Consider the following 447,780-nt stretch of genomic DNA (forward strand, 5'->3'; position numbering starts at 1 on the left):
GAGCACGCCACTCGTGGAAAACGCCGCCTACATTGGATTGTCACGCCAGATGACGCTGCGCCGCGAATTGGACATCGTGGCCAACAACGTCGCCAACGCCAACACGACCGGCTTCAAGGTCGAGCAGTTGATGCTGGGGACCGAGATCGGTCAGCGCGCGCGCAACGACTCCATCCGCCCCTCGGCCAGTTTCGTGCTGGACAACGGCGTCGGCCGCGACTTCGGCCAGGGTTCGATGCAGCAGACCGGCCGTGCCCTTGACTTCGCCATCGCCGGCGAAGGCGCCTTCTTCACCGTCCGCGACGGGGCGAACGGCGAGGCCTACACCCGCGACGGCGCCTTTACGATGGACCCGGAAGGGCGGCTGACCACCAAACAGGGCCAGGCGGTCCTGGGCGGCGGAGCGGAGATCGTGCTGGACCCCAACCTGGGCGCGCCCGGCGTCGGCGCCGATGGCACGATCACCCAGGACGGCCAGGTCACAGGCCGTCTGTCGGTGGTGCGGTTCGAGACCCTGGGCGTGCTCGAAAAGAGCGGCGACGGCCTGTATCGCAATGCCTCGAACGCCCAGCCGATCGAGGCGATGGACGCCCAGATCCATCAGGGTTCGCTTGAGTCTTCGAACGTCAATCCGTTGATCGAAATCACCAATCTTGTCGAGATCAGCCGCGCCTACGAGAGCATTTCGCGACTGATCGAAAACACCAACGACCTTAGCCGTCGCGCCGTCGAGCGCCTCGGCAAGGCCGCTTAAGGGAGCCCCGGACCATGCGCGCACTTCGCACCGCCGCCTCGGGCATGCTGGCCCAGCAGCTGAACGTGGAGGTCATCTCCAACAACATCGCCAACATGAACACGGTGGGCTTCAAGAAGCAGCGCGCCGAGTTCCAGGACCTGCTGTACCAGAACGTCGAACGCATGGGGGCCCAGTCCTCGGCCGCCGGCACCGTGGTCCCGACCGGCATTCAGATCGGTGCAGGCGTCAAGGCAGGCGCGGTCTACCGCGTCACCGAACAGGGCACGCCCCAGGCGACAGGCAACCCCTATGACATGGCCATCGACGGCAAGGGCTATTTCCAGATCACCCTGCCCTCGGGCGAGCTGGGCTACACTCGTGCCGGCAACCTGCAGGTCAGCCCGGAAGGCCAGATCGTCACCGACGACGGCTATCTGCTGGAGCCGGCCATCACCATCCCGCAGGACACGACCAAGCTGTCCATCTCCAAGACCGGCCTGGTGCAGGTGACGCAGGACGGACAGACCGACCCGACCACCGTCGGTCAGATCGAACTGGCCAACTTCTTCAACGAAGCCGGCCTGGAAGCCATAGGCGACAACCTGCTGCTGGAAACCGCCGCCTCGGGCCCGGCCATCGTCGGCACACCCGGCGACATCGGTTTCGGCCAGGTTTTGCAGTCCTACACCGAGGCGTCGAACGTGGACGCCGTGTCGGAGATCAGTTCCCTGATCGTGGCCCAGCGGGCCTATGAGATGAACTCAAAGGTCATCAGCACCGCCGACCAGATGCTGTCGGTCGCCTCGCAAGTGAAGAGCTGAGCCATGATCCTGATCCGCTCCCTGCTGCTCGCCGCCGCCGTCAGCGCCATGTCCAGCGCCGCATTCGCCGGTCCCGTCGTCCTGCGCGTCAATCCCGTCGATGACGACGGCCGGGTCACCCTGGGTGATCTGTTCGAAGGCGCGGGCCCAGCCGCCAATGTCGCCGTCGCCGAGCGCGTCGGCCCCTCGGTCGTGCTGGAAGCCGGCCAGCTTCAAGCCCTGGCCCGTCAGGCCGGTCTCGACTGGGGCAATCCGAACGGTCTGCGCCGCGTCGCCGTGCGTCGCGCAACCGGTCCGGTCCAGACAGCGTCGGACGCGGCGTTCCAGCCTGAGGCTCAATCCGCCGCCCAGCCTATCGCCCGCGCCGCCTATCGTCCCGGCGCCGCGCCGCAGGTCATCGCCCGCAACGACATGGTCCGCGTCACCTATCAGGTCGGGGGCGTGAACCTGGCCGTCATGGGCAAGGCCATGCGCAGCGCCGGTCTGGGCGAACCCGTCGCCATCATGAACACCACCTCCAACCGCGTCATCGATGCGGTCGCCTCCGGTCCCGGCCAAGCCATCGCCGGTCCCGGCGCCGACAGCGCCCGCGCTAATCCCCAACAGTTCGCCGCCCGCTAGGGAATCCTCTTCATGCGTAAGACCATCCTGATCCTCGCCGTCCTGGCCCCGCTGGCCGCCTGCTCCACCGTCGTGGAGACGGTGCGCGGCCCCGAACTGGCTCCCATCGGCTACCCCGCCGCCCTGATTCCGGCGCAGCAGGCCTATCTGCCGGCCCGCGAAACCGCCCCCGCCAGCGCCAACAGCCTGTGGCGCACCGGCGCCCGCACCTTCTTCGGCGACCAGCGCGCGCGTCACATCGGCGACATCCTGACGGTCAAGATCGACATCGACGACCGCGCCCAGACCCAGAACTCGACCCAGCGGTCGCGCTCCAACAACATTTCCGGCGGCGTCTCCAACCTGTTCGGCCTGGAAAGCAGCCTGGGTCGCGCCTTCCCTGGTGGTTTCGACCCGTCGAACATGATCGGCATGGAAGGCGAATCCAACTCTTCGGGCGCAGGGACGGTCAACCGCGCCGAAAAGGTGTCGCTGACCGTCGCCGCCGTCGTCACGGACGTCCTGGCCAACGGCAATCTGGTGATCCAGGGTCGGCAGGAAGTGCGCACCAACCGCGAGGTCCGCGAACTGACCGTCGCCGGCATCGTGCGGCCCGAGGACATTTCGTCCGCCAACGCCATCAACCACACCCAGATCGCCGAAGCCCGCATCTCCTACGGCGGTCGCGGCGACGTCAGCCGCGTCCAGGCCCCGCCGGTCGCCCAGGCCCTGGCCGAGCGTTTCAGCCCGTTCTGATCGTCGCCGTGAACTGTTGACGCATAACCGCGTTCAACCTTGATGCGGCGGTCTGGTCTATTGCGGTTACGGACGGGGCTGACGACATTGGGGGCGACGCGGCGATGCGCGTTGTCGGCGGGGGCTGACACATGATGCTTATTCTTTCCGCCGTGATGGCGGTCGCCATGCAGGCCGCGCCGACGACCGGCTGGACCTGGAGCCTGTACGAGGGCGACGGTCCCATGGTGCTGGCCAACGAGATTCCCGACACGGCCGAGCTGCGCGCCACCCTTCAGTGTCAGCCGGGCTCGGGCGCGGTTTCGGTCGCGGTCTATGGCGACGACGCGACGGCTGGTTTCGCCCGGATCACCGCCGGCGGCATGACCGCCACCAGCGAGGCCCGCGTCGGGCGCGGCGGCAAGCTGGAGACTGCGGTCCCGGTCGATCACCCCGCCTTTTCCGCCTTCGTCGCGACCGGCCGCATGACCGTCGCCGTCGGCGACGCCGCCGACACGATCACGGTCGAACGCCCCCATCTGGCCAAGCTTCGTCGCTTCGCCGACCGCTGCGCCGGATAGGAAGTCCCATGCGTCTCTCTCGCCTTGTCCTGCCCCTGCTCGCCCTGTCCGCCCTGGCGGCCTGCGCCACCAACACGCCCGCCCCAACTAATGTGGCGGCGGGCCCGGCGCCGGCGCCCATGCCCGGCTACGACTGGTTCCTGAACCGTGATGGGCCGGAGGCGATCCTGGCTTACGGCGTCGCCAACAGCGACGAGGTCAAGCTGCATCTGCGCTGCCAGGCCGGCTCCGGCGTGCTGGAGCTGACGGCGGCCAGCGAAAAGCCTGGCCGCGAAATCCATCTCGAATCGGGCGGCGACACCGAACGCTATCCCGCCGCCTCGGAACCGGCGGGCGTGCACGACGGCGAACTGCTGACCGCCCAGGCCACGACCAAGGATGCGGTCTTCCAGCGTTTCCGTCGCCTGGCCTGGATCGCCTCGTGGTCGGATGAGGAACGCCACGTCTACGCCGCACACCCGGCCGCCAAGGCGGGAATCGAGCAGTTCTTCACCGTCTGCGGTTGACGCACCGATCACGCTCGGCTTGCGTGCCCCCCTAAACAGGAGGGGCGTGATGAAGTTTTCCCATTTGGCCATGGCGGCCTTGCTCGCGAGCACGTCGCCGCTGGTCGCGATCGCTCAGACGCCGCCCGCCGCTGTCGCGGCCACGCCCGCCGACGCGGCGCTGGACGCCGTGATCGTCGATTACGAGACCTATCTGAAGACGGTCGACCCTCTGTCCGCCAGCGGCGAAGGCGACGTCGAGGCCATGGGCCGTCTTCCCGACCTGTCGCGGGAGTTCGAACTGGCCCAGCGCGCGCCGCTGGAGGCTTTCGTCGCCCGGCTGAAGGCCATCGACCCGGCAAGTCTTTCCCACGCCGGCGGCATCAACCACGCCCTTTTGCTCTACACCCTGAGCCGCAGCCTGGAGGGGCTGGACTACGACACCTCGCGCCTGGCGTTCGACAGCGAGGGCGGCCCCGGAACCTGGGCGCTTTACATCGGCGGGAGCACCCGGCTGAACTCCGTCGCGGAGGCCGAAGCCTATATCCGGCGCGTCAAAGGCTTTGGAAACATCTACGCCCAGACGACCGACAACGCCCGGCGCGGCCTGGAGACCGGCCTGGTCCAGGCCCGTTCCGTCACAGAAAGCGCCCTGGCCAACGCGCGCAACGACGTGGCGATCACGCCCGACGCCGAGCCCCTGCTCAAGCCGTTGAGCACCCTGCCCGCGACCGTGCCCCAGGCCGACAAGGACCGGCTGACGGCGGACGCCGCATCTGCGGTCGCCACGATCATCGTCCCGGCCCGCCAGGCCTGGCTGACCTTCCTTGAGACCGACTATCTGCCCAAGGCCCCGGTCGAACCCGGCATCGGCAACCGCCCGGGCGGCAAGGACATGTACGCCTATCTGGTGCGCGGCCACACGACCACCGACCTGACGCCGGACCAGATCCATCAAATCGGCCTGTCCGAGGTCGCCCGCATCCGCGCCCGCATGGATGTGGAGATGAAGGCGTCCGGCTGGACCGGCGACTTCGCCGGCTTCCTGAACTTCCTGCGCACCGATCCGCAGTTCTACGCTCCCACGCGCGAGGCCCTGATCGAGAAGGCGTCCGAGATGGCGAAACGTGCCGACGGCGGCCTGCCGGCCCTGTTCGCCACCCTGCCCCGCCTGCCCTATGACGTGCAGCCGGTCCCGCCGCAGATCGAGGAAAACTACACCACCGGCCGCTACAACGGCGGTTCGATGCAGAACGGCGTCGCCGCCCACTACATCGTCAACACCTCCAAGCTGGATCAGCGCCCGCTATACGAACTGCCCGCCCTGACCCTGCATGAGGCGGTGCCCGGCCACCACATCCAGATCGCCTTGCAGCAGGAGGCGGAGGGCCAGCCCTATTTCCGGCGCCAGGCCAATGTCAGCGCCTTCACCGAGGGCTGGGGCCTGTATGCCGAGTATCTGGGCGAGGAGATGGGCTTCTATCGCACCCCCTACGAACGGTTCGGCCGCCTGTCCTACGAGATGTGGCGCGCCTGCCGCCTGGTGGCCGACACCGGCCTGCATTGGATGGGCTGGTCAGAGGAACAGGCCCGCGCCTGTTTCCGCGACAACTCGGCCCTGGCGCCCCACAATATCGAGACCGAGCTTCAGCGCTACATCGGCTGGCCGGGCCAGGCCACGGCCTACAAGATCGGCGAGATCCGCCTTCGCGAAATCCGCGCCCGGGCCGAGCGCGAACTGGGGCCGAAGTTCAACGTGCGCACCTTCCATGACGCGCTGCTGGTCGAAGGCCCGCTGCCGCTGGCCCTGCTGGACCAGCGGATGGATGCGTGGATCGCGGAGGAGAAGGCGAAATAACGACAGGGTCTCCTCCCCACGGCGTGGGGAGGAACCGCTTGCCTGCACGGTCGGTGGCCGGCTCAGAGGTCGATGATCAGCTTGCCCTTGGCTTCGCCTGCTTCCAGCTTGCGATGCGCGTCCGCCGCCTCTTCAAGACCAAAGCGCTGCGGGTCAAGGCGAGGCATGAGCTTGCCCGCCTCAACAAGCCGGGCGATCTTTTCGAGGATTTCGCCCTGCTGCGGCCGTGCCGTGCCGAACATGATCGGCACGAGAACCAGGACCATGTGCAGGTTGGCGCCCTTCAGATAGAGCGGCGCGAGGTTGTGGCTGGCGGCGCCGACCACGGTCACTACGTCGCCTGTCGGCTTGACCATCTGGAAGGCTGCGTCGAGCGTGGCGCCGCCTACCGTATCGAAAATCAGGTCAAAGCCCTGACCATCAGTATGCTTTGCAACGATGTCCTGCGGGTTGGTGTCAGCCAGATCAACGCACGCCTGTGCGCCGGCGAGCATCGCCGCTTCGGCGCTCTCCGCTGACCGCGTCATGGCGACGACATGAGCGCCGGCGGCGTAGGCGAGTTGTACAGCGGGATAGCCGACGCCGCCCGCCCCACCCGTGATCAATACACGGCTGGCCGGCGTGATCTTCATCTTTTCGAACAGGGCGATCCAGGCCGTGGTCGCTGTAAGCGGCAGAGCGGCGGCCGTCCGGAAGTCTACATTTCCGGGCATCCTGGCGATGAGGTCTGCGTCCACCACCGCATATTCCGCAAGCGCGCCGGGAACATCGCCCTCGGGACCACAGAAACCGCCGGCAAAGCCGTAAACATCATCCTCCGGACGAAAACGCGTGACGCCCGGTCCGACCGCCTCAACGGTGCCGGCGAAGTCGGTTCCCAGCACCGCAGGGAAGGAGGCCGGCGTCATCGGCAGCTTCGCCTTTCGCACCTTGGTGTCGATCGGATTGACGCTCGTGGCTCGGATTCTCACAAGAACCTCGCCAGCGCCGGGTACCGGTTTCGGCAAATCGACGAGTCGAAGCACGTCCGGGCTTCCCTGTTCGGTCGCGACCACAGCCTTCATCGATTTTCGCCTTTTCATTCTCAGATGAGGGCAGATTATTCATCCATGCGCGGATAACAATGCGATTAAAATTCAGGAAACTTGTTCCTCATGGTCAGCAATAGGCATCTGCAGCACAAGACCTCCGGGATCGAGGAATTCCTACGCGTCGCAGAAGCGCTGAGTTTCAGTCGGGCTGCGGAATCGCTGGGACAGGCGCCATCCGCCACCTCGAAATCCGTCGCCCGGCTTGAAGCCCGGCTTGGTGTTCGCCTGTTTCACCGCACCACGCGCAGTGTGAAGCTGACCGACGAAGGGACCCTGTTCTACGCGCGGGCCAGCCGGTGGGCGGATGAACTCGACGATATGCAAAGCGCCCTTCTGAAAGACCCGGAAGAACTGAGTGGCGTGATCCGACTGGAAATGCCGGTATCGCTCGGACGTGCGCTCATTCTTCCACTGCTGGGTCGCTTCCTTTCAGATCATCCGAAGCTCAAGGCCGAGGTCCGCATGAACGACCATCATGTGAATCTCATAGCAGAAGGTGCAGATCTGGCTTTGCGGGTGGGGCGCATTGCACGGGAGGATTTGGTTGCAACCCCGCTCGGTCGACTACGCCAGGGAACCTATGCCTGTCCCGAAAGCCTCTCACGCCATGGGCATCCCAGGGTTCCAGCAGACCTTCGCTCGCATCGGCTGATCGCCTTTCTGCCACCCTTGGGTCGGCATAGACCCATGATCTATGCGAACGCCGGAAACGATATTGCGATCGACACAAGCGCGGCGGTCGCAACCTTCACCAATGGCGAGGCGCTGATCGACGCAGCGATCGCGGGAATCGGCATCGCTCAAGCCCCACAGATTTATGCGAGAGATGGCGTGCGCGCTGGGGCGCTGGTGCAGGTCTTGACCGGCCAGGACGCGCCCGGCGCCCCGGTCCAACTTGTTTATCCGCCTCGAAGGCAGTTGCCCCGACGTGCCCGCGCCCTGATGGATTTTATCGTTGACGCGCTCGCAAACGAAGACGCTTCAGACGATGACCGGATGTTGCTCGAACCCGTGCCTTTCGGTGAGCACGATGATGGCGCGAAATCGCTGATTTAGGCCCACTCCGGAACCGGTAGGCCTTTTGATTTCAGGAACTCCGGATTGAACAGCTTGGACGCATAGCGTGACCCCGGATCGCACAGGCAGGTGACGATGGTCTTGCCCGGCCCGATCTCGCGCGCCAGCCGCACGGCGCCGGCGACATTGACCCCGGCCGATCCACCCAGCGACAGGCCTTCATACTTCACCAGGTCGAACAGGATCGGCAGGAACTCGGCGTCTTCGATCCGATAGGCGTGGTCGGGTTTGAAGCCTTCCAGATTACCGGTGATCCGCGCCACCCCGATCCCCTCGGTGATCGACGAGCCCTCGCCCGTCATCTCGCCCTTGGTGAACCAGTTGAACATGGCCGCGCCGGCGGGGTCGGCCAGGGCGATGGTCACCTCGGGCTTCTTCTCACGCAGATAGGCGGCAACGCCCGAGATGGTGCCGCCCGATCCCACGGCCGAAACGAAGGCGTCCACTGCGCCGCCCGTCTGCTCCCAGATTTCCGGACCGGTCGTCATGTAGTGGGCGTCGCGGTTGGCGGTGTTGTCGAACTGGTTGGCCCAGATGGCGCCCGCCTCTTCGCTGTCGTTCAGCTCGGCGGCCAGACGCCCGGAATAGTGGACGAAATGGTTGGGGCTGGAGAATGGGGCGGCGTCCACCTCGACCAGGCGCGCGCCCAGCGAACGAATGGCCGACTTCTTCTCTTCCGACTGGGTGCGGGGAATGACGATGACCACCGGATGGCCCAGGGCCGCGCCGACCAGGGCCAGGCCGATGCCGGTGTTGCCGGCCGTGCCCTCGACGATGGTCCCCCCCGGCTTCAACGCGCCGGACGCCCGCGCGCCCTGGACGATGGACAGGGCGGCGCGGTCCTTGATGGAGCCGCCGGGATTCATGAACTCGGCCTTGCCCAGGATTTCGCAGCCCGTCTCGTCGGACAGGCGGTTCAGGCGGACCAGCGGCGTATGGCCGATCAGGTCGATGACAGACGATGTGACGGACACGTTTCAGCTTTCAGGCGAAGTCGAACGAAAGAGGGGGATCAGGCGGCGACCTGACGTCGCCCTAGGTGGATGCCGCACTCGACCTTGTCCATCCCCGACCAGCGTCCGGCGCGCGCCTCTTCGTCGTCCTGAACCGCGCGGGTGCACGGCCAGCAGCCGATCGAGCGATAGCCCTGCTCGACCAGGGGGTGGCGCGGCAGGTCATGCGCCTCCAGCCAGGCCTCGACATCCTCGGCGTCCCAGTCCGCCAGCGGATTGATCCGCAGCACCCCGTCCAGCACCTCGAACGGCTTAAGCTCGGCGCGCGTCGCGGCCTGGTAGCGTTTGCGCCCGGTGATGACGGCGTTGAACCCCTCGGTCGCGCGCGCCAGCGGCCGCACCTTTCTCAGGTCGCAGCAGGCGTCGGCGTCGGTCTTCCAAAGGTCGTCGCGGGCGTCCAGGCTCACCTTCTCATTCGCATCCGGCGTCACCAGCCGCACGTCGGTCAGGCCGAGGGCCTTGGTCAGCTGGGTGCGATAAGACAGGGTCTGGAGGAAATGCTGCCCCGTCTCCAGAAAGACCACCGGCACGTCCCGGTCCGTTTCAGCGACGATGTGCAGCAGAGCCGCCGATTCCGCCCCGAACGAGGATATGGCCCCGACGCGCAGGCCCAGGGCCGGGTCCAGCGCCGCCTTCAGGATCTCGGACGCGTCCTTGCCCTCAGTCTCGCGGTTCAACCGGTCGGCCAGACCTTGAAGGTCAGGGTCGTTCGACGCCGCCCGCCGCCTCTGCCAGATGGTCGGCGCCGGATCGACGGCCGGCTGATACGACCCGCTGAACGCCTGGTCCATCCGCGCCCAGGCCGCCGTGTCCGCGCCCGGCGCCAACTCCACCGCGTCAAAGCCCGAACGCCGCAGGTGCCGCGCCTGGTCCGGCAAGACCTTGCCCGCCGCGATCAGCCGCCCGGCATAGCCCCGCTCGCGCAGCACCGCCGCCAGCGAGAAGCCGCGCCCGTCGCGGAAAGCGTCGAACTCCAGCACCAGGGTGTCTTCATTGGCGGCGGCGGCCTCGACCTCCTCCAGTGGCGTGGTGACCGAGAGGCGCAGCCCGTTCTGAATACCTTCAAGCCGTTGCATCGAGCGTCTCATAGATGGCGTCGCGGAAGGGGTCGGGTCCGACGCGGCGCACCGTGTCGATGAACCGCTCGCCCCCGGCGCGGATTTCAAGATAGCGGTCCAGGGTCCGCTGGATCGCGGGCGCGACCTCGTCCGCCGGCAGACTCTTGCCGACGATGTCGCCCAGGGCCGCCTGTTCGTCCGGCGAACCGCCGACGGTGATCTGGTAGTATTCCTCGCCCTTACGATCCACGCCCAGCACGCCGATGTGGCCGACGTGGTGGTGGCCGCAGGCGTTGATACAGCCGCTCATATTGATCCGGACCGGCCCCAGCCGCTCCTGATAGTCCATGTCGGCCAGCCGCTTCGACAGGGCCTGAGCCACCGGGATCGACCGGGCGTTGGCCAGGCTGCAGTAATCCAGTCCCGGACAGGCGATGACGTCCGTCGCCAGATCGGCGTTGGCCGTCGCCAGTCCCGCCTCCAGCAGCGCCCGCCACAGCGTCGGCACATCGTCCAGCTTCACATGCGGCAGGACCAGGTTCTGCTCATAGGCGGCGCGCAGTTCGTCGAAGGCGTAGCGCTCGGCCAGATGCGCCACCGCGTCCATCTGGTCCGCCGTGATGTCGCCCGGCACGCCCCCGACCGGCTTCAGCGACACCACCACCGAGGCATAGCCCGCCTGGCGGTGACGCCGCACATTGTTCCTCGCAAACCGGGCGAAGTCCGGGTCGGCCAGCAGAGCGCGATCGAACGGCGCGCTGGCTTTGGGCAGGTCCTCGAACGGCGGCGGGGCGAAATAGGCCTTGATTCGCTCGGCCTCTTCCTCGGGGATCCGCAGATCTTCGTGGCGCAGGGTGGCGTAGTGCTTGTCCACCTCCTCGCGGAAGGCCTCCAGCCCGACCGACGCGACCAGGATCTTGATCCGCGCCTTATGGATGTTGTCGCGCCGCCCCAAGAGGTTCCACGCCCGCAGAATGGCGGTCAGATAGGCCAGCAGGTCGGCCGCCGGCACGGCCGAAGCGATCTCCTGGCCGATATGGGGCAGACGCCCCTGACCGCCGCCGACGAAGACACGGAAGGCGGTCCCGCCATCCTCGCCGCGCACAATCTGAAGGCCCACATCATGGGTCCGGATCGCCGCCCGATCCTTCTCGGCCCCGATCACCGCGATCTTGAACTTGCGCGGCAGGAAGCTGAATTCCGGGTGGATGGTCGACCACTGGCGAATGATCTCGCACCACGGCCGCGGATCCTCGATCTCGTCGTCCGCCGCCCCGGCGAAGACGTCGGTCGTGGTGTTGCGGATGCAGTTCCCCGAGGTCTGAATGGCGTGCATCTCGACATCGGCCAGGTCGCTCAGGATCGCCGGCAGGTCGGTCAGGGCCGGCCAGTTGTACTGGATGTTCGTCCGCGTGGTGAAATGGCCGTAACCCTTGTCATAGGTGCGGGCGATATGGGCCAGCTGGCGCATCTGCCGGCTGTTGAACGTCCCATAAGGAATGGCGACCCGCAGCATATAGGCGTGCAGTTGCAGATAGACCCCGTTCATCAGCCGCAGCGGCTTGAATTCGTCCTCGGTCAGGGCGCCGGACGCGCGGCGCGCCACCTGGTCGGAAAACTCCTCGACCCGTTCACGCACCAGGGCGTGGTCGAACTCGTCATAGCGATACATCAGCCCACGCCTCCCGCGACGCTGTGGCCGACGGTCGGCCCGGCCGAGCGAATCCGCTCCTTCAGCCGGTCACGGCCCGAGGGGACGTGGTCCTGAACCTCGACCAGATAGGGATTGACGAAGATGTCCGGTCGCCCGGCGACCTCGGCCAACACGATCTCGGCCGTGGCGTCGTCCAGGGTCGAGGCCTGGTCGAGGCCCTCCACCGGCTGATTGTCCACGCCGGCATAGATGACCCGGCCGTCCGACAGGCGGTTGGCGGTCACGATCTTCACGCCGCGACCTCCGCCCGCACGTCCAGCTGGGCCGCCGAGAACGCCGCCGTCTCGCCGACAAACAGCAGGGCCGGACCGTTCAGGTCGGCGCCGCGCACCAGGGCGCCCAGCCCGTCCAGACGGCCGGTCAGAACCCGTTCGTCCGGCCGGCTGCCGTTCTCGACGATGGCCACCGGGGTGGAGCCCAGACGGCCCGCCGCCATCAGCTTGGCCGCCGTCTCCTCGGCCCGGTCCACGCCCATATAGATGGCCAGCGTATGATTGGGCGCGGCCAGCCTGGCCCAGTCGGCGTCGCCTCCGCCCGGCTTGGCCTGGGCCGTCACGAAGGTCACCGCCTGGGCGTAGTCGCGGTGGGTCAACGGGATCCCCGCCGAGGCCGCACAGGCCAGGGCCGCCGTCACCCCCGGCACCACAAAGACCGCCACCCCGGCCGCCCGCATCGCCTCCAGCTCCTCGCCGCCGCGCCCGAAGACGAACGGATCGCCGCCCTTCAGCCGCACGACCCGATGGCCGGCGCGGGCCTCCTCGATCATCAAGGCCTCGATCTGGTCCTGGGGCACCGAATGCTCGCCGCGCGCCTTGCCGACATACAGGCGTTTGGCGTCGCGCCGCGCCCGCTCCAGCACCGCCTCGGGCACCAGACGGTCGTGGATGATGACGTCGGCGTCCTGAAGCACCCGCAGCGCCTTCAGCGTCAGCAGCTCCGGATCGCCCGGCCCCGCCCCGACGATATGGACCACGCCCTGTTCCGGCGCGGCCGAATTCAGCAGACGCAGCATCTCGCGCCGCGCCTCGGCCGTGCGGCCCGCCGCCGCCAGATCGGCCGCCGGGCCTCGGAACGCCTTCTCCCAGAACCGTCGCCGCGCCATGAAGTCGGGCACCGTGGCCTTGACCGTGTCGCGCAGCTCGCGCGCCAGTCGCGCCACGTTGGCCAAACCGGCCGGCAGCACGCCCTCGATCCGCGAGCGGACGTCGCGCGCCAGTATGGGCGCCGATCCGCCGGTGGCGACCCCGATCACCACCTCGTCCCGGTCGATCAGGGCCGGCGTCTGGAAGTCGCTCAGATGGGGCTTGTCGACCACATTTACCTGCGCCCCCGCCGCCCGGGCCAGGGCGCCCAGCCGCGTCAGCTCATCCGCATCATCCAGCGCCATGAAGACCAGCCGCGCACCCGCCAGATCCTCGGCGTCCGGCGACCGCCCTAGCGGCGTCGGCGCTGTCAGCGGCGTCTCCATCCGGGGCGGCGCCCCGTCCGGCGTGAACCATAGTAGCTCGGCCGGGGTGTTCAGAAACAGTCGCAGCTTCGCCAGGGCGGGCTCGCCGCCGCCGATGATCACGATCTTTGCGGCCTCCAGCGGGATGGCGGCGAGAAATACACGCATGGGTCTTGCTTTCAGGGTCGCCGGGATAGGAAACAGGGACGACGTCAGGACGCCGACCTTCGGCTTCTGCATCCAGCCCCGCAAACCAGATTGCCTTTGGCGCGCTGATAGGATTTCTAACGGCGATGGTCCGTTCTCTGCTCCCACTCAACGCCCTTCGCGCCTTCGAGGCTGCCGCGCGGCATCTGAACTTCTCGCGCGCCGCCGACGAACTGTCGGTGACGCCCGGCGCGGTCAGCCAGCAGATCCGCCTGCTTGAGGACATCGTCGGCGGCCCCCTGTTCGTGCGCGAGGCGCGGGGCCTCCAGTTGACGGACCTGGGCCGCTCGTCCGTGCCCCTGTTGCGCGAAGGGTTCGAACGGCTGATGGACGCCTCGGCCCTGCTGCGCGAACCGCCGCGTCGCCGCCAGGTGTCCATCAGTGTCGCGCCGGGCTTCGCCTCCAAATGGCTGATGCCGCGCATGGACGACTTCCACACCGCCCACCCGGAAATCGAACTGTGGATCTCGGCCGACATGGAACCGGCGGACCTGACCGAGGGCAAGGTGGACTTAGCCGTCCGCTACGGCCCCGGCGACTATCCCGGCCTGACCGTGGACCGGCTGATGACCGAGACTGTCCTGCCCGTCTGCGCGCCGTCGCTGATGGACGGCGACAAGCCGATCCGAAAGCCGTGCGACCTGATCGGCCATACGCTGCTGCACGACATGTCCAACGACGGCGATCCCAGCCGACCGGACTGGGCCATGTGGTTGAAGGCGCGCGGCATTCGCCATCCCGATCCGCGTCGAGGCTCGCGCTTCAACCAGTCAGGCCTACTGATCGAGGCCGCCATATCGGGACGCGGCGTGGCCCTGGCCAAACGCACCCTGGCCCAGGCGGACCTGGCGTCGGGGCGGCTGGTCGCGCCCTTCCCGGACGGATCGGAAGCGGTCGGGTTCGCCTATTACGTCGTCCAGCCCCGGGACCGCCCGCCGTCGCCCAGCGCGACCGCCTTCGTGGGCTGGCTGAAGAAACAGGCCGTCGATCACGACAATACGATGGGTCAGCTGTAGGCTCAGGCCTCATATTGAAAAGGACATCCGCCATGGCTGACGAAAAGGCCCCTCGCCTCGCGGTCCTGATCGACGCGGAGAACGCCTCCGCGCGGATTGCAGAAGCGCTGTTCAACGAGATCGCCACCCTGGGCGAGGCCTCGGCGCGACGCATCTACGGCGACTTCGCCAGCCCGCAGATCGCCGGCTGGACGCGGGTCCTGGCCCGTTTCGCCATCCAGCCCCAGCAGAATTTCGCCAATACCAAGGGCAAGAACTCGGGCGACATCGCCTTGGTCATCGACGCAATGGACCTGCTGCATTCGGGGCGGTTCGACGGCTTCTGCCTGGTGTCGTCCGACGCCGACTTCACCCGACTGGCGGCCCGCATCCGTGAGGAAGGCGTCGATGTCTATGGGTTCGGCGAGCAGAAGACGCCCGAAAGCTTCCGCCAGGCCTGCACCCGTTTCATCTATACCGAGAACCTTATCGTGCCGGTTCCGGTCGACGCCGGCGCCAAGTCGCCCGTGGCCGAGGCGCCGGCGGCAAAGCGCAAGCCGTCGGAGGCGGCGCGCCTGATCGCGGCCATCATCGCCGACATGGACGAGGACGGCGACGGCTGGGTGGCGGTGGGCGGCATCGGCAATCGGCTGCGCAACGCCCACCCCGACTTCGACCAGCGCACCTATGGCTACGCCAAACTGTCGGACCTGATCCGCGCGACCGGCCGGTTCGAGGTGGAGACCGGCGAACGCGGCGCGATGCGGATTCGCGATCGCGCTTAAGGCTCTAGACCCCAGCTTTAGGCTCTGGCGGCCTGACTGGCGGACACGCCCAGGGCCTGAAGCGCGGCGGCGGCGATGTGTTCGGCGTTCAGGCCGGCCTGGGCGTACATGGCCATCGGCGCATCCTGGTCCTGGAAGACGTCGGGCAGGTTGAGGGTGCGGATCTTGAGCCCGCCGTCCAGCGCGCCCTTCTCGGCCAGCAGTTGCAGCACGAAGGCGCCGAAGCCGCCCATGGCGCCCTCCTCGACGGAGATCAGGGCCTCGTGCTCGCGCGCCAGGCGCAGGATCATGTCGGCGTCCAGCGGCTTGGCGAAACGGGCGTCCGCCACCGTCGCCGACACGCCCTTGGCCGCCAGCATGTCCGCCGCCTTCAGAGATTCCTGCAGGCGTGTGCCCAGGCTCAGGATGGCGACCGACGTGCCCTCGCGCACGATCCGGCCCTTGCCGATCTCCAGCGGGGCGGCAAGGTCGGGGATCTCAACGCCCACGCCGTCGCCGCGCGGATAGCGGAAGGCGCTGGGCCGGTCGTCGATGGCCAGCGAGGTGGAAATCATCGCCGCCAGTTCCGCCTCGTCGGCGGCGGCCATCAGCACCATGCCGGGCAGCGCGCCCATGAAGCCGATGTCGAACGATCCGGCATGGGTCGCTCCGTCCGATCCGACCAGACCCGCCCGGTCCATGGCGAACCGCACCGGCAGCGACTGGATCGCCACGTCATGGACCACCTGGTCGTAGCCGCGTTGCAGGAAGGTGGAATAGATGGCGCAGACCGGCTTCATTCCGTCCGCCGCCAGCCCGGCCGCAAACGTCACCGCATGCTGTTCGGCGATGCCGACATCATAGGTCCGCTCGGGGAAGGCTTGGCCGAACAGGTCCAGCCCCGTGCCCGACGGCATGGCCGCCGTGATCGCCACGATCGACGGATCGATCTTGGCGTGTTTGATCAGTTCGGTCCCGAACACCTTGGTGTAGCTGGGCGTGTTGGAGATGGCCTTGGCCTGTTTGCCCGACACCACGTCGAACTTGACCACTGCATGCAGCTTGTCGGCGCTGCTCTCGGCGTGGGTGTAGCCCTTGCCCTTTTGCGTCACGACGTGGACCAGCACCGGCCGGTCCTCGATGGCGGCCGCCTTCTTCAGGATCGGCACCAGATTGTCCATGTCGTGCCCGTCGATGGGACCGACGTAGTAGAAGCCCAGCTCCTCGAAGAAGGTGCCGCCGGTGACCATGCCGCGTGCATATTCCTCGGCCTTCTTGGCCGCCTTGCGGAAGGGGCGCGGCAGGTGCTGGGCGACGGATTTGCCCAGGCGCCGGACGTTCTGGTACGCGCCGCCCGACACCAGGCCGGCCAGATAGGCGCTCATCCCGCCCACCGGGGGCGCGATGGACATGTCGTTGTCGTTCAGGATGACCATCAGCTGGCCGCTGGTCGCCTCGGCCGCATTGTTCATCGCCTCATAGGCCATGCCGGCGGACATGGAGCCGTCGCCGATGACGGCCACGACACGGTTCTTCTCGCCCTTCTGATCACGCGCGGCGGCAAAGCCCAGGGCGGCGCTGATCGAGGTCGAGGCGTGGGCCGCGCCGAACGGATCGTATTCGCTCTCGCTGCGCTTGGTGAAGCCCGACAGGCCGCCGCCCTGGCGCAGGGTGCGGATGCGGTCGCGCCGTCCGGTCAGGATCTTGTGCGGGTAGCACTGATGACCGACGTCCCAGATCAGGATGTCCTTGGGCGTCTCGAACACATGGTGCAGCGCCGTGGTCAGCTCGACCACGCCCAGGCCGGCGCCCAGATGGCCGCCGGTGACGGATACGGCTTCGATCGTCTCGGCCCGCACTTCCTGCGCCAGCTGTTTCAACTGGGCGATATCGAAGGCCCGGGTGTCGGCCGGGAATTTAACGGTGTCGAGAAGCGGGGTGTCGGGCATCAGCCGTAAAACCTTGGAAAGTCTGATTGATCAACCCGCAGGTCGCGTCAACGTTTCGTATCAGGACCGACGCTTTAGCACAAAGTCCACGCTGGCCCTGAGGATTTCAGCGTCCTCGCCGAACGGCTCCAAGTGCGAGCGGGCTTGGTTTGCGAGATGCGCGACCCTGTGTCGCGCCGCTTCCAGACCCAGAAGGGTGACGAAATTGGTCTTGCCCAGGGCCGCATCCTTGCCCCCGGCGGCCTTGCCCATCTCCTCGGCCGACCCTTCGGCGTCCAGAAGGTCGTCAACGATCTGATAGGCCAGGCCGACATCGTGGGCGAAGCTGATCAGGGCATGCTGCTGCAACATCGAGGCGTCGGCGATGATCAGCGGAATTTCGAAGGCGTAGGCGAACAGGGCGCCGGTCTTCAGCCGCTGCATCCGCGCGACGCCGCCCAGGTCGTCACGCACGCCCAGCAGATCGATCATCTGACCGCCCGCCATGCCGCGCGCCCCGGACGCCAGCGACAGCCGCGCCGCCAGTTCGCACCGCACGGCCGCATCGTCGTGGGTGTCTTCGTGCAGGATGATGTCGAAGGCGGCGGTCTGAAGCGCGTCGCCGGCCAGCACCGCCGTCGCCTCGTCATAGGCGCGGTGAACCGTGGGACGGCCGCGCCGAATATCGTCGTCGTCCATGCACGGCAGGTCGTCGTGAACCAGGCTGTAGGCGTGGACGCACTCCAGGGCGCAGGCGGCGCGCAGCACCGACCGCTCGTCGATGTCGAACAGGCGCGCGGCCTCCAGCGCAAAGAACGGCCGCAGCCGTTTGCCGGGGCCCAGCGCCGCATAGCGCATCGCCTCGGTCAGGCGCGATTCGGGGCCCTCGGCGCGCGGCAGCAGTTCATCCAGCGCGACCGTGACCAGATCGGCGACCTCGGCCACGCGGTCGATCACCGCCTGTTCCGGCGAGTTGGCGGCGATGACGCGGTTCAAGACCGGCCGCCCATAGCCGACCTGACGCGGACAGGATTCGTCATTCGAACGCCGCCGCCTCGACGCCCTTGGCCTGGCCGTCCGGGCCGACGACGATCTTCTCGACGCGCAGCTGGGCCGCCTTCAGGCGCGCCTCGCAATGGGCCTTCAGCTTGGCGCCCTCTTCGTACAAGGCGATGGATTCTTCCAGCGGCGCCTGGCCCGACTCCAGACGGGACACGATGGTCTCCAGCCGCTGCAGGGCGTCTTCGAAGCTGAGGTCGGCGGGGATGGCGGCGGCGGTGTCGGTCATGGCGCGGACCCTAATGGGGCGCAACCGCCGCATCAATGTCAGAAGCGGCTATCGTTTCTCGTAGCGCCGCTGCGACCAGTATTTGAAGCCCTGGTTGTGGACCAGTTTCCAGCCATCGGCCTTCAGCGCGCGGCCGACCATATGGTTGAAATAGCCGTGGGCGAAGACCAGCACGTCCTGGCCGCTCTCGGCCCGCGCGATCAGCTTGCGCGCCGCCTGATCGGCGCGCGCCTCAGCCTGGGCGCGGGTTTCCTGGCCGTCGTGATGGTCGAAGGCGTGCCACCAGAAGCGCGACACCACGCCCCACCATTTGGGCGACAGCTTGATCCATTCAGGGATAGGCGGCGGCGGCAGGGGCGCCTCGATGAACATCACGTCAGACATCACCTCACGCCCGGCGGCGACGGCGGCGGCGGTTTCCTGTGCCCGCTGACGGGTGGAAGCATAGATGGCGCCGGCCCCTTGAGCCGTGGCCACCAGTTCGGCGGGCGGGGTCTGCCCAGCCAGCAGACCGCCGATCTCGTATTTCGCCCACCAGTCCCCGTACTGGCGGGCCGTGATCAGGCATTTGCGCGACAGGGCCGGCTCGCCGTGGCGCGTCAGGATGATGGCGCCGGGCCCCAGGGCCACAAGCGCGCCGACGGATCCCGCGGCGTCAGGCGGGGACACGGACGGTTCGGTCGAATCGAGGGACAGGGCGGGGGCTGACATGACAAACGGACGGGCCTTTGGTTTCAAGGCGTTAAGCGTCCTCAGTCCTCCCCGAGCGCGGCGACGTGGGCGACCGCAGAGCGGCCTAGTCCTTCAAGGTCGTAACCGCCCTCAAGCGCGGACACAACCTTGCCCGAACACGTCCGACGCGCGACCTCCAGAATCGCGCGCGTCGCCCAGGCGAAATCCTCGGCTTCCAGCGACTGGTGCGCCAGCGGATCGCGCCTGTGGGCGTCGAAGCCGGCCGAGATCAGGATCAGGTCCGGCCGGAACGATTCCAGCGCCGGCATCAGTCCGCCGGCGAAGGTCGCGCGCCAGTCTTCTCGCGCCGCATGGGGAACGACCGGGGCGTTGACGATGTTGCCGACGCCGGTTTCGGACGCCGCGCCCGTGCCGGGATAGAGCGGCATCTGGTGGATGGAGGCCAGGAACAGGCTGTCGTCGTCGTCGAACGCCGCCTGGGTGCCGTTGCCGTGGTGAACGTCGAAATCCACCACCGCCACCCGCGCCATCCCTTGGGATTGCGCCACGCGCGCCGCGACGGCGACGGACGAGAACAGGCAGAACCCCATGGCCCGATCCGGCTCGGCATGGTGGCCCGGCGGGCGAACGGCGGCGAAGGCGCGGTTCATCTCGCCCCGCGCCACGGCCCGCACCGCGTCGATCGCCGCTCCCGCCGCCAGACGGGCGGCCGGTACGCTGCCCGGCGACAGCACGGTGTCGGCGTCCAACGGGATCATCCCCTCGACCGGCGACGCGTCCAGCAGGCGCGCGACATAGGCGGCCGGATGCACCCGCTCCAGATCCGCGACCTCGGCCGGGGTCGCCGCTCGCCGGTCGCCGGCGAGCCCTGCGTCAGCCAAGGCGTCCAGCACCGCCTTCAGACGCTCGGGACTTTCGGGATGTCCCGCGCCGGGCGCGTGAGACAGCATCGACGGATGGGTGAAGATCGGCAGTTGGTTCATGGCGGGTTGGTCATTTCTCGGATGCGCCTTGCGGCCAGCCTATCGCAAGCCGATGTGCAAGGCGACGAAACAAGCCCAAGGAGATCGTCATGAAGGCCATTGGCACGACCGGCCCCCGCCCCGCGACCGACCCCGCCGCCCTGGTCGCCTTCGACGCGCCCGAACCGATCCTGCGCCCACGCGACCTGCTGGTTCAGGTCAAGGCCGTCAGCCTGAACCCCGTGGACACGAAGGTGCGCGCCAGCCGCCAGCCCGAGGAAGGCCAGACCAGCATCCTGGGTTATGACGCGGCCGGGGTCGTGATCGGCGTCGGCGACGACGCCAGCCTGTTCAAGGTCGGGGACGAGGTCTTCTACGCCGGTCAGATCGACCGGCCAGGCTCCAACGCGGAAAGTCAGGCTGTTGACGAGCGGATCGTCGGTCCCAAGCCTGCGTCCCTGACATTCGCAGAGGCCGCCGCCCTGCCCCTCACCGTCATCACGGCCTGGGAGCTGTTGTTCGACCGTTTGAAGGTCGGCAAGGACGAGGACGAGAGCCTGCTGATCGTCGGCGGCGCCGGCGGCGTCGGCTCAGCCCTGATCCAGATCGCCCGCGCCGTCACCAGCTTGCGTGTCGTCGCCACCGCCTCGCGTCCCGAAACCCGCCAATGGTGCCTGGACCTGGGCGCCCACGCGGTGATCGATCACTCCGGCCCGATCGACGAAGCCCTGGCGGCGGCCGGCGAGCGCGCGCCGAAATATATCGCATCCCTGACCCATACCCAGGCCCATTTCGAAGCCTTGGCCCGCGCAGTGGCGGTGCAGGGCGTGATCGGCGCCATCGACGACTTCAAGGGGCTGCCGGTCGAACTGCTGAAACAGAAGGCGGCCGGCTTCGTCTGGGAGTTCATGTTCACCCGACCGGTGCAGCAGACCCCCGACATGATCGAACAGCACAGGTTGCTGACGGAGGTTTCGCGCCTGGTGGACGCCGGCGCCGTCCGCACCACCCTGACCGAAAACCTCGGCGCGCTGTCGGTCGAAAATCTGCTTGAGGGTCACCGCCGGCTGGAAAGCGGCGCGACCATCGGCAAGATCGCGCTGGACGGCTTTTGACCTCTGCCTCTATGGGCGGATGATGACCGAGATCGTGATCCGCCCTGCCCGCCTCGACGACGCCGCCGCACTGGGTGTCCTGGGCCGCCAGACCTTCGTCGACACCTTCGTCGAGGGGTTCGGCATTCCCTATCCAGAGGCCGATCTGAAGGCCTTTTTGGACGCCAGTTTCGATCCCGAGCCGACGCGGAAAAAGCTCGCCGAACCGGGCTGCGCCTGGTGGGTAGCCGAGCGGGACGGTGAGCTGCTGGCCTTCGCCAACGCGGGTCCCAACGGTTTGCCACATCCCGAGGCCCGTCCCGAACATATGGAGTTGCGCCGCCTGTATGTGTCCAAGGCCGCGCAGGGTCTGGGCTTGGGCACGAAGCTGCTGACCCTGTCGCTGGACTGGATGGAGGCCCACACCCAAGGCCCGCTATGGATCGGCGTCTGGAGCGGCAACGACAAGGCCCAGCGCCTGTACGCCGCCTACGGCTTCGAGAAGGCCGGGGAATACGACTACCCCGTCGGCGCCTGGCGCGACCGAGAGTTCATCTTGAGGCGCGGATAGACTATGTTGTCGGCATGACCCGCGCCGAACTGCTGGAAAAGCTGCGTGAGCTGAAGCCCTGGCTCGAAGAGCAGGGCATCGTCAATGTGCGCCTGTTCGGCAGCTACGCTCGGGACGAGGCGGGGCCGGACAGCGATGTCGATCTGCTGGTGGACGAAGTCGGCCCCACCGCCCCCTGGGGTGGGCTGCCGGTGGAAGATGCATTGAGCCACAGGCTCGGCGTCAAGGTCGAACTGATCCTGGATCGTTCTCTGACCAACCCTTACATTCGCCACACGGCCGAAAGGGACGCCCTTGTGGTCTGATCCCCGAGACGCCGCCCATGTGCATGAAATGATGGCGCGCATCGCCGAGATCGAAGGCCTCGTCGCCGATCAGGACCGCGACGCCTTTCTTTCGGACATCGCCCTACCACACGCCTTGGCCCTGCACTTCCTGGTTTTGGGCGAGACGGCCAATAGGCTATCCGATCAATTCCAGGCAGCGCTGCCGCAGATCGAGTGGCGCAAGATCGTCAATCTCCGGCATCTGATCGCTCACGAATACCGTCGGATCGATCACGCTGAGCTTTGGCGTCTATCGCTGACGCATATTCCCGAGCTGAAGTCGGCTTTGCCGTCGCTGCCGTCCCCCTCCGAAATCTTCTGATGCTCCTGCCCTTCTTCACCGCCCTGCGCGACGCCAAGGTTCCGGTGTCGATGAAGGAATGGCTCCATCTGATGGAGGCCATGGATCGCGATCTGGCCGGGCGGGAGGTCGAGACCTTCTATCACCTGTCGCGCGCGGTCCTGGTCAAGGACGAGAAACACTATGACCGGTTCGATCAGGTGTTCGGGACGGTGTTCAAGGGGGTGGAATCGGTAGGCGCCGGCGAGGACCTGATCACAGACATCCCCGAGGACTGGCTCCGGCTGCTGAACGAGAAATACCTGACCGACGAGGAGAAGGCCCAGATCGAGGCGCTCGGCGGGTTCGACAAACTGATGGAGACGCTGAGGCAGCGGCTGGACGAGCAGCATGAGCGGCACTCCGGCGGTTCGAAATGGATCGGCACGGGCGGGACCAGCCCCTTCGGCCACGGCGGCTACAATCCCGAAGGCGTGCGTATCGGCGGGCCGGGCAAGCACGGCCGGGCGGTCAAGGTGTGGGAGAAGCGCGAGTTCCGAAACCTGGACGACACGGTCGAACTGGGCACGCGCAACATCAAGGTGGCGCTGCGTCGCCTGCGCAGGTTCGCGCGCGAGGGGGCGGCGGAAGAACTGGACATCGACGGCACCATCGACGGCACGGCGCGCCAGGGCTGGCTGGACATCCGCATGCGGCCCGAGCGTCGCAACACGATCAAGGTCCTGCTGTTCCTGGACATCGGCGGCTCGATGGACGGCCATATCAAGCTGGTGGAAGAGCTGTTCTCGGCCGCCAAAACCGAGTTCAAGAACCTGGAGTTCTTCTACTTCCACAACTGCCTTTACGAGGGCGTCTGGAAGGACAACCGGCGGCGTCACACCGAGCGGATCGCGACCTGGGACCTGCTGCACAAATACCCCGGCGACTGGCGGGCCATCTTCGTCGGCGACGCGACCATGTCCCCCTATGAGATCACCATGCCGGGCGGCTCGGTCGAGCACTGGAACGAGGAGGCCGGCGCCGTCTGGATGAAGCGGGCGCGTCAGCAGTGGGACAAGTCGATCTGGCTGAACCCGGTGCAGGAACGCTACTGGAGCTACACCGCCTCGGTCGGCCTGCTGCGCGAGGTGATGGAGGAGCGGATGTTCCCCCTGACGCTGGAAGGTCTCGACAAGGCGATGCGCGCCCTGACAAGGTAGGTTTCGCGTTCGGGGCGAGTTCCTGCCCTGCGACCACATCGAGGGGCCCTATCCATGATCGCCGCCGCCTTCGCCCTGCTTCTGTTTCAGCAACCCGCCCCGAGCGTGGTGTGGGAGGCGCCTGCGCCAGACCCCGTAGTCGAGACGCCCGCGCCGACGGTGCAGCATTCCGTGCCGGCCTGGGGTTTAGCCGATCCCTTCGGCTTCGAGCGCGCGCGCTGCAGTCCGCTGGTGCGCGGCGCCAAGTCGATGGAGACCTGCCAGAACGAGGTGCGCGAACAACTGGCCCTGGCCATGGGGTCTGACCTGCCGGACGCCCTGCGTCCCAGCGGCATGGCGGGCGACTGTCAGATGATCCAGGCCAACGCCGGCGGCTCGGCCTATGCCGTTCAGTGCGGCCCACAATCGCGGGCGGCCAGCGCGCCGTCGGCCTTGCGGGAAATGGACTGCCGTCCCCGGCCCGTTGAAGGCGGCTTCAGTTCGGAGTGCCGCCCCGTCGATGCGAAGGACAGCAAGGGCCTTTCGATCAACCTCTGGGGCGACAAGGACTGATCGAAACGCAGAAACGCCGCCCGCTTTCGCGGACGGCGTTTCCTATTTTCGCGCAATTCTAGTGAGGCTTACGCCTTGTCGCGGAGGCTGTCCTTGACGCCGCCGACGGTGTTCTGGACCTTGCCTTCGACTTGGTCGGCCTTGCCCTCGGCCTGCAGTTTGCTGTCGCCGGTCACCTTGCCGGCGGCTTCCTTGATCTTGCCGCCGATGTTCTTGGCGGCGCCTTCGACACGATCATGATCAGCCATCTGGACTCTCCGTTTTCAATAGCCGCGACAGGGCGTTGCGGGTTGAAAAGGAAACGGCGCAGGCTTGCGCCCGTTCCGTAAGGCTCAGCTTGCGCGACGCAGCCAGACTGCGACCGCCCAGGCGTGAGCATCGTGCCTCAGGCGGGATAGGGCGAAGGTGGGATCCAGCCACACCAGGGTGTGGTCGTCCTCGCATTTCGCATCCGGGTCTTCGGCGGTGACCGTCGCTGTCCAGAAGCCGCCGACATTGTTCACAGGCTCGCGCGTCGAACGCACGAAATACTGGCTGGCCTCGGCGATGCGATTCAGCGGCGCGATGTCGAGCCCCGTCTCCTCGACGAACTCACGCTTCAGGGCCTGGACCTCGGTCTCCTCGGTATCCACGCCGCCGCCCGGCAGATCGAAATAGGGACCGGCTTCGCGCTCGACACGGACGCAGGCGATCAGGCCGTCGCGTTCGACGATGCCGAACGCCGTGGCGCGGTGACGATAGTCGGAAGCGGGTTTGCGAACGCCGAACTGCAACATGACGGAGACCGACCCTAGAGGTCGAACGACAGACGGGCGCGCACGCCCTTGTGGGCGCCGTCGAACTCGACGGCCGAGCGCAGGCCCGAGGCCATGGCCGAGATGATCTTGCCGCCCAGGCCAGTGCCCTTGGGCGTGCCGTCGCCCATGCCGGGGCCGTCATCCTCGACCATCAGGGCGACCTTGTTCTCGCCCTCGCGGCGCAGATGGATGCGGATTTCGCCCCCCTGCCCCGGTGCATAGGCGTATTTGACGGCGTTTGTGACCAGTTCGGTGACGATGACGCCGATGGACACCGCCTGGTCGGTCGTGACCGACAGGGGTTCGGCGTCCAAGGTCAGCTTGGGCGATCCCTCGCCGGGCCCGATGGATTTGGACAGTTCGTCCATCAGCCCCACCAGATATTCGTCCATGGCGACGGTGCTCATGTCGCCCGAGGTGTAGAGGCGGCGGTGAACGTGGGCGACAGCCTCGATGCGCGCCTGCGACTCGCGCAGGGCATCCTTGGCGCCCTGATCGGCGATGTGGCGCATCTGCAGCGACATGAAGCTGGACACCAGCTGCAGCGAGTTGCCGACGCGATGGTTCACCTCGCGCAGCATGGCCTCGGCCCGGTCCCGGGCCAGACGGATTTCTTCCTGGGCCAGGTCGTTCTCGCGCTGGAGCCGGCGACGCAGCAGGGCGTCTTCCAGCGCCGAGCGCAGCAGGGAGGTGAAGTCCTCGGACACGTCCTTGATGACATAGTCGGCCGCGCCGGCCCGCAGGGCCGCGACCGCGATCCGCCCCTCCTGCGCGCCCGTCACATAGACGACCGGCGGGGGCGCCGTCAGCGCCATGATGTCGGGCAAGACATCGAGGCCGTCGCGCGTCGGCATGTAGTGGTCCAGGGCGCAGATGTCGTATTCGTGCTGCTGCAACAGAGCCAGCCCCGCATCCCCGTCGGGGGCGCAGGTGACGGCATAGCCGTGACGCCCCAAATCCTTCTCGACCAACCGGGACAGCCCCCGGTCGTCGTCGATATAGAGCAGGCGGATAGGCTGCGGCGTCTCGATTGTCAGATCTCCGGCGCCTGGATGACTGACAGGAACAGGCCCAGCTGGCGGATGGCGCCGGCGAAGGATTCATAATCCACAGGCTTGGTGATGTAGACGTTGCAGCCCAGATCGTAGCAGCGCTGGATCTCGACCTTGTCGTCCGTCGTCGTCAGCACCACCACCGGCGCACGGCGCAGACGGTCGTTGCCCTTCACCTTCTCCAGAATGTCAGTTCCCGACATATCCGGCAGGTTGAGGTCGAGCAGTATAAGCAGTGGGCCGTTGGCCAGGATTTCGTCGCTGAACAGATAGTCCAGCGCCGCGCCGCCCTCGTCGAAATGCTTGATTTCGTTGTTGATGTTGGCCCGGCGGATGTTCTTTTCGATCAGCTTGGCATGACCGTGGTCGTCCTCGACCATGATGATTTTGACGGGTTGCGTCACAGCGCGCCTCCGGGTTCAGCTAGGATCAGTCGTTTGGGGAATTTCAGCAAGAAAGTCGAGCCCTTACCCAGCTCGGACTCGATGTCGATCGTACCTCCGATGCGTCGCACGCTGTTGCGCACGAAGGCCAGGCCCAGCCCCTCGCCCGACCGGTCCTGTTTGCCGGATCGGCGGAACAGTTCGAATATCCGTTCGTGGTCGCGCGGCGCAATGCCCCGACCGTTGTCGGCGACGCGGTAGACGACCCAGCCGCCCGGCACGTCCTCGCCCGAAACCACGATCTCGCCTGGCCGACCGGCGTCCAGATATTTGACGGCGTTGTCGATCAGGTTGCCCATGATCTGCTCCATCGAAATTCGGTCGCTTTCGATTTCGGGCAGAGGCTGGACCTCGATGCGAGCGCCCGACGCCTCGGTCTGGTGGTGGACGCTGTTGGCAATGTTCTGGGCCATCGCCGTCATGTCCAGCGTCTCCGGCAGCAGATTGCGCCGGCCTTCGCGCGACAGTTTCAGGATGGCGTTGATCAGCCGATCCATCTTCTCGGTCGAGGCGCGGATGAAGCCGATGGCCTCGGGCATGTCCTCACGGATCGCCATGACGACGTCGGGGTCGACAGCGCGCGTCTTCTCGGCGTCGGTGATGGACTTGTCGACGATCTTGCCAGCCTGCTCCAGCTCGGAAGTATAGCCCATCACATTGACCAGGGGCGCGCGCAGGTCATGGCTGACGATATAGGCGAAGCGCTGGATTTCCTCGTTGGCGCGCATCAGGTCGCCGGTGCGTTCGCGGACCTTGTCCTCCAGCCCGGCGTTGGCGGCGTCCAGCGTCGCGCGCGCACTTTGAATCTCGGACACGTAGCGCCGCACCATCCAGGCCGACAGCAGCGCAAGCACGATCACCAGCAGGCCGGCGATGGCGTTCATCGTGACCGTCAGGACGCCGAACCGCTCGGACGCCAACCGGCGATTTTCGATCCGGGCCGACTTGAGCGCATCGAAGTCGTCAACGGCGGCGCGCAACTCGTCCATATAGCGCTTGCCGTCGCCCGAGCGCACGGCCTGGATTGACTGCCCGATCCGACCTTGCTGCGCCAGAGCCACGGTTTTTTCCATTTCGGCCCACTTCAGGTCCGCCAGACGATGGATGCGATCAATCGGCGCCTTCAATGTCGGATCCTCCACCGCACCTTCGTCAAGGAAGGCCACGGCCGGCTCCATCTCCGCCTGGGCCTGCCGATAGGGCTGAAGGAAATCGCTGCGGCCGGTCAGCAGGAATCCCCGCTGCGCCGTCTCGGCGTTCAGCATGGAAATCAAGGTCGTGCGCGACGCGCGCCGCATCTGTTGCGCGTGCTCGATGGTCTGGTTCACCGACGCCGTCTGCTGGATCATCACGAAGGTGGTGGCGTTGACGAGGATCAGCAGCCCGAACACCAGGATCAGCATGGCCGACATGGACCGCGCGAGCGACGATGTGCGCATGAAGTCGCGCAATCGCGACAATTGGGATCGGGGGCTTGGGATCATGACGGTGGAGCTTTAGCGGCGTGCTGCGCCGCGTCAAACGTCAAACTTAGTCCGCCGTGTTTCCAGCCCGTTATCAGACCTGGCCCAGTGTACGCAACCGCGCCTTGGGATGGATTTCGTTCTGGCTCATCACCACGGTCTGGCCCCGGAAGCGCTCGATGATCGACCGCACATAGGGGCGGGTCATCGGCCCGGTCAGCAAGACAGGATTTTCGCCCGTCATGGCGATGCGCTCGAAGGTGTCGCGAACGGCGCGGATGAAGTCCTGTAGCCGTGACGGCGCCATGGCCAGCTGCTTGTCCTCGCCCTGTCCGATTAGACTTTCGGCGAAGGCGTTCTCCCATTCCGGCGACAGGGTGACGATGGGCAGAGCGCCCTCCCCGTCCTTGTTCTGCCAGCAGAGCTGACGGCCCAGGCGGGCGCGGACGTGCTCGACCAGAGTGGTGACGCTGGAGCTGTGCGGCGCGGCCTCGGCCAGGCCTTCCAGGATCGCCGGCAGATCACGGATCGACACCTTCTCGCGCAGCAGGGCCTGCAGCACCCGTTGCAGGGTGGTGACCGTGACCACGCTGGGGACCAGTTCCTCGACCAGCTTCTTCTCTTCTGCGCCCAGTTCCTTCAGCAGCTTCTGCACCTCCGCATAGGACAGCAGGTCCGCCATATTGTCCTTCAGGATCTCGGTCAGGTGGGTGGTCAGAACCGTAGACGGATCGACCAGGGTGTAGCCCCGGAACGTCGCCTCTTCGCGCATCCCGTCCTCGATCCAGGTGGCGGGCAGACCGAAGGCCGGCTCGCGCATGTGCTCGCCGGGCAGTTCGACCTGACGCCCCGACGGGTCCATCGCCATCAGATGCCCCAGCCGCACCTCGCCCGCGCCGCTCTCCATCTCCTTGATGCGAATGGCGTAGCCTTGGGTCGGCAGGCGCATGTTGTCGAGGATGCGCACCTGGGGAATGACGAAGCCGTACTCCTGGGCCAGCGAGCGGCGCAGGGCGCGAATCTGATCGGTCAGGCGACGGCCTTCCAGATCGTTGATCAGGCTGAGCAGCGAATAGCCCAGCTCGATCTTGACCTCGTCGATGGTCAGGATGTTGGAGATGGGCTCTTCGACATCCTCCTTGGGCTTGGCGGCGGCGGCGGTCGCTGCGATCTCCGCCTCGGTCGGTTGCGGCCTCAACCGGTTGCGGCCCAGCCTCCAGGCCATGAAGCCCGAGCCGATGGCCAGGGCTGCGAACGGCAGCAGAGGCATGCCGGGGATCAGACCGATCAGGCCCGCCGCGCCCGACACGACGCCAAGAGACACGGGGTTTGTGGCCAGTTGCGTGACCATGGCCTTGTCCGCCGTGCCCTCGACGCCGGCCTTGGACACCAGGAAGCCGGCGGCGATGGAGATGATGATGGCCGGAACCTGCGTCACCAGACCATCGCCGATGGTCAGCTGGACATAGGTGTTGGCGGCCTCCATCGCCGGCATGCCGTGCGTCAGGGTTCCGATCAGAATGCCGCCGATGGCGTTGATAAAGGTGATGATCAGGCCGGCGACGGCGTCGCCGCGCACGAACTTGGACGCGCCGTCCATGGCGCCGAAGAAGGTGGATTCCTGCTCCAGCTCCTTGCGGCGGATCTTGGCCTGGTCCTCGGTGATCAGGCCGGACGACAGATCGGCGTCGATGGCCATCTGCTTGCCCGGCATGGAGTCCAGGGTGAAGCGGGCCGACACCTCCGCGATCCGGGTCGACCCCTTGGTGATGACGACGAAGTTCACCACCAGGATGATGGCGAAGATGATCACCCCGATGATGAAGTTGCCGCCCATCATCAGTTGCCCGAAGGCGTTGATCACCTGACCGGCAGCCTCATGGCCTTCCTGACCGTGCGTCAGGATCAGGCGCGTCGAGGCCAGGTTCAGACCCAGGCGGAACAGGGTCGAGACGAGCAGCACCGTGGGGAAGATGGCGAAGTCCAGCGGCCGCTTCATCATCACGGCGGTCATCAGTATCAGCACGCTGGACACCAGCGAGAAGGCCAGCAGCAGGTCCAGAAGCATCTTCGGAACCGGCAGGATCAACAGCATGATCACGCCGATCACGCTCACCGCCATCAGCACTTCGCCGCGGTTGACCCAGCCCAGGACGTCGCGCCCGGTGGGGCGCGCCATACCGTCCTTCATCATCATGGGCGTTTCAGTCACGTCCCAGCGCCTTCAGGGCGCGACGCGTCGCCTCGGCGATCACGGCGTCGCGTTGATCGTCGGTCGCCTCGGGCGCGCCGGTGAAATAGGCGGCCAGCAGGACCGGCGAACCCGACAGCGGCGTCAGCATGCCGATGTCGTTGGTCGCGCCGTTCGATCCGGTCCCGGTCTTGTGCGCGACGGTCCAGCCCTGGGGCGCGCCCGCCTTGATGCGGTTGGGTCCGGTCGGCGAGGCGATCATCCAGCCGCTGATCAGTTGGTCGTGCTCGGGCGTCAGCCGATCGCTGAACGCCAGCTCGCGGATGTTGGCGATGGTCTGGTCCGGCAGGCAGGTGTCGCGCGGATCGTTGGGCAGGGCGGTGTTCAGGTCCGGCTCCAGGCGCGAGATGACGGTGGTGGTGTCGCCGAACGTCGGCCACCAAGAACGCCATACGGCGATTCCACCCATTTCACGGATCAGGATATTGGCCGCTGGATTGTCGCTGACCTCGACCGCCGCCTGCATCAATTCGCGGATCGTCAAGGTGCCGCCGATGGCCTTTTCAGTCACCGGAGCGTGAGGGATCATGTCGGCGCGCGTGACGGGGACGGCGCGGTCCAACTGTTCTTCCTCGCGCTGCACCCGCTCCAGTGTGGCGACGGCGAGGAAGGCTTTGAAGGTCGAGCAGAAGGCGAACCGTTCCTGTCCGCGCCACGACACCCGTCGCTGGCTGCCGACATCCAGGGCCGCCACGCCCAGTCGTCCGCCGTGGCGCTCTTCCAGGTCGTTCAGCAGAAAGGGTTGCGGGGCCTCTTCGGCCTGGGGCTCGTCGCGGCGCGGATAGCAGCCGACAAGCGCCAACGCGCCCGCCCCGCCGATCAGCCTCCTGCGATCAAACCCGTTGGCCATACTCAGGCCGCGTAGCCCGAGGCCGAGACGCCGCTCATGGGCGCCGGAATGGCCGTGCCCTCGTCGGAATATTCGTTCAGCTTGTTGCGCAGGGTGCGGATCGAGATGCCCAGGATGTTGGCCGCATGGGTGCGGTTGCCCAGGCAGTGGGTCAGGGTATCGAGGATCAGCGTCTTTTCCATCGCCGCCACCGTCTGGCCCACGAAGCTGCGGGTCACGGCGTCGGCGGCCTGGGCGGCGCGGGCGGCTATGCCCCCCTGCCCGCCGTCATAGGCATTGCCCGTCATCGCCCCCGCGCCTTGGCCCGACAGAGGCTGGCCGTCCGGCAGGCGGATGGCGTCCACGTCGATCTCGGGTCCGGTCGCCAGCAGCACCGCGCGGTGCATGGCGTTCTCAAGCTCGCGGACGTTGCCGGGCCAGCGGTGGGCGGCGATGGCCTGGCGCGCCTGGGCCGAGATCGGGCGGACCGGCACGCCGTTGGCGGCGGCGTATTTCTTGATGAAGTGGTCGGCCAGAACGACGATGTCGCCCGGACGCTCGCGCAAAGACGGCAGGCGCAGGTTCACCACGTTCAGGCGGTAAAGCAGGTCCTCGCGGAACACCCCTTCCGCCACGGCCTTGGACAAGTCGCGGTTCGAGGTGGCGATAATGCGGATGTTGACCGAGACCGGCTTGGAGCCGCCGACGCGGTCGATGACCCGCTCCTGAATGGCGCGCAGCAGCTTGGCCTGAAGCCGGGCGTCCATCTCCGAGATTTCGTCCAGCAGCAGCGTGCCGCCGTCGGCCTCCTCGAACTTGCCGATCCGGCGCGCGACTGCGCCGGTGAAGGCGCCCTTCTCGTGGCCGAACAGTTCGGATTCCAGCAGGTTGTCGGGAATGGCGGCGCAGTTGACGCTGATGAAGGGACGTTCGGCGCGACGCGAATGCTCGTGCAGATACCGGGCCATCACCTCCTTGCCGACGCCGCTTTCGCCGGTGATCAGAATCGAGGCTTCCGAGCGTGCGACCTGGTCGGCCAGTTGCAGCACGGCCTTCATCGACGGATCGGCCGAGATCATCGGCTTTTCGTCATCGGCGACGGCCGACAGGACGGCGGCGATCAGTTCGGCGTCGGGCGGAAGCGGGATGAACTCCTTGGCGCCGGCCTTGATCGCGGCGGCGGCCTCACGCGCATCTGCGTCGATGCCGAAGGCCACGACCGGAATGGTGATCCGCTCGGCCTCGTTGGCGGCGATCAGGGCGGCGATGTCCAGCTGGTAATCGACCATCAGCAGGTCCGCGCCCTGCCCCCGGCGCAGTTGTTCGGTCGCCTGGTCGGCGCGCTCGACGTGGGTGACCTTGGCGCCGTGCGCCATGGCCATCTTCACCGCCGAAGCGAGCTGCCCGCTCAGTCTGCCTACCACCAGAAGACGCATCGTTCTTCTCCCTTAATCTCTAAAATCAGTCGCCTGTCAGGCGCCTGAATCCTCGGTCTTGATGATTTCCGTCATGGTCACGCCCAGCCGGTCGTCGACGACGACGACCTCGCCGCGCGCGATCAGACGGTTGTTGACGAAGATGTCGATCGCCTCGCCGACCTTGCGGTCCAGCTCCAGCACAGACCCCTTGTTCAGCTTCAGCAGCTGGGCCACCGACATGTGCGACTTGCCCAGCACGGCCGAGATATTGACCGGGACGTCGAAGACGGTGGCCAGGTCGGCGGCGGTCTTGTCGCCGTGATCGTCGATCGGCGGCGGGCCGGAAAGGCTGGAGAACTCCTCCAGCGCCAGGTCGTCGGATGCCATCAGAACATGCTCCTGTCGACGGGAAGGGATTCGGCGTGTCCGGCCTCGGCAGCCAGGGCGGCCGTCAGCGCCTCGGCGACACGGTCGGCGGACCCTTTGGGATCATGATCGGCGCGACCGTCGGCCCATTCCAGCTGGAAGGCCGTCTGCGCCATGCCTGGCTCGTCACGGAAGGCGACCACGCCGGTGAAGCCGCTGTCGGCGCAGGCCTGCTGGATCAGGGCGCGCGCCTCGTCGTCCAGGCCCGAGGTCCGCACGACCAGGCGCGGCGAGGCGTCGATCTCCTGCGCCAGCATCTCCAGCGCGGCCTTCAGCGGCGCCTGCGGGAAACGCTCCAGCGCTGCCCCGCCGATGGCGCGGGCGGCGGCCAGGGCCAGGTCGGCGGATTGTTCGCGATGCGCCTGGGCCACGGCCTTCAGCGTCGGCATGGCCGAGGCGACGGACTGGGCGATGTTGCTCAGGGCCATGGCGCGGATGTTCTCGATCTCGCCCAGCGCCTGCTGACGAGCTTCCAGCCGGCCTTGCGCCACCAGGGCATCGACCTCGGCCGGCAGATAAGAGCGTTTGGCCGGCGCCCAGGCGCCGGGACGCACGACCGTGCCGTCGGCGTCGAACTCGGTGTCGAAGGCGAAGAGGTGACGGATTTCGGGGGACTGGGTCATGTCAGTAGATCAGCTCGTCGTCGGCGCCCTGGCCGGCCAGCATGATGTCGCCCTTGGCGGCCAGGTCCTTGGCGACCTGAACCATGGCCATCTGCGCCGCATCGACGTCCTTCAGACGCACGGGGCCCATCGATTCCATGTCCTCGCGCATGATCTTTGAGGCGCGCTCGGACATGTTGGAGAAGAACATCTCGCGCAGCCCCTCCGAGGCGCCCTTCAGCGCCAGGCCCAGCGAATCCTTGTCCACGCCGCGCAGCAGGGTCTGGACGCCGCCGGGGTCCAGCTTGGACAGATCCTCGAACACGAACATCAGGGCGCGGATGCGCTCGGCCGACTCGCGATTGCGTTCTTCCAGGGCGCCAATAAAGCGGGCCTCGGTCTGGCGGTCGAAGCTGTTGAAGATGTCGGCCATCATCTCGTGGCTGTCGCGCTTGGAGGTGCGCGCCAAGTTCGACATGAATTCGGTGCGCAGCGTCGCCTCGATCTTGTCCAGGATCTCGCGCTGCACCGGCTCCATCCGCAGCATCCGCTGCACGCACTCCAGGGCGAAATCCTCGGGCAGGCTGGTCAGGACACGGGCGGCGTGGTCCGAGCGCACCTTGGACAGGATGACGGCGACGGTCTGAGGATATTCGTTCTTCAGATAGTTGGCGAGGACGGCCTCGTTCACATTGCCCAGCTTGTCCCACATGGTGCGACCGGCCGGACCCCGGATTTCCTCCATCAGGCCATCTACGCGATCCTTGGGCAGGAAGGCGGCCAGCAGCTTCTGGGTCTGTTCGTAGCTGCCCATGACCGATCCGGAGCCAGACAGACCCGAGACGAACTCGATCATCAGGGCCTCGACGGCTTCGGCGCTGACATTGCCCAGCGTCGCCATGGCCTGCGAGATCTCCTTGACCTCGTCGTCGTCCAGACGCTCCCACAGGGCGGTGTGCTCCTCGCCCAGCGCCAGCAGGATGACGGCGGCCTTCTCCGGCCCCGTCAGCTTGTTGGGGTCGTCGATCGAAGCCTTCTTGTTGACCAGCTTCGCCATCAGCCTTCCGCCACCCAGGTGCGCAGGATGCCGGCGGCCTCATCGGGATGGGCCTGAACGAAATCGGCGACCTTCTTGACTGAAGACGCCTTCACCTGCCCCTCGATGCGGGCGATGTCGATCTTCTGTTCCATCTCGGTCGGGGCGGGCAGTTGAACCAGTTGGGGCTGACCGTCCGCGCCGATCACCGTCGTCGCCACCGTCGTCACCGGAATGCCGTTGGCGCCGATGACGGCCGGCAGGTTCGTCCCGCCCGAGGCCGTCTTCAGCAGCGGACGCAGCACGAAGAAGATCAGCAGCAGGGCCACGACCGTCAGTATGCCCAGCTCGACGAAGCGCATGATGTCGTTCTTCGAGAAGTCCAGCAGCGACGACTTGCCTTCCAGGCCGCCGGCTATGCCGGTGTCGTGGTTGAAGCGGACGTTGATGACCTCGATCTTGTCGCCGCGCGTCTCGTCGATGCCGGCGGCGGCGGCGACCAGAGACTTGATCTGGGCGATCTCCTCGGCGGTGCGCGGCGCATAGGTCGGCTCGCCATTGCCGTCGGCGGCGGGCGTCCACTTGCCGTCCACGGCCACGGCGACGGCCAGCTTCTTGACCTCGCCCGGCTCCTTGGTCGTGGTCGTGGTGGTCTTGGAAATTTCGTAGTTGGTGGTCTCGGCGTTTTCCGAGTTGGTCGAACCGGCCGGCGTGGCGCCGGGCGCGGCGCCGCCGGGGATGTTGTTCGTTGCGGTGACGCCGCCGTCGGGCTGGGCCGTGTTGTCTGCGGACTGCGAGCCGTTGGTGGTGGTCGAACGGACGACCTGGCCATCGGGATCGAACTTCTCTTCCTGGGTGGTGGCGCGGCTCTGATCGATGTCGGCCGTCACCTGAACCCGAGCCGAGCCGATGCCCACGACGCCTTCGACGATGTCCTTGATGCGCGCCTGCAGCTGGCTTTCGGTATTGCCCTTGGCCTCGGCGGCGGAGGCCGAAGAGAAGGTCCCGTCGTCGCTGCCGGCGGCCAGGGTGCGGTTGTTCTGGTCCGCCACGGTCACGCGGTCCGGCTTCAGGTTCGGCACCGACGAGGCCACCAGGTTGCGGATCGCCCGCACCTGATCGGCGCTCAGATCGCGGCCGCCCAGCCCCACCAGAACGGCGGCGGTCGGATCGCCTGCGGCGGAGGTGAACATCTCGCGGCGCGGCATGGTGATGTGGACGCGGGCGGCGGTGATGCCGCGCATCGACATGATGGTGCGCGACAGTTCGCCCTGCAGCGCGCGCTGCTCGTTCAGCTGCTGCTGGAACTCGGTCTGGCCTAGGACGGATTGATTGTCGAACAACTCGTAGCCGACCGACCCCGAGGTCACGAGACCCTTCTCGGCCACCAACATCCGCGCCGTGCCCACGTCGTCGCGGTTGACCATGACGGTCGAGCCGTCGCCCTTGGACGTATATTTGATGCCGGCCTGATCCAGGGCGGTGGTGATCTCGCTGGCTTCGCGCAGATCAAGGTTGGAATAGAGCAGCGCGTCAGGCGCCTGGCCCATGCGCAGCATGACGGCGACCAGCACGGCGGCCACGCCCGCGGCGACGCCGAGGACCGCGGCCAGACGGCCGATCCCGAACTTCTGCAACGCCGCTGTGAAGCCGCCCACGCGTCCCCGCCCCATACACGCGGGAGACACAGACGCCCCGCTAGGCAGAAAATGCCGCCTTGATGGTAAACGTCGCGTTAAGAGAGGTTACGGAACGGCCGGAGCCTTGCGGTCAAGCTGCGGCAGGACGGCCGGCGCCCCCGATGGCAGGGCCGCCTTTGGGTCTCTCAGCCACGACACGACGTCGCGATAGACGATCTCGGCGTCCAGATCGCGGTTCAGCAGATGCCAGCCGTTCGGATACCAGGCGGTGCGCAACGTGCCGCCCTCGGCCTCGGCCCGTTGCAAGGCCAGTCGCATCGGCCCCTTCTTCACCACCTCGTCATGCGCGCCGTACATCAGGATGGCGTCGCCCCGGATGCGCCCCAGGCTGCGCGACGAGGTCTCCATCAGATCGACCAGCCCATAGACGGTGTCGAACCGCGTCGCGAGAATGCTCATCGGATCACGCCCGTTGCGGATCAGCTCCAGCGTATTGGACGAGGCGTGGATGTCGCGGGTGATGAAGTCGGGCGGCTCCAGAGCCACGTCGCCCAGCGCACGCGCCGCAATATTCAGAGCCGTGCTGTTCAGCGGCCCCTGCGTCGACCAGCCCCAGACGCCGGGCGCCAGCAGAACCACCCGATCCGCATCCGGCGGATTGTCCGAGCCGAACGCCGCCGCCGTCACCGACCCGCCCATGCTCTCGCCCACCACCGCGATGACGGCGTTCGGATAGCGAGCCCGCGCCATGGCCGTGATCTCGCGCAGATCGTCGGTCATTCTCTGTTCGCCGGCCCACTCGCCCCGCCCCGGCGAGGCGCCGAAGCCGCGCTGGTCGTATGACCAGGTCTCGATCCCCTGCTCGGCCCACCATGGGCCGGCCAGACGGAAGCTGGCGTCGTGGTCGTTCATGCCGTGCAACGCCACGATCACCGCCCAGGGCGGCTGGTCCGTCGGCCCCCAGCGCAGATAGGGCAGCCGCGCGCCGTCCGACATGACCAGTGCGCGATCCTCGACATGAGCCCCGGTGAACCCCGGCGGCGGCGTCAAAGGCGGCTGGATATGGGGCGTGGCGCAGGCGGACAGGGCGAGAACAGCCGCCATCGGGATCAACTTGGAGAAATGCAAAACCATTGGTCCCACGCATCGCCTCATGACAGAACTTGGTCCCCGCCTTCACGAGGACGAGCGGTCGCAGAACTCAGGATCGAACGCACCCGTTCCTGCAAATACGGAACCACCTCCGCCTCGAACCACGGGTTCTTCCTCAGCCAGGCCGTATTGCGCCAGGACGGATGCGGCAGCACCAGCAGGTCCGGCGCATAGTCGCGCCACGCCTGCACCGTCTCGGTCATGTTCCGCTTGGCGCGATCCCCCAGCGCCCAGGCATGGGCATAACCGCCGACCAGCAGCGTCAGCTCCATCTGCGGCAGGGCGTCCAACAACTGCGGCCGCCACAGGTCTGCACACCGCGTCGGGGGCGGATAATCGCCGCCCTTGGGGGCCGTCCCCGGATAGCAAAAGGCCTGGGCCGCCACGCCGATGCGACGGTCGGCGTAGAAGGTCTCGTAATCCACCCCCATCCAGTCGCGCAGCCGATCGCCCGACGGATCGGTGAACGGCAGGCCGCTTTCATGCACCCGTCGCCCCGGCGCCTGGCCGCAGATCAGCAGCCGCGTCTCGGGAAAGACCCGCACCACGGGACGCGGCGTGTGCGGCAACACGCCCGCGCAGGCGCGGCAGGCGCGAATGTCGCTTAGGACCTCGTCGAGATCAGTCGTCATCGCCCTCGACGACCGGCGGACGGCGGCTCAGCGCCAGGGCCGTCTCTTCCTCGGTGGCCTGGCGCAGGCGCGTCACGCCGCGGACGTGGTCCGGATCGACCGGCTTGCCCTTCTTGGTGATGGTCAGCTTGCCCTGGCGCATCAGGCTCAGCGCAATGGCGCGGACCTTGGGCAACATGCGCTGCCACTGCTCCGGCTGTAGCTCTTTGGCCACTTCGGCGGGCTCAATGCTCTTGCCGGGCTCAAGCGCAGCAATTTTGTTCAGGATTGCGGTTTCGATCGGATCGCTCATTGCGCCTATATGCTGCAACGCACGCCCATAAGTAAGGCCAAGTCTGCATGCCCAAGAAAATCACCATCACAGAGGGCGAGTTCGCCGGCTGGCAGACCTACGATCTGCACGACACCTTCGACACCGTCGTCGGCCCCTTCTACGGGCGGCCCGACCCCGACGGGCACATGCGCTGCGCCTTCCGCGCCGAGCAGAAGCACATGAACGCGGGCGGCCGGATGCACGGCGGCTGCCTGATGACCTTCGCCGACATCGCCATGTTCCAGATCGCCTATCAGGAGATGGAGGGCGCCTCGGGCGTCACGGTCCAGCTGGATTCCACCTTCATCGACGGCGGCTATGTCGGCGAACTGATCGAAGCGACGGGCCAGGTCACCAAGGCCGGCAAGAGCCTGATCTTCGTGCGCGGCCAGATCAACACCGGCGACCGCCTGCTGATGACCTTCTCCGGCGTCATCCGCAAGTTCACGCCCCGGTAAGCCGGTGCGATCGAAGGCTTAAGGCCGGCCGTGTTCGATCAGCCGAACACGGCCGCCGGCATGACCCCGACGATGGCCGCGCTCATGGCGGTGGCCATGAAGCCGGCGAACAGAGCCTTCCAGATCAGGCCCAGAACCTCTTCGCGCCGCTCGGGCATCAGCACCGATAGGCCGGTCACGGTGATGCCCACCGAGCCGATGTTGGCGAAGCCGCACAGGGCGTAGGTCATCAGCATCCGCGTGCGCTCGCTCATGGCGTCGGCCGGAATCTTGCCCAGGTCGATGAAGGCCACAAACTCGGTCAGGGCCAGTTTGACGCCCAGCAGCCAGCCCGCCTGCCCGGCTTCCCGCGCATCGACGCCGATCAGCCAGGCCAGGGGCGTCAGCAGGACGCCGAGGATGCGCTCGACCGTCAGCGGTTCGCCGAAGACGATGAAGCCGCCCAGCATGACGTTGACCAGGGCCACCAGGGCCACGAAGACGATCAAAACCGCCGAGATGTTCAGCACCACCATCAGGCCGTCCGACGTGCCCTTGGAGATGGCGTCGATGGCGCTGTCGTATTTCAGGGCCGAGTCGTAGCTGATCGCCTGGATGGCTTCCTTGTTGGGTTCCGGCACCATGATCCGCGCCAGCAGCACGCCGGCCGGCGCCGAGACGATGGAGGCCACCAGCACGTGGCCGGCGGCATTGGGCAATGTTTGCGACAGGATGCTGGCGTAGGCGACCATGGTCGAACCGGCCACCGTCGCCAGGCCCACGGTCATCATCAGGAAGATTTCGGACCGACTCAGCTTGTCCAGATAGGCCTTGATGACGATCGGGCTCTCGATGGTGCCCAAAAAGATGTTGGCCGCCACCGCCAGGGCCGATGCGCCGCCAAGCCCCATGGTCCTCTGGAACAGCAGGCCGAAGCCGCGGATCAGCCACTTCAGGATCTTCCAGTGCCACAGCAAGGCCGACAGGGCCGAGATGACCATGATCAGCGGCAGGACGTTGAAGGCGAAGGTGAACAGGGCGCCTTCGTTCTGCACCGCATAGGGCTGGTCGCCCCCGCCCAGATAGCCGAACACGAACCGCGTCCCCTGGGACGTCGCCACCGCCAGGCCGTCGATGGCGCCCGTCACCGCCGTCAGGACCGCGCGCGATCCCGGAATGGCGAACAGGGCCAGGACCAGACCGGCCTGAACCAGAACGGCGCCGATCGCCAGCTTCCACGGGAAGACGCGACGGTTCTCTGAGAACGCCCAGCAGACGGCGACGATGACGACCAGGCCGAACAGGCTCTGGAGGTTCAGAAGACTGAACATGAAAGGCGATCCCCACGCCGCGCGCTGCGGCCGTCTGCACGCTTCAAGGACAAGTTGACGCGGCTGGCAAGGGGGACGCGGCCTCAGTCGAGCTTCAGAACCCGATCCAGGCTCGCCGCGCCCGGTCCGCGCGCGATCAGATAGATCAGCGGCCCGGCCCACAGCAGGTGCGTCGGCCAGCCGGTGGGGATGATGAACACCTGGATCACCGCCGTCATCAGCAACAGGCCAATGGCCGCCGGCCGCGTAAGCAATCCCAGCACCAGCAGGATCGGCAGGGCGTGCTCGGCATAGGTCGCCATATAGGCCGCCACGTCGGGCGCCAGCAGCGGCACATGATACTCCTCTGCGAACAGATACTGCGTCGAGGGCGACAGGGTCAGCAAGCCGTCCACCTTGGTGCGCCCGGACAGGAAGAAGGGCGCGGCGATCCCGACGCGCAGCAACAGGGCCAGCGGCCATTCCGGAACGGCGTCGGTGACGCGCTGGTGAATGCGGGCGATAACGGTCATGGCTTCGGTCTCTGGAGGGCGGGGGTTTCGAACACGCCGAGCGCGATCAGGCCGGCGAAAAGGGCGGGGACGTCCAGGCCGGGTTCGGCCGACTGGGCGCTTAGGACGGCTGCGCCGAACGGCCGGCCCTTGCGGCAGGCGTCGAGAAAGGCCCATTCGGCGCGGCTAAGGCTCCGCGCCCGCACCTCGGCGTCGGGTCGCTGGATCAGCAGGCCTTGCGGCTCCGCGCGCCAGGCCAGTTCAGCGCCTGCCGTCGGATAGCGATGCGCCAGCCACAGTGACGGCGCCGTCCAGTCGAACCAGAACAGACGCACGGACGGATGCAGACGTGCGGGCATGCCGGTCAGGGCCAGGCCCAGCGCCGCAGCATGACGGGCTTCCATCTGCGCGGCGTCGGGCGACAGGTGCGCCTCGGTCCAGGCGCGGTCCAGCCGGGCCACCGGCGCCAGATAGGGCATGTCCTGCGCCGGCTCGAACCGGGCCAGCCAATCGGGGAAGCCCGCGCCATAGGCGGCCAGCACCGGATCATCGCCCGGCTGCGCCTCGACGAACTCGCGCGCGGCGGCGCGGAACCATTCGCTTCCGACCATCTGCGACACGGTCGGATAGTTGGCCTCCAGCGCGTCGATCCGGCCCTTGACGGCGGTGTTGCGATAGACGGCGATGGCGCCCAAAGTCCGATCGTTCGGCTCCAGATGCGGCCACAGGTCGTCGAACCGCCCGTCCAGCGCGGTCTCGAAGGCGGCGTGAAAGGCGGTCATGCCAGGGTCTCCACGAACGTCAGGGCCTCGGCCGCGCGGGCCTGTTCGCCCAGCAACTCGGCGAACTCCGGCACCTCGCCGTCGCGTTCGATCAATGTGGGCCGCCCGCCGATGCGGCCGATCAACCGCTCGTAGAGCCGCCACACCGCCTCGGCGACCGGGGCGTCGTGACTGTCGATCAACAGGGCCTCGCCCCACACCGGATCGGGCCGATGCCCCGCCAGATGGATTTCTCCGACCAGATCGGCGGGCACGGCGTCCAGCCAGGCCTCGGCCGATCCGCCCATGTTGGCGGCGCTGACATGGACGTTGTTCACGTCCACCAGCAGGCCGCATCCGGTGCGTCGGGCGATCTCGACAAGGAAGTCGACCTCGTCCCATTCATGGCCGGCCATCGGCAGGTAGGCGGTGGGATTCTCGATCAGCATGCGCCGGCCCAGATAGTCCTGCGCCTCTTCGACATGGTCGCAGACCAGGGTCAGCATCTCGCGGCTGCGCGGCACGGGCAGAAGGTCGGGGTGATAGACGTTTCCGCGCCGCGACCAGGCCAGGTGTTCGGACACCGCGAAGGGCTCGAACCGGTCGATCAGGGCGCGAAAACGGGCCAGGTGCGCGCGGTCGGGACGCTCGTCCCCGGCCAGGGACAGGCCGACGCCGTGCAGCGACAGGGGCCGACGCGCACGAATGCGCTCCAGCCAGCTCAGGCGCGGCCCGCCGTCGATCATGTAGTTTTCGGGATGCACCTCGAACCACAGTCCGTCCTGCACGCCGTTGGGGGCCCCGACCGCCGGGCAGGCCTCGGCCTCCACATAGTGTTGGGGCTTCAGACCCAGCCCGGCAGTCGGAAAGGCGGACATCAGCGGTTCGCGATCGGGCTCAGCGAACCATTGCCCTTGGGCGTCTGGATCGAGGCGCAGGTGCCCTTGGCGACCAGCTTCCAGGCGTTGCCCTGATAGTCGCGGGTCGAGGTGCCGGCGCAGGTGGTGCCGGGGCCGGCGGCGCAGTCGTTCTGACCGGCCTTGGCCACGCCGTAGCATTTCTCCATGGCGTTTTCCTGCTGGGCCGTCGGACGGTTCTGGGCGGCGGCGGCGTTGGCGCCGAGGGCCAGAAGGGCGCCGGCGCCGATCATGATTTTGGTGGGAGTATTCATGGGTTCGTCTCCTGGGTGAGGGCCGTCCGAAGCGGAGCGACCTGACAGGAGAGGTTTCGGCGTCGATGCGGCGAAGGTTACGAGAAATATTTTGTCGGATTTCGGCTCCGAACCTGTAACCTCCGTCCTGTCCGGCGCGAATGGGATGCTGCGTGGTCGACAAGGAAGCCGAGCTCAAAAGCCTGATGTTGCGGGGACTCGACGGAGACCCCGTGGCCTGGCGCGCCCTGCTGTCCGCAATGCGCGGCGCCCTGACCCCTTTCTTCAAACGTCGCCTGATCGGTCATGAGGCCGATGCGGAGGATCTCGTGCAGGACTGCCTGATCGCCATTCACGCCAAGCGCGCGACCTATGACCGGTCGCTGCCCTTCACCGCGTGGGCCTATGCGATCGCGCGCTACAAGCTGATCGACCATTTCCGCCGCCTGGGTCGTCGCCACGACGTGCCGCTGGAAGAGGCTTCCGTCCTGCTGGCCGAACATACGGTCGAGGACGGCATCGTCCGCCGCGACCTGAACAAGGTCCTGTCCATCCTGCCGCTGCGCCAGCGCCGTCTGGTCGAGGACGTCCGCATCGGCGGCTTCAGCCTGGCCGAGGCCGCCGCCCGCAACGGCTTCACCGAGGGCGCGGCCAAAGTCAGCGTCCACCGCTCCATGAAGACGCTGGTCGCCAGCGTGAATCCCGATGAAGACTGAAGACCTGATCGACGCCCTGGCCGCCGGGCTTGAGCCGGCGCGGCCCGCACGGCCCAACGCCGCGCTGCTGGGCGGCGCCGGCTTGGCCGCCGTGACGGCCGTGGCCCTGTTGCTGGGGGTGCGTCCCGACCTGACGCAGGCGCTCCAGGCGCCGACGCCGTGGCTGAAGGGACTCTACACCGCCGCCCTGACCACGAGCGCGATCTGGCTGGCGACACGGCTGGGTCGGCCGGGCGTCGATGCTCGGCCCGCAGCCTTCGCCCTGATTTCCGTCGTGGCGATCGCAGCGCTGTGGGGCGGCGTCGAGATGGCTATGACGCCGCCCGAAGCGCGCATGGCCGGCTGGCTGGGCCAGACCTGGACCATCTGCGGGCGAAACATCGTTCTGGTCTCGGCCTTCGCCGCGCCGCTGGTCTTCCTGTCGGCGCGCCGGCTTGCGCCGACGCGGCCGACGGCGGCCGGTCTTGCGTTAGGGGTGGCGACGGGCGGTATCGCCGCCACCGCCTATGGCCTGCTGCATTGCGGGGAAGCGACGGCGGCCTTCGTCGCTACCTGGTATACGCTGGGCGTCGCGGCCGCCGGCCTGATCGGCGCCGGGATCGGCCGCTTCGCCCTGCGATGGTAGGGCTCAGAGCTGGCCGCGCACCAGCTTGCCGTAGTGGTCCATCAGGTCCAGCGACAGGGCGCCGGGCGTGAAGCGATACTCGCCCACCTCGGCGACCGGCGTCACTTCAACGGCCGTGCCGGTCAGGAAGCATTCGGAGAAGCCCGACAGTTCTTCCGGCTTGATCTCGCGCACGACGACCTCGATGCCCTTGTCGCGGGCGATCTCGATCACCGTCTGACGGGTGATGCCGTCCAGAATGTGCTCGACGTTCGGCGTGTGGATGACGCCGTCCTTAACGAAGAAGACGTTGGCGCCGGTCGCCTCGGCGACATAGCCGCGCCAGTCCAGCATCAGGGCGTCGGCAAACCCGTTACGCTCCGCCGTGTTCTTGGACATGGTGCAGATCATGTACAGGCCGGCGGCTTTGGCCGTCGTCGGCGCCGTCGCCGGATCGGGGCGACGCCACTTGGCCCATTCCAGTCTCAGGCCGCGCGCCTTGACCTCGGGGTCGAAATAGCTGGGCCAGTCCCACACGGCGATGGCCAGATGGACCTTGTTGTTCAGCGCCGAAACGCTGGTCTGTTCCGGGCCGAGGTAGGCGACGGGGCGGACGTAGCAGTCCGTCAGGCCGTTCTTGGCGCAGGTTTCCTTACAGAAGGCGTCGATTTCAGCGACGCTGTAGGGTATCTCGAAATCGAGCAGGTTGGCGGACCGCTTCAGGCGCTCGGAATGCTGCGTCAGCTTGAAGATTTCGCCAGCGTACATACGCTCACCCTCGAAGACCGACGAGCCATAGTGCAGGGCATGGGTCAGAACGTGCGTTTTCGCTTCCCTCCAGGGGACGAAATCGCCATTCACCCAGATCCAGCCGTCACGATCGTCGAAAGGAACGAAGGCCATTGAAATACGTCTCCCGCGAAATTGACGGTGTTAGAGCCTCACGAATCGCTCAGGTCAACGCCCGCAGCGGGGGAAACGTCGCATGAGCATGACGGAATCGCGCTCGCACGGCCGTTCGGGCCCCATCGCCGGCCCCGGCGTGGGCCGCCATCTGCTGATCGTCGACGACGATGATCGCATCCGCGAGTTGCTCAAAGAATTTCTGGCGCGCGAGGGCTACCGGGTCACAGGCGCCGCCCACGCGGCCGCCGCCAAGCGGATGATGGAGCTGATTGAGTTCGATCTGGTCGTGCTGGACGTCATGATGCCGGGCGAAAGCGGGCTGGACCTGACCAGCTGGGTTCGCGGCAAGGCCGAACTGTCCAAGACGCCGGTGCTGCTGCTGACGGCACGCGGCGATCCTGAAGACCGGATCGAGGGCCTGTCGCGCGGGGCCGACGACTATATGTCCAAGCCGTTCGAACCGCGCGAGCTGGTGCTGCGCATCGACGCCATCCTGCGCCGCACCGGCGGCAAGCCGATCGGTCCCAAGGAGATCAAGCTTGGAACCGCAGTCTTCGACATGGAACGTCTGGAGCTGATCCGCGACGGCGCACCCCAGCGCCTGACCGAGGCCGAGGCGCAGCTGCTCAAGACTTTGGCGCTGCACGCCCACGCCCCGGTCGAGCGGATGAGCCTGTCGCCCGACACCGCCGACATCACCGGCCGCGCCGTGGACGTTCAGGTGACGCGCCTGCGCCGCAAACTGGAAGTCGATCCCAAGAACCCGCGCTATCTCCAGACGGTGCGCGGCGTCGGCTATATGCTGGCGCCCGATTGATCCGATGCGGCTGCTGCCCGCCTATCTGTGGCCGCGGTTCCTGAAGCGGCGCCTGCCGACCTCGCTGTGGGGCCGGTCGCTGCTGATCATCGTCCTGCCGGTTCTGGTCATGCAGATGGCGGTGACCTGGATCTTCTTCGACGCCCACTGGCAGACCGTGACCGCCCGCCTGTCCGAAGGCCTGGCCGGCGACATCGCGTGGGCCGTCGAAACCTATGAGGACGATCCCAGCCCGGCGAACCTGGAAAAGCTGGCCAATCGCGCCGAACGGTCGATGTCCCTGTCCATCGTGCTTCAGGAAGGCCGCACCCTGCCGACGGAAGAGCGGCGCGGGGCCATCGGCGTGGTGGACCGGGTGCTGGACAAGGCCTTGGACGCCCGTGTGGACCGCCCCTACTGGTTCGACACCACCCGCTACCCCGCCTATGTCGATATTCAGGTGCAGGAGCCGCAGGGCGTCCTTCGCATCATCGCCCCGCGCGAACGCGCCGTGGCGACCCAGGCCCACATCTTCGTCCTGTGGCTGGCGGTGGCGACCGTCCTCTTGATGGGCGTGGCCATCCTGTTCATCCGCAACCAGGTCCGCGCCATCGAGCGGCTGGCCGATGCGGCCGAGGCCTTCGGGCGCGGCGAGACCGTGCCACGGTTCAAGCCGCATGGCGCGCGCGAGGTCCGCGCCGCGGCCGTCGCCTTCATGGCCATGCGCGACCGCATCCAGCGCCACATCGACCAGCGCACCGCCCTGCTCGCCTCGGTCAGTCACGACCTTCGCACGCCCCTGACCCGTCTTCGTCTGGAACTGGCTCTGGCCCCGCCGTTCAAACGCCAGGCCGCCATGCGCGGCGATCTGGACGAGATGGAGCATATGATCGACGAATACCTCGACTTCGCCCGAGGCGAAGCCGGCGAACCGCCCAAGCCGGTCTCGATCTCCGATCTGCTCAAGGCGGCCGGCGAGGACGCCCGGCGCGTCGGCGCCGAGGTCGAGGTCCTGGTCCCCGCAGGCCTGACCGCGTCCGTGCGCCCCCTCGCCTTCAAGCGCGCCCTGGTGAACTTGGCCGGCAACGCCGCCTCGCACGGCGAACATGTGCGCCTGTCGGGCCGCGCCCTGGCGTCCGGCGGGCTGGAGATCGTCGTCGAGGACGACGGGCCGGGCATCCCCGAGGCCATGTATGACGAGGCGTTCCGCCCCTTTTCCCGCCTGGACGAATCCCGCAACCAGAACCGCAAGGGTGTCGGCCTGGGCTTGGCCATCGCCCGCGACGTGGCGCGCGGCCACGGCGGCGACGTCGCCCTGGACCGCAGCGACATGGGCGGGCTGAAGGCCACGATCCGCGTTCCGGGAACCGTCACGGTCGCCGAGACCGTTTGAGGCCTTTCAGCTTTCGCGGGTCAGGGGCTGGCGAAACCGCGCCACAAGGGTCATCTTGGTTCCGACAGGGCTTGGAGATGAATTCGATGCGTAGACTTGCCTTCTTTGCACCCCTGGCCGCGACCCTCGCAGCCGCCGCCATGGCCCAGGCGCAAGCCCCGACCGTCAACGTCACGGTCGGCCCGGAACTTCAGCGTCAGGTCGAGAAGCTTGGCGACCGCGAGGTCAACGAACAGATCGCCGGCCTTCAGGCCGAGGTCGGCAAGGCGCTTGAACAACGCTACCCCGGCGCCACGGCCAATCTGATCCTGACCGACCTGAAGCCGAACCGCCCGACCATGGAGCAGGTGCGCCAGACGCCGGGCCTCGACCCGATCAACAGCATCTCGATCGGCGGCGCCGCGATCAAGGGCGAGATCGTCACGGCGGACGGCCGGACCCTGCCGGTGCAATATTCCTACTTCTCGCCCAACATCCGCGATGTCTGGGGCTACAGCGTCTGGCGCGACGCCGACCGCGCCTTCGAGCGCTTCGGCAATCAGATCGAGCGCGGGCGCTTCTAACCCATTTCGCGGTTGCGTTTCACCGCCGCCGCGACCGTCTCGTCCAGCATCGCCGTCAGACGGCCGTCCTTCGCCATGGCGTCAAGCCCGGCGCGGGTCGAGCCGCCGGGCGAGGCGATCCGGCCGATCAGGGCCTCCAACCCATCGTCGCCCATCGAATCCGCTGCGGATCTCAGGGTGGCGCGCGCCAGCACGTCCGCCGTCGCCGAATCCAGACCCGCCGCCTCCCCGGCCCGCGCCAGGCCCTCGGTGAAGGCGTAGAAATAGGCCGCGCCCGATCCGGCCACCGCCGTCGCCGCATCCATCAGGGCCTCGCCGGCCAGAACCACGGTCTCGGCCATCGGCTCGAACAGTGCGCACCCAATGTCCTCGGCCCGCACATCCGCCGACCAGACCGAGGCCACGCCGCGTCCCCGCGACACGCCGGTCGTCGGCATCACCCGCACGATGGGCCAGCCCCCGATTCCTTCCGCCAGCGTCGGCGCGGTCACGCCCGCCATCACCGACAGGATAACGGCCCGATCGTTCAGGAACGGCGCCAGCGGGGCCATCACCTCGCGCCACAGGGCCGGCTTGACCGCCAGCACGATGACGGCGGCCTCGGTCAGCGTCTCCAACGGCGGATTGATACGCGCACCCTGAGCCCGCGCTGTCTCTGCGGCGGGCTTTTCCGACGGGCTGAGGATGATCAGGTCGGACGCCGCCACCGTCGCAGTCAGCAGCCAGCCTTCCAGAATGGCGGACCCCAGCCGACCGCAGCCGACTAGGACGACAGGACCCGACACAGATGCCGCGCCTGGCATCAGGCGGTGCCGACGGTCTCGAACAGGCAGGCGTCGATGGCCTCCTGCGGCTTCTTGTTCCCGCGCACCATGAAGTCGAAGGCGGGGTAGTAGCGATCCGAGGCCTCGATGGCGGCGTCGATCATGGACGCAGCCTGGGCCAGGGTCGGGCGCTCGCCCATCGGCAGGGCCAGCGAGTGGCGGAAGACGATCTCGCCGTCCTCGGCCCAGACTTCGAAATGGCCCATCCAGGTGCGCTGGTTGATCAGGCCAACCAGTTCATAGGCGGCGGTCTTGCGGCTCTTGGCCACCTTCAGGTCCAGCGCGCAGCACAACTGAAGGCAATCACCCTCGGGCCGCCAGGCGAACCACAGCTCATAATCCTTCCAGTCACCGGCCAGAGCAAAGGCCAGGTCGCCGTCATCGGTGCGGTCGAACGGAAGATTCTCGGCCGTAAGAACATGCTCGACGACCTCAAGCGGGTCGAACGGCACGTCCACTTCCTCTGGCCGGGCGATATCCATCAATAGTCTCGATTCGAGCTGCGTCCGCGAGAATCGCGGGCATTAACAGAACGGTAAGCCTGTTCGCAGATTCGGCTCAACCGGCTGCGTCCCCGGGTTGAGTTCCATCTGTGGACGTTCCCTCAGAAGGCTTGCTGGCGGGCTTTGCAGCCGGTTTGCCAGCCGGTTTCGAGGCCGCCTTAAGCTCCGCGATCTCGGCCCGCAGGGCGGCGATCTCGTCTTTCAGCACATCGAATTCGTCGCGGCGGACCAGGTCCATCTCGGCGGCGATCCGGTCGGCCTGGGCGCGCCAGGCGGTCTTGGCCTCTTCGCCTGCGGCCTGGGCCAGGCCCATGGCGCCGGTCGTCAGTTTGGCGAACTCGTCCAGGATGGGATTGCGGGTCTGCATGGCGGCTCCGACCTCAACGTCATTAACGAAGGTTCACCGACTATGGTGAACGAAACCTTTCTTTCTGCTGCTTCGCGGATGCCATCAAGGCGTTGTTATTCGTCTTCACAGGCGACGGACGCAGCGACGCTTGCTAAACCGCCTTTCAGAGACTGCCCTTCACAGGAACGCCCCTTGCCCTTTCCCGAATTCGATCCGGTTCTGATCCACCTCGGACCGCTTCCGATCCGCTGGTACGCCCTGGCCTATGTCGCCGGCATCGTCCTGGGCTGGTGGTACGCCGCGCGCCTGGCCAAGACCCAGCGTCTGTGGGCGCCGGGCAAGCCGCCGGTCACCACGACGCAGTTGGACGACTTGGTGCTGTGGATCGTGCTGGGCATCATCCTGGGCGGCCGTCTCGGCTACGCCCTCTTCTACAAGCCGGTCATGTACGGCCAGCTGTTCACCGGCCAGACGCTGGGCGAACGGTTCGAACTGTTCCAGCTGTGGACCGGCGGCATGAGCTTCCACGGCGGCTTCCTGGGCGTGGTCGTGGCCATCGCCCTGTATGCCCGCTCGCAGAAGATCGACATGCTGCGCCTCGGCGACATGGTCGCTCCTGTGGTGCCGATCGGCCTGATGTTCGGCCGCCTGGCCAACTTCATCAATGGCGAGCTGTGGGGCCGCGAGACGACCGTCCCCTGGGCCGTGCGCTTCTGCAACGCCCGCATCGAACAGATGTACGGCTTCTGCCCCGCCGGCGACGCGCCCCGCCACCCCAGCCAGCTCTATGAGGCCGGCCTGGAGGGGATCGTTCTCCTCTCCGTCCTGTCCCTGGGCATCTGGAAGTTCGGCCTGCTCAAGAAGCCGGGCTACATCACCGGCCTGTTCCTGGTCGGATACGGCGTCTGCCGCGCCGCGCTGGAGAATGTGCGCGAGCCCGACTTCGGCATGCCCGACTTCCCGCTGGGCCTGACCATGGGGATGATGCTGTCGATCCCGATGATCCTGGTCGGCGCATGGCTGATCTGGCGCGCGTGGAAACGTCCGCCCGTCGCCGCCGAGGCATGAGCGAGGCCCAAACCCTCAAGACCCGTCTGGCGCGAGAGATCGCCCTGACGGGTCCGATGACGGTCGCCGACTACGTCACCCGCTGCCTGCACGATCCCAAGGGCGGCTACTATGCGTCGCGTCCTGACCTGGGCGCACGCGGCGACTTCATCACCGCCCCCCTGGTCAGTCAGATGTTCGGCGAACTGATCGGACTGTGGGCGGTCGAGACCTGGAACCGCCTGGGCGCACCCGAACGCTTCCGCCTGGTCGAGGTCGGCCCAGGCGACGGAACATTGATGAGCGACGCCCTGCGCGCCGCACGCCTGGTTCCCGGCTTCCTGGAGGCCTGCGACCTGATCCTGATCGAACCCAGCGCCCCCTTGCGCGATCTTCAGGCCAAGGCCCTGGCCGGCGCCGACCTGTCGCCGCGCTGGGTGCGCGACCTGAGCCGAATCGAGACCGACGCCCCCGTTATCCTGATCGCCAACGAGGTGCTGGACTGCATGCCCGCGCGCCAGTTCGTCCGCACCGATAACGGCTGGGCCGAGCGGCGCATCGGGGTCACCGACGGCGGCGACCTGATCTTCGGCCTCACCGCCATCTCCGGCGGCTTCCACAAGCCGGACTTCGACATCGCGCCGGGCGGCATCCTGGAAATCTCGGAGCAGCAGGCCCTCTTCGGCCGCGACCTGGGCCTGCTGATGAAGGCCGCATCCGGCGCCGCCCTTCTGATCGACTACGGCCGCGCCCGGCCCGAGGCCGGCGACACCCTTCAGGCCCTCCGGCGTCACCAGAAGGTCGATCCCTTGGCGACGCCGGGCGAGGCCGACCTGACCCAATGGGCCGACTTCCCCCTGGTCATGGAGGCTGCGGTCCGCACCGGCGCCGACGTCACCGGCTGCCTGCCCCAGGGCGAGTTCCTGCGCCTGCTGGGCATCCAGGCCCGCGCTCAGGCCCTCACGGCCAGCCGACCTGCCGCCGCCGCCGTCATCGCGCGCCAGCTCGACCGCCTGACCGACGACGACCAGATGGGAAACCTGTTCAAGGCCGCCGCGATCTTTGCGCCCCGATCCCTGGTCGTGCCCGGCTGGGACGCCTGATATAGGTGGGGGCATGAGCGATCTGGCCCCCATCACACACCCGCTTCTGACCGCCGCCGGCATCGCCCACGGCTTCTTCACCCGTGCGGGCGGGGTATCGACCGGCATCTACGACGGTCTGAACGCCGGGGTCGGCTCACAGGACGATCCCGCCGCCGTCGCCGAGAACCGCCGTCGCGTCGCCGCCCATTTCAACGCCGACGCCGACCATCTGAACGGCTGCTACCAGATCCATTCCGCCGTCGCCCGCGTCGCTGAAGCGCCCTGGCATGGCGACCGTCCCGAGGGCGACGCCGTCGTCTCGGCCGAGCCTGGTCTGCTGTGTTCGGTCCTGACGGCCGACTGCGCGCCGGTGCTGTTGGCCGATCCCGAGACCCGCATCGTCGCCGCCGTCCACGCCGGCTGGAAGGGCGCCCTGGGCGGGGTGGTCCATTCCGCCGTCGCCGCCATGCAGGCCCTGGGCGCCGATCCCCGCCGCACCCTGGCCGTGGTCGGCCCGTGCATCGCCCCCGCCAGCTATGAGGTCGGCGTCGATTTCGAGGATCGCTTCACCCACCACGATCCCGGCGCCGACCGCTTCTTCCAGCCCGGCGAGACCGACGACAAACGCCAGTTCGACCTGCCCGGCTTCGTCCTGTGGCGGCTACAGCAAGCCGGCGTCGGCCAGGCCGTCTGGACCGGCCACGACACCTGCGCGGACGCGGAGCGGTTCTTCTCCAACCGCCGCGCGTTCCAGCAAGGCGAGCCGGACTTCGGACGGTTGATCAGCGTGATCGGGGTTTAGCGCAAAACGGCTCTCCCTCCCCGTTCCGGGGAGGGTCGTCGCGCAGCGACGGGGTGGGGGCGGCCCGGCAGGGACGCACTTGCCTGATCAAAGAAAAGTTTGTGGGGCGTCATCTGGCCCTCCCCACCCGGTCTCGCCTATGGCTCGACCACCCTCCCCGTTCCGGGGAGGGAGAGCGCAGGCCTCAGCCCACCCGCGCCAGCTCCGGCACACGCGTCACTTCGCGCCACGCATGCGGCGCAGCCAGCAGCGCCCGCACCAGACGGTTGTTCAGCGCATGCCCCGCCTTATAGCCCTCGTAACGGCCCAGCAGCGGCGCGCCCAGCACGTACAGGTCGCCGATCGCATCCAGCGCCTTGTGACGCACGAACTCGCGTTCCATGCGCAGACCGCCGGGGTTCAGGATTTCGTCGCCGTCGATAACCACGGCGTTCTCCAGCGAGCCGCCGCGCGCCAGGCCCGCCTGACGCAGGGCCTCGACCTCATGGGCGAAGCCGAAGGTGCGGGCGGCCATGATGTCCTTGCGGAACGTCGGCTCGTCCACGACGAAGTCGATGACCTGATTGCCGATCACGGCCGACGGGAAGTCGATCTCGAACCGCATCTCGTAGCGGTCGCAAGGCAGCAGGGCTGCGTGCTTGTCGCCCTCGGTGACGTGGACCGTCTCCAGGATCTCGATATAGCGTTGCGGCGTCGGCTGCGGACGGAAACCCGCCCGGTCCAGCAGTTGCACGAACTCCAGCGCCGATCCGTCCAGGATCGGCAGCTCGGGCCCATCCACCTCGACCACGGCGTTGGACACGCCCAGAGCAGCGAAGGCGGCCATCAGATGCTCGATGGTCGACAGACGAACGCCCGCGGCGTTCTCGATCATCGTATTCAGGCGGGCGTCCACCACGGCCTCGCCCGACACAGGAATACGGTTGTCGCGGTCGGTGATGTCGGTGCGAACGAAGACGATGCCCGTGCCCGAGGGCGCAGGCCGAACCGCCAGCCGCACGCGACGGCCGGTGTGCACCCCGACGCCGGCGATGATGGCCGGTGCGACGATGGTGTGTTCGTGATGGTCGTTCCTGACCGACAAACTCAAACTCGCTCTTCGTTATGCGCGCCGCACGTCGTGCGGATTGCGCCCTGCATGTCTTTTAGCCGGGGCGCCGCAACCACGAAATCAAAGTCCGGTTTCGGATTGTTTCGCTCTGGCACACCGCCTGAAACGAAGAACGCCCCGGAGCCGGGCTCCGGGGCGTTCCATCGTCACTTGGGTTGTTTAGTTGGCCAGACGGCGGAGAAAGGATGGGATTTCCAGGTCGTCATCGGCCTGTCCCGCCTCCGGTTCCGGCTGCTGAACCGGCTGCGCCGCACCGCGTGTGTGCGTTGGTTGCGATGCATAGCTGGATTCAGGGTGCGGCTGGGTGCGCTTGCCGCGCCCGAACAGGCTCCAGCCGCTGCGGCGGTGATCCCGCTCGTCATAACCGTCGTCAGCCTGGGGCTGCGCGGGCGCAGGGCGTTCACGTTCAGCGTACAGGTCGCCCTGCGGCGCGACGCGCGGCGCAGGCGCGCGGGTCTCATATTCCTCGACCCACGGATCGACGATGGGATCCAGGGCGCGCGGCTGCTGTTCGGCGACGCGGATCACCGGCTCGGGGCGCGGTTCCGGCTCGCGAGCGGCAGGGGACTGAAAGGTCGGCACGACCGGCGCCGCCTCGATGCGGGGCTCGGGCGCACGCGGGGCTTCCGCACGGACCGGCTCACGATACGTATCCCGTGTCGGTTCCGGCGCACGCGACGGCTGGGTGCCATACAGGCCGCCGGCCGAACGGCGGGCGTCATGACCGGCCAGCGGTGCGCTGGCGGCAGGCGGAGCGATGGGTTCGATACGCTTGATCTCGCCCTCGTCCATGCCGGTGGCGACGACCGAGACGCGGATCTTGCCGTCCAGGGCCGGATCGAAGGCCGCGCCGAAGATGATGTTGGCGTCGCCGTCCACTTCCGCGCTGATGGCGTTGGCGGCCTCATCGACTTCCAGCAGGGTCATGTCCAGACCACCGGTGATGTTCACCAGGACGGCCTTGGCGCCCTTCAGCGAGGTCTCGTCCAGCAGCGGGTTGGCGATGGCGTTCTGGGCGGCCAGCAGGGCGCGGTCGTCGCCCGACGCCTCGCCCGTGCCCATCATCGCCTTGCCCATCTCGGACATGACGGCGCGCACATCGGCGAAGTCCAGGTTGATCAGGCCCGGCAGGATCATCAGGTCGGTGATCGAACGCACGCCCGAGTGCAGCACCTGGTCGGCCATGCCGAAGGCGTCGGCGAAGGTGGTGCGTTCGTTGGCGACGCGGAACAGGTTCTGGTTCGGAATGACGATCAGGGTGTCGACATAGCGCTGCAGCTCGGCGACGCCCGCATCGGCCAGGCGCATACGGTGACGGCCTTCGAAGGTGAAGGGCTTGGTCACGACGCCGACGGTCAGGATGCCGCGATCGCGCGCGCATTTGGCGATGACGGGGGCCGCACCGGTGCCGGTGCCGCCGCCCATGCCGCAGGTGATGAAGACCATGTGCGCACCTTCAAGGTGCTGATGGATTTCGTCGGCGGATTCCTCGGCGGCGTTCATGCCGACTTCGGGGTGGGCGCCGGCGCCCAGGCCCTGGGTGATGGTCTCGCCCAGTTGGATGCGACGATCCGTCTTGGCGAAGCTGAGGTGCTGCGCGTCGGTATTGGCCACGACGAACTCGACCCCTTCGAGGCCGGCGTCGATCATATTGTTCACGGCGTTGCCGCCGGCGCCGCCGACGCCGAACACGACGATGCGGGGCTTCAGTTCAGTGTGTTGCGGCTTGACCAATGAGAGCGACATTTCTGTTTTCCGACCTGCTGACCCGCCCCTTCAAACCAACCGATCGCCCCCGCCGAATCGCTTTGGTTATGAGCGCGTTAAGGATTGCACCCATGAAGGTTAAGAGAAGGTTAGGGCGATAATGTGAGTCGGGTGAAAGACCAGCACAAACCCATAAGCTTGGCCGCAATTTTCCACGCTCCAAAGAAAAAGGGCGGCCCTTTCGAGCCGCCCTTTCTCTTAACTTACGCTCTCAATCAGAAGCGGGCAGTCAGGCCGACTTGGTAGTAGCGACCGATCAGGTCGTACACGCCAACGCCCGTCACGTACTCGGGCGGCTCGCTGTCCAGAAGGTTGCGAACTTGCAGTCGCGCCGTCAGATCACGAGCACCCAGACCGAAGCTGTTTTCCCAAGTGTAGGCCAGCGACAGGTCATGCAGATATTGGTCGCCCAGCGTCAGCGGCGCGAAGTTCTCGATCGTCGCCGTGTTGCTGCGGACATATTCGCCCGTGTAGCGCGTCGTCAGCAGAGCGGCGAAGCCACCGTTGCGGTAGGCGGTGTCGAGCTTCCAGCGAACATCCGAGTTGCCCAGGGTGTTGCGCGTGTTCGACAGATCGAAGCCGAGGCCGGTAGCCGAAGATTCCTGCTTCTCGACCTGGAACAGGCTGAAGTTGAAATCGACGCGGCCCATGTTGGTCCAATACGTCAGATCGTCCAGGTCGAAGCCGTATTGAGCACCAACCGTGAAGCCTTCGAAGTTCTGGTAGCCGGCGTTGATGAAGCCGGTTTGCGGACCCACACCGTTCGGAGCGATATCAGTGCCCAGAACCTGGCCGGCAAGGCTCGTTCCACCGATTTCGAAGCCTGCGCGTCCACGCTGGAAGCGGCTACAGGCCGCCTGATCCGGGGTAGGCAGATCGTAGCAGACCTGCATGATCGAGGTCAGGGTAAAGTTGGAGATAGCCGCCGTCAGATCGATCTTCACGTAGTCGAACGAGAAGGTCAGGCCAGGAACGAAGCTAGGCTGATAGATCAAGCCATAGGTTTCCTGTTCCGCGATCTCGTTTTGCAGATCCGGGTTGCCCGACGTCGTGCCGCGTTGCGTCGCGGCTTGAATGTTTGACGTCAGCTGGAAGTTGCGCGGAAGACCTAGGGCCTCAAAGGCAGCTTCACAGTTTGCACGACGGGCGGTCGGGTTTGGACCGCTGTCGATGTTGCGAAGATCGCAGGGATCGGTGGCCGTGGTGAAGATGCTTGAAGACGGCGAGAACAGCTCGGTGATGGCCGGCGAACGGAACGACCGGCTCTTGCTGCCGCGGAAAGTGAGGTCCGCGTTGACACGCCACCGCGCACCCAGCGACCAGGACTCGTCTTGTCCGGATTCCGAATGATCGACCTTGCGGTACGAACCGTCGAAGTCCAGGGCACGAATGAACGGCAGGGTGAAGTCGCCGCCGACGATCGGCACGGCCACTTCGGCGTACCACTCGCTGGTGTTAAACTCGCCGTTCAGCGGAGCGATGGCGGCCGAGCGGCCGATACCCAGGCGCGAAGCTTCGTTCGGCTGGAAGTCAGATTCTTCCTTACGGTATTCATAGCCGACGTTGAACGCCGCCCAACCCGCAGGCAGTTCGATCACTTCACCGCCGAAGTTGGCTTCATACGAAGTTTGCTTGATCGAGTAATCCTGGCGGAACGTGGTGCCGATATAATCCATTGCGGCTTCGCTACGTGCGCCTTGGCCAAACAGGTTCAGCGGCTGGCAACCCGCAGCACGAGCGGTCGCGTCAGCGCATTGGATCGCGCCGGTGGCGCTGCGATTGACATTGATCGCTTGCAGGAAGTTCGCTTGAACGATGTTGTCCTGTTGGAAGAAGCCATCGTTCTGGCCGTAGTTGACTGCTGTGTTCCAGTTGAAACGACGTCCGAAGGTTTCGAAATCACCGTTGAGATCCAGAACGATCCGACCGGTGTCGGACTCCGTAAGGCTATTCGGATCGACTAGGTCCGTCGAAGCCCGCTGCAGGAAGAACAAGCGCTCACCCGGATTGGCCGCGTCTGCCGGGAGAGGGGTCGGCTGTGACAAGATCGCAGCACGCGTCGCTGCGGGCAGGAACGGGTTAGCGGTCGACATCTGCAAGGCGCCGGAGATGCCGCCAAACAGGCCTGAGTTGTAGATCGGTTGGTTGAAGTCTTCGCTAGCGGACGTGTGATTGTAGAAGACTTCTGCATTCAGGCGAACATTGTCAGTAATGTTCAACTGGCCGAACACCGTGGCATTATGCCGCTTCACCGGGGCCTGCAACGAGGTGAGCTCGGCTAGGTTGAGGCCCTCGCCGCCCGACGCAATCGACGCTTGGTAGAAGGTGCCCGAATTATAGGGCACCAGCGAACCGTCTGGAGCGAACTGTGCTGCCACGCGTCCGGCGCCATTCGGATTGGCGATGGTCAACAGGTTTGCGAGGCCGATACCGGCAGTACGGAACGCCAACCCACCTTGAGTGATTTCTGGGATACGACGATTGTAGTAGTAGATTTGAGCCGGAATGCCGTCAGTTGCACTCGTGTTCGCGGGATTGAGAGCGCTGAAGATCTGAAGAGCAGTACGGTCACGATCCGTATATACGAGCGAATCGGTTTCTGCATACTCATAGCTGCCCGAAAGGCTCAAACGGTCGTCGAAGAACTTGTCGCCAGCTGTGATCCGCGTACGGATTTGCTGCGCGTCATTGCGTTCGGAAAGACCGTATTCGACGTTGAACTCAACGCCTTCGTATTCTGTGTTCGTGATGACGTTCACCACGCCTGCGACAGCGTCCGAACCATAGATCGCGCCGCCTGTCGCCTGAATGGTCTCAATGCGGTTCACCAGAGCGGTCGGGATCGACGAAATATCGACCTGGCCGCCGGCGCCGGCGCCGGAGAAGATCGAAGCAACGTTTGCGCCGACGAAGCGACGGCCGTTCACCAGGACCAGCGTGCGGTTGGAACCCAGGTTGAACAAGTTGATGAAGCTGCGGCCGACGCCGAAACCTGCCTGATCGCCATCAGGGCTGATCGGCACGCCGGTGACCGGCTGTTCGTTGATGGCGTCCGCCAGGTTGGCGAAACCCTTCTCGTCGATCGTTTCCGACGTCACCACCGAAAGCGGCGCAGGCGAAACGAGATCCGGGCGACGGATACGCGAGCCAGTAACGACGATCTCGCCGACTTCGGTCGCGCCTTCGCCGGTCGATTGCGTCGCCTGTTGAGCGAAGCTAGGCGCGGCGATTGCGAGCACACCGGCCAGCACCGTCGATCCGAGTAGATAATTTCGTTTGAACGCCATCAAGATAATTGCCCCACGAAGCGATTGAATTTCGAACGGACGACGAGTCCGCTTCATTGCACGTTCGTAACGTAAATGAGGCAGCAGGCAACCTTTTCGCCGCAATCCCGCCTAATACGGCGACGTAATGTCACAGATCGGCAACACCAAAGTCACATACCAGCCCCTTAGCGGGTCAAATCTACGCATTTTAAGAACATTTGCGGCCAGATGCGCGCTTATCAAAAGTATTTGGTCGGACGACGTAAGTAGTGACTTGGCGTCAGAGGTTGTCGCGTAGCCAACCCGCCAGGCGCCCTACCACATTGCCGCGGTGTATGCGCGGAGCATCCGCCGCCGTGATCTGGCGCGCCATCAGCTTGCGGGCCGATACTGCCTCGCGCGGGCCGTAGGCGGCGCGGAGCAACACCCCGGCCGTGGCGCAGAAGGCGGGGCCGGAGGCGGCGTCGGCCAAATGTGGCGCGCGTTGGGGTTTTCCGAGGCGGACGGGGCGGTCGAAGACGCGCACCGCCAGTTCGCGCACGCCGTTCAACTGGCTGGCGCCGCCGGTCAGGACCAGGCCCGCGCCGGGCTCCAGGCCTACGCCTGCGTTTTTCAGCCGGTCGCGCAGCAGTTCGAGGGTTTCCTCGACGCGCGGGGCGATGACGGTCTTCAGCATGGCGCGCGGGACGATGACCGGGCCGGCCGAGGCGTCCTCGCCACGCGGCGGGGCCTCCAGCATTTCGCGGTCCTCGTTGGCGCTGGCCATGGCTGAGCCGTGCAGGGTCTTCAGCCGCTCGGCGCCCGCCTTGGACGTAGACAGACCTCGCGCGATGTCGGACGTGACATGGTCGCCGCCGACGTTCAGGCTTTCGATATGCAGCAGGGACCGGCCGCCCCACACGGCGGCGCTGGTCGAGCCGCCGCCCATGTCGATGCAGACGGCGCCCAGGTCCATCTCGTCCTCTTCCAGCGCAGCCAGGGACGAGACGACGGGCGCGGCGGCCACGCCCTGGAGGTCCAGGTGCGCCAGCTCCAGGCAATGGCTCAGGGTCGTAAAGACGTTCTCGGCCATGGAGACGACCAGCAGGTCCAGCCCCAGCGACCCGCCACGCATCGAACGCGGATCATGCACGCCGCGCGCCCCGTCCACCGACCAGGCGATGGGCAGGACGTGGATCGGCCGACGGTTGGGCAGGCGGATTTGGGCCAGGGCCATGCCGATGGCGCGCGCCAGGTCGGCATCACCGACCGGATTGGCGCCCAGGGAGACACGGGCCTGCACCCGATGGCTGGCCATCTGGCCGATAGCGGTGGTGACGACGACGCCGGAGACGGGGCTCTGGGCCGCGCGCTCGGCGCGTTCGACGGCGTGGCCGATGGCCTGGGCGGCCTCGTCCATGTTGATGATGGCCCCGCCCTTCACGCCCTTGGACTGGACATGGCTGGCGCCGGCGACGCGAATGGTGCGGTCGGCGTGGCGCACGCCGTCAGGCTTCATGATGAAGCACGAGACCTTGGACTGGCCGATGTCCAACGCCGCGATCACGGGCGCGCGACCGGCGCGAGGATCCATGCCCCGACCCTGATCGTTCGCCGCTCCGCGTTGCTTGGTCATGATCTTGGCGTTCCTAGGCGTCGCCGGTGGGTCGCACCGCGACCTCGTCCGGGGTTCTGAGATCGACACGGGCGAAGCCCAGGTCGAGCAGGCGTTCGCGCTGGTCCAGCGCATCGAGGCGGATCAGGGCCGCCTCCTGTTCGGTGGCGGGCAGCTGGATCAGGCTGCCGTCCTTCAGACGCAGGTCCCAACGGCGCTCGTCCACACGCACCAGGGCGTCCACCATCCCCATCAGGCGGGGACGCTGGGCCAAGAGCGGCAGGATCTCGCCCGCCGCCACATCGGCGCCCTTGCCCACGACCAGCGGCAGGGTCGGGTAGCGGCGCGCATCGGCCCCGTCGATGACCTGGCCGCGCGCATCGATGACCTTGATCTGACCGGCTTCCTGCCAGACGGCGAGACGGTCGTGTTCCTTGACCTCGACGATCAGGGTATCGGGCAACAGGCGCACCACGCGCGCCTCCTTGACCCATCCCACGCCCTGAACCCGCGTGCGAATGGCGTCCAGATCCAGGCTGGTGATCGGTTGGCCGGAATACAGACCCAGGGCCTGCTGGATCGCCGGTTCGGCCTCGGGCGAGGCGCCGGTGATATGCACCCGCTTCAGCGTCAGCCCCATGCCGGCCGTCAGATTATCGACCCCATGCGAGACCGAGGCGCCGATCCGTTCGGCGCGGGCGCCAGTCGCCAGAACGCCGACCAGCAGCAGCGCGCCGGCGCCCAGGGCGATCACGGCGGTGCGGGGTGAAATGTCGACACGGCCGATGGCGGCCATCTTGCCGGGAATGGCGGACGCGTTCTTGGCCCCGCCACGCGACCGCCCTCCCCCTTTGGGAGCCGCGCCGCGTTGGGGAGCCTGATTAGAACTCTGTCGCCGACCGCCGCGAACTACCGCGGGCATGAGGCGTCCTCCACCATCCAACGAACCAGATCATCGTAGCTCATTCCGGTATGGGCCGCCTGCTCGGGCGCGAGCGAAGTCGGGGTCATGCCGGGCTGAGTGTTGACCTCCAACAGGACCAGATCGTCCTTAACATCATCATAACGGAAGTCGGATCGGGACACGCCGCGGCATCCCATGGCGACGTGCGCGGCCTCGGCCTGACGCAGGGCCTTTTCGAACACAGCGGCCGGCAGGACGGCGGGCAGGACATGCACCGAACCGCCCGGCGCATATTTGGCCTCGTAGTCGTAGAAGCCCTTGGTTGGGGTGATGTCGGTGACGGTCAGGGCGCGCGGCCCGGCCGGTTCGCCCAGCACCGTGACGCACAACTCCTTGCCCGGAATATAGGGCTCGACCACGACCTGCTCGCCATAGGTCCATTCCGGATAGCCGACCTCGGCCTGCGGACCGTTGGCCCCTTCGGGCACCAGGAAGACTCCAACGGACGAGCCTTCGGCGTTCGGCTTGATGATGTAGGGCGGAGCGATGACGTGTCGGCTGGCGACCTCGTGGCGGTCATAAAGGCCGCCGCCCGGCACATTGATACCCGCCGCGCGCAGCACTGCCTTGGACTTCTCCTTGTCCATCGCCAGGGCCGAGGCCAGCACACCCGAATGCGTATAGGGGATCTTCAGCGTCTCCAGCACGCCCTGGACGCAGCCGTCCTCACCCCAGGCGCCGTGCAGGCAGTTCAGCACCACATCGGGCTTGATCAGGCCGGCCAGGACATTGGCCAGGTCGCGCCCGGCGTCCACACGGCTGACGCGCACGCCCTGCCGCTCCAGCGCCTGCGCGCACTGCTCGCCCGAAGACAGCGAAACCTCCCGCTCTGCGGAAAGCCCGCCCATCAGGACGGCGACATGAAGAGATGCGAAGGGGCGGGTCATGGGCGGCTCCAGAACCGTCTGGATGCCGCGCAGGTCGTTAACAGCCCGTCAACCAAACCCTCAAGACATCACTGAAGTGTTGATGAGGCTGTCGTTTCCACCACGACGACCGGCGTGTCCGTACCCGTGACTTCAGGCGCAGCCGCCTCGATGGCCTTCTCGGTTTGAGGCGTCAGGTCCAAAGCGTAAAGATACGCGCCCTGGCACTGTTCCTTGTCGCCATAGGACCATTGCGCCGCACGATGGCGCACACCCGCCACTGCGGCCGGCGATGCCGGCGCCAGCAGATCGTCGCGAACAGTCATGTCCGGTCGCAACTGCTCGCCTGACAGATCGAACGCTCCGGTATAGACCGCCTCGCCGTCGCGAACCTCGAACCCTGAGTTCCCCAGGCAGAAATGGGTGATGTACTGGCCGACATTGACCGCGCTCAGCCGCCAGCGACCGGGCGGCACGGAGAAGGTTTGGGTCACGGCCCGCGTGCGATCGCCGCGCACAGCGCCGCGCGTCGGCAAGGCGACGGCGAACAGCGCAGGACGACCGTCCTGCTCCCAGGGCTGGACGTCGGGCGCGGGCCCCTGGCGCGTGAAGAACAGCGTCCGACCGCCTTGTTCGGCCGTGCCGGTCAGGCGCACGGTGATCAGAGCGTCTCCAGCCGTCACCGCGACCTCTTCGGCCTTGAGAGCGCGCGGCGGGCGAGCGGTGCGCGGCGCCTGCGGCCCCTTTCGACCGGTCGGCGGCGTCGCGCCTTCCGGAGGCTGGGCTTGCAGGCTGAGGGACACCTTGTCCAGGTCGCCCGACCGTCCAATCAGCACCGTCCCGCCACGTACGGCGTCGTTATTATACACGCGGACGATCTCGCCCTTCGGCTGCGTGGCGCCGACATGTTCGGCCAAGGCGGCGTGAAGCTCCGGCTGCTCCAGCGCGTCCAGAGCCTTGCCTTCCGTCTCGTCCAGGCGAACGACGCGCCAGCCGTCTACCACCATACAGTTCTCGACATTGGCCGCGACGCCTCTGCGTTCATGCATGCCGTTCATCGCGCCCTGCATGACGCCGACGACCAGCGCGCCCAGCAATCCGCCGGCCGCCGCAGCCCCCGCCGCGCCATTATCGTCGGGCTGACGCATGCGCGAGGCCTCGACCATGCAAGCGCTCACCGCCGCATCATGCTGAGCCAGATCGGCGCCGGCGCGGTTGAAATAGGTATAGCCGGCGCTGGACCGCGTCAGGTCGATACGGTTCTCGACATCCGGAACGGCAGGCCCGACCGCCGCCCTAGTCACGAGTTGAGCCTGGGCCGGTTCTGCGACCAAGGCCACAAGACCCACGACGGCTGCGATACGCTTCATCTGATTTCTCCCCCGAGAAATTTCCCCGTAACGCGCGCGCCCGCCCCGCGCAACTACAGATCAGCGCCGGCCGATCCGCTTGATCTCCCACTCCAGCTGAACGCCGGTCTTGGCCAGCACATCGGCGCGCACCGCCTCGCCCAGGCCTTCGATGTCGGCGGCGGTGGCCTCGCCGGGGTTGATCATGAAGTTGGAGTGCAGATCGCTGAACATCGCGCCTCCGCCCGTTTCGGCGTGCAGCTTGCCGCGCCAGCCGGCCTCATCGACCAGCTTCCACGACGAATGGCCAGGCGGGTTCTTGAAGGTCGAGCCACCGGTCTTCTCCCGGATCGGTTGGGTGGTCTCGCGACGGCTGGTGATTTCGTTGATGCGGGCGGCGACGGCCTCGGGTGCGTCTGGCGCGCCGCGATAGGTGGCCTCGACCCACAGGATGTCGGCCGGCGCTTGGCTATGGCGATAGGTATAGCCGAAGTCGGCCAGGGCGTAATCGACCCGCTCACCCTTTAGGTTCAGCCCCCAGGCCGAAACCAGCACGTCCTTGGTTTCCGAACCATAGCAGCCGGCGTTCATGGTCAGGGCGCCGCCGATGGTTCCGGGAATGCCGGCATAGAATTCCAGCCCGGCGATCCCCGCCTTGGCCGAGGCCTTGGCGACCATGGAATCCAGCGCGCCCGCACCGGCCGTGATCGTATCGCCGTCCGTCGTGATCTGCGCCCACGGACGGCCGGCCAGGCGGATCACCACCCCCTCGACCCCGCCATCACGCACGATGACGTTGGAGCCGACGCCCAACACGGTCACGGGCACAGCCGGGTCCAGCGCCTTCAGAAAATCAGAGAGATCGTCGGCATCCGCCGGGATGAACAAGGCCTCGGCGTTTCCGCCCACCCGGAACCAGGTGAAGGGCGCCAGCGGCTCGTTACGCAGCAGCTTGCCGCGAACCTCGGGCAAGTCGATCACGACAGCGCCTCCAACTGCCCCGGCAGGGCATAGGCCCAGGACGTGATGTCGCCTGCGCCCAGCAGCACGACCAGATCGCCCGCCTTGGCTTCGCCCGCGATCACGCCGGGCAGAGCCTCGACGCCCTCCAGCGCCTGCACCGAGCGGTGGCCGAAACGCCGGACGCCGTCCACCAGCGCATGCTTGTCCACCCCGTCCAGCGGCGCCTCGCCTGCCGCATAGACATCGGCCACGATCACCGCGTCGGCGTCCGAGAAACAGGTCGAGAACTCTTCCATCAGGTCGCGCAGGCGGGTGTAGCGGTGCGGCTGGACAACGGCGATGACACGGCCGTCGCCCTCGGCGTTCTGCACCACCTGGCGCGCGGCCTTCAGCACGGCGGCGATCTCGACCGGGTGGTGGCCGTAATCGTCCACGATCCGCACGCCCCCGACCACGCCGGTGGTGGTGAAGCGGCGCTTGACCCCGCCGAAGCCGGCCAGGCCGGTCCTGATCGCCTCGTCGGCCACGTTCAGCTCGCGCGCCACGGCGATGGCGGCCAGGGCGTTGGCGATGTTGTGCCCCCCCGCCATGGGCAGATACAGGCCGTCGATCCGCGTCTCGTCGGCATCCGCTCCCGCGCCCTTGAACACCACGTCGAACCGGCATCCGTCCGCGCCCATGTCGATATTCTCGGCCCGAACCATGGCCTGAGGATTGACGCCGTAGGTGACCAGTCGCCGGTTATCGATGGCGGCGACCAGTCGCTGCACCTCGGGATGATCCAGACAGACGGCGGCGAAACCGTAGAAGGGGATGTTTTCGACGAAATCGATGAAGGCCTTCCGCACCCCGTCGAAGTCGCCGTAGTGATCCAGATGCTCGGGATCGATGTTGGTCACGATGGCCGCCGTCGATTTCAAGCGCAGGAAGCTGCCGTCGCTCTCGTCCGCCTCGACCACGATCCAATCGCCGTCGCCGACCTTGGCGTTGGTGCCATAGGCGTTGATGATGCCGCCGTTGACCACGGTGGGATCCAGCCCGGCCGCGTCCAGCAGGGCCGCGACCATCGAGGTCGTCGTCGTCTTGCCGTGGGTGCCGCCGACCGCGATGGAAAACTGCAACCGCATCAGCTCCGCCAGCATCTCGGCCCGGCGAACCAGCGGGATGCGACGCTCGCGCGCCGTCTTCATCTCGGGGTTCTCGGCCTTGACCGCCGTCGAATAGACCACCGCCGAAACGCCCTCGCCCACATGGGCGGCGTCATGCCCGATGAAGATTCGGGCGCCGAGCTGCTCCAGGCGTTCGGTGTTGGCGCTGGCCTTGGCGTCCGAGCCCTGAACCGAATAGCCGATCTTCAGCATGATCTCGGCGATGCCGCTCATGCCGATGCCGCCTATGCCGACGAAATGGACGGGACCGAGGTCGAACGGAACGGGGCGAAGGCGTGCGATCATCGTCGCGTCATAGACTCCGCCTCGCCGCATGCGAAGGGCGCGCCGCATACGGAGCGAACTTTTCTGAGGGCGATCACCCCGCCGCCTGTGCGCGATGCCGCACAGAACCATCGCACCCGCGTCGCGTTGTCCTCGTAACGCGCGCCGCACCCCTGTCGACGCCGCCGCCCCAAGGTTTCCAGATGGCCAAGACCCCCACCCCCGCCGGTGCGTCCACGCTCGGCAATGCCGGCGAACTTCACCAGACCGCCGCCACGCCTGATACTCGCACCACGACCAATCACGGCGTGCCGATCAGCGACAATCAGAACTCGCTCAAGGCCGGCCCGCGCGGCTCGACCCTGCTGGAGGACTTCATCCTTCGCGAGAAGATCCAGCATTTCGACCACGAGCGTATCCCCGAGCGGATCGTCCACGCCCGTGGCTCGGCCGCGCACGGCTTCTTCGAACTGACCGACAGCCTGTCGGACGTCACCACCGCCAAGATCCTGACCGAGGTCGGCAAGAAGACCGAGCTGTTCACCCGGTTCTCGACCGTCGCCGGCGGCGCGGGCTCTGTGGACACCCCGCGCGACGTGCGCGGCTTTGCCGTCAAATTCTACACGACCGAGGGCAACTGGGATCTGGTCGGCAACAACATCCCCGTCTTCTTCATCCAGGACGCGATCAAGTTCCCGGACCTGATCCATTCGGTGAAGATGGAAGCGGACAAGGGCTACCCCCAAGCGGCCAGCGCCCACGACACTTTCTGGGACTTCATCGGCCTGATGCCCGAGAGCACCCATATGATCATGTGGGCCATGTCGGACCGGGCCATCCCGCGCAGCCTGCGCATGATGGAAGGCTTCGGCGTCAACACCTTCCGCCTGCTGAACGCGGACGGCGAGGCGACCCTGGTCAAGTTCCACTGGCGGCCAAAGCTGGGCACGCAATCCACCTGCTGGGACGAGGCGGTCAAGATCGCCGGCGCCGATCCCGACTATCACCGCCGCGACCTGTATGAAGCCATCGACCAGGGCGACTTCCCCGAATGGGAGTTCGGCGTGCAACTGTTCACCCAGGAACAGGCCGACGCCCTGCCCTTCGACATCCTCGACGCCACCAAACTGGTGCCGGAAGAGGATCACCCGATCCGCGTGATCGGCCGCATGGTCCTGAACCGTAACCCCGACAACTTCTTCGCCGAGACGGAACAGGTCGCCTTCCTGCCGACCAACATCGTGCCCGGCATCGACTTTTCCGAAGACCCGCTACTGCAGGGCCGGCTGTTCTCCTACCAGGACACCCAGTTGTCGCGCCTGGGCACAGTGAACTTCCACCAGATCCCGATCAACCAGGCCAAGGGCTGCCCCTTCCAGAACTTCCAGCGCGACGGCCATATGCAGATGGCCGTGCCCAAGGGCCGCGCCAATTATGAACCCAACAGCCTGGCCGAGGCGGGCGAGGACGGCGGCCCGCGCGAAGATCCCAAGGGCGGCTTCCGCACCGCGCCCGTTCCGGTCGAGGGCGAAAAGGTCCGGCTGCGCGCCGAAACCTTCGCCGACCACTACAGCCAGGCGCGGCTGTTCTTCCGCTCCCAGACCGAGATCGAACAGGCTCACCTGGCTAGCGCCATCGTGTTTGAACTGTCCAAGGTGTCTCTGGCCCACGTCCGCGAGCGCGTTCTTGCCAATCTGCAGAATGTCGACGAGACGCTGGCCCAGCGCGTCGCCGACGGCCTGAACCTGCCCCTGCCCAAGGCGTCGGAACCGGCCGTCGCCCCCATCGATCTGGACGCCTCGCCTGCCCTGCGCATCGTCGGCAAATATCCCGACACGCTGAAGGGCCGAAAGGTCGCCATCCTGGTCGCCGACGGCTCGGACGGCGCGGTCATCGACGCCGTTCGTGCGACGGTCGAGGGCGACGGCGGTTCGGTCTTCATCGTCGCGCCCAAGATCGGCGGCGCCAAGCTCAAGGGCGGCAAGACCCTGGTCGCCGACGGTCAGCTGGCCGGCAGCCCTTCTGTCCTGTTCGACGCCGTCGCCATCGTCCTGTCCGAGGACGGTTGCGTCCAGTTGCTGAAGGAAGGCGCCGCGGTCGATTTCGCCAAGGACGCCTTCGGCCACCTCAAGGCCATCGGGCATACCCCCGAGGCTCAACCTCTGCTGGACAAGGCTGGGGTCGAGCCGGACGCGGGCGTCATCGATCTGTCCAAGGACGCCGAGGCCTTCCTCGCCCCCGCCCGCACCCGCCAGTGGGATCGCGAGCCCAAGGTGCGCATGCTGGCCTAGAAAACGGAACCGGCGCGATCTCCTCGCGCCGGTTACCCGACCTTAACCACAAGGATTCACCATGGCGGTCTCATTGTTCCGGGGCCGCGTTTCCATGTCCGATCTGAAGACTGACGTCATTCACCGTGGCGACTGCATCGAGGTGCTCAAGAGCCTGCCCGACGCCTCGGTGGACATGGTCTTCGCCGACCCCCCCTATAATCTGCAGCTGGGCGGCGACCTGCTGCGTCCCGACAATTCCAAGGTCGATGCCGTGGATGACGACTGGGACAAGTTCGACAGTTTCGCCGCCTACGACGCCTTCACCCGCGCTTGGCTGGCGGAATGCCGCCGCGTGCTGAAGCCCGAGGGTTCGATCTGGGTGATCGGCAGCTACCACAACGTCTTCCGCCTCGGTTCGGCGATCCAAGACCTGGGCTTCTGGGTGCTGAACGACATCATCTGGCGCAAGTCCAACCCGATGCCAAACTTCAAGGGCACCCGGTTCACCAATGCCCACGAAACCCTGATCTGGGCCGCCAAGAGCCGCGATCAGAAGCGCTACACCTTCAACTATGATGCGATGAAGGCCTTCAACGAAGACACCCAGATGCGGTCCGACTGGACCTTCGCCCTTTGCACGGGCGAAGAGCGGATCAAGGACGCCGACGGCAAGAAGGCCCATCCGACGCAAAAGCCCGAGGCCCTGCTGCACCGCGTCCTGCTGTCGGCGACCCGCCCCGGCGACGTGATCCTGGACCCCTTCTTTGGCACCGGCACCACCGGCGCCGCCGCCAAACGCCTGGGCCGCCACTATATCGGCATCGAGCGTGACGACACCTATGCCGACGTCGCCGAGACCCGCATCGCCTCGGTCATCCCCGCCCGCCCCGAAGACCTGATCGTCACCGGCTCCAAGCGCGCCGAGCCCAAGGTGCCGTTCGGCGCCCTGGTCGAGGCCGGCCTGCTGAACGCCGGCGATCGTCTGTACTGCCCCAAGGGCGAGCGCGAGGCCCGCGTCCGCGCCGACGGTTCGCTGGTGTCCGGTTCGCTCAGCGGCTCGATCCACAAGCTGGGCGCCCTGTTGGAGAACGCCCCCGCCTGCAACGGCTGGACCTACTGGCGTTTCAAGACGGACCAGGGCCTGAAATCCATCGACGCCCTGCGCTCCGAGGTGCGCGCCACAATGTAAGCTGATGCGACCCCACGTCGCATCAGCCACATCAAGCACTTAGCCGGTAATGCGCGGCCGATACGTACGATTTCGCACACGAACGCAGGGCCAGCTTCGCTGTAACCCACCGAAACCTATGTGAAAATTCGTCTTCGGCTATGGAACTTCGCAGTTGCGAGACCATTGTTGTCCACGGCCCCCGCCGGTGCGGGGTCGGAGCACAACATCATGAAGATCGCGCAGGTCACCCCGCTTTACGAGGCCGTTCCTCCGAAGCTTTACGGCGGCACTGAACGCGTCGTTGCGCACCTGACCGACGCCCTGGTCGATCTGGGCCATGATGTCACCCTGTTCGCCAGCGCCGACGCCCACACCAAGGCGCGCCTAGTGCCCGTCCGCGATCAGGCCATCCGCCTGGATCCCGCCCCGCTCAAATCCGACCTCGCCGCCCACCTGTCCATGCTGGGCGAGGTGATGGACCGCGCCGATGAGTTCGACGTGATCCACTTCCACACCGACATGATCCATTTCCCTCTGTTCAGGCAGCAGGCGGACAAGACGATCACCACCCTGCATGGCCGCCTGGACATGAAGGACCTGCCCGGCGTCTATGCCCGCTGGAGCGAGTTCGGCCTGGTCTCGATCTCGGACGACCAGCGCAAGCCCCTGCATTTCGCCAACTGGAAGGCGACCGTCCATCACGGCATGCCGAGCGAACAGTATCTGTTCTCGCCCAGGTCAGAGGGTTACCTCGCCTTCCTGGGCCGGATCTCGCCCGAGAAACGCCCCGACCGCGCCATTGAGATCGCCACCAGACTGGGCAAACGCCTGAAGATGGCCGCCAAGGTGGACGCCGCCGACAAACGCTATTGGGAAGAGACCATCCGTCCGATGGTCGAGGGCAATCCCCTGATCGAGTTCATCGGCGAGATCGGCGACCATCAGAAGTCCGCCTTCCTGGGCGGCGCCGACGCCCTGCTCTTCCCCATCGACTGGCCCGAGCCCTTCGGTCTGGTGATGATCGAGGCCATGGCCTGCGGCACGCCGGTCGTCGCATTCCGTTGCGGCTCGACACCCGAAATCATCGAGGATGGGGCGACCGGCTTCCTGGTCGATACGATGGAACAGGCGATCGCCGCCGCCGGCCGCGCCCATCTGCTGGACCGCCAGACTGTCCGCGCCCGTTTCGACTTGCGGTTCTCGGCCACCGCCATGGCGCGCCGCTACCTGGATGTCTACGGTGATCTGCTGGCCCGTCGTCCCTTCGCCGAGGCGCCGCTGGGCAATCTGATTACGCCCTTGCGTCCCATCGAAGAAGATCGCAGCTTCGCCGCCATCGCCTAAGCGTCGCAGCCGACGATTATCCAAGAAAAACAGGCGGCGGAGGTGAACCCTCCGCCGCCTGCTTCATTTGATCACTCAAGCGGCCCCTGAGCGCCGCATTCGGGTGCGACACGTTCGGCCAAGGCCTCAAACGACGGGGAAGAGACCGCATGGACGACGCCTATTCCACCCAGCTGACCGCCGGCGAAACCGTCGAGGCTTCCGGCCTCGAACAGTTGATGGCGCTCAAGGACGGCGACACCTTCCTGGTCGCGGATGGCTGGGGCGACATGAAGGGCGGCGCCGACGGCCTGTTCGCCGACGACACGCGCGTCCTGTCGCGCTGGGCCATGACGGTCGGTCTGCAGAAGCCGTCGCGGCTGTCTTCCGGCGTCAGCCAGGACAACGTCTTCTTCTCCTGCCACACGACCAACCGTCCCCTGCCCCCGATGGGTGGGCGCTCCGCCCCGGCCGGGGTGCTGCATATCGAGCGTCGTCGCTTCCTGTGGGGCCGACGGATGTTCGAGCGCATCCGCATGGTCAATCACGGTGTGGAGGACATTCTTCTGCCGCTGGCCTTCGATTTCGGCGCCGACTTCGCAGACATCTTCCAGGTGCGCGGCACGCCTCGGGCCAAGCGCGGCACGATCCATACCCCGACCACCGACGGCCGCCGCGTCACCTTCCGCTACACCGGCCTGGACGATGTCGATCGTTCCAGCTGCATCGCCTTCTCCGAGCCCCCCGCCCGCCTGACGCACCAGCGCGCCGAGTTCATGTTCAGCCTGCCCAAGGGGCGCTCGATGGACCTGTTCATCGAATGCGGCGTCGATGCCTGCGAGACGCCGGACGCCGGGCGCTGGCGTCTGAACGCCGTCCAGGCGCGTCTCGCCATGCGCGCCAAGCGCCGGCGCAGCGCCTCGGTGCGCGGCCCGCGCAGCCCGCGTTTCAACGATTGGCTGGACCAGTCACGGGCCGACATGGCCCTGCTGACCACCGACCTGCCGACCGGCCCCTACCCCTATGCCGGCACGCCCTGGTTCTCGACCCCGTTCGGGCGCGACGGCATCATCGCCGCCTGGCAGATGCTGTGGCTGGACCCGTCCCTGGCCAAGGGCGTCCTGACCTATCTGGCGTCGCGCCAGGCGACCGAGACCTCGCTGTTCCAGGACAGCCAACCCGGCAAGATCATGCACGAGACGCGCGGCGGCGAGATGAGCGCCCTGCACGAGGTGCCCTTCGGCCTCTATTACGGCGGGGTCGACACCACCTGCCTGTTCGTGGCCCTGGCCGGCGCCTACGCCAACCGCACCGGCGATCTGGACCTGATCCGCACGCTCTGGCCCAATCTGATCGCCGCCGCCGACTGGATGCGCGACTATGGCGACAGCAACAACGACGGCCTGATCGACTATCAGCGCGGCGCCGACACCGGCCTGTCGAACCAAGGCTGGAAAGATTCCGAAGACTCCATCTTCCACGCCGACGGCCGCTTCCCCAAGGGGCCCATCGCCCTGTTGGAAGTTCAGGGCTACGCCTTCGCCGCCTGGCGCGCCCTGGGGGACCTGGGCGAACGTCTGCACGACGACCGCGCGACCGAATGGCGTATGCGCGCCGAACAGGTCCGCGCCCTGGTCGAGGACAAGTTCTGGATGGAGGACGAGGGCTTCTATGCGGTCGCTCTGGACGGCGACGGCGAACAATGCCGCGCCATCGCCTCCAACGCCGGCCATCTTCTGTTCACCGGCCTGCCGTCGCTGGAGCGGGCTCGCCGCGTCACCAAACGCCTGCTTTCGGCCGAATTCCGCACCGGCTGGGGCATCCGCACGCTGGAGCTGGGCCAGGCCCGCTTCAACCCGATGAGCTATCACAACGGCTCGGTCTGGCCCCATGACACCGCCATGGCCGCCGCCGGCATGGCCAACTATGGCGAGCGCGACGCCGTCGCCGCCATCCTGGCCGAAATCTACGCCGCCGCCGCCCATTTCCACCTGCGCCTGCCCGAACTGTTCTGCGGCTTCCCGCGCGAACCGGGCGAGCCGCCCATCGCCTATCCGGTCGCCTGCCTTCCCCAGGCCTGGGCGGCGGGTTCGGTCTTCCTGATGCTGCAGGCCACGCTGGGCCTGTCCATCGACGCCTGGACCGAGACGGTCGATTTAGCCGACCCCGTCCTGCCCGCGGGCTTGGACCGGCTGAGGATCACTGGCCTGGAGGTCGGCGGCTCCGTCGTCGATCTGAACATCCAGCACGCGGGCGGCCGCGCGGTCGTCATTCCCCACCACAAAGAGGGCAAGGTCGCCATCCGCACCCTGCGGTAGGCCCTAGGAGAAAAGATCGGGCGCACTCGCCCGATCCAGCGCCTTGGCGAACACGGTGGGCAGGGCCGCCCGCGCCGCCTCGACCGGCATCCAGCGCAAGGGGCCGTCCGCCTCGCCGCGCGCCGTCATCACCGTCAGGGTCAGGCTGAAGTGGGTAAAGACATGCTCGACCGCCCCCGCCTCGCGCCAATCGGCCTCAATGGGCGTCGCCCCTGACGGCGCGTCCGTCGTCCAGTCGCTGGTCGGCAGGCCCAGCATTCCGCCCAGCAGCCCCTTGTCGGGCCGCGTTTCGACCGCCACCCGACCCTGATCGTCGACCAGCACATAGGCTGTACCTCGCCGGTGCGGCCGATCCGCCTTCTTGGCCTTCAGCGGAAAACGGGTCGGGTCGCCGCTCGCCAGGCCCATGCATTCGCTCGCCACGGGACAGGTCCCGCACGACGGCGACTTGGGTCGGCACACGGTCGCCCCAATATCCATTAACGCCTGCGCCCAGTCTCCGGGCCGCTGGTCGGTAACGAACAGCCCCCCCAGCCGCCTCAGTTCGGGCCGCGCGGCCGGGACCGGCGTCTCGACCGCGAACAGCCGCGCCATAACCCGCTCGACATTGCCGTCCACCACATTGGCCGCCCGGTCGAAGGCGATGGAGGCCACCGCCGCGGCCGTATAGGCGCCCACCCCCGGCAGGGCCAGCAAGCCGGCCTCCGTATCCGGGAACACCCCGCCATGCTCGCCCGCCACCGCCCGCGCACAGGCCAGCAGGTTGCGAGCGCGGGCGTAGTAGCCCAGCCCCGCCCAGGCCCCCATCACCTCCGCATCCTCGGCCGCCGCGAGGTCGCAGACCGTGGGCCAGCGCGTGGTGAAGGCGTGGAAATAGGGCGTCGCATGCGGCACGGTCGTCTGCTGCAGCATGACCTCCGACAGCCAGACGCGGTAGGGCTCGGTCCGCGCCGCGCCCACGGCCGCCCGCCACGGCAGGCTGCGCGCATGGGCGTCGTACCAGGCCAGCAGCCGGGATCGGATCAGGACGATGTCGGGAGAGACGCAAGCCATGGACAGCGCTATATAGACCCATGCGCCGCACGCTGCCCACAGACGCCGAGGTCCGCGAGATCCTGTCTCGCCGCCGCACCCGTCCGGTCCCCCGGCCGGCGCCGCGCGCGGGCAAGGCGCTGACGCCCCTGATCAAAAAGCTGGACGAGCAGTTCGGACGGGGCGCCGGCGCGCTGGAGCCCCGCTGGCGCGAGATCGTCGGCGACCGTCTGGCCCGCGTCACCCGCCCCCAGAAACTGACCAAGGGCAAGGGCGGCCAACCTGGCGTGCTGGAGCTGCGCGTCGCCGGCGCCGCCGCCCTGCTGATCCAGCATCAGTCGGAGGACATCCTGGCCCGCGTCAATCTGTTCCTGGGCGCCGGAACGGTCGATCGGCTGCGCATCGCCCAGGGGCCGGTCGCGCCACTGAAAGACGCCGCCTCGCGCCCCAAACGCAGCGCCAAGCCCCCGCCCCTGCCCGCCCAGGCCGAGGCCGATCTCGCCGCCTCCATCGCCTCCGCCCCCGACGATCTGCGCGCCGCGCTCGCCCGCCTGGGCCGCGTCGCCCTGTCACGTCCCAACAGTCAAGATTGACAAAACTTCGCCGCACCTGTTCTCGACAAGTCTTGGGTTGCGCCGTTCCGGGGGAATCGCGCCACCATTCGCCAACGATCCGATCAAGGAAGTCCCATGGCCGATACTGAATCCCGCTTCGTCCGCATGAGCCGTCGTGCGGCCATCACCGGCGCCGCCCTGGCGACCATGGCCCTGGCCGCGTGCGGCGGCGGCGGCGCCAAGGGCGCGGCAGAGGGCGACATGGGTCTGGGCGCGCCGGAAGGCGCCAAGGTCACCGTGGTCGAATACGCCTCGGTCACCTGCCCCCACTGCGCCCTGTGGCAGAAGAACACCTGGCCGGCGTTCAAGGCCAAATACGTCGACACCAACAAGGTCCGCTACATCTTCCGCGAGCTGCCGACCCCGCCGATCGACGCCGCCACCGCCGGCTTCCTGGTCGCGCGCTGCGCCGGCCCGGACAAGTACTTCGACGTCGTCCACCAGCTGATGGCCACCCAGCAAGAGATGCTGACCTCGTCGCCGCGCGACTGGCTGCTGCGCACCGCTCAGGCGGCCGGCATGTCCGAGCAACAGTTCAACGACTGCGTGACCGACAAGGACGCCGTCGCCGCCATGGAAACCCGCGTCCAGGCCGCCCGCACCCAGGGCGTGACCGGCACCCCGGCCTTCTATGTGAACGACACCCAGGTCATCACCCCCGGCGGCGAAGGCGCCAGCCTGGCCGACCTGTCCACCGCCATCGACGCCGAACTGGCCAAGTAGGATGATCCGCCGCGCCGCCCTCTCGCTTGCGGTCTTCGCCGCCCTGGCCGCCGCGGGTCTGGCGGCGCCGGCCTTCGCCGCCGATGCACCCCCGCCCGTCACGGCCCAGGACCATGTCCTGGGCCGTGCGGATGCGCCGGTGACGGTGATCGAATACGCGTCCTTCACCTGCTCGCACTGCGCGGACTTCCACAACACCGTGCTGCCGGCCTTCAAGGCCAAATACATCGACACCGGCAAGGTCCGGCTGGTGCATCGCAACCTGCCGACCCAACCCGCCAATGTCGCCGCCGCCGCCGCTGCGGTGGCCCTGTGCGCCGCGCCCGAACGTTACTTCGACGTCGCGGGCGTCTTCATGCGCGACCAGGCCAATCTGCGCACCACGGGGCCTCAGCCCTGGTTCGCGGCCGGGATTGAGGCCAGCGGCAAGACGCGCGAACAGATCGAGACCTGCCTGGAAGGCCCGACCATCCGCGCTGAACTGGACGCCCAGATCGCGGGCGCCGATGCAGCCGGCGTCACCGGCACGCCCGCCTTCTTCGTCAACGGCAAGCCCGTCGCCGACCATTCGCTGGACGCCCTGTCGGCCGCCATCGACCCATTGCTCCGGTAGTCCGCCAGGACGATGCAGTTCCAGCGCCTCCGGCTCGTCGGCTTCAAGTCGTTCGTCGACCCGGCGGAGGTGCATATCGAATCCGGCCTGACCGGCGTCGTCGGCCCCAACGGATGCGGCAAGTCCAACGTCCTTGAGGGCCTGCGCTGGGTCATGGGGGCCAACTCGGCCAAGGCTATGCGCGGCCAGGGCATGGACGACGTCATCTTCGCCGGCGCCGCGGGCCGCCCTCCGCGCAGCCATGCCGAAGTCAGCCTGACCATCGACAACGCTGCTCGCCGCGCCCCCCAGCCCTTTACCGACAGTCCCATGCTGGAGGTGTCGCGCCGCATCGACCGGGGCCAGGGCTCGACCTACCGCATCAACGGCAAGGAGGTGCGCGCCCGCGACGTTCAGCTGCTGTTCGCCGACGCCTCGACCGGCGCAAACTCCCCCGCCCTGGTCCGTCAGGGCCAGATCAGCGAACTGATCGCCGCCAAGCCGCAGAACCGCCGCCGCATCCTGGAAGAGGCGGGCGGCGTCGCCGGCCTGCACACCCGCCGCCACGAGGCCGAGCTGCGGCTCAAGGCGGCCGAGACCAATCTGGACCGGCTGGACGACATCGGCCGCGAGCTGGAGACGGCGCTGAACCGGCTCAAGCGCGAAGCCCGCCAGGCCGAGAAATACAAGAAGATCTCCGCCGAAATCCGCGCCCTGCAAGCCGCCCTGCTGTTCGTCCGCTGGAACGACGCCAGACTGGCCGCCGAAGCCGCCGCCGAGGAACTGCGCGACGCCGACCGTGCCGTCGCCGAAACCACAACCGCATCCGCCGCCGCCCAGACCGCCGCCCTTGCCGCTCAGGAAGCCCTGAAGCCCGCGCGGGAGGAGGACGCCGTCGCGTCGGCCCTGCTGCACCGCGCCAGCCTGGAACGCGACCGGCTCGACATGGCCGAACAGGCCGCTCGCGCCGAGGTGGACCGGCTCAAGGCCGAGGCCGCCCGCATCGCCGCCGACGTCGAGCGTGAAACCAACATGGCCGCCGACGCCCAGCGCGAACTGGACCGGCTGGACCACGAACTGACCCGGCTGAAGGCCGAGATCGCCGCCGCCCCCGAACGCGGCCCCGAACTGGACAAGGCCTTGGCCGCCGCCGAGGACGCCCGCAAGGCCGCCGACGGCGAGGTCGAGCGCCTGGCCGGCACCCTGGCCGCCGTCGAGGCCCGCGCCAACGCCGAGACGGCGCGCAAGCGCGACGCCGAGACCCGGCTAGCCCGCGTCACCGGCCAGCACGACCAAGCGAAGCGCGAACGCGAGGCCCTGGGTCCGCTGGAGACGCCGGAGCTGGAAACGGCCCGCGCGGCGCTGGAGACCGCCCAGGCCGAGCTGACCGCCGCGAGCGAGGCCGTCGAGGCGGCCGAGGCGAAACGCGGCGACCTGGCCCGCGCCGAACAGGAGGCGCGCACCGCCGCCCGCGCCGCCGAAGACCGGCTGGGGCGGTTGCAGACCGAGGCACGGGGCCTGGCCCAGCTGCTGGTCACCGGCAAGCGCGACCATCCGCCCGCCTTGGACAAGGTCCGTGCCGACAAGGGCTATGAGGCCGCCCTGGCCGCCGCCCTCGGCGATGATCTGGACGCCGCGCTGGACGCCAAGGCCGCCGCCTATTGGGGCGGGGCAGACGCGCCCTCCCCGTCCTGGCCCGCCGGGGTCACGCCCCTGTCCGACCATGTTCAGGCGCCCGAGCAAATGAGCGCCCGCCTCGCCCTGTGCGGCGTCGCGTCCCACGCGCAGGCGGCGGACCTCGCCCAGGCCCTGCCTCCCGGCGCGCGTCTGGTCACGACCGAGGGCGATCTCTATCGTTGGGACGGGTTCGTCAGCCGCGCCGATGCGCCCCGCCCCGCCGCCGTTCGCCTGGCGCAACGCACGCGCCTGGCCGAGCTGGAGGCCGAGATCGACAAGGGCAGACCCGCCCTGGATCAGGCCCAGGCCGCCCAGAAGGCGGCCACCGACGCCTTCCGCGCCGCCGAAGAGACGGTGAAGACCGCCCGCCTCAAACCCTTCGCCGCCGACAAGGCCGTGACCGCCGCCCGCGACCGCGTCGAGACACTGGCCCGCGAGCAGGCCCGCCGCGAAGCCCGCGCCCAGGCCCTGGACGACACGGTGACCCGGCTGGCGGCCGAGGTGGCCGAGGCTCAGGCCGCGCTGGACGCCGCTCAGACGACGGACGCCCCGTCCGAGACCCTGTCGGGTCTGCGCGACGACCTGACCGCCGCCCGCGCCGCCGCCGACACGGCCCGCCTCGCCGCCCAGACCGCCCGCTCGGATCGCGACGCCGAGGCTCGCGACCGCCAGAGCCGTGAACAGCGGCTGGGCAGCCTGACCCGCGCCCGCGACGGCTGGGTCACGCGGTCCAAAGACAGCGCCGCCCGCGTCGCCGCCCTGAGCAAGGACGCGGACAAGACCGCCGCCCTGCTGAAACAGGCCGAGGTCGCGCCCCAGGGCTTCGCCGAACAGCGCGGTCGACTGTTGGACACCCTGACCGCCGCCGAGCAGCGCAAACAGGCCTCGTCCGACGCCATGGCCGTGGCCGAGACGGCGGCGACCGAAGCCGATCGCGCGTCGCGCGCCGCCGAGACCGCCGCGTCCCAGGCCCGCGAAGCCCGCGCCGGCCTGTCCGCCCGCGCCGAGGCCGCCGCCGAGAAGCTGACCGAGGCCGAGACCACCATGCGCGAGACGGCCCAGATGTCGCCCGACGAGCTGGGCCGCAAACTGACCGACCACGCCATTGCCCGCCCGCCCGACGCGGCCGGGGCCGAGAGCCTGCTGTACGGGCTGGAGCGGGAACGCGAGGCTCTGGGCGCCGTCAACCTGCGCGCCGAGGATGAGGCGGCCGAATACGGCGACCGGCTGAACAGCATGAAGTCCGAGCGCATCGACCTGACCCAGGCGATCGCCAAGCTGCGCGACGGCATCGACGAGCTGAACGCCGAAGGCCGCGAGCGGCTGGTCGCCGCCTTCGACGTCATCAACGCCAACTTCAAGAGCCTGTTCGAGGCCCTGTTCGGCGGTGGCCAGGCCGAACTGAAGCTGGTCGAGAGCGACGATCCGCTGGAGGCCGGGCTTGAAATCTACGCCTGCCCGCCCGGCAAGCGGCTGTCGGTCATGAGCCTGATGAGCGGCGGCGAGCAGGCCCTGACGGCGGCGGCCCTGATCTTCGGCGTCTTCCTGGCCAACCCCGCCCCGGTCTGCGTGCTGGACGAGGTCGACGCCCCGCTGGACGACGCCAATGTGGACCGCTTCTGCCGCATGCTGCACGAGATGCGCAGCCGCACCGACACCCGCTTCATCGTCATCACCCACAACCCGGTGACCATGAGCCGCATGGACCGCCTGTACGGCGTCACCATGCCCGAACGCGGCATGAGCCAGCTGGTCAGCGTGGACCTGCATCAGGCGGAGACCCTGGTCGCATGATCGCCCTGCTACTGGCCCTGATCGATCCCCAACTGGTCGAGACCGGCGTTGGCCGGTTCGCCATCTATGCCGACGTCGCCTCCATCGAACAGGAGGGCGACATCGCCCATATGCGCGAGCTTCAGGTCACGGAAGCTGGGTTCAAGGTCGGGGACGTGACCTATGTCGGGGGCTGGTCGCGGTGGGCCTTCGACTGCCGGGCGAAGACGGCGGACCGACTGGACTTCTCTTCGTTGAGGGCGGACGGGACCGAGGGGCCGGCGACGGCCGATCCGGCCCCGGCCTATGCCGCCGCGCCTGGCGGAGATGCGGCGGAACTGCTGGCCGTGGCCTGCGCGGAAGAGCGAACTGCCAAGACCCTGTCGCTGGACGAGGCGATCAGACGAGGACAGGCGGGTCTGGCGGATTAGAGACAACAGCTCTCCCTCCCCGCTCCGGGGAGGGTCGTCGCGCAGCGACGGGGTGGGAGCGGCCCGGCAGGGACGCAACTGCGTGATGCAAGACAGGTCAGTGGGACGTCGCCCTGCCCTCCCCACCCGGCTTCGCTCCGCTCAGCCACCCTCCCCGGAACGGGGAGGGAGAGATGCAGACCTCTCCTCGCCCTGCGGCCACTCGATGCGGTCGCGCGGCAGGGCTTCGCGGCATTGGTCCCGCATGAAGGCCATCAGCTTCTCACGAATTTCGCAGCGCAGGTCGAAGGCGACCGGCGCGGACCGCGCGCTGGCCAGGCAGCGGACCTGGAGCACCCGTTCGGTGATGTCGGTCACCTGCATCACCTGGACGTCGCCGTCCCACAGTTTGGACGACTTCACGATCCCCTCGAACGCCTCGCGCAGCCGGTCGATCGGGGCCTCGTAATCGACGTAGAAGAAGGCCGTGCCGATCAGGCGGGCGTTCTCGCGCGTCCAGTTCTGGAAGGGCGTAGAGATGAAGTAGGACAGGGGCAGGACCATGCGGCGCCAGTCCCACAGCTTGACCACCACATAGGTCGCGGTGATCTCCTCGACATTGCCCCACTCGTTCTCGACGATGACGGCGTCGTCCAGGCGGATCGGCTGAGTCAGGGCGATCTGGATGCCGGCGACCATGTTGGTCAGGATCGGCTGTAGCGCCAGACCGGCGATGATGCCGACCACCCCAGCCGAAGCCAGCAGGCTGACGCCCCACTGGCGGAAGCCGGCGATGGTCATCAGGGCCAGGCCGACGGTGACGATGAACAGCACCACCTTGGCCACCCGCTGCAGGATACGGGTCTGGGTCAGGTGTTTCCTGGCCAGCAGATTGTCTTCGACGGCGACATTGTACCGCTTGAGGTGCATCACCGACCACATGTCGAGCACCCCCGAGGCCAGCCAGCCCAGGGTCAGGACGAACAGGAACTGCAGGACGTTGCGGATGTCCTGGGACGGGCCGGGGTCCATGGGCGAGACGGTCACGCCGATGCCGACGCCGATGATGATGATCAGGACGCGCAGCTTGGTGCGGGCGCGTTCGACGATGCCGCGCCAGAAGACGTCCTTGTTCTTCACGACGCGGCGCAGGATGGCGAAGGCGATCTTGTGCGTCAGCCAGCCGCCGCCGACGAACACCAGAAGAACCAGACCGATGACCGCCCATTCGGGCAGCCAGTCGAACCGATGCCACAGGTCTCGGATCTGGCGGGTGACGGCGATGATTTCGGGAGGCATGGGCTTCCTAACGCATCAGGTCCGAGAGGGTTGAGGTCTCCTCCCTATCGCGAAGCGATGGGGAGGTGGCGCGGCGCATCTTGCGCCGTGACGGAGGGGTTCTGCACCGCATCGCAGGCGCCTGTGGCGCTTCAAGAGCCCCTCCACCGCTACGCGGTCCCCCTCCCCATTTCATGGGGAGGAGACGAGATGTCACCGCCCCGCCGTCGCCTCGACCAATTCGGCCAGGCGCTGGGCGGCGTCGGGGATGGCGACGGAGCGGGCGGCGGCGGACATGGCGGACAGACGGGCGGGGTCTGACAGGACGGCGTTCAGGACAGCGGCGAGACGTTCGACGGTCAGGTCGTCTTCCAGAATGACCTCGGCCGCGCCGGCGTCGGTCAGGGCCCTGGCGTTCAGGCGCTGGTGGTCGTCGGTGGCGATCTTGAGCGGGATCAGGACGGACGGCAGGGCCGCGACCGCCAGTTCGGCGCAGGTCGAGGCGCCGGAACGGCCCACCACCAGATGCGCCCGGGACAGCCGCTCGGCCATGTCGCGGAAGAAGGGGGCGACCTCGGCCTCGATCCCGGCCTCCAGATAGATCTGCTGCGCGACCTCCAGCGTCTCGGGTCGCGACTGCTGCTGCACCTTCAGGCGACGACGAAGGGCCTCGGGCAATGCGGCCAAAGCGTGAGGCGTGGTTTCGGACAGGATGCGCGCGCCCTGGCTGCCGCCGGTCACCAACACATGGATGGGTGCGTCGTCGGCGGGGACGACATAGGGGCGGTCGAACAGGGCGCGGATTTCGGCGCGCACCGGCGAGCCGACGACGTGCGAGCGGCCCTGAACCTTGGCCGGCGCCCGCTCCAGCGTCGGGAAGGACGAGGCGACCTGACCGACATAGGGGGCCAGGATGCGGTTGGTGCGGCCCAGGACCGCGTTCTGTTCATGGATCACGGTCGGCCGCTGGGACGTGACGGCGGCGACCAGGGCCGGCGCCGACGGATACCCCCCAAACCCCACGACCACGTCGGCGCCCAGACGGTCGAAGGCCGTGCGCGCCTGGACCACGCCCTTGAAGATCGCGACGCCCGCCTTGATCAGGCCCACCGGCCCGGAGCCGGTGGCGGCGTCCAGCGCCAGCCGTTCCTCGGCCGGAAAGGCGTGGGCGTATTGCTCGCCGCGATGATCGGTCGCCAGCACCACGCGCCAGCCGCGCGCCGCCATCTCGCGCGCCAGGGCCTCGGCCGGGAACATATGGCCGCCGGTGCCGCCGGCGGCGACGACGCAGAGCTTGGTCATGGGGCGGGCTCCGAAAAAGAGGGTCTGAATAGTGCAATTCGTCTGAAATTCAGACGGCGGGAGCGCGAAAAACACCGTCTGAATAGTGCAATTCGTCTGAAATCCGTGGCGGGCGGGTGGGGTCGAGGATGAGGCGGCGACAGGATCGCACGGTTTTGGGGTGTGGGCAGGAGAAAGCGGCTGGTCGGTGCTAAGCGGTTAAGATCGTTCGTCTGTTTGTTCTGAAGAACGCCACACGCCCCCTCCTTTCGTCATCCTCCGGCGAGCGTAGCGAGACCGGGGGACCCAGCGGCGCGCGTTAGCGCGAACCTGTCGCGTCTCAATCTGCGAAATCGTGCAGCGGACGCATCGCCTTCGGCGCCGCTGGGTCCCCCGGTTCCGCTTCGCGGCCCGGAGGATGACGAAAGCAAACTACAGCAACCGCCGGCGTCGTCCCGGCAGGCTGGCGCCGGGTTCGTAGGCGCCGGGGCGGCGGCGGGTCAGGGCGAGGGCGAAGCCCATGGTCAGGCCCATGGCCAGCATGGAGGAGCCGCCGTAGCTGATGAAGGGCAGGGTCATGCCCTTGGTCGGGATCAGATTCAGGTTCACCGCCACATTGATGCAGGCCTGAAGCCCGATCAGCATGAACAGGCCCGCCGCCGCCGTCTGTTCGAACGGGTCGGTCAGCTTCATCGCCCGGCGCATGCCCCGGATGACGATGAAGGCGTAGAGGCCGATCATCATCAGGCTGAGGATCAGGCCGAACTCCTCGGCGCCGACGGAATAGATGAAGTCGGTATGCAGGTCGGGCACGCGGCGCTTCATCACGCCCTCGCCGATGCCGCGGCCCAGCAGCCCGCCGGCGCGAATGGCCTCGGACGCGCTGTCGATCTGGTGGGTGTCGGTGGTCTCGGGCGAGAAGAAGCGGCTGAGGCGGTCGCGCATATGGCCGAAGACGAAATACAGAGACACCAGCCCCGCCATGCCCGCGCTGGCCAGGACCGCCATCCACTTGAACGGCACCCCCGCCATGAAGAAGACGGCCATGAAGGTGGTGGTGATCAGAAGCGTCTGGCCGATGTCGGGCTGGATCAGCAAAAGGGAGACCGTCAGGGCGTAGAAACCAAACGCTATGGTGACGCCGGGCACCCCCTGCCCCTTCTGCGCCTCGGCGAACATCCAGGCGGCGAAGACGATCAGGCCGGGCTTGGCGAACTCGGACGGCTGCAGGCTGAAGGGGCCGAAGTTCACCCAGCGGGCGGCCCCCTTCACCGTATCGCCGATGAACGGCAGGGCCATCATCACCAGGATGGCGCCGAACAGGGCCAGGACGGCGATGCGGCGCACCCCGCGCGGGGACAGCAGCGAGCTGGTCAGCATCAGGCCCAGGCCCGCGCCCGAGAAGACCATCATCCGCCAGGAATAGTGGAAGGGGTCGGTGATCGATTCATCGGCGAGGATGGCGGCGGGACTGGAGGCGAAGCTGAGCGCCACGCCCAGGCCCATCAGCGCCAGCGCCGCGCCCAGCAAGCCGCGATCCACGGTCCAGAACCACTGGGCGACGTGGCTCTGGTCGTTGCGCGAGAAGGCGGGGGTGTAGGGGGCGCTCATGACGCGGTTTCCGGGACGGCCCCGAGGGCCAGGACGGCGGCGCGGAAGGCTTCGCCCCGCGCCTCGAAGTCGGGATACTGGTCGAAGCTGGCGCAAGCGGGGGACAGGAGGACGATCTGGTCGCCGCCTGCTGCGGCCGCATCGGATGCGGCGGCGGCCACGGCGGCGGCCAGGGTTCGGGCGATGACGTGAGGGGTGTCGGCCAGGGTGGCGGCGAAGGCGTCGGCCGCCTCTCCGATCAGATAGGCCCTGGTCACGCGCGGGAAGAGGTCGGCCAGATCGTCTATGCCGCCGGCCTTTGGCACGCCGCCCGCGATCCAGAAGACGGAGGGGTAGGAGGACAGGGCCTGACGCGCGGCGTCGGCGTTGGTGGCCTTGGAATCGTTGATGAAGCGGACGGGGCCGAGGCGGCCGACGGCCTCCATGCGGTGGGCCAGGCCAGGGAAGGACAGTAGGCCGGCGACGGCGGCGTCGTGGGAGACGCTCAGGGCGCGGGCGGTGGCATAGGCGAAGGCGGCGTTCTGAGCGTTGTGACGGCCGGGCAGCGAGCGGGCGGCGGTGAGGTCTGCGATCGGTTCGCCGTTCTTCAGAACCGCGCCGGGCTGCGCGATATATCCTTCTCCCCTCGGGGGAGAAGGTGGGCCCGAAGGGCTCGGATGAGGGGGTTCTGTCCGCCTCTGGATGGTGAAGGGGAGACTGCGTCTGGCAGCCCCCTCATCCGTCTCGCTCCGCGAGCCACCTTCTCCCCCGAGGGGAGAAGGATTTGTGGAGATGGCGATCACACGCTGGGACAGTCGGGATGCAATCCCCTGCCCCCAGCTTTCATCCACGCCGACCAGAGCCACCGCATCCGATCCCTGGGCCGCGAAGATCCGCGCCTTGGCCGCGACATAGCCCTCCATGCCGCCGTGGCGGTCCAGGTGGTCGGGCGAGATGTTGGTCAGGATGGCGACATCGGGGGCGAAGGTGGTGGTCAGGTCCAGTTGATAGCTGGAGACCTCGATCACATAGACGGCGTCGGGCGTCGGGGCCGGCAGGGCCAGGACGCCGATGCCGATATTGCCGCCGACATGGACCGTCAGACCGGCCGACTTCAGCACCCAGCCGATCAGGGCGGTGGTGGTGGACTTGCCGTTGGTGCCGGTGATGGCGACGACGCGGGGGCGCTGGTCCTTCGGCAGGGCGGCGATGGCGCGGGCGAACAGTTCGACGTCGCCTATGACGGGCACGCCGGCCTCGCGCGCCTTGTCCACGCTCCAGTGCGGTTTGGGATGAGTCAGGGGCGCGCCGGGCGACAGGACCAGGGCGGAGAAGCCCGACCAGTCGGCCGTGGTCAGGTCTTCGACCGCGAAGCCTTCGGCCTGGGCCTGCATCCGGCCCGAGACGCCGTCGTCCCACAGGATGGGGATCGCGCCCCCGGCCTGGAGCGCGCGCGCGGCCGTGATCCCCGACCGTCCCAGGCCGAAGACCGCGACCCGCCTGCCCTCGAAACCGGGAACGGGGATCATCGGATCAGCGCAGCTTCAGCGTGGACAGGCCCAGCAAGGCCAGGGCGCCGGCGATGATCCAGAAGCGGATGACGACGGTGGATTCCGGCCAGCCCATCTTCTCGAAATGGTGGTGGACCGGCGCCATCAGGAAGATGCGTTTCTTCGTCAGCTTGTAATAGCCGACCTGGATCATGACCGAGGCGGCCTCGGCGACGAACAGGCCGCCGACGATGCCCAGCACCAGCTCGTGCTTGGTGGTGACGGCGATGGCGCCCAGGGCGCCGCCCAGGGCCAGCGAGCCGGTGTCGCCCATGAAGATCTTGGCCGGGGGGGCGTTGTACCAGAGGAAGCCCGCGCCCCCGCCGATCATGGCCGCGCAGAAGATGGCCAGCTCCCCCGCGCCGGGCACATGGTGAACCTGAAGATACTGGGCGAAGACGAAGTTGCCGGCGAGGTAGGAGATCACCCCGAAGGCGCCGGCCGCCATCATCACCGGCACGGTGGCCAGGCCGTCCAGCCCGTCGGTCAGGTTCACCGCATTGGAGAAGCCGACGATGGTGAAGGCGGCGAACGCCACATAGAACCAGCCGATGTTCAGCAGCACGGCCTTGAAGAACGGAAACGCGATCGAGGTCTCAAGCCCCGGCGAGGTCGGCGACACCGTCATCCACAGCACGGTCAGGACGCCGGCGACGACGGCGACGACCGTCTGGGCCAGCAGCTTCTGTTTCGACGTCAGGCCGGCCGAGGTCTGTTTGGTCACCTTGGCGTAGTCGTCGATGAAGCCCAGCACGCCGAAGGCCGCCGTCACGAAACTGACGATCCAGATGTAGGGATTGGTCAGGTCGCCCCAGAGGAAGACCGCCACGCCGATGCCGGCCAGGATCATCAGGCCGCCCATGGTGGGGGTGCCGACCTTGGACAGGTGAGATACGGGGCCGTCGTCGCGGATCGGCTGGCCCCGGCCCTGTTTGGTGCGGATCCAGTTGATGAAGCGGCTGCCCATGGCGACGGCGACGATCATGGCCGTGGCCATGGCCAGGGCGACGCGCACGGTCTGGTACTGGACCAGGTTCAGCAGCGGATACTGGTCCGCCACGTCGGCGTAATAGAGGTACAGAAGATAGAACATTTCGGTTCCCTATCGCGTCGCGGGCGGCGTGTCGCGGCCTTGCAGATCGGTCAACGCCCTTGCGACCAGCGACGCCTTGGACCCGTTCGAGCCCTTGACCATGACGACGTCGCCGGGCGCCACCAGCAAGGCCGCCTCGGCCGCCAGTTCCGCCGCCGTCGCACGCCAGACGCCACGTCGCGAGACCGGCAGGGCGTCATAGAGCCAGCGCATCTCGGGACCGGCGACGTGGACCAGATCGAGGCCTGCGGCGTCGATGGGGCCGGCGAGGCCTTCGTGCAGGTCGCGGCTCTGGTCGCCCAGCTCCAGCATGTCGGTCAGCACCACGACACGGCGGCCCGAGACGCTGCGGGCGCCCAGGGTCTTGAACCCGGCGGCCATGGACAGCGGATTGGCGTTGTAGCTTTCGTCGATCAGGGTGAAGGCGCCGTCGGCCAGGGTGACGGTGCGGGTCTGGCCGCGTCCCGCCAGAGGCTGAAACCCCGCCAGAGCCTCAAGACCCGTGTCCAACGACACGTCCAGCGCGTCGAGCATCAGCAGGACGCACAGGCTGTTCAGGCCCCAGTGGGCGCCGGACTGGGCCAGGCGATAGTCGATCTGCTGCCCGAACAGTTCGGCGGCGACTGAGGCGCCCTCCGCGTCCGCACGGAAGTCCAGCAGGCGGGCGTCGTGGCCGGCGTCCGAGCCGAAGGTCAGCAGACGTGCGCCAACGGCCTGGGCCGCATCGCGCAGCACGGCGGAGAAGGCCACGTCGCCGTTCGCCACGGCCGCGCCGCCGGGAACCAGGCCCTGAAAGATTGACGCCTTCTCGCGCGCGACGCCGGCCTCGCCGTCGGCGAAGGCTTCGATATGGACCGGGCCGACGGTGGTGACGCAGGCGGCGTGGGGGGCGACGAAGCGTGACAGGGGCGCGATCTCGCCGGGCGCATTCATGCCGATCTCGAAGACGGCGCGCCGGGTCTCGACCGGCATCCGGGCCAGGGTCAGCGGCACGCCGATGTGGTTGTTATAGCTCTTTATCGAGCCATGTGCGGAGCCGGCGAGGTCCAGGCCGGCCTTGATGGCCTGGGTGACGCTGGTCTTGCCGACGCTGCCGGTGACGGCGCCGCGCTTCACATGGGGCGCGCGCTCGCGGGCGGCGACGCCCAGGGCTTCGAGGCCGTGCAGCGTGTCGGGAACGACGACATAGGAACCGCCCTCGACCGGATGTTCGACCAGGGCGGTCGCGGCGCCGGCGGCGAAGGCGCTGGCGGCGAACTGATGCCCGTCGCGTTCGCCCTTCAGCGCCAAAAACAGGTCGCCGGGGACGATCTCGCGGCTGTTGTAGGTCACGCCCGTGATCGGGCGGTCGTCGCCGTGCAGCACGCCGCCCGTGGCGGCGGCGACTTCGGCGGCCGTCCAGAGCGGGCGGGCGGTGGGTTCAGGCATGAAGAGACAGGGCCTCGGACGCGACGGTGGCGTCGTCGAAGGGGTGGGTCACGCCCGCGACGATCTGACCCTGTTCATGCCCTTTTCCGGCGATGACCACCACATCCCCGTCACGCATCATTTCGACGGCGGCTTCGATGGCGGCGCGGCGATCGCCGATCTCGATGGCGTCGGCGCAGCCGGCGCGGACCTGGGCGCGGATGGCGGCGGGATCTTCCGAACGCGGATTGTCGTCGGTGACGATGGCGACGTCGGCTAACCGCCCGGCGATGGCGCCCATCAGGGGCCGCTTGCCGCGATCCCGGTCGCCGCCGGCGCCGAAGACGACGATCAATCGGCCGGTCGCGTGGGGACGAAGCGCGTTCAGCACCGTCTCCAGCCCGTCGGGGGTGTGGGCGTAGTCGACATAGACCTCGCCGCGCTCTCTGGCTTCTTGGCCGATCTCGGCGCCGCCGATGCGTTGCAGGCGGCCCTGAGCGCCCGTCAGGCCCTCCAGCGCGCCGATCACGGCGTCGGCGGGATCACCGGCCGCGATGCACAGACCCGCCGCCACCAGGGCGTTCGAGGCCTGGAAGGCGCCGGCCAGCGGCAGCAGGATCTCATGCACCTGGCCGCGCACGTCCAGGGTCAGGCGCTGGCCCTCCGGCGTCGCGCGACGGCCGATCAGGGCCAGGTCGCGCCCGCGCTCGCCCACGCCCATCACGCCCAGGCCCGCCATGATCGAGGCCGAAGCGAAGGCGGAATAGGCATCGGAATCGGCGTTCAGAACGGCGGTGCGGCCGCGCGGCAGCAGGGCCTCGAACAGGCGCATCTTGGCGGCGCGATAGTCGTCCATCGTGCCGTGATAATCGAGGTGGTCCTGGGTCAGGTTGGTGAAGGCGGCCGCCTTCAGCGCCACCCCGTCCAGACGGCGCTGGTCGATGCCGTGCGACGACGCCTCCAGCGCGACATGGGTCACGTCCTTGGCGGCCAGTTCGGCCATCAGGCGCGCGGCCTCGGCGGCGTCGGGGCTGGTCAGGCCGGGGCCGGTCAGGGCGTAGGTCTTGGCGCCCTTCTGGCCGATGACGCCCAGGGTGCCCATGCTGGCCGACTTGTGGCCGACGCCGGCCCATATCTGGCGGCAGAAGGTGGCGACCGAGGTCTTGCCGTTGGTGCCGGTGACGGCGACGCAGGTCTTGGGCTGGACGCCGTAGAAGCCGCGCGCGGCGATGGCGTAGGCGCGGCGCACGTCGCCCGAGGTGACCAGGACCGGCGCCGCGCCGTCGGGCGTATCGGTCGGGGCCAGGACCGCAGCGGCTCCTTGCGCCAAGGCTTGCGGGATGAAGGCGCGGCCGTCGGCGGCCGTGCCCGGCAGGGCGACGAACAGGGCGCCGGGAGCGACCTTGCGGCTGTCAGCGGTCACGCCGGTGATGATGGGGTCCGAGGACACGTCGCGTCGCAGCAGGTCGGACAGGTGAAGGGCGCTCACAGGCCGTCCCCCGCCACGTCCTGATATTCCGGCACTTTTTCGCCCAGGGCCGTGCGCCAGCGATCCTCGCGGCGTTCGACGCCCAGGAAGCCGGCGATGCGGTCGGCGATGTTCTTAACGGCGGGCGCGGCGACATAGGCGCCGGTCTTGGGATAGGCGCCCGGCTCGTCCATCACGATCAGGATGGCGTAGCGTTTGCCGTTCAGCGGACCATCGACGGGGAAGACCGCTGCGAAGGAGCCCAGAGCGTGGCTGGGATCGTAACGACCGTTGACCAGCTTGTTGGCCGAACCGGTCTTGCCCCCGACCCGCAGGCCCGGCGCGTCGGCGAACCCGCCCGAACCCTTGACGACGTTGCGACGCAACAGGTCCAGGATGGTGCGCGAGGTTTCCTCGGTCACGACCTGCTGGGGCTGGGCGCCGCGCGCGCCGCCCTTGCGCAGGGACAGCGGGATCATCCGCCCGCCATTGGTCAGGGCGCCCATGGCCTGAACCATCTGGGCCGGGGTGATCATGATGCCGTAGCCGAACGACAGGGACGCCAGGGTCGAGTTGTCCCAGCGGCGCGGCACGACCGGCTTGGCCGATTCCTTCAGCTCGATGGTCGAGGCTTCCAGCAGGCCCAGGCGGCGGAAATAGTCCCGCATCGTGTCCGGCCCCATCTGCACCGCCAGTTGCGAGGTGCCGATGTTGGAGGAGTGCAGATAGACTTCCTCCAGGGTCATCACGCGGTTCTGGGCGTGGAAGTCCTTGATCTTGCGGTCGCCGATCTGGAAGGCCTGAGAGGCGTCGAACAGGGTGTTCATGTCCGCGCGGCCAGTGTCGAGGCCGGCGGCGACGGTGAAGGTCTTGAACACCGAACCCATCTCGTAGTGGCCCGAGACGGCGCGGTTCAACGTCGCGCCATCGGGCGCGGCGTTGCGGTCGGCGGAGTTGAAGGTCGGCCAGCTGGCCATGCCCAGGACCTCGCCGGTCTGGACGTCGGTGACGATGCCGACGGCGCCCTTGGCCTGGGCCTTGATGGCGGCGGCGGCCAGTTCGTTTTCCAGCACGCCCTGGACGCGCAGGTCGATGGACAGGGGGAAGCTTTCGCCCCGCTGGCCCGCCGCGCGGATCTCGTCGTTGAAGGCCAGTTCGGCGCCCGAGACGCCCCGCCCGCCCGTGTCGGCGTCGCCGATCAGGTGAACGGCCGAGGTTCCCAGCGGATAGGCGCGGCGGTCTTCGGGTTCGAACGTGACCCCGCCCAGGGCCAGGTCGTGGACGGCGGCCTTTTCCTGGGGCGTCAGACCGGTCAGGGCGATCAGACGACGATCGCTGGCCAGAACCCGCTTCAGACGCTCGCTGGAAATGCGTGGCACGGCGCGGCGAAGCTGGCGATAGGCCAGGTCGCGATCCCAGATCTGGGCCGGGTCCAGATAGAGGCCGTAGTGGATGATGTTGGTGGCCAGCAGTTCGCCGTTGCGATCCGTCAGGTCGCCGCGCACCAGGGCGTTCGGATTGACGCCCGATCCACGCCCGTTCGCCTCTGCGAACAGGGCCTTGTACGAGGCGCCGACGGCCAGGGCGCCGAAGACGCAGGAAAAGACGATCAGGATCAGGAAGATGCGGACGCGGGTGTCCTCTTCCGGCCGGGCGTCGGCGCGGGCGCGCTCGAACCCGTGCTCCAGACGCCAAATCAGTTCCGACAGCCAGCGCCAGAAGGGCGACAGGCGGCCCTGAAGATCGACGCCCGGCGCGGGGCGGTGATAGCGGTGGTCCTGAACGCTCATTGCGCCGGCTCCGGCGCGGGTGCGGCGTCTTCCGCGATGGCGGGGGTCGCAGCGGGGGCGACGGCGGGGGTCGCGGCTGCGGTCGAGGCGGGGGCCGGCACGGGCTTCAGCTCGGTCAGCTGGGCTTCCTTGGCCTGACGATGCACGTCCACCGGCGCCATGCCGATCTGGCGCGACAGGGCCTCCAGACGCGCGGGCTGTTCCAGGCGGGCGACCTCGGCGCGCAGCAGGCGGACCCGCTGCCCGTTCTCGCGGATGTCCTGCTCCAGCTGGGCGATGCGGCTGCTCTCGCGCGCCGCCGCCGCCTTGGCCGCATAGACCGACACGATCATGATCGCGACCAGGGCGACGCCAATGATCTCGATCCAGCGCACGCCGCGCACCTTCCAGTCGAACAGGCGCTGAAGGGCGGTGCGGGAATAGGTGAAGAAGGGCGCCGTGGTCATGCCGCCGCTCCCCCACCGATCTTGCCCCAGGCCGGGGCGTCGGTGCGAACGGCGGCGCGCAGCTTGGCCGAACGGGCGCGGGGATTGATCGAACGCTCTTCGTCGCCCGCCTCGCGCGCGCCCTTGAACTGAAGCGTGAAGCTGGGCTTGCGCGGATCGACGGCCATGGGGGCGTGACGCGAGCCGGCAGGACTGTTGCCCGTGCGCTCGGTCATGAAGGCCTTGACGATCCGGTCTTCCAGCGAATGGAAGGTGACGACGGCCAGACGCCCGCCGGGGGCCAGGGCCGCCTCGGCCGCCTCCAGCCCGCGCTCCAGCTCGCCCAGTTCGTCGTTCACCGCGATGCGCAGGGCCTGGAAGACCCGCGTCGCCGGATGGATCGGCGCGCCGCGACGGCCGCCCAGGGCCTTTTCGACCACCTCGGCCAGGTCCAGGGTGCGGTCGAAGGGTCGCTCGACGCGGCGGCGCAGGATGGCGGTGGCGACGCGGCCCGACTGACGCTCTTCGCCATACAGTTTGAAGATATGGGCCAGGGGGCCGTGATCCCAGCCGTTGACGATGTCGGCGGCGGTCGCCCCGTCGTCGGACATCCGCATGTCCAGCGGCCCGTCACGCATGAAGGAGAAGCCGCGCTCGGCCTGGTCCAGCTGCATCGACGAGACGCCGATGTCGAAGACGGCGCCGTCCAGCCTGGCCTTGCCGCTGTCGGCGAAGGCTTGGGCCAGACCCGAGAAGGGGGTGCGGATCAGCTGGAACTGGCCGGGGAAATCATTGGCGACGGCGTCGGCGTGCGGCTGGACCGTCGGGTCGCGATCCAGGCCGATGACCTGGGCGCCGGTCTTCAGGATGGCGCGGGTGTAGCCGCCGGCGCCGAAGGTGGCGTCGATCACCACGTCGCCGGGCGCGGGCGCCAGGGCCTCGATCACCTCGGCCAGCAGGACGGGGGCGTGGGGCGCAATGGTGGAGGCGTCGGTCACGATCCGCCCCCCGCCAGCTTCATCTGGGCCGCCAGCTTCAGGGCGCCGATCTGGGCCATGCCGGCCTTGGCCAGGGCGCGCTGTTCAGCGCGGCGGGCCGCCCATTTCTCGCGCGACCAGATCTGGAAACGGTCGTTCAGGCCGACGATGACGACAGTGTCGTCCAGGCCGGCTTCGTTGCACAGCGCTTCGGGCAGGGTGATGCGGCCGCCGGAATCATAGGCCAGGCGCACCTGCTCGCCCATGACCTGCCACTCCAGCGCCGAACGCTCTTCGGAGCCGAACGGCAAGGCCTCGATCATCTCGGCATAGACGGCGAACAGGCGGTCGCCGCCCGCTTCCAGGCAGTCCGCTTCGATCGAGGGGAAGATGAAGACACCGCCGGCTGCGCCGTTTTCGGTCGTGCGGAAGTCGTTGGGGATAAGGAGACGGCGCTTGCCGTCCAGCTGCTTCTCATAGGTCGAGAGAAACACGCCCTGCCAATCGAACCCTTAGGCCCGTCCCTAGATGCCCTGACGAACGCCCGCCGCGCCCGCCTCTCAGCCCCAAATCATGATTGTGGGATAGCATGGGATCAGATGGGCCTCAATGGGATCGATGCCAAGATTTAACCATGTTTTGACGTGTGACGACTTAAGCACGGTCGAACAGCAGGAACATACACGGAACGGAAGAAGTATTCACAGGCTGTGAAGCGTTCTAACCTTCCTTGAACAGACAATAGGTTAACGACCGCAAACCTGCGGGACAGCTGCCAGAACGATGAAATGCGGGGATAATCCGAACTCGGACCAAGGCGACGCGCGCCGCGGCCGCCGGATCGGCCGGGAGGAACCCCGCCCAACGGGCCTCAAGCAGGCCGAAGGCCGTTAGGCCAAGAAAGAAAGTATGCCAGACGGCCTGTAAGCCGGGTTTTGTTCCGCTCCTAAGAACGGCGACGATCATTCCTCTGGACCGTCCATTGCTGAACGGTTCTCGCGACCTACCCGGACATCTGAGGCGGTGAGCCCCGCGAGGCGAACCCCGCGCGATGTCCCTATTTGGTCTTGCTCCAGGCGGGGCTTGCCATGCCGTCCCTGTTGCCAGGCACGCGGTGGGCTCTTACCCCACCCTTTCACCCTTACCGGCCTCGCAAGGCCGGAGGTTTGCTTTCTGTGGCGCTATCCCTCGGGTCGCCCCGGGCGGAAGTTATCCGCCGCCTTTTCACCGTGGAGCCCGGACTTTCCTCGACGGACGCGAAGTCCGCCGCGACCGCCCAGCCGTCTGGCGCGCGCTAGATGCGCCGCCGCGCCGCCGAGGTCAACCAACGGATGCGGCGGCAGGAGAAATGGGCTATGATCTACTCATGGCTGAACCCGCCTCGAACATCGCCGGTCAGGAAAGCTCGGAGCAGCGTGAGCGCCGCCTGACCTGGGAGCGGGCGCGCATCGCGGAAGCCGACGCGGACATCGCCGATGGGCGCGTCATTTCCGGCGATGAAGCCCTGGAGTGGCTGGATCGCTGGGCGGCCGGAGAAGACCTCGAAGACCCCAGCCTCAGCTGAATGAACGGCCCTTATCAGGTCATCTTCACCGCTCGGGCGCGCGTCGATCTGCTCGCGGTGCGGCGTTGGCTGTATCAGCCCGGCAGCGGCCTGAAGGCGCGCCTGCGATCCGCCCGCATCACTCGCGCCATCGTCGAACTGCAGTTCACGCCGTTCCGATGGCCCGAGGGTCAAACGTCAGGCGTTCGAGAGCGCCCAGTCGAGGGCTATCGCGTCCTGTATCGGATCGACAATGGGGACCGCACCATTTCGATCATCAGGGTCTTCGGCCCCTTCCAGGACCGCGCGGACCTTTAGTTCAGCACGCCCGTGACGCTCTCGGCGCTGGCGAGTTGGAGCAGGCCGACCAGGCGGGCGCGGGTTTCGCCGTCGGCGACGCCGTCGACGCGGGTCGGCCGCCAGTGGCGCTGGAAGGCGCGGACGGCGGTTTCGGTCTCGACGTCATAGTCGCCGCCGGGTTTCAGCCCGTAACCCAGACGATGCAGGCCGGCGCGCAGGACCATGGCGCCGATGCCCTGATCGCCCTTTTGCAGCAGGCCGCCCAGGGCCTGGATCCGTTCGGGGGCCGGTTCGAACCACAGGCCATGACCGGCCTCGGCCAGTTGCTTCCAGGGGAAGAGTTCACCGGGATCTTCCTTGCGCTCAGGCGCCAGGTCGGAATGGGCGATGATGCGGTTGTCGGGGATGGTCCAGCGGCTGCGGATATCGTCGATCAGGGCGATGATTGCCGCGACCTGAACCTCGGGAAAGGCGCGATAGCCGAACTCGTGGCCAGGATTGACGATCTCGATGCCGATGGCGGCGGCGTTGCAGTCGTCCTCGCCCTGCCAGACGCCGCGACCGGCGTGCCAGGCGCGGCGTTCCTCGGGAACCAGATGGAAGATGCGGCCGTCTTCCTCGACCAGATAGTGGGCCGAGACCTTGGCGTCGGGGTCGCGCAGGCGCGCCAGAGCGGCCTCGCCCGTCTGCATGCCCGTATAGTGCAGCACCAGCATGTCGGGCGGCGCACGGCGCGCGTCGAAGTTGGGCGAAGGCGCGTCGATGTAGGCGGTCATGGCAGGCGCCGGCTCAGCGGCCGTTGCGTTCCCAGCCATAGGCGACCCAGGCGCCGTCCACCTTGTGCGCCTCGATCAGCTCGGGATCGCCGTTGCGGCGGCGCGGCGTCATGTTGCGGCGGGTCCGCATGACCAGTCCGACCAGGAAGACCAGCACCCCGGCGAACAGGGCGATCACCGCGACGGCGGCGGCGGTGAAGATGGCCAGCACCGCGCCCACGGCCATGGCGCAGACGGCGGCGACCATGCCGGCGACCCACATGACGGAGGCCACGATCCCATTGGGACGGCGACGGGCGGCGAAACCGATGGTGGCGAGACGTTCAGGCTGGAACATGGATCATCCTTTCAGGCGATCCGAGGAACGCCTGACATGCAATGTCGGTCCATCGGGGCCTGCGGTCAATGGACCGCGACGCACGGTCGCGTGTGTCGCGGTCCCTCAGAAGATCGGCTGGTCGGCCAGGACCACCGCACCTTCGCCGCGCATCCGGTCGCTCTCGACGCGGCGCATCACGGCCTGGGCCTGGGGATCGGCCATGACGCCGCCCAGCATGACCAGGGCCTTGGCCGCCTCGGTCTGGACGCCGAACATTTCCGACAGGGCCTCGAACGGCGACTGCTGCTTGGGGAAATGCTTGAAGCGGACGGCTTCGTTGGACGGGATCTTCGCCAGCTCGCGAGCCTTGTTCACCGCCTCGGTGACGCCGCCCAGCTGATCGACCAGGCCCAGAGGCAGGGCCTGGGCCCCGGTCCAGACGCGGCCCTTGGCGATTTCGCGCACGCGGTCGGGCGACAGTTTGCGGCCCGTCGCCACGCGGGCGATGAAGTCGTCGTAGATCCGGTCCATCGAGCCGGCGAAGGCCGCGCGCTGTTGCGGCGTAAACTCCTGCGTCGGCGAGAAGGCGTCGGCGTACTGGCCGCCCACCGTCAGCTCGCGCATGTCGACGCCGAACCGGCCCAGCGCATCGGCCAGCACGAACTTGCCGCCGAACACGCCGATCGAGCCGGTCAGGGTCGAGGGCTGGGCCACGATCCAGTCGGCCTCCGAACTGACCCAGTAACCGCCCGAGGCGGCATAGGCGCCCATGGAGACCACCACCGGCTTGCCCGCCGCCCGCGCCGCGCGCACGGCGGCCAGGATCTGTTCCGAGGCTTCCGGCGAGCCGCCGGGCGAGGAGACGCGGAAGACGATGGCCTTGACGCTCTTGTCCTCGATGGCGTCGTAGATGGCCTCGGCCGTGTCGTCCGAGTGGATGGACGAACCGCCGCCGAAGCTGCCGCCGCCGCCGCGACCGGTGACGATGGCCCCCTCCCCGCCGACGATGGCGATGGCGTTCTTGCCCGAGCCGGTGCGTTCGCCCTTCTGGCTGGCGTAGTCGCCGAACTCGACGATCTCGGCGCCCTTGCCCGCGCGGGTCTTGATGGCGGCCTCGGCCTCCTCGACCTGGCCGACCTTGTCGATCAGGCGGTTGGCCAGGGCCTGGGGCGCCGAATAGGGGCCGGCCTCTATGATGGTCTTCAGCGCCGGCGCGGTCGTCTTGCGGTCCCTGGCGGCGTTGGCCAGGGCGCTGTCGTAGATCGACGTCATCCAGGCGGTCATCGCCTCGCGGTGCGGGCCGGTATAGTCGCTCTGGGTGTATTCGTTGACGGCGTTCTTATACTCATAGCGTTGTTCGAAGTCGGGTTTGACGCCGTATTTCTCGAAGGCGCGACCCAGGAACAGGCTGTCGGCCGAGAAGCCCGTGGCCTGGAAGCCGGCGGTGTTCTGCATCCACAGTTCGGACGCCGAGGCCCCGACCATATAGGTGGACATCACCGCGCCGACGGGCGCGAAGCCCTGGCTGTGGGCGATGACCGGCTTGCCGGAGTTGCGGAAGCGGTGGATGGCCTGGCGCAGTTCGTCGGCGGTCGCGGGCGTCATGCCGCTTTCCGGCAGGCGGATCAGCAGGGCCTTGACGCTGTTGTCGCCCTGGGCCTGATGCAGGCCGTCCACGACCTGGGTCAGGGCCAGGCCCGAACCGCCGAAGGCGGCGAACGGATTGGACGACGGCTGGTCGCTGATCCCCTCGCGCAGATCCAGTTCCAGCACGGTGTTCGCCGGGGTCGTCGGCTTGGACGAGGAGGCGATGGCGACGGTCAGCAGCACCACGGGAATGACGACGAGGAAGAGGATCAACCCGGTGAAGACACCAAGGACCGTCAGGAAGAATTGCTTCATCGGTGGGGAAACGCGCGCTCGCAGGCCGGAAATGGCCGCGCCAGCATAGGGGGACGCGGGCCGTCGTCAAATGAAGGTCGCGCAATATCCGACGGGCGCTAGCGTTCGCACCCGCAAACCGGTTGCTGCGGCGCGGCGCCCCGATTGATGCGGGCCTCGAAAATCCCTATATGAGCCGCCTGAGAGCGAGGGCCTGCGCCCCGCGTATATTTGGAGACCGCGCCATGCTGGTCACCCTGATGAAATCCAAGCTGCACCGTGCGACGGTGACCCAGGCCGATCTCGACTATGAGGGATCGATCGCCATCGACATGGACCTGCTGGACGCGGCGGGCATCTATCCGCACGAACAGGTCGATGTGCTGAACATCACCAACGGCGCGCGCTTCACCACCTACGCCATCGAGGCGCCGCGCGGCTCGCGCGTGATCGGCGTCAACGGCGCCGCCGCCCGCCTGGTGCAGAAGAACGACAAGGTCATCGTGGTCACCTATGGCCAGATGCCCCAGGAAGCAGCCCGCCAGTGGAACCCGAACGTGGTCCTGCTCGACGACGCCAACGAGATCAAACACGCCTAGCCGCGTCTCCTCCCCACATCGTGGGGAGGGGGACCGCGAAGCGGTGGAGGGGCCCTCCACGCCCCACAGAATGCAAAAAAGGCCCGCCGTCGCCGGCGGGCCTTTCTTCGTTTCGGCCGATGCGATCAGCGGGCGATGTCGTAGACGCCCGTGATGTCGATCCGCACCGTCAGCTCGCCGGCGGCGACCGGGGTGCTTTCGGCGCGGTCCATCGACATGGCGCGGGCGGCGAACATCGGCATCGGCGGCTGGGGCGTGTAGCCGCCGCCTTCGGTCAGGTTGCGGATGCCCGACAGCTGGACGTTCAGCGACTGGGCGTACAGCTGGGCCTTGGCCTGCAGGTTGCGCACGGCCAGCTGGCGCGCCTGGTTCTCGGCAGCGGTCGGATCCTTCAGGCCGAAGCTGATGCCGTCGATCTGGTTGACGCCGGCGGCGACAACGGCGTCGGCCGTCGTGCCGACCTTGGTCAGGTCGTTGATGACCACCGTCACGCGGTTGACCGCCTGATAGCCGCGCAGCTTGGGCGGTTCGTTCTGCACATAGTCATATTGCGCCGACAGGTTCAGGCCCGAGGTCTGGATGTCGCGCTCGGCGATGCCGGCGCGGCGCAGGGCGGCGACGACACGCGTCATCTGCGTTGCGTTGTCCCGCATGGCTTCTTGAGCGGTGACCGCCTCGGTCTGGACGCCGAAGGTGATGGTGGCCATGTCGGGCGCGGCCTTGACCTCGCCATAGGCCGACAGGTTCAGCGACGGCGCGGGCTGCATCATGTGCATGGCTCCCATGGCGGGTTCAGCTGTTTGGGCCATGGCGCGCGGCGTGGCGGCGGCCAGGAAGGCGGCGGCGGCGACCGCGCCGCCCAGGGCGATGGTCTTCAGCGACACGGTCTTCAGGGGGGCGGCGGCCAGGGTGCGGGTCATGCGGTCTTCTCCGTAAGCGATCCAGGACGGCGCGTTCGCCGATCCGTTGCAACGACCTTGGCCGTTCTCGCCTGAATGAACGCCCGTGAGGCTTGGCAGTTTCCGTTCATCTTCGTGAAATCGCCGAAAGATCGCCTTCTTGCCCGCCCCCGCTTGGCAAGCCGCGCCCGCGCCTGCTAGGCGAGACCCCTTCCGCCGAGGCGCGCCTTGGGGGCCTGTAGCTCAATGGTTAGAGCCGACCGCTCATAACGGTCTGGTTGGGGGTTCGAGTCCCTCCGGGCCTACCACCCCCAGTGTTTTCGACAATGAAAACAACGGGCTTAGATGGTTTGACACTCAGGGTTTGACCCCGGCCGTTCTCTTTTCGGCCTTTTCGAGCTTAGCGATCGCCGTGTCTGCAAGCTTCGCCTGGTCCGCAGAACGCGTGTAGGTCTCGACCTCATCGAGGCTGGTGTGGCCCAAGACGGCGGCGATTTCTTTGGTCGTGGCGCCAGCTTCGGCCAGCCGCCGGCCCGCCGCCTTGCGTAGGCCGTGCGGGGTGCGGCCCGTCACGCCGGCGAGCGTCGCGCGCTCTACGAACCAGCTGGTGAAGCCTGCCGGTGAGAAGGGCTTGCCGTACTGCGTCAGGATGAACGTCATCCCGGCGCCGTGCCGGGCGATCTCGGCTTTCAAGCGCGGGTGGACCGGGATCCAGATCGGGACGTCGGTCTTGTCCTGAGTGACGGCGATTCGGCCATTCTTGACGTGCTGCTGGCCCATGCCGACGACGTCTGACCGGCGGACGCCCGTATAAAGCAAGAGGTACAGCGCGAGGCGTTCACGCGTGCCCTCCGCCCACTTCGCTTCGAACGTCTCTATCTCGGCTTCAGACCACGGGATGAAGCCCTTCGACTTGCGTTTGCGGGACTTGGTCTCGCGGACCGGGTTGTCCTTACGCCAGCCCAGTTCGACGGCGACAGCGAAGGCCTTCATCAGACGCTTGCGCAGATTGCGCTGGGCGCCGGGCCGATCGGCCATCTGGTGGAAAATGCCGTTCAGATGCTGCGGCTCGATCGAGACGGCCGACCGGCCGCCCCAAGCCCCAGCCCGAAAGCGATCCAGGATCTGACGATAGGTCTTCTGGGTCTGAGGCTCGAGATCGAGGAAGTCGGCTGAGCGATAGTATTCGATCATCAGGTGGTTGATCGAGCGCGGCTGGACCTTCGTTGCGGGGTCAGCCTTGGGCGCGCGGCCGTGCGCCAGGGCATAGGCCGCCATGAACTCGGCCGAGCCCGGATCGCCCGGCAAGCCGACGGTCGCATAGCCCTTGCGCCGATAGTAATGGCGGATCCGTCCATGGCGGTCTTTGAACCGCTGGACATAGGCCAGGTCGATCGTCGCCATGCCGTTCATTGGGGCAGAACGTCATCCCACTCGTTCCGCCCGCTCGCCTTTGCTGCGGCGACATCCATCCGGTCGCCCAACACCAATCGAAACCCGCCTTCCTTGGGGAAGTCAACGGCCGCGACCTGATGGCCGCACTTCTCCATCACGCCCATAGCGCGCTTGATGTCCGCTGCGGTGAAGGCGACGCGGCTGGTCATCTGGCGGGCGCATCGAAAGGACAGCCGTCGGCTACGCCTTGAGGCGTAGGGATACTGATCCATAGGAAGATCATGGGCAGACATTCAGCGGCTCCCATAGTCAGGCCGCTTTCAGCATGTCAGCCTGCGAGCAATGAGGCAGATTCGCTACCTGATCGCCGCATGCGTCTATGCGGCTACGCTGGCTCTCGCCACGAGTGTCCCTCAGCAGGCTTGGGCGGCGCTTTTCCGCGTCATCCGCGATTGGCTTTCGTCCGACGGGGCGTCGGATTGGGTCTCCGCATTTTTTACCATGCTCGCAGTTTTCACCGCCCTTGGCATTGCCGTGTCCGAAAGTGTCCGAGCTCGCAAAGCCGAGAAGCGAGCTCGGACCACTTTGGAACTGGACACACTCAAAGCTGCACGGGTTTGCATCGCTCGCCTGACCGCGACTGTCGGGGCCTTGGATCAAACTTGCCAGAGTGGCGAACTGGAAGGGTTTGTCCTCACGATGTACCGCGACAACATTGCTCTCGGCGTGGCCCAATTGAACGCCCTCCCCCTTCATCACCTCCCTACACATGGCTTGATCAGCCCGGTCACGAATATCGCTCTCACCGGCGGAACGGTTGTCACAATGTTGGACGTCATCGAACGCTATCGTGAAGGCTCGTCCGGTCCCCCTTCTAGGGCGTTTGAGGATATCCGCCGTCGCATTGAGAGCACGGAAAATGATCTCGGCCGTGCCGTTATGGACGCCAAGATCGTCTGGTAGCCATCGCGAGTTCATCGAACAGTCCTCGCGGCTGGGCTCGATTTGCTTGCTCATCACCCGCCCTCTACAGTCCTGGGCTTGAGGTGCGTCAGAGCAATGCAGCCGGACACGCCATCCAGCCAAGCGACAGGCGTGTGGCCGCTTAGGAGTTCCGCTGGGGTCCGGAGCGTGCAAGCGATCGGGTTCTCACCGACCAGCCCCTTATAGGCCCAAAAGGCGGCACCTATCTGGTGGCATGCGTTGAAGTCCGCGACGGCCCGCTGGCGCTCGGCGAGGGATGGTGGGCGGCTCATACCCGCACCGGCATCACAATGTTGACCAGCCCCTCGGCGTTCTTCGCGCCGGGGCCGGGATCGAGGCGGGCCGGGCTGCCGGGGTCGGTGACGCGGAACAGCATCTGATCGGCGTCGGTCTGGTCCAGCAGGTCGAGCAGATATTTGGCGTTGAAGCCGGTTTCGAACGACGGTCCCTCGCCTCTGACCTCGATCTCCTCGGCCGCGACGCCAGCCTCCATGTTGCGAACGGTCAGCGTCAGCACCTCGTCGGCGATCGTCATCTTTACGGAGCGTGATTTCTCGCCGCTGATCAAGGACACGCGCTTGATCGCCTCGCCATCACCTCGATCGAGTTTCCCGAGGGCGGTGTGAAGACGGAAGGGGCTTGGTGGAAGGCCTTGAGCGAGGCCGGCCGCGCCGCCTGGCAGGCAGACATCAGCCATGTCGGCGAAATGTTCTTTTCGGACGTCACAGCCGGGCGTCCAGCGCTGACGCACGACGCCATGCTGGCCATGCGCGCCGATGCTTTCATTGCTGATCACACAGACGTCGGCCGATCGGGTTCCGATCGCGATGCGGGCTCTTGAAGCGAAGGTCACGACTGCGGCCTGGCGTGTGAAGCCCAGCTGGTATGTTGTCGCGACCGAGGACGGGGCCATCGCACCCGAACTGCTGCGAAGCACGGCGCGCCGTATCGGCGCGGTGACGACCGAGGTCCGCGGGAGCCACGTCGTCTTCCTGACGCAGCCCAAGGCCGTCGCCGACGTGATCGAACAGGCTGCGCAGGGCGCCGCAGTCGCGCCGACGGCTGCGCAATAGTCCCATTTTCTTCCACGCCGGACACGAACGTCCCGGCTCTATTCACGCCACGCGGTGGCGCAGGAGCAAGACCATGACCACCATCACCACACGCGACCATGTCGAGATCTACTACAAGGACTGGGGGCCGAAGGACGGCCCCGTCGTCATCCTCAGCCACGGCTGGCCCCTCAACTCCGACAGCTGGGAGAGCCAGGCCTTCGCTTTGGCCACCGAGGGCTTCCGCGTGATCACCCATGACCGGCGTGGACACGGCCGTTCCAGCCAGCCGTGGGACGGCAACGACATGGACCACTATGCTGACGACCTGGCGCAACTGATCGAGACGCTCGATCTCCGCGACGTGTCGCTGTTCGGTTTCTCGACCGGCGGCGGAGAGATCGCCCGTTACGTCGGCCGCTATGGTACGTCCCGTGTGACGCGCCTGGGTCTGATATCGGCCGTGACACCGCTCATGCTACAGACCTCGGCCAATCCGGGCGGCCTTCCCGTCGCGGTGTTCGACGGCATCCGGGCGGGCAGCCTGGCGGATCGGTCGAAGCTTTACCAGGACATCGCCTCCGGCCCGTTCTTCGGCTTCAACCGACCCGGCGCAACTGCGTCCCAAGGAATGATCGACGCCTTCTGGTTGCAGGGTATGACAGGCGGGCACAAGAACACCTATGACTCGATCAAGGCTTTCTCGGAGACGGATTTCACCGAGGACCTGAAGAAGTTCGATCGGCCCACGCTCATCGTGCACGGAGACGATGATCAGATCGTGCCGATCGGCGCCGCCGCGCAAGCCGCCAAGACGCTGGTCCCTCACGCCGAGCTCAAGGTCTACGCCGGGGCGCCGCACGGCATCACCGACACCCACAAGAACCAACTCTCCGCTGACATCCTAAGCTTCCTCAGAGGCTGAGGTCTCAGGCGTCGGTGGGCATCCCGCCGCAGTCTCCGACCGTCACGCTTTCGAAAGAAAAAATCGACCTATTTGGCCGCCGTGTGACTCTCGGCGGTCAACCGGGCGCTCGAAGCGACCAATATCTGCTTCTGGCGCCTCCCCTTCGTGCCAGCCCCCTCCTATATCGCCAGCCTGTTTCCTTTCGGAGTTCCCCCCATGGCCTACGTCGCTCGCACCGATCGTCCCTCGGACAAGGCCGCGCGCTATCTGGAGATCGAGGAGGAGATCCTGGCCGTGCTGGAGGGGGAGCCGAACGTGACGGCGCGGATGGCGACGGTCGCGTCGATGCTGGCAGATGCGTTCGAGCATTTTTTCTGGACGGGCTTCTATGTCGTGGCGCCGGACAAGGAAGACGAGCTGGTGGTCGGGCCGTATCAGGGGACGCTGGGGTGTCTGCGGATCGCGTTCGGGCGCGGGGTGTGCGGCGCGGCGGCGGCGACGGGTCAAACGCAGTTAGTCGAGGACGTGCACGCCTTCCCCGGCCACATCGCCTGCGACAGCCGTTCGGCCAGCGAAATCGTGGTGCCGGTGCGTGACGCCTCGGGCGCGCTGATCGCGGTGTTCGACGTGGATGCGACCACGCCGGCCGCCTTCGACACGGACGATCAAGAGGCGTTGGAGCGGTTGATGGCGAAGGTGTTCTCCGACGCTTGATCGGAGCCGGTTGATCCGGCCGTGTCCGGCTCTATGGTCCCCGGCGACATGGAGGATCGGATGATGCAGCGGACAGTCGCAATCACGGGCGGACACGGCGTCCTGGGCCGGGCGGTGCTGGAGGCGGCGTTGAAGGCCGGCTGGCAGGTCGCGGTCATCGACCATGCCTCAGGCCATGCCGTGCCCAACGGCGTGCTGGAGGTCGGCGGGGTCGATCTGACCGACGCGGGCCAGGCGCAAGGAGCCGTCGATGCCGTGATCGCCCGGTTCGGGCGGCTGGACGCCCTGTTGAACATCGCCGGCGGCTTTGTCTGGCAGACGACCGACGATGCGGAACCGGCCTGGGATCGGATGCACGCCCTGAACATCATGACGGCCGTCAACGCCAGCCGCGCCGCGCTGGACGCGCTGAAGGCTTCGGCTGAGGGACGGATCGTCAATGTCGGATCGGCCGCTGCGTTGAAGGCCGGGGCCGGCATGGGGCCCTATGGGGCGGCCAAGGCCGGGGTCCACGCCCTGACCCAGGCGCTGGCCGAAGAGTTGAAGACCACCAAGGTCACCGTCAACGCCGTCCTGCCCTCCATCATCGACACGCCCGCCAACCGCAAGGACATGCCCGACGCCGATCCGGCGACCTGGGTCGCGCCGGCCGATCTGGCGGCGGTGATCCTGTTCCTCGCCTCGCCCGAGAGCCGCGCCATGACCGGCGCCCTGGTGCCCGTGACGGGCCGCGTCTGATGCGAAGCGACCGGGTCCGCAGCGTCCTTTATCTGCCGGCCTCCAATGCGCGGGCGATCGAGAAGGCGCGGACGCTGGATTGCGATGTCGCCGTGCTGGATCTGGAGGACGCGGTGGCGCCCCAGGCCAAGGCCGCCGCGCGCGCCGCCGCCGTCGAGGCGGTTCGGGGCGGCGGGTTCGGACCGCGCCTGGGCGTGCGGATCAATGGCTTGGACACCGAGTGGGGTCTGGACGATCTGGCGGCGATGAAGGCGGCGGGGGCCACGCTGGTGGTCGCGCCCAAGGTGGAGACGCCCGAGGCGGTCCACGCCCTGTCCGCCGGCCTGGGCAAGGACTGCGCCCTGTGGGCCATGATCGAAACCCCGCGCGCCTTGATGGCCCTGGCCGATATCGCCACGGCGGACGGGGCGTTGGATGGACTGATGCTGGGGGTCAACGACCTGGCCAAGACGCTGGGCGCCGGGGCGTCTGCGGATCGCGAGCCGTTCAAGCCGTGGCTGGCCATGCTGGTCGCCGCCGCGCGGGCCAATGGATTGCTGGCCATCGACGGGGTGTTCAACCGGATCGACGACGCCGACGGGCTGGCGGCCGAGGCATTGCAGGGACGGCTGTACGGGTTCGACGGCAAGAGCCTGATCCACCCGTCCCAGATCGCCGGGGCCAACGCCGCCTTCTCGCCTTCGGACGGCGAGATCGCCCGGGCCCGCGCTGTCGTCGCCGCCTTCGCGCAGCCGGACGCCGAGGGCCAGGGCGCCATCCGCGTGGACGGCGCCATGGTCGAGCGGCTGCATCTGGAGCAGGCGAAGGCGTTGCTGGCGCGGGCGCAAGGCTGAGCCGTCCGTCTCCTCCCCACTTGTGGGGAGGGGGACCGCCCCCGGGTCTCGCCAAAGGCGAGCCCGAGGACAGGCTACGCGGTGGAGGGGCTCTTGAAGCGCCACCGATCTGTGATGTGGTGAAGAACCCCTCCGTCTCTCCGCTCCGCTTCGAGCCACCTCCCCATGAAATGGGGAGGAGACGGAGGGATCGGGCCTAGCGGGTGTGAGGCAACCGCCCTAAACCTCGCGTCGAAACTCAGCGGACCCGCCTTGACCCTACCTGCCGACACGCCTTCGAAAATTCCGGCCTGGGTCTGCGCGCCCGGCGTGCTGAAGGTTCCGTTTCTCGACGTCTTCCTGCCTGACTACGACCTGCGTCGCTTGCCGGGGGACGATGTGGAGGCGGTGCTGGGCTGGGGGATGAAGCCGACGGCGGCGGCGGGGCGGCGGTGGGCGCAGAAGAACGGGCGGCCCTATGTGGCGCTGGAGGACGGGTTCCTGAGATCGGTCGGGATCGGCGAGGCGGGGGCGACCAGCCTGAGCCTGATCGTCGACGATCTGGGCGTCTATTACGATGCGACGCGGCTCAGCCGTCTTGAGCAGTTGATCCAGACGGCCGACGACTGGTGCGACCCGGCCATGACCGCCCGTGCGCGGGGGCTGATCGACCGGATCGTGGCGTCAGGCGTGTCCAAGACGAACATGGGCGGGCCGCTGGATCCGGGCCTGCTGAAGCCCGGTCGGCGCGTGCTGATCGTGGACCAGACGTTCGGCGACGCCTCCATCGGCTATGGGCTGGCGACGGCGCAGAGCTTCGACGAGATGATCGCCGCCGCCCGCCGCGACGAACCGGACGCCCAGTTGATCGTCAAACGCCACCCGGCGGTGGCGGCGGGCAAGAAGCGCGGCTGCGTCACCGACCTGGCCGGGGTCACCCTGGTGGACACGGACGTGCGGCCCGCCGACCTGCTGGCGGCGGTGGACGCGGTCTATTGCGTCACCTCGGCCCTGGGGTTCGAGGCCCTGTTGCGCGGCCTGCCGGTGCGGTGTTTCGGGGCGCCCTTCTACTCCGGTTGGGGCCTGACGACCGATGCGGTCCAGACCGGACGGCGCGGGCTGGCGCGGTCCATCGAACAGGTCGCCGCCGCCGCCCTGATCGCCTACTGCCGCTATGTCGATCCCGTCACTGGCGACAGGTGCGAGGCCGAACAGGCGCTGGAGCGGCTGATCGCCCTGAGAGACCGGGCCGACCGGCTGGCGGGGTCGTGGTCGGCGGTGGGGTTCGCCCCGGCCAAGCGTCCGCCGGTGCGCCGCCTGCTGAACTCGCCCAAGGCGACGATGCGATACTTCATGTCGCCGTCGCGCGCCGCCGCCCATGCCGCCGCGACCAACGGCCGGCTGATCTGGTGGGCGGGCAAGGAGAGCGAGGCGACGCGGCAGGCGGCGGCTTCGTTCAATGGTCCGACCGTGCGGATGGAGGACGGCTTCATCCGGTCGCGCGGCCTGGGGTCCGATTTCGTCGGCGCCCTGTCGGTCGCCCTGGACGATCAGGGCGTCTATTACGACCCGTCGCGCCCATCGCGGCTGGAGACCCTGATCGAGACGACGCAAGCGACGCCGCAGCAGTTGGCGCGCGCGGGCGCGCTGGGCGCGCGCATCGTCCAGGCCGGTCTGTCGAAATACAATCTGAAGGGCCAGCCCCCGGCGGACTGGCCTGCCGATCGCGACATCCTGCTGGTCGTCGGCCAGGTCGAGAACGACAAGTCGATCCTGCTGGGCTGCGAGCCCGACCTGGCCACCAACTCCGCCCTGGTCGAGGCCGCGCGGGCGGATCATCCCGACGCCTTTCTGATCTATCGCAATCACCCCGACGTGCTGGCGGGCAATCGGCCGGGTCGGCTGGACGCCTCGGCCATGGCCTCGGTGGACGCCAGCGCCGACGGGCTGGACATCATCGACTGCCTGAACGCCTGCAGGCGAGTGGCGACCCTGACCTCCCTGACCGGGTTCGAGGCCCTGATGCGGGGCAAGGCCGTGTCGGTCTATGGGCGGCCCTTCTATGCTGGATGGGGGCTGACCGACGACCGGCTGACGTTTGCGCGCCGCACCCGCCGGGCGACAGTCGATCACCTGATCCTGGCTGCCCTGATCCACTATCCGATCTATGTGACGCCGTCGGGCTGGCCCTGCGAGGCGGAAGACCTGGTCCAGGCCCTGATCGCGGCGCGCGACCAGCCCACGCCCAAGGCGCCGCGCGGTCAGGTCCAGCGCTGGGCTGCGGGAATCCTCGCCAGTCTCGACCGCAGGCCGCCGCCGTCCTATTGACGCGTTCTGATAGGAAACGGACTGTCCTCAAGCAGACCAAGACATCCTCAAGCAGCGAGGCCCCGCGGGCCAAGCGATAGGAACCACAAAGTGTCGAATGCAGTGATCGCCGCCACCGGCCTCTTCACCCCCGAACAATCGGTCTCCAACGCCGAACTGGTCGACAGCTACAACGCCTGGGCCGACGGCTGGAACGCCCGCCACGCCGCCCAGATCGAGGCCGGCGAACTGGAGGCCAAGGCCCACTCTTCGCCCGAGTTCATCGAGAAGGCGTCGGGCATCAAGAGCCGGTTCGTGCTGGACAAGGCCGGGATCATCGATCCCGAGCGGATGGCCCCCAACCTGGCCGAACGCTCCAACGACGAGATCTCCATCCTGGCCGAGATGGCGGTCAAGGCCGCGCGTCAGGCGATCGAGGCCTGGGGCAAGCCGGTCAGCGAGATCGGCGCCGTCCTGTGCGCCGCCTCGAACATGCAGCGCGCCTATCCCGCCATGGCCATCGAGGTGCAGCAGGCCCTGGGCATCGAGGGTTTCGCCTTCGACATGAACGTGGCGTGCAGCTCGGCGACCTTCGGCATCAAGACGGCGACGGACTTCATCGCCGGCGGATCGGTCAAGGCCGTGCTGATGGTCAACCCCGAGGTCTGTTCGGCCCACCTGAACTTCACCGACCGCGACAGCCATTTCATCTTCGGCGACGTGGCGACGGCGGTGATCGTGGAATCGTCCGAAACGGCGGGGCCGGGCGGCTGGGACGTGCTGGGCACGCGACTGAAGACGACCTTCTCGAACAACATCCGCAACAACTTCGGCTTCTTGAACCGCAACGCACGTGACACCGAGCATCTGGACACGCCGGCCGCCGACGACAGCGGCCAGAACGACAAGCTGTTCATCCAGCAGGGCCGCAAGGTCTTCCGCGACGTGGTGCCGATGGTGTCGGACATGATCGTGGATCACGCCGGCGAACTGGGCCTCGATCCTCACGCACTGAAGCGGCTGTGGCTGCACCAGGCCAACATCAACATGAACACGATGATCGGCAAGAAGGTGCTGGGGCGCGAGCCCTCGGCGGCCGAGAACGTCATCATCCTGGACGACTACGCCAACACCTCGTCGGCCGGGTCGATCATCGCCTTCCACCTGCACAACGACGGGTTCGAGGCCGGCGATACGGGACTGATCTGCAGCTTCGGCGCCGGCTATTCCGCCGGGACGGTCTTCGTCAGGAAGCGCGCCTAAGACCTAGAGCCGGGGCAGGAACAGGACGAAGTCCAGGCTCCAAAGCCCCGGCCCGTTGGCGATAAGCCAGATGAGGATGACCATCAGCAGGGTCTCCGGCAGGTCGAAATAGCTGGAGAGGCGGTAGCCGAGGCTGGTCCCCTCGACCGACTTGGACGCCACGGTCACCAGGGCGACCAGGCTGATGATCAGCAGCACCAGCGCCGCCAGGCTGGTGAACAGGCCCATGATCAGCAGGGCGCCGAAGGCGAACTCGCACACCGAAACGAACCGGGCGGTCTGGCGCGGCGCGGCGATGCCGGCCTCGACCATCGTCTTGCTCATCTTCTCGGCCTGGGCCGGGGTGAACAGTTTGTAGAAGCCGGACAGGAAGAACATCCCCCCGACCACGACCCGCGCGATCAGGGGCACGATGTCCATCAGCGCCGGGATGCCCAGGCCGAAGCCGCGATAGAGGTCGATCATCAGACGAAGGCTCCGCTGGATGGCGGAGCCTTGAATGCCTCACGGCCTGGCCGGTTGCCCCGGCGTGTGCATCGCCTGCCATTCCATCGCCCGGCGGGCGCGGTATTCAGCGGTCTTGATCGCGACCGCCGGATCGAAATTCTTCATGGTTTTCGCTTAAGAGAACCAAAGCGCGTGACCCGCGTTATGTCAGGTTAATTCCCATCCATGATGATTCTTGCGCCGTCACGCTTGAAACTGTCACAGTATTTTGCAACGCATTCGATTGTCGAGAACAGGGGATTTCCCAGATGGCTCACATGACACCGAAGCAGGTGCTGGAAAGCTTGGCCAAGGATATCGCCGCCGTGCTGAAGAGCATGGGCGGTTCGGCCCACCAGAATATGGTGGTCGATTGCGTCGCGGCGATGAAACGTCAGCGCGGCGAGGCGGTCAATCCGCCCGATCTGCGCCAGAAGATCATCGAGACCTTCGAACAGTACCGCGACTGGTTCGTGCGTCCGTTCGGCGAAGGCTCTCAACGCTGGGCCCTCGCGGGCGACTTCGCCTGACATCATTGTCCTGAACGCGAAAGGCGCGCCCCTTACGGAGCGCGCCTTCGTTTTATGCCTGATCGTTCCGATCAGAAGCGACGGATGTAGCTGACCGAATAGGCGTCGGCCTTGCCCGCATCGTCACGGTAGTCGCGACGGGTCCAGTCGGCCCGCACGCCGTTCACGCCGTCCAGATAGTAGTTGGCGCCGGCGCCGTAGTTCCAGCTGTCGCCGCCCACGTCGGTGTTGGCGCCGGGGAACTCCTGCTTCAGCTCGGTGTGGCCGTAGCCGCCGCGCGCGAACAGCTCCAGCTTGTCGCCGACCGGATATTTGCCGACGACATAACCGGCGGCGTCCCACTCGTGCTTGATCGAGCCGTCGACGCCCGCAGCGGTGAAGTCGTCGTCCTTCACACCGACCGAGGCTTCAGTCTCGACGGCGATGTAACGGTTCAGGTTTACGCCCAGACGACCCGTGACGGCGCCCGTCGTTGCATTGTCGCCTTCAAGATTAGTGTAGCCCAGCGAGCCGTAACCGCGCGGCTCGGGATTGGTTTGAGCAAAGGCCGGAGCAGCGATTGCGGAAACGGCGACGGCGGCGAGAAGAATGTTACGCATTGTTTCTTATTAACTCCTAGATGTGATGACCGAACCGATCATCAGCCCCATCCAGCGAGTGCTTAAATAGGTCAGGGCTTCATCTGTTCCAGAGGCTGAGAAACACTACGAATGCCTGTGGACGCGGGGACACATACGTCGTTCCGCCAAGGTTGGCGGTTTTGTGACAAAGAAAAAGGGCAGCCTCTGCAGAGGCCGCCCTTTTCATGATCCTGCTGTGCAGAAGGCCTAGCGGTCCTTTTCGCGCTCCACGTTCAGCGCCGCCTGGGCCGCCGCCAGTCGGGCGATGGGCACGCGGTACGGCGAGCAGGAGACGTAGTCCAGACCGGCCTTCTCGCAGAAGGCGATGGACGACGGGTCGCCGCCATGTTCGCCGCAGATGCCCAACTTGACCTCGGGCCGCACCGCGCGCCCCCGCTCGGCGGCGATCTCGATCAGGCCGCCGACGCCGTCCTGGTCCAGACGCACGAAGGGGTCGGTCTCGAAGATGCCCTTGTCCAGATAGGCCTGCAGGAACCGCCCCGAGTCGTCGCGGCTGATGCCGAACGTCGTCTGGGTCAGGTCGTTGGTGCCGAAGCTGAAGAACTGGGCGTATTCGGCCAGATCCCCTGCCCGGATGGCGGCGCGCGGCAGTTCGATCATGGTGCCGACCAGATAGTCGATGGTCTGGCCCGTTTCCTCGAACACGGCCTTGGCGGTGCGGTCGGTCAGTTCGCGCAGGAACTTCATTTCCAGACCAAGGGCCACCAGCGGGTGCATGATCTCCGGCAGCGGGGCCTGACCCGACGTCTTCTGCACCTCCAGCGCCGCCTCGATGATGGCGCGGACCTGCATCTCGTAGATTTCGGGATAGGCCACGCCCAGGCGACAGCCGCGGTGGCCCAGCATGGGGTTGGTCTCGTGCAGCTCCTTGGCGCGGCGCTTCAGCTTGTCGGCGTCGATGCCGGACGAGGCGGCCAGGGCGTCGATGTCTTCCTCGGTGTGGGGAATGAACTCGTGCAGCGGCGGGTCCAGCAGGCGCACCGTCACCGGCAGGCCGGCCATGATCTCGAACAGTTCGACGAAGTCCGACTTCTGGAACGGCGCGATCTTGGCCAGGGCGGTGCGGCGCCCGGCCTCGTCATCGGCCAGGATCATTTCGCGCACGGCGGCGATCCGGGTGTCGTCGAAGAACATGTGCTCGGTGCGGCACAGGCCGATGCCTTCCGCGCCGAAGCCGCGCGCGGTCTTGGCGTCCAGCGGCGTCTCGGCGTTGGCGCGCACCTTCAGGCGGCGCACCTTGTCGGCCCAGGCCATCAGGGTCTGGAAGTCGCCGGTCAGCTCGGGCTCGATCATCGGCACGGCGCCGTCCAGAACCTCGCCCTTGGAGCCGTCGATGGTGATGATCTCGCCGGTCTTGAAGGTGCGGCCGCGCGCGGTGAACGTGCCCTTGGCCTCGTCGATGTGGATTTCGCCGGCGCCGGAGACGCAAGCCCGGCCCATGCCGCGCGCCACGACGGCGGCGTGACTGGTCATGCCGCCGCGCGCCGTGACGATGCCGCGCGCCGCATGCATGCCGTGAATGTCCTCAGGGCTGGTTTCCTCGCGCACCAGAATGACCGCCTCGCCCAGGCCGGACATGCGTTCGGCCTCGTCGGCGTCGAAGACGATCTTGCCGGTGGCGGCGCCGGGCGACGCCGGCAGGCCGGCGGCGACCACGGTGCGGGCCGCATCCGGGTCCAGCGTCGGGTGCAGCAGTTGGTCCAGAGCCGACGGTTCGACGCGGCTGATGGCCTCTTCCTGGGTGATGACGCCCTCGGCCGCCAGGTCCACGGCGATCTTCAGCGCCGACTTGGCCGTGCGCTTGCCGTTGCGGGTCTGCAGCATCCAGAGACGGCCCTGTTCGACCGTGAACTCGATGTCCTGCATGTCGCGATAGTGGCTCTCCAGCGTGTTCACCACCGTGACGAACTGGCCGAACACCTCGGGCATGGCCTCTTCCATCGAGGGGGCGGTCTCACCCATCTCCTCGCGGCCGATCCTGGTCAGGCTCTGCGGCGTGCGGATGCCCGCGACCACATCTTCCCCTTGCGCATTGATCAGGAACTCGCCGTACAGCCGCGCCTCGCCGGTCGAGGGGTTGCGGGTGAAGGCTACGCCGGTCGCCGAGGTCTCGCCCATATTGCCGAACACCATCGACTGGACGCTGACGGCCGTGCCCCAGCTTTCGGGGATGTCGTGCATGCGGCGATAGAATTTGGCCCGGTCGTTCATCCAGCTGGCGAAGACGGCGCCCACGGCGCCCCACAGCTGGTCCTTGGGATCTTGCGGGAAGGGATGGCCCAGTTCGCGCTCGACCACGGCCTTGTAGTCGGCGACCACCTTCTGCCAGTCCTCGGCCTTCAGATCGGTATCGACCGTGACGCCCAGCCGGTCCTTGTGCTGGTCCAGCACCTCTTCGAAATCGTCGTGGCTGAGGCCCAGCACGACGTTCGAATACATGGTGATGAAGCGGCGATAGCTGTCGAAGGCGAAGCGGCGGTCGCCCGACAGCTTGGCCAGACCCTCGACCGTCTGGTCGTTCAGACCCAGGTTCAGGACGGTGTCCATCATGCCTGGCATCGAGGCCCGCGCGCCCGAGCGGACCGAGACCAGCAGCGGATTGTTCACATCGCCGAACGTCTTGCCGACGATGGCCTCGACCGCGTCCAGGGCGGCCTTCACCTGGGCTTCCAGATCGGCGGGATAGGTCTCGCCGTTGGCATAATAGTGGGTGCAGACCTCAGTGGTGACGGTGAATCCCGGCGGGACCGGCAGACCCAGCGAAGACATTTCCGCCAGATTGGCGCCCTTGCCCCCGAGAAGGTTCTTCATCGACGCGTCGCCGTCGGCGGAGCCTCCGCCGAAGCCGTACACCCACTGAGTCATCTTGCAGTCCCTGAGCTTTTGGATCGTCCGGCGGGTTGGCCCCGCTCGCACATGCCGCACGATCTAGCGCGGAGGAACCGGCTTGACCATGGCGGATGTAACAATGCGTGAGCGGGTAACCGGTTTCCGACTGGCGTGTTCGCACAACCTTGACGTCACCGTCTCCTCCCCATTTCATGGGGAGGGGGACCGCGTAGCGGTGGAGGGGTTCTTGACGCACGAAGGCTCCGTATCGCGCGCACGCATCCTGCGCCGCACCCTGACGCCGCCCGAAGCCCGACTGTGGGTTCACCTGCGCCGCCGCGCCTTGGACGGCCTGAAGTTCCGCCGCCAGCATCCGGTCGGCGTCTATGTGCTCGACTTCTACTGCGCCGAAGCGATGCTGGCCGTCGAGGTGGACGGCGAAAGCCACGCCGACCGTTTCGAACACGATGCGCGTCGCACGCGTTGGCTGGAACGACAGGGCATCGCCGTCGTGCGCTTCTCGGCGGAATCGGTGCGGGTGAACCTGGGCGGGGTTCTGGATGTCATCGCCGAGAAGGCGAGAGAGCGAATTCGCAGCTAAGAACCCCTCCACCACTTCGTGGTCCCCCTCCCCGCAAAGCGGGGAGGAGACGATGCGGCGAGGTCCCGTCTCCTCCCCATTCCATGGGGAGGTGGCGCGGCGCGCTTGCGCCGTGACGGAGGGGTTCTGCTCCGCATCACAGGCCTGTGGGACGTCGAGAGCCCCTCCACCACTTCGTGGTCCTCCTCCCCACAAGTGGGGAGGAGACGATGCGGCGAAACCTGTCTCCTCCCCATTCCATGGGGAGGTGGCTCGGAGCGAAGCGGAGAGACGGAGGGGTTCTCCCCTACCCCGCGATCTGGCCGAAGTCCGCGACCTGGCCCATCACGTCGCGCACCTGGCCCAGCAGCTTCAGGCGGTTGTCGCGTTCGGCGGGGACGTCGGAGTTGACCAGCACATCTTCGAAGAACCGGTCCACCGGCGCGCGCAGACGCGCCAGCGCCGTCATGGCGGCGGCGAAATCCTCGGTCTCCAGCGCGGCCTCGACGGCGGTGCGGGCGGCGCCGACGGCGAAGGCCAGGACGGTCTCGGGCTCGGGCTGGTTCGGCAGGCCGGTCTGGACCATGCCGGTCGGCACAGGCCCCTTCTTCTCCTCGGCGCGCAGGATGTTGGAGGCGCGCTTGTAGCCGGCCAGCAGATTGGCCCCGTCGTCGGTGGCGAGGAAGGCGGCCAGCGCCTCCACCCGACGCACGATGCGGACGAGGTCGTCGTCGCCCAGGGCGAAGACGGCGGCGACGAGGTCGTGGCGCTGGCCTCGGTCGCGCAGGAGGACGGTCAGCCGGTCGGCGAAGAATGAAAGCAGGTCCAACGCGACCGCTTCAACCCGTTGAGAACTGGCACGCTGCGGACGCCCGTCATCCATGAAGAGCTCGACTTGACGCTTGAAGCCGTCTTCCCGCCCCTTGAAACCAAGGCGGTCATAGATAAACGCACCCTCCTGCCTCAGCACGGGTTTAAGCGGCAGCCGCAACTGATTCTCCAGCACCAGCCGGATCACGCCCAGCGCCGCTCTCCGCAGCGCGAACGGATCCTTCGACCCCGTGGGCTTTTCGTCGATGGCGAAGAAGCCGACCAGGGTGTCCAGCTTGTCGGCCAGGGCGACGGCGACTGTGACGGGCGCGGTCGGGACCGTGTCGGCGGGGCCTTGGGGCTTGTAATGGTCGCGGATGGCGTCGGCGATGCGGTCCCTTCTCCCCTCGGGGGAGAAGGTGGGCGGCGCAGCCGCTCGGATGAGGGGGCTGCCGGACGCGGACTCGGCGGTCGAGGGCGAGGAGGCGGACACAGCCCCCTCATCCGTCTCGCTGCGCGAGCCACCTTCTCCCCCGAGGGGAGAAGGAGAAATCCGGGCGTAATAGCCGCCCATGATCCCCTGCAGTTCCGGGAATTCGCTGACCATGCCCGACAGCAGGTCGGCCTTGGACAGGCGCGCCGCCATCTCGGCTTCGTCGGCGTCGGCGCCCACGAGAGGGGCGATCTCGCGGGCGAGCGCCGCGATGCGCTCGACGCGCTCGGCCAATGTGCCCAGTTTTGCGTGGAAGGTGACGCCGGACAGTTTGGCGTTCCAGGCGTCGAACCCGACCTTCTGGTCCTCGTCCCAGAAGAAGCGGGCGTCGTTCAGGCGGGCGGACAGGACGCGGCTGTTGCCGGCGGCCAGGGCCTTGCCGCCGTCGGTGGCCTCGACATTGGCGACGACCAGGAAGTTCGGAGCCAGGCCATCTTTTGACGGGTCACGGACGGCGAAATACTTCTGGTGCACCTTCATCGACAAGCGCACGACCTCGGGCGGCAGGGCCAGGAACTGCGGGTCCATGTCGCCCAGGATCGGGGTCGGCCATTCGGCGAGACCCACCACCTCGTCCAACAGGCCGTCGTCGTCGACCAAGGCGAGACCCCGCGCCGCGCAGGCGGCCCTGGCCTGTTCCAGGATGCGCAGTTTGCGGTCGGCTGCGTCGATCAGGACGAAGTTCTTCTCCAGCTGGGTGCGATAGTCGACGAAGTCGCTGACCTTGAGCGGCTGGCCCGAACCCATGAAACGGTGGCCCTCGGTGATCGCATCGGACGGAATCCCGTCGATCTCGAACGGCACCACCTTGCCGTCGAAGATGCACAGGATGCGCTTGATCGGCCGGACCCAGCGCAGGGCGCCAGAGCCCCAGCGCATCGACTTGGGCCAGGGGAAGGTGCGGATGACATGGTCCACCGTCTCGGCGACCAGATCGGTGGTCGCCCTGCCCTTGGACGACAGGACGGCGAACAGGACGCCGTCACGCTCGGTCAGTTGGTCGCGGGTCAGGCCGGTCTTGCGCAGGAAGCCTTCCAGCGCCTGTTCCGGGGCCGAGGCGCGCGGGCCCTTGACCTCTTCCTCGCGGTCCGGCGTGGCGGCGGGCAGGCCGTCGATGACGAGGGTCAGGCGGCGCGGCCCGGCATAGGTCGTCAGCGCATCCCAGGTCAGGCCGGCGGCCTTCAGCCGGTCGGAGACCATGCGCTCAAGGTCGCGCGCGGCGCCCTGCTGCATGCGGGCGGGGATTTCTTCGGAGAAGATTTCGAGAAGAAGCTGGGGCATCAGTCGGCGGACTCTTCGGTCGTGGCGGCAGACCGCATCAGGGTGAGGGCGACGTCCCCCAGGGCCAGCGGCGCGTCGGCCGCACCGGGCTCTGCGCTGAAGGCGATGTTCAGCAGGAAGGGGCGCGGGGCCAAAAAGGCGGTCTGCAGGATGCCGAACCACTCGTCGCTGACCACGACCACGCCGCGCCAGCCGCCGGGCTGTGCGGTCAGATGGCCGCTCAGATCACCGGCAGGACGGACGATGCGCACCTCGGCCCACGACTCCTGGCCTTCGATTTCCACACGGCCGCTGGAGAACAGCGAGATCGCCTCGCCGGGGTACTGCTCCAGATTGATGTCGGCCAGATCGAAGGAGAGAATTCCGGAAACAGTGCTCACGACGCGGCCTCTTCATTTTCGACATAGGCCAGGGCGCAGGCTTTGCAGAGGTCGCGGATGCGGCCGATGTAGCTCTGGCGTTCGGCGACGGCGATGGCGCCGCGGGCGTCCATCAGGTTGAACAGGTGGCTGGCCTTCAGCACCTGGTCGTAGGCGGGCAGGACCAGGGGCTGGTTCTGCGGGCCGCGCATGTCCAGCAGGCGCGTAACCTCGCCCACCATATCCTCGAACCGGCGTTTCAGCCCGTCCACGTCATAGCCGTGGAAATTGGCCTCCGACTGTTGCCGCTCGTTCTCCAGGAAGACCTCGCCATAGGTCAGCCCCTCCTTGGTGAACTTGAGGTCATAGACGTTGTCCACGCCCTGGACATACATGGCCAGACGCTCCAGCCCGTAGGTCAGTTCGCCCGAGACCACGTCCACCTCGATGCCGCCGACGCCCTGGAAATAGGTGAACTGCGTCACCTCCATCCCGTCGCACCAAACCTCCCAGCCCAGGCCCCAGGCGCCCACGGTCGGGTTCTCCCAGTCGTCCTCGACGAACCGGATGTCGTGCAGTTTCGGATCGATCCCGATCGCCGCCAGCGAGCCCAGGTACAGCTCCTGAAGGTTGTCCGGGTTCGGCTTCAGGATGACCTGGTATTGATAATAGTGTTGGAGCCGATTGGGGTTCTCGCCATAGCGGCCGTCGCCGGGGCGGCGGCTGGGCTGGACATAGGCGGCCTTCCACGGCTTGGGACCGAGCGCGCGCAGGACCGTGGCGGGGTGCAGGGTCCCGGCCCCGACCTCGATGTCATAGGGCTGAAGAATGGCGCAGCCCTGCTCGCCCCAGTAGCGGTGGAGCGTCAGGATCAGGTCCTGAAACGCGAGCGGCTCGGTCGAGGTGGTCAAATCGGGCTCGTGGGGAGGGCTGCAAAAAAGACGGCGGACCATAGGGCCCGCCGCCTTCCGCTTCAACACGCTACCAAGCGAGCGCGTGGGTGACCCGTATTATTGAGGAGTCGGGTTGGCTTCGTCGCCGCCGTCAGCGGCGGGATCGGCCGCATCGACCGGAGGCGTGGCCGAGGGATCGACCTGACCGTCGGTCGGGTTGGCGACCGGGGGCGAGGCCGTGGTGGTGGTCGCAGCAGCCGGTTCACCCGTCGGGGCCGTCGCCGGAGCGGCTGGGGCGGCCGGAGCAGCCTCTTCCGCAGGAGCAGCGGCTTCAGCCGGAGCAGCGGCTTCTTCATCGCCCATGGCGGCCATGGAGTTCGCCGGGTTCAGGACCTGGTCGATCGGGAAGATGGCGCCGTTCGAGGCGTCCAGTTCGGCGCTGACCACGGTGGCGCCGTCAGCCTTGATGGCCGAGCCGGTGCCGTCCAGCAGGACCTGGCTCTCGGCGGCGGTCGGAACGCCGCCCTTCTTGCCCATGATCTGATCGGGCGTCACGTCGGCGACGATGACGTGATACAGCAGCAGCTGACGCAGTTCGGCAGCGTTGGCCGGGTCCATCAGACGCGTGCGGTCGGCCTCAGGCAGGGCGGCGAAGGCCGCGTCGGTCGGGGCGAAGATCGAGATGGCCGGGCGCGTCGCCAGGGTGTCGGTCAGTTGCGCCGCATCCAGGGCCGCCAGAAGGGTGGTGAACTGGCCGTTCGCTTTCAGCTTGTCGACGACGGTTTCTCCGGCGGCCGGCGTGGCGGCCTGGGCGACATCCGTTGCAGCCGGGGCTGCGGCTTCAGCGGCCGGCGCCGATGATGCAGGCGCGGCAGGCATGGACGGATCACTCTGGGGCACGGGGGCCTCGGCCGGGGCGGGCGAGGTCGGCGGGGTGACGTCCTGAGCAAAGGCGGGCGCGGCCATCAGGGTGACCACGGCGGTTGCGGCAAGCAGTTTTGCACGAAGCATGACGGTATCCTTTTTCTGTTTGAGGATCGCCATGAGGGGGAGCGGCGACCCGTTCCAGTCATCGGAACTGCGGACTCAAATCAGAACAGCGTGATCTGGTTCCGAGACGTCGAAACAATTCGTAACGATTGTGATGATCAAGGCGAGACCTTGGCGATATCGGCGTTCCAAAGGGCGAATGGCCAGTATTCGGCCACAAAGCTTGAACGCTACTGAATGGCTAACCGCGTTGCTGTGACCCAGGCGTGGGGATGAGCGGCAGCCAGCGTTCGCGCCGCCGCCTGGGCCGCTGCCTCGGTGAGATACAGGCCGAACACCGTCGCGCCCGAACCGGACATGCGGGTCAGGGCGACCTGGGGCGTGGCGGAGACGGCGGCGAGCGCGTCCGCGATGGCGGGCGTCAGGGCCAGGGCGGGCGGCTGGAGGTCGTTGCGTTGGGCCGACAGCCAGTCGATGACGCCGGCGACGGACCAGTCTTTCGGGGAGTCTGGCCGGTCGGCTGTGCGCACCGGCCCGGCGTCATAGGCCCGATAGACGGCGCCGGTCGGGGACGGGACGCCGGGGTTGAACAGGACGGCCGGCAGCGGCGGCAGGCGCGGCTCGTCGGTCAGCACGTCTCCCCTGCCCTCGCCCCAGGCGGTGCGCATGCGCAGGCACATGGGACCGTCTGCGCCGACGACGCCGGCGACGGCCTCCAGCGCCGCATCGTCGATGTCCAGCGACAGGGCTTGCCGCGCCAGCTTCAGCGCCGCGCCCGCGTCGGACGACCCGCCGCCCAACCCGGCCGCGATGGGCAGGCGCTTGTCCAGCACGACCTTCAGCTTCGGCTCTGCGATGCCGGAGACCTCGCCCAGGCGCCGGAGCGCCCGCAGGATCAGATTGTCGGGCGCAGCGCCCAGCGCCTCGCCGAACGGGCCGGTCACATTCAGAGACAGGCTGTCGGCCGGCTCGACCGAGACCTGGTCGCCCACATCGGCGAAGGCGACCAGGCTGCTCAACGGATGATAGCCGTCGGCGTCCACCGCCCCGACATGCAGGAACAGATTGATCTTGGCCGGAGCCAGGGCTGTCAGTGGGATCATAGGGCCTGACTATCCCAAGGCAGGACAGATTTCATCCGCTCATCCCCGCGAAAGCGGGGACCCAGTTCTGTCGCTTGGCAGTGCATTGGACGAGCATCGCTCAACGATCTTACGCATTGTTCGCCCAAAGCACTGGGTCCCCGCTTTCGCGGGGATGAGCGGATTTTAGGTTAGTTCGAAACGCCTTGAGCCGATGGAGTTCCATCCAGTCCATTGGCGATCTTGCGCTCGACATCGGCGCGGCGCTCGGGTTCGGGCTCCAGCACCAGGACGCGGTTCCAAAGCCAGACCGCCTCGCGTTCGCGGCCCACCCGCCAATAGGCGTCGCCGAGGTGGTCGTTGATCTCGGCGTTGGACGGCTCCTTGTCGACGGCCTGTTCCAGGGTGTCGACGGCGGTTTCGAATTGGCCCTGTTTGAACTGCGCCCAGCCCAGCGAATCCTGGATGTTGCCGTTTTCGGGTTCCAGCGCATGGGCGCGGGCGATCATCTCGGCGCCCTCCTGAACCCGCAGGCCCTTGTCCACCCACAGATAGCCCAGGTAATTCAGCATGTCGGCGTCGTTGGGCGCGGTCTGGAGCGCGGCCCACAGCTCGGCCTCGGCCTCGGGCGTGCGGCCCAGGGCCTCAAAGGCGGCGCCGCGCAGGAAGTGGACGCTGGCGCCCTGATCGGCGGTGTTCAGCACCGGCCCGTCCAGCAAGATCAGCGCCTCGTCATGCTGTTTCAGCTGCATCAACTGCCCCGCCAGAACCAGGGCGATCCGACGATCGTCGGGGCTGGCGGCGGCGGCGCGACGCAGTTCGGCCAGGGCGTTGTCCGACTGGCCGTCCTCTTCCAGAGCAATGGCCAGCTGGGCGCGGGCGGCGGCGTAGAGCTGGGGATCGTCGGTGCCTACGCGCGAAAGGGCGCTGCGGGCGGCCGACTTCAGACCGGCGCGCGACAGGACCTGGGCTAGCTGGAACTCGGTCTCGTCGTCATCGTGCAGGTTCTGCGCGAGCCGCAGATAGACGGCGGCGAACTCATTGCCGCGCTCGGCCGACGCCTGGGCGGCGGCGGTGATCAGGCCCTGGGCCGCGCCTTCGCGGAAATCGGGCAGGACCGGGGGCCGACCGCCGTCGCGCACCCGCTGCAACGCACGGACGACGCCGGGATCGACCGGTTGCACCGCGATCGCGGCCTCATACAGGGCGATGGCGTCGTCGCGACGCCCGCGCCGTTCCATGAACTCGCCATAGGGGCGTTTGAACAGGGCGCCGACCCCGGCCACGTCGGCGGCGGCCTTCAGCTCGACCTCGGCCTCGGCATAGTCGCGGCGCTTTTCCAGCAGGGCAGCGCGGTTCATGCGGGCGAAGGCCAGGGTCAGCGGATCGCCGCTGATCGGGGCGGGCTGAAGCGCACGGCTCCAATCCCCGGCCGCCGCCGCGATCCACGGCGCGACCAGCAGGCCGGCGCGGGCATGGGGGGCGCCGATGGGTTGCTGGGCCAGGGCGGTGTTGGGCGTCCTGGCGTCGCCGCGCACGAAGTCCTGAACCAGCCGGACCAGGCGTCCGCCCTCGACGAAGGCGGGCGAGGCCGTCACATCGGTGGGCGCCAGCGCCGCCGCGACGTCCAGATCGCCGGTCAGCAGTGCCGAGGTGAAGGCCTGTTCGCGCACGCGCGGCTGCTCGGGAACCAGTTGCTCGGCCTGCGCCAGATAGTTCGAGCCGACTGCACCCTCGCCCTGCATCAGAGCCAGCTTGCCCGCCAGATACAGGCCATAGGCGCTGCGGCCCTCGGCGTTGGTGGGGATCGGCGCCCAGACCGCGGGGATCGGCGGGGTGACCGGGGTGTCGGTGATGATGATGAAGGGATCGGACGCAGCGTCCTGGCTGGACGGCGCCTGATCCGAAGGCGCCTGGCCCGGCGTCGGCTCGCCTGGCTTGAGGATGATCGCCGGAGGATGGGTTTCCGGCGTAGGCGCGGCAGGCGGGGTTTCCTGTGCGCCGGCCTGCCCGGCGGCGGCCAAGGCGAGAACGGTCAGGGAGGCGGCGAACAGACGCGAATGAGGAGGGCGCGAACGGGAGGCGATCATGCCTCGACCCTTCACGCTTTTGCGGCGGCGGGCAAGGGCGGAACGCGCCCCTGCCCCGTTCCGTCACATGTTCGGATAGTTGGGACCGCCGCCGCCCTCGGGCGTGGTCCAGACGATGTTCTGCGACGGATCCTTGATGTCGCAGGTTTTGCAGTGGACGCAGTTCTGGGCGTTGATGACGAAACGCGGATCGGTCTTGGCGACCTCGTCGGCATAGACGACCTCGTAAACGCCCGCCGGGCAGTACAGCCGCGCCGGCTCGCCGTATTTGGGCAGGTTGACCTGGATCGGCTTGGACGGGTCCAGCAGTTTCAGGTGCGCGGGCTGGTCCTCGGCGTGGTTGGTGTTGGAGATGAACACCGACGACAGCTTGTCGAACGACAGCTTCCCGTCCGGCTTGGGATACTTGATCTCCTTGTGATCGACGGCCAGCCCGGTCGAGGCGGCGTCGGTCTTCTCGTGCTTCAGCGTCGGGATCGGCGACCAGCCGCCCAGCAGGGTCCGGCACCACATGTCGAACATGCCGAACGCCCCGCCCAGGGTCGTGCCGAACTTGGACAGCAGGGGCTTGGCGTTCTTGACGACCGACAGCTCCTTGTAGACCCAGCTCTTTTCGAAGGCGGTCTGGTATTCGACCAATTCGTCGCCGCCGCGCCCGGCCTGAACCGCGTCATAGGCGGCGTCGGCGGCCAGCATTCCGGTCTTCATCGCATTGTGGCTGCCCTTGATGCGGGGCACGTTCACGAAGCCGGCGGAACAGCCGATCAGGACGCCGCCGGGGAAGCTGAGCTTCGGAATCGATTGCAGCCCGCCCTCGGTGATGGCGCGGGCGCCGTACGAAACACGCGTGCCGCCTTCCAGATGCGGGGCGATGGACGGGTGGTGCTTGAACCGCTGGAACTCGTCGAACGGCGACAGGAACGGGTTCTTGTAGTTCAGGTGAACGACATAGCCGATGGCCACATAGCGGTCGCCGAAGTGATACAGGAAGCTGCCGCCGCCGGTGTGTTCGTCCAGGGGCCAGCCGGTGGTGTGCTGGGCCAGGCCGGGCTGATGCTGTTCGGCGGGCACCTGCCACAGCTCCTTCAGGCCGATCCCGTACTTCTGGGGCGACTTGCCGTCCTGGAGCTTGTGTTTGGCGATGATGGTCTTGGCCAGGGAGCCGCGCACGCCCTCGGCGATGAAGACATATTTGCCGTGCAGTTCGATGCCCGGCTGGAAGTCGCCGGTCGGCTTGCCCTCGCGGTCGATGCCGAACACGCCGGCGACGACGCCCTTGACCCGACCCGTCTCTTCTTCCCAGACCACGTGGCTGGCGGCCATGCCGGGATAGACCTCGACGCCCAGGGCCTCGGCCTGTTCGCCCAGCCAGCGTGTGACATTGCCCAGAGAGGCGATGTAGCAGCCGTGATTGTGCATGAAGGGCGGCAGGAGGGGCATGGGCAAGGACGCCTCGCCCTGCGGACCCAGCAGCAGGAACTTATCCTTGGTGACCGGCGTCTCCAGCGGCGCGCCGCGTTCCTTCCAATCGGGGAACAGCTCGTTCAGCGCCTTGGGATCGATGACCGCGCCCGACAGGATATGACCGCCGACCTCGGCCGCCTTTTCCAGCACCGCAACGGTGATGTCCTTGCCGTCCTTTTCCGCGCGCTGCTTCAGGCGGATGGCGGCCGATAGGCCGGCCGGGCCGCCGCCGACGATCACGACATCATATTCCATGACCTCGCGTTCGACGCCGTCCAGCGCCTGCAGCGGCGGCAGATTGTCGATGATCGCTTCCTGACGGGCGTTCTCCGCGCCGCCTTCGATGGCTTCTTCGGCCATGATTTCCCCTGAATCCCGGTTGTCTGTGTGGTTATGCCGCTTATCGGAAGGTGACGCGAGGGCGGTCAAGGCTTATCGGTAGCCCGAGACATGAACGCACAACCCCATGACATCGCTGCAGTCGAAAGCCTGCTCGCCTTCTGGCGGGATGCGGGGGTGGACGCCTGCTATGGCGATGCGCCCGTCGACCACACCCATGTGGCCCCGCCGCCGGCGGTCAAAGCCGTGCAGAAGGCGACCGCCTCGGTCGTCATGCCGCTGGCGGGCGCCAACGCCGAGGACGCCATCGCCGAGGCGCGAAGACTGGCGGCGGGCGCGGCGACGCTTCAGGATCTGGCGGCGGCCGTCGCGGCCTTCGAGGGTTGCCCCCTGCGCGGCATGGGCGCGACCCAATCGGTGTTCGGGCGCGGCAATCCCAACGCCTCGGTCATGATCATCGGCGAAGGCCCCGGCGGGGACGAGGACCGGGCCGGCCAGCCCTTCGTCGGCAAGGCGGGCCAGTTGCTGGACCGGATGCTGGCGGCGGCGGGCCTGACCGACAAGGTCTTCATCACCAACACCGTCTTCTGGCGCCCGCCCGGCAATCGCACGCCCAGCCCGCAGGAGCAGGCGGTCTGCGCCCCCTTCGTCGAACGCGCCTTCGCCCTGTTGCAGCCCAAGGCCGTCCTGCTGCTGGGCGCGGCCTCGGCCAAGTCCGTGCTTCAGGCCGAAGAGGGGATCATGAAGCTGCGCGGCAATTGGAAGGAATGGCGTCTGCCGGAGGGCGCGGTGTCCGCCCCCGTCATGCCGACCCTGCATCCGGCCTTCCTGCTGCGTCAGCCCCAGGCCAAGCGTCAGGTGTGGAGCGACCTGCTGTCGCTGGCCGTTCGCCTTGAAACGGACTCGGTTGAAGAACAAGGCTAATCGCGGCATGCTGGCATGCTGACGACCGATCGCCATACACGCGCCCGTACCTTACGCGCGTCGCCAACGAGGGGGCCGCCGCTTATGTTTCTGTTCCGCCGCGCGTTCCTCGCGCCGACGCTTGCTGTCGCCTTCAGCGCCCTGGCGGGCGCGGCCATCGCCGAAACGCCCTACGCATCAACCGCCGAATCGAGCGCCGGTTCCAATCGGCTCTCGGCGCTCAGCTCTGCGGACCGCATCTCCTACACCACCGCCTTCGACGCCCTGCGGCGCGGCGACATCGAGACCGCCCGCGCCTCGGCGCGCCAGGCGCAGGACCGGGTCCTGCTGGGTCAGGTCGAGTTCGAAAGCCTGTTCCACCCCGACCACGTCGCCACCTACGAAGAGCTGACGGCCTGGCTGGAGACCTATTCAGACCTGCCGTGCGCGGACCGCGTCTATACGCTGGCTCTGCGTCGTCGCCCCGACGGCGCGCCCGAGCCGGTGCGACCCGGCGGCGTGATCGGACGCACCTGGAACAGTCTGGTGACGGCTGTCTCGGGCGGCGGCGGGGTCGACGATCCGGCGAAGGCGGCGCGCGTCGCCTACAACAACGACGACCTGACCGGCGCCTCGGCCATGGGCCGCCAGATCGGCGACTGGTGGACGGTCGGCCTGGCCGAATGGCGGCTGGGCCAGTTCCACGAATCCTTCGCCGCCTTCGAGCGGGTGGCCAATGATCCGACCGAAGACCCCTGGGTCCGCGCCGGCGCCGCCTACTGGACCGCGCGCGCGGCCGGCCAGTCGGGCCGTCAGGATCGGGTGACCGACTATCTGCGCCTGTCGGCCCAGTGGCCCGCCACCTTCTATGGTCAGATAGCCCTGCGTCAGTTGGGCGAGGAACCGACGATCGAGAACATGGGCCCGCGCGCCTATGAGGCCGAGCCGCGCCTGCGCCGCGCCGCCTATGTGCCCCAGAGCGCCGTCGTCGAGCCGACCGCCCTGGAAGCCTTCGTCCAGGCCGACGCCCGCGCCAAACGCACCGTCGCCTTCTATGAGGTCGGACGCCGCGCCGACGCCGAGACCGAGCTGCGTTCCGGCCTGCGCACCGCCGTCGGCGATGCGGCCAAGATGTGGACCGCCCTGGCGCGCGCCATCATGCCCGTCGGCAATGCGGACGCGACCCGCATCGACGCCACGCGCTATCCGATGCCGGACCTTGCGCCCGAAGGCGGTTTCGTCATCGAGAAGGCGCTGGTCTATGCGCTGGCGCTGAAAGAAACCGACTTCAATCCCAACGCCCGCTCCAGCGTCGGCGCCTATGGTCTGATGCAGGTCATGCCGACGACGGCGGCCGAGATGACGGGGGATCGCACCTTCGTTTCCGACCCGTCAAAGCTGCTGGTTCCGGCGGTGAACATGCGTCTGGGCCAGACCTACATCAACCGGATGCTGGCCCTGCCGGCCTTCCAGGGCGACCTGCTGCGGGCCGTGGCCTCCTATAACGCCGGGCCGGGGCCGATGCTGTCGGCAGTGCGCAAGCTGGGGCCGGACGCCGATCCCCTGCTGCTGATCGAGACCATCGACGTGCCCCAGGCGCGCGATTACGTCGAAAAGGTCATGGCCAGCTACTGGATCTATCAGCGCCTGTTCGGCGGCCCGCTGAAGACGCTGGACGCCCTGGCCTCGGGCGCCCGGTCCGTGCCCATGGCTCTGGACTATGTCGCGCCTCCGCCCCAGGCACAGCCGGGGGCCCAGCCGGTGCTGATCGCCGAAGCGACCACCGTCGCCGGCGCGCGCTAGAAGACCGTAAACAGCAGGCTGGCCCAGAAGGCCGCGCCGATCAGGGCTGCAAGACCATAGCCCATCACTGGATGAATGCCGCGCGAGGCGGGTTCGGCCGGATCGGTCCGCAGGGTCGGGCTCTTCATGCCTCACAGATAACGGCGTCCGCTTAACGCCGCGTCAGCCGGGATGGTTTTCGCCCGTTAAGCCCCCGTCGAAGCCAGGGCGTCGGCCTCCCACTGGCGAAAGTCGGGATGGACCAGCAGGGTGTCGGCATAGGCCTGGGCCGTCCCGTCGTCGCCGTGGGCCGCCAGGTCCAGCTGGAAATGGCGAATGCGGGCGGCGACCGGCGTGAAGAAGGCGTCCGGCACAGACCATTCTCCGAACAGATAGGGCCCGCCGCCTCCGAACCGGTCCCGCATGCCCCGCCACAGTTCGACGATGCGGCGCAGATCCTTGTCCAATCCCGGATGTTGCGGCGCGGGGGCCCGGCTGGGGCCGACCATCCAGTGATCGGGTCCGGTCGAACAGGCAGTTCGCAAGGCGGTGAAACCCCCGTGCATCTCGCAGGCCGCGGACCGCGCCAGCCAACGTGCATGGGCGTCGGCGGGCCAGAGGCGGGCTTCCGGATAGCGTTCCGCCGCCCATACCGCGATGGCCATCGAGTCCCAGATCACCTCGCCGTCGACCTTCAACACCGGCACGAGGCCGGATGGCGAATGCTCACGAATCCGACGACCCGTGTCGGGCTGGTTCAGCGGCACGACGATCTCGTCGAACGACGCGCCGCAGTGTTTCAGCACCAACCAGGGTCGCAGCGACCATGTCGAATAGGCCTTGTCGCCGATCACCAGTTCCATGTCGTCCTCACCTTGGAAACGTGGCGACCATCAATGGCTGGACGCCAGCTTCAGCACAACCAGTCCCGAGGCCACCAGGACCACGCCCGCGATCCTGAGCGGCGTCAGCGGCTCGCCCAGGAAGACCGCTCCGACCACGAAGGCGCCCACCGCCCCGATCCCGGTCCAGATGGCGTAGGCCGTGCCCAGCGGCAGGGTCTTCATCGCCATCGACAGCAGGCCGAACGATCCGATCATGAAGACCAGCATGCCGACGGTCGGCCAGGGCTTGGTGAAACCCGCCGACGCCTTCATCAGAAAGGCCCAGACGACTTCGAGCAGGCCGGCGAAAAGAAGGAATACCCAGGCCATGACGTTCTCCCTTGCATGGCGAGCCGGGTCGTCCCGGCGGTCATGCCCAATGAAGGGAGAGGTCGTCCTCTGAGCGGATATCTGGGACAAGCCGGCGGGAAGTCAAGCGACGAACCTTGACTCTGAAGCCCTTGAGACCGACACGACCGGCCCATGATCACGCGCTATTCCCGCCCCGTCGCCGCCGCCATCTGGTCGCAAGAGACCAAGTACAAGATCTGGTTCGAGATCGAGGCCCACGCCGCCACCAAGATGGCCGAGCTGGGCGTCATCCCGCAGGACGCGGCCGACGCCATCTGGGCCAAGGGCAAGGACGCGACCTTCGACGCCGACCGCATCGACGAGATCGAACGCACCACCAAACACGACGTCATCGCCTTCCTGACCCATGTGTCGGAAATCGTGGGTGAGGAAGCCCGCTTCCTGCACCAGGGCATGACGTCTTCGGACGTGCTGGACACCTGTTTCGCGGTCCAGCTGGCCCGGTCGTCGGACCTGCTGATCGACGGCGTCGACCGCGTCCTGGCCGCGCTGGAGAAACGCGCCAAGGAGCATAAATACACCCCGACCGTCGGCCGCAGCCACGGCATCCACGCCGAGCCCGTGACCTTCGGCCTGAAGCTGGCCGGCTATCATGCCGAGTTCCAGCGCGCCAAACGCCGCCTGATCACCGCGAAGGAAGAGATCGCCACCTGCGCCATCTCGGGCGCCGTGGGCACCTTCGCCAATGTCGATCCGGCGGTCGAACAGTATGTCGCCGACCAGATGGGCCTGCAGGTCGAGCCGGTCTCGACCCAGGTCATCCCGCGCGACCGCCACGCCGCCTTCTTCGCCGCCCTGGGCGTCGTGGCCTCGTCGGTCGAACGCCTCGCCGTCGAGATCCGCCATCTGCAGCGCACCGAAGTGCTGGAAGCTGAGGAATTCTTCGACAAGGGCCAGAAGGGCTCGTCGGCCATGCCGCACAAGCGCAACCCGATCCTGACCGAGAACCTGACCGGCCTGGCCCGTCTGGTCCGTTCGGCCGTGACGCCCGCGATGGAGAACGTCGCCCTGTGGCATGAGCGCGACATCAGCCACTCGTCGGTCGAGCGCGGCATCGGCCCCGACGCCACCATCCACCTGGACTTCGCCCTGCAGCGCCTGGCGAACGTGGTCGAGCGGCTGAACGTGTACCCTGAGAACATGCAGAAGAACATCGACCGCCTGGGCGGTCTGGTGCACTCGCAACGGGTCATGCTGGCCCTGACCCAGGCCGGCATCTCGCGCGAAGACGCCTATGCCGCCGTGCAGGAGAACGCCATGAAGGTCTGGCGCGGCGAAGGGGTCTTCATCGACTTCCTGAAGGCCGATGCGCGCGTCACTCTGCCTGCGGAACAGCTCGAAGCCCTGTTCGACCTCGACTACCACACCAAGAACGTGGACGTGGTGTTCAAGCGGGTGTTCGGAGACTGAAGGCCATGAGCGAGCGCACGATCCGGCTCAATCCCCGGCTCGATCCCCGCGACTATGCGGCGGCCTATGCGCGCGACGGCATGGTGCAGGTGCCAGATCTGCTGGACGAGGCCAGCGCCGAATGGCTGGAACTGGCGCTTGAACACGATACGGCCTGGAGTCTGGCGCTGCCCACGGCGAAGGGCGGGGAGTTGATCTCTCCGCAAGAGATGGCGGCGCTGGGCCGGGACGAACTGAACGCGCGCGTCCAGGCCGCCCTGCGCAAGGGCCGCGACGGCTTCTCCTTCGTCTATCTGGCCTATCCCGTCATCAAGGCTTTCCTGACGGGTCAAGACCAGGGGCATGCGACCCACGTCCTGATCCAGTTCTTCAACGACACCCCCTTCATCGAGTTCGCCAAGGCGGTCACCGGCGAGACCGCCCTGACGAAGATCGATGCCCAGGCCACCTGGTTTCGCCCCGGCGACTTCCTGACCCTGCACGACGACACCGACCAGGGTCAGCGTCGTGCGGCCTATACGCTGGGCCTGTCGCGCGACTGGCGCTCGGACTGGGGCGGTCAGTTGATGTTCCACGATGCGAACGGCGACATCGAGCGCGGCCTCAAGCCGGGCTTCAACGTCTGGACCGTGTTCAAGACGCCCCGCATGCACTCCGTCGCGCCGGTGGCGGGATACGCCGGCGGCAAGCGACGCTCGATCACCGGCTGGCTGCGCGACGACCCGCCGGTCAAATGACCGACGCCGGGCGAAAGCGCGCCTTTGAACCCGTCGTCGCCCCCGATGCCCAGGTTGTGATCCTTGGAAGCCTGCCGGGTGCGGCCTCGCTAGCCGCCGCACGCTATTACGCCCATCCGCGCAACGGCTTCTGGCCCCTGATCGGCGGGGTGCTGGGCGAAGACCTGGCCGACCTGCCCTATGAACAGCGCCTCGAACGGTTGAAGGCGCGCGGCGTCGGTCTGTGGGACGTGATCGCCTCGGCGGAACGGTCGGGCAGTCTGGACGCGGCGATCCGCTCGCCCGAGGCGGCCGATCTGCGGGGTCTGGTCGAAAGCCTGCCGAACCTGCGGGCCGTGGCTTTCAACGGCGGGCTGGCGGCCAAGCTGGGGCGGCGAATCTTACGGGAGTTGGAGGGCGTCGCCCTGGTCGATCTGCCGTCGTCCAGCCCGGCTCATGCAATATCCTTGTCGGCAAAGGCGGACAGCTGGGCCATACTGGGGAAGTTTCTCCCCGGATAAGCCTGCCGCCTGATGATCCTGACCCTTTCCTGCCCCGACCGCCACGGCATCGTCGCGGCCGTTTCCGCCTTCTTGCTGGAGCGGGACGCCAACATCTCCGACGCGCAACAGTTCGGCGACGCCTCCAGCGCCACCTTCTTCATGCGGGTGGTGTTCGAACCGGCAAAAGGCGACCCGGAGGCGGCGATCCGCGCAGCCTTCACACCCTTGGCCGAGCGGTTCGCCATGGACTGGACCCTGCGCGGTTCCGCGCCGCGCCGGGTGATGATCCTGACCTCCAAGTTCGATCATTGTCTGGCGGACCTGCTGTACCGGTGGCGCATCGACGAACTGCCCATGCAGGTGACGGCGGTCGTGTCGAACCACCCGCGCGAACTGATCGGCCATGTCGACCTGGGCGACCTGCCCTTCCATCACCTGCCGGTCAGCGCCGCCGACAAACCGGCGCAGGAGGCCGAACTGCTACGGCTGATCGAGGAGACGGGAACCGAGCTGGTCGTGCTGGCGCGCTACATGCAGATCCTGTCCGACGACCTCAGTCGCAAGTTGGAGGGGCGTTGCATCAACATCCACCACTCCTTCCTGCCCGGCTTCAAGGGCGCCCGTCCCTATCACCAGGCCCATGCGCGCGGGGTGAAGGTGATCGGCGCCACCGCCCACTACGTCACCCCCGATCTGGATGAAGGCCCGATCATCGAACAGGACGTGGAGCGGATCAGCCACCGCGACACGCCCGAAGATTTGATCCGCAAGGGGAGAGATATCGAGCGCCGCGTCCTGGCGCGCGCCGTTCGTCGTCACCTGGAAGACCGCGTTTTGCTGCACGGCACAAAGACGGTGGTGTTCGAAGACTGAATGGTGAAGCTGCGATGTCTTGTCGCGCGGCATGCATCCATTGTGCGGTCTCGCGCGTAACGTTCCCGTTACCGCCTTGAGAGCGGCCCAAAGGGAACGAAACACAATGACCAATCTTCGCAATCTCATGCTTGTCGCCGTATCCGGCGGCGCGCTGATGGCGCTGGGCGCCTGTGGCAACAACGAACCGGCCGCCACGACCCCGGCGGAATCGACCGCCATGGCTCCGGCCGAGGGCGCCGCCATGGCCCCCGCGACCGATCCGATGGTCGGCGGCGCCGCCATGAGCCCCAACGAGACCATCGTCGCCAACGCCTCCAAGGCGTCGAACCTCAGCACCCTGGTGTCGGCCGTGACCGCCGCCGGTCTGGTCGAGACGCTGCAGGGCCCCGGTCCCTTCACCGTCTTCGCGCCTGACAACGCCGCCTTCGAGAAAATCCCCGAGGCGACGCGCACCAGCCTGATGCAGCCGGCGATGAAGGCCGACCTGACCAAGATCCTGACCTATCACGTGGTCGCCGGTCGCCTGACGGCCGCCGACATCGCCGCCCAGGCCCAGGCCAACGGCGGAACCGCCACGCTGAAGACGGTTCAGGGCGAAGAACTGAAGGTTTCGGCCGGCCCGAACAACACCTGGGTCATCACCGACGCCAAGGGCGGCACGTCCACGATCACCCAGGCCGACGTGGGTCAATCCAACGGCGTGGTCCACGTCGTGGACACGGTTCTGATGCCGTAAAAAATAATTTGGTTTCGGGCGGAAACGCCTGAAACCAAATCTCGGCGCTCGTGTTCTTCAAGGGCGCGAGACGCAAACTACGCCGGGTGAGACATCCCCCAACGTCCCCGGCAAAAAGAAAGGGCCGCACTTTCCCCCGGGTGCGGCCCTTTCGAATTCTCAGTAATCAGCCCGAAGGCCTGAACTATTCGCCGGCGCGAATGCCTTCGCGGGCGATCGAGGCCAGTTCGTCGATCTTGGAGCGAATCTCGCCTTCCGACACAGACAGGCCCGAGGCCTTGAAGTCGCCGGCGACCTTGCGGAACACGTCCTCGTCGCCCGGCTGCTCGAAATCGGCGCGCACGACGGCGGCGGCGTACTGATCCGCGCTCTCGCTCGACAGGCCCATCTTTTCGGCAGCCCAAAGGCCCAGCATCCGGTTGCGCCGGGCGATGGCCTTGAATTCCTGCTCCTGATCGAGGGCGTATTTAGCCTCGAAGGCCTTTTCCCGATCGTCGAAGGTCGTCATTTCGCTCAGCAAAGCTCCGTCCACCCCGCTAACGTCGGGGCAAGCGCCGTCTATAGACCGCCCGTCCATGAACGCAACCTGACTTCAGTCGCGCAGGCGTCCTGTCCCCAACCATTCCATCCGTCGCCATCCTCATTTGTATCGGGGGCCGCCTTCGGCTAAGGAGACGCCGAACGAGATTGACTGCCCGAACGATTCCGAAACGCGCCGCCAGGACCGGGTCTTCCCCATCCAAAAATGGCCGCGCGATTTTTGTTTCTGGAGGGCGCCCGTAAGCCGGGACCGGACCATGAACAGCAAGCGCAAGAAGATCTACGAAGGCAAGGCCAAGATCCTGTACGAAGGACCCGAGCCCGGCACCCTGATCCAGTATTTCAAGGACGACGCCACTGCGTTCAACGCGCAGAAGAAGGCCGTCCTCGAAGGCAAGGGCGTGGTCAACAATCAGATCAGCGAATTCATCATGTCGCGCCTGAACGGCATCGGCGTGACCAACCACTTCATCAAACGCCTGAACCTGCGCGAACAGCTGATCCGCGAAGTCGAGATCATCCCGCTGGAAGTCGTCTGCCGCAACATCGTCGCCGGCTCCATGAGCCAGCGCCTGGGCATCGAGGAAGGCACGCCCCTGCCCCGCTCGATCATCGAATTCTACTACAAGAAGGACGAGCTCAACGACCCGATGGTCACCGAGGAGCACATCACCGCCTTCAACTGGGCCTCGACCCAGGAGCTGGACGACATGCTGGCCATGACGGTGCGCGTGAACGACTATCTGTCGGGCATGTTCAGCGCAGTCGGCATCACCCTGGTCGATTTCAAGATCGAGTTCGGCCGCGTTTGGGAAAACGACTTCAGCCGCGTTCTGCTGGCCGACGAAATCAGCCCCGACAGCTGCCGCCTGTGGGACACCACCACCGGCGAGAAGCTGGACAAGGATCGCTTCCGCCGCGACCTGGGCAATGTCATCGAAAGCTACACCGAAGTCGCGCGTCGCCTGGGCATCATGAAGGGCATGCCGACGGTGATCCAGGGAGGGCTGCATTAATGGCTAAGGTCAAGGTTCACGTCTTCCTCAAGCCCGGCGTCCTGGACGTCCAGGGCAAGGCCGTCGAAGGCGCCCTGCAAGGCCTGGGCTGGTCGGGCGTCTCGAACGCTCGCGTCGGCAAGCTGATCGAGTTCGACCTCGCCGGCGCCGAAGACCCGCAAGGCGAAGCCAAAAAGATGTGCGAGCAACTGCTCGCCAATACGGTGATCGAAAGCTACCGCATCGAGGCGGCCTGACTCCGACCGTTGAATGTAATGCATGATCGCATTACATTGACAAAATGACCACGCTGACCGTCACGAGCCGAGGCCAGGTCACCTTCCGCAAGGAGGTGTTGCAGCATCTCGGCATACAGCCAGGGCAAAAGATCCGTCTGGATCTGCTACCTGACGGCCGCGCGGAGCTCAGCGCCGAACAGATGAAGGGCTCCTGGTCCGATCTATCCGGGTTCCTGAAGGGCCGGACAAACGGCGCGCGCCTGTCGATCGAAGAGATCGGCGCCCTGACCGCGCAGGCCGGCGCGGACCCCGAGAAGCCGTGAACATCACCGCCGACACCAATGTCCTGTTGCGGGCCGTCGTCGGCGACGACGAAGATCAGCAGCGTCTGGCGGTCGAGGCCCTGGAGACCGCAGATCGGGTCGCGGTCAGCACCCAATCCCTGTGCGAGTTCGCCTGGGTTCTGGCGCGGGGTTATCGCGCCTCTCGCGAGGACATCGCCACCGCCATTCGCCGCTTGCTGGACATGCGCAATGTTTCGGTGGATCGCCCCGCGGCAGAGGCCGGTCTCGCTGTGCTGGAAGCGGGCGGCGATTTCGCGGACGGCGTAATCGCCCATGACGGCCAATGGCTGGGCGGGGAAACCTTCGTCTCGTTCGACGTTCAGGCGGTGCGGCTCTTGGATCGCAGCGGCGTGAAAGCGCGCCTCCTGTCCGCCGCCTGATTTCTGCATTGCCGAGAAAGCGCCTCAGATGACCTTCACCCTCACCTCCACCGATATTCAGGACGGCGGCGTGCTGCCGGACGCCCAGGTTCACGCCAAGGGCAACCAGTCGCCGCACCTCGCCTGGTCCGGCGCGCCGGAGGGGACAAAGAGCTATGCGATCACCTGCTACGATCCCGACGCGCCGACCGGCTCGGGTTTCTGGCACTGGACCGTCGCCAACCTCCCCGCCGATGTGACCGAGCTGGAGGCGGGAGCCGGATCGTCCGGTGGGCATCTGCCGCACAGCGCCATCCAGGGCCGCACCGACTTCGGCCAGGCCGGCTTCGGCGCCGCCGCCCCGCCTCCTGGCCATGGTCCGCACCGCTACATCTTCACCGTCTTCGCCGTGGATGTGGAAAGCCTGGACGTCACGGCCGACAACTCGGGCGCCGTGTTCGGCTTCAACCTGCACTTCCACACCCTGGCCAAGGCCTCGATCACCGCGACCTACGAAAACAAAGCGTGATCGGTGTCGGGCGGCGTCGCCCTTGTCGTGTCATGAACGCTGATTAGTTTGCAGCGCAACATGACAGACGCCGCCCTCGACCCCGCCCTTCCCGTCCGCTCGCGCGGGGCGGTCGCCCTCGTGCTGATCGCCCTGGCCATGGGCGGTTTCGCCATCGGCGTGACCGAGTTCGCGGCCATGAGCATCCTGCCCGACTTCGCCGCCGGCCTGGGTGTCGATGCGCCGACCGCCGGCCATGTCATCAGCGCCTATGCCGCCGGCGTGGTGGTGGGGGCGCCGATCCTGGCGGTGCTGGGGGCGCGGCTGCCGCGCTGGCATCTGCTGATCGGCTTCATGGCCCTGTTCGCCATCGGCAATGTGCTCAGCGCCCTGGCGCCCACCTATGGCTGGATGCTGGTGTTTCGTTTCCTCAGCGGCCTGCCGCACGGGGCCTATTTCGGGGTGGCGGCCCTGGTCGCGGCCTCCATCGTGCCGCTGCATTTCCGCACTCGGGCGGTCTCGACCATCCTGATGGGACTGACCGTCGGGACGGTGCTGGGCGTGCCCGTCGTCAACATCATCAGCCATGCCTATGGCTGGCGCTGGACCTTCGCCATCGTGGGTGTGCTGGCCGTGATCACCATGGCCCTGGTCGCCCTGTTTGCACCGCGCGATCCGGCCCACCCCGACGCCAGTCCCTGGCGGGAACTGGGCGCCTTGAAGCGGAGCCAAGTCTGGCTGACGCTGGGCGTCGGCGCCGTCGGCTTCGGCGGCATGTTCGCGGTCTATGCCTATCTGGCCTCGACGCTGCAGGCGGTGACGGGCGTGGGGGCCGAGGTCCTGCCCTGGGTGTTCGCCGTCTTCGGGGTCGGCATGTTCCTGGGCAATATTTTGGGCGCCTGGGCGGCCGACCATGTGGGGTTCAAGGCGGCCGGCGGCCTGTTGCTGTGGAGCGCGGCGGCTCTGGCGCTGTATCCCATGGCGGCGTCCAACCTGTGGGCCGTGATGGGCGTCGTCTTCCTGATCGGCGGCGGCGGCGGCCTGGGCTCGGTTTTGCAGACGCGGCTGATGGATGTCGCCGGCGACGCCCAGACCCTGGCGGCGGCGCTGAACCATTCGGCCTTCAACACCGCCAACGCCATCGGCCCGCTGCTGGGCGGCATGGCCATCGCCGCCGGTTACGGCTGGACCTCGACCGCCTGCGTCGGCGTCGGCCTGTCGTTGGGCGGGTTCGCTATCTTCCTGGTCGCCTGGCTGACGGGTCGGTCGCGCGTGACGGCCTGACAAGCCAAAAGAACCCTGCTAAAGGGCCGCGCCATGAGCGCAGCCGTCATCGTCTTCCCCGGTTCCAACTGTGATCGCGACTGCAAGGTCGCCGTCGAACGCTCCACCAGCGAGCCCGTCTCCATGGTGTGGCATGCCGAAACAGAACTGCCCAAGGGCCTGGACCTGATCGTCATTCCCGGCGGCTTTTCCTATGGCGACTATCTGCGCTGCGGCGCCATGGCGGCCCAGTCGCCGGTGATGCAGGCGGTCAAGCAAGCTGCTGACAATGGCGTCGCCGTGGTCGGCATCTGCAACGGCTTCCAGATCCTGTGCGAGGCCGGCATGCTGCCGGGCGCCCTACTGCGCAACAAGGGTCTGAAATACGTCTGCAAGCCCATCGCCCTGACCGTCGCCAACGGCCAGACGCGCTTCACCGCCGGCTATCAGGGCCAATCCGAAGTGACCATGACCCAGGGCAACGGCGACGGAAACTTCTTCGCCGACGCCGAGACCCTGGCCCGGATCGAGGGCGAGGGCCAGGTGGTCTTCCGCTACGTCGACAACCCCAACGGCTCGGTCAACGACATCGCGGGCATCCAGAACGCACGCGGCAATGTGCTGGGCATGATGCCCCACCCCGACCGCGCCTTCGAGGCCGAACTGGGCTCGGCCGACGGCGCGACGCTGTTCCAAAGCATCTACGCGGCGGCTTGACGGCAACGGCAGCTGGCAGACTCAGCGAGGACGCCTCTCGGCGGCTGCATTATCCGCTTCGCCGTCAACTTGAAGATGGAGCCTGACGGCCGTCTCAGATGTCCTTGATCTGAGACCGACCGTCGGACAGGTCGGCGGCCTGGCCGTCCTCGTCTGCGTCTTCTGACGCCTTTTCGCCGGCCTCGCGCTGGGCGGCCAGTTCGCGGGCGCCGACGCCGAGGCCCTGTTCGATGGCCCGGTTGGCTTCGACCTCTTCTTCGAGCGAGGGCGTGGTGTTGTCTGTGTCGGAATCGGCCATGGGGTCTTCCTGTGTTGAAGGCTGACCCTGACAACCGTTCGGTCGCAGCGATTGTTCCTATCGACCGAAAAACGGCTCCAGGCTGGCGCGCGACAGGGGGCGGAAGATCAGGAACTGGCCGCCGACGGTCACGGTGATCTCGTATGCCTGTGGGCGCTGCAGCAGGGCGGGGTCGTCCAGCGAGACCACGCGACCCGAGGCGATGTCGCGCGCATCCAGCGGCGGCAGGGTCGGTCGACCATTGGCCGAGGACAGGGCCGCCATGAAAGCCCGCACCTCATTGGCCTGTTGCTCGGGCGTCAGGGCGGAACGGACGCGGGTCCATGCCGTCTGCACCGGCGTCGTCAGGGTCGAGACGGTTTGCGCCCGCCCTTCGCCCGCCACCGCAAGGGCGGCGAAGGCGACGAGGCACAGGCAAAGAAGGCGAACCTTTATCGTCATGCCTGCAGGATGAGGCCGCCGGCAGCCAATGCAAGCTTCACTTTTATAGCGTGATGGATGAACCTTCTGGCGGTCCGGCGCGTAAAGGGCCGACAAGCGTCGCACTGGAACCCGAATGTCCTCCATCATCCGCCCCACACCGCGCCAGCGCACCCGTCGTCTGGTCGTCCTGGCCGCCGCCCTCTTCGCCATCGTCGTGCCCCTGGTTCAAAACCTGGCCGGCCTGGGCCTGACGCAGGCTGAGTTCGCCGCAGACGGCAACACCACCCTGCGCGTCGCCGGATACGCCTTCTCGATCTGGGGTCTGATCTATGTCGGCATCCTGGCCTATGCGATCCGTCAGGCCCTGCCTCAGACCGGCGAGAGCCCGCTGCTTAACCGGATGGGCCTGCCGTCCGCCGTCGCCTTCTTCGGCATCGGCTTCTGGATCATCGTGGCGGCCATGAACCTGAAGGCCGCCAGCGTGGCCGTGATCTTCGCCTCGCTGATCGCCCTGCTGCTGCCGTTGCTGGCCGTCTCTGGCCATATCCGCGCGCTGCGGCTGATGGATCGTGAGCGCATCCTGCTGGTCTGGCCCCTGGCGGCCCTGGCCGGCTGGCTGACGGTGGCTGCGCCGCTGAACCTGATCACGACGGTGACGGCCTTCGACGCCCTGCCCGCCGCCCTGTCGCCCAGCCTGTGGGCCATCGTCGCCATCGTGGCGGTCGTGGTCGTCGCCCTGGGGGCGACGGCGGTTCTGCGGACGATGGCCTATCCGCTGCCGACCGCCTGGGGCCTGCTGGGCGCCTTCGTCGCCGAACAGGCGGACAAGCCCGCTGTCGCCTTCACCGCCCTGGCCGGCGCCATCGTCCTGCTGGTCGGCGGACTGCTGCTGACCTTCCGCCTGCGGCCGGGCGTCGAACGCGCCCGCTAAGGCTCACGGTTTCGGCGTATCGGTGACGGCGTCGTCCTGAGGGTCGTGATCGTCGGCGCCGACGTCGAAGGCGCCGCTTTCATCGAAACCGACGCTGCCGACCCCGACCGCCGAACCCGTCAGACGCTGACGACGGCTGGCCATTGCGGCCTCTGGCGCGGCGGCGTCCATCTCTGCGGTCGTTTCAGGATCGTTCGAACGGTCCATCTGCTGGCCCGAGGCCGGCGTGATGCGGTCGGTGTGGGGTTTGCTCATGCCGCGTCCTCCTCGGTGTCGTCGGCCTGTTTCTGGGCCTTTTCGGCCAAGGCGGAGGCGCCGGCGTCGTCGGCGGCGATCTCGGGCAGGTCGTCGTCTTCGGCTGTTGCGGCGGGGTCGATGGGGGTGTCGGTCATGGCGGCTCCTGTGGCTGTCGTCGGAATCAACCGTTCGCGATGTTCGATGTTCCCCGATCTTGCGCCGGGCGGGCTGACATTTGGCCCATCTGCGGCTAGAAGCGCCGCCCATGAGCGCTCCTGAAAAGACCCCCGTCAAAACGATGGCCGAACTGGCCGCCGAATACGGCCTGGCCCCGAACGAATATCAGGTCGTCCTAGACCGGCTGGGCCGAGAGCCCAACCATGTCGAACTGGGCGTCTTCTCGGTCATGTGGTCCGAGCACTGCTCGTACAAATCGTCCAAGATCCACCTGGGCAAGTTCCCGACCACCGGCGAGCGGGTCATCTGCGGGCCGGGCGAGAACGCCGGGGTGATCGACATCGACGACGGCGACGCCTGCATCTTCAAGATGGAGAGCCACAACCACCCCTCCTACATCGAACCCTATCAGGGCGCGGCGACGGGCGTGGGCGGCATCATGCGCGACGTCTTCACCATGGGCGCGCGCCCGGTGGCCCTGCTGAACGCCCTGCGCTTCGGCGATCCGTCGCACGAAAAGACCAAACGCCTGGTCAAGGGCGTCGTCTCCGGCATCGGCGGCTACGGCAACTGCGTCGGCGTGCCGACCGTGGCGGGCGAGACCAACTTCCACGCCGGCTACAACGGCAACATCCTGGTCAACGCCATGTGCGTGGGCCTGGCCAAGTCGGACAGCATCTTCTATTCGGCCGCCCCCTCGGCGGGCCTGTCGGTGGTCTATTTCGGGTCCAAGACCGGCCGCGACGGCATCCACGGCGCGACCATGTCCTCGGCCGAGTTCGACGACGAGTCGGAATCGAAACGCCCCACCGTCCAGGTCGGCGACCCCTTCGCCGAGAAACTGCTGATCGAGGCCACCCTCGAACTGATGGCCTCGGGCGCCGTCGCCGCCATCCAGGACATGGGCGCGGCCGGCCTGACCTCCTCCTCGGTCGAAATGGCCGGCAAGGGCGGCGTCGGCATCGAGCTGAACATGGACGCCGTGCCCCAGCGCGAAGAGGGCATGACCGCCTATGAAATGATGCTGTCGGAAAGCCAGGAGCGGATGCTGGCGGTCCTCAAGCCCGGCCGCGAGGCCGACGGCGAACGCATCTTTAAGAAATGGGGCCTGGACGCCGCCACCATCGGCGTCACCACCGACACCGGCCGTCTGGTGCTTAAGCATCGCGGCGAGACCGTCTGCGACGTACCCCTGGCGCCCCTGTTCGACGACGCGCCCCTGTACGACCGCCCCTGGGTTCAGCCTGAGCTTCAGCCCAGGCTGAACCCTTCCGACGTCCCCGCGCCCGAGAACTGGGCCGATGCGGTGATGAAGGTTATCGCCTGCCCCGACATGGCCTCCAAGCGCTGGATCTGGGAACAGTATGACCGCCACGTTATGGCCGACACGCTTCAGGACTCGGCCACGGGCGCCGACGCCGGCGTGGTCCGCGTCCACGGCACGGACAAGGGTCTGGCCGTGACCAGCGACTGCACCCCCCGCTATGTCCAGAACGACCCCTACGAGGGCGGTAAACAGGCCGTGGCCGAGGCCTGGCGCAACCTGACCGCCGTCGGCTCGCGTCCCATCGCCATCACCGACAATCTGAACTTCGGCAACCCGCAGCGCCCCGAGATCATGGGCCAGATCGTCCGCGCCATCGACGGCATGGCCGAGGCCTGCCGCGAACTGGTCTTCCCGGTCGTTTCGGGCAACGTCAGCCTGTATAATGAGACCAACGGCGTCGCCATTCCGCCGACCCCGACCGTCGGCGCCGTGGGCCTGCTGCCCAACTATGATGTCGTGACCAACTTCTCGACCATGGCGGCGGGCGATACGCTGGTCCTGATCGGCCAGACCGTCGGCGAACTGGGCGCCTCCATCTATCTGCGCGAAGTGCTGGGCCGCCAGGACGGCGCCCCGCCCCCCGTCGACCTGAAGCTGGAAAAGAAGACCGGCGACTTCGTGCGCGACCTGATCGAGGCCGGCGACCTGACCGTGGTCCACGACTTGTCCGACGGCGGCCTGATCGGCGCCGCCGCCGACCTGGCCCTGGCTTCCGACGTCGGCGTGACCCTGGACGCCTCCAGCGCGACGCACGCCCATATCTTCCTGTTCGGCGAGGACCAGGCCCGTTATCTGGTCGCCGTGCCCGACGCCGACGCCCTGATCGCCAAGGCCCAGGCCGCCGGCCTGCACGCCTCGGTCGTCGGCCACGCCGGCGGCGACGCCTTCGGCTCCAAGGGCGACAAGGGCGACAAGGGCGAACTGTTCAGCATCCCCGTCGCCCACCTTCGCGAATGGCACGAAGGCTGGATGCCGGGCTGGCTGGGCGACGCCGCATGATCCGCGTTCTCGCACCGCTCGCTCTGCTCGGTCTGCTGGCCGCCTGCGACGGCGGCGGCGACCCGGTGCAGCAGGCGCTGCGCGACACATCGGCCGCCAACCATGCGGCAGCGACCCGCACCACGGCCGAGACCCAGGCCGCCGGCCACGCCGGTCACGCCAAGTCCGGCCCTACGCCCGGCGATCAGGCCTTCGCCGCGTCCGAAGCCGAGATGCACGAGAAGATGGCCGCCGCATCCGGCCAGACGGTCGATCAGGCCTATGTCGCCAAGATGATCGCCCACCACGAAGGCGCCGTCGCCATGGCCGAAGTCGCCTTGCGCGACAGCCGCGACCCCGAAATCCGCCGCATGGCCCAGAGCGTCGTCGATACCCAGACGCGCGAGATCGCCGAAATGAAGGCCTGGGCGCCGACCTCCCCTCCGGCCAACTGAGGATGAGCAAGGGTCCCTATCTCGGCGGTGGAAAACGGGCGGGTCCCTCCAAGGCCAAGGCGGCGCCGACTGGGCGCTCGCGGGCGCAGAAGCCGGAACGGCCTGCCGGACGCCCGTCGTCCCAGCCGTCACAGATCACCAGAGACGAGCTGAAGCATTTCGCCTTTCGCGATCGCTCCAAGGAGGCGTTCCTGGACGAGCTCGACCCTCTGCTCCGCGCCTGTTTCAAGGGCGGCTTCACCCGACCCAACGAGGTCGCCGGCCTGCTGAACAAGTCGGGGAAGACAACCGCATGCGGCCAGCCGTGGACGCCGCACCTTGTCTGGGGTCTTCAACGCTTTCTGTTCGAGCGACGCGAAAAGAAGAGAGCCTCTCAAACGGCTCCCGCAGCGGCGACGGCCCCTGTTTCGAAGCCCGCACCCCCAAGCCAACGCGCGAAGGATTTGGCCGCTGAAGACATGGCGCGGCTGCTCGGCGCCATCGGCAGGGCGCGGCCGTCGCGTTGACATCGCGCTGGTCCAAGGTCCTGCATGAACGCATGCAGCAGATCGAACGTTTCAGGGACGATGCGCCCGGCTGAGCCGGCGACTTGCTTAAGGGACGGTCCTATGGACGCGACGACGGCCGACACCATCTTCCGCCCCGCCATACCGCCCCGACGGACGGGCAAGCCCCTGTCGCTGCTGCCCTTCCTGTGGATCAGCTGGCGCGATCCGATCCAGATGTGGTCGCAGCGACATTTCACCGAGCCGCAACTGCACGGCAACAGCGCCTTCGGCGAAATCCTGGTGGTCAGCCACCCCGAGGGCGTCCGCCACGTCCTGACCGAGAACGCCGCCAACTATGTGAAGGGCGACCTGCAACGCCGCGTCCTCGGCCCCATGCTGGCCGAAGGCCTGCTGCTGACCGAGGGCGACACCTGGCGCCGCGCCCGCCGCATCCTGGCCCCGCTCTTCACCCCCGCGAAAATGGCCACCCTGAACGCCCGCATGGCCGAGGTCTGCCAGGCCCGCGTCGCCGGCTGGTCCCTGTCCGCGCGCGGACGGGTGCTGGATATCGATAGCGAGATGTCCGGCCTGACCTTCGACATCCTGTCGGCCACCATGTTCTCCGACGAGTTGGGCGGCGAGGCGCGCGGGTTCGAGCGCGCCCTGAACCAGTTCCTGGCCAACGGCGCCCGCATCGATCCGCTCGACGTGCTGGGCGCCCCGGACTGGGCGCCGCGTCTGGGCCGCCTGGCCAGCTTCCGCTCGGCCCGCTTCTTCGAACAGCGCGTCACCACACTGGTCGAGGCCCGCCGCACCCAAATCGAGAGTGGCATCGAAGCTGGCGACGCCCCGCCCGACGACCTGCTCAGCGCGCTTCTGCTGGCCCGCGACGAGAACGGCGGTCCCGGCCTGAGCGACGAAGAGGTCGCCGCCAACATCCTGACCTTCATCCTGGCGGGTCACGAGACCACCGCCCGCGCCCTGGGCTGGACCCTGCACCTGCTGTCGCGCCAGCCCGAATACCTGGCCCAGCTTCAAGCCGAAGCCGACGCCTTCGACGTCTCCGATCCCAAATGGGCCGACGCCCTGCCCTGGACCCGCGCCGTGCTGGACGAGACCATGCGCCTGTTCCCGCCCGCCCCGACCATGGCCCGCAAGGCCCTGGCCGACGACGAGATCGGCGGCCAGCCGATCAAGGCCGGCGCCACCGTCATCATCTCGCCGTGGATCCTGCAACGCCACAGCCTGCTGTGGGACGACCCCGACGCCTTCAAGCCGGAACGTTTCCTGCCCCAGAATCGCAAATCCATCGACCGTTACGCCTACATCCCCTTCAGCGCCGGCCCCCGCGTCTGCATCGGCGCCGCCTTCGCCGTTCAGGAGGCGATGATCGCTCTCGCCGCCATCCTGCGCGCCGGCGAAGTCGAGCCCCTGACCACCATCGAGCCCCGCCCCGTCCACCAGATCACCCTGCGCAGCCGCGAGCCGATGCGATTGCGGCTAAGGGCGCGGCGTCGCCCCTGACGTGAACAAGACCGTCGCGGCCGGACGCCAAACCGCCTATAGGCCGCGACAACGCCTCTTCGGATGACACCTTGCGCATCGCCGTCCTGCTGCCTCCAGGCTGCCTCTTCTCGGAAGCTCGACCCAATTCGATGGAGACGGTCGTGCGCACGCTTGCGGTCTCGAACGGGCCCGACGAGACGCAGATCTTCTGCTGCGAGGGGGCCGACGACCACAAGGCGCCGGGCGTCGTCGCCCTGCCGGGCCGCGACCGCGAGCGCGCGCTGATCTCCGCGCTACAGGCGTTCCAGCCGGACCTGATCGAATACCACCAGCATGTGAAACAGGCCCTGGCCGTCTCGTCCCGCTTCCCCGACGCCGCCCATCTTCTGTATCGGCACAACGCGTTCAAGCCGGCCAGACATGCGCTGGACCGCTGGCGTTACGCCTCGCGTTACGCCCGCATGGACGGCATCGTCTTCGTCAGCGAGGCCGAGCGGCTAGCTTTCGGGCGCGCCTATCCCCGCTTCGCCGACCGCGCCTACGCCGTGCCCAACGCCATCGACGCCGCATCCTGGTTCGCCCCGGTCGAGGATCGTCAGCCGGTCATCGCCTTCGCCGGTCGCGCCATGCCGGAAAAGGGTCTGGACGTGCTGTGCGCCGCCCTGCCCCAGGTACTGGACGCCCACCCCGACTGGCGCGCCGTGCTGATGCTGAACGACTGGGACAGGCACGCCGAATGGGCCGCGCCCCATATCGCCCCGCTGGACCGCTACGGCGCCCGCGTCACGGTCCTTCGGTCCGCTCCCTTGGCCGACGTCCGCGAACAGATGCAGTCGGCGGCCATCGCCGTCACCCCCTCGGTCTGGGCGGAGGCGTTCGGCCTGACGGCGGTCGAGGCCCATGCGGCGGGCGCGGCTCTGATCTCGTCGGGTCGCGGCGGACTGCGCGAGGCCAGCGGCGAGCACGCCCTCTATGTCGATGCGGTCACGCCGCAGAGCCTGGCCCAGGCCATGGACCAGCTGATCCGCAACCCGCAAGAACGGGCGACCCTGGCGCGAGCCGGCCAGCGCTACGTCATGGAAACCCACACCCCGGCCCGACGCGCCGCCGAACTGGCGCAGGTCCGCAGCACCCTGGTGCAGGCCCGCCAGCGGTTGGCGGCCTGACGTCAGCCCATCGAATTTGCCGGGCGTTCAAAGAGGTCCCAACCGCCAGCAAATCTGTCACGCTGCGAAGATAAGGCCGAGCTTCAACTCAGGAAGCGATCCATGACCAGCCTCATCCTTTCGCGCCGTTCGATACTGGCGGCTTTCGGCGGGGGCCTGGCCCTGTCGAACGGCGGCCCGGCGCTGGCCCAGGCCGTGTTCGACGTGAACCCCTTTCGATTGGGCGTGACGGCCGGCGATCCGCTGCCTGACGGCTTCGTCATCTGGACCCGCCTCGCCCCCGATCCCCTGGCCTATGGATCGGGCATGCCGAACGCCCCCGTGGCGGTGAAGTGGGAGGTCGCGGCCGACCGCGGCTTCAACACCGTTGTCCGCTCCGGCGAGGCCATCGCCCGCCCCGAACTGGGCCACTCCGTCCACGTCGAGGTCGAGGGGTTGGAGCCCGCCCGTCCCTATTTCTATCGCTTCCAGTGCGGCGACGAGCGCAGCGGCGTGGGTCGCGCCAAGACCGCGCCCGTGGTCGGGTCGTCGCTCGACGCGGTGCGGTTCGGCGTCGCCGGCTGCCAGGCCTATGAGAGCGGCTTCTACACCGCCCACCGCAAGATGGCGGAAGAGGATCTGGATTTCGTCTTCTGCTACGGCGACTACATCTACGAAGGGCGCGGCAACCCCGTCTATCAGTCAGGCGCCGGCCCCCAGGACAACACCCGTGTCCACCTGGGCGGCGAGGTTTACAGCCTGGACGACTACCGCCGCCGCTATTCCCAGTACACGGCCGACACCGACCTTCAGGCCTCGCGCGCCTCGGCGGCGTGGTTCTGCACCTATGACGACCACGAGATCGACAACAACTGGGTCGGCGACCGCGACCAGGACGACACCCCGCCTGAGATCTTCGACCTGCGCCGCGCCGCCGCCATGCAGGCCTTCTACGAATTCATGCCGATGCGGAAGTCGGCCTTCCCGCGCGGCGTCGCCATGCAGGCCTATCGCCGCGCCCAGTACGGCGACCTGCTGGACGTCGCCTTCCTCGATACCCGCCAGTTCCGCTCGGATCAGCCGTGCGACGATCGCTTCAACGCCACCTGCGCCGGCATCAATGCGAAAGAGGCTCAGGTTCTGGGCGACGCCCAGGAAGCCTGGCTGCTGACCAACCTCGACCGGTCCAGCGCCCGCTGGAAGGCTCTGGCGCAGCAGGTCATGATGATGGACCTGAACCGCAACACCTCCGGCGGCCAGGGCGTGAACACGGACAGCTGGGCCGGCTATCGCGTGCCGCGCAACCGCCTGCTCGGCCACATTCGCGACCGCCGCATCGACAATGTCGTGGTCCTGACCGGCGACGAGCATCAGAACTACGCTGGCGGCCTGTGGCTGGACGGCAGTCAGCCGGAAGGGTCGCCCATTGCGGTCGAGTTCGTCAGCACCTCGATCAGTTCGGGCGGCGACGGCGTGGACCGCCGGGCCGACTACGATCGGTTCCTGGCCGCCAATCCCCAGCTGAAGTTCCGCAACACCCAGCGCGGCTATCTGGTGTGCGAGGCGACGCCGGAACGTTGGACCACCCACTTCAAGGTGCTGGACAAGGTGTCGACCCGCGACGGCGTCCTGACCACCCGTCAGACCATGGTGGTCGAGGCGGGCTCGAACACGCTGAACCTGGCCTGACGCTCAGAGGACAGGCACGGCCTGGGACAGCCGACCGCCAACGCGGATCGGCTCGACCCGCGTCGCCAGGCCCGTCTTGTCGTCGGTCTCGACGAAGACGCCGCAGATGGTCGCTGGGCCCGATGCGGGCATGTAGCGCCCGCCCGAAATCCGGGTGGTGAAGCGCCGCAGCGGCTCTTCCTTCTCGTTGCCGATCACGCTGTCATAGTCGCAGCAGCCGCCGGCGTCTGTCTGATAGGCCGTGCCGCCTGGCAGGATCTGGCAGTCGGCGGTCGGGACGTGGGTATGGGTGCCGACGACCAGCGAGGCGCGCCCGTCGCAGAAATGCCCCATGGCCATCTTCTCCGAAGTCGCCTCGCAGTGCATGTCCACGATCACGGCGTCGGCCACGGCCCCCAGGGGCGCGGCCGCCAGCTCGCGTTCGACCGCGCCGAACGGATCGTCCATCGGGTCCATATGCACCCGGCCCAGCACGTTCATCACCAGGACGGTGCGCCCCGAATGGGTCTCGAACAGATTGGCCCCGGCGCCCGGCGCATCCATCAGACGCGGATAGTTGGCCGGCCGGATCAGGCGCGGCTCGCGCACGATATAGGTCAGGGCCTCGCGCTGGTCCCAGCTGTGGTTGCCCAGGGTCAGGCAGTCGGCGCCCGCCATGAACAGCTCGCGCGCCGTATTCTCGGTGATGCCGAACCCGCCTGCGGCGTTCTCCGCATTCACCACCACGAAGTCGAGCTTCAGGTCCCGCTTCAGGCCCGGAAGATGGTCGCTGATCCCGTCACGGCCGGACTTGCCGATGACGTCGCCGAAAAATGCCAGTCTCATTCGTGAAAGCCTTGTCCCTGGCCAAGCCAGTTTTCGACCAGCAGGCCCTCGACACGCGAGAACTCCCGGATGTTCGCTGTTACGACCGTGAGGCCAAGGCTGCGCGCCTGGCCGGCCAATAAAGTATCGAGCGGCCCGATTTTCTGGCCGCTCCGTTCCAAGCTCGCGCGGATATCCGATGCGTGGGCTGCGGCTTGTTCGTCGAAGTCCAGAAGGTCCAGACGCGCCCGGAACCTCAGCAGCTCCTCATGCCGCAAGACAGGGTTTTGCGATTTGGCCACACCGACAAGCAGTTCTGTCAGTGTGACGGTGGACATCGATATCCGACCCACCGCCTCGGCGAACTTATCGCGCAAATCCGGCCCGCGCCGACGCAGAACATGGATGCAGATATCTGCATCAAGCAGGTAATCCGTCACCTCAGAACGGCTCGCGTTCCGGCCATTCGCCTTGGGGCTCGCGATCCGGCCAATCGGGGATGCCCGGCCGATCAAAGAAGTCGTCCCACAGGGCATTTAGCGGCACGAGGCGCAGGCTCTTGCCTTCCTTGATGACGCGAAGCTCCTTCACGTCGTCGGGAAATGCGACGGCCTTGGGCAGTCGCACGGCCTGCGAGCGATTGGACTTGAAGACCGTGGCTTTCAGCGGAGGGCTCATGGCGTCGATATCGGCCCGCCGCACGTATATGTCAACGGGATATGCCAAAGTCCGCATAGCCCGCCTCGGTCAGAACGCCATGCAGTCGAATGTCGTGCGGTTCCAGCTCCAGCCGCTCGACCTTCTGGCCGACGTAGGCGAAGCCGATGCGAACCGCGTCGGGGCGGGCGGCGAAGGTGCGGTCGTAGTAGCCCCCGCCCTGCCCCAGGCGCCCGCCATGATCGTCATAGGCCAGCAGGGGCGTCAGGATCAGGTCGGGCGTGACGACCTGCGCCAACGGCAGGGGGGCGGGGCATCCGGCGGCGTCCAGTTCCAGCGGCTCTCCCGGCGACCAGGCCCGAAACTCCATCGGGGCGTCGCGCTGGGTCACCACCGGCAGGCACAGCCGGCGGCCAGCGGCCTCCAGCGCCACAGCCAGGGCGTCTGTATCCAGTTCGGACCCCATGGCGCGGTAAAGGGCCACGATCTCGGCGCGAGGCAGGGCGTCCGCATCATCCGCCGCGCGCGACGCCGCCAGAGGATCGGCCTCGGCCAGCCGCTTGCGAACCGCCCGCGCGGCGGATCGCATCTCATGCTTGTCCTGTATCATTCGGCTACCCCTATCCGACGCGTCAAACAAAGCGAGAGGCACGCGCTCCAGCAGGGGAGCGACCGTGTTGCGAGAGATAGCGCACAAACGTGCTCATGCAGCGAGCCGCCGCGCGGCGAGCGATAGCACAAAAAAGAGAGAAGGTTGGCGGCGCCGCAAGAACCGTGAAGGGCGTTTAAATCCTCTCGAACCTGGGTAGCCAGGTGGGCTCCATATGCCCAGGCCCTCGAGCCCGGACAGGGACAGATCCCTTTGAGTGAATTAAGGTCGCGAGGAAATGTATGCCTTCGACGTGGGCCGCAGCAAGACCCGCCGTCGAGCAAGATAGGCCTTCGCCTCAGCTTGCGCCAGCGCCCACGATCAAATCTTGATCAGATACCTTGGGCGATCTTTTCGATCCGGGCGGCGACGGCGTTCAGCGCCTCGGCGACGCCGTCCGTCGAGGCCGGAGCTGGGGCCAGGGTGGACGGTCCCGCCTTGCCGCCGTTCAGGCGCGCCTCGTGCAGTTCGTCGGCTAGGATCAGGGCGGACATCAGGAACAGCCGCAGGTCCCCGACATGGCCGACGTCCTGGGCCACCTGACGCACCTGGTTGTCGAACTGTTTGGCCAGGATGCGGACCCGCTCTTCCTGCCCGTCGGCGCAACCCACCGCATAGGGCCGCCCGTTGACCTCGACCGTCACCGTCGCCATCAGCCAGCCTCGCTTTCGGCCAACACGCCGCGCACGGCCTCTGCCGCGCGGGCCAGGGCGTCGGAGGCCTCGCGTCCTGCGGCCTCCAGCTCGGCGATGCGCTGATCGCCGGCCCCCGAATCCGAAGAACGGGGCGCGAACAGATCGTCGTCCGCAATGGCGGGCGCCGAGGCGGGGCGCGCCTTCAGCTGCAGGATCTTGCGTTCCAGTTCGGCCAGGGCGCGGTCGATACGCGCCCGTGCGGCCGTGGTGGCGTCTGCCATCGGTCGCTCCTTCAAATTGCGTATAGAACCCGAGGACGCGCCGGGGTAAAGCGGCGCGCCCCCTTTTTCCGCCTTCCCAACAGAGGTCTCCACAGTGACCGACGCCAAAACCGCTCCCAAGGCTACTCCCGAGCAGATGGCCAACGCCATCCGCGTCCTCGCCATGGACGGCGTCGAACAGGCCAAGTCGGGTCACCCCGGCATGCCCATGGGCATGGCCGACGTCGCCACGGTGCTGTTCTCCAGGTTCCTGAAGTTCGACGCGAGCCGCCCCGACTGGGCCGACCGCGACCGCTTCATCCTGTCGGCGGGCCACGGCTCGATGCTGATCTACGCCCTGCTGCACCTGACGGGCTACAAGGCCGCGACCAAGGAAGAACTGTCCAACTTCCGCCAGTGGGGTTCCAAGACCGCAGGCCACCCCGAATACGGTCACATGCCCGGCGTCGAGGTCACGACCGGTCCCCTGGGCCAGGGCCTGGCCACTTCCGTCGGCTTTGCCATGGCCGAGCGTCACCTCGCCGCCAAGTACGGCGACGACCTGGTCGACCACCGCACCTGGGTCGTCGCCGGCGACGGCTGCCTGATGGAAGGCGTCAGCCAGGAAGCCATCGCCCTGGCCGGCCGCTACAAGCTGAACAAGCTCACCGTCCTGTGGGACGACAACGAGATCACCATCGACGGCAAGGTCTCCCTGTCCGACGCCACCGATCAGAAGGCCCGTTTCAAGGCCGCCGGCTGGGCGGTCAAGGCCATCGACGGCCATGATATGAACGCCATCAAGGCCGCTCTGAAATGGGCGACCCGCCAGGGCAAGCCGACCCTGATCGCCTGCAAGACCAAGATCGGCAAGGGCGCCGCCACCATGGAAGGCAGCCACAAGACCCACGGCGCCGCCCTGGGCGCCGCCGAGATCGCCGCCACCCGCCTGGGCCTGGCCTGGGATCACGAACCCTTCGAAATGCCCCAGACCATCGCCGACGCCTGGGCCAAGGTCGGGCGTCGCGGATCGAAGGACCGCAAGAAGTGGGAGGCCCGCCTGGCCGCCTCGGGTCAAGCCGCCGACTTCACCCGCGCCATGAAGGGCGACCTGCCCGAGGGCGCCTTCGACGCCCTGAACGCCAAGATCGCCGAACTGATCGAGACCCAGCCCGCCCAGGCCACGCGTCAGTCCTCGGGCGCCGCCCTGGACCAGGTCTTCGCCTCCATCCCCGAACTGGTCGGCGGCTCGGCCGACCTGACCGGCTCGAACAACACCTTCGTCGCCGGCACCCCGGTCCTGGATGCGCCGTCGTATGAAGGCCGCTACGTCAACTGGGGCATTCGCGAGTTCGGCATGGCCGCCGCCATGAACGGCCTGGCCCTGCACGGCGGGATCATCCCCTATGCCGGCACCTTCATGGTCTTCTCGGACTACAGCCGCCCGGCCATCCGTCTGGGCGCCCTGATGGGGGTCCGCGCCATCCACGTCCTGACCCACGACTCGATCGGCCTGGGCGAGGACGGCCCCACCCACCAGCCGGTCGAACATCTGGCCGCCCTGCGCGCCATCCCCAACCTGCTGGTCTTCCGCCCCGCCGACACGGTCGAGGCCATGGAATGCTGGAAGATCGCGCTGGAGACGAAGACCGCACCCTCGGCCATGGCCCTGTCGCGCCAGAAGACCCCGGCCGTCCGCACCGTCGCCTCGACCGAGAACCTGTCGGCCAAGGGCGCCTATGAGATCAAGGCCGCTTCGGCCGAGGCCAAGGCCACCCTGTTCGGCACCGGCACGGAACTGGCCCTGGCCCTGAGGGCCGCCGAAACCCTGGAAGCCGAAGGCGTCCCGACCCGCGTCGTCTCCGTCCCCTGTTTCGAACTGTTCGAGCAACAGGACGCCGCCTACCGCGCCTCGGTCATCGGCCGCGGCACGATCCGCGTCGCCGTCGAGGCCGCCATCAAGCAAGGCTGGGAAGGCTTCATCGGCGAAGACGGCGCCTTCATCGGCATGACCGGCTTTGGCGCCTCCGCCCCCGCCGAGGTCCTCTACGAGAAGTTCGGCATCACCGCCGACGCCGTCGTCGCCGCGGTCAAGGCGCGGCTGTAAGCCTCAGATCCTCCCCCGCTTGCGGGGGAGGGGGACCGCGCGCAGCGTGGTGGAGGGGGCGGATACAGGCGAGATGTATCCGTGGGCGCTCGGACAATAATGACCACCGCCGGTGCGAGGTCCGCCCCCTCCACCGCTTCGCGGTCCCCCCCCCCGTTGCGCTGCGCTTCACGGGGGAGGATTTCAGGAGCAGACGATGAAACCCGGCGTCCTCGGCCTTCTTCTGACCCTCGCCCTGACGCCGCCCGTCGCCCACGCCCAAACCCCGGCCCCCATCGCCGAAACCCCCATCGTCATCGGCCGCGCCTACGCCCTGACCTCGGCCGTCTATGGCGCGACCCGCGAGATCAACGTCTGGCTCCCCCCCGGCTATGCCGACAGCGGCCGGACCTATCCCGTCCTCTATGTCCTCGACGGCGGCCAGGATCAGGACTTCCACCACATCTCGGGCCTGGCCCAGCTCGGCACCGTCGCCGGCACCACGCGTGATGTGATCGTGGTCGGGATCGCCTCGGTCGATCGCCGCAACGAACTGGCCCTGCCGACCGCCGACGCAGACCTGATCGCCCGCTATCCGACCCAGGGCCATTCGGATCGCTTCCGCCGCTTCGTGTCCGAAGAGGTCCAGCCCTTCATCGAAACCCGCTTCCGCACCAGCGGCGAAACCGCCCTGATGGGCGAGTCCCTGGCCGGCCTGTTCGTGGTCGAGACCTTCCTCAAGGAACCCCAGATGTTCGACGCCTATGTCGCCGTCAGCCCCAGCCTGTGGTGGGACGGCGGGCAGCTGGCGCGTCAGTCCGGCGCCCGTCTGCGCGACCAGTCGAACGACCCCCGCACCCTGATCCTGACCCTGGGCGACGAGGGCCCCGAGATGCAGGCGCCGATGGATGTCCTCACCGCCAATCTGCGCGACCACGCCCTGCCCGGCCTGAGCTGGAGCTTCACCCCCCGCCCGACCGAAAGCCACGCCACCATCTATCACGGCGCGGCCCTGGAAGCCTTCCGCCAGCTCTATGCGGAGCCTGCGAAATGAGCCGTATCGGCGCCGTCAGCCTGCTGGTCCATGACTATGACGCGGCCATCGCCTTCTATGTCGGCAAGCTCGGCTTCGACCTCAGCGAGGACACGGACATGGGCGGCGGCAAACGCTGGGTGCGGGTGACTCCAAAGGGCGGCGAAACCAGCCTGCTGCTCGCCCGCGCCACGACCGACGCCCAGAAGGCCCAGGTCTGAAACCAGGCCGGCGGCCGCGTCTGGCTGTTCCTCGAAACCGACGACCTGATGCGCGACCACGCCGCCTGGCTTGCCGCCGGCGTCCACTTCCGCGAAACCCCGCGACATGAGACCTATGGCAAGGTGGTGGTCTTCGAAGACCTCTACGGCAACGCCTGGGATCTGATCGAACCCGCTACCGGAGCCTGATCCCGATGAAACTCGGCCCCCCCGCTTTCCGACACCGCCGTCCACGTCATGCTGCTGGGCTCGGGCGAACTGGGCAAGGAGGTCGCCATCGAGCTGCAACGGCTCGGCGTCGAGGTGATCGCTGTCGATCGCTATCCCAACGCCCCGGCCATGCAGGTCGCGCACCGCAGCCACGTCATCCCAATGACCGATCCCCAGGTGCTGAACGGCGTCATCCTGGCCGAGGCCCCGCACTTCATCGTGCCCGAGATCGAGGCCATCGCCACCGAGGTCCTGGCCGATATCGAGGCCGCCGGCCTGGCCGTGGTCATCCCCACCGCCCGCGCCGTGCAGCTGACCATGAACCGCGAGGGCATCCGCCGCCTCGCCGCCGAAGAGCTTGGCCTGCCGACCAGCCCCTACGCCTTCGCCGGCTCGGCCGAGGAACTGGCGGCCGGCGCCGAAACCGTCGGCTATCCCGCCTTCGTCAAGCCGGTCATGTCCTCGTCCGGCAAGGGGCAGTCCTTCGTGGAAAGCGCCGATGAAATCGCCGACGCCTGGACCTACGCCCAGGACAGCGGCCGTGTCGCCGGCGCCCGCGTCATCGTCGAGGGCCGCATCGATTTCGATTTCGAGATCACCCTGCTGACCGTCCGCTCGCGCGCCGCCGACGGCTCGACCCGCACGGACTTCTGCGCCCCAATCGGCCACCGCCAGGTCAAGGGCGACTACGTCGAAAGCTGGCAGCCCCAGGCCATGACCCCCGCCGCGCTGGCCGCATCGCAGGACATCGCCGGCAAGGTCACGGACGCCCTGGGCGGCCCAGACAACAAGGGATGGGGCGTCTTCGGCGTCGAACTGTTCGTCAAGGGCGACCAGGTCTGGTTCTCCGAGGTCTCGCCCCGCCCCCACGACACTGGCCTGGTCACCCTGGCCAGCCAGACCATGAGCGAGTTCGCTCTCCACGCCCGCGCCATCCTGGGCTTGCCCGTCGACGTGACCCTGCGCGAACCTGCCGCCAGCGCCGTCATCTACGGCGGCATGGAGGCGCAAGGGATCGCCTTCGAAGGCGTCGCCGAGGCCCTCTCCGTCCCCACCGCCGACCTGCGCCTGTTCGGCAAGCCCGAAGCCTTTGAGCGCCGCCGCATGGGCGTCGCCACCGCGCGCGGCGCCGATGTCGAAGAAGCCCGCGAACGCGCGCGCGAAGCCGCCGGGCGGGTGAAGGTGGTTCGGGGCTGATTTCCCCTCCCACGCCCCCGAAATCGGGGGAAATCGACAACCCAGCGGCGCCTCGCGCCGGGGGATGACGAAAGAAGGGGCCACACCTTCTCCCCCCGCCCCATTCCCGCTAAGCCTGTCGCATGACTTTCGCCCCCCTTCCCGACGCCGGTGCCAACTGGGTCGACCGGCACGCGCCGGAGGGGCTGAAGCCGTGGCTGAAGCTGGGTCGGTTCGACCGGCCCATCGGCATCTGGCTGCTGCTGCTGCCCGGCTGGCAGGGGATCGTCCTGGCGCTGGCCCAGTATCGGCAACCGCCCGGCCTCTATGATCTGTGGCTGTTCGTCGGCTTCGCCATCGGCGCCTGTCTGATGCGGGCGGCGGGCTGCGCCTTCAACGACATCGTCGACCGCGACTTCGACGCCCAGGTCGCCCGCACCGCCCAGCGCCCTATTCCTTCTGGCCGCATCTCGGTGAAACAGGCCTGGGCCTTCGTGGTCGCGTGCAGCCTGATCAGCCTGACGATCCTGCTGACCCTGCCGACCGTCGCCATCCTGCTGGGCGTCGGGTCGCTGGCCCTGGTCGCGGCCTATCCCTTCATGAAGCGGATCACCTGGTGGCCCCAGGCCTGGCTGGGCCTGACCTTCAACTGGGGCGCCCTGATGGGGTTCGCCGCCGCCCTGCCGCTGGCGGCCGCAGCGCTTCTGCTGCCCGCCGACATCGCCGGCGAGTTCCGCCCCTTCCTGTGGTCCCCGAGCAGCGACAGCGGCCATGCCATCGCCTTGGCTTGGCAGGCCTACATTCCCGCCGTCCTGCTATGGATCGGCGGCGTCTTCTGGACCCTGGGCTACGACACAATCTATGCGCTTCAGGACATCGAGGACGACGCCATGATCGGGGTGAAGTCCTCGGCCCGTCGCCTGGCCTCGGCCGTGCGGCCCGGCGTGGCGGTCTTCTATGTCCTGACCGTCGTCATGGCCGCCCTGACCGGCCTCGCCGCCGGCCTGGGTCCGCTGTTCTGGCTCGGGCTAGTCGCCTATGCCGCCCATCTGGCGCGTCAGGTCGCGCGGCTCGACCGCAACGACGGCGCCCTGGCGCTGAAACTGTTCAAGTCCAATCGTGAGGCCGGCTTCGTTCTGCTGGCCGCCATCGCGCTCGGATCCCTGGTTTGATGAAGGAGCCTTTCATGCCTCACCCCGCCCGCCTCCTGTTGCTGTCCGTCGCCGTCGCCGCGACCCTGGCCGCCTGCCAGCGCGCCGAGGACAAGGCCCAGCCCGCCGCCCCCACAGCCGCCGCCCCTGCGCCCGTCGTCTCCAACATCCCCGTCGGCTATGACAGCAAGACCCCCTACGCCACCGTCAAACTGACCCTGCCCCAGGCGGTCAAGACCACGCCCGCCCTGCACGCCGCCCTCTATGCCGACATGGTGCGCGACCTGAAGCAGTTCGAGGAGGGCGCCCAGGCCGATCTCAGCGAAGCAGGCGGCGGCCCCACCCCCTATGAGAAGACCATCGCCTTCGCGCCCGGCGCCGAGACCGGCAAGCTGGTCAGCCTGGCCCGCACCGATTTCGAGTTCACAGGCGGCGCCCACCCCAACACCAGCTTCGCCTCGGTGATCTGGGACAAGACGACCAACAAGCGGCTGGGCTTCGCCGACCTGTTCCGGCCGGGCGCGGATCTGTCGGTGCTGGACAAGGCCCTGTGCGCCGCCGCCAATGCCGCCAAACAGGCCCGCTCGCCGGGGTCCGAGACCGCCACGATGGACGGCAAGATGTGGACCTGCCCCAAGGCCGTCTCCACCCCCTTCGTCCTGACGCCAGGCACGACGCCGGGCAAGGCGGGCGGCGTCACCTTCCTGATGGGACCTTATCAGATCGGCCCCTATTCGGACGGCCCCTACTGGATCGCCCTGCCGCAATCCGCCTTCCGCGCCCTGCTCGCCCCCGCCTACGCCGACCAGTTCGACGGCGCCCCCGCCAAGGCCGGCGACGTGACCCCGAAGAACGGTTGAACCAATCCTCCCCCGCATGCGGGGGAGGGGGACCCCGAAGGGGTGGAGGGGGCGGACGCATCACCGCCCTCCCCGTTTCAGATTCGTGCGCTTTCCGCCCCCTCCAGCCCGCTTCGCGCGGTCCCCCTCCCCCGTTTCGCTACGCTGCTCGGGGGAGGATTTGCATCACTCCGCCAGGAACGCATCCACCAGCTCGGCGAACCGTTCGGGCTGGTCGGCCATGATGAAGTGCCGCGAGCCATCCACCCGGATCAGCGTCACGCCCGGCAGGCTCGAATACTCCCGTCCCCACATCCCGTCGGCCATCGCCGGCGGCAGGCCGCCGTTCGCATCGGCGGCGTACAGCGCCGTCACCGGCGTCGTCATGGCCGCCAGTCCCGGTCGTGCGTCGGTGGTCATCACATCCTTCATCGCAGACGCCATGGCGTGGCGGTCGGTGGCCATCGACCAGGCCACGATCCGCGCCTGTTCCGACGGCGTCCGAGACAGGGTCCGCGCCGTCGCCTCCTGCTGGGTGCGGAAACTCGCCTCATCCGCCCCCAGGATCATGCCCGCCGCCTGATCCGCGAACGGTCGTGCGCTCTCCGCCGTCGCGGTCGGTCCGAACATGGCGCTGTAGAAGGGCAGGGAATCGACCGTCATCACCCGTCCCACCAGACCCGGCTGCTGCTGCGCCAGCAACAGGCCGCTCAACCCGCCCAGCGAATGGCCGATCACCGCCGGTCGAGCCAGACCGGTCTCGCGGATATAGCGCGCCAGTTCCTCGACCTCGGGCTGGACGAAGGCCCCGTCGCCATGCGTCCACGGCTCGCCCGCGAAACCGGCCAGCTGCACCAGATGCACCCGGTGCGTCGCCTTCAGCCGATCCGCCGTCGCACGCCACACCTCGCGCGAGGACGCCAAGCCGGGGATCAGGATCACGTCAGGCCCCGCCCCGACCACCTCGACCGACAGCCGGTCCGAGACGAAGGGCGCGGCGGCAGCCGTCTCGGCCCGCGCTGCAGCGACCGTCGCGCCAGACGCCAGGGCGACGGCCGAGGCCAGGAAAACGGCGCGCAGCATCGGGCGCGCGCCCGAACGGACGTTCATCATCGTCAACTCTCCAATTGTAAGGTTATTCTGACTTTCGGGTCAGGTCGCGTGCGGGTTCTCGAAGATGTCTTCGACCGGCCGTTCGAACACGGCGGCGATGCGGTAGGCCAGATCCAGCGACGGATCGTGCCGCTCGGTCTCCAGGGCGATCACCGCTTGGCGCGACACCCCCAGCGCCTGCCCCATCTGTTCCTGGGTCCAGCCCCGCTCGACCCGCAGAAGCTTCAAACGGTTCTTCATCGGCTGGTCTTGATGAAGGGCGACACGACGCCGTACATCGCCCAGAACAGCGGAACGATCAGCCAGGTCTGCATATGCGGCGCCCCGGCGAAACTCTCGCCAAAGCCCCAGAAGGTCGCCACGGCCATCGCTAGGCCCGCCGCCAAGATGAACTGTTTGGCGGTCACGCCGCGCACGAACTCGTCGCTCTCTCGCATCAGGGCCAGGGTCGCCCAGATCTGACCGATCACCGGCGCCGACAACACCGCCGCCAGCACCCAGGCCGCCGGCGTGCCCATGACCTGATCGAACGCATCCGTCGTCATCATCGATATGCAGATCGCGACATAGGGCACGGAGAACGCCATCGTGCGGATGATGTAGCGTCGGTGCGCGGGGGTTCCGTCTTTCCAGGCAGCAAACATATTGGCTCTCCTTGTGTAAGGACAACCTGACACCACCCGAATGTCATGTCAACCTGACTTTTTGTCAGGCCTGCCCCACATTCCGCGTGAGCTTTTCCGCCATCCTTCGGACCAGTAGGGTGCGGTGATGACTGTCCTCGATCCCGCCGCCTTCATCCACGCCAATACGCGGCTCCAGCCCGTGCCGCATGCGCCGGAGATCTCGTTGTGGCTTGCGGACGAGATCACGCCGATCTGGCGGCTGACGGAGGAGGAACTGGGCGAGATGGGGGTGCCGCCGCCTTTCTGGGCCTTCGCCTGGGCGGGCGGACAGGCGCTCAGCCGCTATGTGCTGGATCACCCGCATGAAGTCGCCGGAAAGCGGGTGCTGGACTTCGCCGCCGGCTCCGGCCTGGTCGGCGTGGCGGCGATGCAGGCCGGCGCGGCCTCGGTCCTGTGCGCCGACATCGATCCCTTCTGCCGGGCGGCGGTGGACGCCAATGCAAGGGCCAACGGCGTGACGCTGGACTTCACCCAGACCAATCTGTTGGACGCCCCGCCGCCGGATGTCGAGGTCATCTGCGCCGGCGACATCTGCTACGAACGCCCGATGACTGACGCGGTCCTGGCCTGGCTGGCCCAGGCCCGCGCCAGGGGAACGCGCGTCCTGATCGGCGATCCGGGACGCACCTACTTCCCGCGCACAGGCCTGGATTTCCTGGCGGAATACCGCGTCCCGACCTCGCGCGAGCTGGAGGACCAGGAGATCAAACGGTCCTCCGTCTGGGCCATGCCTTAGGCCCTACTTACGCAGATTGGCCGTCGTGCCGCCCTTCGGCGAATTCCTCGATCATCTTGGCGTTGAAGGCCGGGATGTCGTCGGGCTTGCGGCTGGTGACCAGGCCCCGATCCACCACCACCTCTTCGTCCACGACGATCGCGCCTGCGTTCTTCAGGTCGGTGCGGATGCTTTCAAACGCCGTCATCGTTCGCCCCTCGACCACGCCCGCCTCGATCAGCAGCCAGGGCGCGTGACAGATGGCGGCGACCGGCTTGCCCGCATCGAAAAAGGCCCGCACGAACTTCACCGCATCCGCATCGGCCCGCAGCAGGTCCGGGTTCGCCACCCCGCCCGGCAGCAGCAGGGCGGAGTATGACGCCGCGTCCACCGCCGCCACCGCCTTGTCCGCCGTCCCCTTGTCGCCCGGCGTCAGATGATCAAAGCCCTGGAAATCGCCGGCCTGCAAAGACACGATCTCGACCACGGCGCCCGCATCCTTCAGCGCCTTCATCGGTTCATTCAGTTCGATCAGCTCGACGCCGTCGGTCGCCAGGATGGCGACGGTCTTGCCGGAAAGGGATTGGGCCATGGGAAGGTCTCCGTTCGAGAATGGGGTTCGGCGCGATGAACCCACAGAAACTCAAAGGGTTGCGGCTCCGCTTGGCGCGAACGGCCTGCGCCCCCACATCCTCTCCATGCGACGCATCCTGACCCTGACGACCCTTCTGGCGACGACCGCGACGCCGGTCCTGGCCCAGACCTATCCCCAGCCCGGACGGCCCTACGGCGCCTATCCGGGCGGCGTCCCGGCGGCCATCGCCGACAAGCATCGCTACGAAAACGACCGCCTGCGCGCTCAGGCCCAGTCCAACGCCGACCAGGCCCGCCAGCAGCAGATCGAGACCCAGCTGCGTCTCCGCAGCATCGAATCGGCGCGCGAACCGGCCGCGCTTCAGGCCCTGCCGCCCCGCCCCCTCTACAGCCCCGAGCAGGAGCGGGCCTTGCGCCAGTCCGCCGCCGAACGCCGCCAGCAGACGGCACAAGGCATGAACCAGATCGACGACTGGCTGGCCCGTCCCCAGTAAAGGTCCAATGAAGCGCGCGACCTGACGCATCCCTTCCCTTGCCCCTGCGTTCCGGCCTAGCTTATCGAGGATCGGGCGGAGAACGACATATGCGTTGGCAGGGCGGACGACAGGGCGGCGGCGGCGTCGAGGATCGGCGCGGCATGGGCGGCGGCGCCATCGCGGGCGGCGGCCTGGGCGTAGGCGTCTTGGCCATCATCGGCTACCTTGTCTTCGGCATCGATCCCTCCACCACGACCCAGTTGGCCAGCCAGTTCGGCGGCGTCGGCGCGGAACAGCAGGGCCAGGTCGGCACGCCCCAGGATCAGGCCGGCCAGTTCGTCGATGTCATCGGCGGCAACATCAACGACGTCTGGGCGCAGAAGCTGAATGGCTATCAACAGCCCAAGGTCGTCATTTACGAACAGGGCACATCGACCGGCTGCGGCTATGGCCAATCCGCCATGGGCCCCTTCTATTGCCCGAGCGACAAGACCGTCTATCTGGACCTCGGCTTCTGGCAGGAGATGGAGACGCAACTCGGGGCCTCCGGCGCCGACTTCGCCCGCGCCTATGTCATCGCCCATGAGTTCGGCCATCACGTCCAGACCCTGACCGGAACCTCCGATCAGGTCCGCCAGGCCCAGCAGCGCGCGCAAGGCGAGGCCGAGGCCAATCAGTATTCCGTGGCGCTGGAGCTTCAGGCCGACTGCTACGCCGGCGTCTGGGCCAAGAACGCCTCGGCCGTCTCCAACGGCCAGGTCGCGCTGGAGCCCGGCGACATCGAGGAGGGCATGAAGACCGCCCAGGCGATCGGCGACGACGCCCTGCAACGGCGCGGCGGCGGACGGGTCTCGCCCGAAAGCTTCACCCACGGCTCCTCGGCCCAGCGGGTCGAATGGCTGCAACGCGGCTATCAGTCGGGCGACCCTGCGTCGTGCGACACCTTCAGCGGCGCCTGATCGCCCCTTTTCCCGACAACGATTGATTGACTGACGATGCATGATCGCGCCGGCCAGACGGCTCGCCCCGAAGACCTGATCGACCTCGACGCCCTGCTCGGCGCCTATGAGGCGGTTCGGCCGGACATGACCGACCCGATGCAGCGGGTGGTGTTCGGCACCTCGGGCCACCGGGGGTCCAGCCTGGACGGCGCCTTCAACGAGGCTCACATCCTGGCGATCGCCCAGGCCGTCGCCGAATACCGCGCGGCCCAGGGCGTCGACGGCCCGCTGTTTCTCGGTCGCGACACCCACGGCCTGTCCGAGCCCGCCTTCCGCACCACGCTGGAAGTCCTGATCGCCAATGGGGTCGAGGTGCTGATCGACGCCCGCGACGGCTTCACCCCCACCCCCGCCGTGTCGCACGCCATCCTGACCCACAACCGCACGAACACGCGCAAATCAGACGGCGTCCTGATCACCCCGTCGCACAATCCGCCCCGCGACGGCGGCATCAAATACAATCCCCCCTCGGGCGGCCCGGCCGGAGGCGAGGCCACCGCCGCCATCGCCGCCCGCGCCAACGCCCTGATCGAGGGCGGCCTGACCGAGGTCCGTCGCGTCCCCTTCGCCCAGGCCCATGCGGCGGCGGGCCGGTTCGACTACCTGTCCGCCTATATCGACGACCTGCCCAGCGTTCTGGATCTGGACGCTATACGCAACGCCGGCGTCCGCATCGGCGCAGATCCGCTGGGCGGCGCGGCCGTCGCCTATTGGGGCGAGATCGCAACGCGCCACCGACTGAACCTGACCGTGGTCAACGACGCCGTCGATCCGCGCTGGGCCTTCATGCCCCTGGACGCCGACGGCAAGATCCGCATGGACTGTTCGTCGCCCTGCGCCATGGCTAATCTGATCGGCATGATGAAGGGCGGCTCGGCCTACGACGTCGCTTTCGGCAACGACGCCGACGCCGATCGCCACGGCATCGTCACCCCCGACGCCGGCCTGATGAACCCCAACCATTTCCTGGCCGCCGCCATCGCCTACTTGTTCGCGAACCGACCCGGCTGGGGCGCGGACGCAGCCGTGGGCAAGACCCTGGTCTCGTCGTCGATGATCGACCGCGTCGTCGCCGGCATGGGCCGCCGCCTGCTGGAAGTCCCCGTCGGCTTCAAGCATTTCGTGCCCGGCCTGCTGGACGGAACCGTCGGCTTCGGCGGCGAGGAATCGGCCGGGGCCTCCTTCCTGCGCCACGACGGCACGGTCTGGACCACCGACAAGGACGGCCTGCTGCTGTGCCTGCTGGCCGCCGAGATCCAGGCCCGCACGGGCCAGAGCGCCAGCCAGCTCTACGCCGGCCTGACCGACCAATACGGCGCGCCCGTCTATGCCCGCGTCGACGCTCCGGCGAATCGCACGCAGAAGGCCCGCCTCGCCGCCCTCAGCCCCTCGGACATCACCGCCACCACCCTGGCCGGGCAACCGATCACCGACATCCTGACCAATGCCCCCGGCAACGGCGAGGCCATCGGCGGCCTCAAGGTCGTCACCGCCGACGCCTGGTTCGCAGCCCGCCCGTCGGGCACCGAGGACGTCTACAAGATCTACGCCGAATCCTTCCTCGGCCCCGACCATCTGGCGACCGTCCAGGCCGAGGCCAAGGCCGTGGTGGCGACGGCGCTGGCGGGCTAGATCAGGCCCTCGACCCACGCCCTCAACGGATTGGCGGGATCGGACAGCAGCTTGATCACCATGCCGATGCAGATCACCACCAGCAGCGGCCGGATCAGCTTGGGTCCGAACCGCATGGCCGCGTGCGATCCCAGCCACCCGCCCAGCACCTGACCCACCGCCATGATCAAGCCGATGGCCCACAGCACATGGCCGCCGATGGCGAACACCACCACGGACACCAGATTGCTGGAGAAGTTCAGCGCCTTGGTATGGGCCGTGGCGCGGGTCAGCCCCATCCCCATCAGGGTCACCAGGGCCAGGGCGAAGAAGGACCCCGCGCCGGGACCGAAGAAGCCGTCATAGAAGCCGATCCCGCCCGCCACGGCGCCAAAGGCGAAGGGTGTCAGACGCGCATGGACATCCTCGTCGCTCGCCTTGGGCCCGACCAGGAAATAGACCGCGATCCCCGCCAGCAGCAGCGGCAGCAGCACCATCAGCCAGGTCGCATCCACGAAACTGACCACCACCGCGCCCAGGGCGGCGCCGATAACCGTGGCGATCAGCGGCCATTTCAGCAGGGCGAAATCGATCCGCCCCTTGCGCCAGAAGGTCCAGGTCGCGGAAGCCGTGCCGAAACTGCCCTGGATCTTGTTGGTGGCGATGGCCGCCACCGGATTGATCCCGACCGCCAGCAGCACGGGCACCGTGATCAGGCCGCCGCCCCCGGCGATGGCGTCCACGAACCCCGCCGCCACGGCTGCGGCGAACAAAAGGGCGATGATTTCCGGGGCGAACTCGATCATGGCGCGGACCTAGGCCGTTCGCCGCCGCCGATCCAGCCCCGATGTCTTCAGCCCCCGACCGTGATCTCCATCGGCCGTTCGACGAACAGGCCCGGCCCGCCCAGGTCCAGCGCCAGACGCCGGTTCTCGAACGCCGCCATGCCCACCAGCGCCTTGGGGAAGCCCGGCACGGCGACGTCGTCGTATATGGCCACCGCCGCCTGGCGATACAGTTCGTCGCCGATCGTCAGGGCGCGGACGATGACCGTCTCCGCCCCCACGACGCCGCCCAGGACGATGCTCTGGCCCTGCGTCCGTTCGCGCCCGTCCAGCAGCCCCGCAGCCTGCGCCGTCTCGCGCGTCACGGCCAGCACCGCCGAGGCGCCGGTGTCGATCACCGCATTGACCGTCGCCCCCTCGACCGTGATCGCCGCCTGCAGCGCCTTGCCCGCGCGGGTCACCGAGATGGGCGCCAGCGACGACGGCGGCGTCCAGCCTTCTCGCGCCAGGAACCTGATCCGATGCTCGGCCGTATCCAGCTCCAGCACCAGTTCGCGCAGCACGTCCTGGCCCAGGATCAGCGCCGCCCCCAGCCCCTGCTCGCTGGCCAACGGTCCCAGCCCCAGGATCGCCGCCCGCAACCCGTCCAGCCGCATCTCACCGATGACGATGTCCAGCGTCGTCCCGCGCCCGACCTGCGCATCGCCGCCGACCCCGTAGGCCACCATCGGAATATTGAAGACGTTCGTCAGCCCCAACGTCTCGACCAGCGACCGGTCGATAACCGAATACTGAGCACCGGAATCGATCAGCGCCCGCACCGGCTTTCCGTTGACCATGACCTCGACTGTCGGCGTCGGTGCGCGCGGCTCGGCATAGGGCAGCCAGCCGGTCGATCCGCCCGCCGCAAAGACGACGGACGGCCCCTTCCACACCACATGGTCGCGCAGCCACCAGGCCCCGCCCACACCACCGGCGACCAGCCCCAGCCGGATCAGAAGATCGCGTCGTCTCATCGCCCAGACATGGACCGTCGCGACGACCGGCGCCAGCGGGGGAATGGTCGCAACGACGTCGCCCCCCTCTCTTTTATTCCGTCATCCTCGCCCTCGTGGCGAGGATCCAGACTCCCGGTCTTCCCGCAGCGTGCTCCACCTTCGCGCACCGGGAGTCTGGATCCCGGGGACAAGCCTTGGGATGACGAACCTGAGCAACGAAGCCAAGGCATGAAATTGTCATCCGCGCCTCCATTGACCGCCCATCGCGCGCCAACCCCGCCACAACTGCGCAAAACCCGACAAATTCATCCCTGACCCGGGCAGAAACCGGATGACGCCGCCGCCTCGTCTGGCTACGACCTCAACCATTATGACGACTTCCAGCGCCCGCTACGTCTCGACCCGAGGCCAATCGCCCGAAACCGATTTCGCCGACGCCCTGCTGCGCGGCATCGCCCCCGACGGCGGCCTCTATATGCCGACCGCATGGCCGAGCCTGTCGCCCGAAACCTGGACCGGCGAGGCCGAGTACAAGTCCATCGCGCTCCAGGCCATCGCCCCCTTCATCGGCGACGCCCTGCCCGCCGGCGCCCTGGACCGCGCACTGGACCGCCTGACCGCCGGCTTCGACCATCCGCTGGTCACGCCCCTGGTCGAGCTGGAGCCCAGCCTGTTCTTGCTGGAGCTGTTTCACGGCCCGACCGCCGCCTTCAAGGACCTGGCGATGCAGCTGGTCGCCAGCCTGACGGACGAGGCCTTAGCCGCGTCTGGCGAGCGCCTGACCATCCTGACCGCCACATCGGGCGACACCGGCGCCGCCGCCGTCCGCGCCTTCGCCGGCGCCAAGTCCGTCGATCTGGTCGTGCTGCACCCGCTGGATCGCGTCTCGCCGGTCCAGCGCAAGCAGATGACGACGGTTCAGGCCGACAACGTCATGAACCTGGCCGTGCGCGGCGATTTCGACGACTGCCAGCGCCTGGTGAAAAGCCTGCTCGCGGACGAATCCTTGCGCCAACGCGGCCGCCTGTCCTCGGTCAATTCGATCAACTGGGCGCGGCTGGCCGGCCAGATCCCCTACTATGTCTCCGCGACGGCCCAGCTGGGCGAGGCGGCCACCTTCGTCGTCCCGACCGGCAACTTCGGCGACGCCTTCGCCGGCATCGCCGCGACGAAAATGGGTCTGCCGTCCAACGGCTTCGTCGCCGCCGTGAACCAGAACGACGCCCTGGCCCGCGCCATCAACGACGGCCTGTATTCGCGCCGCGCGGCGGTCGAGAGCGGCAGCGTCTCGATGGACGTCCAGGCCCCCTCAAACTTCGAACGCCTGGTGTTCGAGGCGACCGGCCGCGACGCAGAGGCCACCCGCGCCGTGTTCGAGACCTTCGCCCGAGACGGCGCCGTCGCCTTCGATCCCGCCCTGCTGGAGCGCTTGCGCGCCCAGGTTTCGGCCGCCTCCATAGACGAGACCGAAACCCGCGCCGAAATCGCCCACGCCTACGAGACCTGGGGCCGCGTCGTCTGCCCGCACACGGCCGTGGCCCTCGCCGCCGCCCGTCGCCAGGACCGCTCCAAAGGCCCCGTCGTCGCCCTGTCCACCGCCCACCCGTCCAAGTTCGGCGCCTTCGTCTCCGACGTCCTGGGCTTCGAACCCGAACCCGCAAACGTCATCGCCGCCCTGGGCGACAAGCCCGAGCGGTTGACGGTGATTGATGGAACGATGGAGGCGGCGGTGAACGCCGTGGCGGCCTTTTCAGGCCGCCACTAAACGCTTCTAGCGACGACCGCCGCGGGTCAGCATGCCCAGCAGCATAAGACCGACGCCGGCGACCGACAGGGTGGTGACCAGCGGGCGCTTGCGGGCTTCGGCGGCGACGGTGCGGGCCTTGTCGCGATAATCGGCGGGCACCTTGTCGACCAGGCGATCGACCGAATCCATCGCCTTGCCGAAGGTTTCCAGCGAGCGGCCCTTGGCGTCGTTATAGGCGCCTTCGACCTGCATCTTCTGATCGCCGACCAGATTGCCGAAAGCCTTTTGGGCCTTGCCTTGAGCTTGCGAGGCGGCGCCGTTGATTTGTTCGTCGGTCATGGTGTCATCCTTGGGGAGAGAGCGGCGATCTCGCCGTTGCTGCATCAAAAGCCCGGTGACGCTTTCGGTTCCAGCGACCTGCCGACGCAGGCAGCGCGATCCTTTCCCTCCCCGTTCGGGGAGGGTGGTCGCGCAGCGACCGGGTGGGGGCGGCCCGGCAGGGACGCAGCTGCTGGATCGGCGACGGATCTGTGGAAGGTCACTCTGCCGCCCCCACCCGACCTCGCCTGCGGCTCGGCCACCCTCCCCGAACGGGGAGGGAAAGGAACGTCGCATCCCTCCCATTTCTGCAAGCGAGGCGTCGTGATTTCAATCACCTACCGACCGACAGCGGCAATCGACCATCCAGCCCCAAAACCGTGAGACACTGCCCCTCCGGTCTTTGACATCGCCACCCACCCAATTGCACTGTCTTGCACATTGCACGCGTTTACCCGGTGCAGTGCAATTTCCAGATTGAGACAAAGTGCACACTTTGCACCCTGTTTTTTCGCCCGTCTGCAAATGACGAAGTGCACACATTGCACTGTGTTTTTTGCCCGTCTCAGACCGGCTCCACCGCCCGCCAGTGATCCATTCGCCGCAGGAAGACCGCCGGATTCTTGGGCGTCACCAGGTTGGCCGGGTCGTGGAAGATCCGGTCGTGCAGCCGCGTCACCGTGAACCGCAACGCCGCCGCCTCGCCCAGACGCGGCAGGGCCTCACGTTCCGCCGCAGTCAACGGCCGCACGGTCTCATAGCCGCGCTGGAACGCCGCCAGAGCCTCGGGGATCGCCCGCCCCTCGGCGTCGAACCCCCAGGCCGACAGGGCGATGGCCAAATCATAGGCGAAGGCGCCGGTGCAGCCGAAATAGAAGTCGATAACCGCCGAAACCGCCCCATCTTCGAACAGGATATTGTCGGGGAAATAGTCGGCATGAATCGCCCCGCCGGGCAGATCATCCGTAAACGGATCGCCCAGCCGCGCCAGCGCCGCCTCGACCCGGTCCAGCAGCAACCGATCCTCGCCCGACGCTCCGGCTGCACACCGATCCGCCAGCCTGCGCCACATGGCCGGCCCGACCGGGTTGTCGCGCCCCAGTTCGAAACCGGCCGCCATCAGATGCAGCCGCGCCAGCACCGCCCCCGCCGCCGCCTGATCGGCTGCCGACGGCGAGCGCAGCCAGGCGCCGGTCTTCCATTCGATCACCGCCGCCGCCCGGCCGTTCAGCCGCCCCAGCCAGTCGCCCGCCCGGTTCTCGATGGGCGTGGGACAAGCGAAGCCTTGCGAAGCCAGATGCCCCGTCAGCCCCAGGCAGAAGGGCAGCGACGCCTCGTCCGTCCGCCCCTCGAACAGGGTCAGGACGAAGCGCCCCTGCGTGGTGTCCAGCCGATAGTTGGTGTTCTCCACCCCCTCGGCGATGGCCGTCAGTTCGACCACCTCGCCGATGTCGTATGCGGACAGGAACCCACTGGCATGGGTCAGGGAAACGGGGGTGAAGACGGCCATGAGCTTAGTTTAGGCCCGCATCGGCGCGGCGCGCACGCACGATCTCGGCCAGGTCCGCCATGATGCTCTCGGTCGTGGCCCAGCGCCCGGCGCCCCGGCCCCGGCAGCGCCACACTCGACCGTCCGCGCCGTAGACCTTCAGGGCATTGCCCTCGCCGCGCAGGTTGGAGAACAGCGGATCGCCGTGGTCGGCGTTCAGCGACACCGAGGGGCTGATGACCCCATCCTTCAGGTGGGCGGCGCCGATCTGGCGCACCCCGCCCTCGGCCGAGGTGGCCTCGGTCAGGTGGTCGCGCGGCACATCGCCGTCGGGCGAGCGGCCGAACGCCTCGTGGCACAGCAGCCGCACCTTGGCCGCCGCATCCAGACCCTCCAGGTCCGACGACGGATCCTCTTCCGCAAAGCCCGCCGCCCGCGCGTCGGCCAGGGCCTCGTTGAAGGCCGCGCCGTCGCCCAGCCGCTCCAGCATGAAGTTGACCGTGCCGTTCAGCACCGCCTCGAACCCGACCACCTCGCCGGCCGCGCGCGCGGCCCGCACCGTCTCGATCATCGGCGATCCGCCCCCGACAGAGGCCGACCAGAAGATGCGTCGGCCGTGCGCTTGGGCCAACGCCTGCAGCCCGCCCGGATCGCGAGCGACCGCCTGTTTGTTGGCGCTGGCCACGTCGCAGCCGGCCTCAAGGGCGGCGCGGATCACCGCATGACCCGCCTCGCCTTCCGACAGGGCCTCCAGCACGATGTCGGGCTTCTTCGCCCAAAGATCGTCGGCGTTCGCGGTGAACAGCGAGGCCGGACAGGCCACGTCGCGCGCCTTCTTCGGATCGCGCACCAGCACCCCGACCACGTCGTAGCGGGGATCGCTTAGCAACCGCCCCAGCACCCCGCCGCCGACCACGCCGCACCCGGCGACCGCCACCTTCAGCGGCGGCAGGGCGGGGGCCGGGCCCGGAGGCGCCGACTTGTCGCCGATGACCGTGCCGTCGGCCCGGTCCAGCGCCGCCACCTCGATCTCGACCCCCCGGCTTTCGCCCAGGTCGATGGCGTCGTGCTGAACCAGCGCCCCGCCCAGCTTGCGCGCCACATCCCACGACGCACGGCGATAGCGCAGGGCCGGGGCCGTATTGTCGTTGGGATCGTGGTCGTAAAGGCCGTCCACATCCTTGACCAACCGCACTCGTTTCAGCCCCAGTTCGGCCGCCAGGAAGACCGCTGTCAGGTCCGATCCGCCCCGCCCCAGCAGGGCCACCTTGCCGTCGGGCCGCACCGCGCCGAAGCCGGGCACCACCACCACCTCATGCCGGTCCAGCGCCTGTTTCAGCTGGTCGGGCCGCAGGCCGCAGGGGCGCGAATGCTCCGGCTCGCCCTCAGCGACGATGCCCAGTTCGCGCACAGACAGAGCGCAGGCGTCCAGGCCGATCCGGTCGCAGGCGATGGCCACCAGGGCCGCCGACTTCTCCTCGCCCAGGGCCACATAGCCGGGCAGCAGGTCGTTGGAATGGGCCAGGCCCAGGGCCCGCGCCTCGCCCAGCAGCCGGTCCGTCGCCCCGCCGAAGGCCGAGACCACCGCCACCACCTTCCGTCCCGCCCGCACATGGCCATAGACGGCCGAGGCGACCAGCGGCGCCTCCGCCGGGCTGCGCAGGATGGACGAGCCGAACTTCAACACCACCACCTCAGGGGCGAGCTGACTGCTGGGATCGAGGCTCTCGGATTTCTCTACGACGGCGAGTGAGGCGGACATCAGGGGTTCTCGGAAAAATCGGGATGGGGTGGGGTGAAATAGAAAAACCCCGCCAGGCGGACCGGGCGGGGTTCGGGTTCTGCGGTTGCCGGGGTTCGGCGCGCTAAACTCGTCCCGCCCGTAAGGGCATGGTGGTGGTGGTGCCGGTCGTGCCAATAATCATGCCGAAACGCGTCGCGGCGAGGCCGGCGACGGTGGAAAGTTCGGCGATGAGCGAGCGCTGTTGCACAGGGCAGGTCCGGTTGAAATCTGAGCCTAGGGTGATCGGACCACCCCCATCCTGTCAAGCGACGATGGATGATTTTTTCGCAACAGGCCGATTTTTGCTCATTTCACACCCAGCCGCACCAGCCAACAGCCGCTAATGGCATGAATTTTCCGCTTGACCGGCGCCGCCTGTTTGATCAACGTAAAGTCACTCATCAAGACCAGCCGAGGGATTAGGCCCTTTGACGCTGGGGCAACCATCGGGTCTCACAGCTCGAAACGGTGCCAACTCCTGCGAGATCCTTCGGGATCGCGAGAGATGAGTGGAGCATCGGCGAGACGACGCTCCACGATCTGTCACCGCATCGAGCCTTGCTGAGCGAGAACGATGCGGAACGACGATGACCCTAGCTGAAACCTCCCTGTTCGAAGACCCCGACTGTCGCACCGCGCCAGCCAAACCGCTCGCTCGTGAACGCGGCGGCGCCCGCGACGTCATCGTGCCCATTCCCGCCGACTTCCGCCTGGCCTCGGGCGAACGGCTGAACCAGCCCAATATCGTCGGCCGCCTGCACGGCCGGATCGGCGCGCCCGTCGTCGTCGTCGCCGGCGGCATCTCGGCCGGCCGTTTCGTTCACCGCACCGAGACCAACGGCCTGGGCTGGTGGTCGGGCGCCGTGTCGGTGCGCGGCCCCATCGACCTGAGCCGGTTCCAGGTTCTGGCCGTCGACTTCGCCCCCGGCGCCGAGTTCCTGGAAACCCCTGTCACCATCACCACCCACGACCAGGCCCGTCTGCTGGCCCTGGTCCTGACCCATCTGAAGATCGAGCGGGTCTCCGCCTTCGTCGGCTGCTCCTACGGCGGCATGGTCGGCCTGGCCTTCGCCGAACTGTTCCCCGACTGGGCCGAGCAGCTGATCGTGGTCTCGGCCGCCCACCGCGCCCACCCCCAGGCCACGGCCTGGCGCGGCATACAGCGCCGCATCCTTCAGTTCGCCGTCGCCGCCGGTCGCCCGGAAGAAGGCGTCGCCCTGGCCCGCGAACTGGCCATGACCACCTACCGCACGGCCGAGGAATTCCACGACCGGTTCGAGACCACCGCGCCCGACGCCGTCGGCGGCGCCTATCCCGTCTGCGACTATCTGACGGCGCGGGGCCAGGCGTATCGCACCCACACCACCCCGGCCCGCTGGCTGTCGATGTCCGACTCGCTGGACCGCCACAGCGTGACGCCGGAAGCCATCACCACCCCCGTCACCCTGATCGGCTTCACCTCCGACCGGCTGGTGCCGATCGACGACATCCGCGAGCTGGCCGCGCGGTTGCCGACCCTGTGGCGCTTCGTCGAAGCCCCCTCCCTGTATGGCCACGACGCCTTTCTGAAGGAGGACGCCTTCGTCGGCGACATCCTCCGCGCCGCCTTCAAGGATATCAAAGCATGACCCGCCGTCCCGCCGACCCGCACACCATCGCCGCCCGCACGGGCGTGGATACGGACACGGCCCACGGCGCGGTCATGCCGCCGCTCTATCTGTCGTCCAACTATTCCTTCGCCGGTTTCGAGCAGAAGCGGAAATACGACTACAGCCGCTCGGGCAATCCCACGCGCGACGTCCTGGCCGAGACCCTGGCCGAGCTGGAAAGCGGCGCCGGTTGCGTCATCACCGCCACCGGCATGGCCGCGGTCGACCTGCCCCTGGCCCTGCTGGAGCCCGGCGACCTGCTGATCGCCCCGCACGACTGTTACGGCGGCACCTGCCGCCTGCTGAACGCCCGCGCCAGGAAGGGTCATTTCGACCTGCTGCTGGTCGATCAGGGCGATCCCGTCGCCTTCGAGGCCGCCCTGGCGCTGAAGCCAAAACTGGTCCTGGTCGAGACCCCGTCAAACCCCTTGCTGCGCCTGGTGGACGTGGCCGACATCTGCGCCCGCGCCCATGCGGCCGGCGCCAAGGTGGTCTGCGACAACACCTTCCTGTCGCCGGCGCTGCAGAACCCGATCAAGCTGGGCGCCGACTTCGTCGTCCACTCCACGACCAAGTTCATCAACGGCCATTCCGACGTGGTCGGCGGCGCCGTGATCTCGGCCGACGCCGAGGATCATCAGACCCTGGCCTGGTGGGCCAACTGCACCGGCGTGACCGGCTCGCCGTTCGACGCCTATCTGACCCTGCGCGGCGTGCGGACCCTGTTCGCCCGGATCGAGCGGCAACAGGCCACGGCGGGCAAGATCGCCGAACTGCTGGACGCCCACCCGGCGGTCAGGGTGGTTCACTATCCCGGCCTGGCGTCCCACCCCAACCACGCGCTGGTCGCCGCCCAGCAGGCCGGACCGGGCGCCATGCTCAGCTTCGAGCTGGAGAGCGGCACGGACGCCGTGCGTGACCTGGTCGAGGCGCTGGAGATCTTCACCCTGGCTGAATCCCTGGGCGGGGTCGAAAGCCTGATCGCCCACCCCGCCACCATGACCCACGCCGCCATGACGCCGGAACAGCGCGCGACCGCCGGCATCGGCGACGGTCTGGTGCGGCTGTCGGTCGGGCTGGAGCATGTCGAGGACCTGATCGCCGACCTCTTCCCGGCTCTCGACGCCGTCATCCCGGCCAAGGCCGAAGCCGCGTAACTTTTTGCTTGCAGGAGGGGCCGAACCGGGGCAAATGCGCCGCCCCGGCCGCGGTCCCTTCGTCTATCGGTTAGGACGTCAGGTTTTCAACCTGAAAAGAGGGGTTCGACTCCCCTAGGGACTGCCACCGGACTTTAGATCACGGACCGTCGAGCGATCGCTCCGGACCCGGATTAAGATTTCAGTAACTATTTTGTTCGGAACCGGGCAGTAAGCCTTTCGATTCATGGACTTTTTTCGGACGCACTCAGGAACTATCCACAGAGCCTGTGGTTAACCCGTCGTTAGCTCGGCGCAGAAGCGCCTCTCCCCTCCTGAACCGAGACACTGAATGTTCATCGCCATCGCCCGTCCGGCGGTGGAGCCTCAAGGCCCCGACGCCGTCGCCGTCCCCGGCTCCCCCGCCATCGTCGAGATATCGCCCCGCGCCCTGCACGCGCGCCTGCTGGAAAACGCCGCCCTGCGCCGGATGCGGGGGCTGGAACGCCGCCGCGAACAACGGCTCGAAGACGCCGACTACTGGCTGCACGCCGCGCCCATGGCGGTTCGCAAAGCCAGCGCCCTGCGCGAAGAGCGCAGCTTCGCGCCCCTGCCGTAAGACGCCGGCCAACACCACCGCCCGTCATCCTCGCCCTTGTGGCGAGGGTCCAGACTCCCGGTGCGTCCGCAGGGTGCGCCATCGTCGATGCCGGGCGTATGGATCCTAGGCACAAGGCCTAGGATGACGGAATTGCAGGGGAAAACCTATCGCAGTTCGGGCGTCCGGCGCCTCAGAGAGGCCTTCAGCTTCTCCAGCTTCTGGCCCGCCGACTTGGGTCGCACGCGCTTGCGGTGCTCCAGCCCGCCGCCCCACAGGGCATGGACCGGCGCATCCAGATGCGGATGGCGGTCGTGCTGATGGACGATGGGGCTGAACCCGCCGTCGGGATTGACCACCTTGCCGTCCGCAAAGGTCAGAGTGTCGCCCGGCGTCAGGCCCAGGGTCGCCACGCGGCCGTAGTTGGGTCGGATCGACGCGCCGACCAGCCCCTGATGGATCGCCATGTTGAAGCCCGCCTGATCGGCGCCGAAGGCCCCGCCGAACTCCGAACGCGGCGTCGCCGCCAGCGACAGGATCAGCCGCGACAGGCGCGAAACCTCGGCGCGCGGCCCCAGGATCGTGCCGACGCACAGGCAGGCCTTGTCGGCCAAAGACGCCGCGATCCCCTCGCCGAACAGGGCGCGCAGGTATTTCATGTTGAAGGCGTGATCGGCCAGCGGCGCCTCGGCCTCGACAAAGGCCTCCAGACCCTCGGGCGCCGGCGCGAACGGCGCGGCCTGAAAGATCACGTCGCGCACGTCGCACGCCAAGGCCGCGCCTGGACGATCCCCCAGCATACCGGCGAAGGCCACGAACCGCTGCATCACCGGATGGGGCGCCCATCCGCGCCAGACCGGCGCATCGACGGCGATCACGTCGTGCTGGGCCAGGAAGGCGCGCAGGGCCGGCTCGGCATCCACGACCAAGGCGACCGGACCGTCGAACACGGCCCGTAACGACAGGACGAAGGGCGCGATGTCGGCGGCGTCGTATCCGGTGGCGTAGCCGACCACCACGTCTCCGTCCGGCAGCGGCTCGAACCGGCGTCCGACCTCCAGCGCCTGGGCCAGCCAGTCCAGATAGTCCGACCGGACGGCCCCCTGTTTCATCGCGTCAGCGCGGGCCCATCAGGTCGGCGAACCGGTCGAACAGATACAGGCTGTCCGCCGGGCCGGGCGAGGCCTCGGGGTGGTGCTGGACGCTGAAGATCGGCTTGTCCTTGACCGCGATGCCGCAGTTGGTGCCGTCGAACAGGCTGACGTGGGTTTCGGTCACGGCGTCGGGCAGGCTGTCGCGATCGACGGTGAAGCCGTGGTTCATCGACACGATCTCGACCTTGCCGGTGGTCAGGTCCTTGACCGGATGGTTGGCGCCGTGGTGGCCCTGTTCCATCTTCACCGTCCGGGCGCCCAGGGCCAGGGCCAGCATCTGGTGACCCAGGCAGATGCCCATCAGAGGCTTGCCGCTGGCGACCAGTTTCTGGATTTCCGGCACGGCGTATTCGCCGGTCGCCGCCGGATCGCCCGGACCGTTCGACAGGACGACGCCGTCGGGATTGCGGGCCAGAACCTCTTCCGCCGTCGTCGTGGCGGGCACCACGGTGATCTTGGCGCCGGTCGAGGCCAGGGCGCGAAGGATGTTGCGCTTCACCCCATAGTCGATGACGACCACGGACTTGCGGCCTTCAGTCTTCGGGTGACCTTCCGGCCATTCCCACAGGCCCTCGTCCCATTCGAACGCCTGAAGCGTCGAGGCGGGCTTGGCCAGATCCAGGCCGACCAGCCCGGTCCAGGCGCGGGCCTGGGCGATCAAAGCGTCCAGGTCGAATTCGCCGTTCGGATCATGGGCGATGACCGCGTGCGGGGCGCCCTTGTCGCGGATGATCTTGGTCAGGGCGCGGGTGTCCACGCCGGCTAAACCCACCACGCCGCGCCGCTTCATCCAGTCGTCGAAACTAGCGTCCGAGCGATAGTTGGCAGGATCGGTCGGCACGTCGCGGAAGATGGCGCCCCGCGCCGAGGTGTCCGAACCGCCGCCGATCTGTTCGATGTCTTCCACATTGGTGCCGGTGTTGCCGACGTGCGGGAAGGTGAAGGCCAGGATCTGGCTCATATAGGACGGGTCGGTCAGGATTTCCTGATAGCCGGTCATGGCGGTGTTGAAGACCACCTCGCCCAGGGCCGAACCGACGGCGCCGACGCCGATCCCCTGCAGGACCGTGCCGTCGGCGAGCGCGAGGACGCCCGTGGCGCCCGGAAGAATCTTCGTCGTCATGGGCGCGCTCCTACACACGAATCCGGCCCGAAAGGCGGCCGAACGCAAACGGCGGCGTCGTTAAGCCCTGCAGTCGCCGGGGTCAACGACCATCGGTGATGGAAGCCGGTCCGATCAGCTGGAAAGTCGCCGTCGCCCCGCCCTGGGCGTGCGGCGCCAGCCACACGTCGAACAGCCCCGGCTCGATGCGCCAGGTCTCGTCCGCCCCGATGAAGCCCAGCTGGCGCGGGTTCAGGGTGAAGGTCACCTTCTCGCTCTGGCCCGGACGCAGCGACACCCGCTTGAAGTCCTTCAGCAGCCGCCCCGGCTGGGTCAGGCTGGCGACCCGGTCGTGGATATAGAGCTGCACCAGCTCCTCGGCCGCGCGCGATCCGGTGTTGGTCACGGTCACCGCGACGTCCAGCGTTCCGGCCCACTGGAGCTTGTCGCTCTGCATCTCAATCAGCCCGTAGCTGATTGCGCCATAGGTCAGGCCATGGCCGAACGGATAAAGCGCCGTATTGGGCGTCTCGCGATAGCGGGACTTGTATTCCTCGGTCGCCAGATCGGGATTGGCCGGGCGACCCGTCGTCTTGCGGTCGTAGGAATAGGGCTGCTGGCCCGACTTGTGCGGGAAGCTGATCGGCAGACGCGCCGACGGGCCGTGATCGCCGAACAGGACGTCGGCGACGGCATGGCCCATCTGTTCGCCCAGGAACCAGGTCACGACGATGGCCTGGGCGTTCTTCACATTGCCTTCCAGCGCCAGGGCCCGGCCGTTGCGCAGCAGGATGACGATCGGCTTGCCCAGGGCCGTCATGGCGTCGACCAGCGCCATCTGCGGCGCAGGCACGACGATCTCGGTGCGCGACTGGGCCTCGCCCGACATATTGGTCGCCTCGCCGATGGCCAGGACGATGACGTCGGCGTCGCGGGCGGCCGCAATAGCCTGTTCGATGCCGCCGGCCAGCGGCGTTTCGACGCCCGAACCGCGCGCGATGGTCAGGCGCTGGGGATCGCTCATGGCCGCACGGAAACCGGCCTCCAGCGAGACGCGACGCTCGGGCGCGCCCCAGATGGTCCAAGGCCCCCAGACATTGTCCACGTCGTCGGCGAACGGGCCGATCAGGGCGATCTTCTGGCTCTTGTTCAGCGGCAGAAGACCATTGTCGTTCTTCAGCAGCACGACCGACTTGCGGCCCGCCTCGCGCGACAGTTCGATATGTTCGCGCGCGCCCACCACGGCCTTCTCGCGCACCGGATCGGTGCCGCGGTAGGGATCGTCGAACAGGCCCAGCGCCGCCTTGGTGTTCAGGACGCGGCGCACCGCCTCGTCCAGACGCGCCATCGACACCTCGCCCGAGGCCACGAGGCCGGGCAGATGCTCCAGATACAGGCCCGACACCATGGACACGTCCACCCCGGCGTTGAACGCCAGGCGCGCGGCGTCGCGGCCATCCTCGGCGAACCCGTGGGCCACCAGCTCCTGCTCGGAGGTGTAGTCGGAGACGACGAAGCCCTCAAAGCCCCATTCCCCGCGCAGGATGTCGGTCAGCAGCTTGCGACTGCCCGACGCCGGCACGCCGTTCACGTCGTTGAAGGCGCTCATGATCGACAGGGCGCCGGCGTCCACCGACGCCTTGAACGGCGGCAGGAAGACCCCGCGCAGCGTCTGCTCGCTCATGTCGGTGGTGTTGTATTCCATCCCGCCGACGGCGGCGGAATAGGCGGCCATGTGTTTGGCGGTGGCCAGGACGGCGTCACGGTCGTCCAGCCCCTTCTCGCCCTGGAAGCCGCGCACGCGGGCGGCGGCCAGCAGGTTGTTCAGCAGCACGTCCTCGCCGGCGCCCTCGACGTTGCGGCCCCAGCGCTGGTCGCGCGCCACGTCCACCATGGGGGCGTAGGTCTGGTGCACGGCCGACGCCGCCGTCTCGATGGCCGCCGCCCGCGCGGTGCGTCGCGCCAGTTCGGTGTCGAAGGCTGCGGCTTCCGCCAGCGGCACGGGGAAGATGGTGGACAGGCCGTGGATCACGTCCGCCGCGAACAGCAGCGGGATCTTCAGCCGGCTTTCCTCCATCGCCACCTGCTGGATGCGGCGGCCCGTCTCGGCGCCGATGCCGTTGAACAGGCTGCCGACCTTGCCTTCGCGGATCAGGGCGGTGACACGCGCGGGATCCCCCGTGCCGTCCAGCGGGTTCACCGCCGTGGGCATCCACCGGAACGGATCGGCCAGCAGGTTCAGCTGTCCCGCCTTCTCCTCGACCGTCATGGCCGCGATCAGATCCTCGATCTTCTGGCGGTGACGCGCGACGGTGCGGGACGCTTGGGCGGATACAGGCATGGGGAAAACTCCGGCGCCCATCAGGGCCAAAAGCCCCAGGCCAGACAAGAAATTTCTACGGGAAGCCGCAGGCTTGAGAGGTCGCGTCATACGGGTGGCGCTCCTTCAGAGGAAAAAATCGAGCAGCGAGCGCGCAGGCCTAGCCTCTCGCCCCCGGCGGCTTCAACCCCCGCCCCCGATGTAAATCGATGTAACGCCTCGGTGCGCGGTCACGCCGCGTTTCATCCCCCCGCCTCATCCCCCCGCCTCATCCCAAGGCGATGTCCAGGAACATCATCCCCACCAGGCCGATCATCAGACCGATCATCGATCCCTCGCCCTTTGACTTCTCGCGGGTTTCGGGAATGATCTCGGCGGTGACGACATAGATCATGGCCCCGGCCGCCAGCCCCAGGCCCCACGGCAGGGCGCCGGGCAGCACATCGACCACGCTGGCCCCGATCAGGCCCCCGACCGGCTCGACCAGACCAGAAGCCAGCGCCGCCAGGAACGAAGGCCAACGCCCATAGCCCAGGGTCGCCATCGCCGCCGAAACGGCCAGCCCCTCGGGCATGTTCTGGATGCCGATGCCCAGCGCCGTGGACAGGCCCTGATGCATGTCGCCGCCGCCGAAGCTGACGCCCACGGCCGCGCCCTCGGGGAAGTTGTGCAGGGTGATGGCGATGATGAACAACCAGATGCGCCGCGACAGGTCGCGCGATCCCGCCGGGCCGATGGCCAGCATGTCCACCGGCGCAAACCGGTTCATCAGGCCGATCACCGTCGCCCCGATCAGCACCGCCGCCGCCATGACGCCGGCCGCGGCCGCCTGGCTGGCCCCGCCGGCCTGCAACACGTCCACGCCGGGAATGATCAGCGAGAAGAAGGACGCCGCCAGCATGACCCCGGCGGCGAAGCCCAACAGGGCGCTCTGAGTCTGAACCCCGGGCCTCTTGATGAACAGCAGCGGCGCGGCGCCGACCGCTGTCATCATGCCCGCCGCCAGACTGCCGAGGCCGCCCGCCGCGATGGGGGCCAAGCTGCCGGAGGCAGGGAAAAGAGATTCCATCATTCGCCTGCATTGCGGTGCGATCCGGCAAGAGACAAGCCCCAATACTCGCGTTAGAGAAACCGTCATGTCCCAGGCCGTCGCCCTTCCCCCGAGCCCAAGCCGTGGAGCTGACGCTGCGTCGGCCCTGGCGGCCGCGCGGCGCGTCGTGGTCAAGATCGGTTCGTCCCTGCTGATCGACGCCGCAACGCGCCGGCCGACGCACGACTGGCTGGCCGCCGTCGCCTCCGATCTGGCGGCGTTGAAGGCCGAGGGGCGCGAGGTCATCGTCGTCTCGTCCGGCTCCATCGCCCTGGGGCGCGGCCGACTGCCGAACCTGGGCGCGCGGCTGGAGGACAAGCAGGCGGCGGCCTCGGTCGGTCAGTCCCTGCTGATGGCCGCCTGGTCCGAAGCCTTGGCCCCGCACGATCTGGTCGTCGGTCAGGTGCTGTTGACCCGCGACGACACCGAACGGCGCCGGCGCTGGCTGAACGCCCGCGCCACGGTCGAGGCCCTGCTGACCCACGGCGTCATCCCCATCGTCAACGAGAACGACACGGTCGCCACCGAGGAAATCCGTTACGGCGACAACGACAGGCTGGCGGCGCGCACGGCCCAGCTGGCGCGGGCCGATCTGCTGATCCTGCTGTCGGACGTGGACGGCCTCTACACCGCCGACCCGCGCCGTGATCCGAGCGCCGCCCACCTGCCCCTGATCGAAACCCTCAGCCCCGACATCCTGGCCATGGGCGGGGGCGCCAACGCCGATGCGGGCGTGGGGACCGGCGGCATGGCGACCAAGTTGGCGGCGGCCCAGATCGCGCGCTCGGCCGGCTGCGCCACCATCATCGCCTCGGGCCAGACCTTGTCGCCCCTCTCGGCCGTGCGCGACGGCGCCCGCGCCACCCTGATCGCCGCGCCCGACGGACCGATGGCCGCCTACAAACAGTGGATCGCCGGCAGCCTGTCGCCGGCCGGAACCCTGACGCTGGACGCCGGCGCGGTCACGGCGCTGAAGGCCGGCAAGAGCCTGCTGCCCGCCGGAGTCACCGGCGTCTCCGGCGGCTTCGAGAAGGGCGACTGCGTGCGCCTGATCGACCCGGACGGGCGCTCGGTCGGCGTGGGCCTGGCCGCCTACGCCGCCGACGAGGCCGCGCGCATCCGGGGCCGCCGTTCGGACGAGATCGAGGCGATCCTGGGCTATCGCGGGGCCTCGGTGCTGATCCACCGCGACGACATGGTGCTGGACGACCGATGACCGATCTGACGACCCGAATGTTCGACCTGGGCCAGCGCGCCCGCGCCGCCGCAGCTGCCTTGCGCGAGGCGCCGGCCGCCGCCCGCACCCGCGCGCTGGAACGCTTGTCCGCAAAGCTGGCGGCGGCCGAACCCGCCCTCCTGGCCGCCAACGCCCGCGACGTGGAGGCCGCCCGCGCCAATGGCATGACCGAGGCCCTGATCGACCGGCTGTCGCTGACGCCCGCCCGCGTCGCCGGCATGGCCCAGGCCGTCGCGACCATCGCCGCCGTGCCCGACCCCCTGGGCGTCGAGACCGAACGCTGGACCCCCGCCAACGGCCTGGACATCGCCCGCGTCCGCACCCCCATCGGCGTCCTGGGCGTGATCTACGAGAGCCGCCCCAACGTCACCGCCGACGCCGCCGCCCTGTGCATCCGCTCGGGCAATGCGGCCATCCTGCGCTGCGGTTCGGACTGTCTCCAGTCGTCGCTCGCCATCGCCGCCCTGATCGCCGAGGCCCTGGCCGAGGCGGACTTGCCGGCTGACGCGATCCAGCTGGTCGACACCCCCGACCGCGAGGCCGTGGGACTGATGCTGACCGGGCTGGCCGGCGCCATCGACGTGATCATTCCGCGCGGCGGCAAGAGCCTGGTCGCCCGCGTCCAGGCCGAGGCCCGCACGGCGGTGCTCAGCCACCTGGAAGGCCTGAACCACACCTATCTGCACTACGCCGCCGATGTGGACGCCGCCCGCGCCATCGTCCTGAACGCCAAGATGCGGCGCGTCTCGGTGTGCGGCGCGACCGAGACCCTGCTGGTGGACCGCGAGGGCGCCCGACGCCTGCTGCCCCACGTCGCCGCCGACCTGCTCGCCGCCGGCTGCGAACTGCGCGGCGACGCTGACGCCTGCGCCCTGGTCCCCGCAATGGTTTCGGCGACGGAGGCCGACTGGACCACCGAATATCTGGCGCCCATCCTGTCGGTGCGGATCGTGGACGATCTGGACGCCGCCACCGACCACATCGCCCGCTACGGCTCGGGCCACACCGAGGCCATCGTCACCACGGACACGGCGGCCGCCGAACGGTTCGCGGCGCGGGTGGACAGCGCCATCGTCCTGATCAACGCCTCGACCCAGTTCGCAGACGGCGGCGAGTTCGGCTTCGGCGGCGAAATCGGCATCTCCACCAACCGCCTGCACGCCCGCGGCCCGGTCGGCGCCGAACAACTGACCACCTACAAATACGTCGTGCGCGGCCAGGGCCAGATCAGGCCCTGACTTGCCTGATGTAAGGAAATTCCTTACCTTCCTCCCATGATCAAGAGCCGCCTGACCTCCAAGGCCCAGACTACCATCCCTCAGGCCGTGCGCGCCGCGCTGAGTCTGCAGGACGGTGACGAGTTGCAATACGACCTGGACGGCGACCGGGTGATCCTGCGCAAGGCCCGCAGGGCGCCGGCGGACGATCCCTTCGCGGCGTTCGACGAATGGGACAGCGACGCGGACCGCAAGGCCTATGCCGGACTTTGAGCGCGGCGACGTCGTCCGCGTCCCCTTCCCCTACACCGACCGCAGCACCCGCCAGCATCGCCCGGCCCTGGTCGTTTCCGATGGGCCGCTGGGCGACGGGGACAGGCTGTTGTGGGTCGTCATGATCACCAGCGCGGACAACCGGCCGTGGGCGGACGATGTGCCGTTCGGCGACAGCTATGCCGACGCCGGACTGCCCGCGCCGTCCGTTGTCCGCCCCGCCAAGATCGCGGCCATCGACGCTGCCGTGGCGACCCACCTCGGCCGCATCGACGACGAGCGTCTGGCGCGGACGATGGCTGTCATCCGCGCCAACCTCTGACGTTCACGCCCTCCCGGCCTCAAGTAGCGCGAAGCGCGATAGGCCCAGCAAGAGAGCTTATGCTCTGCCCTTGGGCAGAGCATAAGCGATCACGTAATCGCCCTCCGGCGTCTCCATGAAGTGGTGGCCGCCGGCCATGATTACCAGATACTGGCGGCCGTTCTGCTCATAGATCATCGGGTTGGCCTGGCCGCCTGCAGGCAGGACGTCGGACCAGACGGTCTTGCCGGTCTCGATGTCGATGGCGCGGATCAGGTCGTCGGTCGCTGCGGCGATGAAGATCAGGCCGCCCGCCGTGACCACCGATCCGCCGTTGTTCGGCGTGCCGATCTCCAGCGGCAGGTGCGAGGCGATGCCCCACGGGCCGTTCTTGCGCGCCGTGCCGAACGGACGGTCCCACAAGGTCTTGCCCGAGCGCAGGTCGATGGCGGTGATGCCGCCGTACGGAGGCTCCTTGCACAGCAGGCCCGTCCACTTCACGCGCCAGCCGGCGTTGACGTCGATGGCGTAGGGTACGCCGATCTGCGGATCGCCGGCGCCTTCGCCCTTGGACAGGCTGCCGCCGCGTTCGGCCGCTTCCTTCTGTTGCTGGATGTAGCGAGGGTCGTCGCGCGGGAACCAGCCCTTCTCGTTCGCCTCGGCGCGGGGCACCAGCCGGTTGTAGTTGGGCATGTCGTTATAGTTGGCCACGATCACGCCGCGCGCCGGATCGACCGCCACGCCGCCCCAGTCCGAACCGCCGTTGTAGCCCGGATAGTTGATGTAGTGGTTGGTCGAGGGCGGGGTGTAGTAGCCCTGATAATTCGCCTTCTTGAAGTTGATGCGGCACATCATCTGATCGATCGGCGACATGCCCCACATGTCCGCCTCGACCAGGTTCGGCTTGCGCAGGGTGGCGAACAGCGAGAACGGCTGGGTCGGCGAACGCTGGCCCTGTTCCGTACCGCCGGTCGTGGGAACGCGGCGCTCCTCGACACCGTGCAGCAGCTGGCCGGTGGCGCGGTTGAACACATACATGTCGCCCTGTTTGGAGGGCAGCAGCACGGCGGGCACCACGCCGTTCGCGGTCGGATAGTCGATCAGCGTCGCCTGCGAGCCCAGGTCGAAATCCCAGACGTCGTTATGCACGGTCTGATAATGCCAGCGCGGCTTGCCGGTGGTCACGTCCAGCGCGACCAGCGAGGTCGAATACTGTTTCTCCAGCGGACGGCGCGAGCTGGACCAGTAGTCGGCGGCCGAGTTGCCCATCGGCAGATAGACCAGGCCCAGGGCCTCGTCGCCCGTCGCCGTCGTCCACATGTTCGGCGTGCCCGGCGTGTAGGTTTCACCCTCGGGCGGCAGGCCGCTGCGGTCGGGGCGCATCATGTCCCAGGCGAACCGAAGTGCGCCGGTCTCGACGTCGAAGCCCTGGATTACGCCCGAGGCGTTCCAGCGTTTCTGGCCGTCCAGCACCTGATGCCCGGTGACGATGATCCCGCGTACGATGACGGGGGCGGAGGTGATCGACACCATGCCGGGATAGGGATCGCCCATGCCGGTCTTGATGCTGACGGCGCCGTTCTGGCCGAAGGCCGGGCACGGACGGCCCGTGCGGGCGTCAACCGCGACGATGCGGCCGTCCAGCGTCCCTTCGACGATCTTGGTCGCGCAGGGCTCGGCCGGATTGGCGTTGGCCCGCGCATGATAGGTCACGCCGCGGCAGGCGGCGGTATAGGGGATCTGGTCGTCGGCGACCTGGGGGTCATAGGTCCAGATCTGGTTGCCGGTGGAGGCGTCCAGGGCGAACAGCTTGTTCCGCGCCGAGCAGAGATAGACGGTGTTCCCGACCTTCAGCGGCGTGGTCTCGGCGCCCCAGCGTTCGCCCGGCAGATCGCCGGTGCGGAAGGTCCAGGCCCGTTCCAGCTGACCGACATTGTCCTTGTTGATCTGGTTCAGCGGCGAATAGCGCTGGGCGCTGTCGGTGCCGCCATAGGCCGGCCAGTCGGCGCCGGTCTTCAGCAGGGACGGATCGTTGTAGCCGCCGCGCACGCCCGGCACAGGGCTCATCACCTGGGCCTGATTAGCCTGAGCGACCGCGAAACCGAAGACGACGGTCAGGACCGCAAGCCCCAGGGCGCCGAAGCCCGCCGTCTTGCCCCCGCCGCGCGACCGCAGCACCGGCAAGGTCGCCAGCACCAGGAACATCAGCACCAAAGGCCCGACCAGACGCGGCACCAGGGCCCAGCCGTTCAGGCCCTTTTCCCAAAGCGCCCAGATCACCGTGGCGACGAAGACCGCCCCATAGACCCACGCCCCGCGAACATCGCGATAGACAAGCAAAAGGCCTGACACGATCAGCGCCAGACCCGCGAGCAGATAGTACCAGGAGCCGCCCAACATCACGAGCTGGACGCCCCCGACGGTCAGCACCAGACCGATCACGGCCAGCAAAAGACCGAGAAGCAGCGTCAGCCACCCTCCCGGTCCGGTGGGGGTTGTCCATCGCGGCATGATCGCACTCTCTGGCTGCATAATGAGCCTCGGCAACGCTTGGGCGCCACTGAGGTTCCTAATTGTCGCACCCCGGAACAAACGGCCGTTGCGCTGCACACGCCTCCACAGAGCAACTTTTGACGACGAAACATCCGCAATTGGATGATTTTTTCTTTTTCAGCGGCTGAGAACCGCTCGCGGCAATAATATTTGCCTTGAACCGAGCGTTTGCGGCATATGCGCGTCATGCATAAGACCCTGAAGCAAGGCGGGACTTTCGTCGTCGAACCACGCCGCCTCTCGAAGGCCACAGCCGAACTGCGCGCGCGCGGCTTCGGCGAGATCACGATTCCGCCCTCGACCGAGACGGCCGAGAAACAGGCGTCGCGCTGCACCGACTGCGGCGTGCCGTTCTGCCAGAACGCCTGCCCGCTTCAGAACAACATTCCCGACTGGCTGCGCCTGTCGGCCGAGAACGAGCCGCGCGAGGCCTGGCGCGTCGCGTCCCTGACCTCGACCATGCCCGAAATCTGCGGCCGCATCTGCCCGCAGGACCGGCTGTGCGAGGGGGCGTGCACATTAAACCAGTCCGGCTGGGACGCCGTCACCATCGGCTCGGTCGAGGCCTGGCTGGGCGACCAGGCCTTCGCCAACGGCTGGGTCGAACCGATCCGTCCGGCGGCCGAACGCGGCGAGACCGTCGGCATCGTCGGCGCGGGCCCGGCCGGCATGGCCGCCGCCGACCGTCTGCGCAGCGAAGGCTATCAGGTCACCGTCTATGACCGGCACGACCGGGCCGGCGGCCTGCTGATCTATGGCATCCCCGGCTTCAAGCTGGAGAAGCACGTCGTCCAGCGTCGCGTGGACCGCCTGATCGACGGCGGCGTCCAGTTCGTGCTGGGCTGCGAAATCGGCAAGGACGTGACCCTGACCGAACTGCGCGAGCGCCACGACGTGGTCCTGCTGGCTATGGGCGTCTATCAGCCGCGCATCCTGTCGGCGCCGGGGCGTGGGCCGGATTCGACCGTCGCGGCCCTGTCCTATCTGACGCACCAGAACCGGCGCGACCTGGGCGACGCCGAGGAAGACGGCTGGCACGAGGCGCGCGGCAAGCGGGTGGTCGTGATCGGCGGCGGCGACACCGCCATGGACTGCGTCCGCACCGCCGTGCGCCAAGGCGCAGCCTCGGTCACCTGCCTCTATCGTCGCGACCGCGAGAACATGCCCGGTTCAGCCCGCGAAGTGGTCAACGCCGAGGAAGAAGGCGTCGTCTTCGAATGGCTGGGCGCGCCCAAGGCCCTGTTGTCGCAAGGCGACCGCGTCACCGGCGTGCGCGCCGCGCGGATGCAGCTGACTGAGGCGGCCCCCGGCGGGCGGCGCGACATCGTCCCCGTCCCCGGCGCCGACTTCGACATCCCGGCCGACATCGTCATCGAGGCCCTGGGCTTCTCGCCCGAGCCGTTCGCGGCGCATGAACCCAATCTTCGCCTGCGCGACGACGGCACCATCAAGGTCGGCTCCGTCAGCTTCGCCACCAGCCTGCCCGGCGTGTTCGCCGCTGGCGACGCCGTGCGCGGCGCCTCCCTGGTCGTCTGGGCCGTTCGGGAAGGCCAGGACGCCGCTGCCGAGATCGACCGTTACTTCAAGACCCGCACCGAGGAGGTCGCGGCATGACCTGGCTGAACAAGTACAACGAGACCCGCGACCGCCTGGAAGCCGGCCACGCCTATGACCGCGCCTCCGAGCGCGACGCCTGCGGCGTGGGCCTGGTCTGCTCCATCGACGGCACGCCGCGCCGCGACGTGGTCGAATATGCGATCCGCAGCCTGAAGGCCGTGGCCCACCGCGGCGCGGTCGATCCCGACGGCCTGTCGGGCGACGGGGCCGGCATCATGGCCGAACTGCCCCAGGGCTTCTTCGCCGACCAGGTGGCCTCCATCGGCCAGTCCCTGCGGCCCGGCCCGATCTGCGTCGGCCAAGTCTTCCTGCCGCGCACCGACCTGGGCGCCCAGGACCGCGCCCGCGCCATCGTCGAAACCGAAGCCCTGCGCGCCGGTTTCTGGATCTATGGCTGGCGCCAGACGCCCATCGACCTGTCGGTCGTGGGGACCAAGGCCGGGGCGACCCGGCCCGAGATCGAACAGATCATGCTGGCCCCGCCGCTGGACGACGCCGGCCAGCCGCTGGACGGCGAGGCGCTGGAGCGTGAGCTGTACCTGTGCCGCCGCCGCATCGAGAAGACGGTCAAGACCGAGAACCTGGCCGCCGTCTATATCTGCACCCTGTCCGCACGCTCCATCGCTTACAAGGGGATGGTGCGGGCCGAGCTGCTGGGCGACCTATATCCCGATCTGGAGGATCCACGCTTCGTCTCGGCCTACGCCGTCTTCCACCAGCGCTATTCGACCAACACCTTCCCCGAATGGAAGCTGGCCCAGCCCTTCCGCATGATGGCCCACAACGGCGAGATCAACACGCTGAAGGGCAATCTGAACTGGATGAAGTCGCACGAGATCCGCATGGCCGCCCAGGCCTTCGGCGACCGGGACCGCGAGGTGAAGCCGGTGGTTCAGCCGGGCGGGTCGGACTCCGCCGCCCTGGACAATGTCATGGAGGTGCTGGTCCACGCCGGTCGCCCTGCGCCCATGGCCAAGGCCCTGCTGATTCCCGAGGCCTGGGCCAAGGACGACGTGGTCATGCCGCCCGAGCACCGGGCCTTCTACGCCTATTGCAATGCGGTGATGGAGCCGTGGGACGGCCCGGCCGCCATCTGCGCCGCCGACGGCCGCTGGATCGTGGCGGGCAAGGACCGCAACGGCCTGCGCCCCCTGCGCGCGGTCGAGACCGTGGACGGTTTGCTGATGGCCGGTTCGGAAGCCGGCCTGGTGCCGATCCCCGAAAGCCGGGTGAAACGCCGCCTGCACATCGGCCCCGGCAAGCTGATCGCCGTCGATATGAAGCACGGCCGTCTGTACGACGAGCACGAGGCCATCGACGCCCTGTCCGCCGCCCACCCCTATACCGAGTGGCTGGACAATATGGTCGATCTGGAGCCGATCATCGGCCCCGGCCCGGAGCCGCGTTCGGCCTCCGGCGAGGATCTGACCCGCCGCCAGATCGCCGCCGGCTACAGCCGCGAAGACCTGGACCTGCTGCTGGACGCCCTGGTGCGCGACGGCAAGGAGGCCGTCGGCTCCATGGGCGACGACGCCCCGCCAGCGGTGCTGTCGGCCCTCCCGCGCCCGTTGAGCCACTATTTCCGCCAGAACTTTTCGCAGGTGACCAATCCGCCCATCGACCCCCTGCGCGAAGCGGGGGCGATGAGCCTGAAGACCCGGTTCAAGAACCTTGGCAACATCCTGGCCGAGGAAGAGGCCCAGACCGACGTCTTCGTGCTGGACAGCCCCGTCCTGACCAACGGCATGTACGAGCGGATGGTCGGGACGGTCGGGGCCGGTTCGACCGTGATCATCGACTGCAGCTATGACGTGCCGTCCGACGACGCCCGCCCCGGCGCCGGCCTGCGCGCGGCGCTGGACCGGATCATGGACGAGGCCGAGGCCGCCGCCCGCGACGGCGCAGCCCTGATCGTGCTGACGGACCAGGCCGGATCGGCGACTCGTCTGGCCGCGCCGATGATCCTGGCCACCGCCGGGGTCCACGGGCGCCTGACCCAGGCGGGCCTGCGGACCTATTGCTCCATCGTGGTGCGCACGGCCGAGACGCTGGACCCGCACGGGTTCGCCGTCCTGGTCGGGGTCGGCGCCACCACCGTCAACGCCTGGCTGGCCCAGGACCTGTTCCAGGAGCGTCTGGACCGGGGCCTGTATCCCGGCCTGACGCTGCGCGACGCCTGTCTGAACTACAAGGCCGGCATCGAGGCGGGTCTGCTGAAGACCTTGGCCCGCAAGGGGATCAGCGTCATCTCCGCCTATCGCGGCGGCTGCGAGTTCGAGGTGCTGGGCCTGTCGCGCGCCCTGACGGCCGAGTTCTTCCCCGGCGCCCCGTCGCGCATCTCGGGCATCGGCCTGGCCGGTCTGGAACAGGCGGCGATGAAGCGGCACAAGGTGGCCTGGGGCGAGGCCCTGCCCTCGCCCGCCATCGGCGGCTTCTTCAAGATCCGTTCGGGCGGCGAGGCCCACGCCCACGAGGCCAAGACGATCCACCTGCTGCAGGACGCCTGCAACCGGGGCGACTATCGCCGGTTCAAGCAGTTCTCCGAGGCCGTCCGCGCCCAGGCCGATCTGTCCCTGCGCGACCTGCTGGACTTCCGCGAAGGCGTCGCCATTCCGGTCGACCAAGTCGAGAGCGTGTCAGACATCCGCCGTCGTTTCCTGACCCAGGCCATGTCTTTGGGCGCGCTCGGCCCCGAGGCGCACGAGACGCTGAACATCGCCATGAACCGCATCGGCGCCCGCTCGGTCTCGGGCGAAGGCGGCGAGGATCCCGAACGCTATCACCCGCGCCCCAACGGCGACGACGCCAACTCGGCGGTCAAACAGGTGGCCTCGGGCCGGTTCGGCGTCACGGCTGAATATCTGAACCAGTGCCGCGAGATCGAGATCAAGGTCGCCCAGGGCGCCAAGCCCGGCGAGGGCGGCCAGCTGCCCGGCTTCAAGGTGACCGAGTTCATCGCCCGGATGCGCCACGCCGTGCCCGGCACCACCCTGATTTCGCCGCCGCCGCACCACGACATCTATTCGATCGAGGACCTGGCCCAGCTCATCTATGATCTGAAGGCCATCAACCCCGATGCGCGGGTGACGGTGAAACTGGTGTCCGCCTCGGGCATCGGCGCCATCGCCTCGGGGGTGGCCAAGGCCAACGCCGACGCCATCCTGATCGCCGGTCACAACGGCGGCACCGGCGCCTCGCCCCAGACCTCGATCAAACACGCCGGCTTGCCGTGGGAGATTGGCCTGGCCGAGGCCCACCAGGTGCTGACGCTGAACAATCTGCGCGGCACGGTGACGCTGCGCACCGACGGCGGGGTCCGCACCGGCCGCGACGTGGTCATCGCCGCCATGCTGGGGGCCGAGGAATACGGCGTCGGCACCGCCGCCCTGATCGCCATGGGCTGTCTGATGGTGCGCCAGTGCCATTCGAACACCTGTCCCGTCGGCGTCTGTTCCCAGGACGAGCGGCTGCGCGAGAAGTTCACCGGCACGCCCGACAAGGTCGTGAACCTGTTCACCTTCATCGCCGAGGAGACGCGCGAGATCCTTGCCTCGATCGGCGCGCGCACAATGGACGAGATCATCGGCCGCACCGACCTGCTGCGTCAGGTCCGGCGCGGCGGCTCGCACCTGGACGACCTGGACCTGAACCCGCTGCTGGTTCAGGTGGACGAGGGCGCGGCCGGCAAATGGGCCGACAAGACGACCCGCAAGCCCATCGCCGACAGCCTGGACGCGCGAGTGCTGCAGGACGCCGTCCGCTTCCTGGATCGCGGCCAGACGCTGGAACTGTCCTATCCGCTGAACAACACCCAGCGCACGGTCGGCGCGGCCGTCTCATCCGCCATCGTGCGGCGCTTCGGCCCTCAGGGACCGGCCGGGCGGCTGAAGCTGCGTCTGGAAGGCATTGCGGGCCAGAGCTTCGGCGCCTTCGCCGCCAAGGGCCTGGAACTGCACCTGACGGGCGAGGCCAACGACTATGTCGGCAAGGGCCTGTCGGGCGCCGAGATCTCGGTCAGGACGCCCGAATGGCGCGAGGATCAGCTGATCTGCGGAAACACCACCCTGTATGGCGCCACTTCGGGCCGGCTGTTCGTGGCCGGTGCGGCGGGCGAGCGGTTCGCGGTGCGCAACTCGGGCGCCGAGGCTGTGGTCGAGGGCCTGGGCGCGCACGGCTGCGAATATATGACCGGCGGCCGGGTCGTCGTGCTGGGCTCGGTCGGATGGAACCTGGCGGCGGGCATGAGCGGCGGCGAGCTGTTCGTGCTGGACCAGCCGGGCTTTGCAGAACGGGCTCTGAACGGCGACCTGGCGGGCGTGTCCGACATCGACGCGGCGGCGGCCGAACGGCTGCGCGGCCTGGTCGAGGCGCATCTGGCGGCGACCGCCTCCCCGCTGGCTCGACGCCTGCTGGGCGACTGGGACAACACGCTGCAAAGGTTCGTGCGGATCGTTCCGCTGACGGACATTGTCACCCGGTCGGAACGGCTTAAGACTTCCGCCTGACCTCGTTTTCTTCCTCTCCTCCCCGAGACGAATTCATGACCCGACACGCCGCCCTCGCCGCCACACTCGTCGCGGGGGCGGCGTCGCTGGCGTCTCCCGTCCTGGCGTCGCCCGCTCTGCTGGCGCACCAGGCGCCGCTGGTCATCGACAATGCGGCGACGGCCTGGATCCTGACCTCAACGGCCCTGGTGCTTCTGATGACCCTGCCGGGCCTGGCGCTGTTCTACGGCGGCATGGTCAGAAAGAAGAACATCATCAGCGTCATCGCCCAGTCGGCGGCCGCCTTCGCCATCGTCTCGGTGCTGTGGTTCCTGGTCGGCTACAGCCTGTCGTTCGGCAAGGGGCCGGAGGCGATCAACGGCTTCATCGGCGGCGTCCAGGCGGCCTTCCTGAACGGGGTGACGATGGAGACGGCACACAGCCTCTTGCCGGGCCTGCCCGAACTGCTGTTCGTCAGCTTCCAGATGACCTTCGCCATCATCACCCCGGCCCTGATCGCCGGCGCCTTCGCCGAGCGGATGAAGTTCTCGGCCAGCCTGCTGTTCTTCGCCCTATGGCACCTGATCGTCTATGCGCCGATCTGTCATCAGGTCTGGGGCGGCGGCTATCTGGGCGGGCTGGGCGTGCTCGACTTCGCGGGCGGGGCGGTGGTCCACGTCAATGCGGGCGTCGCCGGCCTGGTCTGCGCCCTGGTGCTGGGGCCGCGTCACGGCTTCGGGCGCGACAACATGGCCCCCGCCAACCTGGTCTACAGCGCGATCGGCACCGGCCTGCTGCTGGTCGGCTGGCTGGGCTTCAACGCCGGATCGGCCGGCGCGGCGGATGCTTTGGCCGCCACGGCCGCCTTCAACACCATCCTGGCCGCAGGCAGCGCGGCGCTCGGCTGGATGACCATCGAATGGTTCGACCGCAAGCGCCCGACCCTGCTGGGCCTGTTGTCCGGCGTCGTCGGCGGCCTGGTGGCCATCACCCCCGCCGCCGGCTTCGTCGATCCCAAGGGCGCCTTCTTCATCGGCCTGATCGCCGGCCCGGCCTGCTATGCGGGCGCGGTCTGGCTGAAGCGCACGCTGAAATACGACGACACCCTGGACGCCTTCGGCGTGCACGGCGTCGGCGGCATCGTCGGCGCCCTGTTGACCGGCGTCTTCGCCACCACGACGGTCAACGCCCTGTCGGACGGCGCCACAGTGTGGAAACAGGCCGTCGGCCTGGGCGGCGTCATCGTCTGGAGCGCGGCCGGCACCTTCGTCGTCCTGATGATCTGCAAGTTCACCACCGGCCTGCGCGTGACCAGGGACGAAGAGGTCGAGGGGCTGGACTATACCCAGCACGGCGAGGCCATCCACTAACCGGCCCACAGGGCGTGGGGCGCGGGCGGTTGATCCCGCCCCCGTCCGCCCCCATCTTCATCTGTGACGGAAGGTCTTGCCGATTGCGGGGGACCGGCCGCTCGGTCGCTTTATTCGAGGACCCAGATGACGACGACGCGCACCATCCTGTTCGACAGCCCCTTCCTGCTGGGGTTCGACCACACCCGCGCCCTGATCGACCGCGCCGCCAAGGCGACGGCAGAAAGCTATCCGCCCTACAATGTCGAGCAGATCGGCGAGGCGGGCGTGCGTATCAGTTTGGCCGTCGCCGGGTTCGCGCCCGACGAACTGGCCATCACCCTGGACGGCCGCCAGCTGACCATCGCGGGCAAGCGAGACGACGCCGGCAAGGGGGAACAGGCCTTTCTGCATCGCGGCATCGCAGCACGCGGCTTTGTGCGCAACTTCGTGCTGGCCGACGGGCTGGAGGTCGAAGGCGCCCGGCTGGAGCACGGCCTGCTGCACGTCGATCTGATCCGCCCCGAAGCCGAACGCCAGGTGCGGCGCATTCCCATCACGGTCGGCTGAAAAGCATAGCCGTTCGAACCGCCCGGCGATCCGGGCGTTGTCAAACTGAAGGAGGCGGTCCTAATGACGCCGATGACGATGACCAAGGAAGATTTTGCAGGACTGGGCGCCCCCGACCTCGTCTATGTGCGGGAGATCAAGGCGGCCGACCTGCTTGAAGAAGCGGTCGAGATCAAGGACGTGGACCTCAATCCCGGCCAGTCCCTCTACGCCGTTCACAGCGCCGACGGTGAACGTCTGGCGGTCATGATCGACCGCGACACCGCCTTCGCCGCCGCCGTGGCGCACGAGCTGGAGCCGGTTTCGGTTCACTGATTGAATGTGATGGGGCGGCGACCAACCCCGCCTGCATGACGCCTAGGCGGCGGTCGCGGCCGTATCCTTGACGAACAGGGCCCGGATCGCATCCGTCGTGCGCGCCTGACGCAGCTGTTCGCGCAGTTCCGGCGATCGCATGGCGCGCGACACCGCCGCCAGCGCCCGCAGATGCTCCGCACCCGCCTTGGACGGGGCGTACAGCCCAAAAATCAAATCCACAGGACGATCGTCCACGGCGTCATAGGCCACGGGCGTATCCAGCCGCACGAAGACCGCCGTCACCTGGCTGACTTCGTCCAGACGCGCGTGTGGCACGGCCACGCCGGACCCCAGCCCGGTCGACCCCAGCGCCTCGCGCTCCATCAGGGCGTCGAAAATCCGGGATTCGTCGATGCCCAGGGCATGAGACGTCGCCTCGGCCAGCGCATGCAGCGCCTGTCGTTTTGACGACGCGCCGCCGCGCAGCACCACGCCCTTGGGCGCGAGCAGATCACCGATGTCCATCAGACAACCTCGATACACGCAGAGACACGGCGCGGGCGCCCGTTTAGAGGCTCCCGCGCCGAAGTCAAACTTGGCTGTTCAGTTCACTGAGCCGTTGGTCTTGGCTTTGCCATTGGTCGCACTGGCGATTTCAGGGTCGATCCAGCCCACATTGCCGTCCGGGCGACGATAGACCACAGCCAGGCCGCCATGGGCCGCATTGCGGAACAGGACGACGGGATAGCCCGTCATGTCCAGCTCCAGAACCGCACGTCCGACCGTGATGGTGCGGATTTCGTGCTCGGTCTCGGCGATGACCATGCCCACCGGCGGCGGGCCGTCGTTCTCGCCGGTGTCGCCGAAGACGTCATCCTCCACGCTGTCGGGATCACGCAGCACGATGCTGCGTGCGACTTCGCGGGCGGCGTTCTCGGTTTTTTCGGGCGACAGACCCTTGGGTCCGATATGGTGATCCTTGAGCCGACGCTTGTAGCGACGGACCCGCTTTTCGAGCCGATCCAGCGCCTCGGTGAAGGCGGAATGAGCGTCGCCGCCCATGCCGGTCGTCACCAGAGTCTGGCCCGACGCGAGGCGGACCCAACAGTCCACCTTGAAGTTGTGGCCGTCCTTGGACACCACGACCTCGGCGTCTTCACCGCCTCGGGCGAAGTATTTTCCGACCCCGTCTTCGAGTTCCTGGGAGATGCGCGAGCCTAACGCTTCGCCGACATCCACTTGCTTGCCGCTCACTTGGACTTGCATACGCATAGAACGCTCCCGACCGGATTTGGTGTCAATCGGGATCACCGTTTTGTGGTTACGCTTGGCGACCGGGGTCAGGCGGTCTTCATCATCCGGCGGCGCTCGACGGACGATGGAATTCTCAACGCTTCCCGGTATTTGGCGACGGTTCGGCGCGCGATGTCGATGCCCGTTTCCTTCAGGATTTCCACAATCTTGTCGTCGGACAAGACGTCGCCCTCCAAGCCCTCGCCGTCGATCATCGACTTGATCCGGTGACGGACGGCCTCGGCCGAATGGGTCGACGCCCCGTCCACCGACTGGATGGCGGCGGTGAAGAAGAATTTCAGCTCGAACACCCCGCGCGGTGTGGCGATATATTTGTTCGAGGTGACGCGGCTGACCGTCGATTCGTGCATGCCGATGGCGTCGGCGACGGTCTTCAGATTGAGCGGTCTCAGGAACTCGACGCCAAAGGCCAGGAAGGCGTCCTGCTGGCGCACGATCTCGGACGACACCTTCAGGATGGTCTTGGCCCGCTGGTCCAGCGACTTGACCAGCCAGTTGGCCTGGGCGGCGCAGTCGGCGACGAAGGTCTTTTCCGTATCGGATCGCGCGCCCGCCTGAACCAGCCCGTGATAGCGCTTATCCACCAGCAGCCGCGGCAGGGTGTCGGCGTTCAGCTCGACCCGCCAGCCGCCGGCCGGGTCGGGCCGCACATGGACGTCGGGCACAACCGTCTGGGCCGGTTCGCCGCCGAAGCCGGCGCCGGGGCGCGGCGTCAGCGCCTTCAGCTCGGCGATCATGTCGGTCAGGTCCTCGCCGTCGACGTCGCAGACCCTCTTCAGTCCCGCCAGGTCGCGCCTGGCCAGCAGGTCCAGATTGTCCAGCAGGGCCGCCATAGCCGGGTCGAACCGATTGCGCTCGATCAGCTGCAGCTTCAGGCATTCCGGCACGGACCGCGCCATGATCCCGGTCGGCTCGAATCCATGACAGACGGCCAGAACCGCCTCGATCCGCTCCAGCGACACGCCCAGCCGGTCGGCGAACTCGCTCAGCTCGCCGCGCAGATAGCCGCCCTCGTCCGTCGCATCGATCAGGGTCATGGCGACGCCGTGATCGGCGACCGAAAACCCGGCTGAGGACGCCTGGGCCTGAAGATGCTCCCACAGGGTCAGTTCGTGCGTGTCGGGCCGTTCGCCGTCGCCCTCGAACATCTGGCCGCCCTTGCCGGCGCTGGACCAGTCCGACAGACCCGGCTGGGCCTCGTCGGTCATCCGGTCGCTGGTGCGCTCGCCCGGCGCCGCGTCGCCATAGACATCGTCGGATCCGGCATCCATGCCGGACACCGACTCATGCCCGACCCCGTCGCCGAAAGACATTTCGCTGTCGGACGCCGCCTCGACCCGCTCGACCGGCTCGGGCGTCTCGCCCTCCGGCTCCTCGCGTTGCAGCAGCGGATTGCGTTCCAGCTCGGCCTCGACGAAGTCGTCCAGTTCAAGATTCGACAGTTGCAGCAGCTTGATCGCCTGCTGCAGCTGGGGCGTGATGACCAGCCCCTGCCCCTGCCTGACCTCTAACCTTTGCCCGATCACGTTCGAAATCTTCCCGCCCGTCCGCCGAGTGGCCCGGAACTTGCTGGGCAGAATGTCGCCTAACTGGTTAACGCCAGACAAACGCCCCCTCGTCTCCTCCCTGTCGCGCAGCGATGGGGAGGTGGCGCGGCGCTCTTGCGCCGTGACGGAGGGGTTCTTCACCGCATCGCAAGCGTCCGTGGGGCTTCAAGAGCCCCTCCACCGCGGAGCCTGTCCTCGGGCTCGCCTTTGGCGAGACCCGGGGGCGGTCCCCCTCCCCGCTTCGCAGGGAGGAGACGACTTAGATCAAACGTAGTTTTCGCCCAGATACACCCGGCGCACTTCGGCGTCGTGGACCGCCTCGTCCGAGGTGCCTTCGAACAGCACAGCTCCGTTCGAGATGATCGAGACCCGGTCCGTGATGTCCAGGGTCTCGCGCACATTGTGGTCGGTGATCAGCACGCCGATGCCCTGGCTGGCCAGGTAGCGGATCACGGTGCGGATGTCGGCGATGGCGAGGGGGTCGATGCCGGCGAAGGGTTCGTCCAGCAGGATGAAGGACGGCCGGCCCGCCAGCGCCCGCGCGATCTCAACCCGCCGACGCTCGCCGCCCGACAGGGCGGTCGCCCCGGCATGGCGCAGATGGTCGATATGCAGTTCGTTCAGCAGCCGGTCGGTCTCGGCGCGGATCTGGTCGCGCGGATAGTTCAGCTCGACCACCGCCTTGACGTTCTGCTCCACCGTCATGCCGCGGAAGATCGAGGCTTCCTGCGCCAGATAGCCCAGGCCCATGCGGCTGCGCTGATACATCGGCTGGCCGGTGATGTCCTCGCCATCCAGCCAGATCGTGCCCGAGTCCGGCGGGATCAGGCCGGTGATCATGTAGAAACAGGTCGTCTTGCCCGCGCCGTTGGGACCCAGCAGGCCCGCGACCTCGCCCCGCTGCACCGTCAGGGACACGTCGCGCACCACCTGACGCGGCCCGAAGGACCGGGCCAGGTTCAGCACCCGCAGACCCTTTTCCGCAGGCGAGACCGCCGGCTGCGGCGTCGTCGCCGGCCGGTCGTCCAGGTTCAGGGCTGACAGTTCCTTGCGCGCCAAATGCTCAGGTCCAGACGGCCGACGGCCTCAGTTTGCGTTGGGATAGAAGACGCCCTGCACACGGCTTCCGGCGGCGCCGCGCGGCGCCCCGTCCATGCGGGCGGCCTCGGTGTTGATGTTGTAGACCAGGCGCGAGCCGGTCAGGACGTTCTTGCCCTGGGTCAAGACCACATTGCCCGTCACCACGATCTCGCCATTGCCCAGATTGTAGACGGCGCGGTCGCCGCGCATCGACTGATCCGGGGTCACGAAATAGACGGTTCCGGCGGCCTCCGCGCGCTCCAGATCGCCGCCTGAGCCGCTGACCAGGGTCAGGGTGTCGGCGCGGAAGCGGTTGCCGCCCTGCGTCGCCTCGGCGCGGCCTCTCAGGATGATGCGGCTAGGAGCGTATTCCACCGAGTCCGCGCCATAGGCCACGGGCTGGGCGCCCGTTTGTGATTGCGCGTCGCCGACGGCTGGCAGAGCCACGACCGTCACGGCCGCGACCGTCGCCAGAGCCTTTGAAATCTTCGTCATGATCATCCGCCAGACCCCTTGGGCGTCAGCACGCCCATCACCTTGTTGTCGCCCGCGCCGTCGAACACGACGCGCTGTCCCTGATCATAGATCGCATAGGACGATGCGTTGATGGTTCCAATAGGGCCGGAACCCTGAACGCCCTTTGAACCGGTGACGTTTCCGGTCGAGGTGTCGACCACCGCCTCGGGCGTGGTCAGGACGAAGCCGGTGCCGCCGTCCGATATCCGCACGTTCGGGCCGATGGTCACGGTCTTGGCCTGCTCGTTGTATGTGCCGCCGTCGGCGGTCAGCTCGGTCACCTTGCGTCCGCCCAGGTTCAGCTTCAGCGCCGGACCGATCAGGCGGAAATGGCCGGTGGCCGGATCGCGCACCGCCCCCTGGGCGCCGACGGTGAAGGCCCGGCCTTGGGCGTCCTGGCCGTGGAACAAGGGGCTGTCCAGGCGGACTTCCTGGCTCTGGCTGGCCTTGCGCTCCACCCCCGACATGACGGTGCGGAACACGGTCCAGGTCAGGGCGCCGCCCGCCAGCACCAGGATGATGATCGGCAGCACACGGCGATACAGCTTCACCCGCCGCGAGCGCGCGCGCCAGCGGGCGCCGGCCAGGGCGACCCGGGCCTCGTCGGCCTCGTCGGCCTCGATGCGGGACTGTTCGCCGGGTTCGGTCAAGCGCGCCTCAGCTGTGGGCGAAGATGTCGATCTCGTCCCAGCCGGCGAGGTCGAGCGCCGACCGCGTCGGCAGGAAGTCGAAACATTGGGCGGCCAGTTCGGCGCGCCCCTCGCGCGCCAGCATCAGGTCCAGCTTGGCCTTGGCGGCATGCAGATACAGAACGTCCGACGCCGCATAGTCCAGTTGCGCCTGGGTCAACGTCTCCGCGCCCCAGTCCGACGACTGCTGGGCCTTGGACAGGTCCACGCCCACGGTCTCGCGCACCACGTCCTTCAGGCCGTGACGATCAGTGTAGGTCCGCGCCAGCTTGGAGGCGATCTTGGTGCAATAGACCGGCCGCGTCTCGACGCCGAGGTGCAGCAGGAACATGCCGATGTCGAACCGGCCGAAATGGAAGATCTTGGTCACCGCCGGATCGGTCAGCACCCGCTTCAGGTTCGGGCAGTCGTAGTCTGGCCGCTTCAGCCGCACGACATGGGCGTTCCCGTCGCCGGAAGACAGCTGCACCACGCACAGCGGATCGCGGCGGAAGCGCAGGCCCATGGTCTCGGAATCGATGGCGACCTCGGACCCCAGGTCCAGGTCGTCGGGCAGGTCGCCCTCGTGCAGGTAAACGGTCATGCTCTGGCTCTTACACGGCGAACGCGGCGGACGAAACGGGATACAGCAATGCTGAACACCGCGCGCCGCATTCAAGAAACGGCCTCAAGCAGTTAATGCGCCGCGGGCATTCCGGTAGGCCAAAAATACGGCCTTAAGCAGCAGAGCGCCGCGCGCGATGCGATAGGCTAAAAATACGGCCTCAAGCAGCGGAGCGCCGCGCGCGACGCGGTAGGCCAAAACAATGAAAGCGCCGCACCGTTAGGTGCGACGCTTTCAATAATATGGTGCCCAGAAGAGGACTCGAACCTCCACGGCCGTTAAGCCACTGGCACCTGAAGCCAGCGCGTCTACCAATTCCGCCATCTGGGCCCCGTCGGCAGCGCCTTGCGGCGTTTCCATCGGGAAGGCGCGGACCTCTAAGGCAGCGAAACGACGGGGTCAACAGAGGTTTTTCGCCGCGTGTCGTTTTATTCCGCAAGCGGCGCTTCAAGCCTTGCCGCACGGCCTTTCGGACCCGCGTTCTGCGGCGACTTAACGCCTGCTAAGCCTGTTTTCTAACCCCGTCTTGAGGGCGGCCCGCCTACAACCGCCCCATGGCGGACCCCTCCCTCAGCCCCCACACGCCCGAACGCCGCGTCAAGCCGCGCGCGCCGTTTCGCCAGCGCCGCCGCGCCCACGAGCGGTTGTCCATTCTCGGCCAGCCGGTCGATCTGGTGAAGCCGGAAGAGGTTCTGCACCATGTGCAGCAGGCGGTGCTTGAGGGCGCGAAGAGCCTGATCGCCAACCACAATCTGCACAGCCTGTATCTGATCCAGAAACGCCCGGAACTGACCGGCTTCTATGATCGGGCCGATCTGATCGAGGTCGATTCCACCCCCCTGCTGTGGTTCTCGCGCGCGCTGGGCCTGCACAGCCGGGGCTCTCACCGCTGCACCTATCTGGACTGGCGCGACCACTTCTGGAGCGTGGCGAACCGCAACGGCTGGCGCGTCATGTCCATCGGCGGCGCGCCTGGCGTCGGCGACGAGGCGGCCCGTCGGCTGAAGGCCCGCTATCCCGGCGCCGACATCGCCATCCATCACGGCTTCTTCGACGCCCATCGCGACGGGCCAGAGAACGCGGCGGTCCTCGCCCAGATCACCGCCTTCCAGCCTCACATCCTGTTCGTCGGCATGGGCATGCCGCGCCAGGAACTGTGGATCGACGACAATTTCGAGCGCCTGCCCGATTGCGTCGTCCTGTCGGTCGGCGCCGCCTTCGACTATGAGGCGGGCGTCCAGAGCGCGGCGCCCCGCTGGATGGGGCGGGCCGGAATCGAATGGGCCTATCGCCTGGTTCACGATCCGAAACGCCTGTTCGTCCGCTACTGCGTCGAGCCCTGGACCCTGCTGCCCCTGGCCTTGCGCGACATCCGCGACGCTCGGCGCCGCTCTCCCCGCGTCCCTGCGGATCGGTCCTAGACCCGAACAACCGACGCGTTTAGCCTCCACACCCAGGCAATGGGCGGGAGGGCTGACATGCAGCGAGGACTGCGCACCGGCGTGACCGGCCTGGCCCTGATGTTCGCCTTGGCGTTCGCCCTGGCCGGCTTCGCGCCCCAAGCCGTCTCGGACTATCGCCTGGCCTCCGCCGACAAGGTGCGCATCGCCGTCTTCGGCGAGGACGCGCTCAGCGGCGAGTTCGTCGTCAACGCAGAGGGCAAGGTCGCCCTGCCCCTGATCGGCGAAATCCAGGCCGCCGGCCTGACGGTCGCCCAGTTTCAGGATGCGGTCACTCAGGCCTTGAGCCAAGGCTATCTGAACCAGCCGCGCGTCACGGCCCAGGTCCTGACCTACCGGCCCATCTACATCCTGGGCGAGGTCAATCGGCCGGGCGAATACCCCTATGTCCCCGACCTGACAGCGCTGAACGCCGTGGCGACGGCGCAAGGCTTCACCTACCGCGCCAACACCCGCCGCATCTTCGTGCGCCGCGCCGGCTCGCAGACCGAAGAACCCCGGCCGCTGACCGCCGACACCCGCGTCTCGCCGGGCGACACCCTGCGGATCGGCGAACGGTATTTCTGAACGGGCATTCGAAGACGCCCTGTATCATCCGGTCGTCGCCTTGGGCTTTGCGCTAGGCTCAAGGCTCAGAATGACGAGCAAAGGGGCTGTGGACGGTCGATGGCCGCCACTCCCCTACGACCGACGCGCTCGCTAAGAGATGGGAATGAGCGACGCCCTGAACCAACGACTGACCGACATCGTGCGCGCCGACGCCGGGCTGATGCATGTGCTGACGACGGTGCGGGCGCTGGGCCTGCCGGATTGGCGGCTGGTGTCGGGGGCGGTCTATCAGGCGGTCTGGAATGTGAAGACGGGGCGGCCCGCAGGGTATGGGATCAAGGACTACGACCTGGCCTATTTCGACGGGTCGGACCTGTCCTACGCGGCCGAGGATGTGGTCATCAAACGCGTCGCCGCCGCCTTCGACGCGCCGTTCCGCAGCCAGGTCGAGGTGCGCAACCAGGCGCGGGTGCATCTGTGGTTCCAGGATCGGTTCGGCGAACCCTATGAGGCGCTGGGATCGACGGACGAAGCCCTGGGGCGGTTCGTGGCGCCGACCTTTGCGGTCGGGGTGCGGCTGGAGGCCGACGACGCGATCAGCATCGCCGCGCCGTTCGGGCTGGAGGACGTGTTCGCTATGACGATCCGGCCCAATCCGAACCGGCCGCTGGCCAGGGGGTGGGCCAAGACCGTCGAGAATGCGCGGGCGCGCTGGCCCGAGTTGACGGTGATCGAACCCTAGAAGGGGCCGTGCTTGCCGTTCGAGGAGAACTCGGGCGGGGCGGCCTTGTGGATATATTGTTCGGCGACCAGCCAGGCCTTGAACGGGCGCAGGCAGCCCAGGCACATGGCGATCAGGATCGGCAGGGTGACGACCAGATGGACCCAAATTGGCGGGTGGACGGTGAAGTCGAACACCATCAGCAGGATCATGCCGATGATCCCCACCGCCGACATGACGAAGAAGGCCGGGCCGTCCGCCGGGTCGGCGAAGGCGTAGCTGAGGCCGCATTCGGGGCAGTCGGTCTGAAGCGTCAGATAACCCTTGAACAGCGGACCCTTGCCGCAGCGGGGGCAACGACAGGCCAGGCCGGTCTTGAGGGTGCTGAGGCGAGGATAGTCGGTCATGGGACCACTGTATGCGCCCTGAAGGCGGTCCTGTCGCGTGGACCGGTTGTCCTATCGGGCGACGAAAGACGGGGGCGCATCCGTAGAACTACGGTCAACGTCGGTTAACCGCGATTAAAGGCCTTGTGGGGCATGGGTCGGGAGATATGTCCGGGGCCTCGCCGACCAAGCGCATGCTGAAGACGACTGTGGCCGCCGCCACGGCGGGCGCCGTCGTGTTTGCGCCCATGGCGCCGCTGGCCCAGGAAGTCGGCCGCTCGCGCGATCCGCTGTCGATCAGCGTCGGCCAGAACGACGCCTTCACCCGCGTCGAATTCGGCGGCGTCATCGGGGTGCGTTCGCGCGTCAGCCGCGACGGCGACAAGGTCGTGGTGCGGATGGGCACGACCGCTGCGCCCGATGTGTCGCGCCTGAGGGTTGATCCGCCCGCAGGGGTGAAGTCGGTCGAGACCCGCATGGCGCGGGCGGGCGGCACGGACCTGATCCTGACGCTGGAAGAGGGGGCGGACGCCCGTTCCGGCGTCGCGGACGGGGCGGTGTGGCTGAACCTCTATGCGCCCGGCAAGGCGCCGCAGGGGCCGGATGCGGCCAAGCCCGAAACCACCAAGGCCGTTGTGCCGGTTCGGGCCGAATCCAGCGAACAGAAGACCGTCCTGACCTTCGACTGGGGCGCGCCCGTGGGGGCCGCCGTCTTCCGCCGGGGCGATGCGGTATGGATCGTGTTCGACACGGCCGCGCGGATGGACATGACCGGGGCCAAGGCGCTGGGGCCGGCCAAGGACGCGCACTGGGCGGCGGGGCCGGGCTATACCGCCATGCGGATTGCGGCGCCGGAAGGCCTGGGCGTCTCGGCCCAGGGCCAGGGCGGAACCTGGACCGTGACCATCGGCGGGGTCCAGGCCGCCGCCTCGGGCGTCGAGGTGGACCGTTCGGACGACGGCGCGCCGGTGCTGGTGGCGCAGATGGCCGGGGCGACCAAGGCGATCTGGCTGACCGATCCGCTGGTCGGGGACCGATTCGCGGCGGTGACGGCGCTGGCGCCCGGCAAGGGGTATGCGGGCGGACGCCGCACGGTCGACCTGACCTTGATCCCGACGGCGCAGGGCCTGGCGATCGAGACGGGCGCCGACGATCTGAAGATCGAGGCGGCGGGCGATCTGGTGACGCTGAGCCGGCCCAAGGGGCTGACGCTGTCGGCGCCGACGGCGGGGCTGGAGACCGGCGACCAGGCGGCCGACGCGCCCAAGCGGGCGGCCCATCCGGCCCTGATCGACGAGACCTGGGCGACGACGGGCGAGGCGGGGTTCTCGGATCGTTATCGCCGGCTGCAGGACGCGGCGGGACTGGAGACGATCGCGGCGAGCGACAATCCGCGCGCGCCGATCGAGGCGCGGATGGCGCTGGCGCGGTTCCTGGTCGGGTCGGGCCTGAACTATGAGGCCATCGGCGTGCTGAACGCCCTGATCGCCAAGGCGCCCAATCTGCAGGGCGAGCCCGAGGTGCGAGGCCTGCGCGGCGTGGCGCGCGTCGGCATCGGACGGCTGGCAGAGGCCCAGGTCGATTTCTCGGGCGCCGCCCTGACCAACGACCCGGCGACCAAGGTCTGGCTGGGCTATATCGCCTCGGAGATGGGCGACTGGGAGGGGGCGCGTCGCAACTTCGCCGCCGGGGCCTCCGTGATCGACGACTTCCCCAAGGAATGGCGCGCGCGGTTCGGCGCGGCCCACGCCATGGCGGCCATCCAGTTGAACGACCTGCCCGCCGCCCAGCAACTGCTGGCCTATGTGTTCAGCCAGGACGCACCGGCGGTCGATCAGCTGACGGCGCGGCTGGTGCAGGCGCGGATGTTCGACCTGAACGGCGACAAGGATCGGGCGCTGGCGATCTACAAGGCCGTGGCGCGCGCCCCGCTGGACGGAATCGCGACACCGGCCAAACTGGGCGCCATCAGCCTGGAGCTGGACAAGGGCGCGATCACCCCGGATCAGGCGACGGCGCGGCTGGAACAGCTGAAGTGGCGCTGGCGCGGGGATGCGACCGAGATGGCGGTCGTGCGCAAGCTGTCGGGCATCTATTTGCAACAGGGTCGATACCGCGAGGCGCTGGACGCCCTGCGCGGGGCGGGCAAGCGGATGGCGGGCGTACCGGGCGCGGCCGAGGTCCAGGCCGACCAATCCAACGCCTTCCGCGCCCTATTCCTGGAAGGGGCGGCGGACGGGTTGCAGCCGGTGCAGGCGCTGGCCCTGTTCTATGATTTCCGCGAACTGACGCCCATCGGGGCCGACGGGGACGAGATGGTGCGCCGCCTGTCGCGCCGCCTGATCGACGTCGACCTGCTGGACCAGGCCGCCGAACTGCTGAAACATCAGGTGGACGAGCGGCTGGACGGCGTGGCCAAGGCCCAGGTCGCCACCAACCTGGCCACCGTCTATCTGATGGACCGCCAGCCCGAGAAGGCCTTGCAGGCCATCTGGGGCTCGCGCACCACCCTGTTGCCCAATGCGATGAACAGCGAGCGCCGGGCGCTGGAGGCCCGCGCCCTGATGGACCTGGGCCGGTTCGATCATGCGCAGGAGGTGCTGGACCGCGACCAGTCGGCCCCGGCGCGCGAGGTGCGGGCCGACATCTTCTGGAAACAGCAGAAATGGGCCGATGCGGCGCCGGTCTACGAGGCGCGCCTGGGCGAGCGGTACAAGACGGCGGGGGCGCTCACGCCGGCCGAGGAAAGCTGGCTGATCCGGGCGGGCGTGGGCTATTCGCTGAGCGGCGACCGGGCCGCGCTGCAAAGACTGAACGCCCGCTATGCGCCCTTCGTCGCCGGGGCGCGGTCGGGATCGGCCATCCGCGTGGCGCTGGACGACAGTCTGTCGGGCGTGGCCGGCGCCGGGGACTTCGCCGGATTGTCGACCCAGGCGGACACCTTCGTCGGCTGGGTCAACAGCGCCAAACAGGCGTTCAGAAAAGAAGCGGAGGCGAAAGCCGCCGCCTGAAATTGAAACGGGCGGAGATCGCGTCGCGACCCCCGCCCGTCGAAGCGTCTATTGATCCTCCCCCGTGCTTTACGGGGGAGGGGGACCACGAAGTGGTGGAGGGGGCGGACCCAAACACCGGTGGTGCGGTAGCCCCCTCCACCGCCTGACGGCGGTCCCCCTCCCCCGCGATGCGGGGGAGGATCTAAGGCTTAGCCGTTGACGGCGTCCTTCAGGGGCTTGGACACGCGGAAGCGCACGGCCTTGGAGGCGGCGATCTTGATGGTCGCGCCGGTGGCCGGGTTGCGGCCTTCGCGCTCGGCGCGGGCGGCGGTGTCGAAGACGCCCAGGTTCGAGATGCGGATGTCGCCGCCCGACTTCAGGGTCGAGTGGATGTTTTCGACGATGGCGGTCAGCACCTTGCCGGCGTCGGCCTGCGAGACACCGGCGTCTTTGGCGACGGCGGCGATCAGTTCGGCTTGAGTGGTCATAAGAAGCGTTTCCAGTGTTAGTCGCCCGATTCCGGGCGAGGACCGGGGGATCAACACGGATTTTGACCGGCTTTGCAAGCGTCTATGACGCTGAAAGCCATATGGGGCGGGGGATTATCCGGTACCGGACGCTCGCTGGAAGCTCTCGACCAGGCTTCCGGCGACCAGTCGCCAGCCGTCCACCAGCACGAAGAAGATCAACTTGAACGGCAGGGACACCACCACCGGGGGCAACATCATCATACCCATGGACATCAGCACGCTGGCCACCACCAGATCGATCACAAGGAACGGAACGAAAAGGAGAAATCCGATTTCGAACGCCTTCTTCAGCTCGCTGATCATGAAGGCCGGGGTGACCACGCGCAGGGGCAGTTCCTGGACGTTCTGAGGCGGCTCGATGTTGCTGAGGCGGGTGAACAGGGCCAGGTCCCCGCGGTCCACCTGGGCCAGCATGAAGGTTTTCACGGGTTCCGACGCCAGATCGAAGGCCTGGGGCAGTTCGATCTGCTGATCCATCAGCGGGCGGATGCCCGAATCATAGGCGTCCTGCCAGGTCGGGGCCATGACGATGGCGGAAAGGAACAGCGCCAGGGACACCAGGACGGCGTTCGGCGGCGACTGCTGCATGCCCAGCGCTGTGCGCAGCAGCGACAGGACGACGATGATCCGCACGAAGCTGGTGGTCATGATGACGATGGACGGCGCCAGCGACAGCACGGTCATCAGGCCGACCAGCTGGACCACGCGCTGGGTCAGGCCGGCGCCGGTGCCCAGGTCGATGTTGAGGGCCGAACCGCTCTGCGCCGCCTGCTGGGCCAGGGCCGCGACGGGCCAGGCCAGGCAGACCAGGGTGGTGAACAGCGACAGCAGGGCCGCGCGTTTGATCTCTGCGCCCGTGGGTTTGACGAACAGGGCGGGTTTTATGACGGCTGTGCGTTTCACAGGCCGCCTCCCGGTTGGCCGAGCTTTGTCTGGCCGAGGTTGGTCTGGCGCGGTTCGATCAGTTCGCGACCTTCGCCCAGCAGGATCAGCCGTTCCTCGTCGTCGACGCGGACCAGGACCAGGCGGCGGGCGGGATCCAGGACCAGGGTCTCGACCACCTGAAGCCGGCGGGCGCCGCGTTCGGCGCTGAGCTTGGCCAGCAGCTGGGGCGCATAGCGGCGCGCGGCCCAGGCCACGATCCCGATCAGGCCGAGGGTGAAGGCCAGGCCGAAGACCGCCCGGACGAGATCGAGGAAATTCATGACGCTTTGAGGCCCCGCGCAGTCGGCGCTTAGGAGGCGAATGTTAACCACCACGGTTAACGAGGCGTTGAGATAAGGGGTTATTAACCATGCAGGCGGCATTTTCTGCCCATTGCGCGCATCCGCGTCGCACGGGAGATCGCCATGGGCGTCGCCGACATACCGCTGCTGGGGCAGATCAAGGGCCGGCTGGGCTGGCTGGACGAGCGTCAGCGCGTGATCGCCGAGAACGTCGCAAACGCCGATACGCCCGGCTTCGTCGGCCGTGACCTGAAGCAGCCGACAGACTTCGCCGCCGCCATGCGGTCGGGCGGGGGGCTGCAGATGGTGCGCACCAATGCGGCCCATATCGCGCCCGCCGGTTCGCCGGTGCGGTTCGATCCGACCAAGTCGCCGGATTCGGAGACCACGCTGGACGGCAACTCGGTCGTGGTCGAGGAGCAGATGCTGAAGATGGCCGAGAGCCGCATGGCCTATGACGCCGCCATCGGCTTCTACCAGAAATCCATGTCCATGATCCGCATGGCGGCGCGCAAGCCCGGCGCGGCCTGACCCAGAGGACTGACCCATGCCTGATCCCATCGCGCCCTCGAACAGCACCATGGCCGTAGCGGCCTCGGCCCTGAAGGCCCAGCAGTCGCGCATGCGCGTGATCGCCGAGAACATCGCCAACGCCCAGTCGACGGCCCGCACGCCGGGCGGCGAGCCCTATCGCCGCCAGATCCCCGTCTTCCAGGCGCGCGAGGTCGATGGCGCGACCGGGGTGACTTTAGCCGAGGTCCGGCCCGATCAGGGGGACTTCAAGATGGACTACGACCCGTCGCACCCGGCCGCGAACGCCCAGGGCTATGTGATGCGGCCGAACGTGGACACTCTGGTCGAGGCCATGGACATGCGCGAGGCGCAGCGCGCCTACGAAGCCAATCTGAACGTCATCGAGACGGCGCGGTCGATGGACAGCCGCACCCTCGACATCATCAAACGCTGAGGCCTAAGCCATGAACCCGATGATGGCCGCCAAGGCCTATGCCGCCGTCCAGGGCGGCGCCATGCCGACCGGGCTTTCCGGCGCAGCGCAGGCACCGGGCGCCGGCGACGGCGGCTTCGCCGATCTGGTCAAGAACGCCATGACCGACATGACCCAGCAGTCGCGCGCGGCCGAGACCCAGATGACGAAATCGGTCCAGGGTCAGGGCAATCTGATCGACGTGGTGACCGCGCTCAGCTCGGCCGAGGCGTCGCTGGAGACGGTGATCTCGGTGCGCGACCAGGTGATTTCCGCCTACAAGGAAATCATGGCGATGCCGATCTGAGGGCGTTAAGGCGCTCCCTTGCCCTACCCCCGCACCGGCCAGCCGTGGTCCAGCGGCCCGTGGCCGCCGCCCAGGCCCGGCGCGCGGCGGATCGCCTCGCCGACATAGGCCCAGGCCTCCGCCACCGCGACCTCCAGCGGCCGGCCCAGCGCCAGGCCTGCCGCGCACGCACTCGCCAGGGTGCAGCCGGTGCCGTGGGTGTGGCGGGTGTCGATCCGTTCGGCCTCCAGAACCGTCTCGCCGTCGCCGGTCATCAACAGGTCGATCACCGTCGGCCCCGACACATGCCCACCCTTCATCAGCACCGCCCGCGCCCCCATGGCCAGCAGGGCCTCGCCCGCCCGCCTCTGGCCATCCAGATCGTGGACGGCGAACCCGGTCAGGGCCTCGGCCTCGGGCGCATTGGGGGTCAGCAGGGCCGCGCGCGGGATCATCAGCGCCTTGACCGCGCTCACCGCCGCGTCGGGCAACAGGGGATGGCCGCCCTTGGCCACCATGACGGGATCGACCACGGCCGGCGAATCGGCTTCGTCCAGCAGGGCGGCGACCGTCTCGACCACCTCGACCGAGCCCAGCATGCCGGTCTTGAACGCATCCGTGCCGATATCCTCCAGCACCGCCCGCGCCTGGGCCGCGATCAGATCCAGCGGCAGCGGATAGACCCCGTGAACCCCCAATGTGTTCTGCACCGTGATCGCCGTGATGGCGGTCGCGGCGAACCCGCCCATCATCGTCACGGCCTTGATGTCGGCCTGGATGCCCGCGCCGCCGCCCGAGTCAGACCCCGCCAGTATCAAGACCCGGCCCTGATGAAGCACGCTCATGCCGCCGCTCCCGAAAACAGCTTCAGCCCGACGATGCCCGCCACGATCAGCAGGATGCACACCGCCCGCACCGCCGTCGCCGGCTCGCCATAGACCAGGACGCCCACCACGGCCGCCCCAACCGCCCCGATGCCGGTCCAGACCGCATAGGCCGTGCCGATCGGCAGCTTCTGTGTGGCGACCCACAACAGGACCATGCTGCCCGCCAGCGCGACCAGCACCCCCAGCGAGGTCCACGGCCGGCTGACGCCTACGTTCTTGAGGCCCGAGGCCCACAGGACCTCCAGCAGACCGGCGACGACCAGCGTCACCCACGGATTGATCGACATCACCCAGGACATAACGACCAGATGGAACAGGCCGTCGTCATGAGCAAGCCGCGATCAGGCTCCGAGAGGCCCCTTGAAGATGAAGAAGGCGCCCAGGCCGATGAAGGGGAACCCGACCAGGTGGTTCACCGTCAGCTTCTCGCCCAGATACAGCACCGAGAAGCCGGCGAAGACCAGCAGGGTGATTACCTCCTGCATCGTCTTCAGCTCCGCCGCCGAATAGACCTGATGCCCGATCCGGTTGGCCGGCACCGCCAGCCAGTATTCGAAGAAGGCCACGCCCCAGCTGACCATGACCGCGATCCAAAGCGGTTTCGGGTCGCCCTTCAGATGCCCATACCAGGCATAGGTCATGAAGATGTTCGACGCGACCAGCAGCAGGATGGGCGTGACATAGGGGCTGGGCGTCATGGCTCGACTCAGGCTGAGATCGCCAACCTAGCGTCTGCGGCGTCAGGCCGCACGAACTGACCGCGACCCCGGCGGTTTTCATCTTGCGCCACGAGGACCGCGCGATCGATTCTGCCCCAACCTGATCGGAGGACGTGTGATGACCGACGCCTTTCTGGATCGCCTGATCGGCGAATGGACCTATGAGGGTCGCAGTATTCCGGACGACGGACTGGTCCGCACTGGAACCGAGACCGTCGTGCGGCGCGGAGTCTGGCTGGTGATCGAATCCAGCGATGGCGCGCGGTTCCAGCTGGTGTTCGATCCTGACACGGGCCGCGTCGTCGGCGACTTCGTCAACTGGGACCATCCCGGCCTGTGGACCTACGACGGCGCCGTCGAGGACGACCGACTAGCTCTGGCCAGTCGTGGGCCGCGAATGGACGGCACGGATGGCGAGACCGACTATCTGGACGTCTGGGAGATCTTGTCGCCGGATCAGCGGCGGCTGACGGGAAGGGTGTTGGGCGCCGACGGGGAATGGCGCGACTTCACCGTCACCGACTACCGCTGTAGCGACGCCGCCTGACACACAGCCGCCTGCACCTTCAGCGCCTGCACCGTCTCGCGCACATCGTGGACCCGCACCATCCGCGCCCCGCGCCGCGCGCCCTCCAGCGCCAGGGCCAGCGAGCCGCCCAGCCGGTCGGTCGCCTGAACCGCCGTCGGATCAATGGCCTGGATCGTCCGTTTGCGGCTGGCCGCATACAGCACCGGGAACCCCAGCCCGACCAGTTCGCCCAGCCGCGCCGTCAGCGCCATGTTGTGGTCCAGCATCTTGCCGAACCCAATGCCCGGATCCAGCCAGATCTTCTCCCGCGCCGCGCCCGCCGCCATCGCCGCCTCGGCCCGGCTCAGCAGATAGTCCCGCACCTCGGCCACCACGTCGCCATACTGCGGGTCCGCCTGCATCGTGCGGGGCTCGCCCTTCATGTGCATCAGCACCACCTCGCACCCCAACTCCGCCGCGACCGCCGCACTGTCGGGCGCATGGCCCAGCGCCGTCACGTCGTTCCACATCGTCGCCCCGGCCGCGACAGCGGCGCGCGCCACGGCCGGCTTCATCGTATCGACGCTGATCGGGCCGCCCCAGCGCGCGCGGACGCCCGCGATCACCGGCGCGACCCGGTCGATCTCCTCGCCCTCGCCCACCGGCTCGGCGCCCGGCCGCGTGCTCTCGCCGCCGATGTCCAGCACGTCGGCCCCGTCGGCGACCAGCTGCATGGCCCGGTCCACCGCCGCGTCCGTCGAGGCCCACCGCCCCCCGTCCGAGAAGCTGTCGGGCGTCACGTTCACGATCCCCATCACCTGCGACAAGGCGGCCGTCCGCGCGGTTTGACTTTCATGGGCCATGGGACCAGCCTCTAGCCGTGATCACTCAGCCCGTCAGCCAGGCTCGACGCCTTTCTTACGCAGGACGCCTCGTCGCAGGCGACTGACCCGGAACGGCCGCGCGCCCTTCGCCCCGTTCCGGGCATCGATCCACCTCCTGAAAACCGCCAGCGCCCCCGCCGTCCTGTCACGGCGCGCGGGCGCTCGCGATCAAGCGAAAGACCTTCCATGATCCCCTTCCCCGCCACATCCGCCCGCCCCGACATCTTCCTCAGCGCCGACGACTTCGACGCCCTCTCCCGCCTCGTCGGCGACATGCCCGGCGAGGGCGTCGCCGGGCTGCTGCAGCAAGAGCTTGAGCGCGCCATCGTCTGCGCCCCCGGCGACCGCCCCTCCGGCGCCGCCCCGCTTCACCGCTGGCTGCACTACATCGACAGCCGCTCGCCCGAGCCGCGCCGCATCCAGATCGTCCTGCCGCACCAGGCCGACATCGACGCGGGAAAGGTTTCGGTCCTGTCCCACGTCGGCGCAGGCCTGATCGGCCTGATGGAAGGCCACACCATCGCCTGGACCTGCCCCTCTGGCGCGGAACGCCGCCTGACGCCGGTCATGGTCGAGGGTCCGGAGGATCCGGCCGACCTCTGACCCGCGACGCCGCCCCAAAAGAAAAACCCGCCGGGAGATCGCTCTCCCGGCGGGCTTCTTATTCAAACCTGAACCTGGGTTCAGTGAACCGTCGGCACGCTGGTCGCGGCCGGCGCGGCGACCGGAACCTCGATGTCGGTTCCGTCCGAAACCGGCGTCACCGGCACCGAGACCGAAGGCCCGGCGTTGGGGAAGTTGTTCTCGTCGCGGTTCGGCGCGACGCCCTTCTCCAGCAGGTCCTTGATCTCCTCGCCCGACAGGGTCTCGTATTCCAGCAGGGCCTGGGACAGTTTCTCGTGGTCCTCGGCCTTGGTCGTCAGGATGTGGCGCGCATCGTCCCAGCCTGCGGACACCAGACGACGAACCTCTTCGTCGATGGTGCGCGCCGTCTCTTCCGAAACGTTCTGGCTGCGCGCGACCGAGTGGCCCAGGAAGACCTCTTCCTGGTTCTCGCCGTAGGCCACCGTGCCCAGCTTCTCGGAGAAGCCCCAGCGCGTGACCATGGCGCGGGCCAGCTTGGTCGCCTGTTCGATGTCCGACGAGGCGCCCGAGGTGATGTTCTCCTTGCCGAAGATCAGCTCCTCGGCCACGCGACCGCCGGCCATGATGGCGATCCGGTCGATCATCTGCTGGTATTTCATCGAATAGCGGTCGCCTTCCGGCAACTGCATCACCATGCCCAGCGCCCGGCCGCGCGGGACGATGGTCGCCTTGTGGACCGGGTCGGCCATCTTGACGTTCATGGCGACGATGGCGTGACCAGCTTCGTGATAGGCGGTCAGGCGCTTTTCTTCCTCGTTCATGGCCATGGAGCGACGCTCGGCGCCCATCAGCACCTTGTCCTTGGCGTCCTCGAAGTCGCGCTGGGTGACCATGCGACGGTCCTTGCGGGCCGCCGTCAGGGCCGCCTCGTTGACCAGATTGGCCAGATCGGCGCCCGAGAAGCCGGGCGTGCCGCGCGCGATGGTCTTGGTGTTCACGTCGGCGGCCAGGGGCACGTCCTTCATGTGGACGCGCAGGATGCGTTCGCGGCCCGAGACGTCGGGGTTCGGCACCACCACCTGGCGGTCGAAACGGCCGGGACGCAGTAGGGCGGGGTCCAGCACGTCGGGACGGTTGGTGGCGGCGATCAGGATGATGTTCTCGGAGGCTTCGAAACCGTCCATCTCGACCAGCAGCTGGTTCAGCGTCTGTTCGCGCTCGTCATTGCCGCCGCCCAGTCCGGCGCCGCGATGGCGACCGACCGCGTCGATCTCATCGATGAAGATGATGCAGGGGGCATTCTTCTTGGCCTGTTCGAACATGTCGCGAACCCGCGACGCGCCGACGCCGACGAACATCTCGACGAAGTCCGAGCCCGAGATCGAGAAGAAGGGCACGCCCGCCTCGCCTGCGACCGCACGGGCCAGCAGCGTCTTGCCGGTGCCCGGAGGGCCCACCAGAAGCGCACCCTTGGGGATCTTGCCGCCCAGACGCTGGAACTTGCCCGGATCCTTCAGGAAGTCGACGACCTCCTGCAGTTCGTCCTTGGCCTCGTCCACGCCGGCGACGTCGTCGAAGGTCTTGCGACCCTTGTGCTCGGTCAGCAGCTTGGCCTTGGACTTGCCGAAGCCCATGGCGCCCTTCGCCCCGCCCTGCATCTGGCGCATGAAGAAGATCCACACCCCGATCAGCAGCGCGATCGGCAGGATGCCCAACAGCAGGCTCATCCAGATCGACTGGCCGCCCGACTTGGCGTCGATCTCGACGTTGGCCGCCAGCATCTGGGCCACCAGCTGCTCGTTGGGATAGACGGTGGTGGAGGTGAAGCGTTCGCCGCTCTTCAGTTCGCCGGTCACCTTGTCCAGGCGAATGGTCACCTGTTTGACGTCGCCGGCGTTCACCCGCTGCACCAATGTGGAATAGCTCATCACTTCGGGTTTGCCGCCGGGCGGCTGGCCCGCCACGCCGTTCATGGCGCCGCCCTGCGACAGCATCGCATAGCCCGCCAGCAGCGCCATGATGATCACGCCGGTAACGGCCAGATTACGCAGGTTCATTGAGGTCCTCGGTCGTCCGCGAACCCGAGTGGGTCGACGGTCTGGATGTGTCTGCCTGGGAAAATAGGAGCTTAATCAGCGTTACGCTATCGGGTGGCGGAAATCAGGTCGTCTTCGTGCGTCGTTTCGTCCAGCGCCAGCCTGAGCCGTTCCGCGACAAGCGCGCGCCGTTCGACCCCTTCGCCTGCAAGAACCGGCGCCAGACCCCCGTCCCGGACCAGCACAGGCCAGGCTCCGCGCGTCGCCGCCGGCAGGCGATTGATCCACGTCCTGTCGGCATCCGACAAGCTGGACAGCCGCCCCCGCGCCGCCACGACCGACCATCCCGCCTGCTCGGCGCGAAAGGCGAAACGCCTGTCCCACACCGCCTCGACGCCGGGCGCCAGCACCAGCGGTGCCACCCCGCTCCGCCCCAGCTCGCCCGCCTCGCGCATGATCCGCACTCCATCGCCGGCCGCCTCGATCCGCGCGCCGCACAGGGTCGCCGCGAAATCCTCGCCCGCCTTCAGCCGCGCCGTCAAAGCCTGCACCCTTGCCCCGCGCGGCGGCGTCGCCCCGCCGCCGACGCAGACCAACGCCGCCGCCAGCGCCCGCGCCCCAATGTCGCGGGCCACCCTTGCCATCGCCTCGCCGTCCATCGTGGGCCGTCCACCGACCTGCGCCCGTGCATCGTCCATTGCCTGCGGAGCGGCCCCCGCCAGCGCCTGCCGCGCCCGGCTGCGCCCGAACCTCGGATCGGCGTTGGCGGGATCCTCGATCCAGTCCGCTCCCTGCCCGGCCAGCCAGTTCCGCAACACCCCGCGCCGCTCGCCCAACAGGGGCCGCAGCAGCATCAGCCCCCGCCCCTGCGGCCAGGCCGGCGACGGCGACCATTCGCGCACCCGTCCCAGCGTCGAGCCTTGCGCCCGCATCAGATCGGCCTCGGCGATGTCGTCGGCGGTGTGGGCGAACAGCACGACCCGCGCCCCCGCCTCGCGCGCCGCATCGGCGATCAGTTCATGTCGCGCCGCCCGCGCCGCCGCCGTCAGCCCGGTCTGTGGCTTGTCCCCGTCCCAGATCAGCCCGCGCCAGTTGGCCCCCGCCGCCCGCGCGGCCTCTCCGGCGAACGCGGTCCAGCCGCCGCTCTCCACATTCAGGCGATGATCGATGGTCAGGGCCAGCACGCGCCGTCCGCGCGCGCGCGCCCAGTCGGTCGCCAGTCGCAACAGGGCGATGGAATCCCCGCCCCCCGACAGGGCCAAGGCGACAGGCCGCTCCGTCTCTCGCGTCAGTCGTGCATCCAGCCGCGCGAACGCCCGCGCCGTCAGATCATCGTCGGGCGTCAGGCGCACCCGCCCGTGGTCTTCAACTGCGCCGCCCGCGCCTTTTGCGGGTCAGAGGCGGCGGGCGCATAGCGGCGGGTGAACTCGCCCAGAGCCGCACAGCCCTGCGGCTTTCTCTGGGTCGAAAACAGGGCGTCGGCCAGCTTCAGCGTCGTGTCCGCCGCCCAGCCGATGCGCGGCCAGTCCTTCAGCGCGGCGGCGTAGTAGGGCACCGCCCCCGCCTTGTCGTTCGCCGCGACCCGCAGGTCGCCCAGACGCGAGTTCGCCTCGCGCGACTGCGGCGTATCGGGCCAGGCCGCGATCACCGTCTCCAGCGCCCGCTCCCCGCGCGGCCGGTCGCTGGACAGCAGGGCCACAGCCGCCGCCAGGTCCCGCGTCGCATCGCCCGTCGGCGAGGTCGCCTCGATCGGCGCATTCAGCTCGGCCGCCGCCTCCAGCTTCTGGAGACGCGCCTCGGTCTCGGTCAGCCGTGCGGTCAGGGCCTGGTTGTCGCGCGTCGCTTCATCCAGCTGGAAGGTCAGCCGCTCGTTGTCGCCATTGATCCGGCGCACCGTGGCCTCCAGATCGCCCAGCCGCCGATCCATCAGGGCGAACTGTCCCTGCAGGGTCACCACCTCGGGGTCCGGCTCGACCAGAACCGGCTGACCGGCGGCGTTCCTCTGGGTCAGGGCGCGCTCCAGCCGGCGCACATTGCGATCCAGCTGGTCCAGGCGGCGATTGTCCCACTGGGTCCGCTCCATGATGTTGGGCTGGGCTTGTTGCGCGACGGCGGCGCCGCCAATCAGGACGACCCCCAAGGCCGCAGCGGCGAGAAGGTGAACACGAGAGATCGAGAGCTTGGTCATACCTCTAGCTTTCACCGATTTGGGGCCGCCGCAAGGCCGGTCTTCAGTGACCCAGCCCCAGATAGACGATGGCCGTGACGAACAGGCCGACCACGATGTTGCAGAACACCAACAACGCCGTCGTCCGCCACAGGGCCGAGAACCACGACAACGAATAGGCGCCCTTCATCTGGGCGAACATATGCACCGGCACGGCCAGCACCCCCAGGGTGATGACGATCTGACCCAGCCACCCCGCCAGCGTCGCCGACAGCACCATCAGCATCAACAGCATGGCCATGAAGGTCAGCGAATACAGGACATAGACCCCGTGATCGTACAGGGTGAACCCGCGCTTCCACAGGAACAGCAGGGCCACGAACGGGATCGACAACGGCACCAGCAGGAAGGCGAACTTGTACATCGTCTGCTGCAATTTATAGAGCGCCAGGTCCGGGTTCTGCAGCTTCTTCAACACCGTGGCGCCGACGCCGTGACCCTCCTTGTTCGCGTCCTGGCCGACCACCTTCAGCTTGGTCTCGCCCCCTTCGCCGGTCGCCATATCCTTGATGCTGGCCTGCCAGCTGCCGGGCTTCAGCCCGTCGGCGCGGCCGTCGCGCTGTTCGACCTCCAGCCGCGTCAGCGCCGCACGCCGATCCTGGACCAGTTTCTGACCCGCACTCAACGCCATCTGCGTCGCTGAATCCGGCCGGGCGCCGCTGTCGGCGCGGACCTGGGCCAGGGCCGTCTCGGCCTCCGTCAGGTTTTGACGCTGGGCGGCGATCCGCTCGCTCATATCCGCCCCCTCGCCGGTCTTGGATTCCGGGTGAGGCATGAAGCTGAGCGCGAAGAACATCACGAACAGGGTGAACAGGAAGATCGCCAGCGGCGAGAAATAGCGCGACCGTTTCCCCTCGACCCATTCGCGCGTCAGCCGGCCGGGGTTCAGCCACAGCAGCGGCAGGGTGCGCCAGATGCGGGCGTCGAAATGCATGACCCCGTGCAGCAGCTCTTCGCCCAGGTGCAGCAGGGTGCGGTGGACGTGGGTCGGCTGGCCGCAATTGGCGCAGAAGTTGCCGCTGGTAGCCGCGCCGCAGTCGGTACAGAGGCCGTGGGCATGGGCCTCGCCCGCCTTGCCCGTCGGCTTCTCGATCGCGCCCGCGATCAGGCCGCCCGTGACGGCGCCGCCCGCCCCTTCGATATCCATGTCCTGATCCCCCGATCCTTACGGCGACGTTCTTGCCGCCCGCCCGGCGTCAGGACAAGCGCCGAAACGAAAAGAGGCGCCGGCCTTTCAGCCGACGCCCCTTCGCTCTGTTTTCTCAGCCAGTGTTTAGCGAGGCGCGCCCGACACGATGGCGGTGTGGGCGTTGCGGTTGCGCGCGAAGGAATCCTCGCTCGACCCTTCCGCGATCGGCCGCTCCTTGCCGAAGCTGATGGTGTCGATCCGGCCCGCCGGAATGCCGCGGTTGATCAGATAGGTGCGCACCGATTCGGCGCGGCGGGCGCCCAGGGCCAGGTTGTATTCGCGCGTGCCGCGTTCGTCGGCGTTGCCTTCGATGCGGATCGTCACCGACGGATAGCGTTGCAGCCACTGCGCCTGGGCGTCCAGGCGCGGCATGGCCTCGGGACGGACCTCATAGGAATCCAGGTCGAAATAGATGCGGTCGCCGACGTTGACGACGAAGTCCTGCTCGGTGCCCGGCGCGGCCGAACCCATCTCGCCACCGGTCACAGGGCCTGTCGGGGCGGTCGGATAGGCCGGGCCCGTCGGCTGCGTCGTGCCGTCGTTGGGACCAGGCACGCCGGTCTCGACCGGGGGCTTGCGGGTGCAGGCGGCCATGGCGGCGACGGCGCAGCCCACCATCGCCAGCTTGAGAATGCGGGAAGTCTTCATGAGGTCGTCTCCTGACGGTGTTTCTTATGCGAGGCCGCAGCCCTCAAGCTTGGCGTTACTGTCTGCCTTGGGCGATTTTTCGGCGCCAGTGGCGGTAACGCACAGTTCAGCTTTAAGGCTCCGATGTGATCGGCGCAGCGTTTAGGACGGACAGCTGTCCGCGCCCTGGTTCGTGCCCAGATTGGTCGGCGGGCGATCCAGCAGCGGCGACCAGGCAGGGTCGGTGCCGCGCCCGTTATAGCCCGCCTGCGACACCACCCGACCCGACAGGTCCACGGTCCACAGGCGCGTATCGCCACCGCGCGTCTGGCGCGCGAACATGACGTAACGGCCGTTGGGCGCCCAGTTCGGGCCTTCCTCGAAATAGCTGGACGACAGGATGCGCTCGCCCGATCCGTCCGAGTTCATGACCCCGGTCGAGAACTGGCCGCCGCCTTGTTTGGTGAAGGCGATCAGATTGCCGGTCGGGCTCCACGACGGCGCCGTATACAGGCCGCCCCCGCGCGAGATCGGCCGCTGGCCCGATCCGTCCGAGCGCATGACATACAGGCGCGCCGACCCCGAACGGTCCGAAGTGAAGACGATCTGGCTGCCGTCCGGGCTGAACGAGGGCGAGGTGTCGATGCCGGGGTCGTTGGTCAGGCGCGTGATCTGGCGGCTGCGCAGATCCATCACATAGACGTCGGTATTGCCGCCCCGGATGATCGAGAAGGCGATCTTGTTGCCGTCGTTGGAGAAGCGCGGCGCCAGCACCTGACCGTCGAACTCGCCCAGGCTCTCGCGCCGGCCGGTCGTCAGATTGTACAGATAGATGCGGCTGTAATCCTTGCCCAGCGCCACATAGGTGATCTCGTCGGGCTGCGACAGCGAGAAGCGCGGCGACATGATCACCTCGTCGCCCTGCGTCAGATAGGTCGGGTTGAACCCGTCCTGATCGGCGATGGTCAGGCGGTTGATCCGGTTCAGCTGCGTGCCCTCTTCGGATACGAAGATCACGCGGGAATCGAAGAAGCCGCTCTCGCCCGTCATCCGCTGATAGATGACGTCCGAAATCTTGTGCGCGATCCGGCGCCACTGTTCCTGGGTCGCCGTGAACTGATAGCTGACCAGCTGGCACTGGCGATACGGATCATACAGGCGGAAGCCCACGTCCAGCCGCCCGTCGCCGCGCGTCGTCACCCCGCCGTACAACACCGCCTGCGCCCCGATCTGGGTCCACTGCGGAAAGTTCGGCGCATTGGCCAACGTCAGCCCCGTCTCGATGAAGCTGGACGGGTTCAGCGGCTCGAAGAAGCCCGACCGTTTCAGATTGCCGCTGACCACGTTCGAGATGTCCGACCCGTGCGTCCCCGCAAACGGCACGACCGCGATCTGCAACGGCCGCAACACGCCCTGATCGACCACGACATCCTGGGTCTGGCCCGAGGCGGCAGGCATCGCCGCCTGAGCCTGGACGGAGCTTTGCACCAGGGCGCCGGCCGTCACGATGACGGCGGCGGAGGCCATAAGAAGGTTCAGTCGCATGCTTGTTTCCCTCGGTAGTCCAGAGACACGTTCGACCCTTATCGGCAGGTCGTATCGGTTTCGCCACGCTTCACGGCGATTGGGGCTTATTTTCGGACCGGCGCCCTAGCGATTTCCGCATTGGCGCGCGGTTTCGAAGCGGAACGGCACTTCCTGAGCCTGAAAGCCCGCCGGTACATTGAAGGGTGCGGTGGCCCGAAGCGCACGCAACATGGCGTCCGACGCGGCCCTGCCGGTCGCATCGCTGCGCGGCTGTTCGAGTCTGGGCGTGCCGACGATCTGACCGTCGGCCGTCAGCCGCACCGTCACTCGGATGACCAGCGAATCCATGCCCGGCAGATCGCAGTTCAGGTTCCAGTTCGGCGTAACCTGGGCGCCCAGCGCGGCCAGCTGCGGCCCTGTCGCTCGGCTGGCGGCTCCGCTGCCGGTCTGACCCGTCGCCGGTCGGCCGCGATTGCTATTGGGGCGCGTCGGTCCGGCCAGGGCGTCCAGGTCCAGGCTCGGCTCGGGCCGTTGCGGGGCCGGACGGGCGGGCGCGGGCGTCGCCGGACGCGGATTGGTCGGGGCCTTGGTCGCCGGCGCTGGCGTCGCCGGCTGGGGCCGGGGGGGCGTCGGGCGCGGCGTGGGGGTCGGCGTAGGCGCGGGCGCAGGCCGCGCCGGCGTGGGTCGAGGGGGCGTCGGCGTCGGACGCGGTGCGGGCTGGGGCGGCGTCGGCTGGGGCGTGGGCGGAACCGGATCGGGCTGCTGCACCGGCGCGGTCGCGGCGTCGTCGGGCGACGGTTCGGGCTGGGGATTGTCGGCGGCGGCGGCCTGGATCACCTCTTCCGAGACGATGGTCACCGGCACCGAGGCCACCAGCGGCGTCTCGTCCTCGTCCACCTTGTGCGACACCATCAAGAAGGCGAGCGCGACTGCCCCGGCGTGCAGGGCGAGGGATCCGAGGATCGCTGGGCTCGGACGACGCAAGGGGCTCAGGCCTCCGGCGCCGTGTCGGTGATCAGGTTCAGCTTGGTGAAGCCCGAGGCGCTGAGCCGCGCCATCACCCGCGCCACCGCCTGATAGGGCGCGCGTCCGTCGGCCCGCACGAACACCGGCCGTTCCGACGCCTGTTCCGCGCCGCCAGCCTCAGTCAGCAACCGCGTCGACAGCTGGTCGAACGCCGTCTCGCTGTCGCCGACGAAGATGGCGCCCTGCTGGTCGATGCTGACCGACAGGGGTTCCGACTTGATCTCGACCGCGCTGGCCTCGGTCTTGGGCAGTTCCACCGGCACGCCGACCGTCAGCAACGGCGCCGAGATCATGAAGATGATCAGCAGCACCAGCATCACATCCACCAGGGGCGTGACGTTGATCTCGGTCAGAGGCCCTTTACGCCCCCGCCGTCCACGACGACCCCCGCCGCCGCTCGAACCACCGCCCCCACCGCCACCAAGCGCCATGGCTCAGCCGCCCCGCTTCAGGCTGAGGTCGCTGGACGCCACGGGCGGAGGCGGCGGGGCCGACGGACTGCCCAGGCGGCGCGCCACGGCGGCCTGCAGGTCGTCCGCAAACGCTTCCAGCCGGTTCGAGAACTTGCCCGCGTCGATCGAGAACTTGTTGTAAGCGATATAGGCCGGGATGGCCGCCGCCAGGCCGATGGCCGTGGCGAACAGGGCCTCCGCAATGGCCGGCGCTACGGTCGTCAGATTGGTGTTGCCCGCCGCCGCGATGCGGCCGAATGCATTCATGATGCCCCACACCGTGCCGAACAGGCCGATGAAGGGCGAGGCCGTCGCCACGACCGACAGCACGCCCAGACCGTTCTCGATCCGCTGGCTCTCGCGCGTGATCAGACTGTTCATCGCCCGGTCGATGCGGGTCATCAGCAGGTCGCCCTGGTGTTCGTTCAGCGCCCCGCGCTGACGCGCCTCGCGCCAGTCCGACAGGGCGATCACCAGCATGCGCGGCAGGGCGTGGTCCGGCGCCGGCCCGGCCTGGGCCGCGACGTCCTCCAGCGACCGGCCCGACTGGACCGCCTTTTCGAAGTCGTCGGCCTGTTTGTTCAGCGCCGTGAACCGCACCGCCTTGTCGATGATGATGGTCCACGACCAGATCGAGGCCGCCGCCAGACCGATCATCACCGTCTTCACCACCCAGTCGGCGGTCATGAACAGCTCGACGGGGTTCATCATCGAGGCGTCGACGGGCATTGTCATTCAGGCGCTCCGGGCGGAATCGAGTTCGTTCACGCCCTCTTCGACCCAGCGGACGTGACCATTGTGTGGCGTCCGGCCCGTTTAGCTCCGACCCGACCGCCCGTCATCTGACAGGCGCGTCATAAGGGTTAACAGAGGGTTATTCCGACCCCGATCCCCGCGTCGGATCGACCGCGACGGCCACCGGCGCCCCGACGCTGATGATCACGCCCTCGTGGCCTTCTTTGGCGATGGAATAGGTGGCGGCGTCGCGCAGCAGCTGCTCCTCGCACAGACGGTCTCCGGCCCGGCCCAGTTCGGCGCAGCCGCGTTTGGCCGCATCGGTCCAGCCCAGCACCCGGCGCGTCGCCGCCTCGGCCCGTTTGATCGCCGCCTCATCTTCTGCGGCGGCTTGCGCGATCAGGGCCTGGCGCGCGCCCTGCTGATATTGCAGCTCGGCCTGGCCCGCCATCTTGCGTTCCCAGACCTTGTAATAGGGACAGCCCACCAGCCCGCCGCCGACCAGCAGCAGGAACAGCAGGATCGTGACGACCACCGCGCTGGTGGACATCTTGTAGGTTTCGGCAGCCATGACGTTCTCCCCCGCGTTCACGCGATCCTAATCGGCGACCTGGCTCGCCGCCAGCCACGGCGTCACCTTCTCGATCAGCCCCTTGGAGGGCCGGCGCGGCCGTCCATCCAGATGAATGCAGACCGCCGTCACCTCGGCCCGGCACAGCACCTCGCCCTCCCGCTCCACGCTCTGGCGGATGATCAGCCGCACCCCCTTCACCTCTTCGTAGATCGTGCGCACCACCAGGGCGTCGTCTATCCGCGCGGGCTTCAAATATTTGATGTTCATCTCGGCCACCACGAAGGCCAGCGGCTCGGCCTCTTCCAGCAGGTCGGCGTGCCCCACCCCGATGGCGCGCAGGAAGTCGGAACGACCCCGCTCGAAATAGCGCACATAGTTGGCGTGATAGACCAGGCCGGTGAAATCGGTGTCCTCGTAATAGACGCGCACCGGCAACAGGTGGTCGCGCCCCTCGAAACGGCCGGCGGTGGGTTGGTCGATGCTCATGGCCTCAGTCTAGCGCACCGGAGACGGCTTGGGCCGCTCCAAAAAGCCGGGGCAATATCGCTGACGCATCTCGCGAAACTCGGTCGGCAACGGATCGTCGCTGAACAGGATGCGGTTGGGGATCGACACGAAGCCGACCGCCGGCCCGCCCGCGCCCCGCCCGACATAGCCGCAAACCGCCCGCCTCTGACCCGCCTCGGCATAGCGCAGCTCGGCCCCGCGTCCCAGCTGCGCATGCAGCTGCCGGTCCACCCGAACCGAGGCCTGCTCCGGCGCAGCGATGCGCGGCCGACTGGTCATCAGCCACAGCCCGACGCCCAGCACGATGACCATGACGACCGCCGCCGCCATCCACCGTCGCTGAAAAGGCGTCCGGTCCCCGATCATGCGATTGTCATCCTTGCCGCAAGGGTGCTGGGGTCATGAGCGAGGCGCCCCTTCGAACCTGCAAGAGACCCGCCTCGGCCCGTCTTGGCAAGCCCGGCGCCCTATTCGAACAGGTCGCCCGGCACGGGACCGGCGGCGGGGGGCGGCGGCGCGCTCAGCCCCAAATGGGCATAGGCCTTGGCGCAGGCGACGCGGCCGCGCGGGGTGCGCATGATGAAGCCCTGTTGCAGCAGATAGGGTTCGATCACGTCCTCGACCGCATCGCGCGCCTCGGCGATGGCGGCCGCCAAGGTGTCCATACCGACCGGCCCGCCGCCGTAGTTCTCGATCAGCGCCTTCAGGAAGCGCCGGTCCAGACTGTCCAGCCCGGCCTCGTCCACCTCCAGCCGCGCCAGCGCCCGCGCCGCCACCAGTTTGGAGATCGTCTCCGCCCCTTCGGCGGATGCGAAATCCCGCACCCGGCGCAGCAGACGCCCGGCGATCCGGGGCGTGCCGCGCGCCCGCGACGCGATCTCGCGCGCGCCCGCCTCGTCGATGGCCGCGCCCATCTTGCGTGCCGTGCCCCGCACCACCGCCGTCAGTTCGTCGGCCGAATAGAACTCCAGCCGCAGCGGAATGCCGAACCGGTCGCGCAAAGGCGTGGCCAGCAGCCCCGCCCGCGTCGTCGCCCCCACCAGCGTGAACGGCGCCAGATCGATCCGCACCGAGCGCGCCGACGGCCCCTCGCCGATGATCAGGTCCAGCACATGGTCCTCCATGGCCGGATACAGGATCTCCTCGACGTTGGGGCTCAGCCGGTGGATTTCGTCGATGAACAGGACGTCGCGCGGCTCCAGGTTGGTCAGGATCGCCGCCAGATCGCCGGCCTTGGCCAGGATCGGACCGGAAGTGGCCCGGAACCCCACCCCCAGCTCGCGCGCCACGATCTGCGCCAGGGTCGTCTTGCCCAGTCCTGGCGGTCCAAACAGCAGCACATGGTCCAGCGCCTCGGCCCGCCCCCGCGCCGCGTCGATGAATATCTTCAGATTGCCCTTGGCCTGCGACTGGCCGACGAACTCGGACAGGGTCTGCGGCCGCAAGGCGCGGTCGAAGGCTTCGCCCTGTGCGGCGTCGGGGGAAATCACGCGGTCCATTCGACACCTCCAACCCTTCTCCCCTCGGGGGAGAAGGTGGCTCGCGGAGCGAGACGGATGAGGGGGCTGCCGGAAACGCGCAGGCTCTCAAAGTCGAGAGGCGGACAGACCCCCCTCATCCGAGCCGCTGCGCGGCGCACCTTCTCCCCCGAGGGGAGAAGGCACATAAGCACCGCCCTCACCGCCCCAACTCCTGCAGGGCCGCGCGGATCACGGCCGGCAGTTCGGCCTCTTCGCCCAGCCGGATCAGCGCCTGATCCACGGCCCGGCGCGCATTGACCTCGGCGACGCCCAGTCCCAACAGGGCCGACACCGCCTCGCCGGTCAGCGACGGCGGCGGCGGCGCGATCTCGACATGCATGCCCGGCGCGGTCGGCGCGAAACTGACGTCGCCCAGCGGCTTGCCCTTCAGCTCGGTCACGATCCTCAGCGCCAGTTTCGGCCCCACGCCATTGGCCCGCGCCACCGCCGCCTTGTCCTCGCGCGCAACCGCCCCCGCCAGTTCGCCCGGCGGCAGCACATCCAGCACCGCCAGCGCCGCCTTGGGCCCCACGCCCTGGATAGCCAGCAGGGTCGTAAACGCCCGTCGTTCGTCGCGCGTCAGGAACCCGTACAGGCGCGGCCCCGCGTCCTCGCTCCACTGCGAATGCACATGCACCGTCGCCTCGTCGCCCGGCGCCGGCAGCCGCCCCAGCGTCCGCGCCCCGCACGCCACCACATAGCCCACGCCCGCACAGTCGATCAGGCATTCCGCCTCCCCGACCTCGGCCAAGACACCCCGCAAACGTCCGATCATGACTGTCTCCTCCCCATCTTGATGGGGAGGGGGACCGCGAAGCGGTGGAGGGGCTCTTGACGCCCCACCGACGCCTGCCGCGCGGAAAGAACCCCTCCGTCACGGCGCGAAGCCGCGCCGCGCCACCTCCCCATTGCGAGCAATGGGGAGGAGACCTGATCCACGCCCCTCACGCCGCCCCCCGATGCATCGCTTCCAGCAAGGACCGTTTCCTCAGTTGCGCATGGGTGACCGCCACGGCCAGAGCATCCGCCGCATCCGCCTTTACGTCGCCGGCCGTGGGCAACAGCCGCTTGATCATGAAGGCGATCTGGCTCTTGTCCGCGTGCCCCGCGCCCACCACCGCCTTCTTGATCAGGTTCGGCGAATATTCCGCCACCGTCAGCCCCAGCTTGGCCGGCGCCAACATCACCGCCGCCCGCGCATGGCCCAGCTTCAGGGTCGAGGACGGGTTCACGTTCACGAACACCTCTTCCACCGCCGCCTCCTCGCAGCCGTGGTCGGCGCAGATGACGCCCAGCGCCTCGAACAGATGCAGCAGCCGCTCGCTGAACGGCGCGGTCTCCGGCGGGCTGACCACGCCGTGCGCCACCCACCTCAACCGCGCGCCGTCGGACACGATCACCCCCCAGCCGGTGCGTCGCAGACCGGGGTCCAGGCCGATGATTCTGATAGGTTCGTTCGCCATCCGTTCCCCTCATGCCGCAAAGAGGGTTATCGGGCAATGAACGGTTTTCAGTCGTCGCGCGGGTCCAGGCTGTAGCCGGTCACGCCCGGTATGGCGCACAGCTGTTCCGCCAACCGTCTCAGCTCGTCCTCGGTCGCCGCCTGCACCCGCCAGGTGCGGCGCACGATCCGTCCCGCCTCGATCAGTTCGAACCGGTCGTGACGGGCGGTCGGGTCCACCGTCTTCAGCGCCGCCTCCACCGCCGGCTCGGGCGAGACCTCACGCCGTTCCCAGCACACTACGACATCCACCACCGTCCGCGCCGGCAGCCTTGCGTTGATCAGTTTGAACCCGATCAGGATCACCGCCGTGACCCCGGTCGCCGCCGCCCCCAGGGCATAGAGCCCCGCCCCGAACAGCAGGCCGATGGCCGATGTGATCCACAGCGACGCCGCCGTCGTCAGCCCGTGGATCGAAAACCCGGTGCGGAAGATCACCCCCGCGCACAGGAACCCGATCCCCGTCAGCACGCCATGCGCCATCCGCGTCGGATCGGTGACGATGTTCTCGTCCGGCAGGGCGCGGAACGCCCAGTCCGCCTGCGACATGGCCGCCAGCATCAGAAGCGCAGACGCCAGGCTGACCAGGATATGTGTCCTAAGGCCCGCCGCCCGCCCTCGCCATTCCCGCTCGAAACCGATCACCCCGCCCGCGATCACTGCGCCGAGGATCGGCGCCACTGCGCCTTCCAGACTACCCAGATTCATCCGCTCTCAACGACGGGGCACGGCTGGATGTTCCTTGGACGGACAGTTCTGCGACACCCTGTTCGCAGGCCGCCCGTCAGCCGTGTTTTTCGATATAGGCGTCCGGGTCCTTGTTGACCGGCTTGACCCCGGTGATGTGCTCGGCCTCGAAGGCGGCGAACTTGACGGCCAGGGCGTGGCGCGTCTCGATGTCGGCATTCATGCGGAAGTCGGTCAGCCCCTGCCGTTCCTCCTCGCCCATGTGCTTGGAGTTGACGACGTTGGCCTCGCCCACGGCGTCGAACCAGGCCTTGGTCCCGACCTCGTGCTGCTCCACAGCCTTGACTGCGTCGCGCAGCTTGTTGTGATCCTCGATGGCGTCCTCGGTCTCGCCCTCGACCGTGCCGTCCTCGGCGTCGTTGGCGCCCTCGCCCTGTTTCAGCAGTTCGGGATAGAAGAACCGCTCTTCGGCCTCGGCGTGCACGTCCAGAAACGCCGACAGCCTCAGCCACACGGCGCTCAGCGCCTCCACGTCCTTGGGGTCGATCTGTTCGATGATGGCGAACAGCCGACGCTGTTCGGCATGGTCGTCGAGGATCAGCTGGGTGATATCCATAGGGCGCTCCAGGCGTAACGGTGAAGCCTCGTTACGCCCGCCGCGCGGCCCGGTTCCGTGCGAACGACTCGCGCCCTATTTCGGGCGATGGTCTCGCAGCGGCTCGTCGCCCAGAACCGCACTGGCTGCGGCGATCAGATCGTTCAGCTCGCCATGCACGATGGCCCAGACGCGGCTTTCCGCGACGTTCTGATAGACGTGGCGAAAGACATTGCCGGGATCCTCGATCTGCCGCCATCGGATCGACGGATGATCGGCCTGCTGGACGCCACGAAGACGCCGAGCCGCTTCCGACACGATCTCCAGACATCGCGTGACCGCATAGAAGGTCTTGCGATCCGCCGCGAACTCGGCGGCCGACAGGGTCGCGCAGAAGCTCTGCGCCAAAAGGCAATTGTCCAGAATGGCCCGCCAGGCGAGCCTCTCCCTGCGATCCGGCTCAGAAGGCAAAGATCGCCTCGCGCTCCGCCTCGCGGCGGATGGGCTCGATCAGCATCTCGCGATCCGACACGTCCGCGCGGCCCGCAAAAAGGTCGCCTATGAACTGGGTGATGCCGACGTAGTCGTAGAGGTTCACGTCCGCCGCCGGGTCGATCTGAACCATGATGTCCAGATCGCTGTCAGGGCCGGCATCGCCACGTGCGACCGATCCGAACAGGGCGGCGTGCGTGACCCCCTGCCGACGCAGTTCGCTCTCGTGCTCGCGCAGGACGGCAATGACAGCGGCGCTGTTCATGACGACAGTTTAGCGCGAACGCCGTTTCGAAGCGAGGGCGCCGGAAATCAGCCCGCGTACTTGGCCGCGTCCTCGTCCGAGACATCCTCGTTGGAATACACCGCCGACACGTCGTCCTCGGCGTCCAGCGCGTCCAGCAGTTTGAACAGCGTCCCGACCGCGTCGCCGGTGACCGGCACTTCCGACTGCGGCTTCCACACGATGGCTGTCGATTTCGGGTCGCCCAGAACCTTGGACATGGCCTCGGCGACCTCGTTCAGATCCTCGAAGGCGGTCCAGATCGTGTGGCCCGGCGCGTCTTCGTAGATGTCGGGCTTGACCAGGTCGCTCTCGACGTCCTGGGCGCCGGCCTCGATGGCGGCCTCCATAACAGCGTCTTCCGAACCGGCCTCGGCGGCGTAGGTGATCTTGCCGACCTTGTCCCACATGAAGGCGACCGAGTTCATCTCGCTCAGGGCGCCGCCGTTCTTCTTGAACGCCGCGCCGATGTTCGACGCCGCGCGGTTGCGGTTGTCGGTCAGGGCCTCGACGATGATGCCGACCCCGCCCGGCCCCCGGCCCTCGTAGCGGACCTCTTCCATCGTATCGACGTCGCCGCCCGAGGCCTTGTTGATGGCGCGTGTGATCACGTCCTTGGGCAGGCTTTCGGCCTTGGCGTTGTTGACCGCCAGACGCAGGCGCGGGTTCAGCGCCGGATCGGGCATGCCGTTCTTGGCCGCCACGGTGATGTCGCGCGACAGTTTGGAGAACAGCTTGGAGCGCTGCGCATCGGCGCGCCCCTTGCGGTGCATGATGTTCTTGAATTTCGAGTGGCCGGCCATGGGATCGTCTTCGTGCGTTCTGGAACCTGAGCGGGCGGTCCTAAACCAACAGTGTCATCCTGTCACGATGGGTGACAGGGGTGGAACCTCGACCGTTTGCGCGTATTGATCCCCCGCAGACAGACGGAGCGCAGCCATGACCGCAGACGACACCATCTACGAAGCCCAAGGCTACATGGACGAAGACCTGCACGAGGCCGACATCGTCGAATGGTATGAGACCCGCCCGGTCACCGTCTCGACCGCCGTCGCCACCGGCGCCATCGTCACCGCCTTCACCCTGGGCGCCCTGACCGCCGTCGGCGCCCTGTTCCTGATCGGCCGCCTGGACGACTGACGGTCACCGCCGTCAGACTGTCAGTCTCAGGGCCAAGGCCGCCAAGGTCACGGCGAGCACGGGCAATGTCATGACGACGCCGACCTTGAAATAGTAGCCCCAGCCGATCTTCACGCCCTTCTTCGCCAGGACGTGCAGCCACAGCAAGGTGGCCAGTGAACCAATGGGCGTCATCTTGGGGCCCAGGTCGCTGCCGATGACATTGGCGTAGATCATCGCCTCCTTGACCGCGCCCGTCGCCGACGAGGCGTCGATGGACAAGGCGCCGATCAGGACGGTCGGCATGTTGTTGGCGATGGACGACAGGAAGGCGGTCAGGAAGCCGGTCCCGAAGGCCGCGCCCCAGACCCCGCCTTGCGCGAACCGGTCCAGCAGCCCTGCGACATGGCGGGTGAGGCCGGCGTTCCCCAGCCCATAGACCACCAGATACATGCCCAGGGAAAAGATCACGATCTGCCAGGGCGCCTCGCGCAACACCCTGGTCGTGCTGATCACCGCACCCCGGCCGGCGACCGCAAGAAGGATGGCCGCGCCCGCAGCCGCGACGGCCGAGACCGGGACGCCTCTGGGCTCCAGCACGAAGAAGCCAACCAGCAGCAGGGCCAGCACGATCCACCCCGCGAGGAAGGTCGCCCGGTCCTTGATCGCCGTCGCCGGAAGGGCGAGACGGTCGATGTCATAGGCCCTGGGGATGTCGCGCCCGAAGACCGCGAACAGGACCACGAGCGTCGCGGCGATGGCCGCCAGGTCCACGGGGATCATGACCGCCGCATAGCGGTCGAAGCCGATGTCGAAGAAGTCGGCCGAGACGATATTGACCAGATTGGACACCACCAGCGGCAGGCTGGCGGCGTCGGCGATGAAGCCCGCCGCCATGACGAAGGCCAGGGTCGCCGTGGGGCCGTAGCCGAGCGCCAGCAGCATGGCGATGACGATGGGCGTCAGGATCAGCGCCGCCCCGTCATTGGCGAACAGGGCCGACACCGCCGCCCCCAGCAGGACGAACAGCACGAACAGCCTGCGCCCATGGCCGCCGCCCCATCGACCGACATGCAGGGCGGCCCATTCGAAGAAGCCGGCCTCGTCCAGCAACAGGCTGATGACGATGATGGCGATGAAGGTCGCCGTCGCATTCCAGACGATGCCCCAGACCACGGGGATGTCGTTCAGGGTGACGACGCCCAGCAACAATGCGACCGCCGCGCCGCCCATCGCGCTCCAGCCGATCTGCAGCCCCCTCGGCTGCCAGATCACCAAGGTGATGGTGACCGCGAAGATCAGAAAGGCGATGATCATGGGCGGCTCCGCAGCGGTCGACCCGCGACCGCAGAAACCCCTCTAGCTTGCACTCGCTCATATTTCCAGTATCTTGGAATAATGGAATCCGAACCCGCCATTCTCGCGCTCGCCGCCCTGGCCCAGTCCACGCGGATGGACGCCTTTCGGCTGCTGGTCCGCCACGAGCCGGACGGCCTGCCTGCGGGAGAGATCGCCGACCGGCTCGCCGTCCCGACCAATACGATGTCGGCGCATCTGGGCGTGCTGTCTCGCGCCGGGCTGATCACGTCTCAGAGGCGCAGCCGGTCGATCATCTATCGCGCCGATCTGGATCGGCTGCGCGAGGTCGTCCTGTTCCTGCTCAAGGACTGCTGCAACGGCCGCGCCGAGCTTTGCCAACCCCTGCTGGCCGAACTGGCCCCCTGCTGCGACTGAGGCTTCAATGGACGTCGTCATCTATCACAATCCCGCCTGCGGGACGTCGCGCAACACCCTGGCCCTGATCCGCCATGTCGGGATCGAGCCGCACGTCGTCGAATACCTGAAGACCCCGCCCAGCCGGGCGCTGGTGGCGAACCTGGTCGAACGGATGGGCGGATCGGTGCGCGACATCCTGCGCGAGAAGGGCACGCCCTATGCCGAACTGGGCCTGGACGACGCCGCCCTGTCGGACGACCAGCTGCTGGACGCCATCGAGGCGCATCCGATCCTGATGAACCGCCCCATCGTCGTCTCGCCCCTGGGGGTGAAACTGTGCCGTCCGTCCGAGGCGGTGCTGGATCTGCTGCCCCAGGAGGGACTGAAGCCCTTCACGAAAGAAGACGGCGAGGTCGTCGTCGACGCCGACGGGCGCCGCGTGATCGGATGAGCCGCCTTCGCGCCCTGCCCGATCCCGACCATCTGCCGGCGCTCGATCCGGCCTATCTCTCGACCACGCCCGCGACGGGCCTGGGTCCGGCCGATCCCGCGCCGCGTATCCTGCTGCTCTACGGCTCCCTGCGCGAGCGGTCCTTCTCGCGCCTGTGCGTCGAGGAGGCGGCGCGGCTGTTGCAGGTCATGGGGTGCGAGACCCGCATCTTCGATCCGTCCGATCTGCCGCTGACGGATCAGGTCGCCGGCGACGACCATCCGGCCGTCCACGAACTGCGCGAGCACGCGATGTGGTCCGAAGGCATGGTCTGGTGCAGCCCGGAACGCCACGGCCAGATTTCGGCGATCATGAAGCTGCAGATCGACCACCTGCCGCTCAACATGGGCGGCATGCGCCCGACCCAGGGCCGCACCCTGGCGGTCATGCAGGTGTCGGGCGGCTCCCAGAGCTTCAACGCCGTCAACACCCTGCGCCTGCTCGGCCGCTGGATGCGGATGATCACCATCCCCAATCAGTCCAGCGTCGCCAAGGCCTTCATGGAGTTCGACGACGCGGGCCGCATGAAGCCGTCGGCCTATTACGACCGCATCGTCGATGTGATGGAGGAACTGGTGCGGTTCACGGTCCTGACCCGGCCTCACGCCGCGCAGCTTGTCGATCGCTACTCCGAGCGAAAGGCCGAGCAGACGCCGATAGATCGGTCAAAGGACCTATCCGCAATCGCCGGCGGTTCTTAGCCCCTCACCCTGCCCGAAGGTTCTCCACCACCGCTCTCAGCTTGGCCGGCAGCGGCTTGGGCCGGCGCGTTTCCGCATCGACATAGACGTGGACGAAATGGCCGATGGCGGCGGGGACGTCGGCGCTGCGCTTGAACACCGCAAAGCCGTAGCTGACACTGGAGGTGCCGATCTTGTCGACCTTGATCCCGACCTCGATCACGTCGGGGAATTTCAGCGACGAGGTGTAGCGACAGCCGCTGTCCACCACCAAGCCGATGGACTCGTCCAACGCATTGGCGATCAGCAGGTGGGCGTTCACCGCCGAGTCCACGAACTCGTAGAATTTGGCGTTGTTGATGTGCCCGTACTGGTCGTTATCCGCCCAGCGCGTCGAGACCATGTGAAAGGCCTTGTAGGTCGCGCGGTGGGCCAGGGCGCCCTCGTCTCGTTTCGGCATCGTCGTCTCCCTCGGCGACGCGAACCGTCGCTCTCGATACCGACGCTCTAGCTTGGACGACGTTGCGTCAAGCGCCTATCGGTACAAGCCTGATCACGAACGCGCTGGTCTTTTCAGACATGAGGACAACAGCATGAGCATCCAGACCCGCGCCGCCGTCCTGTCGCGCATGGGCGCCACCCACCCCTACGCCGACAGCCGCCCCCTGTCGGTCGAGACCGTGACGCTCGACCCGCCCGGCCCCGGCGAGGTGCTGGTCGCGATCAAGGCCGCCGGCCTGTGCCATTCGGATCTCAGCGTCATCAACGGCGACCGCCCCCGCCCCCTGCCCATGGCCCTGGGGCATGAGGCAGCCGGCGTGGTCGATGCGCTTGGCGAAGGCGTCACGGACCTCCAGGTCGGCGATCACGTCGTCATGGTCTTCATGCCCTCGTGCGGCCATTGCGATCCCTGTGCCGGCGGCCGTCCCGCCCTGTGCGAGCCGGGCGCCGCCGCCAACGGCAAGGGCGAGCTGCTGTCCGGCGCCCGCCGTATCTTCCGCGAGGGCGAACCGGTCAATCATCATCTGGGCTGCTCCGCCTTCGCCGCCCACGCCGTCGTCTCGCGCCGGTCGCTTGTGAAGATCGACCCCGCCCTGTCGTTCGAGGAGGCGGCCCTGTTCGGCTGCGCCGTCCTGACCGGGGTCGGCGCCGTGGTGAACACGGCGGGGGTCAAGGCGGGCCAGAGCGTCGTGGTCATCGGCCTGGGCGGCGTCGGCCTGGCCAGCGTCCTGGGCGCGCTCGCCTCCGGCGCCTCCCCCGTCATCGCCGTCGATCTGTCCGAAGACAAGCTGGCCCTGGCCCGCAGCCTGGGACCGGTACAGACCGTCAACGGCGCCGCCCCCGATGCGGTGGATCAGGTCCGCGCCCTGACCAACGGCGGCGCCGACTTCGCCTTCGAAATGGCCGGCTCGGCCCGCGCTCTCGACAACGCCTGGAAGATGACCCGGCGCGGCGGAACCACCGTCACCGCCGGCCTGCCCCCGCCCGACGCCGCCCTGGCCGTCAACATCGTCTCCCTGGTCGGCGAGGAGCGCACCCTGAAGGGCTCCTATATCGGGACCTGCGTCCCCAGCCGCGACATCCCCCGCTACGTCGCCCTCTACCGCCAGGGCCGGCTGCCGGTGGACCGGCTGATGAGCGGCGTCATCCCGCTCGACGACATCAACGCCGGCTTCGACCGCCTGCACGCCGGCGAGGTGGTGCGGCTGGTGGTCAGACCCTGAACGTTAGGCCCTGACCACCAGCCCCGAACTCACTCCGCGGGCTTGGGCGGCGCGTTCTTCACATACTGGTCCATCCAGCGGGTCATCTCCCACAGGGTATGGCCCACCGATTCCCGCGCGCGATAGCCGTGCGCCTCCAGCGGCAGGGTGACGTAGCGCGCCGTCGCCCCCAGTCCCTTCAGCGCGGCATAGAAGCGCTCGCTCTGGACCGGGAAGGTGCCGGAATTATCGTCCGCCTCGCCATGGATCAGCAGGATCGGCTCGTTCAGCTTGTTCGCATAGGTGAAGGGCGACATCTCGGTATAGACCTCGGTCGCCTCCCAATAGTTCCTCTGCTCGGCCTGGAAGCCGAACGGCGTCAGGGTGCGGTTATAGGCGCCCGACCGCGCGATCCCGGTCTTGAACAGGTCGCTGTGCGCCAGCAGGTTGGCGGTCATGAAGGCGCCGTAGCTGTGGCCCCCGACCGCGATCCGGTCGCGATCCGCCACCCCCATCGCCACCACCGCATCGACCGCGGCCTTCGCGTCGGCGACCAGTTGTTCGACATAGGTGTCGTTCGGCTCGGCCCCGTCCTTGCCGATGATGGGCATGGAGGGGTTGTCGAAGATCGCATAGCCCTGGGTCAGCAGGAACAGGTGGCTGGACCCGCCCGGCCGCACGAACCGGTTCTGCACATCCACCGTCTGGCCCGCCACCGCCGCATCGGTGAACTCGGCCGGATAGGCCCACATCAGCATCGGCAGAGGCCCGTCGCGATCCTTGTCGTAGCCGGCCGGCAGATACAGGGTCCCCGACAGCTTGACCCCGTCGGCCCGCTCGTACGTCACCAACTGGCGCGTCGCCCCGGCCAGCTGCGGCGCCGGATCGGGGAAGTTCGTCAGGGCCGTCGTCTGGCCCGTCGTCAGGTCGCGGATCTGCAGGTTGGGCGGATCCAGCCGCGTCTCGCGCTGGGTCACCACCCGCTTGCCGTCCGCATCGAGGAAGCCCACCACCGCCTCGTAATCCGTATCGGCCGAGGTCCACAGGCGCTGGCTCTCGCCCGTCGCCGGGTCCATGGCGGCCAGGAAGGGGAACTCGCCCTGCGGCGTCGCCCCGGCGCCCGACATCAGGATCCGCCCCTGCGGATCGAACCGGATCACCGGCCGGCCCTGCGCATTCGGCTGGGTCACCGGCTGGCCCGGATTGTCGTATCGGGCCTGATAGTTCCGCTCCAGCAGCACCCTGCCCTCGCCGGGGTTTGACGGATCGACCACGAACCGCGTCTCATGCCGGGTGTTGAACCAGCGGCTGTTGACGATGGCCAGATCGCCCTTGCCCCAAACGATCCCTCCGAACCGCTCCTTCAGATCGATCAGCTTGACCGGCTCGCCCGTGAACGGCGCCGCCTGCATGAAGACCCGGTCCCTGAACTCGGCCTCGCGCTTGAGGTCGCCGCCGTCCAACGCCTCGACCCAGGTCAGGGTCGCCGGCGCGTCGGACCGCCACCCCACCGAACGCGGCCCCTGCGCCACCGCGTCGAAGGCGGTCGGCACATCGTCCCGCAACGGCAGGTCGGCGATGGTCCGCACCACCCGGCCGTTCAGGTCCGTCACCACGATCTCGGTCGGGAACAGGTCGTCCGGCACCACATAGGAATAGGGCCGCTTGGCGATCTCATGCAGGATGTACTGGCCATCCGGCGACACAGCGCTGTCCAGATAGACGGCCGGCGCGCCAATCGTCCGTACACGGCCGTTCAGCGGAACCAGGGTCAGCTGCGACGTGAAATAGTGATCAAACAGGGCCTCGTCGCCGGGGTTCGACAACAGATCCTGATAGGTCCGCACCGGCGCCACGCGCCCGGCCGTCTCCTCGATGTTCGGCCCCGTCGGCGCCGCCGTCACGTCGGGCGCCGGTCCCCGTCCCGCCGGCACCGCCTCGACCAACAGGCCCGAACTGTCGGGCAGCCATTCATAGCCGGACCCACCCGTCATATTGACCACCGGCTCGGTCAGCTTCCGCGCCCGCGCCGAGGCCACGTCCACGACCCACAGCTCCAACCCCGTCGGCCGATCCAGCACAAAGGCCAGGGATTTCGCATCGGGCGAGAAGCGCGGCGCCGTAAACCGCGCCTCGGCCGGCAGGGCCACGACCCGCGCCGGTCCGCCGTCCACCGCCTGCAGGCTCAGCCCCGTCAGCCACGAGACCCGGCTCTCCGCCAGGCCATTGTTCCTCGGATTGATCCGCGCCCCGGCCAACCGCAGCATCGGCTCGGCCAGCGCCTTGATGCTGGGAAGGTTCGACCGGTCCAGCAGCACCAGCGTCTTGCGATCCGGGCTCAGCATCTGCGCCGGCGTCGGCTTGGCGTCCAGAATGTCGGCGATGGGCGACGGCGGCTGCTGATAGACCGAAACCGTCGGGGCCGCCGTCGTCTGAGCAAAAGCCCCGCCCGCCGCCGAAGCCATCAATACAGTCGCCAGCGCCAGACCGGCTCCACGCACACGCATCATCATTGTCCGAACCCCACAAAACCTGAAGCCCCAGACCTAACGACACCCGACGCCCGGCGCCAACCCGTTTCGGGGTTACAGTGTCACATGGGCGCCCAATCCTTGCGCCGCCGGCCACGAAGAACGGCGGCCCTTTCGGAGCCGCCGTTCCCGCTTCCAACCCGTTCGGGTCAGAACTTCATCGTCACCGTGGCGCTATAGGTCTGGTAGTCCAGATCCTCGCGATCAACCATGGAGGCGGCCTTCAACGTCACGCCGAACCGGTCGCCTTCGATCGCCACCGAACCGCCGATCTCGGCCCATTCGCTGTCGTTGCTGGCGCCGGCGAAGACCCCGCCGAACGCGTCGGCCGCGACGAAGGCGGCCTCGACATTGCGGTCGTCGCCCGCCAGCTCATGCACCCAGCGCACGTCCAGCGCCGGCTTGATGGTCCAGCGCCCGCTGTGGGTCTCGCCGCCGACCCGCAGTCCGATGTGGTGTTGCAGCGAATCGAACGACTGGTCGGCGACGCTCAGGGCCGCGACCCCGCCCGTTTCCTCATAGGCGTCCAGATCGACCGAATAGGCGTTCAGCCCGATGTTCGGCTGCAGCGTCAGCCCGCCGCTCTTCAGGTTGAAGCCCAGCTCGGCCCCGCCGCTGATCACCTTGCCGTCCGTCTCGCCGTCGGCACGGAAGTTGGCGCCGCCGATGGTGAAGGCCCGTTCGGTGTCCAGATCGGCCGCGCCATAGCCGACCTTGGCGCCCAGATAGGCGCCGTAAGCCAGATCCACCGCGCCATACAGGCTCGCCTGAACCTGACGGGTGTCGGCGGTGCTGATCCCCTCGGCGAAGTCGGACTCGCCTTCGGCATAGGCCAGGCTGGCGCCGAAGGTCAGGGCGTCGACCGTCCGCTCCACGCCGCCGACGACATACCAGGCGCTCTGATCGTCGCTGCGGCTGTCCGCAAGGGTTCCGCGCAGTTGCCCCGCTTCGCCCTCGATGGCGCCGGCGCCGAAATAGGCCGAGACACCCTGTTTCCAGCCGCCCCACCGCGCGCGTTCCTGAGCTTCGGCCTGGGCCTGGCGTGTCGCCATGCCGGCCGCCGCTGCGGTCGCCGCCGGGTTCAGCGAAGCGACCTCGATACCCGATCCGATCAGCGTCAGACCCTCGGCAGGACCGGCCGAGCGATCGCGCGCAATCCGTCCGTCCACCACGCCGCGCAGCGCCTCGGTCTGGGCGCTGAGCAGGGTCACGCCCGAATGGGCGGCGAAGGGCGACAGGCTTTCCAGCCCGACCTCCAGGGCCTCGCCTTCCAGCAGGTCGGTCTGGGCGTAGATGTCTCCCAGCGACGCATAGTTCGTGGCCCGCGCCGCATCCAAAATGCCGCCCACGGTCCGCTGGGCCGGCGAGTTCGGGTTGATGAAGTCCATGTAGGAGGCGGCCTCGATCTCCACCTCCACGCTGTTCGACGTATAGTCCAGCACCGGATAAAGCACGCCCGAGATGTCGGTCACGGCGTCGAACTCGCCCTCTATGCCGCCTTGGGCCGTCAGCACCGTATAGGCCTCGCCGAAGCGCGGCGCGCTGATGAAGTTGAGGCCCAGCAGCCCGCCCAGCGACGCGATGCCGGTCGTGCCTTCGAAGCTGTCGGCCAGCACCGTCAGACGGTCGGATTCATCCCCGCCGATGTCGATGAACAGGCGCGAGCCCGACGCCAGCACCAGATCGCTCAGCAGCGTCAGTTCGCCGATCTCACCCTGACCGCCCGGCGCGATGGAGCCCATGACCGAGGTCAGGACCGTTGAATCGATCACGCCCGAGCCGCTCAGAACCCCGCCGGCCAGCAGCATTTCGTAGGTCAGCAGGGCGCCGTCGACGTTCAACTGCCCGGCCCAGATGCTGACGTCGTTCTCGGCGAACAGCAGGCCGTCCGCGCCGATGTCCAGCACCGCGCCGCTGGTCCCGATCGTCAGCCGGTCGATGATGGCGGCGTCGTTCAGCGTCGTCGTCCCCGCCGACATCAGGTTCACGTCGTAGAACAGCGGGTTCTCACCCGCCAGGACGTCGCCTTGGACATTGTAGGGCACGAAATTGGTCGAGCCCGGTCCGCCCGGCACGATCTCGAACGGCACAGTGGCTCCCGGAGCCGTGCCGACGGCCGAGGCTTCGTGCCGCACGGTCAGGCTGGAGCCCAGGTCGTCCCGCGAACTGCCGGCCGCCCCACCCGCGACGATGCCGCTCATGTCGACGATCGTGCGACCGCCGGTCACCTCGGCGCTCACCGGCTGGGCACCGCCGGCCAGGGCGTCCTCGCGGTCGTTGTTGTATTCGGCCAGTTCCCCGGCGTCGACGCAATCGCCGAAGAAGCAGATGCTGCCCCATTCGCCGCCGCGCGAGTCCACGCCCTCGGCCGGCGTGTCGGGCAGGCCCGTGATCAGGTTCCCGTTCGCGTCGATGATCTTGTAGTTGGGGTCCATCATCTGGACCCAGTGGGTCGCATCGAACCAGTCGCCGTCGCCCCCGGTCGTGGTCACATACTTGTAGGGGTTGTTGGCGACGATCCAGTCGGTGAACAGATACAGCGGCTGATAGCCCGCCGTCGTGCCGTAGCTGGCCGAACCCTGGCCGTTGAAATAGCGCGAGCCCAGCGAAAGGACGCCTGCGATCACCGGCGTGTCGAAGGCCCGATCCAGGATCAGCGGACCGCCCGAATCGCCGCCCGCCGTCATTCCCTCGTTCTCCAGCGCCACGTCGTCGCCGAAGATGTTGAAGTCGAAGGTCGCCGTGCCCGCCGGGTCGTCGAAATCGACCATATAGAGGTTCTGGCTCAACCCGCCTTGGGCGCCGTCCCCGAACAGGAACAGGTCGATGTCGTCCAGCGACGTCAGGGCGCCGATCATGTTCTCGGCGGCGCGACGACGGAAATCGATGCCCTGGACCGCGCCCAGCGATCCGGTCCCGCTGGCCCCGTACCCGCCGGTGATCACATGCCGGTCTTCGTCCCCGGTCAGGGGCGAGAACAGCATGGCCCAGGTCGGCACGCCCTTGGCCGGCGAATCCAGCACGCCGATGGCCACGTCTGCTTCATAGAAGCCGCCGCCCTGGGCGTCTTCCAGCGAGCGCGGGTCATAGAAGACCCGGCTCATGTTGTAGTGCTGATCGATATAGCTGGTGGCGTATTCGCCGCTGGTGATCCAGTTCAGGATGCCGTCGAAGGCGTCGCCCTTGAACCCGATGCTGATCGGCACGCCCAGGCCCAGAGAGCCATAGGCGAAGTCGGGGATGTCGTTGACGCAGTGGGCCGCGAACAGCACCGTGCGCGGATTGATCAGACTGCCGGTGCAGACGCCCACCGATCCGCCGCCGGTGTCGGTGATGATGTTGCCGATGCCGTTGATCGCATCGGGGTCCGCCAGGACCGGCGGAGCGTTGGGACTGAAGTTGTCGTTCGGCACCTCGGCCGCCGCCGTCCCCGCCGCCGCGATCAGCCCGATCACCGAAGCCGTCGCCAACCAGCGCCGCCGCGCCACCCCGTTACGCTCAATCATGCCGTGCACTCCCACAAATCAAGAGAGGCAGGGTGACCGATTATTTTCCTGCTGCAATAGCCAGTTGGCTTAATGAGGCAGTTTTGTGTCGATAAGGTCACGCCCTAACGGCACAGCTTGAGCGCGACGTTCTCCCTCAGTCCGCCAGCAAAGCCTCGACCTCATCGCGCTCCGGCGCCGACGGCTGAGCCCCCGCGCGCGTCGCCGCGACCGCGCCGGCCGCACAGGCGAACTTCAGCGCCTCGGCCGGATCCATCCCTTCCAGCAGGGCCACGACGATGGCCGCGACGAAGGCGTCGCCGGCGCCCGTCGCATCGACCGCCTCAACCACGGGCGGCACAGCCCAGGCCATTTCGACGCCGCGCTGGTACATGGCCGCGCCCTTGGCGCCCTTGGTCACCACCACCCGGCCGCCGCCCCGGTGCAGGCTGTCGCCATAGTAGGCGGCCTCGATCTCGTTGACGACGATCAGGTCGGCGCGGCGCAGCAGGGCCTCCGACACCGGCCCGGCGGGCGCCAGATTGGCGCAGACGAAGCCGGTCGACCGACCCACCGCCGCCTCCACCGTCGCGAGCGGCAGCTCCAGCTGAACGATCAACGCCCCCTCGATCCGCTGCGGCAGCTGTTCGGGCGTCACGAAATGATTGGCGCCCGCCGCCACCACGATCTGGTTCTCGCCGCTGGGATCGACGGTGATCAGGGCCACGCCCGTCGGCGCCGCCACGTCCGTCTCCACCCCCGACAGATCGACGCCCATGTCCGCCATCAGGGCCAGGGCCTCGCCCGACATGGCGTCGTCGCCGACCCGCCCGATCAGGCAGACCTCGGCTCCCAGCTTCTCCGCCGCCAGCGCCTGGTTGGCGCCCTTGCCGCCGGGATGGCGCGCCAGGCTCGCCCCCGTCACCGTCTCGCCCGGTGCCGGCAGGCTGGGCGCCGTGGCCACCAGGTCCAGGTTGATGGAGCCGACGACGGTGATCCTCACGCCGCCGCCCTCAGCTTGCCGACGATCAGATCGAACACCCCCTGCCCGTCCGCCGCTGTGACCCAGCGATGCCGCGCCGTCGCCGGATCGACCCGGAACTCCACCGCCGTATGACCGCGCGTCAGCTCCGACGCCGTCTCGACCTCGATCCGGCACGCCCGCGTCTCGAACAGGTCCGGCCTCAGCAGCCAGGCGATGGTGCAGGGGTCATGCAGCGGCGCGGAATCCCAGCCCACGACCTCGCGTTCGACCCGCTGCGAGAACCGCAGCATCGACGCCGTCGTCCGCGCCGCCTCGCTGTCGATGGCCTCGACGGCGGCGATCCGGTCCTCGGTCGCGCGCACCTGATGGGTCGCATCCAGCCCCAGGGCGACGACCTCGCACCCCGATCCGAACACCACCGCCGCCGCATCCGGGTCGGCCCAGATGTTGAACTCGGCCGACGGCGTGATGTTGCCCCCCTCCGACCGCGCGCCGCCCATGATCACCACCGGCCCCAGCCAGTCGGCCAGCCGCCGCTCGCGCCGCATCGCCAAGGCCAGATTGGTCATCGGCCCCATGACGGCGACGGCGACAGAACCCTGCGGCCGGCTCATGACCAGGTCGACGATGGCGTTGGCGGCCGGCCCGTCGCCGACGATGCCCGACGGCTGGAACGGCTCCAGATCGCCCAGCCCCTCGGGCCCATGAAACGCCCCCGCCCCCGCCGGCGGACGCTTCAGCGGCCTTTCGGCCCCGCCATGCACCGGCACGTCCTCGCGCCCGGCGATCTGGCGCACGATCCGCGCATTGCGCTGGGTCAGGGCGCCGGGGACATTGCCCCCCACGGTGGTGACCGCCAGCAGGTTCAGCTCAGGCGCCGCAAAGGCCAGGAACAACGCCACGGCGTCATCCACGCCGGGGTCGCAATCGATGATAAGGGATTGAATAGACACCGCGCATGACTAGGCAGGCCGGCCGCGCGGGGCAAGCGGCAACCGCCCTTGGTCCTCGCGTTGAACTCAAGACCGTCACCCTCGGGCTTGTCCCGAGGGCCCACAGCGGATGCGCTCTCAGCCCTGAAACGCATAGCCCAGTCAGGCCCCCATCACCCGCAAGTCTCGCGGAAATGTGGGCCATCGGGACAAGCCCGAGGGTGACGGCAGAGAGGTTTGAACCTCAACCCAGACACGCCCCCACGCACACCCGCGCCAGCACCTCGGCCGAGTCCGTCAGCCCCACCGGCGCATCCTCCGCCCGCAGCAGCAACGGAACCTCCGTACACCCCGCGATCAAGGCCTGCGCCCCCGCATCCGCCAACACGCCCGCCAGCCGCAACATCCCCGCCCGCGCCGCCTCGCCCACATCGCCGCGCTTGACCCCATAGACCAAACCCATGAAGGCCTCGCGATCCGCGCCGTCCAGCAGCACCGCCTCGACCCCGCGCGTCGCGAACGCCGCCCGATAAAGCCGCTCCCCGCCCGGCGTCGCCAGCACCCCGATCCGCTGCACACCCGACACGACCGCCGCATCCGCCGTCGCCGCGATCATGTCGATGAAGCCCAACCCTTGCGCCTCACACACCGCGCGTATCCCGCCCGCCTGCGCATGGGCGGTGTTGCACGGCATGGCCATCACCTGCGCCCCCGCCGCCGCCAGCCGCGCCGCCATCTGACCCAGCACCACCTCCGCCTCGCCCGGACGCGTGTTCCGGTCCGGCACCTGAGGGTTCATATCCATCAGAACCCTTATGTGTTCCGCATCCCCCTGGGCCGGCGTCAACGCCTGCACCCGCTCCAGAAACGCCACCGTCGCCGCCGGCCCCATGCCCCCGATGACGCCCAGAATCTTGCTCATGCTTTTGCGCACTTGCCGTTCGCCGGATCGCGCTGGGCGAACAGGCGCGTCACCTCGGCCATGTTCTCCACGCCCCAGGTGCACAGCGGCACCAGCGCCCGCGCCAGGCTGACGCCCAGCGGCGTCAGCCCATAGTCCACCCGCGGCGGCACCTCCTTGTAGTCGGTGCGCTTCACCAGACCGTCGGCTTCCAGCTCCTTCAGATGCTGGATCAACACCTTGTCGCTGACGTCGCGGATCGCACGCCGCAGCTCGCCGTAACGGGTCGGGCCGTCCTGGGCGAGGAAGTACAGGATCAGCGGCTTCCACTTGCCGGACACGACACGAAGGGTGGCGTCCAGCCCGCAGGTGAAACCGGGCAAGGTCGGGGTGCAGACCGGCGTCGAGGGCGGGACCGACACCGGGTCAGCAAAAGTTTCTGGATGATCAAGCGACATTTTCTAGGCACTTACCAAATGGTGCATACTTGTCGATAGGTGGGTGGAGCCTCAGCTCAGTGCAACCTCAATGAAGGAGCACATCATGAGCAGGCTACAAGGCAAGACGGCGGTAATCACGGGCGGCGGAACCGGCATAGGACTGGGCGCGGCCAAACGGTTCGTCGAGGAAGGCGCCTTCGTCTATCTCTTCGGACGGCGCCAGGCGCAGCTTGAGGCGGCCGTCGGCGCATTGGGTCCGAACGCCCGCGCGATCGTCGGGTCCATCACCGATCCCGCCGACCTGGACCGACTGTATGCGACGGTGAAGGCGGAACGCGGCGGGCTCGACATCCTGTTCGCCAATGCGGGGACCGGCGCCTTCGCCGCGCTGGGCGAGATCACGCCCGAACACTACGACCAGACCTTCGACGTCAATGTGAAGGGCACGATCTTCACGGTGCAGAAGGCCCTGCCGCTGATGTCGGCCGGCGGCTCGATCATCCTGACCGGGTCCAGCACCGGCATCATGGGCACCCCCGCCTTCAGCATCTACAGCGCCACCAAGGCGGCCATCCGCAACCTGGCGCGAAGCTGGGCGCTGGATCTGAAGGGGACCGGCATCCGCGTCAACGTCCTGTCCCCCGGACCGACCACGACTGAACTGGCGACCGAGGTTCTGGGCGAAGAAGGCCTCGCCGCCATCGGCGCCTCCACCGTACTGGGCCGCATGGGCGATCCCTCGGAGACCGGCGCCGTCGCCGCCTTCCTGGCCTCGTCCGACAGCAGCTTCATGACCGGCGGCGAAGTCTTCGTCGACGGCGGCCTGGCCCAGGTCTGAGCCGACGCAAAAAGGGGCTTCGATCATCCGATTGAAGCCCTCGACGCCCCTATTTCAGCAGCGCCTCTTCGATCTCGCTCTGATAGCCGAACAACCCCTGCGCCCCGCCGGTGTGCAGGAAGACCACCGTCTCGCCCCGGAACTGTCCGGCCCGCGCCAAGGCGATTAGCCCTTTCATCGCCTTCCCGGAATAGATCGGGTCCAGCGCGATAACGTCCAAAAATCTTAGGAAGCAGACGCGCGTCTTGCCTCAACGCGCCTGATTTTCGGCCACAATATCCAAACACCCAACAAGGCGAAGAACATAAAGAACATCGTCACCGTTATCCGTCCGGCTGGCGCATGGTCGGTGAGGGCATCTGCGTTTTCCAATGCCTGAGCGGCGAACCATAGGACGACGAAAAAGACGATGAAGAACGCCAGGGAGACAGGACTGTTATTCATGGACCAGTCGGCCAGCACTGCAATGATCGGGATGATCGGCGGGACCGCAAACAGCCATGTCCATGACGGTGGAGGGGAGGTCGTGCTGGATGCTTTCGCCACGAAAAAAACCGACCAGCACCAAAGGCAGGTGGCGGCTATCGGCAAGGCGGTCAGAAGTCCTCGCGCAAGGGGCGGAAGGGACGCACCGGACAGGACTACCTGCGCAATTCCGCCAACGACAAAAATTGCCGTAAGGACCGCAGGGTGTGCTCGTGCAACATGTTGAGGAAGCTCAGCCATAGACATGTGTTATCCGTATTCTCGAAAACCGCAATCGTTGCGGCTGCCTCAACCCCCACCGCGCCCGATGCGATACGGCCCGCCCCTGACCTCCAGCCTGCGCCCCTTCCAGCTCAGACGCACCGACCCGTCGCTCACCATCTGATCCACCGCCGCATGAACCTCCGGCATCGCCTCGCGCCAGTCCCCGGTCGCCACGGTCAGCGCCCGCGCCACTTCGCTGGGACAGACGGTCGCGTCCTCCGCACGGGCGGCCAGCAACGCCAGCGTCGCCTCGCGCGCGTCCACCCGGCTCACCGACCCGACAGCGCCCCCTCGATTTCGCTCTGATAGCCGAACAAGCCCTGCGCCCCGCCGGTATGCAGGAAGACCACCGTCTCGCCCCGGAATTCACCGGCCCGCGCCAGGGCGATCAGCCCCTTCATCGCCTTGCCGGAATAGACCGGGTCCAGCACGATCCCATCGGTCCGCGCCGCCAGGGTCAGGGCGTCGATCACCCCCTGGTCGATCAGGCCGTAGCCCTCGCCCACATAGTCGCAGTCGGCGACCACCCTCTCGCGCGTCACCCGCCCCGGCTGGCCCAGCAGGGCGGCCGTCTCCTCGGCCAGTTTGAAGACGTTCGCCTCCTGCTTCTCCTTCGGCGCCCGCACCCCGATGCCCAGCACCGGAATGTCCGCCCCCATGACCGCCAGTCCGGCGACCAGGCCCGCGTGGGTGCCCGCGCTGCCCGTCGCCGTCACGATCCGGTGGACCTCCAGGTCCATCTCGTCGGCCTGGACCACGATCTCGCGCGCGCAATCGACATAGCCCAGGGCCCCAATGGGGTTCGAACCGCCGCCGGGAATGACATAGGGCTTGCCGCCACGCGCCCGCACGGCGTCCGCCGTCGTCTCCAGCTCGGCGACCATGTCCGTCCCGCCCGGCACGCTGCGGATGCTGGCTCCGAACAGACGGTCCAGCAGCACGTTGCCGTTGCCGACATAGTCGCTGGCCTTCGACCCCGTCCGCTCCTCCAGAATGATCTCGCAGGCCAGGCCGTGCGCGGCGGCCGCCGCCGCCGTCTGGCGCACATGGTTCGACTGCACCGCCCCTTGCGTCACCAGCGTATCGGCGTCCTGCTCGAACGCCGCGCCCAGCAGGAACTCCAGCTTCCTCGTCTTGTTGCCCCCGCCCGCCAGGCCGGTGCAGTCGTCGCGCTTGATCCACAGATCCACGCCCAGCGCCTCCGACAACCGGGGCAGCGGCTCCAGCGGCGTCGGCAGATGGGCCAGGCGGATGCGGGCGAAACGGGCGAGATGCATGGGGACGGCTCCTGTTCCCTGCCTTGATAGCGCGGCTGCATGACAGGCCCAAGGAGCCAAAGCCGACCATCAAGCGTTGCCGCCCCATGACCGCCGCCGCCATGATCGACCTGCGCAAGGAACGCGCCTACGTCCGCGATCTGGCCCGCGCCTTCGCCGGCGCCCTGGTGTTCAACATCCCGCTCTTGATGACGATGGAGATGTGGGAGCAGGGCGTGGCCATGGAGCGCTGGCGGCTGCTGACCTTCATCCTGGCCGGCCTGCCCCTGCTGTACGGCCTGGCCTATTATGCGGGCTTTTCAAAGCGGCGCGGGTTTCGAAACGACATCCTCGACACCGCCGTGGCCCTGGCCGTCGGCTTCGTCACCGCCTCGGTGCTGCTGATCCTGTTCGGCGTGGTCCAGTGGAACGCCCCGCCGCACGAGGCCATCGGCATGGTCGCGCTGCAGGCCGTGCCCGGCGCCATGGGGGCGCTTCTGGCGCGACGTCAACTCAGTGGGGATGGGGGCGGCGACACCGACGAGGACGCGGCCTCCTATTTCGGCGAGCTGTTCCTGATGGCGGCGGGCGCGCTGTTCTTCGCTTTGAACATCGCCCCGACCGAGGAGATCATCCTGATCGCCTACAAGGCCACGGCCCTGCATGTCCTGGCCCTGATCGCCCTTTCGCTGCTGCTGCTGCACCTGATCGTCTTCAACGCCGGGTTCGCCGGTCAGGAAGAGGCGGATCGGCCCCTGCACGCCTTCATGCATTTCACCCTGCCCGGCTACGCCATCGCCCTGGGGATCAGCCTGTTCGCCCTCTATGTCTTCGGGCGCACGGACGGCCTGTCGGTGCAGGGCGTGGTCCAGATCGCCATCGTGCTGGGCTTTCCCGCCGCCATCGGCGCCGCCGCCGCCCGCCTTCTGGTCTGAGGATCCATGCCCGCCAAATCGTCCGCCAAAGCCAAGTCCGTAGACCCCGGCCGCCCCGTCCTGCAATGGGTGATGGCCGTGGTCGGCGCCGTCGTCACCCTGTCGGCCATCGGCATCGTGGTGTGGGAGGCGCTTCAGCCCGCCGCGCCCCCGGCCCTCAGCGCTCGCATCGTCGCGGTCGAGGCCACCGCCGCCGGCCACGTCGCCACCATCCGCGTCCAGAACGACGGCGACGACACCGCCGCCGCCGTCGAGATCGAGGGCGTCCTGGGCGACCAGACCGCGACCGCCAGCCTCGACTACGTCCCGCGCCACGGCCACGCCCAGGCCTACCTCCGCTTCGACGCCGACCCGCGCGCGGCGTCCATCTCGGTCAAGGGCTGGTCCGCGCCCTGAGCCTGGGTTATGGTCCCTTCGTTCTCCGGGGGGTCGCAATCGAGCGGCTGAGATTGGCGTAGCCGCCTGACCCGTCGAACCTGATCCGGGTCATGCCGGCGAAGGGATGGGAAACGCTTACGGGTCCACGCAACAGGACCGTTCCGCCCGACGTCGGCAGACCTCAACCGTTTGAGGCCGCCATGAACATCCAAGTCACCCCGCCCGTCCTGCCCGAAGAACCCAATGTGGATCTGGCGCTGAAGGACGCGCGCGACGCAGTCATGCGCGAAACCGGAACCATCCCCACGGGCGAACGGGCGGGCAGCCGCAAGGTCTATGTCGCCGGCGAGCTCTACCCCGACATCCGCGTCCCCTTCCGCGAGGTCGCCGTCCACCCCTCGGCCAACGAACCGCCGGTGACCATCTATGACAGCTCAGGCCCCTATACCGACCCGACGGTGACCATCGACATCAAGCAGGGCCTGCCCCTGGTCAAGTCCAGCTGGCAGCTGGACCGCGGCGACATCGCCCCCGTCGCGAACCCGCGCGAGGTCAAGCCCGAGGACAACGGCCACGCCAGCGGCAAGAACCTGGCCCCCCGTTTCGACGTCTCGAACCACAAGGTGTTCAAGGGCGTCGAGGGCCGCCCGGTGACCCAGTACGAATACGCCCAGGCCGGGATCATCACGCCCGAGATGGAATATGTCGCCATCCGCGAGAACCTGCGCCGCGAGCAGTCCGCCCCCTGCATCCGCGACGGCGAAGACTTCGGCGCATCCATCCCCGACTTCGTGACCCCCGAGTTCGTCCGGCAAGAGATCGCGCGCGGCCGCGCCATCATCCCGCACAACATCAACCACCCCGAGGTCGAGCCGATGATCATCGGCCGCAACTTCCTGGTGAAGATCAATGCCAACATCGGAAATAGTGCGGTCCTGTCGTCCGTGGACGACGAGGTCGACAAACTGGTCTGGGCCACCCGCTGGGGCGCCGACAACGTCATGGACCTGTCGACCGGCCGCAACATCCACAACATCCGCGACTGGATCATCCGCAACTCCAGCGTCCCCATCGGCACCGTGCCCATCTATCAGGCGCTGGAGAAGGTGAACGGCGTCGCCGAGGACCTGACGTGGGAGGTGTTCCGCGACACCCTGATCGAACAGGCCGAACAGGGCGTCGACTATTTCACCATCCACGCGGGGGTGCGCCTGCCCTTCGTGCCGATGACGGCCAAACGCGTCACCGGCATCGTCTCGCGCGGCGGCTCCATCATGGCCAAATGGTGCCTGTCCCACCACAAGGAGAGCTTCCTCTACGAGCATTTCGAGGACATCTGCGACATCATGCGCGCCTATGACGTGTCGTTCAGCCTTGGCGACGGCCTGCGCCCCGGCTCCATCGCCGACGCCAATGACGAGGCCCAGTTCGCCGAGCTGCGCACCCTGGGCGAACTGACCAAGATCGCCTGGGCCAAGGGCTGCCAGGTCATGATCGAGGGTCCCGGACACGTGCCGATGCACAAGATCAAGGCGAACATGGATGAGCAGCTGAAACACTGCCACGAGGCGCCCTTCTATACGCTTGGCCCCCTCACCACCGACATCGCCCCCGGCTATGACCACATCACATCGGCCATCGGGGCGGCCATGATCGGATGGTTCGGCACGGCCATGCTCTGCTACGTCACGCCCAAGGAGCATCTGGGCCTGCCCGACCGTCAGGACGTCAAGGACGGCGTCATCACCTACAAGATCGCCGCCCACGCCGCCGACCTGGCCAAGGGCCACCCCGCCGCCCGCCTGCACGACGACGCCCTGTCGCGCGCCCGGTTCGAGTTCCGCTGGGAAGACCAGTTCAACTTAGGGCTAGACCCCGAAACCGCCCGCAAATACCACGACGCCACCCTGCCCAAGGAAGCCCACAAGACCGCCCACTTCTGCTCCATGTGCGGCCCCAAGTTCTGCAGCATGAAGATCAGCCAGGACATCCGCAGGGACGCAGCGGCGCAGAACGATGCGGGCGGTTCGTTGGTGGACGCCGAGGCTGGGATGGCGGAGATGAGCGCCAAGTTCCGGGCCGGGGGCGGGGTGGTGGAGGTGAAGGTGTGACTAGTTGATTGTCGGCAGGGTCTTAGCCAAGACCCTGCGCAACTTAAGGCCGCATACGTTTCTGGCCTCCAGAGCGGTCACCACCGCCATTCGGAATTCATCAAATCCGGGAAATCCTAGTGCCTTTACGACGTCGTTAGGTACGCCGGTGTTTTTTACAGGCAACTGATAAGTTGGACGCAACGTTCGGTTATCCGACATCTTGTCGTCGAACTCCTTACTTGCTAACAGGTGAATTTGACCAACATCCACTCCGCTTATAAGCTTAAGACCTGACTTTATAGACTTAACCGAAGGCTTCCGCGAAGAAAGTTCCCTATTCGCTCTCCAGACTACAATCCTGGCGACTATATTTTCTTTGTCTTTGTTTAGTGCCTTCCTTCCAGCTTCATCAGCTTGCTTTATTCTGTCTTTTACAGATAGACCGCCATAAATAGAATGAATGCTATCAGCCATTATCCGGATTATTGCTGGATGTAGATAAAGATTTTCTATCGTCGGAACCGGGATGCAGAATATCTTATCGGACTTAAGCTTATCAGCTTCACTCGAATCTCGACCATCTCTGTCGATAAGACCTGCCGCTTGAACCCAGTGGTATGTTGGGCTTGCCTCCAAAACCTTCACCGACTGAGCGACTGATTCCCAACCGCCACGAGGAACCACTGAGAAATTATCGAATATATTTTTGTACAAGGCGTAGTCAGTGCTGTGATCTCCCTCAACAAAGAGCAGAGACTTCCGCGCACCCAAGACCGATCTGCGCACATCCTCCGGAACATCCGAATTACCAGGCAATACCTGTATATCAAACGTTCTGTTCTCACTGTTAACATCTAAGTTAACTACTTCAGAACTTTTTACATATATTATATTTTTTGGCTTTGTCGATTCTATGAGATTTAGATCGTGAGACGCGATTACATATGAAAGGTCAGGCCTAGCTCTAATCGTCCTAGCAATTAAGGCCGCTGATATCAGTGGATTTAAGTGCTTCTCAGGCTCATCGATTGCAATCACTGAATTTTTTGGCCGGACAAGTATTGCACCTACTACAAGTAATGCAGCACGCTCACCATCTGACAACCGATCAATACCATAATGCTCTCCACCATCCCGCGAAGCACGAAGCATTCCTTCTTTTAATGAAATACTAACGGCCAAGTCGGAATCAGCAAATATGCTGTTAATAACCGATATAGTTCTCGGCTTCTCTAAAGCTATGTCTGATGTCGATCTTCCGGTTTCAATTGAATCTGAAACAATGTCATCGTTATCCTGAGCTTGCTGATTTAGTACACGCCTGACGACAGACTTCAGATGCTGCTCGCTCCATGCATTTCGAAATCGATTGGACGCCTGATTGTGTTGCATCATTTGAACCTGCAGCTGCTGCAAGCTCATTCCTGTCTGTTCAGTATCGTCGGACGTAAAGTGTATCTGTCTGTGGCCAGAAAATATCTCTGAATCTTGGCCAAATGACCGTCCAATAACGTGGATCAGAGACGACTTACCGACGCCGTTCGGACCTGCAATGAAAAGCACCTCTCCAACACCAAGCTGGTAGTGGACAAACTCCTGGGTTGCTCCGGTGTCTGGTGCAGTCGGCTTTATGGGAACGTGGTAGCTTCGCACTTCAACTCCAAACGTGATCGCAACTGGAAGGCGAACCACTAAAGCCTAGCTTGGGATAGACAAGGTAGAAAAATGAGTTTCGGAGTGTATCCTTCATTTGTTGTCCAACAGCCTGGCTAACGATTAACGCAAGGGTGTCAGGGCGTACCACAAGACACGCTGCGCCGGCTGCACCCGGAAGAAGCGGGCCTGACGTTAGCCAGCGGCCTCCCTCTCCCGTTGGGAGAGGGCTTGAGCGCCTGAGAGCCGTCAGGCGATCAGACTTGCGCGAAAGGGTGAGGGTCGGACCTCGCCGCAGACGCACGACCCTCACCCTTTCGGCTGGCGCATCGCTGCGCTCTGCGAGCCTCAAGCCCTCTCCCAACGGGAGAGGGACGGTCGTTGCGACTTCTGCTAGATTGGGGTCCGAAATGAACACGATCTTCGACCGCGAAACCACATTGAAGGCCCTGCGCGACGCCGCTCGCGTGGCGCGCGAAGGCACGCGCGAGGAGAAGTCCGGCAAGTTCCTGCCGCCGCCCGGCTGGAAGGGGCATCTGGTCACCGCCGCCGACGCCCCGGCTGCACCCCGCAAGAAGCGGGCCTAGGCGTGTGCTCCCTCTCCCGTTGGGAGAGGGCTTGAGCGTCCGAGAGCGAAGCGATTGGAAACGCGAAAGGGTGAGGGTCGGACCTCGCCGCAGACGCACGACCCTCACCCTTTCGGCTAACGCATCGCTGCGCTCTGCGAGCCTCAAGCCCTCTCCCAACGGGAGAGGGACGGATGCACAGCTAGCGCCCCTTCCTATACACGACCTCCCCTCCCGCCCCGTTGAAATCCCTCGGCTTTCGCGAAATCGACGGCCTCTACCCTATCACGGTTCGGGACGGCCTTAGACTGGGGGCGCGTCCTGGGATCGGGCGTGGGCGACAGCCGGGGGACGGGATGCACGACGATCAGGCCTATGACGACGGCGAGGGCGGCGGGTTCGATGGGCCGCGAGACCCGCTTTACGATGCGGCCACGCAGCAGGGGCTGGATCAGATCCGCGTCCTGCGCGCGGCGGGTCTGGAACAGGCGTATCGCGACGCGCTTCACCTGGACTGCTCGGCCGAGGCCGAGGTGCGGTTCTGGCGCACGCACGGCCTGCCGATGCATCTGTTGCGGCCGCCGGCCCTCGCGGCCTGCGACGCCGTCGCGCGGAACGCCGACCGGGGCCACAATCGCGGCTATCGCCGCCTGTCGCAAGAGGCCTGGCAGGCGGCAGGCAAGGCCTATCTGGAGGGCGACACGGCCGAGGCGGTCAGCGCCCGTTACGGCATGGGGGTCAGCACCTTTCGCGCCCGCGCCAGGGACGAAGGCTGGCGGCGCGAGGATCAGGACGATCCCTCTCCCTTGCCGATGGACGACCCCATCGACCTGCCGTTCGAGACGGCGCAGGGCCTGCCCGACTTCGCCGAGATGGCGGCCCACGCCCTGGTGCGGATGGGCCGGGCGGTCCAGGCCGGGCGCGCGATGGAGGCCGCGCGGTGGGTGCGGCTGCACGCCCATCTGACCCGCCTGGCGCGCGAGGCGGAGCCGCCTGCGCCCCCATCCGCGCCGAAGCCCGAGCCGAAACCGAAAGACCCCGACATGGCCGAACGCGCCACGGACGTCGCGCGGGAGATTGGCGTCATCGCCCTGGAGGCCGCCGCCCTGACGCCCGGCGACTACGCCGGCCGCGACGCCCTGATGGCCCGGATGGAGGCGCTGGACGACCTGAAACCGTCCCCGACTTCAGACGAATTGCACAGTTCAGACGGTGTTTTTTCGCAAAGGGAGTCTGAACCTTCCACCCTGCGGGATTTCAGACGCCCATCGCCTTCAGCGCCGGTTTCAAGCTCACCGCCGCCTTGCGAAAATCCGCCCACGGATCAGGCTTCTTCAGCAGGGCCTCATAGGTCCACAGGTTGAACGCGGCCGGGTCCAGCCCCGCCCTCACCTGCCCCCACGATAGCGGATAGGCGATCCCCGCCCCCGGCCGAGCGCGTGGCGACCAGGGGGCCACCGCCGTCGCCATCCGCCCGTTCCTCAGATAGTCGATGAAGATCTTTCCGCCCCGCGCCTTCTTGGCCAGGGTCGTGGTGAACCGGTCCGGCGCCTCGGCGCGGATGGCCTCGGCCACCGCCTTGGCGAAGGCCTTGTTCTGATCCCAGGTGACGCGCGACCGGGCGTCGGTCTTGATCGGCGCGACGACGTGCAGACCCTTGCCCCCGGTCGTCTTGACGAAGGCCGCCAGGCCCAGGGCCTCGATCTTCGTCTTCACCCCCTTGGCGGCGGCGATCACGTCGGCGAAATCCAGCCCTTCGTCGGGGTCCAGGTCGAAGGTGATCTGGTCCGGGACCTCCGGCGCGCCCGGCGCACAGCCCCAGGGGTGCAGCTCAAGCCCCCCCGACTGGGCGATGGCGACCAGGCCGCCCACATCGACGGCGGCGACATAAGGGGTGCGCGCCTTGACGTCGATCAGCTTCAGCCGCGGGTTCGACCCCGCCATGGCGTGGCGCTGGAAGAAGGTCTCGCCGCCGATCCCCTCGGGCGCGCGAATGATCGAGGTCGGCCGGTCCGCCACATGGGGCAGGATCCGCTCGGCCGCCGCCTCGTAATAGCGCGCCAGGTCCGCCTTGGTGATCGCCGGCCGGTCGCCGACGGCGGGCCACAGCACCTTGTCGGGGCTAGAGATCGTCACGCCCGCCACGACCACCTTGCCCGGCTTTGCCGCCGCCCGCACCGTCGTGGTCGCCTTCGTGTCGGCCTCGCCCATCTCCGTCGGCGGTTGCGGTGCCTGCGTCACCTCGGCGGCCGCCTTGTCCTCGCGCAGACCCTTGAACGCCGCCTGCCTCAGCGAGCCCGCCTCGGTGTATCCGCCGTGCTCGACCTCGGCGACCAGCACCGGCTTGACCCAGTGGATGTCCTTGGCCGCCTTGGGCGCGCCTGTCCCGACAAAGGGCGACTTGTCCGCCGCCACGCCCTTGAGCGCCGGAACCAGGGTCTTCGTCACCGCCTCGCCATAGCCGGTCCCGACACGGCCCAGATAGCGCAGGCCGCCCTTGTCCTTGACCCCGACCAGCAGGGACCGAAACCGCGTTCCGCCTTCCGACGACCAGCCGCCGATCACCACCTCGTCGCGCCCCCGGCATTTGGACTTCAGCCAGGTCGAGGACCGCCCGGCGTGATAGGGCGCGTCCAACTTCTTGGAGATCACCCCTTCCAGATCCATCCGACAGGCGCTCTCCAGCACCGCCTGCCCGGTCGAGGCGAAATGCTCGACGTAGCGCAGCCGCGTTGCCCCCGCCTTTCCGATCCGGTCCACATAGGCCTGCAGCCGCGCCTTGCGATGCGACAGCGGCAGTTTGCGCAGATCCTCCGCCCCCTCGAACAGCAGGTCGAAGGCGAAATAGACCAGCCCCCCCGTCTTCTCGTCCGAGATCGCGGCCTGCAACGCCCCGAAGTCCGGCATATGATCGTCGTCCAGCGCGCACAGCTCGCCGTCGATCACCGCGTCGGGCCAGGTCGCGGCGTCCGCCGCCAGGTCCGCGAACCGGTCGCTCCAGTCCAGACCCTTGCGCGTCCTCAAGACCGCCCGACCGCCGCCGACGCCGATCTGGATGCGGTATCCGTCGAACTTGATCTCGTGCGCCCAGCCCGTCCCGCCCGGCGGATGGTCGGTCACCTTGCACAGCTGGATCGGCACGAAGGCCGGCGGCTTGGTCGCCTTGGTCGCCGCCTTTGACGGCCTGGGCTTGGCCGGCCCTTTACGCCCGGTCGGCTTGGACGCCGTCCATTCCTTGGTCCCGTCCGCGATCTCGGCCAGCGATCGCCCGGTCGTCACCGAGGCGTCGATCTCGGCTAAGGCGTCCCCCTCCCCCGCCACGGCGAAGTCGTCCTTCTCCTTCAGCAGCAGCCAGTTGTTGCGCTTGGACGGCTTGCCCCGGTCGCTCTTCAACCGGATCAGCGCCCATTTGCCCTTCAGCCGCTCGCCGTGAAGGATCATCTTGATCTGGCCCTTGGCCCAGGCCGCCTCCAGGTCCGGCTCCTGCGGCTCCCAGGTTCCGACGTCCCACATCTGCACCGTGCCGGCGCCATAGTTGCCGTCGGGAATGGTCCCCTCGAACGATCCGTAATCCAGCGGATGATCCTCGACCTCGACCGCCAGCCGCTTGACCGCCGTGTCGCGCGACGGCGCCTTGGTCACGGCCCAGGATTTCAGCACCCCGTCCGCCTCGATGCGGAAATCATAATGCAGCCGCGTCGCCGCATGGCGCTGGATCAGATAGCGGAAACCGCCCTTGCCCCGGCCGCCCTTGGCGCCCTTCGGCTCGGGCGTCTCGCCGAACCGCCGCTTGGCCTGATAGGTCTTCAGCTCACCGCGCATAGGGGCGTAATCCGCCTCAGGCGAAACCGTTGCGTTAGCGGCAGAACCGCGTGTCCGTCGCCTCCAGGTGCAGGTGGTCATAGTGAACGGCGTTGTAGTCGGGGCTCAGCGTCGTGCCGAAGATGCGGCAGGCGTCGTCGCGGATGCGGCGCAGGAACCGCGCCTCGGCCGTGTCGCCGTTCCAGCCATTGGTCACCGTGATCCGCCGCCCGTCCCTCAGCCGCACCCCGGCGAAGTCCAGCGCCGCCGCCTGGGAATGGGCGCTGATCCGGTTCGATCCGACCCCGTTGTTCACGTTGCGACAGGCATAGGCGCCCATGTGGTCGATCTGGACTACGTCCGAGCCCAGGATCTCGCGTGCCGCCGGCTCCAGCGACTGCCGACGCCAGATGCTCAGGGCCAGCGCGGTCTGGCACGTCATCTCCGCATCGCCGGGCGCCAACCGCGCCACCGTGCCCATGTCGGCGCCCAGCACTCCGCCCTGGCTCAGGCCGCAGGTTGCGGTGTTCTGACGATCCGGCACGGGGCTGAAGCGCACCCGCGCGGCGTTCAGCTCTGCCAGACACCTGCCCAAATCTCGCCCCTCGCGCACCACCGCGCCTTGCGTGCCCCCATCGATGGCCCGATCCACCAGCCCCCCCACCAGGGGCGCCTCGGTGCGCGACGGATAGGGTGACGGCCGCAACGGCTCGGGCGGTCGCCGCACGCAGCCGCTCAGGATCAGCACGACGCTGAGGGCGATCAGGAAGGGTGAGGCGCGGGACACGGCAAACATCGCCAGGACGCTTATCTGATTCCCTGATCGCGCGCGGTCACGAGGCGGAGAGCCATCTACCGCGGGTTTTCCGCCGCACCCTTTGCCCGGCACCTGTCCGAGCAGAACCGCACCTGCGCCCAGTCCCGCGCCCACTTCTTGCGCCACGCGAACGACAGGCCGCAGGCGGCGCAGACTTTCTGCGGCAGATCTGCCTTGGCGGGCGCCGTGCCGAGATTGACGTGCTTTCGACCCATGTCGCCTGCCAAGAAAAAGGGCGGCCCCGTCGGAGCCGCCCCTGATCATATCAGCTGTCCAGGAAGGACCGTAGTTTGCGCGACCGGCTCGGGTGCTTCAGCTTGCGAAGCGCCTTGGCCTCGATCTGGCGGATCCGTTCGCGGGTGACCGAGAACTGCTGGCCGACTTCTTCCAGCGTATGGTCGGTGTTCATGCCGATGCCGAAGCGCATGCGCAGCACCCGCTCCTCGCGCGGCGTCAGCGAGGCCAGCACGCGGGTGGTGGTCTCGCGCAGGTTCGACTGGATGGCCGCATCGATGGGCAGGACGGCGTTCTTGTCTTCGATGAAGTCGCCCAGGTGGCTGTCTTCCTCGTCCCCGATGGGCGTTTCGAGGCTGATCGGCTCCTTAGCGATCTTCAGGACCTTGCGCACCTTCTCCAGCGGCATGGCCAGCTTCTCGGCCAGCTCTTCCGGGGTCGGCTCGCGGCCGATCTCGTGCAGCATCTGGCGTGATGTCCTCACGATCTTGTTGATCGTCTCGATCATGTGGACCGGGATGCGGATGGTCCGCGCCTGGTCGGCGATCGAGCGGGTGATCGCCTGACGAATCCACCAGGTGGCGTAGGTCGAGAACTTGTAGCCGCGGCGGTACTCGAACTTGTCGACCGCCTTCATCAGGCCGATGTTGCCCTCCTGGATCAGGTCCAGGAACTGCAGGCCGCGGTTGGTGTATTTCTTGGCGATGGAGATGACGAGGCGCAGGTTGGCCTCGACCATTTCCTTCTTGGCCTGGCGGGCTTCGCGCTCGCCCTTCTGAACCGTCTGAACGATGCGGCGATAGTCGTCGATCGGCAGGCCGGCTTCCAGGGCCACGGCGGCGACGTCGGCGCGAATGGTGGCGATCTGGCTGGCTTCATTGTCGCTGAACTTGGTCCAGCGCACGCCCTGCTCTTTGATCCGCTCGGTCCAGGTCGGGTCCAGTTCGGCGCCGAAATAGGCCTTCAGGAACTCAGGCCGCGAGATGCCGTAGCTGTCGGCCAGGCGCAGCAGGCGGCCTTCCAGACCGATCAGGCGCTTGTTGATCGCATAAAGCTGCTCGACCAGGGCCTCGATGCGGTTGTTGTTCAGCTTCATCGTCTTCAGACGGTCCGAGATGGACAGCGTCAGGGCGCGATAGGCCTTCTCGTCCTTGGCGCTCAGCACCTCGCCCTTCAGGCGGGTCTGGACCAGCTTGTCCTGCAACGCCCGGAACGCGCCGAAGTCGGCGGCGATCAGGTTCAGGACCTCCATCACCCCGTCGCGAAGCTCGGCTTCCAGCGCCGAGATCGACATGCCGCCGCCGTCGTCGAAATCGTCGTCGTCATCATCGTCGTCGGTTTCAGGCTTGGCCTCGGCCGCCGGTTTTTCCTCGGTCTCTTCCGCCTCTTCGGCCTCGGGCTGGACAGCGCCCGGCAGGGACGACGGGTTCAGCACGCCATAGGTGGCGTCGAGGTCGATGACCTCGCGCAGCAGGATGCGGTTGTTCTCCAGCTCGTCGCGCCACACCATGATGGCCTCGAAGGTCAGGGCGCTTTCGCACAGACCCGAGATCATGGCGTCGCGGCCGGCCTCGATCCGCTTGGCGATGGCGATTTCGCCCTCGCGGCTCAGCAGTTCGACCGAGCCCATCTCGCGCAGATACATCCGCACTGGATCGTCGGTGCGGTCATAGGCGGCCTTGGCGGGCGCTTCGGCGACGGCGGTGCCGGCGGCGGCGGCGACGTCGGTGGACTGCTGCTCTTGCGCGTCCTCCTCGGCCTCGACGACGTTGACGCCCATCTCGGACAACATGGCCAGGGTGTCTTCAATGGCGTCGGGCGTGACCTCTTCGGACGGCAGAACCTTATTCAGTTCCTCCATCGTCACATAGCCTCTAGCCTTGGCCTGTTTGATGAACTTCTTGACGCCGGCGTCGGTCAGATCGAGCAGGGGCCCATCGGTCGAAGCCTCGGTTTCCTGCGTCTCGGTCTGTGCGTTCATAGTCAGTCTGTCTCCAGCCGGAGGGGGTGATCAATCCGCCCCGACGAAAAATACAATGCCTGGCGGGCCGTAAGGTTACGAGCCCGCGCTGTCTTCCCAAATCGTCCCGGCTTTGATCGCACGGCGAAGCGCATCCCGCTCGGCCTTAAGCCGGCGAAACGCCTCATCCTGCCCAGGCACATCACGTGCATGAGCCAAGGCGTCCTCCAACGCGGCTACGCGTGTTGAAGCGTCGAACGCCTGCGACCATCGGACCCTTGCCTCGGCGAGGGGCGCATTTGCGGCCAGGAAAGGCGCGCCGGACTTTGCCGCCGCCTTCTCGACCTCGCGCACTAAGGCATCATGACCCGATTGCGCCAGATGGCGTCGCAGGGAGGCAGAGTCAAGGCTATGTCCCGACAGACGCAGGCGAACCAGCTCTTGGGCCAGGCCATCCAGCCCCTTGTCGCCGAAACCGTGGGCCGCGATTTCTTCCAGATGGTCGTCCATCCGTTCGGGATCGTCGATGGCGCCGTGCGCCAAGGCGGCAGGCACCGGCTCGATGGCGCGGAACAGCGACTGCATCGCCTGCGCCCCTTCCGCCGTCTGACCCAGCTTGGGCGGCGGGCCGAAACCGCGCCTGCCTTGCCCCGGCGTCCAGGGCGCGCGTTGAGGGCTGCGAGGGAACAGGGCGTCGAAGCGGTCGAACAGGTCGCGGCGGTATTGTTCGGCTAAATCCTTGTCCTGGATGGCCGAGGCGGTGTTGCGCAGCCGCGCCTTGAATCCGGCCTTGCGTTCCGGCGTGTCCAGCGGCTCCAGATCCTGCTCGCGGCGGAACAGCACCTCGGCGAAACCGTGGGTGTCGGCCAGGGCCTGGCGCAGGGCCGGCGCGCCCTTGTCGCGCAGGATGTCGTCGGGATCCTGTCCCGCGCCCAGCAATGCGAACCGGAAAGACCGGCCGGCCTTCAGCAGCGGCAGGGAACGCTCGATGGCGCGATAGGCGGCGCGCAGGCCGGCCGCATCGCCATCGAAACACAGCACCGGCTCGGACGACACCCGCCACAGCCGTTCCATCTGCTCCTCGGTCAGGGCCGTGCCCATCGGCGCCACGGCCGGCAGGCCCGCGCGCTGACAGGCGATGACGTCCATGTATCCTTCGACCACGATGATGGCCTGGTCGTTCTTGCTCTCCGCCCCCAATATCCGCCGCGCCTCGGGCAGGCCGTAGAGCGTCGCGCCCTTGTGAAAGAGAGGGCTCTCCGGGCCGTTCAGATATTTGGCTCGGTCGTCGGGGTTCATGGCCCGGCCGCCGAAGCTGACGATCCGTCCCCGCGCGTCCAGGATGGGGAACATCAGCCGGTCGCGGAACCGGTCGTAGGGCTGGCCGCCGCTTTCCGGCGAGATCAGCATCCCGGCCTCGACCAGTTCGGCGGGCTTGGCGCCGCGCTGGATCAGGGCCTGTTTTAGCCCCTCGCGGTCGTTGGGCGCATAGCCTAGGCCGAACCGCTCCCACTGATCTTCGGGCAGGCCGCGTTTTTCGAGATATTCGCGCGCCGCCTTGCCCGGCGTGCGGCGCAGGTTTGCGGCGAACCACTTCTGGGCCAGCTCCATCCAGTCCGACAGGCCCGCCCGCTTCTGCTCGCGCTCAGCCTCCTTGGGATCCTCGGCGGGAAGCTGCATGCCCGCCTCGCCGGCGAGCCGCTGCACCGCCTCGACGAAGCTGAGCCGCTCCGTCTCCTGCAGGAAGGAGATGATGTCGCCGTGCTTGCCGGACGAGAAATCGTGGAAGAACCCCTTGTCGTCGTTGACGAAGAAGGACGGCGACTTCTCCTTCGAGAAGGGCGACAGGCCGACGTATTCGCGCCCCTGACGTTTCAGCTTCACCGTCCGCCCGATCACGTCGGACGGCCGAAGGCGGGCCTTCAGTTCATCGATGAATCTTTCGTCAAAACGCACCCGCGATCCTTAAGGCCAAGCGGCCTGTACGTCGATGGATGGAAGGGCGATCAGGCGGCTCGTCCGGGCATCCCCCGATATCCGAACGAACCGCCGCATCGCAGAAGGCGTAAACCTTGGCGTCCCCCAACGCCTTGGCTAACGAAGTCCTAACGCCTCGCGGACCTGCATCTGACGTTGAGACGCCTCGGCTGTCGAGGGGGCGGCGACGGCGGGTCTGCGGATCGTGGCGAGACTGTGTCTTTTACGCCGCGCGCCATTCGCCTCACGGGCGACCGAAGGGCACCACCTTGTTGGCGCCGTCGTGCCCGATATCGGCGCTTCCGAGGAAGGCTATGCCCGATCTCAGGCACCAGTATCGAACAATCTCCTCCGGAGTCTGGCCGAAATCGGGATCGTTTGGCGTGACATCGGAAACACGTCCCAGGCGAATCCCGGCCACACGGCGAATGCTGGCCTGGCTCGTCAAATGAAACATCATCCGGTCGATCCGGTAGGCCGCCTCCGAAACCTCCTCCAGCATCAGGACGTGGTCGGTCAGGTCGGGCTCCAGCGCCGTGCCGGTCAGCTCGTTCAGGATGGTCAGGTTGAAGGCGACGGCCGGTCGCGGATCGGTCGCCAGCGACGGCTCGATCCAGTCGGTCCGTCCGGTGGTCAGCCACGACAGAGCGCCGCGCGCCGTCGCGTCATCGCGCACCGAATCCGAGGCCATCGGCCCATGCGCCAGATGCCGGAACCCGGCCTTGTACATCCCGGCCAGCAGGCTGCCCGCGTCGGAATAGCCCATGTAGCGCTTCTTGCGCGCCACGGCGTCCAGGCGCGGGATCACCGCATCGGCGATGCGGCACGAACCATAGCCGCCGCGTGCGAACCAGATGGCGTCGATGCGCGGGTCGTTGGCGAACTCGACGAAGGCGTCGGCCCGCGCCCGGTCGTCGCCGGCGAAATGGCCGTGTTTCAGGAAGCAGGCGGGGTGAAACACCACCGCCACGTCGCGGTCCGGATGGTTCTGCGCCATCCAGGCCTCGACCGCCTCGGCGCGTTCCTTCGAAAACCGCGAACTGGCGCAGACCACGCCGATCTTGAAGCTATTGGTGGCCACGCGCGCCTTCTTCGTCGTTTTTGCGATCCCCACTGGCGGACCGGCCCGATCCCCTGTTCTAAGGGGGCATGAACCAAGACGCCTCCTATTTCTTCTGCGGCATCGGCGGGTCGGGCATGCTGCCCCTGGCGATGATCGTTCAGGCGCGCGGCGCCGCGATCGAAGGCTCGGACCGCGCGCTGGACCAGGGCCGCACGCCCGAGAAGTTCGACTGGCTGCGCGCCCACGGCGTCACCCTGCACCCCCAGAACGGGTCAGGCGTCACCCGCGCCGATCAGACGGTGATCGCCACCGGCGCCATCGAGGAGACGGTGCCCGACATCGGCGCGGCGAAACGCGCGGGCGCGACCATCAAGACCCGGCCCCAGCTGCTCAGCGAAATCTTCAACGCCGCCCCGACCTCGGTCGGCGTGGCGGGCACCAGCGGCAAGTCCACCATCACCGGCATGATCGCCTGGATCCTGCATCAGACGGGCCGCCAACCCACCGTCATGAACGGGGCGGTGATGAAGAACTTCGCCGACGCGGATCATCCGTTCGCCAGCGCCCTGATTGGCGGACCGGACCTGTTCGTGTCGGAGGTGGACGAGAGCGACGGCTCCATCGCCGGCTATGATCCGACGGTCGCCGTGGTCTCCAACATCTCGCTGGACCACAAGTCGATGGAGGAGCTGCGCGACCTGTTCGGCGGCTTCACCGGCCGCGCGACGACGGCCGTATTGAACCTGGACAATCCCGAGACGGCGGCTTTGGCCCAGACGCTGCCGGCCGGCAAGGCCATCACCTTCGGCCTGGGCGAGGAAAAGGCCGACCTGTCCGGCCATGACCTGACGCCCCTGCCCGCCGGGATGAAGTTCCGCCTGATCGAAGGCTGGAGCGAGCACGACGTGGTGCTGAACGTCCCCGGCGCCCACAATGTCGCCAACGCCCTGGCGGCGTTGGGCGCGACCAGGGCGCTGGGCGTGCCGACCAGCGAGGCGGTCAAGGCGCTGGAAAGCTTCGCCGGCATCCGTCGCCGCATGGAGGTGGTCGGGACGGCCGGCGACATCACCGTCATCGACGACTTCGCCCATAACCCCGACAAGATCGCCGCCACGCTGAAGACCCTGCACGCCTTCGACGGCCGCCTGCTGATCCTGTTCCAGCCCCACGGGTTCGGCCCGCTGAAGCTGATGAAGTCGGAGTTCATCGACGGCTTCGCCGGCCTGATGCGCGAGGACGACGTGCTGCTGATGCCTGAGCCGGTCTATTACGGCGGCACCACGGACCGCAGCGTCGGGTCCGAGGACATCGCCTCGGGCGTCCGCGCCGCTGGGCGTCAGGCCGAGGCGCTTGCGACGCGTGCGGCCTGCGGCGACCGGATCGTGGAGATCGCTCAGCCGGGAGACCGGATCATCATCATGGGCGCGCGCGACGACACGCTTTCGGCCTTCGCGGCGGAACTGCTGGGGCGACTGGGTTAAGCCGATAATATGAAGACAAAGCGCGCGATCTTTTTGACCGGCGTATGCGGAATGGCTTGTTCCGTCGTTCTTTATGTCGCGCTTCTGGCAGTATGGCCAAGCCTGCCGCTCACCCGATCCTTTTGGTTGCTGCCACTCTATGGTCGTCCGGAAATGCTGGCGGCTTGGATGATCGGCACCCTGGTCGTCGTCGGAGCATGGCTATTTGGAAGACGCCTTGCGCTGGCTCCCGCCGTTGTCGTGGCTACAGTTTTGATCGTCACTCCTGCCGTCTGGCTCTTTGTCGACAACTGCCTCGTTCGCGCATTCGTGGACCCATGGCCTACCTTCGGCAGCGAGGCCTGGCGCACCTATCTGGCGCCATTCTATGCAGAATATTCGATCACGGCTTTCCTCGGCTTCGCCAGCATCGCTGCTCTGGCGGCGGCACGGCCCAATCATCGAAACCAATCAGCCGAAGATTAATAGACGTCGCGCCGATAGCGGCCGTCTTCGAGCATCGTCAGCACCACGTCCGCGCCCAGCGCATTTTCCAGCGCCGCATGCACGCCCTGCGACATCCCCTCCAGGCTGCCGCAGACGTAGATCGCCGCCCCGCGCGCGATCCAGTCGCGCAGTTCGTCCGCCGCCGCCGCCGCCAGATCCTGCACATACCGCCCGTCGCCCGGATCGCGCGAGAAGCATCGGTCCAGCCGGCGCAGCACGCCCGACGCCCGCCAGGCCTGCAACTCCGCATCGAAGAAGGCGTCGTGCGCCTGCGTCCGTTCGCCGAACAGCAGCCAGGCTCCGCCCGCCGCCGTCCGCGCCTTCAGGTGCGCCCTCAGTCCGGCGATCCCCGTGCCGTTGCCGATCAGGATCATCGGCGTCTCGTCCGTCGGGCCATGGAAGCTGCGGTTGGTGCGCAGCCGCATACCGATCTCGCCGCCGAGCGCCAGGTCTTGCGTCAGCCAGCCTGAGGCCAGGCCGGGCGCGCCGTCAGGGTGGCGCATCAGACGGATCAGAAACTCGACCCGGCCGTCCGACGGCAGGGAGGCGATGGAATATTCGCGCGAGCCGGGCGTGACGCCGTCCCGCTCGGGCAGGCCGATCTCAGCGATGTCGCCGGCCGACCAGTCGGGCGCCGCGCCCACGGATTCGAACGCCAGATGATACGCCTCGCCGCCCGGACTGGCGGGGTTGACCAGGGTCCGTTCGACCAACCGCCAGGGATCATAGGACGGCGGGGTCCAGTCGGGGGCGGTGACGCTGCCGGTGATCTGGTTCAGCTGGTGCTGCCAGTGGCGGATGGCGCCGGCCTCGCCGTTATCCACCTCGACCGTGTCAAACAGGGGTTCGGCGCCCGCCCGCCTGAGCCAGCCGTCCACCGCATGGCCGAAGCCGCAGAACTGGTCGTAGCTACGGTCGCCCAGCGCGAGCAGGCCGAACCGCAGGCCTGAAAGGTCCGCCGTCTCGCCCATGGCTTTACGCACGAACCGGGCCGCGCTGTCGGGGGGATCGCCCTCGCCCGTCGTGGAGACGATCAGGAGCACGCGGTCCGTCGCCTTCAGGGTCTGGACGTCCAGATCGGCGAAGGACGACACCCGCGCGCCCACGCCGCCGTCGCTCAAGGCGCGCGCCGTCATCCAGGCCAGTTCCTCGGCGAAGCCTGTCTGGCTGGCGAAGGCGATCAGCAACGCCTGGCCCTCGCCCGCCCCGGTCCCAGCGCCCGCAAAGGCGTCGGAGCGCGCACGCGCCGCCTCCCTGGCCCGGCGTTTGCGCCAGACGATCACGGCGATCAGGGCCAGCCAAAGCGCCAAGGCCCCGGCCGCCCACAGCCAGCGCTGCGGATCGGCTGTCACCCCGGCCGATCTCCGGCGGGGTCGTCCATCAGGGCGGCGAAGGCCGGCGTCATCCGCTCGACCGGCCCGCGCTCGGTGCGCTCGACGAAGTGGGCGATCAGGCCCAGCGCCTCGGCATATTCCGGCCCCTCGAACGGCCCCATGACCGTCAGCGCCGTGGCGTAGGCGTCGGCCATCATGGCCGAGGCGTGCAACACCGTGACCGAGCCCAGATTGTTGCTGACCGGACGGCCGGTCGACCCGTCGATCGTGTGGGGATACAGCCGGCCGTCATGCCGGAACGCCCGGCGATAATCGCCGCTGGTCGCCACGGCCAAATCGAGCAGGGCCGCCACGGTGTGAGGCGCAGGCGAACCCTCGACCCGTTCGATCTCGACCCACCAGGGTTGGGCGTCCGGCTTGACGCCGCGCCCCTTCAACTCGCCGCCGATCTCGATCAGGTGGGAGGTCGCGCCCATCGCCATCAGCCGGTCGGACACACGGTCCACCGCATGGCCCTTGGCGATGCCGGAGAAGTCCAGCTTCATCCCGCCCATCTGCATCACGCCGCGCGCATCGGGATTCAGCCGCAGCTTCTGCCAGCCGGACACGGCCATGGCCGCGGTTATCTCTTCGTCGGACGGCACGGGCAGCAGGGCCGAGCGTGGTCCCGGCGGACCGAAACCCCACAGATCGACCAGGGCGCCCAGGGTCGGATCGACCGCCCCGTTCGTCTCGTCGCCCAGGGTCATCGCCGCATCCAGCAGATCCCAGAACGGCGGCGACACCGCCCAGAACCCGGCCGGCGCATTATTGAACCGGCTGATCTCGCTGGACGGCTCCCACGGGCTGAACAGGGCGACGACGGCCGCCAGTTCCTGTTCGATCGCATCCTTGATCGCGGCCTCGCCCACGCCCGGCGGCGCGATCACGCGCGCGCTCCAGGTCGTGCCCATCGTCTCTCCGCCCAGCGAGCGGATCAGGTCGCTGGGCGGACGGGGGGGAGCACCCTCGATGACGGGCACCAGAACCCGGTTGTCGGCGCGGTCCGCCAGGGGGCTGGCGTCGCCGAGATTGACCGTGGGCGGGGCGGCGCGGGAACCGCGCGAGAAGGGTGTGTCTGACATACCCTTCGCTTAGGGCAGGACTTCCACGACCGCCACATAGGAGGCGTTCGAAGCGATAGTGTCGCCTTCAGCCGGGGTGCGGACTGACGCGTTCAGCCAGTACATGCCCGCTTCAGGCCAAGTCACGGTGAAGGCGCCATCGGCCCCGGTGGTCACCGTCGATTCCTCGGGATTGTCGCGATAGCGGATGCCGCCACGCGCCACCGTCACTTCCAGGCCGGCCGCCGGCAAGCCGTCTTTCGACAGTTTGAAGGTCGCCGGTTCGCCTACGACCAGATCATTGGGGTGCGTGACCGGAATCATTTCCAGACCGTCCCGTGCATTGGTGAAGACCGTGTCAGTCGGGTTGTTCAGGGTGACGAAGGTCTCGATGCGGCTGGCGGTGCGGGTCGCCTGCACGTCGGTCGCGCCCTGCGGCAGGGCCGCCGGATATTCGGCCGCCGCGCCACGCCAGCGCTTCTGCTCGCCGTTCAGCTTATAGCTGGCCATGATGCCGGAAGAGACATTGGCGATCTTGTAGGTGCCGTTCTGCGTCAGGTGGGCGTCGAAGGTCGAGCGATAGCGGCCCTGCATGGCGTTTTCGGGCTGAACCGCCGAACCGTCCGGCGCCGTGATGGCCAGGCCGTTCAGGCGCATGGCGGCGTGATCGGGGTTGAACACCTGGTTCGACATGCCGGCGTCGAAACCGACCCAGGCGTCCGTGCCCGACAGGGTCGTGGCGGTCGGCGCCAGCCAGGCTCGGTGGGCCTGGGCGGCCATGGGGGCGGCCAGAGCGGCGGCGAGAGTCAGAAGGGCGATCGTCTTCTTCATGGGTCTGTTCCTTAGCGAGAGACGGCGACGCGCACGGCGCCCAGTTCGGTGGAGCCGGTTCCGGCGCCGGTGTTGGCGGCGCCCCAGCGGAAGGGCACGCGCACGACCTCGCGGCCGCCCAGTTCGCGGGCCGCCTCGACGACGATGTTGTACTGTCCGGGTTGCAGGTTGCGCAGACGCGCGGCGGGCACGGTGATGGTCTGGCGACCCGGTGCGCGGGTGGCGCCCGACACGCCGTCGGCCGGCAGGCTCATGGCGCGACCGCCCTTGCGCCACCAGGTGCGCAGATCCTTCAGCCAGTCCTTGCCGTCGCCCTCGTTGTTGCGGGTCTGTTGGTACCAGATGGCCAGGGTCCGCTCGGCCGACTGGTCCGGCTTCTCGATCCACACGGCGACATAGGGTCGGTGATAGGAGGCGGTGTTCAGGCGCGGAATCTCGACCGACACCGTCAGGTCGGCGGCCATGGCGGGCGCCGCGGCGGCGAGGCCGACGGTCGTGATGACGATGGGGAGCAGGCGCATCGGAAAACTCGTCAGTGAATAAAGATCAGGGCGATGACGACGGGGATCAGCAGGCCCAGCGCCGCCAGCGGCCAGGTCGAGGGCCGACCCTTGGCGTGCAGGAACATCAGGCCCAGCCCCGTCAGGGCGAAAATGGTGCAGGCGACGGCGAAGACGTCGATGAACCAGAACCAGACCGAGCCGGCGTTGCGGCCCTTGTGCAGGTCGTTGAGGTAGGCGATCCAGCCACGGGTGGTCTTCTCGTGCAGGGCAGCGCCGTTCGAACGGTCGATGGTCACCCATCCGTCGCCGCCCGGCATGGCCAGGGCGACATAGACTTCCTCAGGCGTCGTCTCGGTCGGCTTGCCGGCGATCTCGACCTTCATCGCCTCGGACGCCCAGCGCGCGACGGCGTCAGGGACGGATTCGGTCGTCTCTTGCGGGAAGGCCTCAAGCCGCGCCAGCAGGGGCGCCGGCAGGGTCGCGGTCTGTTCGACCGTCACCGGATTTCCAGGGATCGAGGCCGCGTGGTTCAGGGTGATGCCGGTGACGGCGAACAGGATCATGCCCACCAGGCTGACCGCCGCCGAAATCCAGTGCCAGCTATGAAGCTGCTTCAGCCAGAACGACCGCGCGCCGTTCAGCGCCGCCTTGGGTTTGGGGCCCTTGGCTGCGGTTTCGGCCTGACGCTGTGTGGCGAGTTCGGTCACGCCGTCGCTGTGCCATTGTTGCGAACGGGTTGCAATAGCATTCAGCAGCGCCGCGACACCTTGCGCCTCAGACCTCGGCCCAGCGCCGCAGCAGATTGTGATAGACGCCGGTCAGTTCGATCACCGCCTGATCCTTGGGCCCCTTCTCCAGTCCGACCCGCTGGGTGGCGATGTCCAGGCGAAACAGCGTCTCGCGGTCAGCGTCGTCGCGGACCAGGCTCTGCATCCACATGAAGGACGACACCCGCGCGCCGCGCGTCACCGGCGTGACGCTGTGCAGGCTCTTGGACGGATAAAGCACCAGGTCGCCTGCCGGCAGCTTGATCGACTGCGACCCGTACATCTCCTCGATGATCAGCTCGCCGCCGTCGTAATCCTCGGGCTCGGACAGGAACAGGGTCGCCGACAGGTCGCTGCGAATGCGTAAGGCCCCGCCCCCGCGCGCCTGGCGGATGGCGTTGTCCACATGCAGGCCGAACTCGCCCCCGCCCTCGTAGCGATTGAACAGGGGCGGAAAGATCGTGTGCGGCAGGGCGGCGGCCACGAACATCGGATTGGCGTTCAACGCCTGAACGACCAGGGCCGAGACCTCTTCGGCGACCTCCGAATCCTCGGGCAGTTGCAGGTTCTTCTTCGCCGTCGCCGACTGATGCCCCGAAGTCATATTGCCGTCGGCCCAGGGGCCAGCGTCCAGCCGCTCGCGCAGGGCCTTGACCTCGGCCTTGGAGAAGACTTCCGGGATTTGCAGCAGCACGACGGCCTCGCTCGGAAAAAAGGCAACGGCCCCGCGGGGGATCGCGGGGCCGTCAGGATAGGCTGCGTAGGCGGCCTTTAGAAGCGCAGGTTCAGGGCCAAGATAGCCGAACGCCCCGGCGCCGGATCGGCGTGGTGAACGCCGTTGGTGCGGATGATGTAGTCCTCGTCCGCCGCGTTCTGCACGTTCAGTTGCAGGGTGGCGCGATCCGTCAGGTCATAGGAGGCGAAGGCGTCGAGGCGGGTATAGGCGGGGGCGTAGATGGCGTTCGTGCCGCCACCGGCGCCGCCCTGATTGCCGCCGTTGGAACGCGACACATAATAGACGCCGCCGCCAGCCGTCAGTCTCGACGTGATCTTGTAGGTCGAGAACAGGCTGACGTTATGCTTGGGCGTATTCCCCAGAGCCTGTCCCTCCAGCGGGCTGGGCACAGCGGGGCCTCCCGGGACGGGGAAGGTGACCGCGCCCTTGACCAGTTCGCTCGTCTGATAGGTGTAGCCGCCGAACACCTGCCACTGGGGCGTGATGTTGCCGGAGATGCCGAGCTCGAAGCCATCGACCTGGATTTCGCCGACCTGACCCAGATCCGTCGGCGCCGGACCGACCACGACATTGGCGTTCTTTCGGCTCAGGTGGAAGGCCGCCGCGCTCAACTGAAGCTGGTCGCGGAACAGGCTGGCCTTGGCGCCCACCTCATAGCTGGTCGTATCTTCCGGATCGAGCACAGCCTGGGCTGGCGTGGCGCTTGAGTTACCGTCGCCGCCGCTGATCGTGGGCGGCGTCGAAGAGGTCGAGTAGGACGCATAGATGCTGGTTTGGCGGGTTGGCTTGTACACGACGCCAACCTGATAGTTCACGAAGTCCCACGACGCTTCGGCGACCGGCGCACCGGTGGAGGCGACGCCGTCCACCGAATAGTCGTCCCAGCGCAGCCCGAGGTTGACCAGCCACTTGTCGCCGATCTCGATGGAGTCGAAGCCATAGATGGCCTTGGTGTCCGTCGTGTTAGAAGTGACGGCGCCGCGAACCTTCGTACCCGTCCAGGGATCGTTCGGATTGGGATTGTAGAGCGGGGTGCAGTCCACGCCGGTCAGCGGCGCAGGACAGGCCGTTCCCGTAAGGGACGTCACGGTCCAGGAGGCGTTCTTGTTGACCTCGTGGCTGAACTCGGCGCCCACGCTGAAATTATGCTTGATCGCGCCGGTGTTGAACGTGCCGAACAGTTCGGTGACGTTGGCGGTCGTATCGACCGGATTCCAGCGCGACTTCAGGCCCCGCTTCATCCACCAGGTGTCGCCGATCAGGACGGCGGCGCCCCCGTCGCCTGGGTTGGTGACGACATAGTCGTTCAGCGTCTCGGCATAGCGGGTGCTGTTGCGCAGCGTCAGGTTCTGCGTCAGCCGGTGCTCCAGCACCAGGGTGGCGCTCTTGACCGTATTGTTCAGATAGTCGCGCGCAGTGAGGCCGTAGAAGGTGTCGTAAGGCACGTTCAGAATGCCCTCGGCATTCTCGCGCGGCGCCGTCGCGCCGCCCCGCTTGGTGTAGAGCGGGATGCCGTAGTCGGGCATCTGATTGCTGTCGAGGTAGTTGAGGCTGAGCGTGGCGGTCGTATCCGTGTCGATGCCCACGGCGAACGAGGCGGCGACGCCGAGCTTGTCGTAATCGACGGCGTTGCGGCGCGCCACATCGCCCGAGGCCGACAGGACGTTGATGCGGAAGCCGGCGGTGTCGCTGATGGCCCAGTTCTGGTCGATCGTGCCGCGCCAGTAGCTGTCCGTGCCGCCGCCCAGCGAGACATTGGTGAAGTCCACCAGCTTCGGCGACTTGGACGACAGGTTGATCGAACCGCCGCCGGAACCCCGACCAGAATAGGCCGAGTCCGGCCCCTTGATGACCTCGACCTGTTCCAGGTTGAAGACTTCGCGCTGCTGGCCGCCCGAATCCCGGATGCCGTCGACGAAGATGTTGTTGCCCGAGGACTGACCACGAATGAACGGACGGTCGGCCAAGGGCTGACCACCCTCGCCTGCGCCGAAGGTGATGCCCGGCGAGGTGCGCAGCAGGTCCTGCAACGAGGTCGCGCCAATTTGCTCGATGACCTGTTGGGGGATGATGGTGACGCTGCGCGGCGTATCGACCAGGGGCGCGACGAACTTGGAGGACTGCGGCTCGCGGCTGACGCGCTGACCGTTGACGTCGATCGTGCCCAGGTTGGCGGGCTGTTGCTGGTCCGCCGTGACGACCACGCCGTCCTCGGCGATCACGTCAGCGGCCAGAGCCGGGGCGGAAACCAGCATGCCGGCGGCGCTGGATGCGAACAGGAGCGCACGGAGGGAGGCGGCGCGGGAGTCGGACATAATGTTGCGACCTTTTGGTCTGATTTTGCGATGCGGTCGCAATAACCAGCTTCAATATGTCGCACAAGGGAAATTGCGAACAAATCGCAATCTTAATCAGCCGACGACGGTCATCGTCCTCGGGGCCGGCGTCTTATCCAGGTCCAGCCAGGTCGGATCGGGCATGGCCTTGTGAGCGGAGGCTAGGGCCTCGGACCAGCGACGGCCCAGGTCGCGGAAATAGGGATCGTCGACGTCGATGCGCCGCTCCATCCCCGTCAGTTGGTCGCGCGGCATTACGATCAGGTCCAGCGGCGGCCCAACGGCGATGTTCGAACGAATGGTCGAATCGAACGAGATCAGGCCGAGCTTCACCGCCTCCGACAGCGAGGTGGAACTGTGCAGGGCGCGGTCCAGAATGGGCTTGCCGTATTTCAGCTCGCCGATCTGCAGATAGGGGGTGTCCGGCCCGCACTCGATGAAGTTGCCCTGACCGTAGATCAGATACAGCCCCATCTTGCCGCCCGCGATCTGGCCGCCCAGCAGCATGGAGGCGTTGACGTTCAGCGCATCGGCCGTCGGCGAGCACGGGGTGTTGATGGTGGCGCGCACCATGGCCATGGCGTGTCCCAGTATCTGGGCGGCGCGGAACAAGGTCGGGGCGGTCTCCAGCGTTTCCAGATCGACCGAGTCGGGCAGCTTCACCCCCGCCGCCGCCATGGCCAGCGCCGTCTGGGTCACGGACAGATTGCCCGCCGTCGCGACCGCCAGCAGCCGCTCGCCCGCCGACTTGTAGATGTGCAGCTTGCGGTAGGACGAGATGTTGTCCACGCCCGCATTGGTGCGCGTGTCGGCGATCATCGCCAACCCTTCGTCCACCAGCATGCCTACGCAATAGGTCACTTCGCTCTATTCGCTCCCCGCGCTGCGAATCCGATGACGCTAACAGATTCGTGCGACATGCCTATCAGGGCCATCCGCGCGACTGCAGTTGTTGTTGGGTCTGTTGCACAGGCCGCACATTCAGGGCGACCGTCAGGGTCTCATGCCCCCCGCCATAGCTGGTGCCCCGGATCGGCGTGGCCCCGCGCGCGTCCAGACCGACGGCGACACGGACATAGTGTTCGGTCGGGCTGATGCCGTTGGCCGGATCGAACCCGACCCAGCCCAGGTTCTCGACCCAGGCCTCGGCCCAGGCGTGGGCGGCGTCCTGGTCGTGCTGGCCGTCCTGACGGCTGAGGTGGCCCGAGACATAGCGGGCGGGAACCCCCATCCGGCGCGCCGCCGCGATGAAGATCTGGGCGTGGTCCTGGCAGACGCCCCGCTTCTGGGCGAAGGCCTCGGCGGCGGTGTGGCTGGCCGAGGTCGAGCCGACCTCGAACGCCACGTCCTGCTTCAGCGCGCCCATCAGGGCGTGCATCCGGCCCAGCGTCGCGCCTTCCGGGATCGAGCGGGCGAAGTCGTCGATGGCCGCATCCGGCTTGGTCATCGGCGTCTCGCGCAGGAAGACGATGGGCGACAGCCGCTCGGCCTGGCCTCGCACCACGCCGCCCGTGTTCACCGTCGCCACCTCGCCCGTGACCCGGATGGTCAGGGCGTCGGTCGGCCGCTCGGTATAGAGGCTGTGGACCACATTGCCGAAGGCGTCCTCGCTGCGACGCAGGCGGGCGTCCACGTCGGTCTCGATGCGCCAGTCGCGCACCTGCTGGCCCTCGCAAGAACGCGGCGTCAGTCGCAGCATCTGCACGATGAACCGCGCCGGGCGGGCGTAGGCATAGCGGGTGGAGTGGTCGATCCGGATCCGCATGTCAGACCAGATACTGTTCTTGGACGGCCGCAGCCAGGGCGTTGTTCTGGTTCAGGAAGCCCTGGATGTACTCGTGCAGGCCCGACTGGAAGATGTCCTCGATCTTGGCCTCGTTGAACTGGGTCAGGCGGTTGGAGGCCAGCCGCTGGGCCGGGCCACGCCGCCCATAGTCGGTCGCCAGCCGCTCCAGATAGCTGACGATCATTCCCTGGCACGACGCCAGCGAGCGCGGCATCTGGCGGTTCAGAACCAGCAGGTCCGCCACCAGCCAGGGTCGCACGCTCTCGCGATAGACCCAGCGATAGGCGGTCAGGGCCGAGACCTCGCGCAACAGCGTCGTCCACTGGAAATAGTCTAGCTGCCCGCCCACCCGTTCGCCGGGCGGCAGCAGCAGGTGGTATTTGACGTCCAGCAGGCGCGCGGTGTTGTCGGCCCGCTCGATCGCCATGCCCAGCCGCAGGAACCAGTAGGCGTCGTTGCGCAACATGGTCCGCGAAGAGGCGCCCTCGACCGCCAGGGACGTCGATTTCACGAAGTCGAGGAAGTTGGTGAAATCGTCGCGCTTGGTCGGTTCGCCCAGCTCGTTCAGGCCGTTCCAGGCGCCGTTGATCGCTTCCCACAGTTCGATGGTCAGGGCGGTTCGCACCGAGCGCGCATTTGTCCGCGCCTTGGTGATGCAGGCCTTGATCGAGGTCGAGTTGTCGTAGCCGAAGGCCAGATATTCGCGGACCGACTTCTCCGAAATGGTCCGGCCCGAGGCGTCGAAGCCGCTCTTGACGCCCGACGAAGCGATGGCGCCCGCCCAGGCCGTGACCGTGGCCTGATCCTTGGCCGGCAGGGCGGCCAGGCGAATGGCGGCCTCCAGAATGCGCGCGAGGAAGTCCGCCCGCTCCATGTAGCGGCCGGTCCAGTAAAGGCTGTCTGCAGTGCGTGAGAGCATCTCAGGTCTCCTCCCCATTCATGGGGAGGTGGCGCGGCGCTCCTTCAGCGCCGTGACGGAGGGGTTCTTGCCGCATCACCGGCGTCCGTGCGGCGTCCAGAGCCCCTCCACCACCGGCTGCGCCGGCGGTCCCCCTCCCCGCATGGCGGGGAGGAGACAGTGTGATCGCCTCAAACATCCAGCACCCAGGTGTCTTTGGTTCCGCCGCCCTGGCTGGAGTTCACCACCAGCGACCCCTCTTTCAGCGCGACCCGCGTCAGGCCGCCGGGCGCGACGCGCACCCCGGCCGGGCTGGACAGGACGAACGGCCGCAGATCGACGTGCCGCGGCGACAGATCCCCGCCGTTCAGGGTCGGCGCCGTCGACAGGCTCAGCGTCGGCTGGGCGATGAAGTCGTCGGGGTCGGCGATCAGCTTGGCGCGGAAGGCCTCGATCTCGGCCTTGGTCGAGGTCGGCCCGACCAGCATGCCGTAACCGCCCGATCCGCCCACTTCCTTGACCACCAATTCCGGCAGCTTATCCAGCACCTCTTTCAAGGCATCCGCCTCGCGGCAACGCCACGTCGGCACATTCTGAAGGATCGCGTCCTCGCCGGTGAAGAAGCGGATGATCTCGGGCATATAGGTATAGACGGCCTTGTCGTCGGCCACGCCCGTACCGATCGCATTGGCCAGGGTCACCCGTCCGGCGAAATAGGCCGACATCAGCCCCGGCACCCCGACCGTCGAGTTCGGCATGAAGGTCAGCGGATCGATGAAGTCGTCGTCGATGCGGCGATAGATGACGTCGACCCGTTTGGGCCCCTCGGTCGTGCGCATGAAGACCGTGTCGTCGTTGACGAACAGGTCCGTGCCCTGGACCAGCTCGACGCCCAGCTTGTCGGCCAGGAAGCTGTGCTCATAGTAGGCCGAGTTGAACGGTCCCGGCGTCAGGACGACGATGGTCGGGTCCGCCCCTGCGCCCGCCGGAGCCGACGCCTGCAACGACCGCAGCAGCATGTCAGTATAGATTTCGACCGGCCGCACGGCATGTTCCGCGAACAGATCGGGGAACAGCCGCATCATCATCTCGCGGTTCTCCAGCATGTAGGAGACCCCCGACGGCGTGCGGCAATTGTCTTCCAGCACGTAGAAGCCGTCCTCGCCCGTGCGCACCAGATCGACGCCCGAGATATGGCACCAGACGTCGCCCGGCGGCCGGCGGCCCTGCATCTCGGGCCGATAATGCGGATTGGTCAGGATCAGGTCGGCCGGGACGATTCCGGCCTTGATGCATTCCTGGGCGCCGTAGATGTCTTTCAGGAAGGCGTTGATGGCGGTGACCCGCTGCTTCAGCCCGGTCTCAAGCCCGCTCCATTCGTTCGCCCCGATGATGCGCGGCACCACGTCGAAGGGGATCAGGCGTTCGTTGGATTCCTCGTCGCCATAGACGGCGAAGGTCACGCCCATACGGCGGAAGAACAGCTCCGCCTGGCGCGAGCGCGCCTGCAGCAGATCGGCCGGCGCGTTTTCCAGCCACGCTGCCAGGGTCTTGTAGCTGTCGCGGATCGCACCTGATGCGCCGCCGGTCATTTCGTCGAAAGCTCTCGTCATTCGCCCCCGCCGCGTTGAAGTCGCAGCTTGATCGTCCCCAAACGAAAAGCGCAACAGTTTTGTTGCACTGCGGCGACGACGGACCTGTCTCCTCCCCATTGCAAAGCGATGGGGAGGTGGCGCGGCGCTCTTCGCGCCGTGACGGAGGGGTTCTTCACCGCATCACCAGCGTCTGTGGGACTTTCAGAGCCCCTCCACCACGCTACGCGCGGTCCCTCTCTCCACGATGTGGGGAGGAGACAATCAGGCCGCCACGGCCTTCATCGAAATCGCCGGATCGGCCAGCTTTTCCAAATCCACCGCCGTCGCCTTTCCGATCAACTGCTTGCCCGCCATGAACTCCGGCGGCGCATTGACCGCCTCGACGCAGACCACCCGGTCGCCGTTCAGGTGAAACACCGCAAAGCCCCCCGCCGTCGGATCGCCGCGCACCACCTGTCGGTCCGCGTCGAACGGCAAACCCGCGATCTGCAGCTTGAAGTCATATTGATCGGACCAGAACCACGGAACCTCGGCCGCCGGCCCCGGTCGTCCGACGATGGCCGCCGCCGCCTGTTTCGCCTGTTCCAACGCATTGGGCACGCTCTCCAGCCGATGCGAAATCCCGCCGTGAACCGGTATCGGCCGCCGCGTCATGTCGCCGACGGCGAAGATGGCTGGGTCGCTGGTGCGCGCCTGCTCATCCACCACCACCCCGTCGTCGCATCTCAGGCCCGCCGACCGCGCCAGGCCTTCGCACGCCAACGCCCCGACGCCAACCAGCACCGCGTCCGCGCGCACCACCGATCCATCCGCCAGGGTCACGCCGTCATGCGCGACTGCGACCACCTCGGCCCCGGTCAGGATCTCGACCCCGTGCGCCCGATGCTGGGCGGTGAAGAAGGCCGACAGGGTCTCCGACGCCACCCGCGCCAACACCCGGTCCATCCGCTCGATCACCACCGCCTCGGCGCCCAGGGCACGGGCGGACGCCGCCGCCTCCAGCCCCACATAGCCGCCGCCGACCACCGCCAGCCGCTTGCCCGGCCCCAGCACGGCCTTCAGCCGTTCCGCGTCCTTCAGCGTCCGCAGCTCCAGCAATTCGGGATGGTCCCCGCCCGGAACCGGCAGTTTGCGCGCCGTCGACCCGGTCGCCAGGACCAGGACGTCATAGGTCTCGCTCAATCCGTCGTGGAAGGCGACCGTCTTCGCCTCCGGGTCCACCGATACGGCGACCGTCGAGGGCCGAAACTCGATCCTCTGTTCTTCATAGAAGCTCAGCGGCCGCAGCAGCAGCGTCTCCAGATCGGCCTCGCCCTTCAGCCAGGCCTTGGACAGGGGCGGCCGCTGATAAGGCGGCGCATCCTCTTCGCCGATCAGCACGATCGGCCCTTCATGGCCGTACTGCCGCAGAAACGCCGCGACGGAGCCGCCGGCGTGGCCGGCGCCAATGATCAGGATCTTGGTCATGAGACGGGAGATAATGCGCGCCGCCCGTCCTGTCTCCTCCCCGTCGCAAAGCGATGGGGAGGTGGCGCGGCGCTTGCGCCGTGACGGAGGGGTTCTTTACCGCATCACAGGCGCCCTTGGAACTTCAAGAGCCCCTCCACCACGCTACGCGCGGTCCCCCTCCCCGCTTCGCAGGGAGGAGACGCACACCCCCTTGACCGTTCCACCGTTACAGCATAGTGGAACGCGCATGACGACCCCGCCCGCCCGCGACGCCCTCCATGACGCCCTGCTGTCGATGCAGACGCGCGCGGAGATCGACGCCTTCCTCGCCGACCTCTGCACCCCGGCGGAACTGCGCGCCTTCACCGAGCGCTGGCAGGTGGCGCGCCTGCTCGACGCCGGCGGCAAATCCTATCGCGAGATCGCGGCCGAGGCACACGCCAGCCCCACCACCGTCGTCCGCGTCGCCCGTTATCTGAAAGACATGCCGCACCAGGGCTATCGCCTCGCCCTGGACCGCCTGAAGAACACGAACTGAGTATCCGAACATGAGCACCGTCCAAGGCCGGCTTCGCATCGCCGTCCAGAAATCCGGCCGTTTGGCCGACCGCAGCCTCGACCTGATCCGCGACGCGGGTCTGAAATGGGTCAAGGGTCACAACGACCTGCTGTACCGGGTCGAGAACTATCCGATCGACCTGCTGCGCGTGCGCGACGACGACATCCCCACCTTCGTGGCCGACGGCGTCTGCGACCTGGGGATCGTCGGCGAGAACGTGCTGGAGGAGGGCCGCAACGGCGGCGCCAACGCCTCTGTCGTCATGCCCCTGGGCTTCGGCCGCTGCACCCTCAAGATCGCCACCCCCCCGACCCTGGCCTATGACGGCCCGGCCTCGCTGGACGGCCTGAGGATCGCCACCTCCTATCCCAAGATCCTGCGCCGCTTCCTGGACGAGCGGGGGGTCAAGGCCGACATCGTCGTCATGCGCGGCGCCGTCGAGGTCGCGCCCCGGCTGAAGCTGGCCGCGGCCATCTGCGACCTGGTCTCGACCGGCGCGACCCTGGAGGCCAACGGCCTGGGCGCCAAGGATACGGTGCTGGAAAGCCAGGCCGTCCTGATCCAGTCCCCCGTCGCGCCCGAGCCCGGCCTGCAACACCTGCTGGACAGCATCATCGAGCGCATGTCCGGCGTCGTGTCCTCGCAGGGCGCCAAATACGTCATGCTGAACGCGCCGCGCGCCTCGCTGGACCAGATCACCGCCATCCTGCCCGGCGCAGGTTCGCCGACCGTCATGCCCCTGATGGGCCGCGACGACGCGGTCGCCGTCCACGCCGTGTGCCAGGAGGCCGTCTTCTGGGAAACGCTGGAGAAGCTGAAGGCCGCCGGCGCCTCGGCCATCCTGGTCCTGCCCATCGAGAAGATGATGTGATGAAACTGATCGACTGGTCTTCCCTCGACGCCGCCGGCAAGAAGGCGGCCCTCGCCCGCCCTGCCCAGCGCACCGCCGGCGACGTCACCGACGTGGTACGCACCATCCTGGACGACGTGCGGATGCGCGGCGGCGCGGCCGTCGCCGACTGGTGCCTGAAGCTGGACAAGGCGCCGCCCCGCCGCATCGCCATCACGCCCGAGGCGGTGGCCGAGGCGCGCAACGCCCTGCCGCCCGGCGACGTGCGCGCCCTGCGCATGGCGGCCGAGAATGTCCGCGTCTTCCACCAGGCGACCAAGCCGGAGGACACCCCCTTCATCGAGACCACCCCCGGCGTGCGCTCCAAACTGGCCTGGCGTCCCATCGCCTCGGCCGGTCTCTACATTCCCGGCGGCACCGCCCCCCTGTTCTCGTCGCTGTTGATGCTGGCCATCCCGGCCGGCGTCGCGGGCGTGGGCGAACGGGTCGCCGTCACGCCGCCGAATAAAGACGGCGGCGTCCACCCCGCCATGATCCTGGCCGCCGCAGAGGCCGGTCTGGACGCCATCTGGCTGATGGGCGGCGCCCAGGCCATCGCCGCCCTGACCTTCGGCGTCGAGCTGGAGGACGGGATCATCCCCGCCTGCGACAAGCTGTTCGGCCCCGGCAACGCCTATGTCGCCGAGGCCAAGAAACAGGCGTCGGCTTTGCCAGGCGGCCCCGCCGTCGACATGCCCGCCGGCCCGTCCGAGCTGATGGTCATCGTCGACCGCGACGCCGCGCCCGAGATCGCCGCCGCCGACCTGCTCAGCCAGGCCGAACACGACGCCGACGCCCAGGTCATCCTGGTCTCCACCAGCCGCGCCACCATCGACTACATCCTGTCGGAGGTTGAGACCCAGGTCGCGACCCTGCCGCGCGAAGCCATCGCCCGCGCCTCGCTGAACGAGGCCCGCGCCATACTGGTGCGCGATCTCGACGCTGCCGCAGAGGTCGCCAACCTCTATGGTCCCGAACACCTGGCGATCCAGATCGACGATCCCGAGCCCCTGGTGGATTCCATCAAGGCCGCCGGCGCCGTCTTCGTCGGCCGGTTCGCCGCCGAGACCCTGGGCGACTACGCCGCCGGCCCCAGCCACGTCCTGCCGACCGACGGCGGCGCCCGCACCCTGGGCGGCGTCACCACATCCAGCTTCATGACCACCATGTCGGTCCAGCTGGTCACCGAGGCCGGCGCCCGCGCGCTTGCGCCCATCGCCGCCCGCCTGGCCCGGATGGAGGGCCTCGAAGCCCACGCCCGCGCCGCCGACCTGAGGGCCGAAGGATGACCCTGCCCGCCCCCTATCCCCCGCTCGTCTCCGGCGGCGAGGGCCTGGACCGCTATCCCGGCGAGCCTGCCGCCCTCGCCGCCCGCATGGCGGCGATCTACGCCGTGCCAGCCGACCAGGTTCTGCCGGTCCGCGGCCTGACCCACGGGCTGGAGTTGGCCTATCGCCTCGCCGCCCGCGACGGCGGTTCGGTCGAGGCGCCCAAGGCCGAGCCCTATGACAGTCTCGCCGCCATCTATCCGGGCAGGGGCGAACCCGCAGTCGTGGTCATCCGCGCCCTCGGCTCGCCCGAGGCCGTCGCCGAAATGGCCGCCCGCGTCGCCCCCGCCCTGCTGGTGGTGGATGAGGGCCTGATCGAATTCTCCGACAGCGTCTCCGCCGCTACCGTCGTCGCCGACCAGCCGAACCTGGTCGTGCTGCGAAGCCTGTCCCTGGCCTATGGCCTGGCCGGCGCCCGCGTCGGCGCCGCCATCGCCCAAGCCCCGACCCTGGCCCGCCTCGCCTCGGTGCTCGAGCCCTACGCCCTGCCCGAACCCCTGGTGCGGCTGGCGCAACAGGCGCTGGACCCGTCGCGGATGATCGAGACCGCCGAGCGCATCGCCTCGGTCCGGCGCGAGCGCGAGCGGATCGCCCGCGAACTGGGCCGCCAGATGCCGGTCGAACCCGGCGTCGGCCCCATCGTCATGGCCCGGCCGGAAGACCCCGCCGCCGCCTTGGCTGCCCTGACGACCTATGGCGTCGCCGCCGACCTGTCGGGCGAACGCCTGCGCCTGCCCGTCTCGATCAAGCCCGAAGTCAACGACCGGCTGCTGGCCGCCTTCGGCCTGACGCCCGCCAAGCGCCGCCCCGCCCGCGTCGGCCAGGCCGTGCGCGATACGAAAGAGACCCGCATCGTCTGCGCCGTCGATCTGGACGCCCCCGGCCCCATCAAGATCGAGACCGGCGTCGGCTTCTTCGACCACATGCTGGAGCAGATCGCGGCCCACGGCGGCTTCTCCCTGCGCCTCCAGTGCGAGGGCGACCTGCACACCGACCCGCACCACACGATCGAGGACAGCGCCATCGCCCTGGGTCAGGCGCTGAAACAGGCGCTGGGCGAGCGCAAGGGCATCGCCCGCTACGGCTTCGTCCTGCCGATGGACGAGGCCAACGCGACGGTCTCCATCGACCTGTCCGGCCGCCCCTATCCGCTGTTCGAGGGCACGTTCGACACCCCCTTCATCGGCGACTACCGCACCGACCTGACCGCCCACGTCTTCCGCTCGCTGGCCGAGGCCATGGGCGCCGCCGTCCACATCAAGGTCACCGGCCAGGACGACCACCACAAGACAGAAGCCGTCTACAAGGCCTTCGGCCGCGCCCTGCGCCAGGCCATCCGGGTCGAGGGCGACGCCGTGCCGTCCACCAAGGGGGTGCTGTGATGGGCGCACCCGCATTCCTTCTCCCCTCGGGGGAGAAGGTGGGCCCGAAGGGCTCGGATGAGGGGGCTCTGTCGGCCCCACTGACGGCAAGAGCGGATCTGCGTCTGGCAGCCCCCTCATCCGTCTCGCTCCGCGAGCCACCTTCTACCCCGAGGGGAGAAGGCTGATGGAAGTCGCCGTCATCGCCTATGGCGCCGGCAACGTCGCCTCGGTCCAGTTCGCGCTGGAACGGCTGGGCGCCGTCGTGCGCCTGACCGACGATCCCGCCGTGATCGCCGAGGCCGAACGGGTCATCCTGCCCGGCGTCGGCGCGGCCGGCTACGCCATGGGGCGCCTTTCTGAGTTGGGACTGGTCGAGGCCATCCGCGCCTTTTCCCGCCCCCTGCTGGGCGTCTGCCTGGGCCAGCAACTGCTGTTCGGCGCCAGCCAGGAGGGCGAGGGCGTCGATCTTCTGGGCTTCATCCCGGGCGCCGTGTCTCGGCTCGAGCCGGCGGGCGCCCTGCCCGTACCGCATATGGGCTGGAGCCGGCTGACACGCGACCGCGACGACCCGCTGCTGGAGGGGGTCGCCGACGGCGCCTACGCCTATTTCGTCCACGGCTATGTCTGTCCCGACGGCCCCGCCACACTGGCCCGCGCCGACTACGGCGGCGCCGTGCCGGCCATGGTGAGATCCGCCAACCGCTGGGGCTGTCAGTTCCACCCCGAACGCTCGGCCGAGGCCGGGGCGACCATCCTCAGGAACTTCCTGGGCCTGCCCGAGAATCCATCATGCTGATCTACCCCGCCATCGACCTGAAGGACGGCGTCTGCGTGCGTCTGATGCACGGCAAGTTCGACCAGGTGACGCAATATGACGAACAGCCGGCCGCCCGGCTGACCGCCTTCGCGACCGAGGGCGCGCAGTGGATCCACATCGTCGATCTGGACGGCGCCGAGGCGGGCGAGGCGCGTCAGCACGGCCTGATCGGCGAACTGACCCAGGCCATCGACGTCAAGATTCAATCAGGCGGCGGCGTCCGCGGCGCCAATGACGTGGCTAAGCTGCTGGACGCGGGCGTGTCGCGCGTCGTCGTCGGCTCCCTGGCGGTGACCCAGCCCAACGACGTCGCCGCCTGGCTCAAAGGCTTCGGCGTCGAGCAGATCACTCTGGCCCTGGACGTCAAGATCGAGAATGGCGTTCCGGTCCCCGCCCTAAAGGGCTGGACCCAGTCGTCGGGCGTCACCCTTTGGGAGGCGCTGGATCGTTATCCCAAGGGGACGGCCAAACATCTGCTGGTCACCGACGTCGGCCGCGACGGCGCCATGACCGGACCGAACCTCGATCTGTTGGCGGAAATCCGTCAGCGCCGTCCCGACCTGGTGCTCCAGGCTTCGGGTGGGGTCTCGTCTCTGGAAGACATCGCGGCGGTAAAGGCTCTGGGCTGTCACGGGGTCATCGTCGGCCGCGCCCTTTACGAAGGCCGCTTCACCCTGCCCGAAGCCATCGCGACGGCTAAACGGTCGTGACAGCGCGGCGGATCATCCCCTGCCTGGACGTCAAGGACGGCCGGGTGGTCAAGGGCGTGAAGTTCGTCGGTCATACCGACATGGGCGACGCGGCGGAACTGGCCGCCCGATACCGCGACGCGGGCGCCGACGAGTTGGTCTTCTACGACATCACCGCCAGCCCCGAGGGCCGGACGCTGGACTATGGCTGGATCAAGGACATCGCCCGGCTGCTGGACATCCCCTTCTGCGTCGCCGGCGGCATCCGCACCGTCGAACAGGCGGCCCGCTGCCTGGATCACGGGGCGGACAAGGTGTCGATCAACTCTCCCGCCCTGGAACGCCCCGAACTGATCGCCGAGATGGCCGAACGGCTGGGCGGGCAGTGCGTCGTGGTCGGCGTCGACAGTCGTCTGGAGGACGGCGAATGGGTGGTCCACAAATACACCGGCGATCCCGACGCGCGTCGCCGCGCCGGCAAGCGCACACTCGACTGGCTGGGTGAGGCGCAGAGCCTGGGGGCCGGCGAGATCGTGCTGAACTGCATCGACCAGGACGGGGTTCGACGCGGCTACGACATCGAACAGTTGTCCGCCGCCCGCGCGCGCCTGACCATCCCCCTGATCGCCTCGGGCGGCGCCGGCGCGCCGGAACATTTCAAGGATGTGTTCGACCAGGCCTACGTATCGGGCGCCCTGGCCGCCAGCGTCTTCCACACCGGCGCCATCGCCATTCCCGACCTCAAACGATACCTGGCTGACCAAGGCCTGGAGATGCGGATATGATCCTCGACCCCGACACCATCGATTTCGCCAAGGGCGACGGCCTAGTTCCCGTGGTGGTGCAGGACGCCGCCACGCTTCAGGTCCTGACCCTGGCCTATATGGACCGTGCGGCCCTGGACGAGACCATCCAGTCCGGCGAAGCCACCTTCTTCTCGCGTTCGCGCGGAGGTCGGTGGAGGAAAGGCGAGACCTCGGGCGACCGGCTGCATGTCGTGGGCATAACGCCCGACTGCGACAACGACGCTCTGGTCCTGTCGGTCCGGCCTGTCGGCAACGCCTGCCACCTGAACCGGACCAGCTGCTTCGGCGACGCCGATGCGCCAGGCGTGGGCCGCATCGCTCGGCTGGAACAGACCATCGCCGTGCGCGCCGCCGCCGACCCGTCCGAAAGCTGGACCGCCAAACTGATCGCCCAAGGGCCCAAACGCATCGCTCAGAAGGTCGGCGAGGAGGGTGTAGAGACCGCTCTGGCCGGCGTCGCAGGCCCTGACGAGGAACTCGCCAGCGAGGCTGCGGATTTGATCTATCACCTGCTCGTTCTTCTCCACGCCCGTAACATGGTGTTTCAGGACGTGCTGGACGTGTTGGCCTCGCGTGCGGAAGCGGCCAAAGACAGCGGCTAGGCCGTAAAGGCGTGCGTCCCGACAAATGGGACAGTCGAGGGAAATTCTATGGCGGCTCTCATTCTGTTCGGCGGCGGCGGCGATCTGGCGATGCGCATGCTGCTGCCGTCGCTGTATTTCCTCGAACACGACGGCCTGCTGCCCGAAGGGCTGAAGATCATCGGCGCCGCCCGCTCGGAAGAGAGCGCCGACGACTATATCGACAAGGTGCATGAGGCCGTGAAGGCCCGCGCCGAGGCCGACCAGGCCTGGGACGAAACCAGCTGGTCCAGGATGAAGGCTCGTCTGGACTATCTGGCCGTGGACGCCACCTCGCCCGACAGCCTCAAGCCCCTGAAGGACAAGGTCGGCGACGGCGAGGTCACGTCGTTCCTGGCCGTCTCCCCCTCGCTCTACGCCCGCATCGTCACGGCGATGAAGGCGGCGGGCCTGGCGGACAAGAACTGCCGCATCGTGCTGGAGAAGCCGGTCGGGCGCGACCTGAAGTCCTTCCTGGAAATCGACGACGCCGTGGCCTACGCCTTCAGCGAAGACCAGGTGTTCCGCATCGACCACTATCTGGGCAAGGAGACGGTCCAGAACCTGATCGCACTGCGCTTCGGCAACACCATCTTCGAGCCGCTGTGGAACAACCTGTCGATCGATCACGTCCAGATCACCATCGGCGAGACGGTGGGGGTCGGCGACCGCTGGCCCTACTATGACGAATACGGCGCCCTGCGCGACATGCTGCAGAACCACATGCTGCAGCTGCTGTGCCTGGTGGCGATGGAGCCGCCGAGCGACCTGGACCCAGACTCGGTGCGCAACGAGAAGGTCAAGGTGTTGCGGTCGCTGCGGCCCGTCACGGTGGACGAGGTCGAGCGCGTCACGGTGCGGGGTCAGTATGTGGCGGGCGTGTCCGAGGGCAAGGCGGCCAAGGGCTATGACGAGGAGCGCGGCCAGCCGTCGGACACCGAGACCTTCGTCGCCGTTCGCGCCGACATCGACAACTGGCGCTGGGCAGGCGTGCCCTTCTTCATGCGGACCGGAAAGCGCCTGCCCGAAAAGCGCACCGAGATCGTCATCCAGTTCAAGCCGGTGCCCCACTCGATCTTCGACCGCGACGACCGCGGCGAGGTTCAGGCTAACCGCATGATCATCGAGCTGCAGCCCGAGGAAGACATCTCGTTGACGGTGATGAACAAGCGCCCCGGCCTGGATCGCCGCATGCAGCTTCAACCGATCAAGATGAGCCTGTCGTGGGGTGTAGACGGCAAGTCCGCCGCGCCGCCGCGCCGCCGCATCGCCTATGAGCGGCTGCTGCTGGATGCGATGGCGGGCGACTCCACCCTGTTCGTGCGCCGCGACGAGGCCGAGCAGGCCTGGAAATGGGTGGACGAGGTGTCCGAGGCCTGGGCCGAATCCGGCCTGAAGCCCGACGAATACGTCGCCGGAACCTGGGGCCCCGACAGCGCCGACATGCTGATGATGCGCACTGGCCGCGACTGGAACACCACCGATGTCTGAAATCGAAGCCTTCCCCACCGTCGACGCCTGGGCCGAGGCCATCGCCGCGCGCCTGGCCGAGACCCTGGGCGCCGCCGTGCGCGACAATGGCCGCGCCCTGTTCGCCGGTCCTGGCGGTTCGACGCCCGCGCCGGTCTATAGTCGTCTCGCCGCGACCGATCTGGACTGGTCGAAGATCGCCGTGACCCTGGTGGACGAGCGCTATGTGCCTGAGACCTCGCCGGAATCGAACGCCCGGCTGATCCGCGACGTGCTGTTGCAGGACAAGGCGGCTGCGGCGCGCTTCATCCCCCTCTATACTCCCGAGGTCACGGTGGACCGCGCGGGCATAGTCGCGGCCAAGGCTCTGGCCGATGCGGGCGGGCGTTTCGACGCGGTCCTTCTCGGCATGGGGGAGGATGGCCATATCTGTTCCATGTTCCCGGAAAGCCCGACGCTGAAGACCCTGTTGACGCCGACGCTGAAGCCGACGGTTCTGGGCGTGCCCCACGGTCGCGACGGCATGGCGCCGACCTTGGAGCGGCTGTCGATCAACCTGGCCTATCTAATGTCCGCCGGCCGGGTGATCCTGGGCCTGAAGGGCGCCGCCAAGCGTCGCGTCTTCGAACAGGAGGCCCAAGGCGATCCCAAGATCCAGCCCATCGCCGCCCTGATCGCCGCCGGCGTCCCCCTCGAAGTTCTGTATACGGAAGCCAGCTGACATGGCCCTGCACCCCACGGTCGCCGCGGTCACCGCCCGCATCGTCGAGAAAAGCCGCGAGACCCGCGCCGACTACATCCGTCGCATGGACGCCGCCCGCGACAGCGGGACCGGCCGCGCCAAGCTTAGCTGCGCCAACTGGGCCCACGCCTTCGCCGGCCAGACCATCGCCGACAAGCTGACGGCGATGGACGGGTCCAAGCCCAACCTGGGCATCGTCACGGCCTATAATGACATGCTGTCCGCCCACCAGCCGTTCGAACGCTTCCCCGGCGTGGTGCGCGAGGCGGTGCGTCAGGTCGGCGCCACAGCCCAGGTCGCCGGCGGCACCCCCGCCATGTGCGATGGCGTCACTCAAGGGCGCCCCGGCATGGAGTTGTCGCTGTTCAGCCGCGACGTCATCGCCATGTCCACCGGCGTGGCCCTGACGCATGACGCCTTCGACGCCGCCCTGATGCTGGGCGTCTGCGACAAGATCGTGCCTGGCCTGTTCATGGGCGCCCTGGCGTTCGGCCATCTGCCGGTCGTCTTCGCCCCCGCCGGTCCGATGCCGTCGGGCATTCCGAACGCGGAGAAAGCCCGCGTCCGCGCCGAGTACGCCCAGAACAGGGTTGATCGCCACACCCTGCTGGAAAGCGAGATCGGTTCCTACCACTCGCCCGGCACCTGCACCTTCTACGGCACCGCCAACTCCAACCAGATGATGATGGAGCTGGGCGGACTGCACATGCCGTCCACGGCCTTCGTCCATCCTGACACCGGCCTGCGCGACGCCCTGACGGCGGCCGCGGCCAAGCGGGCGGTCGAACTGGCCCGCAGCGGCGAATGCCGCATGGCCGACGTCATCAGCGAGAAGTCCGTCGTCAACATGATCGTTGCTCTGCTGGCCACCGGCGGCTCGACCAACCACGCCATCCACCTGGTCGCCATGGCGCGGGCGGCGGGCGTGCTGGTCAACTGGACCGACATGGACGAACTGTCGTCGGTCACGCCGCTGCTGGCGCGGGTCTATCCCAACGGCTCGGCCGATGTGAACGCCTTCCAGGCCGCCGGCGGCGTCGCCTTCGTGGCCCGCGAGCTGGCCCAGGCCGGGCATATCCACGCCGACGTCACGACCATCATGGGTCAGGGCATCGAGGCCTATTTCCAGGAACCGTCGATGGTGGACGGCGAACTGGTCTGGCGCGACGGGGTCAAGGAAAGCCTCGATCTCGACATCCTGCGCCCCGCCTCCAACCCCTTCGACAAGGAGGGCGGTCTGCGCCTGGTCCAGGGCGACCTAGGCCGCGCCGTGATCAAGATCTCGGCGGTCAAACCCGAAAACCGCATCGTCGAGGCCCCCGCCGCCGTGTTCGAAACCCAGGAAGACGCGCTCCAGGCCTTCAGGGACGGGAAACTGTTCCGCGACGTCGTGGTGGTCCTGCGCTTCCAGGGGCCCAAGGCTAACGGCATGCCCGAACTGCACAGCCTGTCGCCCGCCCTGTCGATCATCCAGGACAAGGGGTTCAAGGTCGCCTTCGTCACCGACGGCCGCATGTCGGGCGCCAGCGGCAAGACCCCTGCCGCCATACACGTGTCGCCTGAGGCCCTCGCCGGCGGTCCCCTGGCCCATGTGAAGGACGGCGACATCATTCGTCTGGACGCCGAGGCCGGGGTCCTGACCACGGTCGGGATCGCCGACCTGACCGCCCGCCCCCTCGCCGCCCGTTCCGCCGCAAACGCCGAGGGCTCGTCCTGGGGCTATGGCCGCGAACTGTTCGGCGCCTTCCGCCACGTCGTCACCACGGCCGAACAGGGGGCGACCGTCTGTTTCGCCGTGCCGACCGGCTCTCGCGGTCATGACGACACGCCGCCCAACCCCAACTTCGTCGACCGGACCGTGGACGCCTGATCCACCGAACCGCGCGCAGGAAACGCCTGAAATGAATGACAAGACCCTTCTCGTCGGCGATGTCGGCGGCACCAACGCCCGCTTCGCCGTGGCCCGCATGGTCGATGGAAAGCCCGTGCTGGACCATCACGAGAGCTTCCCGGCCGAGACCTATCCGACCTTCCTGGAAGGCGTCGCCGCCTTCGTGGACGGTTGCGAGGTCAAGCCGACGGGCGGCGTCATCGCCGTGGCCGGCCCCGTCACCGACGGCGCCATCGACCTGACCAACTCGCCCTGGGCGGTGTCCGAGACCGAGCTTCAGACCCTGGGCCTGAAGCCGGTCAAGCTGATCAACGATTTCGAGGCCCTGGCCTGGGGCGCGCCCATCGTGCCGGAAGACCAGCTGGAAAGCCTGGGCGGACCGGTGGACGGCGATCCCCACTCAACCGTGGCCGTGTTGGGCCCCGGCACCGGCTTCGGCGTCGCCGCCCTGGTGCGCGACGCCCACGGCAAGGAGATGGCCATGCCGTCGGAAGGCGGCCACGCCTGTTTCCCCCCCGGCGATCCGGTCGAGGACGAAATCCTGCGCATCCTGCGTCGTCGCTATGACCGGGTGTCGATCGAGCGCCTGATCTGCGGCCCCGGCCTGCTGAACATGCACCGCGCGCTTGCCGAGATCGACGGTCGCGAGACCCATATCGACGATCCGGCCCAGATCACCGAGACGGCCATGGCGGACCCGAACAGCCCGTGCGGCGCCACCCTGGCCCGTTTCTGCGCCATCCTGGGCGCCGTGGCCGGCGACATCGCCCTGACCACCGGCGCGCGCGGCGGCGTCTATATCGCCGGAGGCATCGTTCCGCGCATCCTGCCCTTCATCAAGGCCAGCCCATTCCGCCAGCGGTTCGAACGCAAGGGCCGGTTCAAGGACTACATGGCGGATATTCCGACCAAGGTGATCATGCACAAACACGCCGCCCTGCTGGGTGCGGCGCGTGTGGCCTTCGCCCAATCCGAAGACTGAAAACGCGGGCGATCACGAAAATCTCACGGCGGCGTGAACCGAACCGTCGCCGTGGCGTTTTCGAGTTTCCACCTAGGAGAGGAAACTCAAATGAAAAAGTTCGCCATCGCCGCCGCTTCGGTCTTCATGCTCGCCGGCGTCGCCGCCTGCGGTGAAAGCGCCGCTGACAAGGCCGCTGAAAACCAGGCCGACGCCATCGAAGCGACGGGTGAAGCCCGCGCCGACCAACTGGAATCGCAAGCCGCAGCGGCTCCGACCGCCGCTGAAGCCGGCGCCCTTAACGCCCAGGCCGATCAGGTCGAGGAAAACGCCGACCGCAAGGCCGACATGGTCGAGCAGCAAGCCGGCAACGCCGACGGCGGCATGACCACCAACAACACGCCTTCGACCCAGTAAGGTTTGGCGACGCAGTAAATCCGTTTACGGATGGATCAGCCCCCGTCGTTCGCGACGGGGGCTTTTTCGTGCCTGAAGGATCAGTCGATGCAGAGGGTCGGGCCGGCCTTGCCGTCCTCGACCGGGGTGTTGCAGCCGAAGCGGTCGCTGGTGGCCTGACAGACGCCGGCCGTCGCTGCGCCGGGCGCGACGCCGCTGTTGCCCTCGATGCGGCAGTCGCCCTGGCATTGATCGCCGTCGGTGCAGCGCTTGCCGGCGTCGGCGTAAGACACCACGCACTGCCAGGACTGCATCCGCCCGACCTGTTTCATCGTGCCGCCGCGCGTGGCGCAGGCCGAGGCCTCGGCGCTCTGCATGGGGGCGTCGGAGCCGGCGCTCGTCGTGGTCTGAGGCGAGCATGCGGCGGCCAGCAGGGCGACGGCGGCGATGAGGGAAACGCGGATCATGAGATCTGTCCTTTGGTGAAACCTGACCAGACGTCGTCGTAGTCGAGCTGCATCTGCGGTGATTCGGACGCCCATTTCGTGACGCGAATCGGCATGCGCGTCTCGAACATGAAGGCCAGGGTGTTTTCGATCTTGTGCGGCTTCAGCTCCGCCTTGACCGCGCCGTCGTAGCTGGCCTGGTCGGGACCATGGCCGCTCATCCGATTGTGCAGGGACGCGCCGCCCGGTGCGAAGCCGCCGGCCTTGGCGTCATAGGCGCCTGTCACCAGGCCCATGAATTCGCTCATGACGTTGCGATGGAACCAGGGCGGGCGGAACGTGTGCTCGGCCACCATCCAGCGCGGCGGGAAGATGACGAAGTCGATATTGGCCGTGCCCGGCGTCTCGGACGGGCTGGTCAGGACGGTGAAGATCGACGGATCGGGGTGGTCGTAGCTGACGGTGTTGATCGTGTTGAACCGCGCCGTGTCATAGCGGCAGGGGGCCAGATTGCCGTGCCAGGCGACGACGTCCAGCGGGCTGTGGTCGAAGGTCGTGGCCCAAAGACGTCCACCGTATTTCTGGACGCACTGGGTCGGCCGATCCACGTCCTCATAGGCCGCGACCGGGGTTTCGAAGTCGCGCGGATTGGCCAGGCCGTTCGAGCCGATTGGGCCGAGGTCCGGCAGGCGGAACGGACTGCCGTAGTTCTCGCAGACATAGCCGCGAACGGGGCCGTCGACTTCGACGCGGAAGCGAACGCCGCGCGGGATCAACACGACATGACCCGGTTCGGCCTCGATCACCCCCATTTCGGTGACGAACCGATGGGCGCCCTGTTGCGGCACGATCAGCAGCTCGCCGTCGGCGTCATAGAAGACCCGGTCGGTCATCGACCGGTTGGCGACATACAGGTGGATGCCCGCTCCGGCGCCGGCGTCGGGTTCGCCGTTTCCGCCATAGCTCACCAGGCCCTCGACCCAGTCGGTCGGGGTCTCGGGGATGGGCAGCGGGTCCCAACGCATCCGGTTGGGATTGGGCGGGGTCTCGTCGAACGGGCCGGAGCGGACCCGCCCCTGGTCGAAGGCGACATAGGGGCCGTGCTGGGCCGAGGGGCGCAGGCGGTACAGCCAGCTGCGGCGGTTCTCGGCGCGCGGGGCGGTGAAGGCCGTGCCCGACAGCTGTTCGGCGTACAGGCCCATCGGCGTCTTCTGCGGCGAGTTCTGGCCCACCGGCAGGGCGCCGGGCGCGGCCTCGGTCGCGAAATGATTTCCGAAGCCGGTCAGATAGGCGGGCGCGTTGGATCGCGTCATGTGGTTCTCCCTATCCCTTCCGTTTAGCCGGGGCGGCGACCGTCGTCACCCCGCCGCACGCTTTGCGGCCAGCCTGCAACAGCTTGGCCGTTCGCGCGTTGACAGCCGCCAGGGAGCTGCACCGCCATGACCTATCTGACCCGCGCCGTCTTCGGCTTCGCCAGTCTTCTGCTGCTGCTTTCGGCCATGGCCCTGATCGGGTTCGGCGTGAAGGACGCGCTGGAAGGGATCGGACGCCCGGATCAGTCCGGGGCAGACGCCGTGCTGGACATGCTGGGCTATGTCATCGTCGCCATCGCCGTCTTCGACGTGGCCAAATACATCTTCGAGGACGAGGTGCGACGCGGCAACGAACGACGCAGCGCCGCCGAGGCCCGGCGCAGCCTGACGAAGTTCCTGTCCACCATCGTCATCGCCCTGTTCCTGGAGGCGCTGGTGGTGGTGTTCAAGACGGCGCGCGAGGACGTGGCCCTGCTGCTCTATCCCTCGGCCCTGCTGATCGCCGCCGTCCTGGTGCTGGTGGGCCTGGGCGCCTTCCAGAGATTCTCGGCCACGGTCGAGGAGAAGGTCGGCGACGACGACGAGGCGGAAGAGCGCAAGGACGAGGTCAAGCGCAAGGCCGACGCCCGGAAGTTCTAGGCCTGTTTCGGCAGGAAGGGCGAGAAGGTGATGACGGTGAAGGTGTCGCGCACGTGGGGCCGCGTCTGGACCTGTTTGGTCACGAAGGTGCCGATGTCGGTGTCGCGCGGCAGGTTGAACTTGGCCAGCAGGTCGTGCTGGCCCGAGGTCGAATAGACCTCCGAGACGTTCTCGACATTGTCCACGATGTCAGCCGCCACCTCGTTGGCGTAGCCCAGCTCGCATTTGATGAAGACGAAGATGGCGGTCATCATGGCGGATCAGTCCTCTGGTTCGGAGGCGTTCCTAGCGGATCGAGACGTGACGGGTAAGCCGCAAGAGACAGACGCCGTTCTGGAGGCGCAATACAACAACCGCGCCCTGGTCCCCGACCACCCCGCCGTAATGGCGCGCTGGAAGGCGGGATCGGATGCCGCCCGCGCCGCTTATCCGCCACAAGTCCTGCAATACGGTCTCGGTGGTCGAGAACGGATCGACTGGTTCGACGCAGGGAAAGACGCGCCGGTCGTGGTCTTCATCCACGGCGGTTACTGGCAGGCGCTGGACGCCGGCTGGTTCAGCTTTCTCGCCCCGCCCCTGCTGGCCCGTGGCGTCAGCTTCGCCATCCCGACCTATGACCTGGCGCCGACCGTACGGCTGGGCCGGATCGTCGATCAGATGCGCGCCGCCGTCGATCTGATCCACGACCGCACCGGCGCCCGCCCTGTCGTCAGCGGCCATTCGGCGGGCGGCCATCTGGCGGCCTGCTTGCTGTCCGAGGGGCGCGCCTCGGCCGCCGTCTCCCTCTCGGGCGTGTTCGACCTGGAGCCTCTGATCCCGACCTCGTTGAACGCAGCCCTGGGCCTGACCCCGACCGAGGCGCGCGCCCTGTCGCCGATCCATTGGCCCGCGCCCGCCGGCGTCGTTCTGGACTGCATCGTCGGCAGGGCCGAGAGCGACGCGTTCCTAAGCCAAAGCGAAGCCATGGCCGCGCGATGGGGCGCTCAAGGCGCCGAGACACGGTTCGAGGCCTTGCCGGGCCTGAACCATTTCACGGTGCTGGACCCGCTGTTCGATGTGGACAGCGCCATAGTCGCGCGTCTGGCGACTTTGGCCCACGGTCGCTTACGCGGTTTGACTTGACCTTGCGTCCGCGACATCGGAGGTCGGACGCGAAACCTATCGCAGAGGAAACCGTCCATGGCCCATGATCGCGTCAGCGTGCTTCAGGCGCTGGAGACCCAGGGCGTGTGCCCGGTCTTCTATCACCCCGACGCCGAGGTCAGTCTGAACGTCATTCGCGCCTGTGCGCGCGGCGGGGCGCCGGTGGTCGAGTTCACCAATCGCGGCGACTTCGCCTGCGACCTGTTCGGCGAGATCAATCGCGAACTGATCAAGACCGACCCGGACGTCGTCCTGGGCATCGGTTCGGTCGTCGATGCCGGCACGGCGTCGCTTTATCTGAACCGGGGCGCGCGCTTCGTGGTCAGCCCCTGCCTGATCCCCGACGTGGCCAAGGTCTGCAACCGTCGCATGGTCGCCTATTTCCCGGGCTGCGGCTCGGTGACGGACATCGGCGAGGCGCACGAACTGGGCTGCGACATCGTCAAACTGTTCCCCGGCTCGTCGGTCGGCGGGCCGGACTTCGTCAAGGCGGTCAAGGGACCGATGCCCTGGGTCAAGATCATGCCGACGGGCGGCGTGGACCCCGACGAAGCCTCGATCGCCAAATGGTTCGGCGCCGGCATCGTGGCGGCGGGCATGGGCTCCAAGCTGGTGACCGACGAGGCCGTCAAGTCGGGCGACTGGGCCGCCATCGAGGCCAAGGTCCGCGCGACCGTGGACGCCGTCGCGGCGTTCCGGGCGTCCAAGAAAGGCTGATCTGTCAGGCCGTCAGCGGGACGGACTTTGGTCCTGCTGACGATCGTTTCGTTCGCCGCGCACAATGGCGCGGCGGGCGTCGCCCTTGCGTTGCAGGATCGGCGTCAGGGCCTTGCGCTCATCGGGCGTCAGCGTGCCCAGCACGGCGACGGCGCCGTTCTCCAGCCGTGTCCGGCCGCGCATCTCCGCAGCCCGGGATTGGTCAAGCAGGGTCTGAACGCGCACCGCGTTCAGCGTCGGTTGACCGGCCACGTCGATGGCCTCACGCCGCGCCGCCCGCGCCGCCTCGAAATCGGGACGCGCCGCCAGGGCGGATTCCCGCAGGGCCGTGCGCACACGGTCTCGGACGGCAGGGTCCAGATCGCCCAGCACCTCGGCCAGCGGGCCTTCGCGACCGGGTCGCCTCTGATCCTCGATCTTGCGTTCGATCCTGTCGCGATTGACGACATAGGTGACGGCGCCCGCGACGGCGAACACGTTCAACGCCACCGAGACGGCCAGGGCGATCTTCAGGGTCTTCGACGTCATCCCAGAACCTCGGTGTCGTCCACGCCGGTCAGCGAGGATTGATAGAGCACCGCATCGGCCCGCGCGTCGGCGCTCAGATGGGTGGTCAGGCCGACCCCGGCGACCACGCCCGCACAGGCGGCGGCGGCCCATCCGGCCCCCAGATACCAGACCGCCCGCCCCAGCCGGCCATGTGCCTTGCGTTTGGGCGCAGCGGCCAGAATACGCGCGGTCAGGGCGGCGGACGGAACCGGCGCCGGCGCGGCGTTCAGCAGGGCGTCCAGCGTCGCCGCCTCGTCCAGCACCGCCTTCAGCGACGGATCGGCCGCGAGCAGGCTTTCGGCGAAGGCGCGCTCGGACGCGGGCCACCGACGCAGGTCGGCGCCGTAGGCGTCCGCCAGTTCGTGCAACCGTTCCGCCTTCATCGTCCGTCTCCTCTACCCGCCCTCGGCGACCCGGCCGGAGCCATGTCCGAAAGGGCCTGACGCAATGCGCGACGACCGCGCGACAACAAACTCTCCAGCGCCTCGACGCTGATCTCCATCAGGGCGGCCGCCTCGATATTGGACAGCTCCTGATAATGGCACAGGACGATGGCCTCGCGCTGACGGTCCGGCAGCCGTTTCAGCGCCGCATCGACCCGCACGCCTGTCTCGGCCGCCAGCAGCCCCCGATCGGGCGCCGGCCCCTCGTCGGGGCGATCCGGCGGCGTGTCGGTCGGGATTTCGCGCCGTCGTCTCAGCCGATCGTAGCAGAGGTTCAGCGCCACCCGGTGCAGCCAGGTGTCGAACCTGGCCTTGCCGGGCGCCCATTTCGGCGCCTGACGCCAGGCCTTGAGCATGGCCTCCTGGGCCACGTCCTCGGCCTCGGCCGCGTCGCCCAGCATCCGCTGGGCCAGGGCCAGAATACGCGGCAGCTTGCGCGCGACGAGCGTCTGCGCCGCCGCCGGGTCGCCCTGACCCACACGGCGCACCAGATCCTCGTCGGGGTCGACGATCGCGACCAAACCTGCCTCTTCCGCTGCTGACGAAAGGGACCGGTTCGCGCATGACGGCCGACCCCGACACCGTTCTTACTCCGAAGCCGGGGCGGGGGAAGCCGGTTGTTGCGCCGGACGGGCTGCGCGGCGTTCCGCACGTTGGGCCTGACGCTCCGCACGATGGGCGGTCATGGCCGTGCGGCGCTCGTCGGCCGAGATCACGCCGTCGCGGTTGGCGTCCATCTTGTCGAAGCGCTCGCCCAGCTTGGCGGCGACGTCGGAGATCACCACCGGACCGCGTTCGCGGCCGGGGCCACGCCCTTCGGCGCCCGGACGACCGGGACCGCGCATGGCGTGGCGCGCACCGCCGCGATGCCCCTCACGATTGCCGGCGCGTTCGACGCGCGGGCCGCGATCCGGGCGCGCGGTATGGCCGGCGTCGAACTCGGCGCGGCTGATGGAGCCGTCGGCGTTGGCGTCCAGCTTTGCGAAGCGGGCGTCGGCGCGTTCGGCCTGGCGGGCCTGCATGCCAGCCTGACGTTCCTCGACACTGACCGTGCCGTCGCGGTTCGCATCCAGCGCGGTCAGCCGGGCGACGCGCGTATCGACGAACTCGGCGCGTGTCATCTGACGGTTTGCTTCGCCGCGCGCCTGATACGGAGCGGCTGCGCCAGCGGGGGGAACCTGTGCGGTCGCCACGCCGGCGACGGCGGCCAGCGCGATGACGCTCAGGCCGGTCAGAAAAGTCTTTCTCATCTCGATCATCTCCATGGACCGCGTGGCGCGATCCTTTGACATTGCCCTGTCAGGAGATTGAACGCGGCGTCTCCGAATCTCCGTCGCGGCCCGCAGGAACGGCGCGCTCGAAGGCCTTGCGCGCCCGCGCCCGCAGATCTGTCAGTTCGGTCTTCAGGCTCTCGAAGTCCTGAGCCCCCGCCGCCTCGGCCAGACGCAGCTGGAAGACGGACGGCTCGGCCTCGGGATCGACCCGCCCCTCGAAGGCGGCGGCCAGCAGGTGGGCCAGCCGCTGCTGCACCCGCCAGGCCTCGGCCAGGACCGAATCGTCGTGCAGGGCCTCCAGCGTCGATAGCGTCAGGGGTTCGCCGATGGCGGCGGCCTGAAGCTGGCGGAACTGGGCGGCGAACTCGGCGTCCACCTGGCCGCCGGGCGACAGTTTCAAGTCCCAGAAGCCGTGAGGGCGACGTTCGCGATCCATCAACGCCCGCATTTTCCTGACATCGGCGGCGATATCGACGCCGGGGCGCGGACGGCGCAGTGCGGCCTCGATGGCGGCCGAGACCTGGGCCCCGAACGTCGCATCGCTGGCCCATACGACGCGGGCGCGGGTCAGGACCATGAACTCCCAGGTCTCGGCCTCGCGGGCGTAATAGGCGTCGAAGGCCTTCAGCCGCACCGACACCGGTCCCTTGGAGCCGGTGGGGCGCAGCCGCATGTCGACCTCATACAGGCCGCCCTCGGCCGTATGCGCCGACAGGGCCGCGATCAGCCGCTGGGTGAAGCGGGCGTAGAAGACATCGGCGGTCCAGCCCTTGATCGCGGACACGGCCTCCGGCGGCGCCTCGTACAGGGTCATCAGATCCAGGTCCGACCCGGCCGTCATCTCGCGCGAGCCGGCCTTGCCCAAGGCCACCACCGCCACCGCGCCGGGCAAGCCGCCGCCCAGCCGTTCGGTCTCGGCCAGGGCCGCCGGCGACAGGGTCAGCATGGCGGCGTCCGCCAGGGCCGCATAGGCGCGACCGGCGGCCTCCGGCCCCGCGCGTCCGGTCATGGCGTGGATGCCGATGCGGAACATCTGTTCGCGGTGCAGGCGGCGCACGGCGTTCATGGCGCCTTCGAAGTCCTCGGTCTCACCGGCTTCGCGCAGCATTTGTTCGGTCAGGCCGGTCTCTTCCGACAGATCGACCAGGAAGCGCGCATCCAGCACGCCGTCCAGGGCCGCCGGTTGCCGCCCCAGGGTACGGGCCAGGCGCGGGGCGAAGGCCATGACCCCCAGCACCATCTCGAACAGTTTGGGCTGGTTCAGGAACAGGGCCTGGACCTGGACCCCAGCCGCCAGGCCCGAGAAGAAGGTGGCGAAACGGCGAAACGCGTCGTCCGGCGCCCCCGAACGGGCCAGGGCCTCCAGCAGGCGCGGCGCCAGGCGGGTGAACAGTTCACGTCCCCGCGCCGTCCGCGTCGCGGGGATGCGGCCGTGGTGCCAGGACCGGATGGCAGCGGCGACGGACGGCGCCTCTGAAAAGCCCATGCGACGCAGGGTATCCAGCGTCTCGGGATCGTTTTCGACGCCGGTGAAGACCAGGCTGCCGTAGCTGGAATCCAGATCCTCGCCGCCCTCGAACAGCTCGCCGTAGCGGGTGTTGACCCGCACCAGCAGGGCCTCGACATGGGCGTCGAAGGCCGCCAGATCGCTGGAACCGGCCAGCGCGGAACCGGCCAGCGCGGCGACGGCGGCGCGGCGCTCGCGGTCCTCGGGCAGGCGGTGGGTCTGCTCGTCGTCGAGCATCTGCACCCGATGCTCCAGCCCGCGCAGTTCGACATAGGCGGCCGAAAGTTCCTCGCAGACCGCCTGGGGGATGTGGTCGGCGTCGGCAAGCGCCTTCAGCGCCTCCAACGTGCGTTGCTTGCGCAAGCCCGGATCGCGCCCGCCCAGGATCAGTTGCTGGGTCTGGGCGTAGAATTCGATCTCGCGGATACCGCCGCGCCCCAGCTTCAGATTGGCCCCGGCGGCGTGCAGCCCCTCTCCGGTCTTGTGGACGTGGATCTGTTTCTTGATCGACTGGATGTCGAGCACGGCGGCGTAATCCAGGCTGCGCCGCCAGATGAAGGGGATCATCGCCTTCAGGAACCGGCCCGCCGCGCGCATGTCGCCCAGCACCGGCCGCGCCTTGATGAAGGCCGCCCGCTCCCAATTCTGGCCGACGCTCTCATAGTAGGCCAGGGCCATGGGTCCGGCGACCACCGGCGGGGTCGATGACGGGTCGGGCCGCAGCCGCAGATCGACGCGGAAGACATAGCCGTCGGCGGTCCGCTCGCTGAGCAGATTGGCCAGGCCCTTGCCGACGCGGTTGGCGAAGTCCTGCATCTCCTCGCCCTCGCGCAGGGCCAGGACCATCAGGCGCGGCTCGAAGAAGAGAGAGATGTCGATGTCGGAGGAATAGTTCAGCTCGTTGGCCCCGTGCTTGCCCATGGCCAGGCCGAACAGGCCGGGGATCGGCCCGCGCGGATCGCCGGGCGGCGAAACCAGCCGCCCCCGCGCCCTCTGTTCGGCGGCGACGGCGCGCAGGGCGGCGCGGCACGAGGCGTCGGCGAAGTTCGACAGGGCGTCGGTGACCTGATCCAGATCCCAAACGCCGCCGAGATCGGCCAGGGCGGTCAGCAGGTGAAGGTCGGCCTTGAGCACCCGCAGCGGGGCGCGGACGTCGTCGGGTTCAGCGTCCAGCGCATCGGTGTCGCGGATGATCTGGGCGAGGCTGGCGGCGGGATCCTGTTCCAGCAGCCGACGCAGATGGGCGGGGCGGCGACGCATCAGGCCGGCGAGATAGGGGGAAGCGCCCGCGACCGGGGCCAGAGCGGGCCAGGCGGCGTCCAGAGTATCGCGCCAGCCGTCGGTGTCGGCGGCTTCGGCCAAGCTTTCCAGCAGGCGGTCGGCGGCGACGGGGCTCGCGACCGGGCCGGCGGCTTTAATGCTACGTCCCAGAACGACCTGGGTTGAAGGTTCGGTATCGGGCATCAAATCTTCCGCTCATCCCGACGAAAGCCGGGACCCAGTGCTTTCGCTCGGCAATGCGTTGGACCACGATCTCGCGCGCGCCCACAAGTCCAAGCGCCCAAAGAACTGGGTCCCGTCTTTCGCCGGGATAAGCGGAAATGAAGGGTTCAGGCTGGAACTGAAGCCGGCGGCAGCACCAACGCCACCCGCAGCCCCGGCCCGAAATCGCCATAGGCGCCGGGGCCTTCGTCCAGAACCACCCGGCCGCCATGGGCCTCGGCCACCGCCGTCACCAGCGACAGGCCCAGGCCCGAACCGGGTTCGGTGCGGCTGTTGTCCAGACGCACGAAGCGCTGGACCACGCGTTCGCGGTCTTCCTCCGGCACGCCGGGGCCGGTGTCGGTGACGGAGTATTCGATCTCGCCCGACGACCGCCTGCGCGCACGCAGCTTCACCGCCCCGCCGGCCGGGGTGTATTTGATGGCGTTGTCGATCAGATTGGCCAGGGCCTGAGCCAGGAAGGGTTGGTTGCCCTCGATCATCAGACCGCGCTCGACCTCGGACGAGAAGTCGATCTCCTTGTCCTCGGCCGCCGGCTCGTACAGTTCGGCCATGTCGGCGGCGAGGTCGGCGGCGTCCATTAGCCTGGGGTCCGGCGCCCCGCCCGCCTGCAGACGCGCGATGGCTAGGACCGTGTTAAAGGTCTTCAGCAGATGATCGGCCTCGTCCAGGGCGATGCCCAGGGCGTCGACCCCGTCGATCTTGCCCGCCTCGGCGTCGATCAGCGCCACCTCCAGCTTGGCTCGCATCCGGGTCAGGGGCGAGCGAAGATCATGCGCGATGGCGTCGCCGGCGTGGCGGATGGAGGACATGGACGCCTCCAGCCGGTCCAGCATGGTGTTCAGACCCTGGCCCAGCTCGTCCAGTTCGTCGCCGGTGTTGCGGACGGGGGCGCGGACCTTGAGGTCCCCCTCCTGCACCGCCTGCACGACCTGATTCAGCCCGGCCATGGACTTCTCCACCCGCCGGCTGATGTAGAGACCACCCGCCAGGCCCAGCAGCATGACCAACGCCATGGCGCCCCACAGGGCCTGGGTCAGCCGGGCCAGGTATTCCTCGATGTCGCCGATGTCCTGACCGACGAACAGATGCTCGCCCCCCGACAGGGTGGTGATCACCCCGATGGAGCGCCGACGCTGGACCTTGCCTTGCGCATCCGTGTCGGTCAGGCGGAAGCTCTCCCAGTCGCTGGCTCCGGCCGGCAGGCTGAGGTCGATGTCGATGGGCGATTCGGTGATGTTGCCGGTGATCGTCTTTCCGGCCGCATCGGTCAGCAGATACAGATACGGCCCGCCCCGGATCGACCGCTCGACCAGCGCCTGGTTCAGGGCGTCGATTCCGCGCGTGCCGTGGATCGCCGTCAGGGCGCCCAGCTCGATCTCCACATCCGCCTTGGCCCGGCCCTGAGCCTCGGACGCCGAGGCGAAATAGACATAGGCCAAGATCGCCCCCGCCGCCGCCACGAACAGCGCCAGGAACAGCAGCGTCAACCGAAAGGGCGTGCGACGAAGGAGGGAGGGAAGGCGCAACTATTCTCCCTCCCCTTTATGGGGAGGGACGGCGGCGCGCAGCGACGCCAGGGTGGGGGAGTTCTTGAGCCTGGCCACGACGAAATCCATCACATCGCCGATGCTGTCGCGGATGGCCGCATTGTCGAAGCGCAAGGTGACGAACCCCTCTTTCGCCAGGACCGCATCCCTGATCCGATCATGGCGTATCTGTTCATCCAACTGATGCACCTGTCCATCGACCTCGATCACCAGACGGTGCGTGAAACAGACGAAGTCCAGGAATAGCCCTTGAAGGGCGCCTGACGGCGAAAGTGGAAACCTTCGGCTCGAAGTAGTTTAAGATTGGCCCACATCCGGGCTTCCGGCGGGGTCATGGCCTTACGCATCGCGCGGGCGCGATATGTCTCCGAAGACATGGGCACTTCCCCACCCTGATCGCTGCGCGATCGTCCCTCCCCATAAAGGGGAGGGAGAGTTGATCACGCCTCCAACCGATACCCCGCCCCGCGCACGGTCTGCAGCATCGCGCGGTCGAAGCCCTTGTCGATCTTGGAGCGCAGGCGGCTGATGTGGACGTCGATGACGTTGGTCTGGGGGTCGAAGTGATATTCCCAGACCTTCTCCAACAGCATGGTGCGGGTCACCGACTGGCCAGCGTGGCGCATCAGGAACTCCAGCAGCTGGAACTCTCGCGGCTGCAGGTCGATCTCGGCCGCGCCGCGATGAACCGTGCGGGCGATCAGGTTCATCTCCAGGTCGCCGACCTTCAGTACGGTCTGGACGCCGCCGGTCTCGCGACGGCGGGCCAGGGCCTCGACGCGCGCAATCAGCTCGGCGAAGGCGTAGGGCTTGACCAGATAGTCGTCGGCGCCGGCTTTCAGGCCCGTGACCCGGTCCTCGACCTCCCCCAGGGCCGACAGGAACAGGACCGGCGTCTGGTCCCCGCCCTTGCGGACGGTCTCAACCATGCCGACGCCGTCCAGGCGCGGCATCATCCGGTCCACGACATAGACATCGTAGCCGCCTTTTTGCGACTCCAGCAGGCCGAAGGCCCCGTCCACGGCGTGGGTCACCTCATGTCCGGCTTCGGACAGGCCCCGCACCATGGCGGTCGCCGCCTCGGCGTCATCCTCGACCACCAGAATCCGCATCGAAACCCCTCCCGGAATCAAAATCGCCGCCGATGGTAGCGCATCGGCGGCGATAGGGTGAGTTAAGGCTTAGTCAGAATGCCGATCAGTTCTTGTCCTGCAGCGGAAGAACGATCGGGCTGTTGCCACGAGGCGTCCGCACTAGAAGCAGAACGCCCGGTCGCCCGGCGCTCTTGACCGCTTCCACCGCACCCTTGAAGTCAGCGGTGGAGCCGACGCTGCGACCATTGGCCTGGATGATGACCATACCTGGCTGGAAGCCGAGACGACCGGCGCGAGACTCTTGGCTTACACCGGTGACGACCACTCCTTGAACGCCCTCGGGAATATCGAAACGACTACGCAGAGCCGCGCTGACCGGCGCAATCGTCAGGCCTTCGACCACTTCGCCTGCTGGGGCGCTGGGATTGTTGGGTGTAGCGGATCCTTCGCCCTCATCTGTCGCGGCGGTTTCAAGATTGGCCGGGCGCGTGCCCGCGCGCACATTCACAGTTTGACGACGACCTTCACGCAGCAGTTCGAGACGCAGGGTGTCACCAGGCTTCGCCGAGCCTACGGCGCGGGTCAGTTCGCTTGAGCCTTCGATGGCGCGACCATTCAGGTTCACGACGACATCGCCCGGCTGGAGACCCGCACGCGCAGCGGGAGCATCCGGCGTGACCTCGACGACAAATGCGCCCTTGGTGGTCGCCGGAAGGCCAAGGCTTTCCTTGTACTCGTCGGTCAGGTTGCCGATCTGGACGCCCAGATACCCACGCTCGATAGATTCGCCGCGCATCAGGCGTTCGGTGATCGTCTTGGCCGTATCCGCCGGAATGGCGAAGCCGATGCCGACCGATCCGCCGGTGGGCGAATAGATGGCCGAGTTCACGCCGATGACGCGGCCGTGGATGTCGAAGGTCGGGCCGCCCGAGTTGCCCCGGTTGATGGCGGCGTCGATCTGGATGTAGTCGTTGTAGCCCGACGGATCGATGTCGCGCGCCTTGGCCGAGACGATGCCGGCCGTGGCGGTGCCGCCCAGGCCGAAGGGGTTGCCGATGGCGATAACCCAGTCCCCGACGCGGGGCTCGGCCGTCTCTTCGAAGCTGACGTATTTGAAGTCATTGCCCTCGACCTTGATGACGGCCAGGTCGGTGCCGGGATCGCGGCCGATCAGGCGGGCCGGCAGTTCGCGGCCGTCCGACATCTTGACCTTGATCTCGGTCGCGTCGGCGATGACGTGGTTGTTGGTGACGATGAAGCCGTCCTGAGAAATGAAGAAGCCCGAACCGGCGCCCTGGGTCGTCTGCGGCTCATCACCGCCCGGACCGCCACGGCCCTGCGGCGGCACGAACTGGAACGGCAGGCCGGGAATGGTGAAGGCGCCGCCCTGGGGCTGATCGACCTTGACCGTCACGTCGATCTGCACGACGGCGGGCGAGACCTGATCGAAGATGGTCGCGAAACTGCTGGGCGCGCCCGGCGGGGGCGTGAAGCTGTCGCCGTTGGCCGGAACCGGGGTGATCCGGTTGACCGCCTGCGGCTCCGCATGCGCGCCGGGCCAGTTGATGACGCCGCCGGCGGTCGCCGCCGCCGCCAGGGTCAGGCCGGCCGCGGCCCCGAGAATGAACTCCTTGCGCTTCAGCATCGTGGTCCTTGCGATCCTCTGTCCAGCGCCATGCGGGCGCCGGTTTCGCGATTGATATAGGCCGGACGGCGTTTACGCCAATCCCAGCCGCCGATCGTTGATCTCGACTAGCGCCCGTCGTGAGGCGAGGTTGCGTCCAGATCGCGGCGAAGCTTCTCATTTCGCAGAACTTCGTCCAGCCGATTTTCCTCTTCGGGCGTCAGAAGCGCGGCCTCCACCGGCCGGCGGCGTGCGCGCAGCATCAGCACGGTGATCGCCAGCAGCACCAGGGCGAACGGCCCGAACCACAGCAGCCAGGTCCCCGCCCGCACCGGCGGGGTGAACAGCACATAGTCGCCGAAGCGCCGCACCAGGTCGTCGCGCACGGCCTGGTCCGAGGCGCCGGCCGCGATTTCCTCGCGAATAAGCCGGCGCATGTCGCCCGCCACACCCGCCGGGCTGTCGGCGATGGCCTCGTGCTGGCAGACGACGCAGCGGACATCCTTGAACAGGGCCTGGGCGCGGGCTTCCTGGGTCGCATCAGGCAAGGGCCTGTCGGGCGCGGCAGGCGGCTCGGCCGCCGTCAGCATCAGTGCCAGGACCGGCGCGGCGAGAAGGGTCCACAGACGCCTCATGCCGTCTTGCGCCGTCGCGGACCGACGCCGACCCGCAGCCGACGATCCAGCAGGGACAGGACGCCGCCCAGGGCCATGATCATCGGCCCCAGGAAGATCAGTCGCGCCCAGGGGTTCCAGTACAGGCGCACGACCCAGGCCGGCTGCTGCGGACTGCCCGCCCGTTCGCCGATCACGACATAGACGTCGTCCAGACCCCGGAAATTCAGCCCGACCTCGGTCGTGGTCTGACCGCCGGCGGGGAAGAAGCGGCGCTCGGCCGTGACCGTGCTGGCCCGGCCGCGATCATCGGTCGGCCGCACCGTCAGCCGGCCCTGTTCGGCCAGATAGTTCGGCCCCTCAACCACGCGGACCTCGTCCAGGGTGACGGTCCAGGGTCCGGCGGAGACGCTCTGGCCCAGCGACAGGGCGCGCGCCGTCTCGGCCTTGAAGCCGGTCTCGACCACCGCCCCCAGGATGAAGACGCCCAGGCCCAGGTGCGCCAGGCTCATGCCCCAGGCGCCCAGCGGCAGGCCCTTGAGCCGACGCAGGGTCTCGGCCGCCGAGGCCCGGAATAGCCGCGCGCGTTCGGCCACCTCGGCCAGCGATCCCAGAATCAACCAGGCGCCCAGGCCGATCCCTGCGGCGGCCAGCGCCTTCTTCGGTTCCCATAGCGCATAGGCCGCCAGAGCCGAGACGATGGCCAGACCCGCCGCGACGGCCAGGCGCTGCATCGCGCCGGGCAGGTCGCCGCGCTTCCAGGCCAGCAGCGGCCCGGCCGGTAGGATGATGAAGGCGACCATCATCAGCGGCGTGAAGGTGGCGGCGAAATAGGGTGGGCCGACCGAGATGGTCGCGCCGGACGCGGCCTCCAGGATCAGGGGATAGAGGGTGCCCAAGAGGACGGTCGCGGCGGCGGCCGTCAGGAACAGGTTGTTCAGCACCAGCGCCCCCTCGCGGCTGACGGGCGCAAACATTCCGCCGCCTTTAAGCTGCGGCGCGCGCCAGGCGAACAGGGCGAAGGCGGCGCCGGCCGTCACGCCCAGAATCGCCAGCAGCATCAGGCCGCGCTGGGGGTCGACGGCGAAGGCGTGGACGGATGTCAGCACGCCCGACCGCACCAAAAAAGCGCCCAGCATGGAGAAGGTGAAGGCCAGCAACGCAAGAAAGACCGTCCAGCCCGCCAGCGCCCCGCGCCGTTCGGTCACGACCGCGCTGTGCAACAGGGCGGCGCCCGCCAGCCAGGGCATGAAGGAGGCGTTCTCGACCGGGTCCCAGAACCACCAGCCGCCCCAGCCCAGCTCATAGTAGGCCCAGAACGACCCAAGGGTGATCCCGACCGTCAGGAAGGCCCAGCTCGCCAGAGCCCAAGGCCGCACCCATCGCCCCCACGCCGGCCAGAACGCCGTCTGCGCCCGCCCCTCGATCAGGGCGGCGACGGCAAGAGAGAAACAGACGGAAAAGCCGACATAACCCGCATAGAGCAGCGGCGGATGCACGGCCAGGGCCGGGTCCTGCAGCAGGGGGTTCAGCGACGCCCCCTGGAAAGGCGCGGGGTCCAGGCGGGTGAAGGGACTGGAGGTGAAGACGGCGAAGGCCAAAAACAGCGAGCCCAGCGCCCCCTGCACCGCCACGGCTGACGCCTTCAACCCGAACGGCAGGCCGCGCGCCCGCGCCAGCGCCCCGCCGAAGACGGTCAGCACCAGGCACCACAGCAGCAGCGAGCCCTCGTGGCTGCCCCATGCCCCGGCGACCTTGTACAGCATCGGCTTGTCGGTGTGGCTGTTGGCAGCGACGTTGGAGACCGAGAAGTCGGACACGGCGAAGGCGTAGATCAGCGCCGCGAAACTGAGGGCGACCGCGCCCGCCGCCGCCAGCGCCGCGCCTTGGGCCGCGCCCGCCAGAACCGGGCTGCGTCGCGCGCGCCCGGCCGCCGACAGGCCCGTCTGCAGAATCGACAGCGCCAGAGCCAGCGCCAGGGCGAAGGCCCCAAGCTCAGCGATCATAGGGGAACGGTCTTGCTGGCCGCGGCCGTGGTCGGCGCTGCGTCCGGCCGCCACTCGCCCTTCTCCTTCAGCCGGTCGGAGACCTCGCGCGGCATATAGTTCTCGTCGTGCTTGGCCAGTACCTGGCTGGCGTGGAAGGTGCGGTCGGCCCCGAACGCCCCTTGCGCCACGATCCCCTGCCCTTCGCGGAACAGGTCGGGCAGGTCGCCGTGATAGACGACGCGGGTCGTCGCGGCGTTGTCGGTGACGACGAAGGCCACGACACCGTCGCCGGATTTCTGCACGCTGCCGGCCTCGACCAGTCCGCCCAGGCGGATGTTGCGGCCCTCCGGCGCCTTGTCGGCGGTGGCCTCGGACGGCGAGTAGAAGAAGGTCACGCTGTCCTGCATCGCCCACAGCGACAGGCCGACCGCCAGCGCCAGAATCGGCGCCACGGCGGCGACGACCCACAGGCGACGACGCGCCTTCGGCGATTTGGGCAGCCAGCTCATGCGACGGACATTCCGGGTTCGGAGGGCGGATCGGCGGCATATACCGCCGACGCGGCGCGCGACCAACGCGTCATTGCGCGCCGTCCTTCGGCAGTCGCCGCTCCAGGTCCAGGCGACGCGGGTCGGCCGGGTCCAGCGCGGCGATCAGCGGCGTCCACAGGGTGCGCGCCGATGCCCCGTCGCCCCGCCGCAGGGCCGCCTCTCCCAGGAAGAAGCGCGCGCCCAGCTGATCCGGGTCCAGCTTCAGCGCCTCGCGAAAGGCGGCCTCGGCGTCGCCGCCGATCTGGTCGTCATTGGCGACCACCAGGCTTTCGCCCAGTCGCGCCCAGGCCTGGGCGTCCTTGGGGTCGAGGGCGACCAACCGACGGAAGGCCGACGCCGCGCCCAGGGGATCGCCGGCCGCATAACGCGCCGCGCCCAGCATGGCCAGGGCCTGACGATCCTGCGGCCGTTCGCGCACGACCCGCGCCGTCACGGCGGCGAGCTGCGCCGGCTCCAGCCCCTCCAGGTTCGCCGCCCAGTCGTCGACGCGCCGCTCATAGGCCTGGTCCGGCAGGCCGGGCGATCCGGTGAAGACATAGAGGCCCAGCGCGCCCGCGACCGTCACGGCGATCCCCCCCAGCACCCAGAACCGATCCTTACGCCCAGCCACGGGGGCAGCAGTCGTCGTCATGGCCAGAAGCCGCCGCCCCGCCTCGGCCCGTGCGCCCGCATAGGCCGCGTCGTCCAGCAGGCCGCGCGCCTTCAGCCGATCCAATTCCTCGATCTCGCGCGAGCCGGCCTGGGTCTCGGCCCCCGCAGCCGGATCGGCGCCGCGTCGTGCGCCGGTCAACACCAGCAGGGCGGCCAAGGCCGCGGCCAGTCCCGTCATCATCCAGAAGGCGATCATCCTGGCCGTCTAGCCTATCAATGAACGACGGGCGAGGCGTCGTTTCAGCCCAGGCGCGCCATTTCCGCCGACGCCGCGCGCCGCCGCACGGCCCGCGCCGCCTCCAGCGCCTCGATCAGGGTCAGGAACCGGGCCGTCACGCCGACCAGACGCAGCACGTGATCGGCATTCTCCGCCTCTCCGTCCGCCACACTGTCCAGCGCCTCGTTGGCCCAGGTGGACAGATAGTCCGTCAATTCGATCTTCAACGCCGACCGGTCGGCCTCGCAGCCGAAGGTGACGGCCGCACCGCGCAGGGCCGCCACCGCCGCCAGCAGAGCCGCAGCCGCCTCGATGGGTTCGCCGTCGCTGGGCGCCTCCAGCCATGGGCACAGACGGGTCATCCGCCCGGTGATGACGCGGCGCTTCATCGGCAAGGCCGCATGGACGGCGGCCGAGGTGGATTTCATCAGCCCCGACAACTGGCCCGAGACCTGGACCCGCGCCATCCGCGCCGTCTTGCCCCAGCTGGAATCGGGCCGCACCTGCAGGCTCATGTCCATCTCGGACAAGACGCCCGCGCACCAGGTCACGTCGTCCACGACGCCCAGCATGGCCGCCTCGCCCATCGACGGCCTTACGGCGGCGATCTTCTGCACCCGCGCCTGCACCGAGGTCAGCAACCGTTCGACGAAGACGCCCATATCGGAATGGCTCAGCGTGACTTCGCGGTCGGCCAAGCGGCTGGTGCGCGTCACCACCCGCAACATCCGCTCGGCGTCCGCCACATGGGCGAACAGGATGTCGATCATCCGCCGCCCGCCGTCGGGCGACATTTCCAGACAGTCCTGAATCAGAAGCCTCAGCCCCGCCAGCTGATTGTCGTCGGGCCGCTCCAGCCACACCGGCAACCGCGGCAAGGCGGACCGCGCCAACGGCGTCAGGTCGAAACAGCCGGCCAGCTCAGCCGGCGTCGATGGCGGCTCGCCCTCCGCCGGACGCTGAAACTCGGGCCAGACCTCGCGCGGCCGGTCGCGCAGCACCGCCGCCGCCTTGGCGCACAGCCGGTCGGCGGCCAGGGTCCATTCGCCGTCGATGGTGACGGCGCCGTCCAGTAGCGGCAAAAAGGCCTCTTCGCCCTGGATCGCCTGTCGCCACACACGGGCCAGGATCATCCTTGGAAAGGTCAGGGCCGGCGCGCCGTCCTCGCGCGGATGGAACAGGGGCAGCAGGGGACCGAAAGCCGTGGCGCGACGGGCGCGATCGCGAGCCTCGTCCCTGACGATGATCGCCAGTTCGTCCGCCTTGTCCCCACGCAAGGCCGCGACGGCCGCCCCCAGCGTCGCCAGCGACTTGTCGGGACAGGCCTGGACGACCGCCGTCAGGGCGGCGCGGTGGGCGGCGGACAGGGACGACACGATAGCTCCCGCCAACGAAGGGACGGCCTGCACCGTGCGCCAATCCGGTTAACAACGACTTGGCGCCCCTTGAGCCGCACGTTCCTTGTGTCGGTCGCACACTTGAGTCGGGCGCCCCCTTGAGTAAGGCATAAGGCACGCCATATTGCCGCCACACCCCGGCCGACGCCGCCGCGCCGCCGGAAAGGAACGCCCATGCCCGTAATCGAGATCGACGGCCTGACCAAGACCTACAAGTCGGGTCTTCAGGCGCTGAAGCGCATCGACCTGACCATCGAAAAGGGCGAGATCTTCGCCCTGCTGGGCCCCAACGGCGCCGGCAAGACCACCCTGATCTCCATCGTCTGCGGCATCGTCACGCCCACGACGGGGACGGTGGTCGCCGACGGCCATGACATTCAAAAGGACTTCCGCGCCGCCCGCACCAAGATCGGCCTCGTGCCGCAGGAGCTGACCACCGACGCCTTCGAGACCGTGCTGGCCACCGTCACCTTCAGCCGGGGCCTGTTCGGCAAGGCGCCGAACCCCGCCTTCATCGAAAGCGTGCTGAAGGACCTGTCGTTGTGGGACAAGCGCGACGCCAAGATCATGACCCTGTCGGGCGGCATGAAACGGCGGGTGATGATCGCCAAGGCCCTGAGCCACGAGCCGGACATCCTGTTCCTCGATGAACCCACCGCCGGGGTCGATGTCGAGCTGCGGCGCGACATGTGGGCGATGGTCAGGAAGCTGCGCGAGCGCGGCGTCACCATCATCCTGACCACCCACTATATCGAGGAGGCCGAGGAGATGGCCGACCGGGTGGGCGTGATCCTGAAGGGCGAACTTATCCTGGTCGAGGAGAAGTCGGCCCTGATGAAGAAGCTGGGCAAGAAGACCCTGACGCTGAACCTGATCGATCCGCTGACCGCCCTGCCCGCCGACCTGTCCGACTGGGATCTGACGCTGAAAAACGACGGGGGCGAACTGGAATACAGTTTCGACGCCAACGCCGACGACACGGGCGTGCCGTCGCTGATCCGCCGGCTTGAGGCGCTGAACATCGGCTTCAAGGACCTGAACACCCGCCAGAGCTCGCTGGAAGACATCTTCGTCAGCCTGGTCCACCAGAACGGAGCCGCGGCATGACCTTCAACGGATATGGCGTCTGGGCGATCTATCGTTTCGAGATGGCGCGCGCCCTGCGCACCGTCTGGCAGAGCATCGTCACGCCGGTCATCACCACGGCCCTGTATTTCGTCGTCTTCGGCGGCGCCATCGGCAGTCGAATGCAGGAGGTGGACGGCGTGCCCTACGGCGCCTTCATCGTGCCGGGCCTGATCATGCTCAGCCTGTTCACCCAGTCGATCTTCAACGCCAGCTTCGGCATCTACTTCCCCAAGTTCACGGGGACGATCTACGAGATCCTGTCGGCGCCTGTGTCGTCGCTTGAGATCGTGCTGGCCTATGTGGGGGCGGCGGCGACCAAGTCGGCGGTGCTGGGCCTCATCATCCTGGCGACGGCGGCCTTCTTCGTGCCGCTGCAGATCCTGCATCCGTTCTGGATGATGGCCTTTTTGATCCTGATCTCGGTGACCTTCAGCCTGTTCGGCTTCATCATCGGGGTCTGGGCCAACGGGTTCGAGCAGCTTCAGATGATCCCAATGCTGGTGGTCACCCCCCTGACCTTCCTGGGCGGCGCCTTCTATTCCATCGACATGCTGCCCGACGGCTGGCGCACGGTGACCCTGTTCAATCCGGTGGTCTATCTGATCTCGGGCTTCCGCTGGGCCTTCTATGGTCAGGGCGATGTCGCGATAGGGATCAGCGTGGCGGCCACCCTGGGCTTCTTCGCCGTTTGCCTTGCCATCGTCATGTGGATGTTCAAGACCGGCTATCGGCTCAAGAACTGATCCGTCACGAAACGGGCCAGATCGCCAGCGAATGGAATAGAATGTCCGACGACCAGAAGACCCCGCCCGAGCCCTTCGCCCGCAAGCCGGTGACATGGGGACGCATGCCTGCGACGACCTTCCACGTCGGGCCGGTGCCGGTCGCGCCCAATCCGCTGGACCGCATCCCCAATCCGCCGCCGCGCAAGCCCTCGCCGCAACAGCAGCAAGCCTCGATCCAGACCCAGAGCCTGGCCTCCGGCGTGGCGCCCGCCAAGGGTCAGGCGGCGGTCCCCAGCCGGGCGCCCGCGCAGCCCAGGCCGCCGCGTCCGCAAACCGGAAGCATCCTGGGCGGGTCGTTGATCCCCACCGCCCGTCCGGCTCAGACCGCGACGCCGCCCCAGCCCGCGCCGCAGCCCCTTCCCCAGCCACAGCCCCAGCAATCGGCCGCTGCGGACTTGACCGTGCGTCCGCTGCCGACGCCGCAGGCCGCGCCTGCCCCCCCGCCGAAGCCGGCGGAAGCCGCGCCGGTCGCGGCCAAAGCTGTCGCCACGCCGCCTGTCGCCTCCGAAACTACCGTCCAGACGCCGGCCCCGGTCGCCGCAACGCCGGCGCCCCCGATCACGCCCAGCTTCGCCCGTGCGCCGACCAAGCCCTCGCGCCTGCCGATCTATGTCGGTGCGGGCGTCGCCGCCCTGCTGGTGATCGGCGGCGGCGTCTGGTTCGCCACGCGTCCAGCCTCCACGCCGGCGCCGGCGACGACCGCCGCCGTGGTTCCCGAGGCGCCGCTGACCACGCCGCCGGCCGAGACGGTCCCGACGGGCGCAGCCCCCGTCGTTCAGGCTGAAACGCCGACGCCCGCCACAACTGCGCCCGCGCCGGCCCCCGTCCAGGCTCAGACCGCGCCGACCCCGGCCGCCCGCACGACACCGACGACGACGCCGTCGACCACGCCGACCGCTCAGCCTCGCCCTGCGACCGCTACGCCGCGCCAACCCGCGCCGACTGCGGCCCAGCCCGCAGCGACGCCCGCACCGACGGTCCAGACCGAGCCGCTGGTGGTCGTGCCGTCCACGCCGCCCCCGACCGCCGCGCGTCCCGCAGCCAGCGATCCCGACGCCCCGGTCGTGACCCGGCCCCAGCCGCTGGACTGATCCGAAAGATCGCGCGCTTCGGCAGGTGACGAAACGGCCTGCAGCCCCTACCTACAGGCCATGACCGTTCACGCCTCTCCGCCGCCCATCCTCGACGCCGCCGGCGTCGATACCGATGAAGCCCTGTCGATCCTAAAGACGGCCCTGGCCGGCGCCGACGACGGCGAGCTGTTCCTGGAACGGTCCGAGAGCGAGAGCCTGGTATTCGACGACGGCCGGCTCAAGTCCGCCGCCTATGACGCGACCGAGGGCTTCGGCCTGCGGGTCGTGGCGGGCGAGACCGCCGGATACGCCCACGCCAACGAAATCTCGGCGGCCGCCCTGCGTCGCGCCGCCGACAGCGCCGCCCTGGCCAAGCAAGGCCACGCCGCTCGCGTCGCCGAGGGGCCGCGCGCCACCAATCAGCAACTGTATGACGCAGTCGATCCCCTCGCCTCTCCGGCCTTCTCCGACAAGATCGCCCTGCTGGCCGAGATCGACGCCTGGGCCCGCGCCCGCGATCCGCGCGTGGTCCAGGTCTCGGCCTCTCTGGTCGGCGAACGCCGCGCCATCGAGATCCTGCGCGCCGACGAGCGGGTGGTGCGCGACATCCGCCCCCTGGTCCGGCTGAACGTCTCCGTTACCGTCGAACAGAACGGCAAGCGTGAGAGCGCCTCCGCCGGCGCCGGCGGCCGGGCCGGGTTCGAAACCTGGGTCGCGCCCGAACGCTGGCAGGCCCAGGTGGACGAGGCCCTGCGCCAGGCCCTGGTCAATCTGGACGCCATCGACTGCCCGGCGGGCGAGATGGACGTGGTCCTCGGCGCCGGCTGGCCCGGCGTCCTGCTGCACGAAGCCATCGGCCACGGCTTCGAAGGCGACTTCCACAGGAAGGGCTCCTCCGTCTTCAATGGCATGATGGGCCAGCGGGTCGCCGCCCCCGGCGTCACCGTGGTGGACGACGGCTCCATCGCCGGGCGTCGCGGCTCCCTGTCGGTCGATGACGAGGGCACGCCGACCTCGCGCACCGTCCTGATCGAGGACGGGATCATGGTCGGCCTGATGCACGACCGGCTGTCGGCGCGTGAGATGGGCGTCGCCGCCACCGGCAACGGCCGGCGTCAGTCCTTCGCCCACATGCCCATGCCCCGCATGACCAACACCTTCATGGAGGGCGGCAAGGATTCGAAGGCCGACATGATCGCCAACACCAAGCGCGGCCTCTACGCCGCCAACTTCTCTGGCGGCCAGGTGGACATCACCAACGGCAAGTTCGTCTTCCAGTGCAACGAGGCCTATCTGATCGAGGACGGGGTGATCACCGCCCCCGTCCGCGGCGCCACCCTGATCGGCGACGGCGCCACGGCCCTGACCCGCATCCAGATGGTCGGCGACGATTTCGCCTTCGATCCCGGCGTCGGCGTCTGCGGCAAGGCCGGCCAGGGCGTGCCCGTCGGCATTGGCCAGCCCTCTCTCAAGATCGGCGGTCTGACGGTCGGCGGCACGGCGGTCTGAGCCAGCGGAACCGTATCGCCACACAGGGTGTTTCCTCGCCACACTGGAGAGGGAACATCCATGCCGACCGAACGCGAAGTCCAACATCCCGATGGCCGGGTTGAACGCATCACGGAAACCACCGCCGCCCCCACGACCGTCGTCGAGCGCCGCAGCGGCAGCGGCATGGGTGCCATCGTCGCCCTGATCATCGGCCTCTTGGCCGTTCTGGTGATCGGCTATTTCCTGATGAACATGAACAATAACGAAGCGGTCGAATCCAACGCCATCGCCGGTGCGGCCGAAAGCGTCGGCAACGCCGCCGACAATATCGGCGAGGCCGCCCGCGACGCTGTGCCGGAACGCGCGCCGGCTCCCGCTAGCTAAGACCCGTCAGGGGGCGGACGGACGCCACTCGGGACCCAGCGGTTCCACCCCGTCCGCCTCCAGACGATCCAGCACGCCGCCCCGCTCGGCCAGCAGCCGCAAGGGCGCGATGGCGACCGTAACGCCGGTCTCGGCCAGAGCCTCGTCCACCGCCGTGTTCCAGATGCCCCGCAGCGTCTCGCCCTGCCCCATCACCGCCCAGTAGGAGCAAGCGTTGGTCGCCTGATCCAACGACGAGGCCAATACGGCGGGGACACGGCGCAGTCGCCAGGCCTCGGCGCGCTGAGCGGCCTCTTCCGGATGCGCCTCAGCCGCCGTCACCGCCGCCGTGATACAGTCCACATAGGCCTCGGGCGGCGTGGTCAGAATCTTGTCCACCATCTCGTCGCCGCGAAAGACGCCGACCGGCTCGGCCGGGGTGCGGTTGGTCCGGGCGGCGCGACGCACCACCTCCGATACCGGCCGCGCCCGACGCGCATAGCCGCCATGTTCCATCAGATCCGCCGACAGCATCAGCATGCTCTTGCGGCTGGGGCCCTCGCCCGTCACCTCTTCCACCCGGGCCTCAAGCTCGGGCGACAGATAGTCTGCACTAGTGCGCTCGCCCGGCAGGCGCGTCAGGGTTCGCATCCGCCACAGCAGACGCCCGACATCCGCCAGGGACGCGCGCCCCTCGACCGGAAACAACACCCGATCCGCCCGTTCGACCGCCGAGATCAGGGCGTCGGTGCGCCATTCCATGTCGCGCGGCAAGCCGTCGATCGAGCCGACCAGGATCAGCACGCTGTCGCCGCGCCGCACCTCCCACATCGGACCCTCGATCCGGCGCGCCGTGACGACGACGTCCTCGACCGCGTCGGAGGAGACCTCCTGGGCCGAGGCCGGGCCGGCCAGCGCGGCGGCGGCGAGTAGGGACAACAACAGGGAAGATGAACGGCTAATCATTACATCGCTGTAAGATGTTCTACTGTCTCACGTGTAATGAAATCGCTGTAATGATGTCGTCGATTTAATCCACCTTGCCGCCTTGTAACTGGAGATGAAGACGCCGGATCGGCACACCTCTCGCCAACGAACCGAGGGGAACCCCATGAACAAGACCCTGCTGCTGGCCAGCACCGCCCTGCTCTTCACTGCCGGCGCCGCATTCGCGGGCCCAGCCTTAGCAGGTGACGCACCGCAAGTCGCCGAGGCGCCCGTCCCGACCGGCCCCACCAATGAGGCGCCGCTGGCCGACGCCAGCCAGCGCGGCGTGCTGGTCTTCACCCCCGACTTCTTCGCGACCCAGCGCCCCAACACCGCGCTGGATATGGTCAACCGCGTGCCCGGCTTCTCGGTCGATGACGGTTCCGGGGCGCGCGGCTTCGAAGGCGCGGTCGGCAACGTCCTGATCAACAACGCCCGACCGGCGTCAAAGAACGACGCCGGGTCCAACGTGCTGAGCCGCACCCTGGCCAGCCAGGTCGAGCGGATCGAGCTGATCCGGGGCGGCGCGCCCGGCATCGACATGCAGGGCTTCTCGGTCGTCGTGAACGTGATCCTGAAAACGGAGAGCAGCCGTCAGTCGATCCTGACCTGGAACACCACCCAGTTCGAGGGATCGGGTCAAGACCTGTATGGCGGCAGCTATCAGTTCACCGCCCGCAACGGCGCCCGAAGCTGGGGCGTCACCCTGTCTGACGGCATCAGCATGAGCGATTCCAATGGACCGGGCCGCCTGATCCGCCGCGACGCCGCAGGCAATGTTCTGCGCGACGAACTGACCGATACCGACGGCTACGGCGGCGGAAACTCCATCCGCGGCACCTATGCCGGCCCGCTCGCGGGCGGCAAGGTCGACCTGACCGCCCGCTACGGGATCAACGACTGGCAGGGCTACAACACCAGCCGATCCGCCACCGCCTTCCGCGAAAGCCTCGACAGCGAGGACAGCGACGGCGGCGAGTTCGGCGTGACCTGGGAGCGGCCTCTGAACGCACGCTTCAAGCTGGAAACCCGGCTGATGCACGAGTTCGGCAGCTGGGACGGCGTCTCCACCTACAACGTTCTGAACAACGGCGTGGACGCGCCTGAGCAGGTCTTCGCCTATGAGGGCGAAAGCTCGGAAACCATCCTGCGCGCCCTGGTCCGTCACGAGCGCTCGCCCAAACTGACCATCGAGACCGGCGGCGAGATCGCCTACAATATGCGCCAGACCGACCAGGCCTATACCGAGGGCGGCGTCGCCATTCCCCTGCCCAGCGCCTCGATCAAGGTCGAGGAAACACGCGGCGAAGCCTTCTCCAAGGGAACCTGGCGGCTGCATCCCGATCTGACGCTGGAAGCCGGTTTGCGGCTGGAAGCCTCGACCATCAGCCAGTCGGGCGATGCGAACCAGGAAAAGAGCTTCTTCTTCGCCAAGCCCCGCTTCCTGGCCACCTGGACGCCGATGCCGAACAACCAGCTGCGTTTCCGTTTCGAGCGCGAACTGGGCCAGCTCGACTTCTCCGACTTCGCCGCCTCGGCCGATCTGGACGAGGAGAACGTCTATGGCGGCAACGTCGATCTGGAGCCGGAACAGCGCTGGATTTCGGAACTGACCTACGAACGTCGCTTCTGGGGCGAAGGGATCGTCTCCATCGGCTATCGCCATGACGAGATCATCGACGCCATCGATCGCATTCCTCTGGCGGACGGCCTGTCGGCGGTGGGCAATATCGGCGACGGCACGCTGGATCAGCTGTCGCTGAACGTGACGCTGCCGCTCGACAAGTTCGGACTGTCCGGGGCGCGCTTCACCTTCAAGAACGACTGGAACAAGACCGCCGTCACCGATCCGACCACAGGCGAGGAACGCCCCATCTCAGGTGTCCGGGCAACCCAGGCCAACGTCGGCATCGAGCAGGACATCACCAGCTGGAAGCTGCAGTGGGGCGTCAACTGGCTGCCCTATCTGGGCCAGCCCAACTATTCGCCGGACCAGGTCTCGGCGTGGCGCGGAACGGACTATTTCGAGATGTTCGCCGAGTACAAACCCACTCCGACCCTGTCGATCCGCGCCCAGCTGAACCTGTGGGACGACTTCACCCAGCGCCGCACGGTCTTCGCCGACCGCGAGACACGCGCGATCGCCTTCGTCGAGGACAGCGCCGCCGATCCCCGCACCTTCGTGTCCCTGCGCGTCCGCAAGACGTTCTGACCAAGGTCCGGGCAAGAAAAAGGGCGGCGTCTGCGAGGACGCCGCCCTTCTTCATTTCGACCCTAGAGGATCAGCCGACGGTGGAGGTCCGCGGCGCAGCGACGTTGCCGTCTTCCTGGCCCCGATCGCTCAACGACGGTCCGGGATGATCGTCGCCGTCGTTGGCCCCATGAGACCAGCCCTTGATGAAGAAGCTGATGACGATGAAGGCCACGCCGATGCCCATGCCCCAAAGGCCCAGCATGCTGAACACCTCAAGCGAGGTCCGCAGCGCCAGTCCGGGGTTCAGCACCTGGCCGCCCACGGTCTCCGTGCCCGCCAGGCCGGCGATCCAGCCGCCGACGTATTGAGCGATGGAGCTGGCCAGGAACCAGACCGCCATCATGAAGCTGACCACCTTGGCCATCGACAGTTTGGTGATCTCGGACAGGCCCACCGGCGACAGGAACAGTTCGCCCGTCGTGTGGAACAGATAGAGTAGGCCCAGAAGCAGCAGCGGCATCTGGAAGGCCGAGTTGGCCATGCCGGCGCCCCACACCACGATCATGAAGCCCAAGCCGACCTGAAGCAGGCCCAGACCGAACTTCATCGTCGGATTGGGATCCAGCTTGCGCTTGGCCAGGAAGGCCCAGATCGCGGCCATGATGGGCGCGAAGATCAGGATGAAGCCAGCGTTGAACGACTGTGTCTGGGCAGCCGTGATCGTCGCGTCGATCCAGAAGCCGCTCGGCGTAATGCCTGCGGCGTCCAGCTGAGCCGGCGTTCCCACCGTGACGCCCAGGAACTGGAAGGCCTGGGGCGTGATGCTCAAGTCCACGTTACGATCGGCGAACAGGTTCAGCGAGGTGCCGGCCTGTTCGAACAGGGTGAAGAAGACCACCGATCCGAAGATCAGCACCATCGCCAGCATCATCCGCTCGCGCTGCGCCTTGCTCTCGCAGACCTTGACGATCACGTAGAGGATGAACAGCAGCGAGGCGACGGTCGCAGCGCCCAGAACCCAACCGACCAGCGCATTACGCTGGACCATGAACCAGACGATGCCCACGCCCAGGGTGCTGAGCAGATAGATCGACCATTCGCGATTGATCGGTCCCAGCAGAGGCTTCTTCAGATCGGCGTCGGCCGGAGGCTCGCCCTTGCCTTGCAGCAGCGGCTTGCCGAGCATGAAGACGACCCAGCCCAGCGCCATGCCGATGCCCGCCAGGCCGAAGCCGGCCCACCAGCCGACGGTCTGTCCCAGAAGGCCGCAAAGCACGGCGGCCCAGAAGGCCCCGAGATTGATGCCGTAATAGTAGAGGGTGAAGCCGGAATCGCGCCGAGGATCGCCCTGCGGATAAAGCTGCCCGACGATGGTCGAGATGTTCGGCTTCAGGAAGCCGACGCCCATGATGATCAGCGAAATCGCCAGATAGAAGACATTCACGCCCGCCATGTCGCGCGTGGTCTCGATCTTGTAGTCGGCGGTCGGAATGACGGCCGGCAGGGTCGAGGTCGCCGGCAGGTTCTGGATGGCGATGCCATTCTCGGCGGGTTCGAAGCTGTACTTCTGGCCATCGATGACGATCGCCACTTCGCGGGCTGCGCCGCGCCCTTCGGCGTCGATCTGATAGGTCTGGCCGGCGTAGGTCAGGGTTTCCGTCGCCGGACGCCCCTCGAAGGCCATCATGCCATGACCGGCGACCAGCAACAGGGCGCCGAAAGCGACAGCCTTGCGCGTGCCGATGAAGCGGTCCGCCATGATGCCGCCCAGCAGCGGCAGCAGATAGACCAGCGAGGTGTAGGAGCCGTAGGTCGACCCCGCCATCGCATCGTCGAACAGGAAGTGCTGCGTCAGGAAGAAGATCAGGATGCCGCGCATGCCGTAGTAGGAGAAACGCTCCCACATCTCGGCGAAGAACAGGATGATCAGTCCGCGCGGATGGTGTTTGAGTATCTGCATCAGCACCGGCACGCCGGTTGCGAATGTGATGATCAGCCCAAGAGCGACGACGATGTTCATGCCGCCACCCCACGTCGAAGTTTCGTAACGCAGCGCGTAAGTCGCGCGCCCCCCATGTCCGTCATATTCAACGGCTCACTCCCAACTGCCGCGCCGCTATCGGGCGCGCGAAAGGCGCATACCCAGCACAGCGGGCGAATCCGAACAAGTGTTAAGGCCGTTATGGGACAGCGTGCCGCGAAGACGTATCGCCAGACACAACCTTGAGTGATATATACTGGCGCATATTCTGCACGCCTCACCCCCAGGAGAGACCGCCGGTTTCATAATGGGAAGGAGCGCCCGATGTCCGTTCGACCCATAGTCGGATCCGACCATGACGCCCTGAACCGGCTGCACCGCGACGTCGGCTGGCCAGAAAGGTCGCCGGCCGGCTGGCGCTGGCTGGAGGCCAATCCGGCGCGTCAGGACATCGCGGCCCCGGCGGGCTGGGTGGTCGCCGACGACCGGGACGAGGCCGTGGCCATGGTGGGCAACTTCGTCCAGCGGTTCCGACACGGGTCGCGCAGTCTCTATGGCGCGACCGGCTTCTCGATCATCGTGCCGCCCAGCCGCAAGGGAGCCAGCCGCGCGCTGATCCGCAGCTTCCTCAGACAGCCCGGCCTGTTCGCCCGCTACACCTTCAACGCCAATGCGCGTTCGGCCCCGCTCTACAGTCTGTTCGGTCTCAAACCCTGGCCGACCGAAACCCATGGGCTGAAGCTGTCGTGGGTGACGGACCGGCTGGCCTGCGCCCAGGGTCGGGTGCTGCGCAGCCTTCTTGGCCGCACCTCGGCGCAGACGGCCGCCCGTCTGGGCGAGCAGCTGATGAATGGGCGGGTGTTTCGACAAACGGCCCCCTCCCTGCCGCCGCAGGTGACCGTGCTGCGCGACCTGTCGGACGGCTCGCCCTATGCCGAATTCTGGCGGCGGTTGGCGTCCGAGGATCGGCTGCTGGCGGATCGCAGCCCCGAGACCCTGCGCTGGCGCATGGCGGATCCCGACCTGACGCTGAAGCCCTTGCTGCTGGCCTGTGTGCGCGAGGGCCGGATCGTTGCGACCGCCATGGCGCAGATGACCAAGACCAGCCTGATCGAGCCGCCCTGCCTGGACATCATCGACCTGGTCGCGCTGGAGACGGCGCAGGATGCGATCGAAGTGCTGACGCAAACCCTGATCGACAATGCACGCGACATGGGCGCCGCCAAGGTGCGGTTGCAGATGGTCACGCCGCAGATGCTGACGGCCCTGGGAGACCTGGCGACGACGGCGCGGCGCGAAGGCGGCTGGGGCCATTGCCACGCCATCATCGACGATCCGGCGCTGGCCTCGGCCTGGGCGCCCACCCCATTCGACGGCGACTACGGCATCTGTTCGCGCAATCCGCCCGCGCAGGCGCGCCTGAGCCGGCCGTCCGCCGCGCACGCAACCGCGCGCGGCCGCGTTTCCAAGGCCTGATCAGACCTTGGGGCGGGCCTTCAGCTCGTCGCGGATTTCGATCAGCAGGGATTCCGTCGCCGTCGGCGCGGCAGGCGCCGGATCCGGCTGGGCCGCCTGCTGACGACGCAGGGCGTTGATCCCCTTCACCACCATGAAGACCACCCAGGCCACGATCAGGAACTGGATCACCGTGTTCAGGAAGGCGCCGTACTGGATCGCCACCTTCTCGATCGCCTCGGTCGCCGGGTTTTCGGCCCGCAAGACCCATTCCAGCTCGGAAAAGTCGATGCCGCCGGTCACCAGGCCGATGGGCGGCATGACGACCTGATCGACCAGGCTCTTGACGATGCCGTTGAACGCCGCGCCGATGATCACGCCGACCGCCAGGTCGACGACATTGCCCTTGACCGCAAACTCGCGAAACTCAGACAGCAGGCTCATGGGACTTTCCTTGGATGGTCTTCAGAAGGCGAAACGCAGGATCACGCGTCGCCGGAGGCGTTCAGCCGCTCGCGCAGCTCCTTGCCGCTCTTGAAGAAGGGCACGGCCTTGGCCGGCACCTCGACGGCCTCGCCTGTGCGGGGATTGCGTCCGGCCCGCGCCGGACGCGACCGAACCGAAAGGGCGCCGAAACCGCGCAACTCGACCCGGCCGCCCTCGGACAGGGCCGTGGTCATGGTGCCCAGGATGACGTTGACCAACCGCTCCACCTCCGCGTGGGTCAGGTGGGTGTTTTCCATCGCCAGCTTTTCGATCAGTTCGGACTTGATCATCGATGCCCCTGCCAGCGCGTTTTGACAGGCCGTCTCGCCCGCCGTCGATCCAGAAGCCGCACCCTAACCTTCGACCGGCTCTCGAAAAAGCCCCTATCCGCCAATGATGAGCGCCATTCGCAAGAAATGTGTCCGCCAGCGGACACAGCAGCGTCCCAGACAGAGAAAAGGGCGGCGGGATCGCTCCCGCCGCCCTCATCTTTTTACGCTACCGCAGAGCGCGCGGCGCTCCGCTGCTTGAGCGTTTAGTCCTTGGTGCCTGCGTTCTTCAGCGCGGCGCCCAGGATGTCGCCCAGCGAAGCACCGGAGTCGGACGAGCCGAACTGTTCGATGGCTTCCTGTTCGTCCTTCATTTCCAGCGCCTTGATCGACACCGAGACGCGGCGCGAGGCCTTGTCGACGGCGGTGATCATCGCATCGATGCGATCGCCGACGGCGAAGCGTTCCGGACGTTGCTCGTTGCGATCGCGCGACAGGTCCGACTTGCGGACGAAGGCCGTCACCGGCGCATCGTCTTCACCGAACTTGACCTCGATGCCGCCCGACTCGATCGACGAGACGGTGACGGTGATCTGCTGGCCACGGCGATAGGTGTCGCCCTCGCCGATCGGATCGCCGCCGAGCTGCTTGATGCCCAGCGAGACGCGTTCCTTCTCGACATCGACGTCCAGGACCTTGGCCTTGACCATCTCGCCCTTGCGGTAGCGCTGGATGGCTTCTTCACCCGACACAGACCAGTCGAGGTCGGACAGGTGCACCATGCCGTCGATGTCGTTGTCCAGGCCGATGAACAGGCCGAACTCGGTGGCGTTCTTGACTTCGCCCTCGACGGTCGAGCCGATCGGGTTGTTGGCGACGAAGGCGTCCCACGGATTGTCCTGAGCCTGCTTCAGGCCCAGCGAGATGCGGCGCTTGGAGGCGTCGACATCCAGAACCACGACGTCGACTTCCTGCGAGGTCGAGACGATCTTGCCGGGGTGGACGTTCTTCTTGGTCCAGGACATTTCCGAGACGTGCACCAGGCCCTCGACACCGGCTTCCAGCTCCACGAAGGCGCCGTAATCGGTGATGTTGGTGATGCGGCCCGTGTATTTGGCCCCAACCGGATATTTGGCTTCCACGCCGTCCCAGGGGTCCGACTGCAGTTGCTTCATGCCCAGCGAGATACGCTGGGTGTCCGGGTTGATCTTGACGATCTGGACCTTGACGGTGTCGCCGACGGCGAGAACCTGCGACGGGTGCGAGACGCGCTTCCACGACATGTCGGTGACGTGCAGCAGGCCGTCGATGCCGCCCAGATCCACGAACGCACCGTAGTCGGTGATGTTCTTGACGACGCCTTCGCGGACTTCACCCTCGGCCAGCTGACCGACCAGTTCCGTGCGCTGTTCGGCGCGGGCTTCTTCCAGGATGGCGCGACGCGAGACGACGATGTTGCCGCGCGGACGGTCCATCTTCAGGATGGCGAAGGGCTGTTCCTTGCCCATCAGCGGACCGACGTCGCGGACCGGACGGATGTCGACTTGCGAGCCGGGCAGGAAGGCCGAGGCGCCGCCCAGGTCGACGGTGAAGCCGCCCTTGACGCGACCGACGATGGCGCCGTTGACCGGCTGACCTTCGGCGAACACGACTTCCAGACGGGTCCAGGCTTCTTCGCGGCGAGCCTTGTCGCGGCTGATGACGGCTTCGCCCAGGGCGTTCTCGACGCGCTCCAGGTAAACCTCGACGTTGTCGCCGACCTTGGGCAGGGCGCCGTCGTCGCCTTGGCCGAACTCGCGCATGGCGATGCGGCCTTCGGTCTTCAGACCGACGTCGATGATGACGATATCTTTTTCGATGCCGACGACGCGACCGTGAACGACCTGGCCTTCGCCGAAGTCGCGACCCTGAAGCTGTTCGTCGAGCAGCGCCGAGAAGTCGTCGCGTGTGGGATTGAGAGTATCAGACATGAAGCTCTGGTGTTTCCGGTAGGGCTGTGGCGCGCGACCGAACGGCCCCGCGCGAGGTGGACGCCCCTCACACAGCAAGGCGCTGCGCCGAGGCGAGAGGAAAGGATAGGCAGGTCGTCAGGATGCGAGGCCGTTCAGAACGATCAAAACGCCCGCGGAAGCCGAGGATGGGAGCGTTGGATTTGCGATGGACGGCCTAAAGACCGTGTTTCGCGCGCGCCGCCTCGACGATACGGCGGGCCGCATCGAAGGCCGCCTCTATACCCATGTCGGTCGTATCCAGCAAGACCGCGTCGTCGGCCTGGACCATGGGGGCCGCGCCCCGCCCCGCGTCGCGCTCGTCGCGACGCTGAATATCGGCCAGCATGGCCTCGAAGGCGATGTCGGATCCGCGCGCCGTCAGCTGCTTCCAGCGGCGCGTCGCACGGACCTGCGGTGTCGCCGTGACGAACAGCTTGGCCTGGGCGTCCGGCGCGATCACCGTGCCGATATCACGCCCGTCCAGCACCGCCCCGCCAGCCTGGGCCGCGAACGCCTGCTGCAACTCCAGCAAGGCGGCGCGCACTCCGGCGAAGCTGGCGACCTGGCTGGCCGCCTCTCCCGCCTCGCCTGTCGTCAATCGCGCATCGTCCGACAGACCGGTTGCATCCAGCCCCCTCGCCGCCTCGGCCGCCGCCGCCTCGTCATCCAGCGACCCGCCGTCCTCCAGCACCCTCATCCCCACGGCCCGGTACAGCAGCCCCGTGTCCAGATGCGGCAGTCCATAGGTCTGGGCTAGGCGCGCGGCGATGGTCCCCTTGCCAGAGGCGGCCGGTCCGTCGACGGCGATGATAAGAGGCGTCAAGCGGCCGAATCCACGCGAACGGGGGCAAGACGAAGACCGAGCGCCTGCATAACCTTGAAAATGGTCGAAAGCTCGGGCCTGCCCTCCTCGCTCAACGCGCGATAAAGGGCGGTGCGCGACAGTTCGGCGTCCTTGGCCATCTGCGTCATGCCTTTGGCGCGCGCGACGACGCCCAGGGCGTTGGTGATGATGCGCGGATCGCCGAACTCTGCGGCCTCCTCGAAGGAAGCGATCAGATATTCCTCCACCGCTTCCGGCGAATTCAGATACCGTGCGGGATCAAATGCGATCGTCGCCTCACTCATCTCGATACTCCTTGGCCGGCCGTTTCGCCTCGACGATGTCGCGACTCTGGCTGGACTTGTCGCCTCCGGCCAAAACAATGACCCAGGCCTCGTTTCGCTTCAGCACATACAGGCGATACCCCGGACCATAGGTGATCCTCAGTTCGCTGACGCCCTCGCCAACCGGCTTCACATCACCCCAATGACCGCGGGACAAACGCTCAAGACGGGTCGTGATGCGAGCCACCGCTCTGTGATCCCGAAGATTCAGCAGCCATCGGTCGAATGCGAGAGCGAACTCCAGCCTCACCTGGCGATTGTCGTCTATAGGCGACATTTGGTCAAGCGATCCGTCCGCCCAGCCCATTCATCATCTCGACGAAGCCGGGGAAGCTGGTGGCGATCATTCCGGGTTCGTCGACCGAGACCGGCTGTTCGGCGGCCAGGCCCAGGACCAGGTGGCTCATGGCGATGCGGTGGTCGTGGGCGGTGTGGACTGTGGCGCCGCCGCGAACCCCTCCGCCAGTGACGATAAAGCCCTCAGGCTCTTCCTCGACCTGGACGCCGCAGGCGCGCAGGCCCTCGACCATCAGCGAGATCCGGTCGCTCTCCTTGACCCGCATTTCGCCCACGCCGCGCATGATGGTGACGCCGTCGGCGAACGCCGCCGTCGCCGCCAGGATCGGATATTCGTCGATCATCGAGGCGGCGCGCGCCTCGGGCACGACAACGCCATTCAGGGCCGAATGACGTGCGGTGATGTCGCCGACCTCCTCGCCGCCGGCCTCGCGCCGGTTCGATATGGTCAGGTCGGCGCCCATCTCGATCCAGGTGTCGAAAAGGCCGGTGCGCAGGGTGTTCAGCATCACCCCCTCGACCGTGACCTCCGACCCCGGCACGATCAGCCCCGCCGCCAGGGGGAAGGCCGCCGAAGACGGATCGCCCGGCACGGCGACGAAGGTTCCGGTCAGCGGCTGACCACCCTTCAGCGTCACCTTCCAACCCTCGCCCACCTCTTCCACGCCGACCTCGGCGCCGAAGGCGCGCAGCATCCGCTCGGTGTGGTCACGGCTCTTTTCCGGCTCGACCACCGAGGTGACGCCCTCGGCGTTCAGCCCGGCCAGCAAGATGGCCGACTTGACCTGGGCCGAGGCAACCGTCTGCACATAGTCGATGGCCTTCAGCGTTCCGCCGGTGAGGGCCACCGGCAGCCGATCCTCGGCCGCCTGCCAATCGAACGCCGCGCCCATGTCGGCCAGCGGCCCGGTCACCCGCTTCATCGGCCGCTTCCGCAGAGAGCCGTCGCCGTCGAAGGTCGCCGTCAGCGGATAGCCCGCCGCCGCCCCCATCAGCAGGCGCACCCCGGTCCCGGCATTGCCGCAATCGATCACCGACACCGGCGTCTTGAAGCCGCCCGCGCCCTCGATCCGCCATTTGCCGTCGCCCGTCCGCTCGACCTTGGCGCCGAAGGCCTCGACCGCGCGGCCGGTCGCCAGAACGTCGTCGCCTTCCAGCAGGCCCTCGACCTCGGTCACGCCCGACGCCATTCCACCCAGGATCATCGACCGGTGCGACATGGATTTATCGCCGGGCGCGCGGACCTTGCCAGTCAAGGCGGACGAACGGCTCGCAGTCAGTTGGGCGGTCAGTTGGGAAGGCATATTCACCCGTTTCAGGCTGTATTGTCGAAACGGCCGCGCGGGCGGCGCGAAAGATGGCTTTTGACAGCGGGTCCAAGGGGTGGCAAGGGACCGCCCCGAATTCAACCCGTTGAAAGTGTCCTCACGTGGCCAATCCAGAACTGGGCGCCAAGCAGGTCTGCCCCAACTGCCAGGCGAAATTCTACGACCTGAACCGTAGACCCGCCCACTGCCCCAAATGCGCGACGGAATTCGATCCGGAAGAAGCGCTGAAGCTGCGCAGCCGCCGCGCTCGCCCCGGCTATCCGGCAGACGACGAGGCTGAAGACCAGGTCAAGGACAAGAAGGTCGACGGCGACGAGGACGAGGAAGAAGACGTCAAGACGCCCGAGATCGACGAGGAAGGCCACGAGCCCATCCTGACGCCGGACGACGAGGACGAGGACGTTCCAGCCGATGCGTCGGAAGAATCCGGCATGGGCGCGACCGACGGCGACGACGATCTGGCCGACGACGATGAAGACTCCGTGCCGTTCATCGAAGACGACGACGATGACTCGATCGACGACGAGATCGCCAAGCCGTCGCGCGACGACGACTAACCTCTCTGGGCCTATCGCGCGTCGCGCTACTTGAGGGCTTGTTTCGTGGGCCTATCGCGCTTCGCGCTACTTGAGGCCCGGCTTCCTCTGGGCTTCTTGCGATCAGGCTCAGATTCTTGTTGCACCCGCCGCATTTCCCGTTAGGGAAGCGCGGCGGGACAGCAGGCTTTTCCAGCCACTTCGGTTTGAAAAATCTGCGTATTTTCACCTCCGGGAACGCGGTGAAAATAAATCTCGAAACGGGCTTGATCGTAGAAAAGCCCTGACATAGTTTCCGCCGCCTCGCCGGGGGCCATCGCAAGATGAACCGGGCGAACCAGACCGACAGGTCCGGGGCTTTAGCTCAGTTGGTAGAGCGCTTGCATGGCATGCAAGAGGTCAGCGGTTCGACTCCGCTAAGCTCCACCATCAGCCTCCCTCTTTCACCGGCACGACCGGGAAAGAGGGAGACTGGCCACCCTCCTGCGAACTTGACCATATCCGGGAACTTATTCCCGCTCGCCCGCGCTCATCCCTCGACATCATGTCAACGAGGAGACACGGCTATGGGTGAGATCAAGGAAGGCATGGAAGTGATCGGCGCGGACGGCGTTCACGTCGGCGTCGTCGATCGCGCCGAAAGCGACCGTATCAAGTTGACCCGACGCGAAGGGTCCGGCGCCCACGCGGGCCATCACCACTATATCGAGAACGGCTTCGTCGCCGGGGTCGAGGGCGACAAGGTGCGCCTGTCGGCCAACGCCGACGTCGCCGTGACGCTTGAGGAAGAAGAGTCTGGCCGACCCGTCGATCTATGATCGAGACGGCGGCGACGGCTCAGAACAGCGTCGCCGCCATGCTAAGCGTCAAAATCAGAGAGCCGGGCTGACGCAGGGCTTCCCTTGCCTGCTCAGCGCACGATGATTGGTAGGGTCTGGAAGAATACGCCGACGCCGGCGATGACGCAGGCGCCGAGAGCGACCTGAAGTTCGAAACGCTCGCGCGGGTCCGCAGGATGGCGACGCAGCATCGTCGCCACGAGCAGGCCCAGCCCAACCTCGCCAGCAAGACACACCAGGCTGAAGACGATTCCCGCCAACAACCATGCGGGATCATCGGACGTGGCGGCGACGTCCGCCACGGAGGTGATCAGATAGACGCCCAGAAAATGGGCCGCCCAGATCAGCAGTCCGCCCGTCAGGATCAGCCAGCGCTTGATATCAGCCTCCCGGGAACAGGTGGGTCAGTACGGCGGCGTAGACGCCCTGAGCGGCGGAGAAGCCGATGAACAAGGCGATCAGCTGATAGGTGGCCGGCCGCTGCGGCGAGAGCAGGCCGAAGCTCCAACGCGCCAAGGCGAACAGACCCATCAGGCCGCAGATGCCGGCGAACATCCCTTGCCAGGCCAACAGGCCAAAGACGGTCGCGCCCTGGCTGTTCACGTCGGGACGCAGGCCCGTGCCCCACCAGGCCGTGAAATCAACGCCCCAGCCGCCGAGGATGGCCAGGCTGGCCAGCAGCATCAAGACGGCGGCGATCATTCCGCTACGCGGACGATCAAGGGCCAGGGCCTTGACCGAAAGCCAGGCCAGCAGCCCCGCCGCAGCCATCAGGGCGATCACCAGAAGCAGCGACGACAGCTCGGGCGGCGCCTGCCACAGGTCAGGCCGTCGGCTCCACAGGAAGATGTAGGAGAATCCCGCCATCAGGGCCACCATGCCCGCCACGATCAGGGTGATGACCATAGCCCACCAGCCATGGCTGCTTGGGCCCGAGACATAGGTGGGCACGCGCACGCCGCCGCCGATATCGACCGTCGCCTGCGGGTGGGGTCGATCCAGCCGCCAGCACCACTTCAGAATGCAGTAGAGCGCCAGCACACCGCTGATCACAGACGCCAGATAGGCCTGGATGGTCAGGATCAGGAAGAAGCCCGCCGTGAAGATTGCAGCCCAGACATACCAGCTGGAGGGGCGAGGCATCCGAAGCAGATACTGCGGCTCGGCGTTCAGGGGACTGGTGACGATCGTCTCACGCTCGCCACGCGGCGCACCGGGCAGGAAGTAGCGACCGGCCTCCACATCGCGGGCCAGGTCGGGCTGGTCCCAGACGGGATACAGGCTCTTGATCACCGGGACAGAGCGCAGCGAATACCGGCCGGAGGGCAGCCACTCCAGCCCCGGCCCGCCGAAGACATTGCCCGCGTCCTTGTTCCCGAACGGGCGGAAGTTGCGGATCATGTCGATCATCCACAACACCACGGCGAGGCCGAACATGAAGGACCCGACCGTCGAGATCATGTTGGGCAGGTCCCAGCCCCGATCCGGCAGATAGGTATAGACCCGGCGCGGCATACCCATCAGCCCGGTCAGATGCATCGGCATGAAGGTCACGTTGTGGCCCACGAACATCAGCCAGAAGATCCACTTGCCCCACCGCTCGCTCAGCGGCCGGCTGCTGGACATCGGGGTCCAGTAGTAGATGGCGGCGAACAGGGGGAAGACCATTCCCCCGATCAGGACGTAGTGCAGGTGGGCGACGATGAAATAGCTGTCGTGGGCCTGCCAGTCGAACGGGACCATGGCGACCATCACCCCGGTCAGCCCGCCCATGACGAAGATCACCAGCCCCCCGACCGCAAACAGACCGGGGGTGTTGAACCGCATCTTTCCGGCCGCCAGGGTGGCGATCCAGGCGAAGACCTGAACCCCCGCTGGCACGCTGACGGCCATGGAGGCGGCGCTGAAATAGTTGATCGAGATCTGCGGCATGCCCGTGGTGAACATGTGGTGCGCCCAGACGCCGAAGCTGATGAATCCCGTCGCCAGCATGGCCAGCACCACCAGCCGATAGCCGACCAGCTTTGTCTGGGCGACAGCCGGGATCAGGGTCGACATGGCCCCCGCCGCCGGCAGGAAGATGATGTAGACCTCGGGGTGGCCGAAGAACCAGAACAGGTGCTGCCACAGCATGGGGTCCCCGCCCTTGGCCGCATCGAAGAAGGGCCAGCCGAGCGCGCGTTCCAACTCCAGCAGCAGGGTCGACAGGATGATCGACGGAAAGGCGATGATGATCATGCAGGCGAAGATCAGCATGGCCCAGGCGAAGATCGGCAGCTTGTCCAGCGTCATGCCCGGCGCGCGCGTCTTCAGCACCCCGACGATGATCTCGATGGCGCCGGCGATGGCCGAAATCTCGATGAAGCCGATGCCCAGCAGCCAAAAGTCGGCGTTGATCCCTGGCGAATAGGCCATGCTGGTCAGGGGCGGATACATATACCAGCCGCCGTTCGGTGCCAGGCCGAAGAACAGCGACGCGAAGAAGCACAGTCCTCCGACCAGATAGGCCCAGAAGGCGTAGGCGCTCAGCCTCGGGAACGGCAGGTCGCGCGCGCCCAGCATCTGGGGCAACAAGAGCACGCCCAGCGCCTCCACCGCCGGGACGGCGAACAGGAACATCATCACCGTGCCGTGCATGGTGAAAATCTGGTTGTAGGTCTCCTGCGCCAGGAAGCCCGTCATCGGCAGGGCCAGCTGGGTCCGCATCAGCAGGGCCAGCACCCCCGCCAGCACGAAGAACAGCATGGCCGCGCCGACGTAATAGACGCCGATATAGTTGTTGTTGATCGCGGTGATCCATTCCCACGGACGACGCGGGCCGCACCAGACCTCTTCCAACTGCTCCAGTTCGCCCTCGGGCCGGGCTTCGGTCGTGGGGAAGCGTTTGTAGAGTTCAGGATCGAACCCGGTTTCCGAACTCATTTCAGGCTTTCCAGATAGGCGGCGACGGCGCGCACGTCCTGGCCCGACAGGACCGCATAGGAGGGCATCCGATTGCCCGGCTTCAGGCTCTGGCTGTCCGAAATCCAGCCGGCCATCGTCCCCTGATTGTTCGGCAGGATGCCGGCGCCCAGGGTCTGGCGCGATCCGACATGGGTCAGGTCCGGGCCGGCCAAGCCATTCGCCTCGGTCCCGCGAATGGTGTGGCAGGCGGCGCAGCCCGAGGCGGCGAAGACGTTGCGCCCCTGGTCGATCAGAGCCAGCGGTCCCTGGGCCGACGGCACGGCGGCGGCCGGCCGCGACTGTCGCTCAAGCCACGCCGAATAGTCGTCCGGCGCATGGGCCACGACCACCAGCCCCATCAGGGCGTGCGGCCCGCCGCAATATTCGGCGCACTGTCCGCCGTAGGTCCCGGGCGCATCGGCCTGCAGCCGCATGAAGTTGCGACGGCCGGGGATCATGTCGGTCTTGCCGCCCAGGCGAGGCACCCAGAAGCTGTGGATCACGTCCGCGCTTTCCAGCTCGAACACCACCGGCTGCCCGGCGGGGATGTGCACCTCGTTGGCGTCCTGGACGATCTCGCGACCCTGGCCGTCCAGATAGGCGACGCGCCACCACCACATCTCTCCCGTGACGCGCACCCGCATCTCGCCGGGCTTTGGCGCATCGGCCACCCGCGCCGTCGTGGTCAGCCCGTAGATCAGCAGGCTCGTCAGCACGACCACCGGAAAGGCCAGGCCGGCGATCCAGATCAGCCGCTCGCCCCCAACCCGCCGCTTCCACTTGCGCGGCCCGAACAGGGCGACGCCCAGCGCGACCAGCACGACGACCATCACCACCGCCGCCATGACGAACAGCACCCAGGCCACGGTCTGGATCGGCCCGGCGAACGGTCCGGCTGGATCGAGCACGGGCGGGGGCCATCCGGCGATTCCGGGAGGAGCTTCAGTCTTCATCGAGCGTGTACAGATAGGCCGCGACGTCGCGGGCTTGGTCTTGCGTCAGGGGCATAGGCGGCATCGCGGTTCCGGGGTCCATCGACGGCGCGTCGATCAGCCAGCGAATCAGGACATCGGGCTGGTTCGGCAGGCGTCCCGCGATCAGGGGCCGCGCGCCGAAACCGGCAAGGTTCGACCCCGACCGTCCCTCGGGCCAGGCGACGCCGGGAATATTGTGACAGGCGGCGCAACCGACCTCCTCGATCACCGCCAGTCCGGCGGCCGGGTCGGCCTGAACCATCGGCCGCGGCAGGTCGGCCTTGTCCACGCAGGCGCACAGGGCGAGCGCCAGCGCGCCGGCCATCGCCCGCCGCCCCATCGCCTCGCCCGTCGTCCGAAAACCCATCCGCCCCCCAAAGCTTCGCCAGACCAATCCCCTTGTCGGACGGAGGTTCCCGACTGCGACACGGAACGCCTTGCGTGGTCGGGTGGAACCTCCGCCATAAGCAGGTGTTGCATCGCCGTGCGCGCGCCTCTTTCCGCCCTTGTCCTGCTGACCGGCCTGACCGCCTGCGACTCCACGTCGGGTCAGACGGATCGCGCCTTCACGGCCAATGGCCAGGTGATCGCCATGAGCGGCGGCGCCGGCGGCGCGGCCAACGCCTGTTTCACCTGCCACGGCCTGGACGGCGGCGGAGACGGCGTGGCGGCGCCCCGTCTGGCGGGCCTGGACGCCGGCTATCTGCAAAAACAGATGGAAGATTACGCCTCAGGCCTGCGCCCCGACGACGCCATGACTAGGATCGCCAAGGCTCTGGACCAGAAAGGCCGGCGCGAAGTCGCGGCCTACTATGCGTCCCTGCCCGTTCCGCAAACCCAGACGTCGGCCGCAGCCCCCGCGCCTGCGATCTATCGCCAGGGCGACGCCTCACGCGGCATCGTGGCCTGCGCCTCCTGCCATGGCCTGGACGGTCAAGGGTCCGGTCAGGGCGGCAATCCCCAGATCGCGGGCCAGCCCGTCGCCTACACCCTGGAACAGATCGACCGCTGGAAGTCGGGCGAGCGCCGCAACGATCCGCGTGGGGTCATGGCCGCCGCCGTCAAATCGCTTTCGGACCCAGAAGCCCGCGCCATAGCGTCCTGGCTGTCGACGCAACCCGCTTCTCCAGCGCCCGCCAGCGCCGCTGCCACCGGGTCCGCTTCCGTTGACGCAGCGGCACGACCGGCAGCATCGCGTGAAACACGTCGTCCCTATCGATCAGATGGTGCTTGAGCGCCGCGCCCGCGTGGATCGGAATCATCAGCAACAGGGTCACGACCAGGCCCCAATGCATCCATTCCGCCGCCGCCTCGATCGCCCATAGCTGGGTGTTCGACAGGTCCTGAAGCGGCAGCAGCGGCCATTTGATAAAACCCAAGGTCTCCAGCTGCCGCGTCCGATCCGTCGCCGAGATCATGGCCCAGCCGGACAAAGGCAAGCCGAACAGGCAGATGTAGAAGACATAGTGGGTGACATGGGCGGCCATGCTCTCCCACCCCGGCTTGTCCGCATCATTGATCAGATCGGGCGCCAGCAGCCGCCACGACAGCCGGCCGATCACCAGGATCAGCATCAGCACACCGACCGCGAAATGCAGGTCATAGGCGGCCATCATCGCGCCGCCGACCGGCTGACGTCCCATCCACCAGCCCCAGCCGAGCTGGAAGATCACCAGACCCGCCATGACCCAGTGAAACAGGATGCCGACAGGCGAATACCGCCCCTCGTCATGGTGCCCCGCCGCCCATTCGAGCAGTTGCGTAAAGAGCTTCTCGATCACGCCGCCCGCGCCTCGACATCAGGCCCGATCATCCGACCCAGCCGCCACAGGGCTGCGAACAGATACAGCGCCGCCGCCGGCGCCCACATGATCAGCCCGGCCGCCTGCTGGTCCTCCAGCGGCGTCATGCCCCAGGCCAAGGTGGTATAGGCGTGCGGCGCATAGACGGCCTGACCCGCAAAGGTCAGCACCGCTCCCAGCAGCCCCATCGCCAGCATCGCCGCCAGAAGCGCCACGACCGCTGCCGGGGCCGTGGCCGCCCGCGCCGCCGCCCAGAACCACGTCGCACTGGCCAACAAGCTGATCTGCATCACCCAATAGACGCCATCATTCGACAGGGCGGCGGCATAGGCCCCCGGCGCATGCCAGGCCCAGAAGATGACCGCCTGAACCGCCGTCGCCAGCACCAGCGGTCCATAGCCACGTCTCGGCAGGGCAGCAGCGATCAGGGGAGCGGCGACGGCGACCAGCAGGACGTGGTGCACGGTCCGGGCCGAAAACAGCGCCGAACTGAGCGCGCACAGGGGTGACACGAAACCAACCGCCAGCACCCCTATCGCCGCCAAGCCAAACGCGCGCCTCGTACCCTGAAGGCGCAAAGCGATCAGCATCGTTGCCGCAGCCATGATCAGCAGAAGCACCGGGTCAAGATTCCAGCGCCAGTCACCGGCCTCGGGCGCCGGCCCGCAATAGGGCGACCAGATGGTCTCTGGACTGGTCACCATGGCTACCTCTGCGGTGCGATCCGCCAGACCGTATTGGACAGGTCGTCGGCCACCAGAAGCACGCGCTTGTTCGCGTCGAAGGCCACGCCGACCGGGCGGCCGCGCGCTTCGCCATTCTTCAGGAAGCCGGTGGCGAAATCGACCGGCGGACCGGCGGGGCGACCGCCGTTGAAGGGCACCCAGGCGACCTTGTAGCCGGACGGATCCTGGCGGTTCCAGCTGCCGTGCATGCCGATGAAGGCGCCGTTGGCGAACGCACCGCCGAAGCCGCCATTGCGCGCGAAGTCGATGCCCAGCGCCGCGACGTGCGAGCCAAGAGCGTAGTCCGGCGCGACGGCCTTGGCGACCATCTCCGGATTCTGCGGCATCACGCGCGGATCGCGGTTCTGGCCCCAATAGCTGTAGGGCCAGCCATAGAAGGCGCCGTCCTTCACTTGGGTCAGGTAATCCGGCACCAGTTGCGGGCCCAACTCGTCGCGCTCGTTGACCACCGACCACAACAGGCTGGTCGTCGGTTCGATCGCCAGGGCGGTCGGGTTGCGGATGCCGGTGGCGAGGGTCCGGCGCGCGCCGGTCGCCCGGTCGATCTCCCAGACCACGGCCCGCTCTTCCTCCACGGCCATACCGCGTTCGCCGACGTTGGAGTTGGAGCCGATGCCGACATAGAGCTTGGTCCCATCGGCGCTGACGGTCAGGGCCTTGGTCCAGTGGTGGTTGATCCGCGAAGGCAGTTCGGTGACCCGCTCAGCTGGCGTCGCGATGCCGGTCTGGCCCGGCTGGAAGGCGAAGCGCACCAGCGCGCCCTGTTCGGCGACGTAGAGAGACCCATCGACATAGGCCAGGCCGTAGGGCGCATCCAGGTTCTCGACCAGGACGGTCCGCAGTTCGGGGATACCGTCATTGTTGGCGTCGCGCAGCAGGGTGATGCGGTTGCCGCCTTTGATCTTGGTGTTGCCCTGTTTCTTGATCACGCCGGCGATCACGTCCTTGGGCCGCAAGGGCGGAGCGTGGCCGCCGCGCCCCTCGGCGATCAGGACGTCGCCGTTGGGCAGGACCAGCATCTGGCGGGGGATCTTCAAGTCGGTCGCGAAGGCGCTGACGGTGAAGCCTGCCGGCACGGTCGGCGTCTCGCCGTTCCAGCCGGCGGGCGGGCTGATTTTCATCGCCGGCACCAGGGTCTCGTTGACCTGGGGAAGATCGGGCGTGGCGCCGGTCTGGTTCAGCTTGGGATCGCTGGCGTTGCCGCACGAGGCGACGGTCAAGGCCATGGCGAGGGTCGCGGCGCTTGCGGCGAGCAGGTTCTTGTTCATCGGACGCTCTCCCGCGCGGCATAGGCGGTCCAGCCGGCGACGAGGACCAGGATTGTGCAGAGGATCGACAGAATCACGCCGAAGGCGCCGACAGAGCTCCAGGCGTCCTGGCTATGCTTGAAGGCGTTGACCAGGCCTAGCACCCAGGCCAGGGCCAGGGCGACCAGATGGATCAGCGCGCGGCGGGACCGTCCGAAAACGAAATTGATGATGGACAAGACGCCCGCCAACCCGCCGAACACCAAGGCGCCAGTGATCAACCAGGCCGAGAAGTTGGTCCACTGGATCTCGGCCGTCCTCAGATAGGCGATGTCGGTGAACAGGGCGAAGGTGAACAGGGCGATCGGAAACGCCAGCAATAGGCCGTGCAGCGGTCGAATGACCGCGCCTGATAGTCCGTGGGTGCTCATACCGGCCCTCTCCTGAAGTCTAGCTTGGCTAACCGTCTGATCGCGAAATGGTTCACCCGCATTCGAAACTGGGACTGCGTCATTTGCGCAGGCCAGGCGGGGCATAGCAGATCCCGGCTCTGGAAGACGGCGCGATGGCTGTGTCAAAGAACGGCTAAACCAGCACAGGCCGCGTCTAACCGGTTAGACACTTCGCCCTTAGCGGCATGTTCTCATTGATGAAATCTATAGAGGTGGCGACCCCGGAGGGACTCCAACCCCCGACCTCGGCTTTAGGAAAGCCTTGCTCTATGCAGCTGAGCTACGGGGCCACGGGGGTGACCTAGCGTCTTGGGGGGATTTGGAAAAGTGGGTGTCGCCGCTAACGGCGAAAAAGTCTGGTTTGGGGTTCGATGCGGCTGGGAGCAGGCTTGTGGTTAAGGCACCTTAACCTACCAGATGTCGCGGTGAACAAAGGACGAATGGGGCTATGTCGGCGATTCGGTCCTGATTCGTTTCACGCTTGTTCCGCGGCATGAGGCTTGGCCGTTAACTCGCCGGTGGGACGTGGGCGGTCAGGGCGCGCAGGCCTTCCAGCAGGCGTTCGGAACCGGGCGTGGCCTTGCCGTCGTCGGCCAGGGTCAGCCTGAGCACGCGGACGTGGACTTCGACGGATGGCCAGGACCAGACGCCGGCGGCGCGCATGCGGTCGGCGATCTCGCACAGGCTGAATGCGGCCTCGAAGAAGGCGGGGACGTCCAAATAGCCGGCCATATCGACCATGGCGGAGGCGAAGGCGTAGATCTGGGCCGGGGCGTCGTCGGGACGACTGACGCACAGGGCGTCGATGGCGTCGATGTTGGTCGCCAGCAGATCGAAGACGTGATCGCGCTGGCCCTCCAGCGCCTGATTGGCGCGGGATTCGGCCTCGACGATCAGCCGTCCGCCGGGGCGGGCCATCTGACGTTGGAGCGAGGTGTGGACCTTGCGGATGGTGGGCTTGGTCATCTGGCTCGGCTCACAGGCTGACCTTCATCGGTTTCATCAGCATGTCGATGTCGTCCTGACCCATGTTTTCTTCGACGGCGGCGCCCAGTTCGCCGGACAGGTCGCTTTCGCGACGACCGTCGGTTCCGGCCGGCGGGCCATAGTTGCGCACCCGGCGGTCGGGTCCGACATAGTGTTCGGCCTCGACGAAATCGCGGTCCTCGGCGCCCAGCCAGATGACGCGCTTGAGCAGTAGCGAGGGCGACAGGGGTTTGGCGACCACGAAGCTGGCGCCGCAGTCGCGGCCCTGCTGAACCTTCGCCTGGGACGCGTGGCCCAGGATCATAATGACGGGCACATAGCGGGTCGGCGTCGGGGCGTCGCGCCGCAGCCAGCGCACGAACTCATAGCCGTCCATGTCGGGCATGATGCAGTCGATCAGGATCAGATCGACGGCGCGGCGGGCCAACAGTTCCGTCGCCGCCTGGGCTGACGCGCACTTGATCTGTTCCTTGCAGCCGAAGCCCTGGACGATGGAGCCCAGCATATCCAGAGACGTCGGCTGATCGTCGATCAGCAGAACCGTGGTGTGCGCCAGATTGACCCGATCGCCCTGGGCCATGTCATCAAAAGAGCATCAGGTCGCCGGCGTCGGCGGTGGAGGCCGGGCGATGCTCGCCGGCGGCGGGCCGCAGGCGACCGGCCATGTCGGCGAGCGACAGCCGGCTGACGGCCTCGGACGGACTGGCGCCGCCGCCCAGCATGCGCAGGACGCCGGACAGGGCCTCCAGCCTCTGGGTCAGGGCGTCCAGGGCCTGGGCCTGGGTAAGGGCGTTTGGGCGTTCCTCGGGCGGGGCGCGGCGGACCAGATCGCTGACCAGGGCTTCGATCCCGTCGATGCCTTCGCGGACCAGCATCAGTTCGTCGGCGACGGCGGCCAGCAGGTCGGCATGTTCGGGAGGGGCGCTCATGATCAGAACAGTTCCAGGGCGCCGGTATCGACCGGCGCGACGATGGGCACGGGCTTGGGCGCGACAGTGTCGGTGACCGCGCGTTGCATGGCGCGGCCGGAGACGGGCCAGTAGTGCAGGCGTCGTCCGCCGTCGCCGCGCAGGCTGCCGCCCACGACCGGAATGCCTTCGTCGCGCAGAAACTTCTCGGCGAAGTCGGCGTTGGCGCGGCCCACGTCGCGCAAGCTGTCGAACATGCGGCCGCCGCCGAACAGCTTGGCCTCCATGCGCTCGCGACGGCCGCCGGCCTTGAGCATGTCGTTGATCAGAAGCTCCATCGCATAGGCGCCGTAACGACGCCCTGCGTCGGTCCCCGCCCCCGCCCCTTCCGGCAGCAGGAAGTGGTTCATGCCGCCGACGCCGGCCAGCGGATCCCGCAGGCACATGGCGACGCACGAGCCCAGGATGGTGCTGAGCACGACGTTGGGATCGGACGTGATGTGGTGCTCGCCCTGACCGACGTGTACGCGCTTTTCCACGCTCTCTCTCAGGGCGGCGAAGCTCATGTCAGGGGACCGAAGACGGCTTCCAGCTTGCCTTTGAGCTGAGCGACCGTGAACGGCTTGACCAGATAGTTGTTGACGCCGAACTGCACGGCGCGCTGGACCAGTTCGCGGTCGGCCCGGCCGGTCAACATGATGAAGGCGGTCTTGGACGTGGGCGGGTGGGCGCGCACGGCGCGCAGCAGGCCCAGCCCGTCCAGGTTCGGCATGTTGTAGTCCGAGATGATCAGGTGCGCGGGCTTGGAGATGATGTCGCGCAGGGCGATCTCGCCGTCGGCGGCCTCGCGGATCTCGCGAACCCCGAGCTGTTGCAGACTGGTGCGGACCAGCGAACGCATGGTCATCTGATCGTCCACGACCAGGCAGTGAAGTGAGGCGGCGGCGGGCATGAGGTACGCTCCCGGTTAGGCGACTGACCGCGCGGCCTGATTGGCGCACAGTTCGAGGATGGCGGGGGACAGGCGGTGCAGCGGCAACTGCCGCTCCACGGCGCCCAGTTCGAAGGCGGCTTTCGGCATGCCGTAGACGACGCAGGTGGCCTCGTCCTGGCCCAGGGTTCGGCCGCCGGCTTCGCGCATGGCGAGAAGGCCCTTGGAGCCGTCTCGGCCCATTCCCGTCAGGATGACGCCGGTCATCGGGCGCTTCAGGCGGACGACGGACTCGAACATCACATCGACGGAGGGACGGTGGCCATTGACGGGATCGCTGGGAACCAGGCGGCACCGCGGCGTCATGCCAGACGAGACCTCCAGATGGGTCGCGCCGCCGGGCGCCACATAGATATGGCCCGGCTGCAGCGGGGCGCCCTCCACGGCCTCGGTCACGTTCGGGGCGCAGACGCGGTCCAGACGGGCGGCGAAGCTGGCGGTGAAGGTCGCCGGCATGTGCTGGGTGATGATCGTTGCGGGACAGTTGGCCGGAAAGCCGCTGAGCACCGTCAGCAGGGCCTCGACGCCGCCGGTGGACGAGCCGATGGCCAGGATATGATTGGGATCGGGATGATAGCCGCCCGGGGCCTGGGCGGCGGCGGGGGTGTCGCCGCGTGCGCGCACGCGCGAACGGGCGGCGGTCTTCACCTTGCCGATCAGATCATGGAAGGCGTCCACGCTGGCCACCGCCGGCTTGGCCACGGCGTCCACTGCGCCGATTTCCAGCGCAGCCAGGGTCACGTCGGTCCCGGCCGCCGTCAGGGTCGAGACCATGACCACCGGCATGGGCCGCAGCCGCATGATCTTTTCCAGGAACTCCAGCCCGTTCATATTGGGCATTTCGACGTCCAGAGTGATGACATCGGGGTTCAGGGCCTTGATCGCGGCGCGCGCCTCGATGGGATCGGCGGCGGTGCCGACCACCTCGATCTCCGGGTCAGACTTCAACGCGGCCGAAATCAGGCCCCGCATGGTCAGGCTATCGTCGACGACGAGGACGCGAACAGGATTCAGCGCGGGGATCATGCCGCACCGCCCAGGCGATAGGTGGTCAGGCCGGCGGTCTGAAGCTGGCTGGTGGCGGGGCCGGAGACGCGCTCCGAATGGCCGATATACAGGGTCGCGCCGGGGTTCATCAGCGGCGTGAACCGCTTCCACACCCGCTCCTGCGTCGCGTCGTCGAAATAGATGACGACGTTGCGGCAGAAGATGACGTCGAACTTGCCCTTCATCGGCCAGTCGCCGATCAGGTTCAGCTCCTTGAAGCTGACCAGGCGCTTCAGTTGCTGGCCCGCCGTCCATTGGCCGCGCTCGGCGCGGTCGAAATATTTGCGCCACAGGGTGACGGGCGCCGGCTCCAGCGCCTCTTCGGAATAGGTGCCGTCATGGCCTTGGGCGACCATATTGGGATCGATGTCGGTGGCCAGAATCCGCACGTCCAGGTCCGCCGCCTCGGGCAGGGCCTGAAGGATCGTCAGCGCCATCGAATAGGGCTCCTGTCCGTTCGAACAGGCGGCCGACCACAGGCGCACGCGGCCGCCGGCCCGCGCACGGGCGGCCAGTTCTGGCATGACCCTGTCGCGCAGGTCGTCGAAATGGTGCGGCTCGCGATAGAAGCGGGTGACATTGGTCGTCAGGGCGGCCGTCATCTTCTGACGCTCGTCCACACCGTCCACGCCATCGACCAGGGCGCAGTAGTCGCGGAAGCTGGTCAGGCCCAGAATGCGCAGGCGCTTGGCCAGCCGCGAATAGACCAGCGCGGCCTTGCCCTCGTTCAGGGCGATGCCGGCGTGGGCATGCAGCATTTCGGCGATGTGACGGAAATCATCGGCGGTGAAGACGAACTCGCCCTCGACGATGGATCCCCGACCGGCGGCGGCGTTCATGCGGCTTCGGCCTCGATCTGGGGCAGGATGTAATCCAGTTCGATCAGGCTGATCATGCGGCCATCGATCGAGAAGATGCCCTTGACGAAGGTCTTGACCTGATCGCTCGCGACGTCGGGCGTCGGCTGGACCGAGGCCTCGCTCATCTGCAGGATGTCGGACACGGCGTCGACCAGAAGACCGACCATCCGACCGCCGATATGGGCGACCATGATGACGTGACGCGCCGTCGGTTCCGAGGTCGTCAGGCCGAAGCGCGCGCCCAGGTCGATAATCGGCAGGACGGTGCCGCGCAGGTTGATGACGCCCTTCATATATCCCGGCGAACGGGGCAAGGGCGTCGCGGGCGTCCAGCCACGGATTTCACGCACCGACATGATGTCGACGCAGAATTCCTGGCTGCCGATGCGGAAGGCGATGAGTTCGCGCTGGGGATCTTTGGCTTCGGTCATGGTTCAGCTCGCGAGCTTGAAATCGGGACGGATGGATTTACGGCGCATGTCGGTGACGATGACGTCCACGTCGAGGATCAGGGCCACGCGGCCGTCGCCAAGAATGGTGGCGGCGGCGACGCCCTCGACCTGCTGGTAGTTGGTCTCAAGGCTCTTGATGACGACCTGGCGCTGGCCCTGGATGGCGTCGAACAGAAGGGCCGCCTGCTGGCCGCTCTCGGTCTCGACGACCACGGCGACGCCGTCGGTCGGGTTCATCGGCTGCTCGCGGAAACCCATGATCAGGGCCACGTCGATCAGCGGCAGGAACCGGTCGCGGAAGCGGATGACGGGGTCCACCCCACCGACGAAATGCAGGTCGGCGGCTTGGGGCGTCAGGCTTTCCACGATGGTCGGCAGGGGCGCGATCAGCGTCTGTTCGGCGGCGGCGACCACCATGCCGTCCAGCACCGCCAGCGTCAGCGGCAGGCTGAGGGTGAAGGTCGATCCCTTGCCTGGAACCGAGCTGATGGAGATGCGGCCGCCCAGGGCCTGGATCGAGCGTTTGACCACGTCCATGCCCACGCCCCGGCCCGAGATGTCGGACACGACGGCGGCGGTGGAGAAGCCCGGCGCGAAGATCAGATTGTCGATCTGCTCATCGGTCAGGGGGGCGTCGGCGGCGATCAGTCCCTTGTCGATGGCGATCTTCTTGACGCGTTCGCGATTGATGCCGCGCCCGTCGTCGGAAATCTCGATCACGATCCGGCCCGAGCGGTGCAGGGCGGCGAGACGCACCGTGCCCTCGGCCGACTTGCCGGCGGCGATACGCTCGTCAGGCGTTTCCAGCCCGTGGTCGATGGCGTTGCGCAACATATGGGTGATCGGCTCGGCCAAGCGTTCGACCACGGTCTTGTCGACCTCGGTGTCCTCGCCGACGGTGACCAGGCGGACCTGTTTGGAGACCATGTCGGCGACTTCGCGGACCAGACGCGGCATGCGCTGGAACACCGACTTTACCGGCTGGGCGCGGATGGCCATTACGCTGTCCTGGATCTCGCGGGTCAGCAGTTCCAGGTCTTCGAGGCCGAGCGCGATGCCGGACGAACGGGCCAGCCCGCTTTCCAGCACGCGTTGCGACAGCATGGCCTGCTGGATGACCAACTCGCCGACCACGTTGATCAGGCGGTCCACCCGATCCAGATCGACGCGGATGGTCACCGGCGCCGCCGCCATCGGTGCGGCGGCGGGAGGCGGCGCAGAAACGGCGGGCGCAGGGGCTGGCGCAGCGACCGGGGCCGCCACGACGGGCGCGGGTTCAGGCTCGAAGGCCGCGAACGGGATCGCCGCGGACGGCGTGTCCACCACCGCGCCGCCGGCCTTGGCCAGCAGGGCGGCGATGTCCAGATCGTCGCCGGCCGGCAGGACCGCCGCCGGTTCGTCTTCGAACGTTGCGCTCATGTCCGATGCGCCTCCCAGAGTGGCGCCAAGCGGCGTGATGGTCAGTTCGCAGTCGCTTTCGACGAAGTCGAAGACCTCGCGCACGACGGCTTCCTCGACGGCGGCGTCCAGATCGACCGTCCAGGTCAGGCAACCGTCCTCGACCGACAGGGCGTCCAGCGCAGGTGTTTCACTATCGTCCAGAACGACCGTGGTCGGGCCCAGGCGGCCCAGTTCGCGCAGCAATAGGCCGGTCTCGTTGGCGTTGGCGTACATCCGCCCCATCGGCTTGAACACGATGCGCCAGCCGACGGCCTCAGGTTCAGGCTCGGGGGCGGCGACGGGGTCGTCCAGCGGCATGTCGAAGGCCATCGGCATGAAACCGAAGTCGTCGTCTTCGTCCTCGACGGCGGGCGGCGCCTCACCGCCGTGGGTCAGCATTTCAAGCTCGGCGACCAGGGCGGCGGAACGGCCCTCGTCGACCTGCGGGATCAGGCCCTGGGCCGCCTGGATATGGTCGGCCAGCACGTCAGAGGCGCGCAACAGGGTCTTGATGGTGATCGTATCGCAGGGCTTACGTCCCGCACGCAGTTCGTCCATCAGGGTTTCGAACACATGGGCGAACCGGACCAGCGCCTCCAGTCCAAACGCACCTGCCCCGCCTTTGACGGAATGGACGGCGCGGAAGACGGCGTTGATCGTCTCCAGGTCGGTCTGACCCTGTTCCAGCAGCATCAACTTCGCTTCCAGGTCGGCGAGCAGTTCGTCGCATTCCTGGAAGAAGGTGGCTTTGATGGCTTCGAAGGCGTCCATTAGGTGCGGGTCCGTCGGGTGATCAGGCGGCGACGCGGCGAACGGCGTCCACCAGTTTTGCGGGGTCGAAGGGTTTGACGATCCAGCCAGTGGCGCCGGCGGCGCGGGCGCGGGCCTTCTTCTCGGCGTCGCTCTCGGTCGTCAGAACCAGCACCGGCGTGGTGCGATGGTTCGGATCGGCGCGCACGCCCTCGATGACGCCGAAACCGTCCATGCGGGGCATGTTGATGTCGGTGATGATGACATCGGCGCCCTTGGCGGCCAGCGTCTCCAGCCCGTCCACGCCATCGACGGCCTGGATCACGGTATAGCCTGCGTCTTCCAGCGCCATCAGCAACATGTCGCGCATGGTGCGTGAATCGTCGATCGTCAGAACGGTCTTGGTCATGCCAACGCCCCCTCGGTGTTGAAGTCAGGCGCGCCTAGGGCGGCCCACTGTTCTGTCCAGTATTGGGACGCAGACCCTAAGCTTAGGTTGACGCCGTCGGCGGCCCAGGTCTTGCGGGCCGACATGAGGATTTGCAGGCACAGCCCGCCCAGACGCTCGACGGCCGAGGCGTCCAGCGTCAGGTCGTGACCTCGCAGAGCCAGCAGTTCAGCCTTCAAGGGCTCGGCTGCATTCAGGTCCAGCACCTCGGCCAGGATCAGGGTCTCGCTCATCAGAACTCCTCCCAGCCGTCTTCGACGGCGGCGGCTTGCGGTTTCAGGGCCGCGCCGCCGCGTCCGATGGTTTTCAGCGCGGCGACCATGCGGCTCGCCGGCTTGGGCGCAGGCGGGGCGGAATGCTTGCGAACCGGCGCATGCGAAGCGGCCTGATGGGTCGATCCGACGCGGAACTGGGCGACCGAGGCCTGCAGGCTTTCGGCCTCCTGGGCCAGCGAATGGCTGGCGGCCGTCGATTGTTCGACCATGGCCGCATTCTGCTGAGTCACCTGATCCATCTGGTTCACGGCGGTGTTGACCTGGGCCAGGCCGACGGCCTGCTCCTGGGCCGAAGCCGCGATCTCGGTGACCAGGCTGTCGATCTCGGCGACCCGATCCACGATCCGTTGCAGCGCCTCGCCGGTCTCACCGACCAGTTTCACGCCGGCGCCGACCTGACCCGTCGAGGCCGAGATCAGAGTCTTGATCTCTTTCGCCGCTTCGGCCGACCGCTGGGCCAGAGCCCGGACTTCTGAGGCCACGACCGCGAACCCGCGACCCGCATCACCCGCACGAGCGGCTTCGACGCCTGCGTTCAGAGCCAGCAGATTGGTCTGGAAGGCGATCTCGTCGATCACGCCGATGATCTGGTTGATCTGGTTGGACGAGCCCTCGATGGCTTGCATGGCGGAGACGGCGTCGCGAACGACCATGCCGCTCTTTTCGGCGTCGCCCCGCGCAGCCTGAACCACGTCGGAGGCCTGACGCGCGCCCGAGGCGGTCTTGTTCACCGTGGCGGTGATCTCGTCCAGGGCGGCGGCGGTTTCCTCAAGCGAGGCCGCCTGCTGCTCGGTGCGGCGCGACAGGTCGTCGGCGGCCTGGCTGATCTCGCTGGCGCCGGAACGGATGCCGGACACATTGCCGACCACGACCGAGATGGCCTGCTGAAGTTGGGCGATGGCGGCGTTGAAGTCGGCTTTCAGCGATTCCGAACGGGGCGCGACCTCGACCGTGAACCGATGGGTCAGGTCGCCATTGGCCATGGCGGACAGACCGTCGGCCAAGGCGTCCAGAGCAACCTTGTCCTCGGCGGCGACGCGGGCTTTTTCGGCTTCGTTGGCGACGCGCTCCTGTTCGCTCATCGAGCGATGCGACGCGGCTTCCTGCTCGACACGGACCTTGTCGACGGCGGCGTCGCGGAAGGCGACGATGGCCTGGCCCATCTTGCCGAACTCGTCCTTGCGGTCGGCGCCGACGATCTGAATGGCGGTGTCGCCAGCCATCAGCTTCTGCATATAGCCGATCATCGAGAAGATCGGCCGCACGATGGCGCGGGTCGCGATCAGGCCGGCCACCAATGCGATCGCCAGGGCGGCGGTCAGACCGCCGATCAGGCCGATCATGGCCGACTTACTGGCCGCAGCCTGCTTCTCGGCCGACGCCTGTCTAAAGATGTCGTTGTTGCTCTTGATTGAGTCGATCGTCTCTTCGACGGGGGCGACATAGGTGTCGGCGGAGCCATTGCGGCCGACCATCTGAACCGCCTGAGCGCCTCGACCATCGCGAACCATGGCCACGCCGGCTTCGACGACATTCTTGTACCAGGTCGCGTTGGCCTCGATGGCCGTGTCGATCGGCGCAGCGCGGTCCGCCGGCAATTCGCCGCGCAAGTCCTGCATCGCGGCGAGAAATTTGGCACGGTGGGCGTCCAGGCGTTCGAGGTAGTAGGGATCCTGAGACAGCAGATAGCCGCGGAAGGCGTTTTCCTGGCGCGCCATGTAGAATTCGGCGGTCGCGGTGGTGCGGTTCGCCTGATTCTCCATCGTACGGGCTTCACCCGCCGCTTCCAGCCTGAGCAGGCTCGTCACGACAACAGCGCCCATGATGGCGATCGCAGCCAGCACCAGACCGAAGGCCACGAACAGCTTACGGCCGACGGGCATATTCTCGATAATCTTCAACTCAACATCCCCCGATGGATCGGTAACTCAGAACGAATAGGTGGCGGCGGCGACGAGACGGCCCTCATAGGGCTCTCCCACGCTGTGGCGGTCGGTGTCGTACCAGCGCAGATCGACGGCGAAGGCGTCGGTCAGCTTGTGCTTGGCGCCGACGTTCCAGGCGTTGTAGTCGACCCCGCCGTCCGCCATGCGGTTGGCGACGGCGGCTGAAACCTTGGTGTTGGCGGCCACGGCGACCGTGCCTTGAAGCTCTAGCCACCAAGCTTCCTTCGTGGCGGCGAAACCGTCGGGCGAATAATTGACCCGAAGGCGCGTGGCGACCGCGCCCAGTTTGCGCGAAGCATCGGCCTGATATTCCCAGTAGTTGTCATCGACACCGGCGCGCGCGCCGGGCAGATCTCGGTTCACAACGCCCAGGTCGAAGTCGAGGCCGGCCGCCTTGGAGCGCCAGCCGACCATGCTGACGATTTCCATATCAAAGCCTTGCGATCCCGCTGCGTCAGAAACGAAGACGCTGGCGTAGCCGTCGCCGAATCCGACCTCGGCCTTGGCGAAGGGCGCGACCTTCTCGTTGCTCTTGCCCAGTCCCTTGCCCGTGTACTGGCTGGCCACGCCGACATCCAAGCCGAACGACTGGGCCGCGACTGGACCGGCGAAGCATACTGCCGCGGCGATGGTGGCAATCAGGAGGGGCGACTGAGACATGGGTATCCTTGAAGCTTCTGCATTCTGAAGCTTAAGGATGAGGCGCTGGTTAATATTATTTCTGAACCACGCCGTAGGTAGGAATGCGTAACAATGGCGAGCCTATTCGCGGACGGTGATCGCCAAGCGCGGCAAATGGGCACGGCGAACAGTCACCCCCGGAATTACAGGTTTTCAAGCAATGAATAGCCGTTATAACAAATAGGTCAAAAAAGCGGCGACGAGACAGTCAAAATCAGCCTCATGCTATCGAGTTAAGTCATAGTGCAGTTTCGAAACGCACCCATGTTGCGAACGGTTCGCTTGAACCAAGTGCTGCGATGCACAACAACCTTGCGTGGCGGTGCTTTAGTCGCATTCATATCGGTCCTGTTGGCGGTCGGAATCAGCACAGCGCTCAAGCCATTCGGTCAATTATACTATTTGCCTATGGTGCCCGCCGTTATGGCTACCGCGTTGCTCGCAGGTCGGCCAGCGATCTTGTTGTCGATCGCACTGTCCATCAGCGTCAACCTTTGGTTGCTGAGATGGGACAGCCTGCTGGATGCCATGACCAACACCATCCTGTTCGCTATTATTGCCTGGCTCATTGGCGAAGTGTGCAATCGCCTGGCGCTGGCCCTTCACGCCGAGACCGCCCTGACCAAAAATCTTGCGGTTCGCAAAGCTCTGCTCAAAGCGATACTAAAATCCGTCCCTGTCGTGACGCTGGACGATCGAGGCATGGTTCAACGCGTCACGCCCGCCGCAGCCGAGATTTTGGGCGTTTCCCATGAAGAGGCGCTGGGTCGTCCGTTTCAAACCTTCGTGCCGGAGTTCGACGAGGTGGCCCTGCTCAAAGCGCAGGAAGGCGGCGACGGGTCGGCCCTGCCTCCCGCTTGGTGGACCGCCCGACGCCCGAATGGAACAAGCCTTCCGCTCACGATCCAGGCCGACATCCTGCCCGACGACATCTCTCCGGAACGCATCGTGCTGGCGCTCGCCGATCAGACGCTCGCCGATACGATGCGCAACCGACAGCACGACCTGAACGAACAGCTCAGCAGGGTATGGAGACTGAACTCCATGGGCGAAATGGCGGCGACGCTGGCGCATGAACTGAACCAGCCTCTGACCGCGGCAAGCGTCTATCTGCACGCGGGTCAAACGGACCTGGCCAGGGCGGGGCTGATCGGCGATAGCGCCAGCCGGGCTCTCGACCTAGCCAAGGCCCAGCTGCTGCGCGCCGGAGAGATCGTTCGCAGGATGCGCGAGCGGATATCCACCGGCGCACGCACCTTCACCGAAGAACGCGCGGCGCTGATGATCGCGGATCTGGATCCGATATTCGCCCTCATAAGCCGCGACACCGACGTCGCGATCGACATTCAGATGGATGAGGGCGACGACCGCGTACTGGCCGACCGGATCCAGCTCCAGCAGGCGGTCGCCAACCTGGTCCGCAACGCTGTGGACGCCGCCGCCGGTCGGGCCAGCGGTCTGGTTTCGGTGAAGGGTCGCTCCCTGGCCGCCGAAGGTTACGAAATCACGGTGGAAGACAATGGCGCAGGCATAGCGGACGACCAGGTGGACCGCATCTTTCGCCCGATGATCACCTCCAAAGCCGGCGGCATGGGGCTGGGCCTGTCGGTGACCCGATCCATCGTCGAGAGCCACGGCGCCGCACTCGTCGTCGGGCGCAGTCGCCTCGGCGGCGCCGCTTTCGCCTTCCGCCTGTCCCGCGTTCCGGAGCTTGAGACCGCATGATCCAGCATTCCGTCTTCGTCGTCGACGATGACCCGGCCATGCGGGACGCCCTCCTGCTGATGTTGCGAGCCGAAGGGTTCCGGGCACGCGCCTTTTCCAGCGCCAGCGATTTTCTGGAAGCTCTGCCGCCCGACAAGAGCGCCTGCGTGGTGACGGATATGCGCATGCCCGGCCTCAATGGAACCGACCTGGTTCGCAAGGTTCGAGAGTTGCGGGGCGACAGTTGGCCCGTAATCGTCATCACCGGCCATGCCGATGTTCCCCTGGCCGTTCAACTGATGAAGGCCGGGGTCGTCGATTTCATCGAGAAGCCCTTCGATCCCAACCGCCTGCTGGAATCCGTACGCGGCTGCGTCATGTCGCTGAATAGCCGCGAAGCCGACCGCGCGGCGCGCGAGGCGGCGACCTCGCGGCTGGCCACCCTGACCGCCCGAGAACGTCAGGTCTTCGACGCCCTGATCGAGGGCTGTTCCAACAAGGAGATCGCGCTGCGACTGGAGATCAGCCCCCGCACCGTCGAAATCTTCCGCGCCAAGGTGATGACCAAGATGGAAGCCGCAAGCCTGTCCGCCCTGGTTCGTATGGGAATGCGCGCCGGCGACGCTTGAGCCGGAGGAGAATCGTCTCCACCTTAGGGCGGCAATGAGCGACCGGTCCTCAGGCCTCGCCCCGTCCCGCGTCACTGCGGTCCTGGGGCCCACCAATACCGGCAAGACCCATCTGGCGGTCGAGCGGATGCTGGGCCATGCCTCGGGCATGATCGGCCTTCCGCTGCGCCTGCTGGCCCGTGAAATCTACGAGCGGATCGTCCGACAGAGAGGCGCCGCCGCCGTCGCCCTGATCACGGGCGAGGAAAAGATCGTCCCCCCGCGCCCGCACTATTTCGTCTGCACCGTCGAGGCCATGCCGCTGGAGCGGTCGGTGGAGTTCCTGGCCATCGACGAGATTCAGCTGGTCGCCGACCCCGAGCGCGGCCACGTCTTCACCCAGCGCCTGCTGCACGCCCGGGGCCGGTTCGAGACCATGTTCCTGGGCGCCGGCACGATGGAGCCCCTGATCCGCCGCCTGGTCCCGGACGTGGAGATCGTGACGCGCGACAGGCTGTCCACCCTGTCCTACGCCGGATCCAAGAAGCTGACCCGCCTGCCCCGCCGCAGCGCCATCGTCGCCTTCTCAACCGAGCGGGTCTACGCCATCGCCGAACTGATCCGGCGTCAGAGGGGCGGGGCCGCCGTCGTCATGGGCTCGCTCAGCCCCCGCACCCGCAACGCCCAGGTCGCCCTGTATCAGTCGGGCGAGGTCGACTTTCTGGTCGCCACAGACGCCATCGGCATGGGTCTGAACATGGACGTGGACCATGTCGCCTTTGCGGGCTTGAGGAAGTTCGACGGGCGGCGGACCCGCTGGCTGCACGCGCACGAGATCGGCCAGATCGCCGGCCGCGCCGGGCGCCACCTGCGCGACGGCACCTTCGGGGTCACCGCCGAGGCCGAGGACCTGGACGCCGACCTGGTCGAACAGGTGGTCGAGCACCGGTTCGATCCGGTCGAGGCCGCCGAATGGCGCAACGCCAAGCTCGACTTCGACACCTTACCCGACCTGCTGCGGTCCCTGACCGTCACGCCCCAGCGCAGCGGTCTCAGCCTGACCGGCGAAGCGCTCGACGAAACCCTGCTGCGGCGCCTGATCAAGGACGAGGAGGTGGCCCGCATCGGTCGCTCGCGCGGAGCCATCATGCGGCTGTGGGAGGCGTGCCAGTTGCCCGACTTCCAGAAGACGACGCTGGACGAACACGCGCGGCTGGCCAAGGACGTCTTCCACGCCCTGACCGGCAAGCGGGGACGGCTGACCGACGACTGGATGGGGCCGCGCTTCGCCTTCGTGGATCGCGACGACGGCCAGATCGACCAGCTGTCGGCCCGGCTCTCGGCCGTTCGCACCCTGTCCTACATCGCCAACCGCCCCGACTGGGTCCACGACGCCCAGGGCTGGCGCGACAAGACGCGTGCCCTGGAGGACCGGCTGTCCGACGTCCTGCACGAGAGGCTGACCGCCCGGTTCGTGGATCGTCGCACCACCGCCCTGATGCGCGCCCTGAACGTGCGTGACGATGCGTTCGCGGGCGTCGCCGACGACGGCGAGGTCACGGTCGAGGGCCAGGTGGTGGGTCAGCTTGAGGGCGTCCGCTTCCAGATGGAAAAGGGCGCCTCGGCCCTGGAGGACCGCACCCTGCGTCAGGCGGCGGTTCGCGCCGTCACGCCCGAGATCAACCGCCGCCTGGGCCGTCTGGCCGCCGAGACCGACGACGGTTTCGCCGTCACGCCTGACGGCGCGGTCCTGTGGCGCGGCGTGCTGACCGCCCAGATCGTGGCGACGCCGCAAGGGGCCGATCCGTTCTCGCCCGTCGTCCGCCTGTTGGGCGAGCTGGGTCCGACGCCCGCCCGCGAGCGCGCCAAACGCCGGATCGAGGCCTGGCTGGCGTCCGAGGCGGGCCGCGCCCTGCGGGATCTGCGCCGCCTGCGCCAGGCCGTGGAATCCGGCGCTCTCAAGGGCCTGCCGCGCGGCATCGCTTTCCGCCTGATCGAGGCCGGGGGCCTGATCGACCGTCGCGACGTGGAGCGCGACCTGGCGGCGCTCAGCCAGGTCGAGCGCCGCACGCTGAAAAGCTTCGCCATCCGCGTCGGGGTTCATTCCGTCTGGCTGCCCGGCCTTCAGAAGCCCCGCGCTCGCCATTTCGCGCAAGGGTTCCTGGACGCGCCGCTGATCCCCGCGACGCCCGACCTGATCCCCGCGCCGCCCGAACCGCCCTCGCCGCGTCTGCTCTCGGCCCACGGCCTGCGCGTCGCCGGCCGCTGGCTGGGGCCGGTCGAGACCCTGGAGAAGATGGCGGACCTACGCGCCGCCAACCACGGCAGGCTGTCGGACGAAGCCTTGACCGACCTGGGCTGGACCGCCGATCAGGCGAAACAGGTCATCGCCGCACTGAAGACCGAACGCGCCCGCCAGCCCGACAAGCCGGGCGCAGCGCCCAAACCGGTGAAGGATTCACCGTTCGCTGCGCTTGCGGTTCTGACGGAAGCCCCGCCTGCGCGGCCCAAGCGTCGTCGCCCACGTCGAAAGGCGACGGCTTGAGCGAGGAGGCCTGTCGCATCGATCTGTGGCTGTGGCGCGCGCGGTTCGTGAAGACGCGGGGGTTGGCCGCCGATCTGGTCGAGCGGGGCGCGGTGCGGTTGACGCATCAGGGGCGGGAGACACGGCTGGACAAGCCCAGCCGCTGCGTCCACCCCGGCGACTTGTTGACCTTCGTCCAGGCGGGACGGGTCACCACCCTGACGGTGGACGCCATAGGCGAAAGGCGCGGGCCGCCTGAAGAAGCCCGCGCCCTCTATTCTCTGATCATCACGCCATAAGGCGGCGCGAAAATCCTTACTGCTTGAGAACGAACTCGCCTTCGATGTGCAGCTTCACTTCGTCCGACACGGCCGGCAGGGCGTAGTTGATGCCGAAGTCCGAGCGCTTGATCGTGGCTTCTCCGTCGAAGCCGGACTTGTAGGCGCCCATGACGGTGCCGGCGCCGTTGAACTCGACCTCGATGGTGACCGGCTTGGTCACGCCGCGCAGGGTCAGGTCGCCGACCACGGTCGCCTCGTTGGCGTCGTCCGAATCCACCGTCACCGAGCGCGAGACGAAGGTCGCCGTCGGGTGGTTGGCGGTGTCGAAGAAGTCGGCGGTCTGCAGGTGCGCCTTCAGCTGGTCGTCGTTCGGCGCCACGTCGGTCAGCGGAATGGTGGCGGTCAGGATGGAGGCCGACGGATTGGCCGGGTCCAGCTTCAGCTCGGCCTTCACGTTCACGAACTGACCCGTGTAGGTCGACAGGCCGAAGTGGTTCACCGACCAGGTGATCTTGCCGTGGCTGGATTCCAGGTCGTAGGCGCCGGCGGTGACTTCGGCCGGGTTCTTGGTCAGGGCGGCTTGGGCCACGACCGCGCCGCCTGCGGCGAGGCTGAGCGCCAGAGCGCCGGCGACGGCGTATTTCATGAAGGGCGTGCGCATGGGAGAGTTCCTGTCGATGGGACGGTGGATATGCAATCAATACAGTTGCGATTAAGCCTGACTGTTGTCAAGCGGCGTCGAACCCGCTTGCGAACGTCTCTCGCCTTAAGCCCTGCTGTTGACAGTTGGTTGCGTGGCCGCCATGTCGCAGGCCTCCCGCTCACAGCTTGCCCCCATTCTTCGCCCAATGACCTACATCGTCACCGACGCCTGCGTGAAATGTAAGTTCATGGACTGCGTGGAGGTGTGTCCGGTGGACTGCTTCTACGAGGGCGAGAACTTCCTGGTCATCGCGCCCGACGAATGCATCGACTGCGGCGTGTGCGAGCCGGAATGCCCCGTCGACGCCATCGTGCCCGACACCGAGGACGAGCCTGACGGCAAGTGGCTTCAGGTCAACGCCGAATACGCCAAGGTCTGGCCCAACATCACCGTCAAGGGCACGCCCCCCGCCGATCGCGAACAGTACGAACGCGAGACCGGCAAATACGAGAAATACTTCAGCACCAAGCCGGGCAAGGGTTCCTGACCTAGAGCCCAGCGGCGCTCAAGCCTTGCCGCAAATCCGCGTCCGCCCTGTGGACGTTTTGAAATTCCGCAGATTTGTGATAGGTTCTGTTTCATTGGATCGGGCGGTCGAAATCTTCGCGCCGCCCGTGTTTGCGACAGAATCCCGCCCACAGACGGGATCGGCCAGAGGTTTGGTGATCCGTTTTCGCATTTGACGCCTGACATCATCCCCTCCGACGGAGCGATCCGGCGGATGAGATTCTGTTTGCGTTTTCTGCGCCTTCGCGTCGCCCGGCCCTGAACCGGGAAAGGACGATTATGACGAGCAAGACTGGTCTGGAGTTCAAGGTTGGCGACGCGGTCGTCTATCCGGCGCACGGCGTCGGGAAAGTCGCGGCTGTCGAGACCCAGGAAGTCGCGGGCATGTCGCTGGAAGTCTATGTCGTGACCTTCGACCACGAAAAGATGACCCTGCGCGTTCCGACCAAGAAGGCCGCGACGGCCGGCCTGCGTTCGCTGGCCGCCGACGACGTCGTGACCAAGGCCCTGAGCACCCTGAAGGGTCGCGCCCGCATCAAGCGCACCATGTGGTCGCGCCGCGCCCAGGAATATGAAGCCAAGATCAACTCGGGCGACCTGATCTCCATCGCCGAAGTGGTCCGCGACCTGCACCGCGCCGACACCCAGCCGGAACAGTCCTATTCGGAGCGTCAGCTCTATGAATCGGCTCTGGACCGCATGGCGCGCGAAGTCGCCGCCGCCAACAAGATCGACAAGGGCGCCGCCGTCGAGCTGCTCGCCAAGTCGCTCAGCGCCAAGAAGCCGATCCCGACCGCCGAAGCCGCTTAATCTTCGACATCGGACAAACGAAAAGGCCCCGGAGCGATCCGGGGCCTTTTTGTTTTTGGGTCCTACTTGCCGAGCTTTCCCGACTTGCCGGGCACGGGAACCAGGTTCTTCAGGCTGGGCTGGGACGCGTTCGCCTTGGGCGGCGCGACCTTCTTGGACTTGCCCTTGCTCTCTTTCACGGTGATCGACCTTTTCTGTGAGAGATCAGCCTAACAGGCATGCCCCCACCAAATGAGGCCGCACCGGCCCGCGCCCATGGCTTTTGAGCCGAGACTTCCCAAATAGGAGAATGGTCGCCGAGAGCGAACCGCCCGCAGGCGGTTGATCGGATCCGGTTTGACCACCATGCGAAACCTTCGATCTTATGATCTGGCTCATCGAGCTATCCGTCGCGCGCGCCGCCGCGACGGGTCGTCCCCTTTCAATCAAGGGGAGGGCGGACGCATGATCGGCTATCTGATCCTGGTTCACCGCTATCCCGAACAGTTCAAACGCCTGTTCGACGCCGTCTATGATCCGGCCAACCAGTATGTCGTTCACGTCGATCGCAACTCCGGCCCCGAGCTGGAACAGCAGATCCGCCAGTTCCTGGCGCCCTACGCCAACGCTGACGTCATCGAAAGCCGGCGCGCCCTTTGGGGCGGCTACAGCCTGATCGACGCGGAGCTGCGCGGCATGAAGCGGCTGCTGGAGATGAGCGACGATTGGTCGGTCTTCATCAACCTGAGCGGCCAGGATTTCCCGTTGAAGTCCCAGGCCGACATCATGGCCTTCCTGACGAAGCACAAAGGACAGGAGTTCATCCGCGCGGTCGATCAGCGCACGATCCGCCCCGACACCATGAACCGGGTCCGCAACATGGTGTTCGAGCGCCCCGGCGGCATACTGCGTACCATCCTGCGCCGCCCGTTCCTGCGCGGCGCCACGCCCTATATCGGCAATCAATGGATGATGGTCAGCCGCCGTTTCTGCGACTTCGTCTGCAACGACAAGGCGGCGGACCGGTTCAAGGCCTTCTATCGCCACACATTCATCGCCGACGAAGGCTTCTTCCAGACCGTGATGAAGAACACCGACGCCCATGGGCCGATGGTCAACGACGACATGCGGATGATCGACTGGATTCCCGACGGGGACATCAAGCTGCGCCCGCGCACCTACACCCTGGCGGACCTGCCCGAACTGAAGGCCAGCCCATCGCTGTTCGCACGCAAGTTCGACGCTGAGGTCGATGACGCCGTCATCGACGCGCTGGAGGACTGGATCACGCCCGTCGGCGCCAACAGACCGATCCCGACCGCCGAAGCCGCCTAGGCTTCGACCTCGGACGAAAGAAAGCCCCCGGAGCGATCCGGGGCCTTTTTGTCGTGAGAGCCCCCCCTCACGTCGTCATCCTCGCCCTTGTGGCGAGGATCCAGATTCCCGGTCTGGCGGGTGTGGCAAAGCTTCAAGCGCGAGCGATACCGAGACTCACGACAGATGTCTGAGTCTCTGGATCCTCGCCACAAGGGCGAGGATGACGGGCGGGGGTGGGCTTTGCCGGAAGCAGGCCTCAGAAATACTCGGCGTTGGCCGGGCACTGGGCGCTGATGCGGCGCGCGGTGATGCTGGCGGGAATATAGGGGGTGCCGCGCACGATCTGGGCGCCCCCGCGGAAGCTGAAGCTGGTGTCCGTATAGGTGCCGTTCAGCCGCACGGCGATGCGGCGGCCCTTGCGGTCCTGGCACGTGCCCTCGAAGCGGGCGTTGCCGTCGCCGACCACCCGGGTCGGATAGGTGCAGCGCCACTTGTTGGTCGACAGGCCGCCGAAGAATCGGTTGATCTCGCTGGGGCGAACGCAGCGTTGCAGTGTGTCGCGCTGGCCCACGGCGCTGGTGGTGTATTCCCAATAGCCGGGCAGCACTTCGGATTGGGCCGCCGTCTGGGCGGGGGCGACCGCGGGCGAGGCCAGCATGAAGCCGCCGGCGACGACCGGGGCCAGGACGGCGAGCGCCCGCTTGGGCAGGCGGTCGATCAGCGACGGACGGGACATGGCGGCCTTCTGTTCAGCTTTGGTCTTCATGGTATGATCCATATAGGGCGGCATTTGAATGACGGCTGAACGAACCGTCTGGATCATGCGTCCAGACTCAGCTTGACGCCGAACCGCCTCTTCCCTTATACGGCCCCCTCTCGCGCGGGCAGGTTCCTGCGCGCAACTGTTCATGCGTCTTCTCCCATGCTCGGGCTGGACGCCGCATCTTAAGGATCTGACGATGTCGCGTCGTTGCGAACTCACCGGTATCGGCCCGATGGTCGGCCACAATGTGAGCCACTCGAACATCAAGACCAAGCGCCGCTTCCTGCCGTCGCTGAAGACGGTCAAGCTGACTTCGGACAGCCTGGGCCAGACGTTCAGCCTGCGAATCTCGAACGCCGCGCTGCGCACCCTGGACTACAAGGGCGGCCTGGACGTGTTCATCGTCAAGGCGCGCGACGAGCAGCTGTCGATCGCCGCCCAGCGCATCAAGCGCCAGGTTCGCGCCAAGCTGGCCGAGCAAGCCGCCGCCGCCTGATCGGCGTCTGCGACATAGAGTTCTGGAAGAGGCCGGTGAAAACACCGGCCTTTTTCTTTGCGCCCTTGCCGGCCCGCGCTAAGCCTTCCTCGCTAGACCAAAGGGAAGTTCGATGCGCATCAAGGTTCTGCTCGCCGCCGCGAGCCTTCTGACCCTGACCGCCTGCGCCACCACCCCGACCGCCGCGACGACGCGCGAATCGACCCCCTACACCCTGGCCACCGACCAGCCGTTGACGCCAGAACAGCAGGCGATGCGGTTCGACAAGGCCGACCTGACGATCAGGGTCATTCCCGCCGACAAGGCCATCGACGCCGTCGCCGTGCTGAACTTCACCGCCAAGGCCCCGCTGGAGGCCCTGGTCGTCGATCTGGATACGCTGCTGACCATCTCGTCGGTCCAGATCGACGGGGTCGAGGTCGCCGTCGACCGCTGGTACAATCCCCAGGGCCAGCTGACGGTGCAACTGGCCCAGACCCTGCCCGCCGGACAGTCCGTCGCCCTGCGCGTCGCCTATGCCGGTCAGCCCCGCGTGGCTCCCCGCGCGCCTTGGGACGGCGGCTTCGTGTGGTCGACCGCGCCGTCGGGCGAGCCGTGGATCGCCACCGCCATCCAGGGCGAGGGGTGCGACATCTTCTGGCCCTGCATCGACAGCCCGCATGGCGAGCCCGGCCGGGTCGATCTGCACATCACCGTGCCGTCCGAACTGTCGGCGCCGTCCAACGGCCGGTTCCTGGGCAAGGTCGATCACGGCGACGGCTGGACTACCTGGAACTGGACCGCCAAGTCGCCCAACACCTACGCCATCGCCCTGAACGTCGGCCCTTATGAAGAGGTCGCGGGCGCGTATCGCAGCCGGTTCGGCAACATGATTCCGATGGCCTACTGGCATCTTAAGTCGGACACGCCCGAGCAGGTCCAGGCCCTGTTCGCCCAGTTCCCGAAGATGCTCGACTTCTTCGAGGCGACGGTCGGCCCCTATCCCTTCGGCGACGAGAAGATGGGCGTGGTCGAGACCCCGCATCTGGGCATGGAGCACCAGACCATCAACGCCTATGGCAACGGCTACAAGATCGACGGGCGGGGCTATGACTGGCTGCTTCAGCACGAGTTCGCCCACGAATGGTTCGGCAACCAGCTGACCAACCAGAACGCCGACGACATGTGGCTGCACGAAGGGCTGGGCAGCTATATGCAGCCCCTCTACGCCCGCTGGCTGCTGGGCGACCGCTACATGCAGCGCGAACTGGCCAATCAGCGCGAGGGGCTGATCAACAAATGCCCGGTCGTCTCAGGCGCTCCCAAGACCGAAGACGAGGTCTACAAGGGCGATGTCGGGCCGGGCCTCGACATCTACAACAAGGGCTCACTGATCAGCCATTCGCTGCGGATGCTGATCGGCGACGCAGCCTTTCACCAGGCGGCGACCCGCCTGGTCTATGGCCGACCCGATCCCCAGCCGGGCAATTTCGCGCCGCTGTATCGTTCGACCGGCGACTTCCTGAACATCGTCAATACGGTGACGGGCCAGGACTATGGCTGGTTCTTCCGGGGCTATCTCTACAACGCCGCCCTGCCCGTGCTCACGCAGACGCGCGAGGGCGGGATGTTGCGGCTGGCGTGGGCCACGGGCGACGGCGGGGCATTCCCCATGCCGTTGGACGTCGAGATCGACGGCGTCGTCCAGACCGTGGCGATGCCCGGCGGCTGGGGCCAGATCGCGGTTCCAGCGGGGGCGCATGTGCTGATCGACCCGCAGAACAAGGTGCTGCGCCAGATGGACGTGATCGACGAGCTGCAGGCCTACAAGGCGGCGCAGGCGCAGTAGCGGCAGCTCAGGCCGCCGCCACCGTCACCGACTGGCGCACCATCTGGCACCGTTCCTGGGTGGTCAGGAAGGCGATGTCCGCCGCATCACGCCCGCAGGCGATCCGCACCAGACCCTCGACCGAGGCCAGGCCCGTCGCGTCGACCAGCCACCAGCCGTTATCCAGCCAGACCTCGAAGATGGCGTGGAAATCCGGCGGCTCCAGCTGGTGAGCGAAGGCGCTGACGGCGCGCGCCGGAATGCCCGACGCCCGGCACAGGGTCATGCCCAGGTGGGTGAAGTCGCGGCAAACCCCGGCGCGGTCGATGAAGGTGCGCGCCGCCGTGGTCTCGGTGTCCGACACCCCGTGCTCGTAATCGACGTTGGCGGTGATCCAGTTCAGGATCGCCAGCACCCGCGCGCCGCCCGCCGTGTCGCCGAACTCGCGCGTCACGAACCGGCCGAACTGGTCTGACGGGCAATACCGGCTGGGCTGAAGATAGGGCAGGACCTCGGCGGGCAGTTCTCCCCAGTCGTGCTGCGACACGCTGGGCGGCAGGCCCTTCAGCACGCCGTTCTCGACCACCGCCTCATAGGTCAGGGTGACCTCGCCATTGACGTGGCAGCGCAGGGTGCGGGCGCCGAAATCGACGTCCTCGTCTTCGTGGAAATCCACGGGGGGATCGAAGGTCAGGGTCTCTTCGATGATGTCCTGGCCAGGCCAGTGGGCCACCTGGATCTTGTAGATGGCGTCCGTCGGCGGATCGAAACGATAGACGAGCTCGGCGCGCACGCGCAGTTTCATGAGGGCCTACCGTTCCGAGCGAAAATGAAAATGGACGAGGCTGCTGAACGCCATGCGCCCTGGGCCGTTCCGTGTCCGTGAGGCGCCTTCTAGCGCGGCTTTGCGTCTGTGAAAATCGACAAGGCAAGACAGTGTGTTAGTCTGGAGCCCATGATCGCTTCCCCCGCCCTTCTCGCTCTTCGGGAAGCCACCGCATCCGCCCACGAAACGCTGGAAATCGAGGCCCGGATCGAGCCGCGTCTGGCCGACCGCGCGACCCGCGCCGCGACGGTGCAGGCCTTTCATCGGTTCCACGCGGGTCTGGAGCCGGTCAGCCACCCGCTGGTCGCACAACTGAACATTGATGTCGGCGGAGGGTTCGAGCCCCGCTCTCGCGCCGACGGCATAGCCCAGGATCTTGCGGCGCTGGGCGTCCGCGTCCCCGCCCCTGCACGCCCCGTCGCGCCGACGACCGCTGGGGCCGCCCTGGGTTGGGTCTATGTCGCGGAAGGGTCGATGCTGGGCGGGCGCATCATCCGCCGCCGTTTGACGGCCGAGGGCCGGGATCTGAACGGCCTCGACTTCCTCGATCCCTATGGCGAAGAGACCGGCGCCCGCTGGCGCGCCTTCATGACCTTGCTGGACCAAGCCTGCGCCTCGGGTCGCGCGACCGTCGACGAGATCGTGCAGGGCGGCCTCGACGGCTTCGCCTTCGCCCACCGGACCCTGCAGCCGCAGACGCAGGACGCCGCCGCATGACCGAGGCTACAGACCGCGTCGAACCAGCGCTGACGGACTGTGATCGCGAGCCGATCCATATTCCCCAATCCATCCAGCCGCACGGCTTCCTGCTGGTTCTGGACCTGCAAACCCTGACGATCAGACAGGGCGCGGGAACCATCGAGGATCTGACGGGCCGCAAGACCTGGGTCGATCGCGCCATCGCCGACGTGCTGGGCGATGTCACGGACCGGCGCATCCGCTCCATGGCGGCGATGCAGGAGACCGGATTCGCCTGCCGCTGGCGCGCGACCAACCGCCTGGAATACGACGTGGTCGTCCACCGTGCGCCCAACGCCGGCGCCGGCTACGACCTGATGATCGTCGAGGTCGAACAGAGCTCGCAGCAGGCGCGCCTGGGCATCGACCTGGTCGCCAATCTGGACACCGCCGGCGCGTCGCTGGAACGGGCGGTCACGGTTCAATCGGTGTGCGAGCGGGCGGCCGAGGCGTTTCGCAAGCTGACCGGGTTCGACCGGGTCATGATCTACCGCTTCCACGACGACGACGCGGGTCAGGTGATCGCCGAGGCTCGTGCGGACGGAGCAGGCTCCTTCCTGAACCACCATTTCCCGGCCGCCGACATCCCCAGACAGGCGCGGGCCCTTTATCTGCGTAACCCCGTGCGGGTCATTCCCGACAGCCGCTATAAGCCCCAACCCTTGCGTCCCGTTACGCCCGGCGAGGCTGCGCTGGACATGAGCGACAGCGGCCTGCGATCGGTGTCGCCGATCCACCTGCAATATCTCAGGAACATGGATGTGCGGGCCTCGGCCTCGGTGTCGATCATCGTCGACGATGCGCTTTGGGGCCTGATCGCCTGCCACAACGCCTCCCCCAAGCTACTGCCCTACGAGCTGCGGGTCGGCTGCACGACCCTGGCGCGCAATCTGGCGCGGCAGCTGAAGGCCAAGGGCGACGCCGAGCTCTATCGCGAACGCATCCGCCTGCGCCGTATGGAAGACGAACTGGTCGGGCGGCTTTCGACGGACCGCCCGCTGCGCGAGGCGCTGGGCATGCACGCCGATTCCTTGATGCAGCTGACGAGCGCCGACGGCCTGGCCATCGTCGGCGATGGCGACGTCCAGATCTTCGGCCATGCCCCGCCCAAGGACGCGGTCAGCGCCATCGCCGCCTGGGCTGCGGAACAGCCCGGTCTGCGCCCCGTGTCCTCCCACAACCTTGCCGCCATCCTGCCCGAGGCCAAGGCCTGGTCGATCCATGGCAGCGGGCTTCTGGCCGTCACCCTGCCCATTGACCAGCCCGTGTCGATCCTGTGGTTCCGATCCGAAGTGATCGAGACGGTGCGTTGGGCCGGCAATCCCTCCACCGCCGACAAGACCGCTCCCAACGCCGTGCTGACGCCGCGCGCCTCGTTCGAGAGCTGGTCGGAATCGGTCTCTGGCCGCGCCCGCCGCTGGAGCCCGGCTGCGATCGAGTCGGCCGCGCGCCTTCGCGACGCCCTGGCCGACTATGCCGCCATCGACCAGCTTCGCCGCCTGAACCGCTCGCTTCAGGACCGCCTGTCCGAGCGGGATCTGCGGCTGGAGCAGCAGCAATATCTGATCCGCGAGGTGAACCACCGGGTCCAGAACAGCCTGACCCTGGTGTCCAGCTTCCTGGGTCTTCAGGCGCGCGAGCAGACGGGCAGCGCCGCCGCCATGGCCTTGAACGAGGCGCGTCGTCGCGTGCGCGCCGTCTCGGCGGTGCATAGCCGGCTGTATCTCGGCGACCAGGTCGCTTCCATCGACATGGCCCGCTACATCGGCGACCTGATCGTGGATCTCAGCTCCAGCATGGGGCCGGACTGGACCGCCGTGATCGAGACGGATCTGGACCCGGTCTGCGTCGACGCCGGAAGGGCGGTCACCATCGGCCTGATCCTGACCGAGCTGATCATCAACGCCCAGAAATACGCCTATAACGGCAAGCCCGGTCCGCTTCGCATCATCATGGAAGACCAGGGCGCCAACTTCCGCCTGTCGGTCGAGGACGAGGGCGCCGGCGGCCATCTGGCGGGCAAGGGTTTTGGCTCGATGATGATCCAGAGCCTGGTTGGGCAACTGGACGGGACCATCGACTATGTGGACCGGGCGCCGGGCCTGGCCGTCAACGTCAAGGCGCGGATCGATCCGCTGATCTGACCGCCGCCTGTGGCGTGACGCCGCAGGGCGGCGTAAGAGCCGCGCCATGTCCGCCCCCGCCCAGCGTTCCCTTCAGCGCGTCTCGCCTCGCGCCTTCGCCCTGATCGTCCTTCTGATCGCCGCCTGCGTGCTGGGCCTGGCGCCCATTCTGGTGCGGTTGACCGAGACGGGGCCGGCGGCCGCGGGTTTCTGGCGCTTCCTGTTCGCCCTGCCGCTGCTGACCATTCTGGCGGCGCGTGAGCCCGGCGGGATCGCGACCCCGTCGAAATGGGCGTTGCTGGCGGGCCTGTTCTTCGCCCTGGATCTCAGCTTCTGGCACTACGGCATCGTCATGACGTCCGTCGCCAATGCGACGGTGCTGTGCAACCTGACGCCAGTCGTCGTCACCCTGTTCGGCTGGTTCGTGCTGAAGGAAAGGCCGCACCGGCTGTTCCTGTTGGCCCTGGCCCTGGCCATGGGCGGCGCCTTTGCGATGGCGGCGGGAGCGGACGGCGGACAGGGGACCAATCCTCCGCTGGGCGACGCCTTCTCCCTGTCGGTGGCGGTCTGGTATTCGGGCTATTTCCTGGCGGTGAAGGCGGCGCGGCGCACGGCCGGCGCGATGCGCGTCACCTTCTGGGCCACCCTGCTGGGCGCGCCCCTGCTGCTGATCGTCGCTCTGGCGCTGGGCGAAGACATTATTCCCGCCGGGGCGGCCGGCTGGGCCGCCTGTATCGCCATGGGCATCATGCACGTCTTCGGACAAGGCGGCGTGGCGTGGGCGCTAGGCAAGCTGCCGACCTCCGTCACGGCCGTGACCATCCTGATCCAGCCGGTGGTCGCGGGCCTGCTGGGCTGGTGGATCTTCGGCGAGACCCTGACGCCGATCCAGGCCCTGGGCGGCGCCCTTGTGCTGGGCGCGATCGTGATGGCGCAGAAGTCGCAGCGGGTGAAGACGGTCACCGCCGCAGAGGCGCCAAACGGGCTCAAGTAGCGCGAAGCGCGGTAGCCGGGAACGATGCGCTCAAGTAGCGCGAAGCGCGGTAGCCGGGAACGATGCGCTCAAGCAGCGCGAAGCGCGGTAGCCCCACAAAAAGAAAACGGGCGCAGGAGAAACTCCCGCGCCCGTCCCTAAGCCTTGAAGGCTGATCGACTCAGAGAAGCTTGAGGTCGATCGCCGAAGTCTTGCCGCGCTGGTTTTCCAGCTCGTATTCGACCTTGGCGTTCTCATCGAGACCCTGAAGTCCTGCCTTCTGAACGGCGGTGACGTGAACGAACACGTCTGTTCCGCCGCCATCGGGCTGGATGAAGCCGAAGCCCTTGGTGGGGTTGAACCACTTGACCGTGCCGGTCGCCATGTCTGCGTCTCCGTAAACGCGCTTTTCCAGGCGGATCCCCCTTGGGGTGACCCGACAGTCCTCTGGACAGCTCGTTCAGGCGAAGGAGCGAAACGCGGGTATGGACCCCACGCAAAATCCGGACTGTGCTGATGTTGTCACCCGGCTTTTCGAGGCGGTCAACAGCAAAGCGATTCGCGCTGGACGCATTCAAGATTAACGACAGATGCCCCGTGCGGCGCCGTCGATGTGCAGGTGGTTGGCGTGGGCGGCGTTGTAGTCGGGCGTCAGAACCGTCGAGAATAGACGGCACGCGCCGTCGCGAACAGCATGAAGGAAGCGCGAGCCCGGCTCGCCCGCAGGACCGTCGCCGCGCCAGTCGTTCAGCACACTGACGGTCCGTCCGTCCTTCAAGGTGACGCCTGCGACATCCAGCGCATTGGCCTTGGCGTGTTCGCTGGGCCGTTCCTGATCGTCCTGAGAGCCATAGATGCGGCGGCAGGAATAGGTGCCGTAGTTCTCGACCCGCGCCGGGGCCGAACCCAGGATGTCGCGCGACGCCGGACGCAGCACCTGTCGGTCCCAGATCACGTAGCGCACCGCCAAGGGGCATTGCATGACGACGCCGGCGGGCGCGAGAGGCGTCACTTCGCCGCCCGTGATCCGCACCGCCCCACGCACGACGCAGAAGCCGCCGTCGTCGCGGTCGGCCGCCCGTTCGACCTGAACCCCCGCATTGCGCAAGGCCTGCATACAGGCCTCCGTCGCGCTGTTCACCGCCTGGGGCGAGGCGGCGGTCGGCACGTCGAAGGCGGCGACCTTGGCGGTGGTGGCCCGTCCCAAGGGCCGATCCAGATCCAGCGGCTTCCACGGCAGGTCCTGCGCCGGAGCGAAAACGTTCAACAGTGCAAAGCCCGCGCAGACCAGCAGCGCGAGCTCCCACACCAGATTCCACATGTCCGCCAGATCGCGCTTCATTCCGCCCCGTCACCGGCCGCAAACGGCCCCGCTGGCAAACGCCGCCGGGCGCGATACGTTCACGCCGCCTCGAAAGCGCGGATCAATCCCGGCATCAGTCCGGTCGCGGCCGCCCCGTCGCCCTGGTTGGTCAAGGCGATGAAGGCCGCGCCCAGACCCGGCGCCACCACGGCCGTCGCATACCACAGGGTGTTCGAACCATCGTGGGTCAGGATCGGCCCCCTGGACCAGGCTCGTCCCGGCAGAACGATCCAGCCCAGCCCATAGGGCGTTCCCTCGCCCGCCAATGGGGCAGAGAGCGTCGCGACCGTTTCGGATTTCAGCCAGCCCGCTCCCTCGTTCAGAAAAACGCCCAGCCATGTCCCATAGTCGCCCAGCGTCATGTGCGACGTGCCCGCAGGCCCGAGGGCCAGGGGATTGTCCGCGCCCGGATCGGCGGGGTCCATGGCGATCCGCCCGGACCCGGCGCCCCTATGTCCCCAGGCATTGGCGCCGCCCGTCGCATTGTTGATCGGCGCGCCGAACCCGCCGGTCGTCAGACCCAACGGGCCATAGACCTCGGCCCGCATCGCCGCTTCCCAAGGTGCGCCGGTGATCCTTTCGATGGCGACGCCGACGATCATGTAGTCGGCGTTGCTGTATTCATAGACGCCCTTGGGGCCGCTCGGCGGTGCGCCCAGCACCCGCTCGACGACGGCCGCCCGCTGTTCGGGCAGGGATCGCGGATCGTCTCGCGCCGTTATGAAAAAGACCATGCCCAGGGCGGCCGCGTCCTTGACCCCGGCCCGGTGGCCCATGAAGTCGCGGATGGTCGTCCCATCCCAGCCTGGATCGATCGTTATGCCGGGAAACAGTTCGCCCAGGGGCGCATCCCATTGGGTTCGGCCTTGTTCGACCAACCGCGCGAACAGGGCCGCCGTCATCGCCTTGGTGTTCGACCCAAAATGCCAGCGATCATCGAGCGTCGCCGGATCGTTCGCGCCGAACCGGCGCACGCCCCGGACCCCGGACCAGGCCAGCCCCTCGCGCGTCACAACCCCGCCGGCCAGAGCGACCGGGGCGAGAGCGACCGGGGCCTGGGCGGTGAAGGCTGCATCCAGGGCGGCGTCATAAGCCGCCGCAGTCCGCGCTGCGGCCGGTCGGACGCCCAACAAGGCGGTTGCGGCGCCGGCAGCCATGACGTTTCGACGATCCAGCGTCATGCGATCCCTCCTCCTGCAAGTGTCCGACCCTAGTCCGAAACCGTGCGGCGTCGCATGAGAAGATCGTAATCTCGCGCCGCTTGCCCCGATCTCACATCCGGCCCACTCTCTCGTGATGGGAAAGAAATCAGACGCCTATGACGCCGAGCTGGAGCAGATCCAGCTCGCCATCGTCCAGAGCCAGGCCTGGAGCATCGAACACGGCTCGCGCGTGGTCATCGTGCTGGAGGGTCGCGACACCGCCGGCAAGGACGGGGCCATCAAACGGCTGACCGAACACATGTCGCCGCGCCAGACCCGCGTCATCGCCCTGCCCAAGCCCAGCGACCGCGAAACCAGCCAGTGGTATTTCCAGCGCTATGTGCCCCACCTGCCGGGCGCGGGCGAGACGGTGATCTTCAACCGGTCCTGGTACAACCGCGCCGGGGTCGAGCCGGTGATGGGGTACTGCAAGCCTGAGCAGTACGCCCAGTTCATGACCGACGCGCCGCGCTTCGAGCGGATGCTGACCGACGACGGGATCATATTGATCAAGATCTGGCTGGACATCTCGCGCGAGGAACAGGCCAAACGGCTGAAGGAGCGCCGCAACGACCCGCTGAAGAAGTTCAAGCTGTCGTCGCTGGACGCCGAGGCCGAGGCGCGGTTCGACGCCTATTCCGACGCCCGCGACCGCATGCTGGACGAGACGGATCGCCCCTTCGCGCCCTGGACCGTCGTGGCCACCGACGACAAGAAGACGGCGCGGCTGAACATCGGCCGCTACATCCTGTCGGTCCTGAAACACGCCAGCGTCGAGGTGAAGAAGCCGGATCCGCAGGTCGTCTTCAGCGCCGCCAAGGCCAAGGGAAAGCTGGCGAGCTGATCGGCCTCAGGCCGTCCTGACGATCCCGCCCGTCGCCGTCACGGGCCAGGGCGTCAGCCGCCCGCCCGCGCAGGGGCCGCCCTTGCATTCGCCCGTCAGCGGCTCGAACACGGCCCCGTGCCAGCCGCACAGGATCAGCGAGCCGTCGGGCGTCAGATAGCGGTCGATCTCCATGGCGATGGGAAAGCCCGCATGGGGGCAGCGGTCGACCCAGCCGGCGACCTGGCCGTCCTTGCGCACCACGAAGCCGTGGAAGAAGGCCTCGCCGATCTGAAGCACGAAACCGCGCGAGCCGGGGTCGGCGATGTCGCCCTCGGCGCACAGGGCCACGCCGGGCGGCGTCTTCCAGACCCGCTTGCGCTCGACCGGGGCTTCCTCAGACACGCTCGGCCTTCAGCGGACGCGACAACAGGCCGTCGATCAGGCCGTCCACGTCGATCTCGCCGGCCAGCAGGGCGGCGACGCCTTCGGATATCGGGATTTCCACGCCCAGGCGCGCGGCCAGTTCGCGCACGGCGGGCGCGCTCTCGTAACCCTCGGCCACCGACCGTTTGCCGGCCAGGGCCTGTTCCACCGTCTGCCCCTGGCCCAGGGCCAAGCCCAGGCTCATGTTGCGCGACTGCGGGCTGGAGCAGGTCAGGACCAGGTCGCCCAGACCGCACAGGCCCGCCACCGTCTCGGCCTGACCGCCCATAGCGACGGCGAGACGGGTCATTTCCGCAAAGCCGCGCGTGATCAGGGCGGCATGGGCGCTGCGGCCCAGTTGGCGGCCCTCGGAAATGCCGCAGGCGATGGCCAGCACATTCTTCAACGCCCCGCCCGCCTCGGCGCCCACCAGATCGGTCGCCAGATAGGGCCGGAAACCCGGCGCCGACAGGGTGTTCAGCAGGGCCTGGCCCAGCGCCGCATCGGCGCAGGCCAGGGTGACGGCGGTGGGCAGGCCGCGCGACACCTCGCCCGCGAAACTGGGGCCGGACAGGACGGCGGCGGGCGCGTCCGGCAGGGTCTCGGCCAGCACCTCGGTCATCAACTTCATCGTGCCGCGCTCGACCCCCTTGGAGCACAGCACCACCGGCACGCCGGCGCGGTGATGGGGCGCAAAGGCCGTCAGGGTGGCGCGCATATGCTGGGCCGGGGGCACGGCCAGGATCACGTCGCAGTCGGCTAGGTCCGCCAGGTCCGCCGTGAACTTCAGTTCGTCCGCCAACGGCACGCCGGGCAGATACAGGTCGTTGGCCCGCGTCGCCCGCAAGGTCTCGACCAGCTTCTGCTCGCGCGCCTGCAGCGTCGTGTCGAGCCCTGCCCGGACGCAGACCTGCGCCAGGGCCGTGCCCCAGGCGCCCGCGCCGATGACCCCTGCCGTGCGGAATTCCATACGCCCTCCCGAGGCTTCTTTATCGTTCACGCCTTTGCGCCCTTGCGGCCGGGCTTGTGCGAAGGATCGGACAGGGCGCGCGCTTCGTCCAGCGGCCATCGTGGCCGTGCGACCACGTCGATGTCGCTGGTCAGCCCCAGGGCTAGCCTCTCAGCCCCCGCCAAGGCGATCATCGCCGCATTGTCGGTGCAATAGGCCATGGGCGGCGCCAGGAAGTCGAAGCCGTGCCGGGTCGCCGTGGCCTCCAGCGTCGCGCGGATGGTCTTGTTGGCGGCGACCCCGCCCGCCACCACAAAAAGTCGGTGGTCATGCGTCTCGGCATAGGCCGCCAGCGCCCGCTCGGACCGATCCGACAGCTGTCGCGCGATGGCGTTCTGAACTGCGTCGGCCAGGTCCGCCTTGTCCTGGTCCGTCTCGCACGTCTGGGCGATGCGGAAGGCCGCCGTCTTCAGGCCCGAGAAGGAGAAGTCGCAGTCCTTGCGGCCCAGCAGAGCGCGCGGAAGATCGATCTTGGATCCATCGCCCTGCGCCGCAAGCCGCTCCAGCGCCGGCCCGCCCGGATAACCCAGGCCCAGGGCCTTTGCGATCTTGTCGAAGGCCTCGCCCGCCGCGTCGTCGATGGTTGCGCCGATCCGGCTCATGTCGCCGATGCCGCGCACCTCCAGCAGCTGACAATGGCCGCCCGACACCAGCAGCAGCAGAAAGGGATAGGCGACCTCCGCCCCCAGCCGTGCCGACACCGCATGGCCTTCCAGATGGTTGACCGCCACAAGGGGCAGGCCGCGCGCCAGGGCCGCCGCCTTGCCGAAGCTCAAGCCCACCATGACCCCGCCGACCAGACCCGGCCCGGCCGTCGCCGCGATCGCGTCCAGCCCGTCATAGCCCATGTCCGCCTCGGCCATCGCGCGGCGCGTGACCTCGGCGATCATCTCGACATGGCTGCGCGCCGCGATCTCGGGCACCACGCCGCCATAGGCCGCATGGTCGTCGATCTGGCTGTGAACGACCGAGGACAGGACCTCGGCCCGGCCGCCCATTTCAGAAGGGTGCAGGCGCACGACCGAGGCCGCGGTCTCGTCGCAGCTGGTCTCCAGGCCCAGCACCGTCAGCGCATGACCGGGGCGAGGGGGGACATCCCGTCCAGTTGCCGCATGGGCGCGGCTGCTATAGTCGGCGGAACTCTCCATCGGGTCGAGGTAGCGACCCGGCGACCGGTGCGCAACGCTCATGACCTTTCCTCTCCGCATCGGCACCCGGCGCTCCAAGCTGGCTCTGGCCCAGTCCGGCATGATGCAACGCGCCATCGGCCGCGCCCTGAACGTGCCCGAGGCCGAAATCGAGACCGCCATTCCCCTGGTTGAGATCGTCACCACCGGCGACCGCATTCAGGACCGCCGCCTGCTGGATGTCGGCGGCAAGGCCCTGTTCACCAAGGAGATCGAGGAGGCGCTGCTGGCCGGCCGGATCGACATCGCCATCCATTCGATGAAGGACGTCCCCGCCGAACAGCCCGACGGCCTGTGCATCGCCGCCATTCCCGCACGCGAGGACGCCCGCGACGCCTTCATCAGCCGCGACTTCGACAGTTTCGACGCCCTGCCCTTCGGCGCCCGCCTGGGCACCGCCAGCCTGCGTCGCCAGGCCCAGGCCCTGGCCCTGCGGCCCGACCTGAAGGTCGAGATGCTGCGGGGCAACATCGACACCCGACTGCGCCGCGCGGCCGAGGGCGATTTCGACGCCATATTGCTGGCCGTCTCCGGCATGACCCGCCTGGGCGTCACCGAACACATTCGCGAGAAACTGTCGCTAGACGCTTTTCTGCCCGCGCCGGGCCAGGGCGCCCTGGCCATCCAGACCCGCGCCGCCGACATCGACGCGCCCTGGGTCGCCGCCCTGAACCACCCCCAGACCGCCATCGCCGTCGCCGCCGAGCGCGGGGCCATGATGGCGCTGGAGGGGTCGTGCCGCACCGCCGTCGGCGCCTACGCCGTGATCGCCAACGATGCGCTGCACCTGACCACGGAAATGCTCAGCCCCGACGGTTCGGCCCGCTGGCGCCGTGTCGGCGACCTGCCTCAACCGACCGAAGCCGACGCCCGCGCCCTGGGCCAGCGGCTGGGCGGCGAGGTCCACGCCTCCGCCGGCGATCAGGTGGTCGATCCCGCGACCCTGGACGGATGACTGCCCCCGTCGCTGAAGCCAAGCCCGCCCGCATCTGGATCACGCGCGCAGAACCCGGCGCCTCTCGCACCGCCGCACGCCTGCGAGACATGGGGTTCGAGCCGATTATCGCCCCCCTGCTGGCGATCGAGAACCTGACCCCGCCCGTCCCCGACCTGGCCCGCTTCAACGCCCTGGCCTTCACCAGCATCAACGGCGTCGCCGCCTTCGCCGCCCTGACCCGCGAACGCGACCGCCCGGTCTTCGCCGTGGGCGATGCGACCGCCCAGGCCGCCCGCGACGCCGGTTTCGCCGACATCCGCTCCGCCTCCGGCGACCTCCACGCCCTCGCTCGCCTGATCGCCTCCGAACTGAACGACGGCGTCGTTCTGGCCCCGCAAGCCGAAACCCCTGCCGGCGACTTCGACGCCGCCCTGGCCAATGCCGGCGCCCGCAACGTCTCGATCCAGCCCCTGACCGTCTACCGCGCCAGACCCACGACCGTCGCCGCACCCACGATATTCGACGCGGTCCTGCTCCACTCCCCCCGCGCGGCGAAGATCCTGACCGAACAGGACATCGCCCGAATGTCGCGCGCCGTCACGGCCTGCATTTCCGCCGCCGCCGCCGCCCCGCTGGTCACCCTGGGCCTGACGCCGGCCGTGGCCCAAACGCCCGACGAAGCCTCATTGCTCACGATCTTGAAAGCGGCGCTTGGCAAGCGCGATGCGGCCGTATAAAGACCCCGTCTCGCGCGGACTGCTTCGTCCGTCGCAACCGGGCCGCTTTAGCTCAGCCGGTAGAGCACATCATTCGTAATGATGGGGTCAGGTGTTCGAGTCACCTAAGCGGCACCACTTTTCCGAGCGCGGCTCGCGCCGGAAGCGACGGCGAGAACACCGTCACATGTCTCAATGGTTGAATTCACACTGATCAGCACACGTAGCACTCCCTAGTGGAGCAGCTTTGGCTTGACGGCGTCGGCGTTTTGGGGCCATGGCGCCGCATTAGTCCTGTCCGTAGGCCCAAATGAACGACGCAGTAGATCCCGTAGACATCGCCATCGGCGGCCGCATCCGCACGCGTCGCGAGGAACTTCGTATCACTCAGGCGCAGTTGGCCGCCGGCGCCGGCGTGACCTTCCAGCAGATTCAGAAGTACGAGCGGGGCGTCAATCGCGTTTCGGCTGCGCGCCTTCTACAGATCGCATCGGTCCTGAAATCGACCGGCGCGGCCCTGCTGGGCGAGTTGGAAACGGCCGAAGGCGACGAGCTTGCGCTGGCCGCCCCCGGGGTGGCCGAACTGCTGGCCGCCTTCCGCGGGATCAAGGACGCCGCTCAACGCGACGCCCTTCTGACCGTGGCCAAGGGCCTGCGCGGCTGATCAGGCGCGGTTGCTGACGCTCTTCAGCAACTGCTCCACCTCGTCCCGCCGTTCCGAGGGCGCGTCCAGAGCCGTGGCCGCGAGCCACGATTGAATCGCGGCCAGCGCGCGCATGTCGCGGCCATCCGAGCGGCCCGCGTCCGCCAAGCTCTGGCGAATGATCTCGATCATGCAGACTGCTTCGACCGCCGTGCTGGGCGCATGATCCAGCAGGGTGGTTTCGGCCGCCTCCATCGGCGCCAGGTCCAGCTCGACCAGCAGGTTCTCGCCGCTGGCCGACAGGGATTGCGATCCGACCTGCTGGGCCAGATTGGCCGTCTCAAGCCACGAGCGGAACAGGGGCATGAAGCCGTTGGCGGTTTGGCTGTTCATTGGACTGTGACCTTGTGTGGCGCGCGACCGGATGCGGGCCGTGATTGGGGATGGGCGTAGGGGGCGGCGCGCGCCTCCCATACGCCGAAGAGAGCGAGGAGCAGCAGCTCGAACCAGACGACCATGCGGGTCGATACGATCGACCAGAGAAGCGCGTCGGAACCGGCGATGCCTGCCAGATGGGTCGAGACGGCTATAAGCTGGGCGCCGGCCGCCAGAAGCAGCCACCAGCGGTCGTATCGCAGCGCCAATCCTACCAGCAGGCAGAACATGGCGAACGACAGCGACGCCACCCCCCATCGGAAATGCCCGATGAACAGATGGTCCACGAACGGCGTGCCCCATTGCAACGCGAACAGGGCGACGACGACGATCCGCTCGGGCGTGCGGCCTTTCCATAGCAGAAGCGCCATGACCGCGTAGGTCAGCCCCTCAAGCAGCAGGGACAGCGGCGACCACATTCCCGCAGCAGCGATCAGGCGGCGATCGCGAAGGGCGCGACGCCGGTCGGAGGCACGGCCTTGTCCTCGCGAGGGCCGTCCATATACCAGCCGACCTGGTGTTCGTCGGCGACCTGGGCCAGTTCGCCGTGACTGGCGATGACCGCGCCGCGAACCTCGGCCAACTGGCTGAGACCGCGCACCATATTGGCCAGGGCGTCCTGACCGACTTCCGCTGCCAGACGGGCCTCGACCCGACCTTCCAGCGCCGTCTGGACCAACCGGCAGACCTCGATCATCGCCTGATCGACGGCGTGTTCGGTGGTTCTGACCTGCCGCGCCACGCGAACGCCGACGTGCATATTCTTCATTGGCTCATCTCCCGTTAAGCCGTGTTGTCAGCGCATTTCAGCGGGAGCGAGCCGGTCGAAAAGGGATGGAACCACCATGCCCGCCGTCACGATCCCGATGGCGAACAGCAGGGCGATGGCGGCGCCGGCGACGATGACCCCCACTCTCGCCAGAGCGCCGCGGGGCGGAGCCGGCAGAAGCCAGGACGTCGTTCGGTCGGAAACCGCATCGTCAGACTGTTCGGCCGACGTGGGATCATTCAGCGGATAGGGGCCGGTGTTGGGAATGAGTATCGACGCCTCTGAGTAGACGCTACTCAGCCGACGCGCCGCCAGTTTGCGATCCGATACGCCCAGTTTGGCGTAGGCCCGGTGCAGGTGATTGCCGACGGTGCGGGGCGAAATGCCGAGCCGTGCGGCGATCTCCTTGTCCTCCAGGCCCTGGCCGGCGAGGTGGACACATTCGCTTTCTCTCGTCGTCAGGCTGTCAGGCATTCGATCCCCCGCAGCCTGTTTACCCTAAAATCCAACGCTGTCAGCCGATCCGCACGGCGTGCGAAGCACTTTCCGTTTTATCGCCCGACGTCAGATCACTTGAACATATAAGCATATCTTTATATGTCTGATCGCCTGACACAGACAGGAGCCTCTCTTGGCCGCTCGTTCCTCCTTCCTCTTCACCTCGGAAAGCGTTTCCGAAGGTCACCCCGACAAGGTCGCGGACCGCATCTCCGACACGGTCGTCGACGCCTTCCTGGCCAAGGATCCCGAGGCGCGCGTGGCGTGCGAGACCCTGGTCACGACCCAGCGCATCGTTCTGGCCGGCGAAGTCCGCGCCACCCAGCCGGGCAACACGAAGGAACAGAACGAAGCCTTCACCCAAGGCATCATCGACAGCCTGGAGCCGCTGGTCCGCGCCGCGGTCAAGGACATCGGCTATGAGCAGGACGGCTTCCACTGGGAGACGGCGGAGTACGCCTGCTACCTGCACGCCCAGTCGGCCGACATCGCCGTCGGCGTCGACTCGACCAACGAGAAGGACGAGGGGGCGGGCGACCAGGGCATCATGTTCGGCTATGCGTCGAACGAGACGCCGGAACTGATGCCGGCGACCCTGCAGTACAGCCACAACATCCTGAAGCGCCTCGCCGAGGTTCGCCACGCCGGTGGCAGCCTGCTGGAGCCGGACGCCAAGAGCCAGGTCACGATCCTGTACGAAGACGACAAGCCTGTGCGTGCGACCTCCATCGTGCTTTCGACCCAGCATGCACCAGGCAAGGCCGTCGAGGTCGAAGCGTTCGTGAAACCTCTTATCCTCGAAGTCCTGCCGGAAGGCTTCACCGACGAGAATACCGTCTGGCACATCAATCCGACCGGCATCTTCGAGATCGGCGGGCCTGATGGCGACGCCGGCCTGACCGGCCGCAAGATCATCGTCGACACCTACGGCGGCGCGGCGCCCCACGGCGGCGGCGCCTTCTCGGGCAAGGACCCGACCAAGGTGGACCGTTCGGCGGCCTACGCCTGCCGCTACCTGGCCAAGAACGTGGTAGCGGCGGGTCTGGCCGACCGCTGCACCATCCAGATCTCCTACGCCATCGGCGTAGCCAAGCCCCAGTCGATCCACGTCGATCTTCACGGCACGGGCAAGATTTCGGAAACGGTCCTGGAAGACAAGATCCTGGACCTGATCGGCGGCGCCACGCCGCGTGCGATCCGTCAGCATCTGCAACTGAACAAGCCGATCTACGCCCGCTCGGCCGCCTATGGCCACTTCGGCCGCGAACCCGATGCGGACGGCGGCTTCAGCTGGGAAAAGACCGATCTGGTCGAGAAACTGAAGGCGCTCGCTTAAAGCGTCAGGCGGCCTGGTCGATGACCAGGCCGCGCACGCCCGTCAAATTGGCGTCGGTCAAGTCGATTTGACGGGTATGGGCGCCGTGCAACGTCGCGCGGCCCAAGTCGGCGCCCACCAAGATCGCACGTTTCAGATCGGCGCCGGACAAGTCCACGCCGCGCAGCACTGCCCCTGTCAGATCGGCCGGCATCAAGCGATCTGCCGTGATCAACAACGGCCCCAGTTGGGCTTCGCGCATGTCCGCGCCGTTCAACCGGGCGCCCTTCAGACGCGCCCCGCGCAGGTCGGCGCGTCGCAGTTTGGCGGACCTCAGATCGGCGTTTTCGAGCTGGGCGCCCTGTAGCTGAACCCCCTCCATGTCCAGGCCGTAAAAGACCGCGCCCTTGGCAGACAGGGCGGTCAGGTTCAGGCCCGTGATCGACTTCAGCGGACGCAGATCGACGCCGTCGAAGACCGAAGGCTGCCCCTCGGACCCGCCGGTCTCGCACCAGCGCGCATGTTCGCGCAGCATTTCGGCGGCCGGCATCCGGTCCACGGATTCGCAGGCGGACTTGTTGTCCGTCAGCGCGCCCTGCATGTCCGCGCCGTCGGCGCGCCACATCGTCATCTTGCAGCCCACCAGAATGGCGTCGCGCAGATCGGCGCCCGACAGGTCCGCACCGGACAGATCGGCCCCGGCCAGGTCCGTGCCGCGGAAGTTGGCCTGTTTCAGATTGGCCCGGACCAGCTTGCAGTCCTTCATCACCGCGCCCGAGAAGTCGGCCTTCATGGCGATGACGCCCGACATCTTGGAGCGTTGCAGATTGGCGCCGGACAGGTTGGCGCCCACGGCCTCAGTCTCCTCGCGATGGCGCGGCTCGATGACCTTGAAGCCCAGTTTGGCGTCGGCGGCGGCGATGGTGCCTTCGCGCAGATCGGCTTCGAACATGTCGGCGCCCGACAGGTCCGCACCGCGCAGGCAGGCCCCGCGCAGATCCGCGCGACGCAGGCTGGCCTCGGCCAGGATCGCGTCCTGCATGTCCGCGCCGAAGAAGTTGGCGTTGTCGAGCTTGGCCCCCGTCAGGTCGCAGCCTTCGAGGCAGGCGGCGGCGAAATCGGCATCGGCGAGATTGCGGCCCTTAAGGCTGAGGCCCGACAGGTCCATCCAGGCGAAGACCGCACGGGCGCCGCCGGGGCGGGCCTGGAACAGCCGGTCATGCCGGGCGCAGACCAGGTCCAGCTCCGCCTGCGTCAGGCGTTTTCTCACGATGGGTTCCGCCAGTGCCATTTCGACACAGTGCGCCCGTCTGACTTAAGAAACCCTTGAGCGACAGGCGGTTGTCAGACGGTGAGCAGGCCCTGCTCGTCGAGCGCCTCGGCGAGCTCGCCGGGGCCGGTCCACAGGCGGGTGTAACCGGCCTCGCCCAGTCGTTTCAGCTCGGTGACCAGATCGGCCTTGGGCGAGGCGACGAAGCGGCCGTCGAAGCCGACGCCGTCCTCGCTGATCCGCACCATGGGTCGGCCGGTTTCCAGCCGATGCAGGAAGCCTTCGCACAGGTCGGCGCCTTCATCGCACATCAGGCCGGTCTCGACGGTCAGGCCCTGGGCGCGCAGGCGTTCTGTGCCGCGGCCGGCGGCGAACGGCGACGGGTCCAGACAGGCGATGACGACGCGGGCCACCCCGGCCTCGGTCAGGAAGTGGGCGCACGACTTGCGGCCCGACGACCTCGCGCCGCACGGCTCCAGGGTGACATAGACGGTCGAACCGACCACCTCTGCGCCGGCGGCGGGCACGGCCTGCTCCTCGGCGTGGGGACGGCCGCCCGGCGCGGTGGCGGCCTGGGCGATCACCCGGCCGTCCTTGACGATGACGCAGCCGACCGCCGGATTGGGCCAGGTCTCGCCCATTCGCCCGGTCGCCAGGGCGATGGCCTGGGCCATGAAGGCCTGGTCGGCTGCGCTCCAGCTCATGATGCGGTCGGCAGCGCTTCGGCGCGGGCGGCGTCGAGATAACGGGCGGCGGTGGGCTTCAGCTCCGCGTCCAGATCGATCTCCAGCGGATTGCCCGTGGGGATTTCGACGCCGACGATCTGGTCGTCCGGCACGCCGAACAGCAGTTTGACGATGGCCCGCAGAGAGTTGCCGTGGGCGGCGATCAGCACGTTCTCGCCGGCCTTCAGGCGCGGCGCGATCTCGGCGTCCCAATAGGGTTTGACCCGATCCAGCGTGGTCTTCAGGCTTTCGGTGTCGGGAATGGCCTTTCCAGCGTAGCGCGGATCGGCGTTGAAATCGAACTCCCCGCCCGGCGCCAGCGGGGGCGGCGGCACGTCATAGCTGCGGCGCCAGACCTTGACCTGGTCCTCGCCGTGCTTCTCGGCCGTCTCGGCCTTGTTGAGACCCGTCAGCCCGCCATAGTGGCGCTCGTTCAGGCGCCAGTCCTCGATCACCGGCACGTCGGTCAGGCCCGCCGACTGCAGGGCCAGTGCGCCGGTGCGTTTGGCGCGCGTCAGGACCGAGGTGAACATGACCGCCGGCTTGAACCCGGCCTCGGCGATCAGTTCGCCGCCGTGACGCGCCTGGGCCTCGCCCTCCGCGGTCAGATCGACGTCGACCCAGCCGGTGAAGCGGTTTTCGAGGTTCCACTGGCTCTGGCCATGGCGGAGCAGGATCAGGCGCGGCATTCGGTCGGTCCTTCGGGAAACGGTCTTTCGGGGTAGGACGCCCTCCGAAGTCGGTCAAGGCTCACCGGGATCAAGCCGTCGCCCGGCTTGCTGCTCCGGGCGCACGGCGGTAACAGTCGGCCGATGTCAGACCGTCTGTTCTTCCCCCTGGCGCTCGGCGTCGCCGTCGTGATGATCGCGCTGGCGACCGTCTGGCCGTAAGGCGGGCCGCAGCCCGCCCCCATCCTTCGCCCTTTTCGTCTAGAACAGGATCTTGCGCAGGTTGATGCGGAAGACCCGGCCCTGCGGGTCCAGATAGTCCCGCTGATAGTTGACGGGCGTGGCGCCGTCGCTGCTGGTCACCGAAATCCGGTCGTCGAAGATGTTCTGAACCCCGAACCCGATCCGCGTCCCCTTCAGGAACGGGAAGCGTTCGACCCAGGACGTGCGCTGGGTCAGGTCGGCGAAGGCGAACAGATTGACCGTCGTCCGTCCCGAAAAGTCCAGGTCGGGCGAACCGAGCGCATCGCCGTTGACCGTGGCGCCCGCGCGCCAGTTGGCGTTGACGAAGGCGCCCAGCCCGTTCTTGAACAGGCCGGTCTGAAGCTGGACCTCATGGCGCGACTGACCGCCCGAGCCGGAGATCGAGTCGCCGTCCAGCAGGTCCAGCGGCGCCAGACCCTCGCGGATCACGACCTCGTCCTGAACGCGCCAGGTGTGGGTCAGCGACAGGTTGAACATGCCCTGGCCGGGCTGCATCCCCGGCCCGCGCGAGCCGCGCATCCGTCCGCCGCCGGGGCCTCCAGGGCCACGTGGGCCGCCACCTGCCATTGCCCCACCACCGCCGGGACGCCCACCCGCTCCCTGGCCGGCCTCAACGGGGTTCGGCTTGCCGAAGGGACGCGAAAAGTTGAAGCCCCATTGCACGTCCTGCTGCTCGCGCTTGAAGAAGTTCAGCGGCCGGGCGTCGATGGACAACAGATTGCCGTCGGCGTCGCGCACGAACCGGTCCGGCAGGGCCGCTTCCAGGTCCGGGGTGATGGCGGGGAAGCTGGAGATCTCGTCGTCCGCCTCGGTGCGGGTATAGGCCAGGTTCAGCCGGAAATCCTGGGCCGACAGCGGCTGCCAGTTCATGCCCAGCTTCAGGATGCGCCGATCCTCGGCCTTCAGATTGGGGTCGCCGCCGGTGATCTGGTTGATTTCGACCGTCTGGCTGTTGCGGAAGTCGAAGACGGGGGTGTTCGGCGTCGATATCGTCGGGTCGTTCAACTGCTGGACAGTCGGCGCCTTGCCCTCGTCGGAATAGTTGGCCGACAGCGACAGACGCTCGACCGGGGACCAGTTCAGGCCCGCGCCGACGGCGGTGACGCCGCCGAAGTCGGACAGTTCCTGATAGGCCAGGTTCACATTGGCCGACAGGTCGCCGATCTTGGGCAGGATGCCGCGATCGACGTTCGAGATCGGCAGGTCGAAGTTGGCCTGGACGCTGCCCGAGTTGCGCGACTGCGATCGATCCACGGCGACGCCGGAGCGCACGCTTTCGGAGTCCAGCGACTGATAGCCGGCGCCGACCTTGAAGGTCGAGGTGATGTCCCCCGCCGGCAGCTCGTACGGCCGGCCGTTCAGCACCAGTTCGGCCGTCGCCGTCTGGGCCAGCGAGTTGGCGGTGTCGCGTGGATTGACCGTGGCCCGGCTGGTCAGATCGCCGAAGGGATTGACCGTCAGATCGCCCGCGATCAAGGCCTGCAGCGCGATCTCGTCCACGCCCCGCCCGGTTGAGGTGTCGGTCTCGACACGGCTGTATTCCCCCGTCGCCGTCCAGCGCCAGTCGCCGACATAGCCGTCGAAGACCGTGCCCAATTCGGCGGTGCGGGTGTCGGTCTTGCGCGTCAGGGAGCCGGGCAAGTCCAGATAGCTGAACACGGTCTCGTCCTGGCCGGACGGCGAAAAGGGATTGGTCCCCGGCACGTTCAGCAGAAGGTTGGGCAGGCCCTGGTAGCTGAAGCTGCTGGAGTCTTCCAAACTGCCGCTCAGCGTCATTCCGACCTTGTCGTTCAGGTCGTGCTTGTAGGTTCCGGCTACCGAAACCTCGTCGGTCTTGGGCAGTAGGGTGCGATAGGCGTTCGCCTCTTCACCGGTCGCTCCACCGGCCGTGGCGCTACGGTCGATATCGCGCTCGGTCTCGAACAGGGTGTTGGCGGTCGTGCCGTTGATGTCCAGCGACCAGCGGTCGCCCCCGGCGATGCGAAGGACGTTGTTCTCGCTGGAGGTGGTCGTACGCCCGCCCTGTTCGGGGCGGCTGACGTTGACCGAGGCCGTCAGGGACTTGAAGTCCGCCTTCAGGACGATGTTCACCACCCGCTGATTGGCGCTGTAGCCATAGGACAGCGCCGTCTCCTCCGGCAGGACGTCGAAACGCTCGATCGCCTCGGGCGGGATGCCGCGGATTTCGCGGAAGCCCGAGATGCGGCGTCCATTGACCAGAAAGACCGGGGACCCGCCCCGCGCGCTGCGCGTCTGGGCTTCCAGCAGGGTGATCAGCTCGCCGATGTTGGTCGCGCCGAACGCCTGGATCTGGGCGGTGTCATAGGAGACGATCGGCTCCTGCCCGCCCAGGGCCACGCCGCGACGCGCGGCCGTGACCTCGATCTCCGGCAGCACCGTCGTGGGCTCTTCCTGGGGAGTCTCGGCTGCGGTGGTCTGGGCCGCCGTGGTCTGGGCGACGCCGGCCGTGGGGGCCAGAGCCAACAACATAAGCGCGATTTGGGTCATAGAACGACGGTCCGGGAAACGAATTCAGCCCCCTGCAGGACGGTACAAACATGGCCGTAAAACGACACAATTCATGAAGAAACAGAAAGCGTTGCACCCTTTCAACACAGCGAAAAAAGTCGCGACGGATTAGGTGGTCCGGCGCGTTGAAGCTGATCGGGGTGCGTCCGAAAAGCCGTCTCTCAGACGTCGGCGACGGCGACGTCCGGGTTCGCCGTCGGCCAACCAGGGAGTCGATCAAGGAAGACTCCGCGTTGACCACCCCCGGGCTTTCGGCTATATGCCCGCCCTCTTGAGATTTCCGCGCCGTGGACGTGTGCTCCGCGGCGTTTTCCGTTCGAAGGTTTGACATGGCCAACAACCCCGGCGCCCGCAAGGCGATCCGCAAGATCGAAGCGCGTACCGAAGTGAACAAGGCGCGCCGTTCGCGCGTCCGCACCTATCTGCGCAAGTTCCAGGAAGCTCTGGCCGGTGGCGACGCCGCCGTCGCCAAGACCGCTTTCGTCGAAGCTCAATCCGAGCTGATGCGCGCAGTCTCCAAGGGCGTCGTTCACAAGAACACCGGCTCTCGCAAGGTGTCGCGCCTGGCCGCCCAGCTGAAGAAGCTGTCGGCCGCCTGAGCCAAATTTAATCCGACGCGGACGGAGCAGCTGTCGCTGTTTCGTTGTGGGATTATGAAGCAATATCAACGCCGAAGGAGCGCATGCTCCTTCGGCGTTTTGCGTTGTGTCGCTAAGGTGCAATTTTGAAATCTGTGCTCGTCGAGCGGCAGTTCGCCGGAAATTCCAAGCAGGATCAGGGTTTGACGGAGTCAAACAATTTAACTGCGAATCGACCAACGAATCAGCGTTGACCCACCCGGCTCGCAGCGTAAGTTTTGGCCTCTAACGCACTTCCATCCCAGCACGGATGAAGACGGCGCGGGACTTGGTTTCGCGTTGGCGGGAGATGTCTGTCCAGAGGTTCGACCCCGTCCGAAAAGCATCGCTTTTCGGCGCAGGAGAAGTCGTCCCTGAACCATCGCCCTGAAGCTGCGGAAGGTCGGATTTGGTTTTGGACTGGGCGGGCAAGATGGTTGGGGGCGCAACGGCGATGGCGGGCGGAACGAAGGCGTCGGGAATGACGGACCCGGACCGCATCTGGAGCGAGGCCTCTCTGCGTTTGCGCGCCGAGATCGGCGACGGCCCCTTCTCGTCCTACATCGCCCCGTCGGCGGTCCGGCTGGACAACACCGGCGGCCTGATCCTGGTCACCCCCACCGCCTATGCCCGCGACTGGGTGCGCAAGAACGCCCTGCGCCGCATGAATGAGCTGTGGCTGGGGCTGGACGGCCTGAACCGCCGCCTTGAGGTGCGCTGCCGCGCCGAAGTGGGTTCGGCCCCGCCGGCCTCGGCCGTGTTGTCAGGCAATGCGGCCGACGCCGCGCCTCGCCTGGCCGCCTTCGCCTCGACGCCCCATATCGCGCCCGCCGCCCCCATAAGCGCGGACGGCGCACGCGCCGTGCGCGCCGCCGGCCTGCAGGACCGCCTGACCTTCGACAGCTTCGTGGAGGGTCAGGGCAACGCCTTCGCCCTGGCCATCGCCAAACAGGTCGCCAGTTGGGCCGACGGTCACTTCAACCCCGTCTTCTTCTGCGGCCCCTACGGCTACGGCAAGACCCACCTGCTGAACGCCATCGCCTGGGAGGCCCAGCGCCTGCGGCCCGAGGCCAAGGTGGTCTATCTGACCGCCGAACGTTTCCTGTCCACCTTCGTCAAGGCGATGCAGGACCGCTCGACCGCCGCCTTCAAGGAGAGCTTGCGGAGCGCCGACATGCTGCTGCTGGACGACGTCCAGTTCGTGGGCGGCAAGACGAGCACCCAGGAAGAACTGCTCTCGACCCTGACCGCCCTGATCGAGGACGGCAAACGCATCGTCTTCTCGGCCGACCGCGCGCCCATGGCCCTGACCGAGGTCGAGCCGCGCCTGCGCAGCCACCTCGCCGCCGGCCTGACCTGCCCGGTCGAGGCGGGCGACCGCGAGCTGAAGATCGCCGTGGCCCAGAACCGTCTCAAGGCCCTGTCGGCCCTGGGCGTCGTTCAGGGCGAGGCCAATCCCGAGGTTCTGGCCCAGCTGGTGGATCGCACCCCCGGCTCGATGCGCGAGCTTGAGGGCGCCGTGAACACCTTGGCCGCCGCCGCCGGATCGCGCCTGTCCTCCGTCTCGGTGGACGAGGCCTCGACCCTGCTGGGCGCCGCCATGCGCGGCGGACCCGAGCGCCGCATCACCGTGGACGAAATCCAGAAGACGGTCGCCGACCACTTCAACATGAAACAGGCCGATCTGCTGAGCGAGCGCCGCACCCGTGCGGTCGCCCGTCCCCGCCAGATCGCCATGTATCTGTGCAAGCAGCACACGACCCGCTCCTATCCCGACATCGGTCGGCGTTTCGGCGGTCGTGATCACACCACGGTCCTGCACGGCGTGCGCAAGATCGAGGAGCTGATGCCGCAGGACGACCAGATCGCCCGCGACGTCGAGGCCCTGACGCGCAAGCTTCGCGGCTGAAGCTGTGGAGCAGCGGGTCTGACCCGTTGCTCCCGCCGCGCAATCCGCTAGTGTCCGAGGTCACTTAACCGCGGCCATCTGCGAATCGGCCGCGCCGGGCGAGACGACATGCAGCTGACCATCGAACGATCCGCGCTCCTCAAGGCCTTGGGCCACGTCCAGAGCGTCGTCGAACGTCGAAACACCATTCCGATCCTGTCCAACGTCCTGCTGTCCGCAGGCCGCGACCGGCTGGCCTTCGCCGCCACCGATCTGGACATGGAGATGGTCGACGAGGCCGAGGCCCAGGTTCAGGTCGAGGGCCAGATCACGGCGCCCGCCCACACCCTTTATGAAATCGTCCGAAAGCTGCCGGAAGGCGCCGAGGTCTCGCTGCTCTATTCGGGCGACGATCCGCGCCTGGTCGTCTCGGCCGGTCGGTCACGCTTCAACCTGCCGGTCCTGCCGGCGGGCGACTTCCCCGTCATGTCCACCGACAGCGCCGGCGCCTCCTACGTCATGCCCAAGGAGGACCTGGCCCGCTTGATCGACAAGACCCGGTTCGCGGTCTCGACCGAGGAAACCCGCTACTATCTGAACGGCCTTTATCTGCACACGGTGTCGGAGGCCGGCGTGCCCCTGCTGCGCGCCGTCGCCACCGACGGCCACCGCCTGGCCCTGGCCGAGACCCCGGCGCCCGAGGGCGCGGCCGGCGGCCCTGGCGTGATCGTGCCGCGCAAGACCATCGATCAGGTCCGCCGCCTGCTGGACGACGCGGGCGGCCCGGTCGAGGTCACCGTCTCGGCCCAGAAGATCCGCTTCCAGATGGGCGAGGCGTCCCTGACGTCCAAGGTCATCGACGGCGCCTTCCCCGACTATCTGCGCGTCATTCCCAAGGGCAACGACAAACAGGCCGACATCGACAACGCCCTGTTCGCCAAGGCCGTCGATCGCGTCGCCACCATCTCGGCCGAAAAGAGCCGTTCGGTGAAACTGGCCTTCGACAACGACCGGGTGAAGCTGACCGTCCGCAACATGGAAGCCGGCCAGGCCGAGGAAGAGGTCGAGATCGGCTATTCCGACGAACCGTTCGAGATCGGCTTCAACGCCCGCTACCTGCTGGACGTCGCCGGCCAGATCACCGGCGAGAACGCCGCCTTCCGCTTCGCCGACCCGGCTTCGCCGACCCTGGTCCTCGACCCGGCCGATCCGGGCGTTCAATATGTGCTGATGCCGTTGCGTGTCTGATAGCCATGGGCATGGCGGAACGGTGATCAAAAAGGCGAGGTGGAGACTTTGGACTCCGCTCGTGATGTCGTTCTTGGGTCTTGGCGCTTACGTCGGCATTTACGCTTGGTTTTCGAGCCTTGAGGGTCGCGAAGAATTCCTTCGCTCCTTCACGAGTTCCATTACCGACGCGGTCATAATCGTTGCACCAGGTTTGGTGATGCTCGCCCTATGCGGCGAAGCGATACGGTCGCTGTTCTGGGGAGATTATATCGCCCCTGGTCATCGCGGCGTCCGCTTTCGGATCAACGGTCGCAAGCATTTCCTTCTCTGGGAACGGGTGAGGAAGTTCCGCGTCGAAACGCCCGTGGTGGGCCAAGAGGGTGTGGTCGGATGGGACTACAGTGACGATCTCCGTAGCGAAAAACGCATAAAGAGTTCGGCGGCGACGACACTGGATGGCGATTTCGGCCTCGGCTGGCAAGGTGGGCCAGACGCCGTTTGTGCGTCGCTGGAAGATTGGAGATCGCGCCATTCCGCCCCCCTAGTCTTTCAAGAAGAGAGAAGCGCGGCGCATCCTGACGGCGGTCAGGACGGAACAGACCTGCCAATGTTTTTGACGGTGCGCGCGGACACACGAAAAGCGCTTGGGCCGCTACTATTGATCTGGTGCTGCTTCTTCGCACTGTTCGCCCTGCCGATCTGGATTACGGCCATGGCAGCTCCAAGTGGCCAGGGGCTGACGGTATGGACGAGACTTGCAGGCGATTGGTCGTTCTGGCTCATCGCACTGATGTATGTCGCGATGGCGCTATGGCTCGGATATGTCGCCCTCCTTCTGACACGCCGCTTTTTTCTCAAGCCGACCATCGTGCTGACCCCAGCAGGCTTTACGATCAAGGACGAGGCGGGGGTCCGCTTCACACGCTGGCGAGACGTCGAAGCGTTCGGCATAGCCCATGACTCGAACAATAATCGTGAACACGTCGGCTGGCGTTACCGGCCCGGCGTCGCCACGGTAGACGCCTGGGACAAGCCGTCCCTTGATCTGGATGCTTCGGTGGGCATGGGCTGGCAGGGTTCGGTGCATGACCTGCGCGCTACCTTTGACGGGTGGCTCCGTCGGCACGGCATCTGCTGAGCGGATAGATTTGATCCAATCCCTCACCCTCACCGATTTCCGCTCCTATGCGAGCGCAAGGCTGGAGATGACCTCCGGGCCTGTGGTGCTGCATGGGCCGAACGGGGCGGGGAAGACCAATCTGCTGGAGGCGATCAGCCTGCTGACGCCGGGCAAGGGGCTGCGGGGCGCGACGGCCGCCGAGATGGGTCGCCGCGAGCCCGGCGAGGCGACCGGCCGCGCCTGGGCCGTCATGGTCGAACTGGACAACGAGACCCGGCTGGGCACCGGCGTGCAGATGGCGGGCGCAGCGCGGCGCATCGTGCGGATCGACGGCGAGACGGCCCAGCCGGGGCGATTGCTCGACTATCTGCGCCCTGTCTGGGCCACGCCCGAGCAGGACCGGCTGTTCTCCGACGCCCGGGCCGAGCGGCTGAAGTTCTTCGACCGGCTGGTCTTCGCCGCCGATCCCGATCACGCCGCCAGCGTCTCGATATATGAAAAGGCCCTGCGCGAACGGCTGCGCCTGCTGAACGATGCGCAGGACGGACGTGAAGCCGATCCGGTCTGGCTGGATGCGCTGGAGCTTCGCCTGGGCGAGGCCGGGGCCCGCGCCGCCCTGGCCCGCGTCGCCGCCCTGCACGCGCTCCAGGCCGCCATCGACGCCCGTCGCGACCGCCCCTTCCCCCAGGCCGACCTGGGGCTGGACGGCCCCGCCGAACAGATGGCCGAGATGGGCGCGGAGGAAGACGAGATCGCCGCCGCGATCCGCGAAGGCCTGGCCAAGGCCCGCGCCCGCGATGGTGCCGCCGGACGCTCCCTGTTCGGCCCGCACCGCACCGACCTGACGGCCATCCACCGCGAGAAACAGCGCCCCGCCGCCGAGGGGTCGTCCGGCGAGCAGAAGGCCTTGGTCCTGAACCTGATCCTGGCCCAGATCACCCGCCTGTCGGATCAGGCCGTCGCTGGGGCGGCCCGCCCCGTCCTGCTGCTGGACGAAGCCCCCGCCCACCTCGACGAACGCCGCCGCGCCGCCCTGTTCGACGAGATCGTGGCTCTGGATCTTCAGGCCTTCATGACCGGCACCGAACGCGACCTGTTCGCGGGTCTTGAAGGCCGCGCCCAGTTCGTCCGCGTCACCGGCGGCGCGCTGGAGAGCGACTAGGTTTTCACGCGGAAATCCTCGCTTTTTCGTCGCAAATTCCTATATGTTGCGGGCTTCGATGCGGTGCGATCCCGTGGTCGATTCGAGCGCCGGGTTTGGCGCTCCATCCCCGTCCCGGTCGGGACTTCAGAGCCAATGACTTCATGACCGATCCGATTGCCGACATGCCCGAATACGGCGCTGATTCCATCAAGGTTCTCAAAGGCCTGGACGCGGTGCGCAAACGTCCCGGCATGTATATCGGCGACACCGACGACGGCTCCGGCCTGCACCACATGGTCTATGAGGTGGTGGACAACGCCATCGACGAGGCCCTGGCCGGCCATGCGGACCTGGTCCAGGTCATCCTGAACGCCGACGGATCGGTGACCGTGACCGACAACGGCCGCGGCATTCCCACCGGAATTCACGAAGGCGAAGGCGTTTCGGCGGCCGAGGTCATCATGACCCAGCTGCACGCCGGCGGTAAGTTCGACCAGAACTCCTACAAGGTCTCGGGCGGCCTGCACGGCGTGGGCGTGTCGGTGGTCAACGCCCTGTCCGACTGGCTGGAGCTGAAGATCTATCGCGACGGCAAGGCGCATCAGATGCGGTTCGAGCGCGGCGACACGGTCAAGTCGCTGGAGATCACCGGCGACGCCCCGATCCGCGAGGACACCGGCAAGGCCCTGAGCGGCACCGAGGTCACCTTCTATCCGTCGGTCACCACCTTCAGCCACATCGACTTCGACCTGAAGACGCTGGAACACCGCCTGCGCGAACTGGCCTTCCTGAACTCGGGCGTGGTCATCAAACTGGCCGACCAGCGCCACGCCGAGCCGGTCGAGATGATCCTGCACTACGAGGGCGGGGTCGAGGCCTTCGTGCGCCACCTCGACAAATCCAAGACGCCGATCTTGAAGGACGTCATCGTTATTCGCGGCAAGAAGGAAGGGATCGAGCTGGATCTCGCCCTGTGGTGGAACGACTCCTACCACGAAACCATGCTGTGCTTCACCAACAACATCCCCCAGCGGGATGGAGGCACCCACCTGTCGGCCTTCCGCGCCAGCCTGACGCGCGTCATGGGCGGCTATATCGAGAGCTCGGGCGCCGGCAAGAAGGAGAAGGTCTCCGTCACGGGCGAGGACGCTCGCGAAGGCCTGACCTGCGTCCTGTCGGTCAAGGTGCCGGATCCCAAGTTCAGCAGCCAGACCAAGGACAAGCTGGTCTCGTCCGAAGTGCGCCCCGCCGTCGAAGCCCTGTGCTCCGAAGGCCTGTCGCAATGGTTCGAGGAACACCCGGTCGAGGCCAAACAGGTGGTCGCCAAGATCATCGAGGCTGCCTCCGCCCGTGAGGCCGCCCGCAAGGCCCGCGACCTGACCCGCCGCAAATCGGCGCTGGAGATCAGCAGCCTGCCGGGCAAGCTGGCCGACTGCCAGGAACGCGATCCCGCCAAGTCCGAACTGTTCATCGTCGAGGGCGATTCCGCCGGGGGCTCGGCCAAACAGGCGCGCAACCGCGAAAACCAAGCCGTCCTGCCGCTGCGCGGCAAGATCCTGAACGTCGAGCGCGCCCGCTTTGATCGGATGCTGTCGTCGGAGCTGATCGGGACGCTGATCCTGGCCCTGGGCACCGGCATCGGCCGCGACGACTTCAACGCCGACAAGCTGCGCTATCACAAGATCATCCTGATGGCGGACGCCGACGTCGACGGCGCCCACATCCGCACCCTGCTGCTGACCTTCTTCTATCGGCAAATGCCCGAGCTGATCACGCGCGGCCACGTCTATATCGCCCAGCCGCCGCTCTACAAGGTCGCCAAGGGCAAGCAGTCCCGCTACCTCAAGGACCAGTCCGAGATGGACTCCTACCTGATCGAGGAGGGGTCGTCAGAGGCCGAGTTGGACCTGTCGACCGGCGAACGTCGCCTGGGCCTGGACCTGCAATCCCTGGTGCGCGAGGCCAAGAGCTTCAGCGCCGGCGTCGATCGTCTCAGCCAGCGCGCCCCGGCCTTCGCCATCGAACAGGCGGCGCTCGCCGGCCTGTTCGCCGAAACCTCGGACATGGCGACCGCATCGGCCGCCGCCGCCGTGCGTCTGAACCTCTATGCCGAAGAGGGCGACGGCGACTGGACGGGCGCGCCCGGCGAACAGGGCGCCGTGGTCTTCACCCGCACCCGTCGCGCGGTGCAGGAGACCATCGTGCTGGAAGAGACCCTGATCCGTTCGCTGGACGCCCGTCGCTTGGCCGAACGCGCCCAGGCGTTCGACGGCGTCTTCGTCGCGCCGGCCACCTATCGCCGCAAGGACAAGTCCACGACCATTCGCGGGCCTCTGGACCTGCTGAACGCGGTGCTGGACGCGGGCAAGAAGGGCCTGTCGATCCAGCGCTACAAGGGTCTGGGCGAGATGAACCCCGAGCAGCTGTGGGAGACGACGCTGGACGTCAACGCCCGCACCCTGCTGCAGGTCTCGGTCGAGCACGAGGAAGACGCCAACGACCTGTTCGCCAAGCTGATGGGCGACGTGGTCGAGCCCCGTCGCGAATTCATCCAGGAAAACGCCCTGGACGCCGCCGTCGACGTCTAGAGCCTGATCGGCTGAAATGGATCGCTTCGCGATCCCGCTGATGCCGTGAATCAGGCTCCAGATAAAGCAAGAGCGAGAGGGACGCGGCCTACTGGCCGCGTCCGCCTGCGATGAAGGCCGCAATCGTCGGAAACGCCGTGTTCTGAGGCCGCATCTCCTCGCAGGCGAAGGATTTGATCCCGCCGTAGATGCCGCCGCTGGGCGTCGCCTCCCATGGCGTGTCCTCGGAATAGCGGTCGGTTTCCGCGCCATCGGGCCCATAGGTCACGGTCGCGCCCGAACGCGATTGACCGTCCGAACACCGCACCATCACCTCTTCGGTTTCATGGCTCAGGTTGGCGGCGTCGCCGCGCGCCGGCACCCGCGCCATCCGCGTCGTCGCCACGCCGTCCACCGGCGTCAAACCGTCCAGATCGACGAGATAGACGGTGGCGTCGCTGCGTGAAAACGCGGCCCAGCTTTCCGCCGCCACCGGCGACGCCAGGGCGGCCGTGGCCATCATCGCTGCAAGACCGATTGTTCTGATCATTCTCTTCCCTCCCCAGGCAAGACGATCATTTCATACCCGTGTGCGGAAGAATTCAATCTCCCTGACGGTCCTGCAAAGCTTTTCGGATCAGGGCCGGTCCCGCGACGGCAGGGCCGCGATCTCTTCGGCCGTCAGCTTCCTGGCGATGCGGACGCGGCAAGGTTCAGGGCCGGTCGCCGGGCTGCGCAAGGTCGCCTGATCGCCGACGCACAGGTTCGATCCAGAGAGCGGCTCCAGCGCGACCGACAGGGCGCGGGTCATGTCGCGGCAGAAGGTGGTCTCGATCTGGAACACGTCGGCGCCGGACGTGCGCACATACAGGGTCTGGTCGTTGGGGGCGGCGAAGTTCCGCACCAGGTTGGGCCGGAAACACTGGTTGGCGTCGACGCGGCTGGCCGTCGTCGCGCCGGGCGATGGCGCACAGGCCGACAACGCCAGGACGGCGGCCGAGGACAGGATGAGACGATACATGTTTGGCTCCCGAAACAGCCCCCGGCTCATACTTCGCTCGCCGGCGACGAGGGCGCAAGGGGATTGCGGATGAGCGCCGCCCGGTTCGGCGAAACGCGCGCCGCCAGATCTCGCGGCAGGGGCGAAGGTCGGTTCAGGATCAGGGCGGCGACATGTTCCGCCAACACCGGCGCGACGCAGAAGCCCCGCGACCCCAGCCCGCCCAGCAGATAGAGACCGTCGTCCAAAGCCCCCGCCAGGGGCAGACGGTCGGGCGTGGTGGCGCGGATCGCGGCGCGCCTCTGCGCCTGTCCCGCCGCCTCGATCTTCGTGGCCAAACCCGGCAAGCGCGCGCGCAAGGTCGCCAGGTTTCTCTCGCTGTCTTCTGCGCGCGGCGCCGTGTCGGTGACGCCCCGGTCATGGGTCGCGCCATAGAGGACGCCCTGGCCGGTCGGGACCGCATAGCCGCCCCAAGCCATCGCGTTGGTCGTGACCGCACCTTCGACCCAGTCCGCCTGCCCCCGCACGGGCGACAGGCGCGGCGCCGGGTCATGTCCGTCCAGCAAGGCAGCCGATCCCCAGCCAGCGGCGACCACGACCGCATCGACCTCGGCCAGCACCGCAGACCTCTCGCCGATCAGCCGCCAACGGCCGTCGGTCCGCTCCAGTCTCGTCACCCGCTCCGAGCGCATGTCCGCATCGCCCAGCCAGTCCGACAGCACGGCGGCGGGACGCACCGCACAGGCGCCTCGCATCGACAGACCACCCTGCCCCGTCGCCTCGCCCGCCAAGGCCGCAGCGGCGTCTTCGTCCAGCACGACCATCGCGCCCTCCGCCCAGATCGGCTGGCGCGCGATCTTTTCGAACCGGGCCGCATCGCGCGGCGCCTGAGGCAGTTGCAGCACCCCATTACCCGTCACGGCGTCCGGCGTCGCGGCATACAGATGCCCCGCCCGCTCCACCGCCTGGGCGTGCAGGGCGGCGATACCGATGTCGCCTGCATCCAGGCGCGGCGTGACCAGGGCCGCCGGAAAGCCCGATCCACCCGCGCCCGGCCGCTCGGCCTCGAACACCACGGCCCTGACGCCCTGATCCCTCAGGGCGCGCACCACCGACGCCCCCGCCACGCCGGCGCCGATCACGGCGATGCTGGGAACCGGCGCAGACGCAAAGGTCGAGGGCAGATGCGCCTCCAGCCGCTCGCGCTTGCGGCCATGACCGGGGCGTTTATCGACCACGAAACCGTGCTCGGCCAGGCCTCGGCGCACGGCGCCGGCGACGGTGAAGGTGGCCAGGCGCGCGCCCGGCGCCGACCGCGCGGCGATCAGGGCCATCACCTGCGGCGACCACATGCCGGGGTTCAGCGCCGGAGAGAACCCGTCCAGGAACCAGGCGTCCGCCGCCCCCGACCACTGCTCCAACGCCCAGGCCGCGTCCCCGACCGCCAGGTCCAGCACGGCGTCGAAGCCCGGCAGGTCCACACGGTGAAAACCCGGCGTCGCGGACGGCCAGTTGTCGATCAGCGCCTGCGTCGCCTGCGCCAACTCCGGCCAGGCGCCCAGGGCCCGCGCCGCCTCGTTCGCCGTCAGCGGAAACCCCTCGATGGAGAAGATATGCAATCGCCCGCCCTCGGGCCGGGTCCGGCGCCACAGGTCCAGCAAGGCGGCGATGTTCAGCCCTGTGCCGAAGCCCAGTTCCGCCGCCGTGAAACAGTCCCGCCCGGCCCAGGCGTCGGGCAGGCCGCATCCGTCCAGGAACACCGCCCGCGTCTCCGCCAGCCCGTCGTCGCGCGAGAAATAGACATCGCCGAACCGGCCCGAGCGCGGTTCGCCCTCTTCGGTCCAGGTCAGTTGCGGCGAGGCGTCGTCATCGGAAATCATGACCCGGCTCTAGCACCTTCGTCGCACAGACGAAAAAGGCCGCCTCGGTCGAGGCGGCCTGTTCGACGGCTTGCAACCGAACCTTAATGGGCGGCGGGCGCGTGCGGCGGTTCGGCCGGGGCGGCGGGCGACGGCGCAGCGGCGGAGGCGTCCGCGCCCTGCATCGTCGTTGCCGCCGGGGCCGTGGTGCCGGCGGTGTCGTTCTGGATGGCCTGGTTGGCGGCGGCCTCGGCGTCCTTTGCGGCCTGGTCGACCGTTAGGGCCGCTTCCTCGGCGGTGCCCGCAGCCTCGACCGCGTCGGTCGCGGGGGCGGTCTCGGCCTTTTCTTCAGTCGCCTTGCCGCAGGCGGCCAGGACCAGGACCGCAGCCGATGCGGCGACGAGGGCTTTGATACGCATGAGGACTTCTCCGAAAGCTTGCGCGAGGCTGCACGCCTTGCACCGGGACGATAGGGCCGCCTTGCGCGTCAGGGCAAGTTACGATCCGGCAAGGCGCGATCAGGGCGGCGTCACATCGCGGCGGCCGGCCTGCGTTTCGGCAGACTCAGTCGGCCTTGATGTTGTTCAGCGCCTCTTCCATCTCGCCGAAGGACGGCTGGGCGGACGAGGGAATGTCGCCACGGCCGATCTCGACCGAGATCTGGGCGGCGTTGCCGTGCAGGTGGGCCACCAGCACCGACTGGATGATCTTGTAGTAGGCCGCTTCCTCATCGACGATGGCCTGAAGGCGCGCCGCCAGGGGGCCGACGAGGCCATAAGCCATGAACACGCCGAGGAAGGTGCCGACCAAGGCCCCGCCGATCATGCCGCCCAGAACTTCCGGCGGCTCGGTGATCGAGCCCATGGTCTTGATGACGCCCAGAACGGCGGCGACGATGCCCAGGGCGGGCAGGGCGTCGGCCATCCCCTGCAGGGCATGCGGCGGTCCGGCGGCTTCGTGATGGTGCTTCTCGAGCTGTTTCTCCATCGCATCCTCAACCTGGTGCGGATCCTCCAGGTTCATCGTCATCATCCGCAGGGTGTCACAGATGAAATCGACGGCGAAATGGTCCTTCAGCACCTTGGGGTATTTCTGGAAAATCGCTGATTCCTTGGGCTTTTCGATGTGGCTTTCCAAGGCGACGACGCCTTTGGACTTCATCGTCTTGGTCAATTGAAACAGAAGCGAAAGCAGATCTTTATAGTCCTGCTTCTTCCATTTCGGCCCGGCGAAGGCCTTGCCCAAGCCGCCCAACGTGCCCTTGATCACCTGGATGCTGTTGGAGATCAGAAAAGCTGCGACCGCAGCCCCCAGGATCGCCATCATTTCATAGGGCAGGGTGTACAGGATGACGGCCATCTTGCCGCCATGCAGAAGATAGCTGCCGAACACCATGCCGAACAGCAGGACGATTCCGATGATCTGGAACATTGGGCCGGGAGATCCTGAAATTTCAGGCCCTACAATGTCAGTTAATCATTAAGACGGCGTTTCGCGAACGCCGTCTCCTGACCTCAGATGCGACCTTCGCCGTTCAGGATCGCGGTGCGCGCCGCCGCCGTCAGCTTTTGATACCCGGTCTTGCCGCCGCGCACGTAAAGCGCCGTCCCGGTCTTTTCGGGATCGAAGCCGTCCGCGACCAGATCGGCCTTCCGGTACTTGAACGTGCCGGTCGTTTCCGCCGACTTGATCAGGCGCAGGAACACCGGCTGGGCATAGGCGGGCAGCTTGGCCTCGACATGGTCGGAGAAGGCCTGGGCGTCGAACTTGCCCTCGACCACCAAGGCCGCCATCCCCGCCTTGCCGTCCTGGGCCGGCACCGGCACGCCATAGACGATGGCCTCGGTCACGCCCGGCGCATCCATCAGCACCTGCTCGACCTCGGACGTCGAGACGTTCTCGCCCTTCCAGCGGAAGGTGTCGCCCATCCGGTCCACGAAGTAGAAATAGCCCTCCGCGTCCTGTTTCATCAGGTCGCCGGTGCGGAACCAGCGGTCGCCCTTCTTGAACACGTCGGTCAGGATCTTCTTCTGCGACGCCGCCTTGTCGGCATAGCCCGAGAAGTCGTGGCGGATGTCGTTGCCGATCAGGCCGATGGCCTCGCCCACCTCGCCGACCCGCGCCAGACGGCACAGGCCATCAGGGCCTCGAATGGGCTGTTCGGTCTCGACGTCGAACTGGACCAGCCGGATGTTGATCTGCGACTTCAGGAAACCGGGCACCCGGCCGATGGAGCCCTGTTTGCCGTCGAAGTTGAACAGCGAGACATTGCCCTCGGTCGAGCCATAGAACTCCAGCACCTCGGGGATGCGGAACCGGCTCTGGAAGTCGGGCCAAACGTCGGCGCGCAGGCCGTTGCCGAACGCCAGCCGCAGCTTGTGCTTGGTCTCGTCCTCGTGCGGCGGACAGTTGACCAGATAACGGCACAGCTCGCCGATATAGACGAACATGGTCGCCCCCGACGACCGCACGTCGGGCCAGAAGGTGCTGGCCGAGAACTTCTTGCGGATCACCAGCCGCGCGCCGTTCAGCAGGGCCGCGCCTACCCCGACCAGACCGCCGGTCGAGTGATACAGCGGCAGGACGTTGAAGATCCGGTCCTCGGGCGTCGAACGCGTGGCGCCGGCGAAGGCGCGCATATAGGTGCGGGCGCGCGAATGCGGGATGCGCGCCGCCTTGGGCAGGCCGGTCGTGCCCGACGTATAGATATAAAGCGCGGTGTCACGGTTGGTCAGACCCTCGCGCGCCGACTTGGACGGCCGCACCGACGAGCCGCCGCGCACGGGTTTGTCCAGGCCGCGACGGTCGCTGGTCTCCAGGTCGTCGGGCAGGCCCAGCACCCAGAGCGCCAGATTGTGATCGACCAGAGGCCGCGCCTCCTCGATCTGACGCCAGCAATCCTCGTCGGCGACGACGTTGAACGCCTTCGAGATGGCCAGACAGTGGGCCAGCCCCTGCCCGCCCAGATTGGTGTTGATCAAAGCCGTGGCGATGCCGACCTTGGAGAAGCCGATCCAGGCCGCCAGATATTCGATCCGGTTGGTCATCATCAGGGCGATGGTGTCGCTGCGACGCAGGCCCCGGTTCTTGGCCCAGTGGGCGAAGCGGTTGGCCATGGCGTCCAGGTCGCGATAGGTCAGGGTGCGCTGACCGTCGTCGATGGCGATGTTGTCGGCGAACTTGTCCACCGCCTCTTCGAAGTCGTCACAGAGCAGGACATCGCTGTCCAGCTCGATCGGCTTGATGCGCTTGAGCAGGCGGAACAGGCCGCGAGCGAACCGGACGTCCCGACGGATATTCGCTACAAAACCCATGCGCGCCGTGTCTCCGGTCAATGCGTGTTCCACCCTGTCCGGTGATGGACGAAGGGGGGGCGTCGGGTCAACCGCGCCGTCCGCGATCCCTCGCGAGCCCGACGGATTGGCGTCAGCCGTGACCCATTTGTTCTGTTGACGCGGGGGAAATCCAGAGGCGGCGCCTGCTTTTTATTGCCGCATTCCCCGCTGATCCGGCCGCAAAGGGCGCGGTTGTCGCCTCATTCCAGGCAGGAACGGTGTTTCTTCGGGGCTTTTGCGCAGGCGGCGGAACGACGTTGCGAGACGGCGGGTTGGTTGATCAACGTTATGGAGGACAGAAACAATGTCGATGACCTACGCCAACGCCAATACCGAAGCCCGCACCGAAGAGACCTTCGTGCCGCGCTACGCCCGCAACACCAAGGCCAAGAAGTCGGTGAAGACCTGGATGATCCTGGCCCCGATCGGCGCCGTCGTGCTGCTGGGCAGCGGCGCCGCCATGGTGATGGGCGGCGGCGAACAGGCCGCGCCCGCTGCGTCCACCGAGGCTGCGGTCCCGGCGATGCCGACCGCGCCCGCCGCGATGACCGCCGCCGAGACGCCCGTCATGCCGGCCGCGCCGATGGAGACCGCTCCGGCTCCGACCGCCACGCCGACGCCGGTTGCGCCCGCTCCGGTCGCCCGTCGTGCCGAGCCGCGCGCCGAGCCGGTCGCCCGTCGCGCAGCACCGGCTGCTGAACGCCCGGCTGCCGCACGCGTCGAGACGCCGGCCGCGCCGACCGGTCCTCAGCCCTATGCCGCCCCGTCTGTTCCGGCGGCGAGCACCAGCCAGTTGAACACCGCTCCCGTAGCGGCTTCGACCCCGGCTCCGGTCGTGACCACACCCGCCGCACCGGCGATCACGGTCCAACCGCTGAACTGATCGCGGTCAAATAGAAGAAAGCCCCGGTTTCGACCGGGGCTTTTTTTATGTCCGCCTCAAGCACCGGTCACGCGCCAGATCACATCGCCCACGTCGTCGGCGACCAGCAGCGCGCCCAGCCGGTCGATCTGGACCCCAACCGGCCGTCCCTGCGCCTGACCCTGGGCGTTCAGAAAACCGGTCAGCACATCCTGCGGCGGACCGGCCGGGCGGCCGTCCACGAACGGCACGAAGATCACCTTGTAGCCGCTGCGCACGCTGCGGTTCCACGAGCCGTGCTGGCCGACGAAAGCCCCGTTCCGCAAGGCGGGCGGCAACAGGGTCGCCCCCTCGCCGAACGTCAGCCCCAGAGAGGCGGTATGGGCGCCCAGGGCGTAGTCCGCCCGGATCGCCCGCGCGACCATCGCCGGATTGGCGGGCGGCCGCACATCGACATGCTGACCATAATAGCTCCACGGCCAACCATAGAAGGCGCCGGGCGTCACCGAGGTCATATAGTCGGGAACCAGATCGTCGCCGATCTCGTCGCGTTCGTTGACCGCCACCCACAGTTTGCCGGTCTGGGGGTTCCAGTCCATGCCCACCGGATTGCGCAGGCCCGAGGCATAGACCCGTCGCGTCCCCGTCGCCGGGTCGATCTCCAGAATGGCGGCGCGATCCACCTCTTCGTCCAGACCGTTCTCGCCGACGTTCGAGTTGGACCCGACCCCGACATAGAGACGGCTGCCGTCACGGCTGGCGACCAGGCTCTTGGTCCAGTGGTGGTTGCGACCGGCGGGCAGGTCCACGACCACGATCGCGGCGGCGTCGATCCGCGTCTGGCCCGTCCGATAGGGGAAGACCACCACCGCATCGGCGTTCGCCACATAGAGGCGCTCCCCCACCAGGGCCATTCCGAAGGGCGAGTTCAGGCCGGTCAGGAAGTCCGTCTTCGTCTCCGCGACCCCATCGCCGTCGGCGTCGCGCAGCAGGACGATCCTGTTGGGACTGGGCACGCCGGCGCCGGCCCTGGCCATGACCTTGCCCATCACCCAGCCCCGCAATCCGCCCTTCTTGTCCTGCGGCGGAGGCGGTGCGTTCGACTCGGCGACCAGGATGTCGCCGTTGGGCAGGCGATAGAGCCAGCGCGGGTGATCCAGCCCCGTCGCGAACGCCTGCACCCGCAACCCCGCCGCCGCGACCGGCGTCGCGCCCTGGGGCCAGCTTGTCGCAGGCGCGATATTGACCGTCGGCAACAGGCCCTGACGCGGCGCGGGCAGTTCCGGGTTAGGGCCAAAACCGGCCTCGGTCGGCAAGGCCTGGCCGCCCGCACAGGCCCCCAATCCCAAGGTCGCCGCGAACACGGTCGAGACGAGCAGGGATTTGGAGGTCGCGGTCATGATCGTGGCCCTTACCGAGCGGGTTGCGCCGGAAACTCCAGCCGGCTGACATCATAACCCAGACCGCGCGCCCGTTCGGTCAGGCTGCGCACCTGGGCCTCGGTCGGCAGGTCGCGGGTATAGATGAACAGGCGTTCGAACGTGGGATCGGCCGAGATGAACCAGCTGTAGTCGTCCGCACGGTCCAGCACCCAGTAATCCCAGGTCACGAACCCGGCCAGATACTTGACCCTCAGCTTGGCGTTCGTGCCGGGATCGAGGATTTCTCCGCGTCCGCCGATGGCCTTTTCCTTGCCCTGCGGCGTGCCGACCTGACAGGTGTCGCGCACATCGACCCGCGTGCCCTCGACCGGCGTATAGATCGACGCGCCGGCGACGCAGCCGTCGGTCAACCGATCCGGCAGACGCGCGATCTCGTGCCAGCGCCCGGACCACAGGCGCTGGACATCCACCGGTTTCGCCGGCTGTGGCGCGCGATATTCGGAAGGGGACGGCGCCGTCACGCAGCCGGCCAGGGCGACAGCTGCGATGGCCGAGGCCATCAGGGATTTCATGCTGGACATGAGCGTTTCCGTTTGAAGCCATAAGCCGCGCTTGGCGACCCTGGTTCCTTTACGTCGCAGCGCCTGTTTCGGACGGCGTGGACGGCGAGGTGGGAAATCTCTCAGGCCGTGGCAGTATCCCTCGCTTGTCTTACGCTGCACATTGGCGTTGTCACGTCGGCGTTCGACGGAGACACCGCTGGTGGACACTGCCATTCTGACCGAAAGCCGAAACGCCCTGCCCGCCCATCGCCTGACCCATCTTCAGCGCCTGGAGGCAGAGAGCATCCACATCATGCGCGAGGTGGCGGCCGAGGCCGAGCGACCCGTCATGCTGTATTCGATCGGCAAGGATTCGGCCGTGATGTTGCACCTGGCGCGGAAAGCCTTCTATCCGTCCAGGCCGCCTTTCCCTTTGCTGCATGTCGATACGACGTGGAAATTCCGCGCCATGTACGCGATGCGCGAACAGGCCGCCGCCGATCTAGGCGTCGAACTGCTGGTCCACCAAAACCCGGAAGCCGTCGCGCGCGGGATCAATCCGTTTGATCACGGCTCGGCACTGCACACCGACCTGTGGAAGACCGAGGGGCTGAAAAAGGCCCTGTCGCTGCACGGCTTCGACGCGGCCTTCGGCGGCGCCCGCCGCGACGAGGAGAAATCCCGCGCCAAGGAGCGGATCTTCTCCTTCCGCACCGCCGAGCACCGCTGGGATCCCAAGAACCAGCGGCCCGAGCTCTGGCGGCTCTACAACACCAGGAAACGCCCCGGCGAAAGCATCCGCGTCTTTCCCATCTCCAACTGGACCGAGCTGGACGTCTGGCAATATATCCACCTGGAGCAGATCCCCATCGTGCCGCTTTATCTGGCCGCTGAGCGGCCAGTGGTGGAGCGGGACGGCGCCCTGATTATGGTCGATGATGATCGCTTCCGGCTGCGCCCCGGCGAAACGCCCCAGATGAAGTCGGTCCGGTTCCGCACACTGGGCTGCTACCCCCTGACCGGGGCGGTCGAGAGCACGGCCGCGACCCTGCCTGAGGTCATTCAGGAAATGCTGCTGACCACCACCTCGGAACGCCAGGGCCGAATGATCGACCACGACCAGTCCGCCTCGATGGAGAAGAAGAAGCAGGAGGGTTATTTCTGATGGCCCACCAGTCCGACCTCATCGCCCGCGACATCGACGCCTATCTGGACGCCCACCAGCACAAGAGCCTGCTGCGCTTCATCACCTGCGGCAGCGTGGACGACGGCAAGTCCACCCTGATCGGCCGGCTGCTCTATGATTCCAAGATGATCTTCGAGGATCAGATGGCGGCGCTGGAGGCCGACAGCCGCCGGGTCGGCACGCAAGGCGGCGACATCGACTTCGCCCTGCTGGTCGATGGTCTCGCCGCCGAGCGCGAACAGGGCATCACCATCGACGTGGCCTATCGCTTCTTCTCGACCGAAAAGCGCAAATTCATCGTCGCCGACACGCCCGGCCACGAGCAATACACCCGCAACATGGTCACCGGCGCCTCGACCGCCGACGCCGCCGTCATCCTGATCGACGCGCGCCGGGGCGTCCTGACCCAGACCCGTCGCCACGCCTATCTGGTCAGCCTGCTGGGCATTCGCCACGTCATCCTGGCGGTGAACAAGATGGACCTGATGGGCTGGTCCCAGGATGTGTTCGACGCAATCGTCGCCGACTTCCGCGCCTTCGCCGACCAGATCGGGCTTCAGACCTTCGACGCCATCCCGATGTCGGCCCTGCGCGGCGACAACATCACTGAAGCCAGCAATCATTCGCCCTGGTACGCCGGCCCGCCTTTGATGAGCCTGCTGGAAACGCTGGAGGTCGGCGACGACCTCCAGGCCGATCCGTTCCGCCTGCCGGTGCAGTGGGTCAACCGGCCCAACCTCGACTTCCGCGGCTTCTCCGGCCAGATCGCCGCAGGGACCGTGCGTCCGGGCGATCCCGTCCGCGTCCTGCCGTCGGGCAAGACCTCGACCGTCGCCCGCATCGTCACCGCCGACGGCGACTTAGGTTTGGCCGTCGCCGGTCAGTCGATCACCCTGACCCTGACCGACGAGATCGACGTCTCGCGCGGCGACGTCCTGGCCAGCGCCGACGCCCCGCCCGAGGCCGCCGACCAGTTCGAGGCCACCGTGGTCTGGATGGACGACGAGCCCCTGCTGCCGGGCCGGCCCTACTTGCTGAAGATCGGCGCCAAACTGGTCGGGGCGACCATCACCGAGCCCAAGCACAAGGTGAACGTCAACACCCTGGAGCAGCAGCCCGCGAAACGGCTGGAGCTGAACGAGATCGGCGTCTGCAACCTGTCGCTGGACGCCCCCGTCGCCTTCGCCCCCTATGTCGAGAACAAGGATCTGGGCGGTTTCATCCTGATCGACCGGATCTCGAACCGCACGGTCGGGGCGGGCCTGCTGAACTTCGCCCTGCGCCGCGCCCACAACATCCACTGGCAGGCGCTATCGGTGGACAAGGATGCGCGCGCCACGATCAAGAACCAGAGGGGCCGCGTCGTCTGGCTGACCGGCCTGTCGGGCGCGGGTAAATCGACCATCGCCGACCTGGTCGAGAAACGTCTCTACGCCGATGGCCGCCACACCTATCTACTGGACGGCGACAATGTCCGCCACGGCCTGAACCGCGACCTGGGCTTCACCGAGGAAGACCGGGTCGAGAACATCCGCCGCGTCGCCGAGGTGTCGAAACTGATGGTGGACGCCGGCCTGATCGTCCTGGTCAGCTTCATCTCCCCCTTCCGCGCCGAGCGCCGCCTGGCCCGCGACCTGCAGGGGCCGGGCGAGTTCGTCGAGGTCTATGTCGACACCCCCCTGGCCGTCGCCGAACAGCGCGACGTCAAGGGCCTGTATAAAAAGGCCCGCGCCGGCGAACTGAAGAATTTCACCGGCATAGACAGTCCCTACGAAGCGCCCGAGGCCCCCGAAATCGTCGTGGACACCACCACCATGTCGCCTGAAGACGCGGCCGAACGCATCGTCGCCTGGCTGGACGGCCGGTTCTCGACCGAGGATTTCAGCATCTGACCCCTCGACGTTGGGCCGGTTCGGGCGCGAGGGTGGAACCTTGACCGTTCGCCAAGCGCTCTGGAGCCAATGACCAATCCGATCAAACAATTGGACCTCGCGGCCATCGAACAGTCGCAGGTCGTGCGGATCGCCGGGGCCAATCTGACGATCGGCGGCCTGACCAGCGCCGGGGTGATCCTGCTGGTCGCCTTCGCCGCCCACTGGCTGGTGACGCGGTCGCTGCGCCGCCTGCGCGAGCGGGCGGATCGCAGCCGCCAGGCCGTCTATCTGCTGGAGCGGCTGGCGGGTTACGCCATCATCGTCGTGGGCGTCATGTCGGCCCTGTCGGCGGCGGGCCTGAACCTGTCGTCCCTGACGGTCTTCGCGGGCGCCCTGGGCATCGGCGTGGGTCTGGGCCTGCAGGGCGTGGTCAAGGAGTTCGTCTCCGGCCTGTTCCTGATCTTCGACCGGATGGTGTCGGTCGGCGACTATATCGAGATCGAGGACATCGGCATTCGCGGCGCCATCATGGAGATCGGCCCGCGCGCCACGCGCGTCCGCACCAACGACAACGTCAATGTCCTGGTGCCCAACTCGCGCTTCATCGAACAGCCGGTGACCAACTGGACGCTGAAGGGCGACACCCGCCGCATCCATGTGCCCTTCTCGGTCGCCTATGGCTCGGACCGGGGCCAGGTGCGCGACGCGGTTCTGGCCGCCGCCCGCGCCAGCCCCTTCACCCTGCCCGAGACCGAGGCCCGCAAGAGCCAGGTCTGGCTGGTGGCCTTCGGCGACAAGGGCCTGTCGTTCGAGCTTCTGGTCTGGCCGACGCGCGAGGCGGTCAAACGCCCCGCCGCCATGCACGCCGCCTATACGTGGCTGATCGCCGACGCCCTGGACGCCGCCGGCATGGAGGTGCCCTTCCCCCAGACCGACCTGCGCATCCGCAGCGCCTTCGGCCTGGAGGGCGACGAGGCCCTGAAGCGGCTCGGTTATGGCGTCGGCGCCCCGCCCCGCCCAGTCGCACCCCAACGTAGCGCCCAAACCGCCAACGACGCCGCCGACGATGTCATGGCCGACGACGAAGCCGATGCGCCGGAAGCGTCGAGCGCACGGACGGATTAAAACGACCCGTCACCCTCGGGCTTGTCCCGAGGGCCCATCCATCCGTCGCACGGTAAGGGCATGGATCGGCGATCTCGATCCGCCTCCAAAGCCCGCGTCTGCATCAGCCGTAGGCCCTCGGGACAAGCCCGAGGGTGACGGATTTTGCTCAGCGGGCCTTCGCCTTCAACCGCCAGGCATGCAGCAGCGGCTCGGTATATCCGTTCGGCTGCGTCACCCCCTCGAACACCAGCGCCCGCGCCGCCTGATAGGCCAGGCTGGCCTCGGGGTTCGTCGCCATCGGCCGATACAGCGGATCGCCCGCATTCTGGCCATCGACCTTGGCCGCCATGCGCGCGAAGGCGGCCTCGACCTGATCGGCCGTACACACCCCGTGCAGCAGCCAGTTGGCGATATGCTGCGAACTGATCCGCAGCGTCGCTCGGTCTTCCATCAGGCCGATGTCATGGATGTCCGGCACCTTGGAACACCCAACCCCCTGATCGATCCAGCGCACCACATAGCCGAGGATGCCCTGGGCGTTGTTGTTCAGCTCGGCCGCCACCTCGTCCTCGGACCAGTTGACGCCATTAGCCAGATCGGGCGCCAGGGGCGGGGTCAGCAGGGCCTCCAGCCCCGGCGTCGGCTGCTCCGCCACCGCCTTCTGCACCGCGAAGACATCGACCGCGTGATAGTGCAGCGCGTGCAGGGTCGCCGCCGTCGGCGACGGGGTCCAGGCGGTGTTGGCGCCCGTCCTGGGGTGGGCGATCTTCTGCTCCAGCATGTCGGCCATCCGATCCGGCGCCGCCCACATACCCTTGCCGATCTGCGCCCTGCCCGACAGGCCGCATTTCAGGCCGATGGCGACGTTGCGGGCCTCATAGGCCGTGATCCAGTCGCTCGACTTGATGTCCGCCTTTCGCACCACCGGCCCGGCCTGCATGGCGGTGTGGATCTCGTCGCCGGTGCGGTCCAAAAAGCCGGTGTTGATGAAGACGATCCGGTCCTTCACCGCCTGGATGCAGGCCGCCAGATTGGCCGAAGTCCGCCTTTCCTCGTCCATCACCCCGACCTTGATCGCATGGCGCGGCAGGGCCAGTAGGTCCTCGACCGCGTCGAACAGCTTGTCGGTGAAGGCCGCCTCGTCCGGCCCGTGCATCTTGGGTTTGACGATATAGACCGAGCCGGTCGCGCTGTTGCCGAACGACCCCAGGTCCTTGATGTCATAAAGGGCGATCAAACTGGTCACGATCGCATCCATGATGCCCTCGGGCGCATCCGACCCGTCGGCCAGACGGATGGCCGGCGTGGTCATCAGGTGGCCGACGTTGCGCACGAACAGCAGGCTGCGCCCCTTCAGGATCACCGACGATCCGTCCGGCGCCGTCCACTGGCGATCCGGCTCCAGCGCGCGGGTCAGGGTCTCGCCGCCCTTCGTAAACGTCGCCGACAGGTCGCCCCGCATCAGCCCCATCCAGTTGCGATAGGCCTCGGCCTTGTCCGCCGCATCCACGGCGGCGACGGAATCCTCCAGATCGACGATGGTCGTCAGGGCCGATTCCAGCACCACGTCCGCCAGACCCGCCGCATCGCATCGCCCGACCGGATGGCCGCGGTCGATCACCAGTTCGATATGCAGGCCGTTGTGCGCCAGCAGGATCGACGCCGGCGCCGCCGCATCGCCCGTAAAGCCGACGAACTGTCCCGCATCCTTCAGCGCCGGCGACAGGGCGCCGTCCACCACCGACCACCCGACGACATCCACATGCGACCCTTCGGCCAGCGGCGCCGCCTCGTCCAGGAAGGCCTTGGCCCGCGCCACCACCCGCGCGCCGCGCGCCGGATCGTAGCCGCCGCCGGCCGGCAGATCGCCCAGGGCGTCCGTGCCATACAGGGCGTCATACAGGCTGCCCCACCGCGCATTGGCGGCGTTCAGCAGGAAACGCGCGTTCAGCACCGGCACGACCAACTGCGGCCCGGCCATCTGTGCGATCTCGGCGTCAACGCCTTCGGTGCCGATGGAAAACGCCGCCGGCTCCTCGACCAGATAGCCGATCTCTCTCAGGAAGGCCTCCGAGGCCCCCACGTCATAGGGCTGGCCCCGCCGCGCCCGATGCCAGTCGTCGATCTGGGCCTGCAAGGCGTCGCGTCGTTCCAGCAGCGCCCGGTTCTCCGGCGCGAACCGTTCGAAGATCGTCGCCGCCCCGGCCCAGAAGCTCACCGCATCCAGGCCCAGCCTCGGCAGCACATCCTGCTCGATCAGGGCGATCAGCTCGCCCGCGACCTTCAGCCCGGCGCGATCTTCATGGGTCGTCATGTCGGCCTCTCCCCGGCGCGACGCCGGCCTGTAACAATGCGTGATCAGGTAAGCCGAGCCCGCGCCGCTCCGCAAGGGTCACGTCGCGTCATGGCGGTCGCTTTTCGTCGAAGGCAGGCCGTGCGACCCCCGCGCCTGGTCAGAAACTCTTAACCGCGTCCGTGAACGGGACCGCAAGCGGCGGCGCCTATTGTGAGCTTACGGACGAACTCGCGTCCGGCCAGTCGAGCGTATCGCCCATGCTGTTTCTTCTGAACGACGTCGTGTTCGACCTGGACGAGGCCTGCCCGGCCACGCCCGCCGACACGCGCCGGTTCGAGAAGCTGGAGTTCGACTATGTGCTCGAACTCGGCTGCGAACTGTTCGCCGAGGATCCGCTGCTTCACCGCAACGATCCCGAGCGCGCGCGCCGCCTGGCCTGGCTGATCGCTCAGCGCAGCCCTGATGTGAACGCCGCCCTGTTCGCCGCCCCGGCCGTCGCCTGCAACCCCGACCTGGTCGAGCCGCGTTTTTGCGCCCTGCCGCAGCAGGTCATGCATCAGCTTCAGGCCAAGGGCCGTCGCCTCGACGCCGTCTCGGCCGACCGCGCCGTCTGGAACCGCCTGGCCGCCTGATCGCGGCCCAAAACGCAGTCAGAAGACCGCGTTGAACACCACGTGGACCAGCGTCGCCACGACCACGATAAAGCCGAACCCGACCGCCAGCCCCAGGGCCGGATGAAGGGGCGCATGCTCGCGCGGCGTATGGGCGATACGGTCTTGAGGATGGATGACAGCCATCGTCTTTGTCCTTTCCCTATGATCCCGGATCGATCCGGGAGGGGAGCGTCGGACTCTGACGGCCTGATCGTCTCCTCCAGAAGAGAGCATGACTCCAATATCCCCTGATGGCGAGGGGTTATTTTTCCTGTGCGCCGCGCTGGACGACGGCGCGCCGAAGTTGCACCTTCGCGTCCAAGGGATGTTCAGGGGCGATCCATGACTTCGAGGCTTTTGACCTGCGCAGCTGCGGCGGTGGGGGCGTTCATGCTGGCGACCGCGCCACAACCGGCGCGCGCCGACTGGCTACGGGCCGAAAGCGAACGCTTCATCGTCTACAGCGACGGCGGCGAGCGAGCGCTCAGAGACTATGTCCAGAAGCTGGAGATCTTCGACCGGGTCATGCAGTTCCGGTCAGGCGTGGCCATAACGACGGAACCGCCCAGAAAACTTCCAATCTATCTGGTGCGAAACCGAAGTGCGCTCCTGCGCGTCCATCCGCAAAGCGGCGAGAATGTCGTCGGCACCTATTTCCCTACGGAAGAGGACATATTCGCCGTCGCCATTCGCGGCGACGGAAACGGCATTTCCGGCGACGAAGTCCTGATGCACGAATATGCGCACCACTTCATGCTGGGAAATTTCCCCGGCTCCTATCCGGCCTGGTTCGTCGAAGGCTTCGCGGAATATTACGCGACGGCGGACATCGACGTTCGCGACCGGGAGGTCGTGCTCGGCGGCTACAATCAGAACCGCGCCTATTGGATCATGGCGGAAAGCTGGCTGCCGCTGGACGTTCTGCTGACGAAACGTCCCGGTGAAATCCGCAGCTCCAGTCAGCGCGCAACCTACTATCCTATCGCCTGGCTGCTCACCCACTGGTTCTACAGCACGCCTGAGCGACAGCAGCAGTTGCAAACCTATCTGACGGCCGTTGCAGGCGGAGACGACTCTCTCACGGCGATGCAGCAGGCGACAGGGATGACCCTGGAACAACTGCGCGCCAGCCTGCGGCGCTACACGCGCGAGCGGCTGAACATCACAAAGATCAGCGGTCAGTTTCCCACCGCCGAAATCTCGGTAGAGGAGCTATCATCGACCGCCGACGACCTGTTGCTCATCAATCAGAGGCTCAAGGTCGGCGTTCCCGATGAGAACAGAGCCGCTCTGGGCCAAGAGGTAGCCCGATTGGCGGCCCGTCACGGCGATGATCCGCTCGCTCTGATGGCCGCCGGTCACGCCGGAATGCACTTCGGCGACAAGCCGGCGGGGGAGCGAGCGCTGCAGCGACTGCTGGAAATCGATCCTGACCACGTCGAGGCGCTTCAGTATCTGGCGCAGGAACGGCTGAGGCAGGCGCGCGAGGCCGACGACGACACCCAGGCGCAGGCTCTGCGGATTCAGGCCCGCGACTATCTGGCTCGCGCCTATGCCGCCGGTCAGAACGATTATCGCACCCTGATGCTGTTGTCGCAGATGCGTCAGAGCCAGCCCGGCTATCCAAATGAGAACGACCTTTTGACGCTGGGACTGGCGCTGGATAGGGCGCCTCAACTCGCAGCGGTGCGCTTTCCCTACGCCAACGCCTTGGTGCAGACCGGCGAGAAGGAAGAGGCGATCGCAATCCTGAAGCCGCTGGCCAACAATCCACACGGCGGCAGCGCTTCGACCTTCGCCAGTCGTCTGATCGCCGCCATCGAAGCGGGTCAGGATCTGCCCGAGGTCACAGAGGACGCCGACGCCCCTCAGATCAGCGAGCCGGAGCCTGAAACACCGCCGGGCGCAGAGCCTGAATCCGCCCCCGAAACCGCCAGCGAGTGACTTTCGGCGCGTGGCGGGGTAGTCGCGCGCCATGTCCTCTCTGACCCTGCCTGAAGAAGCGGCTCGCCGCCGGACCTTCGCCATCATCGCCCACCCGGATGCGGGCAAGACGACCCTGACCGAGCATATCCTGCTGGCCGGCGGCGCCATTCGTGCGGCCGGCGCTGTGCGGGCGCGGGGCGAGAACCGGCGGACCCGCTCGGACTGGATGAAGATCGAGAAGGAGCGCGGGATTTCGGTCAGCGCCTCGGTCATGACGTTCGAGCACGACGGCAAGATGTTCAACCTGCTGGACACGCCGGGACACGAGGACTTCTCCGAAGACACCTATCGCACCCTGACCGCCGCCGACTGCGCCATCATGGTGCTGGACGCCGCCAAGGGGATCGAGCCGCAGACGCTGAAACTGTTCGAGGTCTGCCGCCTGCGCGACATTCCGATCATCACCTTCATCAACAAGCTGGACCGCGAGGCCCAGGACCCGATGACCCTGCTGGACGACATCGCGTCCCGGCTGCAGTTGGATCCGGCCCCGATCTGGTGGCCGGCCGAGAGCGGAAATCGCCTGCGCGGCATGGTCGAGGTCGGGACCGGCCGTTTCCAGCCCTATACCCGCAAGATCGCCGGTTCGGCCGAAGACCCAGATCACCCCGACGCCCTGCCGCTGGACCAGGCGGCGCAGTATTTCGAGGCCGGCGAGCAGGACAACCTCGCCGAGGCCGTCGAACTGGTCGAGGGCGGCTATCCGGCCTTTGACCGTCAGGCCTTCCTGGAAGGCCACATGACACCCGTGCTGTGGGGTTCGGCCCTGCGCCACTTCGGCATCGACGAACTGCTGAAGGCCATCGGCGATTGGGCCCCGGCGCCCAAGACGATGAAGGCCAGGAAGGAGTCGCCGCCCGAGACCCGCAACGCCCCGGCACCCGTCGAGACGGTAGTCGAACCGGGCGCGAACGAGGTCACCGGCTTCGTCTTCAAGGTCCAGGCGAACATGGACCCCAACCACCGCGACCGGATCGCCATGTTCCGCATGGCAAGCGGCGCCTTCAAGCGCGGCATGAAGCTGAAGGTGCAGAACACGGGCAAGTCCCTGTCGGTCAATGCGCCGATCATGTTCTTCGCCTCGGACCGGGAACTGGCCGACGACGCCTTCGCCGGCGATGTGATCGGCATCCCGAACCATGGCGTGCTGCGTGTGGGCGACAGCCTGTCGGAGAGCGGCGTGGTGCGGTTCGCTGGCCTGCCGAACTTCGCGCCCGAAATCCTACAACGCGTGCGGGTCAAGGATCCGCTGAAGGCCAAACACCTGAAGAAGGCGCTGGAAGGCCTGGCCGAGGAGGGCGTGACCCAGCTGTTCCGGCCCGAGATCGGCTCGGACTTCATCGTCGGCGCCGTGGGCCAGCTGCAGTTCGAGGTCATGGCCGACCGCCTGGGCGAAGAATACGGCCTGGACGTCATCTTCGAACCGTCGCCGTATGCCGAGGCCCGCTGGGTCACTCCAGCCTCGGGCGGCACGGACGCCGACATCGAGGACTTCAGCGGCAAATACCGCCCCCAGATGGCCCGCGACATCGACCAGGCCCCTGTCTTCCTGGCCAAGTCGAGCTGGGAGACCGGCTACGTCGGCGAACGCTTCCCCAAGATCGCCTTCACCAAGACCAAGGAACGGGGCTGAGTTTCGGCGCGCCAAACGACTTCCTTTGGTCACGCGGCTGAGCCATGATCGCCGGATGTCGTCGCTTCTCGCCCTCTCCAGCGCTGTCTTCATGCTGCAGGCTGCCCCGTCCGTGGGGCTGGTCTCCTATGACGAGGCCGTGCGCTGTGCCGGGCTGACCCAGGCGGCGTCTGAGTTGGAAGGCGGCGAGAGCGCGCAGGGGCGGCGGCTGTACGATGCGGCCCTCTACTGGTCGTTGGCGGCGATGCAGGCGGCGACAGCGGCGGGCAAGCCGGCGACGGTCGCCGAGGGCGATCAGACGCGCGCGCGCATCGCGGCCGTGCGGTCGCTGAACGGCGATGCGCCAGAGGCCAGGGCCGCCCTGCAACGCTGTCAGCAGAAGACGCCGAACCTGGACTGACGAAAACCGGGATACGGTCAAGCCGAACCGCTTTCGCGGCGCTGCGTTTGCATTGGACGCCCCGAGAGACGCAGTCTGCGTCCCGAAGCGGGATAACTGAGGTCAAGCGCATGTTCGAATTCGGCCGCGATCTTCGACGACTCTTCGCCCAGGCGCGGGAGAGCGAAGACCTGGGCTGGGTCGAGCTGATCGGCGTGGATCTGTTGCAGGCCGAGGCGCGGCGCGAGACGATCGATTCAGGCCGCGTGTCCTGCGCCCGGCCCTTCGAAACCGAGCACCGCGCCTGCGCCCTTTGGCGCGAACATGCCCGGCGCGGCGGCGCGTCCGACAGTCTGGACCGCGCCGAACGCTGCGCCGACAGCCTGGCGCGCACCGCCGTGGGCGAGGATCAGGTCGCCTTGGCCGCCATGGACAAGGCGGCGGTGCTGATGCTGCGTTTCGACCTGTGCGGCGATCCCGCACGGCTAGACCGCGCCCTCGCCACCCTGGCGGCTGTCGGTCGGCCGCGTAGCCGACGCATAACGGCGGGCATGACCGCACTCCACGCCCGGCTCAAGGTCCGCACCGCCCGGCTGAGCGGCGATGTCGCCAGCCTGTCCGACGCCGCCGTGCTGATGGACGCAGCGGTGCGCAGCGACGATACGCACGACATGGACCTGCGGATGGATCGGGCCGCCCTGTCACTGGAGATGGGCGTGGTCCAGCGCGACGTGCGTTTGCTGGATCAGGCCGGCCGCGATCTGGGCGCCCTGGTCGAGGCCGCCTCGCCGGATCATCGCCCCCTGACCCGCGCCCGCGCCCTGGCCCTTTGCGGCGCCGGCCTGTCGGCGCTGGCCGCCATCGCTGGTCATGAAGAAGCCCGCGCCCAGGGCCGGATCATGTTCGAAGCCGCCGCCGATCAATTCACCTCCGACCACAGCCCGCTGGACTGGGCCGCGATTCAGGTGCTGCGCGTCGGCGACGACGCCCAGCCGCTGATGCTGCTGACCCAGGCCGAGGCCCTGACGCAGGGCCACGAACTGATCATCGGCGCCCTGGTGCGCGAACGTCGCATCGCGCGCGAAGTCGCCTTAGCCGAAGCGGTCAAGGACCTGACCGCCCTGATGACGCTGGAAGCGCGCCTGCGGGCGCGGATGGCGACGGCGACGCCGCTGGACTGGGCCGCCGATCAGATCGGCATGGCGGAAATCCTGCTCGCGCGGCATCGTCTGGGCGGCGACGCCCCGACCGATCTGGGTCTGATCCTGGGCGAGGCCGCCATGACGGCGCGCGAACTGGGCGTCGAGGCCCTGGCCGAGCGGGCCGAGGCCCTGCTGGCGACCGCGAGACGCTAGGCCCTCAACCGCCCATGGCGACGAAGGCGCCGTTCAGGAACTTGGTCTTGCCGTAGGACAGCCGCTGGCCGTCGTCGGCCAGCACACGTCCACCGGCGGCCTCCAGAACCGCCTGACCCGCTGCGGTGTCCCATTCCGAGGTCGGGCCGGTACGCGGATAGGCGTCGAACCGGCCCTCGGCGATCAGGCAGAACTTCAGCGACGAATCCGTTCCTTGCCAGCGCGAGCAGCCGTGGCGCGCCGCCAGGCGCGTCGCCTCCTCGTCGGTGACGCTGTGGCTCAGCAGGGCCATGCCCTCCTGCGGACGGTCGCGCACCCGGATCGGCCGCCAGTCCTCGCCCGCATGGGCCTCGCCGGCCTGAAGCGCGCCGAACTGACGCCGGAAGGCGCCGCCCTCGGGCTTGTCGGCGCGCCAGGTCGTCGCCGTCGCGGGGGCCGTCACCACGCCCGCCACCGGATGCTGGCCGTGGATCAGGGCGATGTTGACCGTGAACGCCTCGCCGCCGCGCACGAAACCACGCGTGCCGTCCAGCGGATCGATCAGCCAGAACCAGTCTTCGGCCTTTTCGGGCACGCCGTTCGCCGAAGCCGCCTCTTCGGCCACCGTCTGGACGCCGGGATACAGGGCCGCCAGCCGTTCCAGGATCAGGGCCTCGGCCGCGCGATCGGCCTGGGTCACCGGGCTGTCGTCGGACTTGGTCTCGACCGCCGTGCCCGCGCGCCAATAGGGCAGGATCAGCCGTGCGGCCTCCTCCGCGATCTCGGCGATGGCCAGGGAAAGCGCACCGGACTTCAGGTCGCGGGCGAGAGCGGTAGAGGAGGAGGTCGTCATTGGCGGGTCGATAGACCATCCGGGCGGTTCCATGAACCAGCAAATCACTCCAACTTCGCGCGCGATACGAACTGTGACCTGAGCGCGCCAGACCTATGACCCCGACCAACGACGCAGACGCCGCTCCGCTGGACCTTCCCGTCGATGGAACGGAGCTGGCGACCTACATCGCGGCCAAGCTGTGCCATGACTTCATCAGCCCCTCCGGCGCCATCGTTTCCGGCCTGGACCTGATGCAGGATCCGACCGCTCAGGACATGCGCGACGACGCCCTGGCCCTGATCGAGCAGAGTGCGCGCAAGATGGTCGCCCTGGTGCATTTCGCCCGCGTCGCCTTCGGCGCCGCCACCACTAGCGAGCGTTTCACGGCGCGCGAGATCGAAGGCCTGGTGTCCGGCATGGTTCAGGGCGGCCGCGCCGCGATGGACTGGCGCATCAGCGATGGCGAATTCACCAAGCCCCAGGCCCGCGCCCTGACCAATCTGGCCTATCTGACCATGGGCGCCCTTCCGATGGGCGGCGTCGCCGTGATCCAGTCTCGGGTCGAGGACAGCATGATCTATCTGGAAGGGTTCGCCGAAGGCGCGCGCGCCCGTCTGAAGCCCGAAGCCGTTGTCGGCCTGGCGGGCGAGCGCCTGACCGAGGGCTTGGCCGGACAATGGATCCAGCCCTACTGGCTGTGGCTGACCGTGACCGAGGCCGGCGGCGCTTTACGCGTAAAGGTTGAAGACGGCAAGGTCTCCCTGATCGCCCGAATGCCCGCCTGATTTCCAATTCCCAACGACTCATTAACTGGCGTCTGAGATAAAAAGGGTCCATGCGCCTCCGGCGAAAGCCGCGTGTCTGTGAGGGATCGATCTTGGACTTCCGAACCTGCCTGATCGTCGACGACAGCCGCATCATCCGCAAGGTTGCGCGTCGCATCGTCGAGGGCTTGGGCTATGAGGTCGACGAGGCGGCGGACGGCTCCGAGGCCATGGCCTATTGCACCGGCGCCATGCCCGACGTGCTGCTGGTCGACTGGAACATGCCCGTGATGGACGGCATCACCTTCCTGCGTCGCCTGCGCGCCATGCCGGGCGGCAAGCGACCTAAGGTGCTGTTCTGCACGATCGAGACCCGGCCCGAGCGTATCGCCGAGGCTCTGGCCGCCGGCGCCGACGACTATGTCATGAAGCCCTTCGACGGCGAGATCCTGCAATCCAAGCTGACGGAGGTCGGAGCGATCGCCGCATGACCCCAGAGGACTTCGACAAGCTGCAGTCCCTTCTCGCCACCCGCGCCGGCTACCGGCTGTCGCGGGATCGCATCCACCTGGCCGAACACCGGCTGGGACCGATCGCGCGGCGCGAGGGCTACGCCAATGTCGAGGCCCTGCTGTCGAACCTGTGGGCCAATCCGGTCGCCTCCCTGGCCTGGTCGGTGATCGAGGCCCTGCTGAACGCCGAGACCTGGTTCCGCCGCGACCGCACCCCCTTCCGCATCCTGGAAGCCGAACTGCTGCCGGCGCTGTCCAAGGCGCGTCCGGACGGACGGATCAAGGTCTGGTCCGCCGGCTGCTCAACGGGGCAAGAGGCCTGGTCCATCGCCATGACCGGGCTGGAGCTGGGCGTGCCGGTCGAACTGGTCGCCACCGACCTGTCGCAACGCGCCATCGAAAAGGCCCGCTCGGGCCTCTACACAGGGTTCGAGATTCAGCGCGGCCTGACGGCCAAGACCATGCTGCGCTGGTTCGAACCGATGGACGACCAGTGGATCGTCAAGGCCGAACTGGCCGACGCCGTGCGCTTCGGTCGCGCCAACCTGCTGGACGAGCCGACCGACGACGCGCGGTTCGACGTCATCTTCTGCCGCAACGTCCTGTCAGACATGGAGCCGTCGCGACGCGCCCGCCTGCTGGACGGGCTGGAGCGGCGCCTGGTCGACGACGGCTGCCTGTTCCTGGGCGCCGAAGAGAAGCTGGAGGGCGAGACCGTCGTCTTCCGCGCCGTCAACGGCCGCCGGGGCCTGTATGTGAAGGCGCCGTCCGCACTTCGCCGCGCCGCCTGAAACCGGTGCCTGCCGCGGCGTTCAGCCCGCGTGCAGTTCCTGCTTCACCCGCTCCGCCAGGGTCTTGATGTCCAGCGGCTTGGGCAGGAAGGACACCCCGACCTCGTCCTGCAACAGGTCCGAGAAGTCGCTCTCGGCATAGCCCGAGATGAACATCACCGGCGCATCGCCCAGATACTGCCGCGCCTTCTTCAGCAGCGACGGCCCGTCCAGCCCCGGCATGATGACGTCCGAGATCATCATGTCGATCTGGCCCGCATGCTCCTCGGCCAGCAACAGGGCCTCCTCGCCGTCGGCGGCCTCGATCACCTCATAGCCGCGCTGGCGCAGCAGGCGGGCGGCGATGCCGCGCACGGCGTCCTCGTCCTCGACGAACAGGATGCGGCCCGCGCCCGACAGGTCGCGCGGCGTCTTGATCTTGACCTCGACCGGCTGGACCTCGGCCAGTTCCGCCTCGCCGGCGGCCGGCAGGAAGATGCGGAAGGCCGCACCCATGGTTCTGGAGTCTGGGCCCTCGATATTGCTGACGGTGATATGGCCGCCCGCCTGCTGGGCGATGCCGTATACGGTGGCCAGGCCCATGCCCGTGCCCTCGTTCACCGCCTTGGTGGTGAAGAAGGGTTCGAAAATCTTGTCCACCAGTTCGGGCGGCACGCCGGGGCCGGTGTCCGACACCTCGATCAGGGCCACCTCATCCGTCGGGGCATCGACCCAGCCCAGGGCCCGCGCCTCGTCGCCCGTCAGGCGGCGCGTGGCGATGGTGACCACGCCGGCGCCCGGCTCGACCACGCCGCGCATGGCGTCGCGGGCGTTGACGGCTAAGTTCATCACCGCCGTCTCCAGCTGGGACTTGTCGGCCAGCACCACCGGCAGGTCGCGACCGTAGTCGGTCTCCAGCCGCACGTCCTCGCGCAGCAGACGCCGCAGCAGGATGGCGAACTCGCCCACCAGTTCGCCCAGGTCCAGCCGCTCGCGGCGAACGGTCGACTTGCGCGAGAAGGCCAGCAACTTGCGAACCAGATCGGCCGCGCGAATGGCCGTCTGGCGGATCTCGTTCAGCCCCTCATAGGACGGATCGCCCACCGGGTGCCGTTCCAGCAGGCCCGACAGCTGAAGCTGGATCGCGGTCAGCAGGTTGTTGAAATCGTGCGCCACGCCCCCGGCCAGCTGGCCCACGGCCTGCATCTTCTGGGCCTGGTTGAGCTGCAACTCCATCGACTTCTGGCCCGACACGTCGAACAGCCAGATCCGCCGCTTGTCGCCCTCGGGCGCCACATACAGGTGCAGCATCTTGTCGGGATAGGCGCGCGCGATCAGCTCGATCGGACCGGACGACCCGGCCGCCAGCTTCAGCCGCGCCTCGGCGACGCCGCCCGGATCGAACAGATCGCCGAAAGCCGCATCGCGCGCAGCGCCTGGCCCGGTCAGCACGCCCAGCGCCGGATTGGCCTCCTCCGCCCGGCCGGAAAACAGGTCGTCGCCCTGGATGACAGCCGAGCCGAACGGCGCGCCGGCGGCCATCGCGCGGGCCTCTCCGGTCGCCGCCGCAGCGGGAGCGTGCACGGGCGCCGAGGCGATGGGCAGGACGGCGTCGGGCGCAGCGCGCATCAGGAACCGTCCCTCGCCAGCCTGGCCGATCACGACCTCGACCTCGCGTGCGCCGATCATGACGATGGCGCGGCCCGGCTCGCCTTTGCGCGCCTGGGCGAAGGCCATGTAGAGGGCCTGGGCCGACTTGCCGCGCGGCAGGGCGCCGGTCGCGCCGTTGGCCTCGGCCCAGGCGGTGTTGAAGGCCAGGATCTGGCCTGAATCCCACACCAGGGCGGCGGGCTCGGCCATGGCCTCCAAAACCTCGATGGCCGCGTCGCTGCTGGGCTTGGCGTTCGCCGCGCGCCGGAAACCGAACAGACCGATCAGCGCGATCATCCCCACCGTCAGGATCAGCACCAGTCCCGGCGCCGAGGTGGGATTGTCGCGAAACGCCGGATAGGCCAGGGCGGCGATGGCCGCCACCACGCCGAACGCCATCACGGCCGACAGCAGATCGAACGAAGGGCGTCGGGTGGGCGTCATGCAGCCTCGCGAATCAGTGGGCAGATCATACGCTCAAATCCTGACGCACTCTTACCGACGCTTTCTGGACTGGAAGACGAAGCCGATGATCTTGGCGGCGGCGTCGAAATGCTCGCGCGGAATGATCTCGTCCACCTCGACGGCGGCATACAGGGCGCGCGCCAGCGGCACGTTCTCGACGATCGGCACCCCGTGTTCGGTCGCCACTTCCCGAATGCGCAACGCCAATGCATCGACGCCCTTGGCCACGCAGATCGGCGCCCCGTCGCCCTGGTCCGGCTCATAGCGCAGCGCGACCGAATAGTGGGTCGGGTTGGTCACGATCACGGTCGCATTGGGGACGTTCGCCATCATCCGCTGGCGGCTGCGCTGCATGCGGATCTGCCTCAGCTTGGCCTTGATGTGCGGATCGCCCTCGGACTGTTTGTAGTCGTCCTTCAGCTCTTCCTTGGTCATCCGCATCCGCTTGGCGAAGCGCATCTTCTGCCAGATGAAATCAGCCCCGGCGGTCGCCCCCAACAGCAGGATCGAGGCGAAGAACAGCCACATCGCCATGTCGCGCGCCAGCGGCAGGATCGCCATTGGGCTCATCGACACCATATTCTCGAACTCGCGCAAATGCGGCTTCAGCACCATCCAGCAGACCACGCAGACGGCGATCAGCTTCAGGAAGGTCTTGACGAACTGCATCAGGCCGTCGGGTCCGAAGATCCGCTTGAACCCCTGCATGGGACTGACCGCCGACCACTTCGGCTTCAGCTTCTCGGCGGTGAAGATCAGGCCCGACTGCGCCAGATTGCCCCCGACTCCCCCCAAGATGGTGGCCAGCATGACCGCACCCAGGAACGGTGCGATGGCCCAGACCGCCTGCACCATGATCTGATTGCCTGCGCCCGAGTTCAGCGTGCCCAGCATCTCGTGCGGGGCGGCGATGAAGGGCAGCATCTGTTCGGCGATGGACGAGGCGAACCAGCCGCCGCCCGTCAGGATCACGGCCGCCGCCCCCGCCAGCGCCAGCACCTGGGCGACGTCCGGCGACTTGGCGACATCGCCCTTCTTTCGGGCGTCCTCAAGCTTTCGCGGGGTCGCCTCTTCGGTTTTCGATTCGGGATCCGCGCCTTCAGCCATTCGGGCCTCCGAAGACGAAATACTCCGCCAGACGGCGGTAGCGGTCGATGAAGATGGTGCCCAGCGCGCCCAGGCTCAGCGCGAAGATCGACAGGCCCAGGATGACGCTCAACGGCGCGGCGGCGAAATAGACCTGGAACGACGGCATGACCCGCGCCACCAGGCCGGACGCCAGGTTGAAGATCAGGGCGAACACCAGCACCGGCGCCGAAAGTTGGACCCCCAGCATGAAGCTGTCGCTCAGGGTGCGGACCGCCATCTGTGTGAAGTCGGCCATCACCAGCGGCTGGGCCGGCGCGATCAGGCGATAGGAGCCCACCATCCCGGCGATGAACAGGTGATGGGTGTCGGTGGCGAACAAAAGCGTCACCCCCAGCAGGGTCAGAAAGGCGGCGATGGTCGTGCCCGGCTGGGCCTGCATCGGGTTGGCGGTCTGGGAAAAGCTCAACGTCGTCTGCAACGAGATGATCTCGCCCGCCGTCGACAAGGCCGTCATGAACATCCGCAGCAACAGACCGATCATCAGGCCGACGGCCACCTCGCGGATGATCCATCCCACCATCAGCCCCAGGCTGTCGGGCAGGCCCGGCAGCGATCCGCGCACCACCGGCCACAGCGCCAGGCTGATGAGCAGGGCCAGCGACAGCCGCACGCGCGGTGGCACATAGGTCTCGCCGAAACCGGGGATCAGCATCAGGATCGCCGCGATCCGGGCGAAGATCAGCCCCCCGGCCCAGACCTGATCGGCGGTGGCGTAAGCCTCCACTACATCCCCGCGATGCGGGCCGCGATCTGGCGCATGAAGCCGCCCAACAGCGCGCCCATCAGCGGCAGGAACAGGATCAGGGACACGAAGATGGCGATGATCTTGGGCGCATAGATCAGGGTCTGTTCCTGAATCTGCGTCAGGGCCTGAAACAGGCCGATCACCACGCCGACCACCAGGCCCACGATCAGGACCGGTAGGCACAGCTGTATCGTCAGCCAGATGGCGTCGCGCCCGACGTCCAGAACTTCCGCGCCGTTCATCGGCTCACGCTCCCCAAAGTTACTGGGCAGAAAATGCCGACAGGATGGTTAACAGGCCGCTAACCAAACGCGTATTCGCGGAGGATCAGGCCGCCAGGGTGCGAGACAGTTTGCGCGCCAGTTCGGCCTGGGTGAACGGCTTGCGCACGATCATGTCCTCGCCCACGTCCGTCAGGGCCTCGGCGTCGGCGTATCCGGTGGCGAACAGGATGGGCGCACCCGGTCGGCGCACCCTCAGCTCGCGCGCCAACTCACCGCCGTTCATCCCCGGCATGGCGAAGTCCAGCAGCATGGCGTCGATCCGGTCATGATGCTCCAGCGTTTCCAGCGCCGCCCCGCCGCTGTCGGCCTCGATCACGTCGTATCCCAGATCGCTGAGATAGCCGGCGGTGACGTTCCTGACCGCCTCGTCGTCGTCCACCACCAGAACGACCATGCCGGCGTCACGCGCGGCCAGCAGTTCGCCGCTCGCCTCACGCTCCTGCGTCGGCGCGGCGTCGGCGCGGGGCAGGAAGATGCGGATCGTCGTGCCCTTGTCGACCTCGGTGTCGATGCTGACCCCGCCGCCGGACTGTTTGGCCAGGCCGAACACCTGGCTCAGCCCCAGGCCCGATCCCTTGCCGACCTCCTTGGTGGTGAAGAAGGGTTCGAACGCCCGCGCTCGGACCTCGTCGGTCATGCCCGATCCGGTGTCGCTGACCGACACCACAACATAGTCGCCGGGCGGAAGCTCGTCGGGTCTGCCGGACGCATCAAGCCGCGCGTTTTCCGTGCGGATGGTCAGCGATCCGCCCACCTCCATGGCGTCGCGCGCATTGATGGCCAGGTTCAGAATGACCAATTCGATCTGCGTCGGATCGATCATCGCCGGCCACAGGTCGGACGCCAGCTGGGGCTGTTCGATATGGACGCTGCCGCCGATGGCGCTCTGCAGCATGTCGCCCATGCTGCGCACCGTCTCGTTCAGATCGACCGCGCGCGGCTCCAGCTTTTGACGACGCGAAAAGGCCAGCATCTGCGCCGTCAGCCGCGCCCCCCGCTGCGAGGCCTCGCGCATCATGTCCAGCCGCCGCAGAACCTTGGGATCGGTCTCGTTTTTCCTCAACTGCTCGACATTGCCCAGCACCACGGTCAGCAGGTTGTTGAAGTCGTGCGCCACGCCGCTGGTCAACTGGCCGACCGCCTCCAGCCGCTGCGCCTGGCGCAGGGCCGTCTCGGCCTTTTCCCGCTCGACGATCTGGGCGGCCAGTTCGCGGTTGGCCGCCTGCAGCTGGGCGGTGCGGTCGGCGACCCGACGTTCCAGCAGGGCCTCCGCGCGCTGGATCTCGGCGATCCGTTCGCGCGCCTCATACTGCCTGCGACGACCGCGCAAGGCCGTATCGACCGCACTGACCAGGGTCGTGGGATGAAACGGCCGCTCCAGAAAACTGACATTGCCCAGGGTCACCGACAGCCGACGCGCCGCCGGATTGCGCTCGACGCTGCCGCCGCGTCGGTTCAGCACCAGAAAAGGAAAATCCGACCAGGACGGCTGGGCTTCGATCCAGGCTGACAGGGCGTTGAGGTCGCCGTTGACCAGCACCTCCTCCACCACCACGGCCAGGGCGGCACCCTCGATCATTTGCGCCAGAAGATCGTCCACGGTGTCGCAGACCTGCGCCACCGTGCCGACCTCCGTCAGGATCTGGGCGGCGACGACGGCGTCGCGTCCCGTCGGCGCCAGAATCAGGGCGCGTTCGGACAGCTCCCCACCACGGCTCATGCGGAGCGATCGCCCATCAAGCCCTCGCCGTCCTGGGCCACGAAGTTGGGCACGCCGCGCAGCACGCCCTGGAAACCGTACAACGGTTCGCCCACCGCCAGGCCGCCCGTCCCGATGTCGAATTCGCGGATGGTCTTCTCATGCCCGCCCGCGCGCTTCTTGATGACCGAGATGGCGCGACGGACCATCCCCGCCGCCTCGAAATAGCGCAGCAGGACGACGGTGTCGGCCAGATAGGTCACGTCCACCGGCGCCTTCATGTCCCCGACCAATCCGTGCTGGGCCACGGTGAGATAGGTCGAGGCCCCCTGACGATTCAGGTATTGCAGCAGTTCGTGGATGTGCAGCACCAGGAACTGCTCCTGCGGCATGGCGGCCTGATAGCCGTTCAGACTGTCGATCACGACCGTCCTGATGTCTCGTTTCGAGACGCAATCCCGAACGCGGGCGGCGAACTCGCCCGGCGACAGTTCGGCGGCATCCACCTGCTCCACCAGCAGGGAGCCCTCGTCCACACAGGCTTGCAGATCGATGCCGATCTCCAGCATTCGCGCGAACAGCAGGCCCAACTCCTCATCGAAGATGAACATGGCCGCCTTCTCGCCCCGCGCGATCGCGGACATGACGAAACTGACGGCGAACAGCGACTTGCCGGTGCCGGCGGGGCCGAGGATCAATGCGCTGGAACCGCGCTGTATGCCGCCGCCCAACAGGTCGTCGAGGCCTGCCACGCCGCTGGACATGGGCTCGCGCTCGAACCGGGTGCGATGTTCGGAGGCGACGATGCGCGGATAGACCTCCAGCCCGCCGGTCTTGATGGTGAAGTCGTGATAGCCGCCGCGGAAGCGACGCCCGCGATATTTCATCACCCGCACGCGACGGCGCTCGGCCCCATATTCCGGCGCCAGTTCCTGCAGCTGGATCACGCCGTGCGTGACGCTGTGAACCGTCTTGTCGTTGGCGTCGGTCGTCAGGTCGTCCAGCAGCAGCACGGTCACGCCGCGCTTGGCGAAATAGTGTTTCAGCGCCAGCACCTGACGGCGGTAACGCAGCGATCCCTGGGCCAGCAGCCGGATTTCCGACAGGCTGTCGATCACCACCCGCTGGGGCTGAAGACGCTCGACCGCCTCCAGGATCATCCGGCTGGTCTCGCCCAACTCCAGGTCCGACGAATACAGCAGGCTCTGCTGCTGCTGTTCGTCCAGCAGGCTTTCGGGCGGCACCAGTTCGAACAGTTCGATCCCATCCAGCGACCAGCCGTGCGACAGGGCCGTGGCGCGCAGCTCTTCTTCCGTCTCGGACAGGGTGATGTAGAGGGTGGTCTCGCCCCGCGCGACGCCGGTCATCAGGAACCGCATCGCGGCGGTCGTCTTGCCGGTCCCCGGATTGCCTTCCAGCAGATACAGCCGGTCCCGTTCCAGGCCCCCGGCCAGAATGTCGTCCAATCCGGCGATCCCGAAGGCGGCCTGGTCTTTCTTGATCTCGCCGTCCGTCATGCCATCCTCTCGCTTTGAGCTGAGCCGTAACGCACGGAAACGGATAAGGTTACACGCCGGTTCGCCGGTCGTCGGAGGCGCCGGATGGACGATAAAATCTCTCCCAGCACCTTGAACGGCGCAGCTTTCATCCCAACCTGACGGCTTCGCCGGGGGGCCTTTCACGATCCGATTTCAGACGAATTGCACTATTCAGACGCTCTTTTTTCCAGCGTCACCGTCTGAAGGCGTCCCGGACTCGTAAAGAGGGCCGAGACCCTCTCCCCTTCCCGCAATCGCCCCGCTATCTAGGCCGTCATGACCGAACCCCGCGCCTCCAAAGTCTCCCAGGCCGACGCCGAAGCCGCCGTCCGCACCCTGATCGAATGGGCGGGCGACAATCCCGACCGCGAAGGCCTGCTGGAGACCCCGGCCCGCGTCGCCCGCAGCTATCGCGAGCTGTTCGAGGGCTATGAGGTCGATCCCCTCTCCTATCTGGAGAAGACCTTCGAGGAGACGGGCGGCTACGACCAGTTGGTCGTGCTGAAGGACATCCGCTTCGTCAGCTTCTGCGAGCACCACATGCTGCCGGTCGTGGGCAAGGCGCACGTCGCCTATCTGCCCACCGACCGCGTCGTCGGCATTTCCAAACTGGCCCGTGTCGTGCGCGGCTTCGCGCGGCGCCTGCAGATCCAGGAGAAGATGACCTCCGAGATCGCCGAGGCCATCCAGACCGTCCTGCGCCCCCACGGCGTCGGCGTCGTCATCGAGGCCGAGCACAGCTGCATGACCCTGCGCGGCGTCAATGCGCCGGGCGCCAGCCTGTCGACCAGCCACCTGATCGGCGTCGTCCGCGACGACCCCCGCACCCGCGAAGAGTTCCTGCGACTGGTGCGAGGCTAGGATTTCCCCTGTCGCGCGATCTGGCGCGGCTCTTGCGGCGAGACGGCGGAAGGAGGCTCCAACGATGCCCTGGTCCGTGATTTCGACCCGCAATGAGACAGTTCAGATCGCGCGCGGCGGCTGGCTGGACGCTCTGCGTTTCATCGTGGCCTTCCTGATCATCCTGCATCACTTCCAGGCCGCAGGTCCTGAACCTCTGGCGCACGTGATCAATCCGATCTTCGAGCGCGGCGGCTTTTTGCTGACCAACTTCTTCCTGATCGACAGCGGCTATGTGCTGATGCGCGTCTATGGCGCGGCGGTGGACAAGGGCCGGCTGTCGCCGGGCGACTTCTTCCTCAAGCGGTTCCTGCGCGTCGTGCCCGCCCACCTGATCATGGGCCTTTCGCTGGTCGGGTTCGTGCTGCTGGCCACCGCCGCAGGCGTCCCGCCGCGCAATCCCGAATGGTTCGCCTGGGACCAACTGCCCGCCCAGTTGCTGCTGCTTCAGTCCTATGGCCTTTATGGCGGCCTGGGCTGGAACGCCCCGACCTGGTCGATCTCGGCCCTGATCGGCTGCTACCTAGCCTTCCCCTGGATCATTCGCGGCCTGATGCGCCTGGGTCCATGGTCGGCGCTGGCGATGGGCGTCGGCGTCTATCTGGTCGCCAACCAGCTGTGCTGGCACTTCCTGGGCTACCCCGTCTATCAGATGCCCATGCGCTACGGCATCATCCGCGCCCTGCCGCTGTTCTTCCTGGGCATGTGCCTGGCCTGGTTCGCCCAGAAGGTCTGGATCGCGCCGCGCCTGGCCGGCTGGGCCGGCGTCCTGGCCGCCGTCGGCTTCTTCGCGCTTGAGCTTCACGACAAGCACGCCCTGGCCGCCCTGGCCCTGATCTCGATCATCATCCTGGCCGCCGGCGCCGTGCCGGTGAAGAAACCCTCCAAACTGGTCGAGACGGCCGCCATGGTCTCCTTCTCCATGTTCATCTCCAACGAGGTGATCCGCATTGTCTGGTTCGGCGTGGTCAACGCCGTGGAGGCCCGTATCCCCCTGCCGGTCGCCGCCCAATGGGGCCTGTGGGGCCTGGGCGTCGCGGCGGCTGTCGCCTTCGCCTTCGCCTTCCACTTCGCCATCGACAATCCGATCCAGACCCGCATCCGCGGCTGGTTGAAGCGTCGCAGCGTCCGTCGCGGCCAGATCCAGCCCAAACTAGGGCCGGTCATCTCCATCGACGGCTGATAGACCGGCGATCCTCGACCCCAAGGTCGCCTTGACGACCGGCGATCCTCGACCAAAGTCGCTCTCTCCAGCCGCCTCCCTCTCGGTCAATGTCGGCGTCCACGTATCCGCAGGGATGCGCAGAACGGCCGATAACGGCGACTTGGGAGGAAATGGATCATGGCTACCGACGCTCCAATTGCGTCTGGGGAAGAGGAACACACCGTCGATCGCAGCGATCGCCTGGTCATCCTCGCCTCATCGGTCGGCACCGTCATCGAGTGGTACGACTTCTATCTTTACGGTTCGCTGGCGGCGATCATCACCGTCCAGTTCTTCTCGGGCGTCAACGAGACGACCGGCTACATCTTCGCCCTGATGGCCTTCGCCGCCGGCTTTGCGGTGCGGCCCTTCGGCGCCATCGTCTTCGGGCGGCTGGGCGACCTTTGGGGACGCAAGAACACCTTCCTCGTCACCATGCTGTTGATGGGTCTGTCGACCTTCGTCGTCGGCCTGTTGCCGCCCTATGCGGTCATCGGCATCGCGGCGCCCATCATCCTGGTGCTGATGCGCCTGATCCAGGGTCTGGCCCTGGGCGGCGAATACGGCGGCGCCGCCACCTACGTCGCCGAGCACGCGCCGCGCGGCAAGCGCGGCTTCTACACCTCCTTCATCCAGATCACGGCGACTGCCGGCCTGGTCCTCAGCCTGGTGGTCATCCTCGGTGTCCGGCTTGCGGTCGGTGAGGAAGCCTTCGCCGACTGGGGTTGGCGCATTCCGTTCCTGGTCTCGATCCTGCTGCTGGGCGTCTCCCTGTGGATTCGTCTGAAGCTGGCTGAGAGCCCGTCGTTCAAGAAGATGAAGGCCGAGGGCAAGGGCTCCAAGACCCCGCTGAAGGACAGCTTCGGCAAATGGCCCAACCTGAAGATCGTGTTGATCGCCCTGCTGGGCCTCACCGCCGGTCAGGCCGTCATCTGGTACACGGGTCAGTTCTACGCCCTGTTCTTCCTCGAACGGGTCATGAAGGTCGACGCCACCCTGGTCTACATCCTGCTGACCATCGCGCTTCTGGCCGCCTCGCCCTTCTTCATCTTCTGGGGCTGGCTGTCGGACAAGGTGGGCAGAAAGCCGATCATCCTGGCCGGCTGCCTGATCGCGGCCCTGACCTATTTCCCGCTGTTCAACGCCCTGACCCAGGCCGCCAATCCGCGCCTGGCCGCCGCCGCCGCCTCGGCGCCGGTCGTGGTCTATGCCGATCCGGCCGACTGCAACGTCCAGTTCGACCCCGTCGGCAAGACGGTGTTCAACCAGTCCTGCGACGTGGCCAAGTCCCACCTGGCCAAGGCCGGCGTGACCTACACCAATGTCGAGGCGCCGGCCGGAACCGTGGCCGAGGTGCGCATCGGTGATCAGTCCGTCATCCCCAGCTTCCGGGGCGACGCCATGACCACGGCTGATTTCGCCGCCCAGAAGAAGACCTGGGACACGGAACTGACCGCCGCCCTGACCGCCGCCGGCTATCCGGCCAAGGCGGACAGCGCCCTGGTCAACAAGCCGATGGTGGTGCTGATCCTGTTCATCCTCGGCTTCTACGTGACCATGGTCTACGGACCGATCGCGGCGGCCCTGGTCGAGATGTTCCCGACCAACATCCGCTACACCTCCATGTCCCTGCCCTATCACATCGGCAACGGCTGGTTCGGCGGCTTCCTGCCGACCACCGCCTTCGCCATCGTGGCGGCGACCGGAAACATCTACTCCGGTCTCTGGTATCCGATCATCGTCGCCCTCGCGACGGTCGTGCTGGGCTTCCTGCTGGTCAAGGAAGGCAAGGACGTCGATCTGAACGCCTGATCCTGCTTTCAGGCGGAACGAGGGGCGGGTCGTCGCGAGACGGCCCGCCTTTCGCTTGTGAAACAGCCCCTGCCCGGTTCAGATGCCCCCATGTTCAGCCTGACGATCCTCGGCCTGGTCGCCGCCTATATGGCGGTGCTGTTCGCCGTCGCCTGGTATCAGGAACGACCGGCGGCGCGGGCGCGCGGCAAGGGGTTGGGGCCGTCGGTCTACGCCCTGTCCCTGGCCATCTACTGCACCTCCTGGACCTATTACGGCGCGGTCGGCACGGCGGCGCGCGACGGGTGGGAGTATCTGCCCATCTACATCGGGCCGGTGATCGGCCTGACCCTGCTGTTCCCGCTGTGGCGCCGCATCGCCGCCGCCGCTCGGCGCGAGAACGTCGGCTCGATGGCCGACTTCGTGGCGTCGCGTTACGGCAAGAGCCAGACCCTGGGCGCGGCGGTCACGGTCGTCGCCATCCTGGGGTCGCTGCCGTATATCGCGCTTCAGCTGAAGTCACTGTCGATGGCCGGCGCCCTGCTGACCGCAGGCACGCCGGTGGCGGGGTCCGAGCGGCTGACGGTGCTGGTGCTGGCGGGCGTGCTGGCCTTCTTCGCCATCCTGTTCGGCGCACGCCGTCCCGACCTGACCGAGCACAATCGCGGCCTGATCCAGGCCATCGGCCTGGAGTCGATGGTCAAGCTGGGCGCCCTGCTGTTCGTCGCCGTCTTCGCCCTGGTCCTGCTGCTCAACGAAGGCTCGCCGCCGCGCATCATCGAAGGCCTGGGGGCCCTGGCCGCTCCGCCGCAGGTCACGCCGCGCTTCACCGCCATCACCCTGTTGTCGACCCTGGCCATCTTCTGCCTGCCGCGTCAGTTCCACGTCGCCTTCGTCGAGGGCGCCCAGCCGTCGGACGTGAAGCGGGCGCGCTGGATCTTTCCCCTCTATCTGCTGCTGACCAGTCTGGCGGTGCTGCCGCTGGTGGCGGCGGGCGCCCTGTTCGCGCCGGCGGTAAACCCCGACCTGCTGGTGCTGGCCCTGCCGTTCGAACGTGGCGAGACCATGCTGACGGCGCTCGTCTTCGTCGGCGGATTCTCGGCGGCCACCGCCATGGTCATCGTCGAGGCCGTGGCCCTGTCGGCCATGGTGTCCAACAGCCTGATCCTGCCCTTCCTGGCGCGCGATCGCTGGCGGGTGCGGGGCGACGCCTCGGACATGGCGGGGACCATCCTGCAGGTGCGGCGCGCGGCCATCGTCGCCGTCCTGCTGCTGGCCTGGCTCTATTATCAGGCGACGGATCAGTCGCGCGGTCTGGCGGCCATGGGGCTGGTGTCCTTCGCCGCCATGGCTCAGCTGGCGCCCGCCCTGTTCGGCGCGGTGCTGTGGCGCGGCGGTCATGCGCACGGGGCCTTGGCGGGGATGACGGTCGGGATGGCGGTGTGGATCGTCATGCTGGCCCTGCCCCAGCTGGCGCCCGGCGCGCCGTGGCACCTGCACGTCATGTTGGGGGTCAAGGATCCGCTGGCCCTGGGGGTCTTCGTCAGCCTGGGGCTCAATCTGGCGGCCTATGTCGGGGTGTCCCGGTTCGCTCAGCCCCGTCTGATCGACCGGGTCCAGGCCCGCGCCTTCGTGGATCGGCTGGGGCCGGACTGGATGGAGGCCAGGCCTTCGCCGTCGGGCGCCTCAGTCGGCGACCTGCGCGCCCTGGTCGCCCGCTTCATCGGCGACGAGCGGGCCGAGCGCGCCTTCTCCGCCTGGGGACGCGAGACCGACACCCGGCTGCGCGACGCCGATCCAGCCGACGCCGCCCTGGCCCGTGCGGCGGAACGGATGCTGGCGGGCGCCATCGGCGCGGCCTCGGCGCGACGGGTCATCGCCGCGGCCCTGGCCGGCGTCGGGCGGGCGCCCGAGGACGTGGTGCGGATGCTGGACGAGGCGTCGCAAGCCGTTCAGTTCAACCGCGACCTGTTGCAGACCACGCTGGACAACATCGACCAGGGCGTGATCGTGGTGGACGAGGATCTGCGCGTCACCGCCTGGAACCGGCGCTATGTCTCCATGTTCGAACTGCCGGTCGGCTTCGTCCACGTCGGCCTGCCCATCGCCAACATCTATCGCCTGAACGCCGAGCGCGGCGAGAGCCCCGACGACATCGAGGCCTGGGTCGAGCGGCGGCTGGAGGCGCTGAGCCGCCGCATCCCCCACGATCACGAACGCGCACAGCCCGACGGCCGGGTGCTGCGATCCTCGGGCGCGCCCATCCCCGGCGGCGGCTACGCCACCAGCTACACCGACATCACCGCCCTGCGCCGCGCCGCCCGCGAACTGGAAGAGGCCAACGAACGGCTGGAGGCGCGCGTGGCGGATCGCACCGCCCGGCTGGACGAGGCCCGGCGTGTCGCCGAGGACGCCACGGCGTCGAAGACCCGGTTCCTGGCCGCCGCCAGCCACGACCTGCTGCAACCGCTTCACGCCGCGCGCCTGTTCATCGCCGCGCTGAAGGAGGAGCCGGCGCTGGCGGAACCGACCAGCCGCACCCTGGCCGTCAACGCCGACCGCGCCATCGACAGCGCCCACCGCCTGCTGACCGCCCTGTTGAACCTGTCCAAGCTGGAGGCCGGCGGGGTGCGGACCAATGTGACCAAACTGTCGCTGGGCGGTCTGTTCGACGAGTTGCGCCGCGAGTTCGCACCGGTGGCCGAGGCCAAGGGCCTGCGCCTGACCATCATGCCCAGCCGCTTGTGGGCGGCGTCCGACCGCGACCTGTTGCGGTCCATGCTGCAGAACCTGGTGGCCAACGCCATCCGCTATACGGATTCCGGCCGCGTGCTGGTCGGGGCGCGGCGGCAGGGCGAGACGGTGCAGCTGTTCGTCTGCGACACCGGGCGCGGCATCCCCGATTCCGATCACGAGACCGTCTTCGGCGAGTTCGTGCGTCTGCCCGGCGCGGTGGACGAGCCGGGCGCGGGCCTGGGCCTGGCCATCGTGCGTCGCCTGTCCAGCCTGCTGGACCATCCGCTGGAGCTGAGCTCGCGCATCGGACGCGGCACGCTCTTCCGCATCACCGTGCCGCGCAGCCCCGCCGACGTGATCCCCGAGGTCGCGCCGGTGCGCGAGGCGCGTCTGCCGCTGGCAGGCCTGCGGGTGCTGTGCGTGGACAACGAGCCGGTGATCCTGGACGCGCTGAACGCCCTTCTGACCCGCTGGGGCGCGAAGCCGACCCTGGTGTCCAGCGTGGCGGCGGCCAAGGCGGCTCAAGGTCCGTTCGACGCCGCCGTGGTCGATCTGCATCTGGGCGACGGGCCGGAAGGCTTCGCCGTCATCGACTGGCTGCGCCCCCACGGCGTGCGCCGCATCGCCCTGGTCACCGCCGACACCCGCGATGGTCTGAACGAACAGGCGACGGCGGCCGGCGCCGTTCTGCTGCCCAAGCCGATCAAGCCGGCGGCGCTGAAGGCCTTTTTGTCGAGCTAGCTGGGGTCCAGCGACTTGGCCAGGATCACCGCCTGGGTCCGGTTGTGAACGCCCAGCTTGCGGAACACGCTGGTCAGGTGCGCCTTGATCGTGGCCTCGGATACGCCGAGATCAAAGGCGATCTGTTTGTTCAGCCGCCCGGCCTTCAGTCCTTCCAGAATACGCAGTTGCGATGGCGTCAGGCTGGCGACGCGGCCGGCCGGATCGTCGTCGTCCGCCTCGGGCACATCGGGCGCCCAGCTGTCGCCGGCCAGGATGGCGGCGATGGCCTCGACCATCTGGGGCAGGGACGAGGACTTGGGAATGAAGCCGGCGGCGCCCAGGCCCAGGGCGTGACGCACCACGGGCGCGTCCTCGCTGGCCGACACCACCGCCACCGGCACGGTCGGCTGTTCGGCCCGCACGGCGGCCAGCCCCGCCATGCCCTCGCTGTCCGACAGCTTCAGGTCCAGCAGCAGCAGATCGACCGGCCCGGCGACCATCGCCGCCTTGGCCTCGGCCAGGCTGGCGCATTCCACCACCTCAGCCCCCGGCGCCGCCTTGTCGACGGCCGAGCGCAGGGCGGCGCGGAACAGGGGATGGTCGTCGGCGACGACGATGCGATCCATGGGCGTCCTTCCGTGCGCGGCGTCTGATCGGCCGCGTCGTCGCCATCATGGCGCGGTTCGACTTTGGTCGAAATTAGACCAATGGCCAATGGCTCCCCGAGGCTGGAGGCGGAAAGGTTTTCGAAGGGACGCCCGCGTTAGATGGGCGCGGGAGGATTCATCATGATCAAGACAAGCCTAATGGCGGGAGCCGCCGCCGTCGCCCTGCTGGCGTCGCCCGGCGTCGCCTCGGCCCAGGACCAAGCCGCGCTCGAAGCGCGCATCGCCCAGCTCGAAGCCCAGCTGAACGCCCTAAAATCCGAGGTCGTCGCCTCGCGCACCCAGCAGGCCGCGCAACAGCAGGACATCATCCGCCTGGAGACCCGCCCGGCCGCGCCGGTTCAGCAGGCCGCCGCCCCGGCCGCGCCCAGCGACGGCTTCCGCATCGGCGACCACACGGTCAAGTTCGGCGGCTTCGTCAAGGTCGACGCCTACGCCACGCGCTACTCCGGCGGCGACCCGGTCAACGGCGACGCGCTGCGTGAATTCCACATTCCCGGCTCCATCCCCATCGGCGGCGCCGACGAGGATACGGCGACCGATTTCAACGCCCGTCAGACCCGCTTCTGGCTGACGACCGACGGCATGATCGGGGGCCACAAGATCGGCACCCGCATGGAGATGGACTTCCAGACTCAGCCCGGCGTCGCCGACCAGCGGACCACCAGCCCGGCCAACCCGACCCTGCGTCGCGCCTTCATCACCATCGACAACTGGCTGATCGGCCAGGAGTGGACCAACTTCCAGAACACCGCCGTCCTGCCCGAATCCGCCGACTTCATCGGCGCGGCCGAAGGCACGGTCTTCGCCCGTCAGGTCCAGGTCCGCTATACGCGCGGTCCCTTCTCCGTCTCGGTCGAGAACCCCGAGACGACGGTGACGCCGTTCAGCGGCGGCGCGCGGATCGTCGCCGACGACAGCACCCTGCCGGACTTCACCGCCCGCTACGCCATGTCGCGTCCGTGGGGCGATTTCCAGTTCGCCGGCCTGCTGCGCCAGCTGAAATACGAGAACCCGGCGACCAACATCGATTCCACCGCGACCGGCTGGGGCCTGTCGGCCTCGACCAAGATCAAGGTCGGGTCCAAGGACGACATCCGCCTGATGCTGACCGGTGGCGAGGGTATCGGCCGCTATGTCGGGCTGAACTTCTCCAACGACGCCGTGCTGGACGCTTCGGGCGAACTGGACTCCATCGGCGTGGTCGCCGGCTTCGCCGCCTATCGCCACGTCTGGGCGCCCGGCTGGCGCTCCAGCCTGATCTGGTCGGCGCAGAAGGTGGACAACGACACCGGCTTCACCGGCCTGGCCGTCAACCGTTCGGCGCAAAGCATCCATGCCAATTTGATCTGGTCGCCGGTTACGGCGTTTGATGTCGGGGCCGAGCTGATGTTCGCGGATCGCGAGATCGAGACCGGCGCCAGCGGCGACATGACCCGTTTGATCCTGTTCGCCAAATACGGATTCTGATTGATGCCGGAGACGTCTCGCGTGCCTGATCCCGACCTCTATCCCGTCCCTGCCGACTGGGCCGACAAGGCCCATCTGAACCGGGAGGCCTATGAGGCGGCGCGGATCGCGGCGCGCGAGACGCCCGACACCTATTGGGCCGAACAGGCCAAACGCCTCGACTGGATCACAGCCCCGACCAAGATCAAGGACGTCTCCTTCAAGAAGGAAGACTTCCGCATCCGCTGGTTCGAGGACGGTGTGCTGAACGTCTCGGCCAACTGCATCGACCGCCACCTGCCTCATCGCAAGGACGAGACGGCGATCATCTGGGAAGGCGACGATCCCGCCGACAGCCGCCACATCACCTTCGGCGAACTGCACGCCGAGGTGTGCCGCATGGCCAATGTTCTGAAGGCGCATGGAGCGAAGAAGGGCGACCGGATCACCCTGTATCTGCCCATGATCCCCGAGGCGGCCTACGCCATGCTGGCCTGCGCCCGCATCGGCGCCGTCCATTCGGTGGTGTTCGGCGGCTTCTCGCCCGACAGCCTGTGCGGGCGGATCGAGGACTGCGGCTCGAACCTGGTCATCACCGCCGACGAGGGTCTGCGCGGCGGCAAACATGTGCCGCTGAAGGCCAATGTCGACGAGGCCCTGACGAAGGTGAAGGTCGATACCGTCCTGGTCGTGCGTCGCACCGGCCGCGACGTGCCGATGATCGAAGGCCGCGACTTCGACTACGCCCTGGAAGCCGCCAAGGTCGACGCCGACTGCCCGCCCGAGCCGATGAACGCCGAGGATCCGCTGTTCATCCTCTACACCTCGGGTTCGACCGGAAAGCCCAAGGGCGTGCTGCACACCACGGGCGGCTATCTGTTCTGGGCCGCCTGGACGCACGAAGTCGTCTTCGACTATCGCCCCGGCGAGGTCTTCTGGTGCACTGCCGACGTGGGCTGGGTCACCGGCCATTCGTATATGGTCTATGGGCCGCTCGCGAATGCGGCGACGACCCTGATGTTCGAGGGGGTGCCCAACTATCCCGACGCCGGCCGCTTCTGGCAGGTGGTGGACAAGCACAAGGTCGAGATCTTCTACACGGCCCCCACCGCCCTGCGCGCCCTGATGCGCGAAGGCGATGCGCCGGTGAAGGCGTCCTCGCGCGCCTCGTTGCGTCTGCTCGGCACGGTCGGCGAACCGATCAATCCCGAGGCTTGGCGCTGGTATCACGAGGTGGTCGGCGACAGCCGCTGCCCCATCGTGGACACCTGGTGGCAGACCGAAACGGGCGGCCACCTGATCACGCCCCTGCCCGGCGCCACCGACCTGAAGCCCGGTTCGGCCACCCTGCCCCTGCCGGGCGTGGAGCTTGAGATCGTAGACGCCGAGGGTCAGCCGCTGGAAGGCGCCGCGTCCGGCAATCTGTGCATCACCGACAGCTGGCCGGGCCAGATGCGCACCGTCTATGGCGACGACCAGCGCTTCTTCGACACCTATTTCTCGACCTATCCGGGTCGCTATTTCACCGGCGACGGCTGCCGTAGGGACGAGGACGGCTATTACTGGATCACCGGCCGGGTGGACGACGTCATCAACGTGTCCGGCCACCGGATGGGCACGGCCGAGGTCGAGAGCGCCCTGGTGCTGCACGACGACGTCGCCGAGGCGGCCGTCGTCGGCTATCCCCACGACATCAAGGGCCAGGGCATCTACGCCTACGTCACCCTGAACAACGGGGTCGAGCCGACCGAGGACCTGCGCAAGGCCCTGGTCGCCCACGTCCGCCACGAGATCGGCCCCATCGCCGCGCCCGACGTGATCCAATGGGCGCCGGGCCTGCCCAAGACCCGCTCGGGCAAGATCATGCGACGCATCCTGCGCAAGATCGCCGAGAACGAGATCGGGTCGCTGGGCGACACCTCGACCCTGGCCGACCCGTCGGTGGTGGACGACCTGGTCAAGAACCGCGCCGGAGCCTGATGACGCGGGTTCAATGCGAGGGCTGATGCGCCTATCTGTGCGTCAGCCTGCCGCAGCCTGAGCCGTCCATGCCCCGTTTCCTGTCCCGCCTGCCCATCGACGGCTATCTGCTGGCCCTGATCGGCATGGTGATCCTGGCGGCGCTGCTGCCCGCCAGCGGACAGGCCGCCGTGGTCATGGATTGGGTGGTCAAGGCGGCCATCGCCCTTCTGTTCTTCCTGTATGGCGCGCGGATGTCGCCGGCGGCCATCGGCGCGGGCCTGCTGCACTGGCGGCTTCAGGGCACGGTCTTCCTGTCGACCTTCCTGCTGTTTCCGCTGCTGGGGCTGGGTCTGATTTTGCTGATGCGGGGATCGCTTCAGCCCGATCTGCTGACGGGGATGCTCTATCTGTGCCTGTTGCCGTCCACGGTGCAGTCGTCCATCGCCTTCACCTCCATCGCCGGAGGGAATGTCGCGGGCGCCCTGACCAGCGCCAGTCTGTCGAACCTGCTGGGCGTGATCGTGACGCCGCTGCTGGTCGCCCTGATGATCGGCGGCCCAGAAACCGGGGCGGGCGGCGGCATCCACCTGCAATCCATCCTCGACATCGGCCTGCAGATCCTGGCCCCGTTCGCCGTGGGCCAGCTGTGTCGCCCGCTGCTGAAGGATTGGCTGGGTCGTCACGCCAAGCTGACGGGCCTGGTGGACCGCGGCTCCATCCTGCTGATCGTCTACGCCGCCTTCAGCGAGGGCGTCGTCGCCGGCGTCTGGTCCCAGGTCGCGCCTATGGACCTGGCCAAGGTCATCGGCCTGAACATCCTCCTGCTGGCCATCGTCCTGAGCCTGACCCTGATGGCGGGGCGGCTTCTCAAATTCGACAAGCCCGACCGGATCGTCATTTTGTTCTGCGGCTCCAAGAAGAGCATGGCCACCGGCATCCCCATGGCCGGCATCCTGTTCGCCGGTCACGCCGTGCCGCTGATCGTCCTGCCGATCATGCTGTTCCACCAGATCCAGCTGTTCGCCTGCACCATCATCGCCCAGCGCTATGCGCGAGAGAATGCAGCGCGCGCCTTGAGCCCCGTCTTACCTTAAGATAGACCGCCCTCAGGCCATCGCGGGCATGATGTAGTGGTAGCCTGGCAGCTTCCCATGCTGCTCGTGCGGGTTCGATTCCCGCTGCCCGCTCCAGTCTATTGGTGAAGGCGCGACGATCGTGCCGCCGCGCCTCCTTTCCGTTCTCAGTTCGCGGCTTCGACGGTGACGCCGCGTTGTTGCAGGATGGCCTGGACGCTGTCGTCGCCGGTCAGGTGACCGGCGCCCACGGCGATGAAGGCGGTTCCCGAACCTTCGAGCAGGGTCTGGATCTGGTCAGCCCAGTCGGTGTTCCGGTCGACCAGCAGAGCCTGATAAAGGGCCGGCGAAGCCTCCTTCATCTCCTCGACCATGACGCGGTCCAGGGTGGCGACGTCGCCCTTGGCCCAGGCCTCGACCATGGTGTCCAGCATGGTCACGGCGTTCTCGTAATCCTTCAGCGTCTCGCGCAGGAAGGCCATCTGCACGTCTTCGGGCAGGCCGGCCAGGATGCCGATCTGCTTGTCGATGGTCTCGAAACCGTGGATGGGCTTGCCGGCCGCCTCGGCGCGCGTCTTCAGCACAAGTTCGACGCCGGACTTGGGATCATAGCCGGCCTTGACCAGGGGGGCGACCGACAGGCTGAGCGCCGCCAGCCAGGGTTTCATCGGCTGAAGCTGGGCGGCGGAGGCGCCCATGGCCTGGGCGGCGGCCTCCAGTTCAACATTCTCCTCGGGCGTCAGGCGGCTGGAGAGAGGCGTTTCAGGCGACAGGCCGTGCTGCTGGATCAGCGGCATGACGGCGGCCTGATCATCGGGATTGCTGATCTCGAACCAGATGTCCGAGGCGCTGTCGAAGGCGGCCTCGACGCGGGGGCTGGCCCAGCCAGTCGTGGGGCGCAGGACGTGGACCGAGCCGAACAGATACAGGGTCGAATCCGCATCCTTGATCACCCACAGGGCGGGGCCTTCGCCTTGGATGGGCGCAGCGGCGGCGGGCGCCGTCGTCTGGGCCAGGGCGTCGGCCGGAACCCCGGCGATGGCGACGAACAGGGCCAGGCCGCCGGCGACGCCGACCGCGCCGCGCGCGAGGGTGGAGGCCGAGGTCTTGAGAATCCTGGAGAAGGTCATTGTGCGATCCCTTTTGAAAACGGGTGAGGTCAGGCCAGCCCGCGACGCGCGGAGGCGATGGCGGAAACGAAGAGGTAGAGGGTCATCAGCACGGCGTAGACGTCCCAGGCGGTGAGCGTAAAGACCAGCCCCAGGCGCTCGGCCGCCGCCCAAAGGAACAGCAGGCCTTGCCCCAGGAAGAAGGTCGCGAATGCGGCTTCCATCGTGGTGCGGCGCATCAGCTCGTCGACGCTGCGCCAGACCTTGAGGTTCAGGGCCGTATGGACGACGAACAGCACGACGATCAGGCCCAGCGCCACGCCGCCCGGCAGTCCGACGAGGACGAAGATCAGCGGCAGAAGCAGGATCACGCCCGAGAAACCCAGGACCGACGCCTGCAGACGCACCTGGCCGACCTCTTCGGCCGAGGCGGCTTCGTCCAGACGATACATCCGGCCAAGACGGCGAGGATCCAGGCTGGCGATGAGCACCGCGCCGGCGCCCATCATCAGGGCCACCCCGGTCAGGGCCGCCAGGGCGTCGGACCAGCGCAGGTCCAGCCTGTCCGGTCCGATCAGGCCCGGCAGGACCATTCGGCCGAACAGATAGCCGGCGACGCCCATGGCCAGGCCGACGCCGAAGGCGACCAGCAGGCGGCGCGGCAGGGTGGGACGGCGTTGGGATGCAGCGGTCATCCTTGGTTCTCCTCGTCGGAAAAGATGGATTCGATGGGTTGGCCGAAGATGCGTGCGATCTTGAAGGCCAGCGGCAGGGACGGGTCGTAGCGCCCGGTCTCCAGCGCGTTCACGGTCTGGCGCGACACGCCCAGATGTTCGGCCAGCTGCGCCTGGCTCCAGTCGCGTTCGGCGCGCAGGACCTTGAGACGATTGTTCATGGCTCAGCCCCGCATCCGCGCCAGCCACCACCAGGCCCAGACGACGGTGTAGCCGATCAGCATGGGGGCGATCATCAAGGCGGCGCCGGCGGACATATAATCGACGGGGGAGCCGCCCGATCCGACGTGGCGGGCGATGATGTCGCGCCACGGTCCGGCGGAAGACAGGATCAGTCCCACGCCGCTGACGCACATGCCGGCCGTGCCGCCCCAGTACCAGGCGGCCTTGTGGGCCTCGCGCGCGGCCTCGTCGATCACCCGCATCCATTCGGCGCCGACCCAGAGGGCGCCCGCCATGATGGCGGCGGCGAAGACGCCGGTCACGATCAGCTCACCAAGCTCGGAGGTGATCCAGCCCGAGCTGGAAGCGTAGCCGACCGCAATGCCGCCCAGAAGGGCGAACAGCAGCCCGCCGCCGAACGTGATCACCGTCGCCTTGATTACCGGCCGCCACTTACGCATCAGTCAACACCCCTTGTCCAATTGACAAGCTACATTGACATCACGCCGCGACACCTGTCAAGCGCCCTTTCCACAGAAAGGCGCCCTATTCCGATTTGGACGAGGCGATCAGCTCCGGACGAGCGATGACGCGCGGCGCGGTCTCCACCGGCGTCAGGTCCGGCAGGGCCTTGCCCTCGTGGTCCACCTGCAGGTCTTCAAAGCGGCGGGCCGAGACCATGACCTGGCTCTCCAGCGAGCCGACGAACTGATTGTACTTGCCCACGGCCTGATCCAGGGCGCGGCCGACGGCCGAGGCGTGACCGCCCATGACCGACAGCCGCTTGTAAAGCTCGCGCCCCAGGGCGGCGACCTTGTCGGCGTTGGCCGCCTGTTCTTCCGCCCGCCAGCCGTAGGCGACGGCCTTGCACAGGGCGAACAGGGTCGAGGGGGTGACGATGACGACGCGCGACGCCATCGCCTGGGTCATCAGGTCCGGCTCGTGGTCCAGGGCGGTGACCAGGAAGGCGTCGCCGGGCACGAACAGGACGACGAAATCCGGGCTGGGCTTGAACTGGTCCTGATAGGCCTTGGACGACAGCTGGCGCACGTGGGTCTTCAGGCTGGCGGCGGTGCGCAGGCCGACCGAACGGGCGCGCGCCTCTTCGTCGCCGTCGCCCTCGTCGAAGGCCAGGGGCACCTTGGCGTCGATCACGAACATGCCGCCGCCGGGCAGGCGCACGATGAAGTCGGGCCGGTTCTGGCGACCCTCGTCGTCGGCGCTGGAAGTTTGTTCGGTGAAGTCGAATCGGCCGGCCATGCCGGCGGCCTCAAGCACGTTTCGGCAGGTCTGTTCGCCCCAGCGGCCGCGCCGGCCGGTGTTGCCGCGCAGGGCCTCGGTCAGTTTGCGCGCCTCGTCCCGTGTCGCCGAGGACGCCGCCATCAGCTGGGTCAGTTGTTCGCGCAAGCCTCCGGTCTCTTCGGACCGGGTCTTTTCCAGGGCCGCGACATGTTCCTGGAACTTGGTCAGGGTGTCGGCAACGGGCTTCAGCTGAGCCGCCATCCGCTCGCGCGCCAGCTGGTCCTGGGCGCGGAAGGTCTCGGTCGCGCGGCTGACCATCTGATCCGCCACCACCTGAGCGGATTGAGCCGCCTGGGCCTTGAGCAGCTCGCCCATGGTGACGCGGCTTTCCTCGACTAGGTCGATACGCGCCTCGGCGGCCGCCAGCGCGCCTTGCGCCCTCTGCCAGCCCATGAAGGCCCACAGGAAGCCGCCCGCGAAGGCGGCGGCGATGATGGCGAGGATGGGCACGAGCATGTTCATGCTCCGTTCCTAGCGAGAGTCGCCGCTCATGAGAAGCGCGCCAAGCCTCGCAGGAACGTAGCCGTTCCGATGACGTTGGTTTGGCTGAACCTGTCCTCGGAGAAGACACGCCATGATCCCCCAAGAGCCCGAACGTCACGACAAGGCCGCCGACGCCGTCCACGACGGCCGCCCGGTCGACGCCGAACTGGTCCGCAGCGGACGCAAGGGCCCACGCATCCTGGTGCTGCTGGTCATCTCGACGCTGGCGGCGGCGGTCCTGCTGCTGGGGATCTGGATGATCTCCAACGGCGGCTTCAACGCCCAGAACGACGAAACGGGCCCGACGGCTGCGGACACTCGCGACTTTGCAGGCGACAGCCAGACGCCGCCTGCGGCCGACGCGCCCACGGACGCGACCGGCCGGGCTGAGCCTGTGCCGACGGGCGAAGCGCCGAACGTCAACGCGCCGACGACGCCGTCTAACTGATCGGCGTCAGGCGGGGCGGCGGGCCTTCAGGGCCTGGACGATGGTGCCGTCGTCCAGCCAGTCCAGATCCCCGCCGACCGGCACGCCGCGCGCCAGGGAGGTGACCTCGACGTCCGGGCCGCCGATCCGTTCGGCGACATAGTGGGCGGTGGTCTGGCCGTCGACGGTGGCGGGCAGGGCCAGCACGACCTCGCGCACGCCGCCTCCCCGCACCCGCCCGACCAATTCGGTGATACGCAGATGCTCGGGCCCGACGCCGTCCAGGGCGGACAGCAGCCCGCCTAGCACATGGTATTGGCCCCTGAAGGCGCCGGATCGCTCCATCGCCCACAGGGCGCCTGCCTCCTCGACGACGCAGATTAGGCCGTTGTCGCGCGCGCCGTCCGAACAGATGGCGCAGGGGTCGCGGGTGTCGGGCGTGCCGCACACCGAACAGGACACGACCTTTTCCGCCGTCTCGGCCAGGGACGCCGCCAACGGCACCAGCAGTTGCTCGCGCCGCTTCAGCAGGGCCAGGGCCGCGCGCCGGGCGGAGCGCGGACCCAGGCCCGGAAGCTTGGCGAGAAGGGAGATCAGCCGTTCGATCTCCGGCCCGGCGGAGGCGGCCATCAGAACAGTTTCGGCATTCCGGGAATGTTCATCCCGGCCATCGGCCCGGCGGCTTCGCGCATCAGGGCGTTGTTCTGTTCGTCCAGCTTGCGCTTGGCGTCGGCGTGGGCGGCGACGATCAGGTCGGCCAGGATCTCGCCTTCGCCCGGCGTCAGCAGGCTGTCGTCGATCCTTATCGCCGTGATCTCGCCCGGTCCCTTGAGGGACACCGAGACGAGCCCGCCACCCGAGGAGCCCTCGGCGCTGGTTTCGGCCATCTTGGCCTGGGCGTCCTGCAGCTTTTGCTGCATCGCCTGGGCCTGCTGCATCAGTTGGGTCAGGTCTTTCATGCCCCCTAGATAGGGCGAACACAGGCTTTGCGACAGAGGGGTTTTGAGCTGGTCGCGAAATCGGAAACCTTGCGTCGCCATATTTGCACTTGCAACTGTTGCAGAAACGCCTAATTAGCACCTGCACTCGTTGCTATTATAACCAGGAACGCATCCCATGGCCTATGACGCCATCACTCAACGCGACGCCCCGCTGTCGGACGCCGCCCTGTCCCAACTGTTCACCGAGGCGCGGACGCGCAACGGCTGGACCGACCGCCCCGTCGCGCCCGAACTGCTGCACAAGCTCTATGATCTCACCAAGTTCGGCCCCACGGCGGTCAACGCCAGTCCGGCGCGTTTCGTCTTCGTCACCTCGCCCGAGGCCAAGGCGCGCCTGATTCCGCTGATGAGCGAGGGCAACCGGGCCAAGACGTTGCAGGCGCCGGTCAATCTGATCATTGGCCAGGACATTGATTTCCACGAGCACCTGGACGCGCTGTTCCCCCATGCGCCCGGCGCAAAGGCCTGGTTCGCCGACGAGGCCGGGCGGCGCGAGAGCGCCTTCCGCAACGCCTCGCTGCAGGGCGGCTATCTGACCATCGCCGCGCGGGCGCTGGGTCTGGATGTCGGGCCGATGTCCGGGTTCGATGCGGCGGGCGTGAAGGCCGAGTTCTTCGCCGACAGCCAGGTCGAGCCGAACTACATCCTCAACCTGGGTTACGGCACGGACGAGAACCTGTTCCCCCGGTCGCCGCGCCTGTCGTTCGACGAGGCGGCGCAGATTCTTTAAGGCGTCCGCGCCTGCCGAAAACGAAGAAGGGCGGCCCGTCGGGGCCGCCCTTTTGTCGTCTCTGGACCGAAGTCGATCAGGTGTTCGGCGGGGCCGGGGCCGTCGCGGCGGGCGGCGCCGCCGGTGTGGCCTGGGTCGCTGCGGGCGCGCCTTCGGCCGGGGTCGTGCCCGTCGCTTCAGTGGCGGCGGCGCCTTCGGTCACGGGCGCTTCCGCCCCTTCGGCCGGAGCGGCCGCGCCGGGCTGGCGGGTCGGGTCCGGCGCCGGGACGGCGAAGCCGCCCGAGCCTTGCGTGCGCAGCCAGGCGATCAGGTTGATGCGCGTCTGGGTGTCGCGGATGCCCGCGAAGGACATCTTGGTGCCCGGCACATAGCGCGCCGGCGCCGTGATGAAGCTGTCCAGCTGATCATAGCCCCAGGCCGGAGCCTCGGCCTTGTGCTTGGCCATGGCGTCCGAATAGGCAAAGCCTGGACGGTGCATCACCGGTCCGCCGACCACGCCAAACAGGTTCGGACCGATGCCGTCCGCGCCACCTTGCGTCACAGTGTGGCAGGCCTGGCACCGCGCGAAGGCGGCCTCGCCGGCGGCCAGGTCGGCAGTCGGCAGGACCGTGCCCCAGTCGGGCGCCAGTTCGGCCGCCTCGCCGCCTGCGACCTCTTCAGGCGCATCGACGAAATAGCCCATCTTTTCAGGGGGCTCGGAATGATAGATCAGGCCGGAGGCCTGCTGGACGACCAGGATGACGAAGGCCGTCCCCAGAGCCGCACCGAAAATCTTGTTCCACTTAAGATCGCCGCTCATGCGCCTGGTCGAATCCCTCTGCCGGCCGGGCCCTCGAAAACACGCCCCGGACATAATCTTGCGTTGGCGTCTCTGGCACGGTAGCGCCGCCTTCGCAACCGGCCCGGTACGCGACGGGCCAGACAGGCGTCAGGGAAGTCGATGAATCCGTTGATAATGATACCCGCTCGCATGGCGGCGACCCGCCTGCCCAACAAGCCGCTGGCCCTGATCGGCGATGTGCCCATGATCGTACGCGCCTATCGCCAGGCCGAGGCCTCGGGCCTTCCGGTGGTGGTCGCCGCCGGCGATCCCGAGATCGTCGATGCGGTTGAGGCGGCCGGCGGACGGGCCATCCTGACCGACCCGGCCCTGCCCTCGGGTTCGGACCGCATCCGCGCCGCCGTAGACGCCATAGATCCGGAAGGCGATTTCGACGCAGTCATCAACGTCCAGGGCGACATGCCCTTCGCCAGCCCCGGTCTGGCCGTCGCCTGCGCCGCCATCCTGCATGGCGAGCCGGCCTGCGACATCGCCACCCTGGTCGCCGCGGAAGCCGACCTGTCGGACCGGACCAACCCCGACGTGGTCAAGGCGGTGCTGGCCCTGGGAGAAAATGACCGTCAGGGCCGCGCCCTCTATTTCACCCGCTCGACCCTGTATGGCGATGCGCCGATCTGGCGGCACATCGGCGTCTACGGCTATCGCCGCGAGGCCCTGAATCGCTTCTGCGCCGCCCCGCCGTCGCCGCTGGAGACGCGCGAAAAGCTGGAACAGCTGCGCGCCCTGGAGATGGGGATGCAGATCTGGGCCGCTGTCATCGACGAAGCGCCTCTGTCGGTGGACAATCCGGCCGATCTGGAAGCGGCGCGACGGCTGGCCTGAACGGCATCCTTCTCCCTCCCCCTGCGCGGGAGGGGGGCTGAGCCGAAGGCGAAGCCGGGTGGGGCGGGCCGGGCGACGTCTCACGGCCTAAACTTAAAATCAGATCAGTGCAGCCTTGCCTTGCCGCCCCCACCCGGTCGCTGCGCGACCACCCTCCCCGGAACGGGGAGGGAGAGACATCTGTCTATGCCTCCTCCGCCCAGGCCTTGATCAGGCTGTGGGCGATGGCGAAGGGCGGCGGGGCCTGGATGGTGGAGTGCTCACCGGCCAGCACCGCGCGTGCCTCGGCCCGGGTCAGCCAGGCGACGGATTCCAGCTCGGTCTGGTCGGGTCGGGCCTGGTCGTCCGACACCTCGGCGATCAGGCCGATCATCAGTTGTGACGGGAAGGGCCAGGGCTGGCTGGAGTGATAGGCGGTGGCGATCACGGTCAGGCCGGCCTCTTCCTGGACCTCGCGGGCGCAGGCCTCCTCGATGGATTCACCGGGCTCCAGAAAACCGGCCAAGGCCGACATCCGCCCCTCGGGCCAGGCCGCCTGACGGCCCAGCAGGCAGATGGGTTCGGCTCCGCCCTTATAGACCGGCAGCATGATGGTGACCGGATCGACGCGCGGGAAATGTTCGGTCCCGCAGGCCGGGCAGCGGCGCTTCCATCCGCCCGAGGCGCTCTCGCTCAACGTGCCGCAGTTGGCGCAGAAACCATGCTTGCGCCGCCAGTCGAACAGGCTCTTTGCCCCGCCCGCCATGGCCGCATCCGCCGCCGGCAGGATCGCCGCTGCCGAGCGCAACTCCTGAAAGGCGCCGACGCCGGCCAGCGGCCCGTCGGTGGGATCGATGGAGCCTTCGAACTCGATGGCGAAGACGGGCGCCGCATCCCACAGGCCCAGAAAGACATCGCGATCCGGAACGATGTCGCGCGCGTGTTTCAGCGACAGCCAGGCCAGGCGCGGCCCGTCGGCCGTCTCCTCGATCAGGGGACGGCCTTCCCACAGGACCATGGCCTGGGCCTCGGGATTGGCCTCCTGCCGGGCCAGCCATTCGGGATCGTTGCGCAGGTCGCCGGCGCGATCGAGCGGATTGCCGGCGAAGGTGTTCTGATGGGCCATGCGGGTTTTGTAGCTCTTGATTCCGACGGCCGCACCCGTCATATCTCCGCTCGGAGATCGCGGGCGAAGGTTTCGCCAACTTGGTCAGGGCCGGAAGGCAGCAGCCACAACGAATTCCCCTTCGGGTCGCGGTCTCTACTTCTCTTTCTTTTTTGCGCTAACGCTCGCGACGCGGTCGCTCGCTGCTTTAGCGCGTTTGGTGCGCTATCGCTCGCGACGGCGGCTCGCTGCTTGACCGCAATTGTGCCCGCGTCTCCTCCCCACTTGTGGGGAGGGGGACCGCGAAGCGGTGGAGGGGCTCTTGAAGTCCCACAGGCGCCTGTGATGCGGTGCAGAACCCCTCCGTCACGGCGCGAAGACGCGCCGCGCCACCTCCCCGCAAAGCAGGGAGGAGACGAGGGCCGAGAATCACTTCTACCCGTCCCCTACCCGCTGTAAGACTTCTCGCATGACGGACAGCGACACGAATCTCGACGGCCCGCCTTGGGAAGAGGACGAGGTCGTTCAGCGCGACGAGAACACCGACGACATGTTCGGCGCACCCGCTGCGACGCCTGAGCCGGTCGCGGCGCCCGTCGTGGCCAAGCCCGCCCATGCCGACGTCGAGGCCCATGTTGATGACGGGGCGGCCTATCAGGTGCTGGCGCGCAAATATCGGCCGCGCACCTTCGAGGATCTGATCGGACAGGAAGCGATGGTCAGGACTCTGACCAACGCCTTCGCCACCGGCCGCATTGCCCACGCCTTCATGCTGACCGGGGTTCGAGGGGTCGGCAAGACGACCACCGCCCGCCTCTTGGCCCGCGCCCTGAACAACGAGACGGAGACCATCGACCGGCCGTCGCTGACCTTGACCGCCCACGGCCGGCACGACGCCGCCATCATGGCGGGTCAGCACATGGACGTGATGGAGATGGACGCCGCGTCGCACACCGGCGTCAACGATATCCGCGACATCCTGGAGAGCGTTCGCTACGCCCCCGTCGAGGCCCGCTACAAGGTCTATGTGCTGGACGAGGTCCACATGCTGTCGACGCAGGCGTTCAACGCCCTGCTGAAGACGCTGGAGGAGCCGCCGCCCCACGCCAAGTTCATCTTCGCCACCACCGAGATCCGCAAGGTGCCGGTGACGATCCTGAGCCGCTGCCAGCGCTTCGACCTGCGCCGGGTGGAGCCGGAAATCCTGGTCGAGCACCTGGGCCGGATCGCCGATCGCGAAGGCATGAAGATCGAGACCGACGCCCTGGCCCTGATCTCGCGCGCGGCCGAGGGGTCGGTGCGCGACGGCCTGTCGTTGCTGGATCAGGCCTTGGTCCAGGCCGAGCGGGGTGAGACGGTCAAGACCGAGACGGTGCGCGACATGCTGGGCCTGGCCGACCGCAGCCAGACCATCGCCCTGTTCGAAAGCGTCATGGCCGGGCGCACGCCCGAGGCGCTGGAGACCTTCCGCACCCTGTACGGCTTCGGCGCCGATCCGGTGCAGGTGACAAACGACCTGCTGGAGCATTGCCACGCCGCCTCGGTGGCCAAGATGCTGGGGCCGAACGCGACGCGCCTGCCCAATGACCAGGCGCAGAAGCTGGCGGCTCTGGGCGCGGCCATTCCGGCGGCGACCCTGTCGCGCACTTGGCAGATGCTGCTGAAGGCGCTGGACGAGGTGCGACGCGCGCCCAATCCGGCCGATGCGGTCGAGATGGCCATCGTCCGCCTGGCCTATGCCGCCGACCTGCCCGGGCCGGAGGAGGCGCTGAAACGGCTGCAGTCGGGCGAACCGCTGGGCGGCGGCTCGGCGCCTCGGGGTAGCGGGGGCGGGGGCGGCGGGGGCGGAACATCGGCGCAACTGGCCGCTCGCCCCGTCATGGCCTCCGCCCTGCCCGATCCGCAGACCTTCGAACAGGTCGTCGCCCTGATCGGCGAGAAGCGCGAGGTCGGGCTTCAGATGGATGTGGAACGGTATGTGAAGCCGGTCTCGTTCAAGCCCGGCGCCATCGTCTATGAAAGCGTCCAGGGGGCGCCGATCGAGCTGGCGCGCAAACTGTCGGCGCGCCTGCGCGAATGGACCGGGCGCACCTGGCTGATCGCCGCCAACGGCCAGGGCGGCGCCGAGACGGTCATCGAACGCCAGAAAAAGGATCGCGCCGCCGAACGCGCCGAGGTCGAGGCCAACCCCTTCATCAAGGCGGTGATGCTGGCCTTCCCCGGCGCCAAGCTGGGCGAGATCAAGACCATCGCCCCGACCGTGGTCACCCCGGAAATCCCCGACGTGGTCGAGGACGACGACGAGGACTGAGGCGCGGCTTTACCGCGGCGCGCGCTTGGCGAGGATGCGTTGCAGGGTGCGGCGGTGCATGCCCAGGCGGCGGGCGGTTTCCGAGACATTGTGGTCGCACAGCTCGTAGACGCGCTGGATATGTTCCCAGCGGACCCGGTCGGCGCTCATGGGATTTTCGGGCGGCTCGGGCGAATCGCCGGTGGCCAACAGAGCCTTGACCACGTCATCGGCGTCGGCGGGCTTGGACAGATAATCGACGGCGCCGGCCTTGACCGCCGCGACCGCCGTGGCGATGGCGCCGTAACCGGTCAGCATGACGATGCGGGCGTCCTCGCGCTTTTCGCGCACGGCCTCGACGATCTTCAGGCCATTGCCGTCCTCCAGCCGCATGTCCAGCACGGCGAAGGCCGGGGCCTTGTCGCGCAGCAACTGGGTCGCCTCGGCGACGGACTCGGCGGTCGTCACCTGAAACCCGCGCGCCTCCAGCGCCCGCCCCATGCGGGTGCGCAGGGCCTGGTCATCGTCCAGCAGCAGCAGGGACTTGTCGGGCAGGGCGGCGATGCGGGCTTCTAGTTCGGACATGCGTTTCTCTCCTGCCGCTTCAAGTCGGGACGGGTAGCGTGTGGGTCAAGGCCAAGGTTCCGCCTGCGACGCTAAGCCCTAATTCGGTCATGTCGCGACCTCCAGCGCCGGTCGCGCCCAGCGCACGGCAACCCGGGCGCCGCGTGACGCCCCCTTGGCCTCGGACTGAGCAAGCCCTTGGCCCACGCTGACCGAGCCGCCGGTGCGTTCCAAAAGGGTGCGGGCGATGAAGAAGCCCAGGCCCATGCCGCCCTGACTGGGGGCGATGGGCGTGTCCGCCGTAGGGCGGCGTTTGGACGGACGGGCGGCGGCGGCGATCTGGGCGGCCAGGGCCTGGCGGGCCTTGCCCTGGGGCCGGCTGGTCACATAGGGCTCGCCCAGGCGGGGCAGGATGTCGCTGGCGAAGCCGGGACCGTCGTCGAGAATGTCGATCTCGATCCAGCCGGCGTCCACCACGGCCTGGACCCTCACGGTGGTCGCGGCGAAGTCGGCGGCGTTCTCGACCAGGGTGGACAGGCCGTGGACCACCTCGGGCAGGCGGCGAACGCGCGGGGCGGGCTGGCCGGGCGGGGTCTTCACCAGCACCTCGAACGCCAGGTCGAAGCCGCGGTGGGGTTCCACCACCTCTTCCAGCAGGGCCTTCAACGACACATCGGCATAGAGGGCGTCGTCGCCCTCGGGCTGTTGCGACAGCTGGGTCAGGATGCCCCGGCACCGTTCGGCCTGTTGCAGGATCAGGGCGGCGTCCTCGGCCGCGTCGCTGTCGGGGGGCGAGGCGCGCTGAAGCTCCTTGGCGACGACCTGAATGGTCGCCAGCGGCGTGCCCAGCTCATGCGCCGCCGCCGCCGCCAGACCGCCCAGGGCCGCCAGTCGTTGCTCGCGTTGCAGCACGTCCTGGGTCGTGGCCAGGGCCAGTTCCAGCTTCTCGGCATCGGCCGCCACCCGCCAGGCGTATCCGGCGGTGAAGACCACCCCGGTCACCAGGGCCATCGCCATGCCCAGCCGATACAAGGTCGGCAGGTGGAAGTTCTCGTGCGGGCGCCACGGCAGCGGCTCGGACCAGAAGAACAGCACCCCGACCGCGATCAGGGCCAGCAGACCCAGCATCAGGGCCTGACGCCCCGGCAGGGCCGCCGCCGCGATGGTCACGGGCGCGACCAGCAGCAGGCAGAAGGGGTTCTCCAGACCGCCGGTCAAACCCAACAGAATCCCCAGCTGGAAGATGTCGAAGCCCAGGTGGATCGCCGTCAGGCGACCGTCCGGCAGGCTGGCGTCAAGCCGCCGCACCCGCGCCATGGCCCCCACGTTCACCGCCGCGCTGATGGCGATGACGATCAGGCACGGCCAGAGCGGCAGGGGGAAATGCAGCCCCTGATACGCCGTCAGGATCGCCGCGCTCTGACCCACGATGGTCAGCCAGCGCAGCACGATCAGGGTCCGCAGCGAAAAGCCGCGCCCGCGACGCGGCGCGTCACTCCACCCGTCCAGCGGCTCGGAAGCCAGACGTTGGGGGGATGATGCGCCATGCGGCGCCATGCGGGCTTCTGTCGAGGTCACACCGCTTCTATAGACCGATCACATCCGTTTCGTGAGAGGCCGTCATGCCGCGTCGTTCCATCCTGCTGTTCGCGGGCGCCTGTATCGCCATCGCCGTGGCCCTGGCCATCATCACCGTGGTGGTTGTGAGCGGCCGCACGCCGGCGTCGAACGGCGCCGAGATCACATCGACCGGCCAGCCCCTGGTCGGCGGCGACTTCCAACTGGTGAACCAGGATGGACAGCCGGTCGATCAGACGATGATGAACGGCAAGTGGAGCCTGGTCTTCTTCGGCTTCACCTATTGCCCCGAGTTCTGCCCCACGACCCTGGCGGAAATGGCCGTCGTGCAGCAGCGGCTGGGCGAAAAGGCCAAGGATCTGCAGATCGTCTTCGTCAGCATCGATCCCCAGCGCGACACGCCCCAGGCGCTGAAGGACTATCTGTCGTCCGACGGCTTTCCCAAGGGGACCATCGGCCTGACGGGCACGCCGGAACAGGTGGCGACGGCGGCCAAGGCTTACCGCGCCTTCTACGAGAAGGTCGGCGAGGGTGAGGCCTATACGATGAACCACTCCCTGACCGTCTATCTGATGGGACCGGACGGCAAGTTCCGCACCGCCGTCGCCTATGGGATGGGGCCGGACAAGACGACCAAGATCATCGAGGACGCCATCGCGCGGGGGTAAAGCCTCACTGGTCGTCATCCTAGGCCTTGTGCCTAGGATCCATAGACTCGAACGCGGCGTTGATGCTCAGACGCCAGCCGCCAGACCTTTTTGACACCGGGAGTCTGGATCCTAGGCACAAGGCCTAGGATGACGGGGTGTAGTTCGAGCGCGTCCGACTAAGGGCTATTCCGTCGCCTCATAATCCTTTTGCAGGGTGATGCATTATATGTTGCCCTGCACAAACGGCGATGGGCCGTAACGGATCGTCATGCTCTACGCATTTCATGAACTCGCCTACCAATCGGCCCTGCCGTTCCGGGTCGGCGCCCAGATGGCTCGGACCTTCTGGACCTCGCCCTTCAATCCGGCGGCGGACACCGCGATCGGGCGCACCGCCTACGCCTCGGCCGAACTGTTCGAGAGCGTCACGCGGCGGTACGGCAAGCCGGACTGGAAGCTGGAAACCATCGATATCGGCGGCAAGACCGTCCGCGCCACCGAACAGGTGATCTGGCAGAGCCCCTGGTGCCGCCTGGTCCGGTTCGCGCGCAATATCGGCGACCTGAAGCGCGCCGGAAAACCCGTCGCCGCGCCCGCCGTCCTGATCGTCGCGCCCCTGTCGGGCCACTACGCCACCTTGCTGCGCGGCACGGTCGAGGCCTTTCTTCAGGACCACGACGTCTATGTCACCGACTGGATCAACGCCCGCCAAGTTCCGGTGCTGGAGGGTCGGTTCGACTTCTTCGACTATATCGACCATGTGCGCATGATGCTGGCCGAGATCGGCGGGCGCGCCCATGTCGTCGGCGTGTGCCAGCCCGGCCCGCCGGTCCTGGCGGCCGGCGCCGTGATGGCCGAAGACGGCGACGAGAACCGCCCCCTGTCCATGACCTTCATGGGCTCGCCCATCGACGCGCGCCTGTCGCCGACCGTGACCAACCAGCTGGCGCAGGAAAAGCCCTTCACCTGGTTCAAGTCGAACATGATCCACACCGTGCCCCTGCCCTATTCGGGCTTCGGGCGACGGGTCTATCCGGGCTTCGTCCAGCTCTACAGCTTCATGTCGATGAACGAGGCGCGCCACCGCGACGCCCACTGGGACTATTTCAACAGCCTGATCGACGGCGACGGCGACGGTGTCGACAAGCACGAGGAGTTCTACGACGAATATCTGTCGGTGCTGGACCTGACCGAGGAATTCTACCTCCAGACCATCGACATCGTCTTCCAGCAGCATCTGCTGGCGCGCGGCCTGTTGGAGCATCGCGGGCGCAAGGTCGATCTGTCCAAGATCACCGACATCGGCCTGATGACCGTCGAGGGCGAGAAGGACGACATCTCCGGCGTCGGCCAGACCCAGGCCGCGCACGGTCTGTGCCCCAACATCCCGGAGGATCGCCGCGTGCTCTATGTCCAGCCCGGCGTGGGCCATTACGGCGTGTTCAACGGCCGTCGCTTCCGTGACGAGATCTATCCCCGCGTCCGCGATTTCATCGCCCAGAACGAGGCCGTCGGTGGCGTACCGCAACGATCAGCGGCTGCCGCTTGACGAAGGGGGCGGGCCTGGTCCCGTCCTGAGACTGTCCGTCAATCCGCGCGCCCGGCGCCTGTCGGTGCGGATCGATGCGCGGGCGGGCGAGGCCGTGGTCATCGCCCCGACCGAGCGTGGCCTGACCCAGGCCGTCGCCTTCGCCCGGACCAAGGCCGTCTGGATCAGCCAACGGCTGGCGGTCCGCCCAAAGGGTCGGCCGCTGGAGCCGGGACAGGTCATCTCCCTGCGCGGCCGTCCCGTGCGGCTGGAGGCCGTGCCCGGCGCAGGGGCCGCACGCCTGGTCGAGGAAGGCACGATCATCCGTTCGGGCGGCGAGGGCGAGGCCTATGCGCGGCGTGTCGAGAATCTGCTGAAGCGCGAGGCGCGCGACACCCTGCTGGAACGCACCGACCATCATCTGCGCGCCCTGGGCCAAAAGCCGGTGAAGATGTCGATCGCCGACACCCGGTCGCGATGGGGCTCGTGCAGCCCACACAACCGCACCATCCGCTATTCCTGGCGCGTGATCATGGCCCCGCCGCCGGTCATCGACTACCTCGCCGCCCACGAGGTCGCCCACCTGGTCCACGCCGACCACAGCCCGGCCTACTGGTCCGTGGTCGAACGTCTGGTCGGGGATCACAAGCCTTGGCGCAAATGGCTGAAGGACTACGGCGGCGCCCTGCACGCCGTGGGGCGATAGGCGGCGGAAACTCCGTCGGCCAGGCGCGTTTCATCACAGCCACGCCATTCAGGAACACCCATGAAAACGATGATCACCCTATCGGTCGCGCTCGGCCTCACTGTCGCCGCCGCGTCGTCCGCCAGCGCCCAGTCACAGGCGACGATGAACGCCAACGCCGCTCAGGGCATGCAGAGGGCGGATCGGGCGCTGAACACCCAGTATGCTGCAACGATGGGGCGGTTGTCGCCGGCCAGCCGCACCCTGTTGCGCACAGCTCAGCGCACCTGGATCAGCTTCCGCGATCAGCAATGCCGTTTCGAGGCTTCGGGCGTGCAAGGCGGCTCCGCCTATCCGATGGTGCATTCGACCTGCGTCGCACGTCTGACGACCGAGCGTACCCGCCAACTGCGGACCCTGAGCCAATGTCAGGAAGGCGACCTGTCCTGCCCCCGCTGACGCAGGCCTGAAATATGTAAAGGGAGGCGACCGCCTGGTCGCCTCCCTTTTTCTTGTTCGCCGCAGGGGACGGAATCAGAAGAACAGGGCGTCGCCCTTGCGTTCGGGCGGCTGTCGCCCGTCCGGCTGCGAGGCCGGCCCATCACGAGGCGCGGGCTGGGGTTGGCCCTGTCGCACGAACGGCGGGTTGGAGGACGGCTGCTGGATCGGCGCCTGCGGGTCTTCGACATAGGGTTCGCCCAGCAGAGGATCGACCGGCTCCACCGGCAGGCCGTTCTGGTCCAGACCGCTCATCAGGTCGCCGACCGGATCGGGCGCGACCCAGCCCTCGGGCATGGCCGGGCCGTCGGGGATGCGCGGGGCGTTCAGGCGCGCCAGGGCCGCCTCCATGAAGCCCTTCCAGATGGCGGCGGGCGACGAGCCGCCGGTCACGCCGCGCATGGCGGTGTTGTCGTCCTTGCCGACCCAGACGGCGGTGACGAAGCCGCCAGTGTAGCCGACGAACCAGGCATCCTTGTAGTCCGAGGTCGTGCCGGTCTTGCCCGCCAGGTCGCGGCCAGAGATCGCCGCCGAACGGCCAGAACCGCTGGAGACCACGCCCCGTAGCATCTGGTTCATGTAATACAGCGACGGATTGTTGATCGCCTGGCCGCTCTGGCCCGTCTGGCGCTGATAGATGACGCGGCCCTGGGGCGTGCGGATGCGGCTGATGCCATAGGCGTCGACGCGGCGTCCGCCGTTGGCGAAGGCGTCATAGGCGGTGGCCATCTCAAGCGGCGAGACCTCCACCGCGCCCAGGGCCATGGCCGGCTCCAGGCCGATGCGGCTTTCGATGCCCAGGCGCCGCGCGGCGCGGGCCACGCTATCGCGGCCGACCTGATCGGCGACATAGGCGGCGACCGTGTTGGTGGACTGGGCCACGGCCTGAGCCAGGGTCATGTTGCCGCTGAAGGTCCCGGAATAGTTGCGGGGCGACCAGTTGCCGATGGTGATCGGCTGATCGACCACCGGGGTCTGGGGCGTATAGCCGGCCTCGACCGCCGCCAGATAGACGAAGGGTTTGAAGGCCGAACCCGCCTGCCGTTTCGCATCGACGGCGCGGTTGAACTGGCTATCGGCATAGGAAGCGCCGCCGATCATGGCGCGCACCCGGCCGTCGCCGTCCAGGGCGACCAGGGCCGCCTGCTGCACGCCCTTGCCTTCGTCGCGGTCCAGGATGCGGCGGACCG

General features: G+C 67.5%; 445 protein-coding genes, 7 tRNA genes, 3 other RNA genes, 5 pseudogenes and 2 riboswitches (1 of these 462 cut by a window edge). Of the genes and pseudogenes, 195 read left to right on the top strand and 265 right to left on the bottom strand.

The genetic code is table 11. The annotated features are described in order from the left end of the window. Positions 1–13: 13 nt before the first annotated feature. The 7 genes from flgF (at position 14) to ACP69V_RS12085 (ending at position 5,816) form a co-directional block, all read left to right on the top strand. Entirely contained in the window at positions 14–754 is a 741-nt protein-coding gene (flgF, locus tag ACP69V_RS12055) for a flagellar basal-body rod protein FlgF (RefSeq protein ID WP_426024103.1), read from the top strand. Positions 755–768: 14 nt separating this feature from the next. Next, on the top strand, positions 769–1,557 hold the full coding sequence (gene flgG / locus ACP69V_RS12060; RefSeq protein WP_346493858.1) for a flagellar basal-body rod protein FlgG: 789 nt from the start codon (positions 769–771) through the stop codon (positions 1,555–1,557). A 3-nt stretch (positions 1,558–1,560) separates the two neighbouring features. Then, complete coding sequence (locus ACP69V_RS12065) at positions 1,561–2,178, top strand: flagella basal body P-ring formation protein FlgA (protein WP_426024104.1); 618 nt, start codon at positions 1,561–1,563, stop codon at positions 2,176–2,178. A 12-nt stretch (positions 2,179–2,190) separates the two neighbouring features. Beyond that, the gene (flgH, locus tag ACP69V_RS12070; RefSeq protein ID WP_426024105.1) at positions 2,191–2,913 is read left to right on the top strand and encodes a flagellar basal body L-ring protein FlgH; all 723 of its coding nucleotides are present in this window, start codon (positions 2,191–2,193) and stop codon (positions 2,911–2,913) included. Between the two features lie 131 nt (positions 2,914–3,044). Then, complete coding sequence (locus ACP69V_RS12075; protein WP_426024106.1) at positions 3,045–3,473, top strand: hypothetical protein; 429 nt, start codon at positions 3,045–3,047, stop codon at positions 3,471–3,473. A gap of 8 nt (positions 3,474–3,481) precedes the next feature. Further along, positions 3,482–3,979: a hypothetical protein gene (locus tag ACP69V_RS12080; protein WP_426024107.1), complete on the top strand. Its 498-nt coding sequence runs from the start codon at positions 3,482–3,484 to the stop codon at positions 3,977–3,979. A 49-nt stretch (positions 3,980–4,028) separates the two neighbouring features. Next, a complete protein-coding gene (locus tag ACP69V_RS12085; RefSeq protein WP_426024108.1) occupies positions 4,029–5,816 on the top strand; it encodes a DUF885 domain-containing protein in 1,788 nt (595 codons plus the stop codon). 62 nt (positions 5,817–5,878) lie between these two features. Here ACP69V_RS12085 and ACP69V_RS12090 read toward each other — a convergent pair whose 3' ends face one another. Beyond that, positions 5,879–6,880, bottom strand: a complete 1,002-nt coding sequence (locus ACP69V_RS12090; protein WP_426024109.1) for a zinc-dependent alcohol dehydrogenase family protein — start codon at positions 6,878–6,880, stop codon at positions 5,879–5,881. Between the two features lie 90 nt (positions 6,881–6,970). On the opposite strand from ACP69V_RS12090, the gene ACP69V_RS12095 reads away from it, so the two are divergent. Further along, the gene (locus ACP69V_RS12095; protein ID WP_426024110.1) at positions 6,971–7,963 is read left to right on the top strand and encodes a LysR family transcriptional regulator; all 993 of its coding nucleotides are present in this window, start codon (positions 6,971–6,973) and stop codon (positions 7,961–7,963) included. Here the strand turns inward: ACP69V_RS12095 and ACP69V_RS12100 are convergent. Genes ACP69V_RS12100 through cysG form a run of 5 tightly spaced genes read right to left on the bottom strand, consistent with a single transcriptional unit; the run spans position 7,960 to position 13,384 of the window. Next, entirely contained in the window at positions 7,960–8,958 is a 999-nt protein-coding gene (locus ACP69V_RS12100) for a cysteine synthase A (protein ID WP_426024111.1), read from the bottom strand. The genes ACP69V_RS12095 and ACP69V_RS12100 overlap by 4 nt on opposite strands. Positions 8,959–8,996: 38 nt before the next feature. After that, positions 8,997–10,073, bottom strand: a complete 1,077-nt coding sequence (locus tag ACP69V_RS12105) for a phosphoadenylyl-sulfate reductase (RefSeq protein WP_426024112.1) — start codon at positions 10,071–10,073, stop codon at positions 8,997–8,999. Next, on the bottom strand, positions 10,060–11,727 hold the full coding sequence (locus ACP69V_RS12110) for a nitrite/sulfite reductase (RefSeq protein ID WP_426024113.1): 1,668 nt from the start codon (positions 11,725–11,727) through the stop codon (positions 10,060–10,062). Before ACP69V_RS12110 ends, ACP69V_RS12105 begins: the two co-directional genes overlap by 14 nt. Then, the gene (locus tag ACP69V_RS12115; RefSeq protein ID WP_426024114.1) at positions 11,727–12,002 is read right to left on the bottom strand and encodes a DUF2849 domain-containing protein; all 276 of its coding nucleotides are present in this window, start codon (positions 12,000–12,002) and stop codon (positions 11,727–11,729) included. Before ACP69V_RS12115 ends, ACP69V_RS12110 begins: the two co-directional genes overlap by 1 nt. Beyond that, positions 11,999–13,384 (bottom strand): siroheme synthase CysG, encoded by a 1,386-nt coding sequence (cysG, locus tag ACP69V_RS12120; RefSeq protein WP_426024115.1) that lies wholly within the window; start codon positions 13,382–13,384, stop codon positions 11,999–12,001. Before cysG ends, ACP69V_RS12115 begins: the two co-directional genes overlap by 4 nt. A gap of 125 nt (positions 13,385–13,509) precedes the next feature. Here cysG and gcvA point away from each other — a divergent pair, with 125 nt between their 5' ends. Together gcvA and ACP69V_RS12130 are read left to right on the top strand one after the other, a co-directional pair. Then, positions 13,510–14,439 (top strand): transcriptional regulator GcvA, encoded by a 930-nt coding sequence (gene gcvA / locus ACP69V_RS12125; protein ID WP_426024116.1) that lies wholly within the window; start codon positions 13,510–13,512, stop codon positions 14,437–14,439. A gap of 32 nt (positions 14,440–14,471) precedes the next feature. Next, positions 14,472–15,203: an NYN domain-containing protein gene (locus ACP69V_RS12130; RefSeq protein WP_426024117.1), complete on the top strand. Its 732-nt coding sequence runs from the start codon at positions 14,472–14,474 to the stop codon at positions 15,201–15,203. 17 nt (positions 15,204–15,220) lie between these two features. Here the strand turns inward: ACP69V_RS12130 and dxs are convergent, their stop codons facing one another. The 5 genes from dxs to ACP69V_RS12155 all read right to left on the bottom strand — a co-directional run bounded on the left by dxs (position 15,221) and on the right by ACP69V_RS12155 (position 20,074). Next, on the bottom strand, positions 15,221–17,134 hold the full coding sequence (gene dxs / locus ACP69V_RS12135; RefSeq protein WP_426024702.1) for a 1-deoxy-D-xylulose-5-phosphate synthase: 1,914 nt from the start codon (positions 17,132–17,134) through the stop codon (positions 15,221–15,223). 57 nt (positions 17,135–17,191) lie between these two features. After that, a complete protein-coding gene (locus tag ACP69V_RS12140) occupies positions 17,192–18,067 on the bottom strand; it encodes a polyprenyl synthetase family protein (RefSeq protein WP_426024703.1) in 876 nt (291 codons plus the stop codon). 79 nt (positions 18,068–18,146) lie between these two features. Continuing rightward, entirely contained in the window at positions 18,147–18,398 is a 252-nt protein-coding gene (locus ACP69V_RS12145; protein WP_426024118.1) for an exodeoxyribonuclease VII small subunit, read from the bottom strand. 48 nt (positions 18,399–18,446) lie between these two features. Beyond that, positions 18,447–19,109, bottom strand: coding sequence for a histidine phosphatase family protein (locus tag ACP69V_RS12150; RefSeq protein WP_426024119.1), 663 nt, complete (start codon positions 19,107–19,109; stop codon positions 18,447–18,449). 41 nt (positions 19,110–19,150) lie between these two features. Next, positions 19,151–20,074, bottom strand: a complete 924-nt coding sequence (locus tag ACP69V_RS12155; protein ID WP_426024120.1) for a histone deacetylase family protein — start codon at positions 20,072–20,074, stop codon at positions 19,151–19,153. An 89-nt stretch (positions 20,075–20,163) separates the two neighbouring features. On the opposite strand from ACP69V_RS12155, the gene ACP69V_RS12160 reads away from it, so the two are divergent. The 6 genes from ACP69V_RS12160 to ACP69V_RS12185 are packed head-to-tail and all read left to right on the top strand — an operon-like array spanning position 20,164 to position 24,096. Then, positions 20,164–21,168 (top strand): zinc-binding alcohol dehydrogenase family protein, encoded by a 1,005-nt coding sequence (locus ACP69V_RS12160; protein WP_426024121.1) that lies wholly within the window; start codon positions 20,164–20,166, stop codon positions 21,166–21,168. A 22-nt stretch (positions 21,169–21,190) separates the two neighbouring features. Further along, the gene (locus ACP69V_RS12165; protein WP_426024122.1) at positions 21,191–21,718 is read left to right on the top strand and encodes a GNAT family N-acetyltransferase; all 528 of its coding nucleotides are present in this window, start codon (positions 21,191–21,193) and stop codon (positions 21,716–21,718) included. A 14-nt stretch (positions 21,719–21,732) separates the two neighbouring features. Further along, positions 21,733–22,023 carry a nucleotidyltransferase family protein gene (locus ACP69V_RS12170; RefSeq protein ID WP_426024123.1) on the top strand — a complete coding sequence of 97 codons (291 nt, stop codon included), beginning with the start codon at positions 21,733–21,735 and terminating at the stop codon, positions 22,021–22,023. A gap of 31 nt (positions 22,024–22,054) precedes the next feature. Further along, positions 22,055–22,366 (top strand): DUF86 domain-containing protein, encoded by a 312-nt coding sequence (locus ACP69V_RS12175; protein ID WP_426024124.1) that lies wholly within the window; start codon positions 22,055–22,057, stop codon positions 22,364–22,366. Continuing rightward, positions 22,366–23,544 (top strand): vWA domain-containing protein, encoded by a 1,179-nt coding sequence (locus tag ACP69V_RS12180; protein WP_426024125.1) that lies wholly within the window; start codon positions 22,366–22,368, stop codon positions 23,542–23,544. The genes ACP69V_RS12175 and ACP69V_RS12180 overlap by 1 nt, the downstream gene beginning before the upstream one ends. Positions 23,545–23,598: 54 nt before the next feature. After that, on the top strand, positions 23,599–24,096 hold the full coding sequence (locus tag ACP69V_RS12185; protein WP_426024126.1) for a hypothetical protein: 498 nt from the start codon (positions 23,599–23,601) through the stop codon (positions 24,094–24,096). A 68-nt stretch (positions 24,097–24,164) separates the two neighbouring features. Here ACP69V_RS12185 and ACP69V_RS12190 read toward each other — a convergent pair whose 3' ends face one another. From ACP69V_RS12190 to ACP69V_RS12260, 15 genes are all read right to left on the bottom strand, one after another. Continuing rightward, complete coding sequence (locus ACP69V_RS12190; RefSeq protein ID WP_135195023.1) at positions 24,165–24,344, bottom strand: CsbD family protein; 180 nt, start codon at positions 24,342–24,344, stop codon at positions 24,165–24,167. An 84-nt stretch (positions 24,345–24,428) separates the two neighbouring features. Then, positions 24,429–24,872 carry an NUDIX domain-containing protein gene (locus ACP69V_RS12195; protein WP_426024127.1) on the bottom strand — a complete coding sequence of 148 codons (444 nt, stop codon included), beginning with the start codon at positions 24,870–24,872 and terminating at the stop codon, positions 24,429–24,431. A 14-nt stretch (positions 24,873–24,886) separates the two neighbouring features. After that, entirely contained in the window at positions 24,887–25,930 is a 1,044-nt protein-coding gene (locus ACP69V_RS12200) for a sensor histidine kinase (protein ID WP_426024704.1), read from the bottom strand. Further along, complete coding sequence (locus tag ACP69V_RS12205) at positions 25,927–26,349, bottom strand: response regulator (RefSeq protein ID WP_346493901.1); 423 nt, start codon at positions 26,347–26,349, stop codon at positions 25,927–25,929. The genes ACP69V_RS12200 and ACP69V_RS12205 overlap by 4 nt, the downstream gene beginning before the upstream one ends. Next, positions 26,346–27,827, bottom strand: a complete 1,482-nt coding sequence (locus tag ACP69V_RS12210; protein WP_426024128.1) for a sensor histidine kinase — start codon at positions 27,825–27,827, stop codon at positions 26,346–26,348. Before ACP69V_RS12210 ends, ACP69V_RS12205 begins: the two co-directional genes overlap by 4 nt. 118 nt (positions 27,828–27,945) lie before the next feature. Continuing rightward, the gene (flhA, locus tag ACP69V_RS12215; protein WP_426024705.1) at positions 27,946–30,048 is read right to left on the bottom strand and encodes a flagellar biosynthesis protein FlhA; all 2,103 of its coding nucleotides are present in this window, start codon (positions 30,046–30,048) and stop codon (positions 27,946–27,948) included. Positions 30,049–30,055: 7 nt separating this feature from the next. Beyond that, complete coding sequence (gene bla, locus ACP69V_RS12220) at positions 30,056–30,952, bottom strand: class A beta-lactamase (protein ID WP_426024129.1); 897 nt, start codon at positions 30,950–30,952, stop codon at positions 30,056–30,058. Positions 30,953–30,954: 2 nt separating this feature from the next. Continuing rightward, entirely contained in the window at positions 30,955–32,367 is a 1,413-nt protein-coding gene (locus tag ACP69V_RS12225; RefSeq protein ID WP_426024130.1) for a sigma-54 interaction domain-containing protein, read from the bottom strand. Positions 32,368–32,403: 36 nt separating this feature from the next. Next, a complete protein-coding gene (gene fliN, locus ACP69V_RS12230; protein ID WP_135195017.1) occupies positions 32,404–32,736 on the bottom strand; it encodes a flagellar motor switch protein FliN in 333 nt (110 codons plus the stop codon). Beyond that, positions 32,736–33,398, bottom strand: a complete 663-nt coding sequence (locus ACP69V_RS12235; protein ID WP_426024131.1) for a flagellar assembly protein FlbE — start codon at positions 33,396–33,398, stop codon at positions 32,736–32,738. The genes fliN and ACP69V_RS12235 overlap by 1 nt, the downstream gene beginning before the upstream one ends. Before the next feature lies 1 nt (position 33,399). Then, entirely contained in the window at positions 33,400–34,434 is a 1,035-nt protein-coding gene (gene fliG / locus ACP69V_RS12240; protein WP_426024132.1) for a flagellar motor switch protein FliG, read from the bottom strand. Further along, positions 34,434–36,071: a flagellar basal-body MS-ring/collar protein FliF gene (gene fliF / locus ACP69V_RS12245; RefSeq protein WP_426024133.1), complete on the bottom strand. Its 1,638-nt coding sequence runs from the start codon at positions 36,069–36,071 to the stop codon at positions 34,434–34,436. The genes fliG and fliF overlap by 1 nt, the downstream gene beginning before the upstream one ends. 87 nt (positions 36,072–36,158) lie before the next feature. Continuing rightward, positions 36,159–37,157, bottom strand: a complete 999-nt coding sequence (locus tag ACP69V_RS12250) for an alpha/beta fold hydrolase (RefSeq protein ID WP_426024134.1) — start codon at positions 37,155–37,157, stop codon at positions 36,159–36,161. Positions 37,158–37,204: 47 nt separating this feature from the next. Then, the gene (locus tag ACP69V_RS12255) at positions 37,205–37,837 is read right to left on the bottom strand and encodes a uracil-DNA glycosylase family protein (protein WP_426024135.1); all 633 of its coding nucleotides are present in this window, start codon (positions 37,835–37,837) and stop codon (positions 37,205–37,207) included. Next, the gene (locus ACP69V_RS12260) at positions 37,827–38,129 is read right to left on the bottom strand and encodes a DUF3253 domain-containing protein (protein WP_346493916.1); all 303 of its coding nucleotides are present in this window, start codon (positions 38,127–38,129) and stop codon (positions 37,827–37,829) included. The genes ACP69V_RS12255 and ACP69V_RS12260 overlap by 11 nt, the downstream gene beginning before the upstream one ends. 47 nt (positions 38,130–38,176) lie before the next feature. On the opposite strand from ACP69V_RS12260, the gene ACP69V_RS12265 reads away from it, so the two are divergent. Beyond that, the gene (locus tag ACP69V_RS12265) at positions 38,177–38,608 is read left to right on the top strand and encodes a PaaI family thioesterase (protein WP_346493918.1); all 432 of its coding nucleotides are present in this window, start codon (positions 38,177–38,179) and stop codon (positions 38,606–38,608) included. A gap of 38 nt (positions 38,609–38,646) precedes the next feature. Here ACP69V_RS12265 and ACP69V_RS12270 read toward each other — a convergent pair whose 3' ends face one another. The 5 genes from ACP69V_RS12270 to ACP69V_RS12290 all read right to left on the bottom strand — a co-directional run bounded on the left by ACP69V_RS12270 (position 38,647) and on the right by ACP69V_RS12290 (position 42,341). Beyond that, positions 38,647–39,918: a NupC/NupG family nucleoside CNT transporter gene (locus ACP69V_RS12270; RefSeq protein WP_135195010.1), complete on the bottom strand. Its 1,272-nt coding sequence runs from the start codon at positions 39,916–39,918 to the stop codon at positions 38,647–38,649. An 83-nt stretch (positions 39,919–40,001) separates the two neighbouring features. After that, on the bottom strand, positions 40,002–40,430 hold the full coding sequence (locus tag ACP69V_RS12275) for a DoxX family protein (RefSeq protein ID WP_426024136.1): 429 nt from the start codon (positions 40,428–40,430) through the stop codon (positions 40,002–40,004). After that, on the bottom strand, positions 40,427–41,191 hold the full coding sequence (locus ACP69V_RS12280; protein WP_426024137.1) for a putative DNA-binding domain-containing protein: 765 nt from the start codon (positions 41,189–41,191) through the stop codon (positions 40,427–40,429). The genes ACP69V_RS12275 and ACP69V_RS12280 overlap by 4 nt, the downstream gene beginning before the upstream one ends. Beyond that, positions 41,188–42,048: a DUF692 domain-containing protein gene (locus ACP69V_RS12285; RefSeq protein WP_426024138.1), complete on the bottom strand. Its 861-nt coding sequence runs from the start codon at positions 42,046–42,048 to the stop codon at positions 41,188–41,190. The genes ACP69V_RS12280 and ACP69V_RS12285 overlap by 4 nt, the downstream gene beginning before the upstream one ends. Then, positions 42,048–42,341, bottom strand: coding sequence for a DUF2282 domain-containing protein (locus ACP69V_RS12290; RefSeq protein WP_426024139.1), 294 nt, complete (start codon positions 42,339–42,341; stop codon positions 42,048–42,050). The genes ACP69V_RS12285 and ACP69V_RS12290 overlap by 1 nt, the downstream gene beginning before the upstream one ends. Before the next feature lie 152 nt (positions 42,342–42,493). On the opposite strand from ACP69V_RS12290, the gene ACP69V_RS12295 reads away from it, so the two are divergent. Continuing rightward, entirely contained in the window at positions 42,494–43,036 is a 543-nt protein-coding gene (locus ACP69V_RS12295) for a sigma-70 family RNA polymerase sigma factor (RefSeq protein WP_426024140.1), read from the top strand. After that, positions 43,026–43,661: an NrsF family protein gene (locus ACP69V_RS12300; protein WP_426024141.1), complete on the top strand. Its 636-nt coding sequence runs from the start codon at positions 43,026–43,028 to the stop codon at positions 43,659–43,661. Before ACP69V_RS12295 ends, ACP69V_RS12300 begins: the two co-directional genes overlap by 11 nt. Positions 43,662–43,664: 3 nt before the next feature. Here the strand turns inward: ACP69V_RS12300 and ACP69V_RS12305 are convergent, their stop codons facing one another. Further along, positions 43,665–44,543, bottom strand: coding sequence for a branched-chain amino acid aminotransferase (locus ACP69V_RS12305; protein ID WP_426024142.1), 879 nt, complete (start codon positions 44,541–44,543; stop codon positions 43,665–43,667). Positions 44,544–44,631: 88 nt separating this feature from the next. Here ACP69V_RS12305 and ACP69V_RS12310 point away from each other — a divergent pair, with 88 nt between their 5' ends. From ACP69V_RS12310 to ACP69V_RS12320, 3 genes are all read left to right on the top strand, one after another. Next, positions 44,632–45,363, top strand: coding sequence for a response regulator (locus tag ACP69V_RS12310; RefSeq protein WP_370514252.1), 732 nt, complete (start codon positions 44,632–44,634; stop codon positions 45,361–45,363). Positions 45,364–45,367: 4 nt separating this feature from the next. Next, positions 45,368–46,735, top strand: a complete 1,368-nt coding sequence (locus ACP69V_RS12315) for an ATP-binding protein (protein WP_426024143.1) — start codon at positions 45,368–45,370, stop codon at positions 46,733–46,735. Positions 46,736–46,821: 86 nt separating this feature from the next. Then, positions 46,822–47,298: a hypothetical protein gene (locus ACP69V_RS12320; RefSeq protein WP_426024144.1), complete on the top strand. Its 477-nt coding sequence runs from the start codon at positions 46,822–46,824 to the stop codon at positions 47,296–47,298. On the opposite strand, the gene ACP69V_RS12325 is transcribed toward ACP69V_RS12320, so the two are convergent. The 3 genes from ACP69V_RS12325 to ACP69V_RS12335 form a co-directional block, all read right to left on the bottom strand. Then, positions 47,295–48,083, bottom strand: a complete 789-nt coding sequence (locus tag ACP69V_RS12325) for a pyrroline-5-carboxylate reductase family protein (protein ID WP_426024145.1) — start codon at positions 48,081–48,083, stop codon at positions 47,295–47,297. The two genes, ACP69V_RS12320 and ACP69V_RS12325, sit on opposite strands and share 4 nt — an antisense overlap. A 17-nt stretch (positions 48,084–48,100) precedes the next feature. Then, a complete protein-coding gene (locus ACP69V_RS12330) occupies positions 48,101–48,604 on the bottom strand; it encodes a YbjN domain-containing protein (RefSeq protein WP_017504503.1) in 504 nt (167 codons plus the stop codon). A 76-nt stretch (positions 48,605–48,680) separates the two neighbouring features. Beyond that, positions 48,681–48,992 (bottom strand): accessory factor UbiK family protein, encoded by a 312-nt coding sequence (locus ACP69V_RS12335; RefSeq protein ID WP_426024146.1) that lies wholly within the window; start codon positions 48,990–48,992, stop codon positions 48,681–48,683. A gap of 174 nt (positions 48,993–49,166) precedes the next feature. On the opposite strand from ACP69V_RS12335, the gene lgt reads away from it, so the two are divergent. The 3 genes from lgt to pgeF are packed head-to-tail and all read left to right on the top strand — an operon-like array spanning position 49,167 to position 51,908. Next, positions 49,167–50,042 (top strand): prolipoprotein diacylglyceryl transferase, encoded by an 876-nt coding sequence (gene lgt / locus ACP69V_RS12340; protein WP_426024147.1) that lies wholly within the window; start codon positions 49,167–49,169, stop codon positions 50,040–50,042. Then, complete coding sequence (locus ACP69V_RS12345; protein ID WP_426024148.1) at positions 50,039–51,124, top strand: class I SAM-dependent methyltransferase; 1,086 nt, start codon at positions 50,039–50,041, stop codon at positions 51,122–51,124. The genes lgt and ACP69V_RS12345 overlap by 4 nt, the downstream gene beginning before the upstream one ends. A gap of 13 nt (positions 51,125–51,137) precedes the next feature. Further along, positions 51,138–51,908 carry a peptidoglycan editing factor PgeF gene (pgeF, locus tag ACP69V_RS12350; RefSeq protein WP_426024149.1) on the top strand — a complete coding sequence of 257 codons (771 nt, stop codon included), beginning with the start codon at positions 51,138–51,140 and terminating at the stop codon, positions 51,906–51,908. A gap of 184 nt (positions 51,909–52,092) precedes the next feature. On the opposite strand, the gene lpxC is transcribed toward pgeF, so the two are convergent. The 9 genes from lpxC to murC all read right to left on the bottom strand — a co-directional run bounded on the left by lpxC (position 52,093) and on the right by murC (position 65,245). Then, positions 52,093–52,992, bottom strand: a complete 900-nt coding sequence (lpxC, locus tag ACP69V_RS12355; RefSeq protein WP_426024706.1) for a UDP-3-O-acyl-N-acetylglucosamine deacetylase — start codon at positions 52,990–52,992, stop codon at positions 52,093–52,095. A gap of 186 nt (positions 52,993–53,178) precedes the next feature. Beyond that, entirely contained in the window at positions 53,179–54,765 is a 1,587-nt protein-coding gene (gene ftsZ / locus ACP69V_RS12360) for a cell division protein FtsZ (protein WP_426024150.1), read from the bottom strand. A gap of 236 nt (positions 54,766–55,001) precedes the next feature. Next, positions 55,002–58,130, bottom strand: coding sequence for a TonB-dependent receptor domain-containing protein (locus ACP69V_RS12365; protein ID WP_426024151.1), 3,129 nt, complete (start codon positions 58,128–58,130; stop codon positions 55,002–55,004). 205 nt (positions 58,131–58,335) lie between these two features. Next, on the bottom strand, positions 58,336–59,670 hold the full coding sequence (gene ftsA, locus ACP69V_RS12370; RefSeq protein ID WP_426024152.1) for a cell division protein FtsA: 1,335 nt from the start codon (positions 59,668–59,670) through the stop codon (positions 58,336–58,338). Between the two features lie 13 nt (positions 59,671–59,683). Beyond that, positions 59,684–60,571 carry a cell division protein FtsQ/DivIB gene (locus tag ACP69V_RS12375; protein WP_426024153.1) on the bottom strand — a complete coding sequence of 296 codons (888 nt, stop codon included), beginning with the start codon at positions 60,569–60,571 and terminating at the stop codon, positions 59,684–59,686. Continuing rightward, complete coding sequence (locus ACP69V_RS12380; RefSeq protein WP_426024154.1) at positions 60,559–61,500, bottom strand: D-alanine--D-alanine ligase; 942 nt, start codon at positions 61,498–61,500, stop codon at positions 60,559–60,561. Before ACP69V_RS12380 ends, ACP69V_RS12375 begins: the two co-directional genes overlap by 13 nt. A gap of 68 nt (positions 61,501–61,568) precedes the next feature. Further along, entirely contained in the window at positions 61,569–62,849 is a 1,281-nt protein-coding gene (locus ACP69V_RS12385; protein WP_426024155.1) for a hypothetical protein, read from the bottom strand. Positions 62,850–62,909: 60 nt separating this feature from the next. Then, positions 62,910–63,809, bottom strand: coding sequence for a UDP-N-acetylmuramate dehydrogenase (gene murB, locus ACP69V_RS12390; RefSeq protein ID WP_426024156.1), 900 nt, complete (start codon positions 63,807–63,809; stop codon positions 62,910–62,912). Continuing rightward, positions 63,806–65,245 (bottom strand): UDP-N-acetylmuramate--L-alanine ligase, encoded by a 1,440-nt coding sequence (gene murC / locus ACP69V_RS12395; RefSeq protein ID WP_426024157.1) that lies wholly within the window; start codon positions 65,243–65,245, stop codon positions 63,806–63,808. The genes murB and murC overlap by 4 nt, the downstream gene beginning before the upstream one ends. A gap of 182 nt (positions 65,246–65,427) precedes the next feature. Here murC and ACP69V_RS12400 point away from each other — a divergent pair, with 182 nt between their 5' ends. The 4 genes from ACP69V_RS12400 (at position 65,428) to ACP69V_RS12415 (ending at position 72,309) form a co-directional block, all read left to right on the top strand. After that, positions 65,428–67,515, top strand: coding sequence for a catalase (locus ACP69V_RS12400; RefSeq protein WP_426024158.1), 2,088 nt, complete (start codon positions 65,428–65,430; stop codon positions 67,513–67,515). 94 nt (positions 67,516–67,609) lie between these two features. Beyond that, a complete protein-coding gene (locus tag ACP69V_RS12405; protein ID WP_426024707.1) occupies positions 67,610–68,686 on the top strand; it encodes a site-specific DNA-methyltransferase in 1,077 nt (358 codons plus the stop codon). A 210-nt stretch (positions 68,687–68,896) separates the two neighbouring features. Then, complete coding sequence (locus ACP69V_RS12410; RefSeq protein ID WP_426024159.1) at positions 68,897–70,012, top strand: glycosyltransferase family 4 protein; 1,116 nt, start codon at positions 68,897–68,899, stop codon at positions 70,010–70,012. A gap of 149 nt (positions 70,013–70,161) precedes the next feature. After that, positions 70,162–72,309 (top strand): glycogen debranching N-terminal domain-containing protein, encoded by a 2,148-nt coding sequence (locus ACP69V_RS12415; RefSeq protein ID WP_426024160.1) that lies wholly within the window; start codon positions 70,162–70,164, stop codon positions 72,307–72,309. 3 nt (positions 72,310–72,312) lie between these two features. On the opposite strand, the gene mutY is transcribed toward ACP69V_RS12415, so the two are convergent. Continuing rightward, the gene (gene mutY, locus ACP69V_RS12420) at positions 72,313–73,362 is read right to left on the bottom strand and encodes an A/G-specific adenine glycosylase (RefSeq protein ID WP_426024161.1); all 1,050 of its coding nucleotides are present in this window, start codon (positions 73,360–73,362) and stop codon (positions 72,313–72,315) included. Between the two features lie 20 nt (positions 73,363–73,382). On the opposite strand from mutY, the gene ACP69V_RS12425 reads away from it, so the two are divergent. The 5 genes from ACP69V_RS12425 (at position 73,383) to ACP69V_RS12445 (ending at position 79,151) form a co-directional block, all read left to right on the top strand. After that, positions 73,383–73,934 carry a DUF721 domain-containing protein gene (locus ACP69V_RS12425; protein ID WP_426024162.1) on the top strand — a complete coding sequence of 184 codons (552 nt, stop codon included), beginning with the start codon at positions 73,383–73,385 and terminating at the stop codon, positions 73,932–73,934. Positions 73,935–74,030: 96 nt separating this feature from the next. Next, positions 74,031–74,678 carry a DsbA family protein gene (locus tag ACP69V_RS12430; RefSeq protein ID WP_426024163.1) on the top strand — a complete coding sequence of 216 codons (648 nt, stop codon included), beginning with the start codon at positions 74,031–74,033 and terminating at the stop codon, positions 74,676–74,678. A gap of 1 nt (position 74,679) precedes the next feature. Beyond that, on the top strand, positions 74,680–75,291 hold the full coding sequence (locus ACP69V_RS12435) for a thioredoxin domain-containing protein (RefSeq protein ID WP_426024164.1): 612 nt from the start codon (positions 74,680–74,682) through the stop codon (positions 75,289–75,291). Between the two features lie 12 nt (positions 75,292–75,303). Continuing rightward, positions 75,304–78,741: a chromosome segregation protein SMC gene (gene smc / locus ACP69V_RS12440; protein ID WP_426024165.1), complete on the top strand. Its 3,438-nt coding sequence runs from the start codon at positions 75,304–75,306 to the stop codon at positions 78,739–78,741. Then, a complete protein-coding gene (locus tag ACP69V_RS12445; RefSeq protein WP_426024166.1) occupies positions 78,738–79,151 on the top strand; it encodes a surface-adhesin E family protein in 414 nt (137 codons plus the stop codon). Before smc ends, ACP69V_RS12445 begins: the two co-directional genes overlap by 4 nt. A gap of 141 nt (positions 79,152–79,292) precedes the next feature. On the opposite strand, the gene ACP69V_RS12450 is transcribed toward ACP69V_RS12445, so the two are convergent. The 12 genes from ACP69V_RS12450 to rnpB all read right to left on the bottom strand — a co-directional run bounded on the left by ACP69V_RS12450 (position 79,293) and on the right by rnpB (position 93,277). Then, entirely contained in the window at positions 79,293–80,429 is a 1,137-nt protein-coding gene (locus ACP69V_RS12450) for a mechanosensitive ion channel family protein (RefSeq protein ID WP_426024167.1), read from the bottom strand. A 192-nt stretch (positions 80,430–80,621) separates the two neighbouring features. Next, positions 80,622–81,710 carry an undecaprenyldiphospho-muramoylpentapeptide beta-N-acetylglucosaminyltransferase gene (murG, locus tag ACP69V_RS12455; protein ID WP_426024168.1) on the bottom strand — a complete coding sequence of 363 codons (1,089 nt, stop codon included), beginning with the start codon at positions 81,708–81,710 and terminating at the stop codon, positions 80,622–80,624. 411 nt (positions 81,711–82,121) lie between these two features. After that, positions 82,122–83,300: an FtsW/RodA/SpoVE family cell cycle protein gene (locus ACP69V_RS12460; protein ID WP_426024169.1), complete on the bottom strand. Its 1,179-nt coding sequence runs from the start codon at positions 83,298–83,300 to the stop codon at positions 82,122–82,124. Continuing rightward, the gene (gene murD / locus ACP69V_RS12465) at positions 83,297–84,808 is read right to left on the bottom strand and encodes a UDP-N-acetylmuramoyl-L-alanine--D-glutamate ligase (protein WP_426024170.1); all 1,512 of its coding nucleotides are present in this window, start codon (positions 84,806–84,808) and stop codon (positions 83,297–83,299) included. The genes ACP69V_RS12460 and murD overlap by 4 nt, the downstream gene beginning before the upstream one ends. A 4-nt stretch (positions 84,809–84,812) precedes the next feature. After that, positions 84,813–85,922 (bottom strand): phospho-N-acetylmuramoyl-pentapeptide-transferase, encoded by a 1,110-nt coding sequence (gene mraY / locus ACP69V_RS12470; protein WP_426018111.1) that lies wholly within the window; start codon positions 85,920–85,922, stop codon positions 84,813–84,815. A gap of 9 nt (positions 85,923–85,931) precedes the next feature. After that, a complete protein-coding gene (locus ACP69V_RS12475) occupies positions 85,932–87,350 on the bottom strand; it encodes a UDP-N-acetylmuramoyl-tripeptide--D-alanyl-D-alanine ligase (RefSeq protein WP_426024171.1) in 1,419 nt (472 codons plus the stop codon). Next, entirely contained in the window at positions 87,343–88,818 is a 1,476-nt protein-coding gene (locus ACP69V_RS12480; protein WP_426024172.1) for a UDP-N-acetylmuramoyl-L-alanyl-D-glutamate--2,6-diaminopimelate ligase, read from the bottom strand. The genes ACP69V_RS12475 and ACP69V_RS12480 overlap by 8 nt, the downstream gene beginning before the upstream one ends. After that, a complete protein-coding gene (locus ACP69V_RS12485; protein WP_426024173.1) occupies positions 88,815–90,587 on the bottom strand; it encodes a peptidoglycan D,D-transpeptidase FtsI family protein in 1,773 nt (590 codons plus the stop codon). Before ACP69V_RS12485 ends, ACP69V_RS12480 begins: the two co-directional genes overlap by 4 nt. Further along, a complete protein-coding gene (ftsL, locus tag ACP69V_RS12490) occupies positions 90,584–91,033 on the bottom strand; it encodes a cell division protein FtsL (protein WP_426024174.1) in 450 nt (149 codons plus the stop codon). Before ftsL ends, ACP69V_RS12485 begins: the two co-directional genes overlap by 4 nt. Beyond that, the gene (gene rsmH, locus ACP69V_RS12495; RefSeq protein WP_426024175.1) at positions 91,030–92,010 is read right to left on the bottom strand and encodes a 16S rRNA (cytosine(1402)-N(4))-methyltransferase RsmH; all 981 of its coding nucleotides are present in this window, start codon (positions 92,008–92,010) and stop codon (positions 91,030–91,032) included. Before rsmH ends, ftsL begins: the two co-directional genes overlap by 4 nt. Then, a complete protein-coding gene (locus ACP69V_RS12500; RefSeq protein WP_159849624.1) occupies positions 92,007–92,483 on the bottom strand; it encodes a division/cell wall cluster transcriptional repressor MraZ in 477 nt (158 codons plus the stop codon). Before ACP69V_RS12500 ends, rsmH begins: the two co-directional genes overlap by 4 nt. A 414-nt stretch (positions 92,484–92,897) precedes the next feature. Further along, positions 92,898–93,277, bottom strand: an RNA gene (rnpB, locus tag ACP69V_RS12505) — RNase P RNA component class A. A gap of 78 nt (positions 93,278–93,355) precedes the next feature. Between rnpB and ACP69V_RS12510 the strand changes: the two genes are divergently transcribed. Continuing rightward, on the top strand, positions 93,356–93,553 hold the full coding sequence (locus tag ACP69V_RS12510) for a hypothetical protein (protein WP_426024176.1): 198 nt from the start codon (positions 93,356–93,358) through the stop codon (positions 93,551–93,553). Further along, positions 93,554–93,850, top strand: coding sequence for a type II toxin-antitoxin system RelE/ParE family toxin (locus ACP69V_RS12515; RefSeq protein ID WP_426024177.1), 297 nt, complete (start codon positions 93,554–93,556; stop codon positions 93,848–93,850). On the opposite strand, the gene ACP69V_RS12520 is transcribed toward ACP69V_RS12515, so the two are convergent. The 3 genes from ACP69V_RS12520 to sppA all read right to left on the bottom strand — a co-directional run bounded on the left by ACP69V_RS12520 (position 93,847) and on the right by sppA (position 96,829). After that, on the bottom strand, positions 93,847–94,608 hold the full coding sequence (locus tag ACP69V_RS12520) for an N-acetylmuramoyl-L-alanine amidase (RefSeq protein ID WP_426024178.1): 762 nt from the start codon (positions 94,606–94,608) through the stop codon (positions 93,847–93,849). The two genes, ACP69V_RS12515 and ACP69V_RS12520, sit on opposite strands and share 4 nt — an antisense overlap. Before the next feature lie 13 nt (positions 94,609–94,621). Next, complete coding sequence (locus ACP69V_RS12525) at positions 94,622–94,945, bottom strand: hypothetical protein (RefSeq protein ID WP_426024179.1); 324 nt, start codon at positions 94,943–94,945, stop codon at positions 94,622–94,624. Positions 94,946–95,050: 105 nt separating this feature from the next. After that, positions 95,051–96,829 carry a signal peptide peptidase SppA gene (gene sppA, locus ACP69V_RS12530; protein ID WP_426024180.1) on the bottom strand — a complete coding sequence of 593 codons (1,779 nt, stop codon included), beginning with the start codon at positions 96,827–96,829 and terminating at the stop codon, positions 95,051–95,053. A gap of 224 nt (positions 96,830–97,053) precedes the next feature. Here sppA and panD point away from each other — a divergent pair, with 224 nt between their 5' ends. Beyond that, positions 97,054–97,407: an aspartate 1-decarboxylase gene (gene panD, locus ACP69V_RS12535; protein ID WP_426024181.1), complete on the top strand. Its 354-nt coding sequence runs from the start codon at positions 97,054–97,056 to the stop codon at positions 97,405–97,407. Positions 97,408–97,532: 125 nt separating this feature from the next. Here the strand turns inward: panD and ACP69V_RS12540 are convergent, their stop codons facing one another. Next, positions 97,533–98,327, bottom strand: coding sequence for an SIMPL domain-containing protein (locus tag ACP69V_RS12540; protein WP_426024182.1), 795 nt, complete (start codon positions 98,325–98,327; stop codon positions 97,533–97,535). Between the two features lie 211 nt (positions 98,328–98,538). Here ACP69V_RS12540 and ACP69V_RS12545 point away from each other — a divergent pair. Beyond that, positions 98,539–98,614: transfer RNA gene (locus ACP69V_RS12545), tRNA-Ile, on the top strand. A gap of 49 nt (positions 98,615–98,663) precedes the next feature. On the opposite strand, the gene ACP69V_RS12550 is transcribed toward ACP69V_RS12545, so the two are convergent. Both ACP69V_RS12550 and ACP69V_RS12555 read right to left on the bottom strand, forming a co-directional pair. Then, positions 98,664–99,710, bottom strand: coding sequence for a tyrosine-type recombinase/integrase (locus tag ACP69V_RS12550; RefSeq protein ID WP_426024183.1), 1,047 nt, complete (start codon positions 99,708–99,710; stop codon positions 98,664–98,666). A 5-nt stretch (positions 99,711–99,715) separates the two neighbouring features. Continuing rightward, entirely contained in the window at positions 99,716–99,910 is a 195-nt protein-coding gene (locus ACP69V_RS12555; protein WP_165117885.1) for a hypothetical protein, read from the bottom strand. Positions 99,911–100,043: 133 nt separating this feature from the next. Between ACP69V_RS12555 and ACP69V_RS12560 the strand changes: the two genes are divergently transcribed. After that, positions 100,044–100,664 (top strand): hypothetical protein, encoded by a 621-nt coding sequence (locus ACP69V_RS12560; RefSeq protein WP_426024184.1) that lies wholly within the window; start codon positions 100,044–100,046, stop codon positions 100,662–100,664. Positions 100,665–100,953: 289 nt separating this feature from the next. Here the strand turns inward: ACP69V_RS12560 and ACP69V_RS12565 are convergent, their stop codons facing one another. Beyond that, complete coding sequence (locus ACP69V_RS12565; RefSeq protein ID WP_426024185.1) at positions 100,954–101,481, bottom strand: hypothetical protein; 528 nt, start codon at positions 101,479–101,481, stop codon at positions 100,954–100,956. 31 nt (positions 101,482–101,512) lie between these two features. On the opposite strand from ACP69V_RS12565, the gene ACP69V_RS12570 reads away from it, so the two are divergent. The 7 genes from ACP69V_RS12570 to ACP69V_RS12600 all read left to right on the top strand — a co-directional run bounded on the left by ACP69V_RS12570 (position 101,513) and on the right by ACP69V_RS12600 (position 108,478). Further along, on the top strand, positions 101,513–101,758 hold the full coding sequence (locus tag ACP69V_RS12570; protein WP_426024186.1) for an alpha/beta fold hydrolase: 246 nt from the start codon (positions 101,513–101,515) through the stop codon (positions 101,756–101,758). A 73-nt stretch (positions 101,759–101,831) separates the two neighbouring features. After that, the gene (locus ACP69V_RS12575; protein WP_426024187.1) at positions 101,832–102,662 is read left to right on the top strand and encodes an alpha/beta fold hydrolase; all 831 of its coding nucleotides are present in this window, start codon (positions 101,832–101,834) and stop codon (positions 102,660–102,662) included. A 198-nt stretch (positions 102,663–102,860) separates the two neighbouring features. Next, complete coding sequence (locus ACP69V_RS12580) at positions 102,861–103,358, top strand: GAF domain-containing protein (RefSeq protein ID WP_426024188.1); 498 nt, start codon at positions 102,861–102,863, stop codon at positions 103,356–103,358. 21 nt (positions 103,359–103,379) lie between these two features. Continuing rightward, entirely contained in the window at positions 103,380–104,096 is a 717-nt protein-coding gene (locus ACP69V_RS12585) for an SDR family NAD(P)-dependent oxidoreductase (protein ID WP_426024189.1), read from the top strand. After that, positions 104,096–104,929, top strand: a complete 834-nt coding sequence (locus ACP69V_RS12590) for an HpcH/HpaI aldolase/citrate lyase family protein (RefSeq protein ID WP_426024190.1) — start codon at positions 104,096–104,098, stop codon at positions 104,927–104,929. Before ACP69V_RS12585 ends, ACP69V_RS12590 begins: the two co-directional genes overlap by 1 nt. 252 nt (positions 104,930–105,181) lie before the next feature. After that, on the top strand, positions 105,182–107,236 hold the full coding sequence (locus ACP69V_RS12595) for a capsular polysaccharide biosynthesis protein (RefSeq protein ID WP_426024191.1): 2,055 nt from the start codon (positions 105,182–105,184) through the stop codon (positions 107,234–107,236). A gap of 90 nt (positions 107,237–107,326) precedes the next feature. Beyond that, on the top strand, positions 107,327–108,478 hold the full coding sequence (locus ACP69V_RS12600) for a beta-ketoacyl-ACP synthase III (RefSeq protein ID WP_426024192.1): 1,152 nt from the start codon (positions 107,327–107,329) through the stop codon (positions 108,476–108,478). A gap of 3 nt (positions 108,479–108,481) precedes the next feature. On the opposite strand, the gene ACP69V_RS12605 is transcribed toward ACP69V_RS12600, so the two are convergent. After that, a complete protein-coding gene (locus tag ACP69V_RS12605) occupies positions 108,482–108,943 on the bottom strand; it encodes a DoxX family protein (protein WP_426024193.1) in 462 nt (153 codons plus the stop codon). A 290-nt stretch (positions 108,944–109,233) separates the two neighbouring features. Between ACP69V_RS12605 and ACP69V_RS12610 the strand changes: the two genes are divergently transcribed. Next, positions 109,234–109,494, top strand: a complete 261-nt coding sequence (locus ACP69V_RS12610; RefSeq protein ID WP_135194945.1) for a hypothetical protein — start codon at positions 109,234–109,236, stop codon at positions 109,492–109,494. 71 nt (positions 109,495–109,565) lie between these two features. On the opposite strand, the gene ACP69V_RS12615 is transcribed toward ACP69V_RS12610, so the two are convergent. Further along, the gene (locus ACP69V_RS12615) at positions 109,566–110,093 is read right to left on the bottom strand and encodes a porin family protein (RefSeq protein WP_426024194.1); all 528 of its coding nucleotides are present in this window, start codon (positions 110,091–110,093) and stop codon (positions 109,566–109,568) included. 228 nt (positions 110,094–110,321) lie between these two features. After that, positions 110,322–113,000, bottom strand: coding sequence for a pyruvate, phosphate dikinase (ppdK, locus tag ACP69V_RS12620; protein WP_426024195.1), 2,679 nt, complete (start codon positions 112,998–113,000; stop codon positions 110,322–110,324). A gap of 211 nt (positions 113,001–113,211) precedes the next feature. Here ppdK and ACP69V_RS12625 point away from each other — a divergent pair, with 211 nt between their 5' ends. After that, positions 113,212–113,565 carry an endonuclease domain-containing protein gene (locus ACP69V_RS12625; RefSeq protein ID WP_426024196.1) on the top strand — a complete coding sequence of 118 codons (354 nt, stop codon included), beginning with the start codon at positions 113,212–113,214 and terminating at the stop codon, positions 113,563–113,565. A 286-nt stretch (positions 113,566–113,851) separates the two neighbouring features. Here the strand turns inward: ACP69V_RS12625 and glyS are convergent, their stop codons facing one another. The 7 genes from glyS to ACP69V_RS12660 all read right to left on the bottom strand — a co-directional run bounded on the left by glyS (position 113,852) and on the right by ACP69V_RS12660 (position 123,261). After that, positions 113,852–116,128 carry a glycine--tRNA ligase subunit beta gene (glyS, locus tag ACP69V_RS12630; RefSeq protein WP_426024197.1) on the bottom strand — a complete coding sequence of 759 codons (2,277 nt, stop codon included), beginning with the start codon at positions 116,126–116,128 and terminating at the stop codon, positions 113,852–113,854. Continuing rightward, positions 116,128–116,508: a hypothetical protein gene (locus ACP69V_RS12635; protein ID WP_426024198.1), complete on the bottom strand. Its 381-nt coding sequence runs from the start codon at positions 116,506–116,508 to the stop codon at positions 116,128–116,130. Before ACP69V_RS12635 ends, glyS begins: the two co-directional genes overlap by 1 nt. Beyond that, positions 116,505–117,398 carry a glycine--tRNA ligase subunit alpha gene (locus ACP69V_RS12640; protein ID WP_426024199.1) on the bottom strand — a complete coding sequence of 298 codons (894 nt, stop codon included), beginning with the start codon at positions 117,396–117,398 and terminating at the stop codon, positions 116,505–116,507. Before ACP69V_RS12640 ends, ACP69V_RS12635 begins: the two co-directional genes overlap by 4 nt. A gap of 99 nt (positions 117,399–117,497) precedes the next feature. After that, positions 117,498–118,391, bottom strand: a complete 894-nt coding sequence (locus ACP69V_RS12645) for a fasciclin domain-containing protein (RefSeq protein ID WP_426024200.1) — start codon at positions 118,389–118,391, stop codon at positions 117,498–117,500. A gap of 209 nt (positions 118,392–118,600) precedes the next feature. Beyond that, positions 118,601–119,470, bottom strand: coding sequence for a 4-(cytidine 5'-diphospho)-2-C-methyl-D-erythritol kinase (locus ACP69V_RS12650; RefSeq protein WP_426024708.1), 870 nt, complete (start codon positions 119,468–119,470; stop codon positions 118,601–118,603). A 173-nt stretch (positions 119,471–119,643) separates the two neighbouring features. Continuing rightward, the gene (locus ACP69V_RS12655; protein ID WP_426024201.1) at positions 119,644–121,542 is read right to left on the bottom strand and encodes a tetratricopeptide repeat protein; all 1,899 of its coding nucleotides are present in this window, start codon (positions 121,540–121,542) and stop codon (positions 119,644–119,646) included. Between the two features lie 63 nt (positions 121,543–121,605). Beyond that, complete coding sequence (locus ACP69V_RS12660; protein ID WP_426024709.1) at positions 121,606–123,261, bottom strand: electron transfer flavoprotein-ubiquinone oxidoreductase; 1,656 nt, start codon at positions 123,259–123,261, stop codon at positions 121,606–121,608. Between the two features lie 195 nt (positions 123,262–123,456). Between ACP69V_RS12660 and ACP69V_RS12665 the strand changes: the two genes are divergently transcribed. After that, positions 123,457–124,269 (top strand): uracil-DNA glycosylase, encoded by an 813-nt coding sequence (locus ACP69V_RS12665; protein WP_426024202.1) that lies wholly within the window; start codon positions 123,457–123,459, stop codon positions 124,267–124,269. 84 nt (positions 124,270–124,353) lie between these two features. Further along, positions 124,354–126,051 carry a lytic transglycosylase domain-containing protein gene (locus ACP69V_RS12670; protein WP_426024203.1) on the top strand — a complete coding sequence of 566 codons (1,698 nt, stop codon included), beginning with the start codon at positions 124,354–124,356 and terminating at the stop codon, positions 126,049–126,051. Here the strand turns inward: ACP69V_RS12670 and ACP69V_RS12675 are convergent. The 3 genes from ACP69V_RS12675 to ACP69V_RS12685 are packed head-to-tail and all read right to left on the bottom strand — an operon-like array spanning position 126,048 to position 127,244. Then, positions 126,048–126,179, bottom strand: coding sequence for a hypothetical protein (locus tag ACP69V_RS12675; RefSeq protein WP_426024204.1), 132 nt, complete (start codon positions 126,177–126,179; stop codon positions 126,048–126,050). The genes ACP69V_RS12670 and ACP69V_RS12675 overlap by 4 nt on opposite strands. A 57-nt stretch (positions 126,180–126,236) precedes the next feature. Beyond that, the gene (locus tag ACP69V_RS12680; protein ID WP_426024205.1) at positions 126,237–126,893 is read right to left on the bottom strand and encodes a glutathione S-transferase family protein; all 657 of its coding nucleotides are present in this window, start codon (positions 126,891–126,893) and stop codon (positions 126,237–126,239) included. 30 nt (positions 126,894–126,923) lie between these two features. Next, the gene (locus ACP69V_RS12685; RefSeq protein WP_425985041.1) at positions 126,924–127,244 is read right to left on the bottom strand and encodes a DMT family transporter; all 321 of its coding nucleotides are present in this window, start codon (positions 127,242–127,244) and stop codon (positions 126,924–126,926) included. Positions 127,245–127,397: 153 nt separating this feature from the next. On the opposite strand from ACP69V_RS12685, the gene purB reads away from it, so the two are divergent. The 5 genes from purB to ACP69V_RS12710 all read left to right on the top strand — a co-directional run bounded on the left by purB (position 127,398) and on the right by ACP69V_RS12710 (position 131,527). Beyond that, positions 127,398–128,696, top strand: coding sequence for an adenylosuccinate lyase (purB, locus tag ACP69V_RS12690; protein WP_426024206.1), 1,299 nt, complete (start codon positions 127,398–127,400; stop codon positions 128,694–128,696). 5 nt (positions 128,697–128,701) lie between these two features. Continuing rightward, complete coding sequence (locus tag ACP69V_RS12695) at positions 128,702–129,433, top strand: 2OG-Fe(II) oxygenase (RefSeq protein WP_426024207.1); 732 nt, start codon at positions 128,702–128,704, stop codon at positions 129,431–129,433. Next, a complete protein-coding gene (locus ACP69V_RS12700) occupies positions 129,430–129,933 on the top strand; it encodes a DNA-deoxyinosine glycosylase (RefSeq protein WP_426024208.1) in 504 nt (167 codons plus the stop codon). Before ACP69V_RS12695 ends, ACP69V_RS12700 begins: the two co-directional genes overlap by 4 nt. Positions 129,934–129,945: 12 nt before the next feature. Further along, a complete protein-coding gene (gene purU, locus ACP69V_RS12705; RefSeq protein ID WP_346494063.1) occupies positions 129,946–130,788 on the top strand; it encodes a formyltetrahydrofolate deformylase in 843 nt (280 codons plus the stop codon). 106 nt (positions 130,789–130,894) lie between these two features. Beyond that, the gene (locus ACP69V_RS12710; protein ID WP_135194928.1) at positions 130,895–131,527 is read left to right on the top strand and encodes a fasciclin domain-containing protein; all 633 of its coding nucleotides are present in this window, start codon (positions 130,895–130,897) and stop codon (positions 131,525–131,527) included. Positions 131,528–131,711: 184 nt separating this feature from the next. Here the strand turns inward: ACP69V_RS12710 and ACP69V_RS12715 are convergent, their stop codons facing one another. After that, positions 131,712–132,035: a DUF1476 domain-containing protein gene (locus tag ACP69V_RS12715; protein WP_209308033.1), complete on the bottom strand. Its 324-nt coding sequence runs from the start codon at positions 132,033–132,035 to the stop codon at positions 131,712–131,714. A gap of 289 nt (positions 132,036–132,324) precedes the next feature. On the opposite strand from ACP69V_RS12715, the gene purC reads away from it, so the two are divergent. From purC to purQ, 7 genes are read left to right on the top strand one after another with little or no spacing between them, the layout of a single operon-like run. Then, positions 132,325–133,083 (top strand): phosphoribosylaminoimidazolesuccinocarboxamide synthase, encoded by a 759-nt coding sequence (purC, locus tag ACP69V_RS12720; protein ID WP_135194926.1) that lies wholly within the window; start codon positions 132,325–132,327, stop codon positions 133,081–133,083. After that, a complete protein-coding gene (purS, locus tag ACP69V_RS12725; RefSeq protein ID WP_066550016.1) occupies positions 133,083–133,319 on the top strand; it encodes a phosphoribosylformylglycinamidine synthase subunit PurS in 237 nt (78 codons plus the stop codon). Before purC ends, purS begins: the two co-directional genes overlap by 1 nt. Before the next feature lie 44 nt (positions 133,320–133,363). After that, positions 133,364–133,624 (top strand): AbrB/MazE/SpoVT family DNA-binding domain-containing protein, encoded by a 261-nt coding sequence (locus ACP69V_RS12730; RefSeq protein WP_426024209.1) that lies wholly within the window; start codon positions 133,364–133,366, stop codon positions 133,622–133,624. Continuing rightward, positions 133,621–134,025: a type II toxin-antitoxin system VapC family toxin gene (locus tag ACP69V_RS12735; RefSeq protein WP_426024210.1), complete on the top strand. Its 405-nt coding sequence runs from the start codon at positions 133,621–133,623 to the stop codon at positions 134,023–134,025. Before ACP69V_RS12730 ends, ACP69V_RS12735 begins: the two co-directional genes overlap by 4 nt. A 28-nt stretch (positions 134,026–134,053) precedes the next feature. After that, a complete protein-coding gene (locus ACP69V_RS12740) occupies positions 134,054–134,533 on the top strand; it encodes a YbhB/YbcL family Raf kinase inhibitor-like protein (protein ID WP_426024211.1) in 480 nt (159 codons plus the stop codon). A gap of 60 nt (positions 134,534–134,593) precedes the next feature. Further along, the gene (locus tag ACP69V_RS12745) at positions 134,594–135,796 is read left to right on the top strand and encodes an MFS transporter (RefSeq protein WP_426024212.1); all 1,203 of its coding nucleotides are present in this window, start codon (positions 134,594–134,596) and stop codon (positions 135,794–135,796) included. 33 nt (positions 135,797–135,829) lie between these two features. After that, a complete protein-coding gene (purQ, locus tag ACP69V_RS12750; RefSeq protein WP_426024213.1) occupies positions 135,830–136,492 on the top strand; it encodes a phosphoribosylformylglycinamidine synthase subunit PurQ in 663 nt (220 codons plus the stop codon). Positions 136,493–136,586: 94 nt separating this feature from the next. Here purQ and ACP69V_RS12755 read toward each other — a convergent pair whose 3' ends face one another. Continuing rightward, complete coding sequence (locus ACP69V_RS12755) at positions 136,587–136,790, bottom strand: hypothetical protein (RefSeq protein ID WP_426024214.1); 204 nt, start codon at positions 136,788–136,790, stop codon at positions 136,587–136,589. Positions 136,791–136,847: 57 nt separating this feature from the next. Then, entirely contained in the window at positions 136,848–137,231 is a 384-nt protein-coding gene (locus ACP69V_RS12760) for a hypothetical protein (protein WP_426024215.1), read from the bottom strand. A 115-nt stretch (positions 137,232–137,346) separates the two neighbouring features. On the opposite strand from ACP69V_RS12760, the gene ACP69V_RS12765 reads away from it, so the two are divergent. Next, the gene (locus ACP69V_RS12765) at positions 137,347–138,144 is read left to right on the top strand and encodes a hypothetical protein (RefSeq protein WP_426024216.1); all 798 of its coding nucleotides are present in this window, start codon (positions 137,347–137,349) and stop codon (positions 138,142–138,144) included. 3 nt (positions 138,145–138,147) lie between these two features. Here the strand turns inward: ACP69V_RS12765 and ACP69V_RS12770 are convergent, their stop codons facing one another. Together ACP69V_RS12770 and ACP69V_RS12775 are read right to left on the bottom strand one after the other, a co-directional pair. After that, complete coding sequence (locus tag ACP69V_RS12770) at positions 138,148–138,399, bottom strand: Tat pathway signal protein (RefSeq protein WP_346494078.1); 252 nt, start codon at positions 138,397–138,399, stop codon at positions 138,148–138,150. After that, positions 138,396–138,536, bottom strand: a complete 141-nt coding sequence (locus tag ACP69V_RS12775) for a hypothetical protein (protein ID WP_426024217.1) — start codon at positions 138,534–138,536, stop codon at positions 138,396–138,398. Before ACP69V_RS12775 ends, ACP69V_RS12770 begins: the two co-directional genes overlap by 4 nt. Before the next feature lie 110 nt (positions 138,537–138,646). On the opposite strand from ACP69V_RS12775, the gene purL reads away from it, so the two are divergent. From purL to ACP69V_RS12805, 6 genes are all read left to right on the top strand, one after another. Then, entirely contained in the window at positions 138,647–140,884 is a 2,238-nt protein-coding gene (gene purL / locus ACP69V_RS12780; RefSeq protein ID WP_426024218.1) for a phosphoribosylformylglycinamidine synthase subunit PurL, read from the top strand. Continuing rightward, positions 140,881–141,318: a DUF305 domain-containing protein gene (locus ACP69V_RS12785; RefSeq protein WP_426024219.1), complete on the top strand. Its 438-nt coding sequence runs from the start codon at positions 140,881–140,883 to the stop codon at positions 141,316–141,318. Before purL ends, ACP69V_RS12785 begins: the two co-directional genes overlap by 4 nt. A gap of 2 nt (positions 141,319–141,320) precedes the next feature. After that, positions 141,321–141,824 carry a hypothetical protein gene (locus ACP69V_RS12790; protein ID WP_426024220.1) on the top strand — a complete coding sequence of 168 codons (504 nt, stop codon included), beginning with the start codon at positions 141,321–141,323 and terminating at the stop codon, positions 141,822–141,824. 102 nt (positions 141,825–141,926) lie between these two features. Further along, positions 141,927–143,330, top strand: coding sequence for a cytochrome P450 (locus ACP69V_RS12795; RefSeq protein WP_426024221.1), 1,404 nt, complete (start codon positions 141,927–141,929; stop codon positions 143,328–143,330). Between the two features lie 71 nt (positions 143,331–143,401). Next, on the top strand, positions 143,402–144,478 hold the full coding sequence (locus ACP69V_RS12800) for a glycosyltransferase family 4 protein (RefSeq protein WP_426024222.1): 1,077 nt from the start codon (positions 143,402–143,404) through the stop codon (positions 144,476–144,478). Between the two features lie 102 nt (positions 144,479–144,580). Beyond that, positions 144,581–146,146, top strand: coding sequence for an alkaline phosphatase D family protein (locus ACP69V_RS12805; RefSeq protein WP_426024223.1), 1,566 nt, complete (start codon positions 144,581–144,583; stop codon positions 146,144–146,146). Between the two features lie 3 nt (positions 146,147–146,149). Here the strand turns inward: ACP69V_RS12805 and ACP69V_RS12810 are convergent, their stop codons facing one another. From ACP69V_RS12810 to ACP69V_RS12840, 7 genes are all read right to left on the bottom strand, one after another. Then, on the bottom strand, positions 146,150–146,971 hold the full coding sequence (locus ACP69V_RS12810) for a TIGR00282 family metallophosphoesterase (protein ID WP_426024224.1): 822 nt from the start codon (positions 146,969–146,971) through the stop codon (positions 146,150–146,152). Continuing rightward, on the bottom strand, positions 146,968–147,390 hold the full coding sequence (locus tag ACP69V_RS12815) for a type II toxin-antitoxin system VapC family toxin (protein ID WP_426024225.1): 423 nt from the start codon (positions 147,388–147,390) through the stop codon (positions 146,968–146,970). The genes ACP69V_RS12810 and ACP69V_RS12815 overlap by 4 nt, the downstream gene beginning before the upstream one ends. A 1-nt stretch (position 147,391) precedes the next feature. Continuing rightward, positions 147,392–147,652 carry a type II toxin-antitoxin system VapB family antitoxin gene (gene vapB, locus ACP69V_RS12820; protein WP_426024226.1) on the bottom strand — a complete coding sequence of 87 codons (261 nt, stop codon included), beginning with the start codon at positions 147,650–147,652 and terminating at the stop codon, positions 147,392–147,394. 7 nt (positions 147,653–147,659) lie between these two features. Further along, a complete protein-coding gene (locus ACP69V_RS12825; protein ID WP_426024227.1) occupies positions 147,660–148,217 on the bottom strand; it encodes a 5-formyltetrahydrofolate cyclo-ligase in 558 nt (185 codons plus the stop codon). A 146-nt stretch (positions 148,218–148,363) separates the two neighbouring features. After that, positions 148,364–148,526: non-coding RNA, 6S RNA (gene ssrS / locus ACP69V_RS12830), on the bottom strand. Between the two features lie 62 nt (positions 148,527–148,588). After that, on the bottom strand, positions 148,589–148,909 hold the full coding sequence (locus ACP69V_RS12835) for a cell division protein ZapA (protein WP_135194907.1): 321 nt from the start codon (positions 148,907–148,909) through the stop codon (positions 148,589–148,591). Next, positions 148,909–149,172 carry a hypothetical protein gene (locus ACP69V_RS12840; RefSeq protein WP_426024228.1) on the bottom strand — a complete coding sequence of 88 codons (264 nt, stop codon included), beginning with the start codon at positions 149,170–149,172 and terminating at the stop codon, positions 148,909–148,911. The genes ACP69V_RS12835 and ACP69V_RS12840 overlap by 1 nt, the downstream gene beginning before the upstream one ends. Positions 149,173–149,266: 94 nt before the next feature. On the opposite strand from ACP69V_RS12840, the gene tkt reads away from it, so the two are divergent. The 6 genes and pseudogenes from tkt to ACP69V_RS12870 all read left to right on the top strand — a co-directional run bounded on the left by tkt (position 149,267) and on the right by ACP69V_RS12870 (position 155,888). Next, positions 149,267–151,258: a transketolase gene (gene tkt, locus ACP69V_RS12845; RefSeq protein WP_426024229.1), complete on the top strand. Its 1,992-nt coding sequence runs from the start codon at positions 149,267–149,269 to the stop codon at positions 151,256–151,258. 196 nt (positions 151,259–151,454) lie between these two features. After that, entirely contained in the window at positions 151,455–152,291 is an 837-nt protein-coding gene (locus ACP69V_RS12850) for an alpha/beta hydrolase (RefSeq protein ID WP_426024230.1), read from the top strand. Further along, positions 152,288–152,680 (top strand): annotated as a pseudogene (locus ACP69V_RS12855) (VOC family protein). Before ACP69V_RS12850 ends, ACP69V_RS12855 begins: the two are co-directional and overlap by 4 nt. Before the next feature lie 33 nt (positions 152,681–152,713). Further along, positions 152,714–153,898: pseudogene (gene purT, locus ACP69V_RS12860) on the top strand (formate-dependent phosphoribosylglycinamide formyltransferase); the annotation flags it as partial. Positions 153,899–154,020: 122 nt separating this feature from the next. After that, entirely contained in the window at positions 154,021–155,049 is a 1,029-nt protein-coding gene (locus tag ACP69V_RS12865; RefSeq protein ID WP_426024231.1) for a UbiA family prenyltransferase, read from the top strand. A 14-nt stretch (positions 155,050–155,063) separates the two neighbouring features. Beyond that, entirely contained in the window at positions 155,064–155,888 is an 825-nt protein-coding gene (locus ACP69V_RS12870) for a DUF3298 and DUF4163 domain-containing protein (protein WP_426024232.1), read from the top strand. 165 nt (positions 155,889–156,053) lie between these two features. Here ACP69V_RS12870 and ACP69V_RS12875 read toward each other — a convergent pair whose 3' ends face one another. Genes ACP69V_RS12875 through ACP69V_RS12885 form a run of 3 tightly spaced genes read right to left on the bottom strand, consistent with a single transcriptional unit; the run spans position 156,054 to position 157,624 of the window. Further along, a complete protein-coding gene (locus tag ACP69V_RS12875) occupies positions 156,054–156,980 on the bottom strand; it encodes an alpha/beta fold hydrolase (RefSeq protein ID WP_426024233.1) in 927 nt (308 codons plus the stop codon). Between the two features lie 39 nt (positions 156,981–157,019). Further along, positions 157,020–157,220 (bottom strand): helix-turn-helix transcriptional regulator, encoded by a 201-nt coding sequence (locus tag ACP69V_RS12880; protein WP_426024234.1) that lies wholly within the window; start codon positions 157,218–157,220, stop codon positions 157,020–157,022. After that, on the bottom strand, positions 157,217–157,624 hold the full coding sequence (locus ACP69V_RS12885; RefSeq protein ID WP_426024235.1) for a hypothetical protein: 408 nt from the start codon (positions 157,622–157,624) through the stop codon (positions 157,217–157,219). The genes ACP69V_RS12880 and ACP69V_RS12885 overlap by 4 nt, the downstream gene beginning before the upstream one ends. Before the next feature lie 127 nt (positions 157,625–157,751). Between ACP69V_RS12885 and ACP69V_RS12890 the strand changes: the two genes are divergently transcribed. Then, positions 157,752–158,402 carry a class I SAM-dependent methyltransferase gene (locus ACP69V_RS12890; RefSeq protein WP_426024236.1) on the top strand — a complete coding sequence of 217 codons (651 nt, stop codon included), beginning with the start codon at positions 157,752–157,754 and terminating at the stop codon, positions 158,400–158,402. Positions 158,403–158,409: 7 nt separating this feature from the next. Here ACP69V_RS12890 and ACP69V_RS12895 read toward each other — a convergent pair whose 3' ends face one another. Further along, the gene (locus ACP69V_RS12895; protein WP_426024237.1) at positions 158,410–158,973 is read right to left on the bottom strand and encodes a type 1 glutamine amidotransferase domain-containing protein; all 564 of its coding nucleotides are present in this window, start codon (positions 158,971–158,973) and stop codon (positions 158,410–158,412) included. 106 nt (positions 158,974–159,079) lie between these two features. On the opposite strand from ACP69V_RS12895, the gene ACP69V_RS12900 reads away from it, so the two are divergent. From ACP69V_RS12900 to pgm, 3 genes are all read left to right on the top strand, one after another. Continuing rightward, positions 159,080–159,469: a hypothetical protein gene (locus ACP69V_RS12900; protein ID WP_426024238.1), complete on the top strand. Its 390-nt coding sequence runs from the start codon at positions 159,080–159,082 to the stop codon at positions 159,467–159,469. Between the two features lie 89 nt (positions 159,470–159,558). Beyond that, entirely contained in the window at positions 159,559–160,410 is an 852-nt protein-coding gene (gene ypfJ, locus ACP69V_RS12905; protein WP_426024239.1) for a KPN_02809 family neutral zinc metallopeptidase, read from the top strand. 36 nt (positions 160,411–160,446) lie between these two features. After that, a complete protein-coding gene (pgm, locus tag ACP69V_RS12910) occupies positions 160,447–162,084 on the top strand; it encodes a phosphoglucomutase (alpha-D-glucose-1,6-bisphosphate-dependent) (protein ID WP_426024240.1) in 1,638 nt (545 codons plus the stop codon). On the opposite strand, the gene ACP69V_RS12915 is transcribed toward pgm, so the two are convergent. Next, on the bottom strand, positions 162,081–162,869 hold the full coding sequence (locus ACP69V_RS12915) for a TSUP family transporter (protein ID WP_426024241.1): 789 nt from the start codon (positions 162,867–162,869) through the stop codon (positions 162,081–162,083). The genes pgm and ACP69V_RS12915 overlap by 4 nt on opposite strands. A gap of 47 nt (positions 162,870–162,916) precedes the next feature. Further along, positions 162,917–163,864, bottom strand: coding sequence for a retropepsin-like aspartic protease (locus ACP69V_RS12920; RefSeq protein ID WP_426024242.1), 948 nt, complete (start codon positions 163,862–163,864; stop codon positions 162,917–162,919). A 352-nt stretch (positions 163,865–164,216) separates the two neighbouring features. On the opposite strand from ACP69V_RS12920, the gene thrC reads away from it, so the two are divergent. Then, complete coding sequence (gene thrC, locus ACP69V_RS12925) at positions 164,217–165,611, top strand: threonine synthase (RefSeq protein ID WP_426024243.1); 1,395 nt, start codon at positions 164,217–164,219, stop codon at positions 165,609–165,611. A 6-nt stretch (positions 165,612–165,617) separates the two neighbouring features. Here thrC and ACP69V_RS12930 read toward each other — a convergent pair whose 3' ends face one another. From ACP69V_RS12930 to ACP69V_RS12940, 3 genes are all read right to left on the bottom strand, one after another. Further along, entirely contained in the window at positions 165,618–165,932 is a 315-nt protein-coding gene (locus ACP69V_RS12930) for a CsbD family protein (protein WP_135194776.1), read from the bottom strand. Positions 165,933–166,476: 544 nt separating this feature from the next. After that, positions 166,477–167,421 carry a homoserine kinase gene (gene thrB / locus ACP69V_RS12935; RefSeq protein ID WP_426024244.1) on the bottom strand — a complete coding sequence of 315 codons (945 nt, stop codon included), beginning with the start codon at positions 167,419–167,421 and terminating at the stop codon, positions 166,477–166,479. Positions 167,422–167,425: 4 nt separating this feature from the next. Continuing rightward, the gene (locus ACP69V_RS12940; protein ID WP_426024245.1) at positions 167,426–169,162 is read right to left on the bottom strand and encodes a homoserine dehydrogenase; all 1,737 of its coding nucleotides are present in this window, start codon (positions 169,160–169,162) and stop codon (positions 167,426–167,428) included. A 416-nt stretch (positions 169,163–169,578) separates the two neighbouring features. Then, positions 169,579–169,695: riboswitch (SAM riboswitch) on the top strand. Between the two features lie 75 nt (positions 169,696–169,770). Here ACP69V_RS12940 and metX point away from each other — a divergent pair. From metX to ACP69V_RS12960, 4 genes are all read left to right on the top strand, one after another. Beyond that, the gene (metX, locus tag ACP69V_RS12945) at positions 169,771–170,811 is read left to right on the top strand and encodes a homoserine O-succinyltransferase MetX (RefSeq protein WP_426024246.1); all 1,041 of its coding nucleotides are present in this window, start codon (positions 169,771–169,773) and stop codon (positions 170,809–170,811) included. Next, positions 170,808–171,989: a cystathionine gamma-synthase gene (metB, locus tag ACP69V_RS12950; protein WP_426024247.1), complete on the top strand. Its 1,182-nt coding sequence runs from the start codon at positions 170,808–170,810 to the stop codon at positions 171,987–171,989. Before metX ends, metB begins: the two co-directional genes overlap by 4 nt. A 52-nt stretch (positions 171,990–172,041) precedes the next feature. Next, positions 172,042–172,116: transfer RNA gene (locus tag ACP69V_RS12955), tRNA-Glu, on the top strand. Between the two features lie 204 nt (positions 172,117–172,320). After that, complete coding sequence (locus ACP69V_RS12960) at positions 172,321–172,587, top strand: hypothetical protein (protein WP_135194771.1); 267 nt, start codon at positions 172,321–172,323, stop codon at positions 172,585–172,587. Between the two features lie 146 nt (positions 172,588–172,733). On the opposite strand, the gene ACP69V_RS12965 is transcribed toward ACP69V_RS12960, so the two are convergent. The 4 genes from ACP69V_RS12965 to ACP69V_RS12980 form a co-directional block, all read right to left on the bottom strand. Beyond that, a complete protein-coding gene (locus tag ACP69V_RS12965; protein ID WP_426024248.1) occupies positions 172,734–173,678 on the bottom strand; it encodes a hypothetical protein in 945 nt (314 codons plus the stop codon). A 4-nt stretch (positions 173,679–173,682) separates the two neighbouring features. Further along, a complete protein-coding gene (carA, locus tag ACP69V_RS12970; RefSeq protein ID WP_426018435.1) occupies positions 173,683–174,843 on the bottom strand; it encodes a glutamine-hydrolyzing carbamoyl-phosphate synthase small subunit in 1,161 nt (386 codons plus the stop codon). Between the two features lie 82 nt (positions 174,844–174,925). Next, positions 174,926–177,163 carry a glycoside hydrolase family 3 N-terminal domain-containing protein gene (locus ACP69V_RS12975; RefSeq protein ID WP_426024249.1) on the bottom strand — a complete coding sequence of 746 codons (2,238 nt, stop codon included), beginning with the start codon at positions 177,161–177,163 and terminating at the stop codon, positions 174,926–174,928. A 247-nt stretch (positions 177,164–177,410) separates the two neighbouring features. Beyond that, positions 177,411–178,211, bottom strand: a complete 801-nt coding sequence (locus ACP69V_RS12980) for a ZIP family metal transporter (RefSeq protein ID WP_426024250.1) — start codon at positions 178,209–178,211, stop codon at positions 177,411–177,413. A gap of 67 nt (positions 178,212–178,278) precedes the next feature. On the opposite strand from ACP69V_RS12980, the gene proB reads away from it, so the two are divergent. From proB to ACP69V_RS13000, 4 genes are read left to right on the top strand one after another with little or no spacing between them, the layout of a single operon-like run. Next, positions 178,279–179,448 carry a glutamate 5-kinase gene (gene proB / locus ACP69V_RS12985; RefSeq protein ID WP_426024251.1) on the top strand — a complete coding sequence of 390 codons (1,170 nt, stop codon included), beginning with the start codon at positions 178,279–178,281 and terminating at the stop codon, positions 179,446–179,448. After that, on the top strand, positions 179,445–180,707 hold the full coding sequence (locus ACP69V_RS12990) for a glutamate-5-semialdehyde dehydrogenase (protein WP_426024252.1): 1,263 nt from the start codon (positions 179,445–179,447) through the stop codon (positions 180,705–180,707). The genes proB and ACP69V_RS12990 overlap by 4 nt, the downstream gene beginning before the upstream one ends. A gap of 36 nt (positions 180,708–180,743) precedes the next feature. Further along, positions 180,744–180,959, top strand: coding sequence for an AbrB/MazE/SpoVT family DNA-binding domain-containing protein (locus tag ACP69V_RS12995; protein ID WP_426024253.1), 216 nt, complete (start codon positions 180,744–180,746; stop codon positions 180,957–180,959). Continuing rightward, entirely contained in the window at positions 180,946–181,281 is a 336-nt protein-coding gene (locus ACP69V_RS13000) for a type II toxin-antitoxin system PemK/MazF family toxin (protein ID WP_409718273.1), read from the top strand. The genes ACP69V_RS12995 and ACP69V_RS13000 overlap by 14 nt, the downstream gene beginning before the upstream one ends. Before the next feature lie 57 nt (positions 181,282–181,338). Here ACP69V_RS13000 and ACP69V_RS13005 read toward each other — a convergent pair whose 3' ends face one another. Continuing rightward, positions 181,339–183,771, bottom strand: coding sequence for a membrane-bound PQQ-dependent dehydrogenase, glucose/quinate/shikimate family (locus tag ACP69V_RS13005; protein ID WP_426024254.1), 2,433 nt, complete (start codon positions 183,769–183,771; stop codon positions 181,339–181,341). Between the two features lie 228 nt (positions 183,772–183,999). Here ACP69V_RS13005 and ACP69V_RS13010 point away from each other — a divergent pair, with 228 nt between their 5' ends. The 5 genes from ACP69V_RS13010 (at position 184,000) to ACP69V_RS13030 (ending at position 192,148) form a co-directional block, all read left to right on the top strand. After that, positions 184,000–185,427, top strand: coding sequence for an NAD(P)-dependent oxidoreductase (locus ACP69V_RS13010; RefSeq protein WP_426024255.1), 1,428 nt, complete (start codon positions 184,000–184,002; stop codon positions 185,425–185,427). Continuing rightward, positions 185,424–189,935: a glutamate synthase large subunit gene (gltB, locus tag ACP69V_RS13015; RefSeq protein WP_426024256.1), complete on the top strand. Its 4,512-nt coding sequence runs from the start codon at positions 185,424–185,426 to the stop codon at positions 189,933–189,935. The genes ACP69V_RS13010 and gltB overlap by 4 nt, the downstream gene beginning before the upstream one ends. A gap of 35 nt (positions 189,936–189,970) precedes the next feature. Next, positions 189,971–191,284, top strand: a complete 1,314-nt coding sequence (locus ACP69V_RS13020; RefSeq protein ID WP_426024257.1) for an ammonium transporter — start codon at positions 189,971–189,973, stop codon at positions 191,282–191,284. A 126-nt stretch (positions 191,285–191,410) separates the two neighbouring features. Continuing rightward, positions 191,411–191,833, top strand: a complete 423-nt coding sequence (locus ACP69V_RS13025; RefSeq protein ID WP_135194762.1) for an Hsp20 family protein — start codon at positions 191,411–191,413, stop codon at positions 191,831–191,833. Between the two features lie 63 nt (positions 191,834–191,896). Further along, positions 191,897–192,148 carry a DUF1150 family protein gene (locus ACP69V_RS13030; protein ID WP_135194761.1) on the top strand — a complete coding sequence of 84 codons (252 nt, stop codon included), beginning with the start codon at positions 191,897–191,899 and terminating at the stop codon, positions 192,146–192,148. Between the two features lie 42 nt (positions 192,149–192,190). Here ACP69V_RS13030 and ptsN read toward each other — a convergent pair whose 3' ends face one another. From ptsN to ACP69V_RS13070, 8 genes are all read right to left on the bottom strand, one after another. Next, positions 192,191–192,655, bottom strand: a complete 465-nt coding sequence (gene ptsN, locus ACP69V_RS13035) for a PTS IIA-like nitrogen regulatory protein PtsN (RefSeq protein ID WP_159846330.1) — start codon at positions 192,653–192,655, stop codon at positions 192,191–192,193. 78 nt (positions 192,656–192,733) lie between these two features. Further along, entirely contained in the window at positions 192,734–193,396 is a 663-nt protein-coding gene (gene hpf / locus ACP69V_RS13040; RefSeq protein ID WP_346494682.1) for a ribosome hibernation-promoting factor, HPF/YfiA family, read from the bottom strand. A gap of 74 nt (positions 193,397–193,470) precedes the next feature. Continuing rightward, positions 193,471–194,970, bottom strand: coding sequence for an RNA polymerase factor sigma-54 (gene rpoN / locus ACP69V_RS13045; protein ID WP_426024258.1), 1,500 nt, complete (start codon positions 194,968–194,970; stop codon positions 193,471–193,473). A 285-nt stretch (positions 194,971–195,255) separates the two neighbouring features. Beyond that, positions 195,256–196,050, bottom strand: coding sequence for an LPS export ABC transporter ATP-binding protein (gene lptB, locus ACP69V_RS13050; protein WP_426024259.1), 795 nt, complete (start codon positions 196,048–196,050; stop codon positions 195,256–195,258). Positions 196,051–196,077: 27 nt separating this feature from the next. After that, positions 196,078–196,566, bottom strand: a complete 489-nt coding sequence (locus tag ACP69V_RS13055) for an LptA/OstA family protein (RefSeq protein ID WP_426024260.1) — start codon at positions 196,564–196,566, stop codon at positions 196,078–196,080. A 2-nt stretch (positions 196,567–196,568) separates the two neighbouring features. Beyond that, positions 196,569–197,237 carry an LPS export ABC transporter periplasmic protein LptC gene (gene lptC, locus ACP69V_RS13060; RefSeq protein WP_426024261.1) on the bottom strand — a complete coding sequence of 223 codons (669 nt, stop codon included), beginning with the start codon at positions 197,235–197,237 and terminating at the stop codon, positions 196,569–196,571. Positions 197,238–197,244: 7 nt separating this feature from the next. Beyond that, positions 197,245–197,859, bottom strand: a complete 615-nt coding sequence (locus ACP69V_RS13065; protein ID WP_426024262.1) for a ribonuclease D — start codon at positions 197,857–197,859, stop codon at positions 197,245–197,247. 264 nt (positions 197,860–198,123) lie between these two features. Continuing rightward, positions 198,124–198,210 (bottom strand) — tRNA-Leu (locus ACP69V_RS13070). 224 nt (positions 198,211–198,434) lie between these two features. Between ACP69V_RS13070 and ACP69V_RS13075 the strand changes: the two genes are divergently transcribed. From ACP69V_RS13075 to ACP69V_RS13085, 3 genes are all read left to right on the top strand, one after another. Then, positions 198,435–199,301 (top strand): WecB/TagA/CpsF family glycosyltransferase, encoded by an 867-nt coding sequence (locus tag ACP69V_RS13075; protein ID WP_426024263.1) that lies wholly within the window; start codon positions 198,435–198,437, stop codon positions 199,299–199,301. Between the two features lie 57 nt (positions 199,302–199,358). Beyond that, on the top strand, positions 199,359–199,907 hold the full coding sequence (locus ACP69V_RS13080; protein WP_426024264.1) for a polysaccharide biosynthesis/export family protein: 549 nt from the start codon (positions 199,359–199,361) through the stop codon (positions 199,905–199,907). A 145-nt stretch (positions 199,908–200,052) separates the two neighbouring features. Further along, complete coding sequence (locus ACP69V_RS13085) at positions 200,053–200,631, top strand: nucleotidyltransferase family protein (RefSeq protein ID WP_426024265.1); 579 nt, start codon at positions 200,053–200,055, stop codon at positions 200,629–200,631. Here the strand turns inward: ACP69V_RS13085 and ACP69V_RS13090 are convergent. Next, complete coding sequence (locus tag ACP69V_RS13090) at positions 200,628–201,017, bottom strand: DUF983 domain-containing protein (RefSeq protein WP_159846369.1); 390 nt, start codon at positions 201,015–201,017, stop codon at positions 200,628–200,630. The two genes, ACP69V_RS13085 and ACP69V_RS13090, sit on opposite strands and share 4 nt — an antisense overlap. A gap of 146 nt (positions 201,018–201,163) precedes the next feature. Between ACP69V_RS13090 and ACP69V_RS13095 the strand changes: the two genes are divergently transcribed. Further along, a complete protein-coding gene (locus ACP69V_RS13095; protein ID WP_426024266.1) occupies positions 201,164–204,007 on the top strand; it encodes a tetratricopeptide repeat protein in 2,844 nt (947 codons plus the stop codon). A 191-nt stretch (positions 204,008–204,198) separates the two neighbouring features. Here the strand turns inward: ACP69V_RS13095 and ACP69V_RS13100 are convergent, their stop codons facing one another. The 3 genes from ACP69V_RS13100 to ACP69V_RS13110 form a co-directional block, all read right to left on the bottom strand. Further along, the gene (locus ACP69V_RS13100) at positions 204,199–204,477 is read right to left on the bottom strand and encodes an HU family DNA-binding protein (protein WP_087120554.1); all 279 of its coding nucleotides are present in this window, start codon (positions 204,475–204,477) and stop codon (positions 204,199–204,201) included. A gap of 114 nt (positions 204,478–204,591) precedes the next feature. After that, the gene (fliP, locus tag ACP69V_RS13105; RefSeq protein ID WP_346494683.1) at positions 204,592–205,404 is read right to left on the bottom strand and encodes a flagellar type III secretion system pore protein FliP; all 813 of its coding nucleotides are present in this window, start codon (positions 205,402–205,404) and stop codon (positions 204,592–204,594) included. 14 nt (positions 205,405–205,418) lie between these two features. Further along, positions 205,419–205,724 (bottom strand): FliO/MopB family protein, encoded by a 306-nt coding sequence (locus tag ACP69V_RS13110; protein ID WP_426024267.1) that lies wholly within the window; start codon positions 205,722–205,724, stop codon positions 205,419–205,421. A gap of 144 nt (positions 205,725–205,868) precedes the next feature. Here ACP69V_RS13110 and flgB point away from each other — a divergent pair, with 144 nt between their 5' ends. From flgB to fliE, 3 genes are read left to right on the top strand one after another with little or no spacing between them, the layout of a single operon-like run. Continuing rightward, positions 205,869–206,276 carry a flagellar basal body rod protein FlgB gene (gene flgB / locus ACP69V_RS13115; protein WP_346494188.1) on the top strand — a complete coding sequence of 136 codons (408 nt, stop codon included), beginning with the start codon at positions 205,869–205,871 and terminating at the stop codon, positions 206,274–206,276. 16 nt (positions 206,277–206,292) lie between these two features. Next, positions 206,293–206,712 carry a flagellar basal body rod protein FlgC gene (gene flgC / locus ACP69V_RS13120; protein WP_197458415.1) on the top strand — a complete coding sequence of 140 codons (420 nt, stop codon included), beginning with the start codon at positions 206,293–206,295 and terminating at the stop codon, positions 206,710–206,712. A 10-nt stretch (positions 206,713–206,722) separates the two neighbouring features. Beyond that, complete coding sequence (fliE, locus tag ACP69V_RS13125; protein ID WP_346494190.1) at positions 206,723–207,037, top strand: flagellar hook-basal body complex protein FliE; 315 nt, start codon at positions 206,723–206,725, stop codon at positions 207,035–207,037. A gap of 23 nt (positions 207,038–207,060) precedes the next feature. Here the strand turns inward: fliE and thiD are convergent, their stop codons facing one another. The 3 genes from thiD to ACP69V_RS13140 are packed head-to-tail and all read right to left on the bottom strand — an operon-like array spanning position 207,061 to position 208,601. Next, on the bottom strand, positions 207,061–207,861 hold the full coding sequence (gene thiD / locus ACP69V_RS13130) for a bifunctional hydroxymethylpyrimidine kinase/phosphomethylpyrimidine kinase (RefSeq protein ID WP_426024268.1): 801 nt from the start codon (positions 207,859–207,861) through the stop codon (positions 207,061–207,063). Beyond that, entirely contained in the window at positions 207,858–208,202 is a 345-nt protein-coding gene (locus tag ACP69V_RS13135; protein WP_426024269.1) for a DMT family transporter, read from the bottom strand. The genes thiD and ACP69V_RS13135 overlap by 4 nt, the downstream gene beginning before the upstream one ends. A gap of 42 nt (positions 208,203–208,244) precedes the next feature. Beyond that, the gene (locus ACP69V_RS13140) at positions 208,245–208,601 is read right to left on the bottom strand and encodes a DMT family protein (protein WP_426024270.1); all 357 of its coding nucleotides are present in this window, start codon (positions 208,599–208,601) and stop codon (positions 208,245–208,247) included. 139 nt (positions 208,602–208,740) lie between these two features. Between ACP69V_RS13140 and ACP69V_RS13145 the strand changes: the two genes are divergently transcribed. Continuing rightward, positions 208,741–209,169 carry a DUF1579 family protein gene (locus ACP69V_RS13145; protein ID WP_426024271.1) on the top strand — a complete coding sequence of 143 codons (429 nt, stop codon included), beginning with the start codon at positions 208,741–208,743 and terminating at the stop codon, positions 209,167–209,169. On the opposite strand, the gene folP is transcribed toward ACP69V_RS13145, so the two are convergent. Next, positions 209,145–209,993 carry a dihydropteroate synthase gene (folP, locus tag ACP69V_RS13150; RefSeq protein ID WP_426024272.1) on the bottom strand — a complete coding sequence of 283 codons (849 nt, stop codon included), beginning with the start codon at positions 209,991–209,993 and terminating at the stop codon, positions 209,145–209,147. The genes ACP69V_RS13145 and folP overlap by 25 nt on opposite strands. A 207-nt stretch (positions 209,994–210,200) precedes the next feature. Here folP and ACP69V_RS13155 point away from each other — a divergent pair, with 207 nt between their 5' ends. Next, positions 210,201–210,617 (top strand): GreA/GreB family elongation factor, encoded by a 417-nt coding sequence (locus tag ACP69V_RS13155; RefSeq protein ID WP_426024273.1) that lies wholly within the window; start codon positions 210,201–210,203, stop codon positions 210,615–210,617. Positions 210,618–210,697: 80 nt separating this feature from the next. Here the strand turns inward: ACP69V_RS13155 and ftsH are convergent, their stop codons facing one another. From ftsH to ACP69V_RS13255, 20 genes are all read right to left on the bottom strand, one after another. Continuing rightward, positions 210,698–212,656 carry an ATP-dependent zinc metalloprotease FtsH gene (gene ftsH / locus ACP69V_RS13160; protein ID WP_426024274.1) on the bottom strand — a complete coding sequence of 653 codons (1,959 nt, stop codon included), beginning with the start codon at positions 212,654–212,656 and terminating at the stop codon, positions 210,698–210,700. A gap of 86 nt (positions 212,657–212,742) precedes the next feature. Next, positions 212,743–213,987, bottom strand: coding sequence for a tRNA lysidine(34) synthetase TilS (gene tilS / locus ACP69V_RS13165; protein ID WP_426024275.1), 1,245 nt, complete (start codon positions 213,985–213,987; stop codon positions 212,743–212,745). After that, the gene (locus tag ACP69V_RS13170) at positions 213,978–214,823 is read right to left on the bottom strand and encodes a tol-pal system protein (RefSeq protein WP_426024276.1); all 846 of its coding nucleotides are present in this window, start codon (positions 214,821–214,823) and stop codon (positions 213,978–213,980) included. Before ACP69V_RS13170 ends, tilS begins: the two co-directional genes overlap by 10 nt. Positions 214,824–214,866: 43 nt before the next feature. After that, positions 214,867–216,009: a DUF3667 domain-containing protein gene (locus ACP69V_RS13175; protein WP_426024277.1), complete on the bottom strand. Its 1,143-nt coding sequence runs from the start codon at positions 216,007–216,009 to the stop codon at positions 214,867–214,869. A gap of 126 nt (positions 216,010–216,135) precedes the next feature. Beyond that, on the bottom strand, positions 216,136–216,699 hold the full coding sequence (pal, locus tag ACP69V_RS13180; protein ID WP_346494213.1) for a peptidoglycan-associated lipoprotein Pal: 564 nt from the start codon (positions 216,697–216,699) through the stop codon (positions 216,136–216,138). Positions 216,700–216,840: 141 nt separating this feature from the next. After that, entirely contained in the window at positions 216,841–218,223 is a 1,383-nt protein-coding gene (gene tolB, locus ACP69V_RS13185) for a Tol-Pal system beta propeller repeat protein TolB (protein WP_426024278.1), read from the bottom strand. 105 nt (positions 218,224–218,328) lie between these two features. Continuing rightward, on the bottom strand, positions 218,329–219,189 hold the full coding sequence (locus tag ACP69V_RS13190; RefSeq protein ID WP_426024279.1) for a hypothetical protein: 861 nt from the start codon (positions 219,187–219,189) through the stop codon (positions 218,329–218,331). Positions 219,190–219,194: 5 nt separating this feature from the next. Next, entirely contained in the window at positions 219,195–219,662 is a 468-nt protein-coding gene (tolR, locus tag ACP69V_RS13195) for a protein TolR (protein ID WP_426024280.1), read from the bottom strand. 3 nt (positions 219,663–219,665) lie between these two features. Then, entirely contained in the window at positions 219,666–220,418 is a 753-nt protein-coding gene (tolQ, locus tag ACP69V_RS13200; RefSeq protein WP_346494221.1) for a protein TolQ, read from the bottom strand. A 139-nt stretch (positions 220,419–220,557) separates the two neighbouring features. Then, positions 220,558–220,989 (bottom strand): hypothetical protein, encoded by a 432-nt coding sequence (locus ACP69V_RS13205; protein WP_426024281.1) that lies wholly within the window; start codon positions 220,987–220,989, stop codon positions 220,558–220,560. A gap of 27 nt (positions 220,990–221,016) precedes the next feature. Next, complete coding sequence (gene ybgC, locus ACP69V_RS13210) at positions 221,017–221,478, bottom strand: tol-pal system-associated acyl-CoA thioesterase (protein WP_426024282.1); 462 nt, start codon at positions 221,476–221,478, stop codon at positions 221,017–221,019. A 9-nt stretch (positions 221,479–221,487) separates the two neighbouring features. Beyond that, positions 221,488–221,865, bottom strand: a complete 378-nt coding sequence (locus ACP69V_RS13215; RefSeq protein ID WP_426024283.1) for a hypothetical protein — start codon at positions 221,863–221,865, stop codon at positions 221,488–221,490. 101 nt (positions 221,866–221,966) lie between these two features. After that, positions 221,967–222,998, bottom strand: a complete 1,032-nt coding sequence (ruvB, locus tag ACP69V_RS13220) for a Holliday junction branch migration DNA helicase RuvB (protein WP_426024284.1) — start codon at positions 222,996–222,998, stop codon at positions 221,967–221,969. 178 nt (positions 222,999–223,176) lie between these two features. Further along, complete coding sequence (gene ruvA, locus ACP69V_RS13225) at positions 223,177–223,794, bottom strand: Holliday junction branch migration protein RuvA (RefSeq protein ID WP_426024285.1); 618 nt, start codon at positions 223,792–223,794, stop codon at positions 223,177–223,179. Between the two features lie 169 nt (positions 223,795–223,963). After that, a complete protein-coding gene (gene ruvC / locus ACP69V_RS13230) occupies positions 223,964–224,482 on the bottom strand; it encodes a crossover junction endodeoxyribonuclease RuvC (RefSeq protein WP_426024286.1) in 519 nt (172 codons plus the stop codon). Between the two features lie 47 nt (positions 224,483–224,529). Further along, positions 224,530–225,228 (bottom strand): MgtC/SapB family protein, encoded by a 699-nt coding sequence (locus tag ACP69V_RS13235; protein ID WP_426024287.1) that lies wholly within the window; start codon positions 225,226–225,228, stop codon positions 224,530–224,532. 76 nt (positions 225,229–225,304) lie between these two features. Beyond that, positions 225,305–225,823, bottom strand: a complete 519-nt coding sequence (locus tag ACP69V_RS13240; RefSeq protein WP_426024288.1) for a hemerythrin domain-containing protein — start codon at positions 225,821–225,823, stop codon at positions 225,305–225,307. Between the two features lie 75 nt (positions 225,824–225,898). Continuing rightward, the gene (locus ACP69V_RS13245; protein ID WP_426024289.1) at positions 225,899–226,273 is read right to left on the bottom strand and encodes a DUF86 domain-containing protein; all 375 of its coding nucleotides are present in this window, start codon (positions 226,271–226,273) and stop codon (positions 225,899–225,901) included. After that, a complete protein-coding gene (locus ACP69V_RS13250; protein ID WP_426024290.1) occupies positions 226,263–226,559 on the bottom strand; it encodes a nucleotidyltransferase family protein in 297 nt (98 codons plus the stop codon). The genes ACP69V_RS13245 and ACP69V_RS13250 overlap by 11 nt, the downstream gene beginning before the upstream one ends. A 47-nt stretch (positions 226,560–226,606) precedes the next feature. After that, entirely contained in the window at positions 226,607–227,380 is a 774-nt protein-coding gene (locus tag ACP69V_RS13255; RefSeq protein WP_346494241.1) for a YebC/PmpR family DNA-binding transcriptional regulator, read from the bottom strand. 136 nt (positions 227,381–227,516) lie between these two features. Here ACP69V_RS13255 and ACP69V_RS13260 point away from each other — a divergent pair, with 136 nt between their 5' ends. Further along, the gene (locus tag ACP69V_RS13260; RefSeq protein WP_346494242.1) at positions 227,517–227,717 is read left to right on the top strand and encodes a hypothetical protein; all 201 of its coding nucleotides are present in this window, start codon (positions 227,517–227,519) and stop codon (positions 227,715–227,717) included. Between the two features lie 12 nt (positions 227,718–227,729). Here the strand turns inward: ACP69V_RS13260 and ACP69V_RS13265 are convergent, their stop codons facing one another. Then, a complete protein-coding gene (locus ACP69V_RS13265) occupies positions 227,730–229,013 on the bottom strand; it encodes an arsenic transporter (RefSeq protein WP_426024291.1) in 1,284 nt (427 codons plus the stop codon). Positions 229,014–229,094: 81 nt separating this feature from the next. Here ACP69V_RS13265 and ACP69V_RS13270 point away from each other — a divergent pair, with 81 nt between their 5' ends. From ACP69V_RS13270 to arsH, 3 genes are read left to right on the top strand one after another with little or no spacing between them, the layout of a single operon-like run. Further along, on the top strand, positions 229,095–229,430 hold the full coding sequence (locus ACP69V_RS13270) for an ArsR/SmtB family transcription factor (RefSeq protein WP_426024292.1): 336 nt from the start codon (positions 229,095–229,097) through the stop codon (positions 229,428–229,430). A gap of 7 nt (positions 229,431–229,437) precedes the next feature. Beyond that, complete coding sequence (arsC, locus tag ACP69V_RS13275) at positions 229,438–229,863, top strand: arsenate reductase (glutaredoxin) (protein ID WP_426024293.1); 426 nt, start codon at positions 229,438–229,440, stop codon at positions 229,861–229,863. Continuing rightward, a complete protein-coding gene (arsH, locus tag ACP69V_RS13280) occupies positions 229,860–230,603 on the top strand; it encodes an arsenical resistance protein ArsH (protein WP_426024294.1) in 744 nt (247 codons plus the stop codon). Before arsC ends, arsH begins: the two co-directional genes overlap by 4 nt. A gap of 4 nt (positions 230,604–230,607) precedes the next feature. Here arsH and ACP69V_RS13285 read toward each other — a convergent pair whose 3' ends face one another. Beyond that, a complete protein-coding gene (locus tag ACP69V_RS13285; protein ID WP_426024295.1) occupies positions 230,608–231,042 on the bottom strand; it encodes an acyl-CoA thioesterase in 435 nt (144 codons plus the stop codon). Between the two features lie 133 nt (positions 231,043–231,175). Here ACP69V_RS13285 and ACP69V_RS13290 point away from each other — a divergent pair, with 133 nt between their 5' ends. Further along, entirely contained in the window at positions 231,176–232,306 is a 1,131-nt protein-coding gene (locus tag ACP69V_RS13290; RefSeq protein WP_426024296.1) for a zinc-dependent alcohol dehydrogenase family protein, read from the top strand. Between the two features lie 29 nt (positions 232,307–232,335). Here the strand turns inward: ACP69V_RS13290 and ACP69V_RS13295 are convergent, their stop codons facing one another. The 6 genes from ACP69V_RS13295 to ACP69V_RS13320 form a co-directional block, all read right to left on the bottom strand. Continuing rightward, a complete protein-coding gene (locus ACP69V_RS13295) occupies positions 232,336–234,798 on the bottom strand; it encodes a prolyl oligopeptidase family serine peptidase (protein ID WP_426024297.1) in 2,463 nt (820 codons plus the stop codon). 167 nt (positions 234,799–234,965) lie between these two features. Beyond that, positions 234,966–238,322, bottom strand: a complete 3,357-nt coding sequence (locus ACP69V_RS13300) for an autotransporter domain-containing protein (protein WP_426024298.1) — start codon at positions 238,320–238,322, stop codon at positions 234,966–234,968. Between the two features lie 136 nt (positions 238,323–238,458). Then, on the bottom strand, positions 238,459–239,304 hold the full coding sequence (locus tag ACP69V_RS13305) for a ribokinase (RefSeq protein WP_426024299.1): 846 nt from the start codon (positions 239,302–239,304) through the stop codon (positions 238,459–238,461). Then, complete coding sequence (locus ACP69V_RS13310; RefSeq protein ID WP_426024300.1) at positions 239,301–240,239, bottom strand: nucleoside hydrolase; 939 nt, start codon at positions 240,237–240,239, stop codon at positions 239,301–239,303. Before ACP69V_RS13310 ends, ACP69V_RS13305 begins: the two co-directional genes overlap by 4 nt. A gap of 223 nt (positions 240,240–240,462) precedes the next feature. After that, positions 240,463–241,140, bottom strand: coding sequence for an aspartate/glutamate racemase family protein (locus tag ACP69V_RS13315; RefSeq protein WP_426024301.1), 678 nt, complete (start codon positions 241,138–241,140; stop codon positions 240,463–240,465). Further along, on the bottom strand, positions 241,137–241,541 hold the full coding sequence (locus ACP69V_RS13320; RefSeq protein ID WP_426024302.1) for a winged helix-turn-helix transcriptional regulator: 405 nt from the start codon (positions 241,539–241,541) through the stop codon (positions 241,137–241,139). The genes ACP69V_RS13315 and ACP69V_RS13320 overlap by 4 nt, the downstream gene beginning before the upstream one ends. 121 nt (positions 241,542–241,662) lie before the next feature. Between ACP69V_RS13320 and ACP69V_RS13325 the strand changes: the two genes are divergently transcribed. Further along, complete coding sequence (locus tag ACP69V_RS13325; protein WP_426024303.1) at positions 241,663–242,397, top strand: SDR family NAD(P)-dependent oxidoreductase; 735 nt, start codon at positions 241,663–241,665, stop codon at positions 242,395–242,397. A 49-nt stretch (positions 242,398–242,446) separates the two neighbouring features. On the opposite strand, the pseudogene ACP69V_RS13330 reads toward ACP69V_RS13325, so the two are convergent. From ACP69V_RS13330 to ACP69V_RS13345, 4 genes and pseudogenes are all read right to left on the bottom strand, one after another. After that, positions 242,447–242,608: pseudogene (locus ACP69V_RS13330) on the bottom strand (D-cysteine desulfhydrase); the annotation flags it as partial. Between the two features lie 14 nt (positions 242,609–242,622). Further along, a complete protein-coding gene (locus ACP69V_RS13335) occupies positions 242,623–243,123 on the bottom strand; it encodes a hypothetical protein (RefSeq protein ID WP_426024304.1) in 501 nt (166 codons plus the stop codon). Between the two features lie 48 nt (positions 243,124–243,171). Next, the gene (locus ACP69V_RS13340) at positions 243,172–243,420 is read right to left on the bottom strand and encodes a DUF3253 domain-containing protein (RefSeq protein ID WP_426024305.1); all 249 of its coding nucleotides are present in this window, start codon (positions 243,418–243,420) and stop codon (positions 243,172–243,174) included. Continuing rightward, positions 243,417–244,424, bottom strand: coding sequence for a D-cysteine desulfhydrase (locus ACP69V_RS13345; RefSeq protein WP_426024306.1), 1,008 nt, complete (start codon positions 244,422–244,424; stop codon positions 243,417–243,419). The genes ACP69V_RS13340 and ACP69V_RS13345 overlap by 4 nt, the downstream gene beginning before the upstream one ends. Positions 244,425–244,510: 86 nt before the next feature. On the opposite strand from ACP69V_RS13345, the gene ACP69V_RS13350 reads away from it, so the two are divergent. From ACP69V_RS13350 to thiC, 3 genes are all read left to right on the top strand, one after another. Further along, a complete protein-coding gene (locus tag ACP69V_RS13350; protein WP_426024307.1) occupies positions 244,511–245,338 on the top strand; it encodes a TIGR02587 family membrane protein in 828 nt (275 codons plus the stop codon). Positions 245,339–245,344: 6 nt separating this feature from the next. Beyond that, a complete protein-coding gene (locus ACP69V_RS13355) occupies positions 245,345–245,734 on the top strand; it encodes a hypothetical protein (RefSeq protein WP_426024308.1) in 390 nt (129 codons plus the stop codon). Between the two features lie 16 nt (positions 245,735–245,750). Then, positions 245,751–245,859, top strand: a riboswitch (TPP riboswitch). A 138-nt stretch (positions 245,860–245,997) separates the two neighbouring features. Beyond that, positions 245,998–247,827 carry a phosphomethylpyrimidine synthase ThiC gene (gene thiC / locus ACP69V_RS13360; RefSeq protein WP_426024710.1) on the top strand — a complete coding sequence of 610 codons (1,830 nt, stop codon included), beginning with the start codon at positions 245,998–246,000 and terminating at the stop codon, positions 247,825–247,827. Here the strand turns inward: thiC and ACP69V_RS13365 are convergent, their stop codons facing one another. Then, positions 247,828–249,462: an AAA family ATPase gene (locus tag ACP69V_RS13365; protein WP_426024309.1), complete on the bottom strand. Its 1,635-nt coding sequence runs from the start codon at positions 249,460–249,462 to the stop codon at positions 247,828–247,830. It abuts the gene before it with no gap. 410 nt (positions 249,463–249,872) lie between these two features. On the opposite strand from ACP69V_RS13365, the gene ACP69V_RS13370 reads away from it, so the two are divergent. Next, on the top strand, positions 249,873–250,049 hold the full coding sequence (locus tag ACP69V_RS13370; RefSeq protein ID WP_426024310.1) for a hypothetical protein: 177 nt from the start codon (positions 249,873–249,875) through the stop codon (positions 250,047–250,049). 335 nt (positions 250,050–250,384) lie between these two features. Further along, positions 250,385–251,392: a hypothetical protein gene (locus ACP69V_RS13375; protein ID WP_426024311.1), complete on the top strand. Its 1,008-nt coding sequence runs from the start codon at positions 250,385–250,387 to the stop codon at positions 251,390–251,392. Here ACP69V_RS13375 and ligD read toward each other — a convergent pair. From ligD to ACP69V_RS13405, 6 genes are all read right to left on the bottom strand, one after another. Then, positions 251,286–253,850 carry a DNA ligase D gene (gene ligD / locus ACP69V_RS13380; protein WP_426024312.1) on the bottom strand — a complete coding sequence of 855 codons (2,565 nt, stop codon included), beginning with the start codon at positions 253,848–253,850 and terminating at the stop codon, positions 251,286–251,288. The two genes, ACP69V_RS13375 and ligD, sit on opposite strands and share 107 nt — an antisense overlap. Before the next feature lie 34 nt (positions 253,851–253,884). Continuing rightward, on the bottom strand, positions 253,885–254,616 hold the full coding sequence (locus ACP69V_RS13385; RefSeq protein ID WP_426024313.1) for an extensin family protein: 732 nt from the start codon (positions 254,614–254,616) through the stop codon (positions 253,885–253,887). Between the two features lie 65 nt (positions 254,617–254,681). Then, the gene (locus ACP69V_RS13390; RefSeq protein WP_346494285.1) at positions 254,682–254,861 is read right to left on the bottom strand and encodes a DUF2256 domain-containing protein; all 180 of its coding nucleotides are present in this window, start codon (positions 254,859–254,861) and stop codon (positions 254,682–254,684) included. 50 nt (positions 254,862–254,911) lie between these two features. Beyond that, positions 254,912–256,861 carry an RNA polymerase sigma factor RpoD gene (gene rpoD, locus ACP69V_RS13395; RefSeq protein WP_426020090.1) on the bottom strand — a complete coding sequence of 650 codons (1,950 nt, stop codon included), beginning with the start codon at positions 256,859–256,861 and terminating at the stop codon, positions 254,912–254,914. A gap of 75 nt (positions 256,862–256,936) precedes the next feature. Next, complete coding sequence (dnaG, locus tag ACP69V_RS13400; protein ID WP_426024314.1) at positions 256,937–258,796, bottom strand: DNA primase; 1,860 nt, start codon at positions 258,794–258,796, stop codon at positions 256,937–256,939. A gap of 265 nt (positions 258,797–259,061) precedes the next feature. Next, a complete protein-coding gene (locus ACP69V_RS13405; RefSeq protein ID WP_426024315.1) occupies positions 259,062–259,898 on the bottom strand; it encodes an LD-carboxypeptidase in 837 nt (278 codons plus the stop codon). A gap of 68 nt (positions 259,899–259,966) precedes the next feature. On the opposite strand from ACP69V_RS13405, the gene ACP69V_RS13410 reads away from it, so the two are divergent. Together ACP69V_RS13410 and ACP69V_RS13415 are read left to right on the top strand one after the other, a co-directional pair. Further along, positions 259,967–261,361, top strand: coding sequence for a UDP-N-acetylmuramate--L-alanine ligase (locus ACP69V_RS13410; protein ID WP_426024316.1), 1,395 nt, complete (start codon positions 259,967–259,969; stop codon positions 261,359–261,361). A 9-nt stretch (positions 261,362–261,370) separates the two neighbouring features. Then, positions 261,371–261,826: a hypothetical protein gene (locus ACP69V_RS13415; RefSeq protein WP_426024317.1), complete on the top strand. Its 456-nt coding sequence runs from the start codon at positions 261,371–261,373 to the stop codon at positions 261,824–261,826. On the opposite strand, the gene ACP69V_RS13420 is transcribed toward ACP69V_RS13415, so the two are convergent. The 12 genes from ACP69V_RS13420 to ACP69V_RS13475 form a co-directional block, all read right to left on the bottom strand. Beyond that, positions 261,823–263,199, bottom strand: coding sequence for a sulfite reductase subunit alpha (locus ACP69V_RS13420; RefSeq protein ID WP_426024318.1), 1,377 nt, complete (start codon positions 263,197–263,199; stop codon positions 261,823–261,825). The two genes, ACP69V_RS13415 and ACP69V_RS13420, sit on opposite strands and share 4 nt — an antisense overlap. Continuing rightward, entirely contained in the window at positions 263,196–264,305 is a 1,110-nt protein-coding gene (locus ACP69V_RS13425) for an FAD:protein FMN transferase (protein WP_426024319.1), read from the bottom strand. The genes ACP69V_RS13420 and ACP69V_RS13425 overlap by 4 nt, the downstream gene beginning before the upstream one ends. A 9-nt stretch (positions 264,306–264,314) precedes the next feature. After that, complete coding sequence (locus ACP69V_RS13430; RefSeq protein ID WP_426024320.1) at positions 264,315–265,115, bottom strand: DUF4198 domain-containing protein; 801 nt, start codon at positions 265,113–265,115, stop codon at positions 264,315–264,317. An 11-nt stretch (positions 265,116–265,126) separates the two neighbouring features. Further along, entirely contained in the window at positions 265,127–265,636 is a 510-nt protein-coding gene (locus ACP69V_RS13435; RefSeq protein WP_426024321.1) for a DUF2271 domain-containing protein, read from the bottom strand. Positions 265,637–265,647: 11 nt separating this feature from the next. Next, on the bottom strand, positions 265,648–266,325 hold the full coding sequence (locus ACP69V_RS13440; RefSeq protein WP_426024322.1) for a PepSY-associated TM helix domain-containing protein: 678 nt from the start codon (positions 266,323–266,325) through the stop codon (positions 265,648–265,650). A 67-nt stretch (positions 266,326–266,392) separates the two neighbouring features. After that, a complete protein-coding gene (locus tag ACP69V_RS13445) occupies positions 266,393–267,079 on the bottom strand; it encodes a Fe2+-dependent dioxygenase (RefSeq protein ID WP_426024323.1) in 687 nt (228 codons plus the stop codon). 77 nt (positions 267,080–267,156) lie between these two features. Continuing rightward, the gene (locus ACP69V_RS13450; protein WP_426024324.1) at positions 267,157–269,436 is read right to left on the bottom strand and encodes a TonB-dependent receptor; all 2,280 of its coding nucleotides are present in this window, start codon (positions 269,434–269,436) and stop codon (positions 267,157–267,159) included. 96 nt (positions 269,437–269,532) lie between these two features. After that, positions 269,533–270,318 (bottom strand): peptidase, encoded by a 786-nt coding sequence (locus ACP69V_RS13455; RefSeq protein WP_425985383.1) that lies wholly within the window; start codon positions 270,316–270,318, stop codon positions 269,533–269,535. Positions 270,319–270,382: 64 nt separating this feature from the next. Further along, entirely contained in the window at positions 270,383–271,222 is an 840-nt protein-coding gene (locus ACP69V_RS13460) for a transglutaminase family protein (protein WP_409713971.1), read from the bottom strand. A gap of 1 nt (position 271,223) precedes the next feature. Beyond that, positions 271,224–272,162, bottom strand: a complete 939-nt coding sequence (locus tag ACP69V_RS13465; RefSeq protein ID WP_135193667.1) for an alpha-E domain-containing protein — start codon at positions 272,160–272,162, stop codon at positions 271,224–271,226. Positions 272,163–272,332: 170 nt separating this feature from the next. Further along, positions 272,333–273,754: a circularly permuted type 2 ATP-grasp protein gene (locus ACP69V_RS13470; protein ID WP_426024325.1), complete on the bottom strand. Its 1,422-nt coding sequence runs from the start codon at positions 273,752–273,754 to the stop codon at positions 272,333–272,335. 243 nt (positions 273,755–273,997) lie between these two features. Beyond that, complete coding sequence (locus tag ACP69V_RS13475; protein WP_426024326.1) at positions 273,998–275,203, bottom strand: NAD(P)/FAD-dependent oxidoreductase; 1,206 nt, start codon at positions 275,201–275,203, stop codon at positions 273,998–274,000. 229 nt (positions 275,204–275,432) lie between these two features. Between ACP69V_RS13475 and ACP69V_RS13480 the strand changes: the two genes are divergently transcribed. The 13 genes from ACP69V_RS13480 to ACP69V_RS13540 all read left to right on the top strand — a co-directional run bounded on the left by ACP69V_RS13480 (position 275,433) and on the right by ACP69V_RS13540 (position 287,738). After that, positions 275,433–275,723, top strand: a complete 291-nt coding sequence (locus ACP69V_RS13480) for a YerC/YecD family TrpR-related protein (protein WP_426024327.1) — start codon at positions 275,433–275,435, stop codon at positions 275,721–275,723. Positions 275,724–275,733: 10 nt separating this feature from the next. Continuing rightward, the gene (hisG, locus tag ACP69V_RS13485; RefSeq protein ID WP_426024328.1) at positions 275,734–276,615 is read left to right on the top strand and encodes an ATP phosphoribosyltransferase; all 882 of its coding nucleotides are present in this window, start codon (positions 275,734–275,736) and stop codon (positions 276,613–276,615) included. After that, on the top strand, positions 276,615–277,922 hold the full coding sequence (gene hisD, locus ACP69V_RS13490; RefSeq protein WP_426024329.1) for a histidinol dehydrogenase: 1,308 nt from the start codon (positions 276,615–276,617) through the stop codon (positions 277,920–277,922). Before hisG ends, hisD begins: the two co-directional genes overlap by 1 nt. Then, entirely contained in the window at positions 277,919–279,343 is a 1,425-nt protein-coding gene (hisB, locus tag ACP69V_RS13495) for an imidazoleglycerol-phosphate dehydratase HisB (protein WP_426024330.1), read from the top strand. The genes hisD and hisB overlap by 4 nt, the downstream gene beginning before the upstream one ends. A 166-nt stretch (positions 279,344–279,509) precedes the next feature. Beyond that, positions 279,510–280,121, top strand: a complete 612-nt coding sequence (gene hisH / locus ACP69V_RS13500) for an imidazole glycerol phosphate synthase subunit HisH (RefSeq protein ID WP_426024331.1) — start codon at positions 279,510–279,512, stop codon at positions 280,119–280,121. After that, positions 280,115–280,852, top strand: coding sequence for a 1-(5-phosphoribosyl)-5-[(5-phosphoribosylamino)methylideneamino]imidazole-4-carboxamide isomerase (hisA, locus tag ACP69V_RS13505; protein ID WP_426024332.1), 738 nt, complete (start codon positions 280,115–280,117; stop codon positions 280,850–280,852). The genes hisH and hisA overlap by 7 nt, the downstream gene beginning before the upstream one ends. Further along, positions 280,849–281,616 carry an imidazole glycerol phosphate synthase subunit HisF gene (gene hisF / locus ACP69V_RS13510; protein ID WP_426024333.1) on the top strand — a complete coding sequence of 256 codons (768 nt, stop codon included), beginning with the start codon at positions 280,849–280,851 and terminating at the stop codon, positions 281,614–281,616. Before hisA ends, hisF begins: the two co-directional genes overlap by 4 nt. Further along, the gene (gene hisIE, locus ACP69V_RS13515; protein ID WP_426024334.1) at positions 281,613–282,239 is read left to right on the top strand and encodes a bifunctional phosphoribosyl-AMP cyclohydrolase/phosphoribosyl-ATP diphosphatase HisIE; all 627 of its coding nucleotides are present in this window, start codon (positions 281,613–281,615) and stop codon (positions 282,237–282,239) included. Before hisF ends, hisIE begins: the two co-directional genes overlap by 4 nt. Before the next feature lie 48 nt (positions 282,240–282,287). Continuing rightward, positions 282,288–283,748: a glucose-6-phosphate dehydrogenase gene (gene zwf, locus ACP69V_RS13520; protein ID WP_426024335.1), complete on the top strand. Its 1,461-nt coding sequence runs from the start codon at positions 282,288–282,290 to the stop codon at positions 283,746–283,748. Next, positions 283,741–284,448, top strand: a complete 708-nt coding sequence (gene pgl, locus ACP69V_RS13525; protein ID WP_426024336.1) for a 6-phosphogluconolactonase — start codon at positions 283,741–283,743, stop codon at positions 284,446–284,448. The genes zwf and pgl overlap by 8 nt, the downstream gene beginning before the upstream one ends. Before the next feature lies 1 nt (position 284,449). After that, positions 284,450–286,339: a phosphogluconate dehydratase gene (gene edd / locus ACP69V_RS13530; RefSeq protein ID WP_426024337.1), complete on the top strand. Its 1,890-nt coding sequence runs from the start codon at positions 284,450–284,452 to the stop codon at positions 286,337–286,339. 31 nt (positions 286,340–286,370) lie between these two features. After that, positions 286,371–287,342, top strand: a complete 972-nt coding sequence (gene glk / locus ACP69V_RS13535; RefSeq protein ID WP_426024338.1) for a glucokinase — start codon at positions 286,371–286,373, stop codon at positions 287,340–287,342. 90 nt (positions 287,343–287,432) lie between these two features. Continuing rightward, positions 287,433–287,738, top strand: coding sequence for a hypothetical protein (locus ACP69V_RS13540; RefSeq protein WP_426024339.1), 306 nt, complete (start codon positions 287,433–287,435; stop codon positions 287,736–287,738). Between the two features lie 80 nt (positions 287,739–287,818). Here the strand turns inward: ACP69V_RS13540 and ACP69V_RS13545 are convergent, their stop codons facing one another. Both ACP69V_RS13545 and hmgA read right to left on the bottom strand, forming a co-directional pair. Beyond that, complete coding sequence (locus ACP69V_RS13545; protein ID WP_426024340.1) at positions 287,819–288,184, bottom strand: hypothetical protein; 366 nt, start codon at positions 288,182–288,184, stop codon at positions 287,819–287,821. Beyond that, positions 288,181–289,476, bottom strand: coding sequence for a homogentisate 1,2-dioxygenase (gene hmgA, locus ACP69V_RS13550; RefSeq protein WP_426024341.1), 1,296 nt, complete (start codon positions 289,474–289,476; stop codon positions 288,181–288,183). The genes ACP69V_RS13545 and hmgA overlap by 4 nt, the downstream gene beginning before the upstream one ends. A gap of 126 nt (positions 289,477–289,602) precedes the next feature. On the opposite strand from hmgA, the gene ACP69V_RS13555 reads away from it, so the two are divergent. Next, positions 289,603–290,115 (top strand): GNAT family acetyltransferase, encoded by a 513-nt coding sequence (locus tag ACP69V_RS13555; protein WP_426024342.1) that lies wholly within the window; start codon positions 289,603–289,605, stop codon positions 290,113–290,115. Here the strand turns inward: ACP69V_RS13555 and ACP69V_RS13560 are convergent. Beyond that, positions 290,112–290,369: an Lrp/AsnC ligand binding domain-containing protein gene (locus ACP69V_RS13560; protein ID WP_426024343.1), complete on the bottom strand. Its 258-nt coding sequence runs from the start codon at positions 290,367–290,369 to the stop codon at positions 290,112–290,114. The two genes, ACP69V_RS13555 and ACP69V_RS13560, sit on opposite strands and share 4 nt — an antisense overlap. On the opposite strand from ACP69V_RS13560, the gene ACP69V_RS13565 reads away from it, so the two are divergent. Continuing rightward, the gene (locus ACP69V_RS13565; protein WP_426024344.1) at positions 290,356–291,237 is read left to right on the top strand and encodes an alpha/beta hydrolase; all 882 of its coding nucleotides are present in this window, start codon (positions 290,356–290,358) and stop codon (positions 291,235–291,237) included. The genes ACP69V_RS13560 and ACP69V_RS13565 overlap by 14 nt on opposite strands. A 57-nt stretch (positions 291,238–291,294) precedes the next feature. Further along, positions 291,295–291,975, top strand: coding sequence for a bifunctional 4-hydroxy-2-oxoglutarate aldolase/2-dehydro-3-deoxy-phosphogluconate aldolase (locus tag ACP69V_RS13570; RefSeq protein ID WP_346494345.1), 681 nt, complete (start codon positions 291,295–291,297; stop codon positions 291,973–291,975). A 12-nt stretch (positions 291,976–291,987) separates the two neighbouring features. On the opposite strand, the gene ACP69V_RS13575 is transcribed toward ACP69V_RS13570, so the two are convergent. The 14 genes and pseudogenes from ACP69V_RS13575 to ACP69V_RS13640 all read right to left on the bottom strand — a co-directional run bounded on the left by ACP69V_RS13575 (position 291,988) and on the right by ACP69V_RS13640 (position 306,916). Beyond that, positions 291,988–292,503 carry a periplasmic heavy metal sensor gene (locus ACP69V_RS13575; protein ID WP_426024345.1) on the bottom strand — a complete coding sequence of 172 codons (516 nt, stop codon included), beginning with the start codon at positions 292,501–292,503 and terminating at the stop codon, positions 291,988–291,990. Continuing rightward, the gene (locus tag ACP69V_RS13580) at positions 292,500–292,907 is read right to left on the bottom strand and encodes a hypothetical protein (protein ID WP_426024346.1); all 408 of its coding nucleotides are present in this window, start codon (positions 292,905–292,907) and stop codon (positions 292,500–292,502) included. Before ACP69V_RS13580 ends, ACP69V_RS13575 begins: the two co-directional genes overlap by 4 nt. Next, entirely contained in the window at positions 292,904–293,488 is a 585-nt protein-coding gene (locus tag ACP69V_RS13585) for an RNA polymerase sigma factor (protein ID WP_135193691.1), read from the bottom strand. The genes ACP69V_RS13580 and ACP69V_RS13585 overlap by 4 nt, the downstream gene beginning before the upstream one ends. Positions 293,489–293,554: 66 nt before the next feature. Next, on the bottom strand, positions 293,555–294,217 hold the full coding sequence (locus ACP69V_RS13590) for an EF-hand domain-containing protein (RefSeq protein ID WP_426024347.1): 663 nt from the start codon (positions 294,215–294,217) through the stop codon (positions 293,555–293,557). 49 nt (positions 294,218–294,266) lie between these two features. Continuing rightward, positions 294,267–297,212, bottom strand: a complete 2,946-nt coding sequence (locus tag ACP69V_RS13595; protein WP_426024348.1) for a bifunctional [glutamine synthetase] adenylyltransferase/[glutamine synthetase]-adenylyl-L-tyrosine phosphorylase — start codon at positions 297,210–297,212, stop codon at positions 294,267–294,269. A 146-nt stretch (positions 297,213–297,358) separates the two neighbouring features. Then, positions 297,359–298,780, bottom strand: a complete 1,422-nt coding sequence (locus ACP69V_RS13600) for a sensor histidine kinase (RefSeq protein ID WP_346494355.1) — start codon at positions 298,778–298,780, stop codon at positions 297,359–297,361. Then, positions 298,781–299,178: pseudogene (locus tag ACP69V_RS13605) on the bottom strand (endonuclease domain-containing protein). 63 nt (positions 299,179–299,241) lie between these two features. After that, on the bottom strand, positions 299,242–299,913 hold the full coding sequence (locus tag ACP69V_RS13610; protein WP_066623947.1) for a response regulator transcription factor: 672 nt from the start codon (positions 299,911–299,913) through the stop codon (positions 299,242–299,244). Between the two features lie 85 nt (positions 299,914–299,998). Then, complete coding sequence (locus ACP69V_RS13615) at positions 299,999–301,540, bottom strand: Do family serine endopeptidase (protein WP_426024349.1); 1,542 nt, start codon at positions 301,538–301,540, stop codon at positions 299,999–300,001. 107 nt (positions 301,541–301,647) lie between these two features. Beyond that, a complete protein-coding gene (locus ACP69V_RS13620) occupies positions 301,648–302,154 on the bottom strand; it encodes a cytochrome c-type biogenesis protein (RefSeq protein ID WP_426024350.1) in 507 nt (168 codons plus the stop codon). Beyond that, the gene (locus tag ACP69V_RS13625; RefSeq protein WP_426024351.1) at positions 302,151–304,139 is read right to left on the bottom strand and encodes a heme lyase CcmF/NrfE family subunit; all 1,989 of its coding nucleotides are present in this window, start codon (positions 304,137–304,139) and stop codon (positions 302,151–302,153) included. The genes ACP69V_RS13620 and ACP69V_RS13625 overlap by 4 nt, the downstream gene beginning before the upstream one ends. Next, positions 304,136–304,630, bottom strand: coding sequence for a cytochrome c maturation protein CcmE (gene ccmE, locus ACP69V_RS13630; protein ID WP_426024352.1), 495 nt, complete (start codon positions 304,628–304,630; stop codon positions 304,136–304,138). The genes ACP69V_RS13625 and ccmE overlap by 4 nt, the downstream gene beginning before the upstream one ends. 70 nt (positions 304,631–304,700) lie before the next feature. Continuing rightward, positions 304,701–305,519 carry a c-type cytochrome biogenesis protein CcmI gene (gene ccmI, locus ACP69V_RS13635; protein WP_426024353.1) on the bottom strand — a complete coding sequence of 273 codons (819 nt, stop codon included), beginning with the start codon at positions 305,517–305,519 and terminating at the stop codon, positions 304,701–304,703. Between the two features lie 44 nt (positions 305,520–305,563). Then, the gene (locus ACP69V_RS13640) at positions 305,564–306,916 is read right to left on the bottom strand and encodes a hypothetical protein (protein WP_426024354.1); all 1,353 of its coding nucleotides are present in this window, start codon (positions 306,914–306,916) and stop codon (positions 305,564–305,566) included. Between the two features lie 195 nt (positions 306,917–307,111). Between ACP69V_RS13640 and ACP69V_RS13645 the strand changes: the two genes are divergently transcribed. Genes ACP69V_RS13645 through ACP69V_RS13665 form a run of 5 tightly spaced genes read left to right on the top strand, consistent with a single transcriptional unit; the run spans position 307,112 to position 311,798 of the window. Further along, a complete protein-coding gene (locus ACP69V_RS13645; RefSeq protein WP_426024355.1) occupies positions 307,112–308,044 on the top strand; it encodes an ABC transporter ATP-binding protein in 933 nt (310 codons plus the stop codon). Next, positions 308,041–308,808, top strand: a complete 768-nt coding sequence (locus tag ACP69V_RS13650; protein ID WP_346494372.1) for an ABC transporter permease — start codon at positions 308,041–308,043, stop codon at positions 308,806–308,808. The genes ACP69V_RS13645 and ACP69V_RS13650 overlap by 4 nt, the downstream gene beginning before the upstream one ends. 41 nt (positions 308,809–308,849) lie before the next feature. After that, the gene (locus ACP69V_RS13655; protein ID WP_426024356.1) at positions 308,850–309,941 is read left to right on the top strand and encodes a hypothetical protein; all 1,092 of its coding nucleotides are present in this window, start codon (positions 308,850–308,852) and stop codon (positions 309,939–309,941) included. A gap of 60 nt (positions 309,942–310,001) precedes the next feature. After that, positions 310,002–311,432, top strand: coding sequence for a metalloprotease TldD (tldD, locus tag ACP69V_RS13660; RefSeq protein ID WP_426024357.1), 1,431 nt, complete (start codon positions 310,002–310,004; stop codon positions 311,430–311,432). Between the two features lie 60 nt (positions 311,433–311,492). Next, positions 311,493–311,798 carry a hypothetical protein gene (locus tag ACP69V_RS13665; RefSeq protein WP_426024358.1) on the top strand — a complete coding sequence of 102 codons (306 nt, stop codon included), beginning with the start codon at positions 311,493–311,495 and terminating at the stop codon, positions 311,796–311,798. A gap of 6 nt (positions 311,799–311,804) precedes the next feature. Here ACP69V_RS13665 and ACP69V_RS13670 read toward each other — a convergent pair whose 3' ends face one another. Next, positions 311,805–312,719: a TraB/GumN family protein gene (locus ACP69V_RS13670; RefSeq protein ID WP_426024359.1), complete on the bottom strand. Its 915-nt coding sequence runs from the start codon at positions 312,717–312,719 to the stop codon at positions 311,805–311,807. Between the two features lie 169 nt (positions 312,720–312,888). On the opposite strand from ACP69V_RS13670, the gene ACP69V_RS13675 reads away from it, so the two are divergent. After that, positions 312,889–314,976, top strand: coding sequence for a TonB-dependent receptor plug domain-containing protein (locus ACP69V_RS13675; RefSeq protein WP_426024360.1), 2,088 nt, complete (start codon positions 312,889–312,891; stop codon positions 314,974–314,976). Between the two features lie 70 nt (positions 314,977–315,046). Here the strand turns inward: ACP69V_RS13675 and ACP69V_RS13680 are convergent, their stop codons facing one another. Then, positions 315,047–316,978 (bottom strand): peptide MFS transporter, encoded by a 1,932-nt coding sequence (locus ACP69V_RS13680; RefSeq protein ID WP_426024361.1) that lies wholly within the window; start codon positions 316,976–316,978, stop codon positions 315,047–315,049. Between the two features lie 285 nt (positions 316,979–317,263). Here ACP69V_RS13680 and ACP69V_RS13685 point away from each other — a divergent pair, with 285 nt between their 5' ends. Next, entirely contained in the window at positions 317,264–318,415 is a 1,152-nt protein-coding gene (locus ACP69V_RS13685; protein ID WP_426024362.1) for an N-acetyltransferase, read from the top strand. On the opposite strand, the gene mscL is transcribed toward ACP69V_RS13685, so the two are convergent. From mscL to aroA, 7 genes are all read right to left on the bottom strand, one after another. Further along, positions 318,416–318,838, bottom strand: a complete 423-nt coding sequence (gene mscL, locus ACP69V_RS13690; RefSeq protein ID WP_135193709.1) for a large-conductance mechanosensitive channel protein MscL — start codon at positions 318,836–318,838, stop codon at positions 318,416–318,418. Positions 318,839–318,879: 41 nt separating this feature from the next. Then, positions 318,880–319,170: an integration host factor subunit beta gene (locus tag ACP69V_RS13695; RefSeq protein ID WP_135193710.1), complete on the bottom strand. Its 291-nt coding sequence runs from the start codon at positions 319,168–319,170 to the stop codon at positions 318,880–318,882. Between the two features lie 245 nt (positions 319,171–319,415). Then, positions 319,416–321,119, bottom strand: coding sequence for a 30S ribosomal protein S1 (rpsA, locus tag ACP69V_RS13700; protein ID WP_135193711.1), 1,704 nt, complete (start codon positions 321,117–321,119; stop codon positions 319,416–319,418). A 196-nt stretch (positions 321,120–321,315) separates the two neighbouring features. Beyond that, positions 321,316–321,963, bottom strand: a complete 648-nt coding sequence (gene cmk, locus ACP69V_RS13705; RefSeq protein WP_426024363.1) for a (d)CMP kinase — start codon at positions 321,961–321,963, stop codon at positions 321,316–321,318. Beyond that, a complete protein-coding gene (locus ACP69V_RS13710; RefSeq protein ID WP_426024364.1) occupies positions 321,960–322,268 on the bottom strand; it encodes an addiction module antidote protein in 309 nt (102 codons plus the stop codon). Before ACP69V_RS13710 ends, cmk begins: the two co-directional genes overlap by 4 nt. Next, on the bottom strand, positions 322,261–322,614 hold the full coding sequence (locus ACP69V_RS13715; RefSeq protein ID WP_426024365.1) for a type II toxin-antitoxin system RelE/ParE family toxin: 354 nt from the start codon (positions 322,612–322,614) through the stop codon (positions 322,261–322,263). Before ACP69V_RS13715 ends, ACP69V_RS13710 begins: the two co-directional genes overlap by 8 nt. Next, positions 322,589–323,908, bottom strand: a complete 1,320-nt coding sequence (aroA, locus tag ACP69V_RS13720) for a 3-phosphoshikimate 1-carboxyvinyltransferase (RefSeq protein ID WP_426024366.1) — start codon at positions 323,906–323,908, stop codon at positions 322,589–322,591. Before aroA ends, ACP69V_RS13715 begins: the two co-directional genes overlap by 26 nt. Positions 323,909–324,033: 125 nt before the next feature. Between aroA and ACP69V_RS13725 the strand changes: the two genes are divergently transcribed. The 3 genes from ACP69V_RS13725 to ACP69V_RS13735 all read left to right on the top strand — a co-directional run bounded on the left by ACP69V_RS13725 (position 324,034) and on the right by ACP69V_RS13735 (position 325,286). After that, complete coding sequence (locus tag ACP69V_RS13725) at positions 324,034–324,489, top strand: TIGR02300 family protein (protein ID WP_426024367.1); 456 nt, start codon at positions 324,034–324,036, stop codon at positions 324,487–324,489. A 332-nt stretch (positions 324,490–324,821) separates the two neighbouring features. Next, a tRNA-Ala gene (locus tag ACP69V_RS13730) sits at positions 324,822–324,897 on the top strand. Between the two features lie 137 nt (positions 324,898–325,034). Then, the gene (locus ACP69V_RS13735) at positions 325,035–325,286 is read left to right on the top strand and encodes a DUF2171 domain-containing protein (RefSeq protein WP_426024368.1); all 252 of its coding nucleotides are present in this window, start codon (positions 325,035–325,037) and stop codon (positions 325,284–325,286) included. A gap of 92 nt (positions 325,287–325,378) precedes the next feature. Here ACP69V_RS13735 and ACP69V_RS13740 read toward each other — a convergent pair whose 3' ends face one another. From ACP69V_RS13740 to ACP69V_RS13755, 4 genes are all read right to left on the bottom strand, one after another. Continuing rightward, positions 325,379–325,609, bottom strand: a complete 231-nt coding sequence (locus ACP69V_RS13740; RefSeq protein ID WP_426024369.1) for a hypothetical protein — start codon at positions 325,607–325,609, stop codon at positions 325,379–325,381. 79 nt (positions 325,610–325,688) lie between these two features. Further along, the gene (locus ACP69V_RS13745; RefSeq protein ID WP_426024370.1) at positions 325,689–328,229 is read right to left on the bottom strand and encodes a cbb3-type cytochrome c oxidase subunit I; all 2,541 of its coding nucleotides are present in this window, start codon (positions 328,227–328,229) and stop codon (positions 325,689–325,691) included. Then, a complete protein-coding gene (gene coxB / locus ACP69V_RS13750; protein ID WP_426024371.1) occupies positions 328,226–329,158 on the bottom strand; it encodes a cytochrome c oxidase subunit II in 933 nt (310 codons plus the stop codon). The genes ACP69V_RS13745 and coxB overlap by 4 nt, the downstream gene beginning before the upstream one ends. Before the next feature lie 34 nt (positions 329,159–329,192). Further along, complete coding sequence (locus ACP69V_RS13755) at positions 329,193–329,591, bottom strand: c-type cytochrome (RefSeq protein ID WP_426024372.1); 399 nt, start codon at positions 329,589–329,591, stop codon at positions 329,193–329,195. A gap of 225 nt (positions 329,592–329,816) precedes the next feature. Here ACP69V_RS13755 and ACP69V_RS13760 point away from each other — a divergent pair. Continuing rightward, positions 329,817–330,278 (top strand): annotated as a pseudogene (locus ACP69V_RS13760) (c-type cytochrome); the annotation flags it as partial. A 7-nt stretch (positions 330,279–330,285) separates the two neighbouring features. Here the strand turns inward: ACP69V_RS13760 and ACP69V_RS13765 are convergent. From ACP69V_RS13765 to ACP69V_RS13850, 18 genes are all read right to left on the bottom strand, one after another. Then, positions 330,286–331,005 carry a cytochrome b gene (locus ACP69V_RS13765; protein WP_426024373.1) on the bottom strand — a complete coding sequence of 240 codons (720 nt, stop codon included), beginning with the start codon at positions 331,003–331,005 and terminating at the stop codon, positions 330,286–330,288. Continuing rightward, the gene (locus tag ACP69V_RS13770) at positions 331,002–331,730 is read right to left on the bottom strand and encodes a cytochrome c oxidase assembly protein (protein ID WP_426024374.1); all 729 of its coding nucleotides are present in this window, start codon (positions 331,728–331,730) and stop codon (positions 331,002–331,004) included. Before ACP69V_RS13770 ends, ACP69V_RS13765 begins: the two co-directional genes overlap by 4 nt. Before the next feature lie 2 nt (positions 331,731–331,732). Continuing rightward, positions 331,733–332,998 carry a PQQ-dependent sugar dehydrogenase gene (locus ACP69V_RS13775; RefSeq protein WP_426024711.1) on the bottom strand — a complete coding sequence of 422 codons (1,266 nt, stop codon included), beginning with the start codon at positions 332,996–332,998 and terminating at the stop codon, positions 331,733–331,735. Positions 332,999–333,036: 38 nt separating this feature from the next. After that, entirely contained in the window at positions 333,037–333,450 is a 414-nt protein-coding gene (locus tag ACP69V_RS13780) for a DUF2231 domain-containing protein (protein ID WP_426024375.1), read from the bottom strand. Positions 333,451–333,684: 234 nt separating this feature from the next. Next, positions 333,685–333,761: transfer RNA gene (locus tag ACP69V_RS13785), tRNA-Arg, on the bottom strand. A gap of 217 nt (positions 333,762–333,978) precedes the next feature. Further along, on the bottom strand, positions 333,979–334,437 hold the full coding sequence (locus tag ACP69V_RS13790) for a hypothetical protein (RefSeq protein WP_426024376.1): 459 nt from the start codon (positions 334,435–334,437) through the stop codon (positions 333,979–333,981). Positions 334,438–334,447: 10 nt separating this feature from the next. Then, entirely contained in the window at positions 334,448–335,038 is a 591-nt protein-coding gene (locus ACP69V_RS13795) for a response regulator (protein ID WP_426024377.1), read from the bottom strand. 4 nt (positions 335,039–335,042) lie between these two features. Continuing rightward, on the bottom strand, positions 335,043–335,387 hold the full coding sequence (locus tag ACP69V_RS13800) for a hypothetical protein (protein WP_135194676.1): 345 nt from the start codon (positions 335,385–335,387) through the stop codon (positions 335,043–335,045). Between the two features lie 2 nt (positions 335,388–335,389). Continuing rightward, positions 335,390–335,932 (bottom strand): chemotaxis protein CheD, encoded by a 543-nt coding sequence (locus ACP69V_RS13805; protein ID WP_426024378.1) that lies wholly within the window; start codon positions 335,930–335,932, stop codon positions 335,390–335,392. Then, a complete protein-coding gene (locus ACP69V_RS13810; protein WP_008262387.1) occupies positions 335,929–336,318 on the bottom strand; it encodes a response regulator in 390 nt (129 codons plus the stop codon). The genes ACP69V_RS13805 and ACP69V_RS13810 overlap by 4 nt, the downstream gene beginning before the upstream one ends. Before the next feature lie 15 nt (positions 336,319–336,333). Next, positions 336,334–337,383: a protein-glutamate methylesterase/protein-glutamine glutaminase gene (locus ACP69V_RS13815; protein ID WP_426024379.1), complete on the bottom strand. Its 1,050-nt coding sequence runs from the start codon at positions 337,381–337,383 to the stop codon at positions 336,334–336,336. Beyond that, positions 337,380–338,243, bottom strand: coding sequence for a CheR family methyltransferase (locus ACP69V_RS13820; RefSeq protein ID WP_426024380.1), 864 nt, complete (start codon positions 338,241–338,243; stop codon positions 337,380–337,382). The genes ACP69V_RS13815 and ACP69V_RS13820 overlap by 4 nt, the downstream gene beginning before the upstream one ends. Then, positions 338,240–338,695, bottom strand: a complete 456-nt coding sequence (locus tag ACP69V_RS13825) for a chemotaxis protein CheW (RefSeq protein WP_135194673.1) — start codon at positions 338,693–338,695, stop codon at positions 338,240–338,242. The genes ACP69V_RS13820 and ACP69V_RS13825 overlap by 4 nt, the downstream gene beginning before the upstream one ends. Positions 338,696–338,698: 3 nt before the next feature. Beyond that, on the bottom strand, positions 338,699–340,927 hold the full coding sequence (locus tag ACP69V_RS13830) for a chemotaxis protein CheA (protein ID WP_426024381.1): 2,229 nt from the start codon (positions 340,925–340,927) through the stop codon (positions 338,699–338,701). A gap of 22 nt (positions 340,928–340,949) precedes the next feature. Beyond that, positions 340,950–341,315: a response regulator gene (locus ACP69V_RS13835; protein ID WP_426024382.1), complete on the bottom strand. Its 366-nt coding sequence runs from the start codon at positions 341,313–341,315 to the stop codon at positions 340,950–340,952. Then, positions 341,312–341,587 carry an STAS domain-containing protein gene (locus tag ACP69V_RS13840; protein WP_426024383.1) on the bottom strand — a complete coding sequence of 92 codons (276 nt, stop codon included), beginning with the start codon at positions 341,585–341,587 and terminating at the stop codon, positions 341,312–341,314. Before ACP69V_RS13840 ends, ACP69V_RS13835 begins: the two co-directional genes overlap by 4 nt. Then, a complete protein-coding gene (locus tag ACP69V_RS13845) occupies positions 341,587–343,512 on the bottom strand; it encodes a methyl-accepting chemotaxis protein (RefSeq protein ID WP_426024712.1) in 1,926 nt (641 codons plus the stop codon). Before ACP69V_RS13845 ends, ACP69V_RS13840 begins: the two co-directional genes overlap by 1 nt. A 45-nt stretch (positions 343,513–343,557) precedes the next feature. Next, positions 343,558–344,235, bottom strand: coding sequence for a TorF family putative porin (locus tag ACP69V_RS13850; protein WP_426024384.1), 678 nt, complete (start codon positions 344,233–344,235; stop codon positions 343,558–343,560). Between the two features lie 312 nt (positions 344,236–344,547). On the opposite strand from ACP69V_RS13850, the gene ACP69V_RS13855 reads away from it, so the two are divergent. The 4 genes from ACP69V_RS13855 to ACP69V_RS13870 are packed head-to-tail and all read left to right on the top strand — an operon-like array spanning position 344,548 to position 349,391. Next, a complete protein-coding gene (locus tag ACP69V_RS13855; RefSeq protein ID WP_426024713.1) occupies positions 344,548–345,981 on the top strand; it encodes a two-component system sensor histidine kinase NtrB in 1,434 nt (477 codons plus the stop codon). Then, complete coding sequence (fixJ, locus tag ACP69V_RS13860; protein ID WP_426024385.1) at positions 345,978–346,589, top strand: response regulator FixJ; 612 nt, start codon at positions 345,978–345,980, stop codon at positions 346,587–346,589. Before ACP69V_RS13855 ends, fixJ begins: the two co-directional genes overlap by 4 nt. Before the next feature lie 34 nt (positions 346,590–346,623). Further along, positions 346,624–349,113 carry a helicase-related protein gene (locus tag ACP69V_RS13865; RefSeq protein ID WP_426024386.1) on the top strand — a complete coding sequence of 830 codons (2,490 nt, stop codon included), beginning with the start codon at positions 346,624–346,626 and terminating at the stop codon, positions 349,111–349,113. Continuing rightward, positions 349,110–349,391 carry an RNA-binding S4 domain-containing protein gene (locus tag ACP69V_RS13870; RefSeq protein WP_426024387.1) on the top strand — a complete coding sequence of 94 codons (282 nt, stop codon included), beginning with the start codon at positions 349,110–349,112 and terminating at the stop codon, positions 349,389–349,391. The genes ACP69V_RS13865 and ACP69V_RS13870 overlap by 4 nt, the downstream gene beginning before the upstream one ends. 16 nt (positions 349,392–349,407) lie before the next feature. Here the strand turns inward: ACP69V_RS13870 and ACP69V_RS13875 are convergent, their stop codons facing one another. Then, positions 349,408–350,034 (bottom strand): YceI family protein, encoded by a 627-nt coding sequence (locus tag ACP69V_RS13875; RefSeq protein WP_426024388.1) that lies wholly within the window; start codon positions 350,032–350,034, stop codon positions 349,408–349,410. Between the two features lie 187 nt (positions 350,035–350,221). Here ACP69V_RS13875 and fdxA point away from each other — a divergent pair, with 187 nt between their 5' ends. The 3 genes from fdxA to ACP69V_RS13890 all read left to right on the top strand — a co-directional run bounded on the left by fdxA (position 350,222) and on the right by ACP69V_RS13890 (position 352,707). Continuing rightward, on the top strand, positions 350,222–350,563 hold the full coding sequence (fdxA, locus tag ACP69V_RS13880) for a ferredoxin FdxA (protein WP_159846606.1): 342 nt from the start codon (positions 350,222–350,224) through the stop codon (positions 350,561–350,563). 299 nt (positions 350,564–350,862) lie between these two features. Further along, on the top strand, positions 350,863–351,393 hold the full coding sequence (locus ACP69V_RS13885) for a CarD family transcriptional regulator (protein WP_135194663.1): 531 nt from the start codon (positions 350,863–350,865) through the stop codon (positions 351,391–351,393). Positions 351,394–351,837: 444 nt separating this feature from the next. Continuing rightward, positions 351,838–352,707: a beta-1,6-N-acetylglucosaminyltransferase gene (locus tag ACP69V_RS13890; protein WP_426024389.1), complete on the top strand. Its 870-nt coding sequence runs from the start codon at positions 351,838–351,840 to the stop codon at positions 352,705–352,707. Positions 352,708–352,945: 238 nt separating this feature from the next. On the opposite strand, the gene ACP69V_RS13895 is transcribed toward ACP69V_RS13890, so the two are convergent. Beyond that, positions 352,946–353,455, bottom strand: coding sequence for a DUF3617 domain-containing protein (locus ACP69V_RS13895; RefSeq protein ID WP_426024390.1), 510 nt, complete (start codon positions 353,453–353,455; stop codon positions 352,946–352,948). 193 nt (positions 353,456–353,648) lie between these two features. Between ACP69V_RS13895 and rpmB the strand changes: the two genes are divergently transcribed. Beyond that, positions 353,649–353,948, top strand: a complete 300-nt coding sequence (gene rpmB, locus ACP69V_RS13900; protein ID WP_135195581.1) for a 50S ribosomal protein L28 — start codon at positions 353,649–353,651, stop codon at positions 353,946–353,948. 112 nt (positions 353,949–354,060) lie between these two features. Further along, positions 354,061–355,776 carry a M1 family metallopeptidase gene (locus tag ACP69V_RS13905; protein WP_426024391.1) on the top strand — a complete coding sequence of 572 codons (1,716 nt, stop codon included), beginning with the start codon at positions 354,061–354,063 and terminating at the stop codon, positions 355,774–355,776. 7 nt (positions 355,777–355,783) lie between these two features. Here the strand turns inward: ACP69V_RS13905 and ACP69V_RS13910 are convergent, their stop codons facing one another. Then, positions 355,784–356,560: a transglutaminase-like domain-containing protein gene (locus ACP69V_RS13910; protein WP_426024392.1), complete on the bottom strand. Its 777-nt coding sequence runs from the start codon at positions 356,558–356,560 to the stop codon at positions 355,784–355,786. Between the two features lie 150 nt (positions 356,561–356,710). Here ACP69V_RS13910 and ACP69V_RS13915 point away from each other — a divergent pair, with 150 nt between their 5' ends. From ACP69V_RS13915 to ACP69V_RS13925, 3 genes are read left to right on the top strand one after another with little or no spacing between them, the layout of a single operon-like run. Then, the gene (locus tag ACP69V_RS13915; RefSeq protein WP_426024393.1) at positions 356,711–357,298 is read left to right on the top strand and encodes a biliverdin-producing heme oxygenase; all 588 of its coding nucleotides are present in this window, start codon (positions 356,711–356,713) and stop codon (positions 357,296–357,298) included. Continuing rightward, positions 357,295–359,463, top strand: a complete 2,169-nt coding sequence (locus ACP69V_RS13920; protein WP_426024394.1) for a histidine kinase dimerization/phosphoacceptor domain -containing protein — start codon at positions 357,295–357,297, stop codon at positions 359,461–359,463. Before ACP69V_RS13915 ends, ACP69V_RS13920 begins: the two co-directional genes overlap by 4 nt. Before the next feature lie 46 nt (positions 359,464–359,509). After that, positions 359,510–360,436, top strand: coding sequence for a DMT family transporter (locus tag ACP69V_RS13925; protein WP_426024395.1), 927 nt, complete (start codon positions 359,510–359,512; stop codon positions 360,434–360,436). A gap of 160 nt (positions 360,437–360,596) precedes the next feature. Here ACP69V_RS13925 and ACP69V_RS13930 read toward each other — a convergent pair whose 3' ends face one another. From ACP69V_RS13930 to ACP69V_RS13940, 3 genes are all read right to left on the bottom strand, one after another. Next, a complete protein-coding gene (locus ACP69V_RS13930; RefSeq protein WP_135194657.1) occupies positions 360,597–360,800 on the bottom strand; it encodes a cold-shock protein in 204 nt (67 codons plus the stop codon). A gap of 195 nt (positions 360,801–360,995) precedes the next feature. After that, the gene (locus ACP69V_RS13935) at positions 360,996–361,757 is read right to left on the bottom strand and encodes an extensin family protein (protein ID WP_426024396.1); all 762 of its coding nucleotides are present in this window, start codon (positions 361,755–361,757) and stop codon (positions 360,996–360,998) included. A gap of 59 nt (positions 361,758–361,816) precedes the next feature. Continuing rightward, positions 361,817–362,959 carry a serine hydrolase domain-containing protein gene (locus ACP69V_RS13940; protein ID WP_426024397.1) on the bottom strand — a complete coding sequence of 381 codons (1,143 nt, stop codon included), beginning with the start codon at positions 362,957–362,959 and terminating at the stop codon, positions 361,817–361,819. A 115-nt stretch (positions 362,960–363,074) separates the two neighbouring features. On the opposite strand from ACP69V_RS13940, the gene ppk2 reads away from it, so the two are divergent. Beyond that, positions 363,075–363,824, top strand: a complete 750-nt coding sequence (ppk2, locus tag ACP69V_RS13945) for a polyphosphate kinase 2 (protein ID WP_426024398.1) — start codon at positions 363,075–363,077, stop codon at positions 363,822–363,824. Between the two features lie 6 nt (positions 363,825–363,830). Here ppk2 and ACP69V_RS13950 read toward each other — a convergent pair whose 3' ends face one another. The 3 genes from ACP69V_RS13950 to tsaD are packed head-to-tail and all read right to left on the bottom strand — an operon-like array spanning position 363,831 to position 366,428. Further along, complete coding sequence (locus ACP69V_RS13950; RefSeq protein WP_426024399.1) at positions 363,831–364,208, bottom strand: Rieske (2Fe-2S) protein; 378 nt, start codon at positions 364,206–364,208, stop codon at positions 363,831–363,833. Continuing rightward, on the bottom strand, positions 364,201–365,199 hold the full coding sequence (locus ACP69V_RS13955; RefSeq protein ID WP_426024400.1) for an NAD(P)H-dependent glycerol-3-phosphate dehydrogenase: 999 nt from the start codon (positions 365,197–365,199) through the stop codon (positions 364,201–364,203). The genes ACP69V_RS13950 and ACP69V_RS13955 overlap by 8 nt, the downstream gene beginning before the upstream one ends. 26 nt (positions 365,200–365,225) lie before the next feature. Then, positions 365,226–366,428 carry a tRNA (adenosine(37)-N6)-threonylcarbamoyltransferase complex transferase subunit TsaD gene (tsaD, locus tag ACP69V_RS13960; protein ID WP_426024401.1) on the bottom strand — a complete coding sequence of 401 codons (1,203 nt, stop codon included), beginning with the start codon at positions 366,426–366,428 and terminating at the stop codon, positions 365,226–365,228. Here tsaD and hemC point away from each other — a divergent pair. The 4 genes from hemC to ACP69V_RS13980 all read left to right on the top strand — a co-directional run bounded on the left by hemC (position 366,427) and on the right by ACP69V_RS13980 (position 368,742). Beyond that, positions 366,427–367,380 (top strand): hydroxymethylbilane synthase, encoded by a 954-nt coding sequence (gene hemC, locus ACP69V_RS13965; RefSeq protein ID WP_426024402.1) that lies wholly within the window; start codon positions 366,427–366,429, stop codon positions 367,378–367,380. The two genes, tsaD and hemC, sit on opposite strands and share 2 nt — an antisense overlap. Further along, on the top strand, positions 367,377–368,099 hold the full coding sequence (locus tag ACP69V_RS13970; RefSeq protein ID WP_426024403.1) for a uroporphyrinogen-III synthase: 723 nt from the start codon (positions 367,377–367,379) through the stop codon (positions 368,097–368,099). The genes hemC and ACP69V_RS13970 overlap by 4 nt, the downstream gene beginning before the upstream one ends. 41 nt (positions 368,100–368,140) lie before the next feature. Beyond that, a tRNA-Thr gene (locus ACP69V_RS13975) sits at positions 368,141–368,216 on the top strand. Positions 368,217–368,388: 172 nt separating this feature from the next. Next, positions 368,389–368,742, top strand: coding sequence for a helix-turn-helix domain-containing protein (locus ACP69V_RS13980; RefSeq protein ID WP_039246365.1), 354 nt, complete (start codon positions 368,389–368,391; stop codon positions 368,740–368,742). On the opposite strand, the gene ACP69V_RS13985 is transcribed toward ACP69V_RS13980, so the two are convergent. From ACP69V_RS13985 to ACP69V_RS14000, 4 genes are read right to left on the bottom strand one after another with little or no spacing between them, the layout of a single operon-like run. Continuing rightward, the gene (locus tag ACP69V_RS13985; protein ID WP_426024404.1) at positions 368,743–369,114 is read right to left on the bottom strand and encodes a hypothetical protein; all 372 of its coding nucleotides are present in this window, start codon (positions 369,112–369,114) and stop codon (positions 368,743–368,745) included. Beyond that, entirely contained in the window at positions 369,111–369,575 is a 465-nt protein-coding gene (locus tag ACP69V_RS13990) for a hypothetical protein (protein WP_426024405.1), read from the bottom strand. Before ACP69V_RS13990 ends, ACP69V_RS13985 begins: the two co-directional genes overlap by 4 nt. A 14-nt stretch (positions 369,576–369,589) precedes the next feature. After that, positions 369,590–369,925, bottom strand: a complete 336-nt coding sequence (locus ACP69V_RS13995) for a hypothetical protein (RefSeq protein ID WP_426024406.1) — start codon at positions 369,923–369,925, stop codon at positions 369,590–369,592. A gap of 27 nt (positions 369,926–369,952) precedes the next feature. Then, positions 369,953–370,399, bottom strand: a complete 447-nt coding sequence (locus ACP69V_RS14000) for a helix-turn-helix domain-containing protein (RefSeq protein WP_426024407.1) — start codon at positions 370,397–370,399, stop codon at positions 369,953–369,955. Positions 370,400–370,556: 157 nt separating this feature from the next. On the opposite strand from ACP69V_RS14000, the gene metK reads away from it, so the two are divergent. After that, entirely contained in the window at positions 370,557–371,759 is a 1,203-nt protein-coding gene (gene metK / locus ACP69V_RS14005; protein WP_426024408.1) for a methionine adenosyltransferase, read from the top strand. A gap of 4 nt (positions 371,760–371,763) precedes the next feature. Here the strand turns inward: metK and ACP69V_RS14010 are convergent, their stop codons facing one another. The 4 genes from ACP69V_RS14010 to ACP69V_RS14025 form a co-directional block, all read right to left on the bottom strand. Next, positions 371,764–373,029 (bottom strand): pentapeptide repeat-containing protein, encoded by a 1,266-nt coding sequence (locus tag ACP69V_RS14010; protein ID WP_426024409.1) that lies wholly within the window; start codon positions 373,027–373,029, stop codon positions 371,764–371,766. A gap of 53 nt (positions 373,030–373,082) precedes the next feature. Beyond that, positions 373,083–373,712 carry a bifunctional diaminohydroxyphosphoribosylaminopyrimidine deaminase/5-amino-6-(5-phosphoribosylamino)uracil reductase RibD gene (locus ACP69V_RS14015; protein ID WP_426024410.1) on the bottom strand — a complete coding sequence of 210 codons (630 nt, stop codon included), beginning with the start codon at positions 373,710–373,712 and terminating at the stop codon, positions 373,083–373,085. After that, positions 373,709–374,422 (bottom strand): 2,3-diphosphoglycerate-dependent phosphoglycerate mutase, encoded by a 714-nt coding sequence (gpmA, locus tag ACP69V_RS14020; protein WP_426024411.1) that lies wholly within the window; start codon positions 374,420–374,422, stop codon positions 373,709–373,711. The genes ACP69V_RS14015 and gpmA overlap by 4 nt, the downstream gene beginning before the upstream one ends. A gap of 240 nt (positions 374,423–374,662) precedes the next feature. Then, entirely contained in the window at positions 374,663–377,173 is a 2,511-nt protein-coding gene (locus ACP69V_RS14025) for a TonB-dependent receptor plug domain-containing protein (RefSeq protein WP_426024412.1), read from the bottom strand. Between the two features lie 350 nt (positions 377,174–377,523). Here ACP69V_RS14025 and rpsT point away from each other — a divergent pair, with 350 nt between their 5' ends. The 6 genes from rpsT to gyrB all read left to right on the top strand — a co-directional run bounded on the left by rpsT (position 377,524) and on the right by gyrB (position 385,781). After that, the gene (gene rpsT, locus ACP69V_RS14030) at positions 377,524–377,793 is read left to right on the top strand and encodes a 30S ribosomal protein S20 (RefSeq protein ID WP_135194610.1); all 270 of its coding nucleotides are present in this window, start codon (positions 377,524–377,526) and stop codon (positions 377,791–377,793) included. A 451-nt stretch (positions 377,794–378,244) separates the two neighbouring features. After that, positions 378,245–379,720: a chromosomal replication initiator protein DnaA gene (gene dnaA, locus ACP69V_RS14035; protein WP_426024413.1), complete on the top strand. Its 1,476-nt coding sequence runs from the start codon at positions 378,245–378,247 to the stop codon at positions 379,718–379,720. Between the two features lie 108 nt (positions 379,721–379,828). Further along, positions 379,829–380,947: a DNA polymerase III subunit beta gene (gene dnaN, locus ACP69V_RS14040; protein ID WP_346494456.1), complete on the top strand. Its 1,119-nt coding sequence runs from the start codon at positions 379,829–379,831 to the stop codon at positions 380,945–380,947. A gap of 61 nt (positions 380,948–381,008) precedes the next feature. Continuing rightward, positions 381,009–382,067 (top strand): hypothetical protein, encoded by a 1,059-nt coding sequence (locus tag ACP69V_RS14045; protein WP_426024414.1) that lies wholly within the window; start codon positions 381,009–381,011, stop codon positions 382,065–382,067. 10 nt (positions 382,068–382,077) lie between these two features. Beyond that, the gene (recF, locus tag ACP69V_RS14050; RefSeq protein WP_426024415.1) at positions 382,078–383,211 is read left to right on the top strand and encodes a DNA replication/repair protein RecF; all 1,134 of its coding nucleotides are present in this window, start codon (positions 382,078–382,080) and stop codon (positions 383,209–383,211) included. Positions 383,212–383,354: 143 nt separating this feature from the next. Then, positions 383,355–385,781, top strand: coding sequence for a DNA topoisomerase (ATP-hydrolyzing) subunit B (gene gyrB, locus ACP69V_RS14055; RefSeq protein ID WP_426024416.1), 2,427 nt, complete (start codon positions 383,355–383,357; stop codon positions 385,779–385,781). An 88-nt stretch (positions 385,782–385,869) separates the two neighbouring features. Here the strand turns inward: gyrB and ACP69V_RS14060 are convergent, their stop codons facing one another. The 6 genes from ACP69V_RS14060 to ACP69V_RS14085 all read right to left on the bottom strand — a co-directional run bounded on the left by ACP69V_RS14060 (position 385,870) and on the right by ACP69V_RS14085 (position 391,933). Then, positions 385,870–386,310, bottom strand: coding sequence for a hypothetical protein (locus ACP69V_RS14060; RefSeq protein ID WP_426024417.1), 441 nt, complete (start codon positions 386,308–386,310; stop codon positions 385,870–385,872). 87 nt (positions 386,311–386,397) lie between these two features. Next, a complete protein-coding gene (locus ACP69V_RS14065) occupies positions 386,398–386,781 on the bottom strand; it encodes a DUF6491 family protein (RefSeq protein WP_426024418.1) in 384 nt (127 codons plus the stop codon). A gap of 26 nt (positions 386,782–386,807) precedes the next feature. Then, positions 386,808–388,640, bottom strand: coding sequence for a tRNA (5-methylaminomethyl-2-thiouridine)(34)-methyltransferase MnmD (gene mnmD / locus ACP69V_RS14070; RefSeq protein ID WP_426024419.1), 1,833 nt, complete (start codon positions 388,638–388,640; stop codon positions 386,808–386,810). An 83-nt stretch (positions 388,641–388,723) separates the two neighbouring features. Continuing rightward, on the bottom strand, positions 388,724–389,038 hold the full coding sequence (locus ACP69V_RS14075; protein WP_426024420.1) for a hypothetical protein: 315 nt from the start codon (positions 389,036–389,038) through the stop codon (positions 388,724–388,726). A gap of 145 nt (positions 389,039–389,183) precedes the next feature. Beyond that, on the bottom strand, positions 389,184–390,050 hold the full coding sequence (gene motA, locus ACP69V_RS14080; RefSeq protein WP_426024421.1) for a flagellar motor stator protein MotA: 867 nt from the start codon (positions 390,048–390,050) through the stop codon (positions 389,184–389,186). 83 nt (positions 390,051–390,133) lie between these two features. Beyond that, on the bottom strand, positions 390,134–391,933 hold the full coding sequence (locus ACP69V_RS14085; RefSeq protein WP_346494466.1) for a long-chain-acyl-CoA synthetase: 1,800 nt from the start codon (positions 391,931–391,933) through the stop codon (positions 390,134–390,136). 325 nt (positions 391,934–392,258) lie between these two features. Between ACP69V_RS14085 and ACP69V_RS14090 the strand changes: the two genes are divergently transcribed. Continuing rightward, positions 392,259–392,837, top strand: coding sequence for a hypothetical protein (locus tag ACP69V_RS14090; protein ID WP_426024422.1), 579 nt, complete (start codon positions 392,259–392,261; stop codon positions 392,835–392,837). A gap of 56 nt (positions 392,838–392,893) precedes the next feature. On the opposite strand, the gene ACP69V_RS14095 is transcribed toward ACP69V_RS14090, so the two are convergent. Together ACP69V_RS14095 and ACP69V_RS14100 are read right to left on the bottom strand one after the other, a co-directional pair. Then, complete coding sequence (locus ACP69V_RS14095; RefSeq protein WP_426024423.1) at positions 392,894–394,216, bottom strand: PQQ-dependent sugar dehydrogenase; 1,323 nt, start codon at positions 394,214–394,216, stop codon at positions 392,894–392,896. Between the two features lie 11 nt (positions 394,217–394,227). Beyond that, entirely contained in the window at positions 394,228–394,779 is a 552-nt protein-coding gene (locus tag ACP69V_RS14100; RefSeq protein WP_426024424.1) for a lipocalin family protein, read from the bottom strand. Positions 394,780–394,957: 178 nt separating this feature from the next. On the opposite strand from ACP69V_RS14100, the gene cysD reads away from it, so the two are divergent. The 3 genes from cysD (at position 394,958) to ACP69V_RS14115 (ending at position 398,925) form a co-directional block, all read left to right on the top strand. After that, positions 394,958–395,905: a sulfate adenylyltransferase subunit CysD gene (gene cysD, locus ACP69V_RS14105; RefSeq protein ID WP_426024714.1), complete on the top strand. Its 948-nt coding sequence runs from the start codon at positions 394,958–394,960 to the stop codon at positions 395,903–395,905. Then, a complete protein-coding gene (gene cysN, locus ACP69V_RS14110; protein WP_426024425.1) occupies positions 395,905–397,818 on the top strand; it encodes a sulfate adenylyltransferase subunit CysN in 1,914 nt (637 codons plus the stop codon). The genes cysD and cysN overlap by 1 nt, the downstream gene beginning before the upstream one ends. A 69-nt stretch (positions 397,819–397,887) precedes the next feature. Next, complete coding sequence (locus tag ACP69V_RS14115; protein ID WP_426024426.1) at positions 397,888–398,925, top strand: mechanosensitive ion channel family protein; 1,038 nt, start codon at positions 397,888–397,890, stop codon at positions 398,923–398,925. A gap of 148 nt (positions 398,926–399,073) precedes the next feature. Here ACP69V_RS14115 and ACP69V_RS14120 read toward each other — a convergent pair whose 3' ends face one another. Continuing rightward, complete coding sequence (locus tag ACP69V_RS14120; RefSeq protein ID WP_426024427.1) at positions 399,074–401,221, bottom strand: malate synthase G; 2,148 nt, start codon at positions 401,219–401,221, stop codon at positions 399,074–399,076. 239 nt (positions 401,222–401,460) lie between these two features. Between ACP69V_RS14120 and ACP69V_RS14125 the strand changes: the two genes are divergently transcribed. Continuing rightward, positions 401,461–401,835 carry a hypothetical protein gene (locus tag ACP69V_RS14125; RefSeq protein ID WP_346494473.1) on the top strand — a complete coding sequence of 125 codons (375 nt, stop codon included), beginning with the start codon at positions 401,461–401,463 and terminating at the stop codon, positions 401,833–401,835. Between the two features lie 18 nt (positions 401,836–401,853). Here the strand turns inward: ACP69V_RS14125 and ACP69V_RS14130 are convergent, their stop codons facing one another. Further along, complete coding sequence (locus ACP69V_RS14130) at positions 401,854–402,000, bottom strand: hypothetical protein (protein WP_425981971.1); 147 nt, start codon at positions 401,998–402,000, stop codon at positions 401,854–401,856. 198 nt (positions 402,001–402,198) lie between these two features. On the opposite strand from ACP69V_RS14130, the gene ACP69V_RS14135 reads away from it, so the two are divergent. From ACP69V_RS14135 to ACP69V_RS14150, 4 genes are all read left to right on the top strand, one after another. Beyond that, entirely contained in the window at positions 402,199–403,800 is a 1,602-nt protein-coding gene (locus tag ACP69V_RS14135) for a tetratricopeptide repeat protein (RefSeq protein ID WP_426024428.1), read from the top strand. A gap of 31 nt (positions 403,801–403,831) precedes the next feature. Beyond that, complete coding sequence (locus ACP69V_RS14140) at positions 403,832–405,475, top strand: peptide chain release factor 3 (protein WP_426024429.1); 1,644 nt, start codon at positions 403,832–403,834, stop codon at positions 405,473–405,475. A 55-nt stretch (positions 405,476–405,530) separates the two neighbouring features. Continuing rightward, entirely contained in the window at positions 405,531–405,875 is a 345-nt protein-coding gene (locus ACP69V_RS14145) for a hypothetical protein (protein WP_426024430.1), read from the top strand. A 110-nt stretch (positions 405,876–405,985) separates the two neighbouring features. Then, positions 405,986–407,209 carry a hypothetical protein gene (locus ACP69V_RS14150; protein ID WP_426024431.1) on the top strand — a complete coding sequence of 408 codons (1,224 nt, stop codon included), beginning with the start codon at positions 405,986–405,988 and terminating at the stop codon, positions 407,207–407,209. Positions 407,210–407,213: 4 nt separating this feature from the next. Here ACP69V_RS14150 and cysQ read toward each other — a convergent pair whose 3' ends face one another. Beyond that, positions 407,214–408,041: a 3'(2'),5'-bisphosphate nucleotidase CysQ gene (gene cysQ, locus ACP69V_RS14155; protein ID WP_426024432.1), complete on the bottom strand. Its 828-nt coding sequence runs from the start codon at positions 408,039–408,041 to the stop codon at positions 407,214–407,216. A 95-nt stretch (positions 408,042–408,136) separates the two neighbouring features. On the opposite strand from cysQ, the gene chpT reads away from it, so the two are divergent. The 3 genes from chpT to ACP69V_RS14170 all read left to right on the top strand — a co-directional run bounded on the left by chpT (position 408,137) and on the right by ACP69V_RS14170 (position 410,090). Beyond that, on the top strand, positions 408,137–408,808 hold the full coding sequence (gene chpT / locus ACP69V_RS14160; RefSeq protein ID WP_426024433.1) for a histidine phosphotransferase ChpT: 672 nt from the start codon (positions 408,137–408,139) through the stop codon (positions 408,806–408,808). A gap of 92 nt (positions 408,809–408,900) precedes the next feature. After that, the gene (locus tag ACP69V_RS14165; RefSeq protein ID WP_346494480.1) at positions 408,901–409,278 is read left to right on the top strand and encodes a response regulator; all 378 of its coding nucleotides are present in this window, start codon (positions 408,901–408,903) and stop codon (positions 409,276–409,278) included. Further along, positions 409,275–410,090, top strand: coding sequence for a CheR family methyltransferase (locus tag ACP69V_RS14170; protein ID WP_426024434.1), 816 nt, complete (start codon positions 409,275–409,277; stop codon positions 410,088–410,090). Before ACP69V_RS14165 ends, ACP69V_RS14170 begins: the two co-directional genes overlap by 4 nt. Positions 410,091–410,111: 21 nt before the next feature. Here ACP69V_RS14170 and cckA read toward each other — a convergent pair whose 3' ends face one another. The 6 genes from cckA to ACP69V_RS14200 all read right to left on the bottom strand — a co-directional run bounded on the left by cckA (position 410,112) and on the right by ACP69V_RS14200 (position 417,578). Beyond that, positions 410,112–412,163 (bottom strand): cell cycle histidine kinase CckA, encoded by a 2,052-nt coding sequence (cckA, locus tag ACP69V_RS14175; protein ID WP_426024435.1) that lies wholly within the window; start codon positions 412,161–412,163, stop codon positions 410,112–410,114. Positions 412,164–412,214: 51 nt separating this feature from the next. After that, the gene (gene flhB / locus ACP69V_RS14180) at positions 412,215–413,291 is read right to left on the bottom strand and encodes a flagellar biosynthesis protein FlhB (RefSeq protein WP_426024436.1); all 1,077 of its coding nucleotides are present in this window, start codon (positions 413,289–413,291) and stop codon (positions 412,215–412,217) included. Then, entirely contained in the window at positions 413,284–414,057 is a 774-nt protein-coding gene (gene fliR, locus ACP69V_RS14185) for a flagellar biosynthetic protein FliR (protein WP_426024437.1), read from the bottom strand. The genes flhB and fliR overlap by 8 nt, the downstream gene beginning before the upstream one ends. Beyond that, positions 414,057–414,320 carry a flagellar biosynthesis protein FliQ gene (gene fliQ / locus ACP69V_RS14190; protein ID WP_135194575.1) on the bottom strand — a complete coding sequence of 88 codons (264 nt, stop codon included), beginning with the start codon at positions 414,318–414,320 and terminating at the stop codon, positions 414,057–414,059. Before fliQ ends, fliR begins: the two co-directional genes overlap by 1 nt. 85 nt (positions 414,321–414,405) lie before the next feature. Continuing rightward, complete coding sequence (locus ACP69V_RS14195) at positions 414,406–416,082, bottom strand: response regulator (RefSeq protein WP_426024438.1); 1,677 nt, start codon at positions 416,080–416,082, stop codon at positions 414,406–414,408. Continuing rightward, positions 416,079–417,578, bottom strand: a complete 1,500-nt coding sequence (locus tag ACP69V_RS14200) for an ATPase domain-containing protein (protein WP_426024439.1) — start codon at positions 417,576–417,578, stop codon at positions 416,079–416,081. The genes ACP69V_RS14195 and ACP69V_RS14200 overlap by 4 nt, the downstream gene beginning before the upstream one ends. Before the next feature lie 297 nt (positions 417,579–417,875). Between ACP69V_RS14200 and folE the strand changes: the two genes are divergently transcribed. The 4 genes from folE to ACP69V_RS14220 all read left to right on the top strand — a co-directional run bounded on the left by folE (position 417,876) and on the right by ACP69V_RS14220 (position 424,971). Beyond that, the gene (gene folE, locus ACP69V_RS14205) at positions 417,876–418,460 is read left to right on the top strand and encodes a GTP cyclohydrolase I FolE (protein WP_346494487.1); all 585 of its coding nucleotides are present in this window, start codon (positions 417,876–417,878) and stop codon (positions 418,458–418,460) included. 64 nt (positions 418,461–418,524) lie between these two features. After that, complete coding sequence (locus tag ACP69V_RS14210) at positions 418,525–419,682, top strand: acyltransferase family protein (RefSeq protein WP_426024440.1); 1,158 nt, start codon at positions 418,525–418,527, stop codon at positions 419,680–419,682. A gap of 159 nt (positions 419,683–419,841) precedes the next feature. Beyond that, positions 419,842–421,515 (top strand): MFS transporter, encoded by a 1,674-nt coding sequence (locus ACP69V_RS14215; RefSeq protein WP_409716890.1) that lies wholly within the window; start codon positions 419,842–419,844, stop codon positions 421,513–421,515. 90 nt (positions 421,516–421,605) lie between these two features. Next, positions 421,606–424,971: a hybrid sensor histidine kinase/response regulator gene (locus tag ACP69V_RS14220; protein WP_426024441.1), complete on the top strand. Its 3,366-nt coding sequence runs from the start codon at positions 421,606–421,608 to the stop codon at positions 424,969–424,971. On the opposite strand, the gene ACP69V_RS14225 is transcribed toward ACP69V_RS14220, so the two are convergent. Beyond that, positions 424,968–425,579: a response regulator transcription factor gene (locus ACP69V_RS14225; protein WP_135194568.1), complete on the bottom strand. Its 612-nt coding sequence runs from the start codon at positions 425,577–425,579 to the stop codon at positions 424,968–424,970. The genes ACP69V_RS14220 and ACP69V_RS14225 overlap by 4 nt on opposite strands. A gap of 162 nt (positions 425,580–425,741) precedes the next feature. Between ACP69V_RS14225 and ACP69V_RS14230 the strand changes: the two genes are divergently transcribed. From ACP69V_RS14230 to ACP69V_RS14245, 4 genes are all read left to right on the top strand, one after another. Further along, positions 425,742–427,088 (top strand): DcaP family trimeric outer membrane transporter, encoded by a 1,347-nt coding sequence (locus ACP69V_RS14230; RefSeq protein WP_426024442.1) that lies wholly within the window; start codon positions 425,742–425,744, stop codon positions 427,086–427,088. Between the two features lie 3 nt (positions 427,089–427,091). After that, the gene (gene acs, locus ACP69V_RS14235) at positions 427,092–429,047 is read left to right on the top strand and encodes an acetate--CoA ligase (protein ID WP_426024443.1); all 1,956 of its coding nucleotides are present in this window, start codon (positions 427,092–427,094) and stop codon (positions 429,045–429,047) included. A gap of 68 nt (positions 429,048–429,115) precedes the next feature. Then, the gene (locus ACP69V_RS14240; protein WP_426024444.1) at positions 429,116–430,123 is read left to right on the top strand and encodes a bile acid:sodium symporter family protein; all 1,008 of its coding nucleotides are present in this window, start codon (positions 429,116–429,118) and stop codon (positions 430,121–430,123) included. Positions 430,124–430,145: 22 nt separating this feature from the next. After that, a tRNA-Gly gene (locus ACP69V_RS14245) sits at positions 430,146–430,219 on the top strand. A gap of 50 nt (positions 430,220–430,269) precedes the next feature. Here the strand turns inward: ACP69V_RS14245 and ACP69V_RS14250 are convergent. From ACP69V_RS14250 to ACP69V_RS14270, 5 genes are all read right to left on the bottom strand, one after another. Then, positions 430,270–431,232, bottom strand: coding sequence for a TraB/GumN family protein (locus ACP69V_RS14250; protein WP_426024445.1), 963 nt, complete (start codon positions 431,230–431,232; stop codon positions 430,270–430,272). Between the two features lie 29 nt (positions 431,233–431,261). Further along, positions 431,262–431,906, bottom strand: a complete 645-nt coding sequence (locus tag ACP69V_RS14255) for a hypothetical protein (RefSeq protein ID WP_426024446.1) — start codon at positions 431,904–431,906, stop codon at positions 431,262–431,264. Continuing rightward, entirely contained in the window at positions 431,903–432,106 is a 204-nt protein-coding gene (locus tag ACP69V_RS14260) for a helix-turn-helix transcriptional regulator (protein WP_426024447.1), read from the bottom strand. The genes ACP69V_RS14255 and ACP69V_RS14260 overlap by 4 nt, the downstream gene beginning before the upstream one ends. 3 nt (positions 432,107–432,109) lie before the next feature. Continuing rightward, the gene (locus ACP69V_RS14265; RefSeq protein WP_426020502.1) at positions 432,110–432,568 is read right to left on the bottom strand and encodes a hypothetical protein; all 459 of its coding nucleotides are present in this window, start codon (positions 432,566–432,568) and stop codon (positions 432,110–432,112) included. Between the two features lie 85 nt (positions 432,569–432,653). Further along, positions 432,654–433,871, bottom strand: a complete 1,218-nt coding sequence (locus ACP69V_RS14270) for a DNA recombination protein RmuC (RefSeq protein ID WP_426024448.1) — start codon at positions 433,869–433,871, stop codon at positions 432,654–432,656. A gap of 112 nt (positions 433,872–433,983) precedes the next feature. Here ACP69V_RS14270 and ACP69V_RS14275 point away from each other — a divergent pair, with 112 nt between their 5' ends. Further along, on the top strand, positions 433,984–434,340 hold the full coding sequence (locus ACP69V_RS14275) for a hypothetical protein (RefSeq protein ID WP_426020504.1): 357 nt from the start codon (positions 433,984–433,986) through the stop codon (positions 434,338–434,340). Positions 434,341–434,346: 6 nt separating this feature from the next. Here the strand turns inward: ACP69V_RS14275 and recR are convergent, their stop codons facing one another. Together recR and ACP69V_RS14285 are read right to left on the bottom strand one after the other, a co-directional pair. Then, positions 434,347–434,949 carry a recombination mediator RecR gene (gene recR, locus ACP69V_RS14280; protein WP_426024449.1) on the bottom strand — a complete coding sequence of 201 codons (603 nt, stop codon included), beginning with the start codon at positions 434,947–434,949 and terminating at the stop codon, positions 434,347–434,349. Continuing rightward, positions 434,949–435,278, bottom strand: coding sequence for a YbaB/EbfC family nucleoid-associated protein (locus tag ACP69V_RS14285; RefSeq protein ID WP_135194557.1), 330 nt, complete (start codon positions 435,276–435,278; stop codon positions 434,949–434,951). The genes recR and ACP69V_RS14285 overlap by 1 nt, the downstream gene beginning before the upstream one ends. A gap of 157 nt (positions 435,279–435,435) precedes the next feature. On the opposite strand from ACP69V_RS14285, the gene ACP69V_RS14290 reads away from it, so the two are divergent. Then, positions 435,436–436,050: a malonic semialdehyde reductase gene (locus ACP69V_RS14290; protein WP_426024450.1), complete on the top strand. Its 615-nt coding sequence runs from the start codon at positions 435,436–435,438 to the stop codon at positions 436,048–436,050. A gap of 76 nt (positions 436,051–436,126) precedes the next feature. On the opposite strand, the gene ACP69V_RS14295 is transcribed toward ACP69V_RS14290, so the two are convergent. Beyond that, entirely contained in the window at positions 436,127–436,849 is a 723-nt protein-coding gene (locus ACP69V_RS14295; protein ID WP_426024451.1) for a c-type cytochrome, read from the bottom strand. Positions 436,850–436,990: 141 nt separating this feature from the next. Here ACP69V_RS14295 and ACP69V_RS14300 point away from each other — a divergent pair, with 141 nt between their 5' ends. Next, the gene (locus tag ACP69V_RS14300; protein ID WP_426024452.1) at positions 436,991–437,713 is read left to right on the top strand and encodes a 3-deoxy-manno-octulosonate cytidylyltransferase; all 723 of its coding nucleotides are present in this window, start codon (positions 436,991–436,993) and stop codon (positions 437,711–437,713) included. A 184-nt stretch (positions 437,714–437,897) separates the two neighbouring features. On the opposite strand, the gene nudC is transcribed toward ACP69V_RS14300, so the two are convergent. Continuing rightward, positions 437,898–438,818: an NAD(+) diphosphatase gene (gene nudC, locus ACP69V_RS14305; protein ID WP_426024453.1), complete on the bottom strand. Its 921-nt coding sequence runs from the start codon at positions 438,816–438,818 to the stop codon at positions 437,898–437,900. A 49-nt stretch (positions 438,819–438,867) separates the two neighbouring features. On the opposite strand from nudC, the gene ffs reads away from it, so the two are divergent. Both ffs and ACP69V_RS14315 read left to right on the top strand, forming a co-directional pair. Continuing rightward, positions 438,868–438,961: signal recognition particle sRNA small type (gene ffs / locus ACP69V_RS14310), an RNA gene on the top strand. A 305-nt stretch (positions 438,962–439,266) separates the two neighbouring features. Further along, positions 439,267–441,108 (top strand): DNA polymerase III subunit gamma/tau, encoded by a 1,842-nt coding sequence (locus ACP69V_RS14315; protein ID WP_426024454.1) that lies wholly within the window; start codon positions 439,267–439,269, stop codon positions 441,106–441,108. Positions 441,109–441,117: 9 nt separating this feature from the next. Here the strand turns inward: ACP69V_RS14315 and ACP69V_RS14320 are convergent, their stop codons facing one another. After that, a complete protein-coding gene (locus ACP69V_RS14320) occupies positions 441,118–441,672 on the bottom strand; it encodes an ActR/PrrA/RegA family redox response regulator transcription factor (protein ID WP_426024455.1) in 555 nt (184 codons plus the stop codon). An 87-nt stretch (positions 441,673–441,759) separates the two neighbouring features. Further along, positions 441,760–443,229: an ActS/PrrB/RegB family redox-sensitive histidine kinase gene (locus ACP69V_RS14325; protein ID WP_426024456.1), complete on the bottom strand. Its 1,470-nt coding sequence runs from the start codon at positions 443,227–443,229 to the stop codon at positions 441,760–441,762. 44 nt (positions 443,230–443,273) lie between these two features. Here ACP69V_RS14325 and ACP69V_RS14330 point away from each other — a divergent pair, with 44 nt between their 5' ends. The 4 genes from ACP69V_RS14330 (at position 443,274) to ACP69V_RS14345 (ending at position 446,551) form a co-directional block, all read left to right on the top strand. After that, entirely contained in the window at positions 443,274–443,897 is a 624-nt protein-coding gene (locus ACP69V_RS14330) for an SCO family protein (protein ID WP_426024457.1), read from the top strand. A 250-nt stretch (positions 443,898–444,147) separates the two neighbouring features. Beyond that, positions 444,148–445,428, top strand: coding sequence for a polyhydroxyalkanoate depolymerase (locus tag ACP69V_RS14335; protein ID WP_426024458.1), 1,281 nt, complete (start codon positions 444,148–444,150; stop codon positions 445,426–445,428). Then, entirely contained in the window at positions 445,394–446,113 is a 720-nt protein-coding gene (locus ACP69V_RS14340; protein WP_426024459.1) for a M48 family metallopeptidase, read from the top strand. The genes ACP69V_RS14335 and ACP69V_RS14340 overlap by 35 nt, the downstream gene beginning before the upstream one ends. Before the next feature lie 60 nt (positions 446,114–446,173). Then, positions 446,174–446,551, top strand: a complete 378-nt coding sequence (locus tag ACP69V_RS14345; protein WP_426024460.1) for a lysozyme inhibitor LprI family protein — start codon at positions 446,174–446,176, stop codon at positions 446,549–446,551. Positions 446,552–446,626: 75 nt separating this feature from the next. On the opposite strand, the gene ACP69V_RS14350 is transcribed toward ACP69V_RS14345, so the two are convergent. Then, positions 446,627–447,780, bottom strand: partial view of a transglycosylase domain-containing protein gene (locus tag ACP69V_RS14350; protein ID WP_426024461.1) — the 3' portion only. The gene runs 943 nt beyond the window's last position; the window shows 1,154 of its 2,097 coding nt (coding positions 944–2,097); its start codon lies off the right edge, out of view; the stop codon is at positions 446,627–446,629.

This window comes from Brevundimonas sp. PWP3-1b1 (assembly GCF_049896065.1).
GTDB lineage: Bacteria > Pseudomonadota > Alphaproteobacteria > Caulobacterales > Caulobacteraceae > Brevundimonas > Brevundimonas intermedia_B.

Bases quoted from the DNA above. Each gene is read 5' to 3' on its own strand.
- flgG (WP_346493858.1), top strand. From the start codon at position 769: ATGCGCGCACTTCGCACCGCCGCCTCGGGCATGCTGGCCCAGCAGCTG.
- ACP69V_RS12065 (WP_426024104.1), top strand. From the start codon at position 1,561: ATGATCCTGATCCGCTCCCTGCTGCTCGCCGCCGCCGTCAGCGCCATG.
- flgH (WP_426024105.1), top strand. From the start codon at position 2,191: ATGCGTAAGACCATCCTGATCCTCGCCGTCCTGGCCCCGCTGGCCGCC.
- ACP69V_RS12075 (WP_426024106.1), top strand. From the start codon at position 3,045: ATGATGCTTATTCTTTCCGCCGTGATGGCGGTCGCCATGCAGGCCGCG.
- ACP69V_RS12080 (WP_426024107.1), top strand. From the start codon at position 3,482: ATGCGTCTCTCTCGCCTTGTCCTGCCCCTGCTCGCCCTGTCCGCCCTG.
- ACP69V_RS12085 (WP_426024108.1), top strand. From the start codon at position 4,029: ATGAAGTTTTCCCATTTGGCCATGGCGGCCTTGCTCGCGAGCACGTCG.
- ACP69V_RS12090 (WP_426024109.1), bottom strand. From the start codon at position 6,880: ATGAAGGCTGTGGTCGCGACCGAACAGGGAAGCCCGGACGTGCTTCGA.
- ACP69V_RS12095 (WP_426024110.1), top strand. From the start codon at position 6,971: ATGGTCAGCAATAGGCATCTGCAGCACAAGACCTCCGGGATCGAGGAA.
- ACP69V_RS12105 (WP_426024112.1), bottom strand. From the start codon at position 10,073: ATGCAACGGCTTGAAGGTATTCAGAACGGGCTGCGCCTCTCGGTCACC.
- ACP69V_RS12110 (WP_426024113.1), bottom strand. From the start codon at position 11,727: ATGTATCGCTATGACGAGTTCGACCACGCCCTGGTGCGTGAACGGGTC.
- cysG (WP_426024115.1), bottom strand. From the start codon at position 13,384: ATGCGTGTATTTCTCGCCGCCATCCCGCTGGAGGCCGCAAAGATCGTG.
- gcvA (WP_426024116.1), top strand. From the start codon at position 13,510: ATGGTCCGTTCTCTGCTCCCACTCAACGCCCTTCGCGCCTTCGAGGCT.
- ACP69V_RS12130 (WP_426024117.1), top strand. From the start codon at position 14,472: ATGGCTGACGAAAAGGCCCCTCGCCTCGCGGTCCTGATCGACGCGGAG.
- ACP69V_RS12145 (WP_426024118.1), bottom strand. From the start codon at position 18,398: ATGACCGACACCGCCGCCGCCATCCCCGCCGACCTCAGCTTCGAAGAC.
- ACP69V_RS12150 (WP_426024119.1), bottom strand. From the start codon at position 19,109: ATGTCAGCCCCCGCCCTGTCCCTCGATTCGACCGAACCGTCCGTGTCC.
- ACP69V_RS12155 (WP_426024120.1), bottom strand. From the start codon at position 20,074: ATGAACCAACTGCCGATCTTCACCCATCCGTCGATGCTGTCTCACGCG.
- ACP69V_RS12160 (WP_426024121.1), top strand. From the start codon at position 20,164: ATGAAGGCCATTGGCACGACCGGCCCCCGCCCCGCGACCGACCCCGCC.
- ACP69V_RS12165 (WP_426024122.1), top strand. From the start codon at position 21,191: ATGACCGAGATCGTGATCCGCCCTGCCCGCCTCGACGACGCCGCCGCA.
- ACP69V_RS12170 (WP_426024123.1), top strand. From the start codon at position 21,733: ATGACCCGCGCCGAACTGCTGGAAAAGCTGCGTGAGCTGAAGCCCTGG.
- ACP69V_RS12175 (WP_426024124.1), top strand. From the start codon at position 22,055: ATGGCGCGCATCGCCGAGATCGAAGGCCTCGTCGCCGATCAGGACCGC.
- ACP69V_RS12180 (WP_426024125.1), top strand. From the start codon at position 22,366: ATGCTCCTGCCCTTCTTCACCGCCCTGCGCGACGCCAAGGTTCCGGTG.
- ACP69V_RS12185 (WP_426024126.1), top strand. From the start codon at position 23,599: ATGATCGCCGCCGCCTTCGCCCTGCTTCTGTTTCAGCAACCCGCCCCG.
- ACP69V_RS12190 (WP_135195023.1), bottom strand. From the start codon at position 24,344: ATGGCTGATCATGATCGTGTCGAAGGCGCCGCCAAGAACATCGGCGGC.
- ACP69V_RS12195 (WP_426024127.1), bottom strand. From the start codon at position 24,872: ATGTTGCAGTTCGGCGTTCGCAAACCCGCTTCCGACTATCGTCACCGC.
- ACP69V_RS12210 (WP_426024128.1), bottom strand. From the start codon at position 27,827: ATGCGCACATCGTCGCTCGCGCGGTCCATGTCGGCCATGCTGATCCTG.
- flhA (WP_426024705.1), bottom strand. From the start codon at position 30,048: ATGATGATGAAGGACGGTATGGCGCGCCCCACCGGGCGCGACGTCCTG.
- bla (WP_426024129.1), bottom strand. From the start codon at position 30,952: ATGGCCAACGGGTTTGATCGCAGGAGGCTGATCGGCGGGGCGGGCGCG.
- ACP69V_RS12225 (WP_426024130.1), bottom strand. From the start codon at position 32,367: ATGCGTCTTCTGGTGGTAGGCAGACTGAGCGGGCAGCTCGCTTCGGCG.
- fliN (WP_135195017.1), bottom strand. From the start codon at position 32,736: ATGGCATCCGACGACCTGGCGCTGGAGGAGTTCTCCAGCCTTTCCGGC.
- ACP69V_RS12235 (WP_426024131.1), bottom strand. From the start codon at position 33,398: ATGACCCAGTCCCCCGAAATCCGTCACCTCTTCGCCTTCGACACCGAG.
- fliG (WP_426024132.1), bottom strand. From the start codon at position 34,434: ATGGCGAAGCTGGTCAACAAGAAGGCTTCGATCGACGACCCCAACAAG.
- ACP69V_RS12250 (WP_426024134.1), bottom strand. From the start codon at position 37,157: ATGGCGGCTGTTCTCGCCCTGTCCGCCTGCGCCACGCCCCATATCCAG.
- ACP69V_RS12255 (WP_426024135.1), bottom strand. From the start codon at position 37,837: ATGACGACTGATCTCGACGAGGTCCTAAGCGACATTCGCGCCTGCCGC.
- ACP69V_RS12260 (WP_346493916.1), bottom strand. From the start codon at position 38,129: ATGAGCGATCCGATCGAAACCGCAATCCTGAACAAAATTGCTGCGCTT.
- ACP69V_RS12265 (WP_346493918.1), top strand. From the start codon at position 38,177: ATGCCCAAGAAAATCACCATCACAGAGGGCGAGTTCGCCGGCTGGCAG.
- ACP69V_RS12270 (WP_135195010.1), bottom strand. From the start codon at position 39,918: ATGTTCAGTCTTCTGAACCTCCAGAGCCTGTTCGGCCTGGTCGTCATC.
- ACP69V_RS12275 (WP_426024136.1), bottom strand. From the start codon at position 40,430: ATGACCGTTATCGCCCGCATTCACCAGCGCGTCACCGACGCCGTTCCG.
- ACP69V_RS12280 (WP_426024137.1), bottom strand. From the start codon at position 41,191: ATGACCGCCTTTCACGCCGCCTTCGAGACCGCGCTGGACGGGCGGTTC.
- ACP69V_RS12285 (WP_426024138.1), bottom strand. From the start codon at position 42,048: ATGTCCGCCTTTCCGACTGCCGGGCTGGGTCTGAAGCCCCAACACTAT.
- ACP69V_RS12290 (WP_426024139.1), bottom strand. From the start codon at position 42,341: ATGAATACTCCCACCAAAATCATGATCGGCGCCGGCGCCCTTCTGGCC.
- ACP69V_RS12300 (WP_426024141.1), top strand. From the start codon at position 43,026: ATGAAGACTGAAGACCTGATCGACGCCCTGGCCGCCGGGCTTGAGCCG.
- ACP69V_RS12305 (WP_426024142.1), bottom strand. From the start codon at position 44,543: ATGGCCTTCGTTCCTTTCGACGATCGTGACGGCTGGATCTGGGTGAAT.
- ACP69V_RS12310 (WP_370514252.1), top strand. From the start codon at position 44,632: ATGACGGAATCGCGCTCGCACGGCCGTTCGGGCCCCATCGCCGGCCCC.
- ACP69V_RS12315 (WP_426024143.1), top strand. From the start codon at position 45,368: ATGCGGCTGCTGCCCGCCTATCTGTGGCCGCGGTTCCTGAAGCGGCGC.
- ACP69V_RS12320 (WP_426024144.1), top strand. From the start codon at position 46,822: ATGCGTAGACTTGCCTTCTTTGCACCCCTGGCCGCGACCCTCGCAGCC.
- ACP69V_RS12330 (WP_017504503.1), bottom strand. From the start codon at position 48,604: ATGGATATCGCCCGGCCAGAGGAAGTGGACGTGCCGTTCGACCCGCTT.
- ACP69V_RS12335 (WP_426024146.1), bottom strand. From the start codon at position 48,992: ATGCAGACCCGCAATCCCATCCTGGACGAGTTCGCCAAACTGACGACC.
- ACP69V_RS12345 (WP_426024148.1), top strand. From the start codon at position 50,039: ATGAGCGAGGCCCAAACCCTCAAGACCCGTCTGGCGCGAGAGATCGCC.
- pgeF (WP_426024149.1), top strand. From the start codon at position 51,138: ATGAGCGATCTGGCCCCCATCACACACCCGCTTCTGACCGCCGCCGGC.
- ftsZ (WP_426024150.1), bottom strand. From the start codon at position 54,765: ATGTCGCTCTCATTGGTCAAGCCGCAACACACTGAACTGAAGCCCCGC.
- ACP69V_RS12365 (WP_426024151.1), bottom strand. From the start codon at position 58,130: ATGAAGCGGACTCGTCGTCCGTTCGAAATTCAATCGCTTCGTGGGGCA.
- ftsA (WP_426024152.1), bottom strand. From the start codon at position 59,670: ATGACCAAGCAACGCGGAGCGGCGAACGATCAGGGTCGGGGCATGGAT.
- ACP69V_RS12375 (WP_426024153.1), bottom strand. From the start codon at position 60,571: ATGCCCGCGGTAGTTCGCGGCGGTCGGCGACAGAGTTCTAATCAGGCT.
- ACP69V_RS12380 (WP_426024154.1), bottom strand. From the start codon at position 61,500: ATGACCCGCCCCTTCGCATCTCTTCATGTCGCCGTCCTGATGGGCGGG.
- ACP69V_RS12385 (WP_426024155.1), bottom strand. From the start codon at position 62,849: ATGAAGCGTATCGCAGCCGTCGTGGGTCTTGTGGCCTTGGTCGCAGAA.
- murC (WP_426024157.1), bottom strand. From the start codon at position 65,245: ATGATCGCACGCCTTCGCCCCGTTCCGTTCGACCTCGGTCCCGTCCAT.
- ACP69V_RS12400 (WP_426024158.1), top strand. From the start codon at position 65,428: ATGGCCAAGACCCCCACCCCCGCCGGTGCGTCCACGCTCGGCAATGCC.
- ACP69V_RS12405 (WP_426024707.1), top strand. From the start codon at position 67,610: ATGTCCGATCTGAAGACTGACGTCATTCACCGTGGCGACTGCATCGAG.
- ACP69V_RS12410 (WP_426024159.1), top strand. From the start codon at position 68,897: ATGAAGATCGCGCAGGTCACCCCGCTTTACGAGGCCGTTCCTCCGAAG.
- ACP69V_RS12415 (WP_426024160.1), top strand. From the start codon at position 70,162: ATGGACGACGCCTATTCCACCCAGCTGACCGCCGGCGAAACCGTCGAG.
- mutY (WP_426024161.1), bottom strand. From the start codon at position 73,362: ATGGCTTGCGTCTCTCCCGACATCGTCCTGATCCGATCCCGGCTGCTG.
- ACP69V_RS12425 (WP_426024162.1), top strand. From the start codon at position 73,383: ATGCGCCGCACGCTGCCCACAGACGCCGAGGTCCGCGAGATCCTGTCT.
- ACP69V_RS12430 (WP_426024163.1), top strand. From the start codon at position 74,031: ATGGCCGATACTGAATCCCGCTTCGTCCGCATGAGCCGTCGTGCGGCC.
- ACP69V_RS12435 (WP_426024164.1), top strand. From the start codon at position 74,680: ATGATCCGCCGCGCCGCCCTCTCGCTTGCGGTCTTCGCCGCCCTGGCC.
- smc (WP_426024165.1), top strand. From the start codon at position 75,304: ATGCAGTTCCAGCGCCTCCGGCTCGTCGGCTTCAAGTCGTTCGTCGAC.
- ACP69V_RS12445 (WP_426024166.1), top strand. From the start codon at position 78,738: ATGATCGCCCTGCTACTGGCCCTGATCGATCCCCAACTGGTCGAGACC.
- ACP69V_RS12450 (WP_426024167.1), bottom strand. From the start codon at position 80,429: ATGCCTCCCGAAATCATCGCCGTCACCCGCCAGATCCGAGACCTGTGG.
- murG (WP_426024168.1), bottom strand. From the start codon at position 81,710: ATGACCAAGCTCTGCGTCGTCGCCGCCGGCGGCACCGGCGGCCATATG.
- ACP69V_RS12460 (WP_426024169.1), bottom strand. From the start codon at position 83,300: ATGAGCGCCCCCTACACCCCCGCCTTCTCGCGCAACGACCAGAGCCAC.
- murD (WP_426024170.1), bottom strand. From the start codon at position 84,808: ATGATCCCCGTTCCCGGTTTCGAGGGCAGGCGGGTCGCGGTCTTCGGC.
- mraY (WP_426018111.1), bottom strand. From the start codon at position 85,922: ATGTTCTATCTTCTGTACCTCTATTACGCCGACGTGGCGGACCAGTAT.
- ACP69V_RS12475 (WP_426024171.1), bottom strand. From the start codon at position 87,350: ATGCCTGAACCCACCGCCCGCCCGCTCTGGACGGCCGCCGAAGTCGCC.
- ACP69V_RS12485 (WP_426024173.1), bottom strand. From the start codon at position 90,587: ATGAGCGTTCAGGACCACCGCTATCACCGCCCCGCGCCGGGCGTCGAT.
- ftsL (WP_426024174.1), bottom strand. From the start codon at position 91,033: ATGACCACGGCGCCCTTCTTCACCTATTCCCGCACCGCCCTTCAGCGC.
- ACP69V_RS12510 (WP_426024176.1), top strand. From the start codon at position 93,356: ATGGCTGAACCCGCCTCGAACATCGCCGGTCAGGAAAGCTCGGAGCAG.
- ACP69V_RS12515 (WP_426024177.1), top strand. From the start codon at position 93,554: ATGAACGGCCCTTATCAGGTCATCTTCACCGCTCGGGCGCGCGTCGAT.
- ACP69V_RS12520 (WP_426024178.1), bottom strand. From the start codon at position 94,608: ATGACCGCCTACATCGACGCGCCTTCGCCCAACTTCGACGCGCGCCGT.
- ACP69V_RS12525 (WP_426024179.1), bottom strand. From the start codon at position 94,945: ATGTTCCAGCCTGAACGTCTCGCCACCATCGGTTTCGCCGCCCGTCGC.
- sppA (WP_426024180.1), bottom strand. From the start codon at position 96,829: ATGAAGCAATTCTTCCTGACGGTCCTTGGTGTCTTCACCGGGTTGATC.
- panD (WP_426024181.1), top strand. From the start codon at position 97,054: ATGCTGGTCACCCTGATGAAATCCAAGCTGCACCGTGCGACGGTGACC.
- ACP69V_RS12540 (WP_426024182.1), bottom strand. From the start codon at position 98,327: ATGACCCGCACCCTGGCCGCCGCCCCCCTGAAGACCGTGTCGCTGAAG.
- ACP69V_RS12550 (WP_426024183.1), bottom strand. From the start codon at position 99,710: ATGGCGACGATCGACCTGGCCTATGTCCAGCGGTTCAAAGACCGCCAT.
- ACP69V_RS12555 (WP_165117885.1), bottom strand. From the start codon at position 99,910: ATGACCAGCCGCGTCGCCTTCACCGCAGCGGACATCAAGCGCGCTATG.
- ACP69V_RS12560 (WP_426024184.1), top strand. From the start codon at position 100,044: ATGAGGCAGATTCGCTACCTGATCGCCGCATGCGTCTATGCGGCTACG.
- ACP69V_RS12570 (WP_426024186.1), top strand. From the start codon at position 101,513: ATGCGGGCTCTTGAAGCGAAGGTCACGACTGCGGCCTGGCGTGTGAAG.
- ACP69V_RS12575 (WP_426024187.1), top strand. From the start codon at position 101,832: ATGACCACCATCACCACACGCGACCATGTCGAGATCTACTACAAGGAC.
- ACP69V_RS12580 (WP_426024188.1), top strand. From the start codon at position 102,861: ATGGCCTACGTCGCTCGCACCGATCGTCCCTCGGACAAGGCCGCGCGC.
- ACP69V_RS12590 (WP_426024190.1), top strand. From the start codon at position 104,096: ATGCGAAGCGACCGGGTCCGCAGCGTCCTTTATCTGCCGGCCTCCAAT.
- ACP69V_RS12605 (WP_426024193.1), bottom strand. From the start codon at position 108,943: ATGATCGACCTCTATCGCGGCTTCGGCCTGGGCATCCCGGCGCTGATG.
- ACP69V_RS12610 (WP_135194945.1), top strand. From the start codon at position 109,234: ATGGCTCACATGACACCGAAGCAGGTGCTGGAAAGCTTGGCCAAGGAT.
- ACP69V_RS12615 (WP_426024194.1), bottom strand. From the start codon at position 110,093: ATGCGTAACATTCTTCTCGCCGCCGTCGCCGTTTCCGCAATCGCTGCT.
- ppdK (WP_426024195.1), bottom strand. From the start codon at position 113,000: ATGACTCAGTGGGTGTACGGCTTCGGCGGAGGCTCCGCCGACGGCGAC.
- glyS (WP_426024197.1), bottom strand. From the start codon at position 116,128: ATGCCCCAGCTTCTTCTCGAAATCTTCTCCGAAGAAATCCCCGCCCGC.
- ACP69V_RS12645 (WP_426024200.1), bottom strand. From the start codon at position 118,391: ATGCTTCGTGCAAAACTGCTTGCCGCAACCGCCGTGGTCACCCTGATG.
- ACP69V_RS12655 (WP_426024201.1), bottom strand. From the start codon at position 121,542: ATGATCGCCTCCCGTTCGCGCCCTCCTCATTCGCGTCTGTTCGCCGCC.
- ACP69V_RS12660 (WP_426024709.1), bottom strand. From the start codon at position 123,261: ATGGAATATGATGTCGTGATCGTCGGCGGCGGCCCGGCCGGCCTATCG.
- ACP69V_RS12665 (WP_426024202.1), top strand. From the start codon at position 123,457: ATGAACGCACAACCCCATGACATCGCTGCAGTCGAAAGCCTGCTCGCC.
- ACP69V_RS12670 (WP_426024203.1), top strand. From the start codon at position 124,354: ATGTTTCTGTTCCGCCGCGCGTTCCTCGCGCCGACGCTTGCTGTCGCC.
- ACP69V_RS12675 (WP_426024204.1), bottom strand. From the start codon at position 126,179: ATGAAGAGCCCGACCCTGCGGACCGATCCGGCCGAACCCGCCTCGCGC.
- ACP69V_RS12680 (WP_426024205.1), bottom strand. From the start codon at position 126,893: ATGGAACTGGTGATCGGCGACAAGGCCTATTCGACATGGTCGCTGCGA.
- ACP69V_RS12685 (WP_425985041.1), bottom strand. From the start codon at position 127,244: ATGGCCTGGGTATTCCTTCTTTTCGCCGGCCTGCTCGAAGTCGTCTGG.
- purB (WP_426024206.1), top strand. From the start codon at position 127,398: ATGATCACGCGCTATTCCCGCCCCGTCGCCGCCGCCATCTGGTCGCAA.
- ACP69V_RS12695 (WP_426024207.1), top strand. From the start codon at position 128,702: ATGAGCGAGCGCACGATCCGGCTCAATCCCCGGCTCGATCCCCGCGAC.
- ACP69V_RS12700 (WP_426024208.1), top strand. From the start codon at position 129,430: ATGACCGACGCCGGGCGAAAGCGCGCCTTTGAACCCGTCGTCGCCCCC.
- purU (WP_346494063.1), top strand. From the start codon at position 129,946: ATGATCCTGACCCTTTCCTGCCCCGACCGCCACGGCATCGTCGCGGCC.
- ACP69V_RS12710 (WP_135194928.1), top strand. From the start codon at position 130,895: ATGACCAATCTTCGCAATCTCATGCTTGTCGCCGTATCCGGCGGCGCG.
- ACP69V_RS12715 (WP_209308033.1), bottom strand. From the start codon at position 132,035: ATGACGACCTTCGACGATCGGGAAAAGGCCTTCGAGGCTAAATACGCC.
- purC (WP_135194926.1), top strand. From the start codon at position 132,325: ATGAACAGCAAGCGCAAGAAGATCTACGAAGGCAAGGCCAAGATCCTG.
- purS (WP_066550016.1), top strand. From the start codon at position 133,083: ATGGCTAAGGTCAAGGTTCACGTCTTCCTCAAGCCCGGCGTCCTGGAC.
- ACP69V_RS12730 (WP_426024209.1), top strand. From the start codon at position 133,364: ATGACCACGCTGACCGTCACGAGCCGAGGCCAGGTCACCTTCCGCAAG.
- ACP69V_RS12740 (WP_426024211.1), top strand. From the start codon at position 134,054: ATGACCTTCACCCTCACCTCCACCGATATTCAGGACGGCGGCGTGCTG.
- ACP69V_RS12745 (WP_426024212.1), top strand. From the start codon at position 134,594: ATGACAGACGCCGCCCTCGACCCCGCCCTTCCCGTCCGCTCGCGCGGG.
- purQ (WP_426024213.1), top strand. From the start codon at position 135,830: ATGAGCGCAGCCGTCATCGTCTTCCCCGGTTCCAACTGTGATCGCGAC.
- ACP69V_RS12755 (WP_426024214.1), bottom strand. From the start codon at position 136,790: ATGGCCGATTCCGACACAGACAACACCACGCCCTCGCTCGAAGAAGAG.
- ACP69V_RS12760 (WP_426024215.1), bottom strand. From the start codon at position 137,231: ATGACGATAAAGGTTCGCCTTCTTTGCCTGTGCCTCGTCGCCTTCGCC.
- ACP69V_RS12765 (WP_426024216.1), top strand. From the start codon at position 137,347: ATGTCCTCCATCATCCGCCCCACACCGCGCCAGCGCACCCGTCGTCTG.
- ACP69V_RS12770 (WP_346494078.1), bottom strand. From the start codon at position 138,399: ATGAGCAAACCCCACACCGACCGCATCACGCCGGCCTCGGGCCAGCAG.
- ACP69V_RS12775 (WP_426024217.1), bottom strand. From the start codon at position 138,536: ATGACCGACACCCCCATCGACCCCGCCGCAACAGCCGAAGACGACGAC.
- purL (WP_426024218.1), top strand. From the start codon at position 138,647: ATGAGCGCTCCTGAAAAGACCCCCGTCAAAACGATGGCCGAACTGGCC.
- ACP69V_RS12785 (WP_426024219.1), top strand. From the start codon at position 140,881: ATGATCCGCGTTCTCGCACCGCTCGCTCTGCTCGGTCTGCTGGCCGCC.
- ACP69V_RS12790 (WP_426024220.1), top strand. From the start codon at position 141,321: ATGAGCAAGGGTCCCTATCTCGGCGGTGGAAAACGGGCGGGTCCCTCC.
- ACP69V_RS12795 (WP_426024221.1), top strand. From the start codon at position 141,927: ATGGACGCGACGACGGCCGACACCATCTTCCGCCCCGCCATACCGCCC.
- ACP69V_RS12805 (WP_426024223.1), top strand. From the start codon at position 144,581: ATGACCAGCCTCATCCTTTCGCGCCGTTCGATACTGGCGGCTTTCGGC.
- ACP69V_RS12810 (WP_426024224.1), bottom strand. From the start codon at position 146,971: ATGAGACTGGCATTTTTCGGCGACGTCATCGGCAAGTCCGGCCGTGAC.
- ACP69V_RS12825 (WP_426024227.1), bottom strand. From the start codon at position 148,217: ATGATACAGGACAAGCATGAGATGCGATCCGCCGCGCGGGCGGTTCGC.
- ACP69V_RS12835 (WP_135194907.1), bottom strand. From the start codon at position 148,909: ATGGCGACGGTGACGGTCGAGGTCAACGGGCGGCCCTATGCGGTGGGT.
- ACP69V_RS12840 (WP_426024228.1), bottom strand. From the start codon at position 149,172: ATGGCAGACGCCACCACGGCCGCACGGGCGCGTATCGACCGCGCCCTG.
- ACP69V_RS12850 (WP_426024230.1), top strand. From the start codon at position 151,455: ATGAAACCCGGCGTCCTCGGCCTTCTTCTGACCCTCGCCCTGACGCCG.
- ACP69V_RS12865 (WP_426024231.1), top strand. From the start codon at position 154,021: ATGACTTTCGCCCCCCTTCCCGACGCCGGTGCCAACTGGGTCGACCGG.
- ACP69V_RS12870 (WP_426024232.1), top strand. From the start codon at position 155,064: ATGCCTCACCCCGCCCGCCTCCTGTTGCTGTCCGTCGCCGTCGCCGCG.
- ACP69V_RS12875 (WP_426024233.1), bottom strand. From the start codon at position 156,980: ATGATGAACGTCCGTTCGGGCGCGCGCCCGATGCTGCGCGCCGTTTTC.
- ACP69V_RS12880 (WP_426024234.1), bottom strand. From the start codon at position 157,220: ATGAAGAACCGTTTGAAGCTTCTGCGGGTCGAGCGGGGCTGGACCCAG.
- ACP69V_RS12885 (WP_426024235.1), bottom strand. From the start codon at position 157,624: ATGTTTGCTGCCTGGAAAGACGGAACCCCCGCGCACCGACGCTACATC.
- ACP69V_RS12890 (WP_426024236.1), top strand. From the start codon at position 157,752: ATGACTGTCCTCGATCCCGCCGCCTTCATCCACGCCAATACGCGGCTC.
- ACP69V_RS12895 (WP_426024237.1), bottom strand. From the start codon at position 158,973: ATGGCCCAATCCCTTTCCGGCAAGACCGTCGCCATCCTGGCGACCGAC.
- ACP69V_RS12900 (WP_426024238.1), top strand. From the start codon at position 159,080: ATGCGACGCATCCTGACCCTGACGACCCTTCTGGCGACGACCGCGACG.
- ypfJ (WP_426024239.1), top strand. From the start codon at position 159,559: ATGCGTTGGCAGGGCGGACGACAGGGCGGCGGCGGCGTCGAGGATCGG.
- pgm (WP_426024240.1), top strand. From the start codon at position 160,447: ATGCATGATCGCGCCGGCCAGACGGCTCGCCCCGAAGACCTGATCGAC.
- ACP69V_RS12915 (WP_426024241.1), bottom strand. From the start codon at position 162,869: ATGATCGAGTTCGCCCCGGAAATCATCGCCCTTTTGTTCGCCGCAGCC.
- ACP69V_RS12920 (WP_426024242.1), bottom strand. From the start codon at position 163,864: ATGAGACGACGCGATCTTCTGATCCGGCTGGGGCTGGTCGCCGGTGGT.
- thrC (WP_426024243.1), top strand. From the start codon at position 164,217: ATGACGACTTCCAGCGCCCGCTACGTCTCGACCCGAGGCCAATCGCCC.
- ACP69V_RS12930 (WP_135194776.1), bottom strand. From the start codon at position 165,932: ATGACCGACGAACAAATCAACGGCGCCGCCTCGCAAGCTCAAGGCAAG.
- thrB (WP_426024244.1), bottom strand. From the start codon at position 167,421: ATGGCCGTCTTCACCCCCGTTTCCCTGACCCATGCCAGTGGGTTCCTG.
- ACP69V_RS12940 (WP_426024245.1), bottom strand. From the start codon at position 169,162: ATGTCCGCCTCACTCGCCGTCGTAGAGAAATCCGAGAGCCTCGATCCC.
- metX (WP_426024246.1), top strand. From the start codon at position 169,771: ATGACCCTAGCTGAAACCTCCCTGTTCGAAGACCCCGACTGTCGCACC.
- metB (WP_426024247.1), top strand. From the start codon at position 170,808: ATGACCCGCCGTCCCGCCGACCCGCACACCATCGCCGCCCGCACGGGC.
- ACP69V_RS12960 (WP_135194771.1), top strand. From the start codon at position 172,321: ATGTTCATCGCCATCGCCCGTCCGGCGGTGGAGCCTCAAGGCCCCGAC.
- ACP69V_RS12965 (WP_426024248.1), bottom strand. From the start codon at position 173,678: ATGAAACAGGGGGCCGTCCGGTCGGACTATCTGGACTGGCTGGCCCAG.
- carA (WP_426018435.1), bottom strand. From the start codon at position 174,843: ATGACGACGAAGATTCTTCCGGGCGCCACGGGCGTCCTCGCGCTCGCC.
- ACP69V_RS12975 (WP_426024249.1), bottom strand. From the start codon at position 177,163: ATGCCTGTATCCGCCCAAGCGTCCCGCACCGTCGCGCGTCACCGCCAG.
- ACP69V_RS12980 (WP_426024250.1), bottom strand. From the start codon at position 178,211: ATGGAATCTCTTTTCCCTGCCTCCGGCAGCTTGGCCCCCATCGCGGCG.
- proB (WP_426024251.1), top strand. From the start codon at position 178,279: ATGTCCCAGGCCGTCGCCCTTCCCCCGAGCCCAAGCCGTGGAGCTGAC.
- ACP69V_RS12990 (WP_426024252.1), top strand. From the start codon at position 179,445: ATGACCGATCTGACGACCCGAATGTTCGACCTGGGCCAGCGCGCCCGC.
- ACP69V_RS12995 (WP_426024253.1), top strand. From the start codon at position 180,744: ATGATCAAGAGCCGCCTGACCTCCAAGGCCCAGACTACCATCCCTCAG.
- ACP69V_RS13000 (WP_409718273.1), top strand. From the start codon at position 180,946: ATGCCGGACTTTGAGCGCGGCGACGTCGTCCGCGTCCCCTTCCCCTAC.
- ACP69V_RS13005 (WP_426024254.1), bottom strand. From the start codon at position 183,771: ATGCCGCGATGGACAACCCCCACCGGACCGGGAGGGTGGCTGACGCTG.
- ACP69V_RS13010 (WP_426024255.1), top strand. From the start codon at position 184,000: ATGCATAAGACCCTGAAGCAAGGCGGGACTTTCGTCGTCGAACCACGC.
- gltB (WP_426024256.1), top strand. From the start codon at position 185,424: ATGACCTGGCTGAACAAGTACAACGAGACCCGCGACCGCCTGGAAGCC.
- ACP69V_RS13020 (WP_426024257.1), top strand. From the start codon at position 189,971: ATGACCCGACACGCCGCCCTCGCCGCCACACTCGTCGCGGGGGCGGCG.
- ACP69V_RS13025 (WP_135194762.1), top strand. From the start codon at position 191,411: ATGACGACGACGCGCACCATCCTGTTCGACAGCCCCTTCCTGCTGGGG.
- ACP69V_RS13030 (WP_135194761.1), top strand. From the start codon at position 191,897: ATGACGCCGATGACGATGACCAAGGAAGATTTTGCAGGACTGGGCGCC.
- ptsN (WP_159846330.1), bottom strand. From the start codon at position 192,655: ATGGACATCGGTGATCTGCTCGCGCCCAAGGGCGTGGTGCTGCGCGGC.
- hpf (WP_346494682.1), bottom strand. From the start codon at position 193,396: ATGCAAGTCCAAGTGAGCGGCAAGCAAGTGGATGTCGGCGAAGCGTTA.
- ACP69V_RS13055 (WP_426024260.1), bottom strand. From the start codon at position 196,566: ATGACGAAGATTTCAAAGGCTCTGGCGACGGTCGCGGCCGTGACGGTC.
- ACP69V_RS13065 (WP_426024262.1), bottom strand. From the start codon at position 197,859: ATGACCGTTTACCTGCACGAGGGCGACCTGCCCGACGACCTGGACCTG.
- ACP69V_RS13075 (WP_426024263.1), top strand. From the start codon at position 198,435: ATGGCGGACCCCTCCCTCAGCCCCCACACGCCCGAACGCCGCGTCAAG.
- ACP69V_RS13080 (WP_426024264.1), top strand. From the start codon at position 199,359: ATGCAGCGAGGACTGCGCACCGGCGTGACCGGCCTGGCCCTGATGTTC.
- ACP69V_RS13085 (WP_426024265.1), top strand. From the start codon at position 200,053: ATGAGCGACGCCCTGAACCAACGACTGACCGACATCGTGCGCGCCGAC.
- ACP69V_RS13090 (WP_159846369.1), bottom strand. From the start codon at position 201,017: ATGACCGACTATCCTCGCCTCAGCACCCTCAAGACCGGCCTGGCCTGT.
- ACP69V_RS13095 (WP_426024266.1), top strand. From the start codon at position 201,164: ATGTCCGGGGCCTCGCCGACCAAGCGCATGCTGAAGACGACTGTGGCC.
- ACP69V_RS13100 (WP_087120554.1), bottom strand. From the start codon at position 204,477: ATGACCACTCAAGCCGAACTGATCGCCGCCGTCGCCAAAGACGCCGGT.
- ACP69V_RS13110 (WP_426024267.1), bottom strand. From the start codon at position 205,724: ATGAATTTCCTCGATCTCGTCCGGGCGGTCTTCGGCCTGGCCTTCACC.
- flgB (WP_346494188.1), top strand. From the start codon at position 205,869: ATGGGCGTCGCCGACATACCGCTGCTGGGGCAGATCAAGGGCCGGCTG.
- flgC (WP_197458415.1), top strand. From the start codon at position 206,293: ATGCCTGATCCCATCGCGCCCTCGAACAGCACCATGGCCGTAGCGGCC.
- fliE (WP_346494190.1), top strand. From the start codon at position 206,723: ATGAACCCGATGATGGCCGCCAAGGCCTATGCCGCCGTCCAGGGCGGC.
- thiD (WP_426024268.1), bottom strand. From the start codon at position 207,861: ATGAGCGTGCTTCATCAGGGCCGGGTCTTGATACTGGCGGGGTCTGAC.
- ACP69V_RS13135 (WP_426024269.1), bottom strand. From the start codon at position 208,202: ATGTCCTGGGTGATGTCGATCAATCCGTGGGTGACGCTGGTCGTCGCC.
- ACP69V_RS13140 (WP_426024270.1), bottom strand. From the start codon at position 208,601: ATGACGCCCAGCCCCTATGTCACGCCCATCCTGCTGCTGGTCGCGTCG.
- ACP69V_RS13145 (WP_426024271.1), top strand. From the start codon at position 208,741: ATGACCGACGCCTTTCTGGATCGCCTGATCGGCGAATGGACCTATGAG.
- folP (WP_426024272.1), bottom strand. From the start codon at position 209,993: ATGGCCCATGAAAGTCAAACCGCGCGGACGGCCGCCTTGTCGCAGGTG.
- ACP69V_RS13155 (WP_426024273.1), top strand. From the start codon at position 210,201: ATGATCCCCTTCCCCGCCACATCCGCCCGCCCCGACATCTTCCTCAGC.
- ftsH (WP_426024274.1), bottom strand. From the start codon at position 212,656: ATGAACCTGCGTAATCTGGCCGTTACCGGCGTGATCATCATGGCGCTG.
- ACP69V_RS13170 (WP_426024276.1), bottom strand. From the start codon at position 214,823: ATGACCAAGCTCTCGATCTCTCGTGTTCACCTTCTCGCCGCTGCGGCC.
- ACP69V_RS13175 (WP_426024277.1), bottom strand. From the start codon at position 216,009: ATGGATATCGAAGGGGCGGGCGGCGCCGTCACGGGCGGCCTGATCGCG.
- pal (WP_346494213.1), bottom strand. From the start codon at position 216,699: ATGAAGACTTCCCGCATTCTCAAGCTGGCGATGGTGGGCTGCGCCGTC.
- tolB (WP_426024278.1), bottom strand. From the start codon at position 218,223: ATGCGACTGAACCTTCTTATGGCCTCCGCCGCCGTCATCGTGACGGCC.
- tolR (WP_426024280.1), bottom strand. From the start codon at position 219,662: ATGGCGCTTGGTGGCGGTGGGGGCGGTGGTTCGAGCGGCGGCGGGGGT.
- tolQ (WP_346494221.1), bottom strand. From the start codon at position 220,418: ATGACAATGCCCGTCGACGCCTCGATGATGAACCCCGTCGAGCTGTTC.
- ACP69V_RS13205 (WP_426024281.1), bottom strand. From the start codon at position 220,989: ATGGCTGCCGAAACCTACAAGATGTCCACCAGCGCGGTGGTCGTCACG.
- ybgC (WP_426024282.1), bottom strand. From the start codon at position 221,478: ATGAGCATCGACCAACCCACCGCCGGCCGTTTCGAGGGGCGCGACCAC.
- ACP69V_RS13215 (WP_426024283.1), bottom strand. From the start codon at position 221,865: ATGATCGGGGACCGGACGCCTTTTCAGCGACGGTGGATGGCGGCGGCG.
- ruvB (WP_426024284.1), bottom strand. From the start codon at position 222,998: ATGGACCGCGTGATTTCCCCCGACGCCGCACAGGGCGAAGCCTTCGAC.
- ruvA (WP_426024285.1), bottom strand. From the start codon at position 223,794: ATGATCGGACGTTTGCGGGGTGTCTTGGCCGAGGTCGGGGAGGCGGAA.
- ruvC (WP_426024286.1), bottom strand. From the start codon at position 224,482: ATGGCGAACGAACCTATCAGAATCATCGGCCTGGACCCCGGTCTGCGA.
- ACP69V_RS13235 (WP_426024287.1), bottom strand. From the start codon at position 225,228: ATGAATCTGGGTAGTCTGGAAGGCGCAGTGGCGCCGATCCTCGGCGCA.
- ACP69V_RS13240 (WP_426024288.1), bottom strand. From the start codon at position 225,823: ATGGATATCACCCAGCTGATCCTCGACGACCATGCCGAACAGCGTCGG.
- ACP69V_RS13250 (WP_426024290.1), bottom strand. From the start codon at position 226,559: ATGAACAGCGCCGCTGTCATTGCCGTCCTGCGCGAGCACGAGAGCGAA.
- ACP69V_RS13255 (WP_346494241.1), bottom strand. From the start codon at position 227,380: ATGGCCGGCCACTCGAAATTCAAGAACATCATGCACCGCAAGGGGCGC.
- ACP69V_RS13260 (WP_346494242.1), top strand. From the start codon at position 227,517: ATGACCGCAGACGACACCATCTACGAAGCCCAAGGCTACATGGACGAA.
- ACP69V_RS13265 (WP_426024291.1), bottom strand. From the start codon at position 229,013: ATGATCATCGCCTTTCTGATCTTCGCGGTCACCATCACCTTGGTGATC.
- ACP69V_RS13270 (WP_426024292.1), top strand. From the start codon at position 229,095: ATGGAATCCGAACCCGCCATTCTCGCGCTCGCCGCCCTGGCCCAGTCC.
- arsC (WP_426024293.1), top strand. From the start codon at position 229,438: ATGGACGTCGTCATCTATCACAATCCCGCCTGCGGGACGTCGCGCAAC.
- arsH (WP_426024294.1), top strand. From the start codon at position 229,860: ATGAGCCGCCTTCGCGCCCTGCCCGATCCCGACCATCTGCCGGCGCTC.
- ACP69V_RS13285 (WP_426024295.1), bottom strand. From the start codon at position 231,042: ATGCCGAAACGAGACGAGGGCGCCCTGGCCCACCGCGCGACCTACAAG.
- ACP69V_RS13290 (WP_426024296.1), top strand. From the start codon at position 231,176: ATGAGCATCCAGACCCGCGCCGCCGTCCTGTCGCGCATGGGCGCCACC.
- ACP69V_RS13295 (WP_426024297.1), bottom strand. From the start codon at position 234,798: ATGATGATGCGTGTGCGTGGAGCCGGTCTGGCGCTGGCGACTGTATTG.
- ACP69V_RS13300 (WP_426024298.1), bottom strand. From the start codon at position 238,322: ATGATTGAGCGTAACGGGGTGGCGCGGCGGCGCTGGTTGGCGACGGCT.
- ACP69V_RS13315 (WP_426024301.1), bottom strand. From the start codon at position 241,140: ATGAGCAAGATTCTGGGCGTCATCGGGGGCATGGGGCCGGCGGCGACG.
- ACP69V_RS13325 (WP_426024303.1), top strand. From the start codon at position 241,663: ATGAGCAGGCTACAAGGCAAGACGGCGGTAATCACGGGCGGCGGAACC.
- ACP69V_RS13335 (WP_426024304.1), bottom strand. From the start codon at position 243,123: ATGGCTGAGCTTCCTCAACATGTTGCACGAGCACACCCTGCGGTCCTT.
- ACP69V_RS13345 (WP_426024306.1), bottom strand. From the start codon at position 244,424: ATGCATCTCGCCCGTTTCGCCCGCATCCGCCTGGCCCATCTGCCGACG.
- ACP69V_RS13350 (WP_426024307.1), top strand. From the start codon at position 244,511: ATGACCGCCGCCGCCATGATCGACCTGCGCAAGGAACGCGCCTACGTC.
- ACP69V_RS13355 (WP_426024308.1), top strand. From the start codon at position 245,345: ATGCCCGCCAAATCGTCCGCCAAAGCCAAGTCCGTAGACCCCGGCCGC.
- thiC (WP_426024710.1), top strand. From the start codon at position 245,998: ATGCGCGAAACCGGAACCATCCCCACGGGCGAACGGGCGGGCAGCCGC.
- ACP69V_RS13370 (WP_426024310.1), top strand. From the start codon at position 249,873: ATGAACACGATCTTCGACCGCGAAACCACATTGAAGGCCCTGCGCGAC.
- ACP69V_RS13375 (WP_426024311.1), top strand. From the start codon at position 250,385: ATGCACGACGATCAGGCCTATGACGACGGCGAGGGCGGCGGGTTCGAT.
- ligD (WP_426024312.1), bottom strand. From the start codon at position 253,850: ATGCGCGGTGAGCTGAAGACCTATCAGGCCAAGCGGCGGTTCGGCGAG.
- ACP69V_RS13390 (WP_346494285.1), bottom strand. From the start codon at position 254,861: ATGGGTCGAAAGCACGTCAATCTCGGCACGGCGCCCGCCAAGGCAGAT.
- rpoD (WP_426020090.1), bottom strand. From the start codon at position 256,861: ATGAACGCACAGACCGAGACGCAGGAAACCGAGGCTTCGACCGATGGG.
- ACP69V_RS13410 (WP_426024316.1), top strand. From the start codon at position 259,967: ATGAACCAAGACGCCTCCTATTTCTTCTGCGGCATCGGCGGGTCGGGC.
- ACP69V_RS13415 (WP_426024317.1), top strand. From the start codon at position 261,371: ATGAAGACAAAGCGCGCGATCTTTTTGACCGGCGTATGCGGAATGGCT.
- ACP69V_RS13425 (WP_426024319.1), bottom strand. From the start codon at position 264,305: ATGTCAGACACACCCTTCTCGCGCGGTTCCCGCGCCGCCCCGCCCACG.
- ACP69V_RS13430 (WP_426024320.1), bottom strand. From the start codon at position 265,115: ATGAAGAAGACGATCGCCCTTCTGACTCTCGCCGCCGCTCTGGCCGCC.
- ACP69V_RS13435 (WP_426024321.1), bottom strand. From the start codon at position 265,636: ATGCGCCTGCTCCCCATCGTCATCACGACCGTCGGCCTCGCCGCCGCG.
- ACP69V_RS13450 (WP_426024324.1), bottom strand. From the start codon at position 269,436: ATGTCCGACTCCCGCGCCGCCTCCCTCCGTGCGCTCCTGTTCGCATCC.
- ACP69V_RS13460 (WP_409713971.1), bottom strand. From the start codon at position 271,222: ATGCGGATCCGGATCGACCACTCCACCCGCTATGCCTACGCCCGCCCG.
- ACP69V_RS13465 (WP_135193667.1), bottom strand. From the start codon at position 272,162: ATGCTCTCACGCACTGCAGACAGCCTTTACTGGACCGGCCGCTACATG.
- ACP69V_RS13470 (WP_426024325.1), bottom strand. From the start codon at position 273,754: ATGACGAGAGCTTTCGACGAAATGACCGGCGGCGCATCAGGTGCGATC.
- ACP69V_RS13475 (WP_426024326.1), bottom strand. From the start codon at position 275,203: ATGACCAAGATCCTGATCATTGGCGCCGGCCACGCCGGCGGCTCCGTC.
- ACP69V_RS13480 (WP_426024327.1), top strand. From the start codon at position 275,433: ATGACGACCCCGCCCGCCCGCGACGCCCTCCATGACGCCCTGCTGTCG.
- hisG (WP_426024328.1), top strand. From the start codon at position 275,734: ATGAGCACCGTCCAAGGCCGGCTTCGCATCGCCGTCCAGAAATCCGGC.
- hisD (WP_426024329.1), top strand. From the start codon at position 276,615: ATGAAACTGATCGACTGGTCTTCCCTCGACGCCGCCGGCAAGAAGGCG.
- hisB (WP_426024330.1), top strand. From the start codon at position 277,919: ATGACCCTGCCCGCCCCCTATCCCCCGCTCGTCTCCGGCGGCGAGGGC.
- hisH (WP_426024331.1), top strand. From the start codon at position 279,510: ATGGAAGTCGCCGTCATCGCCTATGGCGCCGGCAACGTCGCCTCGGTC.
- hisA (WP_426024332.1), top strand. From the start codon at position 280,115: ATGCTGATCTACCCCGCCATCGACCTGAAGGACGGCGTCTGCGTGCGT.
- hisIE (WP_426024334.1), top strand. From the start codon at position 281,613: ATGATCCTCGACCCCGACACCATCGATTTCGCCAAGGGCGACGGCCTA.
- zwf (WP_426024335.1), top strand. From the start codon at position 282,288: ATGGCGGCTCTCATTCTGTTCGGCGGCGGCGGCGATCTGGCGATGCGC.
- pgl (WP_426024336.1), top strand. From the start codon at position 283,741: ATGTCTGAAATCGAAGCCTTCCCCACCGTCGACGCCTGGGCCGAGGCC.
- edd (WP_426024337.1), top strand. From the start codon at position 284,450: ATGGCCCTGCACCCCACGGTCGCCGCGGTCACCGCCCGCATCGTCGAG.
- glk (WP_426024338.1), top strand. From the start codon at position 286,371: ATGAATGACAAGACCCTTCTCGTCGGCGATGTCGGCGGCACCAACGCC.
- ACP69V_RS13540 (WP_426024339.1), top strand. From the start codon at position 287,433: ATGAAAAAGTTCGCCATCGCCGCCGCTTCGGTCTTCATGCTCGCCGGC.
- ACP69V_RS13545 (WP_426024340.1), bottom strand. From the start codon at position 288,184: ATGATCCGCGTTTCCCTCATCGCCGCCGTCGCCCTGCTGGCCGCCGCA.
- hmgA (WP_426024341.1), bottom strand. From the start codon at position 289,476: ATGACGCGATCCAACGCGCCCGCCTATCTGACCGGCTTCGGAAATCAT.
- ACP69V_RS13555 (WP_426024342.1), top strand. From the start codon at position 289,603: ATGACCTATCTGACCCGCGCCGTCTTCGGCTTCGCCAGTCTTCTGCTG.
- ACP69V_RS13565 (WP_426024344.1), top strand. From the start codon at position 290,356: ATGGCGGTCATCATGGCGGATCAGTCCTCTGGTTCGGAGGCGTTCCTA.
- ACP69V_RS13560 (WP_426024343.1), bottom strand. From the start codon at position 290,369: ATGATGACCGCCATCTTCGTCTTCATCAAATGCGAGCTGGGCTACGCC.
- ACP69V_RS13570 (WP_346494345.1), top strand. From the start codon at position 291,295: ATGGCCCATGATCGCGTCAGCGTGCTTCAGGCGCTGGAGACCCAGGGC.
- ACP69V_RS13575 (WP_426024345.1), bottom strand. From the start codon at position 292,503: ATGACGTCGAAGACCCTGAAGATCGCCCTGGCCGTCTCGGTGGCGTTG.
- ACP69V_RS13580 (WP_426024346.1), bottom strand. From the start codon at position 292,907: ATGAAGGCGGAACGGTTGCACGAACTGGCGGACGCCTACGGCGCCGAC.
- ACP69V_RS13590 (WP_426024347.1), bottom strand. From the start codon at position 294,217: ATGAGAAAGACTTTTCTGACCGGCCTGAGCGTCATCGCGCTGGCCGCC.
- ACP69V_RS13595 (WP_426024348.1), bottom strand. From the start codon at position 297,212: ATGCCCGATACCGAACCTTCAACCCAGGTCGTTCTGGGACGTAGCATT.
- ACP69V_RS13610 (WP_066623947.1), bottom strand. From the start codon at position 299,913: ATGCGGATTCTGGTGGTCGAGGATGACGCCGAGGCGGCGACCGCCATG.
- ACP69V_RS13615 (WP_426024349.1), bottom strand. From the start codon at position 301,540: ATGCTGAAGCGCAAGGAGTTCATTCTCGGGGCCGCGGCCGGCCTGACC.
- ACP69V_RS13620 (WP_426024350.1), bottom strand. From the start codon at position 302,154: ATGAGGCGTCTGTGGACCCTTCTCGCCGCGCCGGTCCTGGCACTGATG.
- ACP69V_RS13625 (WP_426024351.1), bottom strand. From the start codon at position 304,139: ATGATCGCTGAGCTTGGGGCCTTCGCCCTGGCGCTGGCTCTGGCGCTG.
- ccmE (WP_426024352.1), bottom strand. From the start codon at position 304,630: ATGAGCTGGCTGCCCAAATCGCCGAAGGCGCGTCGTCGCCTGTGGGTC.
- ccmI (WP_426024353.1), bottom strand. From the start codon at position 305,519: ATGATCGCCTTCTGGATGATGACGGGACTGGCCGCGGCCTTGGCCGCC.
- ACP69V_RS13645 (WP_426024355.1), top strand. From the start codon at position 307,112: ATGCCCGTAATCGAGATCGACGGCCTGACCAAGACCTACAAGTCGGGT.
- ACP69V_RS13650 (WP_346494372.1), top strand. From the start codon at position 308,041: ATGACCTTCAACGGATATGGCGTCTGGGCGATCTATCGTTTCGAGATG.
- ACP69V_RS13655 (WP_426024356.1), top strand. From the start codon at position 308,850: ATGTCCGACGACCAGAAGACCCCGCCCGAGCCCTTCGCCCGCAAGCCG.
- tldD (WP_426024357.1), top strand. From the start codon at position 310,002: ATGACCGTTCACGCCTCTCCGCCGCCCATCCTCGACGCCGCCGGCGTC.
- ACP69V_RS13665 (WP_426024358.1), top strand. From the start codon at position 311,493: ATGCCGACCGAACGCGAAGTCCAACATCCCGATGGCCGGGTTGAACGC.
- ACP69V_RS13675 (WP_426024360.1), top strand. From the start codon at position 312,889: ATGAACAAGACCCTGCTGCTGGCCAGCACCGCCCTGCTCTTCACTGCC.
- ACP69V_RS13680 (WP_426024361.1), bottom strand. From the start codon at position 316,978: ATGAACATCGTCGTCGCTCTTGGGCTGATCATCACATTCGCAACCGGC.
- ACP69V_RS13685 (WP_426024362.1), top strand. From the start codon at position 317,264: ATGTCCGTTCGACCCATAGTCGGATCCGACCATGACGCCCTGAACCGG.
- mscL (WP_135193709.1), bottom strand. From the start codon at position 318,838: ATGAGCCTGCTGTCTGAGTTTCGCGAGTTTGCGGTCAAGGGCAATGTC.
- ACP69V_RS13695 (WP_135193710.1), bottom strand. From the start codon at position 319,170: ATGATCAAGTCCGAACTGATCGAAAAGCTGGCGATGGAAAACACCCAC.
- rpsA (WP_135193711.1), bottom strand. From the start codon at position 321,119: ATGTCTGATACTCTCAATCCCACACGCGACGACTTCTCGGCGCTGCTC.
- ACP69V_RS13710 (WP_426024364.1), bottom strand. From the start codon at position 322,268: ATGAGTGAGGCGACGATCGCATTTGATCCCGCACGGTATCTGAATTCG.
- ACP69V_RS13715 (WP_426024365.1), bottom strand. From the start codon at position 322,614: ATGGGCTGGGCGGACGGATCGCTTGACCAAATGTCGCCTATAGACGAC.
- aroA (WP_426024366.1), bottom strand. From the start codon at position 323,908: ATGCCTTCCCAACTGACCGCCCAACTGACTGCGAGCCGTTCGTCCGCC.
- ACP69V_RS13735 (WP_426024368.1), top strand. From the start codon at position 325,035: ATGGGTGAGATCAAGGAAGGCATGGAAGTGATCGGCGCGGACGGCGTT.
- ACP69V_RS13745 (WP_426024370.1), bottom strand. From the start codon at position 328,229: ATGAGTTCGGAAACCGGGTTCGATCCTGAACTCTACAAACGCTTCCCC.
- ACP69V_RS13755 (WP_426024372.1), bottom strand. From the start codon at position 329,591: ATGGGTTTTCGGACGACGGGCGAGGCGATGGGGCGGCGGGCGATGGCC.
- ACP69V_RS13770 (WP_426024374.1), bottom strand. From the start codon at position 331,730: ATGGTGACCAGTCCAGAGACCATCTGGTCGCCCTATTGCGGGCCGGCG.
- ACP69V_RS13775 (WP_426024711.1), bottom strand. From the start codon at position 332,998: ATGGCCTTGACCGTCGCCTCGTGCGGCAACGCCAGCGATCCCAAGCTG.
- ACP69V_RS13780 (WP_426024375.1), bottom strand. From the start codon at position 333,450: ATGAGCACCCACGGACTATCAGGCGCGGTCATTCGACCGCTGCACGGC.
- ACP69V_RS13790 (WP_426024376.1), bottom strand. From the start codon at position 334,437: ATGACCAAGCCCACCATCCGCAAGGTCCACACCTCGCTCCAACGTCAG.
- ACP69V_RS13795 (WP_426024377.1), bottom strand. From the start codon at position 335,038: ATGGCCCAGGGCGATCGGGTCAATCTGGCGCACACCACGGTTCTGCTG.
- ACP69V_RS13800 (WP_135194676.1), bottom strand. From the start codon at position 335,387: ATGAGCGCCCCTCCCGAACATGCCGACCTGCTGGCCGCCGTCGCCGAC.
- ACP69V_RS13805 (WP_426024378.1), bottom strand. From the start codon at position 335,932: ATGAGCTTCGCCGCCCTGAGAGAGAGCGTGGAAAAGCGCGTACACGTC.
- ACP69V_RS13810 (WP_008262387.1), bottom strand. From the start codon at position 336,318: ATGCCCGCCGCCGCCTCACTTCACTGCCTGGTCGTGGACGATCAGATG.
- ACP69V_RS13815 (WP_426024379.1), bottom strand. From the start codon at position 337,383: ATGATCCCCGCGCTGAATCCTGTTCGCGTCCTCGTCGTCGACGATAGC.
- ACP69V_RS13820 (WP_426024380.1), bottom strand. From the start codon at position 338,243: ATGAACGCCGCCGCCGGTCGGGGATCCATCGTCGAGGGCGAGTTCGTC.
- ACP69V_RS13825 (WP_135194673.1), bottom strand. From the start codon at position 338,695: ATGACCGAAGCCAAAGATCCCCAGCGCGAACTCATCGCCTTCCGCATC.
- ACP69V_RS13830 (WP_426024381.1), bottom strand. From the start codon at position 340,927: ATGGACGCCTTCGAAGCCATCAAAGCCACCTTCTTCCAGGAATGCGAC.
- ACP69V_RS13835 (WP_426024382.1), bottom strand. From the start codon at position 341,315: ATGACCAAGACCGTTCTGACGATCGACGATTCACGCACCATGCGCGAC.
- ACP69V_RS13840 (WP_426024383.1), bottom strand. From the start codon at position 341,587: ATGAGCGAGACCCTGATCCTGGCCGAGGTGCTGGACCTGAATGCAGCC.
- ACP69V_RS13845 (WP_426024712.1), bottom strand. From the start codon at position 343,512: ATGCCCGTCGGCCGTAAGCTGTTCGTGGCCTTCGGTCTGGTGCTGGCT.
- ACP69V_RS13850 (WP_426024384.1), bottom strand. From the start codon at position 344,235: ATGTCTCAGTCGCCCCTCCTGATTGCCACCATCGCCGCGGCAGTATGC.
- fixJ (WP_426024385.1), top strand. From the start codon at position 345,978: ATGATCCAGCATTCCGTCTTCGTCGTCGACGATGACCCGGCCATGCGG.
- ACP69V_RS13865 (WP_426024386.1), top strand. From the start codon at position 346,624: ATGAGCGACCGGTCCTCAGGCCTCGCCCCGTCCCGCGTCACTGCGGTC.
- ACP69V_RS13875 (WP_426024388.1), bottom strand. From the start codon at position 350,034: ATGCGCACGCCCTTCATGAAATACGCCGTCGCCGGCGCTCTGGCGCTC.
- fdxA (WP_159846606.1), top strand. From the start codon at position 350,222: ATGACCTACATCGTCACCGACGCCTGCGTGAAATGTAAGTTCATGGAC.
- ACP69V_RS13885 (WP_135194663.1), top strand. From the start codon at position 350,863: ATGACGAGCAAGACTGGTCTGGAGTTCAAGGTTGGCGACGCGGTCGTC.
- ACP69V_RS13890 (WP_426024389.1), top strand. From the start codon at position 351,838: ATGATCGGCTATCTGATCCTGGTTCACCGCTATCCCGAACAGTTCAAA.
- ACP69V_RS13895 (WP_426024390.1), bottom strand. From the start codon at position 353,455: ATGAAGACCAAAGCTGAACAGAAGGCCGCCATGTCCCGTCCGTCGCTG.
- rpmB (WP_135195581.1), top strand. From the start codon at position 353,649: ATGTCGCGTCGTTGCGAACTCACCGGTATCGGCCCGATGGTCGGCCAC.
- ACP69V_RS13905 (WP_426024391.1), top strand. From the start codon at position 354,061: ATGCGCATCAAGGTTCTGCTCGCCGCCGCGAGCCTTCTGACCCTGACC.
- ACP69V_RS13910 (WP_426024392.1), bottom strand. From the start codon at position 356,560: ATGAAACTGCGCGTGCGCGCCGAGCTCGTCTATCGTTTCGATCCGCCG.
- ACP69V_RS13915 (WP_426024393.1), top strand. From the start codon at position 356,711: ATGATCGCTTCCCCCGCCCTTCTCGCTCTTCGGGAAGCCACCGCATCC.
- ACP69V_RS13920 (WP_426024394.1), top strand. From the start codon at position 357,295: ATGACCGAGGCTACAGACCGCGTCGAACCAGCGCTGACGGACTGTGAT.
- ACP69V_RS13925 (WP_426024395.1), top strand. From the start codon at position 359,510: ATGTCCGCCCCCGCCCAGCGTTCCCTTCAGCGCGTCTCGCCTCGCGCC.
- ACP69V_RS13930 (WP_135194657.1), bottom strand. From the start codon at position 360,800: ATGGCGACCGGCACGGTCAAGTGGTTCAACCCCACCAAGGGCTTCGGC.
- ACP69V_RS13935 (WP_426024396.1), bottom strand. From the start codon at position 361,757: ATGAAGCGCGATCTGGCGGACATGTGGAATCTGGTGTGGGAGCTCGCG.
- ACP69V_RS13940 (WP_426024397.1), bottom strand. From the start codon at position 362,959: ATGACGCTGGATCGTCGAAACGTCATGGCTGCCGGCGCCGCAACCGCC.
- ppk2 (WP_426024398.1), top strand. From the start codon at position 363,075: ATGGGAAAGAAATCAGACGCCTATGACGCCGAGCTGGAGCAGATCCAG.
- ACP69V_RS13955 (WP_426024400.1), bottom strand. From the start codon at position 365,199: ATGGAATTCCGCACGGCAGGGGTCATCGGCGCGGGCGCCTGGGGCACG.
- hemC (WP_426024402.1), top strand. From the start codon at position 366,427: ATGACCTTTCCTCTCCGCATCGGCACCCGGCGCTCCAAGCTGGCTCTG.
- tsaD (WP_426024401.1), bottom strand. From the start codon at position 366,428: ATGAGCGTTGCGCACCGGTCGCCGGGTCGCTACCTCGACCCGATGGAG.
- ACP69V_RS13970 (WP_426024403.1), top strand. From the start codon at position 367,377: ATGACTGCCCCCGTCGCTGAAGCCAAGCCCGCCCGCATCTGGATCACG.
- ACP69V_RS13980 (WP_039246365.1), top strand. From the start codon at position 368,389: ATGAACGACGCAGTAGATCCCGTAGACATCGCCATCGGCGGCCGCATC.
- ACP69V_RS13985 (WP_426024404.1), bottom strand. From the start codon at position 369,114: ATGAACAGCCAAACCGCCAACGGCTTCATGCCCCTGTTCCGCTCGTGG.
- ACP69V_RS13990 (WP_426024405.1), bottom strand. From the start codon at position 369,575: ATGTGGTCGCCGCTGTCCCTGCTGCTTGAGGGGCTGACCTACGCGGTC.
- ACP69V_RS13995 (WP_426024406.1), bottom strand. From the start codon at position 369,925: ATGAAGAATATGCACGTCGGCGTTCGCGTGGCGCGGCAGGTCAGAACC.
- ACP69V_RS14000 (WP_426024407.1), bottom strand. From the start codon at position 370,399: ATGCCTGACAGCCTGACGACGAGAGAAAGCGAATGTGTCCACCTCGCC.
- ACP69V_RS14010 (WP_426024409.1), bottom strand. From the start codon at position 373,029: ATGGCACTGGCGGAACCCATCGTGAGAAAACGCCTGACGCAGGCGGAG.
- ACP69V_RS14015 (WP_426024410.1), bottom strand. From the start codon at position 373,712: ATGAGCTGGAGCGCAGCCGACCAGGCCTTCATGGCCCAGGCCATCGCC.
- gpmA (WP_426024411.1), bottom strand. From the start codon at position 374,422: ATGCCGCGCCTGATCCTGCTCCGCCATGGCCAGAGCCAGTGGAACCTC.
- ACP69V_RS14025 (WP_426024412.1), bottom strand. From the start codon at position 377,173: ATGACCCAAATCGCGCTTATGTTGTTGGCTCTGGCCCCCACGGCCGGC.
- rpsT (WP_135194610.1), top strand. From the start codon at position 377,524: ATGGCCAACAACCCCGGCGCCCGCAAGGCGATCCGCAAGATCGAAGCG.
- dnaA (WP_426024413.1), top strand. From the start codon at position 378,245: ATGGTTGGGGGCGCAACGGCGATGGCGGGCGGAACGAAGGCGTCGGGA.
- dnaN (WP_346494456.1), top strand. From the start codon at position 379,829: ATGCAGCTGACCATCGAACGATCCGCGCTCCTCAAGGCCTTGGGCCAC.
- gyrB (WP_426024416.1), top strand. From the start codon at position 383,355: ATGACCGATCCGATTGCCGACATGCCCGAATACGGCGCTGATTCCATC.
- ACP69V_RS14060 (WP_426024417.1), bottom strand. From the start codon at position 386,310: ATGATCAGAACAATCGGTCTTGCAGCGATGATGGCCACGGCCGCCCTG.
- ACP69V_RS14065 (WP_426024418.1), bottom strand. From the start codon at position 386,781: ATGTATCGTCTCATCCTGTCCTCGGCCGCCGTCCTGGCGTTGTCGGCC.
- mnmD (WP_426024419.1), bottom strand. From the start codon at position 388,640: ATGATTTCCGATGACGACGCCTCGCCGCAACTGACCTGGACCGAAGAG.
- ACP69V_RS14075 (WP_426024420.1), bottom strand. From the start codon at position 389,038: ATGCGTATCAAAGCCCTCGTCGCCGCATCGGCTGCGGTCCTGGTCCTG.
- motA (WP_426024421.1), bottom strand. From the start codon at position 390,050: ATGTTCCAGATCATCGGAATCGTCCTGCTGTTCGGCATGGTGTTCGGC.
- ACP69V_RS14085 (WP_346494466.1), bottom strand. From the start codon at position 391,933: ATGGGTTTTGTAGCGAATATCCGTCGGGACGTCCGGTTCGCTCGCGGC.
- ACP69V_RS14090 (WP_426024422.1), top strand. From the start codon at position 392,259: ATGTCGATGACCTACGCCAACGCCAATACCGAAGCCCGCACCGAAGAG.
- ACP69V_RS14095 (WP_426024423.1), bottom strand. From the start codon at position 394,216: ATGACCGCGACCTCCAAATCCCTGCTCGTCTCGACCGTGTTCGCGGCG.
- ACP69V_RS14100 (WP_426024424.1), bottom strand. From the start codon at position 394,779: ATGTCCAGCATGAAATCCCTGATGGCCTCGGCCATCGCAGCTGTCGCC.
- cysN (WP_426024425.1), top strand. From the start codon at position 395,905: ATGGCCCACCAGTCCGACCTCATCGCCCGCGACATCGACGCCTATCTG.
- ACP69V_RS14115 (WP_426024426.1), top strand. From the start codon at position 397,888: ATGACCAATCCGATCAAACAATTGGACCTCGCGGCCATCGAACAGTCG.
- ACP69V_RS14120 (WP_426024427.1), bottom strand. From the start codon at position 401,221: ATGACGACCCATGAAGATCGCGCCGGGCTGAAGGTCGCGGGCGAGCTG.
- ACP69V_RS14125 (WP_346494473.1), top strand. From the start codon at position 401,461: ATGCTGTTTCTTCTGAACGACGTCGTGTTCGACCTGGACGAGGCCTGC.
- ACP69V_RS14130 (WP_425981971.1), bottom strand. From the start codon at position 402,000: ATGGCTGTCATCCATCCTCAAGACCGTATCGCCCATACGCCGCGCGAG.
- ACP69V_RS14135 (WP_426024428.1), top strand. From the start codon at position 402,199: ATGACTTCGAGGCTTTTGACCTGCGCAGCTGCGGCGGTGGGGGCGTTC.
- ACP69V_RS14140 (WP_426024429.1), top strand. From the start codon at position 403,832: ATGTCCTCTCTGACCCTGCCTGAAGAAGCGGCTCGCCGCCGGACCTTC.
- ACP69V_RS14145 (WP_426024430.1), top strand. From the start codon at position 405,531: ATGTCGTCGCTTCTCGCCCTCTCCAGCGCTGTCTTCATGCTGCAGGCT.
- ACP69V_RS14150 (WP_426024431.1), top strand. From the start codon at position 405,986: ATGTTCGAATTCGGCCGCGATCTTCGACGACTCTTCGCCCAGGCGCGG.
- cysQ (WP_426024432.1), bottom strand. From the start codon at position 408,041: ATGACGACCTCCTCCTCTACCGCTCTCGCCCGCGACCTGAAGTCCGGT.
- chpT (WP_426024433.1), top strand. From the start codon at position 408,137: ATGACCCCGACCAACGACGCAGACGCCGCTCCGCTGGACCTTCCCGTC.
- ACP69V_RS14170 (WP_426024434.1), top strand. From the start codon at position 409,275: ATGACCCCAGAGGACTTCGACAAGCTGCAGTCCCTTCTCGCCACCCGC.
- cckA (WP_426024435.1), bottom strand. From the start codon at position 412,163: ATGACGCCCACCCGACGCCCTTCGTTCGATCTGCTGTCGGCCGTGATG.
- flhB (WP_426024436.1), bottom strand. From the start codon at position 413,291: ATGGCTGAAGGCGCGGATCCCGAATCGAAAACCGAAGAGGCGACCCCG.
- fliQ (WP_135194575.1), bottom strand. From the start codon at position 414,320: ATGAACGGCGCGGAAGTTCTGGACGTCGGGCGCGACGCCATCTGGCTG.
- ACP69V_RS14195 (WP_426024438.1), bottom strand. From the start codon at position 416,082: ATGAGCCGTGGTGGGGAGCTGTCCGAACGCGCCCTGATTCTGGCGCCG.
- ACP69V_RS14200 (WP_426024439.1), bottom strand. From the start codon at position 417,578: ATGACGGACGGCGAGATCAAGAAAGACCAGGCCGCCTTCGGGATCGCC.
- folE (WP_346494487.1), top strand. From the start codon at position 417,876: ATGACCGAACCCCGCGCCTCCAAAGTCTCCCAGGCCGACGCCGAAGCC.
- ACP69V_RS14210 (WP_426024440.1), top strand. From the start codon at position 418,525: ATGCCCTGGTCCGTGATTTCGACCCGCAATGAGACAGTTCAGATCGCG.
- ACP69V_RS14215 (WP_409716890.1), top strand. From the start codon at position 419,842: ATGGCTACCGACGCTCCAATTGCGTCTGGGGAAGAGGAACACACCGTC.
- ACP69V_RS14220 (WP_426024441.1), top strand. From the start codon at position 421,606: ATGTTCAGCCTGACGATCCTCGGCCTGGTCGCCGCCTATATGGCGGTG.
- ACP69V_RS14225 (WP_135194568.1), bottom strand. From the start codon at position 425,579: ATGGATCGCATCGTCGTCGCCGACGACCATCCCCTGTTCCGCGCCGCC.
- ACP69V_RS14230 (WP_426024442.1), top strand. From the start codon at position 425,742: ATGATCAAGACAAGCCTAATGGCGGGAGCCGCCGCCGTCGCCCTGCTG.
- acs (WP_426024443.1), top strand. From the start codon at position 427,092: ATGCCGGAGACGTCTCGCGTGCCTGATCCCGACCTCTATCCCGTCCCT.
- ACP69V_RS14240 (WP_426024444.1), top strand. From the start codon at position 429,116: ATGCCCCGTTTCCTGTCCCGCCTGCCCATCGACGGCTATCTGCTGGCC.
- ACP69V_RS14250 (WP_426024445.1), bottom strand. From the start codon at position 431,232: ATGACCTTCTCCAGGATTCTCAAGACCTCGGCCTCCACCCTCGCGCGC.
- ACP69V_RS14255 (WP_426024446.1), bottom strand. From the start codon at position 431,906: ATGACCGCTGCATCCCAACGCCGTCCCACCCTGCCGCGCCGCCTGCTG.
- ACP69V_RS14260 (WP_426024447.1), bottom strand. From the start codon at position 432,106: ATGAACAATCGTCTCAAGGTCCTGCGCGCCGAACGCGACTGGAGCCAG.
- ACP69V_RS14265 (WP_426020502.1), bottom strand. From the start codon at position 432,568: ATGCGTAAGTGGCGGCCGGTAATCAAGGCGACGGTGATCACGTTCGGC.
- ACP69V_RS14270 (WP_426024448.1), bottom strand. From the start codon at position 433,871: ATGAACATGCTCGTGCCCATCCTCGCCATCATCGCCGCCGCCTTCGCG.
- ACP69V_RS14275 (WP_426020504.1), top strand. From the start codon at position 433,984: ATGATCCCCCAAGAGCCCGAACGTCACGACAAGGCCGCCGACGCCGTC.
- recR (WP_426024449.1), bottom strand. From the start codon at position 434,949: ATGGCCGCCTCCGCCGGGCCGGAGATCGAACGGCTGATCTCCCTTCTC.
- ACP69V_RS14285 (WP_135194557.1), bottom strand. From the start codon at position 435,278: ATGAAAGACCTGACCCAACTGATGCAGCAGGCCCAGGCGATGCAGCAA.
- ACP69V_RS14290 (WP_426024450.1), top strand. From the start codon at position 435,436: ATGGCCTATGACGCCATCACTCAACGCGACGCCCCGCTGTCGGACGCC.
- ACP69V_RS14295 (WP_426024451.1), bottom strand. From the start codon at position 436,849: ATGAGCGGCGATCTTAAGTGGAACAAGATTTTCGGTGCGGCTCTGGGG.
- ACP69V_RS14300 (WP_426024452.1), top strand. From the start codon at position 436,991: ATGAATCCGTTGATAATGATACCCGCTCGCATGGCGGCGACCCGCCTG.
- nudC (WP_426024453.1), bottom strand. From the start codon at position 438,818: ATGGCCCATCAGAACACCTTCGCCGGCAATCCGCTCGATCGCGCCGGC.
- ACP69V_RS14315 (WP_426024454.1), top strand. From the start codon at position 439,267: ATGACGGACAGCGACACGAATCTCGACGGCCCGCCTTGGGAAGAGGAC.
- ACP69V_RS14320 (WP_426024455.1), bottom strand. From the start codon at position 441,672: ATGTCCGAACTAGAAGCCCGCATCGCCGCCCTGCCCGACAAGTCCCTG.
- ACP69V_RS14330 (WP_426024457.1), top strand. From the start codon at position 443,274: ATGCCGCGTCGTTCCATCCTGCTGTTCGCGGGCGCCTGTATCGCCATC.
- ACP69V_RS14335 (WP_426024458.1), top strand. From the start codon at position 444,148: ATGCTCTACGCATTTCATGAACTCGCCTACCAATCGGCCCTGCCGTTC.
- ACP69V_RS14345 (WP_426024460.1), top strand. From the start codon at position 446,174: ATGAAAACGATGATCACCCTATCGGTCGCGCTCGGCCTCACTGTCGCC.